Here is a 452,664-nt window from a genome sequence, read left to right as displayed (position 1 = left end):
CCACCCACCGAAGCGACCGACGCGGAAAGCGGCGTTCACGACCCGCTGCCCGAAGAGGCCGAGGCCGAAGGGGTGTTGCTCTCGCTACGGCACTCCCATCGCGATCTGCATCTCGGTGTCGCCGAGGCCCGTGCTCTCGTCGGGCAGGCTGTCGAATGGCTGCGGCGCGGGATCTCCGGCGGTGAGCTCAGGCGCGTACTGACCAGTGATCTGCCACCCGGCGGGGTCCGGTCCGCCGTGGGGTTCCTCCGGCACCGGCTGGTGCAGAAGCTGCCCGAGGGGGAGCGCCACGCTCCTGCCGTCCCTGCCGTCCCTGCCGTCCCAGCGGGAGCCGCAGGTGCCGCTGGGGCTACGGGTGCCGCGTGTCCCGAGGCCTCGCTCCCTCGGCCCGTCGCTCCCCGGTACGTTCCCCCGTTGATCACCTGCCGGGGACCCGGGCCCGAGCACGTCTTCCGGTCCATGGCGGGCGAGACCGAGTGCCCGGAGTGCCAACAGGCCGCCGCCTGGGCGCACTGGGCCGCCAGAAGGGCCGCCGACCTCGGCGTCGACCTCGTGGGGGACGCGGCGGCGGCCGTGGACGCCGGGCAGGACCCGGGCGGGTGGCGGGCGCGGCTCGCCGCTGCCGCCTCCGGGGCCACCTTCAGCACGTGACCGGGGCCGCCTTCAGCCGTGGTGGGCCTACGCCCGGCCCACCACCGCCCCCGCCCGGTCGATGCAGATCACGTCGACCGCGACCGGCGCGCCCCGCAGCACCGCCAGGGCCTCGTCGCGGGCGCGGGCCGCCACCAGGTCGCCGAGCGGGACGCCCGCCGCCTCGCACAGGCGGAGTGCCGCCAGCCCCGTGTTGGCGACCGCGACCTCCGCCGCCAGGGACTCGTCCGCGCCGCCGTGGCGGGCCAGTTCGGCGAGGAACCCCTTGTCGACCTGGGAGCGGGCGGAGTGCAGGTCCAGATGCCCGGCCGCGAGCTTCGACAGCTTGGCGAACCCGCCGCAGATCGTGAGCCGTGCCACCGGATGCCTGCGTACGTACTTCAGCACCGCGCCCGCGAAGTCCCCCATGTCCAGCAGGGCGATCTCCGGCAGCCCGTACTCGGCCACCACGGTCTTCTCCGAGGTGGAACCGGTGCAGCCCGCCACATGCGTGTGTCCGGCGGCGAGCGCCACGTCGACCCCGCGCCGGATCGAGTCGATCCAGGCCGAGCAGGAGTACGGCACCACGACGCCGGTCGTGCCGAGAATCGAGAGGCCTCCCAGGATGCCGAGCCGCCCGTTCCACGTGGAACGGGCGATCTCCTCGCCGTGGTCCACGGAGATGGTGATCTCCACATCCCCCGTGCCGCCGTGCTCCGCCGCCACCCGGGCGACGTGTTCGCGCATCAGCTGCCGGGGTACGGGATTCACCGCGGGCTCCCCGACCGCGAGCGGCAGTCCGGGCAGCGTGACCGTGCCCACGCCCGGCCCCGCCCGGAACACCACCCCGGACCCGGGCGGCAGCTTCCGTACCGTGGCCCGTACCAGCGCCCCGTGCGTCACGTCCGGGTCGTCGCCCGCGTCCTTCACCACCCCCGCCATGGCGGCCTGCTCCGGCCCGTCCGACAGCTCCTCCACCGCCAGCGCGAACGCGGGCGTCTGCCCCCTGGGCAGGGTGATGGTCACCGGGTCGGGAAAGGTGCCGGTCAGCAGTGCCGTGTACGCGGCCGTCGTCGCCGCCGTCGCACAGGCCCCGGTGGTCCATCCCGGCCGCAGACCGGTGTGCTTGAGTTGGGCGCTGCGCCCGCCCTGCGGCTCGCTGCTCCGCGGCTCACCGCTCATGGGGGCCTCGCTGCTCATGGAGAGGGACCGTGGTGATGCATGTACTCGTCCTCGGCGGGACGACCGAGGCCCGTCGCCTCGCCGAGTCCCTGGCGGAGCACAAGGACGCGGGCGGGGACATCCGGGTGACCAGTTCGCTCGCCGGGCGGGTGGCCGGACCGAGGCTCCCGCCGGGCGAGGTCCGCGTCGGCGGCTTCGGCGGCACGGACGGGCTCGCCGCGTGGCTGCGGGAGCACGAGGTGGATGCGCTCATCGACGCCACCCATCCTTTCGCCGGGACGATCAGTTTCCACGCGGCCGCGGCGGCCGCCACGGCCCATGTTCCCCTGCTGGCGCTGCGCCGGCCGGGCTGGGTACCCGGGGACGGCGACCGGTGGCACCCGGCCGGGTCGCTGGACGAGGCGGCGGAACTGCTGCCCGCGCTGGGGGAGCGGGTGTTCCTCACGACCGGCCGGATGGGGCTCGCGGCGTTCTCCGGGCTGGACGCGCTGTGGTTCCTGATGCGCTCGGTGGACGCCCCGGAAGGGCCCTGCCCGCCCCGGATGGAGGTGCTGCTCGACCGGGGGCCGTTCACCCTGGACGGGGAACAGGAGCTGATCCGCCGCCACCGCCTCGACGTCCTCGTCACCAAGGACAGTGGCGGCGACGCGACAGCCCCGAAGCTGACCGCCGCCCGCGAGGCCGGTATCCCGGTCGTCGTGGTCCGGCGGCCACCCGTCCCCGAGGGGGTCCCGGTGGCCGCCACCCCGGAGGAGGCCGAGGCCTGGCTGCGCGGTGTGGGCAGACCCGGGACCTCCGGGACCTCCTAGGCCTCCGGGACCTCCTGAGCCTCCTAGGCCTCCGGGACCTCCTGGGTCTCCGGAACCTCCTGAGCCTCCTGGGCCTCCGGGACCTCCGGAACCTCCTGGGCCTCCGGGTACCGCCTCGGCGTCCACACGATCTGCTGCCCGTCGCCGCCCCGCCGCACCCACCGCGTCTGCGACGAGCCCACGATCAGGATGGTCCGCATGTCGACCTCCGCCGGGTCGAGATCGGCGAGCCGCACCGTACGCACGCTCTCGGCCGGCCCGCCGACGTCCCGGCCGAGCACCACGGGCGTGTCCGGCGAGCGGTGTTCGAGCAGCAGGTCGCGTGCCTTGCCGACCTGCCAGGTCCGGCTCTTCGAACCGGGGTTGTACAGGGCCATCACCAGGTCCGCCGTCGCCGCCGCGCGCAGCCGCTCCGCGATGACCTCCCACGGCTTGAGCCGGTCGGACAGCGAGATCGTGGCGTAGTCGTGGCCGAGCGGGGCGCCCGCGCGGGCGGCGGCCGCGTTGGCCGCGGTCACCCCCGGCAGGACCCGTACCGCGATGTCCGCGTAGGCGTCCTGCGAGGCCACCTCCAGTACGGCCGTCGCCATGGCGAAGACCCCGGGGTCGCCGCCCGACACCACGGCCACCCGCCGCCCGCGCCGGGCCAGGTCGAGGGCGAACTCGGCGCGCTCGGACTCGACCTTGTTGTCGGAGCCGTGGCGTGCCTGGCCCGGCCGTACCGGCACCCGGTCCAGATACGTCGTGTACCCGACCACGTCGTCGGCGGCGGCCAGCGCCCCGCGCGTCTCGGGCGTCAGCCACAGCGGCCCGGCGGGTCCGGTGCCGACCACGACCACCTCGCCCGCGCCCGGCGCCCGCTCGGGGCGGGGCGCGTCGATCCGGCTCGGCAGCACGGCGACCGCGAAGTACGGGACGGAACCGGCCTCCACGTCCGCCAGGTCGCCGGTGCGCTCCCCGGCCATCGTGGCGCGCTCCACGTACCGGGCCTCGGGCAGCCGCCCCGACCCCTCGAACGCACGGCGCACCGCCGGGAACGTACGGCCCAGCTTCATCACCACCGCGGAGTCCGTGGCCGCCAGGCGGGCCGTCAGCTCCTCCTCGGGCAGCGTGCCGGGCAGGATCGTCAGGATCTCCTCGCCCTCGACGAGCGGGGTGCCGAGCCGGGCCGCCGCGGCGCTGACCGAGGTGACGCCGGGGATGACCTCGGTGTCGTACCGGTCCGCGAGCCGCTTGTGCATGTGCATGTACGAGCCGTAGAAGAGCGGGTCGCCCTCGGCGAGCACGGCGACGGTGCGCCCGGCGTCCAGGTGCACCGCGAGCCGGGCCGCGGCCTCGGCGTAGAACTCCTCCAGGGCGCCCCGGTAGCCGCCCGGGTGGTCCGTGGTCTCCGTGGTGACGGGGTAGACCAGCGCCTCCTCGATGTGGTCGGCGCGCAGGTGCCCGGCCGCGATGGAGCGGGCGATGGAACGGCCGTGCCGGGCACTGTGGTACGCCACGACATCGGCCTCGCCGATGACCTGGACGGCCCGTACGGTCATCAGGGACGGGTCGCCGGGACCGAGCCCCACGCCGTAGAGCCTGCCCGTCCTGCCCGCCTTGCCTGCCTTGCTCACGCTGTCGCTCACTACTCTTCCTCGCTGGCGATCGCGTTGAGCGCCGCCGCCGCTATCGCGCTGCCGCCGCGGCGGCCGCGCACGATCAGGTGCTCCAGGCCGGACGGGTGGGCGGCCAGGGCCTCCTTCGACTCGGCGGCACCGATGAAGCCGACCGGGACCCCGATGACGGCGGCGGGGCGCGGGGCGCCCTCCTCGATCATCTCCAGCAGCCGGAAGAGGGCGGTGGGCGCGTTGCCCACGGCCACGACGGCACCCTCCATCCGGTCGCGCCACAGCTCCAGGGCCGCCGCGCTGCGCGTGGTCCCCATCTTCGCCGCGAGCTCCGGCACCGCCGGGTCGGACAGGGTGCACACCACGTCGTTGTCCGCCGGGAGCCGCTTGCGGGTGACCCCGCTGGCGACCATGGCCACGTCGCAGAGGATGGGTGCGCCGGCGCGCAGCGCCGTACGGGCGTGGGCCACGGCGTCCGGGGAGAAAGCGAGATCGCGTACGAGGTCGACCATGCCGCAGGCGTGGATCATCCGGACGGCTACCTGGCTCACATCGGCGGGCAGACCGGCCAGATCCGCCTCCGCGCGGATGGTGGCGAAGGACTGGCGGTAGATCGCCGGTCCGTCCTTCTCGTACTGATGCACAGTGCTGTCGCTTTCTTCTTCGTCCAGGGGACAGGGGACAGGGGACAGGGGGACAGGGGGCAGGGACAGGAACGGGGCGGGGACAGGGAGGGGACGGGGCGGGGCTGGCGGACGGGGCTGGCGGACGGGCCATACGTACACGGTCACCGGTGCCGGTGCCGGTGCCGGTGCCGGTACCGGTCAGGCACGGGCTTCGGCGACCGCGGCGGCGAGCGCGGCCGGATCGTCCCGGACCGTCACCGGAGCCTCGCGGCGGTCCCCCCGTACGTGCGAGATCCGGTGCCCGTCCGCGGTGGCCACCACGTCGATCCACTCCCCGTGCGGATGGCCGCACCGGCGTTCGCACCCGGACCAGTACACAGGTAGCCGCCCGAGCGGTCCGACGGCGGCCCCCGCCTCGGCCCGCACATCGGCCAGGGACTTCGCGCAGCCCGGGTGCCCGATACAGGCCCCCACGCCGGTCCAGGGGGAGTCGGGCCCGGTGATCAGCCCGGTGCCGGCGAGGGTACGGAGCGCCTGCGGGGCATCCCGCGAGGGGAGCCCGGGGACGACCACTCCGCGCCACGGGGTGAGCCGCAGTTCGCCGGAGCCCCGGTCCCGGGAGATCCCGGTGAGGAGCCGCCACTGCGCCGGGCCGAGCCGCCCGAGCGGTACGCCGGTACTGAGCGCGGCGCGGCCGTGCGGTCCGGCCACCGCACCCGGGGCCGGGGGACGAGCGGCGCGCGGGCGTTCGCGGTGGACGGCCGGGCCCTGCGGGCGGACCCGCCGCGCGACCTCGTCCGGCAGCGCGGCGCGGGCACCGTCGGGCAGGTCCTTCACCCGCCAGGCACCGGTCTCCCGGGCCAGGCCGAGGAACACCTCGGCGGCGAGGAGCGCGGCGCGGGGACCGTCGGAGGCGGGCAGCCGGAACACCGCGTCGTCGCCCCCGACCCGCAGCAGCGCGCCCGCACCGTCCGCGATCAGGGTCACATCGGCGCCGAGGGCGTCCACATCGCCGCGGCCGTCGTCGAGGGCGAACAGGAAACGGCCCGAGAGCCCCGTCGCCCGCTCGCTCCCGCAGAGCAGCGCGTCCAGCCCGGTCAGCCAGGAACGGATGTCCGGGAGCCCGCTGTCGTCGATCCCCGAGAGCGGCGAGGCGACGATGTTGCGCACCCGCTCGTGCGCTTCGGAGGGCAGCAGCCCGGCCTCGCCCAGCGACCGGGCCAGCTCCGCCCCGCAGCCGGGAGCCAGCCCACGCAGCTGGACGTTGCCCCGTGAGGTGAGATGGAGGTCACCGTCGCCGAGCCGCCCGGCCACCGTCAGCAGGGCCTCGGCCCGGTCGGCGGTCAGCACTCCACCGGGCACCCGGACCCGTGCCAGCGCACCGTCGTCCGCCCGGTGCAGCCTCAGCGTTCCCGGGCAGGCATCGCCACCGCTCGGGACGGCGGAGGCACCCGTGGACCGGGGCGAGAGGGCGGAATCGGACATGGCGGCGAGCATACCGACCGCCCACCCCACGCTTCCTGTGACCTACAACTCCGGCCCCCCGCCGCAGGGAGCACCGGCCCCCGACTCCGGTCCTCAACTCCAGCCCACCGGCCCTCAACCCCAGCCCGCCGGCCTTCCACTCCGGCCCACCAACCTTCCACTCCGGCCCTCCGCCGCAGGGAGCACCAGCCCCCCCCCCGCCATGGCCGGCACCGGCGCTCCGCCACGGCCGGCACCAGCCCTCCGCCACGGGCAGCGCCAACCTTCCGCACCCGCGCCCACCCACTGCGGCACCCCACCCGCTTAGGATGCAGGCGGCGGGCCATACGGTCCGTCATCGCCAGACGGCGACAGGGGAGGAAGCCCGGTGAGATTCCGGCGCGGTCCCGCCACTGTGAGCCCGGCCGACGCAGTGGCCGGGCGAGTCAGGAACTCCCTTCCCCACGCTCTCGGACCGATCCGGTCCGCCTGAGCACAGGGGAGCCCACTTCGACACCGCCCGGGGCGTGGACACCCCGAGGAAGGCCTGACGCAGCATGATCCTGCTCCTGTCGACGTCCGACACCGACCTGCTGAGCGCCCGCGCCTCCGACGGCCCGGTCAGCTACCGCTACGCCAACCCCTCCCGGCTCCCGCTGGACGGCCTTCCGCAGCTCCTGGACGGCGTGGACCTCGTCGTCGTACGTCTCCTCGGCGGCGTACGCGCCTGGCAGGAAGGCCTGGACCAGCTGCTGGCCGCGGGCCTCCCGGTCGTGGTGCTGACCGGCGAGCAGGCCCCGGACGCCCAGCTGATGGCCGCGTCCACCGTTCCCATCGGCATCGCCGCCGAGGCACACGCGTACCTGGCGCACGGCGGCCCCGCCAACCTCGGCCAGCTGGCCCGCTTCCTGTCCGACACCGTGCTGCTCACCGGCCACGGCTTCGAGCCGCCCGCCCCGGCCCCCGCGTGGGGCCCGCTGGAGCGGACGGCCCGGGAGACCGACGCGTCGGCGCCCACCGTCGCCGTGCTGTACTACCGCGCCCACCACATGAGCGGGAACACCGCGTTCGTCGAGGCGCTGTGCACGGCCGTGGAGGACGCGGGGGCCCGCCCCCTCCCGCTGTACGTGGCCTCGCTGCGTACCCCGGAGCCCGAGCTGATCGATGAACTCCGCGCCGCCGACGCCATCGTGACCACCGTCCTCGCGGCGGGCGGCACCCGGCCCGCCGAGGCGTCGGCGGGCGGCGACGACGAGTCCTGGGACGCGGGCGCGCTGACCGGTCTCGATGTGCCCGTCCTCCAGGCGCTCTGCCTCACCAGCCCCCGGGCCGCCTGGGAGGAGAACGACGAGGGCGTCTCCCCGCTGGACGCCGCCACCCAGATCGCGGTGCCGGAGTTCGACGGCCGCCTGATCACCGTGCCGTTCTCCTTCAAGGAGATCGACGAGGACGGTCTGCCCGCGTACGTCGCCGACCCCGAGCGCGCCGCCCGGGTCGCCGGTATCGCCGTACGGCACGCCAGGCTCCGCCACATCCCGAACGCGGAGAAGCGGATCGCGCTCGTGCTGTCCGCGTACCCGACCAAGCACTCCCGCATCGGCAACGCCGTCGGTCTCGACACCCCGGCCAGCGCCGTCGCGCTGCTGCGCCGGCTCCGCGCCGAGGGGTACGACTTCGGTGCCGAGGAAGAGATCCCCGGCCTCGTCTCCGGTGACGGCGACGAGCTGATCTATGCCCTGATCGAGGCGGGCGGCCACGACCAGGAGTGGCTGACCGAGGAGCAGTTGGCACGCAACCCGGTGCGGATCCCGGCGGCCGACTACCGCCGCTGGTTCGCCACGCTCCCCGCCGATCTGCGCGAGGCCGTCGAGCGGCACTGGGGCCCGGCGCCCGGCGAGATGTTCGTGGACCGGTCCGTGAACCCCGAGGGCGACATCGTGCTCGCGGCCCTGCGGCGCGGCAACCTGCTCATCCTCATTCAGCCGCCGCGCGGCTTCGGCGAGAACCCGATCGCGATCTACCACGACCCCGATCTGCCGCCCTCGCACCACTACTTGGCCGCGTACCGCTGGATCGCCGCGTCCGCCGACGACAACGGGTTCGGCGCCGACGCGATGATCCACCTCGGCAAGCACGGCAACCTGGAGTGGCTGCCCGGCAAGAACGCGGGCCTGTCCGCGTCCTGCGGCCCCGACGCGGCACTGGGTGATGTCCCGCTCGTCTACCCGTTCCTGGTCAACGACCCGGGCGAGGGTACGCAGGCCAAGCGCCGCGTCCACGCCACCCTGGTCGACCACCTCGTACCGCCGATGGCCCGCGCGGACAGCTACGGCGACATCGCCCGGCTGGAGCAGCTCCTGGACGAGCACGCCCAGATCGCCGCGATGGACCCGGCGAAGCTCCCGGCGATCCGCGCCCAGATCTGGACCCTGATCCAGGCGGCGAAGCTCGACCACGACCTGGGGCTGGAGGACCGCCCCGAGGACGAGGGCTTCGACGACTTCATCATGCATCTCGACGGCTGGCTCTGCGAGATCAAGGACGTCCAGATCCGCGACGGTCTGCACGTCCTGGGCACCGCCCCGGCCGGCCCGGACCGCGTCAACCTGGTCCTGGCGATCCTGCGCGCCCGCCAGATCTGGGGCGGTACGGCATCCCTGCCCGGTCTGCGCGAGGCCCTCGGTCTCGACGAGTCCGCCGCCACCCGCACCGCCGCCGACGACATCGAGGAGCAGGCCCGCGCCCTGGTCCAGGCGATGGAGGACGCGGACTGGGACCCGGCCGCCGTCGGGACGGTGGCCGCCGGACACCCCGCCGCTGTCGCCGACATCCTCGGCTTCGCCGCGCACGAGGTCGTGCCGCGCCTCGCCGCGACGACCGACGAACTCGCCCACGCCGTCCACGCGCTGAACGGCGGCTTCGTCCCGGCGGGCCCGTCCGGTTCCCCGCTGCGCGGTCTGGTCAACGTGCTGCCGACCGGCCGCAACTTCTACTCGGTCGACCCGAAGGCCGTCCCCTCCAAGCTCGCCTGGGAGACCGGACAGGCCCTCGCCGACTCGCTCCTGGAGCGCTACCGCACCGACAACGGGGACTGGCCCACCTCGGTCGGCCTGTCCCTGTGGGGCACCAGCGCGATGCGCACGGCGGGCGACGACATCGCGGAGGCGTTCGCACTGCTCGGCGTCCGCCCCGTCTGGGACGACGCCTCGCGCCGTGTGACGGGCCTGGAGGCGATCCCGTACGAGGAACTGGGCCGCCCCCGCATCGATGTCACGCTGCGCATCTCCGGCTTCTTCCGCGACGCGTTCCCGCACACGATCGGTCTGCTGGACGACGCCGTACGGCTCGCCGCCTCGCTCGACGAGCTGGCCGAGCACAACTACGTACGCGCCCACACCCAGGCGGACCTGGCCGAGCACGGCGACGAACGTCGGGCCACCACCCGTATCTTCGGCTCCCGCCCCGGTACGTACGGCGCGGGTCTGCTCCAGCTCATCGACTCCCGGGACTGGCGCACCGACGCCGACCTCGCGGAGGTCTACACGGTGTGGGGCGGTTACGCCTACGGGCGCGAGCTCGACGGCCGCCCGGCCCGCGAGGAGATGGAGACCGCGTACAAGCGGATCGAGGTCGCGGCGAAGAACACCGACACCCGCGAGCACGACATCGCCGACTCGGACGACTACTTCCAGTACCACGGCGGCATGGTCGCCACCGTGCGCGCGCTGAAGGGCACCGCGCCGGCCGCGTACATCGGGGACTCCACCCGCCCCGAGACCGTCCGCACCCGCACCCTGGTCGAGGAGACGTCCCGCGTCTTCCGCGCCCGGGTCGTGAACCCCAAGTGGATCGAGGCGATGCGCCGCCACGGTTACAAGGGCGCCTTCGAGCTGGCCGCGACCGTCGACTACCTCTTCGGGTACGACGCGACGACGGGCGTGGTCGCCGACTGGATGTACGACAAGCTCACCGAGACGTACGTCCTGGACCCGACGAACCGGGAGTTCCTCCAGCAGGCCAACCCGTGGGCCCTGCACGGCATTGCGGAACGCCTCCTGGAGGCCGAGTCGCGCGGGATGTGGGCCAAGCCCGACCCGGCGGTGCTCGAAGCGCTGCGCCAGGTCTTCCTGGAGACGGAAGGCAACCTGGAGGGCGAGGACTGACAGGGGTCCGGAGTGATCCGGTCCGGCGGCGGACCGGATCACCGGAGTCGGGCGAACCACCGGCGGTGCCCTCCCCCGCACGGCACAATCGCGTCCATGGGGACGACTGATTCCGGGCTGCAGGAGACCACGGGGCCGATAGCCCTGATCCGCGGATTTCTGGCCGGGGGGGCGACCGGTGTCGCACTGGCGGGCATGGTCTCCGGGGTCGTCCTGGAGCGGGTGCCCCTCCTCCTGCTGGGGGCCGGGCTCCAGGTGGTCACCGTCACGGTGCTGCTGATCGTGGACAGCTGGATCAAGGCCAGGAGGGGGAAGCCGGTCACCCGTACGGCACTCGCGCTGATCGAGGACCTGCGCGCCATCGGGGGCGAGTCGGCGAACGTCCCGGTCAGGTTCGATCTGACGGTGGTCCCGGACGACCGCTCCGCGTACCGGGTCACCACCAGCCAGTCGGTCAACCTGGTCGACCTCCCCACCTACCGGCCACAGGGCATGATCGTGGTCGAGTACCGCCCCGACGAGCCGTGGGAGGTCGAGATCGTCACCCGGCCGGCGCCGGAGTGGGCGCGGCGGGTGGAGACGGAGAAGGCGGACTCGGCGCCGGAGTCCAGCCGGGTGGCCGCTCCGGTCCGGAGCCGGGCAGGCTGCTTCGGCGGGCTCGTGGGGCTTGTGATCGGTGCGGTGGTCGTCGTGCTGCTGTTCCGGGGCGAACTGTTCGCCGACGACGGCCCGGCAGGTTCGAAGCCGTCCTCGTCCTCGTCCACGACCTTCTCGTCGTCCACGACGGTGTCGGGGCCCACGTCGTCGATGCTGGACATCGGCCGGATGCGCGACACCGCCGAATCACTGACGGCGCGGGTCGGTACGCCGACGGTGGCCGACCTCACCATCGACGAGCACCGCATGGCGGTGAGCGGTGAGGCCGGCGGGCCGCAGGACGGAATGCACGCCGTCGACCTGCGGACGCTCCCGTACGAACTCTTCCCCGGCCTGGTGCGCGAGGCCCGGAACACCCTGGGCGTGCGCGACCCCGGGGCCTGGCGCATCGACGTCGAACCGGCATCGGGCGAGCGGGCCCTGACCATCCGGGTGTCGGTGACGGGCGGGGGCGCCAAGGCGTCGCTGGAGGCGGACGCGCAGGGCAGGATCACGAAGCGCCACCCGAACTGAGCGGGGCACGGGACGCGGCGTACGGGGGCACGGGCTACGGCGTACGGGGCACGGGACGCGGCGTACGAGGCACGGGCTGACGGGCACGGGCATGAGTACGGCCCCCGGAATACCATGGACTTCATGGTCCCCGGGGGCCGTCCCCTTCCCGCTCACTGCCCGCCGTGGTGGCGGGCGGTGATCAGTTGGCGTCCACCCGCTCGTGCGGGGGAACGGTCACCGTACGGGCGCCGGGCTTGCCGCCCAGAACGACCTTGCGCAGGGCGCTGTTGTTGGTGAGGTCGGTCTCCTTGAGCCGCTTCTCCGGGTTGGCCAGCACCTGTATGTAGTAGGTGCCGTTCGCCAGGCCGGTGATGTCGAAGGACTGGCCGGGGAGGTCCTGGGTGTAGGTGTCACCGGAACCGACGTCGAGCACCTCACGGACGGAGATCGAGTTCTCCTGACCGCACGCGGTGGACAGGTCGGTGTTGTCCGGGTGCCAGTTGGCGTTCTTCACCGTGTAGTCGACCGCGTCGGTGTTGGCCAGGCAGAAGGCCTCCTTGCCGCTGCGCACGGTCTCCTTCTTGTCGGCCTTCAGCAGCCGGTAGCTGGCGAAGTCGGTGAAGTGCCAGTGCTCGTGGCCGGGGCGCGGGTCCCACTCCATGGTGCCGGTCGGGGTGTAGCCGATCTGCTTGCCGTTGGCGTCGTAGAAGTACTGGTACGCGTCCATCAGCTCCTTGCCCGGAGAGCGGAAGCCGTCCACGACGAGCTTGGCCGGGCCGGCGTTCCACACATTGGCGCTGAAGGCCAGGTAGTCCTTGCCCGGGGCCTCCTCATAACCGTCGCTGACGGTGATGCCGTAGGCGGGCAGCGAACGGAGGTCCGGCTTGGGAACGTCGGGAACGCTCGCCTTGCCGGTCGGCCGCTTCGCGTTGGGCTGCACGGCGGGCGCCTTGCGGGACCCGTCGGTCCGGCCGGGCCCGTCGCCCGCCTGCGCGGATCCGGCGGACTTGAGGGCGGCCTTCTTGATCGCCCACGGCAGGGCGGGCGGCGCGGGCGCGTAGGGCCCGTGACCCACGTTGTACGAGGGACCGGCGCCGCTCGTCGCGGCCGCCGGGGCGGGCGAGCGCATCGCACCGTGCCCCGGCATGCTGTGCCCGGACATGTCGTGCCCGGACATCTTCGACATGTCGTGCCCGGACATCGCGGAGGCGCCCGAGACGCCCTCACCCTCCTCCCAACTGCGCTCGCGGACGGTCACCTTGACGCTCTGGGGCTTGTCCGCCATGCCGAACAGGTCGCGGTAGGCCTTCGTCACGGACACCTTGGCGGTGTACTTCCCGGCGGGCAGCACGACCGGCGTGGAGTAGTAGCCCGCGTAGGTGTTGGACGCCCAGCCGTTCTCGACACCCCAGACCGAGCCGAGGGTGAACGGGTTCACCGGGCAGCTCTGGGGATACTTCGAATTGGCCGGCGCCTCGGGGTGGATACGACCGGACGCGTTGTTCGGACAGAACGCCTCGGTCTTGTCCAGCACGGTCTTCCCGGCCGCGTCCGTGACGGTGATCTTCGCGAAATCGGGCAGCCCCGCGAAGTCCTTCAACAGGCGCTTGGGCAGGGTCTTGGTCCCTGTCTGCTTGCCCTTCGCGTTCCGGATGATCTGCTTCGCGATGATCGGGTCGTTGTAGGACTTACGGTTCACCCTGAGTTCGAGGGGACCGTTCTCGGCGGTGACGTACGTGCCGAGGTCCAGATAGACGCCGGGGTCCTCCTTCCACGAGTCGAGGGTCACGGAAGTGGAAGCGGCGATCAGGCTGAGCTTGGGCGTCGGCTCGGCCTTCTTGGCGTCAGGTGCGGCGGCGACGACGCCCGCGGTCACGGCGATGGCCGCGGCGGCGGCGATCGCCGAACGCGACATGCGGGCCTGGTGGGATCTGGTCATCATTCCTCGTACTTCCGAGTGCCTGATGGGACGTGGACGGACAGCGCCGCACCGGGGCCCGGCCGCGAAAACTGTCTCCCGCCTGTGAGAGATGCGGTACGGCCCCCGGGGTTGTCTGCCGAGGCACGACGCGCCCATCGTTGTCCGAAAGCCAGCCAATGAGGCTGGATCCAGCGGTAGTTGAGCCATACAGGCATGACGTGGAGGGCACGCTCATTCGTCGATCGAACACGAACTCGCAGAATGGGATCCCGTATGCCCTTGATCTTCGTGAACTACCGAACGAACGACGAAGAGGCCACCGCCACCCTCGTGGACAGGGAACTCTCGCGGATCTTCGGGGAGGAGAACGTCTTCCGCGCGAGCAAGTCCATCCGCCCGGGAAGCCGGTACCCCCAGGAACTGCTCAAAGCCGTCCGGCGCACCAGTGTTCTGCTGGTGGTGATCGGTCACAGATGGCTGGAGGCCGGAGGAACCGGCACCCGCGGCGCCCTGGAGGACGAGAACGACTGGACACGGCGGGAGATCGAGGAGGCACTGGAGAACGGTGCGGTCGTCATCCCTCTCCTGGTCGCCGGGGCGAGGCGCCTGCGGTCCGAGGATCTGCCGGTGGCGCTCGGAGACCTTGCCGACTGCCAGTACCGCCGTCTCGACCACCGCAACGCGGCTGCCGACCTGGGGAGGCTGGCGGACGACCTGATCGCGCTGCTGCCGGAACTCGCCACCGCCGCACGGAACCACGGTCACGGAGACGATCACGGGGACATGGACGGCAACGGCACCGCTCGTGCGCGGGAGGGGTCGCGGACGGGGTCGCGCGCGGGGGCGGTCAGCCATCGGCGACGCGGAGGCATGGGAAACCTCAACGGGGACTTCTCCGGGACATTCGTCAGTGATCCCCGGGGCCCGGTGCACACGGGCAGCGGCCACCTCTACGCCGAGCAGCGCCCGGACCGGGGCGGACGGCCTGTGGACGGAGCACGGTGACCGGCGCGGGCGGCACGTGGGTCAGCGATCCACGAGGGCCGGTGAACAGCGGGGCCGGGAATCAGTACGTCTTCCAGCGGATGACCGGCGGGGACGAGCGCCCGACCGGAACAGGTCTCCCACGGCTGAGCATCACCCAGCAGCACCGGCGTCGGCTGGGCAGCTGCTTCGTACGCCCACGGGGGTTCGGCCGGGCAGCCGACCGGCTGGCGGCTCCTGGTGCCGCGGTCCTTGTGGACGGTGCGCCCGGGAGCGGCAGACGTGCGGCGGCGACGATGCTGCTGGAGGGGACATCGGTGCCGGGCGGCCGGATCGAGGAACTGCCGCCGGTCTGGGAGGAGGGCGCTCCCGGCGTCTCGGCGGACGACCGCTGTCTGATGGACCTGTCGCATGTGGGCCTCGCCGGCTACCCCGAGGCCCGGCGAAGCCTCCTGCGCTACCTCGCCCTCGTCGAGCGGTGCGGCGCGCGCCTGGTCGCGATACCTCCGGCGGGTGCGGCGTCGATGCTGGACATGGACCTGTTCCCGCTGGCCGTACGTCTCGAACGGCCCCGTGGGCGGGCGGTGTTCAGCCGGTACCTCCGGGTGCGGGGCGTGGCGTTCGAGCCGGAGCAACTGGACACCGAGTACCTGGCCCACATGTTCGCCACAGCTCCTGTACGGGAGCTGGCCCGCTTGGCGGAGCTGGTCGTTCAGGCGAGGGACGGGGACGGGTACCGGGACGGCGCGGACTTCGCGGCCTGGCTGGACGAGGCCATGGACACCGTGACCGACCGGTCGGCCGAGGCCGCCGGGTACGTACGGCGGCATCGAGGTGCTCCCCAGCGCGCTCTGCTGCTTGCGGCGGCCATGAACAGCGGTGCCGCGTCGCCGACGGTGCTGGACGCGGCCCGCTGTCTGCTGTCCGTACTGAACCACCCGCTGGACCGGACACCCGGCCTCGAACAGGCGGACTTCGGTGAGCGGTTGGAGGAACTGTCTCTCGGACGGGACGACGGCGGGCGGGTGACGTTCACGGCACCCGGCTACGACAGCGCGGTCGGGCGGTACTTCTGGGAGAACTTCCCCGATCTCCGCACGGACTTCCGCGACTGGGTGGGCAGGTGCGTGGAACTGCCCGCATACACGGCGGAGGACCGCGCACGTCTGATCCGCCGATTCGCGGAGCGGACCCTGTCGGCCGCCCGCCCGGATGACCTGTGCCACCTCATCGAGCGGTGGACCCGTCCTTCGGCGGGCGGGCACCTGCGCGCCGAGGCCGCAATGGCACTGGAACTGGGGCTCACCCACGACCCGTACGGTTCGCGGTTCCGGTCCCGGGTCCACGACTGGGCGGCATCCGGGGAGACGTCGCCCGATCTCGCGCGGGTGCTCGTGGACGTAGGCCGACGGCCGGGCTCCTGCGGCACTGCGGAGGCGGCCAGTTCGGCGTACCCGCGGCAGACGGACGGGAACCGCCGCTCCGGCAGGCGGCTGCTCCGAAGCATCCTGCCGAGGAGGCGGCCGGCGGAGACCCCGCCCGGTACGGGGGCGTAGCACGGTTCGCGTATCCCGCCCGGACCCACGGAACGGCGCCCTCTCCCATGGTGCGGGGAGAGGGCGCCGGCTGTGTTGCCGAGGCCGGAGAGGCCCGGACCGTACGTCCTTGGGAGCCGGGCTCTAGTGGCGGGCGGCCGTCACCGGGGGAACCGCCGCGGACCGTTCGATCAGGCCGTTGATCTGCTGGTCCCCGTGGGCGTCCATGGGCATGGAGTAGTCGCCGACGGCCCAGAACCCGCCGTTGGTGCCGGCCGGAGCCAGGTCGTAGAAGGAGTAGGACGGCCACTGGGTGTCGCCGTCGGGTGCCGATGCTCCGGGTTCCTTGGTCCAGGTGGTGCCGTCGTAGTGCCAGAAGACCGGCCCGGCGGCGACCGGATCGGTCTTGTCGTTGCCGGTGACCCACAGACCGCCGCGGCCGTCGGAACTGATCGCGTGGAGGTAGAGACCGGCGAGCGATCCGGTGACGTCCTGCCACGCCGTGCCGTTCCAGTGCGCGACGCTGGGGGCGGGCGGCCCGCCGTCCGCGTCGTCGGCCCATCCGGCCACGTAGACACTGTCCGGGGCTGCCGCAGTGATCTTCGCGGTGTCCGTACCGGCGGGGACCGGGGGCTGGTCCATCAGGGTCCAGGTCGTCCCGTCCCAGTGGTACGTCACCGGGTGGCCGCCGTTCACCGGGTACCGCATACCGGTCGCGTAGGCGTCGTCCGCCGACAGGGCGTCGATGTCCCGGATGTCGACGAGGTGCGGCAGCGTGAAGGTCTGCCAGGCGCCGTCGGCGTACGTGTAGAGGGCGTTGCCGCCCTTGAACAGCCGCCCGGGAACGGCGTCGATCGGGACCTCCGGCCATGAGTCGTCGGCGGGGCCGGCCGTGGGAACGGTGGTCCAGCGCTCGCCGTCGTAGTGGACGAGCGCCTGATCCCTGTTCACCGTTCCGTAGGCCCAGACGTCGTCGGCGGCGACGGCGCTGACCGCCGACCACTGCCAGACCGCGGGAAGCCCCGGGGCAGTGTCCTTGCTCCAGTTCTCCCCGTCCCAGCGCATGATGACGCCGGTCTGTCCCTTTCGGCCGACGGCCCAGGCCAGATCCTCATCGACGGAGGACACGGACATCAGCGACTCGGCCGGGCTGTTCCCGGAGAGCGAGACATCCCAGCCGGGCGCCGTCCCGGCCGCCTGGGCGCCGCCGGCGGTGAGCAGAGTGGCGGCGAGCGTCAGTGAGGCGGCCGCGGTGCGCAAGAGGTGCCGTGCAAGCATCGGTGAGCGTTCCTTTGCGGTGAGAGAGCTCTGTCCGAATGATGTGTGCAGGCCAGAGAGCTACTGGCCGACGAACCAGACTCACGACGGCGCCGAACGGTTGTAACAGGCCAATCCGGTTACAACGCCGGCCAGGGGCGGAAGTCGCGCGTGTTCACCGGGCGGTTGCGCCGGCCCGGAGCAGCACCCGGGACCGGACGATCACGTCACGGAGGCAGGGCGCGGGTCGCCCTGGAAGACCTGGCTGGTGTGCCAGGACCGGTGGCACGCCGCGATCGGGCTCGTGCCCGGCTGGGGGCCGGTCAAGGGGCGGCCGGCGAGCGCCGTCACCTGCGCGCGGGCTGCCGGGCTTCGCCCGACGAACTTCTGCGACACCAGGACGCGGTGGCCTTCGCCGACGCCGAGGACTCCCTTGTCGAACAGCTTGTGATGCAGCGCGCACAGGCACAGCCCGTTGTCGACGTCGTCCGGACCGTCGAACGCCCACCAGCGCACATGCGCGGCCTCCAACCCGACCGGCACCGCGCCGAGTCTGCCGTCGAAGCCGCAGAAGGCGCACTGGTACTCGTAGGCGGTCAGCACCATCTCCCGCATCCGCCGGTCCCGTTGCCGTCGCCCGGCCGGGAGGGGTTCGGACGCCACCGGCTCCAGGTCCAGGCCCACCGCCTCGCGCAGTTCGTCGTGGAGCGACGGCGGGAAGTGCTGATCGAGCAGCACCCGGGTGATCCGGCCGAGCAGCGACGGCTCACGTCGCAGGGCTGCCCGCAGCTCGGGCACCAACCGCCCGGCCGCGCCCGTCGCCCGCAGCTCCAGCACCCCGGTGCCGGGACTGCCGGGTCCGCGATCGGTACGCACTTCCCACACCCCGTCGCTGACCAGATGGTGAAAGGGGTAGGCGGGTGTCGTCCTGTTGGCGGGCCCGTACTCGGCGAGCAGCCGCTTCAGATCCTCCTCCACCCCGCTGTACCGCAACTCGCCGTCGGCATCCTCCCGGTACCGGCCCAGGGCGTACAGGAGCAGCAGGGGCTTGTGGGGAGCCCGTATCCCGTTCCCGGTCCATTGCCTCAGCTTCGCCGCGCGTTCGAGCCAGTCCATGACCGGCGATCGTAGGCGACGTCACCGGGAAGGGGAGCGGGCATCCGACCGTGACGGGGAGGGGCGGCACAGGGAACGCCGAAGGCCCCGACCGAGCTCCGACCGAGGTCCGACCGAGGTCCGTCCGGTTCCCCGGCCGGGGCCTTCGACCATGGCCCGCCGAGCTGGTGGAAGGGGCGGTCGTAGCTGTTCGGCCCGGAATGCCGCCCAAATTCTGTCACGTGCGTTCAATTCGAGGGTCAAGCGGAACGTTCATGGAAACTGTAGATAATTCCGGCAGTGATGGGCGAACTTGAGCCAATCGCGATGCTGCGCGCTGAGCGGCCGCGGCAGTGGGTGAGCAGTCCCTGCGGCTCGATGGGCTGTGGCTGAGGTTCGCCACCCCTGTCGAAGGACCGGCGTCGGCATCCGTTACGACGATTTATCGAACGGGGGTTTTCGGCCCCGAAGCGGAGAGCTCTTGCGGGCCCGATGGCGTCATGCGCATGATGGATCGTGGAAATCGGAACATTGCTTCTGCATGCACAGGTTTTTCGATTCGCGCAAGTGTCTGGTGGTTGAGGGTCGGTCGTCGGTTGAATCGTCCGGCATGGGTGAAAGTCCATTTTCCTGAATTCGAGGGTGAAGCCCCGGCTCGCGTTGCGCGACTCGACCTGGTTTCGAATCGAAAGGGAGTTCAGGAGTGACGGTTAATTGGCCGCCGGCGTACTACACCAGTGAGGAACACTTCACCCTGGAGCAGGAGCGAATATTTGAGCGTTCCTGGCAGTGTGTGGCACGGTCATCGGAGATCGCCGAAGTCGGCTCATTCGTGCGTGTGAATGTGGGAAGGGAGAGTGTTCTCCTCGTACGCAAGGCCGCCGGCGAGATCCGCGCCCTGATCAACCTGTGCCGCCATCGCGGTGCCCAGCTCTGCCTTGAGGACAAGGGGAATTTCGGCGGCTCCATCCGCTGTCCCTATCATGGATGGACCTTCAGCCTCGACGGCCACCTCACCGCAGCCCCCTTCATGCGTGACCTCCCGCCCGAGACGAAGGAGCGGCACCTCTTCACCGCCGGTGTCACCGAATGGCTCGGCTATGTCTGGGTGAACCTCGACCCCGACGCGGCACCCCTGACGGACCAGGTCGGACCGCTGATCCGTGAACGCTTCGGCGATGACGACGTCCCGGGCAACTACGGCTGCGACGAATTGAGGGTTGCCAAGGAGGTGGTCTACGAAGTTCCGGCGAACTGGAAGATTCTCTATGAGAATTTCTGCGAGTGCTACCACTGTTCCACCATGCATCCGGAAATCTGTCAGATTCTTCCGAGTTGGCGCACCGGATACGGGACGGTAAGCGGCCCCGAAGGTCCTCGGAAGCGTGGCTCCGCACTGGCTGAAGGTGCCACCGGTTTCTCGTTGTCCGGAAAAGCGGCGGCGGCCCGGCTTCCCGGTGTGCCGGAAGGCGATGCGCGCACCTTCCACGGGATCCTACTCTGGCCCAATGTGCACCTCATGTTCATCCCGGACCATGTGATGTGTATGCGGTTCGAACCGGTGGGCCCCGACCGCACCAAGGTCGTCACGCAGTGGCTCTTTCATCCCGAGGCCATGGATGACCCCGATTTCTCCCCGGAAGATGCCGCAGCGCTCGTGGATGTCACGGCCCGCGAGGACTTCGAGGCCTGTGTCAGGGTTCAAAGGGCGGCAGGGTCCCAGTATTTCGAAGAGTTCCACACTCCGCACGAGAGCCTCATCATCACGTTCCGGGAGTGGGTCCTGGAGCAGCTGGACGAGAGGGAAGAAAAGGCTTTGGCGATTTAGTGGGGTCGTGCCCACGTGCACCGGGAGAATGATTTCTGTACCCCAGGCGGACACTGTGCCTGGGGTATACCCCGTTTCGCATCACCCCAGAGCCATGTGGGCGCCGAGTCCCAGAATCAGCGCACTGGATACCACGGCGGTGACCTTTCGGCCTCGTGGGCCGGTGATGAAGCGGCCGAATACCGCCCCTCCGCCGGCGAGCAGCAACTGCCAACTCGCGGACGCGGTGACGACAGCCGCGATGTAGACCGTCGATTCTGCCCACGATGCTTCCTGGAGGGCCTGATGTCCGAGGATGAGCGCGACGAAGTAGAGGGCGGGCCACGGGTTGAGCGCTGTGAGCGCCAGGAACATCACGAACGACCGGCGTGGGCTGACGGCCGTCTCCTCAGGTGGCTTCTGGTCCGCGCCGTCCTTCTGCTTCCGCAGTCCGGCAACGGCGATCCGCGCGGCCATCACCGCCAGGACCAGGAAGGCCGCCCAGCGCAAGGGTTCGGAGAAGGGCTGGATCGCCGTGGCCACCGCCGCTCCTCCCATGACGGCGATCACGGCGTAGAGCGCGTCCGCTGTCGTCGCACCGATCGCCGCCGCGGCCCCGACGCGAAAAGAGGTCCGGGCCGTCAGGTTGATCATCAGCACGGCGACGGCTCCCACCGGGATCGCGAGACCGTATCCGGCCAGCGCTCCGGCGACAGCGGAATCGAACACAACAAGCCTCCAGCGGGCTCGGAGCGGTCAGTGTGGGAAGCGGATCCGCACGGGCCCCTGTGCGAGCGTCGATCGTCGTGGGCGCGGATCTTCATTCTCGTCCGGGCGTCCTGACAGCGTCCATGGGAAAGTTCCACACCGTTCCGTTCGGAGAAGCCACATGATCGACCCTCGTCTGCAGGCTCTGCGCGCCCTGCACGCGGAAGGAACCGTCACCGCCGCGGCGGCGGCTCTGCACCTCTCACCCTCTACGGTCTCCCAGCAGCTTCGGCAGCTGTCGGGCGAACTCGGCCTGAAACTCCTGGAACCGGCGGGCCGGAGGGTTCGGCTCACTCCCGCCGCGCTCGCACTGGTCGGGCACGTGGAGGCCATGAACGCCGAATGGGAACGGGCCGACGCCGTCCTGGACTCCCACCGGGAAGGAACCGCCGGCCTCCTGCGGATCACCGGCGTCGCCAGCGCCCTCGCCCGGGTGATCGCCCCGGCGGCGCGGACACTGCGCGACCGGTTCCCGCAGATGGTCTGCCGCCTCGACGAATATCCCGACGAAGACCGCCTCAGCCTTCTGCTCGCCCACCGGGTGGACATCGCCGTAGTGATCGCCGTCTTCGACGTCTCGTCCACGGGAGGTGGCCTCTTCGAACACGTAGTGCTGACGGAAGAACCCCAGGACCTGGTCGTACCCGATCACCATGTCCTCGCCCGCCGCGAATCCGTACGCCTGGTGGACGCCGCCCGGGAGACCTGGATCCAGGCGGGGGACCCCAGGGACCAGCACCCGGTCCTCCTGCACGCCGCGGCAGCCGCGGGGTTCACCCCACGCGTGGCACACAGCGCGATCGACTGGACTGCCGTCGCCGCCCTGGTCGCCTACGGACACGGCGTCTGCCTCATGCCCCGGCAGGCAACACTCCCTCAGGACCTGCCCCTCCGGCGCGTCCCCCTGACGGGCCCGGCGGCCCCCGTACGAAGGCTCCTGGCCTGCGTACGGCCCGGCAGCCGGGCGCAGGTTCTCATCGCGCGCGGTCTGGACGCGCTCCAGGGCGCAGCCATCCAGCAGCCGAGCCCATGGCCGCACACGCCCCCTCGCGCCGCCGACCCGAAGCGGTGAGCAACGTGCTCATCACCTCGGCGGCAGCCGCCACGCCTCGGCGCCCTCGCCCCGCTGGGCACGACGTATTGCCCGGTGAGAGCAATGGCGGAGGATACGAGATTCGAACTCGTGAGGGGTTGCCCCCAACACGCTTTCCACATGTTCGTCTGGGGGGTCGGCGCTGCTCGGGGGTGTCCTGACCGGCGGTGGAGTGGGCCACGGGCAGGTGGTGGACGGTGCTGGACGGGGGTGAATGAGACCAGAACCGAGACCAGGGCGCCGGGTCATACCTTCCTGACGACGATCGTGTCCGGGACCAGCCTCTCCAGGTCGTCCACGTCCGAGGTGAAGACGGTGACCTGCCCCTTCTGCTGGCGTGCGATCACAGCGAGCACGGCATCGATTGCGTACTTGTGACCGTGCAGCTTGGCATCGGTCAGGAGGCGTCGGGCCTGGCGGGCCTCGTCCATTCCGATGTCGGCGACCTTGAGCCGGGAGAGTACCCAGTCCCAACGCTGCTCGGTGGTTCTGCCGTCGTACGCCTCGACCAGCGTCATGGGAGACGTCACCACCTCGGCCTCGCCCCGGGCCGCGAGTTCGAGCCAGGCGATCATCTTCCGATCGCCACGCACGGCCAGGGACAGGGCTTCGCAGTCGAGTACGAAGACGCGCAGGGGCCGCTGCCTCTGCTCAGCGCCCCGCTTCTTCACGCCGCTTCTCCGGCGTTGTGCTGTCCTGTGGCGCGGCGCCGCTCGTGTTCGGCGTCGAGGTCCTCCAACTCGTCGAGAGCTGCCGCACGCTCGTCCTCGGCGACGGGGCCGTGTTCTGCCTGCAGCCAGTCGACCAGTTCCCCCAGGCGGTCTCGGTCCCGTTTGAAGCGCAGCGCCTCGGCGACGTACGCCGACAGGCCCCGCTCTGCCGCCTCCGCACGGATCTCGTCCAGGAGATCCTCGGGAATCGTCACCGTCACCTTCTTCGTCACCATACAAGGGACCATACTCTTGGTGTCGCACTCCTTACCAGTGCGTCGGCCTCCGCCGCCTCCAGCTCCAGGCCGACGGATTCGCACATCTCTACCGAACCCGGGGCGGTTCATACGCAGGCGGGCCGCTCCTGCTCGACGATTGCGTACAGGGTTGCGGCTGGTGTGCTGGATACGGGTGATGCGGAGCGATGAGCAAGGCCCGCGTGTTGGTTGCTGTTCGCCGTTGGCGCACGAATCACTTGCCCGGCACCAGTTCCAGGATGCGGCCGACACGGTGCCAACCGCCGACGACGATCGCGCTTGCGACACGTGTGGAACCAACTGCTGGGCGGTCGTGCGGGCCAGGCTCACGCTGTCCCACTCCGTGTGGATGGACCGATCGTGCCTGGAAGTCGAGGCCGCCGCTTGGCCTCGCTGAAAAGATCTTGGATGAGGTGAGAGCCGCTCGGCCTGGACGCTACCTGAGACCAGAATTGCTGAGACCACGAAACGTCGAAGGCCCCCGCAGCGAGCTGCGGGGGCCTTCGACGTATTGCCCGGTGAGAGCAATGGCGGAGGATACGAGATTCGAACTCGTGAGGGGTTGCCCCCAACACGCTTTCCAAGCGTGCGCCCTAGGCCACTAGGCGAATCCTCCGCGGCAAACAATACAAGACGTTGGGGAGTGCTCGCGAACCTGTTCCCTCGTTGATCGTCCGGGGCGGTTCGGGAGCCGGTGGCGGGGTGGGCGGGGGTGGACCGGAGGGGGTGGGGATCCGCTAAGGTGGGCGTCAGCCCCTCACGTGGCGCTATCTGACTGAACTCCCCCAGGGCCGGAAGGCAGCAAGGGTAGGTTGGCTCTGGCGGGTGCGTGGGGGGCCCTTTGCGTTGTCCGGGCGGGCTCCTGTGGTGTCCGGGCGGGCTCCGCTCGGGGCCGCCGGGCGGTACGGGGCCGGTTGTCGGTCCGTCCCGATAACCTCGTAGGTGTGTCGTCCCTTGCGCTGTATCGCCGCTATCGCCCCGAGTCGTTCGCCGAGGTCATCGGTCAGGAGCATGTCACTGACCCGCTGCAGCAGGCCCTGCGTAACAACCGGGTCAATCACGCGTACCTGTTCAGCGGGCCGCGCGGCTGCGGAAAGACGACCAGTGCGCGCATCCTCGCCCGCTGTCTGAACTGCGAGCAGGGCCCGACGCCGACCCCGTGCGGCGCGTGCCAGTCCTGCCAGGACCTCGCGCGCAACGGGCCGGGTTCCATCGATGTGATCGAGATCGACGCGGCATCGCACGGTGGCGTGGACGACGCCCGTGACCTGCGCGAGAAGGCGTTCTTCGGTCCCGCGTCGAGTCGCTACAAGATCTACATCATCGACGAGGCGCACATGGTCACCCCGGCAGGGTTCAACGCCCTGCTGAAGGTGGTCGAGGAGCCGCCGGAGCATCTCAAGTTCATCTTCGCGACCACCGAGCCCGAGAAGGTCATCGGCACGATCCGGTCGCGTACGCACCACTACCCGTTCCGGCTGGTCCCGCCCGGGACGCTGCGCGGGTATCTCGCCGAGGTCTGCGCCAAGGAGAACAGCGCCGTCGAGGACGGAGTGCTGCCGCTGGTCGTGCGGGCCGGTGCGGGATCCGTGCGTGACTCGATGTCCGTCATGGACCAGTTGCTGGCCGGCGCGGGCGACGACGGTGTGACATACGCCATGGCGACCTCGCTGCTCGGCTACACGGACGGGTCCCTGCTCGACTCCGTCGTGGACGCCTTCGCGGCGGGTGACGGAGCCGCCGCCTTCGAGGTCGTGGACCGGGTGATCGAGGGCGGCAACGACCCGCGCCGCTTCGTCGCCGACCTGCTGGAGCGGCTGCGCGACCTGGTGATCCTGGCCGCCGTCCCCGACGCCGGGGACAAAGGCCTCATCGACGCTCCCGCCGATGTCGTCGAGCGCATGCAGGCCCAGGCGTCCGTCTTCGGTGCCGCCGAGCTGAGCCGCGCCGCCGACCTGGTCAACGAGGGGCTCACGGAGATGCGCGGGGCGACGTCGCCGCGCCTCCAGGTGGAGCTGATCTGCGCCCGGGTGCTGCTGCCCGCCGCCTTCGACGACGAACGTTCGCTCCAGGCCCGGCTGGACCGGCTGGAGCGCGGCGCGTCCTTCGCGGCCCCCGCCGCCGGTCCCGCCGCCGGACCCGCCCTGGGGTATGTGCCGGGGCCGGAGGCTCAGGCCCATGCTCCCGTCGCTCCGGCCGGACAGCCCGGTGGCGGACCCGCCGCGGCCCGTGCGGCGGTACGGGGCGACGCCCCCGCGCCCCCCGCAGCGCCCGCCCCCGCAGCGCCCGCCCCCGCAGCGTTCGCGCCGCCGGTCGCGGCCGAGCCCGTGGCCCCCGCCGCGCCCGCCCAGCAGCCCCCGGCACAGGCTCCCGCGCCCGCCCAGCGCCCCGGGTCCTGGCCTGCCGCCGCCGGTACGGAACAGGCGCGCCGCCCCGGCGGCTGGCCCACCGCCTCCGCGCCCGGCAGCACGCCCCCCGCCCCGCAGAGCGCCGCCCCGGCCCCCGCGCGGCCGGCCGCGCCCGCCGCCCCGGCCCCCGCCGCCCCCGCGCCCGGCCAGGGCATGGTGCAGGGCGCCGCCCAGGTCCGGAACATGTGGCCGGACATCCTGGAGGCGGTGAAGAACCGCCGCCGGTTCACCTGGATCCTGCTCAGCCAGAACGCCCAGGTCACCGGCTTCGACGGAACCACCCTCCAGATCGGCTTCCTCAACGCGGGCGCCCGCGACAACTTCGCGAGCAGCGGCAGCGAGGAAGTGCTGAAGCAGGCGCTCTCCGAGCACTTCAACGCCCAGTGGCGGGTCGAAGCCGTCGTCGATGCCTCCGGCGGCGCCGGAATGCCCCCGGAGACCGGTGGCGGACGCCCGGCGGCCCCCGCGTACCAGCCCGCGCCCACCGCCCCCCCGTCGTACGAGTCCCGGCCGGCCCCGGCGCAGCAGCCCCCGCAGCCCCACTCCGCACCGTCCGCACCGGCCCACCAGCCCCCGCAGTCACAGCCGCCCCAGCGCGGCCAGGGCCAGGGCCCCGGTCAGGGACCGGGCGCGGAGCACGCTTCCTTCGGTTCGGAACCGCCGCGTTCGGTGGCTCCGGAGGACGACACCCCGGAGGCCGACGACCCGGACCTCGTCGACTCGGCGCTCTCCGGGCACGACCTGATCGTCCGCGAGCTGGGTGCCACGGTCGTGGAGGAATTCACCAACGAGCAGTGACGAGGCCGGTGACGCCTCCCCGCTGTCCACGGACCGGCGGAGACCATGGCGGTCCACGGCCTGGCGGACCTGGAGGATGTCCACGGACCGGCGGCCGTCAAGACCCCCGGCACCCGGCGGTTAGGCTGCACCCGTGAAGGTCCTCGTCATCGGCGGCGGCGCCCGCGAACACGCCCTGTGCCGCTCTCTGTCCCTCGACCCCGAGGTCACCGCTCTGTACTGCGCCCCCGGCAACGCCGGCATCGCAGAGGTGGCCGAACTGCACCCGGTCGATCCGCTCGACGGCGACGCCGTCGCGCGCCTCGCCACCGACCTGGGCGCCGAGCTGGTGGTCGTCGGCCCGGAGGCGCCCCTTGTCGCAGGGGTCGCCGACTCCGTGCGCGCGGCCGGCATCCCGTGCTTCGGTCCTTCCGGCGAGGCTGCCCAGCTGGAAGGCTCCAAGGCGTTCGCCAAGGACGTCATGGCCGGAGCGGGCGTTCCGACCGCCCGCAGCTATGTCTGCACCACCCCCGCCGAGATCGACACGGCCCTCGACGCCTTCGGCGCCCCGTACGTCGTCAAGGACGACGGTCTCGCGGCGGGCAAGGGCGTCGTCGTCACCGACGACATCGAGGCGGCCCGCGCCCACGCGCTGGCCTGCGACCGCGTGGTCATCGAGGAGTTCCTCGACGGCCCCGAGGTGAGCCTCTTCGCGATCACCGACGGCATCACCGTGCTGCCGCTCCAGCCCGCCCAGGACTTCAAGCGGGCCCTGGACGGCGACGAGGGTCCGAACACCGGCGGCATGGGCGCGTACTCCCCGCTCCCGTGGGCCGACCCCAAGCTGGTCGACGAGGTCATGGAGACCGTTCTCCAGCCGACGGTCGACGAGCTGCGCCGCCGCGGTACGCCCTTCTCCGGGCTGCTCTACGCGGGCCTCGCGATCACCTCGCGCGGTGTACGGGTCATCGAGTTCAACGCCCGCTTCGGCGACCCCGAGACCCAGGTGGTCCTGGCCCGTCTGAAGACCCCGCTGGCCGGTGTCCTGCTCGGCTCCGCCAACGGCACGCTCGACCTTCTCCCCCCGCTGACCTGGCGCGAGGACGCGGCGGTCACCGTGGTCATCGCCTCGCACAACTACCCGGGCACCCCGCGTACCGGCGACCCGATCGAGGGGCTCGCGGACGTCGAGGCGCAGGATGCCCCGCACGCGTACGTCCTGCACGCCGGGACCCGGACCGAGGGGGACGCGATCGTGACCGCGGGCGGCCGGGTGCTCTCCGTGACGGCGACCGGCAAGGACCTCACGCAGGCCCGGGAGCGCGCCTACACCGCGCTGGGCCGGATCCGGCTCGACGGCTCCCAGCACCGTACGGACATCGCCAGGCAGGCCGCGGAGGCCTGACCGCCGCCGCGGGGGTCCGATTGCCGCCGCGGAGGTCTGCCCGCCGCCGCGGAGACCGGACCGCCGGGAGGCTTTCGACCCGGTATCTCCGTGGGTTGCGCGCCCCATGTGCGCCGGTGCGTGAGGCGCTTTTGAGCCGCACGCACCGGTGGCACTGCCTTATCAGCGCCCGCACGTCAGCAGCTTTGCCCAAAGCCATTCCATCGAGTGACGACTAGGCCATGCGGATGACGTCCGCCGAGCCCCCAACTAGGGTGCGGCGCAAGCGTTCCGGCACTTGGCCCACCGGCATTGCGATGTCAGTGACGGGTGCCACAGTGGGGGAGTGAGCAACAGCGTCGCGGGGGCAGAGGGGGTGACTTCCGGCCGTGTCAGGTACCGACGTAGGTGAAGAGCTGGGGGCGCGGGCCGCGCGGGCCCGAGCGCTCGCCCTGCTGCGTATCCGCAGCAGGGCACTCGCCGTGGCGATCCTGCCGGCGGCCGTGGCCGTCGTGCTGTTCGCCGCGGCCGCGCAGGGCCATATCGGCGGCGCCGGCTGGGACGCCGTGCGCTGGTCGGTGGCCTGCCTGGCGGTCCTGGTGCTGCTGGTCACCGTCGGCGTCGCGGGGGCCGTCGCCCGCGCGCGGCCCGCGGTCAGCCCGACCGTCGCCGTGACGGAGGAAGCGGCCCCCGATCTCTACCGGCTGGTCCGGGACCTGGCCGACCGGCTCGATGTCCCGGCGCCGTCGGCCATAGCGCTGACCCCGGACTGCGACAGCTGGCTGGAGGACCGTACGCATCCCGCCGCCCAGCCGAAGAGCCGGGCGGAACCACGAGCGTTGGCCCAGGACTTCGCGGCCGAGCGCCGCCGCCGCAGGGTGCCGGCCGCCCCCGTCCTGGTGATCGGCTCGCCCTTCCTGTGGTGGATGCGGGTCGCCGAGCTGCGCGCGGTGCTCGCCCCGGTCGTCGCGGGCACGGCGCCCTCCGCGCACCCCGACATAGCCGCGGCACGCCGGTTCGTGCGCGGGCTCGACGCGGCGGTCGCGGACGCCTCCGCGGCCGGAGCCGGGCCGCTGCGCGGGCTCCCGCTCGCCTTCGTCGGCTGGGTCTCCCGGCTGCTGCTGCGCAGTTGCCGCAGCCACGCCGCCGAGATGGAGCGGTGCGTCGCCGCTTCCGCCTCCATGCGCGCACAGGGTGTGGATTACGGGCTCCGCATCGTCGCCCAGGAACAGGTCGGCCTCGCCTACGCGGGCTGGGACCGGCTGCTGACCCGGGTCGCGCTGCCCGCCTGGCGGATGGGGCGCTGGCCCTCGCGGCTGGACGCGGGCGTCGTCTCCGCGCTCACGGAGCTCTCCCGGCGCGACCGGCTGGCCGAGGGCTTCGCCTCCCGGCTCGGCGAGCGGCCCGCCTGCGATCTCCTGGAAGAACCCGGTACGGCCGACGAGGCGGCCTCGCTGCTGGCCGCCCGGCTCTTCCACGGCGGTCCCGCGGAGAGCGGCCCCGACTGGGCGCCGGTCGACTGGCAGCAGTATCCCGAGGAGGTCGTCGACCGTAAGTGGCGTTCGGAGGCCGCCCGGCTGCACCGGGTGCTCGACTCCCTGGGCGTACCTCCGGTGTCCGCGGCCGAGCCCGGCGGCCCCACCCTGGCCCGGGTCATGGAACACCTCGCAGGACCGGGCGGTACGGGCGAGGAGCTGGCGGCCGGGATCAGTGCCGAGGTCGCCCGCGAGGAGGCCACGGCCCCGCCGGCCGGGGGCGGTGCGTCGGCGCCGCGCACATCGGGCGGCGCGGAACCGGACCCCCTCGACCTCTGGGGCCCCGATCCGCTTCCGCTCTTCCCGCTCCAGCCGCCGCGTACGGGCACGGAGTTGCTCGCCGACCATGTCGCGGCGATGGTCTGCTGCGCGGCCGTGGACACGGCAGGGGCGGCCCCCGGGCTGGACTGGCTGGACGGACCCGCGCTGCTGGTCGACGGCGAGCGCCGGGCGGACCTGGGTACGCCGGTCCTCAGCCTCGTGGAGGACGGCGACGCGGGGCCTTTGCGGAACTGGCTCACCGATCTGGGTGTGCGCTCGGACAAGCCGGTACGCCTGGTCTGAGCAACGGGCCGCTCCCGGGCCGCTCCCCGGCCGCAAGGAGCCGTACGGGGCGGTCCGGGCAGTCTGAGCAGTCCGGGGCGAGTTGGGGCAGTCCCGGGCAGCCCGGCACTGCCCGGGGCGGCAACGGGCCGTACGCGGGCCTCTCGCGGCCGAAACTTGCCCATCCGGCCCGCTCGACTCGCCCCAACTCGCCCCGGATGCCCGCCGGTAGCCGCCCCGGCCCGTGGCGGGCGCCGTCGTGTGCGCCTCCCGGACCGGTCCCGCATCCGCCTTCTTCGCGGCGCGGCACGGATCGCTCCCGGCCCCCAATAACCGGAAGGGCAGGTTCCGTTCACGTCAATTCGCGACGAACGGTGACGGATCGCATGCGTTATGTGATGTGCTGGGGCCCAGTGCTGACATCCAGCCACAAGATTGGCGCACCAACGATGTCCGGGGACTGAGGGAGGGGAGCGGTATGGGGGCGGAGCAGATTCGCCGGGCGGAACACATCCGCCGATGGGAATCGGGTGCCCTCGCGCATGCCGTGAGCGATCCTTTCGGCCAAGGGCCGCTGCCCTGGCTGCGCGGCAGCGAGAACTATTTCGACGACACCGGGCAGGTCGTTCCCTGGTACGCGGACCCGGATCTCGGCCGTGGCGGCGCCGGCGGTGGCACTCGTACGGCTGATGATGTGCACCGGCAGATCAAGGGCTTCGTCTCGCCCAGTGCCGCCGCGCCGGGCGAGGCCATCGACTTCCACATCACCGTGGACCCGCCTCAGCAGTTCTCCGTCGACATCTACCGGATCGGCCACTACGCGGGCGACGGCGCCGCCAAGATCACCACGAGCCCCCGGCTCTCCGGCATCGTCCAGCCCGCCCCGCTGGCCGCCGACCGTACGGTCTCCTGCCACCACTGGTGGATGTCGTGGCGACTGCAGATCCCCGGCTACTGGTCGGTCGGCGCGTACGTCGCCGTCCTGACCACCGTCGACGGCTACCGCTCCCACATCCCCTTCACGGTCCGCGACGACCACCCCGCCGATCTGCTGCTCCTGCTGCCCGACATCACCTGGCAGGCGTACAACCTCTACCCCGAGGACGGCCGTACCGGCGCCAGCCTCTACCACGCCTGGGACGAGCAGGGGCGGCTGCTCGGCGAGCAGGACGCCGCCGCCACGATCTCCTTCGACCGTCCCTTCGCGGGCGCCGGTCTGCCGCTCCACGTGGGGCACGCCTACGACTTCATCCGCTGGGCCGAGCGGTACGGCTACGACCTCGCCTACGCGGACGCCCGCGACCTGCACGCGGGCCGCGTCGATCCCAGCCGCTACCGGGGCCTGATCTTCCCCGGCCACGACGAGTACTGGTCCCTGCCCATGCGGCGCACCACCGAGCTCGCCCGGGACACCGGCACCTCGCTCGTCTTCCTCTCGGCCAACACCATGTACTGGCAGGTCGGCCTCGCCCCCTCCGCCTCCGGGGTCCCCGACCGCCTGCTCACCTGCCGAAAACGCCGGGGGCCGGGAAAGCCGACGCTGTGGCGCGAGGTCGACCGGCCGGAGCAGCAGCTTCTCGGCATCCAGTACGCGGGCCGGGTCCCCGAACCCCGCCCCCTGGTCGTGCGGAACGCGGAGCACTGGCTCTGGGACGCCACGGGGGCCGCCGAGGGCGACGAGCTGGACGGTCTGGTGGCGGGCGAGGCCGACCGCTACTTCCCGCGCACCTCGCTGCCCGAGCACGACAACCGCATCCTGCTCGCCCACTCCCCGTACCAGGACTCGGAGGGGGCCACCCGCCACCAGGAGACCTCCCTGTACCGGGCGCCGTCGGGCGCTCTGGTCTTCGCCTCCGGCACCTTCGCCTGGTCCCCGGCGCTGGACCGCCCCGGCCATGTGGACGCGCGGATCCAGCGCGCCACGGCCAATCTCCTCGACCGGATCTGCAAACGCGACTGACCTGTCGGCCGTACGCCGTGCCCGTACGGGGTCCGGCTCGCACGGTCGGCCGGAAGACAGGACATACCAGGTGACGCGTTCCCCGGCCCGCCCCCCGGCCTGCACCGGCCTGCACCGGCCTGCACCGGCCTGCACCGGCCTGCACCGGCCTGCACCGGCCTCCCGGACGCACCGGGCGGCCCCGCTCCCGGGTCCGGCGCCGGGATACGGGACAATCGGAACCGCTCCTGGATCAACCTACGCGGAGGCAGCGTGTCCGGTTTCGTAGAAAAGCCCGAGCCCGTGCAGGTCTCGGGCCTCACCCACCTGCACACCGGCAAGGTGCGTGACCTGTACCGGAACGAGGCGGGCGACCTCGTCATGGTCGCCAGCGACCGTATGTCCGCGTACGACTGGGTCCTGCCCACCGAGATCCCCGACAAGGGCCGCGTCCTCACCCGGCTCTCGCTGTGGTGGTTCGACCAGCTCGCCGATCTGGTGCCCAACCATGTGCTGTCCACCGAGCTGCCGGCCGGCGCTCCGGCGGACTGGGCGGGCCGCACGCTGGTCTGCAAGTCGCTGCGGATGGTCCAGGTCGAGTGCGTGGCCCGCGGCTATCTGACCGGCTCGGGACTCGTCGAGTACAACCGCTCCCGTACGGTCTGTGGCATCGGCCTTCCCGAGGGGCTCCTCGACGGGTCCGAGCTCCCCGGTCCGATCTTCACGCCCGCCACCAAGGCGGCCGTCGGCGACCACGACGAGAACGTGAGTTACGAGGAGGTCGCCCGGGAGGTCGGCGTCGAGACGGCGGCCCTGCTGCGGCAGACCACCCTGGACGTCTACCGCAGGGCCCGGGACATCGCGCACGAGCGGGGGATCATCCTCGCCGACACGAAGTTCGAGTTCGGCTTCGAGCCCACGGCGGACGGCGGCGAGCGGCTGATCATCGCGGACGAGGTGCTGACCCCCGACTCCTCCCGCTTCTGGCCCACCGCGGGCTGGGAGCCGGGCCGTGCCCAGCCCTCGTACGACAAGCAGTTCGTCCGGGACTGGCTGACCTCGCCGGCCTCCGGCTGGGACCGCGCGAGCGAGCAGCCGCCCCCGGCGCTGCCGCAGGAGATCGTCGACGCGACCCGCGCCAAGTACATCGAGGCGTACGAACTGCTGACCGGCAGCAACTGGTAGCCGCTGGTAGCCGCGTACGACGGACAACGAGAAGGCCCCGGTCCTGAGGACCGGGGCCTTCTTCCGTGGAGCGAACGACGAGGTTCGAACTCGCGACCTCAACCTTGGCAAGGTTGCGCTCTACCAGCTGAGCTACGTTCGCATGCGCCGAAGCGCGTTGCCTACTATACCCATCCTCGCTCCCGTGCGAGACGCACCGCCGTATGACGGTTCTCGGCACCGATCTTCGAGGCGGCGGAGGACAGGTAGTTCCGCACGGTTCCCTGCGACAGCGAAGCCCGTTCCGCGATCTCCGCGACGGGTGCCCCGTCCGCCGCGAGCTCCAGTACTTCGGCCTCCCTGGCGGTCAGCGGAGAGTCCCCGGCGGCGATGGCGTCGGCGGCCAACTCCGGGTCCACGTAACGGTTTCCGGTGTGCACGCTGCGGATGATCTCGGCGAGTCTGCGGGCGCTCACCGTCTTCGGAACGAAGCCCCGCACACCCGCCGCGAGGGCCCGTTTGAGATGTCCCGGGCGGCCGTGGCTCGTCACGATCATGGTCCGGCAGCCGGGCAGCGCGGACCGCAGGGATGTGGCGACGTTCACACCGTCCGCCCCCGGCATCTCCAGGTCGAGGACGGCGACATCGGGCCGGTGGGCCAGCGCCATGGCGATGGCCTCGGGGCCGGTCGCCGCCTCCGCGACCACGACGAGATCGTCCTCCAGGGCGAGGAGAGCGGCCAGCGCGCCCCGGATCAGATGTTCGTCGTCGGCGAGCAGCACCCGTACGGGCGGCGCGGTTGTCATCGTTCCTCCATGAAGGGTTCCTGCGGCGATGACCCGGGACCGGGACCGGGGCCGGGGCCGGAGCCGGGGCCGGACTCCGCACCGGCTCCGGCGGCCCGGGACGCAAGACCACCATCCCCGGATCCCGACCCGGCTCCCGCGTCCGATTCCGGCACCGTCGCGGTCAGCCGGAAGAGGCCGGCTCCCGCCGGTCCCGCCTCCAGCGATCCGCCGAGCGCCGCGAGCCGTTCCCGCAGCCCGGCGAGGCCCGAGCCGCCGCCCGGGGGCCCGAGGGCGGTGTCCGGCACCCCGCCCCCCTCCACGGCCGCCCCGCCCCCCGGCACGGCCGTCCCGTCGCCCTCCACGGCCGTCCCGTCCCCCGCCACGGCCATCCCGTCGTTCTCCACGACCAGGACGGCGGCGCCCCGGGCCGTCGTGAGCCGGATCGCGCACCGCTGCGGGTCGCCGTGCCGCAGCACGTTGGTCGCGGCCTCCCGGACGACCCAGCCGAGCGCCGACTGCACCGGCGGGGCGAGCAGGCCGCCGCTCCGGTCGTCGATGTCGCAGACGATTCCGGCAGCTCGCAACACCCCCCGCGCGCCCAGCAGTTCCGTGCTCAGGTCCGCCTCGCGGTAGCCGCGTACGACATCGCGCACCTCTTGCTGGGAGGTGCGCGCGATCCGCTGCACCTCGACCATCTGGTCCATGGCCGCCGCATGGCCGCGCTGGGCCAGCTCCACCGCCAGCTCGCTCTTCAGCGCGATCACCGCCAGATTCCGGCCCAGCACGTCGTGCAGGTCGCGGCCGAACCGCAGCCGCTCCTCGGCGACGGCGAGCCGGGTCTCCATGTCCTGGGCGTCCCGGAGCTTCGTCATCACCCCCAACGACCACGCGGACACGCGCGTGGTGAACGCGACCAGCCCGCTGCCGAAGACCGACGAGACGATGACGCTCACCACGAACGCTCCATCCGCGCCGGCCAGCGCGGCGCCGCCGCTCAGCGCCGCGGCCACCACGGTCTGGAAGACGAGTGACACCCACAGCGGTACGAGGAGGACGAGCGGGGTGGCGAACGGCACCGCCGAGGCGATGAGGGCCAGTTGCAGCTCGGGGAACTGTTCCACCCCGGTGTACCGGCCGAGGGCCAGCAGCCCGGTGGCGTTCGCGAGGAACAGGACGAATCCGAGGCCGACGAGCCGCCGGCCGACGGTGCTCAGGCCCAGGTACTGGTCGACTGCGCGGGCGGTCAGCCGGGTCCCGCAGAACCCTTGGGCGAGCGCGGTCAGCAACGTCCCGACGATCAGTACGACGGGTGCGTCGGAGGCCCGCACCGGACGGGTCACCATCAGCAGGGACTGGGAGACGGCCGTCAGCCACACCAGCGAGTACAGGGTGCCGCGCGTGTAGAGATCGATCTTGTCGAAGCCGCTGCGGCTCTGCCAGCCCCGCATCCTCGCCCTCAGCCACACGGCACAGCCCTCCCTTTCAGCGACGGGGGTCCCAGCGGAACCACCGCTTCACAGCAAACACCGCGAACACGGTCCAGGCCAGCGCCGTCACCGCCGCCCTGAGCAGGTCACCGTCCTCGGCCCCGCCGAGCCAGCCGGCCCGTACGAGGGTCATCACCCCGGTCAGCGGCAGCAGCTCGCACACCGAGGCGACCCGGTCCGGGAAGACGTCCAGCGGGATGAAGACACCGGAGCCCAGCATCGAGACGAAGAACAGCGGCAGCGTGGTGAGCTGCGAGGTCTGCACCGTACGGGTCAGAGTCGCGGTCGCCGCCGCCAGCGCGGACAGCAGGACGGACCCCACCAGGAGCCCGGCGACGAGCAGGTCCGGCCGCCCCGGCGACCGGAGGTCGAAGGCGAACGTGCCGATCACGACGATCAGTACGCACTGGACGAGGGTCAGGAGCACGGCCGGCAGGGCGGTCCCGGTCAGGATCTCCGGGTCGGAGACCTCGCCCGTGCGCAGCCGCTTCAGGACGAGTTCCTCGCGCCGGGCCACGTACGCGGAGACGAGGTTCAGGTAGATGACCTGGAGCAGCACCATGCCGATGCCGCCGGTCAGGGCCGCCCCGGCGACCGTCAGTCCGGTGCCGCCGAGGTCGATCCGGTCGAGCGAGGACTTGATCGCGAAGATCATCAGGAGCGGCATGAGCAGCGCGATGAAGACGGCCGTCCGGTTGCGCGCGAGAAGGGTCAGTTCCGCCCGCCCGAGCGCGCTCAGCCGCCCAGCGGAGGTGGAGGTGGAGGTCGCGGTCATGCCGTCACCTTGCTCTTCCCTGTGTGCGCGCCGTCCGGCTGTGTGTCCGCGGGGTGCGTGGCCTGTGCGTGCTGGGTCTTCGCGATGTCGAGGAAGGCCTCTTCGAGCGACCCGGAGCGGGCATCGAGCCCGATCAGCCGGACCTCCGACTCCCGTGCCCAGTGCAGGAGTTCGTGCAGGGATTCCTGGAGCGCCGGGGTACGGATCTCGATCCGCCGGCCGTCGGCCGCCGCCCGCAGCGGGAGCGGGAGCCGGGAGGCCGGTACGTCGTCGGGCAGCTCGAACCGGATGCGGGCCGGCTGCCGGGCCGTGACCTCGGCGGTCGTCCCCGTGGTCACGATCCGCCCCTGGTGCATGATGGCCAGCCGGTCGGCGAGCGCCTCGGCCTCCTCCAGGTGGTGTGTGGTCAGCAGCACGGTCGTGCCGTTGTCGCGCAGCGCCCGGACCAGGTTCCAGGTGTCGCGCCGCCCCTCGGCGTCGAGCCCGGTCGTCGGCTCGTCCAGGAAGAGCACCTCGGGCCGGGAGGTCAGGGCCAGCGCCAGGTCGAGGCGGCGCCGCTCGCCGCCGGACAGCTGCTTGACCCGTACCCCGGTCCGCGCGGACAGACCCACGAGCTCCAGGACCTCGGCCCCGGGCCGGGCGCCGCTGGTGCAGGCCGACCACATCCGTACGGTCTCGGCGACCGTCAGATCGGACGGGAAGCCGCCCTCCTGGAGCATCACCCCGGTCCGCGGGCGGACGGCGGCACGTTCGCGGTACGGGTCGTGGCCGAGCACCCGTACGGTGCCGCTGTCGGGGCCGGCCAGGCCCTCCAGAAGCTCGACGGTGGAGGTCTTGCCCGCACCGTTCGTCCCGAGCAGGGCGAACAGCTCGCCGCGGGCCACCGAGAAGGAGATCCCGGACACGGCCTCGAAGCCGCCCGCGTAGCTGCGCCGGACATCGACCGCCTCGATCACGGCGTCCTGTCCCTGTGCCGGTTCTTGTCCCCGTGCCTGCGTCTGCCTCGGTCCCTGTCCCTGTCCCTGTCCCTGCCCGTGGCCACGGCTGCGTTCGCTGTGATTGTCGTCGCTGGTCATGACGTCAGACTCTCGCCGGATCGGGACCGGGAGCAGTGCGCGCTGTCATCACTGCTCATGACAAACGTCATGGGTGCCCGACCGACGGAGAACGGAGAACGGAGAACAGCGAGCGGAGAACGGAGAACAGAGAACGGCGAGCGGAGAACGGCGAGCGGGGATCGGCTGCGGGGATCGGGTCGTGGGGATCCGAGATACGACAAAGGCCCCGATCGGTATCGATCGGGGCCTTTGATCAAGAGCGGACGACCAGGTTCGAACTGGCGACCTCAACCTTGGCAAGGTTGCGCTCTACCAACTGAGCTACGTCCGCATTGCTGCCACTCGGCTTTCACCGGTGGAGCGCTCACCACTCTACCCGATCCAGCGAACCGGTCGGACAAGGTGATGCAGAGCGGGTGACAGGAATTGCACACTGCGCCTTCCCCCTGGAAGGGGGATGTTCTACTACTGAACTACACCCGCACGCTGCGTGGGATTCGGCTTTTCGGCCTTGCCCCTCGGCGTGCTCCAGACTCTAGCCGACCTGCAGGGGTGTCGCGCAAGTCGGCTTCCCGCGGGTGTCGCGGGAAGGGGTCGGGGCGGGCGGCCGACGAGGGTCCCGAGCGGGCGTCGGGACGGGCTCCGGAAGGGGATTCGCGGGGGTTCTCCCCCGGGTGTCCGCCAACTGACGGTCCGACGGGCATCACCCCGGCCATCTCCCCGGCATCCGCCCGGCGTCGCTCTGGGTGTCTCCTCGCGCGTCTCCTCGGCCCCTCGTCGGCCGCCGCTCCGCCCGGATCCCAGCGGCCCCGGTGGCCCACCCGCGATGCCTCGCCGTCGCCCCGCCGGTGCGCTCACCGGCGGAGGGACGGTCCGGCAGGGCGGCGCGGCGCCCTGCCCCGGGCTTACGCGACGCCTCGCCCCGGGCTCAACCGGCGGCGTGGAACGCCTCGTAGACCTTCTTGGGGATCCGGCCGCGGGCCGGCACCTCCATCCGGTGCGAGCGGGCCCAGGCGCGGACGGCCGCCGGGTCGGGGGCGAGTGCCGTGTGGCGGTACGACGTCGGCTTCCTGCCGCTCCTGCCGGCATGCGTCTGCTTGCGGCCGGCCGCCACGTACGGCGCGAGGGTCTTGCGCAGTTTCTTTGCGTTGACGGTATTCAGGTCGATCTCGTACGACTTCCCGTCCAGGGCGAAGCTGACCGTTTCCGCCGCTGTTCCCCCGTCGATGTCGTCGGAGAGCGTAACCACTACGCGCTGAGCCACGGATATCGGTCCTTTCCTACGGCAACCTCGCGACTGGTATGCGCGGATGCCGGCCTTCCGGCTGTTAGGCGGATGTGGATACGGATGTGGATCGACTGACGTCGACTCTTCCGGTGTTCCAGTGTTCCGGGGCAATGCTGTTTTCCCCGGTAATCATTTGTACAGCGGTTGGTGCCGCATTGTGAAGCCCTGCCAATTACATCCGCGTGTCAGCATGCAATCCGGACGTGATTTTTTCCAGGACTTTCCCCGGACGTCCTCCTCGCCGATATCTCCGCGTGATCTGCGTCGCATGATATCTACTCGCGTAGAATTTTCGGCCAGGTACGCTGAGGGGACCCGCGGGGGTCTGGGGAACCCCCCGGAGAAACAGCCGCACCACACCACCGGGAGTGCCAGTGGCACGCGTCGTAGTCGACGTCATGCTCAAGCCGGAGATCCTCGACCCGCAGGGACAGGCGGTGCAGCGTGCACTGCCCCGTCTCGGCTTCGAGGGAATCGCGGACGTTCGTCAGGGAAAGCGTTTCGAGCTGGAGGTCGAGGGGCCGGTCGACGAGGCCGCTCTGGCCCGTATTCACGAGATGGCCGAGACCTTCCTCGCCAACACCGTCATCGAGGACTTCGTCGTGAAGGTCGAGGAGTCCAAGTGACCGCTCGCATCGGCGTCGTCACCTTTCCCGGCACGCTCGACGACCAGGACGCCCTGCGGGCGGTACGGCTCGCGGGCGCGGAGCCCGTATCGCTGTGGCACCGCGACCAGGACCTCCACCAGGTCGACGCGGTGGTCCTGGCCGGCGGTTTCTCCTACGGGGACTACCTGCGCGCCGGAGCCATCTCCCGCTTCTCGCCGGTGATGGAGCCGATCATCGAGCAGGCGCGGGCGGGGATGCCGGTCCTCGGCATCTGCAACGGTTTCCAGATCCTGACCGAGGCGCACCTGCTGCCCGGCGCGATGCTGCGCAACAACCACCTCCACTTCATCTGCCGCGACCAGAAGCTGCGGGTGGAGAACGCGGAGACCGCCTGGACCTCGGACTACTCCGCGGGCCAGGAGATCTCCGTACCGCTGAAGAACATGGACGGCCGGTACACCGCCGACGAGCACACGCTCGACGAGCTGGAGGCCGAGGGCCGCGTCGCCTTCCGTTACCTGGACGGCAACCCCAACGGCTCGCTGCGCGACATCGCGGGGATCACCAACGCCGCGGGCAATGTCGTCGGCCTGATGCCGCACCCGGAGCACGCCGTCGAGCCGCTGATCGGAACCGGTCGCACCGACGGCCTCGGTTTCTTCACCTCGATCATCAAGAAGCTGGTCAACGCATGAGCCTGGATACGGTCAAGCACGCGGCCGAGACCCCGGACACCGAGCAGCCCTGGAAGGAGCTCGGCCTCAAGGAGGACGAGTACGCCCGGATCCGCGAGATCCTGGGCCGCCGTCCCACCGGTGCCGAGCTCGCCATGTACTCCGTGATGTGGTCCGAGCACTGCTCGTACAAGAGCAGCAAGGTCCACCTCAAGCAGTTCGGTGAGAAGGTCCCCGCCAACGACGCCATGCTCGTCGGCATCGGCGAGAACGCCGGTGTGGTCGACGTCGGGCAGGGTTACGCGGTCACCTTCAAGGTCGAGTCGCACAACCACCCCTCGTACATCGAGCCCTACCAGGGCGCGGCCACCGGCGTCGGCGGCATCGTCCGCGACATCCTCGCCATGGGTGCCCGTCCGGTCGCGGTCGTCGACCCGCTGCGCTTCGGCGCGGCCGACCACCCCGACACCAAGCGCGTCCTGCCGGGCGTCGTCGCGGGCATCGGCGGGTACGGCAACTGCCTGGGTCTGCCGAACATCGGCGGCGAGGTCGTCTTCGACGCCTGTTACCAGGGCAACCCGCTCGTCAACGCCGGCTGCATCGGTGTGATGAAGCACGAGGACATCCACCTGGCCAAGGCCTCGGGCCCCGGCAACAAGGTGATCCTCTACGGTGCCCGCACCGGCGGCGACGGCATCGGCGGCGTCTCGGTGCTGGCCTCGGAGACCTTCGAGTCGACCGGCCCGGCCAAGCGCCCGGCTGTCCAGGTCGGTGACCCGTTCCAGGAGAAGCTCCTGATCGAGTGCACCCTGGAGATCTTCAAGGAGAAGCTCGTCGCGGGCATCCAGGACCTCGGCGGTGCCGGTCTGTCCTGCGCCACGAGCGAGCTCGCGAGTGCCGGTTCCGGCGGTATGCGCGTCGAGCTGGACACCGTGCCGCTGCGCGACTCCTCCCTCTCGCCCGAGGAAATCCTCATGAGCGAGTCGCAGGAGCGCATGTGCGCGATCGTCGAGCCGCAGCACGTCGCGCGGTTCATGGAGATCTGCGAGAAGTGGGACGTCATCGCCACCGTCATCGGTGAGGTGACCGAGGGCTCCCAGCTGGAGATCTTCTGGCACGGCGAGCAGATCGTGGACGTTCCGCCGCGGTCCGTCGCCCACGAGGGCCCGACGTACCACCGCCCGTTCGCCCGCCCGTCCTGGCAGGACGCCCTCCAGGCGGACGACGCCGGCCGGCTGGCCCGCCCGGCGAACGGCGCCGAGCTGCGCGAGCAGGTCCTGCGGCTGGTCGCCTCCCCGAACCAGGCCTCCAAGGCGTGGATCACCGACCAGTACGACCGCTTCGTGCAGGGCAACACCGTGCTCGCGATGCCCGAGGACGCCGGCATGGTCCGGATCGACGCGGAGTCGAACCTGGGCGTGGCCATGGCCACCGACGGCAACGGCCGCTACGCGAAGCTCGACCCGTACACCGGTGCGCAGCTCGCGCTGGCGGAGTCGTACCGCAACGTCGCCGCCTCCGGTGCCAAGCCGCTCGCGATCTCGGACTGCCTGAACTTCGGTTCACCCGAGGACCCGGACGTCATGTGGCAGTTCGCCGAGGCCACCCGCGGTCTCGCGGACGGCTGCCTGGAGCTGGGCACCCCGGTCACCGGCGGCAATGTGTCGCTGTACAACCAGACCGGTGAGACGGCGATCCACCCGACGCCGGTCGTGGCCGTGCTCGGTGTGATCGACGATGTCACGCGGCGTACGCCGGTCGCCTTCGCGGAAGAGGGCCAGCTCCTCTACCTGCTGGGTGACACGCACGAGGAGTTCGGCGGCTCGGCCTGGTCCGAGGTCATCCACCAGCACCTGGGCGGCATGCCGCCCAAGGTGGACCTGGGCCGCGAGAAGCTGCTCGGCGAGATCCTCATCTCGGCCTCCCGCGACGGCATGGTCGACGCGGCGCACGACCTGTCGGACGGCGGTCTGATCCAGGCGGTCACCGAGTCCTGCCTCCGCGGCGGGAAGGGTGCCCGGCTGGTCGTGCCGGACGGTCTGGACGCGTTCACCTTCCTCTTCTCCGAGTCGGCGGGGCGCGCGGTCGTCGCGGTTCCGCGCAGCGAGGAGCTCCGCTTCAACGACATGTGCGGGGCGCGCGGTCTGCCCGTCGCCCGCATCGGTGTCGTGGACGGCGAGGAGATCGAGGTCCAGGGCGAGTTCAGCATCCCGCTGAGCGAGCTGCGTACGGCGCACGAGGAGACCATCCCGGCGCTGCTCGCCTGAGCCGCCCGCTGTCTCTGCCCGAAGCCCCCGCCCGGTCGTCGTCCGGACGGGGGCTTCGGCCTTTCCTGTTGTGTGAGATTACGTAATTACGTAAGGTTGAGTCATGGGGCTTGAGGAACGCGTCGCCGAGCTGGAACGGCGGCTCACCGCGCTGGAGGGCGCGGACCGCGAGGCACCGCGCCTCGGGGACGGTGACTTCTGGGCGCTGGAAGGGCTCAAGGCGCAGCTCACCGATGCCGGGGGCGCGGCCGACAGCGGCGGTGTGCTCTACACCGGGGCGGTCAGGCTGCCGGCCGGCGAGACGTACGAATGGCAGTACGGCGCGCTCACCGGGAGCCTCATGGACGCCGACTGGACCGAGAGCGCCGAGTCGTTCGCCGCTCTCGGCCATCCGGTGCGGCTGCGGCTGCTCCGCGAGATCCTCGGAGGCCGGCGCACGGCCGCCGAGCTGGCCGCGCTCGACGAGGTCGGTACGACCGGCCAGATCTACCACCATCTGCGCCAGCTGACCGGCGCGGGCTGGCTGCACACGACGGGACGCGGGCGGTACGAGGTGCCGGGCGTCCGGGTGGTGCCGCTGCTGGTGGTGCTGACGGCGTCCCGGCCCTGAGCCGGCGGCGCCCCACGACATCGCACACCTGACCAACTGGGGGAAGACATGTCCGTCCGCAAGACGCTGATGGTGCTGCACCGTGTGTGCTGGATCGCCTTCGTCGCCATGGCTGTGGCGGGGGTGTTCGCCGGCCATCTGTATCCGTTCTGGCTGACCTTCGTGCCCGCGGCCGCGGCGATCGCGATCGCTCTCCTCCTGAGCCGCACCGGCGCCGTGTCCCGGGCCCGCGAGCCGCACCGCCGCCCGGCCGTGGAGGTCGGCCCGCCGGTGGCCGGGCGCTGGGTCGCGGTCAACAGCCCGGCGGACAAGGTGCCCAGCCACGGCACCCATGTGTACGGACAGGCGTACGCGATCGACATCGTCGCCGAGCCCGGAGGAGAGGCCGACGAGTCCGCTGAAGAGGCCGACATGCCCGGGGGAGCGGCCGACGCGTCCCGGGGAGCGGCCGACGCGTCCCGGGGAGCGGGCGCGTCCGCTCGGCCGCCGTTCCGCTGGGTGTGGCCGATAGCCCGCCGCAACCGTGACTTCCCGGCCTTCGGCGCCCCGCTGCTCGCGGTGGCCGACGCGACCGTCGTCCACGCGAGCCACGGTCAGCGTGACCATCTGAGCCGGAACTCCGGCCTCGGCCTCATCTACCTGATGCTGTTCGAGGCCCCGTTCCGGGACATGTACGGCGCCGGCAAAATCGTCGGCAATCATGTCGTTCTGGACCTCGGCGAGGGTGTATTCGCCCTGTACGCGCATGTCCGGCGCGGGTCGCTCCAGGTGAAGGCGGGGGACACCGTACGGGCCGGGCAGCAACTCGCCCGCTGCGGCAATTCCGGAAACTCCACCGAACCGCATGTGCATTTCCAGCTGATGGACGATCCGGATCTGGATGTGGCCCGCGGAATTCCGTTCACCTGGCGGGGCATCGGCGTCCCGTCCAATGGTGAGGCGTTCACCGCGGGGGAGTCCGTCGCTCCTTCGCCTTCCTCCCCCTCCCCCTCCCGCTCCTCCTCTTCGCCGTCCCCTTCCGCCGCCATCCCGATGAGGCCGGATCCCTCCTGACACCCGGGCCCCGGTGTCGGTGGCGCCCGTTAGTCTCGGCGGTATGCCACCGGCCAAGAAGCGTCTGCGCAGCTACGACCACGCCAGGACGCGCACCGCGGTCCTCGCCCAGTTCGCCCATGTCCGGGAAGCCGTGGCCACGTTGACGCCCGAACAGCTCGCCCTGCCGACCCGGCTCGGGGACTGGACGGTGCGGGATCTCGCCGCCCACATCGCGATGGTGCTCTCCCGCGTCACCGGGAGCCTGGAGCTGCCCGAGCCGTCCGGCCCCAAGCCGGAACTCGCGCTGCTCCAGTGGCCGTTCTCCACCGCCGGGGCGGCCGGACGGATCACCGACGACACCCTGGCGCTCGCCGTGGGCCGCCCCGACCTCGACGCGCTGTACGAGGAGACGGCCGAGCGGTTCGCGGCGACGGTGCCGGCCGACGCGGGGGACCGGCTGCTGCCGACCCGGCTCGGGACCATGCGCCTCGGGGACTTCCTGGTCACCCGCGCCGTCGAACTGATCGTGCACACGGACGACCTGAACGAGGCGGCCGGGCTCGCCATCCCGTACGACCGGCAGGCGCTCGCGGCCTGCACCCGGCTGCTGGCCGACGCCCTCGCGGACAAGGCGCCCGGCGGCTCGGTCGAGGTGCGCGTCCCGCCCTTCGCGGTCGTCCAGTGCATCGGCGGCCCCAAGCACACGCGCGGTACGCCGCCCAATGTCGTGGAGACCGCTCCGCTCACCTGGATCCGGCTCGCCACCGGCCGGGTCGCGTGGGCGGAGGCACTGGACGAGGCCCAGGTCAGCGCCAGTGGTGAGCGGGCGGATCTCGGGCCGCTGCTGCCGCTGATGGGCTGAGGGGAACCGGATCGGCCACTCGTTCCGTCACATGGCCATGCGCACACAACGTATGGCAGTCAGCGTTCTGGCTCTCTTCGCCCTCACGGCCTGCGGTACGCAGACCGCACCCGGATCGGGCAACGGTTCCGGCTCCGCTTCGGGCGGCTCCGGCTCCGGCGACGGAAGCGGCACCGTACGGACGGAGCCGCCCGTCACCGGCACCAAGTGGACGGTGACCACCCTGGTCAGCGGCCGGAACACCACCGCCCTGCCCGCCGACCTGCCGCCCGGCAGGGCGCCGCACCTCACCTTCGGCGAGGACGGCACCGTGGAGGGCAGCCTCGGCTGCAACACGTTCCACGGCAAGGCGACCGTGAAGGGCTCGGCGATCACCTTCGGTCCGCTCGCCACGACCCGCAGGATGTGCGCGGGAGATGCCATGGAGGTGGAGCGGTCCGTCCTCGCGGTCCTGGCCGGGGGAACGACGTACACGATCAAGGACCAGGTCCTGTCCCTCACCGCCCCCGGAGGCAAGGGCCTCGGCGCCTCGGCCGTGGCTCCGGAGCCGGGCAAGAGCCAGGGCTGACGGGGAAGAGCTGGGGCTGAAGGGGAAGAGGCGGGGCTGAAGGGGCCGGGTCCAGGGCCGGGGACCAGGGCGGGGTCCACGGCCGAGGACCGGCCGGCGGCGGGGACGGCAGATGACTCAGGAACCCGTCGGGTACGACAGCAGGCCCGCGTCCGTCTTCTCCCAGGACGCCCGCAGCCCGGCCAGCAGCTCCGGCTCGGCGGACGAGCGGTCGGCCTGCTCCCGGGGATCGTGCGTCAGCCGGAACAGCTGATCGGCGCCCGCCCGGTGCTCACGTCAGCGAGCACGCGCATACGCGCATACGCGCATACGTGCCATACGTGCAGGCGTGCAGGCGTGCGGCACCGACGCCCGGGGTGAGCCGGCGGCGGGGTGCGTGAGGGTTCAGGAGCAGCGACAGATGGCGCTCGACACACGTCCCAGACCGACGTGGCGGCGCTCCACGAGCGTGACCGAACGGTCACCGAGGGGCTGCATGGCCCAGGAGCCCGCCAAGCGGACATGCGCGTGTCAACGCCGGTCTCGCACTCCGGACGCCCGCCCCGCACCGCGGACACCCCACCTCGCATCACCACCGCATCCCCACCCCGCGTGTGAGGCTCACCACGAAACGAGCGTTCGACCGGTGGTCGGTGCGCCGTCGGCGCCGGTTCACCCAGCGCCACGACCTGGCGCACTCCGGCCAGCCGCGGCCGATGGCCGGAACTGGCCGGTAACCGGCTTTTTTTCGGGGTGACGCCCGTGCCCGGTGTCTCCGGGCGCTTTCCGGACACGGCTCGATGATCACTCCGCGTGATCGCGCGAAGCCCCCCGAAACGCCTGCGCCCGACCGCCTCCCGGGGTGTTCCCGGTGCTCCGGCGGCTCTTTGCGGACCGGTCCCGAATTCGGACCAGTGGTCGACCTCGCCTACACTCGGTGTTGTGCCCCGTGGTGATGGACGACTCAACCACGACCTGCTCCCCGGAGAGAAAGGCCCCCAGGACGCTTGTGGCGTCTTCGGTGTCTGGGCTCCGGGTGAAGAGGTCGCCAAGCTCACCTATTTCGGACTGTATGCCCTGCAGCACCGTGGACAGGAGTCCGCGGGCATCGCAGTGAGCAACGGGTCCCAGATCCTGGTCTTCAAGGACATGGGACTGGTCTCGCAGGTCTTCGACGAAACGTCTCTGGGATCTCTCCAGGGCCATATCGCGGTCGGTCATGCCCGCTACTCCACCACCGGTGCCTCGGTGTGGGAGAACGCGCAGCCGACGTTCCGTGCCACCGCGCACGGCTCGATCGCCCTGGGCCACAACGGCAACCTGGTCAATACGGCCCAGCTCGCCGGGATGGTCGCCGACCTTCCGCGCAAGGACGGCCGCGCCACCCAGGTCGCCGCGACCAACGACACCGACCTGGTGACCGCGCTGCTCGCCGGCCAGACCGATGACGACGACAAGCCGCTCACCGTTGAGGAAGCCGCCGCGAAGGTGCTTCCCGAGGTCCGTGGCGCCTTCTCGCTCGTCTTCATGGACGAGCACACGCTGTACGCGGCCCGCGACCCGCAGGGCATCCGCCCGCTGGTCCTCGGCCGACTGGAGCGTGGCTGGGTGGTGGCCTCCGAGTCCGCCGCCCTCGATATCTGCGGCGCCAGCTTCGTGCGCGAGATCGAGCCGGGTGAGCTCGTCGCCATCGACGAGAACGGCCTGCGCACCTCGCGCTTCGCGGAAGCGAAGCCCAAGGGCTGTGTCTTCGAGTACGTCTACCTGGCCCGCCCCGACACCGACATCGCCGGGCGGAACGTCTACCTCTCCCGGGTCGAGATGGGCCGGAAGCTGGCTGCCGAGGCCCCCGTCGAGGCGGATCTGGTCATAGCGACGCCGGAATCCGGCACGCCCGCGGCCATCGGTTACGCGGAAGCCAGCGGCATCCCGTTCGGCGCCGGACTGGTCAAGAACGCCTACGTCGGCCGGACCTTCATCCAGCCGTCCCAGACCATCCGCCAGCTGGGCATCCGCCTCAAGCTGAACCCGCTCAAGGAAGTCATCAAGGGCAAGCGCCTGGTGGTCGTCGACGACTCGATCGTCCGCGGCAACACCCAGCGCGCCCTGGTCCGGATGCTCCGTGAGGCCGGTGCCGCCGAGATCCACATCCGGATCTCCTCGCCGCCGGTGAAGTGGCCCTGCTTCTTCGGCATCGACTTCGCGACCCGCGCCGAGCTGATCGCCAACGGCATGTCGGTCGACGAGATCGCCACCTCGATGGGTGCCGACTCCCTCTCGTACATCTCGCTCGACGCGATGGTCGAGGCGACCACGATCGCCAAGCCGAACCTGTGCCGCGCCTGCTTCGACGGTGAGTACCCGATGGAGCTGCCGGACCCGGAGCTGCTCGGCAAGCAGCTGCTGGAGACCGAGCTGGCGGCCGGCCCCGCGGCGACCGCCGCGGCCGACGCGCTGCGCCGTCCGTGACCCGGACCGGCCGGCAGCCTTCCCACCAGCCCCGTATCTCCACACGAAAGATCCCAGGCAATGTCTGAGACAACAGGTGCTTCCTACGCGGCAGCGGGCGTCGACATCGAAGCCGGTGACCGCGCCGTCGAGCTGATGAAGGAGTGGGTGAAGAAGACGCAGCGCGCCGAGGTCGCTGGCCTCGGCGGCCTGGGCGGTTTCGCCGGCCTCTTCGACGCCTCGGCGCTCAAGCGCTACGAGCGCCCGCTCCTCGCCTCCGCCACGGACGGCGTCGGTACGAAGGTCGACCTGGCGCGCCGGATGGGTGTGTACGACACCATCGGCCACGACCTCGTCGGGATGGTCGTCGACGACCTCGTCGTCTGCGGTGCCGAGCCGCTCTTCATGACCGACTACATCTGTGTCGGCAAGGTGCATCCCGAGCGTGTCGCGGCCATCGTGAAGGGCATCGCCGAAGGCTGTGTCCTGGCGGGCTGCGCCCTCGTCGGCGGCGAGACCGCCGAGCACCCGGGCCTGCTGGGCCCCGACGACTTCGATGTCGCCGGCGCCGGTACGGGCGTGGTCGAGGCCGACCGCCTGCTCGGCCCGGACCGTATCCGTAAGGGTGACGCGGTCATCGCGATGGCGTCCTCCGGTCTTCACTCCAACGGGTATTCGCTGGTCCGCCACGTCGTCTTCGACCGGGCCGGCTGGGCGCTGGACCGCCAGGTCGAGGAGTTCGGCCGCACCCTCGGCGAGGAGCTCCTGGAGCCCACCAGGATCTACTCGCTGGACTGCCTGGCCCTCACCCGTACGACCGAGGTGCACGGCTTCAGCCATGTCACCGGCGGTGGCCTGGCCAACAACCTGGCCCGGGTCATCCCGGACGGCCTGCACGCCACGGTGGACCGTTCCACCTGGACGCCCGGCGCGGTCTTCGAGGTCGTCGGCCGGACCGGTCAGGTCGAGCAGCTGGAGCTGGAGAAGACGCTCAACATGGGCGTCGGCATGATCGCGGTCGTGCCCGCCGATTCGGTGGACGCCGCACTGACGACGCTGGCCGACCGCGGGGTCGAGTCCTGGGTCGCCGGTGAGATCACCGACCGCGGTGCGCACACCACGGGCGCCGAGCTGACCGGCAGCTACGCGAGCTAGGGCGTGTGTCGAAAGTAGCGCCGTCCGCCCGAAGGGCCAGGCGGGACTTTCGACACACGCCCTGGAACCCGGTGCTCCCGGCAGGCTCCGCCTCCGGGCAGGGGCTGCCCCCGAACGCCGGACGGGCGTGATCACCCGCTCCGTCCGGCGGCCGGGCGCTCACGCTCCGTTCCCGGACCGGGACAGCACAGAACCCGGTCCGGGGCAGGCCCGGACCGGGTTGTTGTGTCAGCGCGAGGTCAAGCGCCGCGGCGCTGTGACGACGGACCGGACTGGTCGTCCTCGTCCTCGTCATCGTCGTCGTTGTACAGATCCGCGTACTGTGCGTACGGGTCATCTTCCTCGTCGTCGTCCTCGAACGGCTCAGCGTTCGGTGGTTGACTCGAAGGCGATGCGCCCAGCTCATTGGCCAGACGCGACAGGTCAGTCCCGCCGCTGCTGTACTTCAGCTGGCGGGCGACCTTTGTCTGCTTGGCCTTTGCCCGGCCGCGCCCCATGGCTCGACCCCCTCGGTGACGGGGCTCGACGGCCCCAGAGTCTTGACACGCGTTCATGTTTCAGGACGGACTCTCAGTAGAGAGACCGCGCCCGTAGAGCTTTAACGGTACCTGCTTCCGTGGCCATACGGTACGCCGCCCGTGTCATGCGCCCCGGTGCAGGGTCAGCGAGGAGCCCTGTCCTCCCTGGTCAACTGCGATTTTAACCTCTTCTTGGCGGGCGACCCGCCGACCGGCGTGAGTCTTGTCTCGCCGGTCGGCGGCTCAGCCCTGCCCGGTCCGTGTGAGGGACCCGCATGCCCGTGTGACGGGCTTCTGAACGGCCCGTGACCGGTCAGTGACGGCGGGCTTCGGCCATCCTCTGCTCGGCGATGCGGTCGGCCGCCGCGGCCGGCGGAATTCCATCGACCTTCGCACGTGCGAATATGGCCAGTGTGGTGTCGAAGATCTTCGACGCCTTCGCCTTGCACCGGTCGAAGTCGAAGCCGTGCAGCTCGTCGGCGACCTGGATCACGCCACCGGCGTTGACCACGTAGTCGGGGGCGTACAGGATCGAGCGGTCGGCCAGGTCCTTCTCGACGCCCGGGTGGGCGAGCTGGTTGTTGGCGGCGCCGCACACCACCTTCGCGGTGAGTACCGGGACGGTGTCGTCGTCGAGGGCACCGCCGAGCGCGCACGGGGCGTAGATGTCGAGGCCCTCGGTACGGATCAGCGCGTCGGTGTCCGCCGCGACGGCGACCTCGGGGTGGGGGTCGGTGATCCGGCGCACGGACTCCTCGCGGACATCCGTGACGATGACCTCCGCACCGTCCTGGAGCAGGTGCTCGACGAGGTAGTGGCCCACCTTGCCGACACCCGCGACGCCGACCTTGCGGCCGCGCAGCGTCGGGTCGCCCCACAGGTGCTGGGCCGAGGCCCGCATGCCCTGGAAGACGCCGAAGGCGGTGAGGACGGAGGAGTCGCCGGCGCCGCCGTTCTCGGGGGAACGGCCGGTGGTCCAGCGGCACTCCCGGGCGACGACGTCCATGTCGGCGACATAGGTGCCGACGTCGCAGGCGGTGACGTAGCGCCCGCCGAGCGAGGCCACGAAACGGCCGTAGGCCAGGAGGAGTTCGTCCGACTTGATCTGTTCCGGATCGCCGATGATGACGGCCTTGCCGCCACCGTGGTCGAGTCCGGCCATGGCGTTCTTGTACGACATACCGCGCGAGAGGTTCAGCGCGTCGGCGACGGCTGCCTCCTCGGAGGCGTACGGATAGAAGCGGGTGCCGCCGAGGGCCGGGCCCAGGGCGGTGGAGTGGATGGCGATGACGGCCTTGAGGCCGCTGGCACGGTCCTGGCAGATCACGACTTGCTCGTGACCTCCCTGATCCGAGTGGAACAGGGTGTGCAGGACGCCGTCGGTCACATCGGTCACTGTGGTGACTCCCAAGTACGAAGCGGCGGAAGCCCTCCTGCAGGTGGGGAGGGCCCTGTACCGGCCGGCACGGCCGGTACGGGCAAGAGCGTAAGTCCTACGGAGCCGTAGATCGGCGCCGGTGTGGAGGATCACCCCCCGGGGGAGTACGGGCGTGACACGATTCGCTGCATGTCGGTGGTGTCTTCAGTGTTCGTCCCTTACACGTCCTACCTACGGGTGTACGAGCCGCTCGCCGCGTTCCCGGAGCCCGAACGAAGCCACTGGGCCCGTTACGCACAGCGTCCCTCCCTGCCGACGTACCAGGACGAACTGCGTCGTTCGCTGGCCGACTTGGTGCCCACCCCTCCGGTCGGGGTGCCCGTGCACGAGAGCGGCGACGCGTTCGTGGCGGAGCTGGACGGGGTGGTGTGCGTCTGTCCCTGGCGTACGCGGCTGCGCGGGTGGCTGGCGCTGGAGGAACTGGGGGGACTGTTTCCGGCCACTGTGCTCGACGCGGTGCTGCCGCCGGTGGTCCGGGGGCAGGCGAGCGCGGATCACGAGCGCTGGCAGAAGCGGAATCCGGATGCGCGCCCGTGGATCCGGACCACGGTGTGGCACGTTCCGGTGCGCTGGTTCGTGCTCTTCGCCGACGAGGAGCGGGAGTACCGGGCGTACACGGCCGCGGACGGCGGCGGCGACGGGGAGGGTGACGGGGAGGGCGGTGGCGGTGACGGCGGGCCGCCCGTGCTGCGGTACCGGACCCCGATGGTGCAGGCCCGGCGCAGGCTGGCGCGGGCACTGAGGACGCTGCGCGAGAGCGTCGACGACGGGCCGCTGGCCGAGGGGCTGGTGGATGTGGGCCGCTGGCTGGAGGAGTTCCATCCGCGCGCGCTCGTCGAGCTCGACTACGGCGGCCTGGTGCACGCGCTGCCGGCGGAGCATCTCGCGGCGGACCGGTCGGCCGCGGATGTGACCGAGGGGCTGGCCGCGCTGCGGGACGGTGACAACGACGGGGCGAGCGTGGCGTACGCCCGGCTCGCGGAGCGCTGGCGGGCGGTACGGGACCGCCAGTTCACCAATTGACGTGAAAAGGCGCACAGCGGAATCAACCTGAGTGAAACGGGGCATCCTCCCTTCGGGGCGAATCCGGCCGGGAGGAGGTGACGAGGTGCCGGGGCGGCGCTGAGGCGAGATGCCGGGAGGAACAGCCGGGATTCCGCGGGAACTGACGGGGTGTGAACCTGCGTCCCGTGTGACACGTGGGATGGCTGAGGCGGAAGACTACTCCTCACGGTCTGGGACCTACGTCCCGAACCGGGCCTTTGCCTCAAGCGTGACGGATAGCACTAACGGGGCCCTTGCGCCCATCCCTACTCCTCGTGCCAAAATAGGACAAGGAGTCCGGGGAGGGCTCCATCCGTCCAACTAAGGGCGGAATGCTCAGCATTGCACGCTATGGGGGGTCTGGTGACTCCTGATCGCTCTGTGACTGATCGTCACGGTGGTGTGACTGTCCGCTATGGCATGGTCCATCGGCTTCCGTCGCTGATGAACACCTGGGAGGGCAATTCCATCGGTTTGGCCGAAGCGGCTGGACGGATGGTGTAGTTGTAGTGCCGAGGACAAGCCGTTCGTCCTATAACCGACTCGGCCCGCGTCCGCCATTTCGGGCAACGCGGGTCAAGGTGCAGAATTTAGAGGAAAGAACCGAGAATGTTCGGTTCTCCCGAGGAGGCCGCTCATGACCGCTCGCACCCCTGATGCCGAGCCGCTGCTGACCCCGGCTGAGGTTGCCACGATGTTCCGCGTGGACCCGAAGACGGTCACCCGTTGGGCCAAGGCTGGCAAGCTCACGTCCATCCGCACGCTCGGTGGGCATCGCCGGTACCGCGAGGCAGAGGTCCGCGCACTGCTTGCGGGTATTCCGCAGCAGCGCAGCGAGGCCTGACACACCCCTGTCACGCCGCACCACAACCGGGCTGCTGCCAGGTCCCCCAAACCTCAGCCGCCCACCCATAGCTCCACACGACGGACGCCCGCCCCAACGGGCGTCATGCCTTCGTCAGAGGGCTGCGTCGTTTTGATCGCGCTGGACTCCGCCGGGTCCAGCGCGATCTTTTTGTGTCCGCACTCACACCCGCGCCCACACCGCGCCCACGCTCACACCCGCGCCCGTGCCCGGCCTCCGGGCGGCCCCGACGGCCCGTGCAGAACCGCGCGGTCGGTTCGGTTCGGCTGGCTGTGGGCGGGTCTGCGGGGGAGTGTGGGTGAGCGTCCCGGACGCTCGGGGACAGCTCCGGACGGAACGGTCCGGTAGTACTGGCGCGTAGGTGCAATTGCACATATTAAATTCGCCAGTTGTAGGAAGGGCGTAAAGTCACCCCTTCTGAAAACTACTGCCGTGACTCCCGTCACACTGCCTGAAGCTTGCCAACTACGAGCCTGCCACTGCCGGGAGGCGAAACCACCCGGCCGATGGTCATGTCGGGGCAGGACTTTCGTCCTCGGCCGTGTCCGGCGCCCCGGAGGGTCTCTCCCGGCCCTCCGGGGGCTCGGGCCCCTCCGGGGCCTTCTGGGGCACACGAGGGGCCTCAGGGGCCTCTGGAGGCTCCATGGCGAGCCGCAGCAGGCGGTGGCAGACCGGACAGTGCCGGGTGAGGTGGCGGAAGTCGGAGGCGGCGGCCAGATGGGCCCGCAGTAGCGCGCGGGTCTCGTGCCGTGCCGTGGACGCGGACATACGAGCCACCTCCCGGTGGGCCCGCCGCTCCTCGCCGGGGAAACAGGAGCGGCCCTGCTCTACGGGGTACCCGTGGCAGATGCCGCCGTCAAGACGAACGAAAGCCCGGATCCAGGGGATCCGGGCTTTCGTCTACTGCGGTCCTGACGGGATTTGAACCCGCGGCCTCCACCTTGACAGGGTGGCGAGCACTCCAAACTGCTCCACAGGACCAGGTTTTCGCTGCCTGCCTCGCGGCTGGCTGCGAAACCAGACTGTACAGGAGGTGGGAGGTCCAGGTCGACTTCACTCCTGGTGGTGACTCCGTTACGCCGCCGGGGCGGCCCGGAGCCGGGCCCGCGGCCCGGCCCGGAGCGCGCCCCCGGTCACGGGGCCGCCGCGTCGATCGCCTTCACGATCCGCTTGTCCGAGACCGGGTAGGCCGTGCCCAGCGCGTGTGCGAAGTAGCTGACCCGCAGCTCCTCGATCATCCAGCGGATGTCCAGCACCTCCTGCGGAACGGGCCTGCCCTGCGGCAGCTGTTCGAGCAGCCAGGCGTACTCGTCCGCCATCTCGTGGACCTTCTCCATGCGCGTGGTGTCGCGCTGGACGGCCGTCGGCATCTGCTGGAGCCGGCGGTCCACGGCGACCAGGTAGCGCATGAGGTCGGGCAGCCTGCGCAGCCCGGTCGCGGTGACGAAGCCGGGCGGCATGAGCCGGGCCAGCTGGTCCCGTACATCCGTGACGTTGTTGACCAGCGTCAGGCTGTTGGTGGACTTCAGACGGCGCTCGCAGGCCTGCCAGGCCGCCAGGATCTGCTGCACCTGGTCGATGGTGCGGACGGTCAGGTCCACCAGGTCGGCGCGGACCTTGTCGAACAGCTTCCGGAACGACTGCTCGTCCCAGGCCGGACCGCCGTGGGCGGCGATCAGCCGGTCGGCGGCGGCGGTCGCGCAGTCCTCGAAGAGCGCCTGGACGGAGCCGTGCGGATTGCGGGACAGGGCCAGCTTCTGCTGGTTGGTCAGCCGGTCCGAGGCGAACTTGGCGGGGTTCACCGGAATGTTCAGCAGGATCAGCTTCCGGGTACCGCGCCACATCGCCTGCTGCTGCTCGGCCTCGGTGTCGAAGAGCCGTACGGCGACGCTGTCGCCCTGGTCGGTCAGCGCCGGGTACGCCTTGACCGGCTGGCCGGCCCGCCGGGTCTCGAAGACACGGTTCAGGGTGCCGATCGTCCAGTCCGTGAGGCCGGAGCGCTCGATGGACTCGCCCGAGGGGCCCGCGGTCGCCGCGGCGGCCTTGGAGAGCGCCTGGCGGGCCTTGGGGCGCAGCTGGAGCTTCAGTGCCTCCAGGTCCTTGTCCTCGGCGACCTTGCGCCGCCGTTCGTCGACGATCCGGAACGTGATCTTCAAGTGGTCCGGGACACGGGTCAGGTCGAAGTCGTCGGCCGTGACCGGGACCCCGACCATCCGCTGGAGCTCACGGGCCAGCGTGAACGGCAGCGGCTCCTGGAGGGGCACGGCGCGGTCCAGGAACTTGGCCGCGTAGTCCGGTGCGGGGACGTAGTGGCGGCGGATCGGCTTGGGCAGTGAGCGGATCAGCTCGGTGACCACGTCCTCGCGCAGCCCCGGGATCTGCCAGTCGAAGCCCTCGGAGGTGACCTGGTTGAGGACCTGGAGCGGGACATGGACGGTCACACCGTCGGCGTCCGCACCGGGCTCGAACTGGTACGTCACCCGGAATTTGAGCTTCCCCTGCCGCCAGGAGTCCGGGTAGTCGTCCTTGGTGACGGCCCCGGCCTTCTCGTTGATGAGCATCGAGCGCTCGAAGTCCAGCGCGTCCGGCTCGTCACGGCGCTTGTGCTTCCACCACGAGTCGAAGTGCGCTCCCGAGACGATGTGCTCGGGAATCCGCTGGTCGTAGAAGTCGAACAGCGTCTCGTCGTCCACCAGGATGTCGCGGCGCCGGGCACGGTGCTCCAACTCCTCGACCTCGCCGAGGAGTTTGCGATTGTCATGGAAGAACTGGTGGTGCGTGCGCCAGTCGCCCTCGACCAGGGCGTTGCGGATGAAGAGGTCGCGCGAGGCCTCCTGGTCGATACGGCCGAAATTGATCTTGCGCTGGGCGATGATCGGCACCCCGTAGAGCGTGACCCGCTCGTACGCCATCACCGCCGCCTGGTCCTTCTCCCAGTGCGGCTCGCTGTAGGTGCGCTTCAGCAGATGCTGGGCGACCGGCTCGATCCACTCCGGCTCGACCCGGGCGTTGACCCGCGCCCAGAGCCGGGACGTCTCGACCAGCTCGGCGGACATCACGAACCGGGGCTGCTTCTTGAACAGCGCCGAACCGGGGAAGATCGCGAACTTGGCGCTGCGCGCGCCCAGGTACTCGTTCTTCTCGGTGTCCTTCAGCCCGATGTGCGACAGCAGCCCGGCCAGCAGCGAGGTGTGCACCGCCTGCTCGGGGACGCCCTCGTCGGCCTTGGGCTCCTCGACGGTGATGCCCATCTGCTTGGCCACCGTACGCAGCTGGGCGTAGATGTCCTGCCACTCGCGGATGCGCAGGAAGTTCAGGTACTCCTGCTTGCACATCCGGCGGAAGCTGGAGGAGCCGCGCTCCTTCTGCTGCTCGCGGATGTAGCGCCACAGATTCAGGAACGCCAGGAAGTCGGAGGTCTCGTCCTTGAACCGGGCGTGCTGCTGATCGGCCTGCGTCTGCTTCTCCGAGGGCCGCTCGCGCGGGTCCTGGATGGAGAGCGCGGCGGCGATCACCATGACCTCGCGGGCGCAGCCGTTGCGGTCGGCCTCGATGACCATGCGGGCAAGCCGCGGGTCGACGGGCAGCTGGGAGAGCTTGCGTCCCAGCGGTGTGAGCCGCTTCGAGGCGTCCTTCTCGGCGGGATCCAGCGCGCCGAGCTCCTGGAGCAGCTGGATGCCGTCGCGGATGTTGCGGTGGTCCGGCGGGTCGATGAAGGGGAACTTCTCGATCTCGCCGAGGCCCGCCGCGGTCATCTGGAGGATGACGGAGGCCAGATTCGTCCGGAGGATCTCGGGGTCCGTGAACTCCGGCCGGGTCACGAAGTCGTCCTCGGAGTACAGCCGGATGCAGATGCCGTCCGACGTACGGCCGCAACGGCCCTTGCGCTGATTCGCGCTGGCCTGGGAGATCCGCTCGATCGGGAGCCGCTGGACCTTGGTGCGGTGGCTGTACCGGGAGATACGGGCGTTGCCCGGGTCGATCACGTACTTGATGCCGGGGACGGTCAGCGAGGTCTCGGCGACGTTCGTCGCGAGAACGATCCTGCGGCCGGTGTGGCGCTGGAACACGCGGTGCTGCTCGGCGTGCGAGAGCCGCGCGTACAGGGGGAGCACCTCGGTGTGCCTGAGGTTGCGCTTGTTCAGCGCGTCCGCCGTGTCGCGGATCTCCCGCTCGCCGGAGAGGAAGACCAGGACATCGCCGGGCCCTTCCCCGTGGAGTTCGTCGACGGCGTCGCAGATCGCGGTGATCTGGTCCCGGTCGGGATCCGCGCTGTCCTCTTCGAGGAGCGGACGGTAGCGCACCTCGACCGGATACGTACGCCCGCTGACCTCGACGATCGGCGCCTCGCCGAAGTGCCGGGCGAAGCGCTCGGGGTCGATGGTCGCGGAGGTGATGACGACCTTCAGGTCCGGGCGCCTGGGCAGCAGCCGGGCCAGATAGCCGAGCAGGAAGTCGATGTTCAGCGACCGCTCGTGGGCCTCGTCGATGATGATCGTGTCGTACGCGAGCAGCTCGCGGTCCGTCTGGATCTCGGCCAGCAGGATGCCGTCCGTCATCAGCTTCACGAAGGTCGAGTCCGGGTTCACCTGGTCGGTGAAGCGGACCTTCCAGCCGACGGTCTCGCCGAGCGGGGTGTTCAGCTCCTCGGCGACCCGCTCCGCGACCGTGCGCGCCGCGATCCGGCGCGGCTGGGTGTGCCCGATCATGCCCCGGACGCCGCGCCCCAGCTCCATACAGATCTTGGGGATCTGTGTGGTCTTCCCGGAGCCGGTCTCCCCGGCGACGATCACGACCTGGTGGTCGCGTATCGCCTCAAGGATCTCGTCCTTCTTCTGGCTGACCGGAAGCTGTTCCGGGTACGACAGGGCGGGCATCCGAGCGGCGCGCCCGGCGAGCCGCTCGGCCGCCTTCCCCGACTCGGCCGCGATCTCGTCCAGCACGGACTGTCGGGCCTCGGGCTTGCGGATCCGGCGGGCACCTTCGAGGCGACGGCCGAGCCGGTGCGCGTCACGGAGCGAGAGCCGGCCGAGCTGGGACTGGAGATCGGCAAAGGAAGTAGACATACGGGTCCCAGGATCTCACCCGGGCCCGAGGAGTGGCGAACCCATTTCGCGCGGACTGCGTCACCTTCCCGGTGACCGCGGGAGCGGTGGCGGTCACGGCACGTACCATTTCGGGCAACTGAACGCGTGCCCCGCAGGATTCTCCAGGAAAGGCCGTCCCCGTGTCCCGTACGCAGTGGTGCTGCCTGACGGCGGTGCTCGCGGTGGTCCTGGGGCTGTTCTGCGGACCGGCGGCGACGGCGGTCCCGGCCGCCCGGGACACGGCGGTGGCCGTCCCGGCGGTGGCCGTCCCGGTGGGGGTGGCGGCAGCGGTCTCCGATGCCGGCGCCGATGCCGATGCCGGCGTCGATGGCTCCACCGCCGTGCCCGACGTCTCCGCTGCCGCCGGTGACACCGCGGTCCTCGCCGGTGAGGACCGCGGCGGCTCCGGCATCCCGGGCTGTGGCAAGAAGCGGAGCCACGACGGCACCGAACCCGCCGCCCCGGTCCGCGCCCGCGCGCCGAACGACCAGGCGCCCGGCCTCGTCCAGTGGGGCCTGCCCGCGGCCATCGGCCAGGAGCCGGCCCGCGCGCTCGTACGGATACGGCTGTGCGTCCCCGCACCCGCCACGCCCACCCCCGTCGAACTCTCCGTGCTGAGGGTGTAGCAGCCCGCTGCCCCGCCCCACCCTGCCCTTTTCTTCCGCACCATCAGCACGGAGTGCCGCATGCCCACGCCCCACCGCACCCGCTCCACCTCCTCCTCGTCCTCCTCGCGCTCTTCCTCGTCCGCCAGGAAGCCACTGATGTACGGCGCCGTCGTCGTCATCGCCGCCGGGCTCCTCGGCTTCGTCTCGTACCGCGCCACCACCCCCGACTCCGGCTCCGGCGCTTCCGCCTCGGCACCGGCCGCCGAGGTGTCCACCGACCCGGCGGAGGGCGTCTACCCCGAGCTGGCGAAGCTGGCCCGCCGCGACGCGGGCGACAAGCTGGCCCAGGGCCGCGCGGACGCCCCGGTCGTGCTCATCGAGTACGCCGACTTCAAATGCGGCTACTGCGGGAAGTTCGCCCGCGACACCGAGCCCGAACTGGTGAAGAAGTACGTCGACAACGGCACCCTGCGCATCGAGTGGCGCAACTTCCCGATCTTCGGCGAGGAGTCCGAGGCCGCCGCCCGCGCCGCCTGGGCCGCCGGACAGCAGGACCGCTTCTGGCAGTTCCACCAGGCCGCCTACGCCGAAGGAGCCAAGGAGAAGGGCTTCGGCAAGGACCGGATCAAGGCGCTCGCCCAGCAGGCCGGGGTGAAGGACATCGACCGGTTCATGACCGACCTGGACGGGTCCGCGGCGCGCGCCGCGGTCGGCAAGGACCAGGAGCAGGCGTACAGCATCGGCGCCACCTCCACCCCCTCGTTCCTGATCAACGGCCGCCCGATCGCCGGAGCCCAGCCGATGGAGGCCTTCACCCAGGCCATCGAGGAGGCGGCGGAGCAGGCGAAGAGCGCCGGCACCGGCAACGCGGGGAACTCCGCGAAGTGACGGCGGACATCGGCTACTTCGCGGCCTTCCTCGGCGGGCTGCTCGCACTGGTCAGCCCGTGCAGCGCTCTGCTGCTCCCGGCCTTCTTCGCGTACTCCATCGACTCCACCTCGCGCCTGCTGGCCCGTACCGGCATCTTCTACGCCGGTCTGGCCACCACCCTCGTCCCGCTCGGCGCCGCCGGTTCGTACGCGGGACGGCTCTTCTACAGCCACCGCGACGCCCTGGTCATGGGCGCGGGCTGGCTGATCATCGCGCTCGGCGTCGCCCAGATCGTCGGGCTGGGCTTCGCCTCGCGGCGGATCGCGGCCCTCAGCGGCCGGATCCGCCCCACCACCGCGTTCTCGGTCTACGCCCTGGGCGCGGTCTACGGCCTGGCCGGATTCTGCGCGGGTCCGATCCTCGGCAGCGTCCTCACCGTGGCGGCCGTCAGCGGCAGCCCGGTCTACGGGGGGCTGCTGCTCGCGGTCTACGCCCTGGGCATGGCCGTACCGCTCTTCGTGCTGGCGCTGCTCTGGGAGCGCTTCGACCTCGGCCGCCGCGCCTGGCTGCGCGGCCGTACCTTCCGGCTCGGCCGCTTCGAGCTGCACACCACGTCGCTGCTCTCCGGGCTGTTCTTCATCGGCCTCGGCGCGCTGTTCCTGATCTACGACGGGACGACCGCGCTGCCCGGTCTGCTGAACGTGGACGACTCGTTCGCGGTCGAGCAGTGGGCGCAGCGTCTCGGCGAGCGGGTGCCCGATGGTGTGCTGCTGGGGTCCGTGGTGGCTGTGGTGCTGCTGGTGCTGGGCGTACGGGCCTGGCGGCGGCGGAACGGCGGCACCACCGGTACGCCGGAGCAGAAGGAAGGCGCCTGACACGGCGAAGGCCCCGTCCGGTGGACGGGGCCTTCGGGTGGTGGCTGGGGCCGGGATCGAACCGGCGACCTATCGCTTTTCAGGCGATCGCTCGTACCAACTGAGCTACCCAGCCACGCAGCGCACAAGGGCTGCAGCGGTCCTGACGGGATTTGAACCCGCGGCCTCCACCTTGACAGGGTGGCGAGCACTCCAAACTGCTCCACAGGACCAAGCAATGTGCGAGACGAGTCTCGCACACGGTAAAGCGTGCCCCCAACGGGATTCGAACCCGTGCTACCGCCTTGAAAGGGCGGCGTCCTGGGCCACTAGACGATGAGGGCTAATTGGCCCACCTGTTCGCTTTGCAGCGCGTCGGGGACGTGAGAAGCATATGGGATGCGGGGAGCTATCGCCAAAACGGTTTACCGGGAGGTCGCGACGGGCGTCGGCGAGGGTCCCCCGTTCTCCAGGTTCTCCTGTGGAAGATGGCGGCTGACCTCGGCCGTCGTCAGGCCCAGACCGCCCAGGGTGATCTCGTCCCAGGCCTGCAGCCGGCGGGTGGCCCGGTCCATATAGAGCACCGAGGCGCGCACCTTCTCGGGCTTCTCGTTCTGCACCGCGCGGAGCCCGCCGCCGCCCGTGGAGCCCTCGACCTTCAGCCGCGTACCGAGCTTCAGGAGTTCGTTCACCCGGTGGTGCACATGCCCGGCGAGCACCAGCGGGACCGTGCCGTCGGTCTCCCGGGCGGCGTTCGGGTCGTGGGCGACCGCGATGTCCACCGGGGTGCCGGCCCGCTTCTGGGCGCGGATGGCCGCGGCGAGCCGGACGCCCGCCGCCCGTTCGGCCGCCCGGCCCTCGGCGGGGAGGGAGCGGTCCGGGGTGAACTGCGGATCGCCGGTGCCGGAGATCCGCAGCCCGGCGACGCTCACCGCGCTGCCCTCGTCCAGGACACGCACGTTCTCGAAGCCCTTCAGATAGTCCTGGGTGACCGTGGAGTCGTGGTTGCCGCGGACCCAGACATAGGGCGCGCCGAGGTCGCGGACCGGGTCCAGGAAGCCGTTCTCGGCGGCGCTGCCGTGGTCCATGGTGTCGCCGGAGTCGATGATCACGCCGATCTCGTACTGCTCGACGAGGGAGCCGATGATGTGCCAGGCCGCGGGGTTCAGGTGGATGTCGGAGACGTGCAGGACGCGGATGGTGCCGGGGTCCGGGCGGTAGACGGGGAGCGTGGACGTGGCGTCGTAGAGCTTGGTGACATTGGTGACGAGCCGGGCCAGTTCCCGCTGGTAGACATCGAATTCGGTGACGATCGAGCGGGCGTCGCCGACGACCGAGGGGGCGCTGGACAGCAGTCCGGAGAACTGCGGCTCCAGGACGGACTTCGGGTTCCAGGTGGCGTACGCGCTGACGGCGGACGCGGCCAGGAGTGTCAGCGCGAGCCCTCCGGCGGCCAGGGCGCGGCGGGGGCGGCGGTAGACGGCGAGGCCGAGCGCGGTGGCGCCGGAGACGACGGCCACGCAGGAGCGCACGGCCAGCTCGCGAGTGCCGGTGGCGACGTCCCTGGCGACCTGGTCCTGGAGGCCGGAGAACTGTTCGGGGTGGTCCACCAGGGTCTGGGAGCGCCCGGGGTCGAGGCGGTCGACGTCGACGTCCAGCCGGAGCGGGGCGACGTGCGAGTTCAGCTCCAGGGCGCCGAGCGGGGCCACGTTGATCTTGCTGCCGCCGGCGAGGGAGGGGCGCAGGGTCATGTTCGTGTCCATGGGCCCGACCGGGGTGCGGACGCTGCCGACGATCAGGAGTCCCAGCCAGGCACCCAGGACGACGACGGTGAGCAGGCCCAGGGCGCGGAGGTACGGGTTCGGAGCGCCGGCGAGCGGGTCGGCGGGGTCCCCGGGGGAGCGGAGGGGGGTGTGGAAGGGGCTGCGGAGGACGCTGCGGAGGGAGGTACGGGGGTGGCGCTCGGTTCGGGGGCGGTGCCGGGTGCGGGCGACTGCGGCACGGAACGGGTCGCGGGCCATTGGACCCGTATGCCCCGATACGGCGCCCGCCATGCGGGGGCATGGCCGCAGGCCGCGGGCCCACCCCGGCGGACTCCCCCGTTCGGGTCCGTCATACGTGACAATGGCGGGGTGCTGGAGATGACGCGGGAGCAGTTCGAAGAGCTGGTGAGCCAGGCTCTTGACCGGATTCCGCCGGAGCTGACGCGGCTGATGGACAACGTCGCGGTGTTCGTCGAGGACGAACCGGACCCCGGCGACCCCGAGCTGCTCGGGCTGTACGAGGGCACCCCGCTCACGGACCGCGGTGAGTGGTACGCCGGAGTGCTGCCGGACCGGATCACCATCTACCGGGGTCCGACGCTGCGGATGTGCGAGTCCCACGAGGACGTCGTCGCGGAGACCGAGATCACCGTGGTCCACGAGATCGCCCACCACTTCGGCATCGACGACGAGCGGCTGCACGCGCTGGGCTACGGGTGAGCGGTCCCCGTTCCGGGTGGCGGCCCGTCGGCGACGGCGCGATCAGCGGCGGTGACGGCGCGGTGGACGGCGATGGCGATGGTGATGGCCGCGGAGGCGGTGACGACGGCGCCGGCCCGTCCGGGCAGGCGAGGGTCCTCGGGGCCGTCGCGGCGGGCGGGGCGCTGGGCGCCGTGGCGCGGTACGCGGCCCTGCGGCTCTGGCCGGCCGCCGACGGGGGCTTCCCGTGGACCGTCCTCGTCGTCAACGTGACCGGCTGCGCCCTGATCGGCGTCCTGATGGTGCTGGTCTCCGAGCGGGGCGCGGCCACCGGTCCGCTGGTGCGGCCGTTCCTCGGGGTGGGGGTGCTCGGCGGGTTCACGACCTTCTCGACGTACGCGGCCGATGTGTCGGGGCTCCTGGTGCGCCAGGAGGTGCCGCGGGCCATGGCCTACGCGGCGGCGACGGTCGTGGGCGCGCTCGGCGCGGTGTGGGGCGCGGCCGCGGCGACCCGGGCTCTGCTGGGGCGGCGCGAAGTCGGGCGGCATGAAGGCGGGCGGTCCGAAGGCGGGCGGCGCGGATGAACTGGCTGCTGGTGGTGATCGGCGGTGCTGTCGGGGCGCCGTTGCGCTATCTGACGGACCGTGCGGTGCGGGCGCGCCACGGCGAGGGGCTGCCGTACGTGTTCCCGTGGGGAACGTTCACCGCCAACGCGGCGGGCAGCCTGCTGCTCGGGGTGCTGACCGGGGCCGCGGTCTCCGCACATACGTACGCCCTGCTGGGCACGGGGCTGTGCGGGGCGCTCACGACGTACTCGACCTTCTCGTACGAGACGCTGCGGCTGGCCGAGGGCGGCCGGGCCTTTCTGGCGGCCGCGAACGTGCTGGCGTCCCTGCTGGTGGGGCTGGGGGCGGTTTTCCTGGGTGCCGAGCTGGCGGGTGGATTCGGCGTCTGACGGGGTGTGGGGAGGGCGTGCGCCGGGGCGCGAGGCGGGCGGGCCCGGGGTGTGACAGGAGGCGCTGCGGGCCGGGCGGGTGACGGCGCGGGCGTGTCTCCGGCGGGGGTCGGGGAGTTGGGCACGGCGCCGCTCCTTTTGCGGCCCTGTCGTCGTGCGTCCTCGCGGTCCCACCGCGTCGTTCCGTCCGGCCGTCGCTTCCGGCCGTTCCGCGCGGCTGCTCCACTCCGCCGTCTCCTCGCCCCGGAGGTATCACCCGTGCGCCATCTGTCCGCTCCTGTCCGCTGGGCCACTGTCACCGCGCTGACGATCGCCGCGTCCACCGGCTGTATGAGCGTCGGCGACGACGCCGCGCGGCCGGGGCCCTCACGGTCCGCCGACGAGAAGGGCGGGGAGGACGGGCCGGGCGGTGGCGCGGTGCCGGACTCCGGCCGGGCCGGCTCCGGCGGGCGCCTCGCCCACACGCACTCCGACCGGGAGGTCCCGGGGGAGCCGGACCCGGACGCCTCGGGGGCCACGTCCTCGCGCGCGCCGCAGGGTCCGCGCCCGGCCCCCGGCAGCCCGCTGCCCACCCGGGTCGGCCATCTGCCGGCGCCGAGCTCTTCCGTACCGGGGCCCGGGGAGTCCCCGCCGCAGGTCACCCCGGAGCCGCCGGGCCCCTCGCAGCCCGGCCCCGGACCCGACCCCGATCCGGAGCCCCCGCAGCCCTCGGAACCGCCCACGCCACCCCCCTCGGCCTCGCCCGCCGCACAGTTCCGGACCGATGCGATGAGAGCACCGGTGCGCCCGGAGTCGCTGCGGACCCCGGAGGCATCACCGCAGGTGGGGCCGGTGTAGGGCGGCCGGGGGAGGGGGTGGTTTGCGCAATGTGGGTGAGGGTGCGTATGGTGGTAGATCGTTTGATCCCATTGCCCGGCGCCGACACAGAAGAGCGCCGTGTGGCGCGTACTCTCCCTTGCCGTGGCTGGACCGCATTGAGGCGGTCGAAATTGCGAATCACGGAGTTACGGGCGCGTGCCGAGACTCCGGAAGGTTTCGCATTTCGCATGTCAATTTCCAGTTCTGACCACACCGTCATGCCCGAGAGCGTCGACAACGCCGAGCTCGCTGAGCTCGCCGAGGCCGTAGTGGCCCAGGCTTCGCAGGCATCCCAGGCGGCTCAGGCCGAGGTGACCGTCGCCGACACCACCCCCGTCGCCGACACCACCGCTGTCACGATCACGACCCCCGTCACCGTCGTGGACGTCGTCGAGGCCGAGGCACTGGCCGAGGCATCCGCCGAGGTCGCCGACGCCAAGGCATCCGCCGACGCCTCCGACGTGCAGGCCGGCGACGACGAGGCCGAGGCCGACGCCGAGCCGACCGTCACCTTCGGCTCGCTCGGACTGCCCGAGGGCATCGTCCGCAAGCTCGCCCAGAACGGTGTGACCGCCCCCTTCCCGATCCAGGCGGCGACCATCCCGGACGCCCTGGCCGGCAAGGACATCCTCGGCCGCGGCCGTACGGGCTCCGGCAAGACCCTCTCCTTCGGTCTGCCGACCCTGGCCGCGCTGGCCGGCGGCTTCACCGAGAAGAAGAAGCCCCGCGCCGTCATCCTCACCCCGACCCGTGAGCTCGCGATGCAGGTCGCGGACGCGCTCCAGCCGTACGGCGATGTGCTCGGCCTGAAGATGAAGGTCGTCTGCGGCGGTACGTCGATGGGCAACCAGATCTACGCGCTGGAGCGCGGTGTCGACGTCCTCGTCGCCACCCCGGGCCGGCTGCGCGACATCATCAACCGGGGCGCCTGCTCCCTGGAGAACGTCCAGGTCGCCGTCCTCGACGAGGCCGACCAGATGTCCGACCTGGGCTTCCTGCCCGAGGTCACCGAGCTGCTCGACCAGATCCCCGGCGGCGGCCAGCGCATGCTCTTCTCCGCCACCATGGAGAACGAGATCGGCACCCTGGTCAAGCGCTACCTGACCAACCCGGTGAGCCACGAGGTCGACAGCGCCCAGGGCAACGTCTCGACCATGTCGCACCACGTCCTCGTCGTGAAGCCGAAGGACAAGGCGCCGGTCACGGCCGCCATCGCCGCCCGCAAGGGCCGCACGATCATCTTCGTCCGTACCCAGCTGGGTGCCGACCGCATCGCCGAGCAGCTCATCGACTCCGGTGTGAAGGCGGACGCGCTGCACGGCGGTATGACGCAGGGCGCCCGTACCCGCGTTCTGGAGGACTTCAAGAAGGGCTACGTCAACGCCCTGGTCGCCACCGACGTCGCCGCCCGCGGTATCCACGTCGACGGCATCGACCTGGTCCTGAACGTGGACCCGGCCGGTGACCACAAGGACTACCTGCACCGCTCGGGCCGTACCGCCCGTGCCGGCAAGTCCGGTGTCGTCGTCTCGCTGGCGCTTCCGCACCAGCGCCGCCAGATCTTCCGCCTGATGGAGGACGCGGGCGTCGACGCCTCGCGCCACATCGTCCAGGGCGCGGGCGTCTTCGAGCCGGAGGTCGCCGAGATTACCGGCGCCCGCTCGCTGACCGAGGTCCAGGCCGACTCCGCGAACAACGCCGCCAAGCAGGCCGAGCGCGAGGTCGCCGACCTGACCAAGCAGCTGGAGCGCGTCCAGCGTCGTGCCGGTGAGCTGCGCGAGGAGGCCGACCGCCTGGTCGCCCGCGCCGCACGCGAGCGGGGCGACGACCCGGAGGCGGCGGTGGCCGAGGTCACCGCCGAGGCGGAGGCCGCGATCGAGGCCGCCGTGTCCGTGCCGGAGCAGCCCGTCGTGCGCGAGGAGCGCCGTGACGAGCGCGGCAACTACGAGCGCCGCGACAACCGCCGTGACGACCGCGGCGGCGACCGCGGTGGATACCGCGGCGGCAACGACCGCGGTGGCGACCGGGGCGGCTTCCGTTCCGGTGGCGGTGACCGTCGTGATGACCGTGGTGGCGACCGTGGTGGTCGTTCGTTCGAGCGTCGGGACAACGACCGTCCGTCGTTCAGCCGTGACCGTCGTGACGACCGCCCCTCGGGTGGCTTCCGTTCCGGTGGCAGCGACCGTCGTGATGACCGTGGTGGCGACCGTGGTGGTCGTTCGTTCGAGCGTCGGGACAACGACCGTCCGTCGTTCAGCCGTGACCGTCGTGACGACCGCCCGTCCGGTGGCTTCCGTTCCGGTGGCAGCGACCGTCGTGATGACCGTGGTGGCGACCGTGGTGGTCGTTCGTTCGAGCGTCGGGACAACGACCGTCCGTCGTTCAGCCGTGACCGCCGTGACGACCGCCCGTCCGGTGGCTTCCGCTCCGGCGGCAGCGACCGTCCGTTCAACCGTGACCGTCGCGACGACCGCCCCTCGGGCGGCTTCCGCTCCGGCGGCAGCGACCGTCCGACCGGCCGCCGTGATGACCACCGTGGCGCCAACACCGGCACCAACACCGGTTCGTTCGGCCGCCGCGACGACAAGCCGCGCTGGAAGCGCAACGGCTGATCGCGTATCGCTGACCTGCTGAGCCGCGGCTCGGCAGCTCGGCCGACCTGCTGAAGCGGGCCCGTCCTTCACGGACGGGCCCGCTTTCTTTTCCTTTCCCACACAAGCGGAACAGCTGTTAATATCCGGCGACTTGTCTGGGGGGTGCGGACAGGCACGCGCATGCGGGGCGGGGCCGGGGGGCCTGCGGCTTCCGGTCCACGGACGGGCGTGCCGACCGGCCGATCGTTGCCTGATTCATCGTTCTCGTGGTGTTCACGGCGGCTGCCGTTCTCGTCGCGTCCGTCGCGTCCGGCGTGTCCACCGCGTTCGCCGTGTCGGGCCGCGCGATGCCGCACACCCCCTTGACTTCTTCCGGAAGAGGGGGCTCTTTTCGTGGTTCGACATCCACGTGGCGGCACGGCGCTGGTGACTCTGGTGGTGCTCGCGGCCGGGGCCGGTGCGGCGCCGAACGCCGGTGCGGCCGGCGCCGTCGTCTCCGTCCCCGCCGCCGTCGCACCCGCCGACATCACGATTCCGGTGGAGATGCGTACGACACCGGGCGTCAGCAGCGTGATGAACGCGGGGCCGACGGGCTTCCTCCACCTCAGCGCCGGTCCGGGCGAACGCCGGCTGGAGTGGACGACGTACGACGGATCGAGGACCCGGCCGGTCGACGCGCGCGGCAACGATCCGCAGGTCGACCCGGTCGAGTTCTTCGGCAGCGGTTCGGACACGGTGGCGCTGCCGGCCGTCGGAGGCGGCGATGTCTCGCTGCGTGCCATGCCCGGCGCCGACCAGACGAGGGTCACCGTCCCGTCCGGCCAGCGCTACGTCATGACGGTCGGCGAGACGGTCGTCACCCAGGTCGGGTCCCGGCCCGGCGGGCCCGCGACCGGGCTGCATCTGCTGACCGCGGACGGCACCACCACCGTGGACCGTCCGGTGACGGGAGTGCCCGACGGCGCGGAGATCGACAGCGGGCAACGGGCCGGGGCGCGGGGATTCCTGCGCGCTGTCAGGGTGCCCGGCGAGGAGCGGGACAGATACGGGTGGGTGGACCTGGCCACGGCACATATGACCCTCCTGCCCGAGGACACGTCCGGGACGCCCGTGGTCGCCGGGAACCGCGTGGTGGTCCATGGGCCGGAGAACGGCGTACGCCTCTATGAGGCGGGGAAGTTCGACGACTCGTTCAAGGTGGTCAGGATGCCGGGGAGGTCGGCGGTGATCCTCGGCGCGGTGGGCGACTCGCTCATCGTCGCCCGGCACGATCCCGCCTACGGTCCCAAGAAGATGGACGCCGCCCAGTGGCGTATCTCCGCGGCGCCCTTCGACGGCTCGCCGGAGCGCGAACTCCTGGCCCGCGCGGTCAAGGACCGGCTGGTGACGCGCCCGGACGGCGGGATGGTCGTCATGGGCGGGGCATCCGCCCTGGACTACGGATTCCAGGCCATCACGGCGCTGCCCTCCGGTGAGGTGCGCGTGGCCAAGGCGCTCCCGATCGCCCCCGTGCCGATGGCCACCCAGCGCCTGCTGGTGGACGACGGGCAGGTCACCTCGGTCGAGTACGGGGACGAGCGCACGGCGGCCTACACGTACGGGCTCACCTCCACGGCCCCGGGCCATGGGCCCCGTACGGACCGCGGAAGCCTCCAGGGCAGCCTGAAGACCTGCGGCGGCATGCAAACGTACTGCCCCGAACTCGTGGCCACCGGCGACGGGCGTCTCGTCCATGTCAGCGCCACACCGGACTGGCACGGAGCGCTCTCCGTGGTGGACGGCAAGGGGACCTTCCCGGGCGTGCAGTGGCCGACCGGCCTCGTGGCCGCCCCGGGCGGCAGCATCGACGGAGCCCTCGTCCGGGGCGCCTCCGGAAACCTCGTCCTGGTCAGGGGCAGGCCGAAGGACAACGCCCCGCAGAGGCTGCGGGTCATCGACATCGACAACGGCACCGTCGTCCGCGACGAGCCCGACACTCCCGCGGCCCTGTGGGGCGACACTCTGTGGACGTCCGCCCCGCCGGTCGCGGGGAAGCTGACGCTGACGGCGCGGCAGGTGCGCACCGGGGCGAAACTGACGACGGCGACCGTCGGCAGCGGCTGCACCGACGTGAGCGGCATCCAGGCGGTGGGGGAGTGGCTGTTCTGGCGGTGCTACGTCCCCGGCGCCCTGCACGAGGCCGCCGGGGTGTACAACACGCGCACCCGGCAGCACACCTCGCTCGACCCGATCGCCCAGTACGGTGAGGCCCGGCTGGGACAGGGGGCCGTACTGGTGGCGGACGGCGGCCAGGTCACCCGGTACGACGTGCGGGGGGCCACGGCCGTGCGGTATCCGCTCGGTTCCGGACGCCTGCCCTCGCTCGACGTCCGCACCGGAGACATCGCCTTCCGGGCAAACAGCGGAATCCGGGTGCTGCGCGCCGGGGCCCCGGTCCCCCCGCTCACCTCCCCGTACAGCGTGGTGACGGCGACGGCCGAGACGGACGCCACTCCCGTCGCCTGGCGCGGCCAGTGGTGGCTGTCCAGGCCCGTGGGGTCCTGGACCCTCGATCTCCGGAGCAGGGCGACCGGCCGTACGGTGGCCACCCGCTCGGGCGGAGCGGCCGACCACTCCCTCGCCGCGTCCTGGGACGGCCGTACGGCGGCGGGCGGCCTGCTGCCCAACGGGGCGTACACCTGGACCCTGACCGCGCGTCCGGCGGACGGCGCGGGGGCCGCGGCGGTGACGACCGGGGCGATCCGGCTGACCGGCGGGTCCGCGGTGCTCCGCGACCACTCGGGCGACGGTTTCGCGGACGTGCTGACACTGAACTCCAAGGGCTCGTTCACGCTGCAACGCGGCGACGGGGCGGGGAAGTTCTCCGGGAAGACCAGCGGTTCGGGCTGGCCGGCGTCCGCCCTCGCGGTTCCCTTCGGCGATCTCGACAACGACCGGTGCAACGACGTGCTGGTACGGATGCCGGACGGCGCGCTGCGCGGCTATCGGCCCGGCTGCGGGAAGGCGCTGACGCCGAAGTCCCCGTACACGAAGCTGGGCACGGGATTCCAGGCGTACCGGACGCTCACCTCCCCCGGTGACCTGACCGGCGACGGGCGGGCCGATCTGCTGGGCTGGAAGAAGACGACCGGGGATGTGTACCTGTTCCCGGCGAGGAGCAACGCGACCCTGGCCCCGGGCCGCAAGATCCGCTCGAAGTGGACGTACACCAGGATCGTGGGTGTGGGCGACCTGAACGGTGACGGGCACGGCGATCTGCTGGCCACGGACAAGTCGAAGAACGTGTGGCGCTACTACGGCAAGGCCTCGGGCCAGTTCGGCTCCCGGGTGCTGATCGCCAAGAACTGGGGTGCCTCGTACGACGCGGTCGTCGGCGTCGGGGACATCAGCGGCGACGGCAAGGCCGACCTCCTCACCAGGGACACGTCCGGCCGGCTGTTCCGCGTCAACGGCAAGGGCAACGGGACATTCGGCGGGCGGACGCAGATCGCGTCCGGCTGGCAGGTGTACAAGGGCGTGTTCTAGAGGCTCGTCCGCCAGGGATCGCAGGACAGCGTTCGGAGCCTTCGGCCGGCCCCGTCCCGTCCACCCCGAAGGGGCGGGGCCGGCCGGGACATGCCGGGGCAGGGCCCGGGGCCCGCGGTACGCGGTACGCATGTCGTGCCCCCGGTGAGGGAATCGCTGGGGGCATGACAAACGACTCACCCGCGCCACAGGCGGGACCACCGGGACCGTCCACGTCATCCGCCTCGTCCGAACCACTCGTACCGTCCGCGTCGCCGCCCCCGTCCGGACCGCCTTCCCCCGGATCGCCGCCCCCGTCCGGACCGCCCTCCCCCGGATCGCCGCCTTCCCCCGGATCGGACGAGGCGCGGCTGGCCGAACTCGGCTACACCCAGGTCCTGGCCCGCCGGATGTCGGCCTTCTCCAACTACGCCGTCTCGTTCACGATCATCTCGGTGCTCTCCGGCTGTCTGACGCTGTATCTGTTCGGGATGAACACCGGCGGACCCGCCGTCATCACCTGGGGCTGGGTCGGGGTCGGCCTGATGACGCTGTTCGTCGGGCTGGCGATGGCGGAGATCTGTTCGGCGTACCCGACCTCCGCGGGCCTGTACTTCTGGGCCCACCGCCTCGCCCCGCCGCGCTCGGCGGCGGCCTGGGCGTGGTTCACGGGCTGGTTCAACGTGCTCGGGCAGGTCGCGGTCACCGCCGGGATCGACTTCGGGGCGGCGTCCTTCCTCGGGGCGTATCTGAACCTCCAGTTCGGCTTCGAAGTCACGCCCGGCCGGACGATCCTGCTCTTCGCCGCGATCCTCGTGCTGCACGGCCTCCTCAACACGTTCGGCGTCGGCATCGTGGCGTTCCTCAACAGCGTCAGCGTCTGGTGGCACGTCGTCGGTGTGGCCGTCATCGTCGGCGCCCTGACCTTCGTACCGGACTCGCACCGGTCGGCGTCGTACGTGTTCACCGAGTTCGTCAACAACACGGGGTGGGGCAGCGGCTTCTACGTCGTGATGATCGGCCTGCTGATGGCCCAGTACACCTTCACCGGCTACGACGCCTCGGCGCACATGACGGAGGAGACGCACGACGCCGCCGTGGCCGGGCCGCGCGGCATCGTCCAGTCCATCTGGACCTCCTGGATCGCCGGGTTCGTCCTCCTGCTCGGCTTCACCTTCGCCATCCAGTCGTACGAGGGCGCCCTCAAGTCCCCGACCGGCGCCCCGCCCGCCCAGATCCTGCTGGACGCCCTCGGCGCCACCACCGGCAAACTCCTGCTGCTGGTCGTGATCGGGGCCCAGCTCTTCTGCGGCATGGCCTCGGTCACCGCGAACAGCCGCATGATCTACGCCTTCTCCCGCGACGGCGCCCTCCCGTTCTCCCGCGTCTGGCACACGGTCAGCCCGCGCACCCGGACCCCCGTCGCGGCGGTCTGGCTGGCCGCACTGGGAGCCCTGGCCCTCGGCCTCCCGTACCTGATCAACGTCACCGCGTACGCCGCCGTCACCTCCATCGCGGTGATCGGCCTCTACATCGCGTACGTCATCCCCACCCTGCTCCGCCTCCTGCGCGGCGACGACTTCGCCCGGGGCCCCTGGCACCTCGGCCGCTGGTCCCGTCCGATCGGCATCGTCGCGGTGGCCTGGGTCGTGATCATCACGGTGCTGTTCATGCTGCCCCAGGTGTCCCCGGTCACCTGGGAGACCTTCAACTACGCCCCGATCGCGGTCCTGGTGGTGCTCGGCTTCGCGGCGACGTGGTGGCTGGCCTCGGCCAGGCACTGGTTCCTGAAACCCGCCGGCACCGCCGGGCCCGCTGCCACCAGTGGCAGCCCCGACGCCCCTGCCACTTCCGGCAGCCTCGACGCCCCTGCCACACCCGAGAGCCCCGGCGCACCTGCCACCCCCGGCAGCCCCGGCGTCTCCGGAACCACCGGCAGCGGTGATGCCCCGGATCACCGGCGCACGATCCCCCACGAATCCCCGCAGTGACCCCATCCTGACCGCCCTCCGACCGGGACGACAGCCCCCGGCACCCGATACCGGATCGGCTGCCGGGCTCCCGGGGGCTATGCTCGGGGGTGATGTGCCAGGGGCCGTTAGCTCAATTGGTCAGAGCAGCGGACTTTTAATCCGTTGGTTGTGGGTTCGAGTCCCACACGGCCTACCGAGCGCAGGGGAGGGGCAACCCTCTGAACTGCGGTGGGGCGCCCCGATCGGTTTCGGCCGGGCGGGGCGCTCCGTCGTAGCTCATCTCGGTGCCGGCCCCGGTGGCGTGCGGAAGTACGCGAGGGAAAAGAGCTACGCCTCGGCTCCGAGGCTTCCGGCGCTGATGGTCCCTCGTAGGACGTGGGCGATCTCCTCGGGCTTGAGGTCGATGCCGTCGAGCCCCTCCATGGTCAGCGGGACCTCATCCAGCGCGTACTCGCCGCGGCCTTCGGCGCTGAACTCGGGTCCGGTGCGGTCGTCGAAGGACCAGGTCGTGATGCGGGCGAGGTAGAAGAGCTGGCGCTCGTCGTCGGACTCCATCGTGTGGAGGAGGCGGATGATGTCGGCCTTCCCCGCGATCTCTTCGTGGATCTCCCGGTGGAGGGCGGCCTCCCGGGACTCGTCGCTGGGTTCGACGCCGCCGCCGGGCAGGACCCAGTATTCGGGGATGCCGGGCCTGGTGCGGCGGATGACCAGCATCGTGTCGTCTGCGGTGACGAGGACGGCACGGACTCGTTCGATCATTTCCCTTTTTCTCCTTGCTTGTTGATGGTCTCAGTGCAGCAGCCGGCCGCCGTCGACGTGGACGGACTGCCCCGTGATGAACGAGGCGGAGGGGCCCACGAGAGCGGCCGCTGCACCACCCGCCCCACCATCTTGGGGATCCTCGTAGAGGGTGCCGGGCCTCGCGCGTCGGTGTGCAGGATTCGGCGGGTGGGCTGACGTCCGTGTCGGATTTCTGCCGGAAGTCCGGCAGCAATCGGTGTTTGACTGCGTGCATGATCAGTACACAGGCGGACAAGGCCTGCCTCTTCCGCTCCCTGCACACCCCGGCCGCGCCTCTCGCGCTCGCCAATGCCTGGGATGTCGCGAGTGCCCGGGTCATCGAGGACGCAGGCGCCTCGGCGATCGCCACGACCAGTGCCGGCGTCGCCTGGTCGCTGGGTTCTCCGGACGGTGACGTCCTCGCCCGGGACCGGGCGCTGGAGCTGATCGGCCGGATCGCCGCCGCCGTCTCGGTTCCGGTCACCGCCGATATCGAGGGCGGGTACGGCGACGACGCGGGCGGCGTCGCCGAGACCGTCGTCGGGGTGCTCGCGGCGGGTGCCGTCGGCGTCAATATCGAGGACGGCACCCGCTCCCCGGCCGAACTCGTCGAACGGCTGGCCTCGGCCCGGCGGGCCGCCGACGGGGTGGGGGTGGACCTGTTCCTCAACGCGCGGATCGACACCTTCCTGCTCGGGCTCGGCGCTCCCGACACCCGCCTTGAGGAAACCCTGTCCCGGGCGCACATGTACGTCGACGCCGGTGCGGACGGCATCTTCGTGCCCGGTGTTGCCGACGCCGACGTTGTCGCGGCCCTGGCCAGGGACATCTCCGTACCGCTGAACGTCATGGCCGGGCCCGGGAGCCCCGCTGTCGGTGAGCTCGGTGCCCTCGGCGTGGCTCGTGTCAGTCTTGGATCGGGCGTGGCACAGGCCGCCTACGGTGCCGCCCGTCGAGCCGCGCGGGATCTCTTCGGCTCCGGCGGATACGGGTCCCTCGCCGAAGGCGTGGCCTTTCCGGAACTCAACGCGCTGCTCTCGGACTCCCGCTGACTGACCGGGTGACCGACTCGGTCCGGGCTGGGCGACGGCCAGGTGTCGTGTGTGCAGCCGCTCATCACCCCGGACGCGGCCGGTTCGTCATCCGGCCGGGATGTCCGCAGGGGCGACGCGGTCCACCGCACGCCCTGTCCTCTGCGCACCCGATCCCTTGCGGGCCGGGGCGATTGACTGTCCGTCCGATCGGTCGAGGTCGCATCCGCCGGATACGCTGGCCGGTCCGATCTGTCGAAGGAGACTCATGGACATAGTGGTGACCCTGGTTCTGGGCGTTCTCGGAGCGGCGGTCTACCTGCTGCCGTCCCTGATCGCCTTCAACCGCCGGACGGAGAACCGGTGGTTGGTCCTGGTCATCAACGTGCTCTTCGGCGCGACGTTCCTGGGTTGGGTGCTGGCGCTCTTCCTGGCCCTGCGCAAGGCCAAGGTGCCCACCACGGCGTGACTCCGGTGCCGCCCCGCGTGCCACGGGCGAAACGAGAACAGCCCCTCCCGCGTGTCCGGGAGGGGCTGTTCTCTGTGCGCCGGGGGTGAGTTGAGTGCCCTTGGGTGTCCGGAATCCGTCTCGGCCGCCGCCTTGCGGCCCTATGCTTCTACAGGCGTGTAGATGAAGTCCGGGACGGCTCGGACTTCCTGCTTCGCCGTGCGCGCGAGCAGGCCGGTCGTCGGCCGATCGCCGTGCCGGAACCGTCGCGCGCACCATCCATCCGCACTCCGTAGGAGGACCGTCATGGCTTCGATCGACCTGGACAAGGTGCTGGACAAGGCGTGGGCGGACAAGGGCCTGCCGGAGATCCTCGCCGCCCCCGTGTCCGCGCTGAGGGGGGTCTCGGACCGGGACGGCGAGCTGCTTCAGGAGGCGTTCGGCGTCACGTCGGTCGCCGATCTGGCCGACCTGAAGTACGCGCGCTGGGCGCAGGCGCTGGCCGCCCTGGACACGGCCTCCAAGTAGGCGGCGCGGGAAACCGCACGCAGAGAAAGAAGGAGTGAACGCCACGATGGTGTTCAAACGGCTGCTCGGCTCGCTCGGTGTGGGCGGGCCCACGGTGGACACGGTTCTCGACGCGGGCGCGGTGCTGCCCGGCGGCAGCCTTGCCGGGCAGGTCCATCTCAGGGGCGGCGACGCCGACTTCACCATTGAGGGGATCACCCTGGAGCTGGTCGCCAGGGTGGAGGCCGAGCACGAGGACGGTGAGCACGAGGGCGTCGTGGTCTTCGACCGCGTCGCCGTCGGCGGGAACTTCCGCCTCGCCGCGGGGGAGGAGCGCAGCGTTCCCTTCGGCATGACGCTGCCGTGGGAGACACCCGTCACCGAACTCCACGGCCAGCAGCTCGGGGTCGTCCTCGGTGTGCGTACCGAACTGTCGGTGGCGGGGGCCAGGGACAAGGGCGACCTGGACCCGCTCGCGGTGCGTCCGCTGCCGGTGCAGGAGGCCGTGCTCGAAGCCTTCGGGCAGAGCGGCTTCGGCTTCAGGTCCGCCGATCTGGAGCTGGGGCGGATCCGCGGTACCGACCAGCGGCTGCCCTTCTACCAGGAGGTCGAGCTCACGCCCCCGGCGCGCTACGCGCACGCCCTCAACGAGATCGAGGTGACCTTCCTCGCGCACCCGGGCGGGATGGAGGTGATCCTGGAGGCGGACAAGCGCGGTGGCCTCTTCACCGAGGGACAGGACGTGATCACCCGGTTCACCGTGAGCCACCAGGATGTCGGTCACCGTGACTGGAACGCCGAGATCGATGCCTGGATGAGCAGGCTGGTGGAGCACCGGGAGTCGTACGGTTCCCACGGGGCGTACGGGCACCAGGATCCGTACCGGGGCGGCCGGTTCGGCGACGCCGGACATCAGCACGGTGAGCGTCACCATGGCGAGGAGCACGGCCGGCGCTCCGGACCGGGTATGGGCACGGTCGTGGCGGCGGGGGCGGCCGGACTCGCCGTCGGCGTCGTCGGCGGAATGGTCGCGGCGGAGGTCGTCGACGAGGTCGGCGACTTCTTCGAAGGCGACGAGGAAGAGGACGACGAGGGCTGAGGCCGTTTCGTCGCCCCTGATAGCTTCTACGTAAATGTAGAAAAATCGGTCGTCCGGGCGCTCCGTCCGGTCCGGACGGCCCTACACATACGGAGTTCTCATGGCCCTGTGGGACCGTTTCAAGGAATCTGCGTCGACGATGCAGACCCAGCTCATGGCGAAGAAGAACGACCTGAAGAGCGGCGCGTTCCGGGACGCCAGCATGGCGATGTGCGCGCTCGTCTCCGCCGCGGACGGCTCCGTCGACCCGTCCGAGCGGCAGCGCGTCGCCCAGCTCATCGCGTCCAACGAAGTGCTCCAGAACTTCCCCGCGGACGACCTTCAGCGCCGCTTCGACGACAACCTCAACAAGCTCGCCGCCGACTTCGCCTTCGGCAAGGTCAGCGTGATGCAGGAGATCGCCAAGGCGAAGAAGAAGCCTGCGGAGGCGCGTGCCGTCATCCAGATCGGCATCGTCATCGGGGGCGCCGACGGCGACTTCGACAAGGACGAGCAGGCGATCGTCCGCGAGGCGTGCTTCGCGCTCGATCTGCCGCCGCACGAGTTCGACCTGTAGGCACCGGAGAGCCGGGAGGCCGGGGGTTCGGGGCCGGCAGGCCCAGGGGCCGGGACGCCGCAGGCCCCGTAGCTGGGGAGGCCTGTATGGCCGTCGCGCCGCCTGTTCCGGCCCCGCACCGGTTACAGCCGTCTGTTCCGGCCCCGCACCGGTTACATCGGTGTCGCCGCGTGCAGGACGAGATAGAGCGTGATGGCCGAATTCGCGGAGGACAGCGCCGATACGGTCGTGCCCGCCGCCGCTCCCCAGGCGGCCAGCCCCACCGTGGTGAACACGGAGGGCCATACGCGTGCGGCGGGGGCCGGCCCGAGCAGGGCGGCCATCCGCCGCGGCACCGGCCCGACCGCCGCGAAACCCGCGAGCGTGGGGATGGGCGCGCCGCGTGAGATCAAGGCCGTCTTGCCGATCGCGCGGGCCACGGTGCGCCGGCTGCCGACCGCCGCGGCCGCGTCCTCGTCCGCCCACCGTTCCGCCGTGTAGATCACGGCGGTGCGCAGCGGCCGCAGAAACGGGTTGGCCCGCGCGGCGATCTGCACGGCCAGCAGGAAGCGGTGGTGCCGGCCGGACAGATGGGCACGCTCATGGGCGAACAGGGCCCGGCGCTCCGGGGCGCTCAGACCGGCCAGCATGCCGGTCGTCACCACGATCCGGTCGCGCCGTCCGCCCGGCAGCGCGTACGCGTACGGCGTCTCGTCCGGCAGCACCACCACCGGCCTCGGGGGCAGCCACGCCAGTGCCTGGCCGGCCCGGCGCCGTACGCGATGGTGCCGCCACACCGTCCGCGCGCACGAGGCGAGCACGGCGATCAGGGCGGGGATGGCCACCTTGCCCGCCACCTCGTCGTACGGCAGTGCCTCGCGCACCTCCGGATCCGACCAGGCGTCCGGCAACGGGTTGCCCGGCAGCTGCGCCGTACCGACGACCATCAGCAGCGCGAGACACAGCGTGCTGCACACCGCGAGGACTGCGGCGACCGCCGTCAGCAGCAGGGTGGCGGCGCGCGGATGCAGATGCTGCTCGGCCAGGCGCGCGATGGGCCACGCGCTCAGGGGCAGGACGAGCGGCAGGAAGACGAACACGCCCATGTCGGTCAGTCTTCCGCGTCGTCGGCCGCCTCGGCGAGCAGGCCGCGCAGCAGCTCCTCGTCCCCCGGGGACAGGGTGGTGACGAAACTGGCCAGGACCGCCTCGCGGTCCGACTCCCCGTCCAGCACCTTGCGCATCCGCAGTGCCGCGAGCCCGGCCTCGTCGGCGGCCGGTGTCCAGGCGAAGGACCGGCCGGTCCGCTCACGGGCCACCGCGCCCTTGGCGTGCAGACGCGTGAGGATGGTGATCACGGTGGTGTACGCGAGGTCGCCGGTGAGCCGTTCCTGCACCCAGGCGGCGTTCACCGGGCCCGGTGCCTGTCGCAGCGCCGCCAGCACCAGCGATTCCAGCTCTCCCTGGCCACGGCGGCGGGGATGCCGGACGGCACCGTCCTGGTTCCGGTCGGTCATGCCGTCTCCCTCCCGCCTCGTGGCCCGCACACCGCTGCGGGGCGGTTCATCGTACTGGCCGGAAGCGCCCCGTACCGGCCGACAGCTCTCCCCCTGTTTTCTACAGTCCTGTAGATTTCGAGACTGTTACCGGGACCCGGGCAACGGACCCGGCTCCTTTGCACGGCACATACGCGGGATAGGGGTACGACATGGGTGTCAGCCTGGCCAAGGGCGGCAACGTCTCGCTCACCAAGGAGGCCCCGGGGCTGACGGCCGTACTGGTCGGTCTCGGCTGGGACGTCCGCACGACCACCGGCACCGACTACGACCTCGACGCCAGCGCCCTGCTCGTCGACGAGGCCGGGAAGGTCCTCTCCGACCAGCACTTCGTCTTCTTCAACAACCTCACCAGCCCGGACGGCTCGGTCGAGCACACCGGCGACAACCTGACCGGCGAGGGTGAGGGCGACGACGAGGTCATCAAGGTCAACCTGGCCGCCGTACCCGCCGATGTGGCGAAGATCGTCTTCCCGGTGTCGATCCATGACGCCGAGAGCCGCGGCCACAGTTTCGGCCAGGTGCGCAACGCCTTCATCCGCGTGGTCAACCAGGCGGGTGGCGCCGAACTCGCCCGCTACGACCTGTCCGAGGACGCCGCCACCGAGACCGCCATGGTCTTCGGCGAGCTGTACCGCAACGGTGCCGAGTGGAAGTTCCGCGCCGTCGGCCAGGGGTACGCGAGCGGGCTCGCCGGTATCGCCAAGGACTTCGGCGTCAATGTCTGACCTGTTGTAGCGGGCAGCGAGCCGAAGGGCGCGGGGCGCCGGACGCGGGGTGCGGGCCCACGCTTCCGGCGCCCTCGTTCCGTACGGCCCCAGCCCCCGCAGCTGTCCTGTGCGTCCCGTGCGTCCTGCGCGTCTCGTACATCTCGTGCGTCTCGTCCTTCACGGCCACTTCAAGAGAGCGGATCCCGGTGTTCGGAATCAGCGAACTCGCCATACTCCTGATCGTCGTCCTGATCGTCATCGGCGCGAAGAAACTCCCGGACCTGGCCCGCAACGCGGGCAAGGCGGCGCGCATCCTCAAGAGCGAGGCCAAGGCGATGAAGTCCGAGGGCTCCGCCACCGGCCCGCAAGCGCAGCGGACAGCCCCCGGCGTCATCCGGGCCCAGCCGGTGGACGGTGCCGGCGTGCGGCCGGGTGACGGTACGGGCGGCGGACCTGCCCGGCCCGTCTGAACCTGTCAGCATCACCCGTACGAAGTCCATGCGTACGAAGCCCATCCGAACCAACGAAGAGGCGGCACATGTCCGTAAACCTGACCAAGGGTCAGCAGATCAGCCTCAGCAAGTCCGACGGCGGCGCCCTGACCGTCGTACGGATGGGACTGGGCTGGAAGGCCGCGGCGCGCAAGGGGTTCCTCGCCCGGCTCACCGCCCGCGAGATCGACCTGGATGCCTCGGCGGTGCTCTTCGCCGAGAAGCAGCCGGTGGACGTCGTCTTCTTCCAGCATCTGGTGAGTGACGACGGTTCCGTACGCCACACCGGGGACAACCGTGTCGGCGGTGCGGGGCAGGGCGGCGACGACGAGTCGATCGTCGTGGACCTTCAGCGCGTCCCCGTCCACATCGACCAGATCGTCTTCACCGTGAACTCCTTCACCGGCCAGACCTTCGAAGAGGTCGACAACGCCTTCTGCCGGCTGGTCGACGAGACCAACGGGCAGGAACTGGCCCGTTACACCCTCACCGGAGGCGGCCGTCACACCGCCCAGATCATGGCCAAGGTGCGGCGCAGCGGTACCGGCTGGGAGATGGCGGCCATCGGAAGCCCGGCGAACGGCCGTACCTTCCAGGACCTCATGCCTTCGCTCACGCCTCACCTGTAGAGCATCGGATGCGAGGCCTCGGCGGTGAAGCCTCAGGTGTGAACCCCCGCCTCTGAAGCCTCACCTCGTATCTACGGCCTCTTCTGTGACGAGGCGGGGGTGGCGGTCCGTGGGGTCGGTCAGGCCCCGGCCACCTGGTTGCGGAGCGTTCCGATGCCCTCCACCTCCACCTCCACCACGTCGCCGGGGCGCAGGAAGCTGTCGGAGAACAATCCGGCGCCGCTCGGCGAACCGGTGCAGATCACGTCGCCCGGTTCGAGGGTCAGATAGTGCGAGAGGTACGAGATCAGCTCGGGCAGCCGGTGGATGAAGCTGCTGGTCCGGTCGTCCTGGCGGGGTTCGCCGTTGACCCGGGTGCGCAGCCGCAGGTCGAGCGGCTCACCGAACTCGTCCGGGGTCACCAGGCACGGGCCGAGGGGCTTGAACGTGTCGAAGCTCTTGGCGACGCCGATGGAGGCGGTCGGGTCCCCGGACATCGCACGGCGCTGGATGTCCCGGGCGGTCACGTCGTTGGTGATCGTCAGACCCGCGAGATGCTGTCCGGCGTCGGCGGCGGACACGGCTGTCGCGGTGCGTCCGATGACCGCGGCCACCTCGCCCTCGTAGTCGACCCGGGTCGCCGCGACCGCCGGGAGCACGATGTCGGCGCCGGGCGCGATCACGGCGGAGCCCGCCACGACCTGGAAGTTCGGCTCCTCGGGGAGGGCGAGAGGACCCCGCCCCATGGCGGCGATCATCTCCAGCGCCTCCGTCGCGTGGCTGCGGTAGTTGAGGCCGACGATGAGCACCTTGCCCGGCCGGCCCACCGGTGCGTGCACCCTCACCCGGTCGAGCGGGGTGCGGCCGGTGACCGGCGCCGCCCCGGCCGCTTCGATGCCGGGGCCCCGCAGGAGCGTGTCCAGGTCCGCGAAGGGCAGATCGAGCAGGGACAGCTCTCCGGGACTGTCCTCCCTGGCGATGCCCAGATCGGTGCTGTACAGACGCATCACGAACCCCTTTGTCCGGCCGGCCGACACTCTTGTTTCAAAAGCAAGAGCCTTCTTGTTTCAGAGTCAAGATGATGGGCGTCCGCTCGTCAAGAGGTGTTCACCGGCCGTGACCGGGGGTTCGGGGTATTCGGCATAGGCTCTTCGGCATGCCACGTAACCGACAGCAGATCCCCAAGGCCGAGCGCGAGGCCGCCATGGTCGAGCACGCATGGGAGCTCTTCGCGGCCAAGGGGTACAAGGCGACCAGCGTGGCCGAGGTCGGCCGGGCGGCCGGGGTCGCGGCCAATGCCGTGCGCTGGTACTTCCCGACCAAGGACGACCTGTTCGCGGCGGCGATCGACCGCTTCTTCGCGCAGGTGCGTGCCCGGGTGGAGGCGGATCCCGTGGCCGGCGGCGACCCGCAGCGCGAGCTGGTGACCCTGCTGGCCGACATGGAGCCCTATCGGGGGCTGCACCGGGAGGCGTACGAGCGGATAGTCGAGTCGAAGGCGCTCGGCGAGACCTATGCCCGGATGCAGGAGTGGCTGGAGGAGCGCCTGCTCGCGGCCATCGCGACCCGGCTGCCCGAGGGTGCCGACGTCGGGCTCGTCGCGGACACCGCGCATGTGCTGTTCGAGGGGCTGCTGGTCAGTGTGCGCAGAAGCGACCGTGAGACCGGTGAGCTCGTCGAGCTGCTGACCGAGGCGCTGGTGGCGGCCGCCACCGCGCGCGCTGTGAGCTGACCCGCCCCCACCTGCTCTGGCCTGCCGCCACTTGCCTCGGCCCGCTCTGGCCTGCCGCCACTTGCCTCGGCCCGCTCTGCCCGGCCCCGCTCTGTTTGGCCCCGCGCTGAAGGCCGCCGCGCGCTGAGTGCTGCCCTGCCTCGACCCGCCCCGGGCGCCGACGGCCGCTTTCCGTGCATCGTCACCCATCTCCCGTACGCCATGAATGCCGCGACCGCGACCGCGACCGCGACCGTCCCCGACGACCGGCGGCCGGCGGCCGGTGACCGGCCGCTTTCGCGTGCCCGCGACGGGGCCCGTCCCGTTCTCTTGACTGCCGCACAAGAGCGTCCCTATGCTCCTCTTGTATGGCAGCCAAGAAGGCTGTTTCTGCCCTCGATGAGGAGGTTGCTGTCATGGCTTCTCCAGGCAAACTCGCCCACATCGTCTTCCGGACCGGTCAGGTTCCAGAGATGACGGAGTGGTACGTACGGGTCCTCGAAGGCCGCGTCACGTTCTCCAACGGCTTTATCGCCTTCCTCACCTACGACGACGAGCACCATCGGATCGCGCTCGTGGGTACCGGGGCGTCGGAACGGCCGGGTGAGTCGCACACCGGTCTGCACCACGCGGCTTTCACCTACGACACGCTGGGTGACCTGTTGGGCACCTACCGGCGGCTGAAGGCGGACGGGGTCCATCCGTTCTGGTGCATCAACCACGGGCCGACCACGTCGATGTACTTCGCCGACCCCGACGGCAACCACATCGAGCTGCAGATCGACAACTTCGCCACGGAGGCGGAGCTCGACGGGTGGTTCCGTTCCGGGGCCTTCGCCGACAACCCGATCGGGGTCGAATTCGATCCGGACGAACTGGTCCGCCGCTTCGAGTCGGGTGAGCCCTTCGCGGAACTGGTCAAGCAGTCATGACCGTGACCGGCACCCCCGTGGTCATCGTCGGTGCCGGCCCCGTGGGGCTGGCCACCGCGCTGGTACTGGGGCGGCACGGCGTACGCAGCGTCGTGTGCGAGCGGTACTCCGGTGTCAACCCGCACCCTCGGGCCCACGTCGTCAACACCCGGTCCATGGAGCTGCTGCGGGCCTGGGGCGTCACGGACGCGGTGCTCAGGGACGCGGTCGCCCCGGAGTGGACGCACAACATCCGGTGGAAACAGACCTTGTCCGGGCGCGACCTCGGCCGCATCAACCTGGCCGATGGCCCCGCCGAGGACATTCTGCGCCGCATCGACGCGTCCCCCGAGGTGCTCACCTCCTGCGCCCAGGACCGCGTGCAGCAGCACCTCCTGGACGCGGTGCTCGCCCAGGGCATGGCCACGCTCCGCTACGACACCACCGTCCTCGACGTGACCGACCGGGGCGGCGACGTCGAGGTGGCGGTGGAGAGCGGGCAGCGGCAGGAGACGATCAGGGCGCGCTACGCGGTCGCGGCCGACGGGGCGACCGGCGTGATCCGCGACGCGCTCGGGATCGGGCTCGAAGGGCCGCCGGTACTGGGCCACCAGCTCAACATCTACTTCCACGCGGACCTGTCCCCCTGGACGAGCCGTGATCCCGCGCTGCTGATCTGGGCGATCAACTCGGTCTCCCCCGGTGTCTTCATCGGGATGGACGGCGACCGCCGGTGGACCTTCCAGCGGAGCTTCGACCCGGCCACCGAGTCACCGGCCGACTATCCGCCCGAGCGGTGCGCGCAGATCATCCGCGACGCGGTCGGCGTGGACGAACTCGACGTGGAGATCCGGGCCGTGGGGCCGTGGACCATGGCGGCGCGGACCGCGGAGCGCTACCGCAGCGGCCGTGTCTTCCTGACGGGCGATGCCGCGCACCAGTTCCCCCCGACGGGCGGGCTGGGCATGAACACCGGCCTCGCCGACGCGGACAACCTCGCCTGGAAGCTCGCCGCGGTGATCAACGGGTGGGCGCCCGAGGACCTGCTCGACAGCTACGAGAGCGAACGCCGCCCGGTCGCCCTGGACAACGCACGCCACAGCGTGAGCAACGCGCTCAAGATGGCTGACGCCGGCATCGGACCGGACACCGGCAGCATCGCCGCGCGCCTCGAAAGCCCGGACCCGGAGGTGGCGGCCGAAGCGCGCAGGCGGCTCGCGGCGGCCATCCCGGTCCAGCGGCCGCACTTCGACGCGCTCAACCAGGAGATCGGTTACGTCTACGGGCCCGGCCGGCCCGTGGACGGAGCGACGGACGCCCCGCCCTCCGCGACCGACTTCCGCCCGTCCGCGGTGCGCGGTGCCCGGCTCCCGCACGCCTGGGTCGAACGGGCCGACGCCCGGGTGTCGACGCTGGACCTCCTGATCCCCGGCTTCACGCTGATCGTCGGGCCCGCCGGCGGGGTCTGGGCCGACGCCTTCGCGGCGGTGGCCGAAAACGTGCCGTCGCACACCGTCGTGGTCGGCCGGGACGTCGTCAGCACCGACGGCACCGGACTGGAACAGCTCGGCATCCCGGCGGACGGAGCCGTCCTCGTCCGGCCCGACGGACACATCGCGTGGAGCAGCGCCGAGGGAACCTGCGAGGACTCCCTGAGCGCGGCGCTGTACGAGCTGCTGACCGCGAGCCGGGCCGCCGCCTAGACCGGGCCGCCGCCTGGACCGGGCCGCCGCCTGGACCGGGCCGCCGCCTGGACCGGGCCGTGGCCTGGAGCGGGCGTCGTCCGTTCAGCAGCACAGCTGTATTCCGGTACGAAACGTGCACAGGGGCCCGGCAGGCGGTGAGCTCGCCGTCCGCCTGGCCCCCTCTCGCACGGCCCGTACGCCGTTGACCGCCGATGTCATCGCGGGAGGAAAGCACATGGACCACAAGGACAAGAAGGACCGCACAGGCCACGCGGATCACGCCGGTCTCGACGACCGTACGGACCGCGACGACCGTACGGAGACGCCGAAAGCCGCGCGCCCGACGCTTCAGGACCGGTACGTGCGCGAGGAGGGCAGCCTCCACCTCACGGGTATCCAGGCGCTCGCCCGGCTGACCCTCGACCTGCGCCGGGCGGACCGCCGGGCCGGGCGCCGTACCGCCGCCTTCGTGTCCGGCTACGAGGGCTCGCCCCTGGCCGGCTACGACATGGAGCTGGAGCGCTGCCGGGAACTGCTCGACGAGTACGACGTCGTCCTCCGGCCCGGTGTCAACGAGGAACTGGCGGCCACGGCGGTCCAGGGGACACAGCTCGCGGCCATGCAGCCGGACAAGCGCGTCGACGGCATCACGGGCATCTGGTACGGCAAGTCGCCCGGACTGGACCGGGCGTCGGACGCCCTGCGGCACAACAACCTGATGGGTACGCACCCCGACGGCGGTGCGCTCGCCCTGGTCGGCGACGACCCCGCCGCGAAGTCCTCGACGGTGCCCGGTGCCTCCGAACTGCTCCTGGCCGACCTCGGGATTCCCACGCTCTACCCCTCCGATCCGCAGGAGGCGCTCGACTTCGGGCTCCATGGCGTCGCCATGTCGCGGGTCAGCGGACTGTGGGTGGCGCTGAAGATCGTGACCGCCGTCGCCGACGGTTCCGGCACGGTCGACGTGGGCGCCGGGCGCGTCTCGCCGGTCGTACCGGATCTCTACGTCGACGGCACCCCGGTCCGGCACGCCGTGGCCGCCCGGATGGTGCAGCCGGCCCTCGGCGAACTGGAACGGAGCAGGGACGGCGCCCGCCTGGAGATCGCCCGGCGCTACGCCGCCGTCAACGGCCTCAACCGGATCACCCGCACAGGACCGGACGACCGCGTCGGGATCATCGCCCCCGGCAAGACCTATCTCGACCTGCGCCAGGCGCTGACCGGCATGGGACTCGACGACGCCGGACTCGCCCGGCACGGCGTCCGCCTGCTGCACCTCGGCATGATCCATCCCCTCGAACCGACGGTGGTCGAACGGTTCGCGGCCGGACTGCGCCACATCGTCGTGGTGGAGGAGAAGCGCCCGCTGATCGAGACGGCGGTCAAGGATCTGCTCTACGGCACCGAGGCCATGCCGACGGTCTCCGGCAAGCGGGCGGCGGACGGCAGCGCCCTGTTCCCGTTGGACGGAGAACTCGACCCCGACACGATCGCCGCACGGCTCGCCCCCACGCTGGCGGCCCTCGGCGTGCGGGCTGCGGGTACGCAGACCGGGGGAGCCGGGGGCGCCAAGGGCGCGCGTCCGCTCCTGTCGCTCCTGCCGCTGGTGACCCGTACCCCGTACTTCTGCTCCGGCTGCCCCCACAACCTGTCGACCAAGGCGCCGAAGGGGTCGACCGTCGGCGCCGGTATCGGCTGCCACGCCATGGTCACGCTCATGGACCCGGCCCAGGCCGGAGACGTGATCGGCATGACGCAGATGGGCGGCGAGGGCGCCCAGTGGATCGGCATGGAGCCGTTCCTGGAGCGGAACCACCTGATCCAGAACCTCGGCGACGGCACCTTCCACCACTCCGGGAGCCTCGCCGTCCGGGCAGCGGTCGCGGCCGGGGTGAACGTCACGTACAAGCTGCTGTACAACTCGGCGGTCGCCATGACCGGCGGGCAGCAGCCGGCCGGCGTGATGACGGTGCCCGCCATCGCCGGGGGACTCCTCGCGGAGGGGGTCGCCCGGATCATCATCACGACCGAGGACGTGAAGCGGTACCGGAAGGTGAAGCTCCCCAAGGGCGTACGCGTCTGGCACCGCGACCGGCTGACCGAGGCGCAGGAGACCCTCGCGGCCGTCCCCGGCGTCACCCTGCTGATCCACGACCAGGAGTGCGCCACCGAACTCCGCCGCAAGCGCAAGCGCGGGCTCGCCCCCGATCCCGTGGAACGGATCATGATCAACGAGCGGGTGTGCGAGGGGTGCGGCGACTGCGGCCGTAAGTCCAACTGCCTGTCGGTCCAGCCCGTGGAGACGGAGTTCGGCCGCAAGACGCGGATCGACCAGTCCTCGTGCAACAAGGACTTCTCGTGCCTGGCCGGCGACTGCCCCTCGTTCCTCAGCGTCGTCCCGGCCAAGGGGAAGTCCGGTGCGGCCCCGGGGAAGCCGGGGGCGGCCTCAGGCAGGTCCGGTGCGGCTCCGGGGAAGTCCGGTGCGGCCCCGGCGGCCCGGACCGTCCCGATGCCCGACGCCGCCGACCTGCCGGAGCCCGTGGGCACGCCCACCGCTTCGCACACCACACGGATCACCGGGGTGGGCGGTTCCGGTGTCGTCACCCTGGCGCAGATCCTGAGCACCACCGCCGCACTCGCCGGACGCCATGTCAGGGCCCTGGACCAGACCGGGCTCGCGCAGAAGGGGGGCGCGGTCGTCTCCGACATCAAGATCACGGACGAACCCACCCTGCAGGCCGGCAAGGCGGCCGAGGCGGAGTGCGACCTCTACCTCGGCTGCGACCTGCTCGTCGCGGCGGACGCCGGGAACCTCGCGGCGGCGGCCCCCTCCCGTACGGTCGCCGTCGTCTCCACGGCGGAGGTCCCCACCGGGCAGATGGTGATCGACCCGCAGGCGTCGTTCCCGGCCGCCGGACCGATCAGGGACCGTATCCGCGAGGCCACGCGCACGGCCGTGTTCCTCGACGCCCGGCACCTGGCCAACACCCTGCTCGGGGCGGACCAGTACGCCAACCTGCTGCTCACCGGCGCGGCCCACCAGTCCGGCGCGCTGCCCCTGCCCGCCGAGGCCGTCGAGGAGGCGATCGCCCTCAACGGGGTGAAGGTCGAGGAGAACCTGAAGGCCTTCCGCTACGGCCGCCTGGCCATCGCCGACCCCGCGGGGTTCGCCGAGGCCCTGGCGGCGGCGGAGGGGCCGAAGGCTCCCCGGCAGTCCGTGTCCGCCGTCGCGGCCGGGCTGATCGCGCAGGTCGGCGCGGCACCGGGCTCGGAGCTGGCCCGGCTGCTCGACGTCCGGGTGCCCGACCTCATCGCGTACCAGAACGCCGCCTACGCCACCCGCTACACCCAGTTCGTCGAGCGGGTGCGGCGGGCCGAGGAGGAGAAGGTCCCCGGCTCGGCGGAACTCACCGGGACCGTGGCCCGGCACCTGTACAAGCTGATGGCGTACAAGGACGAGTACGAGGTGGCGCGGCTCTCGCTGGACCCCGCCGTGGAGCAGGAGGTGAAGGACCGCTTCGGGGAGGGCGCGCGGATGTCCTACCGTCTCCACCCGCCGGCGCTCCGGGCGCTGGGCATGGAACGGAAGATCGTGCTCGGCCCGTGGTTCAAACCGGCGTTCCGGCTCCTCGCCGCGATGCGCCATGTCAGGGGCACTCGGCTCGACCTGTTCGGCGCGGCTTCCGTACGCCGTACGGAACGGGCGCTGATCACCGAGTACGAGGCGATGATCACGGAGATCTGCCGCACGCTGAGCCCGGCGGATCTTCCGTCGGCCGTGGAGGTCGCGTCACTGCCCGACGTGGTGCGCGGGTACGAGGACATCAAGATGGCGGCGGTCGTGGAGTACCGCGCGAAGGCGGACGAACTGATGGGCCGTTTCGCCGGACGGGAATCCGCCCCGGCGCACGCGGGCACGCGCTGACGCCCTGGGACGTACGGCCGGGTGAGCGGGTGCTTTCGCCCGCTCACCCGGCCGCTACCGCCGGCTTTCCTGCCGGTACGGTGCCCGGCTCACCCGGCCGGTACGGTGCCCGGCTCACCCGGCCGGTACGCACAGCCCGGCTCTCCTGCCCGTCCGGTGCCCCGCTCACCCGGCCGGTTCGATGTTCTGGTTGGCGTGGAACAGGTTGTGCGGGTCGTACCTGTGCTTGATCTCGGCCAGCCGGTCGTAGTGGTCGCGGTAGGTGGCCCGGACGCGCTCCTGACCCTCCCCCGCGCCGATGAAGTTCACGTACGCACCGCCCATGGAGTACGGGTGCAGTTCCTCCCAGTAGTCCACCGCCCACCGCCGGATCGCCGAGGCGTTGGCCGGGTCGGGGTCGATACCGCCGATGACCCCGGACCAGACGGCGTCGCGGTAGGCCCACGCGGTGTCGTCCGGGGGGACCCGGCCGGCCGCCGCGTCGACCGGGTAGAGGTGCATGGTCGTCAGATCGGTGGGGAGATTCTGGGCGTACTTGGCGTGCACGTCGATCGCCTCCTCCGTGATCCGGTCGAAGAAGGCCCCGCGCCAGTACCACTGGAGGCCCTTCGGGATCAGCTCGTCGAACATGGTCTGGAGCACGGGGTAGGGCATCGGCGTCGTGAAGTGGAAGGCGGGCGGGCCCGGTTCGTTCACGGCGGCCAGGGCCTCGTCGAGACCGTCGGGGTCGCCGGTCGAGCACCAGACGACACCGCACATCGGCAGGCCGTGGATCTCCTCGGGGAAGGGCGGGCCCGGTGGGACGGTCAGCGTGGCGAAGAAGCCGTTCAGCTCGTCCGGTGCCTCGGGCAGGAACTCGCGGTACCACCGCAGCACTTCGTGCATCAGGTCGAGCGGCCACAACGTGATCGCGACGCCGACGGTGTCCACCGGGTGGAGCCGGAAGCGGAACGAGGTGACGATGCCGAAGTTGCCGCCGCCGCCGCGCAGCGCCCAGAACAGGTCGGCGTTCTCGGTCCCGCTCGCGGTGACGAAGCTGCCGTCGGCGAGCACCACGTCGGCGGAGAGCAGACTGTCCACGGTGAGCCCGTACGCGCGGGTGAGGTGGCCGTGCCCGCCGCCGAGCGTGAGGCCGCCGACGCCGGTCGTCGACATGATGCCCGCCGGGGTGGCGAGGCCGAAGGCGTGGGCGGCGTGGTCGAGGTCGCCGAGCTGGGCGCCACCGCCGACCTGTGCCGTCCTCGCGGCCGGGTCGACGCGCACGCCGCGCATCGGCGACAGGTCGATGGTGACCCCGTCGTCCACCAGGCACAGGCCCGCACCGCTGTGTCCGCCGCCCATGACGGCCGCTTCGAGACCGTGCTCCCGTACGAAGTCGACCGCGGCCATGGCATCGGCCGCGTCGGAACACCGCACGACAGCCGAGGGCCGACGATCGATCATGGCGTTGTAGATGGTGCGCGCCTGCGTGTAGTCGGGGTCCTCCGGGCCGATCACCGGCCCGCGCAACGCGGTTCTCATGGTTTCGAGCGTGGCACCGTCCATGGCCTTCTCCTCGGGATGGCGCGGACCGCGACACACACCCGGCTGCTTCCCCCTGCCGTCTGTCGGTGATCGGTCGGTCGTACGCCGGCGCTTCGGCACCCCGAGAGCCGCGGGCGTCGTCGGACACCGCAAGGCTGTATCACCAGCCTCTCCCCGGTCGACGGGTCCCGCAATTCTCCGGCTCCCCGGGCACGGCCGATCTCCCTGGGCATGGCCGGTCTCCCTGGGCATGGCCGGTCTCCCTGGGCATGGCCGGTCTCCCTGGGCATGGCCGGTCTCCCTGGGCATGGCCGATCTTCCCGGGCACGCCGGTCACCCCCGGCGGTGGCCCTCGACGATGCCCGCGAAGCCGTCGAGCAGCGGTCCCAGTCCGAACTCGAACAGCACGTCCAGGTCCAGGTCGTAGCCGTCGGCGAGGGCGGTGGAGACCTTCGCGAAGACGGGGTAGCGGGCCGATCCGGCGAGCGCGCGAAGGGATTCCACCTGACCGGCCATCCATTCGTCCTCGCTCTGCCCGGTGGCCGCCTCGGCCTGGGCCTCCTGCTCCACGCTGACGGCGAGGCCCTGGACATAGCTGTAGAGCAGCACATGGACGTCCATCATGGTGGCCGGCTCCAGCCCGTGGCCGTCCAGCGCACTGAGCGCGCACTCCGCGTGGACCATCAGGTTGGGCAGCACCAACGGACGCGAAAGCGGTGCGAGTTGGGCCAGCCACGGGTGCCGGCGGTACACGGTCCAGAGGGTCCGGGCGCACAGTTCGAGCCGGGCGCGCCAGCCCTCGGGGGGTGTCGCGGGATACGTCTCCTCGCCGAAGGCCGTGTCGGCCATCAGCAGGACCAGGTCCTCCTTGCTCTTCACATACCGGTACGGGGACATCGCGGCGACCCCGAGCCGCGCCGCGACGCCACGCATGGAGAGCGCGGACAGACCCTCGGTGTCGGCGATGTGCATGGCGGCACGCACGATGCGCTCGCGCGTCAGCTCATGGTCGGGGGAGGGGGAGCCGGGGGAGACGGAGGGGGAGCCGGGGGCTCTCGGGAGGGGCGCGGGAGACACAGGGGCCGCGAGAGGCGCGGGAGGGGAAGCGGAAGCGGTCGCGGGCGCGCGCCCCGCGGCCACCACCGTGCCGATCCGTGGGCGGGTCTCCACGTACCCCTCCAGGCGCAGCGTGGTGAGCACCTTCGTCGCGGTGGCCAGGGCGACGCCCCAGTCCTTGGCGATCTGCCGGGTCGAGGGGACCCGGTCACCCGGGGCGAGTTCACCGGCGGTGATGCGGCGACGGATCTCACCGACGATGCGCCGGTACGGGGGCTGGGTTTCCGCGGTCATGCCCTGCTCCTCCTCTTTCTCTCCCAGGCGGCGTTCTTCTTTTTCGGGCGCTGGGGCTGTACTAGTGCAGAGGCTAGCAGGAGAGAAGGCGGAAAATCGCGGCCCTGCACTAGCTCAGGTGCGGAGAAGTGTGCTTGGCAGGCGTGCGCGTACGCCGTACATTCAGTGCGCGTACACCGTACGAATCGGTGGCGCGGACAGCCACAGGACCGAAGGGGTTCCGCCATGAAGAACGTCCTCATCTCCGGCAGCGGTATCGGCGGCTCGGCACTCGCCCGGCTGCTGGGCGAACAGGGCCGTACCGTGACCGTCGTGGAGCGCGCCCCCGCCCCGCGCCGGGGCGGTCAGGCCATCGACATCCGCGGCGTCGCCCTCGATGTCGTCGAGCGGCTCGGGCTGCTGGACCGGGCGCGCGGCGCCCGTACCAGGATGCGGGGCATGTCCGTCCTCGACGGGGACGGCAACGAGATGCACCGCTCCACCGAGTCCACCTTCAGCAGCGGCCGGCTCGACAACGGCGACATCGAGGTGCTCCGCGAGGACTTCGTACGGATGCTGCACGAACGCGTCGGGGACGGGGCGGAGTTCCTCTACGGGGACAGCATCACCGCACTGGAGGAAGCGGAGGAGGGGGTGCGCGTCACCTTCGAGCACGCCGCCCCGCGCACCTTCGACCTGGTGGTGGGAGCCGACGGGCTGCACTCGGGGGTGCGGCGGCTGGCCTTCGGCGCCGAGGAGCGGTTCATCCGTCATTTGGACATGCACATCGCCATCTTCGGCGCGGACAACTTCCTGGGCCTCGACAACTGGCAGGTGTGGCTCCGGGAGGGGACGGCCGGGTACGGCATCTATCCGGTGCGCGACAACACCGAGCTCCGGGTCACCTTCGGCTTCGGGGGCGGGCCGCTCGGGCCGGAAGCCCGGACCCAGGAGGCGTACCGGGCGCTGGTCGCCGCGCACATGGCGCCGCTGCGCTGGGAGAGCGACCGGCTGCTCAAGGCGCTGCGCGAGGCGCCCGACTTCTACGCCGATGCCGTGGCCCAGGTGCGGATGGACCGCTGGTCGCGGGGGCGGGCGGTGCTGCTGGGCGACGCCGGGTACGGGGCGTCCGTGCTCTCCGGGCAGGGCACCGGCCTGGCGCTGGTCGGTGCTCAGGTGCTGGCGGACGAACTGGCGCGGGCGGACGGTGACCACACGCTCGCGTTCGCGCGGTACGAGGAGCGGATGCGTCCGTTCGTCACGGTCAACCAGGCCCTCGTCGAGGGGCGCGGCGAGGCAGGCTCTCCCGCGTCCGAGGAGGCTCTCGACCGGGCCAAGAACGCCATCGTGCTGGAGGTCTGACGTGCCAGGTGGTCAGGAGTGCGTCCGGCATGCCGTAGAGTTGCATTCAACGACGCGGGGTGGAGCAGCTCGGTAGCTCGCTGGGCTCATAACCCAGAGGTCGCAGGTTCAAATCCTGTCCCCGCTACTGAAGGACCGGGCCCGGTACGCATACAGCGTGCCGGGCCCGAGTCGTTTCCGGACCGTGTGCCGGATCCACCGGGTCCATGGGTGCCGTATCCGCCGTATCCGCAGGGGCCGTGACGCGTACGAGCGCGGCGGCCGGTGGTGGCGCTCGCTGGGCGCGGCGGGGCAGAGGAGATGTATGCCGCCGATCCGCGTTTCGCGAAGAACTACGATCGGTACGGGGACGGCACCGCCGCCTTCGTACGGGATGCGCTGACGATCTACGCGGAACTCCGGCTCTCCGACTGACCTCCGGAGGCCCCGGCCCCGCACGCTCCCCTCTTTTGGCCGATGAGGAGTCGCCGCACGGCGCGGCTCCGGCAAGCCTGGACGGGGCGCGGTACCGTCCGCAGCCGTGGATGGACCGGGCAGGAGTGCACAGGTGGGGAAGCGGGACAGGCGGCGCGGGAGACCTGCCGGGCTGCCCCGCGCCCGGAGCCGTTGGCGGTCGGCCTTCCCGGTGCGCGGGCGTGTGGTCCCCTCCTTCGGTTTCCCGGCCCGCCATGGTGGCCGGGGGCCGGCCGGAGGCGTCGGGGCCCGCCGGTTCGTACGCGCGCTGCCCGCCCTGATGATCGGCGGCGGGCTGCTCTTCGACGTCGGGACCCCGCCGACCTTCACCGCCGTACCGCTGTTCGTGGCGGCACCGCTGATGGCCGCCCCGTTCTTCAGTCTGGCCAGCACCGTCCGGACCGGCGTGGCCTCGGTGCTGGCCGTCTTCGCTCTGCACCTGTACGCGGGGACGCTGACCCGGGCCGCTCCGGTCACCGAACTGATCACCGTGCTCACGGCCTCGGTGCTCGCCCTCGTCATCAACGGTGTCGTGCGGCGCGGCAACGAGCAGCTGGCCTCGGCGCGCTTCATCGCGGAGACCGCCATGCGGGCCGTGCTGCCGACCCCGGACGACCGGATCGGCGGACTGCATGTCGCCGCACGGTACGAGGCGGCCCAGGCGGACGAGTTCGTCGGCGGTGACCTGTTCGCCGTGGCGGACACCCCGCACGGCGTACGTCTGGTGCTCGGGGACGTACGGGGCAAGGGGCTCGACGCGGTCGAGGCGGTGGCGGTGATCATCGGGGCGTTCCGGGAGGCCGCCGAGCAGGAGCGTTCGCTGGAGGGGGTCGCCCAGCGGCTGGAACGGGCGCTGGCACGGGAGGGGACCCGGCGCGGCGGGCTCGACGCGATGGAAGGGTTCATCACGGCGGTGCTCGTCGAGATCCCGCCCGGCTCCCTCTCCTTGCGCATCGTCAACCGGGGGCACCCCGAACCGATCCTGCTGCACGCGGACGGAGCGCTGGAGGTGCTGTCGCCGACCGTGCCCGCGCTGCCGCTCGGGATGAACCTGGGTGCGTGGCCGGACCGGGCCGACGAGTGGGGTCTGCCGCCGGGGGCGACGCTGCTGCTGTTCACGGACGGCCTCTCCGAGGCGCGGGACGCGTCCGGGGCCTTCTACGATCCGGCGGCCCGGCTGCGGGGCCGGATCTTCCCCGGGCCCGAGGAACTGCTCTCCGCGCTCACCGACGATGTCCGGCTGCACACCGGCGGCCGGTCCACTGACGACATGGCACTTCTCGCGGTGGGAAGGCCCGCTGAGGGACAGCCGGAGCGCCGGACGACCGTGAGGATCGTGGGCCGGGGCGATGAATGAGCGGGACGTGCGGGCGTGAGGTGCGGACGGGGACGTGGACGGATGTGTGGACGGATGTGTGGACGGACGTGTGGACGGACGTGTGGACGGGATCCGTGGTTGGAGCGCGTGCCGGTTGCCGGGCGATACCACCGTACGTAATCGAAGGACACCGCTCCGCATAACATTTGATGCAATGTCAGAAATCAAGTAGTGATCAAATCGTGCTCTGCTCGTCCGATTCGGGATGGTTGCATCACGTAAGTCCAGGCCGAAGTCGCGAACGATCACTGGGAAGAGCTTGGAATAGGACCCGTCCGTCTATTAACGTTCGATAACGCAGCGCGGTCGTCCCAGTCGTCGCAAGAGGCGGCACCGTGCGCGAGCGCCGAATCCCGCAAGGGAACCGGGGAACCACCTACATGGGGTGAATCGGACACCTGCGTCTCGTCAGAGGCGGAGGGGCCCGTAGGAGACCTTCCTGCTCCGAACCCGTCAGCTAACCCGGTAGGCGAGAAGGAAGGAAAGGAGTGCGCCCACGTGGCGTCCAACAAGCCTGCCCCCGAGGCCCCGTCACCCTTCGCCACCGGCAACTTCGGTGACTCGGACAGGACCTGGGAGGAATGGAATCCCACCGAGGAGTCCATCCGGCCCGTGCGCGGCAGGCACCGCGTAGCCAAGCAGCGGGGACTCGCCCGTAGCTCCACCGTCCTCGGGGTCGGTGTCATCGCGGCCGTCGGAGCGGGCGGCATGGCCACCGCGCAGAGCAAGCCGCCGGTCTCCATATCTCTTCCCGATTCCCTCGCGGCCAGTCTCCCCGACGCCAAGTCCCTTCCCGGCGTGGGTTCCTTCCTGTCCGACGACGAGGACAAGAAGCCGGTCGCGACCGCACCGCTCACCTCCGCGGGTATCACCGACGCCGAGGCGGAGCAGGGCACGACCGACCCGGGCGAGGCACTGCGCGCCCGCATCCTTCAGCAGGCCGAGCAGCAGCAGGCCAGCGCCGACGCCGAGGCCAAGGCCGCGGAGGAGAAGGCGGCAGCCGAGAAGGCCGCCGCCGAGGCCAAGAAGCAGCAGGACAAGGCCGAGGCCAAGGCCGCCGCCGAGAAGAAGAAGGCGGAGGAAGCGGCGAAGAAGAAGGCGGAGGCCGAGCGCCTCGCCAAGCTCGCCGCCAGCTACGCGCTGCCGACGTCCTCGTACAGCATCACCTCGACCTACGGTCAGTCCGGCACGATGTGGTCCTCCGGCCACCACACCGGCCTCGACTTCGCGGCGCAGAGCGGCACCCCGGTCAAGGCCGTGCACAGCGGCACCGTGAAGTCCGCCGGATATTCCGGCGCGTACGGCTACCGCACGGTCCTGGTGCTCGATGACGGCACGGAGATCTGGTACTGCCACCAGTCCTCGATGAACGTGTCGGCCGGTCAGAAGGTCAGCACGGGCGACACCATCGGCCGTGTCGGCGCCACCGGCAACGTCACCGGCGCCCACCTCCACCTGGAGGTCCGCACCCCGGGTGGCTCGGCCATCGACCCGATGAGCTGGCTGCGCAGCAAGGGGCTCACGGTCTGAGAACCCGTTGGGTGACCTCCGGCCGGAGGCCACCCGGCAGGCTCCGAGTCCCGCCCCGGCACCGCGCTTCCCCTGCCCCAGCGCCGCGTTCCCCCCGCGCCCTCACCGGGCGCCCCCGAACCCCGGCAGCCCTGACGCACACCCCCCGACGTCAGGGCTGCCGGTCCGCTGTCATGGAATAGCGCCCCCGGGTGCTCTCGTTGAACTCTTCATGACTTCTGTGACTTCTCTGCGCCCGCTCGGTTCCTCCGGCCTTCAGGTCTTCCCCCTCGCCCTCGGCGGCAATGTCTTCGGCTGGACGGCGGACGAGGCACAGTCCTTCGCGGTGCTGGACGCGTACGCCGCGGCGGGCGGCAACTTCATCGACACCGCCGACTCCTACTCCGCCTGGGTCCCCGGCAACGAGGGCGGCGAGTCGGAGACCGTCATCGGCAAGTGGCTCGCCTCGCGTGCCAACCGGTCCGACATCGTCGTCGCCACCAAGGTCGGTGCCCACCCCTCGTACAAGGGGCTCTCCGCCACCACCATCAGGGCCGCCGCCGAGGAGTCGCTGCGCCGGCTCGGCACCGACCACATCGACCTGTACTACACGCACTTCGATGACGAGACCGTCCCGGTCGAGGAGATCATCACGGCCCTCGACCGGCTGGTGAAGGACGGCAAGGTGCGTGAGATCGCCGCCTCCAACATCAGCCCGGAGCGGCTCCAGGCGTCCCTGGACTTCTCCGAGCGCGAGGGCCTGGCCCGCTACGTCGCCCTCCAGCCGCACTACAACCTGGTCTCCCGCGACACCTACGAGGGCGCCCTCCAGGACACCGCGGCCCGCGGCGGGCTCGCCGCCGTCCCGTACTTCGCGCTGGCCTCGGGCTTCCTCACCGGAAAGTACCGTCCGGGTACGTCGGTCGACAGCCCGCGGGCCGAGGGCGCCGGCCGGCACCTGGAGTCGGAGCAGGGCCGCAAGGTGCTGGCGGCGCTCGACACGATCGCGCGGGAGCGCGAGGCCGAGATCGCCACGGTCGCCCTGGCCTGGCTGGCCGCGCGGCCGACCGTCGCCGCACCGATCGCCTCCGCCCGCACGGTCGAGCAGCTGTCCGCGCTGGTCGCGGTGGCCGGCCTGCACCTGACGGACCAGGAAATCGCCGCGCTCACCGAGGCGTCGGCCTGATCCACGGCGGGACCGGTCCGGCACGCGGTGGGCCGGTCCCGCCGACCGGGCCGGGGCGCGTGCCGTCCCGGTTACTGCGGGGGACGCAGATACGGGTTGGCGCCGCCGTACTGCTGGGGCGGGGTCGCGTGCGGTGCGGGCCCGTACTGCTGGGGCGGGAACTGACCCGCGTACGGCGGTCCCGCGTGCCCGTACCGCTGCGGACCCGGCGTCGCGTACGGATACGGCTCCGGATACGGATACGGCCCCGGATACGGGCCCGGGGATGCGTACGCGTGCGGGTGCTGCTGCTGCGGGAACTGCCCGCCGTACGGCGCGGCCGGGCGGCGGGGGTGCGTGTGCAGTCGGCCGGTCGCGTGGGCCGCGTACGTCAGAGCCGGACCGGCGATCTCCCGGCGCTGCCACAGGTGGTGCAGCAGCTCCCGCTCCCGCCCGGCGAAGTCCGGGCCCGCCGAGTCCAGGCGGGCCCTGCGGCGCAGCCCGGCCAGGGACGTCGCGAACGACTCGTACTCGGCGACCGCCCGCGCCGCCGCCCGGCCGCGGGCCCGGTCGGGGTGGCCGTGCCAGTGGCGGGCCAGATCACGGGCCATGCCGCGTGCCCGCATCGAGGAGAGCGCGAGCGGTTCGGCCGGGGTCAGCCAGCCCGCCGCCGCGTACGCGGGCAGCTCGGCGGAGAGCGTACGCAGCTCGCGCCGGCGCGTGAAGACGGCCAGCCAGGTCACCAGCCCGAACGCCGGGACCATGAAGATCCCGTACACCACGTAGAAGCCGTACGGGCCGAACGCGGAGGAGCCGTTCCACAGGGCGTGCATGCCCATCGCGAGGAGCAGGCCCAGCGCCGGCAGCAGGATCCGGCGGACCCGGTGGCGGCGCGCGCCCACGGCGGCGAAGCCGAAGCCGATGCCGGTGAGCACCGTGAACAGCGGATGCGCGAACGGTGACATCACGATCCGGACGAAGAACGTCCCGGCGGTCATCGAGCCGAGCCCCGTCACCCCCAGCTGCTGGTCCTCGCCGAAGGCGTTGCCCAGATAGAGGATGTTCTCGGTGAAGGCGAAACCGGTCGCGGTGAATCCGGCGACCACGATGCCGTCGACGATGCCGCTGAACTCCCGCCGCCGGAACAGGAAGATCAGTAGTACGGCGGCCGCCTTGGCGCTCTCCTCGACGATCGGGGCGATCACGGTGGCGCCGAGGGTGTCGGCGCCCGCCGGGTCGGCGGTGGCCGTGGCGATCCAGCGCGTCGCGAACGAATTGGCGATGATCGCGACGAGCGCGGCGGCACACGCACCCCAGGCGAAGGAGAACAGGAGGTTGCGCCAGGGGCCCGGTTCGACCCGGTCCAGCCAGCGGAAGGCCGCCATCAGCAGCGGCACGGGCAGCACGGCCAGCCCCAGCCCGACGAGGAATCCCTCCGAGCCGGTCTGCTCACGGACCAGGGACAGGATCACCAGCCCGCACAGCGCCAGCACGACGATCACCGCACCGGCGCGGAATGCCTTGCTCCGCCACACCATGCCGACGCGGCGCGGCCGGTATCGCCACTGGCCACGCTCCGGAACGGCGCCCAGGATCTCGCCGAGCCGTCGCTCCTCGAGAACCGGGACGGCCGGCTGCGGCTGCTGGTGCTGCACGGACCCGTCGGACACCCCATGACCCTAACGACCGGGACTGACACCTGACCATCCGCGCCGGGGCACACGGCCGGTTCGCAGCGTTCACCGCCCGGCCGCCGACGGTCCGGCCGCCGGCGCGTGGTCCGGCCGCCCGCCCGCGGTCACGGCCCGCCCGCGGTCACGGCCAGGCCGCGGTCACGCCGACGCTCAGCGCTTCAGACGCGGGCGAACAGCAGGTCGTGGACGACGTGCCCCTTGTCCAGTCCCTGCCCCTCGAAGCGGGTCAGCGGTCGGAACGCGGGCCGTGGGGCGTATCCGCCGTCCGCCCGGGTGTTCTCGAAGAGGGGGTGCGCGGTGAGGACGTCCAGCATCTGCTCCGCGTACGGCTCCCAGTCCGTCGCACAGTGGACCACGGCGCCCGGCCTGAGCCGCTGGGCCACCAGGTCCAGGAACTCCGGCTGGATCAGCCGCCGCTTGTGGTGCCGCGCCTTGGGCCACGGGTCGGGGAAGTACACCCGGAGCCCGTCGAGCGAGTCCGGCTTCAGCATCTCGCGCAGCAGGATGACCGCGTCACCGTTGGCCACCCGTACGTTGGACAGGCCGGCCCGGTCCGCGAGCCCGAGCAGATTGCCCTGGCCGGGGGTGTGCACATCGACGGCGAGGATCCCGGTGCCCGGGTCGTCGGCCGCCATCTGCGCCGTGGCCTCGCCCATGCCGAAGCCGATCTCCAGGACGACCGGCAGTCCGTCGAACAGCTCGGCCGTGTCCAGGACGCGCAGCCCGTCGATGTCCAGGCCCCACTTCGGCCACAGCCGCTGGAGGGCCTCCTCCTGACCGGTGGTGACCCGGCTGCGGCGCGGCTGGAAGCTGCGGATACGGCGTTCGTGGTGGGAGCCCGCCGGATCGGCGGCGGGCCCGCCGGGGAAGCGCGGCTCCTGACGGAGCCTGCGCTGCCGTTCGAAGGAGGCCGCACGCCGGGCAGCCGCGTCGTCGGCGGCACTGACATCGTCCGTGGCACTGACATCGTCCGTCGCGCCGACGATGTCCGCGGCACTGACGTCGTCAGCGGCACTCACGTCGTCGGCCGCACCCGGAGCACGGGGCGCGTCGGACGCGGGGGACTCGTCGGAGGCACGGGAAACGTCAGGAGCGTCCGCGACGTCATGGGCGTCGGGGACATCAGGCGTGGGGTTCAGAGGCTGCTCAGACACAATGACCCGATTCTACGGCGGGTGGCTTCCACCCCGTGCCGCGTGCCCGCAGCAGTGCCCGCCGTGCCACCTCCCTGCCGATGGGCAGCGAGGCCGTGGCGGCGGGGGACGGGGCGTTCAGCACATGCACGGTGTGCGGGGCCTCGCGGATCAGGAAGTCGTCCACCAGCGTGCCGTCCCGCAGGACCGCCTGGGCCCTGACCCCGGCGGTCGACGGCCGCAGATCGTCCTCGGTCACCTCGGGCAGCAGTCTCCGCACGGCCAGGGTGAACGCCCGCTTCGACAGCGAACGGTGCACCTCGCCCGCCCCGTACCGCCAGTGTCTGCGGGCGATCCGCCAGGACCCCGGCCAGCTCAGCGTCTCCAGGAGCTCACCGGGGCGCACGACCGGCCAGCCGTACCCCTCCCGGGCCAGGGCGGGCACCGCGTTCGGTCCGACGTGGACGGAGCCGTCGACACCCCGGGTCAGATGCACCCCGAGGAACGGGAACGCCGGGTCCGGCACCGGATAGACCAGCCCGCGCACCAGCTCAGGCCTGGCCAGCTCGTAGTACTCCCCCCGGAACGGCACGATCCGCACACCGGGGTCGTCGCCCGCGAGCCGCGCCACCCGGTCGCATTGCAGCCCCGCGCAGTTGACCAGCACCCGGGCCCGGACGACCAGCCCGCTCGCCGTCCGCACCGCCACACCCCAGGGACGCCGGTCGATCGCGGTGACCTCCGCCCCGTAGCGGACGATGCCGCCGGCGGCGGTGACCTCCTTCGCGAACCGTGCCGCGACCGCCCCGAAGTCGCACACCCCGGTCGTGCCGACGCGGATCGCCGCGAGTCCGCGCACACGCGGTTCGTACTCCGCGATCTGCGCCGGGCCCAGCTCCCGCACCGGCAGTCCGTGCTCCCGGCCGCGCTGCACCAGGCCGTGCAGCCGGGGCAGCTCGCACCGCTCGCTCGCCACGATCAGCTTGCCGGTCACCGCGTGCGCGATGCCGTGCTCCGCGCAGAAGCCGGCCATCTCGGTGGCGCCCCGCACCGCGTAGCGGGCCTTGAGCGAACCGGGGCGGTAGTAGACGCCGCTGTGGATCACACCGCTGTTGCGCCCGGTCTGGTGCCGGGCCGGGCCCCGCTCCTTCTCCAGCACCGTCACCCGGGTGCCCGGAGCGGACCGCGTGATCGCATACGCGGTCGACAGACCGACGATCCCGCCACCGATCACCAGCACTTCGCAGTCGTACGCCGCGTGCGTCATCATCACGCCACCTCCCACCCCGATAGTGCACTGACCCACTGACAACCGGCTCAAACCCGGACCGGGCAGGGCGTGGCACACATCCCGCACCGCGGACCGGGGCGGAGGCCGGGATCAGACCGGGGCCACCAGTAGCGGACGGGCGCGTTCGCGCAGCTCAGCGACGCGCGGCTCGTCGCCGTACGGTTCGAGCCGGTGCAGCAGATCGCGTACGTACTCCGTGGTCCGCGCCGAGGAGATCCGGCCCGCCACCTCGACCGCGCGGGTCCCCGCCGCGCACGCCGCGTCCAGATTGCCCGACTCCAGCTCGGCGACCGCGGACACGACGAGCCGCAGCCCGTGCGAGCGGACGAACTCCTCGGTCGGTTTGGACAGGGCCTGCTCGGTGAAGCGCCGCACCTGCCGGGGCGCCTTGAGGTCGCGGTAGCACTCGGCGGCGTCGGCAGCGAACCTGTCGTACGAGTAGAAGCCCAGCCACGACGGGTCGGCGTCGCCCGCCCTGGACCGCTCCAGCCAGCCCTCGGCGGCCTTGAGGGCGGCCCCCGCAGCCGGTGCGTCGCCCGCCTTCGCGTGGGCCCGCGCTTCCACCAGCCGGAAGAAGCTCATGGTGCGGGCGGTGGCGAGGCCGCGGTTGCGCTCGACGGCCGCCTGCGCGAGGTCGACCCCCTCGTCGGCGAAGCCGCGATAGGTCGCCTGGAGGGACATCGAGACCAGGACATATCCGCCGAGCGGGACATCGGCGGCGGCCCTGGCCAGGCGCAGGGCCTGGATGTAATAGCGCTGGGCGGCTTCCTGCTGCCCGGTGTCGAAGGCCATCCACCCGGCGAGCCTGGTCAGTTCGGCCGAGGCGCCGAAGAGGGCACGGCCCACCTCGTCGGTGTACGAACCGAGGAGCAGGGGCGCGGCGTCGACCCGTAAGCACTCCGGAACCATCGAGGAACGCCAGTCCCCGCCACCGTACTTGGAGTCCCAGCGGCGCGCGTCCTGGGCGGCCTCGCGCAGCTTGGCGACATCGCTGTGGCCGACCCGCAGCGGCGAGGCGTCGGCCGCGGACTCCGGGCCGGGCTGCACGGGCACCGACCCGACCGGCACGGACAGCCCCTGCGCCCCGTGTGCGAGCAGTGCGCCGGGCACGCCCGGCACGGCGGTCGAGCCGTGTGCCCTCTGCGCGCTCTGTGCGCCGTGTGCGCTCTGCGCGCCGAGGATCGCGGCACGGGCGGCCGTCGAATCCCGCGCCACCGACGGATCGGCGGGGGTTATCAGCCATCGGGAGGCGGGGGTCGCGTACGCGCTGACCGCGAACGACCCCGCCAGGGATTGCCAGATTCCGCCGCCGCCCCGCCGCCCGGCGAGATCCAGCCGGTACAGCTCGGTCGCCGACCGCACGGCTTCGCCCACGTCGCGCGGGAAGGCGAGCCCGACCTCGGGCGCCGGGTCGGCGTCCGCGAGCCCGATCTCGTGCAGCGGGACCGGCCGGCCGAGCTTGGCGCCGATCGCCGCGGCGATGAGATGGGGCGCGGCGCCCTGCGGCACCATGCCCTTGGCGACCCACCGGGCCACCGAGGTCTTGTCGTAGCGAAGTGTCAGACCGCGCTGTGCTCCGAGGTCGTTGACCCGCCGGGCCAGCCCGGCGTTACTGATTCCCGCGAGGGCGAGAACCGTGCCGAGCTTCTCGTTCGGCCCGCGTTGCTCCCTGGACATGCGCCACCCCTCGACACACAGACAGCCGCCGCGTCACCGAGGACGGCGCGCGGCATTCGTACCGATGCCTCCCCAGGTTCGAACCCCGTCACTCCGGCCGCACACGCATTTGGCCGAGCCCCGGGGAATATGCCGCCCTGCTGGGAACATCAGTAAACCCAGCGTAGTTCGCCGCATCCCTACCGTTAAGGGGCGGGCGTCCCTATGGCGGGATTGTTGTCCGTGCGGGCGGTCGGTGTTCGATTCCCGGCCGTGTGCCGGGCGTGATCGTGCGTGCACCTGGTGTGTGGCTGTGCGCCCGGCCGTGCGCTCTGGCCCGGCCGGGTGCGGGAGCGCTTCCATGGATGCTGCGTGGGTCGGCCCGCTGGACTGGACTCAGTGGGCTGGGGGATGCCGCCGCCCCATTCCCCGCGGGCGGCGGACCGGTCCGGGAGGTGAGGCCCACCTCCCGGGCTGTGCGTGGAGCCGCTCGGCGCGGGGGTGAAAGCGGACGATCGCCGGTTGTGGCGCGCGCCGAGAATGGCTCAATGACGACGGTCGGGTGAGGCTCTGGTCAACGGTCCGACTATGGCTGGATCTCGACCGCTCGCCCGGGTGGTCAACCGGGCGGCCGGAACGCCGTACCGGCCATTCGTGGCTGACGCTCCGGCTCCGCAACACCCGGAAGCCCGCGTTCCGTTGCCAGTGCGCCGCAGTTCGCGCCCCGGAGGAACGGCCGGGCCCTTGCCAGGGGCGCATGCCCTTCCGGTGTGCGCTGCCCGTACCCCCTCCGGCCGGCCGTTGTCGTGGCAGCATGTCCCGCAGCGGCGTCCCGTTCTCCCTGTACGCCGCTTTGTCCACAGCCTGTGGAGGCGGCGATGCGTTGGTTGGTGGGGTGGAGCAGTATCGCCGCGAGCTTCGGCACCGTGGGCGCGGTCGGCGCCGGCGGAGAGGGGCGCACGGTTCACCCCGTGGGGTCCCAACTCCTGTGGGGGGACCCGGATCCGCTCTGGGCGGTGGGCGACTGGCGGCCCGACGAGATCCGCGTCATCAACGCCCCGACCCCCGAGGGCGCCCCCACCACCCGCCTCGCCGTCCTCGGCTGCTGCGGGGCCACCGACGAACAGCTGCGCGTCGGACTGCTCGCCGCCCGCGGCGGGGCGATGCGGCATCTCACCGCCTGGCCGGGCAGTTACACCGCGGTCGTCCAGATCGGCCGCCGGATCACCGTGGCCGGGGACCTGGCCGGAGCCCGCCCCGTCTTCCACACCCCCTGGGCCAACGGCACCGCCTACGCCACCGCGGCCCTCCCCCTCGCCGACCTCATCGAGGCCCAGCTCGACATCGGACACCTGGCCGCCCTGCTCGCCTGCCCCGAGACACCGGAGGCGCTGGGCGACGGCACCCCGTACGTCGGCGTGAAGCGGGTCCCACCCGGGCACGCGCTGATCCTGCGCGAGGGCTCGCGCGAGATCACCGGATACGAGGCCGTGGCCTCGCTCGCCGTCGCGGCACCCCAGGCCGACCCGGTACACGCCGTGGAGGGCGTACGGGACGCACTCGTCGAGGCCGTACGCGCCCGGCTCACGGCCCCGCGCCACGCCCCCGAGACCCTGCCGCCCGACCCCGGCCCGGTCCCCGGCATGGGCCCCGCCGAACGCCGCGCGGCCCGCGGCGCACCCGTGCCCGGCATCGGCGCCGACCTCTCCGGAGGCAGCGCGTCCGCCACCCTCGCACTGCTGGCCGCCGGACTGCCCGGTCTGCCCGGCACCCTCCTCGGCCACGGCACGGAGGCGGGGGAGCGGCTCCTCGCGGTCACCTTCAACGACCTCACCACCCGCGACCACGAGGACGAACTCGAACGCGCCCGCGCCATCGCCGCCAACCCGCGCCTGCACCACGTGGTGGTCCCGGCGGGCGAGGAAGCGCTGCCGTACGCCGGTCTGCTGGAGAACGGCCCGATCACCGACGAACCGGCCCCCTCCCTCGTCGTCTCCGAGCGCCACCGCCGCCGTCTCGCCGCCGGCAGCGCCGACCACCTCGTCGGCCATGGCGCCCGGCAGGTGCTGGACGCGCACCCGGCCCGCCTCGCCGACCTGCTGATGGACCGGCGCAGACGGCACCTGCTGCGCCCCGTCGCCGCCCTCACCAAGGCCGAGGGCGCCACGGCGCACTCCCTGTTCGTCCCGCTGGCCCTCTACCGGGCGGCCCGGCGCCTGGCCCGTACGTCGTACCGCACCGGCCTCGAAACGGCGGCCGGACTGCTGCCCGACGCCAACCGGTACGCCCCCGACCTCGACACCCCCGCCGACGCCTCCCTCGCCGCCCTCGCCTGGTCGCGCCCCGGGCCCGCGGCGCGCTGGCTGACGGGGGAGGCCCTCGCAGAAGTATCGGTTCGCCTTCAGGAGGCGGCGATCCGGCCGAACTCCGCGCAGCGACCTGGGGAGGCCCGCGCCCGCGCCGCGCTCGCCCGCGGCGCCGCCGGCCACCGCATCCTGGAGCAGGCCGCCGAGGTCCGCAGCCAGCGCGTCCACGCCCCGTTCCTCGACAACCAGGTCGTCCGGGCCGCCCGCGCCGTTCCCGAATCCCTCCGCGTCCAACCGGGCGCACGGGCCGCGATCCTGCGCCGGGCCCTGGCGGGCACGGGCATCCACGACCTTCCGCCCGGCTGGGGAGCGCCCTCCCAGGCCACCTCGGCCGCGGCCACCCGCATCGGCCTGCGCACCGCGCTCCCCGAGCTGATGGCGCTGTTCGACGCCCCGTTGCTCGCCGACGCGGGGCTGGTCGAGGCCCGCGTCGTACGCAAGGCGCTGCGCGCCGCCTCCGAGGGGGAGCCCCTTCCCCTGGACGGCCTGGCCGACCTGGCCTCCACGGAACTCTGGCTGCGCCGTCTCCTCGGACGCCGGGGCACCTGCTGGACGGGCACGGCGGCCCCGCGCCAACGCGCGGTGGCGGGCGGAGTGGTCCCTTCCAGGCGAACCCTTCAGCCGTGACCGCACGCGGTGCGGTTCACCGCCCCGGGCTCAGCGGCAGCTGATCCTGGACTCCGCCCAGTCGGCCAACGCCACCCCGCCCAGCGGCGACTGCGCCTCCACGACGAGCCGGATCGTGGACTGGCCGCCGATGCCGACATTCACCGGAACGGCGGGATCGCCGCCCTCCATGACGGGGGACTGCCACAGCCGGACCCCGTCCCCGTCGAGGACGGAGAAGCGCACCGAGCCGTGCCCTCTCGTCAGATCGTCGATGCCGGCCATCGCCTCGTAACGGGTGCACTCCCGGTTCAGCTGGATGATGACCGAGGAATTGGCGTGCACGGTCACTCCGGGCGCGTACCGGGTGGAGGCGATCGACAGATTCGGGCGCTGCCAGAGCCAGCTGCTCTCGCCGAACACCACCTCCGGATCGACGTGGTCCCCCAGCAGGGTGTAGCCGAGCTCACTGACCTGGTAGACGGTCGGATCCGGCGGTACGGGGGGCGTCGGAGTGGGAGCCGGGGGCGGGGTGGGCGCGGGCGGCTTCGGCGCCGGAGGCTCGGGCGCCGGAGGCGTGGGCTTCGGCGTGGCCTTCGGCGGAGAAGGCGGAGTGGGCTTCGGCGTCGGCTTCGGCTCGGGCGGCGGGGCCGGGGCCGGTGGCACGGGCGCCGCCGGCGGCTCGGGCTTCGGCTCGGGCGGCGGTGGGGGAGCGGGCACCGCGGGTGCCACCACCGGCGGCTTGGCCACAGGCTTCGGCTCCGGCTTCGGCTGGTCGTTGCCGACCAGTGCCCAGGCCAGCCCGGCCGCCGCCGCGACGGCGACCGCCGCGGCGATCCCCGCCTTCGCCGGTGCTCCGAGCCCTTCCGCCGCGGCTCCCCCGGACGCTCCTGCGGACGCCCCATTGCCGGTCGCCGCGGCGGCGACCCCGACTCCGGTCGCGCCCGCCGCACCACCCGCCACGATGCCCGCGGCCTTGAGCGAGTACCCGACGGCGAACCATCCGATGACCGCGACCGGGAGCAGCGCCGGAATCCCGGCGTTCACATGGTCCAGCTCGCCCGCGGCGATCCGGCACTTCGCGCACTCGTCCAGATGCTTGCGCAGCCCGCGCTCGGCCCGCATCCGCAGCCCGCCCCGGGCGTAGGCGCCGAGCCGGTCCGCGTACTGGGCGCAGTCGCCGCCCGTCACGAGCGCCTGGCTCACATGCGCCTGGAGGTAGGCCTGCTTGAGCCCTTCGCGGGCCCGGCTGGCCAGTACGGCCGTGGCGTTGGCGGTCAGGCCGAACAGCGGGGCGACCTCGCTCGGCGACTCCTCCTCCACGGTGGTGTGCCAGAGCACCGCCTGCCAGCGCTCCGGCAGACTGCGGAACGCCTGCATGGCCATGGACTGTTCGGCCTCGTGCATCGCCAGCACATCGGCGCCGAGGTCGAGGGTGTCGTCGTCCGACAGCTCCGACGTACGGACGGCCTGCGCGGCGAACACCGCGAAGTCGTCGACCAGATGCTCCCGCTTCGCGCTCTTCGTCCAGGCGGCGGCGACATGGCGGACAGCGGTCATCAGGTAGGCCCGGACGGCTTCCTGCGGGCCCTTGCCGCCGCGCACCGCCTGGAGGGTCCGCGCGAAGACCTCGGCCGTCAGGTCGTCGGCGGTGTGCGTGTCCCGGCAGCAGCTGCGCGCGTAGCGGCGCACCGCGCCCGAGTGCCGCCGGAACAGCTCCTCGTAGGCGTGGTCGTCACCGGACCGCATGCCCTCGATCAGCTGGGCGTCGGACTGTCCGGCATCGCCGGCCCCGCCGCGGCCCTCCCGCTGCGGCGGAACGGCGAACCCGGTTCCGGCACCACCGCCCGCGGGCCCGCTGTCCGGGCCGGCCATGGGGCCGCCCGCCACGGACCGGCCCTCGACGGACGAGGGACTCTCCACCTGCGCGGGCCATGGGCCGGGCAGGACGGTACAGCCCTCGGCGTTGTCCTCGGTGTCGTCCGACGAGTGTCCTGGGCGGGCCTGGCTCGGCACCTGCCCCATGGACGGCCCACCGGCCGCCGTGCCCCCGGCCGCAGTGGCGATCCCGTCGAGCGACTCTTCCTGTTGCCCGTCACCGCTCATCGCGGAAGCCCCCGTATGCACCCTTCGGACCGAACTCCGAGCAAGAGTGCCACACGGCCCGAAGGCGGCGAACGCTGAGTCCCGCCAACCACTCATCCGGGGCGTTTTCCCGAATGGGAGCACTAGACATCCCCCTTTCGGGGAATGCTTCACCGCGATTTCAGCCGCCGCGGGCCGGACCAGTCAGCGTCCACCCGACCGGCCGGACCGCCCGACGGACCGCCCGACGGGGCCGGCCGACGGACCGACGGGACCGGCCGGGCGGACAGAGTGACGGGGCCGGCCGGCCGGACCACCCGGCCGGACCACCCGGCCGGACCACCCGGCCGGACCGGTACCCCTTACGCCGGGCGGGACCGCAGCCCCTCCAGCAGGATGTCCAGCAGCCGTGTTGATGCCGCGGCCTGCTGAGCGGCGTCGGGCAGTGAAGGGGCGGCCGTGGCGATGACCAGGAGCACATCGGCCACCGTCACATCACCGCGCAGCTCACCCGACTCCCGCGCCCGGTCGACCAGACGGCCCACGACCTCCAGCAGTTCGGCCGCTCCCGTGTCGTCGTCGTCGAGACCGTCCACGGCGACGGAGCGCTGCGGGACCACCCGGAGATCGGGCTGCCCCGCACTCTGCCGCTGCTGCGGAACACGCCTCTCGTCGACGGCGTCACCGGACGCCGTGCCCAGGACGGGAGCCGGGCCCGGCTCGTCCGTGTCGACCCCGACCCGCAGCACCTGCGGCGGCAACAGCCGTCCCGCACCCGACGCCACGGACGTCCGCAGGAAGCGGGAGAGAGCCGACCAGGGCTCCTCCTCCAGCCCCAGAGCGGTGCGCGCCTGCTCGGTCAGCCGGGAGGTCTCCTCCTCGGCTATCCGGCGTACCAGCACGTCCTTGCTCGGGAACCGCCGGTAGACGGTGCCGACGCCGACCCTGGCCCGACGTGCCACGTCCTCCATCGGAGCGCCGTATCCCAGCTCGCCGAACACTTCACGCGCGGCTCGCAGGACATGCTCCAGATTGCGCTGTGCGTCCACGCGGAGCGGCGCCGAGCGTCCTGTGACGCCGGTCCCTCCGGCCGAAGAGACCGCCGCGGCCGTGCCGACCGGTCCGACCGGTCCGGCAGAACTCACGGTTCCGACCGCTCCTACCGCGCTCAGCCGCCCGTTGCCCTCGGCCGAGGACGAGACAGCAGCCTGCCAATGCGAATCCTGAATGTGCATAACTTCCCCCGGTTATGACGTCTCCCCCCGGAGACTTCCCCGCCGTGTCAGTCGGGGAGCGGATCACACGTCATCCGAACCCGACACCCCGACGGGTTACGAACATAGTTGAGCCCGGGTCAATTCAGAAGGGGGTAGTTCCGCACGGAGCGCCCCCCGATCGGAGCAAGGGCCGGGTGGTTCCTGATTCCGCCCCATCCCAGCACCCCCTCCGCAAGGCCTGACCTGCGCGGCTGCCGCATCCGGAGGTACGCCGAACCCGATGGATCGTCAGGATCCTCCGGTCACACAATTTGCCGGGGCTGTGGACAAACCCCTGTCTCCGTTGCGTCATGGGGTGGTGATGGCTCCAGATACCCGGGGAACGCCCCCCGGCACCCGGCCAGGTGTACGCATTCTCGTCGTCGGCGGCGGCTACGTCGGGATGTACACAGCGCTGCGTCTCCAGCGGAAGCTGAAGCAGAGACTGAAGAGCGGTGACGCCGAGGTCGTGGTCGTCACGCCCGAGCCGTACATGACGTACCAGCCCTTTCTGCCCGAGGCGGCCGCCGGGTCGATCTCACCGCGCCATGTGGTCGTGCCGCTCCGCCGCGTCCTGGACCACTGCAGGATCGTCATCGGTGAGGCCGAGAGCATCGACCACGCCAAGCGGACCGCCACCGTCACCACCCTCGCCACGCAGGAGGACGGCACCGGAGCCCTGGAGATCCCGTACGACGAGATCGTCATCGCCCCCGGCTCCGTATCGCGCACCCTCCCGGTTCCCGGCCTCGCCGAGTTCGGCATCGGCTTCAAGACCGTCGAGGAGGCCATCGGCCTGCGCAACCACGTCATCGAACAGATGGACATCGCCTCCGCCACCCGTGACCCCGCCATCCGCGACGCCGCCCTGACCTTCGTCTTCGTCGGCGGCGGCTACGCGGGCGTCGAGGCACTCGCGGAGCTGGAGGACATGGCCCGCTACACCTCGCGGTACTACCACAACATCAAGGCCACGGACCTGAAGTGGATCCTGGTCGAGGCCTCCGGGCGCATCCTCCCCGAGGTCGGCGAGGCGATGGGCGGATACGCGGTCCGCGAGCTGCGCGGCCGCAACATCGACGTACGCCTCGAAACGCGCCTGGACACCTGCGAGGACCGGGTCGCCGTCCTCAGCGACGGCTCCCGCTTCCCGACCCGCACGCTCGTGTGGACCGCGGGCGTCAAGCCCGCCCCGCTCCTGGCCGCCACCGGCCTGCCGCTCACCGAACGCGGCCGGCTCCGGTGCACCACCACGCTCGGTGTCGAGGGCAGCGAACACGCCTGGGCCGCGGGCGACGCCGCAGCCGTACCCGACCTGACCGCCGCCGCACCGGGCGCGGAAACCGCGCCCAACGCCCAGCACGCGGTGCGCCAGGCCAAGGTCCTCGCCGAGAACGTCCTCGCGACGATCGACGGCCGGCCGCTCACGGAGTACCGGCACGCGAACGCGGGATCGGTCGCCTCGCTCGGTCTGCACAAGGGCGTCGCCCATGTCTACGGCCGCAAGCTGAAGGGCTATCCGGCCTGGCTGATGCACCGCACGTATCACCTCAGCCGGATCCCCACCTTCAACCGGAAGGCGCGCGTTCTCGCCGAATGGACGCTGGCGGGGCTCTTCAAGCGCGAGATCGTCTCCCTCGGTTCGCTGGAACACCCGCGGGCCGAGTTCGAGATCGCGGCGGGCGGTACCGGAAACCGCCCCCGTCCGGGCGCTGGACCGCCGGACCGCGGCACCGACCCGCCACCCCCCGGAAGCAGCCCTTCCGCGGGCGACGGACCGCCGAGGACGTCCGGCTGAACAGCCACTGTCAGTACGGTCGGTCACACTGGACGTGTGACCATAGGTGGGCCCACACCTGCACAGAGTGACCCCGGCCGGCAGTGACCAACAGCGACCAGCATCGACGCACCAGCAGCACGATGAGGCCCGGCTGCGCCTTCCCGGGGGTCCGGCCCCCGGTACCCCCGACCCAGGCAGAAGAAGCAGCCCGCCCGAGCGGACCAGACCGACACACGAGGCCAGAAATTCCGTGAACTTCACGCGTTGGAGCGCCCGCCTTCCCGGAACGCAGCGTCGCGCCGCCGCGCGGGACGACCGCAGTCCCGTGCCCGCGGCCCGAGCCGAGTACGCACAGCCGGAGAGCCGGTCCGCCCCGCCCGACGGCGAGTCCGCCCCGCCCTCCGGCCCGTCCCCCGAAGGCACCCCGGCACCCGGGGCCGCCCTCCCCCTCGCCCTCGACGATCTGTCGGCCCGCGACATCCTCGGCAGGCTTCCCGCGCCCGTCGCCCTCCTCCACGGCCCCGACCACCGCGTCGTGTACGTCAACGACGCCTACGAGGCCGCGTTCGGCCCCCGCCCCTGTGGAGTCCCCGCCGCCGAGGCCATGCCCGAGCTCGCCGAGGTCGGTGTCCTGCCGCTGATGGACCAGGTGTTCCGCAGCGGCACGCCGCGCACGGTCAAGTCGCGCAGGACCGCGGACGGCGGCTCGTACACCGTGACCTGCACCCCGGTGGCCGCCCGGGACGGGGAGAGCGCGGAAGAGGGCGCAGCGGGAGAGAAGAAGGCGAAGGAGAGGACGAAGGAGAGGACGAAGGAGAAGGACGGCGCGGGCAAGGGTGTGGGAGGCGTGCTCGTGCACGCCGCCGATGTCACCGACCACGCCGAGGCCGCCGAACGGCTCCGCACCAGCGAGCGCCGCCACCGCGAAACGGCCGTCACACTCCAGTGCTCCCTGCTCCCGCAGGAGCTGGAGCAGCCCGACGACCTGCGGATCGCCGCCACGTACCAGCCCGGCGGCACGGACGCGGCCGTCGGCGGCGACTGGTACGACGTCATCACCCTGGGCGCCGGCCGCACCGCTCTGGTGATCGGGGACGTGATGGGCCGCGGGGTCCGCGCCGCCGCCGTCATGGGCCAGCTGCGCACAGCCGTACGGGCGTACGCGCGCCTGGACCTCCCGCCCCACGAGGTTCTCCAGCTCCTCGACGGACTCGCCGCCGAGATCGACGCCAGCCAGATCGCGACCTGCGTCTACGCGGTCCACGACCCCAACGAGGGCCGGCTCGTCTACGCCTCGGCGGGCCACCTCCCGATCCTCGTGCGCGACGAGGACGGCACGGTCCACCGGGCGGCCGACCCCACCGGACCGCCGCTCGGCACCGGCGGCTGGGTCCATACGTCGGACACGATCCCGCTGCCGCCCGGCTCCACCGCGGTCCTCTACACCGACGGTCTGGTCGAGCGGCGCAGCGAGGACATCGATGAAGGAGTGGAGGCCCTGGCACGGGCGCTGTCCGGCGCCAAGGGCTCGCCGCAGGTGGTCTGCGACCGCCTGATCCGCTCCCTCGGGGTGACCGCGGAGCATGACGACGACGTGGCGGTCCTGGTGGTCCAGCACCCCGCCCGCACCGGGTCGAACGCGGAGCTGTTCCACAACGCCGCACTCGACCTGCTCGGCGGCATAGAGGCGGCCCCGAGGGCCCGCGCCTTCGCCACCGGAGTCCTGACGTCCTGGCGCTTCCCGGTCGAACTGTGCGACCTGGGCGTTCTCGCCGCGAGCGAGCTCGTCGCGAACTCGCTCCAGCACGGCACCCCGCCGATGCGTCTGGGCCTGCGCCGCACGGACCGCCGGCTGATCATCGAGGTGACGGACGGCGACGACCACCTGCCGCGCCGCCGCCGGGCCGAACCGGCCGACGAGGCGGGACGCGGCATCTCGATCGTCGCGACGATCGCCTCGTCGTGGGGCAGCCGCCGCACACCGGGCGGTGGCAAGGCGGTCTGGTGCGAGTTCGCGCTGCCTCAGTGAGCGGCGGCGGGCGCCGCGGCGGGCTCGGTCTCCGGCACGGACACAGCCACCACCCGTGAGGGCACCGCGGCGAGCGAGGGCTGGTCCTGTACGGGGGTGAGCCGACGGCCCAGCCGCAGTGCCAGCACGGTGATGCCCAGCGAGAACAGCACGAACGTCACGATGTACGGACCGTGCAGGGCCGCCCCCATCGGCCCGCCCACCGCCGGACCGACCGCCAGCGCGAGCTGCTTGCACAGGGCGAACGCCGAGTTGTACTGCCCGACCATCGACTCCGGCGCCAGATCGGCGACCAGCGGGGCCACGGTCGGCGACAGCATCGCCTCACCCAGCCCGAACAGGGCGTACGTCGAGATGAACGCTGCCGTCGCCATGGTCTGGCTGCCGTGCCCCAGCCCGGCGTAGCCCGCCACGATCCAGGCGAACGCCCAGATGAGCCCGACCCAGGCGATCACCCGGCTGCGCCGCCGGCGCTCCACCAGCCGCAGCACGACGAACTGCGCCACGACGATGACGGCGGTGTTGGCGGCCAGCGCGATACCCAGGGTCGAGGGGTCGATCCCGGCGGCCTCGGTCCCGTACGCCGCGAGCCCGGACTCGAACTGTCCGTAACAGGCGAAGAACAGGACGAAGCCGAGCACGCACAGCTGGACCATCGCCCGGTGCGAGAGCAGCGCCCGCAGCCCGCTCTTGGCGGCGGCGGTCCCGTCACCCGGCCGGACGCCGGAGAGGGAAGCGGGACGGGCCATCCGCACGGTTCCCGCGACGACGCCGAGCACGACGAACATCACGGCCTCGATCCCGAACAGCAGCGTGAAGCTGTCGGGCCTGCTCGTGTCGACGATCTGCCCGCCGACGAGCCCGCCGAGGCCGAGGCCCAGGTTCTGCAGGAAGAACTGCGTGGCGAAGGCGCGCGTACGGGTGGCGGTGCTGGAGCACCAGACCAGCATGGTCGCGAGCGCCGGCTGCATGACCGCCGTACCCGCACCGAGGATCGCCGCCGACAGTACGGCGGTGGGCACACTGCTGGAGAAGCCCAGCGCCACGGCGCCCACGGACGCCAGACCGGAGGCGAGGACCAGTACGGGCAGCGGCCCGCGCCGGTCTATGGCCCGCCCGGTGAATGGCAGTACGGCCAGTGCTGCCATGGCGAAGACCGCCAGCACGACTCCCGCCGTACCGGCACCCAGATCCCGCACCTGCGCCACGTAGACGTACAGATACGGAACGGTGAACCCGAGGCCGAACGCGCTCAGCGCGCTCCCCACCTGGATCCGCCGCAGCGCTGCGCCCATCTCCCTGGTCACACTCACCTACCTCAAGATCTTGAAGGAATCAGACTCGAAGACTTTAGCACTAAAGTTAGAACCTTAACAATGTAGATCGAAGGACTTCGATGGTGAGGAAGGGCATGCCATACTGCCCGCCATGTCTGACACCACCGAGCAGCCCGGCCCCCAGGAGCCGAGCCTCGACGAGCAGATCGCCGCCTACCAGCGCGAGTTCGGCGACCTGGACCCCCAGGTCGAACAGGTCGTCTCGGCCCTCGGCCGACTGAACCGGCGCATGAACGTCGCGTACGGACGACAGGTCGCCGCCCTCGGCATCAGCAACGCGGAGTGGGAGGTCCTCAAGACCCTCGTCCTGGCCGGCACGCCCTACCGCCTGGGCCCCGGCGAACTCGCGAAGCGCCTGGGACTCACCCCGGCGGCCATGACCCACCGCATCGACCGCATGGCGGGCGAGGGCCTGGTCACGAGGGACAGGGACGAGAACAACCGGGTCCGCGTCATCGTCGAGCTGACGGACGAGGGCCGTACGAAGTGGCTGGAGGCGATGCGCATGGCCTCCGACTTCGAGGAGGACCTCCTCCAGGACCTCTCCGGCGACGAGCGCGGAGTACTGGGCGAGATGCTGATCCGCCTCCTGCGCCGCGTGGAGCACGCCCAGCCGGACGCGGGCGGCCGCCTCACGGACCTGGACTGAGGGCGGCCGGCGGTGCGCATGGGCGGGGTTGACACGACCCCACCCGATCCGTAAGGTTCTTCGAGTTGTCACGGGGCCGGAACGGTTCTGCGACAGCCGATCCCGCCGCGAACGCGGCAACCAAAACTCAGCACGGTCTCCCACTCGGGAAGATTTCGGCATGCCGGAATTCATTTCGAGGCTCGATTATGAGTCGCCGGGAGAATCCGCTAGAGTTTGAGCGTCGGAACGGCCCAACAGCCGGGAAGACAAACCCCGCTGACTGGGAATCAGGCCCGAAAGGATCTGATAGAGTCGGACTCGCCGGAAAGGGAAACGCGAAAGCGAAGAACTGGAAAGCGAAAAGAGCTTGACCCGCTTCGACCGGGAATCGGACACGAAAGAGTCTGATAGAGTCGGAAACGTAAGAACGAAGGGAAGCGCCCGGAGGGCCCCGGTGAAACGGGACCGAAGGAAGCGTCCGTTCCTTGAGAACTCAACAGCGTGCCAAAAGTCAACGCCAGATATGTTGATACCCCGGCCTGCTTCGGCAGGTTGGTGGTTCCTTTGAAAGTCCTGCCGGGCCTCACGGTTCCGGTAGGCAATTACACAGCGAGGACGCTGTGAACGACTGGTCTTATTCCGACCGGTCGTTCCGCTCTCGTGATGTGTGTCCCGATTACGGGAAAACATTCACGGAGAGTTTGATCCTGGCTCAGGACGAACGCTGGCGGCGTGCTTAACACATGCAAGTCGAACGATGAAGCCCTTCGGGGTGGATTAGTGGCGAACGGGTGAGTAACACGTGGGCAATCTGCCCTTCACTCTGGGACAAGCCCTGGAAACGGGGTCTAATACCGGATAACATTCCTGCCTGCATGGGCGGGGGTTAAAAGCTCCGGCGGTGAAGGATGAGCCCGCGGCCTATCAGCTTGTTGGTGGGGTAATGGCCTACCAAGGCGACGACGGGTAGCCGGCCTGAGAGGGCGACCGGCCACACTGGGACTGAGACACGGCCCAGACTCCTACGGGAGGCAGCAGTGGGGAATATTGCACAATGGGCGAAAGCCTGATGCAGCGACGCCGCGTGAGGGATGACGGCCTTCGGGTTGTAAACCTCTTTCAGCAGGGAAGAAGCGAGAGTGACGGTACCTGCAGAAGAAGCGCCGGCTAACTACGTGCCAGCAGCCGCGGTAATACGTAGGGCGCAAGCGTTGTCCGGAATTATTGGGCGTAAAGAGCTCGTAGGCGGCTTGTCACGTCGGATGTGAAAGCCCGGGGCTTAACCCCGGGTCTGCATTCGATACGGGCTAGCTAGAGTGTGGTAGGGGAGATCGGAATTCCTGGTGTAGCGGTGAAATGCGCAGATATCAGGAGGAACACCGGTGGCGAAGGCGGATCTCTGGGCCATTACTGACGCTGAGGAGCGAAAGCGTGGGGAGCGAACAGGATTAGATACCCTGGTAGTCCACGCCGTAAACGTTGGGAACTAGGTGTTGGCGACATTCCACGTCGTCGGTGCCGCAGCTAACGCATTAAGTTCCCCGCCTGGGGAGTACGGCCGCAAGGCTAAAACTCAAAGGAATTGACGGGGGCCCGCACAAGCAGCGGAGCATGTGGCTTAATTCGACGCAACGCGAAGAACCTTACCAAGGCTTGACATATACCGGAAAGCATCAGAGATGGTGCCCCCCTTGTGGTCGGTATACAGGTGGTGCATGGCTGTCGTCAGCTCGTGTCGTGAGATGTTGGGTTAAGTCCCGCAACGAGCGCAACCCTTGTTCTGTGTTGCCAGCATGCCCTTCGGGGTGATGGGGACTCACAGGAGACTGCCGGGGTCAACTCGGAGGAAGGTGGGGACGACGTCAAGTCATCATGCCCCTTATGTCTTGGGCTGCACACGTGCTACAATGGCCGGTACAATGAGCTGCGATGCCGCGAGGCGGAGCGAATCTCAAAAAGCCGGTCTCAGTTCGGATTGGGGTCTGCAACTCGACCCCATGAAGTCGGAGTTGCTAGTAATCGCAGATCAGCATTGCTGCGGTGAATACGTTCCCGGGCCTTGTACACACCGCCCGTCACGTCACGAAAGTCGGTAACACCCGAAGCCGGTGGCCCAACCCCTTGTGGGAGGGAGCTGTCGAAGGTGGGACTGGCGATTGGGACGAAGTCGTAACAAGGTAGCCGTACCGGAAGGTGCGGCTGGATCACCTCCTTTCTAAGGAGCATTTCTTACCGGGCCTTTTGGTCTGGTCAGAGGCCAGTACACCGGCGAATGTTCGGTGCTGGTTGCTCATGGGTGGAACGTTGACTACTCGGCACGACAGGTTGTTTTTCACTAGTACTGCTTCGGCGTGGAACGTGGGGAGGGATCGGTCGGGTCGGGCACGCTGTTGGGTATCTGAGGGTACGGACTCGTTTGAGTCTGTCCTTCGGTTGCCGGCCCCAGTGCACTCACCTGTATGGGTGGGGTGATGGGTGGCTGGTCGTTGTTTGAGAACTGCACAGTGGACGCGAGCATCTGTGGCCAAGTTTTTAAGGGCGCACGGTGGATGCCTTGGCACCAGGAACCGATGAAGGACGTGGGAGGCCACGATAGTCCCCGGGGAGCTGTCAACCAAGCTTTGATCCGGGGGTTTCCGAATGGGGAAACCCGGCAGTCGTCATGGGCTGTCACCCGCTGCTGAACACATAGGCAGTGTGGAGGGAACGAGGGGAAGTGAAACATCTCAGTACCCTCAGGAAGAGAAAACAACCGTGATTCCGGGAGTAGTGGCGAGCGAAACTGGATGAGGCCAAACCGTATGCGTGTGATACCCGGCAGGGGTTGCGCATGCGGGGTTGTGGGATCTCTTTTTCACGGTCTGCCGGCTGTGAGACGAGTCAGAAACCGTTGATGTAGGCGAAGGACATGCGAAAGGTCCGGCGTAGAGGGTAAGACCCCCGTAGCTGAAACATCAACGGCTCGTTTAAGAGACACCCAAGTAGCACGGGGCCCGAGAAATCCCGTGTGAATCTGGCGGGACCACCCGCTAAGCCTAAATATTCCCTGGTGACCGATAGCGGATAGTACCGTGAGGGAATGGTGAAAAGTACCGCGGGAGCGGAGTGAAATAGTACCTGAAACCGTGTGCCTACAAGCCGTGGGAGCGTCGCTGTATGTGCTTGCACATGCAGTCGTGACTGCGTGCCTTTTGAAGAATGAGCCTGCGAGTTTGCGGTGTGTTGCGAGGTTAACCCGTGTGGGGAAGCCGTAGCGAAAGCGAGTCCGAATAGGGCGATTTAGTAGCGCGCTCAAGACCCGAAGCGGAGTGATCTAGCCATGGGCAGGTTGAAGCGGAGGTAAGACTTCGTGGAGGACCGAACCCACCAGGGTTGAAAACCTGGGGGATGACCTGTGGTTAGGGGTGAAAGGCCAATCAAACTCCGTGATAGCTGGTTCTCCCCGAAATGCATTTAGGTGCAGCGTCGTGTGTTTCTTGCCGGAGGTAGAGCACTGGATAGGCGATGGGCCCTACCGGGTTACTGACCTTAGCCAAACTCCGAATGCCGGTAAGTGAGAGCACGGCAGTGAGACTGTGGGGGATAAGCTCCATGGTCGAGAGGGAAACAGCCCAGAGCATCGACTAAGGCCCCTAAGCGTACGCTAAGTGGGAAAGGATGTGGAGTCGCAGAGACAACCAGGAGGTTGGCTTAGAAGCAGCCACCCTTGAAAGAGTGCGTAATAGCTCACTGGTCAAGTGATTCCGCGCCGACAATGTAGCGGGGCTCAAGCGTACCGCCGAAGTCGTGTCATTCGTACATATATCCCCAACGGGAGTACGGATGGGTAGGGGAGCGTCGTGTGCCGGGTGAAGCAGCCGCGGAAGCGAGTTGTGGACGGTTCACGAGTGAGAATGCAGGCATGAGTAGCGATACACACGTGAGAAACGTGTGCGCCGATTGACTAAGGGTTCCTGGGTCAAGCTGATCTGCCCAGGGTAAGTCGGGACCTAAGGCGAGGCCGACAGGCGTAGTCGATGGACAACCGGTTGATATTCCGGTACCCGCTTTGAAACGCCCAGTACTGAATCAGGCGATGCTAAGTCCGTGAAGCCGGCCCGATCTCTTCGGAGTTGAGGGTAGTGGTGGAGCCGATGAACCAGACTTGTAGTAGGTAAGCGATGGGGTGACGCAGGAAGGTAGTCCAGCCCGGGCGGTGGTTGTCCCGGGGTAAGGGTGTAGCCCGTGTGGTAGGCAAATCCGTCACACATATAAGGGTGAGACCTGATGCCGAGCCGATTGTGGTGAAGTGGATGATCCTATGCTGTCGAGAAAAGCCTCTAGCGAGTTTCATGGCGGCCCGTACCCTAAACCGACTCAGGTGGTCAGGTAGAGAATACCGAGGCGTTCGGGTGAACTATGGTTAAGGAACTCGGCAAAATGCCCCCGTAACTTCGGGAGAAGGGGGGCCATCACTGGTGATCCGATTTACTCGGTGAGCTGGGGGTGGCCGCAGAGACCAGCGAGAAGCGACTGTTTACTAAAAACACAGGTCCGTGCGAAGCCGTAAGGCGATGTATACGGACTGACGCCTGCCCGGTGCTGGAACGTTAAGGGGACCGGTTAGTGCACTTTCGGGTGTGCGAAGCTGAGAACTTAAGCGCCAGTAAACGGCGGTGGTAACTATAACCATCCTAAGGTAGCGAAATTCCTTGTCGGGTAAGTTCCGACCTGCACGAATGGCGTAACGACTTCTCGACTGTCTCAACCATAGGCCCGGTGAAATTGCACTACGAGTAAAGATGCTCGTTTCGCGCAGCAGGACGGAAAGACCCCGGGACCTTTACTATAGTTTGATATTGGTGTTCGGTTCGGCTTGTGTAGGATAGGTGGGAGACTTTGAAGCGGCCACGCCAGTGGTTGTGGAGTCGTCGTTGAAATACCACTCTGGTCGTGCTGGATGTCTAACCTGGGTCCGTGATCCGGATCAGGGACAGTGTCTGATGGGTAGTTTAACTGGGGCGGTTGCCTCCTAAAGAGTAACGGAGGCGCCCAAAGGTTCCCTCAGCCTGGTTGGCAATCAGGTGTTGAGTGTAAGTGCACAAGGGAGCTTGACTGTGAGACCGACGGGTCGAGCAGGGACGAAAGTCGGGACTAGTGATCCGGCAGTGGCTTGTGGAAGCGCTGTCGCTCAACGGATAAAAGGTACCCCGGGGATAACAGGCTGATCTTCCCCAAGAGTCCATATCGACGGGATGGTTTGGCACCTCGATGTCGGCTCGTCGCATCCTGGGGCTGGAGTCGGTCCCAAGGGTTGGGCTGTTCGCCCATTAAAGCGGTACGCGAGCTGGGTTTAGAACGTCGTGAGACAGTTCGGTCCCTATCCGCTGTGCGCGTAGGAATATTGAGAAGGGCTGTCCCTAGTACGAGAGGACCGGGACGGACGAACCTCTGGTGTGCCAGTTGTCCTGCCAAGGGCATGGCTGGTTGGCTACGTTCGGAAAGGATAACCGCTGAAAGCATCTAAGCGGGAAGCCTGCTTCGAGATGAGTATTCCCACCCTCTTGAAGGGTTAAGGCTCCCAGTAGACGACTGGGTTGATAGGCCAGATGTGGAAGCCCGGTAACGGGTGGAGCTGACTGGTACTAATAGGCCGAGGGCTTGTCCTCAGTTGCTCGCGTCCACTGTGTTAGTTCTGAAATAACGAACGGCCGTGTGTGTTCCGGTGTTGGTTAATTTCATAGTGTTTCGGTGGTCATTGCGTTAGGGAAACGCCCGGTTACATTCCGAACCCGGAAGCTAAGCCTTTCAGCGCCGATGGTACTGCAGGGGGGACCCTGTGGGAGAGTAGGACGCCGCCGAACAATTTTTCCGGGAAAGCCCCGTACCGCAAGGTACGGGGCTTTTCTGCGTTCACCACCAGGACGTTCCACCACCCGTATCCGTACTCGCAATCCGTACCCGTGGCCGCACTGCCCTCTATGCCGGGGTGACCAGGCGGGTGTCGTACGCGAGGATGACGGCCTGGACGCGGTCCCGGGCTCCTGTTTTGGCGAGAATGCGGGTGACATGGGTCTTCACCGTTGATTCGGCGAGATGGAGGCGGGCCGCGATCTCCGTATTGGACCAGCCCTGGCCGATAACCGTGAGGATTTCCCTTTCCCGGTCGGTGAGGGAGGCGATCCGGCGGTCGGTCGCCGTGGGGTCGCCGGGTGATGCCGGGAGATGCTGTACGTAGGTGTCCAGCAGCCGACGGGTGAGGCTCGGGGCGACCACCGCGTCGCCGACGGCGACCGCGCGTATGCCGGAGAGCAGCTCCTCCGGGAGGGCGTCCTTGACGAGGAAGCCGCTCGCTCCGGCACGGAGGCCGTCGTACGCGTACTCGTCCAGGTCGAAGGTCGTCACGATGAGGACGCGGGTGGGGGTACCCGACCTGATGACGCGGCGGGTGGTCTCGATGCCGTCGAGGCCCGGCATACGGATGTCCATCAGGGCGACATCCGGGTGGTGCTGGGCGATCAGATGGAGCGCCTCGGTGCCGTTGGAGGCTTCGCCGACGACCGTCATGTCGTCCTGGCTCTCCAGCAGCATCCGGAAACCGAAGCGCTGCAACGGCTGGTCGTCCGCGATGAGTACGGTCGTCACGGGGAAGCGTCCTCCAGGGGAAGGCGAAGTCGTACCTGCCAGCCGCCGTCCGGCAGCGGGCCCGCGTCGATTGTGCCTTCGTAGAGCGCGGCGCGCTCCCGCATACCCGCGATGCCCTGGCCCTGGTGCGGGATTCGGGACGGCGGCGCCGGGGCGGCGGGCGTGGGCCGCCCGGTGACCGCGGCAGGCAGGCCGGTGTCCGTGATCCGCGTTTCCAGGTCCGTACGGCTGTAGGCGAGGGTGACCGCCGCCGACAGTCCGGGGTGGGCGGCGGCGTGCTTGAGCGTGTTGGTGAGAGCCTCCTGCACCACGCGGTAGACCGTCAGTTCGCGGCCCGGGGTGAGGGATTGGGCGCGCGGTGTTCCGTGGATGTCCAGGTGTACGGGCAGGCCGGCGGCACGGACGGCGGCGATCAGAGGTTCCAGGTCGTTGAGCGTCGGCTGGGGCGCGCGGTCGACTTCGGGATGGTCCTCGCGCAGGATGCCGAGCAGGCGGCGGAGTTCGGCGAGGGCCTGCCTGCTGGTGGTGCCGATGGCCTCCAGGGCCTGGGCCGCGCGCTCGGGAGACTTCGCCGCCGCATAGGCCCCGCCGTCCGCCAGCCCCGTGATGACGGAGAGGTTGTGGCCGATGATGTCGTGCATCTCGCGTGCGATGCGGGTGCGTTCGGCGGCCGCCGCGAGGCGGGCCTGCTGGTCGCGTTCGTGTTCCAGCCGGTGGGCCCGCTCGACGAGGGCCTCGGTGTAGTCCTTGCGGGTGCGGACCGCGATGCCGAGCAGGGCGACGAAGGCGAAGCCCCAGAGGTAGGAGACCAGTTGCTGGTTCCACACCTCCGGGATGCGCGCCGCCCCGGCCACGGCCGGGGCACACATCAGCAGGCCGGCCCCGGCAAGGGTCCTGAGCGGCAGACGCAGCGCGATCTGGAACGCGGGGATCAGCTGGAGGAAGGCGGCCTGGACGACGGCGCCGGTCCAGATGTTGACCAGTGACACCGGTGCCATCAGGACGAGTACGGCCACCGGATGCCTGCGCCGCCACAGCAGCGGCACCGAGAAGCACAGGGTCATCAGCAGGACCAGCGGTTCGGGCGCCTCCACGTCTCGGGCCACCGTGCGCCAGCCGCCCGAGGTGAAGTCGATCACCGCGACCAGGACCCAGAACGCGGTCACCAGGACGTCCCAGACGGCGGGCCGGCGCCGGTCGAAGGCGCGCAGGCGGTGCAGTCGGCCCTGGATGTACCGGGTCAGCGGGGTGGTACCCGTGAAGCGGTCCTGATCGCGCCCGTCCACCTCCCCGTCCACCTCCCCGTCCACCTGCCGCTCCGGGCGCCGCAGGGCTTTGGTGGCCGGCCTGTGCCGCGTACCGCCGTCCGGTTCTGTGCGTGCCTCGTTGTCCGTCACCGGGCCATCCTCGTCCGTGTCCTCGTCCGTGTCCGTGTCCGTGACCGTGTTTGTGTTCGTTGCGCGGCAGCCCTCGTCGTGGTGCCGGGTGTCCGTTGTCAGGCGTCCCGGCGCCGCAGCAGGAGAGCGGCGATGCCCAGTACGGCCGCTGCCCACAGGCACAGGGCGAACAGTGCCGTTCCCGGGGAGGCGGCGTCCGGGAGCGGGGTGGCGGAGCCGAGTGCCCCGGCGGCCTGGGTGGGGAAGTACCTGATGGCGCTCTCGACGGTCTCGTACGGGATCATGCCCAGGATCTCCGGGACGATCATGACTCCGCCGATGAAGGCGCCGATCGCGCCGGGTACGGAGCGGAACAGTGCGCCGAGACCGAGCGCGATGAGGCTGAGCAGCGTGATGCCGGCGGAGTTGCCCGCCACCGCTCGCAGCACGCCCGGATCGCTGAGGGAGGCGGCTTGGTCGGTGTCGTGGAGGAAGAGCTGTGCGGCGGAGAAGGTGATCAGCGCGGTCACGAACATGACCGAGAACGCTGAGGCGGCGAACACCGCGGCCTTCGCCCACAGGACGGGGAGCCTGCTCGGTACGGCGGTGAGCGAGGCGCGGATCATGCCGGTGGAGTACTCGCCCGCGGTGACCAGGATGCCCAGGACCGCGATGCAGAGCTGCCCGAGCAGGGTGCCGTAGAGGGTCAGGATGACCGTGTCGACATCGGAGTCACCGCCACCGGATGTGTAGGTGCCGCCCATGATCAGGCCGATACCGAGGACCAGGGCGGACGCCGAGACGACGGTGACCCAGGTGGAGCGCAGGGACCAGAGCTTGTGCCACTCGGAGCGCAGGACACGGGCCGGGGTGATGCGGTACGGGAGGCGTCCGGCGGGGGTGGTGGGGACGGGCGTGGTGGTGCCGGGGCCGGTGGGTACAGGGCCGGTGGGGACGGGGCCGGCGGTGTCGGTGGTCGTCATGCTGCGGCTCCGGTCGCGGGAGTGGCGGCTCGGTACTCGACCGATTCCTGGGTGAGGTCCATGAACGCCTGTTCCAGGGACGCGCTCCCCGGCGTGAGTTCGTGGAGCGCGATTCCGTGGGCGGCGGCGACGCGGCCGATGTGTGCCGCGTCCGCGCCGCGGATCTCCAGTTCCTCGGGGGCGTCCGGCCGTGCGGTGATCCTCGTGCCGGGCGCGGTGAGGAGTGCGCGCAGCGCGGCTGCCTGTGGGGTGACGACCTTGACGTGGGCTCCGCCCGCTGTGCGGATCAGGTCGGCGACGGTGGTGTCGGCGAGGAGGCGGCCCCTGCCGATGACGATGAGGTGGTCGGCGGTGAGGGCCGTCTCGCTCATCAGATGCGAGGAGATCAGGACCGTACGGCCCTGTGCGGCGAGGGACTTGAGCAGCGTGCGGATCCAGAGGACGCCTTCGGGGTCCAGACCGTTCACCGGCTCGTCCAGGATGACGGTGGCGGGGTCGCCGAGCAGGGCGGCGGCGATGCCCAGCCGCTGGCCCATGCCGAGCGAGTAGCCCTTGATCCGCTTGTGTGCGACCTCGGTGAGGCCTGCCAGGTCGAGCACGTGCTCGACGCGGCCGCGCGGGATGCCGTGGGTGTGTGCCAGTGCCATCAGGTGGTTGAAGGCGGACCGCCCGGGGTGGACGGACCGGGCCTCCAGCAGGGCGCCGACCTCGGTGAGGGGTGCGGCGTGGGTGGCGTAGGCCCGCCCGCCGATCGTGGACCGGCCCCGGGTCGGCGCGTCCAGGCCGAGCAGCATGCGCATCGTGGTCGATTTGCCAGCGCCGTTGGGGCCGAGGAAGCCGGTGACGGTACCGGGGTGGACGGTGAAGTCGAGGCCCTCGACGACGGCCTTGTCCCCGTACCGCTTGGTGAGTTCGTACGCCTTGATCATGCCGTCGACGCTACGGAGCGGGCGGGCGGTGGTCGTCCGACCGGGGGCGGGATGCCGGCGCGCGTGTAGTACCGGGGTACGACGCGAGGGCGGCGCGGGGTACGACGTCGGCGCGGCGGCGAAACGGGTTTGCCCGGACGGTGTGCGGGAGTCCAGGATCGGCCCATGGACTACGTGATACGCCCCGTGCTGGCCGAGGAATGGCCGCTGGCCAGGGAACTCCGCCTGGCTGCCCTCCAGGACCCCATGGCGCCCCTCGCGTTTCTGGAGACGTACGAGAGCGCCCTCGGGAAGCCGGACGAGTTCTGGCAGGGCAGGACGGCCGACGCCGCCGCGGGTGTGAACGTGACGCAGTTCGTGGCCGAGGCGCCCGACGGCGCGTGGGTGGGGACCGTGACGGTGCTCGTCGAGCGGCCGGAGGGCGAGGCGCGCTTCGGGGACGCCCCCGAGGTGAACCAGGGGCATCTGGTCGGTGTGTTCGTGCGGCCCGAGGCGCGTGGTACGGGTGTGACCGACGCGCTGTTCCGGGCGGCGGTCGACTGGGCCTGGTCGCTGTCCGAGCCGTGGCTGGAGAGGGTGCGGCTGTATGTGCACGAGAACAACCCGCGGGCCGCCGCCTTCTACCGCCGGTTCGGTTTCGTACCATCCGGGCAGACCGTCCCCATGCCCGGTGGTGCGAGTGACCGGGAGCCGGATCAGGAGCCCGATCTGGAGCTGGAGTACGTCCTCGGGCGGTAGCGGGGTGTGTTCCTCCGCTATCCGCGGCCGGTGGCGGGCAGTTCGAGGTGCTGCCGCCAGCGGGCGCGGCCCTGTTCCTGTGAGCGGAGCAGGACCAAGGTGGGCATGCCCTGGTCCTGACCGGTCGCCAGCAGCTCCGGGAGCTGGGGAAGGGGAGCCACGGCCGCGACGTCGTCGAGGACGAGCGTCATTGGTGGGTCGAGCCGACCGTCGGATGACCGTGCGGCCATGCGGCGGCCGTGCTCGACCACGTATGAGGTGAGCGCGGTGAGGAAAGGCATCGCGCCCGGCCGGTGGCGGGGATCCTCGATGGGTTCGCCCACCGCATAGAGCGTTCCCCCTTCGGCCCCGAATGATTCCAGCGCGAGTGAATCCGCTCGGTTTGCCGTGCACGCCTCGCGGATGTGGACCGAGGACAGGGCCGAAAGGGCCCGTACGGTCAACTCCTGGGCCACCTCGCGGCGTTCCGGGTAGGCGGTGAAGGCGGACTCCAGCAGCCCGGCGAGTCCGGAGGCGGCCTTGGGGTGCGTACGGAGCAGGCGCACCGGTTCGTGGGCGCTTCCGCCGAGTGCCCAGCGGTGCACCTGGCGGAAGGGGCGGCCGTCCACCGCGGCGGCGTGCAGCCAGCACTGCAGCAACGTTTGTGCCGTGTCGGCCGTCGCCGCGTCGATCCGGGCCTGCGGCCTGACCGGCGCGAGGAGCGCGGCGGCGCGGGTGGCGGCCACTTCGGGCTGCTCGCAGCCGGTGGTGGGCGACCAGTGCAGGCGGGACGGGGTGTCGCAGAGGTGGCCGGGGTCGTAGACGTGTACGGGGCCGAGTTTGCCGCGGGCGTCCTTCGTCTCGGCCCAGACGGTGGGGTCGGAGGTGACGACGAGCACGGGGCCGTCGGCGTCGCGGATGGCCTGGACGACGGCGGGGCGGCGGGTGGCGGCGGGGGCGTAGAGCAGGAAGGGAGCGCGGGGGGAGGGGAGGACGGTGGGAGGCGTGGGCTGCGCGAGCGGCGGGTGGGGCATGGGCGCTGCGGGGGGCGTGGGGGTCGTGGGAGCCGTGGGGGCGCTTTCGGTCGCCGCGGTCGGGGTGTTCGCCGATGCGCTCGGGGTGAAGGCGGTGGCGGACGGGGTGGTGACGGGTTCCGCGGGGGTGTGTTCGGTGTGTACGGGGGCGGCCGGGGCTTCCTTGCCCTCCGGCCCTCCTCGGCCGCGTACGGACGACGGGGCCGGGGTGTCGTGCACCAGGCCCATCCGCTCCTCGCGGCGCCGCTGCCGTACCGCGCGGCCGCGGGCCACCACCCCCAGTACGAATACCGTCAGCACCAGCAGCACCATCAACTGACCGATCAACAGGCCCCAGAAGAGCCCGTACCCGGAGAGCTGGGCCGGTGGCGTGTGCGGCCAGGCGCCCGGCAGGTCGTTCGGTGCCGCGATCAGTTCGCGCAGGGCCTGCGGGGTCCGGGTGAATTCCACCCCGTCCGGCCAGGCGCCGTGTGCGAGGAGTCCGGCCAGGCCCGTGGACGTCCAGGCCAGCAGGGTCAGCGCGACGAAGAAGCCCAGGAGGCCGATCAGCAGGCCGTCCGGGATGCCGCCGCCGCTTCGTTCGTCCTCGCGCCCACGTCCCGAACCGTGCGCTGCCTGGCGTGCCATGTCATGCCACCGTTGACTCGGACGACTCGTTCAGCCGTTGCTGGTTCTCGATCCGGGCCGCGCGTTGCTCCGCCTCCAGCTCCGCGGCTCGTACGTCCTCGGGCAGCAGGTCGGTGTCGGAGCCCTCGGTCATCGCGCGGTCGGTGAAGACCAGGGGGCGTTCCGCTTCGGTGATCAGGTGTTTGACCACCTGGACGTTGCCGTTGACGTCCCAGACGGCGATGCCCGGTGTCAGCGTGGGAATGATCTCGACCGCCCACCGGGGGAGGCCGATGACCCGTCCGGTCGCTCTCGCCTCGTCGGCCTTCTGGGCGTAGATCGTCCGGGTCGAGGCCATCTTCAGGATCGCCGCCGCCTCCTTCGCCGCCGCACCGTCCACCACGTCGCTGAGGTGGTGGACGACGGCGACGAACGACAGGCCGAGCCGCCGGCCGAACTTCAGCAGGCGCTGGAAGAGCTGGGCGACGAACGGCGAGTTGATGATGTGCCAGGCCTCCTCCACCAGGAAGATGCGTTTCTTCCGGTCGGGCCTGATCCACGTGTGTTCCAGCCAGACCCCCACGATCGCCATCAGGATCGGCATGGCGATCGAGTTGCGGTCGATGTGCGAGAGGTCGAACACGATCAGCGGGGCGTCCAGGTCGATCCCGAAGCTCGTGGGGCCGTCGAACATGCCACGCAGGTCACCGTCGACCAGCCGGTCCAGGACGAGTGCGACGTCCAGTCCCCAGGCCCGTACGTCGTCTATGTCGACGTTCATCGCCTCGGCCGATTCGGGCTCGGGGTGGCGCAGCTGTTCCACGATGTCCATCAGGACCGGCTGGCGGTCGGCGATGGTCTCGTTCACATAGGCGTGCGCGACCTTGAGCGCGAAGCCGGAGCGCTCGTCGAGCCCATGGCCCATCGCGACTTCGATGATCGTGCGGAGCAGGGCGAGCTGGCCGGTGGTGGTGATCGACGGGTCGAGCGGGTTGAGCCTGATGCCGCCGTTCAGCGCCGCGGTCGGGTCCAGGCGGATGGGAGTTATCCCCAGCTCCTGGGCGATGAGGTTCCACTCGCCGACGCCGTCCTCGCCCTGGGCGTCCAGGACGACGACCTGGCGGTCGCGGAAGCGGAGCTGGCGCAGGACGTAGGTCTTCTCCAGCGCGGACTTGCCGTTGCCGGACTCGCCGAGGACCAGCCAGTGCGGGGCGGGGAGCTGTTGCCCGTACAGCTGGAAGGGGTCGTAGATGTAGCCCTTGCCGGAGTACACCTCGCGCCCGATGATCACGCCGGAGTCACCGAGGCCGGGGGCGGCGGTGGGCAGGTAGACGGCCTGGGCCTGGCCCGTCGACGTACGGACGGGCAGCCGAGTCGTCTCCACCTTCCCGAAGAGGAAGGCGGTGAAGGCATCCGACAATGCGGACAACGGGTCTCGCATGGCGTGACTGCCCTCTCTCTCGGGTTCCGGTCTCGGTGGAGTCGGTGGGTGGCGGTGGGGTGGGAGTGGTGTCGGTGGTGCTCGGGGTTGGGGCTCTGGGCTCTGTGCGCTGGGGTTCTACGGGCTGGGTTTCTGGGCTCTGGGCTCTGTGCGCTGGGGTTTTGTGCGCTGAGGGTCTGGAGGTGGGTCGGCGGGGCCGCCGGTCAGCGGCGGATGCCTGTCGCGAACGGCAGGGTGTTCACGAAGGCCCGGTGGTGTTCACGGTCGCACCACTCCAGCTTCAGATAGGACTTGCCGGCCGAAGCCCGGATCGTCCGCTTGTCCCGGGCGAGGGATTCGGGCGATCGCGACGACACCGTGATGTACCCCACCAGGTTCACCCCGGCCGCGCCGCTTGCCAGATCTTCACCCCGCTGGTCGAGCCGCCCGTGGGCGGCGATGTCCCGGGGGTCGACGGTGCGGTTCATCTTGGCCTGACGGCTGGCCTCGGCCTCGTCGTTCGTCTTCTCCGTCAGCATGCGCTCGATGGCGACCTCGGTGGGTTCGAGGTCCATGCAGACCGCGACCGTACGGATGACGTCGGGAGTGTGCACGAGGAGCGGGGCGAGGAAGTTGACGCCGACCGGGGTCATCGGCCACTCCTTCACCCAGGCCGTGGCGTGGCACCAGGGCGCGCGGGTCGAGGACTCACGGGTCTTGGCCTGGAGGAACGTCGGCTCGACCGCGTCCAGCTCGGCGGGCCAGGCGTTGCGCTTCGTCATCGCCTGGATGTGGTCGATGGGGTGGTCGGGGTCGTACATCGAGTGGACGAGCGAGGCCAGCCGGCTCTGGCCGAGCGGCTGGCGTACCCGGATGTCGGCCTCGGCGAGGCGGGCGCAGATGTCGGTGAGCTCGCGGGCCATGACGACGGCGAGACCGGCGTCGCGGTCGAGCCTGCGGCCGCCCTGGGGACGGGCGGCGCGGGCGATGGCGTGGCCCTCGGCGGCCAGTTCTCGGCTGTAGTGCATACAGGCGACGAGATAGGCGCGGTGCTGCTCGCTGGAGGTGGAGACCATGGACTGGAGCTGGTCGTAGGACTCCTGGAGCCAGCCGGGGGCGGTCTTGTCGCCGCGCTGGGCCACGTCCTTGGCGTGCGCGTCGGGGTCGGCGGGCAGCGTGCGGGCCAGCATCTGGAGGCGGGTCACGAAGCCGTCACCGTTGGCCACGTGCTTGAGCAGGGTGCCGAACCGGTCGACCAGGGCTTCCTGGTCCTCGCTGTCGCGGAGGCCGACGCCGGGCCCCTCGATCTCGATGGCCGCGGTGACCGTGCGGCGGTCGGCGTGCAGGAGTACGGCGATCTCGTCGGGGCCGAAGGGGGCCGCGAGCCAGCTGATCCGGCCGATGCCGGGCGGCGGGCCGATCTCGACCTCACGGCCGTCGGCGCTGACGCCCGCTTCCATGGCGGAGGAGCGGTACGCGGTGCCGCGGCGCAGGGACCGCTTGAAGCTGCGGTTGATCTCGAACCACTTGTAGAACGTGCGTTGCTTGTACGGGACGTACACGACGGCCAGGGCGAGCATGGGGAAGCCCATGAGCAGCACGATCCGCAGGGACAGGACGGGGACGATCAGCCCGCTCATCATGCCGAGGAACGCACCGGCGATGATCAGGGCGATCTCGCCGGTCTCGCGGTTCTTGCCGACGATCGCGTTCGGCCGGGCGCGGCCGATGAGATACGTACGGCGGGGCGTGATCGTGTGGGACTGGGTCGTCAACGCCCTCCACCTCCTGTGCTCGTGTTACCTGTGCTGCCTGAACCGCCCCGGGAGGAGCGGCTGCTGTGGGGGGTGCCGGAGGTGGGGCCGGATCCGCTGCGGGGCGAGGGCGCGGAGCCGCCGCCTCCGCCGGTGCTGCGGGAGCTGTGCGCGGCGACACCGCCGCTGACGGGGTTGGAGGGGCGGGCGCCGCCTCCACCGCCGCCGCTGTTCTGGTCGTTGCGGCCGCTGTGGGTCTTGATTCCCTGGGAGACGAGGGCGGCCGGGGAGCTGATCAGGGCGGCGGCCTGGGCGCCGTCGGTGGCCTGCTTCCGGTTGGTGCGGGCGCCCTGGATCTCGTCGCCGAAGCCGGGCACGAAGCGGTAGATCATGGCGGAGGCGAAGATCGCCAGCAGGATGATCGCGAGGCCGGAGACGACGGCGGAGAAGGCGTCCGGGCCGTCGTCCTCGGAGAGCGCCCCGGCCAGGCCGAGCACGATGACGATGACCGGCTTGACCATGATCACCGCGATCATGATGCCTGCCCAGCGCCGGACGTGGCCCCACATGTTCTTGTCGACGAGGCCGGAGTACACGACGATGCCGAGCAGCGCGCCCACGTAGAGCAGGGCGGCCCGGATGACGAGCTCCAGCCACAGGACGCCGGCGGCGAGGATCGACACGAGCGAGACGACGATCAGCATGATCGGCCCGCCGCCGATGTCGGTGCCCTTCTTGAGGGCCTCGGCGAACGACCCGAAGAAGACATCGGTCTGACCGCCGGTGGAGGTGGCGATGACCTCGGTGACGCCGTCGGTGGCGGAGACGATCGTGTAGAGGATCAGCGGTGTGAACGCGGAGGCGAGGACGGTCAGCCAGAGGAAGCCGACGGCCTCGGAGATCGCGGTGGTCAGCGGAACGCCGCGGATGGCGCGCTTGGCGACGGCGAGCAGCCACAGTACGAGGGTGAGGATGGTGGAGGCCGCGAAGATGACGGCGTACTGCTGGAGGAACTTGGGGTTGGTGAAGTCGACGTTCGCGGTGCTCTTCACGGCCTCGCTGAGCTTGCCGACGATCCACGCGGCGGCGTCGGCGCAGCCCTTGGCCAGGGAGGAGAGGGGGTCCAGGGAGTCCGTGGTGGGGGAGAGGGAGCGGGAGCCCCCGGTGCTGGCCTTCTCCCCGTCCTCGCAGTAGTCCTTGGCGAGGCCGACGATGAGGTCGCACGGGTTGTCGCTCTTGCTCGGCGACGGGCTGGGGGTCGGCGTCGGTGTAGGTGTGGGCGACGGGGCAGCGGATGCCCGCGAGGCCAGCAGGATGACCGTGGCAGGAAGGCTGCCCAGGACCGTGGTGAGTGACAGTGCACGGAAGCGACGGCTATCGGGCATAGGTGAACCCTCCATATCCTTCGACCGCTCCGGCGATCTCGTCGGCGGTCGATGCCCGGTCGCCGCTGTTGACCGGCGTCGGACCCTCTGCCTGGGACGACGACTCGATCTTCCAGTCGCCCCCGACCCACTTGAGCTTCTGGGAGATGGTGACCCACGTCTCGGTGACGGGCTTGGTGGAGCCTTGGCCGGCCATGCCGACCAGGCCCGTGCACCACACCTCGACGGTGGCCGTGTCGCCGCTGCGCGCGACCACCTTGGTCCCCACCGGTACGGTCCGGGAGACGAACGCCAGCCCCGCGGGGGTACTGCCGTCGGCGTTCAGCCCGACGTTCCTGTAGAAGTCCGGGGAGTAGGCCCGGTCCAGTTCGGCCTGCAGAGCGCCGACGACCGCGGGGACGTGTGTGGCTTCGATGATGCCGCGACGCGCCTCGGTGTCGAACATCTCCGCCGATCCCAGCGCCACCGCGTAGTTCGCCGCCGCGCTCTGCGCCCCCTGCTCGTCATGCGCGAAGCCCGAGGCGATCGTTCCGGCCGCGCTGTCGGTGCCCGATACGGGCTTGGTGCCCGTGGCGGCGGTGGAGGTGGCGCCCTTGGTGCCCGGCTTCTTGCTGTCGCCGGTGGCCTCGTCGTCGTTGCCGCCGCCCCGGTTCGCGAAGGCGATGGCCGCGATGAGGAGGACGACGATGCCGACGACGGTGACCAGGGAGCGGGAGTTGCGGGCGGGCCGGCGGGGGTGCGGGGCGCCGGTGTCACTGTCGGGGAGGCGCGTACGGGTCTGCCGGGTTCCGCCGAGGGTGCTGTACGGGTCGTCCGTGCGGCCGCCCTGGTCCTTGCCGCGGTAGTCGTGGTCGTCGCCGGGACTCATGCCGCGTACGCTCCCTCGGTCGTGTGCGGATCCGCGCAGGACGACGGTAGCTGTGCTGGTTGCCGCTTGGGCGCGGTGTGGTGACTCGACATCAGGGAGACGCAACCTCAGCCGGTGGGCACGACGGGCGGATGGTGGGGGGTGGGCTGGGACGGCCCGGGTGGGGGACGGGTGCGGAAGAGCGGAGGCAGGGCCGTCCGACGGGCGGTCAGACAGCCATGCCGTACACAATGGTGAACAAGGTGCCCAGCGAACCGATGATGAACACTCCGGTCAGGCCCGCCACGATCAGGCCCTTGCCCTGTTCCGCGCTGAACGTGTCGCGCAGCGCCGTCGCCCCGATGCGCTGCTTCGCCGCGCCCCAGATCGCGATGCCGAGGCAGAGCAGGATGGCGATCGCCATCACCACCTCGATCATGATGCGCGCCTCGTTGCCCAGCGTCCCGAACGGCCCCCAGTTCGGGGCGATTCCGCCGATGATGGTGGTGATGTCGCCCTTTTCAGCTGCCAGGATCATGTAAGTCACCGCCCCTGTTGGGTAGTTCGATGCCCGCGCCGAACCGCCCGGGTCACCTTCTATCTTCGCTGATGAAACCGCGTCCGCACGACGCCTTCCCGGGTCTCTTTACCCGGATCTCGCACGTTTGACCGGGACAGCCACCCTGACCTGCGGCTCATGTCCGTTTTCACGCGCTTGTGCATAGTCACTCTGTGTACCACGCGAGGTGACCACGGACAACGACGATGGCGGTGGGTTCCCGATACGGTCGCAGCGTTGGCGGGGCACGGGGTGTTCGTATGCGCCGTTCGAGAGCCGTCGGTGCGCCGGTCGGCTTCGCGAGGGATCCACAGGTTGCGGGGGGTTCACGGTTGTGGGGGAATCACAGCACGGTCCTGCCGGGGCGCGGCGGGAGCGGCGGTGTTCTCCAGCGCCGAGGTGGCCGAAAATCGCACCAGGTGCCGTCGAACGGAAAAGCTCCGGACTCCGCCAGCCGCGCCACCCGCTCACCCTCGGAGCGGATGGCCACGGCTTCCCCGGCCGACCAGTAGGCGGGATGCCCGGTCTTCTCGGCGAACGACCGCTCGTCCTTCCAGCGCCAGGTCCGGTCGGGAGCCACGGTGATGTCGAGTTCCTGGTCGACCACGTCGATGTCCTCGCCGCGGCGCACGCGGTGCTCCAGGTTCACGTACCAGCCGCGGAACCTGTGCCGTCGGCCGAAGAACCAGAACACCGCGTGACCGGCCCCGGCCGGCTGGAGGATGAGTGCGCTGCCCATGGGCCACCGGTCCGCCCGCACCGCGTATCCGCCGGCCGGTCGGTCCTGCGGCGGGATGTCGCGGAGGTGTGCGCCGCCCGGCAGCTCGGTGCGCCACATCGGTGTGCCGGTCTCCAGCCAGACCAGCCGGCCCGCCTCCGTACGCTCGACGAGCCGTACGGGTACGGAGGAACTCAGGTGACCGCCGATGAAGAGGTTCCAGCGGAGTATCCGGCCCGGGGCGTCGTCGTCCATCGGGGAATCATCCCGCGAGGGTCCCGTGCATGTCCTTCGTCATATGCCCTTCGTCCGTCCCTCGTCGGCGCCCTGGGTGCCCCCCCCGGTCATGCCTCGGTCCCGGCCGGGGCTTCGAGCAGGGCCAGTTCGTCGGCCGTGAGCCGGAGCGCGCCCGCGGCCACGTTGTCGGCGAGGTGGTCCGGGTTGCCGGTGCCGGGGATGGCCAGGACGTGCGGGCCGCGGTTCAGCGTCCAGGCCAGCCGGACCTGAGCCGCCGTCACGCCGTGTGCACGGGCGATGCCGAGGACCCGGCCGTCGTCGCCCGTGCCGCCGGCGCCCGCCTCGCGGCCCGCCCCGGCGATGGCGAAGAAGGGGACGAAGGCGATGCCCCGCACACCGCAGGCGTCCAGGAACTCGTGCTCCTCGCGCGGTGCGCCGACCGCGTACGCGTTCTGGACGCAGACCACCGGCGCGACGGCCAGGGCCTCGGCGAGATGATCGGGGCGGGCGTTGGAGATCCCCAGGTGGCGGATGAGCCCGGCCTCGCGCAGTTCGGCCAGCGCGCCGAAGTGTTCGCTGATCGACCCCGTCGTCTCCTTACGGGGGACGCGCAGATTCACCACGTCGAGGTGGTCGCGGCCGAGCTGGCGCAGATTCTCCTCGACCTGTCCCCGCAGCTGCTCCGGACCGGCCCAGTGCCAGTCCCCCCATGTGTCGCGTCCGGGACCGACCTTGGTTGTGATGACGAGGTCGTCCGGGTAGGGGGCCAGTGCCCGGTTGATCAGCTCGTTGGCCGAGCGCAGCGGCGAGAAGTAGAAGGCCGCGGTGTCGATGTGGTTGACGCCCAGTTCGACCGCCCGGCGCAGTACGGCGAGGGCCCGGCCGCGGTCGCTGGGGGTGCCGTCGGCGTTCTCCGTGAGGCGCATCGCGCCGTAGCCGATGCGGTTGACCGACAGGTCGCCGAGCTGCCAGGTGCCGGACGCGGCGGCTGCCACCGGTGGTGGCCCGGCCGGCGCCGTTGAGTCGTTCTGCTGTGAGGACATCAGCGGATGATGGCACGAGTGGGCGCGCGGCCGGACCCGTGCCCGTACCGCATCTGCGACAGCCGGGGGGAACTCAGTTTTCGGGGCTTTCGGGGCCTGCGGGGCTTTCGGGGCCTGCGGGGCCTGCGGGGCCTTCGGGGTCTGCAGGGTCTGCGGGGTCTTCGGGGTCTTCGGGGTCTGTGGGGCGGGTGTCGGTGTCGCCGTCCGCTTCGATCTCGGCGAAGTGGTCGAACTCGCCGGCCAGGACACCCTTCACGAACGCCTCCCACTTGGTCCGGGTCGTCGTGACCACCGTGGCGGGGTCGCTGGTCTCCCGGAGGTGAATGAGATCGCCCCCCTGTCCTTCGGCGACCTCGATCCAGGGGCCGGGACCCTCCGGCTCGCCCTCGGGGGCGGCGCGGATCCAGCGGAGCTCGTCGGGGAGCGGCCGGTCAGACATCGTTCCTCTTCTCCTTGACGGCGCGGACGAGTGCGGCCCAGGCCGGGGGAGTGGCGTGGAGTATCGCTCCGCCGGGGTCGCTGGTCTCGGTCAGATGGACGGTGCCGCGGGAGGCGGCTATGTGGACGCAGGCCTCACCCTGGGCGCAGTAGGAGGACTTCTGCCAGTGGTACGTGGCCATCGGTGTTCCCTTCACAGTTCCTGGGCGATCCCATGGATGAGGTCACGGGATTCGGCGTCGCCGAGTGCCGTCTCGCCGAGCCGTTCGAGCAGCAGCCGGTACTGCGCGAGCTGAGCTTCCGAGTCGATGAACACCGGGCCGTGCGACTGATCGAGCTGCGCGGTGTCCAGGGAGGGCACGAGGCCTTGGACGTAGTACACGGACTGGCCGGACCCCGGGTAGTACGTGTTCGCGAACGGGATCACGCGCATGGTGAGGTGATCGAGTTCGCTCGTCCTCAGCAGGTGCAGGAGCTGAGCGCGCGCGATGGCACGGCCCCCGTATCTCATGCGGAGAGCGGCTTCGTGAATGAAGGCCCGGTACGGGACGGCGCCGGTCCGGTAGAGCACAGCCTGACGCTTGATCCGGTAGGAGACGCGGTGCTCGATCTCCGGCGGTGAGATCTCGGGTACCGCCTGCCGATAGATCTCCCGTGCGTGATCGACGGTCTGGAGCAGGCCGGGAATGTGGATGCTGTGTGCCGCGTGCAGGGCCGTGCCGTGATGCTCGATCTCGGCCAGGTCCAGCAGCTTGGGCGGCATGATCTCCCGGTACTCCTCCCACCAGCCGCGCCGACGGTCACCCGTCATGGCGACCAGCGCCTCGATGAGCGCCTGATCGGAGCAGGAGTAGATGCGGGCGGCGACACGTACGCGGTCGGCGCTCACTCCGAACCGGGCCACCTCCACATTGCTCAGCTGGCCGGGGCTCGTGCCCAGCAGGTCGGCGGCCTGTGTGGTGGTCAACCCCGCCCGCTCGCGCAGTCTCCGCAGCTCTGCCCCGAGGCGTGCGCGCCGAGCTGTCGGTGCGGCTCTGCCTGCCATCGCGAACTCTCCCCAGACGCCTGTTGAGTTGGGCTGTCACTCACACGAGTGGTTCAAAGCAAGGATTCCGCCCATTCGATGCAAGGAATCCTTGCTGGAGTCTAGTCTCTGACTCAGGCCACCAGCCCGGAAGAACCCCGCTCGACGGAGCGGCCAGGTCACTGGGCATCGACTGCGTCGCAGCTCACTCAACCAACATCCCTCCGTGAACGGAGACTTCCATGGCCATGGCCACCGTAGCGCCGCCCTGGGCCTACACCCTCCAACTCCCGCAGGATCCCCGCGGACCGAGCATCGCGCGGGCCACGCTCCGCACCGTGCTGCGCGTGCATGGGATGGGCGACCTCATCGACACCGCCGAACTGCTGACCGGCGAGCTGGTCACCAATGCGTACAGGTACTCCTCGGGGCCGTACTCACTCCGACTGCGCAGGGCAGGAAGGAGCCGGGTCCGGGTCGGTGTCTGGGACACCAATCCTGAGATCCCCGCCCCGTTCAGCGGCTGCCTGGAGGAACCGTCCGCGCTCGCCGAACGGGGGCGGGGTCTGCTCCTGGTTCAGCAGTGCGCGGACAGCTGGGGCGCGTATCCGATGGGCGGAGGCCTGCCGGAGCAGAGCGGGAAGCTGCTGTGGGTCGAGTGCTCGGGGAAGCCTGAGAGCGAGGAGGACGAGCTCTCGTGCCCGGAGGAGTAGCAGCCGCGGCGGACCGGCGAATGGCCGATGTCCTCGGGCAGAACTGCCCGTTCGGGTGAAGTGGCCACCCATCCCCGTTGCTTCCGGGCCCTGACGCGGCAAGGCCCCACGTGCCGTACAGCACGCGGGGGAGCGGCGTGTCGCGTACATCCGATTTGGCACAGTGCCGCTCCACGATCAAGGAGCGGGGTGAGCTGGGTGGGTGACCGGCAGCGGTTGAGCGATCTGGCGGCGGGGCCGGGGGTCGGCGGCAGCGCGGAGCTGAAACACAGTGGCGGGCCTTGGACCCGGGCGGCCGGGGGTGCGGAAGCCTTGCGTACGCACATGGGGCCGGTGCATTCCGAGTTGGCGACGGCGCATGAGGGCCTGATGGCCGGTGCCGGTGCCGGTGCCGGTGCCTGTGGGCTGGCGGCGCTGGCGGAACTTGGCGCTGTACGGGACTCGTGGGAGCGGCGGATCGAGGCCGCGCGCGGTGAGTGCGGGAGTCTCGCCGCGAAGCTGCGGGCCGTGGCGCGGGCTCAGGGCGAGACCGACGAATCCGTGAAGTCCGCTTTCGCTCCGGTGGCGAGAAGCGGGAGCGGCGGCATGGGTGAGGGCGTGAGCGGGGGCGGTGCGCGGTGAACGGCGCGCGCGGGGCGTCCACCGCGCTCACGTGGGCGACGTTGCGCGAGGTGAAGTGCGCCGAGTTGGAGGGCGCGGCCGATGGCTGGGGCAAGGCCGGAAACCGGGCCGACGCCGCACGGGACCGGATCGACAAGCAACTCCTGAACGGACTCCGCACGACGCAACAGGGCGAGGCGGCCGAGGCGGCGGTCGTGAGGCTGCGCCAACTGGCCCGGAACTTCCAGTACGTCTACACGGAGTGCGGCCTGCTGCGTACTGCGCTGAACAGCCTGGCCCATGAGATGAAGGCCCAGCAGCGGGCGTTGCAGGACGCGCTGGATGATGCGGCGGCGCTGAAGTTCACCGTGCACGCGGACGGTTCGGTGACGTACCCGGCGGCCGGCGAGGGGCTGATCGACGGGACACCACTGCCGGGCGGCACTGCGTCGGGAGTGGTCATGCCGGGGTTCCTCGCGCCGTCCGGACTGGTCGCGCCCAACCCGAACACGGCAAAGGCGCAGGACATCGCAGACCGGGTGGTGCAGGCCGTGCGCGCGGCGGCCGAGGCCGACTGGAGATACGCGGGCATCCTGCGGAAGCTGAAGGCGGAGGAGGGACTGCGGGTCCCGGACGCGGCGTGGACGGACGCGGCGGCGGACGCGGCCGCGGTGCGGAATGCGGCGGGGGGCTACCTGAAGGAGGGCATCCCGTACGACGCGACTCCGGCCGAGCGCAAGGCGTGGTGGGCCGGCCTGACGGACGAACGGCGCGAGGAGTACCTCGCGGTGTACCCGGATCAGATCGGCAACCTGGACGGGATCCCGGCCCTCGTACGGGACGCGGCCAACCGGGACAACCTGCGGCTGCTCATCGGCAAGTTGGGCGGCCGGGACGACGAGACGGCCGTGACGCAGCTGGCGGCGCTGAGGGAGATCGAGCGGCAGTTGCAGGCCGTCCCCAAGGCCGGGGATCCGCCGATGTATCTGCTCGGCATCGGGGACGAGGGAAACGGGCGCGCGATCGTCTCCTACGGGAACCCTGATACGTCGCGGAATGTGGCGGCGTATGTGCCGGGGCTGAACACGTCCTTGGATGAGGAGTTCGCCAAGGGGGACCTCAAGCGAGCCAAGGATACGGCCTTGGCCGCCCGTGATATTGATCCGTCCAGCGCGTCGATTGCGTGGCTCGGATATGACGCCCCGCAGATCCCTGAAAGGGGTAGCAAGACAGGGAATTTGGCGATCTTGGGAGAAGGGCGTGCAGAGAATGGGGGTTTGGCGTACGGGCAGTTTATGCGCGGGCTGGAGGCAACCAACGTACATAGCGATCCGCACATGACGGCTATTGGGCACTCGTACGGTTCCCGCACGGTTGGTTCTGCGGCCCAGCAAGGTGGAGGAATTCCTGGTGTGGACGACATCGTGCTGGTCGGGAGTCCAGGGGTGGGAGTGGATCGTGCTGAAGACCTGGGGGTGGGGGAGGGGCACGTGTTCGTCGGGGCGGCGAAGCATGACGTGGTGACTGAGGTCCCGTCGAAGGTGCAATACATCGCTGGCATGGTCGGTCTCGGCGTTGCAGGGCCAGTCGGTGCGCAAGCCCTCGGGGACGCCGTCGATCCTGGCGACGATGACCTCTGGTTCGGAAAGGATCCGGCAAGTAGGTCCTTCGGAGCCAGGCGCTTCGCCGTGGACGATGGACCGAGACTTATCGGCACCGACGGCCTATCCGCTGATGCTCACTCACAGTACTTCGACCCTGAACGAGATGCTGCATCGGCTGACAGTATCGCCCTCATTACTGCCGGGCATTCTCATCGGGTGAAACTTGAGGAGCCGCGTTGAATTACCGCCTGCGAAGTGTGGCAGCAGTTTTCCTCATTGCTTGTGCGCTATCTGGTTGTGCGAGTTCGGAGAGGTCCGATATGGACATGCAGGGTGCGGCGGAACACGCTGATTCGATGCTTGACGCAGTGCTGGAGAAAATCCAGCCGAGTGTTATGTGGACTCACGGCCCTACGACCGTTGGGAGTTGCGACGTATCTCGAAGGCGCGTGGTGATGACAGTTGTGTCTCCCGTGCGCCGAGGGAGCCTGCTGGGTCTCGTGGATCGCTTCTGGCGGTCCAACGGCTACCGCATGACAGCCGTTAACAACGATGCGGAGTTTCCAGCGGTTTATGCCCAGACCGAGCAGGGGTTCGGGGTGAGCCTTCGATTCGGCGGGGAGGGGCAGGCGTTTCTCCAGGTCGACACCCCCTGCGTCCAGGAGTCCGAGGTGGCCGACTCCACCAGCAGGGCCACCGCCCCCACCTACGAAGGCATGGAGCACATCCCGCGCCCCAACATCCGCGATGGCTTCTGGTCCGCCGGGGCCTCGGTGGCCCGGTCGGTGGGCTCTTCATGACCGGAGCAATCCATCTCAACTTGCCCAACGGGCAAAGTTTTTGAGCCCTGCATTGGGCCCTGGGGCCCATGCTGCGTCCCCTGCCGCTGTGGTCGCATACGTGGAGTGATTTATCTGTCGCTGCGCCGCCCACTCACAAGGTAGGGGACTGGTCTTGTCTGGCATACGAGGAGTCGCGGTTCCGGGCGGCGTTGATGTAAGCGCTGTCACGGTCCGTACGGGCAGGCAACCGATGCCACGCCCACTGCAGGCGGTGCTCATTCTCGTTCAAGTGCTCCTCGTGGCAACGATCGTGGGTGGGATCGACGTGCTGTCGGTCGCCGCCTCGGTCGACGCGGTCGATGGGCATCTGATCGGGATGCTTCTGTACGCCGCCCTGCCCGGCATCACCGGATTCGTGCTGTCTCTGTATGCGCGTACGGGTGGCGTCGGGATCTGGCGGGGCCTTCTCGCCGTGCATGCCTGGTTCATGCTCGGTGCGTTGGCCACGCTCAGTGGTGAAGCCGGTTTGCAGGGTGTGACACGGCTGGTGATTCCCGCCGTGGTCGTCGTACTGCTTACACGCACCGAAGTGCGTGCCTGGTTCCGGCTGGGCAAGGAAGAGCGGGCCGAGCACCGGCCGTTCAGTGTTGCCCGGATGGTGAAGGCGCGCCGCGACAGCGGCCAGAGCGCCTTGGAGTACCTGGGAATGGTCCTCGTGGTCGTGGCCCTCGTCGGCGCGATCACGGCGACGGGTATCGGCGGGTCGGTGAGTGGCCGGCTTCAGAGCGCGATCTGTGAACTGACCGGAAGCTCGTGCTCCGCTCCGGGTACCGATGTGGTGGCCGGCGGCGGGTCGGGTTCCGGGGGAAACCAGGGCGGTGAGGGTTCGGCCTCCGGCGGCGCGGGCTCCGAGGGTTCGACCGTCACGGGTGGCATGACCACCGGCGGTACGGATGCCGGGGGTTCGGCCGCTTCCGGTGGGTCCGGCTCCGGTGGGTCCGCCGCTTCCGGTGGGTCCGGCTCGGGCGGCGCAGGCGGCTCGGGCGGTACCGGTGGCGCAGGCGGAACTGGTGGTTCCAGTGGCACTGAAGGGTCCTCCGCGTCCGGTGGGGACGATTCCGCTACGCCGGTCGACGCGGGTAGATCCAATGGCGGCGGGGGCAACGGGCCGGGCAACGGTTCGGGCAGCGGCTCCGGCGGCGGTGACTCCGAGGGCGGGTTCTTCGACGGCTTCCTCGGCGACGGGCTCGGCGGCGATGTCAGCGGCGTCGTCGACGCGGTCCTGAACCCCGTCGAGAGCGGCAAGGGCATCGTCGACCAGTGGACCAAGGACGCCCAGGGCGCGAGCGACAAGTGGGACCGGGGCGACTTCATCGGCGCGGCCTGGGACGTGAACAAGGCCGTCGGTGGCGGCGGTGGCGCCGGGATGGGGCTGCCGGGCTCCGGAGGCCGTGTCGATGCCGAGGTGAAGGAGGCCGAGCGTGGCTTCCTCAACGACCGGATTCCGGAGAACGGCACCGCGGCCCAGCGCAAGTCCTGGTGGGACGGGCTCTCGGAGGAGCAGCGCGAGCGGTACATCGAGCTGAGCCCGGACCGGATCGGCAACCTCGACGGTATTCCGGTGGCGGCCCGTGACGCGGCCAACCGCAAGAACCTCCAGGACCTGATCGGGAAGCTGGAGAAGACGGACACCGAGAAGGCCAAGAAGCAGCTGGCGGGCCTCAAGGAGATCGACCGGCAGCTGAAGGAGAAGCAGCAGCCGCCGATGTATCTGATCGGCATCGGGGACGAGGGCAACGGGAGGGCCATCGTCTCCTACGGCAACCCCGACACATCGAAGAACGTGTCGGCGTACGTACCGGGGCTCAACACCTCCCTGGACGAGGAGTTCGCGAAGAACGACCTCGGCCGCGCCCGTGACACGGCCATCGGCGCCCAGGGGTACGACGAGTCCACGGCGTCGATCGTCTGGCTCGGGTACGACGCTCCGCAGCTGCCGGACAGCGACGGTGTGGGCGGGTACTTCGCGGTGATGGGCAGCGGTCGGGCGGAGAAGGGCGGTGCGGCCTACAGCGACTTCATGGGCGGCATCGCGGCCACCAACCAGAACAAGGACCCGCATGTGACGGCGATCGGCCACTCCTACGGCTCGCGCACCGTCGGTGCCGCGACGCAGCGGGAGGGCGGGATTCCGGGGGTCGACGACATCATCCTGGTCGGCAGTCCGGGGGTCGGCGTCGACCACGCCGTGGACCTCGGGGTCGGCAGCGGGCACGTCTTCGTCGGAGCCGCGCGCAACGACCCGGTGACCAAGCTCCCGTCCAAGACCCAGGTCGCGGTGGGCGCGATCGGTCTGATCACGGGTGGCCCCGGTATCTCGTACCTCGCGGGAGACCTGGCCGATCCGGGCGACGACGACCTCTGGTTCGGCAAGGACCCGGCGAGCAAGGCGTTCGGGGCCCACCGGTTCCCCGTGGACGACGGCCCTGCGGTGATCAGCGGCAGTGGTGTCAGTCTGGAAGCGCACTCGCAGTACTTCGATCCCGAACGGGACGCCGTCTCTGCGGACAGCATCGCTCTGATCGTGTCGGGTCACTCCGACCGGCTCAAGATGGAGGAACAAAGGTGAGGCGAAGGTTCCCGATCGTTGCGATGGCCCTGGCTTTCGGGCTCGCCCTGTCCGGCTGCGGGACCGAGAGCATGCGTCAGTCGGACGGAGGGAAGAAGAGCGGCATGGACATGCAGCAGGCCGCCGAACGTTCCGACGAGATGCTCGACGCGGTCCTGAAGGGGATCGAGCCGGAGGTCGAGTGGGCGCACGGCCCGACGACCACGCGCGCCTGCGGGGTGACCCGCAGGCGGACCGTGATGACCATCGTGTCCGCCGAGCGCCGTGAGATGTTCCTGGACCGGGTGGAGACCTTCTGGCGGGACAGCGACTACCGGATCAAGGCGGTCAACAACGACGAGGTGTTCCCCGCGGTCTACGCCGTGACGAAGAGCGGGTTCGGCATCAGCGTCAGTATCCGCGGCAAGGGCCAGGCCTTCTTCGAGGCGGACAGCCCCTGTGTGAAGGAATCGAAGGTAGCCGACTCCACGTCCGAGCCGAACGGCAAGGCGTACAAGGGGGTCTACCCGTTGCCCCGTCCCAACGTGCGCTCCGATTTCTGGTCCGCCGGAGCTTCCTGATGACCGGTCAGCGCCCCCGATGACCCGAACAAGTCGCACACACCCGCGAAATCGGCCGTGAACCGCGCTCCGATGGGGGATGGTTGAGGGGTGCGGAAATATTGGATGGTCGGTGGGATCGGCGTCGGGTTGGCCATGTGCTTCGTGGCGCTGCTCGTCGTCGGTACGTACTCGGCCGCCGCCGGGATCGCGGGTGCCGGCGGCGGCGCTGTCGGGCTGGCCAAGGGCGCTGTTCCGGCGCGCTACCAGCCCCTGGTGCAGAAGTGGGGCAATCTCTGTCCCGCCATCAACCCCGCTCTCCTGGCCGCGCAGCTCTACCAGGAGAGCGGGTGGAACCCCAAGGCGCAGAGCCACGCGGCCGCGCAGGGCATCGCGCAGTTCATCCCCGGTACGTGGGCCTCGCACGGGATCGACGGGGACAAGGACGGCGACCGGGACGTGTGGGACCCGGCCGACGCGATTCCCTCGGCCGCCTCGTACGACTGTGAGCTCGCCGGGTATGTGAAGAAGGTCCCGGGCGATCCCACCGACAACATGCTGGCCGCCTACAACGCCGGCGCCTACCGGGTGATCAAGGCGGGCGGGGTCCCCGGGATCGAGGAGACCCAGAACTACGTCAAGATCATCCGGACCCTGGAGAAGAGCTTCGCCAGGCCCGTGGGCCGCGTCGAGCCGTCCCGCCAGGCGGCCGCCGCCATCCACTTCGCGCAGGGCCGCCTCGGTACGCCGTATCTGTGGGGCGGGAACGGGACGAAGGAGCAGGGCGGCCGGTTCGACTGTTCCGGGCTGACCCAGGCCGCGTACCGGACCGTCGACATCGAACTGCCCCGGGTGGCCAACGACCAGTACAACGCCGGGCCGCACCCCTCGCGGGACGAGCTGCTGCCGGGTGACCTGGTGTTCTTCTCCGACGACCTGACCAACTCGCGGGCCATCCGCCACGTGGGGCTCTACGTCGGGGGCGGCTACATGATCAACGCTCCGTACACCGGGTCGGTGATCCGGTTCGACAAGATCGACACGCCCGATTACTTCGGTGCGACCCGGGTCACCAAGGACGGGGCCGCGGCACTTCCCACGGACCTTCCCCAGGCCTGACGGTCATGGGCCTGACGGTCACGGGCCTGGCGGTCATGGGCCGGCAGGTCACGGGCCGTCCACGCCTGGCGGAGAGTCGGCCGTGGCCGGAACTCTCTGTGAAGCCTGGGCCCTGAGCTGCGACAACGAGTCTCTCTTCGATAACGTCATGGTGATCATTCGGTGGAGAGCGGAACGTACACGGTTGGCGGGCCGTTCCCTGGACTGGGACGGCCCGTGCACTGACCATGCGGGCGGCGGTCCGGACGTCGTGCGACAGAGCCGTCGCACGGTGACGGGACCGCGGGGCCGGACCCGCGATATCCGCATCGCATCGAACACGGGGGTTCGACCAATGCGGCGTGCACGGACGCGCGTCGCGGCAGCAGACAAGGCAAGGGGCCGCAGCAGATGGCTGGACTCGCACTCGATGGGTCGAACCCCGACGTCAGCCTGCTCTACGACATCAATGGGCTGGCGAAAGCCGCTCCCACCTGGTTCGACCGGGTCATGGAGTTCGTCGGTGAGTACGGGATCATGCTCGGCATGGTGCTGGTGGCCCTGTGGTGCTGGTGGAGCGTTCGCCGGCGCGGCACGGTCGAGGACTCGGTGACCGCTGTCGCCGGCCTCGTCTGGGCGCCGCTCGCCGCCGGGATCGCGCTGCTCATCAACATCCCGATCAGGGGGTTCGTGGAGCGGCCGCGTCCGTTCAACGACCACGACGGACTCGATGTGCTCGTGAAGGGCAAGACGGACTTCTCGTTCGTCAGCGACCACGCCACCATGGCCATGGCCATCGGTGTCGGACTCTTCGTGGCCAACCGGAAGTTCGGGTTCGCCGCCCTCGGCCTGGCGCTCGTCGAAGGGTTCTGCCGTGTCTACATGGGCGTGCACTACCCCACCGATGTGATCGGCGGCTTCGCCCTCGGCACGGCCGTGGCCCTGCTGCTCGCGCCGCTCGCCATGGCCTTGCTGACCCCGCTGGTGACCGCCGTCTCCCGGTCGGAGCGCATCGGTGTACTCGTACGGTCCCGGCGCCCCGTCGCCGGTTCCGCCGAGGGGCGCGAGGACGCGCTCGGGATTCCCGAGCCGCGGCCGGGGTCCGGACGCGGCGCCGCGGGGGAGAAGGACCTGGCCGCCTGACCGCCTGACCGCCTGACCGCCGGGGCCCGGAGGCTCTGGGCCCCGGGGCCCTTGGGCGTGAAAGGCTCCGGAGCTCCTGGCGTCAAGGGCCCCTGGGCCCCTGGTGTCAAAGGCTCCGGAGCTCCGAGGTCCCGGAGCTCCGAAGGCCCGGCGTCTCACAGCGCGTGGGGGAAGGTGAACAGGCCCGCCGGGTCGTACTGCTTCTTCAGGCGTGACAGTCGGTCCGTCGCGGTGCCGTAGTAGGCCTTCCGCCAGTCCGTCAGCAGGGGGTCCGGGTAGTTCTGGTAGGCCTCACCCGATGCGTACCGGCGCAGCGCTCCATAGGTGTTTTTCAGCCACTCCTGTTGCGCGGTGCCGGGGCTGTCGGGGCGCCAGGAACCGATGTACTGGGCGAGCATCCGTGAGCCGCGGTGGACGAACGCGGTCTCCTGCCGGCCGACCCGGTTGATGGCCCCGCCGAGCGCGGTCAGCGAGAGGGAACCGCCGCCGCCGCCCTGTTCCCGCCCCGCGCCGATCCGGGTGAACGCCTCCGTCCGGTCGATCAGGACGCGCAGGCCCGCCGGGGGGAGCGAGCCGGTGAAGAAGTCGGAGGCGGCGCTGTACGTCTCGCGCTGGAGGGCCCCGTCCGCCGTACGGCCCGGTGTCGTACCCGGCAGATGGCACTGCGCGTCCGTGAAGCCCGAGCAGCCCGCGTACACGAGCATCGCCTCCTGGTAGCTGCGGCTGCGCAGCGATACGGAGGAGGCGGAGGCGCCGATCCGGTCGGCGAGGCGGTCGACGGCGTTCTGCAGGTCCCCGTACGTACCGAGGCTGAACGCGGCGACCGTGAGGGTGGGGGTGGCGCCGCCCGGCCCCGCGGCGAGGTGGGCGGAGGACCAGATCTCGTCCGGCTGGTCCGGCCCCCATGACTGCCAGGCGGCGAGGACCGCCTGCGCGCGGGACCAGGGCCAGCTGAGGTAGGCGCTGACCGTACGGGGGGCCGGCCGGGTGCGGAAGCGGAGTTCGGTGACGACGCCGAAGTTGCCGTTGCCCGCGCCGCGCAGGGCCCAGAACAGGTCCTGATGGCGGGAGGCGTCCGCGGTGACCGTCCGGCCGTCGGCCGTGATCAGTCTGGCCGAGGTCAGGCTGTCGCAGGTCAGGCCGTACGCGCGGGAGGCGACGCCGTGCCCGCCGCCCAGCGTGAGGCCGGAGATGCCGACCGTGGGACAGGAGCCGCCGGGGATCGTCCGGCCGTGCCGGGCCAGGCCCCGGTAGACATCGATCAGCCGGGCGCCCGCGCCTATGGTGCTCCCGGTGCCGTCGCGCTCGACCCGGGCGAGCGAGGAGACGTCGATGACGAGGCGGCCGTTGCCGCTGGACCAGCCCGCGTAGGAGTGACCGCCGCTGCGTATCGCCACGGGGGTGCCGGTCGTACGGGCGAAGGCCAGGCACTCGCGGATGTCGTCCTCGTGTTCCGCGTACGCCACGGCCGCCGGTTTCAGACCGTCGAACCGGGTGTTGTAGAGCTGTCGGGCCGTGCCGTACGCGGAGTCGCCGGGCCGTACGAGGGGTCCGTCCAGGCTGCGGGCCAGGGCCGGCCAGTCGGCGGGGGAGGCCGGGGCGGAAGCCGGCGGGGCGGGCGTGGTGGGGCGGGCGGTGGCCGGGGCGCCGCCGGGGCCCGGGTCGGAGCCCCCGCCGGTCGGCCCGCCCGCGCCGGGGCCGTTGTCCGAGGCCTCGCAGGCGGTGGCGGCGGCGGTGGTGAGCGCCGCGGCCAGCCCGGTGCCCAGCACGGTGCGGCGGCTCGGCGCGGTGGGGGCGTTCATGGGACCTCCGGATCGGGGGACCGCCGGGGCGGAGCCTCCGGCCGGAAACATGCGGCTGTCCGGGTGCGTGCGGGGAGTCGGGGAGTGCCGGGGCGTCAGGGCGCGGCGAGGTGCTGTTCGGCGTCGCTGCGGGCCCGGTCCCGTGATCTGCGGGCCGGTCCCGACCAGCCGCAGCTGCAGCGGGCCAGGCAGAACGAGCCCCGTTCGACCGTCGAGGTGCTGTGCCCGGCGCCGCCCGGCAGGGGTGCGGTCAGCCAGGGCGCGAGGGGCGTCGCGGCGGGGGATGCCGCGGTGACGGGGGTGTGGGTGGGGGGTTCCTCAGGCACGCGTCCACGGTACTGGGGGCGGCCCCGATGCGGGAGGGAGCGGGCCGATTGCCCGGGGCGGCGGGGAGGGGCGCGGCGGGGGCGCGCCGGGGCGGCGTGACGGGGGACCGCGGTGGTCGTTATGCGGGGCGGGTGAGGGCTCGGTCGGGCAGTAGTCGTTGAGGGTTGGCAGGCGATGGTGGTGCGGCAGCACAGGTGTGGAGGCAGGGCCCGGACGGTCCGCGCCCTGGCGGTGGCGGGTGTGATGGCGGTGTCCGTCGGGTGTTCGGGCGGCGGCGAGGGCGACGAGGGGCCGGCGGCCGGGGGCGGCGCGGTCTCGGCGGGACGTCCCGCCGATGTGCTCGGGCAGGCGGCCGATGTGCTGGCCGAGTCGGGCGGCGCCGAAACGCGTACGTCGATGGAGACGGCGGTCGGCGGGACCCGGGTGACGATCAGGGGTCAGGGGATGTACGACTTCCGCAGGCAGCTCGGGGAGATCAAGGTCGTGCTGCCGAAGGACGCCGCGGGGGGCGAGGGGCACCGGCCGATCACCGAGCTGCTGGCCCCCGGGGCCCTCTATATGAAGAACCGTGGAGCCGGAGTCCCCGACGACAAGTGGGTCAGGGTCGATACGACGGCTCTGGACGACGGCAATCTCCTCACCGGCGGGGTCACCGATCCGATGGCCGCGGCGGAACTGCTGCGCGGTGCGCGCGGGGTGACGTACCGAGGGGAGACGGAGCTGGCCGGGGTGACGGTGCACCACTACCGGGGCACCGCCGACCTGGGCCGCGCGGCGCGGGCGGCCTCGCCGCAGTCGCGCGGTGCGCTGGCCGCCGCGGCGAAAGGGTTCCGCAGGGACGCCGTCCCCTTCGACGCCTATCTGGACGAGGAGGGGCGGCTGCGCAAGGTGCGCCACCGTTTCACCTTCGCCGCCGAGGGGCCCGAGGTGACCGTCGTGTCGACGATGCTGCTGTACGGGTTCGGGGTGCCGGTCACCGTGATGCTGCCGGACGACGACGACATCTATACGGGGGAGATCCGGCAGGGCTGAAAGCCGAGCGCCCCGCCGAGCCCGGTCCCGTCAGGTCCGCCCGGTTCCGCCAGGTCCGCCCGGTCCCGTCAGGCCCGCCCGGTCCGCGAGCCCGGTACGTGCGCGCGGTATGCGGGGTCCGGTTGGGTGGCCGAAATGGTCCGTCCGTGCCATGCACATCGACTCTCCCGCTCCCTACGCTAGGGGCAGGTGCGCCAAGGGTCGGCGACGGCAGAGAGAGGTGACGCAGGTGGTGACGCTCAGCGCTCCGAACGCTCAGGACCGTGTGGCTCTCGCCGAGATCGAACTGTGCGGCGAGCTGATGATCGCGGCCTCGGCCACCCGTGAGGAACGCCTCAGTCCGGACCGTATCGACGAGGTGCTCGACGTGCGCGGAAGCGTACGGGGAGATGGGCGGGCGGACGTACGAGGAGACGTGCGGGCGGACGCGCCGTGTGCCGGGCACCGGGCATCGGTCCCCCGGCAGGGCTGCCGCCGGGGGTGACATCCCGCACGTCGCGGTTCCTCGTCCACCGGCTCACGTACGGAGCAGACGGGCGATCGCCTTCGTGGCCTCCTCGACCTTCGCGTCGATCTCCTCGCCGCCCTTGACCGAGGCGTCGGCGACACAGTGGCGCAGATGCTCCTCCAGCAGCTGGAGCGCGAACGACTGCAGGGCCTTGGTGGAGGCCGAGACCTGAGTGAGTATGTCGATGCAGTAGACGTCCTCGTCGACCATGCGCTGGAGGCCGCGGATCTGGCCCTCGATCCTGCGCAGGCGCTTGAGGTGCTCGGCCTTCTGGTGGTGGTAGCCGTGGATACCGCGGTCGTGGTCGGTGACGGCCTCGGCGGTGCCCGCCGCGCCGCTTTCCGTGGTCTCGGTGGTGGTCATCGCGTCCGTCATTGCGTCCTCCCGTTGTCCTCTGAGCTGTGTCTTGTCTGTGTCGTGCCTGCGTCTTATCTGCGTTCGATATACCCCTGCCCGGTATATCGTAACGAATCCAGCCGAAACGTGACCGGGGGTCCGTGCTGATCACTGTGCCTGATGGGCGACACTGAGAATGCCGGTTAGCCGTGGCCGGATGATGCGCCTAGCATCAGCCTGACCGAATCCAAAGCACCCCGAGGACCCCACGTGCGCTTTCGTCTGACCCCCAGGGAGACGAGCTTCTACGACATGTTCTCCGCGTCTGCGGACAACATCGTCACGGGCTCGAAACTCCTCATGGAACTGCTCGGGGCGGATTCTGCCTCCCGAGTCGAGATCGCGGAGCGTATGCGGGCAGCGGAGCACGCGGGGGACGATGCCACCCACGCGATCTTCCACCAGCTCAACTCCTCCTTCATCACGCCGTTCGACCGCGAGGACATCTACAACCTCGCTTCGTCGCTCGACGACATCATGGACTTCATGGAGGAGGCCGTCGACCTGGTCGTGCTGTACCAGGTCGAAGAGCTCCCCAAGGGTGTCGAGCAGCAGATCGAGGTCCTGGCCCGTGCGGCGGAGCTGACCGCCGAGGCCATGCCGAGCCTGCGGACCATGGAGAACCTCACCGAGTACTGGATCGAGGTCAACCGTCTGGAGAACCAGGCCGACCAGATCCACCGCAAGCTGCTCGCCCACCTCTTCAATGGCAAGTACGACGCCATGGAGGTTCTGAAGCTCAAGCAGATCGTGGACGTACTGGAAGAGGCGGCTGACGCGTTCGAGCACGTCGCCAACACCGTGGAGACCATCGCGGTCAAGGAGTCCTGAACCTCGTGGACACCTTTGCGCTGATCGTGACCATCGGTGTCGCGCTCGGCTTCACATACACGAACGGCTTCCACGACTCGGCGAACGCCATCGCCACCTCGGTCTCCACCCGGGCGCTGACCCCGCGGGCGGCCCTGGCCATGGCCGCCGTGATGAACCTCGCGGGTGCCTTCCTGGGCCAGGGGGTCGCCAAGACCGTCAGCGAAGGCCTCATCGCCACGCCCGAGGGCCAGAAGGGGATGGGCATCCTGTTCGCGGCGCTGGTCGGCGCGATCATCTGGAACCTCGTCACCTGGTACTACGGCCTGCCGTCCTCGTCCTCGCACGCGCTGTTCGGCGGCATGGTCGGTGCGGCGCTGGCCGGCGGGACGATGGTGCACTGGGACGGGGTGCTGGAGAAGGTCGTCATCCCGATGTTCCTCTCGCCGATCATCGGTCTGGTCGTCGGCTATCTGGTGATGGTCGCCATCATGTGGATGTTCCGGAACGCCAACCCGCACAAGGCCAAGCGCGGCTTCCGGATCGCGCAGACGGTCTCGGCGGCGGGCATGGCGCTCGGGCACGGCCTCCAGGACGCCCAGAAGACGATGGGCATCGTCGTGATGGCGCTCGTCATCGCCGATGTCGAGGGACCGAACGACGAGATCCCGGTCTGGGTGAAGATCGCCTGTGCGCTGATGCTCTCGCTCGGTACGTACGCGGGCGGCTGGCGCATCATGCGTACGCTCGGCCGCAAGATCATCGAGCTGGACCCGCCGCAGGGCTTCGCGGCCGAGACGACCGGTGCGTCGATCATGTTCGGCTCGGCGTTCCTGTTCCACGCGCCGATCTCCACGACGCATGTCATCACCTCGGCGATCATGGGTGTCGGTGCCACCAAGCGGGTGAACGCGGTGCGGTGGGGCGTGGCCAAGAACATCATCCTCGGCTGGTTCATCACCATGCCGGCCGCGGCGCTCGTCGCCGCGCTGAGCTACGGCGTCGTGGTGCTGCTCTTCGGCTGAGAGCCGATGCCCGGCGCCGCCCTGTTGCCCCGCCGTTGACACGTGCTACCCGGCGGCCGTACGGAAATGGGTCCGCCCCCGTTCTCTCTCCGGAGACCGGGGGCGGACCCTTTTGCCTTGTGGTGGCACCGCCATGCAGCACCGCAAGGCCGTCCGGGGGTTATCCGAAGCGGCCGGAGATGTAGTCCTCCGTCGCCTGGACCGACGGGTTGGAGAAGATCCGCTCCGTCTCGTCTATCTCGATGAGCCGGCCGGGCTTGCCCACCGCCGACAGGTTGAAGAACGCCGTGCGGTCCGAGACACGGGCCGCCTGCTGCATGTTGTGCGTCACGATGACGATCGTGAAGCGCTCCTTCAGCTCGCCGATCAGGTCCTCGATGGCGAGGGTCGAGATCGGGTCGAGCGCGGAGCACGGCTCGTCCATCAGCAGGACGTCGGGCTCGACCGCGATGGCGCGGGCGATGCACAGACGCTGCTGCTGCCCGCCGGAGAGGCCGGAGCCCGGCTTGTTCAGGCGGTCCTTGACCTCGTTCCAGAGGTTCGCGCCGCGCAGGGACTTCTCGACCGTGTCGTTCAGCTCGCTCTTGCGGTAGCTGCCGTTCAGACGCAGGCCCGCCGCGACGTTGTCGAAGATCGACATGGTCGGGAACGGGTTCGGGCGCTGGAAGACCATGCCGACCGTACGGCGCACGGTGACCGGGTCGACGTTCGAACCGTAGAGGTCCTCGTCGTCCAGCAGCACCTTGCCCTCGACGCGGCCACCGGGGGTGACCTCGTGCATCCGGTTCAGGGTGCGCAGGAAGGTGGACTTGCCGCAGCCGGAGGGACCGATGAAGGCGGTCACGGAGCGGGGCTCCACGGTCATCGAGATGTCCTCGATGGCCTTGTGGCTGCCGTAGTAGGCGGTCAGTCCGCTGATGTCGATGCGCTTGGCCATGGTGAGAATCACTGCTTCTTTCGGGAGGTCGCTGGTGGCCGCGTCAGCGACCGGTCTTCGGGGCCTTCCAGCGGGCGATGCCGCGGGCCACGAGATTGAGGATCATGACGAAGGCGATCAGCACCAGGGCAGCGGCCCAGGCACGGTCGTACGAGGCGGGCTCGCCGACCTTGTACTGCTCCCAGATGTAGAAGGGGAGCGAGGACTGGGCGCCTTCGAAGGGGTTCGGGTTGATCAGCTGGCTGCCGAAGACCAGCAGCATGATCGGCGCGGTCTCCCCCGCGATACGGGCGATGGCGAGCATGACGCCGGTCGTGATGCCACCGATCGCGGTCGGCAGGACCACCTTCAGGATGGTGCGCCACTTCGGGATGCCGAGGGCGAGGGAGGCCTCGCGGAGCTCGTTGGGGACGAGCTTGAGCATCTCCTCGGTGGAGCGGACCACGACCGGGATCATCAGGATCGTCAGGGCCAGCGCGCCCATCAGGCCGGAGGGCTGGAGCTCCGCCATCAGCATGATCGACAGGATGAAGAGGCCGGCCACGATGGACGGGATACCGGTCATCACGTCGACGAAGAAGGTGACGGCCTTGGCGAGCGCGCCCTTGCCGTACTCCACCAGGTAGACGGCGGTCAGCAGGCCGAGGGGGGCGGAGATCGCCGTGGCGATGCCGACCTGCTCCAGGGTGCCGATCAGCGCGTGGTAGACACCGCCGCTGGCCTCGGAACCGAGCACTCCCGCCATGGAGTGGGTCAGGAAGTAGAAGTCCAGGCGCTCGGCGCCCCGGCTGATGGTCGTCCAGAGCAGCGAGGCCAGCGGAACGACGGCGATCAGGAAGCAGACCCACACGACGCTGGTGGCGAGGCGGTCCTTGGCCTGGCGCTGGTTCTCGACGACGGTGGTCACCACGTACGAGATCGCCAGGAAGAGCAGGGCGGAGACCAGCCCCCACTGGGTGCGGCTGTGCCAGCCGGCGGCCACGCCGATTCCCACACCGAGGGCGAGGGCGACGGCGGCGAAGCCGAGCGGGGCCAGACGGGGCAGGGTCCTGCTGCTGAGGCTGTTCTTCGGCACGGTCGTCACGGGCTTCGGGCGTTCCTGGACGCTGGTCGGTGCGTGGCTCATGCGTTGGCCCCCGAGTATTCCTTGCGGCGGGCGATGATGAGCCGGGCCGCGCCGTTGACCAGCAGGGTGAGGACGAAGAGGACGAGTCCGGAGGCGATCAGGGCGTCGCGCCCGAAGGCGTCGGCCTCGTCGAACTTCGCGGCGATGTTCTGGGCGAACGTCCCGCCGCCCGGGTTCAGCACATGCAGCGAGATCAGGAAGCTCGGCGACAGGACCGTGGCGACGGCCATCGTCTCGCCGAGCGCACGGCCCAGTCCCAGCATCGACGCGGAGATCACGCCGGAGCGGCCGAAGGGCAGCACCGAGAGGCGGATGACCTCCCAGCGGGTGGCGCCGAGGGCGAGCGCGGCTTCCTCGTTCATCTTCGGGACCTGGAGGAAGACCTCGCGGCTGACGCTGGTCACGATCGGAAGGATCATGATGGCCAGCAGGATGCCGACGGTGAAGAGCGAGCGGGCGACGCCGACCTCGGTCTTCTCGAAGATGTACGTCCAGCCGAGGAACTGGTCGAGCCAGAGGTTCAGGCCTTCGAGGTACGGCACGAGGACGAGCGCGCCCCAGATGCCGTAGACGATGCTGGGGACCGCGGCGAGCAGGTCGACGACGTACGCGAGGGGCGCGGCGAGCTTGCGCGGCGCGTAGTGCGAGATGAAGAGGGCGATGCCGACGGCGATCGGAACCGCGATGATCATCGCGATGACCGAGCTGACGACGGTGCCGAAGAGCAGGACCGCGATACCGAAGACCGGCGGGTCACCGGCCGGGTTCCAGTCGAAGGTCGTGAGGAAGTTGCCCTCGTTCTTCGAGATGGCGAGGGCGGCGCGGTAGCTCAGGAACACGGCGATCGACGCCATGAGCACGAGCAGCAGAATGCCCGAGCCCCGCGAGAGGCCCAGGAAGATCTTGTCGCCCGCGCGCCCGGTGGACTTGGCACGGGTCCGGGGCGCCGGCGGGGCCGGTGGTGTGTCTATCGGTGTGGTGGAAGCCATGGTCTTTCCGGTCTGTGTGGGGGAGCTTGCGCTCCCCTGGCGGCGGTGCACCGGATGGGTCGGGCGTATGGGGGGAGTGGTGGTGCGGCGGGCCGGTCCGGAGGGGTGCGCCGGGCCGGCCTGCCGCGTGTCATGTACTGAGGCGCGGGTTCCCGTACCTCAGTACGTGGTGCTGCGGTGTCGCTCGTACGTGGTGCTGCGGTGTCGCTGCGTCAGGAAAGGCTGCCGATGGTCTCGCGGACCTTGGCGTTGATCTCGGCGGGGATCGGGGCGTAGCCGGCGTCCGTGAGGACCTTCTGGCCCTCGTCGGAGGCGGTGTAGGTCAGGAAGGACTTGACCGTGCCGAGGGTGTCGGCCTTGTTGCCGGAGTCGCAGACGACCTCGTACGTCACCAGGACGATCGGGTAGGCGCCCTCGGCCTTGGTGGTGTAGTCGAGGTCGAGCGCCAGGTCCTTGCCGGTGCCCTTGATCTTGGCGGCGGCGATGGCCTTGGAGGCGTTCTCCGAGGTGGCCTTGACCGGGGTGGCGCCACCGGTGTTGATGTCGACGGTGGTGATGTTCTGCGAGGAGGCGTAGGAGAGCTCGAAGTAGCCGATCGCGCCGTCGACCTGCTTCACCTGGGCGGCGACGCCGGAGGAGCCGGACGCGGCCTGGCCACCGGGGGCCGGCCACTTCTTCTCGGCCTCGTACTTCCAGTCGCTCGGGGCCGCGGCGCCGAGGTACTTGCCGAGGTTCTGCGTGGTGCCGGAGTCCTCGGAGCGGTGGAAGGCCTGGATGGCCTTGTCCGGCAGCTTGGCGCCGTCGTTGAGCTTGGCGATCGCCGGGTCGTTCCACTTCTTGATCTTGTTGTCGAAGATCTTGGCGAGCGTGGGGGCGTCCAGCGTGAGGCTGTCGACACCCTCCAGGTGGAAGCCGATCGCGATCGGGCCGCCGACCATCGGGAGGTTGATGCCCTGGCCGGTCTTGCAGGTCTTCTTCGAGTCGGCGACCTCTTCGGGCTTCAGCGCCGAGTCGGAACCGGCGAAGCCGACGGTGCCCTGGTTGAAGGCGATGATGCCCTCACCGGAGGAGGAGGACTTGTAGTTGATCTCCACATCGGAACAGGCGGCCATGTAGTTTTTGACCCAGAGGTCCATGGCGTTCTTCTGCGCGCTGGAGCCGGAGGCGCGCAGCTGGCCCTTGGCGTCGTCGCACTTGATGTTCGACGCCGCGTTGGTCTTGCCGCCGCCACCACCGGTGCTGCCGTCGCCGCTGTTGTCGTCCGAACCGCACGCCGTGAGGACCAGGGCGCCGGAGACGGCGAGGGCACCGAGCGCGGTGGCACGAAGCCGGTTCTTGCGCTGAAGCTTCACTTTCGGGTGTTCCTTCCAGGAGCCGCCGTGGTCTGTTCGTTCTACGACGGCGTGCGATGAGGAGTGGTGTCGCGGCTTGGCGCCGTGCACCGTGTACGTCCGAAATTAGGCAGAACAGGTGAAGCGGCCTACGGGAGAGAGTGAACGGAAGGTGAACCGTGTCGGACAGGCGGGGGGCGATGTGCGGGGCGCCTGCCTGCGGGTCTGCCCGGGGCGGCGAAAAGTGGAGGAAAGGGCGCACAGGAAGAGCTGCCCGGTGCGGTGGTGGCGAAAACGGTGGGGCTGGGGTGGTGAAGAGGGCAGCGCGGGGGTGGTGAAGCGGTGGTTCCGGGGCGGTTGGAAGCGGTGGGGCCGCGGTCGCGGGGCCGACGTCAGGTGCGGGCTCCGGTGCGGGCTCCGGTGCGGGCCCGGGTCAGACGTGGGGGAGCAGCTTCAGGAACGCGTCCAGCTGGTCGCGGTCCCGGTCGCGGGTCAGGCGGTCGCGGGTCGCCGCGGGGGAGAGCCAGGCGAGGCGGTCCACCTCGTCGTTGGGGACGAAGGCGCCGCCCGTCGCCTCGGCCGCCCAGTACGCGACCTCCTTGGGCCGGCCGTTGACCATGTACCGGGACGTCGGGAGCCGGTCACCCGGGGCGCAGTGGTGTCCGGTCTCCTCCAGCACCTCGCGCAGGGCGCCGTGCAGCGCAGCCTCGCCCCGTTTCAGCTTCCCCTTGGGAAACGACCAGTCGTCGTAGCGGGGCCGGTGGACCAGGCAGATCTCCAGCCCGCCGCCGTACGGGGAGCGGCGCCACAGGACGCAGCCCGCCGCCAGCACGGGCGCCGGGCCCGTGCCGGTGGTGCCGGTCCGGTCGGGCGCCGGGCCCGTGCCGGTGGTGCCGGTCCGGTCGTGCGCCGGGCCCGTGCCGGTGGTCATGGTGCGGTCACGGCCGCCGCGTACGGCCAGGCCTCCCGGAACGCCCCGCGCGCCGCCTCCACCCCGTGCCGCTGGTCCGCGTGGAGCACCCCGAGGGCGTACGCCGTCGCCGGGGCGATCCGCGGGGTACGGGCCGCCGCTGCCGCCGCCGAGGCCGCCTCCGCCGCGTCCCGGTGCAGATCGAGGGCCTGACCCGCCCCGGCCAGGACCGGATCGGGGGCGCCCAGGACCACCTCGTGCGCGTACCGGTGCAGCCGCAGCAGCAGGCGGGCCTGGTGCCAGGGCGCGTCCTGCGCCTCGTTGTACGGCTCGGCGCTCTCGTCGGGCGGCAGCGCCGCCACCGCACCGAGCAGCCGCTGCTCGGCCCGTTCGGCCGGCTCCAGGAGCGCTACGGAGACCGGAGCCGCGGTTCCGCCGGCCAGCGGGACCTCGGAGGCCAGCAGCGCGACGGCGTCGGCGACCGCGTGGAAACGGGAGGAGCCGAGCGCCTGGAGGGCCGCGGAGTGGGCGCGGGTCCGGGCCAGCGTCAGCTGGCGCTCCAGGAGTGCTCCGGCGCGCGCCGCCCCGACACCCAGCGCGGCCCGCTCCTGCCCGGCCGCTCCGGAGGACGAGCCGGAAGACGAGCCCGAGGACGCTCCCGGGGACGAGCCCGGGGCGGTGGGCGGCGGGGCCGTGGCGCTGCCACCGGCGCGGGCCGGGGGCAGGGAGGCGCCCGAGAGCCGGTGCAGGGCGTCGAGCAGCCGGACGAGCCGGGTGGAGTAGGCGTGCTCCCGGGCGAGCGTGCCGGAGAGCCAGGCCAGTTCCGTACGGAGCTGGTCGGCCCAGACCGGGTCGAGCACGCCCCGGAAGGTGTGCAGCGAGCCGCTGATCCGGCGGGCGGAGCGGCGCAGCGCGCTCGCGGCCTCCTCGGCCCCCCGTGCCCCGGGGTCCGTGGGGGCGCTGTGCTCGCGGTGCAGGCGCAGGCTGCGCAGGAAGTCCGCTGCCTGCGCCCGGAGATAGGGCGCGAGGACCGCTTCCGCGGTCAGGTCCGCGGGGGCCTGCGTCGTCGTCTGGTGGTCAGGGCGTCGCACGCCGGCGCCTCCGGGCATCAATGAGCATTTCCTGTACGTGCCGCAGCGGCTGGCCGTCCGCGTCCATGGCGTGCCGGGTCCAGTTGCCGTCGGGACCGAGGTGCCAGGAGGCGGTGGTGTCGGCCATACCGGTCTCCAGGAGCCGGCTGAGCGCGGCGCGGTGGGCGGGGTCGGTGACCCGGACCAGTGCTTCGATCCGGCGGTCGAGGTTGCGGTGCATCATGTCGGCGCTGCCGAACCACACCTCGGGTTCGCCTCCGTTGCCGAAGGAGAAGACCCGTGAGTGTTCGAGGAAGCGGCCCAGTATCGAGCGGACCCGGATGTTCTCGGAGAGGCCGGTGACACCGGGGCGTATCGCGCAGATGCCGCGTACCCAGATGTCGACCGGCACGCCCGCCTGCGCGGCCCGGTAGCAGGCGTCGACGATCGCTTCGTCGACCATCGAGTTGACCTTGAAGCGGACGTAGGCGGGGCGCCCGGCGCGGTGGTGGGCGATCTCCTTGTTGATGCGGGCGATCAGTCCGTCGCGCAGGGACTTCGGGGCGACCAGGAGCCGGCGGTAGGTCTCGCGGCGCGAGTAGCCGGAGAGCCGGTTGAACAGATCGGAGAGGTCCGCCCCGACCTGCGGGTCCGCGGTGAGCAGACCGAGGTCCTCGTACAGCCGGGCGGTCTTGGGGTGGTAGTTCCCGGTGCCGACGTGGGAGTAGCGGCGCAGGGTGTCGCCCTCCTGGCGGACGACGAGCGAGAGCTTGCAGTGGGTCTTCAGCCCGACGAGGCCGTACACCACATGGCAGCCCGCCTCCTCCAGCTTGCGGGCCCATTTGATGTTGGCCTGCTCGTCGAAGCGGGCCTTGATCTCGACGAGCACGAGGACCTGCTTGCCGGACTCGGCCGCGTCGATCAGGGCGTCGACTATCGGGGAGTCGCCGGAGGTCCGGTACAGCGTCTGCTTGATCGCCAGGACGTCCGGGTCGCCCGCCGCCTGTTCCAGGAACGCCTGGACGGAGGTGGAGAAGGAGTCGTACGGGTGGTGGAGCAGGACGTCGCGTTCGCGCAGGGCGGCGAAGATGTCGGGCGCCGAGGCGGATTCGACCTCGGCGAGATCGCGGTGGGTGCCCGCGATGAACTTGGGGAACTTCAGCTCCGGCCGGTCCAGCGACGCGATGGCGAACAGGCCGGTGAGGTCGAGCGGTCCGGGCAGCGGGTAGACCTCCGCGTCGGACACCTTCAGCTCGCGGACCAGCAGGTCCAGCACGTACGGGTCGATGGACTCCTCGACCTCCAGGCGGACCGGCGGGCCGAAGCGGCGCCGCATGAGCTCCTTCTCCAGGGCCTGGAGCAGATTCTCCGCGTCGTCCTCCTCCACCTCCAGGTCCTCGTTCCTGGTGACCCGGAACATGTGGTGGGCGAGGACCTCCATGCCCGGGAAGAGCTCTTCCAGGTGGGCGGCGATGATGTCCTCGATGGGGACGTACCGCTGCGGGGACGCCTCCAGGAAGCGGGTCAGCAGCGGCGGCACCTTGACCCGGGCGAAGTGGCGGTGGCCGCTGACCGGGTTGCGTACGACGACGGCGAGGTTGAGCGAGAGCCCCGAGATGTACGGGAAGGGGTGCGCCGGGTCGACGGCCAGCGGCGTCAGGACCGGGAAGACCCGCTGGCGGAAGAAGGTGAACAGGCGGGCCTGCTCCTTCTCGGTCAGCTCGGGCCAGCGGATCAGCTGGATGCCCTCGTCGGACAGGGCGGGCGCGATGTCCTGCTGGTAGCAGGCGGCGTGCCGGGCCATGAGTTCGCGCGACCGGGTCCAGATCAGGTCGAGGACCTCGCGGGGCTGCAGCCCGGACGCGGAGCGGTTGGCGACGCCGGTGGCGATACGGCGCTTGAGCCCGGCCACCCGGACCATGAAGAACTCGTCCAGGTTCGAGGCGAAGATGGCGAGGAAATTAGCCCGTTCGAGTACGGGGGTCGCCGGATCCTCGGCCAGTTCGAGGACGCGTTCGTTGAAGGCGAGCCAGCTGCGTTCCCGGTCGAGGAACCGGCCCTGGGGAAGTTCGTCGCCGTCCCGGTCGGGTTCGTACGCGTCGGCGTCGGCGTCGAGGTCGGGATCCAGGTCGGCGGCGGTGGAGAAGCCCACGTTGTTGGACGGGGAGGTGGCATGCGGCCGGTGCGCGGCGAGGGAACCGACGGACGGCTGGACGGGCTGGGCGGGGACCTCGGAGCTGGGCTGCTGGCTCATGTATCCATTCTTCCGCGCGGAAGGGCCCCCAGGCGCGTCGGAGCCGGGAAAGATCGCGGAAGGCCCGGGGAATCCGCGTTCGGTTCCGGGCTTCGGTCCGGGTCCGTTTCCGCGGTCGGGGCCGTGCTCGGTTCCGTGCTCGGTTCGGGGCGCTCTCCCGGGTTCCTTCCGGGCGACTCTCCCGTTGCGGGGGGTGGGCACAGCTGGCTGCATCCAGCGAGGGTCGCAAGCGTGTCTGAATGGCCGGTAACGGCGACATGACATGCAGGAAGCGGTGTGCCTGCCGGTGGGCCCCGCCGGCCGGCTCCGTGAGGTCTCCGACGGGTCCCGCCGGGGGACCTGTGGTTTCTCTCCGACGGGTCCCGCCGGGAGACCTGCGGGACCTCCGGTGGGTCCAGCGGGAGACCTGCGAGACCTCCGGTGGGTCCCGGCGGGAGACCTGCGGGGTCCCCGTCCGCCCACACCGTACGCGCCCGCCGTCCGGGCCCACCCCGTGTGGGGCCCGGACGGCGGGCGGGGAGCCGGTGGCCCCTCTCAGCCGTGCAGGCGGCGCAGCACCCGGAAGGCGGCGAACACGGCCAGGGCGGCGACGGCGAGCAGGATGCCCGTCTCGACGAGCTGGAGGGGCCAGAAGTGGGAGGCCGGGTGGACATCGGTGAACGGGGTGACGCCACCGCGCTCACGCATGCACACGGACAGATCCCCGCCGGGCGTTCCCGCGCCGGCGCAGTCGTTCCAGTACACCGCCCTGCCGGAGGCGGTCAGCATGCCCGAGTCGATGAACCAGGCGAAGTCGTCCGGGCCCCGCTTCCCCGAGAGCCGGGCGACCGGCCAGAGGTGCTCGCGCAGCTGCGTCAGGGTCACGGCGACGGCGCCGACCAGGAGCGCGGTGATCCCCATGGCCGGCAGGGTGCGGCGTACGAGTACGGCGACGAGCGCGCCGAGGGCCACGGCCAGCAGGGCGTATCCGAGCGTGACCGGGCCGCTGCCCAGATAGACGCTGCCCTCGTACCAGCGCAGCCCCCAGGAGAACGGGTTGTGCTGGAGGCCCGTCCAGCCCCAGCGGTACACGGGCACCACCACGGCGGTCGCGGCCGTGGCCAGAACCACCGGGACGGCGATGCGCACGGTCAGCCACCGGGAGGGGGCCACCGACTGGGTCCACGCCATCCTGAACGTGCCGCTCTCCAGCTCCCGGGCGATGAGCGGGCCCGCGACGAGGATGCCGAGCAGTCCGGCGAGCAGCAGCGTCACGTTGCCGCCGTCGGCGAGGAACGTTTCGGCGCTGGTGCGTGCGTAGGTGGGCTGGTACACGTCGTCGCCGCAGGCGGTGATGTCCCCGTCGGGGCAGCGCTCCTGGCCGGACGCGGCCGCGACCCAGATCCGCAGTGCCACGACCGCCCCGATACCGAGCAGGAGCAGCGCGCCCGCCGTCCAGAGGGGGCGGCGGTGCACGCGGAGCAGGACGCGGACGGGGCCGGAGAGCGGGCCGTCGACGCGTGCGCCGCCAGGTGCGCCGGTGCGTGCTTCGTCGGCGTGCGTGCCGGGTGCGCCGGGCTTTCCGGGCTTGCCGGGTTCATGCCGGGTGAGGGTGCTCATGCCGAAGCCACCGCCTCTCGGGACATGGGGGCCGCCGCGCTCGGGGTGAGCAGCGGTGGGGCCTCGGGTGCGCGGAGGTGTGCGAGCAGCAGTTCCTCCAGCGAGGGTTCCGTGATGTCCCAGGCGGTGTCGTCCACCGGGCCCTCCTTCCGTACCAGTGCGGTGAGCTGACGCCCCGTCGTGCGCGATTCGATGACGGTGTGCGGGGCCAGGTCGCGGACCCGGCCGGTGAGCAGGGCGTGCGCGGTGACGATGTCCTCGGTCTCCCCGCCGAGGCGGATCCGGCCGCCGTCGACGAGCAGGAGGTAGTCGCAGGCGCCCTCCAGTTCGGTGAGGATGTGCGAGGACATCACGATGGTGGTGCCGTGCTCGGCGGCCTCGGCCATCAGGACCCCCATCAGCCGGTGGCGGACGAGCGGGTCGAGATCGGCCATCGGCTCGTCCAGCAGCATCAGTTCGGGCCGTTTGCCGAGCGCGAGGGCCAGCGCGAGCCGGGTGCGCTGACCGCCGGAGAGCGAGCGGACCCTCGCCTCCCCCGGGAGGTCCCCGACGACGCGTTCGGCGGTGTCCGGGTCCCAGGACGCGGGGTTCAGCGCGCGGCCCGCCCGCAGGGTGTCCCGCACCGTCAACTGCGGGTACAGCGGCTTCTCCTGGGCGACGTACGCGATCCGGTTCCGGGCCTCGACGGGGGAGGAACCCAGGACGCGCAGCGTGCCCTCGTCCGCCCCGCGCAGCCCGGCCGTCAGCGCGAGCAGTGTGGACTTGCCGGCCCCGTTGGGCCCGACGAGCGCGCAGACCCGTCCGGCGGGCAGCCGGAACGTGCAGTCGCGCAGGGCCCATCGGCTCTTTCGCCCGTACCTCGTACCGAGGCCGTCCGCCTCGATCGCAGCGCCTGTCATGAGTGCTGGTCCCCCTCGAATGTGCTGTCCAGTACGGCGGTGAAGAGCGCGATCGCGTCGTCCTTCTCCAGCCCGGCCTTCCGGGCCCTGCGCGTCCACTCGGCGAGTTCGGCGCGCAGGGGTGCTTCGGTGCCCGCCGCGGCGCTCCCGAGGGTCCGGCGGACGAAGGTGCCGAGTCCACGCCGGGCCTCCACCAGCCCTTCGCGCTCCAGTTCGCGGTAGGCCTTGAGCACGGTGTTCGGGTTGATGGCCGTCGCCTCCACCACCTCGCGGGCGGTGGGCAGCCGGTCGCCCGGTTCCAGGACGCCCAGACGCAGGGCCTGTTTGGTCTGCTGGACGATCTGGAGGTACGTGGCGACGCCGCTGCGCCGGTCGATACGGAACTCGACCGCTGCGGACTCTGCCATGTGCACCACCCTTTCACTAATTGAGTAGTGAAAGGGTGGTGGAAAGAAGGGGCGGCGTCAAGTGACGCCGCCCCTCGGTGTTCTGAGCCCCCGTCGGAGCCCGCCCCGTATGCCGGGACTTCATGCGCTTGGGCGCCCTGTACGCCGGGCCCCTGAGTGCCGGGACCCGTACGCCGGGGCCCCGTATGCCAGGACCCGTATGCAGGGACCCCGTATGCCGGGACCCGTACGCCGGGACTTCGTGTGTCAGGACCCGTACGCCGGGACTTCGTGTGTCAGGACTCCGTGCGGTACATCAGGTCCACCTCATGGGTGGTGAACCCCATCCGCTCGTACACCTTCAGCGCCGCAGGATTGTCGGCGTCGACGTAGAGCATCGCGGTGGGCAGCCCCTCGGCGGCCAGATGGCGCAGCCCGATCGCGGTGAGCGCCTTGCCGAGGCCGCCGCCCTGCGCGTCGGGCAGGACGCCGACGACGTACACCTCGCCGAGCTGCTCCCGCGCGTGCACCTTCGTCCAGTGGAAGCCGATGAGCGCGCCCGCGCGCTCGGCCAGGAAGAAGCCCTTCGGGTCGAACCAGGACTCGCCCTTGCGGTCGTCCAGGTCCCGCTGGGTCAGCGAACCCTGCTCGGGGTGGTGCGCGAAGGCGGCGCTGTTCACGGCGAGCCAGGCCGCGTCGTCCTGTCCGGGCACGAAGGTGCGGACGGTGACGCCCTCGGGCAGGACCGGCTCGGGGATGTCGAGGGGGATCAGTGTGCGCCGGAGCTGGCGCAGCTCGCGGAAGAGGGAGAGGCCGAGGACCTGGGCCAGATGCCGGGCGGCGGAACTGCCCCCGTGCGCCCAGGCCCGCAGCCGCTTGCCGGTCGCGGCGAGCAGTGCGGCGCCCAGGGCCCGCCCGTGGCCGTGGCCCCGGTGCGCGGGGTGCACGACGAGCTCGGCGGCCGGGGCCTCGACGGGGTCGGTGTCCTCCAGCTGGGCGTACCCGGCGAGGACGCCGGCGCTGGTCAGCAGGAAGTGGCGTACGCCCGCGCGGTGTCCGCCCCGGAGCTGGAGCCGCCCCTGCTCGGAGACCGCCTGCCTGCCGTCGGACCGGGCCGCCTCGCCGAGCAGGGCGAGAACGGCTTCGGCCTGTGCGGGGTCGAGTGCGTCGAGGGTCTGAATCTCGCGTCCGGGGGCGGGGAGCGGTACGTCAGTCGTCATGCGTACGAGCGTACGGCGGCGGGCGTGCGAGGCGACGGCACCGAGGGGAGATCCGGCGGTGGTTCCGGCGGTATATGGGGGCCATGTGGGCGCTATCGACCGATAGGGGAGGTTTCTGACGGCACGGCAACCAGCTCGTAACCTCGAACATCTGTTGCGCTACGCGCGTTGACCCTAGGCTGCGGCACGCAGGATTCACGATGTGACACCACAAGGGGACCGATGTCAGCGACTCCGCAGAAGAACCGTGCGTCCCGGCGGGTGCTCGCCGCCGCGGCCGGTCTGGCCACCGTGGGCGCGCTCGTCGCCGCGATGCCGGCCGGCGCCCAGGACCGGGGCAATGGCCACGGACATGGCCACGGGCACGGGCACAAGCCCCGCACCGTCGATGTGCAGCTGCTGTCCTTCAACGACCTCCACGGCAATCTTGAGCCCCCGGCCGGTTCCGCGGGCACGGTCTCCGAGACGCAGGCCGACGGCACGGTGAAGTCGATCCCCGCAGGCGGCGTCGAATACCTCGCCACGTCGCTGCGCGAGGCACGCGAGGGCAACCGCTACTCCGTCACCGCCGCGGGCGGTGACATGGTGGGCGCCAGCCCGCTGATGTCGGGGCTCTTCCACGACGAGCCGACGATCGAGGCGCTGAACAAGCTCGACCTCGATGTGACGGCGGTCGGCAACCACGAGTTCGACGAGGGCTCGGCCGAGCTGGCCCGCCTCCAGAACGGCGGCTGCCACCCCACCGAGGGCTGCTACGAGAAGGGCAAGAAGTTCAAGGGCGCGGACTTCCCCTACCTCGCGGCCAACGTGACGAAGGAGAAGACCGGCAAGCCGCTTCTCAAGCCGTACACGGTGTGGAAGAAGAACGGCGTCAAGATCGGCTTCATCGGGGTGACCCTGGAAGGCACGCCGAACATCGTCACCGCCAACGGCGTCAAGGGCCTGAAGTTCCACGACGAGGTCGAGACGATCAACAAGTACGCCAAGGAGCTGGACCGCAAGGGCGTCAAGTCGATCGTCGCGCTGATCCACGAGGGCGGGGCCCCCGCCTCGACCTCGTACAACTACGACTGCGACAGCCCCGGCGCCGGTGACGGCATCTCCGGGCCGATCGTCGACATCGCCAAGGGCATCACGCCCAAGGTGGACGCGCTGGTCACGGGCCACACCCACCAGGCGTACGTGTGCACCGTCCCGGACCCGTCGGGCAAGCCGCGCATGGTCACCTCGGCCTCCTCGTTCGGCAAGGTCTACACCGACACGACGCTCACCTACGACCGTCGCACCAAGGACATCGTCCGTACGTCGGTGAAGTCCGCGAACCACGTCGTCAGCCGGGACCAGGCCAAGGCCACCGACATGACGAAGCTGATCGCCCGCTGGAACGCCCTCGCGGCCCCCATCGCCAACAAGCCGCAGGGCTGGATCACCGCCGACATCAACGGCCGCGGCGCCACGGCCCCCGAGAAGCCGCTCGGCAACCTGATCGCCGATGCCCAGCTGGAGGGTCTGGCCCCGGCCGACAAGGGCGGCGCCCAGATCGCCTTCATGAACCCGGGCGGTATCCGCTCGGACCTGGTCCACAAGGCGTCCGGCAGCGAGGGCGACGGGGTGGTGACGTACGGCGAGGCGTTCACCGTCCAGCCGTTCACCAACATGATGAACGTGGTCGACCTGACCGGCGCCCAGGTGATCGAGGCCCTTCAGCAGCAGGTCAGCGGCTCCAACGAGGCCAGCCCGAAGATCCTCCAGGTCTCCCGGGGTCTCACCTACACGCTGGACCTGACGAAGACGGGCGCGGCCCGCGTGGCCGCCGACACCATCAAGCTCAACGGCGAGGCGATCGACCCGGCGAAGAGCTACCGGGTCGCGATGAACGAGTTCCTCGCGGGCGGCGGCGACGGCTTCGCGGCCCTCGGCAAGGGCACGAACAAGCTGGTCGGCGCGTCGGACCTGGACGTGTTCAACGCGTACCTGGCGGCCCACTCGACGGCGGCCGCTCCGCTGGCCCCGCCGGCCACGGACCGGATCACGATCGTGCAGTGACTTCCGTACGCGGGTGAGCGCGCGTGAGTGAGTGAGCGCGTGAGCGAGTGAGTACGCGGGTGGGGGCGGTGGGCCGGATGGCCCGCCGCCCCCACCTTCTTGGTCTCCGGACTCCGCGGCCACGACGTCGCCGGCACGGCCTACGGGCACGGCCTACGAGCGGGGCCTTACGGACGGGGGCCGCTCTCGATGCGGCCCTGCTCGACGAGGTGCTCGTAGGCGTCGGGATCCTCCAGGCCCTCCCCCTGAAGCAGGGCGACGGACCAGGGGATCGGGCACGGCGGCGCGTGGTCCGGGTCCGGGCACAGCATCGCGGAGATGCGTTCCTTGAGGTCCTCGGCCTGCTGCGGAGTGGCGTAGACGCCCAGCCGCACTTCGTACACACGGGGAGCTTCGGACATCGCTCGCGCCTTTCTGCCCGGGGACAAAAAAAGGGGGGCGATCCGGTCCGCTCCCCTTTTTTTTGACGTTACCAGGTGCGCTTCGCGTCGCAGTGGCGCTTGTAGTGCCCGGCCGGGACGGGGATGTTGCGCGCCGCGTCGTCGATGGCCGCCTTCTCGGTGTTGCCCGTGCCGTCGGCCCTGTCGTACCTGATCGCGTTGTTGTCGCTGATCCGCACGATCTGGCACTGCACCGTCGCATGCCAGACCCTCATGATCCCCACTGCGGCGGAGGCGCCGGGGACGGCTGAGGCGGTGGGTGCGGTGGGTGCGGCGGGGGCTGAGGCGGCGGGGGTGACGAGACCGCCGAGCGCGAGGGCCATGGCGCCGGCCACGAGCACGCTGCTGAGCTTCTTCATGAGGGTTCCTCCCTGACGATGCTGGTGCGGGAACACCCGACCGGCCCACCCCGGTGGCGGCGGCCCGGCGGTGCCTATCACGCTCGCATCCGCACGCGTCGGAACGTGCTCCCGCCGGGGCGGTTGGCAGCCCTCTGTCAGGTGTCTGCCGTCTGCCAGTCGGGCGACCGCGTCCTCCCGCCGCGAACCGCGGCTCCGGACTTCGCTACGTACCTGGCACAACCGGCAACGGTCGACAACCGGCAACGGTCGACAACCGACAACGGTCGACAACCGACAACGGTCAGGTAGGAGAACTCATGGCGCACGACACAGCCGACCCGCCCCTCGTGGGGCAGCGCGACAATCCGTCGCTGTCGACCGTGGTGGGGACCGAGCTCGCCCGCAACAAGAGGGGATTCGTCCTCTGGTACCACCTGCTCGCTCCCGTGATCATCACCATCCCGCTGTTCCTCGGCTCCCTGGGCTCCTCCGAGGCGAAGGCGGGGCAGACCTTCGAGGTCTTCCGCAATGTGACGCTGGAGTTCTGGGGCGTGCTGGTGCCGATGACCGCGGGCCTGGCCGCCGCGCTGTCGGTCCGCGCCGACCAGGACGCCTGGCGGCTCCTGCTGTCGTACGGGGTCCCGCGGGGGCGGTATTTCGTCGGCAAGGTGGCCGCGCTGGGTGTGCTGGGGTTCCTGTCCTCCTGCGTGCTGCTGGTGATGCTCTCGATCGGGGCGCTGATCAGCGGCGACTTCCCGGGCGGCATGGGCATGGTGGTCGCGGCGGTCTATCTGCCCTGGCTGGTGGGCCTGTCGATGACGGCGCTGGCCGTGCTGGTCTCGTTCGTGTGGGGGATGGGTCCCGGGATCGGCGTGGGCATCGCCGGGCTGCTGTGCGGCGCGCTCGTCTCGGACAAGGACTTCTGGTTCGCCGTCCCCTTCGCCTGGCCGATGCGGGTGGTGCTGCCCCTGGCCGGGATCGGACCGAACGGAGTGCCGCTGCCCGAGGGGAGCCCGGTCACCGCCATGTCCGCCATCCCGCTCGCCGTGGGACTGGCCGTCGTGCTGACGGCGGCCCTGCTGCTCATCGGCCGTGTGCACATGCAGCGAAAGGAGATCTGACCATGACCGTGTACGAATCCCGGCCGGAGACAGCGGCGCTGACGATCCGCGGGCTCAGCAAGCGCTACGGTTCCCGATACGCCCTGGACGGGGTGGACCTCACTGTGCGGGCGGGCGAGGTCTATGGACTCCTCGGACCGAACGGCGCCGGCAAGACGACGCTCATGAAGGCTCTGCTGGGACTCCAGCGGCCGACAGCGGGCACCATCGAGATCTTCGGCAAGCCGGTGGGACGGGATTCACTGGCGGACGTCGGGGCCCTGATCGAAGTCCCCGGCCTGTGGCCGACACTGACCGGTGACGAGACGCTGAGGGTGCACACGAGGCTGCGCTGTGTGCCCGAGGAATGGATCGAACCGGCGCTGCGCCTGGTGAAGATGACCGAGGCGCGCGGCCGGCGGGTCTCCTCGTACTCCCTCGGAATGCGGTGGCGGCTGGGCATCGCCGTCGCGCTGCTGGCCAAACCGCGGCTGATCGTCCTGGACGAGCCCACCAACGGACTCGACCCCGTCGGTATCCGGGAGATGCGCGGAATCATCCGCTCCCTGGCCGACGAGGGCGTCGCCGTCCTGATCGCCAGCCACCAGCTGGCCGAGGTCGCGCAGGTCTGCGACCGGGTGCAGGTGCTGTGCGACGGCCGCACCCGGTACGAGGGCCCGCTGGCCGGGCTGGCCGTCGACGGGGATGTGGAGGTCGGATTCTTCCGGCTGCTGGAATCAGTCGACGCGGGAATCCGCTGACCGCCCTATGGCCTCCGTGGACCGGCGGGGGCCATAGGGCGGGCCCTCACGCGGGCCATCGGCCCGGCCGGCGGCCGGACCGGGGAGCAGGAGACGCGGTGGCGGGTTCGGGCCGATGGCCAGAGACATCAGTTCGGTGCGGCTGCGGATGCCCAGATCGTCGTAGAGCTTGCGGATGCGGCGGTACATGGACCGCTCCGAGCAGTAGTAGGTGCGCGCGATCTCGGACACGGTCATCGAGGTGCGGAGCAGTCGCAGGAGGCCGGTGTCCGAGGTGGTGGCCGGGGCTGTCATGGCAGGCTGCGGTGGCCTGAGGTCGAGAGCGAACCGCTCGTCGTCGTGTCGTACGCCGATGTCCGGACATCGGTGTTCGGCCGCGTGCCGCGGCACATGGTCCCGGGCCGCTTCATCGCCGTGGGCATGCTGAGGGATTCCGTGCTCCTGGTGCCCCTCGTGCCCCTTGTGCCCCTTGTGTGCCTCGTGTTCGTCGTGGCCCTGGTGGTCGGCGTGGGCGAGATGGAGCCGGACGGCGGACATGGTCATGCGGTGCGCGCGCAATTGCGCGTACAGCATGTCGACCTGGCTCTCGCCGGGAATGGCGAGATTGAGCACGAAGCTCGCCCCCGAACGGATCGCGTAATACGTGCGATATCCCGTGACATCGTCGGTCACCGCGATGAGCAGGGACAACGGATGCCGTACCCGCACGGCGCGCAGCCCCTCGGCCTGGAACTCGCTGGCGACCGGTATGAGGACGGGAAGACAGAGCACCGTCCCGGGCGCGGTCAGACACGCGTCGTCCACGAAGTCGACGTGGTCCAGGCCGGAGCGGATGGTGCTGAGAGTGGCGGGTGGTGAGTCGAAGTGCTCCCTGAGCCCGGAATGGACCAGGACGTGCAGCTTGTCAGCGGTCGATGCGCGCTGTTCCAAGGTCGTGCCCCCGTGATTCTCGGTCGTGCTGGGCCCACGTCAGCTCACTCGTGGGCCCACTTTTCGTCGTGCGGTTCGTGCCTCTCGTGTCTTGTGTGCGCCGTGGTCGGGGTGAAGGACGGGTACACCCAGGAGATGTAACCGTCCCGGGTCGTTCATGAGGCGATTCCGCAGAGCTTCAGGGTCCTGCTGAGCAGCGGGCCGATGCTCACCGGGTCGCCGCCGTCGCCGGAGATCCGAACGGGCCCCAGGTCCGGGTAACCGGCGCTCTCCGCACGGTCGTTGAGCGCGTAGGTCGTTCCGTCGGGGACGGTGACGACCGCCTGGTCGCCCTCGCGGCACTCGGCCGTGGCCTGCTCGACCGTCAGCGGCCAGGTGTATCCGAGGTTCTTCTCGCTCATCTGCTGCTTGGTGGACGTGGGGCTCGGCAGCGGTACGGGAGTCTTGGTGGCCGGTTCGGCGCGGCCACCGCCCCCGCAGCCGGCCAGGCCGATCAGGGTCACTGCCGTCAGGGCCAGACAGGCCAGGGCGTGTGGGGACCGGGTGGTGGAACGCCGGGTGCTCGGGGTGTGCGGGGTGCGCGCGGTGTTCGGGGTGTTCGGGGTGTTCGTGGTCACGTGGTCACTGCCTCACTGTGGGTGGGTGCTGGGTCGCGCCGTCGGCGCGGAGCAGGGCGGCGTAGCCGTCTTCGAGTGACGGCTCGACGGGCCGGGCCCCGGCGGGCGGGGCGGTCGTCACGATGCGGTATTCGGTCCCCTCGGCACGGGTCACCGCGCTCACCACCTCGGCGCCCGGGGGCGGGCCGGTGTCCGGGCCGGTGGGCCGGTACACGAAGGTGCGCCCGGCCGCCTGACCGACCAGGTCGGTGGTGGTGTCGTGGAAGACCAGCCGGCCGGCCGCGAGCACGGCCACTTCGGGGCAGGTCTGGGCCACGTCGTCGAGGATGTGGGTGGACAGGATGACGGTGCGGCCGTGTCCGAGACCGGCGAGCAGGGTCCGGAATCGCATGCGTTCGTGCGGGTCCAGGCCGGTGGTGGGTTCGTCGATGATCAGCAGGGACGGGTTGCCCATGAGGGCCTGGGCGATGCCGACCCGTCGCTTCATGCCGCCGGAGAACCCGGCCAGCCGCTCGCCGGATCTTTCCTCCAGGCCGACTTCGGCGATCCGCGCGTCGACCTGACGTCGTCGTTCGCGCTTGTCGTGGATGCCCTTGAGCACGCCGATGTAGTCGAGGAACTCGCGTGTCGTCAGGTCGGGGTAGAGGGACAGCTCCTGCGGGAGGTAGCCCAGGGTGCGCTTGGCGGCGCTGAGCCCGGCGGTCGTCGACAGGTCGTGTCCGGCCACGTGCACCCGGCCGGAGGTGGGGCGCAGCACACCGGTGAGGATGCGCAGCAGTGTGGTCTTGCCCGCGCCGTTCGCGCCCAGCAGCCCCACGGTGCCGCTCTCGATGTGCAGGTCGACGGCGTCCAGCGCGCGGCGGCCGCCGCGGTGCACCTTCGTCAGTTGCTCGGTGGAGATGTTCATGAGGCTCCGTGTCGGCTGATGCGGGAGACGAGACGGCCCAGCGCGTAGCAGGCGGCGGCCGTCGCGAGGACGAGTGCGACGTTCACCAGTGCGGTGGTGTCGCTGACGGCGGGACGCAGGACTCCGGTGCCGTCCCGGGCCGCCCACACCTCGGGTGCGTGGGCCCAGGCGACCATCGGATAGCCGCCGAGCGGGGACAGCACGGTGCCGGTCACCGTGGGGATCGGCGAGAAGCCCGGCGGGAAGTGGCAGGCCCACAGCCACACCAGGGCCGTGACGGCCCGTGCGGCGGCCACCGGCAGCAGCACGCCGAGGAGCCCGGCGAAAGCGGTGGCCAGCAGTGCCGCGGGGAGTACGGCCGTCAGCAGCGATACCGCCGCCGAGCCCAGGGGCGTCGCGGAACCGGCGAGTGCCGAGACGACGGCGGCGTACGCCAGGAAGAGAACGGCGACCGGGGCGAGCGCGGTGAGCAGCGGTCCGGCCAGGGCGCCCGCCGTCCGCGCGAGCGGCCCTGCCGGGGTGGCGGCCAGCAACTCGGCGGTGCCGCGCGACTCCAGGCTCCGGCGCAGTCGGTCCGCGAGGGCGAGGCCGACTCCCAGGGTGCAGAAGGAGTTGACGAGCACGGCGGCGGCGCCGACCCGGGTCGCCGGGTCGGCGGAGCCGGTGACGACGGGGGACGTGGCGGCCAGGAGCAGACTGAGCAGGGCCAGCGGCAGCACCGCCCCCCACACGATCCGGCGGCGGGCCGCCATCAGGGCCTCGTACCGCAGGGTCCACAGCAGAACCATCAGGCCTCCTTGTCGCCGGAGTGCGCGCCGATGGGGCGGAGTCCGGCGCCGGCCCGGCCGCCGGAACCCAGCGTGCGCAGGGACGCCGCGGTCAGGCAGCCGCCGATCAGCAGCGCGGGCAGCGCCTGCCCGGCCCCGTCGGCCACCACCCGGTCGACCAGCAGCAGCTTGGCCAGCACCACCGCCACCACCAGCCCGGTGGCGGGTGCCGCCGAGCCGGACCGGACCGTCGCCCACACCGCGCCGCCGCTGAGCAGCACGGTCAGCCCGGCCAGATTGAGCAGGGTGCCGGGGAGGTCGAGGGGCTGTCCGGCGGCCGTCACCGTCGTCACCAGGGCGAGCGCGGCGACGGCCGTGACGGCGGTGGGCCAGGCGAGCCGGCGGGCGACGGTGCGGGGGTAGGGGGTGGGCAGGGAGAGATGCAGCTCCAGCAGCGGCTCGCGCGCCACCACCGCCGCACAGGCCAGAGCCGCCGCGGCGGGCAGCGCGCAGGAGAGCAGGGCCCGGCCGAGCACCGTGGCGCCGTCGAGGCCCACGGCCGCGACGCAGGCGAGGAGCGCCGCCAGGACGGGCAGGGCGACGGCCTGTTTCCCGCACCGGCGGACTTCGTGGGTCCACCAGGTAGCAGCGGTCATGTCGTGGCTCCTTTCGTCGCACCCACGCCGGCCCGGCGAGCGCGGCGTGACCTGCCGGTGGCAGCACACCCCGTACGTAGCGGAACGGCCACGAACGGTTCACGGCACCGGCCGGACGCTCCGGCGGGCCGGACGGCCGGACGGACGGACGGGGAGCCTTCCAGCCCGACTGCCCGCCGGCCCGACTCCCCGCCGGCCCGACGGACTTTCAGCCGGGCATTCGGGCAGCCGGGCATTCGGGCAGTCGGGCGGCGATACACGCAGCCGACCGGGCAACGGACTCTCTACGCGGGCCGGGACGCCGCGCTGTCCCCGAACGACCGCATCGTGGCCGCGGCCCAGCCCAGCAGGGCGACGGCGAGTGCCAGGCTCCACGGCGTCGTCGCGAGCAGGGCGTCCAGGAAACCGGCGAACGGGGTGGTGACCCCCGACAGCGGCCCGCCCACGAGACCCAGCAGCCACAGCGCCGCGCCCGCCGAGGCTCCGGCCGCGGTCGAGAAGCGGACCGACAGAGCCAGCGTCAGCGATGCGGCCAGCAGTGATTCGCCGAGCCAGCTCGACACCACCGGCCACCAACCGGGCCCCGCGACCAGCGCCGAACAGCCCATGGCCAGCGCCACATCGACCCCGAGCACCACGGTCAGCCGGGAGATGAAGACCACGGCGGGGGACACCGGCAGGGTGAACAGCAGCTCCCGCCTGGGGTCCCGGCGGGGCGAGGCGACCATCAGCGCGCCGAAGACCACCAGCAGCACCACCACCGCGCCGAAGAGCCGCGTCCCGAAACGATCCTGCGCGTCGGCCGCCGCCAGCACCGCCGCTCCGACGAACCCGGCGGCGCTGAGCGGTGCCCAGCTCCTCGGCATCAGCAGGGCCTGACGCAGCACGAGCTGCCCCGCCGTCCGCCAGGGGAGCGCGGCCCTGCGGCGCACGGGCACGGCGTCCGCACGAGGGGCCCGCTCGGCCGGGCCGGCCAGCGCCGGGCCCAGCAACGCGTCGAAGGACGGTACGGCGAGGGCCTGTTCGGCGGACTCGGTGCGCAGCGCCGACCGGATGTCCTGCCACACCGCGCTCCGGTTGCGGCAGGCGGCACATGTCTCCAGATGCCGCAGCCGGCGCTCCTCGTCGGGGCCGTCGCCCGACGGATGCGCCAGGACATCGTCCGTGAGGTGGTCTGTCATCGTCGTCCCGATCCTTCCAGCCGCGTGGCGGCGAGCATGTGGCTCAGCCGTCTGCGCGCTTGAGACATCCGGCTCTTGACGGTGCCCACCGGGATGGCGAGCGCGGTGGCCACCTCCGGGTAGGCCAGGTCCTCGACCAGGACCAGGGCGAGCACCTCGCGCAGATGTCCGGGGAGAGTGCGGACGGCTGTCAGTAACGCGGTGCGCTCGGCGTCCCGCACGATCTGGTCCTCGACGCTGGACGAGGGATCCGCCACGTCGTGGGCCTCGGCCAGGTCGACCAGCTGCGGCCGGGACTTGCGGAGCTGATTGTGGGCCTGCCGTCTGGCCACGCCCATGAGCCACCCCCGTACGGAGGACTCGCCCCGGAAACCGCCGGCCGACCGCCATACCGCGAGCCACGACTCCTGGAGGATCTCCTCGGACACTCCCCGGTCCGAGGTGAGTCTGCCGATGAGACGCAGCATGGCGGCAGCGTGCCGATCGTAGAGGGTACGCAGGGCTGCCTGGTCGCCCTGGGCGACACCGGTCAGCAGAGCTTCGTCCGAACACACACCACGTACGTATCCATAAACGCCTGGTCGGTTCACGCCTTACGACGGAATTCTTCGGATCAGGACGAATCCGGGCAGAACTGCCGTCGTTCGGAGACCGGTACTGACAGCACTGCCAGGACTGCCAAGCCGCACCGACCCCGTTGTTCCGGCCACCGGACACGTGGTTCGGTGAATCGTGGGTCGCGATCCACGAGCATCCGCCGCGGCCCACGAGCATCCGCTTCGATTCCTATGAAGGAGAGAGCATGGGTATCAAGGATCCCGCTCGGACGGCCAACGACTCGGGGCTGTTCGACCTCGACCTGGAGATCGGCGTGGAGCAGTCCGTCGCCGGCCCCGCCATCACCAGCATCTCGTACTGCACCCCGGGGTGCACCAGCGAGGGCGGCGGCTCCGGCTGCAGTCACTGCTGCTGACAGTTCAGACCCGTGGGGCCGGGCCTCGATCCGGCCTCACGGGCACAGCTCCCGGGCGTGAGGTGCGGACGAGATGGAGGACATCTGTGGGGGAACCGTCCCAGGAGACACCGTCGTCTGAGGAGTCACCGCACAAGGCAACACCGCTCAACGCAACACCGCTCAACGCAACACTGCCCAAGTCGGCACCGCCCAAGTCGGCACCGCTCAAGGCAACACCGTTCAAGGCCAGAGACGTCTTTCTGTACCGCGCTCCTCTGGCACCGGACGCACCCGGTCTACCCCTCCCCGGCGCAGGCGGCCCCCACGATCTCGCCGCCTGCGCCGAACTCCTCGCCGCGGTCCCCGCCGACCGGCTGCTGACCGAAGCACTCGATCTGGCTTCCCCCAGCCTCAGTGCCATGGTCGCGCGCGTCGCCGAGCGCGGCGCCGCCGGAATCCGGGCGGGCCAGCTGCGCCGGGCCGCCCTCGCCGTGCTGCGCTACGACATCAGGATGCGTACCCGGCCCACCCCCTTCGGGCTGTTCGCGGGGGTGGCGGCCGGGCAGTTCGACGCCACCGCCAAGGTCCGGCGGGGCACCGCGCACCGCACCCGTACGCATGTGGACATGCAGTGGCTCACCAGGATCGGCCACCGCCTCGAACGCGACCCGGCCGTGCTGTCCACCCTGACCGTCCAGGCCCACCAGGCCCTGATCGGGCGTGGGGACCGGCTGGTCCTCACCGCTCCCTCGACGAACGGCGTACGGCTCGACGACAGCGGCGAGGGCCGCTGCACGGTGTCGGTCCGCCATACCCCCGTCGTCCGGCGGGCCGTGGCCGAGTGCGCGGCCCCGCTGCCGTACGGCGAACTGGTCCGGCGCGTCGAGGCGGCCTTCCCCGGAGCCCCCGTCGAGCGGATCCACCAGCTGCTCGGCGAGCTGGTGCGTCAGGAGATCCTCATCACCGGGCTGCGTCCGCCGCTGGCCGGTGACGACCCGCTGCGTCATGTCCTGGACCTGTTGGCCCAGGTCACGGGGGCGTCCGAGGACACCCGGCGTACGCACGAGGCGCTGCTGGAGGTCGACCGGGAACGACAGCTGTACGACGCCCGGCCCGTCGGCGGCGGCCACGCCCACCTCGCCCGGCTGCTGCGGACGGCGCGGTCGGTGGAGCCGGACGACACACCGCTCCACATCGACACGCGCCTCGACACCGTGCTGCACCTGCCCCACGCGGTGCGCACCACCGTCGAGCAGGCCGCCGGTGCGATGTGGCGCCTGTCCCGCCCCAAGCTCGGGCTCTTCGCCCTGCGCGACTACCACCGCCGCTTCCTCGACGTCCATGGAGCCGACCGGCTGGTCCCCGTGCTGGAGCTCCTCGACGAATCGACCGGCCTCGGAGCCCCGCCGGGCTACGGCTGGCCCAACAGCGAGGCCCCCGTCACCCCGCCCGACGACCCGCGCACCGCCCGCCGGGACCGGGCGATGGCCCGGCTGGCCGCCACCGCGCAGCGCGCGGGCCTGCGCGAGGTCGTCCTCCACGACGCGGACCTGGACGAGCTGTGCCACGACATCGCCGACCCCGCGGACCTCCCCAACTCGTGCGAGGTGACGGTGCAGGTCGTCGCCCCCGGTGTGGAGGCGCTGGACCGGGGCGACTTCCGGGTCTTCCTGTCCCCGTCGCCCGGCTCGCACCGGGCCGGGGCGACCTTCGCCCGGTTCGCGGACCAGCACCCCGACTGGCGCCCGGGGTTCGCCGCCCTGCACCGGCACAACCCCGTGCACATCCAGGACGCCGTTCCGGTCGACCTCGCCTTCCGGCCGCGCTCGGGCCGGGCCGCCAACCTCGCGCACACCACCCCGGCCACGGGCCGCCGCATCGCCGTGGGCGTCCCGGACACCCCGGGTGTCGAGGAGCTGCGGCTGACGGACATCGGGATCGGTGCCACCCTGGACCGGCTGACCGCCGTGCACCTGCCCACCGGCCGTGAGATCGTCCCGGTGCTCGGCAACATGATCAGTGCTCCCGCCCAGGCGCCCAACGCCGTCCGGCTGCTGTGGGAGATCGGACTTGAGGGCCAGCGCCTGTGGGAGCCGTGGAACTGGGGGCCGCTGGCCGACGCGCCCTTCGTGCCGCGCGTGCGGTACGGCAGGTTCGTCCTGGCCTGTGCCGTCTGGCGGCTGGATGTGATCCGCGCTCGGGCCGAGTCGGTACGGGCACGCCGCGGCGAGGCGGCCCGGGGCACGCGCGGGGCGGAGTGGGACGACGCACTGCACGACTGGCGGAGCGCGTGGGACGTACCCGCCCGCGTCCTGGCCGTCACCGCCGACCAGCGGCTGCTCCTCGACCTCGACCAGGCATGGCACCGCGAACTGCTGCTCGACCAGGTCCTGCGGCATCCCGATCTGGTCGCCCAGGAAGTCCCCGGCGAGTACGAAGGCTGGCTGGACGCCCCGATCCCGGCCCCGGACGCCCCGATCCCGGCCCCGGACGCCCCGATCCCGGCCCCGGACGGTCAGCGCGCCCCGGACGGTCCGTGCGTCCCGCGTCCCGGGCAGCACACCTCCCTCGCGGGTCACACCTCCCTCGCGGGTCACACGGCCGAGCTGGTCGTCCCGCTCACCCGTCGCGAGACCGGTGCGCCCCGCCGCCGCCCGTACGCCGGACAGCACCGGCCCGGACGAACAGCGCACGGCCTCGGCGGCGAATGGCTCTACCTCAAGCTGCACGGCTCCGCCCGTACCCAGGACGACCTGCTGCGCGACCACCTCCCCGAACTGATCACGCTGGCACGGGAGAAGGGAGCCGATGGCTGGTTCTTCATCCGCTACACCGACGACAGCGGCCACCACCTGCGGCTGCGGCTGCACGGCGACCGGCCGCACGCGATGTGGGGCGAGGCCGCACCCGCGGTCGGTGAGCTGCTCCACCGCTGGCAGCGCGAGGGGCTGCTGCGGAGCCACTCCCTCGCGCAGTACGACCCCGAGTGCGAGCGCTACGGCGGGCCGGCCGCCCAGCGGCTCGCCGAGCAGGTCTTCCAGTACGACAGCGAGGCCGCCCTCGACCTGCTGAGGCTGGCCAAGGACCCGGGAAACGACTACGGCGTCGACGACCTCGCGGCCATCTCCTGCGCGGCGCTCGCCCACGCCTTCGGCCCCCCGGCCCCCGGAAACCCCCTGGTGACCGAGGACTGCGGTGACGACGGCGCCACGGCCTGGCTTTCCATGACCGGCGCGCGCTCCGACCTTCCCGCCGCGTTCCGCTCCCGGTCCGCGCACTGGCGCCGCCTCATCGACCCCTACGGCGGCTGGCCCGCCCTCTCGGCGGACCCGGGCGGGGCCATGGTGCTCGCCGCGCTGGCCGCCCGCGATGACGCCGTGCGGGAACTCGCCGATGCCGTGAGCACCTCGGGCGGCACCTCGGGCGGCACCCCTCAGGGCCGGGTCGTCGGCAGCCTGCTGCACATGGTCTGCAACCGCCTGTTCGGAGGCTCGGGCGCCCGTGAGATCACCGCGCTCGGCATCGCCCGGGGCGCGGTGCAGGACCACCTCAACCGCCGGAGGCACCAGTCATGAAGGCCACCACCGACGTACGCCCGCACGAAGCCGTCGCCCTGGTCGCCGACCGGCTCGCCGATCCGGAGCGGGTCGCGGCGGTCGCCTCCCGCGACGACAACCGCGACCCCGTCTACGACGCGGTGATGTGGGGCCCGCTGACCCTCGCCAACGGGCTGCCCGGCATCGCCCTCCTCTACGGCGAACTGGCCCGCGGCGACGACGCCTGGCGGCCCGTCGCCCACCGGCACCTCGCCGCCGCCGGCCGTGCCATGAGCACCGCCCCCCGCCACGGTCTCTTCTCCGGCCCGGCCGCACTGCTCGCCGCCGCACAGACCTGCGCCGGGCCGCAGGGACACTACAGCGCGCTGCGCCGAAGGCTGGCCGGATGGGTCGCGGAGGACCACAGTGAGCGGCTGCGCGCCTTCGGCACCCGCGCCGCATCAGGAGCGAAGGGCGTCGACTGGGCGGCGTACGACCTGATCAACGGGCTCTCCGGGACGACCCGGCTGCTCCTGGACTCGGCCACCGACCCGGCCGAGACCGGCCCCGAGGTGACCGCCGCCCTCGCCGCCTCGCTCCGGCACCTGACCCGGATCACCGAGCCGGTGGTGATCGACGGCCACGAGGTGCCCGGCTGGTGGGTTCCGGCCGAGCGCCAGATCGGCGAGCGGGACCGGAAGGAGTACCCCCACGGGGACTTCAACCTCGGTATGGCACACGGCATCGCCGGTCCGCTCGCGGTGCTCTGCTCGGCGTACGAGGCGGGGCACACGGGGACGGACATCCGCGACGCCGTCCACCGCGTCGCCGCATGGCTGCTCGGCTGGACGCTGCACGACGAAGCGGGCCCGTACTGGCCCGCGCGGGCGGCCTGGGAGTGGGAGGTCGCCCCGCACCGGCCCGCCGAGCTGTTCACCCGTACCGCCTGGTGCTACGGCACCCCGGGTGTCGCCGCCGCCCTCTTCCGCGCGGGACGGGCCATGGGCCGCCCGCAGTGGTGCGCGGCGGCCGTCGACGCGCTCCGGGCGGCGCTGCGGCGGGACGAATCGCTGTGGGCGATCGAGGGCGCCACCGTCTGCCACGGGTACGCCGGACTGCTGAGCGTCCTGACCCGGGTCGCGCACGCCACGGACGATCCGGAACTGCGCGCCGGGTGCCGCAGGCTGACCGACAAGGTGCTGGGCTGCGCCGAGGAAGCGGCACCGTTCGGATACCGCCACCTCATGCGCTTCCCCGCCGCGGCCCGTTCACCGGTCCCGCACCGGGCCGTGAACACCGCGGGCATGCTGGAGGGCGCCGCGGGTGTGGCACTCGCCCTGATGCCGCCCGGCGAAGGCCCGTTGCCGTGGGACCGCACACTGGGGCTGGCATGAACGGGGCCGACGTGAACGGGGCCGGTGCGACCGTGGCCGACATGAACGGGCCCGGCGCGAACAGCTCCGGCCGGACCCATGCGGAGACGGCCACGTCGGAAGCGCCGGCTGAGCAGGCACCCCTCGCTTTCGAGATCAGCGATCTGGTCGTGCGCTACGGCAAGGTGACGGCGGTCCACGGTGTGTCCATCAGCTCCCCGCCGGGCCGCATCACTGCCCTGCTCGGTCCCAACGGGGCGGGAAAGTCGAGTCTGTTGGGGGTGCTGTCGACAGCAGCACGTCCCGACGGAGGTACGGTCCGGATCTTCGGCCATGACGTCCGGGAGGCGGCCGTGGCCGCCCGGCGCCGCCTCGGACTGGTCTTCCAGGAGCGCACCCTCGACAAGGAACTCTCCGTCGAGCGCAACCTCTGGTTCCACGCCCGGCTGTTCGGTATGAAGCGCGCGGACGCCCGGTCCAGGATCACGCTGATGCTGGACCTGTTCGATCTCGCCGACCGTCGCCACCAGAGCGTCGAGGAACTGTCCGGCGGACTGGCCCGGCGGGTGGAGATCGCCCGTGCCCTGCTGCACCGGCCGGGGCTGATCGTCCTGGACGAGCCCACCAACGGTCTGGATCCGGCCGCCCGCGCCACCGTGTGGGAGGACCTGCTGCGGATGCGCGACGAACTGGGCGTCACGGTTCTGTTCGCCACGCACTACATGGACGAGGCGGAGTACGCCGACGAGATCGTCATCCTTCAGCAGGGCCGGATCGTCCGGCACGGCAGCGTCGACCGGCTCAAGAGCAGTCTCGACTCGTCCCGCATCGTGGTGACCTGCGCGGACGACGAGGCAGCCGCCCGCCAGTTGCGGGCGGCCGGTTTCGAGGCGCTGATCGGGCCGGCCGGGGTCGCGGTGCACTGCGTCGACCCCGAGGCCCGGATCGCCGCGGTGGTCCGGGCCCTGGATGTGCCCGGACTGACCGTCTCCGTGCACCACCCCTCGATGAACGACGTCTATCTGGAGGCGGCCGAGCAGGACGGCCCCCGGGCACGGCGGGAAAGGACGACGGCGCCATGACCAGGACGAACACGACCGTGACCACCACGACCGTGACCACGGCGACCTCGACGGCCGCCGCCGCCCCCACCACAGCCGTCTCCGCACCGTCCCTCGCCGCCGGGGACGCACCGCTGAGAGTGGCCCTGCGCGCGATCGCCGTCATCGCCCACCGGGATCTGCTGCGCCAGGCCAAACGGCCGGGCGTGCTCCTCAGCCAGGCCGTGCAGATCCTCTTCTTCGTCCTGGTCTACGCGGTCGGCTTCAACGGGATGATCGGCGCGGTCGGCTCGGTGTCGTTCAGCGCGTACGTCTTTCCCGGAATCATCGGCATCCAGGTCGTTTCGATCGGCGTCGCCTCCGGTCAGTCGTACGCCTGGGACCGCGAGTACGGCGTCCTGCGCGAACTCCTCGTCGCCCCGGTGCCACGGATCTGCCTTCCGCTGGGCAAGGTCGTCGCGGGTGCGGGGATGGTGACCGTGCAGAGCATGCTCATGCTCGCGTTCTCGCCGCTGATGGGCGTGCCGCTGACCACCGCCCGGTTCGTCCTCGCCGTCGGCTGCTACGCGCTCGCCGCGACGGTCTTCAGCGTCATCGGTCTGTGCCTGGCCACGGTCGTGAAGCGTGTGCAGACCCTCCAGGCGACCGTTCAACTGGCCATGTTCCCTCTGCTGTTCCTGTCCGGGTCGGTCTTCAGCGTGCAGGATGTGCCCGGCTGGCTGGCTTCGGTCATGTACCTCAACCCGATGACGTACGCCGTCGACCTGGCGCGCCAGACCCTGCTGGGGGGCGGTGGGGTGCTCCCGTGGCTGATGGACCTGGGCGTGCTGACCGGGATCCTGGTGGCGGTCCTGGCACTGCTGCGGGTACGGAGCGGGCGGTGAGCGCCCCGGCGGCCGAGGGCGACGGCCCGTACTGGCCCCCGGTTCCCGCGCATGCCCGGCGTGAGGCCGCGTGCGGGGCGGCGGTTCCTGAGCCGGATGCCTCCGCGGGCCATGTGCTGGCAGGCGCGCTGCGCTGGTTGGAAGAGTACGTGGAGTGGTTCGCGGCGCCCCGCTGGGAGGAGTACCTGCCCCGTCGCCCGTTCCGTCCCGGACCACTCCTCGAACTGCTGGGCTTGGTAAGGCTGTTGGACCGTTCTGGTCTGGTACCCAAGGAGGCGGCGCTGCCGAGCCGCGCCCTGGATCTGGCGGCCCGCGCGGCCGGGGAGGCGGAGTTCGGGCAGGGGCTGCGCCGGGGCGACGAACTCTTCCCCTACCACCTCAATCTGATCGCGCTGCTCGAAACGCTCGGCCGCCCGCAGCCGGAGGCACGCGCCGTGTGCCAGGCGCTGCTCGCGGCCGATGCGGGCGGTCACACCAGGGCGTACCGTCCGGTCCTCTCCCAGGTGGAGCTGCGCTATTTCGTCGACCGGGGAGGATTCGCACCCCCGGCAGCGCTGCCCGCCCTCGACGTGCTGCACTGCCGGAGCATCGCGGCCCTGGGTCCGGACGTCCTCCAGATGACCGGGGACGAGACGTACGCGCTCACCCATGTCCTCTTCTACGTCACGGACTTCGGTCGTACGCGGCGGCTGCTGGGCGGCCCCGGGGAGGTGGCTCGGCTCCGTGAACCGATCCGGGTACTGCTCGGCGTCCACCTCGCGCGGGGGAGCCTGGACCTCCTCTCGGAGCTGCTGCTGTGCGCGGGTGCCCTCGGCGGCCGGGGCGACGACGACCCGCTGGTGCGGGAGGGCTGGCACGCACTGGCCACCGCGCAGCGGCCGGACGGGGCGGTACCCAGTCCGGTGCACCGTCCCGAGGTTCTGTCCGGGCTCACGGGCGACCGGGCGGCCGCCTATCTCTTCGGCACGTGCTACCACACGACGCTCGCGGCGGCCCTGGCCGCGGCAGCACGGGAACGGCGGCAGGGAGCGGCCCGGAGCGCCCCGGGAGACCCCCGTCAACAGGTCCCCCCTTCCCTCCCCGTGCACGCTCCCCGGGCGGACCGGGAGGAGATCCGCCACTGGGCACGCAGGGCCGCGGCCCTGCCCCGGACGGGTTCCCCGGACATGCGCGAGGCATGGTCCGCGCGGCTCGGCCCGTTGCTCGCGCTCGCCGTGCAGGCGCGCGACCAGGAGGTGCTGGCGGAGCTGCTGTACGCCGCCGGGTGCCTGGGCCGTGGCGACGACGCGCTGGTCCGCAGGGCGTCCGCGCTGCACGCCGCCCGGGACCCGGGCCCCCGCACACCCGGACCCCGGTCCGGCTGACGGCCTCCGCCGGACTGCGCCTCGGGCGAGGAAGGCCGCAAGCGCGGCGTCGTCATCCGCGCGGCACGCTCCTCCGGGGCACGGCCCACGGCCACGGGTCACGGTCACGTCCACGGGTTTACGGGTGCGGCTGCCCGGTCTGCGGCCTGTGGAGGTAGAACAGCTCCGGGTCGCCTTCGTCGAGGCCGTGGACAAGGCCGGCCGGGCTCCAACCGGCGCGCTGGAGCAGCCGCTGCATCGGCTGGTTGGAGACGTTGGTCGAGGTGAACAGCTTCGGGGTCGTGCACGAGGCGGCGGCGGAGTCCAGCAGCCGCTGTCCGACACCCCTGCCCCGGGCCGAAGGCGCCACCATCAGCATCGTGACGAAGCCCTGCTCGAAGAACGTGTACTCCACCACGCAGTAGCCGAGCGGCCCGGACCCGTCCTCCGCCATGACCGCCAGGCCCTGCCGGCACCACTCCCGGATGCTCGCCCGCCGGTGACCGTCACCTTCCACCGCGACCGTGTCGATCCCGGCGAGCGCTTCCGCATCCGAATCGTTTGCGCGGCGCACAACCATCTCGCCGATGTTCACTGCGTCATTCATGGACGGATACTTTCACTTCTCACCAGGAGCCCGACCTGAAGGCGGCAGGACATGACGGATCTTGAAACAGCGCGGCTCATACTCCATCCGCTGAGCGACGACGAGGCCCGGGAACTGCTGGCGGCCGGATCCGAGGGGCGGAACGGGCCCGGTGCGCGGGCCGGCTGGGCGGAGGGGTACCCCATGGACGGGGACGTCTCCGCAGCCAGGAAGTTCCTGGGCTCCCGCACGGAGGACGGGGTCGTCCGGCATCCGGGTGCGTACGAGATCCGGCGGCGCGACGACGGGGTGGCCATCGGCGGTGTGGATTTCCACGGGCCCGCCGACGAATCCGGCAGCGTCACGATCGGCTACGGCCTTGTTCCCGCGGTTCGGGGCAAGGGCTACGCCTCCGAGGCGCTGCGCGCGCTGCTGGAGTACGCGCGTACGAGCGGCATCGCCGCCCGGGTGAAGGGCGACGCCGACCACGGCAACACCGCGTCCCAGCACGTCATGGCTGCCGCCGGGATGCGGCGGGTCGGGGCGGACGAGCGGGTGACGTACTACGAGATCTCCTGGGGCGACGGAGCGCCGACGCGGGGCCGGGACGAGGTGCGGCCATCCGGCGCGGCCGGGAACGAGGTCGGCCACGCGTGACGGCGTCGCCTGCGGCGTGTCGATCGGCTCGCCCCCGCGCCGGCTGGGGGTTCTCCCGCGCCGGGATGTCCGGGTGGCCGGGCCGCGGCGCTCCCGCCCTGTTCCTCTGGTGACGTGCACCCGTCATAATTCGGGGGCTGCTCACCCACACGGCACACGGAGGCCCTTCCGCATGAGCCCGTACACCGGTACCCGCAGGAACTTCCTGGCCGGCGCCCTCGCCGTCTCCGCCACCGCCCTCGTCGGGGTCGCGCCCGCCGTCGCCGGGACGCGTACGACCCGTACGGCTCGCACTCCGCAGGACTGGATGGGCTCCATCCCCGACGCGACCGCACTCCAGCGCCTCACGATCCCGGGCTCGCACGACTCCGGCGCCCGGTACGGCGGGCCCTGGACCGAGTGCCAGAACACGACGATCGCCGAGCAGTTGAACAGCGGCATCCGGTTCCTCGATGTGCGCTGCCGGATCACCGGGGACTCGTTCGCCATCCACCACGGGGCGTCGTTCCAGAACCTGATGTTCGGGGACGTCCTCGGCGCGTGCTGGGACTTCCTGGCCGAACGGCCGGGCGAGACCGTGCTGATGCGGGTCAAGCAGGAGTACTCGGAGGAGAGCGACGCCGCGTTCCGGCGCGTCTTCGACCTCTACCTCGACACCAAGGGCTGGCGGCCGCTGTTCCGCCTCGATTCCACGCTGCCCACGCTGGGCGAGGCGCGCGGCAAGGTGGTGCTGCTCGCCGACAACGGCGGGCTGCCCGGGGTCAGGTACGCCGATCCGCAGGTCTTCGACATCCAGGACGACTACATGGCCGAGCCGTTCGGGAAGTACCCGAAGATCGAGGCCCAGTTCCGGAAGGCGGCCGAGCAGCCGGGCAAGCTGTTCATGAACTATGTGAGCACCGCCGCCCTGATGCCGCCCCGCTGGAACGCCGACCGGCTCAACCCGCAGGTGCACTCCTTCCTCGACGGCTCGGGGACCGCGGGCTGGACGGGCCTCGGCATCGTCCCGCTGGACTTCCCCGCGACCCGCTCCGGCCTGGTCGAATCCCTGATCCGGCACAACCCGGGGGCCTGAGGGGGCCTGAGGGGGCGGGCGTTGCGGCCGCCGAATTCCGCCGACGCCCCTGAGCCGACGCCCCTGAGCCGCCCCCCGGTCAGAGCTCCGGAGGCGGTTGCGGTGCGCCCGGCAGGCGGATGGCGGCGACCGTGCCGGGGCCGTTGTCCGGGGGCGGGCTCAGGGTGATCTCGCCGCCCGCCTGCTGGACCGTGCGGGCCACGATCGACAGGCCCAGGCCCGAGCCGGGGAGCTGGCGGGCCGAGGGGGAGCGCCAGAAGCGTTCGAAGACGTGGGGGAGTTCCTCGGCGGGGATGCCGGGGCCGCGGTCCCGTACCGTCAGCTCGCCGCGGTGCAGCACCACATCGATCGTGGCGCGGGGCGGGCTGAACTTCACCGCGTTGTCCAGGACGTTGACGACCGCCCGCTCCAGGGCGGCCGGTTCCGCCCGTACGTACCAGGGGGCCAGCTCCGACGTGATCGTCAGCTCGGGGCCGCGCAGCCTGGCCCGTCGCAGGGCGGCGCGGGTGATGTCGTGCAGGGCCACCACTTCGAGCCGGCCGGGCTGGGCGGCGTCGGGGCGGGCCAGTTCCTGGAGGTCGCCGATGAGGGAGGCCAGCTCCGCCATCTGCGCCTTGACCGAGGTCATCAGGGCCTTGCGGTCGCCCGGCGGGATCGCCCGGCCGGTCTCGTCGCTGCGGGCGAGCAGTTCGACGTTCGTACGGAGAGAGGTCAGCGGTGTCCGCAGCTCGTGGCCCGCGTCCGCGATCAGCCGGGCCTGGAGGTCGCGGGAGGTGGCGAGCGAGGCGGTCATGGAGTTGAAGGAGCGGGACAGGCGGGCGATCTCGTCCTCGCCCTCGACCGGGATGCGCACCGTGAGGTCCTCGGTCCGTGCCACGTGCTCCACGGCCTCGGTCAGCTCGTCGACCGGGCGCAGCCCGGACCTGGCGACCCAGAGCCCCGCCGCGCCCGCCCCGAGGACACCGATGCCGGAGACGACGACGAGGACCCAGGCGAGGGTGGAGAGAGGCGCGGTGACCTCGCTCAGCGGGCGGGCGACGGAGACGGCGAGCTGGTTGCCCGCCGAGCCGGCCCCGACCACGGGCAGCTTGCTGGTGTAGACGCGCATGTCCGCGCCGTCGTCGTTCTCGGTCGTGTGCAGGATGTCGTGCACCCGTCCGGCCGCCACGGCGATGTCGCCGGGCTGGGCGGGGATCGGCGTGGTGTTCGGGGCCGGGCAGTAGGTGCCGTTCGCCGCGACGAGCTGCACGGTGTACTGCCCCGGGAACTCCTGGGCGGGCAGCTTGCCGCCGCTCAGGCACGCGGTCAGCAGGTCCCGCATCTTGTCGTTGTCCATCTTGGCGCTGCGCAGCGAGTTGTCGAGCTGGCTCTCCAGCTGGGCCTTCGTCACGAACCAGCACGACGCCGCCACCGCGGCCACCGCCACCGCCACCGCCGTCGCGACCAGCAGCGCCAGCCGGGAACGCAGCGGAAGCGCCCGGAACCGGCGCACCAGGCCCGTCACCCCTCACCGCCGCCGGAGCGCAGCGCGTATCCCACGCCCCGTACCGTGTGGACCAGGCGCGGTTCGCCGCCCGCTTCCGTCTTGCGGCGCAGGTACATCACGTACACGTCCAGGGAGTTGGAGCTGGGTTCGAAGTCGAAGCCCCAGACCGCCTTGAGGATCTGCTCCCGGGTGAGCACCTGGCGCGGGTGGGCCAGGAACATCTCCAGGAGCGTGAACTCGGTGCGGGTCAGTTCGACCCGGCGGGTGCCGCGGGTGACCTCGCGGGTGGCCAGGTCCATCCGCAGGTCGGCGAAGGCCAGGACGTCGTTGTCGGTGACGTCCGCGCCCGCCGCGGCCGCGTAGGAGCTGCGGCGCAGCAGGGCCCGGATACGGGCGAGGAGCTCGTCCAGTTCGAAGGGCTTGACCAGGTAGTCGTCGGCACCCGCGTCCAGGCCGGTGACCCGGTCGCCGACCGTGTCGCGGGCGGTGAGCATGAGGATGGGCGTGGTGGTGCCGGTGGACCTGATGCGGCGGGCGGCGGTGAGTCCGTCCATCCGGGGCATCTGGATGTCCAGCACGATCAGGTCGGGGGCGTACGCCTCCGCCTTGGTGAGCGCGTCGTAGCCGTCCACGGCGACCTCGGTGCCGTACCCCTCGAACGCGAGGCTGCGCTGCAGGGCCTCGCGCACGGCGGGCTCGTCGTCGACGATCAGGATGCGCTGCGGATCGTCTTCGGCGTGGCTCATCGCTGCTCGTCCTCTGTTCGTTTCGTTCCGGCCCGACGTGGCACCTGGTGCGGTACCTGGTGCCCGGCTCCGGAATGTCCGGTACCTGATAGGGAAAGTATCCGGGGTGTACGACGCATCCGGGGTGTTCGGGCGTATCCGGGGCGGTGCGGCTCGCGGAGCGCGTCAGGAACCGTTGCCCGCCCGCAGCGTGTCGAGGTCGGCCTTGACCGTGTCGACCGGGATGGCGAAGCCGAGGCCCACGCTGCCCGCGCCGGAGCTTCCCGCGCTGCTCGCCGAACTCGGGGAGTACATCGCGGAGTTGATGCCGATGATCTCGCCGTTCATGTTGATCAGCGCACCGCCGGAATTGCCGGGGTTGAGCGAGGCGTCGGTCTGGAGCGCCTTGTACGTGGTCTTCGAGCTGCCCGTGTCCCCGTTGAACTGCTGCCCGCCGAACTCGAACGGCCACTGGCCGGTGCCGCCGCGCTGCTGCTGACCCTGGCCGTAGTCCTCGTCCTTGGCCACGGTGACATCGCGGTCGAGCGCGGAGACGATGCCGCTGGTGACGGTGCCGGTCAGGCCCTCGGGGGAGCCGATCGCCACGACCTGGTCGCCGACCTTCACCGAGGAGGAGTCGCCGAGCGTGGCCGTCTTCAGTCCGCTCGCGCCGTTGAGCTTGATGAGCGCGAGGTCCTTGTCGGCATCGGTGCCGACCACATCGGCCGTGTACGTCCTGCCGGTGGAGAGGGTCACCTCGATCTGGGAGGCGCCGGAGATGACGTGGTTGTTGGTGATGATCTCGCCGTCGGACGTGATGACCACACCGGAGCCGGTGGACTGGCCCGCCGTCGAGGCCGCGCCGATCTCGACGATCGCCGGGGAGACGGCCGCCGCGACGCCGGAGACGGTGCCCGCGCTGCTCTGCGAGACGGTGGTGCCGTTGACGGAGCCGGAGGAGCCGGAGCCGTTCGGCCCGCTGTCGGTGAGCTGCCCGATCAGGGCCGCGCTGCCGCCGCCGACCGCCCCCGCGGCGATCGCCACCGCCACCAGCAGCGCGACGGGCCGCCGCGCCCGGCGCGCGGCACGCCCCGGCCGGCCGGAGTCGCCGGGTGCGCCGCCGGGCTCGCCGCCCGGCTCGTAGGAGGGCGGCGGCGGGTAGGACGTCGCGCCGTCGCCGTACGAGGGGTACGAGTGGTACGTCGGGTACTCGCCGCTCGGGCGGTTGCTCTCGGTCATGTCTACGAGAGTGGCCAGCGAACATGAGAAGAGGCTGAGTACGTCCTGAGAAGCCCGGCAGAACCTCGTATGTCCCAAATAAAGGCCGCCGGGCGCACGCCGGCGCAACCACCCTGCCACCGCAGCGCACGGACAGCTTCAGCGGCTCCCCGCGGCGCGGACAGTCTCAGCGGCCCCCGCAGTGCGGAATCCCGCCGGGGCACGGCCTCAGCGGTCTCCCGCTGCCGGCTCGCCGCACCCGCACGAGCGCCGCACGACCAGCGCCGACGGGAACTGCTTCAGCCGCTCCCGGCGTGAGCCCGAGACCCGCAGCGAGTCGTCGAGCACCAGGTCCACGGCCGCTCGCGCCATCGCGGGACGGTCCGAGTGGACGGTCGTCAGCGGCGGGTCGGTCAGACCGGCTTCCTTCACGTCGTCGAAGCCCGCGACCGCCAGCTCCCCGGGCACATCGATCCGCAGCTCACGGGCCGCCCGCAGCACCCCGATGGCCTGGTCGTCCGTCGCGCAGAAGATCGCCGGGGGCCGGTCGGGCCCGGACAGCAGCCCGAGCGCCACCTCGTAGGCGTCGTACCGGTTGTACGGGGCCTGGAACAGCCGGCCCTCCGTCGAGCGCCCCGACTCGTGCATCGCCCGCCGCCAGCCCTCGACGTGGTCGGCGACCGGGTCGCCCACCGCCGGGGTCGACTCGGTGCCGCCGAGGCAGGCCACGTACGCGTTGCCGTGCTCCAGCAGATGCCGGGTGGCGAGCTGTGCGCCGCCGACGTCGTCCGTGACGACCGCGACGTCGTCGATCGCCTCGGGCCGCTCGTGGAGCAGGACGACACGGGCGTCCCAGGCCTCTATCTCGGCGGCGGCCCGCTCGCTGGGGCCCTGGCTGACCAGGATCAGCCCGGAGACGCGCATGCCGAGGAAGGCCCGCAGATAGTGGACCTCGCGTTCGTCGCGGTAGTCGGAGTTGCCGACGAGGACCATCTTCCCGCGTTCGGCGGCGGCCTGTTCGACCGCGTGCGCCATCTCCGCGAAGAACGGCTGGCGCGCGTCCGGCACGATCATGCCTATGAGGTCGGTCCGCCGCGAGGCCATCGCCTGGGCGACCCGGTCGGGCCGGTAGCCCAGCTCCTTGATCGCTGCGAGTACCCGCTCGCGCGTGGCCGGGGCGACCGGCCTGGGTCCGTTGTTGATGACGTAGCTGACGACCGCGGTCGACGTCCCCGCCAGTCTCGCCACATCGTCCCGCGTCACCTTGGCCACGCGCGGCAGTCTACGCGGATGGACCTACCTCTTGGCAGCTCGGACCGGGGCTTCTTTCCCGGCCTCGGAATCGTGGGACTGCCCCGAACGGGCTACGGGTCCGTCGGCCGCCGAAACCGCCGCCCGGATCCTCGCCGCCCGGTCCTTCGCCTCCTGGGCCTTCGCCTCCTCGGCGGCGGCCCGCTCCACCTTCTCCGGGGCGACGAAGCGGTAGCCGACATTGCGCACGGTGCCGATCAGCGACTCGTGCTCGGGGCCGAGCTTGGCGCGCAGCCGTCGTACATGGACGTCGACGGTCCGCGTACCGCCGAAGTAGTCGTACCCCCAGACCTCCTGGAGCAGCTGGGCGCGGGTGAAGACGCGGCCCGGGTGCTGGGCGAGGTACTTGAGCAGCTCGAATTCCTTGAAGGTCAGGTCCAGGACCCGGCCCTTCAGCTTGGCGCTGTACGTCGCCTCGTCGACCGAGAGGTCCCCGTTGCGGATCTCCATCGGGGAGTCGTCGGAGGTGATCTGCTGCCGCCCGGTGGCCAGCCGCAGCCGCGCCTCGACCTCCGCCGGGCCGGCCGTGTCCAGCAGGACGTCGTCGATGCCCCAGTCGGCGGTGACGGCGGCGAGACCGCCTTCCGTGACCACGAGGATCAGCGGACAGCCGGGTCCGGTGGACCGCAGCAGCTGACAGAGCGACCGCACCTGCGGAAGATCGCGGCGCCCGTCGATGAGGATGACATCGGCACCGGGGGTGTCGACGAGAGCGGGGCCCTCGGCGGGGGCCACCCGCACGCTGTGCAGCAGGAGGCCGAGGGCGGGGAGCACCTCCGTCGACGGCTGGAGTGCATTCGTGAGAAGCAGCAGTGAACTCATCGCCGCCCACCTGCCTGGTCAGTCGGTCGATCGTCTTGCACGGTTCGCTCGCCCATTACGTCGGTCCTCCTCGTTCCCTGCGAGAGGGGCACTCCCGGGTCGGACCCGGGGGAGTATGCGGCACTGCTTCGTACGGTCATGCGGCTTTACGGATGCGGTCCCGCGCCCTGGGACCGCTGAGCTTGTCGAAACGTCTCCGTAACAACACGCGGAAAGCACAAAAGGACCCGGGGGCTGCTTTGCCCGGATCCTGTTCGCAGCAGAATAGCCCACATGAGTTCTGTGTCCGAGGGCCGATTCCTGAGTTCTTCTGTTTCCTTCCTCACGCCGAACCCCCTTCGCGCCACATTGCTGACCGATGACGGGGTCCCCCTCGAAGCGGTGTACGAACCGTGTACGGCGGGTGCCGGGGCGGCCGGGAGCGGGGCCGGGACCAGGGCCGGGAACGGCGCGCGGACCGATACCGCGATGGTCGTCGCACATGGGTTCACCGGCCATCTGGACCGCCCGGCCGTGCGCCGGGCGGCACGGGTGTTCTCCCAGCGTGCGGCCGTGATCACGTTCTCTTTCCGGGGCCATGGAAGGTCCGGCGGGCGTTCGACCGTGGGTGATCGCGAGGTGCTGGATCTGGCCGCCGCGGTGGCCTGGGCGCGCTCGCTGGGGCATCGGCGGATCATCACGGTCGGGTTCTCCATGGGCGGCTCCGTGGTGCTCCGGCACGGTGCGCTGTATACGGCGGATCCGGCCGGAAAATCCGTCCGGGATTCGCCCCGGGATTCCGTCCAGAATCTGATACGCGACAGTACGGCTGTTCGAGCGGCGGAGTGTGCGGAGTGTCAGGTACCAGCGCTTGAGAGGCACGCAGAGGGGCACGCGGAGGGGCACGCGGAGGCGCACGCCGACGCGGTGGTCGCGGTGAGTGCTCCCGCGCGCTGGTACTACCGGGGTACGGCCCCGATGCGCCGTCTGCACTGGGTGGTCACCCGTCCCACGGGCAGGCTCGTGGGCCGGTACGGATTCCGTACCCGTATCGCCGACGAGGACTGGGACCCCGTACCGCTCTCCCCGGTCGGCGCGGTCCCGCTGATCGCGCCCGCCCCGCTGCTGATCGTGCACGGCGACCAGGACCCGTACTTCCCGCTCGACCACCCGCGGATGCTCGCCGAAGCCGCCGGGGAGGGCGGCGCGGACCTGTGGCTGGAGCGGGGGATGGGGCACGCGGAGAACGCGTCCGACGAGACGCTGCTCACGCGCATCGCCGACTGGGCGGCCGCCACGTGACCCATCATGGACAGCTGACGCACGACGAAAGGGGTGGCGCCATGGCGACGGGGACGATCCGTTACTGGGCTGCGGCCAAGGCAGCCGCGGGGACGGCGGAGGAACCGTACGCGGCGGCGACACTCGCCGAGGCACTCGCCGCGGTGCGCGAACGGCACCCCGGCGAGCTGACCCGGGTACTGCAAAGGTGTTCGTTCCTGATCGACGGTGACCCCGTCGGGACCCGCGGCCATGAGACCGTACGGCTTGCCGAGGGCGGCACGGTCGAGGTGCTCCCGCCGTTCGCAGGAGGGTGAACCGCAGACCATGAGCAGCAGCAGTAGCAACAGCGATCAGCAGTATCCGCAGCCGTACGGTGAGCAGCCGTACGGGCAGGCCTACGGTGAGCAGGCCTACGGGGATCAGTCCTACGCGGAGCAGCCGTACGGCCAGTCCTACGGGGACCAGGCCCACGCTGACCAGTCGTACGGCCGGCCGTACGCGGGGGAGCAGCCTCAGCGGTACGACGGTCAGTCCTACGGTGCTCCGGCGTACGGCGACCCCGCCCACGGGCAGCCGCAGCAGCCGTACGGTGATCAGGCCGCTCCGTACGACGCCTCGTCCCCCTGGCCGACGGGGCAGTCGGAACCGGGGGCCTTCGACCAGGGGGCGACGCAGACCTGGCAGGCGCCGACCTGGGACACCCAGTACCAGCCGACGATCCAGCCGGTGCGGCAGCCCGTGCAGCCCCCGGCACACCAGCAGCCCGTGCAGCACCAGGTCCAGCAGCCCGTACAACCCCCGGCACACCAGCAGCCCGCGCAGCACCAGGTCCAGCAGCCCGTGCAGCAGCACCCGGTCCAGCAGCCCGTGCAGCACCCGGTCGCAGCCCCGGCGCCGTACGCCGCCGATGCCGCGTATCCGCCGCCGCAGGGCGCCTCGGGCTCGTATCCGCTGCCGCCCGAGGTGCCGGACACCTCCCGTACGGCGCCCGCGTCCGCCCCCGCACCGGCTGCCGCGTCCTCGGCGGCGCTCGACGCCTCCGGGTTCAGCGCGCCCACCACCCTCGGCAACAGCCGGATCACCGACGCCCAGCGGGCCCGCGCCGAAGGGCGCTCGCCGATCATCGCGCCGGGCATGCAGCCCGCGGCGATCACCGCCGGGCTCGGTCTGCTGCTTTCCCTCGGTGCCGCGATCGGCCCGTACGCCCTGCTCGTCCCCCTGGTGCTGCTCCAGGCCGTGACGGCCGCCGGATGGTTCCGGCTCAACGGGATGTGGCCGGCCCGCCAGGGCATCGCGCTCGCCTTCGCCGGCGGGCTCGCCGCCGATGTGGCCCTGCTCGCGGCGGGCCGGGAGAACGGCCCCGGCGCGCTCCTGGGCACCCTGGGCATCTGGGTGCTGCTCACGGTCGTCCTGCAACTGCGCAGCCACGCGGGGGCCGACGAGCGGATGTACGGGCTGATGGCCACGCTCGTGTCGGCCGCCCTCGCCGTGCTCGCCGGCGGGCATCTGGCGGCCGTCCCGGACGCCGTGACGGTGGGCGGGGTGGCGGTCGCGGCCGCGGTGCTCGTCAGGGCGCTGCCGCTGCCCGGTGCGGCGTCGGCCGTGATGGCGCTGCTCGCCGCCGCGGGGGCCGGTGCCGTGATGGGCGGCTTCACGGACTTCGGGGCGAAGGGCGCGTTCCTCGGGCTCGCGGCGGGCGTCTGCGCGCTGATCGGGCTGCGGGTGGCGAGCTACGACTACCCGTCCCGGTTCGTCCACATGACGGCTGGAGTGGCGCTGCCGCTCACCGCTGCCGCTCCCGCCGTGTATCTGATCGGCCGTGTGATCGGCTGAGGCCCGAAGTGGGAACCGATCGGGGGTTTCTGATCGTCGATCACCCCGGGTGTCCCGTGCGGCCGCAGTAGGCTCACGGGCCCAGGGGCCGGTCGGGCCCCACGGGGGCCCGGTCGGGTCAGGGTGGGGGAGCAACGGGCATGCGAGCACTGCGAATACTGCTGATCGTCCTGGTGGTGCTGGGCGGCGTCTTCGTCGCCGTCGACCGTGCCGCGGTGTACTTCGCGGAGTCGGAGGCCGAGGGCCGGGTCCGGATCAGCGGGGGCAGCGCGGGCTCCACGGACGTCTCGATCAAGGGTTTCCCGTTCCTGACGCAGATCGCCGGTTCGCGGCTCGACCGGGTGGATGTCGGCCTCACCGGCATCACCACCAGCGCGGGCGGCCGGGTGATCCGGATCAGTGAGATGCGGGCCCAACTGCTCGACGTGAGGATCGGCCCCGGCTACTCCAGCGCGACGGCCGCCCGCGCCACGGGCACGGCGGTCGTCAGCTACCAGGACCTGACCTCCGCGGCCAACGAGGGCGTCGCCGTCGAGTACGGCGGCAAGGGCAAGGTGAAGGTCACCGGCACGGTCGACATCCTCGGCCGCCCGCTCTCGCGCAGCGTGCTCTCCACCGTCACCCTCGTCGACGGCCGGACCATCCGGGTGCACGCGGACAAGGTCCCGGGTGAGGGCATCCCCGGCCTGGAGGACATCGTGCGCGGCAAGACCGACTTCGAGCGGAACATCGGCGGGCTGCCGGACGGTCTGAAGCTGGAGAAGATCGAGGTCACCCCCGACGGCCTGGAGATCTCGGTGACCGGTTCGAACGTGGCCCTCGCCGGCTGACACGGCCCCGGGCCCGAGGGCGGCGGGGAAGTGGTCCGGGAGGCGGAGGGGCGATGCGCCCGGCGGCCGGTCGCCGGGCGGTGGCGGCGCACGCCCCGGCCCTGCCGCATCCCTGATGCGGATTCCCGATCCCCGATCCCTGCTCCAGGTCTCTGATCCCTGCTCCAGGTCCCTGATCCAAATACTGAGACGGTCACGTCCGGTCCTCAGATGAACCCGGCACCCACGTCGCCGGCGCCCCGTCCTCGGCCGTCGGCCATCGCTCCGGAGTCTCGCATCACGGACGATCCCGTCTCATAATTTGACACGACGGTGACATCTCCGCCCGTACCTCCCTACGATCGGACGCATGAAGCGACAGGCGGATCTCACGAAGCGGCGGGCAGTAGACCTGTGCCGCGTCGCCGCCATGCTCTGTCGCACCTTCTGAGCGGGACGTCTTCAGCGTTCTGCTTTCCCCGGCCCTCGGACCACCGTCAGGGCCGAGCCAGTGCTACGTACGCGCCCCGCTCCGCGCATCTGCGCGTACACCCCGCGCCCGCACTCCGCATCACCCCGCCGCAGACTGCCCCGGAGGAGAACACATGAGCCGCAGTGACGTCCTGGTAGACGCCGACTGGGTCGAGGCCCACATCGACGACCCGAAGGTCGCCATCGTCGAGGTCGACGAGGACACCTCGGCCTACGAGAAGAACCACATCAGGAACGCGATCCGGATCGACTGGACCAAGGACCTCCAGGACCCGGTCCGCCGTGACTTCGTCGACCAGGCCGGCTTCGAGAAGCTCCTGTCCGAGAAGGGCATCGCGAACGACACGCTCGTCGTCCTGTACGGCGGCAACAACAACTGGTTCGCCTCGTACGCGTACTGGTACTTCAAGCTGTACGGCCACGAGAACGTCAAGCTTCTCGACGGCGGCCGCAAGAAGTGGGAGCTCGACTCCCGCGACCTGGTCGACACCGTTCCGGCCCGCCCGGCCACCTCGTACAAGGCCAAGCCGCAGGACGAGTCGATCCGCGCCTACCGCGACGACGTCGTGGCGGCCATCGGCAGCCTGAACCTGGTCGACGTGCGGTCGCCCGACGAGTTCAGCGGCAAGCTGCTCGCCCCGGCCCACCTCCCGCAGGAGCAGTCGCAGCGCCCCGGCCACGTGCCGAGCGCCCGCAACATCCCGTGGTCGAAGAACGCCAACGACGACGGCACCTTCAAGTCGGACGACGAGCTCAAGGCCCTCTACGAGGCCGAGAAGGTCGACCTGGCGAAGGACACCATCGCGTACTGCCGCATCGGTGAGCGCTCCGCGCTCACCTGGTTCGTGCTGCACGAGCTGCTCGGCCAGGAGAATGTCAAGAACTACGACGGTTCGTGGACCGAGTACGGCTCCCTCGTCGGCGTGCCGATCGAGCTCGGCGCCGCCAAGTAGTACCGCAGCGCAGTTCCGCGACACGGTTTCCGCGGGACCGCTCGACCGATCAGCAGGACTTCGACCAGAAGGACAGAACACCATGTGTGGAGCACAGGCCGGCGGCCCCGACGCTTCGACGATCAAGCCCGGTGAGACCACCATCCAGGGCAGCGTGACCCGTGACGGCGAGCCCGTCACCGGTTACGTCCGTCTGCTGGACTCGACCGGCGAGTTCACCGCCGAGGTCCCGACCTCGGCGACCGGACAGTTCCGCTTCTACGCGGCCGAGGGCACCTGGACGCTTCGCGCCCTGGTCCCGGGCGGCAGCGCCGACCGTACGGTCGTGGCGCAGACCGGTGGCCTCTCCGAGGTCGCGATCGCCGTCTAGGACACACGCCCTAGTTCCGGCAGACGCGACGCACGCACCGCGCGACGCACGCGCGGCGTACAACGCGCGACGCAGGACCGGCCGAAGGGCCGCACCCCAGGGGGTTGGACGCCACCTGAGCAGGGGTGCGGCCCTTCGCGCCGTCCGGTGGCCGGTGGCCGTACCCGGTGCGCGGCCCGGGTACGCGCGCTCCGGGCCGCGCACGCGCTCTGGGCCGCGCACGGAACCGGACCTACGCTGGAGGTATGTACGCCCGGCGCCGTCGCGGCTATTTCCTGATGATGGGCGGATGCATCGTCCTCTTCGTCTCCGCCTGGGCCGTCGTACGCCTCTGGTCGATGCCGGTAGCCATCGGGATGTGCTTCGTCGCCATGGTCATCCCGCCGGTCGCGGCGATGGTGGCGAACCGGCGCGGCCCGGAGGACCGTTGGTGGGACGACCCGTCCGGCGACCCGAAGTCCGACGAGTGGTGGGACGAGCTCGACGGCAAGAAGCGCCGCCGGTAGGAATGCCTTCCGGCGGACGGGGGAGCCCTCAGTAGACGAGGGCCTGGGTGTCGTCGGCCATGGCTTCCTGTACGAAGACCTGGGCGCCCGCGATCCGTACGCCCTCCAGCAGGTCCTTCTCGGTGAGGTCGCGCCGCGTCGCGCACTGCGTGCAGAGCGTGACGCGCCCGCCCGCCAGGATCGAGTCGAGCAGGTCGGGGAGCGGCGCGGCGTGCGGCAGTTCGAACTCGGCGGCGCGACCGGGCAGGGCGAACCACGAGGACTCCCCGGTCAGCCACAGCGAGACCTCCACACCACTGGCGACGGCCACGGCCGCCACGGTGAAGGCCTGGGAGCAGCGCTCGGCGGATTCGGCCCCTGCGGTCACCTTGATCACGAGCTTCTTCGGCATATGCCGAACTGTAATCGGAGTGCGTGCAACCTCCCCCTGCACCTGTGGGTCAGCTGTGTGCGCAGTATTCGGAATCTGCGCCTCAGGTCTCGTGGGGGGACCCCTTTTGGAACTGAACGACACCATTCCCGACGTTCCGGCGGAGCCACCTTCCGCCCCCGTCGCTCCCGCTGTACCCGCAGTTCCCGCTGTACCCGCAGTTCTTGCTGATTCCACTGTTCCCGACAGCCCCGTACGGCGGCGTCCACGCGGCCGTACGACGCTGCTCATCGCCGCCGCCGCGCTGCTCGGCATCGCCGGAGGTGCCGCCGTCGGCTACGGGATCCAGGCCGAGCGCGCCCCGACGCCGCTGGCCGCACTGTCGCAGCCGGGTCTCGGCTACCCGGCGAAACCGCTGCCCGCCGACAAGGTCCCGGGCCCGCTTCCCGTGGCGCAGGACCGGCAGGTCAGGACGGACGGCGATCTGCGCAAGCTGCTGATCGACCGGCCCAAGGGGGCCGGGAAGGCCGGGCTGGGCCTGCGGGCCGACGACGGCTGGATCGCGCTCGACACGTACGCCCTGACCTTCAAGTCCGAGAACTACATGTTCGAGACGCTGGCGGGGGACGACCTCCGCCGGATCGCGTCCGCCTCATGGCGGCAGGGACAGTACCGGGAGACGCTCGTCAACCTCGTTCAGTTCCGCTCCGCCGCGCTGCTGGGCGCCGAGGCGTACTTCAGCGGCCAGGTGTCGTACATGCCGTCCGAGAGCGAGGGCGCGGGCAACGAGGGCGATCCGATCAAGGGCAGCGGCGAGGGCCGGTACTACGTGTACGACGTCGAGCGGAAGGCGGGCTACCTGCCGTCCTACAAGGCCAGAGCCCTGGCCCGGCGCGGCGACATCGTGGTCGACATCCATGTGTACGACACCGTGCCGATCAGCAAGAAGGACATCCGGAAGCTGGCCGAGCGACAGCTGGAGCGGCTGTGAACGACGAGACGAACCCCTCCGGGCGTGGCACCAGGGTCCGGCGGCTGATACTCACCGTGCTGCCGTTCGTCCTGGTCCTCGGTGCGGTCGGCGGTGCCGGCGCGTACATCAAGAACACCGCGGACACCGCGGACCGCACCGTCGCCACGACCCTCTGGGCGGAGACCGGCGACGAGCCCGGCAAGGACCCGGCCGCCGGGGCCGACCGGGGCCGGGCCACCACCGAGCTGAGCAAGCTGCTGCTGCCGGTGCCCGGGGCCTACCGGCTCGGCCCGGACATCGCCGAGTTCGGCAACGACAGCGAGAGAAGCGGCAAGAAGGCCACGGCCGCGATGAAGGAGATGGGCCGCGGTCTGGCGGGCAAGCAGCGCCGGGAGCTGGACAAGCGCATCGACCGCCTCCGCATCCAGGGCATCGCGCAGCGCTCGTACGTGTCGATGGCCAACGACCTCGTCGTCGAGATCCAGATCTCGAAGATGCGGGACACGAAGGCCGTCCACGACATGTACGAGGGGCAGACGGAGCTGCTGGACGCCATCGGGAGCTTCCGGAAGGGCCCGAAGATCCAGGGTCACAAGAAGGCCGCCTGCTACCGGCTGCCCAAGGACAAGGACAAGGACAAGGACAAGATCGACGGGATGCTCTGCTTCGCGTACGACGGGGAGGCGCTCGTCACGGTCGCGGCGAGCGGCACCGATCCGTTCAGCACGTCCGACGTCGCCGCCCTCGTGAAGGACCAGCTCGACCACATCAAGTCTCCGGGGGAGTACGTATGACCGAGCAGACGGAGACGGAGACGGAGACGAAGGCGGTGACGGCGGCGGAGGCGGAGGCGGTGACGGCGGAGACCGAGGCGGAGGCGGAGGTGCCCCGGCCGGACCCGCGGCCCAAGGCCCCCCGCCGCGTTCTGCGGGCCGTGGCGCGCTGGACCGCCGCCGTGCTGGTGCTCGGCTCGGTCGGCACCGGCACGGCCCTCGGCCTCACCGCGATGGACCGCACGGACGTACCGGGGCTCGCCACCGAGGGCGACGGGCGCTGGGACTACCCCGAGCTGACGCTGCCCGCGCTCCCGGCCGGTGCGCTGCGCCCCTTCAGCGACGGCAACCCCGCCGAGGTGCACCACGCCGACCTGCGGGAGCTGCTGCTGCCCGCCCCGGCCGGAGCGGTGCCGGACAAGAAGCTGACCGGGGACTGGGTCCCCACCGGACAGTTCGTCGCGGAGTACGAGAAGGGGAAGCGGGACGAGGTGTCCCAGCTGATCAAGGACTCCGCGCTGCGGCACATCGCGGCCCGCGGCTGGACCATGCCGGACGGCACCGCGTCCCGGATCTATCTGCTCCAGTTCAACTCCGGAGCCTTCGCGGGCGAGCTGCGCGACGACCTGGGCATCGGCGTCGAGGCCGGTACACCGCTCGCCGGAACCGACGGGATGGAGTTCGACGAGACCTGGGACGCCACAGCGGTGGTGCCGGGCGTCCTCTCGTACACGTTCACCGAGAAGGCCCCGTCCGACGGTGAGCACGTACGCCAGTCGTACGCCGTCGCGGGCGACACCCTCGCCCTGGTCATCCACACCCGGAAGGGCGGGAAGGAGGCGGCGCGCGTCCCGTTCCAGCAGACGCTGATACTCCAGAACCAGCTGCTCGGCTGAGACCTGAACGAGAGGGCCGGTCCCCTACCCATTAGGCTGGGGACCGGCCCTGTACCGCCGTATATCGCTCGTTCCGAGGAGCCCCCGTGCTTGAGGCATTCTTCTCCGCCCTGCTGGTCCTGGTCTGCGTCGGTGTGCTCGCCTTCGCCGGTGTGACCGTGAAGAAGCTGTACCAGGGCCAGCGCTGACCCTCGTCGAACTCCGCCGCTCCCTCACAGATCGTCTGAGACGCCCATGATCTCGATTCCGTCCGACCTCCACCCGGACCTCGTTCCGCTGGCCTTCCTCCTGGGCAACTGGGCGGGCGCGGGGGTTTCCGACTTCCCCGGTGCCGAGAAGTGCAACTTCGGCCAGGAGGTCACCTTCAGCCACGACGGCCGGGACTTCCTGGAGTACGTTTCGCACACCTGGGTGCTCGACGACGAGGGCAACCAGGTCCGGCCGCTGGAGACCGAGTCCGGCTACTGGCGCATCGACAAGGACCGCAAGGTCGAGGTCGTCATGGTCCGTGACCAGGGCATCGTCGAGATCTGGTACGGCGAGCTGGCCGACCAGAAGCCGCAGATCGACCTGGTCACCGACGCGGTGGCCCGGACGGCGGCCTCCGGCCCGTACAGCGGCGGGAAGCGGCTCTACGGGTATGTGAAGAGCGACCTGATGTGGGTCGGCGAGAAGGCGACCCCCGAGGTCGAGCTGCGCCCCTACATGTCGGCGCACCTGAAGAAGGTCGTCACGCCGGAAGAGGTCGCCGAGATGGCGCGGAACCTCGAGGACATGCCCGACGACGGCATCGCGTTCTTCAAGTAGTCCCGGGGAGGGACGGCGGTTCCGGGGACGGCGGTTCCCGAGTCCGGCAGTTCCCGGGGGCTGCGGGGAGGTGCTCATCCGGACCTACACTGGCCGTGTGGTGAGCACCGACTGGAAGACCGATCTTCGGCAGCGTGGCTACCGGCTGACGCCTCAGCGCCAGCTTGTCCTGGAGGCCGTCGACACGCTGGAGCACGCGACGCCCGACGACATCCTCTGCGAGGTGCGCCGGACCGCGTCGGGCGTGAACATCTCCACCGTGTACCGGACCCTGGAGCTCCTGGAGGAGCTCGGACTGGTCAGCCACGCCCACCTCGGGCACGGCGCCCCGACGTACCACCTGGCCGACCGCCACCACCACATCCACCTGGTCTGCCGGGACTGCGCGGACGTCATCGAGGCGGATGTCGACGTGGTCGCGGAATTCACCGCGAAGCTCAGGGACACCTTCGGCTTCGAGACGGACATGAAGCACTTCGCGATCTTCGGCCGTTGCGACGGCTGTGCGGCGAAGGCGCAGCGGGCGGCGGAACAGAAGCCCGAGAACGCCGACGAGCCCGGCAGGGCCGGGAAGGCCGACGAGCTCAAGAACGCCGGCAGGGCCGAGAAGGCCTAGGGCTCAAGGCCGAGGCGGCTTCCCGCCGCCGGGTCGTAGGCTGGGCGCATGAAGAGCCCCCTGCTGTCCCTGCCCGGCGCCGTCCCCGCCGAGGGCCGCGACGAAGGTGTCGCCGCGCACTACGGCGATCTGTTCCGCGAACAACGAGCCCTCGCCGACGGCAGCGGTCTCGTCGACCTGTCGCACCGGGGCGTCGTCACCGTCAGCGGCGACGACCGGCTGGCCTGGCTGCACCTGCTGCTCACCCAGCACGTCAGCGAGCTCCCCCCCGGCCAGGCCACCGAGGCGCTGATCCTGACCTCGAACGGGCACATCGAACACGCGATGTATCTGGTCGACGACGGCGAGCGGGTCTGGATGCACGTCGAGCCGGATACACAGGGCGAGCTCATCGCCTATCTGGACTCGATGAAGTTCTTCTACCGGGTCGAGGTCGCCGACCGTACCGACGACATCGCCGTCGTCCATCTGCCGGCCGGTTCCATCGCCCAGGCGCCCGAGGGCATCGCCGTACGGGAGACCCCGCACGGCCGGGACCTGTTCCTGCCCCGTGCCGATCTGGAGGAGTACGCGGCCGGCCACGGTCCGGTCGCGGGCATCCTGGCGTACGAGGCACTGCGCGTCGAGGCGCACCGCCCGCGCGTCGGCTTCGAGACCGACCACCGCACCATCCCGCACGAGCTGGGCTGGATCGGCTCCGCCGTCCACCTCCAGAAGGGCTGCTACCGGGGCCAGGAGACCGTCGCCCGCGTGCAGAACCTGGGGAAGCCGCCGCGCCGGCTGGTCTTCCTGCATCTGGACGGCAGCGAGGTGCACCTGCCCGGACACGGTACGCCGGTGCGGCTGGCGGCCGACGGGGCGGAGGGCCGGCAGCTCGGCTTCATCACCACCTCGGCCCGGCACCACGAGCTGGGGCCGATCGCCCTGGCGCTGGTGAAGCGGAACGTGGCGGTGGACGCGGAGCTGATCGCGGGGGACACGGCGGCGGCCCAGGAGACGGTCGTCGAGCCGTAGTTCGCCAAGCCGGGCCGAGCCGAGCCGAGCCGAGCCAAGCCGAGCTGGGCTGAGCCGAGCCGAGTCGAGCCGGGCCGAGTTGACCCGGGCCCAGGCTGACCCGGGCCGGGCTCGACCGAGTTGTGCCGCGCCGTACTGATCTGCGCCGTGCCGTGCCGCGCGGTCACACCTCGATCAGTACCGTGAACGGCCCGTGGTTCGTGAGCGAGACGCGCATGTCCGCGCCGAACCGGCCCGTCTCCACCTGTGCTCCGAGCGCCCGCAGCTGCGCCACGACCTCATCGACCAGCGGCTCGGCGATCTCGCCGGGCGCGGCGGCGTTCCAGGTGGGCCGGCGGCCCTTCCGGGCGTCCCCGTAGAGAGTGAACTGCGAAATCACCAGGAGGGGGGCATTCACATCCGAACAGGACTTCTCGCCCTCCAGGATGCGCACCGACCAGAGCTTGCGGGCGAGCTGCGCCGCCTTCTCGGGTGTGTCCCCGTGGGTGACCCCGACCAGCACACACAGTCCTTCGCCGACGATCTCGCCGACGATTCCGGTCTCCGGCGAGCCGTCCGCGGCGCCTGCCACGGAGACGCTCGCGCCGTCCACTCTCTGTACCACTGCACGCATACAGACCAACCTATCTTGGGCTGAACGGGTACAGAGCACCTGCGTGGGCACCCCGCCAAGTGGCACGATGCACGATGTCGGTGTGCCGACGCACCGGTCGAGGGGACGGAACAGCATGAGTACATATGGAGCCGGACAATCTCCCGGGGCCGTACCGGTGCCACGTGCCAGCACCATGCGGCCACCCGTGCAACGGAGCCTGCCGGGGCAGTCAGGACAGTCAGGACAGAGCCCCGCGCCACTGTGCCTGCCCGGTCCGGGCGGCGCGGCCGCCGCGTCCGTACCCGAACAGGGCCTGCTGCCGCCGGTCGTGGCCGTTCCCGGGGCGGACGGGCCGGCCACCGGGCGGGTGCCGGCCGGTTTCGGCGGGCTGCGGCTGCCGGAGCTGCGGACCCTGCGCCGTGACGCGCAGCGCGACGAGGCCGACCTCAGCTACGTACGCCGCCTGGTACAGGGCCGGATCGACATCCTGCGGGCCGAGCTGGCCCGCCGCCGGGACCCGGAGGCGCCGGTGGTGGACCGGCTCTCGGAGATCCTGGCCGACGCTCCCTCGCAGCACCGCACCTCCGCCCGGCACGTCACGCTGACCACGCCGCGCAGCGACGAGTACCGGCGGCTGGCCGCGGAGACGCTCGCCGAGGTCGAGCTGTCCGATCTGGACGCGCGGACCGACGAGGAACTGCACTCGGCGATGGGACGGCTGGTCCGCTATGAGCAGCAGGTTTCCCGTCGTCGTCACCAGCTCCAGCGCACCGCTGACGATTGCAGCGCGGAGATCGCCCGCAGGTACCGTGACGGGGAAGCACAAGTAGACGACCTGCTCGCCTGAAGCGATCCTTCCGGGCACGGGTCCCGCCCCCCGTCCCCGGAAGGCCCACCATGACGTCCACCGGCGCCACCGCTGCCACCGCCGCCACAGCCGCCACCGCTCCCGCCCCGCCCGTGCTGGCCGAGGTCGTCCGGTCCGGTTTCGTCGAGGGCCATCACCGGGGTTCGCTGGTCCTGCTGGCCGCCGACGGCAGTGTGGAGCGGACCTGGGGCGATCCGGCCGCGCCGGTCTTCCCGCGCTCGTCCAACAAACCGATGCAGGCCGCCGCGATCCTGCGGGCCGGGCTCGACCTGTCCGGGGAGCGCCTGGCCCTGGCCGCCGCGAGCCACTCCGGGGAGGACTTCCACCTCGCACTCGTACGCACGGTGCTGGCCGAGCACGGGCTGAGCACCGACGACCTCCGGACCCCGCCCGACCTGCCGCTGGACCCGGTGGAGGCGGAGGCGTACCTCGCCGCCGGTCACGTCCGCGAGCGGATCACGATGAACTGCTCCGGCAAGCACGCGGCGATGCTGGCGGCCTGTGTGCTCAACGGCTGGGACACCGAGACGTATCTCGACCCCGCCCATCCGCTCCAGCGGTTGGTGCTCCAGGTGGTCGAGGAGGCCTCGGGCGAGAGCGTCCCGGCGGTCGGTACGGACGGCTGCGGGGCGCCGCTGATGGCGATCGGTCTGGTCGGGCTGGCGCGGGCGTTCCGGTCGTTCGTGCTGGCGGAGCCGGGAACGGCGGAGCGCCGGGTCGCGGACGCGATGCGCGCCCACCCGGAGTACGTCGCGGGCACCCGGCGTCCCGACACCTGGCTGATGCGCGAAGTGCCGGGCACGCTCTCGAAGATGGGCGCGGAGGCGGTGCAGGCGGTGGCGCTGGCGGACGGCCGGGCGCTGGCCTTCAAGATCGACGACGGTGCGACGCGGGCGCTCGGCCCGGTGCTGGCCCGCGCGCTCGAACTGCTCGGCGTCGACGCTCCGGTGGTGTCCCGGATCGGCCGGGCGCCGCTGCTGGGCGGGGCGGCGGAGGTCGGCGAAATCCGCGCGACATTCTGACGGACGTGTGTCTAGCGTGGGCGCATGAGCCTTGAGGTCCGCACTGTCACCGCGTCCGAGTACCCCGACTGGCTGCGCGCCGTGTCCACCGGTTTCCTCCGTACGGCGAAGGCGACCGAGGAGGAGATCGCCGGCCGGCTGGCACACACCGATCTGTCCCGCGTGCGGGGGGCGTTCGACGACGGGCGCTGGGTGGCGACGTTCCGCTCGTTCGCCCAGGAACTGACCGTCGTCGGCGGCGCCACGGTGCCGGCCGACGCGGTCAGCGGGGTCACGGTGACGCCCACGCACCGCCGCCGCGGGCTGCTGAGCCGGATGATGGCCGCGGACCTGGCGGCGGCGAAGGAGCGCGGCGAGGTGGTCGCGACCCTGGTAGCGGCCGAGTACCCGATCTACGGGCGGTACGGGTTCGGTCCGGCGACCTGGGCCACCCAGTGGGAGATCGACGTCCCGCGGGCCGGGCTGGACCCCCGCTGGGCGGGTCCGTCCGAGGCGGACGGCGGGGGCAGGATCGAGCTGATCGACGGCGCGGAGGTGCGCAAGCTGGGCCCCGAACTGCATGCCCGCTTCGCGGCCCGCCGGCCCGGTGCCGTCAGCCGGGACGAGCGCTGGTGGGAGGTCAACACGGGCACGGTCCCCTCCGCGCACACCGCCTGGACCGAGCCGTTCTACGCGCTCCACCGTTCCGCCGACGGCACCGTCGACGGCCTTGCCGCCTACACCGCGGACGCCAACTGGGGTGACGCGAAGCAGCCGTTGAACAAGGCGACGGTGAAGGAAATGATCGCGGTGACCCCGCGGGCGGAGCGGGCGCTGTGGCACTTCATCTGCTCGATCGACTGGATCACCACGGTCCGCTCGGACTTCCGCGCCCCCGATGACCCGCTGCCCCTGTTCCTCCCGGACCCCCGCGCCGCCCGCATCGTCACCCAGGTGGACTGGCTGTGGGTGCGTGTCCTGGATGTGGTCCGCGCCCTGGAGGCCCGTGGCTACGAGGACGAGGCGGGCCTGGTGCTGGACGTCCAGGACTCCGCGGGCCTGGCCGGGGGCCGCTTCCTGCTGGAGGTCTCCCCGTCCGGGGCGAGCTGCACCCCCACCACGCGGAGCGCCGATCTGACCCTGGACGTACGGGAGTTGGGCACGCTCTACCTGGGTGACGAGTCGGTCCAGCGGCTGGTCGCGCTCGGCCGGGCCGAGGAGCACCGCACCGGCGCCGCCCGGTCGGCGGACCGCGCGCTGCGGACGGCGCGGCGCCCGTGGTGCCCGGACAGCTTCTGAGGCGGGGCGGCTTCCGTCCTGTGGCTCATCGGGTCCGCAGCCTGAACAGCACCCCGGAGAGCCCCACCGCCACCACCAGGATGCCCGCCGCCCAGGCCAGTGCGACCCAGGGGGCGTTGCCCACCGGCTGGTTCAGCAGGAGTCCGCGCAGGGACTCGATGGCCGGGGTGATCGGCTGGTGGTCGGCGAAGCCGCGCAGCCAGCCCGGCATCGAGTCGATCGGGACGAACGCGCTGCTCGGGTACGGCAGGAACGACATGAAGAACGTGAACCCGCCCGCCGCCTCCGGGGTCCTGGCGAGCAGGCCGATCGCCGCCGAGATCCAGGACAGCGCCAGGATGTACGCGAGGAGTACGGCGGCCACGGCGAGCCAGCCCGCCCCGGTGGCCGCCGGGCGGAAGCCGATCAGTACGGCGACGCCGAAGACCAGGGTGGTGGAGACCAGGTTGCGCACGGTGCTCGCCACGACATGTCCGGCCAGCACCGGCGTACCGCCCACGTCCAGTGAGCGGAACCGGTCGATGATGCCGCCCTTCATGTCCTCGCTGACGGCCACCGCCGTGGTGGCGGAGCCGAAGCCGGCGCACAGGAGCAGGACCCCGGGAACGACGTACATGACGTACGGGCCGTGGTCCGCGCCCGTGTCGATCGCGCCGCCGAAGAAGTAGACGAAGATCAGCATCAGCATGACCGGGAGCATCATCGAGGTGATGACGGCGTCGATGTTGCGGCGGCTGACGCGCAGGCTGCGGGCGCTCATGACCGCCGCGTGGGTGAGCACTCCGGGTGCGTCAGACATGGGCCGGTACCTCCGTGGTGAGGGCCAGGAAGACGTCGTCGAGGGTGGCGCTGTGCACGCTGAAGCGCGCCACTTCGGTGCCGGCGGGGTCGATCTCGTCGAGCAGGGCGCGGACATGGGCCGCCGTGCCGTCGGTGGGCAGCCCGAGGGTGAGCGTCCCGGGGGAGTGGTGCACGGCCCGGCCGGCCAGCCGGAGGTAGCCCTCGTGGCTGGTGAGGACGAGGTCGAGGCGGTGCCCGGCGACGCGCGACTTGAGGGTGTCGGCGGTGCCGTCGGCGACGATCCGGCCCTTGTCCAGGACGGCGATCCGGTCCGCGAGCTGGTCGGCCTCCTCCAGATACTGCGTGGTGAGCAGGACCGTCGCGCCGCGGGCGGCGAGGTCGCGCACGACCTGCCAGAGCTGTTGACGGCTGCGCGGGTCGAGGCCGGTCGTGGGCTCGTCGAGGAAGAAGACGCCGGGCTCGGGTGATCCGACCAGCCCGGCCGCCAGGTCGAGGCGGCGGCGCATGCCCCCGGAGTACGTACGTGCCTGGCGGCGGGCCGCGTCGGTGAGGTCGAAGCGGGCGAGGAGTTCCTCGGCCCGGTGCCGTGCGGCGGTGCGCGGGAGGCCGGTCAGCCGGGCCATCATGCGCAGGTTCTCCTCGCCGGTCTGTGTCTCGTCGACGGCGGCGAACTGCCCGGTGAGGCTGATGGTGCGGCGCACCCGGGCGCGGTCGGCGACGACGTCGTACCCGGCCACGCGGGCGGTGCCGGAGTCCGCGGTGGTGAGCGTCGCGAGGATGCGCACGGTGGTGGTCTTGCCCGCGCCGTTGGGGCCGAGCAGGGCGAGGACGGTGGAGCGTTCGACGCTCAGGTCGATGCCGTCCAGGACCCGTACCGCGGGTTTTCCGTAGGACTTGGTGAGGCCGTGGGCCTCGATGGCGGGCCGTGAGCCGGCGGGTGCGCGGTTTCCGCGGGCGCCGCCGTTCCCGGTGCTCCCGCCGCTGCTTCTGCTGCTTCTGCTGTTCTCGGCGATCATGGCCGGTCCCCCTTCTGTGTATGTCATACGCGTTACTGTGTAAGCATTACGCAAAACTAGAATGGTGGTCAAGCGGGGGGCAGGGGTTCCGGAAGCGGAAAAGGGGATTCGATGGCGGAGAAGAGTGGCGTGCCCGGAGGCAGTGACCTGCCGCCCAGCATCGAGGCCGCCTGGGGGCTGCGCGAGCGTCCGGTCAAGGGCCCCAAGCCCGGTCTGAGCCTGGAGCGGATCGTGGACGCGGCCGTGGCCGTGGCGGCGGCCGAGGGGATCGCGGCGGTGTCGATGGGGCGCGTCGCCAAGGACCTGGGCGCGTCCACGATGTCGCTCTACCGGTACGTCTCCGCCAAGGACGAGCTGTTCGTCCTCATGCAGGAGGCGGCCATGGGGCTGCCGTCGCCGCTGCCCGCCCTGGAGACCGGGGCGGGCTGGCGCGAGGCGATCGGCCAGTGGGCCCGGTCGCAGCGCGAGATGTACCACCGGAACCTGTGGATGCTCCGCATCCCGATCGCGGGCCCGCCCGCGAGTCCGCACTCGATCGCCTGGTGGGAGCAGGGCCTCCAGGCGCTGGAGGGCAGCGGGCTGGCGGAGGGCGAGAAGATCTCCGTGATCCTCCTCGTCGGCGGTTTCGTGCGGAACGAGGCGCTGCTGATGAGTGATCTCGCCGCCGCCGTCGAGGAGCGCGGCATTCCCGCCGAGGAGGTCATGGCGGGGTGGGAGCGCACGGTGAAACGGCTCGCCGACCCCGTACGGCATCCGTCGCTGTCCCGACTGCTGGAGGCGGGCGTGATGAGCCAGCCGGACGAGCCCGACCACGAGTTCACCTTCGGCCTCGCGCGGGTGCTGGACGGGGTGGAGGTGCTCGCCCGGCGCGCGGACGCGAACCGGGCCGAGGAAGGGACTCCCGGCGCCGTGGGCGACGGCACGGACGTCAAGGCCGCTTGAGGTCAAGGGCGTAGGCTGCGTGGTCATGGGTGGAGAGAAGGCCGAGAGCGGCGAGAAGTCCGCGACCGGGCAGAATGCAGCGGCCGGGGCGGTGGCGCGGGAGCCCGCCGGACTGCGGGAGCGCAAGAAGCAGCTGACCTATCAGGCGGTCTCCGACGCCGCGATCGCGATGTTCCTGGAACGGGGCTTCGACAAGGTCTCGGTGGCGGAGGTGGCGGCCGCCGCCGATATCTCCAAGCCGACGCTGTTCCGGTACTTCCCCGCCAAGGAGGACCTGGTCCTGCACCGGTTCGCCGACCACGAGGACGAGTCGGCCAGGGTGGTGACGGGCCGGCCGGCCGGGGAGACCCCGCTGGACGCCCTGCGCCGGAACTGCCTGGACGGGCTGGAGCGGCGCGACCCGGTGACCGGGCTCTGCGACGTCCCGCAGGTGCTCGCCTACCAACGGCTGCTGTACGGGACGCCGTCCCTGGTGGCCCGGATGTACGCGTACCAGGGGCGTTCCGAGGCGGCGCTCGCCCGCGCCCTGGGCGACGGGACGGCCGAGCGGCTCGCCGCCGGACAGATCGTCGCCGTACTGCGCATTCTGGCCATGGAGAACTGGCGGCGGATCGACGCGGGGGAGAGCGCGGAGCAGGTGTACGAGTCGGCGGTACGGGCGGCCGAGCTGGCGTTCGCGCAGTTGAGGACGGGGCTGGAGTAGGCGGGGGCGGCCTTCCGGGCGGCGCGGTGCCCGGCTCCCGGGCGGGAGGGGTGCCCGCAAGTTCCGTGCGGGAGCCCCGGCCGGGAGGCCCGTGCGGGAGGGGCCCGAGGGGTCAGCCTGCCAGCAGCGCGGTGGCCAGCTCGTCACGGCGGTCGGCCAGCCAGGCCTGATGCCGGTCCCAGCGCCCCCAGCCGCCGCCCTGCTCAAGTGCCTCCGCATACACGGGATCCCCGCCCGCCACGCGCCGCTCGACGAAGGCCCGGCACACGCCCGTCGCCTCTTCGATCACACGCGGCAGCGCGGCCCGGTCCGCCCGTCCCAGCCCGTAGCCGTCGGCCAGCACCCGGAGCCGGTGCGCCCGGTCGAGGCCGTCGCGGCCCGACATCGGCACCCAGTAGCGGGCCGTCATCGCGACGTCCCACAGCGGCCGGCCGGGGGCGGCCTGGTCGAAGTCGATGAGGGCGGCGGCACGGCCGTCGCGGAACACCACGTTCTCCAGGCACACGTCGTTGTGGCACAGCAGCGCCCCGGCGGCGCCTGCGCCCTGTGGATCGGCCAGCTCGGCGGACCACCCGGCGGCGGCATCGAGGGGGAGGCCCGCCGCGGCCGAGTGCAGCCGCCGGAGCAGGGCACCCACCGAACGCAGCGCGCCGTCCGTCCACGCCCACGGCGGGTGCGGCGGGACCGCGACGTCCCCGGGCACGTACGAGAGGCGTTCGCGGCGGCCGGAGCCGGTGATTCCCAGGGGTACGGGAACCCCGTCGAAGCCCTCGGCGGCCAGCGCCCGGAGGTGGGCGTGCAGGGCGGCGGCGTGCGGCGGGGCGGGCCGCTCCACGATGTCGCCGTGCCGGACGACGGCCCCGGCGTTGGCCATCCCGCCCGGCATCACCTCGCCGCCCATGTGCCCTCCTCCGCCGTGCCGTCACTGGCCGCGTCCTGCGGAGCGTCGTCCAGCACGGGGCCCAACGCACGCTCCAGGTCCGCGGGTTCACGGAAGAGTACGCCGGTCATCCCCAGCGCGACGGCGGCAGCGATGTTCTCCCGCCGGTCGTCCACGAACAGACACCGCTCCATCGGTACGCCGGCCCGCGCCGCCGCGATCTCGTAGATGGCCCGGTCCGGCTTGGCCACACCCTCCGCGGCGCTGCTCACGATCTCGTGGGCCAGATCCGTGAGCCCCAACGAGGCCAGGTCGTCGTCCAGTTGGAGGGACGCGTTGGTGACGAGCACCAGCGGGACGCGGGCCCTGGCCCGCCGCAGCAGCGAGACCACCGCCGGGTCCGCCCGGAACGGTGCCCGCGCGAGCGCCCGGCCCAGTTCACGGGCCCACGCGTCAGGCCTGCGGCTTCCCGCCCCGGCACCGCCCGCCCCCGCCGTCGGCTCGTCCGTCACCGGGTGGTCCGTCACCGGCTCGTCCGTCACCGGGTGGTCCGTGCCCCGGCCGTGCGCCCGCCGGCCGGCCGGGAGGTCCATCAGCCCCCGGGCGATGGCCTCCACCCATTCGTCCGGGGTGATCCGGCCGAGGAGCAGGGGCAGGTCGACCTCGGGGGCGTACGCCACCTCCGTCGTGGTGCCCGCCGCCAGGCCCGCGGCCCGTTCCAGTTCGGCCAGCCCCGCCAGGTCGTAGAACCGGATCACGTTGTCCAGATCGCACAGCACCGCGTCGAAGGGGGCGTACGGGGCGCCCGCCTCGGGCGGCGATCCCGTTGAGCAGGGCCACATCCCGGGCTCCGTTTCAGATCGTTCGCGTAGGTGCTCGCATCGTAAGGGCTGTCCCGCAATCCCTGGCGGGCGCGCGACGACAGGCCGTACCGCCCCCCGTTTCACCCGGCTTCACTCGGCGCGCTGCCATCCGGCGGTGCGTTCCGGGAGCGGGAACATCGTGCTCAGGCGGGGCAGTCGACGGGCCGCTTCCTCCGTGTGCCGTACGTCCCACGCCTCACCGTCCGGCTCGGGGTTGCAGGGGTGCTCGATGCCCTCGGCGTCCAGTGCCGCCTCCAGCCCCTCCTCCTCGCCCGTCAGCTTCTCGTACGCCCCGGCCGCGACGTAGTCGAGGCCCTCCCACTCGGGCCACTCGTCGTCCGGCCAGGCGCTCAGGGGCCGGCCGGCCAGCCGGCGCAGTTCGGCGATGTCCGCCAGCGCGTCCGGATCGGCCACCACCTTGTGGAAGTCCTCGCGGCCGAGGCCCACCACCCAGAACTGGAAGTACCAGAAGCTGTCGTCGGAACACGAGCCGCCGAATATCTGCTCGGCGGCCGCCCACATCTCCCAGGTGTCGACCCGCTGCCGGAGGCGGTGCAGCTGGATCTGGAACCGCACGACCTCGCGCAACGGCCGTTCGGCGAGCCGGTCGCCGAGCAGTTCCTCGCGTTCGTCACGGCCGGTCGCCCGCCGCCGCGAGTCCTCGATCAGCGCCCAGAAGTCCTCGAAGCTCTCTTCTTCCATGACCGCACTGTGCCAGCCGGGTATGACAGTGACTCAGAGCACCGGACGCAGAGCACCGGACGCAGAGCACAGGGTGGCGGTGCCGGGCGCGGGCGTAGCGTGAACGGCATGAGCCTCGAACGTGCCGCCACCCGCACCTCCGTCGCGACGCTGACCGCTCTGGCCGGGCTGCACGTCGCCTGGGGGCTGGGTTCGTCGTGGCCCCTGCCCGACCGGGAGTCCTTCGCCGACGCGCTGGCCGGCCGGCCGTCCCCGCCCGGCCCGGGGGCGTGTTTCGCGGTCGCGGGGGCGCTGGGAACCGCCGCCCTCCTGGTCGCGGGGCGGCCCCGGCGCACCCCGGCGCTGTCCCGCCTCGGCGCGGCCGGTGTCGCGGGCGTACTGGCACTGCGCGGCGCGGCCGGGCTCTCGGGCCGTACCGACCTGCTGTCCCCGGGCTCGGCCTCGGCCCGCTTCCGCCGCCTCGACCGCGTCGCCTACTCGCCGCTGTGTCTGGCGCTGGCCGCCGCCACGGCGACCGCCGTCGGGACGCGCGGGACAACGGCGAAGTAGCGCCGGGGACGTGGCGGGCCGGGCTCAGCCGGTGGGGGCGCCGAACCACTCGGGCAGCCGGCCGAGCAGCTCCCGCTGGTCCTCGCCGACCCACGCCACGTGGCCGTCCGGCCGCAGCAGCACCGCGGGCACGTCCAGTTCCTCGCTGACGTCGACGATGTGGTCGACCCGGTCCGCCCAGCCCGCCACCGAGAGCCGGCCGGTCCGGTCGAGCAGCAGCCCCCGGCCGCCGTGCATCTGCCCGTAGAGGTGGCCGCGCTTCAGCCGTACGTCCCGCAGCCGCCGGCCGAGCAGTTCGTGTCCCTCGCCGAAGTCGTAGCGGACCGCGATCGCGGAGATCTTCTCGATCAGGTACCGGTTCACCTCCTCGAACTCCATCAGCTCCGACATCAGCCGGCGCACCGCGCGGGGGCCCGGCTCGGTGGACAGCAGCTCGATCTGCGCGCGGGTGTTGTCCAGTACGTCGGCGGCCACCGGGTGCCGTTCGGTGTGGTAGCTGTCCAACAGCCCTTCCGGCGCCCAGCCGTTGACCTCGGCGGCCAGTTTCCAGCCGAGGTTGAACGCGTCCTGGATACCGAGGTTGAGCCCCTGCCCGCCGGTCGGCGGGTGGATGTGGGCCGCGTCGCCGGCCAGCAGCACCCGGCCGGTCCGGTAGCGCTCGGCCAGCCGGGTGGCGTCGCCGAAGCGGGAGAGCCAGCGCGGTGAGTGCGCGCCGAAGTCGGTGCCCGCGAGCTTCCGCAGCTGCCGCTTGAGCTCCTCCAGGGTCGGCGGGACCGTGCGGTCCTCGGCCGTCCCGTCGGCGGGCACGATCACCCGGTACGTCCCGTCCCCGAGGGGCATGGTGCCGAACCGCATCTGTGTCCTGCGGACTTCGGCCACCGTGGCGGCCAGCGTCTCCGGCGACACGGTCAGCTCCACCTCGGCCAGCAGGGTCTCGACCCTGGAGGGCTCACCGGGAAAGCCGACCCCGAGCAGTTTGCGTACCGTGCTGCGGCCGCCGTCGCAGCCCACGAGGTAGCGCGAGCGCAGCGCCGTACCGTCGGCCAGCTCGGCGGTCACCCCGTGCTCGTCCTGGCTCAGGCCGACCAGCTCGCGGCCGCGCCGGATCTCGGTGCCCAGCTCGACGGCATGCTCGGTCAGCAGCCGCTCGGTGGTGAGCTGCGGGATGCCGAGGACGTACGAATGCGCGGTGTCCAGCCGGTCGGGCCACGACGTGCCGAGCCCGGCGAAGAAGCCGCCGACCTCGTACTGCCGGCCCAGCGCGAGGAACTTCTCCAACAGACCGCGCTGGTCCATCACCTCGACGCTGCGCGCGTGCAGGCCGAGGGCGCGCGAGCGCCGGTTCGGCTCCGCCATCCTGTCCAGCACGAGCGCGCCCACACCGTGCAGCCGCAGCTCGCCGGCCAGCATCAGCCCGGTAGGCCCGCCGCCGACCACGATCACGTCAAACATGAAATCCCCACCCGTTCAATGAACCGCATCGTGCCGGCTGCTCCGCTCCGCGCGAGTCCCGCCATCGGGGCAAAAGCACTCGTACTTCGCGAATACCTGATTTCCTCAGGTTCCGGCTTCGGTTGGGGATTCTGCATCATGACCGGGGTCTTGCCGCAAGGCCCCGGGTGCGCTATACGTTGAGAGTGGCAAGGAGCGAGCGATCTCCTTGCCTTTTGTTTTTTCCCGTCCACCGCGAGGCGACGGGCGAGCCCCTTCCGGTCCCCCCGGCACGCCGCTGCTCCGTGCGGGTGGTGGGCGACTGCTCCGTGCGGGTGGCAGGCGACACTATTGCAAGCACCTGCTTGCAATAGTTAGCAGACCTGTTGCAGTATCGAGTCATGGCATCACTCAACGTCGGCAATCTCGGCGAGTACCTGCGCGACCAACGACGCGCGGCGCAGCTCTCACTGCGGCAGCTCGCCGATGCCGCCGGGGTGTCCAATCCCTACCTCAGCCAGATCGAGCGCGGCCTGCGCAAGCCCAGTGCGGAGGTTCTGCAGCAGGTCGCCAAGGCACTGAGGATCTCCGCCGAGACGTTGTACGTACGGGCCGGGATCCTCGACGAGCGGGAGCGGGAGGAGCTGGAGACGCGGGCGGTGATCCTGGCCGACCCGTCGATCAACGAGCGCCAGAAGAACGTGCTGCTCCAGATCTACGACTCCTTCCGCAAGGAGAACGGGTTCGAGCCCGATCCCGAGCCCGGGTCCGATGCCGGTACCGACGCAGCCACACACCCTCACAGCTAGTTCTGATGATCCGGGAGGACCACAGTCATGGCCATCACCGATGACCTGCGCAAGACCCTCACCGACCCCACCCCCCTCTACTTCGCCGCCGGTACGGCGGACCTGGCCGTGCAGCAGGCGCGCAAGGTCCCGGCGCTGATCGAGCAGCTGCGGGCCGAGGCGCCCGAGCGGATCGAGGCCGTACGCAACACCGACCCCAAGGCCGTGCAGGAGAAGGTGACCACGCAGGCCAAGGAGGCCCAGGCCACCGTGCAGGCGAAGGTCACCGAGGTGTTCGGATCGTTCGACACCGACCTGAAGAAGCTGGGCGAGAGCGCTCAGGACCTGGCGCTGCGCAGCCTGGGCGTGGCCGCCGAGTACGCGGTCAGGGCCCGTGAGACGTACGAGAAGGTCGCCGAGCGCGGCGAGCAGAGTGTGAAGACCTGGCGCGGTGAGACGGCCGACGAGATCGTCGAGATCGCCGCCGTGGTGGATGCCGGGCCGAAGGCGAAGCCCGCGGCCGGGCCGGCGGCGGGTCCCGCGTCAGCCGCCAAGCCCGCGCCCGCCGCGAAGAGCGAGCCGAAGGCCGCGTCTGCCACCACTGCCAAGCCCGCTGCCACCGCGAAGCCTGCCACCACCGCCAAGCCCGCTGCCACGGCGAAGCCCGCCTCGGTCAAGCCCGCCGAGGCCAAGGCCGCGCCCGCCCGGAAGGCGCCCGCCCCGCGCAAGCCCGCGGCGAAGAAGCCCACCCCGCCCGCCGGGAAGTGACCCCGGGCGGTCCACGCGGAGCCGTCGGCCGAGTGGCCGGGGCGCGGACCGGGCACCTATACCGGTGGCCGGTTCGTTCTCCGGGTAGCTTGGCCGCAGGGCGCCCATCCACTCACTAGGCGGTAGACACCATGTTGCTCACAGGTTTCGGCACACTCGTCGGGCTGCTCTACCTGGCCATGCTGGTGCTGGCCGTGATCGCGCTGTTCTTCGCGGTGACGGCCCGCGAGGACGCCTACCGTGCGGCGGACAAGCAGAAGAAGTCGTTCTGGCTGATCATTCTCGGCATCACGGTGGCCGTGAACCTCTTCGTCCCGATGCTGTTCCTCCAGCTCGCGGGCACGGTCGCGTCGATCGTGTTCATGGTCGACGTACGGCCCGCGCTCAAGGCGGTCTCGGGCGGCGGCGGCCGTCGCGGCGGGTCCAGCAGTGACGGCCCGTACGGCCCCTACAACGGCGGGCGCTGAGCGCTCGCCGCGCGGGTGGACGCCGGTACGGGGCGGGAGCGCGGTGCGCTGCCGCCCCGTCGGCGTATCCGCTCCTGGTCGCGGTCGAGCAGCAGCACCGCCACGTCGTCGGTCAGCTCGCCGCCGTTCAGTTCCCGCACCTGCGTGACCGCCGCCTCCAGCAGTTCCTCGCCGGCCAGCCCGCGGTCCAGCTGGCCGTTGATCATGGCGACCATGCCTTCCTGACCGAGCCGCTGGGTGCCGGTCGGCCCGACGCGGCCCTCGATCAGCCCGTCCGTGTACATCATCAGGCTCCAGGAGCCGCCCAGTTCGACCTGGCGTCGCGGCCAGCGGGCGCGCGGCAGCAGACCCAGGGCCGGGCCGCCGTCCTCGTACGGGAGCAGCTTCGCGTCCTGTCCGCGGCGGGCGATCAGCGGTGCGGGGTGGCCCGCCAGGCAGAGTCCGGCGCGGCGGCCGTCGGGGGAGATGTCGACGGTGCAGAGCGTCGCGAAGATCTCCTCGCTCTCCCGCTCGTGCTCCAGGACCTGCTGGAGCGTGGAGAGCAGTTCGTCCCCGCACAGTCCCGCCAGCGTCAGCGCCCGCCAGGCGATGCGCAGTTCGACGCCGAGCGCCGCCTCGTCCGGGCCGTGTCCGCAGACATCGCCGATCATCGCGTGGACCGTGCCGTCGGGGGTGCGGACCGTGTCGTAGAAGTCCCCGCCGAGCAGGGCGCGGCTCCGGCCGGGCCGGTAGCGGGCGGCGAAGCTCAGATCGGAGCCGTCCAGGAGCGGGGTGGGCAGCAGTCCGCGTTCCAGCCGGGCGTTCTCCTGGGCGCGGAGACGGGACTCGGTCAGCTGGTGCTGGGCGATGTCCGCCCGCTTGCGCTCCACGGCGTAGCGGATGGCGCGGCTCAGCAGCCGGGCGTCGAGTTCGTCCCGGAAGAGGTAGTCCTGCGCGCCGACCCGTACCGCCTCGGCGGCCAGCTCCGCGTCGTCCTCGGCCGTGAGCGCGAGGACGGCGTGCCGGGGTGCGATCCGCAGTACGTGGGTGAGCGCCGTCAGCTCGTCCGCGCGCCCGGAGGGGGCTTCCGGCCCCGTCCCGGTGTCGCTGTGGCGCGCCTCGGCGCTCAGGGGCAGGGGCAGGGCCAGGTCCAGCAGGATGCAGTCGACGTCGTCGGTGAGGAGCCGTTCCGCCTCGGTGAGATTGCGGGCGGTACGGATACGGACCCGGGTCCCGGCCGACAGTTCGGGTACGGCGATGGTGCCCGCCGGGTCGTCCTCGATCACCAGAAGGGTGAGGTCGGCGCCATGGGTGGTCTCCGCAGCGGGAACGGCACGGTGCTGCGGTACGGGTACGGGCATCGGTTCGGGTTTCCTTCCCTCCCCCCGAGGGTGCGGCGGGACGACGATCGACGACCTGCCAGACGGGGACCATAGCGGTCCGTGGCAGGGGAACGGAATGGCGCGCGGGGATCGGCCACTGTCATATGCGCAGCCATAAGCCGCGTCCCGGCACGGATCCGGCGAGATGCGCCGCCCCGGGGCGGGGGCGGAGGCCATGACAAACATCACGCGCCGTGGGGCCGGGGCGTGGCCCCGCTCACGTGGCCCCGCTCACGTGATCCGGTCGACGCGGCCGGCCGATTCGTACGGCGGACACCGGCAGCGGCTCCGCGCCGCTGCGCCAGTGCCGCCACTCGTCCGGCGTGGACCCCCGTACGTCCGCGGCGATGTCCCGGACCCGGACCCGGACACGGACCCGGACCCGGACCCGGACCCGGACCTCGTGCCCGGCCCCCGGTCCCTACTTGTCCGGTCCCTACTTGTCCGGGCGGACCACTCCCAGGATCCGCATCGAGCCCGCGCCCGCCAGTGTGACGTTCCGGCCGGGGCGCGGGGAGTGCACGATGGCGCCGTCGCCCACGTACATCCCGACGTGGCTGGCGTCGCTGTGGTAGATGATCAGGTCGCCGGGGCGCATGTCCTTGATGTCGATGCGCGGCAGTTGGCGCCACTGCTCCTGCGAGGTCCGCGGAATCGGACGCTTCGCCGCCGCCCAGGCCTGTGAGGTCAGTCCCGAGCAGTCGTAGGAGTCGGGGCCCTCGGCGCCCCAGACGTACGGCTTGCCGATCTCCCGGGTCGCGAAGGCCACCGCCTTCTTGCCGCTCGCGCTCGCCTCGCGGTTGATGTCCTTGAGCGCGCCGGAGGAGAGCCACGCGGTCTGCGCCGTGTACTCGGCCTCCTGCTCCAGCTTGAGGAGCCGGGCCAGTTCCTTCTTCTCCAGCTGCGATTCGAGCTTCTTCGCCGCCTCGATCTGCGCGTTGATCTTCTTCTTGGCCTTGGCCTGCTTGAGCCGGTTGGTTTCGAGCTTCTGCCAGTTGAGGCTCGCGTCCTGGGTGTAGGTCTCCAAGTCCTCCTGGGTCCTGTTCAGTTCCGCCAGGACCTGCTTGGAGGCCTGCTGGCCCTGACGGACCTGGTTGACCCCGTCCAGGAAGAGCTGCGGGTCGTCACTGAGGACCAGTTGCGCACCCGGCGGCAGCCCGCCGTTGCGGTACTGCTCGCGGGCCTGGGCGCCCGCCTGGTTCTTCAGCTCCGCGATCCTCGCCTGGCCGTCGACGATCGCCTTGGCCAGCTTGACGATCTCGCCGGACTGCTTCTCGGTCTGCTCCTCGGCGAGGTTGTACGCGTCCGTCGCCGCCCCGGCCTTGCGGTAGAGGGTGTCGATCTCCTGGCGGACCTCTTCGAGGCTCTTCTTCCCCGGCTTCGGGGGAGCGGTGGGGGAGGGCTCCGGAATCGGTGCGGCCATGGCCTGGACCGGCGCGGTCAGCACGGCCAGCGCGCAGACCAGAGCGATCGCGGCAGCGGCACAGTGGCGTCGGTTCACAAGCTCCCCCTCCGGGCGAATGCAACAAAAGTCAGGTATCGCGCATATGACTTACCGTCAGTAACTTCTCGGCAACGTCGCGATCGTGCCATGTCACCCCGTAAAGCAACAGGGCCCGACCGCGGCTGACACGTCACACCCCTCTGCCAAACCCCCTGTCACACCCCTCTGTCAAACCCCCCTGCCACACCCTGCCCCGGCTGACGCACGTCCCGTAGATACGGGACGAACGATGAGTCGGCGACGTTCCCGGGAGCGGCGATCTGCGGTGTGCCGCGCGGTTCAGCCCCCGCCGGGGCGCAGGGCGGTCCACGGCACGGTGATCTCGCCCTGCCGCCACCGGCGTACGCCGTCCGTCGTCGGCCAGTCGGTACGGAGCGCGCGCACGGCCGCGATCCAGCGCTGCCGGGCGCCCAGTGAGGCGTACGGGGCGGCGGAGGCCCAGGCCCGGTCGAAGTCGCGGAGGAAGGCGTGCACCGGCTCGCCCGGAACGTTGCGGTGGATCAGTGCCTTCGGCAGGCGCTCCGCGAGATCGGAGGGGCGCTCCAGCGAACCGAGCCGGGTCGCGAAGGTGACCGTCCGCGGGCCTTCCGGCCCCAGTGCCACCCACACGTGCCGCCGTCCGATCTCGTCGCAGGTGCCCTCGACGAGCAGCCCTTCGGGGGCGAGCCGCGCACACAGCCGCTCCCAGACCTCGGCGACCTTGTCCTCGTCGTACTGGCGCAGCACGTTCGCCGCCCGGATCAGCTGAGGCCGCTCCGGGAGCGGGATCTCGAAGCCGCCGTGGAGAAAGGTGAGCCCGTCGCGTTCGTACGGCTTCGCCGCGGCGACCCGGTCCGGGTCGATCTCGACACCGGCCACCGAGGTGCGCGGCTCGACGGTGCGCAGGCGCTCCAGCAGCTCTACGGCGGTCCAGGGGGCGGCGCCGTAACCGAGGTCGACGGCGAGGGGGGAGGCGGCGCGGTGCAGGGCCGGGCCGTGCACCGCGGCGATCCAGCGATCCATACGGCGCAGCCGGTTGGGGTTGGTGGTCCCGCGGGTCGCGGTGCCGATGGGGCGCTGGCGCATGCACCGAGCGTATGTGACGGGCGGGGGCGGGCCGACGGGTGGACGGGCGGGGGCGGGCCGGCGGGTGGACGGCCGGTCGTCCCGGACCGCTTCCGGTCATTCATACGTAATTATTTGGCAAAGCGGAAATGAAAGGTGAGATTCCGCTGTTCTCGCCCTTCGGAGGGACCGCGTGCCCCTTCGAAGGCATGCCCTGAGCAAGGAGGAACGGACGACGTGAGTCAGTACGTCTCTCGGCTCGGCCCCACCCGTGTGGCGCCGCGTATCAGGTTCCCCGGAGGCTTCCCCGGATCGCACCGCAAGCCGCGCCGTATCGCGATGCTCTCCGTGCACACGTCCCCGCTCCACCAGCCGGGTACCGGCGACGCGGGCGGGATGAACGTCTACATCGTGGAGCTGGCCAAGCGCCTCGCCGCGATCGACATCGAGGTCGAGATCTTCACCCGGGCCACCACCGGCTCCCTGCCCCCGGCGGTGGAGCTGGCGCCCGGTGTCCTGGTCCGGCACGTCGACGCGGGGCCGTACGAGGGTCTGGCCAAGGAGGACCTGCCCGCCCAGCTCTGTGCCTTCACGCACGGCGTGATGCAGGCGTGGGCCGGTCAGCGCCCCGGCCACTACGACCTCGTCCACTCCCACTACTGGCTCTCCGGCCAGGTCGGCTGGCTCGCCGCCCAGCGCTGGGGTGTCCCGCTCGTCCACGCCATGCACACCATGGCGAAGGTCAAGAACGCCGCGCTCGCCAAGGGGGACACCCCCGAGCCGGCCGCCCGGGTCATCGGCGAGACCCAGATCGTCCGCGCCTCCGACCGGCTGATCGCCAACACCGCGGAGGAGGCCGACGAGCTCGTCCGCTTCTACGAGGCCGACCCGGCGGCCGTCGCCGTCGTGCACCCCGGGGTCAATCTGGAGCGCTTCCGTCCGGCGGACGGGCGTGCCGCCGCCCGTGCCCGCCTCGGTCTGCCGCAGGACGCCCTGATCCCGCTCTTCGCGGGCCGTATCCAGCCGCTCAAGGCCCCCGACGTGCTGCTGCGCGCGGTGGCCGTGCTCCTGGACCGCGAGCCCTCACTGCGTACCCGGATGGTGGTGCCCGTCGTCGGCGGTCCCAGCGGCAGCGGGCTCGCCAAGCCGGAAGGTCTGCAGAAGCTGGCCGCGCGCCTGGGCATCGCCGATGTCGTACGGTTCCACCCGCCGGTCGGGCAGGACCAGCTCGCCGACTGGTTCCGGGCCGCGTCCGTGCTGGTCATGCCCTCGTACAGCGAGTCCTTCGGGCTGGTCGCCATAGAGGCCCAGGCGGCCGGCACCCCGGTCGTCGCGGCGGCGGTGGGAGGCCTTCCGGTGGCGGTACGGGACGAGGTCAGCGGTTTTCTGATCCCGGGGCACGATCCGGAGGCGTACGCGCGGGCGATCGGCCGGTTCGCGGACGCGCCCGGACTGGTCGACCGGATGGGTGCGGCGGCCGCCGCGCACGCCCAGTCGTTCGGCTGGGACACAGCGGCTTCGGCGACGGCCGACGTGTACACGGCCGCGATGTGCGACCACCGTCGCCGGGCCCGGACCCACCACGGCTGAGGGCCTGACCTTCCAGGCCGGGACGGACCTTCCAGGCCGGACCTTCCATGGCTGGGGCCCGGACCTTCCCCGGCGGGGCCCTGACCTTCCCCGGCGGGGCCCTGAGCCCTTCCCCGGCTGAGGGCTGCCTCCGGCGGCGTACGAGATGCGTGCGCCCGTCTCCTCTGTCGTACGCTCGCCCCATGGCTGACGTACCCGACGAGACAGCAGCGGCGCAGGTCATCGAAGCGACCCTGAACGAGGCCGGGCTCGAATGGGAGAGCCCGGGATCCGGCAGCTACGTGGTGAAACTGCCCGGCACCCGCAAGCTGTCCACCACCTGTTCCCTGCTCGTCGGGAAGCACTCCCTCTCCCTCAACGCGTTCGTCGTCCGGCATCCGGACGAGAACGACGCGGCCGTCCACCGCTGGCTGCTGGAGCGCAATCTGCGCCTCTTCGGCGTGAGTTACGCGATCGACCCGCTCGGCGACATCTATCTGGTCGGCAAGCTTCCCCTCTCCGTGGTCACACCGGAGGAGCTGGACCGGCTGCTGGGCACCGTCCTCGAAGCGGCGGACGGTTCGTTCAACACACTTCTGGAACTGGGCTTTGCCAGTGCGATCCGCAAGGAGTACGCCTGGCGGGTGTCGCGCGGCGAGTCCACGCGGAACCTCGACGCGTTCACCCATCTGATCCAACGCCCGTCCGCCCCCTGACGAATTCGGCGAAGCGGCGGTCATTCTCCTGGCCGTGCCCCATGTCATGCCCACCGCCACCGCAGGTATGACCGTCGTGCCACAGGCGTGGAGGCTGCTCAGGGTCGTGGTGATCATGGAGCGAACAGGGGACGGGGCGGAGGGCGGGTGGCAGGCGGTCCCCACAGCGTCTTCACAAGTCGATCACAGCAGAATCACGATCATGCCGGGTGGGCGGATATTCCGATGTTCGGACAGGTGTCCGATCGTAGGCTGTGGCGTACTGCGACGGTGCGTCCCGGTGGCGTGACGAACTGCCGCACGGGGGCCGTGCCGTTGCTCCATGAGACGGAGAGATGAACCATGCGCGCCACCGCTGTACGCCGTACCGCCCTCGCCGCTTCCGTGGCGTCCCTTGCCCTGCTGGCCACGGCATGCGGCGGTTCGTCCGATGCGTCGGGCTCGGACGGCAAGGGCGGCGGCGCGAGCGGTGCCGCGGCCGGGGACGGCGCCGGGCGGAAGCCCGCCGTGAAGACCCTGACCGCCGCGGAACTGAAGAAGGCGTCCCTGGTCCAGGGCGACGTCAAGGGCAACAAGATCGCGCAGGCGGGCCCCGGCGACCAGGTGAAGGCGGGCAGCGTCACGGTCGACAAGAAGGAGTGCGAGCCCTTCGCCCACGCCTACCTCGGCGTCGAACAGGGCGAGCCGGTCGCGCGCACCCAGCGCACCGCCGTCAGCGAGCCCAAGAAGACGGACAAGGGCACCTCGCTGGAAGACCTCGCCGAGATGCCGGAGGGCGACGCCGAGGACGCGTTCGCCGCGGCCTTCGACCTGACGTCCACGCTGGTCTCCCTCTCCTCGTACGAAGGTCAGGGGGCGCCGGAGACCCTGGCGGCCGTGCGCGAGTCCGCGGCCAAGTGCGGCGGCGGGTTCAGCATCACGATGGACGGGGACACGCAGAAGGTCGCCGGGCTCACCGAGGAGAAGGTGACCGGCGGGGACGAGGCCATCGGCTGGACGGTGACGAGCGAGAGCGAGGGCAAGCAGGTCCCGTTCAAGCTGGTGGCGATGCGCCGGTCGGGCACGTTCGCGACGTTCGTCTCCTTCAACCTGGCCGCGACGGGCGGCAGGGCCGAGGGCTTCGAGCTGCCGACCGCGATCGTGACCGCTCAGGCGGCGAAGCTCTCCTGAGCCGGGACCAAGGGCGCGCCCGTGCCGTTGGCCTGACGTCGATTCAGGGCAGCGGCACGAGCCGGACGACGGTGACGGTCAGCACGGAACCGGAGACGTAGTAGAGGACGATGGCGCCGAAGACCGTTGCCTCGCGCCGGTCGTGCTCGCTCTTGACGGCGGACGACCCGTGTCCGTACGGATCGCTCCCCAGGGTGCGGGCCATCTCGTCCCGGAAGGACTCGCCGTCCCTCATCTTGGCCAGGGTGTCGTCGGCGGGCGGTGCATAGGAGATGCGGAAGCTCAAGCTACGCTCCGCCTCTCGGCCTCGTCCTGCGCCAGCCGGTCCAGAATCCGTTCGGCCTCGGGATCGGGCACGGCCTCCAGCATCCAGTGCCGCATCACGGCCTGGATCTCATGCACACCCGCCTCGTTGATGGCGCGGTCGAACTCCTCGCGTCTCTCCTCGGGCAGGGTGGCCCGGATGTCCGGAATGCTGTTGGGCACCTCGACTTCGGTGCCGCCGACGAAGGTCTTCAGGGACTCGCCCATGACTGATCTCCCCGATCTCCTTGCCCTTGACGCCCGGTTGGCCCGCTCCGGCGCTCGCTGAGCGCGGGAGTGGGGGACACGCTATCGGGTGGCGGTGACACCCGGTCGAACGGCGAGGGAACGTGCCCGGCTGTCAGTGGGTGCCCGTACATTTCCGGTATGGCTGAGAAACCGAGCGACCTCTGGCGCCGACAACTGACCGAGGAGGCGGCCGGACTCGCCGCCGGCACCCTGACTCCGGAACACGCCTTCGCGACACAGCTGTTCCCCGAATCCCTCGTGACCGCGACGGACGAGACCCTCGACTCCTTCGAGGCCGGGATACGCACCCTGGGCACGCCCTCGGACGACGAGATTCTCTCCGCGGTCGAGCGCGTGGTCCTCGCTCTGAACGCGGTCAACGAGGCCCACGGCGGAGCGGGTTACGAGACGGGCGAGCGCGAGCTGCTCTGCGAGTACATCGACGCGACCCTCACGGAGAGCGGTGTCGATGTGACGGCACTGGCCGAACGCAACGGGATGGACCGGTACGAGATCACGGACGAGTGGCGGGAGTGGTAGACGGGGCGGCTTCGCCGCGGCCGGGAGGACCGGCCGCGGCGAAGCCGTAGGAAGGGCCCCTGCCCCGTGACTACTTGACGTCCACGAAGTCGCCGGCGGAGGTCACGGCCGGGGTGGTCGAGGTGCCCGCGAACTTGTAGCGGAAGTAGCCGTCCGCGGACGCGGTGACCGTCGCCTTGAGGGAGCCCGTCGAGGACGAGGTGACCGTCTTGACGTCGGTGTACTTGGTGGAGGTCTTCTTGCGGTACTGCAGCGTCACCTTCTGCTTGGTGTAGCCCCTGTACGTGTGGGTGTCCCAGTTGGCCCGGGACAGCAGGCCGGTGACGGTGAGGGTCTTGCCCTTCTTGACGGGCTCGGGCGAGGCGTTCGCGGTGAGCCGCGAGTTGCGCTGCACCTTGAACGTGGTGGCCGCGTCCCGGTGGATGTAGTTGGCGTCGTTGGCGGAGACCAGCGTGCCGAGCTTCCAGGTGGCCGCCGCGCTGTTGCCGACGAACCCGGTCGACGCCTGCGGGTCGAACGTCAGCGTGCCCGTGCAGGTCGAGGTGGTGGCGCTCGCCTTGACGCACGTGATCTCGTCGTCCCAGATCTGGGCGTAGTTGGGCGTCGGGCCGAAGGCGCTGATGTACGTGGTCCTGGCGATGCCCGAATTGTCCGAGGCGGTCACCGAGACCTTGGCGGACACCACCTTGGTGGTGCCGACCACGACCGGCTTGCCGCCGTTGATGACGACCTTGTCGATCGTGATGTCACCGCTGCCGCCGTCCGCCGCCTGGGCGGAGGTGGCACCGACCGCGCCGGCGACCAGCGCGAAGGTGGTGCCGAGCAGGGCGATACGAGTGGTTGTGCGCATGAACGTCCCCCCACGGGATTCCTTGGTCGATCAAGGGGAGCCTACGGCGTTGGCCAACGGTTCACCACGCGGTTGTTCGACGCCGCCCGCGCGGGCCCGGACCGAGGCGGGCCCGGACCGAGGCGGGCCCGAAACGCACGAAGGCCCCTGGTCCCGCACCGGCGGTGCGGGACCAGGGGCCTGATCGCGGTCCCTACTTCTTCTTGCCCTGGTTCTTCACGGCCTCGATGGCGGCCTTCGCGGCGTCCGGGTCGAGGTACGTGCCGCCCGGCTTCAGCGGGCGGAAGTCGGCGTCCAGCTCGTAGGCGAGCGGGATGCCGGTCGGGATGTTGAGGCCCGAGATGTCCTCGTCGGAGATGCCGTCCAGGTGCTTGACCAGGCCGCGGAGGCTGTTGCCGTGGGCGGCGACCAGGACGGTCTTGCCGTCGAGCAGGTCCGGGACGATGCCGTCGTACCAGTACGGCAGCATGCGGACGACGACGTCCTTGAGGCACTCGGTGCGCGGGCGCAGCTCCGGCGGGATCGTCGCGTAGCGCGGGTCGTCGCTCTGCGAGAACTCGGTGCCGTCCTCAAGGGCCGGCGGCGGGGTGTCGTACGAGCGGCGCCAGAGCATGAACTGCTCCTCGCCGAACTCGGCGAGCGTCTGCGCCTTGTCCTTGCCCTGGAGGGCGCCGTAGTGGCGCTCGTTCAGGCGCCAGGAGCGGTGGACCGGGATCCAGTGGCGGTCCGCCGACTCCAGGGCCAGCTGGGCGGTGCGGATCGCGCGGCGCTGGAGCGAGGTGTGCAGGACATCGGGGAGCAGACCGGCGTCCTTGAGCAGCTCACCGCCGCGGACTGCCTCCTTCTCGCCCTTCTCGGTGAGGTTGACGTCCACCCAACCGGTGAACAGGTTCTTCGCGTTCCATTCGCTCTCGCCGTGGCGGAGGAGGATCAGCTTGTACGGTGCGTCGGCCATGAGCCCGAGCGTAATCGAACCCCCTCAGCCTCCGCGCGCCCGGCCACAGGGCGGACAACGGACGCCGACCGGGGTGGCGGGGCGGGGCGCCGGGCCGGGTGGCCGTGGCCGACGTGGCGGCCGGGCGGTGTGACGTTTGACGGTCGGCGTCAATCGAGTAGCGACCGGGAACCCGCTGTTCGTAATGTTCGGATTGCTTCCGGGACTCTTACCGGCGGCCCCTGTTCCGTACGTCCCCGGGGGGGGTACCCGCATGTCTGTCGCCGGTCTCAGAAAAGCCGCACACGAGACCGTGTCCGGGCTCCCCAGGGAGTTCTGGTGGCTGTGGACCAGCACCCTGGTCAACCGGCTCGGGGCGTTCGTCGCCACGTTCATGGCGCTCTATCTGACGATGGACCGCGGCTACTCGGCCTCGTACGCCGGGCTTGTCGCCGCGCTGCACGGGCTCGGCGGGGTCGTCTCCTCGCTCGGCGCCGGAGTGATGACGGACCGGCTCGGGCGGCGGCCCACCATGCTGATCGCCCAGACCTCCACCGCGGTGTCCGTGGCGGTGCTCGGATTCATGGAGCACCCGTTCGCGATCGCCGCCGTCGCGTTCGTGGTCGGCATGGCGAGCAACGCCTCGCGCCCCGCCGTGCAGGCGATGATGGCCGACATCGTCCGGCCCGAGGACCGGGTGCGGGCCTTCTCGCTCAACTACTGGGCCATCAACCTCGGCTTCGCGGTCTCCTCCGCCGGGGCCGGCTTCATCGCGGAGTACAGCTACCTCGCGGGCTTCATCGGCGAGGCCGCGATGACCCTGTTCTGCGCCGTCGTGGTGTTCCTGAAGGTGCCGGAATCCCGGCCGGAGCAGGCACCGGCGGCCGGCGGGGCGAAGCCGGGGAAGGACGACGGGGTGCGGATCGGGACCGTGCTGCGCGACGGGCGGTTCATGGGTGTCGTCGGGCTGTCGTTCCTCGTCTCGCTGATCTTCCAGCAGGGGTACGTGGGCCTGCCCGTGGCGATGGGTGCGGACGGGCTCTCCAGCTCCGACTTCGGTACGGCCATCGCCGTCAACGGTGTGCTGATCGTCGTGCTCCAGATCCCCGTCACCCGCTTCATCGAGCACCGCGACCCGCGCCGCCTGCTGATCATCTCCGCGCTGCTGGCGGGGTACGGATTCGGGCTGACCGCCTTCGCCGGGTCGGTCGGGGTGTACGCGCTGACGGTGTGCGTCTGGACCCTCGCCGAAATCGTCAACGCCCCGATCCAGACCGGCCTGATCGTGCAGCTGTCACCGGCTCAGGGGCGCGGCCGCTACCAGGGCATGTACACGATGTCGTGGGCGGTGGCCGCCCTCATCGCCCCACTGATGTCGGGCGTCGTGATCGACCGCTACGGCGCCGCCTGGCTGTGGGGAACCTGCGCGGTGCTGGGCACGGTGGCCGCGTTCGGCTACTGGCTGCTGATGCGGAACCTTCCGGGGGCGGCGGGCGCCGTTCCCCCGGCGCCGGTCCCGGCCGGGGAGCCTTCGGCCGGCACCGCGCCCGCAGGAGTGGTGGTCGCCGGTTCGGTGCCTGCGGGTCCGGTGCCTGCGGGGGGTAAGGATGCCGAGGCCGCGCCCGCCGGGGGAACGGCCAAGGATCTGGCGGCCGGGCAGGCGGGCTGAGGACGGTCCCTGAACCGTCCCCCCGTACGCGCGGCGGTGCCGCGCGGCGGAAGAGTTCCGCCGCGCGGCACCCGTTGACGCGCGGGCTCAGCCGGAGCAGCCGCCGCACTGGCACGGGCCGCCGGACTGGCAGCCGCACCCGCAGCCCGAGCCGCAGCCGCAGGCGCCGAGCACGGTCAGGCGCACCACATCGGTCGGTGTCTCCTGCTGGGGTTCGGTCGTGGGGGAATCGGCCATGGTTCCTCCTCAGGGCGTACGGCTGGGCGGCACACGGCCAGGAGCGCCGCCGGGGACGTACGCCAGGTGCGCACGCCGGGGACGTACGGCATGGCGTGCCGCCCCCACCCCATTGCATGCCCACCCCGGCAGGCGCATCAACGGCGCATACGCGCAGGAACAAACGTGCGACCACGGCGCGCCGGAGGCGCCCCGCTTACCCCCGACCCGCCGTACGCGCCCGGTACTCCGCGCCGCGCGCTCCTGCCGCACCCCGCCGGGCGGCTGCCGCCGTACCCCGTCGCCTCCCCTCCCGTACACCTGTCGCAGGTCCTACACGCCGTCCACCGGGGCCGCCGCCTGGATCTCGTCCGCGTGCTCGCCCGTCACCAGGTAGACGACGCGCTTGGCGACCGACACCGCGTGGTCGGCGAAGCGCTCGTAGTAGCGGCCGAGCAGGGTCACGTCGACGGCCGTCTCGATGCCGTGCTTCCAGCGGTCGTCCATCAGGTGCTGGAACAGGGTGCGGTGCAGCAGGTCCATCTCGTCGTCGTCCTGCTCCAGCTGGAGCGCCAGGTCGACGTCCTTGGTGATGATGACCTCGGCGGCCTTGGCCATCAGCCGCTGTGCGAGCTGGCCCATCTCCAGGATCGTGGCGTGCAGGTCGTGCGGTACCGCGGACTGCGGGAAGCGCAGCCGGGCCAGCTTGGCGACATGCTGGGCGAGGTCGCCCGAGCGCTCCAGGTCCGCGCTCATCCGCAGCGAGGTGACCACGATCCGCAGATCCGTGGCCACGGGCTGCTGGCGGGCGAGCAGGGCGATGGCACGTGCCTCCAGGTCGTGCTGGAGGTCGTCGACCTTCTGGTCGGCGGCGATCACGCTCTCCGCGAGCTTGAGGTCGGCGTCGAGCATGGACGTGGTGGCCCGCCCGATGGCCGACCCGACGAGCCGGGCCATCTCGACCAGGCCTTCGCCGATGGAATCGAGTTCCTCGTGGTAAGCGTCACGCATTGAAGTCTCTCCAGTTTCTTGGACCGTCCTGGGGCCGGGCTCTGGGCCGTCCCCCACGCTCCCACGGTGCGTGCGCAACGCGTCCGGATCCGGCCCCCGAAGTGAACCGGTACTTGCTCCTCGGTGAACTCTGGGCGACGAGTGTTCGAGATGGCACCCGGATGGCTGGGAGAGTGTCGGCGCACCCGCATAACCTTGAAGCATGGACGTGAACGCGGCGGTCGCCGCAGCTGCAGCGATCGCCGGGCTGTGTACCGGTGTGATCGCCATGCTGGCGTTCCGCTGGAGCGAGCGCGACCTGAAACGGCCCACGCGTACGTCCCTGCGGCCCGACGGCAACGCCGCACTGCCCCCGGGAGTGGACACGGTCCTCTCTGTGCTCAGTTCTTCCGCCGTCGTGCTCGACGAGAGCGACAGCGTGGTCAAGGCCAGCTCCGCGGCGTATGCGCTGGGCCTGGTCAGGGGCGGACGCCTGGCCGTCGAGGCGATGCTCCACATGGCCAGGGACACCCGGCGCGACGGGGAGATACGACAGGTCGAGCTGGATCTGCCCCGGCGCGGTACGGGCCGGGGCGAGGCGCTCGCCGTCTCCGCCCGGGTCGCCCCGCTGGGCTCCCGGCTGGTGCTGCTCCTGGTGGAGGACCTCACCGAGGCCCGCCGCATAGAGGCGGTACGGCGCGACTTCGTCGCCAACGTCAGCCATGAGCTCAAGACGCCGACCGGTGCGCTCTCGCTGCTCTCCGAGGCCGTCATGGACGCTTCCGACGACCCGGAGGCGGTGGAGCGGTTCGCCGGCCGGATGCAGATCGAGGCGACCCGGCTGACCAACCTCGTACAGGAGCTGATCGACCTCTCCCGGGTGCAGAACGACGACCCGCTGGAGGACGCCGAACCGGTCCGGGTGGACGAGCTCGTCGCCGAGGCCATCGACCGCTGCCGCCAGCAGGCGGGCTCGAAGCAGATCACCATGGCCTCGGGCGGCACCGCGGATCTCTTCATATGGGGGAACCGCGGCCAGCTCGCCGCGGCGCTCGGCAATCTCGTCGAGAACGCCGTCAACTACAGCCCCGCCCGCACCCGCGTCGGCATCGCTGCCCGCCGCATCGCCGCGCCCGGCGGGGACCTCATCGAGATAGCCGTGACCGACCAGGGCATCGGCATCTCGGAGAAGGACCGCGAGAGGGTCTTCGAGCGGTTCTACCGCGTCGACCCGGCCCGCTCGCGGGCCACCGGTGGCACCGGTCTCGGCCTCGCCATCGTCAAGCACGTGGCCGCCTCGCACGGCGGGGAGGTCACCGTCTGGAGCTCCGAGGGACAGGGCTCCACCTTCACCCTGCGACTGCCCGAATCGGGCGTCGTACGGGAGCGCACCACCGGCGGGCCGCTTATCGTCAACGGTGACGACGAGGGCTCGTACGAGACCGATACCTTCGAACCATTCCCCGCCCCGGAGGCTCTTCCGTGACCCGAGTGCTTGTCGTCGAGGATGAGGAATCCTTCAGCGACGCCCTGTCCTACATGCTGCGCAAGGAAGGCTTCGAGGTGGCCGTGGCGGCCACCGGCCCCGACGGTCTCGACGAGTTCGAGCGCAACGGCGCCGATCTCGTCCTGCTCGACCTGATGCTGCCGGGCCTGCCCGGCACCGAGGTCTGCCGCCAGCTGCGCGGCCGTTCCAACGTCCCGGTGATCATGGTCACCGCCAAGGACAGCGAGATCGACAAGGTCGTCGGGCTGGAAATAGGAGCCGACGACTATGTGACCAAGCCCTTCTCCTCGCGGGAGCTGGTCGCCCGCATCCGCGCGGTGCTGCGCCGCCGCGGTGAGCCGGAGGAGGTCACCCCGGCCGCTCTGGAGGCCGGCCCGGTCCGGATGGACGTGGACCGCCACGTCGTCACGGTGTCCGGCGGCAAGGTCGACCTTCCGCTCAAGGAGTTCGACCTCCTGGAGATGCTGCTGCGCAACGCGGGCCGCGTGCTGACCCGTATGCAGCTGATCGACCGGGTCTGGGGCGCGGACTATGTGGGCGACACCAAGACCCTCGACGTCCATGTGAAGCGCCTCCGCGCCAAGATCGAGCCCGACCCGGGGGCGCCGCGCTACCTGGTGACGGTGCGGGGCCTGGGGTACAAGTTCGAGCCGTAAACCGACCTCCGGCATCGCTCATGCGGCATCGCTCATCCGGCATCCGGCATCCGGCATCCGGCATCCGACACGCGCGATGCGCGACACGCGTGGCGTGTGGTGCGTGACGTCTGATGTGTGACGCGTGACATGCGAAGGGGCGCCTCCCGGCCGGGAGGCGCCCCTTCGCATGTGTGTGCCGGTGGTCCGACCGCCCTCGGACCTACGAGGCGGTGGCGGAGTCCGACGGCGTGCTGGAGGCCGGCGTGCCGGACGGGCTGTCCGAGGGCACGCCCGGGGTCTGCGAGCTCTCGCCGGACGGCGTCGGGGACGTCTGCGTCGGCTTCGGCGAGGGCAGCTCGGGCAGCGAGCTCGGGCCGAACTCCTCGAAGAAGGTGGTCGCCGGTACGACGGTGGCGCCGAGCCCGATGTCGCCGGTGCGGCTGAGCTTGAAGACGACCTGCTGGACGTTGCCGTTGCGGGTGGCCTCGCGGCCGTTCTCGATCACGGCGGCGGCGTTGCCCTTGCCGCCGATGATGACCCGGCCACCCGCCGGGACGATGATCGGGCCCTTGCCCTCGGCGGCGTGCAGCTTCACCTGGGCGTTGGAGCCCGGCAGCGTGATGGTCTCCAGGATCTCGCGCTTGTCGCCGTCGTTGAACAGCGTCGCCGAGACCACGGCAGGGCCTTCGGCGTCGTGCTCGGGCTGCGTGATGACGTTCGCGTTCTGGATCTTGATGCTGTCGACCGAGGTGGCCGCGTTGTCCGGCCTGACCTGGAGCGTCTGCGCGTCGTTGCCCGCGCTGCACGCGGACATCGAGGCGATCGAGAACACGATGGCAGTGGCGGCGAGAGCGCCGTGTCGAAGGCTGCGGCTCACGGCGGCGGCAACTCCTTGAACGTGTCGGACTGCGGGCTTCGGACTCTGCGGACCCCAGCGCGGGCAGTGTAAAGCCGCCCTAAGTGTGTGTCAGCGAACTCAGGCTACCGAGCCGCCGCTTCCGCCCCGCACCCGACCCGCCCCCTGGGCCCTGTCCGAACGGAATCCCGCCTGTCCGCGACCGCCTGCCCACGTGCCCGCCCGCTCGTGCCGCTCGTGCCGCTCGTGCCGTCCGCGTCGCCCGTGCCGTCCGCCCGCGTCGCCCCGCCCGGTGCCGTTCGCCCGCGTCGCCCGTATGCCCCCGTGGGCCGCTCCGTGCGACTCGTGGGAGTGGCTACGGGGACACTCCGGGCCGTTCCGGAGGCCCCGCGGGGATTCGCGGGGATTCGCGGGCCGTTCACATTACGGGGGTGATCAATTTCCCGGACCTTGGCGTATTCCTTACACATAATCCGTGCGAGGGGCCGCCGTTGATCAAATTCATTGACGATCACCCCTTAGGTCCGGACGGGTGATCGATCTCCGAACGGAGTACGTAAAGTTCACCACCCGGAACCCGGCAAAACGGGACGTTCAACCCGTTCGGAGGGGGTCTCGGCGGGTGTGACGCGTGTGTTTCGCGTCGGCTGCACAGTGGCTCCGACCTGCGAATACCGCGTTCCGGAAGCCTTCCGCAGCACGTTCGTGTCGCTGTTGTCAAGCCCCGAGATATGCCCTGACCTGCGAAAACGCCATTCAGGAGATGCGGTTCTCGTGTTACTCTGGATAGCCACGGAAGGGGTACCTGTCACATGACGTTCAAGGTTGGCGACACCGTGGTCTATCCCCATCACGGGGCCGCGCTGATCGAGGCTATCGAAACTCGCCAGATCAAAGGCGTGGACAAGACCTACTTGGTGCTCAAGGTCGCCCAGGGCGACTTGACGGTTCGTGTGCCGGCGGACAATGCGGAGTTCGTGGGCGTGCGCGACGTGGTCGGGCAGGACGGGCTGGACCGGGTCTTCGAGGTGCTGCGCGCGCCGTACGCCGAAGAGCCGACGAACTGGTCCCGTCGCTACAAGGCAAATCTCGAGAAGCTCGCCTCCGGCGATGTCATCAAGGTCGCCGAAGTGGTGCGCGACCTGTGGCGTCGCGAGCGTGAGCGCGGACTCTCCGCAGGTGAAAAGCGCATGCTCGCCAAGGCCCGCCAGATTCTGGTGAGCGAGCTCGCACTCGCGGAGAACACCAACGAGGACAAGGCCGAGGCTCTGCTCGACGAGGTCCTCGCGTCCTGAACCGGATCGGATCACACCGGTCGTAAGAATGTGCAGCGGCGCCCGCTGACCAGCCGAATCAACGGCTTGTCGTCGGGCGCTGCGGCATGTTCCGGCGCGGTTACCCATGCGTATTCCCCAGGGGTGGCCAGGTGCATTCGGGAGCCGCGCGGTCCGCGGATGCCGGCCGTTCATGAGTGCCGTTCATGGGCCGTCTGATCCTGAACCGGTGCGCCTTCTCTTTTTGGCCAAACCGCTACGGCGCAATTCGGCCATGTCGGAGGCAAAGACTGTGCTGGTCCGCCCCCGCCAGTTGTTCCCGGCTACCGTCCCCCAGTAGCCGACCCCGAGTCGCACGGCGACCGACTCGACCGGGTGTCACGGAAGGGGCCCGGATCAAGTCAGGTCGTCACGCCCGGCTCGCTGGGGCCATACCCATGTCGGCCGTGGAAACAAACCTGCCGAAGCTTCGGAGTACAACCGATGTCATCCATGTCACCGCCGCCCGATGAATCGCGCCCGCACCGCACCGCCGCGGTGATCCCCGCGGCCGGCCGGGGCGTGCGGCTCGGCCCGGGGGCGCCCAAGGCGCTCCGCGCGCTCAGCGGTACGCCCATGCTGATTCACGCGGTCCGCGCGATGGCCGCCTCCCGCGCCGTCTCCCTGGTCGTGGTCGTCGCGCCACCGGACGGCGCGCCCGAGGTCAAGAATCTGCTCGACGAGCACGCCCTGCCCGAGCGCACCGACTATCTGGTGGTGCCGGGCGGCGAGACCCGGCAGCAGTCCGTGGCACTCGGCCTCGCCGCGCTGCCCGAGGACATCTCCATCGTCCTGGTCCATGACGCGGCCCGCCCCCTGGTGCCGGTCGACACGGTGGACTCGGTCGTCGAGGCCGTACGCGACGGGGCGCCCGCCGTCGTCCCCGCGCTCCCGCTCGCCGATACCGTCAAGGAGGTCGAGCCCGGAAGGCCGGGGGAGCCGGAGCCGGTGCTCTCGACCCCCGTACGCGCCAGGCTGCGTGCCGTGCAGACGCCGCAGGGCTTCGACCGGGACACCCTGGTGCGGGCGCATGCGGCGGTCGCCGTCGACGGTGAGGGGGCGACCGACGACGCGGGCATGGTGGAACAGCTCGGGGCGCCGGTCGTCGTCGTTCCCGGGCACGAAGAGGCATTCAAGGTGACCCGGCCGCTCGATCTGGTGCTGGCCGAGGCGGTACTCGCACGCCGGAGGGCGAACGATGGTTTCTGAGAACACCGGGGGCGCACCCGCGGCCCCCGTCATTCCGCTCGTCGGGATCGGTACGGACATCCACGCCTTCGAAGAGGGCCGCGAGCTGTGGTGCGCGGGCCTGAAGTGGGAGGGCGAGGGCCCCGGTCTCGCCGGGCACTCCGACGCCGACGTGGTCGCGCACGCCGCGTGCAACGCGCTCTTCTCGGCCGCCGGTCTCGGCGACCTCGGGCAGCACTTCGGCACGGGGCGGCCCGAGTGGTCCGGCGCCTCCGGCGTCACGCTGCTCACGGAGGCGGCCCGGATCGTCCGGTCCGAGGGCTTCGAGATCGGCAACGTGGCCGTCCAGGTCGTCGGCGTACGGCCGAAGATCGGCAAACGGCGCGAGGAAGCGCAGAAGGTGCTGTCCGCCGCCGTGGGCGCGCCCCTCTCGCTCTCCGCCGCGACTTCCGACGGGCTCGGCTTCACCGGGCGCGGCGAGGGCATCGCGGGGATCGCCACGGCGCTGGTCTACCGCGTGGGCTGAGAGGGGCAGGCGGGCGAGCGGGGGCAGGCCGGGCTGACGGAGAGGCGCGGGGCCGGACACGTACATACAGGTGCCGGCCCCGCATCGGCCTCGCGTCGGCCCCACCCCCGCACACCCCGCACACCCCGCATCAGCCCCCGACCTGCGCCTCCGCAGCGCCCGCTGTGGCCCCCGCGCCCGTCTGACCTGCCGGTCCTCCCCGGCTCCACCCTTGTTGCACATCGCTTGCACGTACGCTGGTACGGCAGGTGATGTGCCGTACGAAGTGAGAGTGAGGGCCCGGTGGTGAGCACGACCGCGGTGATGACCGGTACGCCGACGACGGAAGCGGACGGCTACGTCCTGCGGACCGCCGCGGCGGAGGATGTCGACGGGGCCAGGGCCGTGATGCTCGACACCGTGTACGGCGACCTCAGGTCCGGTTACGTACCCCGCTGGCACGGCGACATCATCGATCCGGCCGCCGCCTATCTGGGACCCGCCCGCTGCACCCTGCTGGTCGTCGAGCACGACGGCGAGATCGTCGCCACGGGTGCCGTGCGCGACCGCGGGCCGCAGGCGCCGCCCAATCCGCAGTGGGTCGCGGACCGCTTCCCGTCCGGGTCCACCGCCCAGCTCTGCCGGATCTACGTACGCCCCGAGCACCGCAGGCACGGGCTGGCCCGGCGGCTGGTGCGCGAGCTGGCGCGGTTCGCGGCGGGGGCGGGCGGCTACACCTCGCTCTACCTGCACACCGATCCGGCCGTCCCCGGTGCCGAGCCGTTCTGGCGCTCGCTCGCCCACGAGGTGTGCGACGAGCGCGAGCTGCCCGGCGGCGGCCAGGGCATCATCCACTTCGAGCTGCCGATGCCCGCGCCGTCCCCCGCGTACTCCGGGGACAGCACCCCCACACGTTAGATGACAATCGTTTTCATATAAGGTCGCTGCCATGCCCACGTCCCGACGCCGTCGCTCCACGCTGCCGCTGGCCCTGTCCGCGGCAGCCCTTCTCGTCCCGCTCGCCACCGCCTGCTCCGGCAGCTCGCCGGACGGCTCCGGCGCGTCCGGGGGCGGGCAACGGCTCCGGGTCGTCATGGCCTTCCCGCCCGCCCAGGCCATGTCGCCGTACGGGGACGACGCGGTCACCCTCAGCCGGCTCGCGGTCATCGAGGGGCTCACCACCCTCGACAGGAACGGTGGGGCGAAGCCCGCGCTGGCCGCCTCCTGGAAGCAGGACGGCGCCAACGCGTGGACGTTCACGCTCCGCGACGCCGAGTTCCAGGACGGCGACAAGGTCGACGCGGCCGCCGTGGCCCGCTCCCTGAACGCCGCCCAGGCCGCCTCGCCCAGGCCCCGGGTCCTCAGCGACACCCGGATCACCGCCACCTCCCCGGACGCGCGCACCGTACGGATCACGACGAAGACCCCCGACCCGCTGCTGCCCCAGCGGCTGGCCAACCCGTCCCTGACGATCCTGTCCGCGGGCGCCTACCGCGACGGGAAGGTGAACCCCGCCGGGCACGCCACCGGCCCCTTCACCCTCGCCGAGGTCAACGGCGCGGTCAGCGCCACGCTGGAGCGCAACGACGCCTACTGGGGGGACCGGGCCGAGTCCCCCGGCGTCGACGTGACGTTCGTCGCCGACGGGACCGCCCGCGCCAACGCGCTGCGTACGAAGGCGGTGGACGTCGCCGAGTACGTACCGATCTCGCAGGCCTCGCTCCTCGGGGACCCGCTCGTCCACGAGTTCCCCTCCGCCCGCACCAACGGCCTCTCGCTCAACACCGCTCGCGGCGTCTTCGCCGACCCGGCCATGCGTGCCGCCGCCCGCGAGTCCATCGACTCCGAGGCCCTGGTCAAGGGCGTCTACGAGGGCCGCGCCGACACCGCGCGGGGGCTGCTCGGCCCCGGCGTCCCGTGGGCCGCGGCCGACCGCACCGCACCCGTGGACCGGGCGGAGGCCGCCACTGGGGCCGAGGTCGCGAAGACCGGCGAGATCGTCCTCGCCACGTACACCAACCGGCCCGAGCTCCCCGAGGTCGCCACGATCGTCCAGCAGCAGCTGGAGAAGCGCGGCTTCACCGTCAAGCAGGTCGTCCGCGACTACGCCCGGCTGGAGGCCGACGCGCTCGCCGGGAAGTACGACGCGTTCATCCAGGCCCGCAACACCCTGCTCGACACCGCCGACCCGGTCTCGTACCTCGCCTCCGACTTCACCTGCGACGGCAGCTTCAACATCTCCCAGCTCTGCGACGAGCGCGTCGACGCCGACGTGGACAAGGCCGCCTCCCTGGCCGGCACCGACGCCCGCCACCGGGCCGAGATGACCGCCGAGGCCCGCATCCTGGGCGCCGACGCCCTCGTCCCGCTCGTCCACGAACGCTTCGTCCAGGGCTACGACGACAGCCGCGTCGAAGGCGTCGCGCTGGACCCGATGGAACGCACCCTCATCACCGCCGACACCCGCGTCGGGTGACCGGGTGAAGTACCTCGCGGGGCGGCTCGGCACTCTTCTGGCCGTCGTCGCGGTCATCGGGCTGCTGCCCCGGCTCACCGGAACCGATCCGGCCCTGACGATCCTGCACGCCCGGTACGCCGACCGGCCGCCCACCCCCGAGACGCTCGACGCGATCCGCGCCGAGACCGGGCTCGACGGCGGACCCCTGCACGTACTCGGCGGCTGGCTCGGCGGGCTGTTCCACGGTGACCTCGGCGAATCCTGGGTCTCCGGGCAGCCCGTCGCCCCCGACGTGACGTCCGCGCTCGGCGTCTCCCTCACCCTGATGGGCGTCTCGCTCGCCGTCGCCGTGGTCCTCGCCCTCGCCCTGAGCGCGGGCACCCTGCGGCGCGGGGCGGCGCGCCGGATCGGCCGGGACCGGGCGGGGGTGGGCGCGGCGGTGCTCGCGGCGCTGCCGGAGTTCCTGATCGCCGCGGTCCTGGCCACCGTGGTCGCCGTACAGCTCGGCTGGTTCCCGGCGCTCGGCTGGGGCGCCCCGGACCAGCTCGTCCTGCCCGCCCTCGCCATGGGCATCCCGGCGGGCGCGCTCCTGGGGCGGCTGCTGGACGACGCGCTGCCCGCCGCGTTCGCTGAACCGTGGGCCCGTGCCGCGACCGCGGCCGGTCTGCCCGGACGCCGCATCGCCCGGCACGCCCTGCGCCGTACGCTGCCGGGGCTGCTGCCCCAGCTCGGCCTGACCGTCGTCGGGCTCACCGGCGGGGCCGTCGCCGTGGAGACCCTGTACGCGATTCCGGGCCTGGGCGGTACGGCCCTGGCCGCCGCCCTCGCCCAGGACCTGCCGGTCCTCCAGGCCTGCGTCCTGCTGCTGCTCCTGCTGGGTGTCGCGGCCGGACTGGCCGCCCGTCTCGCGTCCCGCGCCGCCCTCGGCCGGGCCCTGTCCGACGGCGCCCTGCCCGCGCTCGTCCGCCCTCCGCTGCCCGCGGGCCGTCCCGTCACGGCGGCCGCCGTACTGCTGGCCGTGCTCCTCGTCGCGGTGACCGTCGCCGGACTGCTGCGCGATCCCCTCCACGTCGATGCCGCCGTCCGCCTCGCCGCGCCGTCCACCGCGCATCCGCTGGGCACCGACTCGCTCGGCCGCGACGTTCTCGCCCGGCTCGGCCACGGCGCCGCCCGTACCGTCCTGACGGCGGTCGCCGTCGGCGCCGTCACCCTCCTGCTGGGCCTGGTCCTCGGCGCGCTGCGCGCCGGAGCGCTCACCGAGACCGCCAACGCGCTGCCCGCGGTCCTGACCGGCCTCGTGGTCGCGGGTATCGCGGGCCCCGGCCCCTGGGGCGCCGCCGCGGCCGTGGCCGCCGTCGCCTGGGCCCCGCTCGCCGCCCACACCAGCGCGCTGTACGCCCAGGAGCGCGCCGCCCCGCACGTCGCCGCGGCCGTCGCTCTCGGAGCCGGCCGATGGCATCGGCTGCGCCGCCACGTCCTGCCGGGCGTCCTGCCCCCGGTCGTCCAGCACGCGGTCCTGCGCGTCCCGGCCGTCGCGCTGGCCCTCGCCTCCCTCGGCTTCCTCGGCCTGGGCACCCAGGCCCCCGCGCCGGAGTGGGGCCGGATGCTGTCCGAGAACATGCCGTACGCGGAACGGGCCCCCTGGTCCGTCCTCGCCCCCGCCGCCGCCCTCGCCCTCCTCGGGGCCCTCGCGGTACTGACCTCGGCGGCGGTACGGGGCCGGGGGCCGGCGGTTCCCGAATGACGGGCGCGGGCACGGCGGACACCGGTGCACGGGCCGAGGGGCACACCGGGACAGCCTTTTACCTTCAGCCGGCAGGGCCTGTTCGTCGTCGGTGGCGCGCTCACCGACCGCTACCGCCCCGCCCCGTGGTCCTGGCCGCCGGTCCTGTGGACGGTGCTCGCCGCCGTCCCGCTGAGCGGTGGCGCCCCGGCATTCACCCTTCCGGCGGGCCGGAACGGGAAGCAGCGGGACCCTGCCGTGGTTGGCGGGTAGGAGCGGAACCGACAGCCAGCCCATCAGGAGGACGTACGCCATGACCGCCGAACTCTCCGAGGACCTCAAGAACCTGCTCGACACGCCCGTCTTCGTCACCATCGCCACCATCCAGCCCGACGGCAGCCCGCAGCTCTCGCCGGTATGGGTGAAGCGGGACGGCGACGACGTCCTGATCTCGACGACCCTGGACCGCCGCAAGGAGAAGAACCTGCGCCGCGACCCGCGCGTCACCGTGGTCGTGCAGCCCGCCGACAACCCGTACGCGTACGCGGAGATCCGCGGCACCGCGACCGTGACCACCGACGGCGGCCAGGAGCTGATCAACGAGCTCGCGCAGAAGTACACCGGCAAGAAGTACGCGGAGTTCAACCCGAGCTCGGTCGACGACGCCCCGCGGGTGGTCGTGCGGATCACCCCGCGCAAGGTCGTCGGGCGCATCTGAGCCCAGCTCCGGCGGCCCTGCGGCCCGCTCCGGCGGCGGCCCCGCGGCCCGCCGGGACCCCGCTCCGGCCGTCCGCGCGGGCCGGCGCCGCACATCCCAATATCAGAAAGTTGTCCCCGCGATCCCCAAGGGGTCGCGGGGCACTGGTGCGGGCCTACTACCCTTGAGGCGTGACTATTCGCCTGCATGACACCAGCGCCCGGCAGATCCGTGACTTCGTCCCGCTCACAGCGGGCTGTGTCTCGATCTACCTCTGTGGCGCCACTGTCCAGGCGGCCCCCCACATCGGGCACATCCGGTCGGGGCTGAACTTCGACATCATGCGCCGCTGGTTCACCTACCGCGGCTACGACGTCACGTTCGTCCGGAACGTCACCGACATCGACGACAAGATCATCAGCAAGTCGGCCGAGCAGGGCCGCCCCTGGTGGTCGATCGGCTACGAGAACGAGCGCGCGTTCAACGACGGCTACGACGCGCTCGGCTGCCTCCCGCCCACGTACGAACCGCGCGCCACCGGCCACATCACCGAGATGATCGAGATGATGAGCGGCCTGATCGAGCGCGGGCACGCCTATGCGGCCGACGGCAACGTCTACTTCGACGTCCGCTCCTTCCCCGGCTACCTGGAGCTGTCCAACCAGGACCTGGACGACCTGCGCCAGCCCACCGGCGAGGGCGAGACCGGCAAGCGCGACCAGCGCGACTTCGCCATGTGGAAGGCGAGCAAGCCGGGCGAGCCCAGCTGGCCCACCCCGTGGGGCCGCGGCCGTCCCGGCTGGCACCTGGAGTGCTCCGCGATGGCGCACAAGTACCTCGGCACCGCCTTCGACATCCACGGCGGCGGCATCGACCTGATCTTCCCGCACCACGAGAACGAGATCGCCCAGGCCAAGGCCTTCGGCGACGAGTTCGCCAAGTACTGGGTGCACAACGGCTGGGTCACCATGTCCGGCGAGAAGATGTCGAAGTCGCTGGGCAACTCCGTGCTGGTCAGCGAGATGGTCAAGGCCTGGCGCCCCATCGTGCTGCGCTACTACCTCGGCACCCCGCACTACCGGTCGATGATCGAGTACAGCGAGGAGGCACTGCGCGAGGCCGAGTCCGCGTTCGCGCGGATCGAGGGCTTCGTCCAGCGGGTCACCGAGAAGGCCGGGGAGACCGTGCCCCCCGCCACCGAGGTGCCGCCCGCGTTCGCCGAGGCGATGGACGACGACCTGGGCGTGCCGCAGGCGCTCGCGATCGTCCACACCACCGTCCGGCAGGGCAATTCCGCCCTCGCCGCCGACGACAAGGAAGCCGCCGTCGCCCGCCTCGCCGAGGTCCGGGCCATGCTCGGTGTGCTCGGCCTCGACCCGCTCGACCCGCACTGGGCGGGGGAGGCGGACCGCGGCGAGGACCTGCACGGTGTCGTCGACACGCTCGTACGCCTCGTCCTCGACCAGCGCCAGTCGGCGCGCGTCCGCAAGGACTGGGCCGCCGCCGACGCCATCCGCGACCAGCTCAACCAGTCCGGTCTCATCATCGAGGACAGCCCCAGCGGCCCCCGGTGGACGCTCGGACCGCGCTGAGCACCCCCTCTCGGCACCGGCCTGACCGGCGCAAATGTGCCGCCCGGCCGTCCGGGCGGCACACTTTCATTACGTACGTACTTCTGAAGCAACGAAACAGGTAGGTCATGGCCGGGAACAGCCAGCGCAGGAACCGCCGCACGTCCAACAAGAAGGGCATGCAGGTCGGCAGCGGTGGCCAGCGACGCCGTGGTCTCGAAGGCAAGGGACCGACGCCGCCCGCCTCCGCCCGCAAGGGACACAAGAAGAACCGGGTGGCCAACGCCCAGGCCAAGCAGGCCGCCGCCCGCCGCCCCGCGCCCCGGCGCGGTGGCGTCAAGGGCACCTCGGAGATGGTGGTCGGCCGCAACCCGGTCTACGAGGCCCTGCGCGACGGCGTCCCCGCGGTCACCCTGTACGTCCAGCAGTACATCGACAACGACGAGCGGGTCCGCGACTGCCTCAAGCTCGCGGGCGAGCGCGGCAACATCAACCTGATGGAGGCCCCGCGCCCCGAGCTGGACCGGATGACGAACGGCCTGAACCACCAGGGCCTCGTCCTCCAGGTCCCGCCGTACGAGTACGCGCACCCGGAGGACCTCACCAAGGCCGCGTACGACAACAACGAGGACCCGCTGATCGTGGCCCTCGACGGCGTCACCGACCCGCGCAACCTCGGCGCGATCGTCCGCTCCGTCTCCGCGTTCGGCGGCCACGGCGTGGTCGTCCCCGAGCGCCGCGCGGCCGGTATGACCGCCGGTGCGTGGAAGTCCTCGGCCGGCACGGCGGCCCGTACACCGGTCTCCCGCGTCACCAACCTGACCCGCGCCCTGGAGGGCTACCAGAAGGCGGGCCTCACCGTCGTGGGTCTGGCCGCCGACGGCGAGCACACGGTCGAGGACCTGGAGCAGCTGGCCGGTCCGGTCGTCATCGTGATCGGAAGCGAGGGCAAGGGCCTGGGCCGCCTCGTCGGCGAGACCTGCGACTACCGGGTCCGGATCTCGATGCCGGGCGGCGCCGAGTCGCTGAACGCCGGTGTCGCGGCGGGCATCGTGCTGTACGAGGTGGCGCGCCGCCGGGCGTGAGCCCACCGCGTTCCCTGGTTCCGGCCCCGTACGTGTCACGGGGCCGGAACCGACGCGGGGGACCCGGGCCCGTGTGCCGGACCCGGCCCCGCGCGCCGCGTCGGGCCTGACGCGCCGAACACAGTTCCTAGATGCCCGAGTTTGGCACGATCTTGACGGGTCTCGGACACATCGGGCCCGTCAAGGCAGTGTCCTAACCACACATCACTCGGTTAGATGAGTGTGGACACCAGAACGCCTCGGTTCGACGAGCAACCCGCCCTGAGCATGACCAAGGTGGACAGCGACCCCGCGCAGGTCATCGTCAACCACGCCAGCTTCCGGGTGCAGCTCGCCCCGGGCCAGCGCACACGGCTGCGCGGTGCCCCCGTGGGCACGGCCCGCATCCCCGCCATGAGCGGCTCCGGCGGCCGTCGGCGGGCGCCCGTCGTCTGGAGCGGGAGGTCCGCCCCGGGTGACCCGGGGGCCACCGGCCTCCTCCAGGCCGTACGCAATTCCACCGCCGGACAGTTCGACGGCGGACTGGGCGGGGAGTTCGGGGACGGCCGTGCGGCGACGCAGGTCATCCCGCGCCTCGACGAGACCCAGCCCAACCCCGTACTGACGCCGCCGAGGCCCGGACACGGCAGCGGGCCGCTGCTCCCGCCGATGCGGCAGGCCGTCGGGGCGTTCGATCCGGTCGACGACGGGCCGGACGGGCCGGGCGGACCCGGGGGTTACGACGACGAGTACGACGACAGCCCCGCCGCCCGGGACCGCCGCCACGGCAACGACCCGGTCCGGCACGCCTATTACCCCGGCCGCCGGATGAATCTGGGCGTCGTGCTGCTCCCGATGCGCGTCCTGCTCGGGTTCATCTCCATCTACGCCGGCATGGGCAAGCTGTGCGACCCCGTCTACTTCGACGGCGGCGAGCGCGGCTCCATGGTCAAGTGGCTGAACTCGCTGCACCCCTGGGCCCTGGCCGATCCCCTCCGCGACTTCGCCCTCTCGCACCCCGTCGGCGCCGGCCTGACCGTCGCCTTCCTCCAGGTCGTCGTCGGTGTCCTCACCGTCCTCGGCCTCTGGCAGCGTGTCTCCGCCGTCGTCGGAGCGCTGCTCTCCGCCGCCCTGCTGGTCACGGTCAGCTGGCGCACGGTCGCCGTCTACGACGCACCCGACATCATCATGCTGGCCGCGTGGAGCCCGCTGATCATCGCGGGCGCGCCCGTCTACTCCGTCGACGCGCGCCTCGCCGGGGAGGCCTGGCGCAGGCTCGGCCCGCGCTCGGAGATCTGGGACCTGCGCCGTCGTGTGCTGCGGCGCGGCACGGTCGTCGCCACGGTGGTCGTCGGCCTCACCCTGCTGATCGGCTCGATGCTCGGCGGCGCCGTACGCTCCACCGAGGTCGTCACCGTCCCGGGCCCCCACGACAACCCGACCAACCAGCTCCCCGGCATGCCGCTGCCCGGCGAGTCCACCGGCGGGCGGAAGGCCTCCCGCACCCCTGACGAGCGGCACCCCCAGCCCTCCCGCTCCGGTGCCGCCTCGACGCCGTCCAGCAAGGAGTCCACACCGGGCACGGACAGCGTCCGCGAATCGGGGAACGCGGCCGGGGCGGGAACCCAGCCCAGCCAGACCCAGGGCACCGGCCAGCAGCCCCCGCAGCAGACGACCCCGCAGCAGCCCCCGTCCAGCAGCGCGGGCCCGACGTCCTCCGGTTCCACCGGAACGGGCGGCGGCTCCACCGGCGGCGGTTCGGACAGCGGCGGCTCGTCCGGCGGCGACGGCGGCGGTGGCTCGGGCGGCGCCGGCCGGAACCCGATCGGCGGCCTGCTCGGCTGACGGGCGGGACTGCCACCGGCAGGACGGCGGACACAGCGCCAGAGCGAGGGGCGGGCACCGAATCCGGTGCCCGCCCCTCTGCGCGCCGCCCTCTCCGTAGCTTTCTGAGCAGCTTTCCGCAGCTTTCTGAGCAGCTCTCCGCGCGGGGTCCTCCGCGCGACCCCCCTCCGCGGCTCTGTCAGCCCGTCTGGGCGCCGAGTTCCTTCGCGGCCTCGGTGAGGTCCTTCGCGGTGTCGATCGCGCGCCAGTAGGCCCCGTGCGGCAGCGGGTACCCGGCGAGGCTGCGTTCCCGGGCCAGCCGGGGGAACGTCGTCCGCTCGTGGTCGCCCCGGTCGGGCAGCAGCTCCGTGAACGCGGGCGAGAACACGTACACGCCCGCGTTGATCAGATACGGCGAGGGCGGCGACTCGATGAAGTCCGTGATGTGCCCGAACGCGTCCGTCTCCACCGCGCCCCAGGGAATCCGGGGCCGGGCCAGCGCCAGGGTCGCCGTGGCGTCGCGCTCGGCGTGGAAGGCGGCCATCTCGCGCAGGGAGAAGCGCGTCCAGATGTCGCCGTTGGTGGCGTACCAGGGCTGCCCCGGGGCGGGCAGCCGCGCCGCCGCGTACTTCAGGCCACCGCCGCGGCCGAGCGGCTCCGTCTCGACGACGGTCGTGACGCGCAGCGGGAGATCGGCCGAGGCCAGCCACTCCTGGAGGACCTCGGCGAGATGGCCGCAGGAGACCACGGCGTCGGTGACGCCCTCGGCGGCCAGCCAGGAAAGCTGATGGCCGATGATCGGGGTCCCGGTTCCGGGGATCTCGACCATCGGCTTGGGGCGGTCATCGGTGTACGGGCGCAGTCGCGAGCCCTGGCCACCCGCCAGGATCACTGCCTGCGTCGGATACGTATGCATGTCAGGCACGATATGCGGTGCCCGTACGGTCCGGCTCAGCTGAACTGTGCAACACCCGAGGCGAACGAGGTGTCGCAGACCGGGCGGGAGAAGCGGTGGGCGCGCGTCGGGCCGTACTGCTCGACGGCCGCCTTGCCCAGCGCCTTGGCGATGGACATGCAGTGCTGGGCGAGCGAGGGGCGCTGTTCGACGGCGCGCTGGAGATCGGTCAGCGCGGCGGCCGGGTCCTTCTCCTGGAGTTCCACGAGCAGCTTGTCGCGCAGGACGTCCTGCGGGGCACGCGGCTTGGCGCGCTTGGAGATGGTCTCCGAAGCGGCGGCCAGCAACGGGGATTCGTTGTTCTGCGCCGCCCACGGAACGCGGGTCACCGCGAGGGTTCCGGAGAGAACCATGACGACGGGCAGGACGAGAGCGAGAGTTCGGCCGATTCGGCGCGCGGTGTGGGTCACGCAGGCGAGCGTAGCGGGGAGTGAGGAATTGACGACATTCCGTCACTCATGTGAGGGATGGTTCGAGGCGGTCATTCGAATTAGCGGTTGACGGACCGGGGGGAAATGTCTCGTCCGGCAGGGTATTTCGAGCCATCCGCGAACGAAACGCGAGCACGCCGCGTACGACGCGAACGGCCCCGCACCCTCGAAGGATGCGGGGCCGTGCGTACGGCGTGCGGGATCAGCCGGTGAGGCGCTCACCGGTCGAGGTCGCGAAGACGTGCAGCTCGTCCGGGCGCGGGACGACGTGCAGCTCGGTGCCCTTCTCCGGAACGGCGCGGCCACCGACGCGGACGACCAGGTCCTTGTGCTCGCCACCGACCTGCGCGGCACCGTAGACGAAGCCGTCGGCGCCGAGCTCCTCGACGACGTTGACCGAGACGGCCAGGCCGGCGGGGGCGTCCGAGGAGTCCTTGGTGAGCGACTTCGCGGCGGCGCCACCGTGCTCGACGATGTCGAAGTGCTCGGGGCGGATGCCGACCGTGACGGTCGTGTCGCCGCGGTCGGCGGCGGCGGTGAGCGCCTCGCGGGAGACCGGGACGACGCTGTTGCCGAACTTCACGCCACCGTCGGTGATCGGGACCTCGATCAGGTTCATGGCGGGGGAGCCGATGAAGCCGGCCACGAAGAGGTTCGCCGGGCGGTCGTACATGTTGCGCGGCGAGTCGACCTGCTGGAGCAGCCCGTCCTTGAGGACCGCGACCCGGTCGCCCATGGTGAGGGCCTCGACCTGGTCGTGGGTGACGTAGACGGTGGTGATGCCCAGGCGGCGCTGGAGCGACGCGATCTGCGTACGGGTCGAGACGCGGAGCTTGGCGTCGAGGTTCGACAGCGGCTCGTCCATGAGGAAGACCTGCGGCTCACGCACGATGGCACGGCCCATCGCGACACGCTGACGCTGACCACCGGAGAGCGCCTTCGGCTTGCGGTCCAGGTAGTCGGTGAGGTCCAGCATCTTGGCGGCCTCTTCGACCTTCGCCCGGATGTCGGCCTTGTTCACACCGGCGATCTTGAGCGCGAAGCCCATGTTGTCCGCGACGGACATGTGCGGGTACAGCGCGTAGTTCTGGAACACCATGGCGATGTCCCGGTCCTTCGGCGGCAGGTGCGTGACATCGCGGTCACCGATGCGGATCGCGCCGCCGTTGACGTCCTCAAGACCCGCGAGCATGCGCAGGGAGGTCGACTTGCCACAACCGGAGGGACCGACGAGGACGAGGAACTCACCGTCCGCGATGTCGATCTCGAGCTGGTCCACGGCCGGCTTCGTGGAGCCGGGGTAGACGCGGGACGCCTTGTCGAACGTGACACTGGCCATGCTGATTCTTCTCCTCCACCGGCAGGAACGTGCCGGACGATCCGAGTAAGGAGTGGTCTGGTCCACTTGAGTGGGCCCGATGTGACGCTACCTGGCGTTTTCGAATCTGTCAGTAGTCCTGGTCACCCGGAATATCTCGTCCGGTCCCCGCGCGTCGTTGGATACACTGCTCCGGCACGCCTCCTTAGCTCAGTTGGCCAGAGCAACGCACTTGTAATGCGTAGGTCGTCGGTTCGAATCCGACAGGGGGCTCCGCGAAAGCCCAGCTCAGATGCGCTCTGAGCTGGGCTTTTCTGTTGGGCGGGTGCGGGTGCGGTGTGCCTGGTGGTCGGCCGGGGGTGTCAGTTGAGGGTGTCGGGGTCCGGGCCGGTGCGCATGTCGCGGTCCAGGCCGGCGAGGGCGTCCATCTCCCGGGGGGAGAGCTCGAAGCCGAAGACGTCGAGGTTCTCGCGGATGCGGGCCTCGGTGACCGACTTGGGGATGACCACGTTGCCGAGTTGGAGGTGCCAGCGCAGGACGACCTGGGCCGGGCTCCTGTCGTGCCGGGCGGCGATCGAGGTGACCGCCTCGTCCTGGAGTACGGCGCCCTGGGCGAGGGGGCTCCAGGCTTCGGTGGCGATGCCGTGGCGGGCGTGGAATGCGCGCAGTTCGCGCTGCTGGAGGCCCGGGTGGAGCTCCACCTGGTTGACCGCGGGGACGACCGAGGCGTCGGCGAGCAGGCGCTCCAGGTGTGCGGGCTGGAAGTTGGAGACGCCGATGGCCCGGGTGCGGCCGTCGGCGAGCAGCTTCTCGAAGGCGCGCCAGGTGTCGGTGTAGAGGTCCCGGGCGGGGGTCGGCCAGTGGATCAGGTACAGGTCGACGTGGTCGAGCCCCAGCTTGTCGAGGGAGGCGTCGAAGGCGGTGAGCGCCGCGTCGTAGCCCTGGTCGGCGTTCCAGAGCTTGGTGGTGATGAAGAGTTCGTCGCGGGCGAGGCCGGACTCGGCGAGCGCCCGGCCGACTCCCCGCTCGTTGCCGTAGATCGCGGCGGTGTCGATGCTGCGGTATCCGGCTTCGAGGGCGGTGCCGACGGCGGCGGTGGTCTCCTCGTCGGGGACCTGGAAGACGCCGAAGCCGAGCTGCGGCATGGTGACGCCGTTGTTCAGGGTGAGGGTGGGGGTGGGGGTGGAGTCCATGACGTTCTCTTCTCGGTGCTGCGAGGGGGGAGTGGTGCGTTGAGCGCCTTACCAGCGACCACAATAATTGCATGCGCGGGCTATTCGCAAGCGCGGCATACCGGCGTAGGTCTCATCGCGTGTGACGGAGGGGCTGTCCCGGAACATGGTCCGGAGCGCGAGTTCCCGGGCTCGTACGGAGGGACGCGTCGACATGACCGCCACCGCCACCGTCCCCGCACTGACCGCCCTGGCGCAGGGCTGGTGTGCGCTGTCCCCGGCGGGCGCGGAGGGCGTGGCGGCACCGCGTGGGGAGCCGGCGGTCAGGCTCCGCGCCAGAGCTGTGAGGGCTCCGAGGGGTCGCAGGTCGTGGTGAGGAATCCGATGCTGCTCGCCATCTGGAGGCAGGTCCTCTCGGCCACGTTCATCAGGGTGTGGCCGTTCGGCCGCGTCGCCCCGATCCGCCAGGTCTGCGACTCGGAGCCGTTGCAGGTCTCGATGGAGAGCCCGGCCGGGCCGTTCGCCCGCAGGCACTTGCCGGTGCCCTGGCTGACGAGCTTGAACATGCCGTCGGATGTGGCCTTGTACGTCCACCGGTAGTACAGGGTGACTCCGTTGTGGGCCGGCTCACCGCACACCTCGTTGCGTACGTCGCTGCCCCCGAACGGCGAGGCGGAGTCCGCGAGGCATCGGCTCATGGACGCGTTCTTCAGGTACCGCTGCCCCGTGGGCGCGGTTGTCTGTCCACCGCCGGAACCGTCCGACCCGCCGGAGCTGCCCGAACCGCCTGAGCCGTCGGACCCGCCTCCGTCACCCGAACCGCCCGAGGGGCCGCCGCCGTTGCCGGAGCCGCCCGAGGGGCCGGCGTCGCCCGCGCCGCCGCCGTCCTTGGCGCCGCCGCCCTCCGGTGCGCCGGAGGAGGCGCCCGGCGTGGCGGAACTCGCCCCCGGCTTGGCGTCCGAGGGGCTGGGGGACGGGGGCAATGGTGCTCGGTGCGCGGCCGCCCGCCGCGGACTGGGAGGGACCGGCGGTGGCCGACGGTGTCGAGCCGCCCGGGCCCGCGCCCTGCGGGGCGCCGATCCGGTAGGGCCCGAGCGCCAGGGTCAGTGTCGTGCCCACCGTCACCACGACGGGGAGTGCGACGAACAGCACCCGGGTGCGGCGCTCGCGCGGCGCACGGGCGGCCTTGCCGGTCGTGGCGGCCCCGGGCGGACCGGGTTGCGCGACGGGTGCGGGAGCGGGCACCGCCGCAGCTGTCGTCCCTCGCTCCGGCTCGGCCTCCTCGATCAAACTTCGGCGTGGCGCGGGCGGTCGACCAGAGCAGGCTGACCAGGACCGGCATGATCATCGGGACGCCCGCCTACATGGCGCCCGAACAGGCCGTCGCGGACCGCGAACTGACGGGCGCGGCCGATGTGTTCGCCTTCGCCAGCCTGCTGCTCTTCGCGGCGCTGTATATAGGTGATTTGGCGTGGATGGGAGGGGTCCGTGACGGCTCGTCGGACTACGGCCCGCACCGCCCGGCGCGGACGGTCCGGGCGGGAGGCCGCGGACACGGCTCAGCCCCGTCCCGCGATCCGGTCCGCCGCTCTGGCGAGCGGGTCGGTGGCGAGCCGCGGGGAGGCCGACTCCCGGCGGTCGGCGGCGCGGTAGGCGGCGTACATGCCGTGGACGCCGAGCCACCGGAAGGGTTCAGGTTCCCAGCGTCGGACCTTGTGGCCGACCCAGGGCAGGGCGGTCAGTTCGGTGGGGCCCGCCTGGCCGGAGTCCTGCTGGATCAGGTCGCGCAGGGTACGGGCGGCGAGGTTGGCGGTGGCCACGCCGGAACCGACGTAGCCGCCCGCCCAGCCGAGGCCGGTGGAGCGGTCCAGGGTGACGGTGGCGCACCAGTCGCGGGGGACGCCGAGGACGCCGGACCAGGTGTGGTCGATCCGGGTGCCCGCCGTGGTGGGGAAGAAGCGGACCAGGAGGTCGCGGAGGGCTTCGACGGTGGCGGGCCGGGTACGGGCCGCGTCGTTGACGCGCGCCGCGGCGGAGCCGTAGCGGTAGGGCACGCCCCGGCCGCCCAGGGCGATACGGCCGTCGGCGGTGCGCTGGGCGTAGACGTACGCGTGCGCCATGTCGCCCAGCGTCTCGCGGCCCTCCCAGCCGATGGTGTCCCAGACGGACGCGGGCAGCGGTTCGGTGACGATCATGGAGGAGTTCATCGGGAGCCAGGTGCGTCTTTGGCCCTTGAGGTTCGCCGTGTAGCCCTCGGTGCAGCGCAGGATGTAGGGCGCGCGGACCGTGCCGTACGGAGTGATGGCGTGCTTGGCCTTGATCTCGGTGACGGGCGTCGACTCGTGGATCGTGACGCCGAGGGCCTCCACGGTGTCGGCGAGTCCCTTGACCAGCTTGGCCGGGTGCAGCCGCGCGCCGTGCGGGGTCCAGGTGGAGCCGACCGCTCCGGTGACCTTGACGCGCTCGGCGGTCTCGCGGGCGCCGCGCAGGACGCGGTCCGTCTCGCCGAACGCGATCTCCACGGAGTGGAAGTCCTTCAGACGGGCGAGCTGCGCCGGTGTGTGGGCCACTTCCAGGACGCCGCCCCGGTGGATGTCGGCGTCGATGTTCTCGTCGGCGGCGACGGTGATGACCTCGTCGACGGTGTCGTTCATCGCCTTCTGGAGCCGGACCGCCGCGTCGTGGCCGTGGAGCTTCGCGTACCGGTCGCGCCCCGCGATGCCGTTGTAGAGCCAGCCGCCGTTGCGCCCCGAGGCGCCGTAGCCGCAGAACCTGGCTTCCAGCACGGTGATGTTGAGGAAGGGGACGGCCTTCTTGAGGTAGTACGCCGTCCAGAGTCCGGTGTATCCGCCCCCGACGATGCAGACGTCCGCGGTCGCGTCGCCGGGCAGGGGTTCGCGGGGGGCGGGAGTGCCCTCCTGCGCGTACCAGAACGATATGCCGCCGTTGACGGTACTGACGGTGCTCATGATGCCCCTGGGGTGTCCGCTGTGCGCCGAGACTCTGTGTGACGGGACGTTACTGCGCGACAGGGGTTCTCGTCTTGTGCGCGGTACGCGAACCCGGCGGGTTGCGGGTCAGCGGGTAGCAGGCGAGGCCGATCAGTACGGCGGTGAAATGGCCCAGGTCGGTGAAGGTGCGGCCGGTGACGAGCGGGATGCCGTAGAAGACGAGGACGGCGAAGGCGTACACGTACCGCCAGGGCGGACGGACCCGGTAGGTGAGGACGGCGACGACACCCGCGAGCGCGTAACTGACTCCGACGTCCAGGGTGTTGGCCGCGGACTGCGGTGCGTGCCCGTGCCGGATCGCCCAGGCCAGGACGCCCTCGCTGACCAGGGTGGCGAGGATGTGGGCGGCGGCGGCCACGCCGAGCCAGCGCAGGGTGCCGAGCCAGTGTTCGGCGGTGGCGTGGAAGACGGTGAACAGCACGGCGTACGGGAGCCATCGCCCGCCGTCGATCCACAGGGCGCTGGTGACGAGGACCCGGACGGGGTTCTGCGACAGCTCGTGGATGTTGGTCGAGCGCTGGCGCAGGAAGTCCTCCTCGAAGTCCGGTGACATCCGGTGCATGACGACGGTGGTGACGAAGAGGACCGTCAGCCAGAGGTACGTGCCGGGGGCGCCGGTGACCCAGCGGCGCACGGCGGTGAGGGCGGTGGTGGTCTTCGCGGGACCGGGGCCCGCACCGGGGGCGGCCGCGGTGTCGGTGGCGTCGGCCCGCCCGTGGCCCGGCCGGTGGTTTCGGGGCATAGCCGATTGACCCACGGCCTACGATCCCGAGCGTGATCGACATTCCGGATGAGCTGATCGATACCCAGTCCACGTACAACGGGGAGGCCGGGCGGGCGTTCATCGCCGCGCTGCCGGGGCTGGCCGCCCGGTTCCTGGAGGAGTGGGGGCTGCGGCCGGACGGCGCGTCGATGTCCGGCATGTGCGCGCTGGTGCTGCCCGTGGTGCGGGAGGCGGACGGGTGCCCGGCCGCGCTGAAGCTTCAGATCGCGGACGAGGAGACGGCGGGGGAGCCGGTCGCGCTGCGGGTGTGGGGCGCGGCGGGGGCCGGGGCGGTGGGGCTGCTCGGCCATGACCCGGTGACCGGCACGCTGCTGCTGGAGCGGCTGGACGAGCGCCGCCCGCTGTCGGCCGTGGCGGACGCGCGGGAGGCGGTGCGGATCCTCGCGGAGGTACTGGCCCGGCTCACCGCCGTACCGGCGCCGGACGGGCTGCGGGGGCTCGGGCAGATCGCGGCGCGGATGCTGGACCGGGTGCCGGGGGCGGTCGGGGCGCTGGCGGAGGAGTCGGAGCGGCGGCTGCTGACCGACTGCGCGGCGGCGGTACGGGAGGTGGCGGGCGAGCCGGGCGGCCGGCTGCTCCACTGGGACCTGCACTACGACAACATCCTGGCCGGCCGGGCGGAGACGGGCCGGGCCCACGAGTGGGTGGCGCTGGACCCGAAACCACTGGCCGGGGACCCCGGCTTCGAGCTGTTCCCGGCGCTGGACAACCGGTTCGACGCGGCGGAGGTGGGGTGGCGGTTCGACGCGCTGACGGAGGCGCTGGGCATGGACCGGGACCGGGCACGTGCGCGGGCCTGGACGCTCGGCCGGGTGCTGCAGAACGGGCTGTGGGCGATCGAGGGCGGGCAGCGGCGGCTGTCCGGGGACCACGCGGAGATCGCCCGGCAGCTGCTGGCGCGCCGGGGGTAGGCGGGGGAGCGGGCGGACCGGTACGGGGCGGACCGGGGTGGGGGCCGGGGCGGGCGCCTGCTTACGCTGCCCCCATGATTCGTACCGCTACCCCCGCTGATGTCCCGGTCATCCACGCCATGGTGCGCGAACTGGCCGAGTACGAGAAGGCCCTCGACGAGGCGAACGCCACCGAGGAGCAGTTGCACGAGGCCCTGTTCGGCGACCGGCCCGCCGCGTACGCGCATGTCGCGGTGGCGGACGGTGGGGGCGACGGCGAGGTGGTCGGATTCGCGCTGTGGTTCCTCAACTTCTCGACCTGGCGCGGGGTGCACGGTATCTACCTGGAGGACCTGTACGTACGTCCGGAGCGGCGCGGCGGCGGTCATGGGAAGGCCCTGCTGACGGAACTGGCGCGGATCTGCCGGGAGCGGGGTTACGAGCGCCTGGAGTGGTCGGTGCTGAACTGGAACGCCCCGTCCATCGCCTTCTACGAGTCGCTGGGCGCGCGGCCGCAGGACGAGTGGACGGTGTACCGGCTGACGGACGGGGCGCTGGCGGAGCTCGGCGCGAGCTGACGTCGGGAGCCGGCGGTGGGCACCGACGTCGGGAACCGGTGGCGGGAGTTGCCGGCGCGCGGGCGTGCGCGGGGTTCCGGTTCTACGGTTCCAGGACGACCTTGCCCATCGTGCCGCGGGTTTCCATGGCGCGGTGGGCCGCGGCCGCTTCGGCGAGCGGGTAGCGCTGGACGGAGGGGCGCAGCCGGCCGGCCGCGGCCTCGGCGAGGGCCAGGGTCTCCAGGGCGCGCAGTCCGCCGCCCTTCTGGACCATGGCGGGGCCGAGCACGCTCTCGGACGTGATGCCGCGTTCGGCGATCTCCTCGGGGGTGAAGGTGAGCGGGCCGCCCTTGTGGAGGTCCTCGCCGGACCAGCCGAACACGATGTGCGCCCCGCCCGTGCCGAGGAGGTCGACGGCGGCGCGGGCGGTGACCCCGCCGACGGAGTCGTAGACGACGGTGGCGCGGCGGCCGATCCTGTCCAGGTGGGCGCGGACCCGGCCGGGCCAGTCGGGGAGCGTGTAGTCGACGGCGAGGTCGGCGCCGTTGGCCTCGACCCGGGCGACCTTGGCGGGGCCGCCCGCGAGGCCGATGACGGTGGCTCCGGCGTTCTTGGCGTACTGCACGAGCAGGGTGCCGATGCCGCCCGCCGCGGCGGGGATGATGACCACGGAGTCCGGGCCCAGCTCGGTGAACGCGAGGATGCCGAGGGTCGTGCGGCCCGTGCCGATCATGGCGACGGCCGCGGCCTCGTCGAGTCCGGCCGGGATCTCGTGGAGCCGGTCGGCGTCGGCGACCGTGAGTTCGGCGTAGCCGCCGGGGGCCATGCCGATGTGGACGACGACGCGCTTGCCGAGCCACGCGGGGTCGGTGCCCTCGCCGAGCGACTCGACCGTTCCGGCGACCTCCCGGCCCGGGATCGTGGGCAGTTCCGCGGCGGCCGCGTACGGGCCGGTCATGCCTTCGCGCAGGGCGGCGTCGAGGAGGTGCACGCCGGCCGCGGCCACGGCGATCCGTACCTGGCCGGGGCCGGGCAGGGGGTCCTCGGCCCATTCGTGGACCAGGTTGTCGGCGGGGCCGAAGGCGTGGAGGCGGATGGCTCGCATGGTGGTCTCCCCGGAGTCGTGTGCTGTGGGCGCTCCCCACTCTGTGACCTCAAGTGCTCTTGAGGTCAACCCGGTTCCCGTTCGCCTGCCGGTCGGGCGTTGTCAGTGGTGTGCGTCACGATGGGGTCATGGCAGGAAGTGCGGGCAGGACCAGAGGCAAGAAGGACACCCTGACGGCGGCGCGTCGGCCGGAGGTGCGGCTGCCGCCGCTCGTTCCGTACGACGGGGTGGGGCTGGAGCCGGACGGGGACTACGACGGTGTGCGGTTCGAGGCGGTGGACCTCGCCGACGAAGCGGGTCCGGGGGCCCGCTTCATGGACTGCGCGCTGGACGGCTGCGCCCTGGACCGTACGGAGCTGGTCAGAGCCCGCTTCATCGACTCGGTGCTCACGGGGGTACGGGGTGTGGGCACCGATCTCGCGGGGGCTTCGCTGCGGGATGTGGAGATCGTGGACGCCCGGCTGGGCGGGGTGCAGCTGCACGGCGCGGTGCTGGAGCGGGTGGTGGTGCGCGGCGGGAAGATCGACTACCTGAATCTGCGGAAGGCCCGGCTGAAGGACGTCGTGTTCGAGGGCTGTGTGCTGTCCGAGCCGGACTTCGGTGAGGCGCAGCTGGTGCGGGTGGAGTTCCGGGACTGTGTGCTGAAGCGGGCCGACTTCAGCTCCGTACGGATGGAGTCGGTGGACCTGCGGACGGTTGCGGAGCTGGATATCGCCCGGGGTGTGGAGCGGCTGGCGGGTGCGGTGATCAGCCCGGCTCAGCTGATGGAGCTGGCACCCGCGTTCGCCGCGCAGATCGGGGTGCGGGTGGAGGCGTGAGGACGCCGCGGGCCGGGCGGTCGCGCGGCCCGCGGGTGGTCACAGGCGGGGGAAGCGTGCCTGGAGGTCCCAGATCACGGGGTTCTCGGTGAGCCCGTCGTGCATGTCGCCCAGGTCGGCGATCAGGTCGTGCAGGAAGTCGCGGGCTTCGCGCCGCAGGAGGGAGTGGCTGAAGGTGAGCGGCGGTTCGTCGCCGGGCATCCAGTCGGCCTCGACGTCGACCCAGCCGAAACGGCGCGCGAACATCATGCGGTCCGTGGACTCGGTGAAGTCCAGCTCGGCGTACTGCTCACGGTGTGAGCGGTTGCCCCGCGGGTCCTGGTCGATCCGCTCGACGATGTCGCACAGCGCCCACGCGAAGTCGAGCACCGGAACCCATCCCCAGGCTGTGGATACTTCACGGTCCGCCTTGGTGTCCGCGAGGTAGACGTCACCGGAGAACAGATCGTGCCGCAGGGCATGGACGTCCGCGCGGCGGTAGTCGGTCTGCGGGGGGTCCGGGAAGCGCCGGGAGAGGGAGTAGCCGATGTCGAGCACGTGGTCGATGGTGTCATGCCCGATGACGGGGGACCGACACGACCGGGACAGCCCCTACGGCAGCAGCCGCTGTTCCTTCGCCACGGCGACCGCGCCCGCGCGGGTGTCGACGCCGAGCTTGTCGTAGATGCGGCCCAGGTGGGTCTTGACCGTGGCCTCGCTGATGAACAGGGCGCGGGCGATGTCCCGGTTGCCGAGCCCCTGCGAGAGCTGGCCCAGGATGTCGAGTTCGCGCTCGGTGAGGGTGGGCAGCGGTTTGCGCATCCGGGCCATGACCCGGCTGGCCACCGGCGGGGAGAGCGTCGTGCGGCCCTGGGCCGCCGAGCGGATCGCGGCGAACAGTTCCTCGGGGCGTTCGGCCTTCAGCAGATAGCCCGTGGCGCCCGCCTCGATCGCGCGGGTGATGTCCGCGTCCGTGTCGTACGTCGTGAGGACCAGCACATGCGCGGTGCCGGCTCCCGGCTCGGAGCCGGCCGCGGCGATCCTGCGGGTGGCCTCGACTCCGTCGATGCCCGCGCCCAGCTGGAGGTCCATCAGGACGACGTCCGGGGCGAGTCCGGCGGCCAGGGCGACGGCCTCCTCGCCGCTGCCCGCCTCGCCGACGACCTCGATGTCCGGTTCGCTGCCGAGCAGGGCGAGCAGCCCGGCGCGTACGACGGCGTGGTCGTCGCAGAGCAGGATGCGTACGGTCGCGGTCATGCGGATTCCTCCGGGGCGTTCTGCGGTACGGGGGTGAGGGGGACCGCTGCCGACAGCACCGTTCCCTCGCCCGGTGCCGACTCGATGGTGAGCGTTCCGCCGAGCTGCCGCACCCGGGCCCGCATCGCGGGCAGCCCGTGCCCGCGCACACCGGCCGGCGGGCGGAGCCCCGGAGCGGGCGGGCTGAAGCCGCGGCCGTCGTCGGCGATGTCGAGGACCACCCGGTCGTCCAGGTGCGTCAGGGTCAGCCCGGCCGCGGTCGCCCCCGCGTGCTCCCGTACGTTCGCCAGGGCACCCTGGGCGATCCGCAGCAGCGCCGACTGCACCCGGTCCGGCAGCGGGGTGTGCGCGGTGCCCTCCACGTGGCAGCGGACGGCGAGTGCGCCCTGCGCCTGAGCCGTCTCACGGGCCGCGAGCGCGTACAGGGCCGCCTCCAGGCCGCCGCCCTCCGCCAGGTCGGCCGGGGCCAGATCGTGGACGAAGCGGCGGGCCTCGGCGAGATTGCGTTCCGCGATGCCGGTCGCCGTCCGGACGTGCCGGCGGGCGGCGGCCGGGTCGTTGTCCCAGGTGCGGTCGGCGGCCTGGAGCAGCATCTGCTGGCTGGAGAGGCCCTGTGCGAGGGAGTCGTGGATCTCCATGGAGAGCCGCTGACGTTCGGCGAGGGTGCCTTCGCGGCGCTCGGTGGCGGCCAGTTCGCGCCGTGTGCGCAGCAGGTCGTCGATCAGTTCGCGCTGCCGTGCGGCCAGTTCCCGTTGGCGTACGGCCTGACGCCGCATATGGACGAAGACGGCGGTGGCCACGGCCGCGACGGCGGGCGGGGCGAGCACCAGATTCGGGTCGAAGCCCGTCGCCAGCCGCAGCTGCGCGGCGACCACGAACGCGGTCAGCAGGATGACCAGGGCGATCGCGGCGCGCGGCGGAAGCAGCCGCAGCCCCGTGTAGAACAGCGGTACCGCGCACCACGCGAAGCTCGGCGCGAGAACGACCAGCACCATCCACACGACGACGAGGACCCCGAGCCAGGTCAGCCTGCGGGGTGTCGGGCGCGAGCCGAGGACGGGGCCCAGAAGGTAGAGCACGGCGAGGGTGACCGACAGCGCGATGACCCACGGTGTGCGGTCCTCGCCCGGGTGCCGCATCAGGAACCGGCTGAGCGAGGCGCCGAGCAGCAGGAAGAACGCGGCGTGCATGAGAAACGCGAGCCATCGCGCGTCGGGGTCGGGGCCGGCGGCGTACCGGCCGGCGTCGGGGTCCGGGCATGGGCCGGCGGCGTACCGGTCGGCGTCGGGGCCGGGGCCTGGGCCGGGGTCGGCGGCGTACCGGCCGGGGGGCGTCGGCTCGCCGTGCTGCTGCACCTCGTACCTCGCACTTCCTGCCGATGGCGATGGATCCGGCGAACGGCCTGCCGACTTCCGCCGACTTCCGTCGGCCTCTGATGACCTCTGCTGACCTGCGCAGACCTTTCCATGGTGGCCCGAAGCGACCACCCCCGCATCAACCGATCGGCCGATGGGGCCGTCAGCCGAGCCGCGCGTCCGTTCCAGCCGGTATGCCGACGGTGCGGGCCCGGATCCGGCCGGAGGATCGACATCAGAGCGAAACGGCGACCGGCCCGCTCGCCCCGCAGAGCCACCGGAGCCCCCGGGGCCACCGGAACCACCAAGGAGCCCACCATGAAGAAGATGTCGCTGCGCACCCGCGTCCTGACCGGTGCCGTTGCCGCCGCCGCCCTGGGTGCCGGAACCTTCGGCGCGATGTCCGCGAACGCCTCCACTCCGGCCGCCGCCCCCGCCGCCGCCGTCAAGGCCGACACCGCCGACCGGAACCTCCAGCAGAGCACCCACCTGACCGTGGCCGCCGCCACCAAGGCCGCGCAGGCCACCCTCGACGCCGCGCAGAAGGAGAACCAGCGCGTCTCCGTCGCCGTCGTCGACCGCAACGGCAACACCATCGTGACCCTGCGCGGCGACGGCGCGGGCCCGCAGTCCCCCGAGTCGGCCGTGAAGAAGGCGTACACCGCCGTCTCCTGGAACGCGCCCACCTCCGAGCTGGCCAAGCGCCTGGAGCAGGCCCCGAACCTGAAGGACATCCCTGGCACCCTGTTCCTCGCGGGCGGTGCCCCGGTGCAGGTCAAGGGTGCCCCGGTGGCGGGCATCGGCGTGGCCGGCGCCCCCAGCGGCGACCTCGACGAGAAGTTCGCCGAGGCGGGCGTCGCCGCACTCGCCAAGTAACCGCACCCACGTACGTACGGAGAGACGCATGAACGCCCCCGATCACGACCTGCTCACCGCCGCACGCACCGGCGACACCGACGGAGTGCGGACCGCGATCGGGGGCGGCGCACGCGTCGACGCCCGGAACGAGGAACTGCGCACCCCGCTGCTCCTCGCCGTCCTCGGCGACCATGTGGAGGCGGCCCGGCTGCTGGTGGCGGCGGGCGCCGACCCCGATGCCCAGGACCGGCGCGAGGACAGCCCCTGGCTGGCGACCGGTGTGACCGGAAGCGTCGCGATGCTGCGTGCGCTGCTTCCGGCGGATCCGGATCTGACACTGCGCAACCGGTTCGGCGGCATCTCGCTCATCCCCGCCGCCGAACGCGGCCATGTCGCGTACGTACGGGAGGTGCTCCGGGCCACGGACATCGACGTCGACCACGTCAACCGGCTCGGCTGGACCGCCCTGCTGGAAGCCGTGATCCTCGGTGACGGCGGCCGGGCGCACCAGGAGATCGTGGAGCTGCTGCTGGCGGCCGGGGCGACACCCGGTCTGCCGGACGGTGACGGCGTCACCGCCCTGGAGCACGCCGAGCGGCGCGGCTTCGTGGAGATCGTGGCACTGCTCCGGGACGACCGGTGACCGGGGAGAGCGCGCGGACCGCCGGGGAGGGCGCGCGGAAGACCGCCCGGAGGAGCGCGCGGAAGGGCGTCCGCCGGACGGTACCGGCGCTCGCGGCCGCCGCCGTGCTCGCCGGATGCGCGACGGACGCGACGGGTACGGCCGACGACTCGGCGAGCGACAGGGCGAGCGACACGGCACCCGGCTCGGCGGCCGGCTCGTCCGGTGCGGCGAAGGACTCCGCCTCGCCTGCCTCGCCCGCCTCGCCCGCCCCGGACGGACCCGGCAGGACCCCGCGCGGCACCCTCCTCGTCGCCGACTTCGGCAGCGACACCGTGACGTTCGTCGACCCGGAGCCCGGCGGGGGCCGTGGCCCGATCGCCGAGGTGAAGGCCGGCACCGCCCCGTACGGGCTCGTCGTCGGTGAGGACGGGCGGGCCTGGGTGGCGACCGCGGAAGGGGTCGCCGTCATCGACACCGCGACCCGGACCCGGTCGGCCCTCGTCCCGTACGAGACGGAGAGCGGCCCGGCCACGACCGGCGAATACCGGGGCGGCGGCATGGGCATCGCCCTCGCCCCCGACGGCAGGCACATCTACGTCGGCGTCAACGTCCCCGGCGGCGACGGGACGCTGGAGATCATCGACACCGCGACCCGCGAGGTGACCGCCACCGTGCCCGTCGGCCGCCGCCCCTTCGACGTGGACGTCTCGCCCGACGGCCGTGAGGTGTACGCCACCGGCCACGACTCCTTCGATGTGACGGCGGTGGACACGGGGACGCTGGAGCCGCGGCGGATGGAGGTCGCCCCGTACGGCACCGAGGGCGGTCTCGGCTCCTGGCTGAAGCCGCACTACGCCGTCGTACGCCCGGCGGACGGAAAGCTGCTCCTGCCCTTCGAGGGCGAGCGGCTCGCGGTCCTGGACCCGCGCACCGGCAAGGTGCGGATCGAGCGGATGACCGCCGACACGCACCAGCACGGAGCGGCGCTCGCCCCCGACGGCACTCTCCTCGTCGTCGGCACCGGCCCGATCGCCGCCGATGACGAGGCCCCCTCCCTCACCGTCCGCACCCCGGACGGCGAGGAGCGCGTCGTTCCGCTGGAGGGACCGCACGAGGACGTGGCGGTGTCGCGGGACGGCCGTACGGCGTACGTCACGGGAGGCTTCACCCGCGACGGCTACTGGAACGGCATCACCGTCGTCGACCTCCACGACGACGGGGACGGGTACGCCGCACCGGTCCGGATCGACGCAGGTGAACGTCCCCTGGGCATCGCCGTTCTCTGACCGCCCGCCGACTCCGACATTCCGCACATAGGATCATCGGTGTGGATCAGCGAACACCGGCACGGCGACCCCCGGCCCGGCAGCCCGCAGCCCGGCATCCCGCGGCAGGGCGGCTCTCGGCAGGGCAGCCCGCGGCAGGGCGGCGAACCCCCGTACGACGCACCATGCCCGTCGTCGCGCTGACGCTCGCGCTCGCCCTCCTCGGCTCGGCGTGCACGGGAGGCGGCGGCGGGGTGACCGGCACCCCCGGCGCCGCCGGGCTGCGCGACCCGTACTTCCCCAGACTCGGCAACGGCGGCTACGACGTCACCCACTACGGCCTGACGCTCGACGCCGACCCCGTCGCCCACCGGCTTCGGGGGACGGCCGAGATCACCGCCCGCGCCACCCAGGACCTCAGCGCCTTCCACCTCGACCTCGCCGGGCTCGATGTGGAGAGCGTCACCGTCGAGGGGCACCCGGCCGCCGTCAACCGCGCGGGCAAGGAGCTGACGCTGCGTCCGGCCGCCGCTGTCGAGGACCGGCTGCGCAAGGGCCGCACGTTCCGTACGGTCGTGCGCTACTCGGGCTCCCCGCTGACCATCACCGACGCGGACGGGTCAGAGGAGGGCTGGCTGCGGACGGCGGACGGTTCGGTCGCGCTGGGCGAACCGGCCGGTTCCCCGGCCTGGTTCCCCGGAAACCACCACCCGAGCGACAAGGCCTCGTACGACATCGAGGTCACCGTGCCGAAGGGGCTGACGGCCGTCTCCAACGGGGAACTGACCTCACGTCGCACGGCCGGGGACCGCACCACGTTCAGCTGGCACACACCCGAGCCCATGGCGAGCTATCTGGCCACCGTCGCCATCGGGAAGTTCGACACGAAGGAGTCCGTCACCGCGGACGGCGTCGCGGTGTTCACGGCCGTGGACCCGGAGGTGGCGGAGGCGAGCGCCCCGGCCCTGGGCCGGCTCGCCGAGGTCATGGAGTGGGGGGCGGAGAACTTCGGCCCGTACCCCTTCGGCTCCACCGGCGTGGTCATCGACCGCCGGGACGACGCCGGGTACGCCCTGGAGACCCAGAACCGGCCGTACTTCCCGGGTCCGCCCGACACCGGGCTCCTCGTCCATGAGCTGGCCCACCAGTGGTTCGGGAACTCCGTCACGCCCCGGACCTGGCAGGACATGTGGCTGAACGAGGGCTTCGCGACGTACGCGGAGTGGATCTGGCTGGAGGACTACGAGGACATCCCGGCTCAGGACAGCTTCGACGAGGCCTTCGAGGACGACGACAACTGGGCCTTCCCGCCCGCCGAACCGCCGTCCGCCGCCGATCTCTCCGAGCCGCCGGTGTACGGGCGCGGGGCGATGGTCATCCATGAGATCCGGCTGGCCCTGGACGACGACGAGGCGTTCTTCGACCTGATCGCCGGGTGGGCGAAGGCCCACCGGCACGGCAACGCCTCCACCGAGGACTTCACCGCGTACGTGGAGGAGGAGAGCGGCCAGGACCTGACGGAGCTGTGGGACACCTGGCTGTACGGCGAGAGCCGGCCGCCCGAGGGCTGACCGGCTCCCACCGCATGTCACTCACTCAGCAGCCGTGGAACAGCCGCTGACCGTCCCGCTTCACTTCACTTGACGTTGACGCCGGTCCACGCGTCGCCCACGGCCTTGAGCTCGGCGCTGTCCGCGCCGAACAGGTCGGTCGCCGCCTTCTCGGTCGCGACGCGCGCGCCCGCGTAGTCGGTGGAGGACGTCATGTAGACGGAAAGGGCCTTGTACCAGATCTGGTAGGCCTTCTCGCGCCCGATACCGGTGACCGTCGAGCCGTCGGCGGTCGGGGAGTCGTAGTCGACGCCGTTGATCGTCTTGGCGCCGCTGCCCTCGGACAGCAGGTAGAAGAAGTGGTTCGCGACACCGGACGAGTAGTGCACGTCCAGGTCACCGACGCCGGCGTCCCAGTAGTCGGCCGAGCCGCCGTCCTTGCTGGGCTTGTCCATGTAGCGCAGCGGGGTGCCGTCGCCGTTGATGTCGATCTTCTCGCCGATGAGGTAGTCCCCGGCGTCCGTGGTGTTGTCCGCGAAGAACTCCACCGAGGTGCCGAGGATGTCGCTGGTCGCTTCGTTGAGGCCGCCGGACTCGCCGAAGTAGTCCAGGTTGGCGGTGGCCGCGGTCAGACCGTGGCTCATCTCGTGACCGGCGACATCGATGGCGGTGAGGGCGCTCTTGTTGTCGGCCCCGTCGCCGTACGTCATGCAGAAGCAGCTGTCGTCCCAGAACGCGTTGACGTACGCGTCGCCGTAGTGGACCCGGGAGTAGGCGGCCTTGCCGTCGCCCGCGATGCCGTCGCGGCCGAGCGCGGTCTTGTAGAAGTCCCAGGTCTTCGCGGCGCCGTAGTGGGCGTCGACCGCGGCGGTCTGGCGGTCGTTGCCGGTGCCGTCGCCCCAGGTGTCGTCGTCGTCGGTGACGAGGTCGCCGGTGCCGCTCTCGCCCTGGTTGAGGTCGTACGTCTTGTGGCCGCCGCGCTCGCCGTCGGTGAGCTCGAAACCGGAGTCGCCCTGGGTGGTGGTCAGTTCGACCTCACCGCTGTACTGGCTGTTTCCGGTGCCGGTCTCGATGGCCTCGAAGGAGTGCAGCTTCTTGCCGGTGATGGCGTCCGTGATGATGTGCAGCTTGCTGGGCGTGCCGTCCTTCTGCACACCGGTCTTCACGGTCTCGAACGCGAGGACGGGCTTGCCGCTGCCCGCGAAGATCACCTTGCGCGCGGCTGCGGCGCTCTTCACCTTCGGCGTGGTCGACGGCACCGATATCGGCGCCTTGGTCGCCTTGTCGACGCTCTTGAGCTTGCCGTTGCCCGCGACGTGGGTGACCAGGTCGCCGCCGAGGACCGGCAGTCCGGCGTAGGTGCGCTCGTAGCGGGTGTGCACCGTGCCCTGGGCGTCCTTGATCACATCACGGACGATCAGCTTTTCCCGGCCGCCCAGTCCGAGGGCCTCGGCCGCCGAAGCCGCGTCCGCCTGGGCGGACTTGATGGCCGTGCCGCGCTGCGCCGCGGTGTTCACGCCGAGCGCGGAGGCGGAGACGGAGGCCGTACGCGACGAGGAGTCGCTGTCGCCGGGAGTGGCGACGGCCGAACCTGCCTGCACGCCCGCGACCACCATGGCGGCGACCGCCGCGAGTGCCGCGGCACGACGGGTGTTCATGTGGGGGTTCATGTGTGTTCTCCGTTGGTCGTCCTGTGGGGGGACTACGAGCGGAGAGCGTGCCACCGAATGACCGTCTTTGACGGTGTGCTGACAATTGCCTCACAAGTTTTTGACCAGTTCTTGTCCGACTGGGGTACCTGTGTGTCCGTTATTCGGTGGACTTGGGAGGGTGCAGCGATGTGCGCAGGATCGTGCAGGGGCGGCCCAGTTGACGGTCCGGCCGATGACCGATGACTTCGTAGCCGAGCGCGGTCCAGTAGGCGAGCGCCCGGGGGTTGTTCTCCAGGACCGCGATCCGTACGCCGTCGCGCCCCGCCGCGCGGAAGCGGTCCTCGACGAGCCGGGCCAACTGGCGCCCGTACCCGGAGCGGTGCTGCCCGGCGTCGACCATCAGGAGCCCGATCCACGGGTCCGGGTCGGCCGGGTCCGGATGGTGGGCGAGCGTCACGGCGACGCCGACGAGGGCGCCTTCCGCGCGGGCGAGCAGCACCTCGGCGTCGGGGTGGGCCAGTTCGTCCGCGAGTGCGGCGGCGACCTGCTCGGGGCGGATGTCGTCCGGGTCCGGGAAGTCGCCGCTCAACTGCTGGAACGCCCGGTTGGACGCGTAGAGCGCGGTGAGTTCGGTGAGCAGCGGACCGGGGATGTCGTGGGGCCCCGCGCCGAGACCCAGCGGTTCGATGATCATGCGGCGCACCCTACGCGCCGCCCACGGGCTCCCGCCGTCGTCGCCGACGTCACGCGCTTTCCCCGCCGGCGTCGATGGCACGCGCCCCCGCCGCCGGCACCGACGGCGCACGGGAGCCCCCGGCCGGGGTGGTGGCCGGGGGCTCCCGTGGAATGGTCAGGAACGCGTCAGAGGTTGACGCCGAAGTCCTGGGCGATACCGCGCAGGCCGGAGGCGTAGCCCTGGCCGACGGCGCGGAACTTCCACTCGGCACCGTTGCGGTAGAGCTCGCCGAAGACCATGGCGGTCTCGGTGGCGGCGTCCTCGCTCAGGTCGTAGCGGGCGATCTCGGTGCCGCCGGCCTGGTTGATGATGCGGATGAACGCGTTGCGGACCTGGCCGAAATTCTGGCTGCGGTTCTCGGCGTCGTAGATGGAGACCGGGAAGACGATCTTGTCCACGTCGGCCGGCAGACCCGCCAGGTTGACGTTGATCTGCTCGTCGTCGCCCTCGCCCTGGCCCGTGACGTTGTCACCGGTGTGGACGATGGTCTGGTCCGGCGTCGACTTGTTGTTGAAGAAGACGAAGTGGCCGTCGGAGACGACCTTCCCCGCCGGGTTGACCGCGATCGCCGAGGCGTCGAGGTCGAAGTCGGTGCCGGTGGTGGTGCGGACGTCCCAGCCGAGGCCGACCGTGACGGCGGTAAGGCCCGGTGCCTCCTTGGTGAGCGAGACGTTGCCGCCCTTGGACAGGCTTACTGCCATGGGAAGTCCCTTTCCTCGTCGTGTACGGGCTTCGTGCCATCACGAAAGCTACCGTCACCCGTCATAACGCAGGCAATGGACCACGAGGTTCCTGGTCCCTTTACTTTCTTTGCCGAGGTTCCGACGCAATGCGTCGCACGCGTATGGCAAAAGAAGGTGACGTACGGGCCGCGGGGCGGGGAACATGGGTGTCATGTCCGGGCCCTATGTCATCCGCGGTTCGGTCTCCCTGCCGGAGGCCGAGCTCATGTGGCGTTTCTCGCGGTCCTCCGGGCCGGGCGGTCAGCACGTCAACACCAGCGACTCCCAGGTGGAGCTGCGCTTCGATCTGGCGGCGACCGAGGCGCTGCCCGAGGTGTGGAAGGCGCGGGCGCTGGAGCGGCTGGCGGGCCGGCTGGTCAACGGCGTGGTGGCGGTACGGGCCTCCGAGCACCGTTCCCAGTGGCGCAACCGTGAGACGGCCGCCGTACGGCTCGCCTCCCTGCTCGCCGAGGCCACGGCGCCGCCGCCCAAGCCGCGCCGCAAGAGCAGGATCCCGCGCGGGATCAATGAGCGCAGGCTGCGGGAGAAGAAGCAGCGCGGGGACACGAAGCGCGGGCGCTCGGGCCGCGACTGGTAGCGAGGCCGCCACTCGGGCCTCGACTGGTAGCGAGGCCGCCACTCGGGCCGCGACTGGTAGCGAGGCCGCCACTCGGGCCTCAGCCCGGCCTCAGCGGAGGCCAGGCCAGGCCTCAGCCCGTCGGCCCTCAGTCCAGCTGGCGGTAGCGCCCCCTGAAGTACGTCAGCGGGTCGCCGTCCGCGCTCGGCAGGGCCGCCGTCATCACCCGTCCGATCACCAGCGTGTGGTCACCGGCCAGGACGCGCTGCTCCGTACGGCACTCCAGGGTCGCCAGCGCTCCGCCGACCAGGGGGGCGTTCGTCACCTCTCCCCGGACGTAGGGGATGTCCTCGAAGAGCAGCCGGTCGCTGATCCGGCCCTTCATGGCGAACCGGCCCGCGATGTGCCGCTGGCTGCCCGCCAGTACGGAGACGGCCCAGAGCGGCTGCTCCGCCAGCAGGTCGTCCATCCGGGAGTCGTTGCGCAGGCTCACCATCACCAGCGGCGGGTCCAGGGAGACCGACATGAAGGCGGTCGCCGTCATCCCGACGTCCTCGCCCCGGCCGTGCTCGTCGAGCGGTGGCTCCTGCGCGGTGACCAGCACCACTCCTGCGGCCAGCCGCGCGAGGGCGGCACGGAACTCGTCGTTGCTCACCCCCTCAGCATGGGGGACGGGTTCGGGGCGCGGGGAAGGGGGCTTTGTCTGCAACACACCGTGCACGCTAGCCGCGGGCGCCGGACGGCCGCATCGGGCCAGGGGACCAGCCGGGTCCTAGGACTCCGGAACGACGAGGACTGGAGGGGGCCGTCGGGGGCACGCTGCCGGAGCGGGGGGTCTGTGCCGGGGGTCTGTGCAACGTACAGATTTGCGTTCAAGAAAACGATGAGAGGGTCCGGGGAGTCACTGGGAACCCTTCATCACCTGTTGTGACTTGAGTCACAGAGTCCAGTATTTGTTGACCCTGTGTACCGAGTGCACAGCTCACTGTGATTCAGTGAGCGTGACACTACAACAAGTACGTCGATATGAAACCTGGAGTTGCTGTCGAGGTCTCGGGGAGTGCGAGCAATGGAGGCCGAGTCGGAACCGTACGTTCGTCTTGCGACCATGCGGCAGCTGCACCAGGCCGTCGCTGATCTCAATACGGCGCGGAGTCTGGCGGACACGCTGCAGACCGTGGCCGACGGCATCGTCGCCGGTCTCGGCTACGAACTGGGCTGTGTGAACCTCGTCCGGCCCGACGGCGACCTCGTCATCGCCGCCTTCGCGGGCAACGCCGCCGCGGAAGCCCTGATCACCGGACGCGTCGGCTCCCGCGCCTCCTGGGAGCGCAGGCTGACCATGGGGGAGGCCTGGGACGAACTCCGGTTCATACCCCACACCGAGGGCTGGGTCCTCCTCGACGACGACGTACCGCAGTGGCACACCGAGGGCCCCGAGCCCCGCTTCGAGGACGAGTGGCACCCCCTGGACCGGCTCTACGCCCCGATGTACGCGTCCGGCGGCAAGCAGGATCTTCTCGGCGTCATATCCGTCGACCGCCCGCGCAACGGGCGCCGCCCCGGCGCCTGGGGGCGCGAAGCCCTCCAGATGTATGCATCACAGGCGGCGATTGCGATCAGTAACGCTCGCCTCCGAGCAAATATGCAGCGCGCCCTGGTCAGACTCGAACGGGAGCAGCAGGCGCTGCGGGCCAGCGAGGAGTCGTTCCGCCAGGCCTTCGAGTACGCCCCCAGCGGGATGGCGATCGCCGAGATGGGCGGGGACCAGCACGGCAGGCTGCTGCGGACGAACGACGCCCTGTGCCGCCTCCTGGGCCGTCCCGCCTCCGTGCTGCGCCGGTACTCCTTCGCCGACCTGGTCCACCCCGAGGACATCGGCACCCTGCTGCGTACGTCGGCCGAGGGGGGCAGGGCCGAGCTGCGGCTCGGACGCAGGGACGGCACGTACCTCTGGGTCTCGCTGCGCAACTCCGTCGTCGCCGACACCGCGGACGGCCCCCGCTTCCTCCTCACCCATGTCGAGGACATAGAGGAGCGCAAGCGCAATGAGCTGAACCTCGCGCACCGTGCCTCGCACGACGCGCTCACCGGGCTGCCCAACAGCGCCGAGCTCCGGTCCCGGCTCAGCGCCCGGATCTGCGAGCGTCCGCATTCCACCGCGACCACGGCGATCGAGGCGCTGGACGCGGCGTACGGAGACGTCGAGTCCTCCCGGGCGCAGGGCTTCCAGCCCGACGGCTACGAGTCGGACCCGGTGCCGGGGGTCGGCCCGTACGACCACCATGTGCACACGGCGGCTCCGGACGAGGAGAAGGACGACGGGGCGAAGGGGCTCGCGGTCCTCTTCTGCGACCTCGACGGCTTCAAGTCCATCAATGACCGTTTCGGGCATCACACGGGGGACGCCGTGCTGATCGAGGTGGCCCGGCGGCTCACCACCTGTGTGCGCGACGGGGACACCGTCGCGCGGCTCGGGGGTGACGAATTCGTCGTGCTCGCGGACGGACTCGGCGCGGCGGACGCCGCCGACCTGGCCGTACGCCTGCGGAACGCCATCATCCCGCCGATCCGGGTGGACGGCAGAGCGGTCCGGGTCGGGGCGAGCTTCGGCATCGGATGGGCCGAGTGCGGCATGACGGTGGAAGAGGTCCTGCGCTCCGCGGACCAGCGGATGTACGTGGAGAAGCGGTCCCGGTCGAAGGTTCACCGCAGGGCCGGATGACGTTCACGGAACGGTTTCTCCCGGGCTCCGCACCCGCTCGTGCCGCCGTACCGGAAGGGTCACGGGAAATTCGGCGGGTGCTCCGTTCAAGGTAGGCTCGGCCGGTCGGCGACGGCTGGCGACATGGTGAGGAGTGACCCAGGGATGACGGCCGGAAACAACGGCGCGAGCAAGCCCGAGGACGACGATCCGTTCGGCTACCTGTACGCGGACGGACAAGCGGCAGGCGCCCAGCCGCCCGGACAGGGAGGCTACGGCTACCCCGGTCCGGCCGCGCAGCCCGGCGTGCCCAGAACCTCGTACAACCAGGTGCGGACCGTCGGCGAGCGCCAGTACGGGCAGCAGGTTCCGCACCAGCAGGCGTACGGCCAGCAGCCCCCGCAGTACGGTCAGCCGAACGGGCAGTACGCGGCCCCCGAGACCTATCCCGGTGGCGGACCCACCGCGCAGGTCCCGCGCCAGGGCGGCAACGGCGGCGGCAGGAACGGCGGTCCCGGCCGGGGCGGCCCCAACACCAAGGCCCTGCTGATTGCGGCGGTCGCCGTGGTCGCGGTCGTGCTCATCGGTATCGGCGTCGCCCTGGTCAACGGCGACAACGGCGACAAGAAGAAGAACGAGGCCGGGACGACGCAGGGGCCCGCCGGTGAGGTCAAGGAGTCCCCGAAGGCCGAGAAGTCCAAGAAGCCGGAGGCGCCCGCCGAGCTGCCGAAGCAGGACGCGGCGACGCTGACGCTGGGCGGATCGGCCGTGACCGAGAAGACGGTCAAGGGCGCGCAGGGTGCCGAGGGCGCCTACATCTCGGGCTTCAACCAGGTCGGCGCCTCGGCGACCTGGAAGGCGAACATGCCGGACTCCGGTGAGTACGCCCTGACCGTGCGCTACGCGATTCCGGCGGTCGACGCCTTCGCCACCCTCACGGTCAACGGCAAGGCGAACTCCCAGCCGATCGGACTGAAGAACTTCATCAAGTCCTCCGACCCGGAGTGGGAGAAGAACTGGCAGACCACCTGGGCGCCGGTCACCCTCCAGAAGGGTGACAACGAGATCAAGATCTCGTGCGAGGACGGCAACCAGTGCAACGTGATCCTGGACTGGGTCGAGGTCACCCCGCCCAAGGCGTGATCCGGAGCGTTCAGAGCGTTCGGCGGCGCCGCCTCCGGCGCCCGTACCACAGCGGAGACGACCGCTGCGGGACGGGACCGGGGCGGCGCCGCTCGGTTTCCCGCGCTGCCCCGTTTCCCGCCCTGCGGCAGCGGCCCAGTGGGCGTCGGTCCGGCTGACCGTCAGCCCGTCAGCCGCAGGAAGCCCGCCACCGTCCCGGCCATCGCCTCGCGGGCCGGGACGAGGTACTTGCGGGGGTCCACGCCCGTCGGGTGTTCGGCCAGGTACGCCCGTACCGCGCCGGTGAACGCGGTGTTCAGGGCCGTGCCCACGTTGATCTTGACCATGCCCGAGGTGACCGCCTGCCGGATCTCCGCGTCGGGGACCCCGCTGGAGCCGTGCAGCACCAGGGGGACCGGGACCGCGTCACGCAGACGGGTGATCAGGGCGTGGTCCAGGGCGGCGGTGCGCTCGGTCATCGCGTGCGAGGAGCCGACCGCCACGGCCAGGGCGTCCACCCCGGTGCCGGCGACATACGCGGCGGCCTCGGCCGGGTCGGTGCGTACACCGGGGGCGTGCGCGTCCAGCGGGGCCTCGCCCTCCTTGCCGCCGACCTTGCCCAGCTCCGCCTCGATCCACAGGCCGCGCTCATGACCCCAGCGGACGGCCTCCGCGGTGGCCTTCACGTTCTCGTCGTACGGGAGCTTGGAGGCGTCGAACATCACCGAGCCGAAGCCCTCCCCGTGCGCCCGGTGCAGCAGCTCGACGGACTCGACGTGGTCGAGGTGGAGGGCGAGCGGTGCGGTGGAGGCGCGGGCGACGGCGGCGGCCGCGGCGGCGACGGCGGAGAGCCGGCCGCCGTGGAACTTCACGGCGTTCTCGGAGATCTGGAGGATCGCGGGCGCACCCGCGCGCTCCGCCCCCGTCGCGATGGCTTCGGCGTGCTCCAGCGTGATGACGTTGAAGGCGGCGATCCCGCGACCCTCGGCCTGTGCGGCCGAGACGAGTTCACCGGTGCTGACGAGCGGCATGATGCCCCCTGCTTGCTGTTGTGCTGAGTGGTGCTGGACTCCCGCGTCGCGCCCCCGGCGTCGTCCGGGCCCGCGTACGTCCGGGCCCGCGTCGTCCGGTCCGCGCGGTTCAGGACGCGGGTGCGAGACGTTCGATGCCGACGCGCGGCAGCAGCTCGGCGTAGGCCGGGCCGTCGAACTCCCCGGCCGCCGGGGCCAGCACGGTCGCCGTCGACAGTGCCACCGCCCTGGTCAGCCGGTCCGGCCAGCCGAGGCCCTCCGCGACGCCGGACAGGAGTCCGGCCACCGCCGAGTCGCCCGCGCCGGTCGGGTTGCCCTGCACGGCGGCCGGCGGGGAGGCCCGCCAGACGCCGTCGGGGGTGGCGGCGAGCATGCCGTCCGCCCCCAGGGACGCGATGACGCTGTGGGCGCCGCGGCGACGGGCGTCACGGGCGGCGCGCAGCGGTTCGCGGGCGCCGGTGAGCTGGGCCAGCTCGTCGGCGTTCGGCTTGACGAGGTCGGGGCGGGCCGCGATGCCGCGGCGCAGCGGTTCGCCGCTGGTGTCCAGCAGCACGGGGACCCCGGCGGTGTGGCCGAGGCGGATCAGTTCCGCGTACGCGCCGACATGGACCCCGGGCGGCAGGCTGCCGCAGAGGGCGACCGCGTCCGCTCCGGTGAGCAGTTCCCGGTACGTTCCGACGAGGGCGGCCCATTCACCGGCGCCGATCTGCGGTCCCGGCTCGTTGAGCTGGGTGGTGTCGCCGGTCGAGCGGTCGACGACGGCCAGCGTGCGCCGGGTGTTCCCGGCGACCGTGACCAGGGCGTCGCGCGGGGCGGGGGCCGCGGAGCCGGTGGGCGGCGTCCCCGGGGCCGTACCCGCGAGGAGTTCGCGCAGCACCGCGCCCGTGCGGCCGCCGGCGAAGCCGGTGACCACCGTCTCGTGGCCGAGCGCGGCGAGCACCCGGGCCACGTTCAGCCCCTTGCCGCCGGGGCGCTCCGATATCTCGCTCACCCGGTGGCTGGTGTGCGGGACGAGCGCCGGAACGGCGTACGTCACATCGAGCGCGGTGTTCAGCGTGACGGTCAGGATCATCTGCGCCGCCCCCCGATCCTTGGTGCCTCGGCCCTTTGGTGCCTTGATAGAACGCGCTTACTTCCGGTGAAGCCAAGCCTTGACGATCATGCCAAAGAGGCGGCGGTCGGCCCAGTCCTCGGGGCCAACCGCCGTCTCTTCGTTACGTGCTCGGCCTGTCGGCCGGGGCGGGTGGTTTCACCCGTTCTGCGGCTTGATGATCCATTCGCCCTTGCGCATGACGCCCTTCAGCGCGAAGTCCGCGTCCAGGACCACCAGGTCCGCGTCCTTGCCCGGGTCCAGCGAGCCGACCCGGTCGTACACGCCGAGCAGCCGGGCCGGGTTCGCGGAGATGGACCGCACGACATCGTCCACCGGAATCCGGTCGATCGTGACGGCCCGCCGGAACGCGGTGTCCAGGGTGAGCGTGGAGCCGGCGATCGAGCCGCCCTCGACGAGCCGGGCGACCCCGTCCTTGACCTCGACCGCGAGCGGGCCCAGCTGGTACTGGCCGTCGCCGAATCCGGCCGCGTCCATCGCGTCGGTGATCAGCGCGACGCGTCCGGCGCCCGCATGGTGGTACGCCAGCTCCAGGGCCGCCGGGTGCAGATGCGTACCGTCGTTGATCAGCTCGACGGTGATCCGCTCGTCCTCCAGGAGGGCGGCGATCGGGCCGGGGGAGCGATGGCCGAGTGCGGGCATCGCGTTGTAGAGGTGCGTGGCGACGGTGGCGCCCGCGTCGATGGCCTCCACGGTCTGCTCGTACGTCGCGTCGGTGTGCCCGATCGCGGCGATCACCCCGTGCTCGGCGAGCAGGCGTACGGACTCGATGCCGCCGGGCAGTTCGGTGGCGAGGGTGAACATCTTCGCCGTACCGCGTGCCGCGTCCATCAGCTTGCGGACCTCGGCCGGGTCCGGGTGGCGCAGCAGCTCCTCGCTGTGCGCGCCCTTGCGGCACGGGGAGATGAACGGGCCCTCGAAGTGGACGCCGGCCAGGTCACCCTGCTCGACCAGTTCGGAGAGGATCCCGGCCCGCTGGGCGAGGAAGTCCATCTCGCCGGTGACGGTGGAGGCCACCAGGGTGGTGGTGCCGTGCTCGCGGTGCGTACGGATGCCCGTGAGCACCTCGTCCACGGTGCCGGAGGTGAAGGAGGCGCCGCCGCCGCCGTGGTTGTGCATGTCGACGAATCCGGGGACCACCCAGTGGCCCGTGAGGTCGACGGTCCGGGCGCCCTCCGGCGAGCTGCCGGAGATCCGGGTGCCTTCGACGATCACCCGGCCGTTCTCGACGGTCCCGGTGGGAAGTACCACCCGGGCCCCTGCGAGAACTGTGCTGTCTGCGCGTCCGGCCATCAGGCGGATACCTCCGTGGCGAGTAGATCCCAGGCGAGCAGCCCTGCGCCCAGGCATCCGGCGGTGTCCCCGAGGGCCGCCGGGACGATGTGGGGCAGTTTCTGGAACGTGACACGTTCCTCGACGGCCGCACGCAGTGGTGTGAACAAGGTTTCCCCGGCTTCGGCGAGACCGCCACCGATGATGAGCATGCTGGGGTCCAGCAGCGTGAGCGCGGTGACCAGGCCCGCGGCGAGCGCGTCGACCGCGTCCAGCCACACCTTTTCCGCCCGGGGGTCGCCCGCCTCGACGGCCTTCGCGCAGTCCGCCGCGTCCGCCTCCGGATCGCCCGACGCGGCGGCCCAGGCCTTGGTCACCGCGGACGCGGACGCCAGGGTCTCCAGACAGCCGCGCTGGCCGCAGCTGCAGTGCGGGCCGTCGGGCCGGACCACGAGGTGGCCGATCTCGCCCGCGTAGCCGTGGGCACCGGCCTCGATGGAGCCCGCGATCCCGATGGCCCCGGCTATCCCGGTGCCCAGCGGCACGAAGAGGAAGCGGTCCGTGCCCCGCCCGGCACCGATGCGTCCCTCGGCCAGACCGCCGGTCCGGACGTCGTGGCCGAGCGCGACGGGTACGCCGAGCCGTTCACCGAGCAGCGCGCGCAGGGGTACGTTGCTCCAGCCCAGGTTCGAGGCGTAGAGCAGGACCCCGTTCTCGGCGTCGATGATGCCGGGCACGGCGACCCCGGCGGCGACGGCGCTCTCGCCGAAGTGCTCCTCGCCGTACGCGCGCAGTTCCGCGGCGAACGCGAGGATGGATTCGACGACGGCCTCGGGACCACGCTTGCGCCCGGTGGCCCGCCGGGCCTGGTGCAGCAACGTGCCGTCGGTCCCGACCAGCGCGGCCTTCATTCCTGTGCCGCCCACATCGAGGGCGATGACATGTCTCACGGGAGACAGTTTCGCCCGCCGACCCCCGATAGGTCTAGTCCACTAGAGTGGTTTGTTGCGCATCCATACAAAATCACTGGTGAGGGCGGCCCGGGTTGTCCCCCTTGTGTGCGTTGCCGAAGCGATACGCCGGTGGTGTAGACCTCCTGGGCGTAGATGGTGGAAAATCGCTGTTCTTCCGGATGGCGTCCGTGCGGGTGCCGGATTCGCGGCCGTGGTGAGGCGCGAAAGCAAACGGGACGCCGGTGCGATGTGACAGGGGTGCCGCGAGGCGCCGATGTCCGTGACCGACGCGATCGAGCGCGTGCAATCGATGGGGAGGGCGGGACTGTGCAGCGGCGCTTCATGGGTCTGACCGCGGTGATGGCCGCATTCGGAATGACCGCGGCGTTGACGGCGTGCGGGGGTGATTCCGGCTCGGGGGACGTCACGCTCGAACTGGTGGCCGCCGATTACGGCACCAGCGCGGCCAACACCTCCGAGAAGTACTGGAACGTCCTCGCCGAGGGCTTCGAGAAGGCCAACCCCGGCATCAAGGTCGACGTCAGCGTGTACCCCTGGACGGACGTCGACCGCAAGGTCGCCGAGATGGTGAAGGCGGGCAGGGCACCGGACATCGCCCAGATAGGGGCGTACGCCGACTACGCCAAGTCCGGCAAGATCTACACCGCCGACCAGATGCTCGCCATCCGCACCCAGGCCAACTTCCTTCCGGTGCTGAGCGAGGCGGGCAAGGTCCGGGGCAGGCAGTACGGGCTGCCCTTCGTCGCCAGTACCCGGCTGCTCTTCTACAACAAGAAGCTCTTCGGGCAGGCCGGTCTCGGCGCCCCGAAGACCTGGGACGACATCCGGCGCAACGCCTCGGCGCTCAAGCAGCGCGGTGTCAGCTACCCGTTCGCGCTGCCGCTCGGCCAGGAGGAGTCCCAGGCCGAGACCATGATGTGGCTGCTCAGCGGGGGCGGCGGCTATACGGACGATGTGGGCGCGTACAACATCGACTCCGAGAAGAACGTCGCCACCCTCCAGTGGCTGAAGGACAACCTGGTCGGCAAGGGGCTCACCGGCCCCGTCGAGCCCCGCGAGCTCGACCGGGCGAAGGCGTTCGAGGCCTTCACCAAGGGCGATGTCGGCATGCTCAACGGGCACCCCACGCTGATGCGGAAGGCCGAGGCGAAGGGCATCGACGTCGGCATGGTGCCGCTGCCCGGCATCGACGGCCCCACCCGGGGAACGATGGGCGTCGCCGACTGGATGATGGGCTTCAAGCAGAACGGCCACCGCCGTCAGATCGGCACGTTCTTCGACTACGCGCACTCCGACAAGAACGTGCTGGCCTTCGCCGACGAGTACGACATGCTGCCGGTGACCGGCAGCGCGTCCGCCGTGATGGAGAGCGACGCCGCGCACAAGCCGCTGCGGGACTTCCTGGCGGCGCTGCCGAACTCGCAGTTCTACCCGTTCGCCAAGACGTCCTGGGCCCAGGTCAGCGAGGGCGTCAAGAAGAACATCGGCGACGCGGTCGCTCCCGGCGGCAGCCCCCGCAGCGTGCTCGGCGCGATCTCCAGCGCGGCGACGCGGGCGGAGAGCGCGGAGTAGCGGGCGCACAGGCGTGCGGGGCGGGGGGCGGGCAGCGGACCCGGTGGCGGTGTCCGGGGTGGGGATTAGGTTGGTTGATATGACCGTCCCCGAGAAAGGCCCCGACGACGACGTGCCGGTCGGCGACGTGCCGTCCGGCGATGCGGCGGTCGGCGACGTGCCGTCCGGCGACGCGCTGTCCGGCCGGGACCGTGCGCTGCTCGCCCTGGAGCGCCGCTCCTGGGCCGGTCCCGGGGCGAAGGAACGGGCGATCCGCGAGGAGCTGGGGATATCGCCGGTGCGCTACTACCAGCTGCTGAACGCCCTGATCGAGGACCGCCGGGCGCTGGAGGAGGACCCGGTGACGGTGAATCGGCTGCGCCGGATACGGGACGCGAGGCGGCGCCGGCGCTGAGGTGCTGTCCCGCCCCGGGAGCGCTGCCGAGACGCTGTCCCGCCGCCCCCCCTCGGAGCCCGCCCCCCCTCGGAGCCCGCCCCCCCCCGGAGCCCGCCGCCGCCGGGACCCGCCGCTCCTGGAAGCGCCTCGGCGCCTAGGCACCTCGGCCCTCCGGGACGGGCTTGTGAGGCCCCTCGGAGCACCGTGCGCTATAGGGTCGGCGTATGGGCAGACACCCCGACCTCCTGCCGGCCCCGAGCACTCCGGCCGGCCGTGAAGGCCTCGCCGCGATCCTCGCCCGGCCCGACCGTGCGGTCGTCGCTCTCGACTTCGACGGCACGCTCGCCGACATCGTCCCGGACCCCGAACAGGCCCGCGCCCACCCCGGCGCCGTCCCCGCGCTCGCCGCACTCGCCCCCAAGGTCGCCTCGGTCGCCGTGATCACCGGGCGCCCGGCCGGCGTCGCGGTCCGCCACGGCGGCTTCGCGGGAGTGCCGGGCCTCGACCACCTCGTCGTCCTCGGCCACTACGGCGCCGAGCGCTGGGACGCCGTCACCGGCACCGTCCACGCCCCCGCCCCGCACCCCGGCGTCGCCGCCGTGCGCGCCGAACTCCCCGGAGTGCTCCAGGAGTTCAACTCCTTGCACGGCACATGGGTGGAGGAGAAGGGGCAGGCGCTCGCCGTCCACACCCGCCGCGCCGCGGACCCGCAGGCCGCCTTCGAGTCGTTGCGCGGGCCCCTTGGGCAGCTGGCGGACCGGCACGGCCTGATCGTCGAACCGGGGCGCCTGGTGCTGGAGTTGCGCCCGCCCGGCATGGACAAGGGGGTCGCGCTGGCGGAGTACGTACGGGAGCTGGACGCCGAGTCCGTGCTGTACGCGGGCGACGACCTCGGCGACCTCGCGGCGTACGCGACCGTGGAGAGGCTCCGCACCGAGGGCGCGGACGGCATCCCCGGTCTGCTGGTGTGCAGCGGCAGCGCCGAGGTGCCCGAACTGGCCGAACGGGCGGACCTGTCGCTGCCGGGCCCGGAGGCCGTCGTCGGCTATCTGGCGGCCTTGGCACAGCGCCTGTAGCGGGGCTCCCGGCCGCGCGCCTGCCCGCTTCCGTCCGCGTTCCGGCCGCCTCTGCCCGCTCCCCGTCCGCGTCGCCGCCCGGCGTCCCGCCCGCCCTGCGGCTGAGTGCCGTACGCGGCTCAGCCGCGCAGCGCCTCCAGCTGGTCCAGGAACCACTGCTGCGGTGGCAGCGCGGTCGCCGCGGCGGCCAGCCGCTCGGTGCGTCCGGCCCGTTCGCCGCTCTCCATCGACAGCGCCTCGTGCAGGGCGTCGGCCGTCGCGGTCACGTCGTACGGGTTCACCACGATCGCGTCGGCGCCCAGCTCCTCGTACGCCCCCGCCTCCCGGGACAGCACCAGCGCGCAGCCGTGGTCGGAGACGACGGGGATCTCCTTGGCGACCAGGTTCATGCCGTCGCGGATCGGGTTGACCAGCGCCACGTCCGCCAGCCGGTAGGCGGCCAGCGAGCGCGCGAAGTCGTCCTTGACGTGGAGGACGACCGGGGTCCAGCCGGGGGTGCCGTGGGCGGCGTTGATCTCGTCGGCCAGGGTCCGCACCGCCGCGGTGTACTCCCGGTACACCGCGAGGTCCTGCCGGGAGGGGTAGGCGAAGGCGACGTGGACGACCCGCTCGCGCCACTCGGGGCGCTCGTCGAGCAGGGCGCGGTAGGCGTGCAGGCCGCGGACGATGTTCTTGGAGAGCTCCGTACGGTCCACCCGGACGATCGTCCTGCGGTCGCCGTCGCCGCCCACCTGCTTCCGCAGCGCGGCCATCCGCTCGTCCACGTCCGCCTCGTGCGCCCGCCGCCGCAGGAAGTCCGCGTCCGCGCCGAGTCCGTGCACCCCGATGCGGGTGCGGCCCGTGCCGCCCAGGATCTCCGTACAGCAGCCGACGAAGGCGTCCGCCCAGCGCCGGGTCAGGAACGCCGCGCGGTCGGCGCCCAGGATGCCGCGCAGCAGCTGCTCGCCGATGTCGTCGGGCAGCAGGCGGAAGTAGTCGACGGGGGCCCACGGGGTGTGCGAGAAGTGGCCGATGCGCAGGTCGGGGCGGAGTTCCCGGAGCAGGCCGGGGACCAGCGCGAGGTGGTAGTCCTGCACCAGGACGGCGGCGCCCCGCCCCGCCTCCTCGGCGAGCGCCTCGGCGAAGGCCCGGTTGTACGCCTCGTACGAGGCCCACTGGCGCCGGAACTCCGCGTCGAAGACCGGCTCGACGGGGGTCTGGTAGAGCAGGTGGTGGACGAACCAGAGCACGGAGTTCGCGATGCCGTTGTACGCGTCGGCGTGCACGTCGGCGTCGATGTCGAGCATCCGTACGCCCGGCTCGGCGACCCCGCGCCGGACCGCCTCGCGGTCGCCGTCGCCCAGGGCCGCGCACACCCACAGCTTGTCGTCGACGGCGCTCAGCCCGGAGACGAGACCGCCCCCGCCCCGCTTCGACGTGAGCGAGCCGTCCTCGCTCAGCGCGTACGACACCGGGCCGCGGTTGGACGCGACGAGAACCTGGGCAGCGTGCTCGGAGACCATGTAGCGGAACCTAGCCCTTCCGGGAAGCCGTCAAACGCGAATCGTCGGGCGGGGCGCCACTGCGGCCACTCGGGTGCGTCACCGTGCCCACTCCCGCGCGCGCCGCTGTGCCCGCCCTCCCCTACGTCACCGTGCCCACTCCCGCGCGCGCCGCTGTGCCCGCCCCCCTACGTCACCGTGTGTCACGCCGCGCGGTGCGAGGCGTACTCCGCGATCTCCCGCATCGGCGGCCGCTCCTCCGTGTCCACCGCATGGGTGTGCGGGACGAAGCCGTTCTCGCCCCGTTCGAACTGGGTGAGCGCGGGCCGCACCAGATGTCCCCGGGAGAGCCGCAGTTGCGCGGTGCGGTAGATCGCCGCCGCCATCCGGCCCAGCGCCTGACCGTCCTGGTGGCGGTGCTTGCGGACGCCGACGTCGACCTGTGCCAGCGCGTCCAGGCCCACGGTGTGCAGCGCGTCCACGAGCAGCCCCAGCTCCACCCCGTAACCGACGGGGAAGGGCAGCCGCTCCAGCAGGGAACGCCGCACCGCGTACTCGCCGCCCAGCGGCTGGACGAATCCGGCCAGCTGCGGCCAGTGCAGATTGAGCAGCGGGCGCGCCACCAGCTCCGTCACCCGTCCCCCCTGACCCGCCGTGTCGCCCAGGGGGCGGTCGTACATCGCCTTGACGAACTGCACGGACGGGTCGGTGAGCAGGGGGCCGACGATGCCGGAGACGAAGTCCGCGGAGAAGTCCTTGAGATCGGCGTCGACGAAGCAGACGATCTCGCCGCTCGTCACGAGGAGTGAGCGCCACAGGACCTCGCCCTTGCCGGGCAGGGCCGGTATTCGGGGGAGGATCGCGTCCCGGTGGACCACCCGGGCGCCGGCGTGGCGGGCGGCCTCGGCGGTGGCGTCCGTGGATCCGGAATCGATCACTACCAGTTCATCGACGAGCCGGACCTTCTCCATCAGCTCGCGCCGGATCGTCGACACGATCGCCCCGACCGTCGCCTCCTCGTTCAGCGCGGGCAGGACGACGCTCACGCTCGCCCGGCGCGGATCCCCGGCGCGAGCGGTGATGAGCCGGTCCAGCGGGCGGTCGGCTGCCGACCAGGAACGCCTGGTCAGCCAGCGTTCCACCTCTTCCAGCACGGTCGATACTCCCTGTGTGTGATCCATCTCGCGGTTCGGACGACTATCTCAACGGTCCGGTGCTTCGGTTACAGTCTTGAACAACGCGGATGACCGTCGCATGTCGGGGTCCGTCCGCCAATAAACGCCTGGATCGAAGATTCCAGTGCCACAGCGCTCATCCAGAGGGACTGAGGGAACGGCCCGTTGAAGTCCCGGCAACCCTCCCGCCGACCGTTGAGGTCTTGGTGGGGAAGGTGCCAATTCCGTCTTGTGGCGAAATGCGCCGCAAGGAAGATGAGGAGAAAGGGACCTCCGCCATCATGGCTGTTCAGGCTGTTGCTACATCCACCGATTCTTCTGTTTCGTCCGTGGATCTCGGTCCCGCCGCAGCACTTTCCTGCCGCGAGTGCGGCGAGCGTTTCGCCCTCGGCCCCCTCTTCGCCTGCGCGTCCTGTTTCGGGCCGCTCGAAGTGGCGTACGACCTGCCGAGCGGTACCCCCGACGAGCTGAAGAAGCGCATCGAGGCCGGGCCGAACAACATCTGGCGCTACGCGCCGCTGCTGCCGGTACCCGCCGACGTCGCGGACAAGCCCAACATCAACCCCGGCTTCACCAAGCTGGTCAAGGCCGACAACCTCGCCCGTGAGCTGGGTGTCACCGGCGGTCTGTACGTCAAGGACGACTCCGGCAACCCGACGCACTCCTTCAAGGACCGCGTCGTGGCCATCGCCGTCGAGGCCGCCCGCGCCTTCGGCTTCACCACCCTGTCCTGCTCCTCCACCGGCAACCTCGCCGGCGCGGTGGGCGCCGCCGCCGCCCGCGCCGGCTTCCGCTCCTGCGTGTTCATCCCGCACGACCTGGAGCAGGGCAAGGTCGTCATGGCCGCGGTGTACGGCGGTGAACTGGTCGGCATCGAGGGCAACTACGACGACGTCAACCGCTTCTGCTCGGAGCTCATCGGCGACCCGCTCGGCGAGGGCTGGGGCTTCGTCAACGTCAACCTGCGGCCGTACTACGGCGAGGGTTCCAAGACGCTGGCGTACGAGATCTGCGAGCAGCTCGGCTGGCGGCTGCCCGACCAGATCGTCATCCCGATCGCGTCCGGCTCGCAGCTGACCAAGATCGACAAGGGCCTCCAGGAGCTGATCAAGCTCGGCCTGGTCGAGGACAAGCCGTACAAGATCTTCGGCGCCCAGGCCGAGGGCTGCTCCCCGGTCTCCACCGCCTTCAAGGCCGGCCACGACGTGGTGCGGCCCCAGAAGCCGAACACGATCGCCAAGTCCCTGGCGATCGGCAACCCGGCCGACGGCCCGTACGTCCTGGACATCGCCCGCCGTACCGGTGGCGCCGTCGAGGACGTCGACGACGAGCAGGTCGTCGACGCGATCAAGCTGCTGGCCCGTACCGAGGGCATCTTCGCCGAGACGGCGGGCGGGGTGACGGTCGGTGTGACGAAGAAGCTGATCGAGGCCGGGCTGCTCGACCCGACGCTGACCACCGTCGTCCTGAACACGGGCGACGGCCTCAAGACGCTGGACGCGGTGGCCGCGACCTCGCAGGCGACCGCGACCATCCGGCCGAGCCTGGACGCGTTCCGCGAAGCCGGCCTCGCCGCCGCCCTCTGACCACCCCGAGACCGAAGGAAGGCACCCCTATGAGCGTCAAGGTCCGTATCCCCACCATCCTCCGCACCTACACGGACGGCCAGGCCGAGGTCGCGGCGGAGGGCACGATCCTCTCCGAGGTCATCGAGTCCCTGGAGGCGAACCACCCGGGTATCGCCGCCCGTGTCCTGGACGACCAGGGCAAGCTGCGCCGCTTCGTGAACGTGTACGTCAACGACGACGACGTGCGCTTCGAGGGCGGCCTGGAGGCGGCCACCCCGGACGGCGCCGGCATCTCGATCATCCCGGCCGTCGCCGGAGGCTGACGACTTCGCCGTGTGACCCCTGTTGCCCCCTCCGCGAGAGAAGCGGAGGGGGCAATTCTGCATGGTTGAGCACGGTACAGTTGGGGAAGCCCCCTCCGCTGCCCGTGTCGCCCGCATATGAGAATGCGCCCGGCCACGATAAGAAGCAGCCAATATGGTTGAGCACCTTGCGTCATAAGTGCCCTTTGTCGGGCCCGACTTGCCCGGGAATCCCATGTATTCCTCATATTCGCGTGTTCAGTCATGCCCAGAATTCTCGTCCGATTGACCTGTTGCAGAGGGCAGTTGGACAGATACATTCGGCCGCGGTCGACGCGCTACGGCGCACACAACCTCTCCTGTCGGAGGGTGAGTTCTGACCCGGGCCCGCGAAGTGCGGTCCTGTGCAAGGGCCAGTAATAGGGGAGTTAGGCATGGCTCAGGGCACCGTCAAGTGGTTCAACGCGGAGAAGGGGTACGGCTTCATCGCGGTCGACGGTGGTGCGGATGTTTTCGTCCACTACAGCGCGATCCAGATGGACGGGTACCGCACCCTCGAAGAGGGTCAGCGAGTTGAATTCGAGATCTCGCAGGGCCAGAAGGGGCCGCAGGCGGACATGGTCAAGCTCGCCGTCGGCTGAGCTCGGCGCGGTCGGCCAACGACACCACTCATGCACTGAGGGCCTGTACCCCCTGGGGTACAGGCCCTCAGTGCGTCCGCGTCCCGCCCGGTGGTCCGGGGGGCGCGTGCGCCCCCGTTCCGGGCCTGCGGGGTGTCCACAAACCGTGGCACCTGCTTGCACTCGCAGGGGTCGAGTGCTAATCATTGGCGTTAGCACTCTCCAGGTGAGAGTGACAGAAACTTGGACCGGGCCGGTGAGGCCCGCAGGCGCGGTGGGGCAAGGAACCACCGGGCAGGCAGGCCGTCCGTCGCGGGCGCCACTCGGTCCGGAGAAATCCACCCCTGTCCGGGAGGACCACTTCACATGGCCAAGATCATCGCGTTCGACGAGGAGGCACGGCGCGGTCTCGAGCGCGGGATGAACCAGCTCGCCGACGCCGTCAAGGTCACCCTCGGCCCCAAGGGTCGTAACGTCGTCCTCGAGAAGAAGTGGGGCGCGCCCACGATCACCAACGATGGTGTTTCCATCGCCAAGGAGATCGAGCTCGAGGACCCGTACGAGAAGATCGGTGCGGAGCTGGTCAAGGAGGTCGCCAAGAAGACGGACGACGTCGCCGGCGACGGTACGACCACCGCCACCGTTCTCGCCCAGGCGCTCGTCCGCGAGGGCCTGCGCAACGTTGCCGCCGGTGCCAACCCGATGGCGCTCAAGCGGGGCATCGAGAAGGCCGTCGAGGCCGTCTCCGCCGCTCTGCTGGAGCAGGCCAAGGACGTGGAGACCAAGGAGCAGATCGCTTCGACCGCCTCCATCTCCGCCGCCGACACCGAGATCGGCGCCAAGATCGCCGAGGCGATGGACAAGGTCGGCAAGGAAGGCGTCATCACCGTCGAGGAGTCCCAGACCTTCGGGCTGGAGCTTGAGCTCACCGAGGGTATGCGCTTCGACAAGGGCTACATCTCGGCGTACTTCGCCACCGACATGGAGCGTATGGAGGCGTCGCTCGACGACCCGTACATCCTGATCGTCAACTCGAAGATCGCCAGCGTCAAGGACCTGATCCCGCTGCTGGAGAAGGTCATGCAGTCGGGCAAGCCCCTGCTGATCATCGCCGAGGACGTCGAGGGCGAGGCCCTGTCGACCCTGGTCGTCAACAAGATCAAGGGCACGTTCAAGTCCGTCGCCGTCAAGGCTCCGGGCTTCGGCGACCGCCGCAAGGCCATGCTCGCGGACATCGCCATCCTCACCGGTGGCACCGTGATCTCCGAGGAGGTCGGTCTCAAGCTGGAGAACGCCGGCCTGGACCTGCTCGGCCGCGCCCGCAAGGTCGTCATCACCAAGGACGAGACCACGATCGTCGACGGTGCCGGTGACAGCGACCAGGTTCAGGGTCGCGTCAACCAGATCCGTGCCGAGATCGAGAACTCCGACTCGGACTACGACCGCGAGAAGCTCCAGGAGCGCCTCGCGAAGCTGGCCGGCGGCGTGGCCGTCATCAAGGCCGGTGCCGCGACCGAGGTCGAGCTCAAGGAGCGCAAGCACCGCATCGAGGACGCGGTGCGCAACGCCAAGGCCGCCGTCGAGGAGGGCATCGTCGCCGGTGGTGGCGTGGCGCTGCTCCAGGCCTCGGCCGTCTTCGAGAAGCTCGACCTGACCGGTGACGAGGCCACGGGCGCCAACGCCGTGAAGCTCGCGCTGGAGGCCCCGCTCAAGCAGATCGCCGTCAACGGTGGTCTTGAGGGTGGCGTCGTCGTGGAGAAGGTCCGCAACCTGCCGATCGGTCACGGCCTCAACGCCGCGACCGGCGAGTACGTCGACATGATCGCCGAGGGCATTCTCGACCCGGCGAAGGTCACGCGCTCCGCTCTGCAGAACGCCGCGTCCATCGCCGCGCTCTTCCTCACCACCGAGGCCGTCATCGCCGACAAGCCGGAGAAGGCCTCCGCGGCCGCTCCGGGCGGCATGCCGGGCGGTGACATGGACTTCTGATCCTTCCCGGGAAACCGGAGGATCGGACCTGTCCGACATACCGAGGGCGGCACCCCCTGCGAAGGGGGTGCCGCCCTCGGGCGTTCTCGGCTGCCGCCGCATGCTGGGTACGGGCGGGCGGCAGGGCAGTAGGGCGGCAGGGCGGGACGGCCGGACATCCGGCGGGACGGCCGGACAATCCGGTGGGACGGCCGGACAATCCAGTGGGACGGCCGGCGTGGGGCGGGCGTGGTCGACTTCCGTCCGCTGATGGTGATTTCGGTGGGCGAGCGAGGGGGAGAGCGGATGAGTCCGGCGACAGAGGCGGACGGCGGCGCGAGCATCAGCGGTACGACGGGTGACGCGAGCATCAGCGGTACGACGGGTGACGCGAGCATCAGCGGCACGGCGGAAGACGCGAGTATCAGCGGCACGGCGATCGCCGGCGGCGGGGAGGGCGGCGCGGTGGACGGCGCGAGCATCAGCGGTACGGAGGACGGCGCGACGAACAGCGCATCCGGACAGCCCACTCCCCTGCGTCTCCTCCTCGGCCGGGTCCGGCCGCACTGGCGGCTGCTCCTGTGGGCCGGTCTGCTGTCGCTCGCCGGTTCCGGGGCGGGCCTCGTCATGCCGCTCATGGCCAAGTACGCCGTCGACGCGTTCGCCGAGGGCGACTCACCGGCCGCGCCACTGATCGCGCTCACCGCGGTCGTGGTGGCCGGGGCCTGTCTGTCGGCGTTCGGCCGCTACCTCATGGCCCGTACCGGGGAGGGAGTCGTCCTGCGCGCCCGCACCCAACTCGTCGGCCGCATACTCCGGTTGAAGGTCCCCGCGGTGGACCGGCTGACCCCCGGCGACCTCCAGTCCCGGGTCACCAGCGATACGACCCTGCTGCGTACGGTCCTGTCGAGCGGCATGGTCGAGTCGGTCAACAGCGTGCTGATGCTGCTGGGCACGCTCGCGTTCATGGCCTACATGGACGCGGTGCTCCTCGGGGTCACCCTGCTCGTCATCCTTGTCATCGGTGCCGTGACCGCCCTCCTGATGCCCCGGATCCAGCGCGCCCAGCTCCGGGCCCAGGAGTCCGTCGGTGCGATGGGCGCCGCTCTCGACCGGGTGCTCCAGGCCTACCGTACGGTCAAGGCGAGCGGTGCCGAGGAACGCGAGATCGCCCTCGTCGCCGAAGCGGCGCGCCACGCGCACGACCGGGGGGTGTCGGTGGCCCGTTGGTCGTCGGTCTCCGACGTCACGATGATGATGTCCATCCAGCTGGCCTTCCTGGCCGTACTGGGTGTCGGGGGCGCCCGGGTGGCCTCGGGCTCGCTGGAGGTCTCGGCGCTCATCGCCTTCCTGCTGTACCTGTTCTATCTGATGGGTCCGATAGGCGGTCTCGTCGAGGGCTGGACCGGCCTGCAGAGCGGCCTCGCCGCCGTACGCCGGATCGATGAGGTCGAGTCCCTGCCCGGCGAACCCGGCGAACCCGGCGAACCCGGCAAACCCGGTGAACCCGACGGACAGGCGGCGGCCACAAGGGTTCTGCCCACGCCCGGCACGCCCGGCACGCCCGGCACGCCCGCTACTCCGCTCGGCGTCAGCTTCCGGGACGTCGCCTTCGGTTACGGGGACGAGCGCGCCCCGGCCCACAAGAGCGTCACCTTCGATGTGCCCTCCGGCGGGCTCGTCGCGCTGGTCGGGCCGTCCGGCGCGGGCAAGTCCACCGTGTTCAGCCTGCTGGAACGGTTCTACGACCACGACGCGGGCACGATAACCGTCGACGGCCGGGACATCCGTGACTGGCCGCTGGCCGAGCTGCGCGCCTCCCTCGCGTACGTGGAACAGGACTCCCCGGTTCTCGCCGGGACCCTCAGGGAGAACCTGCTCTTCGCCGCTCCCCGGGCCACGGAGGACGAGCTGCGCGTGGCGGTCGAGCGCACCCGGCTCGACGACCTGGTCGGCCGGCTGCCCGACGGACTCGACACGGCGGTCGGCCACCGGGGCGTCACCCTGTCCGGCGGCGAGCGCCAGCGGATCGCCATCGCCCGTGCCCTGCTGCGCAAGCCGCGCCTGCTCCTGCTGGACGAGGTGACCTCGCAACTGGACGCCGTCAACGAGCACCGGCTGCGCGATGTCATCCTCGAACTCGCCGAGGAGACCACGGTCCTGGTCATCGCCCACCGCCTGTCCACCGTCGTGCACGCGGACCGCATCGTGGTCCTGGAGGACGGCCGGGTCCGTACGGCGGGGACGCACGAGGAGCTGGTGGAGTCCGACGGTCTGTACCGCGAACTGGCCACCACCCAGCTCACGGCGGACGCCCGCTGACGTCGCACGAGCCAGGGCGGCAGAGCCCAACGGCCCCTATGGGAGTGCCGTGCTGACCGCGTCGACCGCCATCATCCACAGGGGCTGACCACCTGTTCCGAAGGCCGCCGACAGCGCGTATCCGATCGCCGCGTCGAGCGGTTCGACCGGGACCCCCGCCCGCCACTCGGCGATCACCCGCCTGTCGCCGTCCGACGAGAAGTCGCCGAGGTGCTTCCCGTCGCGGGTCAGCCGGCTGCTCGGGACGGAGTCGGGAACCAGCCGGTAGGACGTGCCCGCGTGGGTGACATCGACCCGGTAGGACCGGCGGCTGAGCCTGCCCTTGGCGGGCAGGACCGTGGCGTCGTGGCCGTCCACCGTGAGCGTGAGGTGTACGGGGTCGCGGGTGCCGATGACGATGTGGTCGTCGGCCTCGGCGCCGGGTGCGCGGGTGAGGGTGATGCGGGGGATGTTCTCGCCGCTGACGACGAGCGTCCGACCGTGCTCGCCTTCGAGTTCGACGGATATCTCCCCGTAGTGGTCGTCCTCGGTCGCGGCGGGCTCCGGGGTGTTGGCGTTGGCGTCGGGCACGGGCACGGGGGCGGCGTCGGGCATCGAGGTCCTTGGTCCTTCGGTCGTACGGCCTGGGTGGGGGGTGCGTGGGTGGGACAACTGACCCTCCACCCCATCGACGGTGAAGAGCGCTCGGATCTCGACACTTGAGCTTCGGGATGTCTCCGTGCGTCCGGACCCGGTTTGGCAACTCACTGTGACATATGTGCGTTTGCTGGAACTGCGCCTCTTCCGGGCTCGCCGCGCGTTGGACACGCTGGGTAGGCATTTTCGTCACTCAGCGTGGAAGGTGTGCAGCATGGATTCGACGGAGCGGCGCAAAGCGGCGGCGGAGAGAGTACGGATGGCGGAGGACACGGTGGAGCGGCTGAAGGGGGGTCTCGCCGGGGTCGGTGTGACGCTGCCTTCGCTGCGGATCGACCCTGTGTCGTGTGCCGGGAACGAACCGGTTCCGCTGGTCGATCTGGGCCGCTGCAACCTCGACACGGCCTTGCGGCTGTGCAGGGTGCTGGCGGAGAAGGAGAGCGGGTATGACGGGTGAGGACAACGAGCCGTGTACGCCCGAGCCGTGTACGCCCGAGCCGGGATCTTTCGCGGTGGACGCCCGCGACGGACGGGTGGGCCGCGTGATGGGCCGGGTCGGACCGTACGTACAACTGCGGCCGCCGGGCGGTGGCGCGGAGTGGGACTGCCCGCCGGAAGTGGTCCGGCCGGCGCCGCCGGGCGTGGTGCTGCGGGCCCGGGTGACGGAGATCAACAGGGAGGGGCAGCTGCCGCGTTGAGAGCGGAGGGGCGTCGGCCCGGTGCTCGATAGGCTGCCGCCGTGATGACCGGTGCGGGACAGCGGGCGGGTGCGCGGGCAGCGCGTCGCCTGGCGGAGATCGGCGGCTTTGTGATGCGGCCGGGACTGAGCGAAAGGGAGTTCGGCCGCATCGAAGCGGAGTACGGAATCGAGTTCGCCGACGACCACCGGGCCTTCCTCGCCGCAGGGCTGCCCGTCGGGTCCGCGTCCCCTCCGGAGGAGGGCGCGTCCGCGCGTCAACCCTGGGTGGACTGGCGGGACGGTGATCCGGCGGACATCCGCGACCGGCTGTCGTGGCCGGTCGAAGGGTTGCTGTTCTCGGTGGAGCACGGCTGGTGGTACGGGGACGCCTGGGGACCTCGTCCTTCGGAACCGGAGCGCGCCGTGGCCGTCGCCCGTGGCGAGCTGGCCACGGTGCCGCAGCTGATTCCCGTGTACTCCCACCGGTACCTTCCGCCGGGCCGGGGGGCGTACGGCCACCCGGTCCTGTCGGTGTCCGGCGCCGACATCATTTGCTACGGGCGGGACCTGTGGGACTACGTGGCCCGTGAGTTCGTGGGGTGGGACGCGGCGGAGGGCGACGCCTCGGACGTACCGCCGAGTGTCCCCTTCTGGGCGGACCTGGTGAGTTGATGGGGCGACCCATGACCCGTGGCAGTGGCAATGGCAGTGGCAGTGGCAGTGGGGGTGGCGGCGGGAACGGGAATGCCCGGGGCCGGGTGGCGGTGTGGGTGGCGGGCGCCGTGTGCGCGGTGATTCCGCTCGCGCTGCATGTGGTGGGCGGCTACTTCGTGCTCGGCGCGCTGCTGACCGAGTCGGAGGGCCCGTGGGACCGGTCCGTGACCGACACGGTACGGACGTGGGGCGCGCTGGCCGTGGTGACCGAGCTTCTCGCGGCGGCGGCGACAGCGGCGTTCGTGGGGACGCGGCGCCTGCGGCGTTGGTGGTTCGGGGTACCCGCCGTGCTGATTCTGGCCGCGGTGGTGCGCATGGTGTTCGCGCCCGTGCCGTGAGCCCTGTGAGCCCGGTGGGACGGGGTGGGCGCCGGGTGTCTCGGTGGACATGCCGGACGGCGGACCCGGCCCTTCTTCAGGAGCGGACCCGCCGTCTCGGGGTGGCGCGGAACAGGCCGATGGATCACATGATGCGGAAGGCGTCGTAGTAACCGCCGACCTGTGCGTGATAGCCGGGATCGGCTGTGTGCTTGTGCCGGTCGAACTCCGGCGCGTCCCTGATCTGGTCCTTGGTCAGGTCCACGAAGACCCTTCGGTCCTCCGTGTCTATGTGCGTGACCGTGCCAGCAGGGAGCAGGACGTCCTTGCCGAAGATCCACACCCCGGTGTCGACCACAAGATAGGCGGATCCGGCATCGTCGGAGTGCTTGTCGACCTTGCCGATACCTCCGTCGGTCGCCTCGACCGAATATCCGGTCAGATCGGCCCCGGCGGTGTGTCCGCTCGAAGGCCGGTAACCCCACAGGGTGTCGCTCATGAAAAGGCTCCTTTCCGGACGGTCCAATTCGGCGTGAGAGCCCCAGGGAAAGGGTGGTGAACGGCTCTCGATTCATCGGGTGCCCGGGTCCGGGGGTCGCATGCGTGATTGTCGTGATCCGTGCGATCCCGGTGATCCGTGCGATCCGGGTTCACCCGCGTCTGTGCTGGTGAGGCGCGCCTACCAGCGGTACCACCGGCCGCGCCTGCCGCCGCTCGCGGCCGGGCGGACGATGAAACCTATCGCCCAGATCACCAGCACGATGATGGCGATCCACCACAGCGCCTTAAGTGCGAAACCGGCACCGAAGAGAATCAGGGCGAGCAGAAGAACGAGTAGCAGGGGAACCATGTATATCAACCTCCGAAACACCGGGTGCCCTCGAAGACGTTCCCTAAACGCTCACCGTGCACAAGCTCGTCGGTGGCCTCGTGCAGGATGCGGTTGGCGCGCTTGGTCCCACACCACATTCATGGATCGGGAGGAGTGGACGCTGTCCGTCGCTCCAGAGCCCCACCGGACCATCAGCATTGCGAAGGCCATCTTCGTCCCTCGCCGCGTCTCGAACCTACGGAAAATGCTCAGCGTCGCCGCTCGTCGGAACCGAACCCCCGGCCCGAGCCGGGATTCATGTTGAAAGCGCGTACGTCATTGCGTATCTGTTGCGCCCGCTTCGTGGCATCCTGCTCGATGAGCAGCCCCTCGATGTTTTCCGTACCTTTTCCACGATTTCGTCGCGCAAGGATGAAGACGCACCATCCGGCCAGGCTGCCCATTCCTACCAGAAGCCATGTGTATGTTCCCATGATTCCCCCCATTTCGATTTGCTATTCATTTTGTGAGCGGAGGTGGCATGTCTGCCACATAATATCCTTTGGCGGGTTCCGTCAAAAGCGCGCCAGCGGGAGGATTTTAGGCCATTGGATCGAACGAATTCAGACATCAGAACGGCAAGCAGGGCCGAGTTCGCGGTACGGCAACGACACTCTGTGACGTGGTGTGTCCGGGATCGTTGATCGGCTCGTGCCCGAAGAGATGGCTGACGGTTGGCCAGATGCGTTCGGCGGCTTCTTGGAACCGTCACACGGCCTTGGTGAAGTGAGCTGGCGAGGCGTGACCGGTGTGACGATTCGGCTGTTCGCCAGGGTGTGGGGTGCTCGACCGTGGATCGCGTACGACGACTTGTGGGCGTTGACCGAGCCGTTGCCGCCCTCCGTGGTCCGAGCGGTCGCCGGGGCCACGGCGGTGCCGGACCGGCTCTGCCCGCAGGGCATCTGTTCGCCCTCCGAAACGACCTCGCCGGGCAACACTTGCCGTTGGGGCTGGGGCTGGGGCTGGGGCTGGGGTTCGGCTCGGGGCAGACGTGCCGGCGCTGCTTGGGCGACGCGCCGAGCATTTATCACTGCGCCGATTCGAGAGCATGGAGGATGAGTGACCGACGAACCACAGCGGCAGGGCCGGATACGCCTCGCACGGCAACGGACGACGCCGAACCGCGTCCGGCCGCGGCAGCGTGAAGCACCGCCCGAACCGCCGCCGGGGTCTGGAACCTCACGGACACGGAGAGCCTCGCGACGCTTACGCCCGACCAACTGGGCGCATTTCCTCACGGTTGTGGGCACGGCACTGGCTGCCGTCGCCGCCATCGGAGGACTCTGGGCCCAGGCTGTCGCGTCGTACTGGGGCCAGGAGACAGCCAAGGACCAATTGTCCCAGTCCAAAGACGACAGCGAGCGCGAGAAGCGAGATCAGGCGTCGAGAGTGACCTACTGGTTCGAGGAGCGACTCGATATTCGTGAAGAAACGAAGCTCCATGTGATGAACAGGTCACCCGATCCGGTCTCCAATATCACGGTCAGGGTCACCTACCCCCCGCATGATCCTGGTGCGCGGGAAGAATATGTCAAACTGGAAAGTCTGGCCCCTTGCAGCGAATATCATTACACGCTCGCGCCCGGGCCGGGGCAGGAGGAGCTATCTCCGGGTGGGGCGCCCGCGTGGGTCAACGGTTACCCCGAGGGGGCCACGTATGTGACCTTCACCGACAGCAATGGGAGATCCTGGAAGCGGACACCGGCAAGGCTTCACGAATATCGCGAGAGTGATCTCGATAAGATTATTGTTTCGGAATTCTATTCCAGCGGAAAGCCGGATGAAGTCACCGAGACCGACACGTGCGCGGGCGAGAAGAAGTAGCAGCATTCCGAATCCGGTTAACCCGGCCCCCCGGAAATTCCCCCAGAGCTCGTCACGCGATCTTGCTGGCGGGCGGTGGCCGGCTCGGGGGTGCTGTTGAAGAGGCGCGAAGGAACAGCCTCCCGGGCCCGGCGGCGGCGCCGTGACCGTACGAACCGGCAACGGCACCGGGCCACGCGCTGAGCGCGACCCGGTGCCGTAGTCGTACGGGGGCTGATCAGACCCCGGCGGGTTCCTTGGCCGGGGAGCCGGGGCCCGTCTCGGGGCCGGTGCCGGGGGACGTGGCCGGGGCGGTGGCGGGGCCGCCCGTGGCGGTGACCGTGGACGCGGCGGGCTCCTGGGAGACGTTGAACTCCGTCAGCAGGTCCTTGCTGAAGCCGAAGAAGTACGTGGCGACGAACCCGGCGACGTAGCCGACGAGCAGGCCGCCCGCGTAGATCGCGATGGTCGAGCCCAGGCTGTGGTTGCCGTCGAGCAGCGGGAACAGGGCCCAGCCGGACGGGCCGATGGCCGTGGAACCGACCGTGTCGCCGAGCTGGTTGAACAGGCCGACGAAGCCGCCGCCGAACGCGCCGCCGACGCACGCCGTGATGAACGGGCGGCCCAGCGGCAGCGAGACACCGTAGATCAGAGGTTCGCCGACGCCGAGCAGACCGGCGGGGAGAGCGGACTTGATGGTGCGGCGGATCGACTCGTTGCGCGGGAGGCGGAAGTAGACGGCCATCGCCGCACCGACCTGGCCCGCGCCGGCCATCGCGAGGATCGGCAGCAGGACCGTGTAGCCCTGCTGCTCGATCAGGGTGGTGTGGATCGGGATCAGGGCCTGGTGCAGGCCCAGCATCACCAGCGGCAGGAAGAGGCCGCCGAGGACGAAGCCCGCGCCCGCACCGCCGTTGGACAGCAGCCAGTCGGCGAACGTACCGATGGCGGAGGACACCTCACCGGCCACGTACATCAGGCCGAAGATCGTCGCCAGACCGGAGACCAGCACCGTCAGGGTCGGGGTGACCAGGACGTCCAGGGCCTCGGGCACCCAGCGGCGGCACCACTTCTCCACGTACACCGCGAGGACCGCCGCGCCCAGCGCGCCGAGCACACCGCCCTGTCCGGGGGAGAGGGTCTGGCCGAACGCGTCGATGTTCGCGACGCCCGGGAAGACGATGATCGCCGCGACCGCACCGCCCAGGATCGGCGTACCGCCGAACTCCTTCGCGGTGTTGTAGCCGACGAACACCGCGATCAGGGCCATGAACCCGGAGGCGATCGCGGCGAGCGCGGGGGTGACGGAGGGCAGCCACTCCAGGTTGACCAGGAGACCGTTGAGGCCGGCGATGATGCCGCAGCCGATGAGGGCCGGGATCAGCGGGACGAAGATGTTCGCGATCTTCCGCAGGAAGAGCTTGAACGGTGTGGCGTTCTTCGCCTTCTGCTGCGCCTTGATCGCGGCGCCCTGCGCGGCGAGTTCGTCGGCGGAGACGGGGCCGGTCGCGGGGGCGGGCTCCGGGGCGGCGGCCCGGCCCTCCTCGACCAGCTGCTCGAACTCCGGGGTGACCCGGGCGACCGTGCCCGGACCGAGGACGATCTGGTACGTGTCGTCGTCGACCACCCCCATGACGGCGGGCAGTGCCTTCAGGGCCTCGTCGTCGACGAGGGAACGATCGTGCAGACCGAGGCGGAGCCGGGTCATGCAGTGGGCGATGGAGCTGACGTTCGCGGCGCCACCGACGAGCGGCAGGATCGCGGCGGCAGTGGCGCGGTTCTTGTCTTCTGTGGCCATGGTGCGTGGTGCCTTGCTGTGCGGGGGTGCGGGAGTGGTGCCGGGTGGGTCAGGTGGTGCGTACGGCCGCGAGGGCGGCGCGGAGGTGACCGTTCGATTCGGTCAGGAGTGTGGCGGCGGTGGGCCCGTCGACCTGGCCGAGGATGGTGAGGATCGCGTTCTTCACCTCGCCGCCGGTGGCGGCGAGCGCGGCCTCGATCTCCGGGTCGGTGGCGCCGGTGGCCAGCGAGACGATGCGGCGGGAACGGGCCCGCAGCTTCTCGTTGGAGGCGCGGACGTCGACCATCAGATTCCCGTACGTCTTGCCGAGCCGGATCATCGTGATCGTCGAGATCATGTTGAGGACGAGCTTCTGCGCCGTACCGGCCTTGAGGCGGGTGGAACCGGTCAGCAGCTCGGGGCCGACGACGACCTCCAGGCCGTGTTCGGCGGCGGCGCCGAGGGCCGAACCTGCGTTGCAGGACAGGCCGATGGTCAGGGCGCCCAGTGCACGGGCGTGCTCGACGGCGCCGATCGCGTACGGGGTGCGGCCGGAGGCGGAGATGCCGACCACCGTGTCGTCCGGGGTCAGCCGCAGCGCGTCCAGGTCGGCGGCGGCCAGCTCCTTGCTGTCCTCGGCGCCCTCGACGGCCTTGACCATGGCGGACGGGCCGCCCGCGATCAGGCCGACGACCTCGGACGGGTCGGTGTTGAAGGTGGGCGGGCACTCGCTGGCGTCCAGGACCCCGAGGCGGCCCGCGGTGCCGGCGCCCGCGTAGATGAGCCGGCCGCCGCGTGCCATGCGCTCGGCGGTGGCGTCGATCGCGGCGGAGATCTCCGGCAGCCGGTCGGCGACGGCGGCGGGGACGGTGTTGTCCTCGCCGTTCATGATCCGCGCGAGTTCGGCCGTGGGCAGCTGGTCGATCTCGGCGAGCTCGGGGCGGAAGGCCTCGGTGGTGAGGGTGGCCAGCTCCGCGCGCAGCTCGCCGTAGCCGTCGGGAGAGGCGTTGGTGTGGGCGTCGGTGGTGGAGGTCATGGAGAGCGGCTCTGCTTTCTCGGTCTCGTACGGTTCAGCGGCTGCGGGGGCTGTGGCGGTGGGCGAGCGCCTCGTAGGAGGCGGCGAGTGCGGGGGCGGCTGTCTCGTACGTTCGCTGGGCGACCCCTATGAACAGGCAGTCCACGACGAGGAGCTGGCTCGTGCGGCTCGACATGGCGGCCGGCCGCAGCTCGCTCTCGCGGGCGGTGGACGTGGTCAGCACGTGGTCCGCGTACTGCGTGACCGGGCCGTCGGGCCGTCCGGTGATCGCGACGGTCGTCGCCCCGTGGTCGAAGGCGACCCGGAGCGGCTCGATGACGTCACTGGTCGACCCGGAGTGCGTGATGGCGATGGCCACGTCGCCGGAGCGGAGCTGCACGGCGTTGGTCACCGCGAGGTGCGGGTCCATGTGGGCGTGGGCGATCAGCCCGATACGCAGCAGCTTCTGCGCCAGGTCCTGGCCGACGAGCGAGGACGCCCCGACGCCGTAGATGTCGATGCGGCGGGCGGTCGACGCGGCGGCGACGGCGGCCCCCAGCTGTACGGTGTCCAGCCCGGCGGCGGTGTCGGCGAGGGTCTGCTGCTCGTCGTAGGCGAGCTTGGCGACCACCTCCGCGATCGGGTCGTCGACCGCGATGTCCGCGGTGACGGACGGCGCCCGGCCCGACTCCTGGTGCGCGGCGAGCCCGGCGAGCGCGAGGCGCAGGTCCCGGTAGCCGGGGTAACCGAGGAGCCGCGCGGTGCGGACCACGGTGGCCTCGCTGGTGCCGGTGAGCTCGGCGAGACCGGTGACGGTGAGGGCGGCGCATCCCGCCGGGTCACCCGCGACGGCTTCGGCGACACGCTGCATGGAGCGGGTCATGGAGGGCGCGAGGGTCCGGACCTTGGCGGCGAGGGCCGCGGGGGCGGGCGGAGAGTCGCCGCTGAAAATTTCCTTCACGTCACTAGTCACTCTTGAAAGATATTTTCAGTCCCCCGGTCCGTCAACCCCCCATTGGCCCTGCCTCTGGGGGGACCTTGGTCCCATGGCGGTGGTGGGTGCGCCGCCCGTGGGGTGGGTGGGTGCTGGCCGCCTCGTAAGGCGAGAGTCGCCTTCATGCCTCAGCTGATGGCGCGGGAGGTGGCGTTGCCGCGGGCCGCCGGGACCCGCTGTGGAATAACCGGCGGTGAAGGCCGGTGAAAGGGAACCACCTGGCCACTGGTCCTGGACATCGAGGCCACGCTGATTACCTGCCACTCCGAGAAGGACCGAGTCGCCCCCCCCGGAATGCGGCTTCGGCTTCAACCCCACGGTGGGCTTCCTGGTCAACGCCACAGTCATGGAGTCGATCGAGGCGCCCTCGCTCCGGCGCCGAACCTCCCCGAACCCAGGAGCTGGTTCGTTCCGACCCTTCACATCCGCATAAATCCAGTATGCGGACGTCCCTCCCACTTGCGATGCACCGCATCCGATGCCGCGCGCTGATCCGCCAGGGATTCGGAGTTGCAGATCGCGGAGTTCTGGCGGGGTAAAGCCCACGGTTGCGTGACCCGGTGCTCCCGGGCCGCCTGTTCCAGATGGACCAGGCAGGTGTGGCCGCCGTCGACCAGATGCTCGGCGGGCAGCAGCCCGCGGCGCTTCAGCCGGGTCTGGACCATGATCTGCCGCAGGGCCTGGACCCGGGGACCGGACAGGTGATCCGCCGCATGTTCCCCGACCTGCTCCAGCAGCCGGACGACGTCGCCGCCTGTGGCAAGGATCCTGGTCTTGGGGCGGGTGGGGTTCTTGCCCAGACGGACCGGGCGGCCGTAACGGCGTCCCCACTCCTTGTCCACCAGGTCGGCGAGCAGGCGCGGAGCGGTGCTATCCAGCTCTTCCGGCGCGGCGCGGACGGCCCCGGTGACCAGTTCCAGCCGGGTCAGGTCGCGCACCGCGGCCAGAAGGTGGGTGGAGTCCGTGTGCTGGGTGGTGCGCTCGCGGACGAGACCGGCCTCCTTCAGGCGCGCAAGCGCGAGGTCGAGGAGACGGTCGGCTCGGCCGCCCTCGGTGAGACGCTCGCGGAAGTCGGCCAGCACGCTGTGGTGGAAGCCTGGACCGTCCAGTTCCATGGCCGGCGCGTATGTGAGATCGATGCGGCAGCGAACCGCCTCGGCCGCCTGCCGGTCCGACAGGCCGAGCAGGAACTGCAGCACACTGACGGTGGCCAGCTGGGCGGGCGAGAGCCCCGGGCGGCCGTCGCGGGGGTACCAGTCGGCGAAGTCCTCGTCACGCCACAGCCCGCCCAGGTGGTTTCTCACCCACATCGCCGTCGTACCACCCGGGTTGCCCGCTCGCGCCATCTACGCGGTCAGAGAAGGAACTTGCCCACCACAACGGGCACGGAGCGACAACGGGCACCCCGACAACTGCATCGGTCCTCGGACAGAACCGAGCATGCCCGTTGATCATGCTGCCCCACCGGGGATCCTCAAGATCCCCGACAGAGTCAAGTTGGAGGGACCGGATCTACGTTCTCCTGTCGAAGCTCTGCGGCAGGCTACCCACTTCCCATAGGTCATCCAGGCGCTCTAGAAACGCATCAAAATCGGCCTGCAACGCCCTCCACTGATCCATTGAAAGCGAATCCAGTGGGTCATTAAAATTGATCTCACCCAGGTCTGGGCCAGTCCAGCCCTTAAATCTCCTGCACGATGCGCACCACGCGTATGTGATCCGAGTGGGGCGTTGCCGCATACTCGAACGATGGATGTACATGCGCACGGATTTAACGCCGCACGCCGGACAAGCGCGCTCCGATGGGTCGTCTACAAATCGCGGACCCGCCAGCAACTCCTCCTGTTGCTGCCCACTGAATTCTCGCATTGAACCCCTACCTTCTCTGGCGGTGGAATTTCTCGAGCATCTGTTGCCCGTACCCCTCGGCGGCTTCCTCTGATCCACCCCAAGGATTACCTGACTTTCTAGTCAACTCGAAATGCTTGTGATGATAAATTTCATGATTGACCGTTGCGACAGCTTCGTCCAGATCACGCAAACCAATATCAGAAATCTCGATCAGTGGAAGACCTCGGGGGCCAACCATCGGATACCCGTCCAGCGTGTGTGGACTATTTCCGAACGCGACGCCGTCCGGTGTTCGAATTGTAGGTTTGTGGACAATGTCATATTCTGATACCGGAATTCCTGCGCGTCCCAGTTCCATCTTCAATTGGTCAATGCTTACAGCGGGGCCGCGCTGCCCGCCAGGTCGATTCTGAGATTCACCACGATGAGTATCCCGCTGTCCGAGGTTGCAGTCCGGGGCAAGGCCAAGAGGATCGGACCACGTGTGGGGGTTACTCACGTATGCCACGGGATTAGGGGCAGGTGCGAGGCCTAGTGGATCCGTGGATAAATAGCGAGAAGTTTCCGGATCGTAATAGCGGTGAACATTATAATGCAATCCTGTTTCAGTATCGTGATATTGACCCGGGAAGCGCAGCGGGGTATGTGCGGTCGCTTTCACATTCCGGGTGGTAGCACCCCAAAGGGTCGATCGACTTCGCCAGGCAATGTGACCCCGCTCATCGATGAGCTCCGCCGGGCTACCGCTTAGATCTGTGACAATGCTGAAGAATCGGTGATCGATTGTGGTCTGGGAGACATCATCGGCCGTGATGCGCTCGGTTTGAGCGATGGGTCGCAGGCCGTGGTAATCCCAGGTAAGGGTGACGGGGTGACTCGGCTGCGTGGAGAGTGTGGACTGTTCGCACAGGGTGGTGCCGTCCCATGCGAAGGCGGTTCGTTCCAAGATGGACTCATTGTCCGCCGCCAACTTTTGCTTTGAGAGGCGGCGTCCAAGGGGGTCATACGCGTACTGCCAGAGCGTTCCGTCAGGTGTGGTAACGGAAGTGAGTCGGTCTTCGGTATCCCATTCGTATTGCCATGTGTCGGGTTTGCGCGAGAGTCGAGTCTTCTGACGGAGGGTAATGCGGCCGAGCGCGTCGTGTTTGTAGTGAACATCGCCGGCGCGTGTGATCGTTGTGCCGGAGTAGGTGCGCGACCCTCTCGCCTCTCGGCCGGGGTGCGACGTAGGCCAGTGCGCCTCTGTTTGGCTGCCCATTTCGTCGTACGCGTAGCTCTCCGTCCATCCCGCTGCCTGGACGCTGGTGACACGACCTGCCGGGTTGAGGTTGAAGAGCTTCGTGCCGGCCAGTTGGTCGGTGATGCCAGTCACGTGGCCATCGGCACGGTAGGCGTAATCGCGGCATTGGATGCTGCGGCCAGCTCCGATGACCTGCTGGGAAGTGAGGCGGCCCATCGAGTCGAACTGCGAGGCCAGACTCACGCTGTCGCCAATGTGCCGGGCAACCTCCCGACCCGCCGCATCGTGTTCGAAGCTGAGGATGCGGCCCGAGGTGGTGAGTGAGGTGCGCCGTCCTGCGCCGTCATATGCCCAAGTGCTGACCGCGCCACTGGGGGTGGTGCGGCCGGTGCGGCGTCCGAGCCGATCGTACTCGTACGACATCTTCCGGCCGTTGACGGTCTCAGACCGGAGACGTCCGTAGCGGTCACGCAGATACGTGATGGTGGCGTCCGCGTTCACGGCCTCGGCGAGCTGGTCGGAGAGGTCGTAGGAAAAGGTGGTGACGGCACCTGCGGCGTTCTTGCAAACGATCCTGTCCAGCTCGTCCCGCTCATAGCGGATGACCTGGCCGAGGGCGTCGGTGCGCGCAATCAAGCGGCCCGCCGCGTCGCGTTCATAGGTCAAGGTGCGGCCGTCGAAGTCGGTCTCGGACATCAGGTGGCCAGCCGAGTCATAGACGTAGTCCCAGGTCAGGCCCTGCGGGTTGAGGACCTGGGTGAGGCGGAGTTCGTGGTCATGGGTAAATTCGAAGCACACGCCGTCGGGGCCGGTACGGGACGTCATGAGGTCGAAGTGCGTGTACTCGAAGCGGGATACGGCGCCCATGGCGTCGGTGTGGGTGAGGCAGTTGCCCTCTCCGTCGTACGTCCAGGACTGTGTGGCGCCGTCCGCGTCGGTTCGACGGGACAGCTTCCCCTCAACTGTCCACTCAAGGCGGGTGACCGCGCCGAGCGGGTCGATCACGGTTACCGGGCGGCCGAACGCGTCCCGGATGAGGCGGGACTTGGCGCCGAGGGGGTCGGTCACCTCGAGTGGGAGTCCGGCCGCGTTGCTGCGGAAGTATGTCGTGTTGCCCAGCGCGTCCGTCACGGAGGTCGCGTGGCCGCGCTCGTTGTAGGCGGTGCTTGTCACGGCGCCGGACGGGGCGATGACAGCAAGACGGTTGCCGCGCTCGTCCCACTCCTGGCGGACCACGGTCCGGTCCGGGTTGGTGATGCGGACCGGCAGCCTCAGGTCGTTGTATTGTGCGAGCATTTCCCGACTGTCCGGGCGCACCGCAGCGGTCAGCTGCCCTGAGTCGTCGTATTCGAAGCGGTTGGCGCGGCCGAGCGGGTCCGTGCGGGACAGCAGGCGGTTGTAGCGGTCGCGTTCGAAGCGGGTGATCGCGCCCAGTGGATCGATCTCGGCAACTACCTGGTAGGTGTCGTTGACGACGTAGCGATGGACGGCTCCGGTGCTGCTGGTGACGGTCGTGACCCGCATCCCGCTCTCGGGATCTGTACCGTCGTAATCCAGGCGCAGGGCCATGTGACCTGCGGCCCCGCCTTCAGCGATACACCGGTCCTGGTCGTCGTAGACATAGTCGTACCGGCTGTTGTTGGTGTCGGTCCAGGAGGTGACCCGGCCACGGTCGTCATAGGTGAACCGGAGCGGGAGCCCCGACGAGTTGGTGACTTCAGTGAGGTGGCCGTCGGCGTAGTTGTAGCGGAGGATCTCCTGGGCGTTGCCGTCCGGTGCGGCGCCTGCGAGGTGAAGTGCGGTGATCCGGCCGTCGCTCGTGGTGAGTTTCAGGTGATAGCCGGCACCATGGACGATTGAGACCGGTGCACCGGCCTCGTCGTACTCGAATTGGATCCAGTTGCCGTTGCGGTCGTCGATCTGAGCCAGGAGCGCGACATCCGCGGTGCGCGGGCTGAAGTGCCGTGTTCGGCCCCTGTCCGGATCGGTGATCGTGTAGTCGCCTGTGGTGTCCAGATCGAGTGGCCAGCGCGGGCCGTGGCTCGGCATGACCGGTACACCCGGGGCAGGGTGCGGATAGGACAGCAGCAGGCCGTCCTCGCATACGAAGACGACGCCCTGGGAGTCGATCTCCAGCCGCTGGTCAGCCGTGGAAGACCAGGAGGGCCCGAACCACCGCCCCGCACGGTAGTCGGAGGCGACCCGACGGCGGAAGACCAACGGAAGAGTTCCCGGCAGGGCGATGTCCGTCTGCGGCAGGTACATCGTTCCCGTGGTCAGATCGACCGGGTCCGTGGGATCCTTCTCCACCCCTTTGTCAGGCTTCGATGATTTCGCTGGGTTCTCGACACCCTTGCGAGCAGCGCTCTCCGCCCCGTCCCTCAGCCCGTGGCGAGCGAGTCCCTTGAGGACGCCCCCGCCCTTCGTGCCTGCCAGTTCGGGGACGAGTCGGCCGATGAATTCGGAGGGGTCGCCCTTGGCCGCGTCCCAGGCGTTCTTGAGTGCCCGGTCGGGGTTGGTGGCGGTGGAGACGAGGCCGGCGAGCGTGGTGTTGACACCCTTGTAGTACTCGGCCGGGTGCGTCAGGTTGTAGGGGTCGGTCGGGTTGACCGAGCGGATGAAGTTCACCAGCCCCGCGGTGCCCTTGATGACGCCGCCGCCGAAGTGGGCCAGCTCGATGCCCTGGCCGACCCCGTAGTCGTAGAACTCCTGCTTGGCCCGGTCCAGGCCGGTGGGCTCCTTCGGGGCGTGCGCCATCGCAGCGGTGATCGCGCTCTTGGCCGCTTCGGCAGCGTCGTTACGCGCCCGCCGGGCGTGCCCCAGCATCTCCTGAGCATGCTGCCGTTTGGCTATGCTCGGATCGGTGAACGTTCCCGGATGCGGGAGCGGATGATCGGTGTTGCGCACCGCGTTGTACGCCTCGGCCTTCTCACGGAACGCGGCAGCGGCCGTCTCGTGGTCGTGCTTGCCCTCCTTGTAGAGGGCGATCGCCTCACCGGCCTTGCCCTGCGCGCTGGTGACCGTACCGGCGTATGTCTCCATTGCGGTTGCCGCGTCCTCGAACGCATCCGCTGCACGCAACCAGTCTGTGGGCAGGGTCTCGAACTTCGCCCGGAAGGTATCGGCGGCCACACCCTTCCAGTGACCGGAGTCAAGCTTCTTCATCCCGCCGCCGACGAGATCGAACGCCTTCTGGAAGTCGCGAAGGTTCTTCACCGCCGCGGCGATCTTCTCCGGCCTGCCGTGGATCAGCTCATTCGCTTCCTCGCTCTGCCCGAGCTGCTGCTCCCCGACCTCCACCCCCAGCGAGGAGGCGGTTTCATCGCCCCAGTCCTCGACCTTGTCCGCCCACTCGTCGGCACCGACCTTCTCCAGACCGGAGCCGAGCACATCGGTGCCCTTGTCGATCCCCTCGCCGACGATCTCCTTGCCCTTGTCGACGAGATCGCCGGCCCCGTCGTAGATGTCTCCGCCGAGCTTCCCCCAGTCCACCATCAGTCGCCCTGCCCCCACCGCGGCTGCTCAGACTGCTCGATCGTCTCCTGTGACGGATCGAGCTTTTCCTTCAGCGTCTCGTCCATCGCATCGCGCCGCTCCGGGGAGATGAACCCGGAGTTCTCCCACGAGTCGAGCAGCGCGTCCTCCGCGTCATACGTGGTGTCCCGCCACGTCTGTCCCGCCTCATCATGAGCCTCGGCCATCGAGTCCCAGCTCCAGTCCGGGCTGTCGTACGGGGACTGCTTGCTGATCGTGTCCCAGCTCATGGCCTTGACGTCGTCCTCGGACAGGTGCGGATTTCCGTTCACGGAGTTCACACCGACCTTGAACGAGTCCTTGATGTACTGCTCCTGCTCGGCGAAGGAACCCGCCGACAGCCCGACTCCCTGCGCGAAGCCGTTGCCCTTCTGTGTGAGGGCCCGCACACCCCACTCCCAGCGGTTGCAGAACGTCTCGAACTCCGACGTCAGCCCGCCGTGCCCCAACTCCAGCCCCGACAAAGCAAGATCAGAAAACCCCCGACCCGTCGACGCCTCGCCGATGAACCCGAGCTCCTTCAACTCCGCATGCGCCAGATCGATCCCCTTCGCGATCGCAGCCAACGCCTCCGGCGGCACATCAAGATCAGGACTCTCCCCGCTCACTGCATCCCCCCGAGATCCACCGCAACCGCATCCGGCACGACGCCCGCCACCGGCGGGAACAACATCCCGCCGTCCACACTGCCCGCGTCCAGCGCCACCCCCGCAGGGCCCGGCAGCATCGGCACCATCACATCCAGCAACCGCGCACCCAGCACCGCCTGGTACGCCCACTCCCGCTCGGCATCCCCCCGGGCTTGTGCGAACCTGGCCAGCGCCTCCTCGTCCGAGAACGCACAGATCCAGCGAACCCCGTTCTGCTCCGCCGACCACAGATCCCCGTCGGCATCCAGCGGCACCAGCACCGCCGTACGCCGGAACTCGCCCAGCAACACAGCAAACTCAGTCCGAGCCGCCGCCGGACCGTCGTCCGGCGCCATGGCAGGGGCCGGGTCCGGTGCCTCATGCAGTGCGGAACGCGCCTCGTCAGCAGGCCAATCGGCCAAGTCGGCGATCCTCGAACGCCGGGCAGGCGGCTCTGCTATGTCATCCCCGTTATCGAACACGCGTTGAATGCTGTCACGGCACGCTTTCCGAGAGCAACGAACAAAAATGGCCAGCCGGTCGTGGTCCGGACCCGGCCCAGCTCCACGCACGCACAGGTGGCCTGTAAACACCCCTCGGAAATACTCCGCTGAGCCCCTGGGCCCTCTTTCGCTCCGAAACCGGGCAGAGGGTGAGCGCCGGACCGGGGCGGCAGGTACCGTGGCGGCGCCGGAGCAGTTCCGTGACGTCGATGCCCGCATGAAGGAGAAAGTGACCGATCTCGGAGAAGAGGCTTGGGCGGACGCGCTCGTGATGTACCGGCAGTACACGATCATTGCCGTCACACGGCGGGAGAACGAAGAGTGGTGGTACGACGTTGCGTCGATCATGCGGGGTGATGCGCAGGACCCTCGGGGGTGGCAGTCTCTCGACCATGACGATGGCCAGGACGAACGTTGGGATGACCCGACGTTTCCTTTCGCGCCGCCTCCGGCGACGCCGGAAGACGTGAACGTGTGGCAGTCGCGTGTGAAAGAGATACCGCGAGTCTCCATTGAAAGATTCTTGGTTGTGCTCGCAACCAGTTATCTGGACGTCAAACGTGAACGGGACTTCGACCGGAAAAGGCCCGAGATGGAGCACCGGGCTCGTGTCATCCTGTCCCGGTTTCCGTTGGGAACCCGGTTCTATGCGAACACCGGGTGCGGGGCTGAGGAACCGGACTTCTACCTCTCGCCCCCGACTGGGGGTAACCCCTGCAGCCAATGGGACTGGGACGCCGGACTCATTGCTGTGTCCGACGCAGAAGTCGGCTTGGTCTGGTCATTCGACGCCCGCTGATCGCCCATCGAACCGAGGGCGCCGCGCTCACCTGTCCCGCGATCTATCTCGACCCCGGGAAACTGCCCCGCTGGTCTCGCTGCGGGTATCCGGGTTGCACGCTTGCACCGCGGCCTGGTGGATCAGTCCAGCCGACTTATGAACGTGCGCCACGCGTCGGGAGTGAAGGTGATCACGGGGCCGTTGGGGCGCTTGCTGTCGCGGACGGGGACGAGGTGGGGGATGCTGTCGGTGACTTCGAGGCACTCGTTATTGCCGCCGCTGTACGTGCTGGTGCGCCAGCTCGCCTCCGAGAACTTCGGCGTACTGCGGTGTGCGCTCTTCATGCTCTGTGCTCCTTGGCCCGGCGGTGGATGACAGTGCGGGACTCTGTCGGCGAGAGCGCGGACGTGCGCGCGGCGTCGAACAGGTCTTGGTAGCGGGAGACATCTGCCTCTCGCTCCAGCCACATGGAACCGGACGGGTTGTCCGCCAGTACCACGTCGAGCGCTCCCTCCTCGGGAAATCCCAGCACTACGTACGGGCCGAACATACTCGCATGGGCTCCACGGGAGAACGGCAGCACCTGAACAGTCACGTTGGGGTTCTCAGAGCTGGCCAACACGTGCTTCAGCTGCGCGTTCATGACTGCTGCGCCACCAACCTGCTGGAGGAGGACAGCCTCGGAAAGTACGGCCCACAGGTGCAACGGCTGATCGCCCGCCAGACGTTTCTGCCGGGCAAGGCGCACTTGGACGAACTTGTCGATCTCATCCGCTGTCTCCCACTGCCGGGAGGCCACAGTCACCGCTTGAATGTACTCAGGGGTCTGTAGCAGTCCAGGGACGAGCTGCGCCTGAAAGGTGCGGATCGAACCCGCCATTGCCTCCAGGGCGATGTAGTCCCGGTACGTGTCGGCGAGGACCGACCCGTACTGGTTCCACCACCCTTCCCTGCGCCTGCGGTTGGCCTTGCGCGCGAGCGAGGTCAGTCGGTCTCGAACCTCGTGATCCGAGACCTGGTACGAGTGCAGCATGGCTGTCAGGTCGGGGAGGCGGACCGCGACGCGGCCATTCTCGATCCGGCTGATCTTGCCCTTGGTGCAGTCGAGCGCCTCTGCCGCTTGGGCAGTGGTCAGTCCGGCGGCCTCCCGCAACCGGCGTAGCTCATCACCAAGTTGGCGCCCAAGAACGGTTGATGGGGTGGCGGTGGTGCTCTTCGCTTGCATGCGAACACCTCTATCAAAGTTGCTCCTGCAATGAAACAGGGTTACTCGAAAGGGTGAAAAACGGCATGGCGTTGGTCGGCAACGTTGCAGAATCGCGTGCGGCTCATCCATTCTGCTGGGCATGGGGGTTGCCTCGTTCGACGCGAACTGCCCCTATCTGTGGGGGATTCCGACCAGACGTCGACCTTCTTGGAGCTGCCGTGGCTACACCGAACGAAGTGACCTTCAGGCTCTCTCGCTGCCACAGCAGCGTTCCCCGGGCGCGAGCTGTGCTGCGAGCAAAGCTCGGGGAGTGGCGGGCCGGTCAGGCAGCCGCAGCAGATGGTGAGTTGGTGCTCTCCGAGCTGGTGACCAACGCGCTGCGGGTGCCAGTGCCCGGGGACCGGCTGGTGGGCGTGCGCATCGAGTGTCGGGGGAGGGGCGAACTCCTGCGGCTGGAGGTGAGCGACGCGGGGGCGGGCCGGCCGGAGGTGCGGCGGCCGGGCGGGCTGGACAAAGGCGGGCGCGGGCTCCTGCTCGTCGAGACCCCGGCCCATCGCTGGGGCGTGGATGAACGTCGGGCCGGGATCGGCAAGACGGTATGGGCGGAGTTGCTGGCACCCGGTATCGACCCCGCACCCGCGGAGGTGGAGATCGCGGCGGTAACCGTCAGGCCCGGGCAGTGCGTACGTGCCTGGGGTGCCTGGCACACGGTCCGTGCGGTCCGGAGCGAACGGTACGCATCGGGAGGGCTCGCCGTCATCATCGTCCTACGCGACGGTGGGCCTTCCTTGCGCCTGGATGCTGCGGAGCCGCTGACCGTACGGGCGACGGCGGTCGCCGGGGGGCGGGTGCAGCCTATTGCCGGTTCGGTGATCCCATCGTGAAGGCGCTGTGGAAGAGGTTCCTTCAGCGGCACGCCCGCCACGCCCGCCACGCCCGCCACGCGCACCACACCTACCGCACCAGGCCGCGATTCTCGGGCACCCTGAACAGATGGTCGGCGGCGAACTGGTCGTGATCAGCAACGCGGGCGAGCCGGTGGCGAGGGCGCTGCGCCCACGGCCGAAGGTGCAGAGGCCCGGCCGTGGTTCGCTGCGGGGCCATATCCGTATCCCCACCACCTTCGACGATGCGCCCGTCTCAGTGGCTGACGCTCTCGGGATGCGCTGATGCGTCTTCTGCTCGATACGCGCGTGGTCATGTGGTGGCTCGACGACTCGCCGCAGCTGTCCTCATCGTTCAAGGAACTGCTGGACACCGAGCCCGCTGTGTACGTCAGTGCGGTGTCACCGTGGGAGATCACCGTCAAGCAGTTCCTCGGCAGGTTCGAGGGCCCGGGAGACCTGGCTGAGCGGGTGCGCGATCTCCAGTTCAGGGGCCTGCCCATCACCGCCGCACACGGAGTACGGGCAGGCCGGCTGCCGATAGTGCACACCGCCCCCTTCGACCGAATACTGATCGCGCAGGCGCAGGCCGAAGAGATGGTCCTGGTCACCCGGAACCTCTGGATCCCGCAGTACGACGTGCAGGTCATGTCGGTCTGACCTGCACGACATGCACGGAACACGCTGCCCCCAGCCGCCTCCGCCTGCGTCCTCCCCGGCCGGACGCCGGGACCTACCGCGTCGGCGGGGGACAATGGCTGCATGGAGCTGAACCCCCTGGAGCAGGCACTGCACACCGCACGCGCGCTGGTCATGGCCGATCTCGCCGCGGGCGATGTCGCCGAGGCCGAGATCGTCTCGCTCGTCGAGGACGCGGTGACCCATCGGCGCTGGTGGGTGGAGCAGTGGCCCGAGGGGGCGGAGTTCGTCGTCGGGCTGATCGCTCAGGATGTGCAGGACGCGCTGCTGGAGCGGTACGGGCGGTGGCCGCTGTGTCCCGTGTGTGTCGAGGACGGGCCGCACGCGCTGGACGTCGAGCCGGAACTGGGGCCCGACCCGCACTGGGTGTGCACCAAGGCGACCGTGATGGTGGCGCCCGTGGGGGCGCTGAGCGGGGTGTCGCGGCGGTGACCGTCTATATCGATCCGCCGGACTGGCCGGGGCACGGGCGGCTCTGGTCGCACCTGGTCAGCGATGTGTCGTTCGAGGAACTGCACGCCTTCGCCGCCGTGATCGGCTGCCCGCCCCGCGCCTTCGAGCGGGACCACTACGACCTGCCCGAAGCCCGGTACGCGGACGCCGTGCGGGCCGGGGCGCGGGAGATCGGGTCCAAGGAGCTGGTGCGGCGCCTCACTGCCGCGGGGCTGCGCAGGCCGAAGGGGCGGCCGGCTCCGGAGTAGCGGGGGCCACGTTCTTCGCCACCAGCAGGGACGACCGGGAGCCGGCCCGCTGGAGCCGGAGCGAGACGACCACCGCCGCCAGGGCCAGGACCGTCATCGCCGCGCCCGCCCAGGCCGTGGCCTCGTAGCCGAAGTCCGCGTCGATCACCGTGCCGCCCAGCCACGGGCCGCTCGTGTTGCCCAGGTTGAACGCGGCCGTCGTCGTCGCCCCGGCCAGCGTCGGGGCCGCGCCCGCCACGTTGAACATCCGGGCGTTGAGCGCGGGGGCCGTGAAGAACGCCGAGAGGCCCAGGAGGAAGGCCAGCGCGACCACCATGATCTGGCTGGAGGCGAACAGGGCCAGCGCCACCAGGAACACCGTCGACGCCGTCACCCCGCTCAGCAGCACCCCGAACAGGTGCGCGTCCGCGACCCGGCCGCCGATCGTCGTACCGATCACCGCGCCGATCCCGAACAGGCCGAGGATCCACGGCACCCAGCCCGATTCCAGGCCCGCCACATCCGTCAGCAGCGGCGCGAGGTAGCTGAACGCGCAGAACACGCCGCCCGCCGCCAGCGCCGTGATCACGATCGACAGCCAGACCTGCCGGTCCCGGTAGATCGACAGCTCCTGCTTCAGTTCGGGCTTCCGGTCCGGCAGCGGGATGTGCGGGATACGCGTCGCGACGCCGACCAGCGCCACCGCGGACGCCGCGCCCACCGCCCAGAACGCCGACCGCCAGCCCAGGTGCTCACCGAGGAACGCCCCGAGCGGCACGCCCAGCACGTTCGCGATCGAGAGCCCGCCGATCATCACGGCCATCGCCCGCGCCCGCGCGTTCACCGGCACCATCGCGATGGCCACCGCCGCCCCGACCGCCCAGAAGCCCGCGCACGCGAACGCGCTCACCACCCGTGAGACGAACAGCACCTCGTACGTCGGAGCCAGCGCACCCGCGATCTGGCCGAGGCCGAAGACCGAGATCAGGGTGATCAGCGTCGTCTTGCGCGGCAGCCGGAGCGTGCCCACGGCGAGCAGCGGTGCGCCGATCACCATGCCGATCGCGAAGGCCGATATGAGAAGTCCGGCACGGGGAATGGACACGTTCATGTCGTCGGCGATGGGCGGCAACAGCCCGGACAGCATGAACTCGCTGGTGCCGAGGGCGAAGACCGAGAGGCCGAGAATGTATACGGCCAGCGGCATGGGGGCGCGGCGGGAGGCAGAGTCGGGCATGACAGGGCCCAACGCCGGTCATGCCCGTTGCATTCCCGCCTGTCTTCCCCCTCGGACACCTCTTGTGTGGGTTCGGACACGTCCTGCGCGGACGGCAGATCCGGTGTGGGTTCGGACACGTCCTACGCGGACAGCAGCTCCAGCTCCGTCGTCAGGTTCTGCCGCGCCCTCGGCTCCCACTCCGCTCTCCCGTGCGGCGTACGGAACAGCCTCGGCAGCTCCAGCAGCTCACGCAGCACCGCCGCCCGGCCCTCCCGGAACGCGTCGTCCGGCACGAACCCGTACTCCTCGCGCACCTGCGCCGCGTACGTCCCGTACTCCTTCGGGCCGCCCGCCAGGACCGCCAGGTCCGCGTCGCACAGCACCTCGCCGTTGCGGTCGCCGGGCGCCGGGTCGTGGGTGACCGTGAGCCGGACCAGCCGGGCGACCTCCGCCGTGACGGACTCGGGGACGCCCGCCTCGGACAGCGCGCGCTCGGCGAGCACCGCGCTGCGCTCCTCGTTCTCCGTGCGGTCCGGCCGGTACACCGCGTCGTGGAACCAGGCCGCCAGGCGTACCGCGGCCGGGTCCTCCGCGTGGCCGGCGAGTGTGTCGACGCGGTCCAGGACCGCTGTCAGATGGGCGGTCGTGTGGTACCGGCGCTGCGGTTCCGCCCAGCGGGCCAGGAGGTTGTCGGCGTACGGCAGCGGATCGGGGCCCGGAGCCCCGGACCGGGCGGCGGTGAGCGCCTCCCGCCAGCGGTCGCGCAGCGCGGCGGTACGGGCGTCCTCGTCGGATCCGGGCGGCGTCGTGTCGGTCATGGGCCCGACCCTAGAGGGTGCCCCGCGGCCGGGCCCGGGGAGCGTGCGCGTGGATCAGCCGGTCGGCATGTTCTTCGGTTCGTCCACGCAGGACAGCGAGGAGATCTCGTCCTCCGTGGGGTGCGCCTCGTCCCGTTCGCTCTTGGGGAGCTGCGGCAGATTGTTCTCGACGTCACGGTCCCAGTCAGGTCCGCTCACATAGTGCTTGAGGGCGTCGCGCAGCTTCTCGCAGTCCTCGCGGTGCCCCTTGACCATCGCGATGCCGTAGTCGTTGGGCTCGCCGAACTTGATCTCCGGCACGACCTTGAGTCTGCCCCGGTAGTGCTCCATGAATCCGTACAGGATCAGCTGGTCCGTGGAGACGGCGGACACATGCCCGTCCAGCAGCGCCTGCACACAGGTGCGGGCGTCGGTCTCCCGGCGCAGGCGGATGTTCTCGTACGCCTTGCCGCTCAGCTCGGTGTCGGAGGTCGTGCCCTTCCACACACAGACCTGCTTGCCGTCGAGGTCGGACAGTTCCTGGATGCCGGTGTCGCCGTCCGCGACGAGGACGCCCTGCTGCGTGGAGGCGTACGGGCCCACGAAGTCGAGCCCTTCGCCGCCCTTCGCCTCGGTCTGCATGCGCTTCGGGGTGATCGAGAACGTGGCGGCGACCAGATGTATGTCCCCGTCGTGCAGGTCCCGCGTCCGGTTCTTGGACTGGACGGGGATCGGCCGCGGCGAGTCGTACCCGAGATCCCGGAACAGGGCGTCGATGACCGTGATGTCCAGGCCGTTGAACTCCCCGTCGTGCGGGGAGTAGCTCGTACCCGGCTGATCGCTCTTCGAGCCGACCCGGGTGTCGTCGTTCAGGATGGACTCGGTGCCGCATCCCGAGAGGCTCAGGGTGAGGAGCGCCGCAGGGACAAGGGCCAACCGTCGGTACCGTGCTGCTCCGGCCATGGGGTCCCCCAGATGTCGTGTGTGCGTCAGCCGTTGTGCAGGGTGCCGAGCGCTTTCTCCAGACGCATGGGGCACCGTGAATCGCTCGTCACGTCCAGGGTGAATTCCACCGGGGTGCCCCGGGTGCCCAGCGTGAAGTCCCGTTCGGACCGGGCGGGTACGGACTCCATGCGCGGTGTGACGCTCGCTGTCCTCGCGGTGATGGTCGCCGTGGCCCGGTGGACACAGGCCGGTTTGGCGGGGTTCTCCTCGCTGATCGTCAGGGCGAGGCGCAGCCGGTCGCGGCGGTCCTCGGCGGCCGGTGCCGCGACGATCAGGGTCAGCGTCCGCCTCTGCACCCCGTCGAGCGGCTGTGTGCCCACGATCTCGATGTTCACCGGCACCTGGCTGTTGCCGGCCAGGGCTTCGAAGCTCACCCAGCTCAGCAGGGAGAACAGGAGCGAGGCCAGCGGCACCCACAGCAGCCGGCGGCCGGGCCTCTTCCCCGGCCCGTTCCCGGCCCTGTTCCGCTGTCCGTCCCCGTTCCGCAGTCCGTCCGCGTTCCCCTTCCGCCGTCCGTTCCCGGCCCCGTTCCTCCGCCGTTCCGTGCCGCCGGGCCGGGTGAGGTGGCGTACGGCGCCGAGCGCGGCGGCCGTCAGGAACAGCAGGAACAGCGTGAACCAGCCCGCCTGTCCCTCGAAACCACCGGAGGGCCAGCCCAGCACCGCGTACACCACCACGAAGCAGACCGGCACGAGGAGCAGCCAGCCGGCGACGGGCGAGGCGCCCATGCTGATGATGTTCTGTGTGAGGGAGTCGATGTGGGTGGCCGCGATGCTCTGAGGGCCGGTGGACTGCGCGGAGTCGCGTGAGGGGCTCCCGTGGCCCGGGGTGGTCATCTCTGGTCCTGCGGTGGCTGCTCCCCGCCCACGATGACGGTGTTGATGTGGTTGGCGGCGATGGAGTAACGGCCTTGCGCGATGGCCTTGTTGTGCGTGATGTGCGTAACGGGGGCGGGAGCGGGGACCCCGGAGACCCGGTGCACATGGCCCACCAGGTGGTCGGCGTCCAGCTCCCGGGAGGGGCCGCGCAGCCAGGCGGTCACGGCCTGGGCGAGTTTGCGCCGCTCCTCCTCGTCGAGGCTGTCCAGCAGCGCGTCCAGCTCGTCGGCGCGTTCGGCGTCGAGCCCGCTGTCCGTTCCGTGTGCTCCCTGCGTGGGCGCGCCCGCCGGATCAGTGGCTTGTTCTCCCCCTGTCTCCCGGTTCCTGGAGACGAGGCGGCGGAAGAATCCCTCACCCGCGGTCACGGTCTGATCCGCGATGCGGTCGGAGGCCGAGGTCAGCACGGCGGAGCCGAACATGGTCGCGGCGCTGGTGAAGGCCGGTGCAAGTGCTGTGGCAATGCTGATCAGTTCTGACACCTGGCACCCCGTGTGTGGTCAGTTATCTGTCAACAGGGCCATGGTAGATGCGCGTTCACCTAGTGGGCAGAGTGTTGTGAGCCAACCCGGGAGTTCGTACGGTCCGTACGCGGCGCGTGGGGTCAGTGGCCCGGCAGGGTGTCCAGGGCCAGGGCGGCGAACGGGACGACGTACGTGGCGGGGAGCGCGGGAGGCATCGGGGTCACTCCAGGGGCGGGTACGCCGGAGAGGTGGGCCGACGGGGTTCGGCGGCCGGGGGGCCACTGGGCTGTGAGCTGTTCCGCGACCGGGGGCCACTGGGCTGTGAGCCGTTCCGCGGCCGGGCCTACTGGGCCGTGAGCTGTTCCGCGTACGCCTCCGCGAGCTGGCGGCGGGAGTCCTCCAGGTAGAAGGCGAGCAGCCGCTCGGCGCCCGCCGCGTCGCCCTCGGCGAGCCTGTCCGTGATCTCTCGGTTGCGGGTCAGATAGGGCTCGTGGAAGCGGCGCGGGTCGGCCATCACATGGAAGGCGAGCCGCAGCTCGGCCAGGACGTTGCGCATCAGCTCGTCGGTGCGCGGGCTGCCGGCCAGCCCGGCCAGGGCCTGGTGGAAGCGGATGTTCGCGGTCGAGCAGGCCGCCCAGTCGTCCGCCAGGGCGGCCTGCTCCCCGGTGGCCACAGCGGCTTCGACGTCCGTCACGTCGTACGGCGGCTCGCCCAGCGCGCGCAGGGCCGCGCACTCGACCAGCAGGCGCACGCGGTAGATGTCCACCAGGTCGTCGACGGCCAGTATGCGGACGAAGACGCCCTTGTTCAGGCGGTGTTCCAGGAGGCGTTCGTGGGAGAGCAGCCGGAACGCCTCGCGCAGGGTGTTCCTGGAGACGGCGAGCGCACCGGCGATGGACTCCTCGGAGAGCCGGCTGCCCGGTGGGAAACAGCCTTGCGAGATCCGGTCGCGCAGGATGGCGGCGACGCGTTCGGCGGTGCCGGAACGGGCCGGGGAGGCGCTGTCGGCGGCCAGTTCGGAGAGATCCGGCGTGCCGGTCCGCCCCGCCGTTCCCGCCCCTGCCCCTGACGTCGCGCCTGCCATGCCCCGCCCCTGCTTGTCGCCGTGTTCCGCTGTGTGGTGTGGTGCGTGTGCTGTGTACGCCCAGTGAACCGTACGGGTGTCCCGTTCCCCGGACCGGGCCTTGCCGGGTTGTTGAACAATCGTTAGCGTGCGCCCGTGATGATGGATCTCAACGCGGATCTCGGTGAAGGCTTCGGGCACTGGACCCTCACCGACGACGACGCGCTCCTCGCGTGTGTCACCAGCGCCAATGTGGCCTGCGGCTTCCACGCGGGCGACGCCTCCGTGATGCGGCGGGTCTGCGACGCGGCGGCCGAGGGCGGCGTACGGATCGGGGCCCAGGTCTCGTACCGGGACCTGGCCGGGTTCGGGCGTCGCTCGATGGATGTGCCGGCCCCCGAGCTGACCGCCGAGATCGCCTACCAGATCGGCGCCCTGCGGGTCTTCGCGGAGGCGGCCGGTTCCACGGTCTCGTACGTCAAACCGCACGGAGCCCTCTACAACCGCGCGGTCTGGGACGACGACCAGGCCGCGGCCGTCGTCGAGGGCGTCCGGCTCGCGGGCGGCGGCGGCCTCGCCGTCCTCGGCCTGCCCGGCTCCCGGCTGCTCGCCCACGCCGCGGCCGCGGGGCTGCCCGCCGTCGAGGAAGCCTTCGCCGACCGCGCGTACACCCCGCGGGGCACTCTGGTCCCGCGCGGTGAACCCGGGGCGGTGGTGCACGACGCGGACGAGGTCGTACGCCGCAGTGTCGGCATGGCCGTCGAGCGGGCGGTGACCGGAGCCGACGGCAGCCGGATACCGGTCGCGGCGCGCTCGCTGTGCGTCCACGGGGACACCCCGGGCGCGGCGGCCCTCGCGCGCCGGGTGCGGACCGCGCTGGAAGAGGCGGGCGTCGCGGTGCGGGCCTTCGCGTGAACGGGGAGCGCGAGGCACCCGGAGGGGCCGGGGCGTTGGGAGTGCCGGGAGCGTTGGGAGTGCCAGGGGCAGCGGGAGTGGTGCCCGGGGCGCGTGAGGCGGCTCCGGTGCCCGGGGAATCCGGGGCGCGTGAGGTGTCCGGGAAGTCCGGCGCGCAGGCGGCTCCCGGGGAATTTGGGGTGCGGGCGGCTCCCGGGGGATCCGGGGTGCGGGTGCTTCCCGCCGGGCGGCGGGCGTTCCTCGTCGAACTGGCCTGCGGCGAACACGCCGAGGCCTTCCACGCGGAGCTGCTCCGCCGCCGCGCCCGCGGTGAACTCCCCGCCGTCCGCGAGATCGTCCCCGGTGCCCGTACGGTGCTCCTCGACGGCATCGCGGACCGCACGGGTGACGCCCTGGCCCGGTTCGCCCGCGACCTCGCCTCCTGGCCGATACCGCCGCTGCGCCGCGAAACGGGCGAGGCGGTGGAGATCCCCGTCGTCTACGACGGCCCGGACCTCGCCGAGGTCGCGGCGGTCTGGGGCGTCGCCGTGGACGAGGTCGCGCGTATCCACTCCCGTGCCGAATTCCGGGTGGCCTTCTGCGGCTTCGCGCCCGGCTTCGGCTATCTCACGGGGCTGCCCGAGCAGTTGCACGTGCCCCGGCGTACGACCCCGCGCACGAAGGTCCCGGCCGGGGCGCTGGCCCTCGCCGGGCCCTATACCGGGGTCTACCCGCGCCCCTCGCCCGGCGGTTGGCAGCTCATCGGCCGGATGCCGGAGCCGGGCGCCCTGTGGGACCCGGCCCGCGAACCGGCCGCCCTCCTGGGGCCGGGCACCCGCGTGAGGTTCGTCCCGGCGGGGAGTGCGGTGGAGCGCACGGCTACGGGGAGTGCGGTGGAGCGCACGGCCGCGGGAACGACGGCGGAGCGTACGGCCGAGACATGCCCATGACCCCTCACACGCTCGACGTGATCCGTGCCGGTGCCCTGACCACCGTGCAGGACGAGGGGCGGACGGGCTGGGCGCACCTCGGTGTGGGGCGGGCCGGAGCCCTGGACGCGCCCGCCGCCCGGCTGGCCAACCGGCTGGCCGGCAACCCGCCCGGCGCGGCCGTCCTGGAGACCACGGTCACCGGCTGCGCGGTCCGCCCGGCCCGGTCCGTGGTGGCCGTCGTCGGCGGTGCGGGGTGCCGGGTGACGGTCGACGGCAGGCCGGTGGCCTGGGGCGCCCCCGTCCGCGTACCGGCGGGTGCGGTCCTCGACGTGGGGCCCGCGCTGACCGGGCTGCGCGGCTATCTGGCGTTCGCGGGCGGCCTGGTGCCGGAACCGGTGCTGGGCAGCCGCTCGGCCGACCTGCTCTCGGGGCTCGGGCCCGCGCCCCTGCGCGACGGGGACGTACTCCCGCTGGGTCTCCCACCCGGCCCCCCGGGGGCGTACGGGCTCCCGCTCCCCGACGCCGTGCCCTGGCCCGCCGCCCCCACCGAGCTGGTGCTCCCCGTGCGTCCGGGCCCCCGCCACACGTGGTTCACCGAAGCCGCGCTGCGTACGCTCACCACCGCCGCGTACCGGGTCTCGCCGCACAGCAACCGCATCGGCCTGCGCACCGAGGGACCGGCCCTGGAGCGGGCCCGCGAGGGGGAGCTGCCCAGCGAGGGGCTGGTGCTCGGGGCGATCCAGGTGCCGCCGGACGGGCGGCCCGTGGTGTTCCTCAACGACCATCCGACGACCGGGGGTTACCCGGTCGTCGGGGTCGTGCCGGAACCCGCGCTCCCGGCGGCGGCGCAGGCCGTGCCGGGAACGCGGGTCCGGTTCGTCGTGGGCGGATAGCCCTGGGCGGACAGTCGGCGGCGTCAGGAGTCCCGAACGCTCAGGAGTCCCGAACGCTCAGGAGGTTCGACGCTCGGGAGTCCCCAACGCTCAGGAGGCCTTGAAGCCCCGCAGTCGCAGCGAGTTGCCGACCACGAAGACCGAGGAGAAGGCCATCGCGGCCCCCGCGATCATCGGGTTGAGCAGTCCGGCCGCGGCCAGCGGCAGGGCCCCGACGTTGTAGGCGAAGGCCCAGAACAGGTTCGTCCGGATGGTGCCGAGCGTCCGGCGCGAGAGCCGGATGGCGTCGGCGGCGGCCCGCAGGTCGCCCCGTACCAGCGTCAGGTCACCGGCCTCGATCGCGGCGTCCGTGCCGGTTCCCATCGCCAGGCCCAGGTCGGCCTGGGCCAGTGCGGCCGCGTCGTTGACGCCGTCGCCGACCATGGCGACCGAACGGCCCTCGGCCTGGAGGCGCTTGACGACGTCGACCTTGTCCTCCGGCATGACCTCGGCGTAGACCTCGTCGATGCCGACCTCGGCCGCGACCGATTCCGCCACGGCCCGGTTGTCGCCGGTCAGCAGGATCGGGGTGAGACCCAGGGCCCGCAGCCGCACGATGGCTTCCGCGCTGGTGTCCTTCACCGCGTCCGCCACCTCCAGGACCGCCCGCGCCTCGCCGTCCCAGGCGACCGCGATGGCCGTACGGCCCGCGGCCTCGGCCTGCGACTTCAGGCGCTCCAGCTCCACGGGGAGGTGGATCTCCCACTCCGCGAGGAGCTTCTCGCGGCCCACCAGCACCGCGTGGCCCTCGACGATGCCCTGGACTCCGAGGCCCGCGATGTTCGCGAAGTCCTCGGGGGTGGGGAGCGTGCCGACCTCGTTCATGGCGCCGGTGGCCACGGCTTGGGCGATGGGGTGTTCGGAGGCGTGTTCGAGGGCTCCGGCGATGCGGAGGACGTCGTTGCGGTCGGTGCCGTCGGCGGTGTGGATGTCGAGGAGGGTCATCCTGCCGGTGGTGACGGTGCCGGTCTTGTCGAGGACGATGGTGTCGACGCGGCGGGTGGTTTCGAGGACTTCGGGGCCCTTGATGAGGATGCCGAGCTGGGCGCCGCGTCCGGTGCCGACCATGAGGGCGGTGGGGGTGGCGAGCCCGAGGGCGCAGGGGCAGGCGATGATCAGTACGGCGACGGCGGCCGTGAACGCGGCGGTGAGGCCCGCCCCGTTGCCGAGCCAGAAGCCGAGCGTGCCGAGCGCGAGGGCGATCACGACGGGGACGAACACGGCGGAGATCCGGTCGGCGAGGCGCTGGGCGGCGGCCTTGCCGTTCTGGGCGTCCTCGACGAGCTTGGCCATCCGGGCGAGCTGGGTGTCGGCGCCGACCCGGGTCGCCTCGACGACGAGCCGGCCGCCCGCGTTGAGCGTGGCCCCGGTGACGGAGTCGCCGACGCCGACCTCGACGGGGACGGACTCGCCGGTGAGCATGGAGGCGTCGACGGCCGAGGCGCCCTCGACGACGGTGCCGTCGGTGGCGATCTTCTCGCCGGGGCGGACCACGAACCGGTCACCGGTCTGGAGGTCGGCGGTCGGCACGGTCACCTCGCGCCCGTCGCGCAGGACGGTGACCTCCTTGGCGCCCAGCTCCAGGAGCGCCTTGAGCGCGGCGCCCGCCTTCCGCTTGGAGCGGGCCTCGAAGTAGCGCCCGGCCAGGATGAACGCGGTCACTCCGGCGGCGGCTTCGAGATAGATGTTCCCGGCCCCGTCGCTGCGGCCGATGGTGAGCTCGAACGGGTGGGTCATGCCGACCATGCCCGCCGTGCCGAAGAACAGGGCCCACAGCGACCACAGGAACGCGGCCGAGGTGCCGACGGAGATCAGGGTGTCCATCGTGGCCGCGCCGTGCTTGGCGTTGGTCCAGGCGGCGCGGTGGAAGGGCCAGGCGGCGTAGGTGACGACGGGGGCGGTGAGGGTGAGGGAGAGCCACTGCCAGTAGTCGAACTGGAGGGCCGGGATCATCGACATCGCGATGACCGGCACGGCGAGCAGCACGGCGGTCAGGAGCCGCTGTCGCAGCGGCCGCAGCGCGTCGTCCTCGGCCGCCTCCGCGTCCCCGGGGCCGCCGGCGGTGTTCCCGGGGCCCTGTGCGCGCGGTGCGGGCTCCTGCGCGGTGTATCCGGTGGCCTCGACGGTGGCGATCAGGTCCTGAACGGAGATGTCCTCGCCCCGGTAGCTGACCTTGGCCTTCTCGGTGGCGTAGTTGACGGTCGCCTCGACGCCGTCCATCCGGTTCAGCTTCTTCTCGATGCGGGCCGCGCACGAGGCGCAGGTCATGCCACCGATGGCGAGCTCGACCTCGGCGGCGGTGCCGCCGGCGGTACCGGCGGCCGTGGTGCCGGCTGCGGTTGCGTGGTGCGCGGACACGGGTTCCTCCCTGGGTGGGCGTTTATACCCCTAGGGGGTATGTGGTGCTGATTCATATATACCCCCCACCCCTATGAAAAGCAAGGGATTCCCGCGACCCGTCTCACTCGTCTGCGGCGAGCGCTCGCGCAGGTTCGCGATCACGCGTTCACATGGAGAGCTGCGCCCTCAGGTGACTGACCCGTAGGCTGGCTATTGGACTAGACCTATAGCTGGTTTCTGGAGGAATGGGGATCCATGAGCAACCGTGCAGTCCTGGAGGTGATCGCGCTCGACGCTGAGGACGCGGTCGCCGCTCAGGCGGGTGGTGCGGACCGCCTCGAACTGGTCACCGACATGGCCGCTGACGGCCTGACCCCGTCCCGGGAGACCTTCGCGGCGATCCGGTCCGCCGTGGACATTCCCCTGCGCGTGATGCTCAGGGTGGCGGACGGGTTCGCCGTCGGTGACATCGACGTACTGCTGGAGAAGACCCGCGAGATGCGGGCGGAGGGTGCCGAGGAGTTCGTCTTCGGCTTCCTCGACGAGGACGGGTATCCCGATCTCGTGGCCGTCGAGCGGATTCTCGCCGAGCTGGACGGCTGCCGGTGGACCTTCCACCGGGCGATCGACCGGGCTCCGGACCGCGATGCCCTGCGCAAGCAGCTCGCGGATCTGCCCGGCCTCGACACGTACCTCACGGCAGGTTCGCCCGCCGGGGTCGACGAGGGCATCCCGACGCTCCTCGCCGAGGCGGCGCGCACGCGCGAGCCGGGCTACGAGCCGCAGATCCTGGTCGGCGGCGGTCTGCACCTGCACCACCTGCCGCGGCTCCTCGCGGCGGGCATCGACGCGGTCCACATCGGCGGCGCGGCCCGCCCGCGCGGCTGGTCGCATCCGGTGGACGCGGCGGCGGTACGGGAGTGGCGCGAGGCTCTGGACGGCTGACGGCTGACGGCTGACGGCTGACGGGTGGCCGGGGGAGGCGGTGGCCGGGCCACCTCCTTCCCCGGCGGCGACCCGGCCGGGCGCGTACGGCAGTTGCGCCGTAACAGCGACAGCGGGCCCTCCGACGCCCCGCCGCGACACCTACCGCAGGGCCGCCGGCAGCTCCGCCGCGTGGACCACGGTCAGCCCCGACACGGCTCGGGTGAGCGCCACGTACAGGCGGCGCAGGCCCGTCCGTTCGTCCGGCTCGCCGTCCACCACCGCCGCGGGCTCGTCGAGCACGACGTAGTCGTACTCCAGGCCCTTCGCCAGCGACGCCGGCACCAGCGTCAGCCGGGACTCGGCGCTGGTCTCCTCACCGGGGGACAGCCAGGAGTGACCCGCCCCGGCCAGCGCCTCGGCCAGCGCCGGAATCCGGGCGTCGGCGGCGATCAGGCCGATCGACCCCTCGTGGCCCAGCGACTCCTCGCACGCCGCGACCACCGCCGCGTCCAGGGCGTCCGGGCCCGCGACCTCCCGCACGAGGAGCGACCCCGGCGACTCACGCACCGACTCGACCGGCGCCAGGCCCGGGGAGATCTCCGGCAGCAGCCGCGAGGCGTACGCGATCACCTCGCGCGGCACACGGAAGCCCGCCGTCAGCTCCTCGACCACCGCGTCCGCCTTGCCGAGGTGGAACAGCGCCTGCTCCCAGCTCTGCGTCGACCAGGGAGTCGTCCCCTGCGCGAGATCGCCGAGCACGGTCGCCGAACCGGTCGAGCAGCGGCGCCCCACCGCCCGGTACTGCATCGGGGACAGGTCCTGCGCCTCGTCGAGGACGACATGGCCGAGCGAGTGCGTACGGGCGACCAGGTCATGGGCCTCGTCGATCAGCACCGCGTCCGCCGCCGACCACTTCACGGACTTCACGCTCCGGGCGGGCTTCGCCCACAGGATCTGCTTCTGCTCGTCGGCGGTGAGCAGGTCCTGCGCGTGAGCGGCCAGGAACTCCGCGTCCGACAGCAGCCGCAGCACCAGCTTCGCCGGGTCCACCGCGGGCCAGATCGCCTTCACGGCGGCCTTCACCGCGGGATTGCGGGCCACCGTGTTCTGCACCCGGTCGTCGGGTGCCTCACCGGCCTCCTCCATCCGTACGAGGACGGCGTGCGCGATCCGCTGCGGCAGCGCCTCATGGGCGGAGCCGTAGCGCATGTCGCGGGCCAGCAGCTCGTCGACCATCTCCGCCAGCTCGTACGCGGGCACCCGCCAGCGGCGCGACCCGCGCACCACCACGACCGGCTCGGCCGGGGGTGTCACATGCGAACGTATGGCCCGCCGCAGCACCTGTGCCATCCGGGCGTCGCCCTTGATGACGGCGGCCGCCGCCTCGTCCGTGCCCCGGACCTCGACCTGTGCCGTGACCAGGTCGTCGACGGTGGCTTGTTTCACCTCCAGCTCGCCCAGGGCGGGGAGGACCTGCTCGATGTAGTGGAGGAAGGACCGGTTCGGCCCGATGACGAGTGTGCCGGTACGGGCCAGCCGCTCGCGGTGGGCGTACAGCAGATACGCGACACGGTGCAGGCCGACGGCCGTCTTGCCGGTGCCGGGACCTCCCTGGACGCAGACCGTGCCGCCCAGGTCGCTGCGGACGATCTCGTCCTGCTCGGGCTGGATCGTGGCCACGATGTCGCGCATCGGTCCGACGCGCGGCCGCTCGATCTCGGCCTGGAGGAGCCGACTGGTGCGGGCGGCCTCCTCCGGGTCGGTGAGGTGCTCGTCCTCGTACGCGGTCAGCTCGCCGCCGGTGTAGCCGAAGCGGCGGCGCAGCCCGACGTCCTGGGGGTTCTTCGGGGACGCCTGGTAGTACGGCTGGGAGACCGGCGCCCGCCAGTCGATGACCATCGGGTCTCCGGCGGCGTCGTGCACATGGCGCCGTCCGATGTAGAACTGCTCGCCCTCGGCGCCCTCGGCCAGCTCGCCGCCGACCGCGTGCAGATAGTCGAGGCGGCCGAAGAACAGCGGGGTGTGGGAGAGGTCGGCGAGCGCTTTGATGCGGTCGTCGATCTGGGCCTGGAGCACGACGGCGTTGACCCAGTTCGCGGTGACATCGCGGATGTCGAGGGCCTGGACGTCCTCGCGCATGGCGCGCAGGGCCGCCCGGGACGCGGCGAGGTGGGCTCGTTCGTGTGCCAGGGGGTCGGTGGTGGAATCGCTTTCTGCTACGTGCGCGGGCACGGTGTTGCCTCCGGCTCTTCAACGCAGGACGGCGGACCGCGCACTCCGGTGACACGGGAGTCGACGCGGTCCGCTCTCAAGGGCATTCGCACAGGGGTACGCGCGGCTTGCGCGTACGAGTGCGGCTCATGGGCTGTCGACCGGTTTCCGTCCGGCCGGCGGCGCTCCCCCGGCTGCCGGTGTGAGGCCGGTACCACGGTGCGGGAGGCGGGCAGACGGAGGAGTGTATCGATCACCGGCCGTCCCGTCGAAACGGGATCCCGTACGGCCGCGGCCCGGACGGGCATCGTCCGGTGGGCGTACGGCGGGCCGGCAACCCGTAGGGGACGCCGTGCGACCGGAGGTCTACCCGCCGGCCCCACCGGTTCCGCCCGCGGACCGACGCGTTCGCGGGGGCGTCCGGAGCACCATGGATACATGAGCACCGTCACCCTGAACCCACGCAGGACCGGCCCCGCGCACGGCGCGACAGCGGCCACCGGTCACCACCGGCCCCACCGCGTCGGCGACGCGCTGCGCGCCCTCAAGGTCTTCACGCGGACGGCGTTCGGCGTCGTCGTCCTGGGGGAGTACGCGGAGGAGGCGGGCGTACGGCGCACCCGATGAGTACGCCGTACCCGGGAGGCGCCGAGGCCCCGCCGCCCCGTCCGCCCTCGTGCGCCGCCTCAGCTGTCGGTCAGCAGCTCGTCCGCGTCGATGATCCGGTACGCGTACCCCTGCTCGGCCAGGAACCGCTGGCGGTGCGCCGCGAAGTCCTGGTCGATCGTGTCGCGGGCGACCACCGAGTAGAACCGCGCCTCGTGCCCGTCGGCCTTCGGCCGCAGCACCCGGCCCAGCCGCTGCGCCTCCTCCTGACGTGACCCGAACGTCCCCGACACCTGAATGGCGACGGTGGCCTCGGGCAGGTCGATGGAGAAGTTGGCGACCTTCGACACGACGAGCACGCTGATCTCACCCTGCCGGAACGCGTCGAAGAGCTTCTCGCGCTGCGCGTTGCTCGTCTCCCCCTTGATGACCGGCGCGTCCAGGTGCTCGCCCAGCTCGTCGAGCTGATCGATGTACTGCCCGATGACGAGGGTCTGCTCGCCCTGGTGCTTGCGCACCAGTGCCTCCGTCACCTTGCGCTTGGTCGCGGTGGTGGCGCAGAACCGGTACTTCTCCTCGGCCTCGGCGGTCGCGTACGCGAGCCGCTCCGAGTCCGTGAGGTTGACCCGGACCTCGACGCAGTCGGCGGGCGCGATGTAGCCCTGCGCCTCGATCTCCTTCCACGGGGCGTCGAACCGCTTGGGCCCGATGAGCGAGAACACGTCCGACTCGCGGCCGTCCTCCCGCACCAGTGTCGCGGTGAGCCCGAGCCGCCGCCGGGCCTGGAGGTCGGCGGTGAACTTGAACACGGGCGCGGGCAGCAGATGCACCTCGTCGTAGATGACGAGGCCCCAGTCGCGCGAGTCGAAGAGCTCCAGGTGCGGGTAGACGCCCTTGCGCCGCGTCGTGAGCACCTGGTAGGTGGCGATGGTGACCGGCCGGATCTCCTTGCGGGTACCGCTGTACTCGCCGATCTCCTCCTCGGTCAGCGAGGTCCGCTTCACCAGCTCGTGCTTCCACTGCCGGGCCGAGACGGTGTTGGTGACCAGGATGAGCGTGGTCGCCTTGGCCTCGGCCATGGCCCCGGCGCCGACCAGCGTCTTCCCGGCGCCGCAGGGCAGTACGACGACCCCGGACCCGCCGTGCCAGAACCCGTCGACGGCCTGCCGCTGGTAGGGCCGCAGTGCCCAGCCGTCCTGGTCCAGCTCGATGGGGTGCGCCTCGCCGTCCACGTACCCGGCGAGGTCCTCGGCCGGCCAGCCCAGCTTCAGCAGCGTCTGCTTGATCTGCCCCCGCTCGGAGGGGTGCACGGCCACGGTGTCCGGATCGATCCGGGCCCCGACCAGCGGCGCGACCTTCTTCGAGCGGAGGATCTCCTCCAGCACGGGCCGGTCGGTGCTGGTCAGCACCAGACCGTGCACCGGGTGCTTGGACAGGGTGAGCCGCCCGTACCGCGCCATCGTCTCGGCGATGTCGACGAGCAGGGCGTGCGGCACGGGGTAGCGGGAGTACTCCACCAGCGCGTCGACGACCTGCTCGGCGTCATGCCCGGCGGCGCGGGCGTTCCACAGCCCGAGCGGGGTGAGCCGGTACGTGTGGATGTGCTCGGGCGCACGCTCCAGCTCCGCGAAGGGCGCGATCACCCGGCGGCAGGCCTCGGCCTGCTCGTGATCGACTTCGAGGAGCAGCGTCTTGTCGCTCTGGACGATGAGGGGTCCGGTCACGCGCTTCGGCCCTTTCTGCGGGGGTGCGGCCGCTGCTGCGGCCAAACGTCCAGTGTGCCGCATGCGGGGTGAGCGGTGGGTGGCTCACGCCACAGAGGTTCGGCAGGCGCGGAGCGAGGCCGGACACCGGGGCCCGGCGGACGGCTGGTGGAGAACGATGGCCTGTCGGCAGGTCGTCGGTCCGGGGGAGGAGCCACGTGTCACAGCCGCCCAGTGAGCAGCCACAGCAGACACAGCCGTTTTCCACGCCCCGCCCGACCCACGCCCCCGCCTGACCCACAACCCCGCCCGATCCACGACCGCGCCCGATCCACGACCGCGCCCGATCCATGGGCGCAGGCTCTAGGGCTTCGCGTCGTCGGCCAGTTCGGCCACGCCCGTGATGCGGTGCAGGGGGTACGTGCGGACCTCGTCGGCCGTGTGGTCGTACGCCGTCACGAAGCCGCCCTCCACCCGGACCGGGGCGATCACCCGTTGGCTGGCGGCGCCGTCCGCGTTGACGTAGCCGATCCAGACCGCCGCGCCCGTCATGGCGGCGGCCTGGACCGTGGCCAGGGTCTCCGCCGACGTCGTACGGGGCAGGGACCCGGCGGAGACGGGGGTCTCGGGGCCCTCTCCGGTGTCCTTGCGGACGACCGTCGCGGCCGTGTCCCCGGCCCGGATCGCCCGGACCGCCGCGCCCAGCAGGGTCTCGTCCGGGACCGGCGGGCCCTCGGGCACGGGTACGGGCGCCGAGCGGGGCGGGGTGCGGCGGGCGCCCGCCCGGGTGATCAGGACGTCGCCCTCGGCGGACTCGGCGGCCGGGGCGTAGCCCATCTCGCGCAGCCCTTCGAGCAGGGACGCCGGGTCGGCCTGGGCGGCCAGCACGGTCGGCGCGAGCCTGCGCAGCCGCAGCGTGGCCGAGCGCTTGTCGGCGAGGATCTCGTTCAGCACGGCCTCGTCGTCGCAGCGCACGTACGCCGACGCGGAGCCGATCCGAAGATGGCCGTGGCGGCGGGCCACGTCGTCGATGAGGTAGCTCAGCGGCTGCGGCACCGGCGTACGGCTGTGCGCGGCCAGGAACGCGTGCAGGTCGGCGGCGGCCTGCCCGGCGTCCAGCGCCCGGCGTACCGAACCGGGGGTGAAGCGGTAGACCGTGGCCCCGCCCTTGGACTCGACGTCCGCGAGGACCGACAGCATCTCGGCCAGCGGGCGCTCCAGCGGGCCGGGGGCGACGGCCGTCAGGTCGGCCTGGAGCAGCACATGGCTGAGCGGTTCCGGCAGGAGCGGGGCGAGGAGGGCGGCGGCCGCGCCGGGCCCGTCGGCCAGCAGCGCGCGGGCCTGCGAGGAGAGGGCACCCCGGCCCGTGATGCCCAGCAGCTCCGCCTCGTTGACCGTCCACAGGGCGATCCGGGACCGCAGGTCGGAGGTGTCCCCGGGGGCGGAGGGCGAGGCCTCGGCGGGCCTGGGAGCCCCCGGCATCCCGGCGCCCCGCGCACCCCCGCGCAGCGGGCGTTCCCAGCGCAGCCGGGCCAGCAGCGTCACGGGGTCGGGCGCCGTGCCCGGCGGCAGCGCGGCGAACAGGGCCAGCACCCGGTGGCGTACCTCCGGCGCGGCCGAGCGGTCCAGTTCGGGGCCGAGTGCGGACAGCGCCCGGCCCTTGGCGTCCTGGCCGCCGACCAGACCGGCGGTGCGGGTGGCGGCGAGCCAGGCGGTGGCGAGCCGTGCCCAGCGGTCCTGGGCGGGGAGTTCGAGCCAGTCGTCGTACGCGGGCGTCGCCGCGTACCGTTCGTCGCTCTCCCCGTCGGCGGCCAGCAGCCCGGCCGCGTGGGCGAGTTCGACCCAGAACGCGGCGACCGGCTCCGTCACGTCCATCGCGTTCGCGGCCCGCTTCAGCTCACGCACGCTGAGCCCGCCCGCGCGCAGGATCGCCGGGCCGCCGCCGTTCCAGAGCTTCAGCAGGTCCTCGATGGTGGACAGGGCCGTGAACGCCTGGCCCGCCGCCGCTCCGTCCACAGCCTGGGGATCGCGCTCGGCCGCCGCGGCGACGACCGGCGGCACCGGTTCCGGTACGCGGTGGGCGCGCCCGGCCCGCAGATGCAGCGCCGCCTCGCGGGGCAGTACGACGGTGCGCGTCGACACCGGCAGCAGCAGGCCGCGGTCGCGCAGCCACCGGACCGGCGGCGTGGGGTTCGGTGTGATCTCCCCGTACGGCGGCCCCCACACCAGCCGGTCCAGCACGGACAGTGCCTCGGCCGGGGCGGTGTCCAGCAGGGCCGCCATCCTGGTCCGGTCCGTGAACAGACCGGCCAGCGCGGTGACGGCCGAGACCGGGTCGTGCGTGGCGGGCAGCCCGACGGCGGTCAGGATCTCCTGGAGGCGGCCGGGCGACATGCCGGCGGTCGCCTCGGCGACCGTCGGGCCGAGGCCGGTGGGGGAGGGGTGCTGCGGGGACGGGGCGAGCAGTTCCCTGGCCGTACGGACCAGGCGCAGCCGGTCGTCCTCGCCCCAGACGAGGGCCTGTTCGCGCAGCGTCGCCAGGGCGGCGGGCAGCGCGGCGGTGATCGCGCTCCCCGCGTCGTCGCGCTGGTCCCCGTCGTCCTGGCCGTCCCCCGTGAGCAGGGACAGCAGCGTGCCGTACGGGGCCGGGTCCGGTGCCACGGCCAGTGCCTCCGCGGTCTGGAGCGCGAACCGGTCCAGGTGTTCCAGCGCGCGGACGACGGAGGCACGGGTGCCCGCTCTCGTCGCGAGCTGGGTGATGTCGTTCGGCACGGGGCTGAGGAGGTCGGGGCGGGCACGCAGCAGCCCGGCCAGCGATTCGTCGGCGCGGGCGCGCAGAGCTTCGGCGAGCGTGCGCGGTGGTGTGGTCGTCCCCATCCGTCCCACGGTAGCCGCTGGAACGCTACCGTCGGGGCAGGGCCGGTAGAGGGGAACCATCGAGTGGGGATCGAGAGCGACCAGCTCGTCTACGACTATCTGAGCCGGGTCGGGGACCTGGCCCAGCAACAACAGCTGCCCTCGGGTGCCCGGATGCGGCTCGTCTCGACGCTTCGGGGCGAGATCGACCGGCAGCGCCACCAGGACGGCACGGGCACCCCGGCGGCGGTGCGGCGCATCATCGGCAGGCTCGGTACGCCGGACGAACTGGTGGCCGCGGCGGCCGAGTCGGGCGACGGATCGGTGCCGCTGCCGTCGGCGCGGAGCGCGGAGCGCGGAGCGGGCGGTGGGTCCGGCGGCGGGCAGTGGCGCGGCCTTCCCCGGCCCCGGAGCGGGCTGCTCCGCAAGGAGCCGAAAGACAGTTCCGGGCGGGGCGCGTCGGAAGCGCCCGAGAGCCCGGGAGAGGGCCGGGAGCGCGGGGAGCGCGAGGAGAGCCGGGAGAACCGGGGAAGCCGGGGAAGCCGGAAGGGGAGCGGGGGCGCGGCGGACGCGGCCGAGGACACCGCCGCCCCGGCGCACGACTGGCCGGACCCCTCCGCACCGCATGTCCTGGGCCTCGACCAGCAGGGCCCGTCCGGCGGCGAACCCGACTGGTGGCGCATCGCGCCGGGGTCGTTCGGCGACGGCGAGCGCGTACCGGGATTCGTCGGGGGTGTGGAGATCCCCGAGATCTTCAGGCCGCCGAGGCCGCCGAAGCCCCGGCGCGACCCGGACGCGGACGAGGAGGCCGGCGACCGCGACGACCGCGACGCCCTCGACGACTTCGACGGCGAGAAGGGCGGGGCCGGCGAGAACGGCGAGGACCGCGAGGGCGGGGCCGGGACCGGGAAGGGCGGGGAGCAGCCCGCGAAGGGCGCCCGCGTACGCCTCGGGCTGCCGAGGCTGCGCCGCCGCAAGGCAGCCGCCGCCGCGCCGGAGCCCGCCGCCGCGACGAAGACCGCCCGGTTCGCGCATCCGCTGCTGCTCCTGGCCGCCGCACTGCTGGTCGGCGGCGCGGTGACGGGCTCCTGGCTGGCACTCGCGGGCGGCTGGCTCCTCGCGTACAGCTCGCGCACCCTGTCCCGGGCCGAGGCGAAGTGGGCCGCGATGGGGCTGCCGGGCGTGGTGGTGGCAGCCACCGTGGTGTGGGTGTGGGGCCGGATGGAGGGGCGCTGGGGGGAGCCCATCGCGGAGGGCGGGATGGGGGACGTCCTGGTGGGCGCCTGGCCGGTGGTGCTCCGGGTGGCGGCGGTCGCCTCGGCGCTGTACCTGGTGTGGCGGGCGCGAGGACGCGCCGCCTGAGCGGGACCGGGCGGCCGGTCCGGCCGGGCCGTCACCGGGCGCGCCCCGACCCGCGCCCGCGCACACGGGTACGCGCACGCACACGGGACCGGGACCGGCACCCCCGCCCGCGCACGCACACGGGACCGCGACCGGCACCCCGCCCGCGCACGCACACGGAACCCGGCACCGCGCCCGCGCACCGCGCCCGGGACACGGCACCGGTATCCGCCGCTACCGGTCGTACGACGCCCGACGGGCCGGTCCCCGTGTGCGGGGCCGGCCCGTCCGGCATCCGGGGCGGGAGGAGTCCCGCCGTCGGGTTACTTCGTCAGGCTGCTCTGGAACTCGTCCAGGATCTTGTCCGCGGCCGTGTAGCCGATGCCGGCGATCCACAGGCGGTCGTCGACCTTGAAGACCTTGTCGTTCTTGGACGCGGTCAGCCCCTTCCACAGGCCGCTGTTCATCGTCTTGGTCGTGCCCGCCTTGGCCGGGTCGCCGTACGTGGACGTGAAGATGACGTCCGCGTCCGCCAGGTCGATCTTCTCCGGCGACACGTCGTACGAGAACCCGTCCTTCGCCTTGTCCGTGATCGCGGGGCGGCCCATGCCGAGGTCGGCGAGGATCGAACCGATGTAGTTCTGCTTGCCGTAGATGCGGATCTCGGCGCCCTCGACGAACCGGATGAAGTTGACGTCCGTGGCCGCCGCCTTCTCCTTGCCGCCGATCGCCTCCGTCACCTCCGCCACATGGGCGTCGTACTTCGCGATGACCTTCTTGGCCTCGTCCTTCTTGCCGAGCGCGTCCGCGTGCAGCTGGAAGTTCTCCTTCCAGGCGCTGCCGGTGGCCTCGGTCATCACGGTCGGGGCGATCTCGCTGAGCTGCTCGTAACGGTCACCGTCACGGACCTTGCTCGTGAGGATCAGGTCGGGCTTGAGCGCGGCGACGGCCTCCATGTTCGGGTTGGCGATCTCACCGACCTCCTTGATGCCCTTCGTCCCGCTCGCGGGCAGGTAGGAGGGGAAACCGTCCTCCGACGCCGAGTGCGTCGCGCCGACCGGCCGGATGCCCAGGCTGAGCGCGGAGTCCAGCTCGCCGGTGTCGAGGACGACGACCCGCTTCGGATCCACGGGGACCTCGACGTTCCCGTTCGCGGTGCTGACCGTGTGCGTCCTGCTCTTGTCCTCGGTGGAGCCGGAGGCCGAGCCGTGCTCGGTGGAGCCGCACGCGGAGAGGGCGAGCGCGGCGGTCACGGCGAGGGAGGCGACGACCGGGCCACGGCGGTTGCGGAAGGGGACGGTCATGTCTGTGGAGCCTTTCGGAGAGGGGAATGGGGAGAAGTCCAGGGGGCGCCGGGCACGACGAGCGGCGAACCCGTCACCGGGTCCGGGACGATCACCGCCTCCAGGCCGAAGACCTCGCGCACGAGCTCGGCGGTGACGACGTCGCGCGGGTGGCCCTCCGCGACGATCCGGCCCGCCTTCATGGCGACCAGGTGGTCGGCGTACCGGGCGGCCTGGTTGAGGTCGTGGAGCACGGTCACCACGGTCCGGCCGCGGGTGCCGTCCGCCGCCGGGGCGGCGAGCTGGCGCACCAGGTCCAGGACCTCCACCTGGTGCGCGATGTCGAGGTACGTCGTCGGCTCGTCGAGCAGCAGCAGATCGGTGTCCTGGGCGAGCGCCATCGCGATCCACACCCGCTGGCGCTGTCCGCCGGACAGTTCGTCCACCGAGCGGTCGGCGAGCGCCGAGACGTCCGTACGGTCCATGGCGTCCGTGACCGCGCGTTCGTCCGCCTCCGACCACTGCTGCCACCAGTGCTGGTGCGGCTGGCGGCCGCGGGCGACCAGGTCGGAGACGGTGATGGCCTCGGGGGCCACCGGGGTCTGCGGGAGCAGCCCGATCGACTGGGCGATCTTCTTCGTGGGGATCCTCGCCAGTTCGGTGCCGTCCAGCAGAACGGCCCCGTCGCGCGGCTTGAGGAGCCGGCCGAGCGCCCGCAGGGTGGTCGACTTGCCGCAGGCGTTCGGGCCGACGATGACGGTGACCCGCCCGTCGGGCACGGCGAGGTCCAGCTCGTGCACGACGGTGCGGTCCTCGTAGGCGAGGGTCAGCCCGCGGGCCGAGAGCCTGCTCGTCGTCCCCACCATGTCGGTCGGGAGGGTCTCGCTCATGCCTTGCCTCCACTGCGGCCGCTGTGGCCGCGGATGATCAGCCAGATCAGGTACGGGGCGCCGACCGCCGCCGTCAGAACACCCACCGGCAGTTCGGTGGGGGAGAAGAGCCTGCGGGCGAGCAGATCGGCGAGGACGACGATCACCGCGCCGAGCAGGGCGGAACAGAACAGCGGGATCTGCGCCGTGCGCGTCATCCGCCGGGCGATCTGCGGCGCGAGCAGCGCCACGAAGTCCACCGGCCCGGCCGTCCCCGTGGCCACGGACGCCAGGATCACACCGAGGGCGACGAGCCCGAGCCGTACCCGCCCCAGGCGTACGCCGAGCGCGGTGGCGGTGTCGTCGTCCATCGTGACGGTGCGCTGCGCCCGGGAGGCCCACAGCACGGCGGGCAGCAGGATCAGCAGCGTCCAGCCGATCGGGGCGGCCTCCTCCCAGCCGCGGCCGTTGAGGGAGCCGGTCATCCAGATCTGGGCCTGCTGGGCGACCAGGTAGTCGCCCTTCGTCAGGAAAAGCGTGGTGACCGACCGCAGCGCGATGGCGAAGCCGATGCCGATGAGGACGAAGCGGGTGGCGTGCAGCCCGCCGCGCCAGGCGAAGGCGTACACGAGGGCCGCCGCGGCGACGCCGCCGATCACCGACAGGTAGGGCAGGACGGCGTACGAGGTGATGCCGAAGGTCATCGCGCCGACCGTCAGCGCGCTCGCGCCCTGGCTGATGCCGATGATGTCGGGGCTGGCGAGCGGGTTGCGGGCCACGGTCTGGATCAGCGCGCCGGCGATCCCGAAGGCCACGCCGACGAGCAGCCCGACGACCATGCGCGGCAGCCGCAGCGTGCCCACGACCAGTTCGCTGGACGAGGGCTGTCCGAGGACCACCTTCACCGCCTCGACGGGCGCGACGAAGCTCTCGCCGACGCAGAGGTAGGCGACACAGACCAGGGCCAGCAGGACGACGAGGACGGCCGCCACGGCGGCGGCGCGACGGTGCAGCAGGAACCGTCCGCGCGTCCCGATCCGGACGAGCGAGTAACCGGCGGGCCGCACGGGGGGACGCACGGGGGGACGCACCGGGGTCATGGCCGCGTTCATGCGGGCACCGCCTTCCGGCGTACCAGGGTGACCAGGAACGGCACCCCGATCAGGGCCGTCATCACGCCCGCCGGGACCTCGCTCGGCGGGAACAGGACGCGGCCGATGACATCGGAGACGAGCAGCATCACGGGGCCGATGAGCGCGGCCATGGGCAGCACCCAGCGGTGGTCGTTGCCGACGATCGCACGGGCGATGTGGGGGACGGCGAGGCCGATGAAGGCGATCGGCCCGGCCGCGGCGACCCCGGCGCCGGTCAGCACGGTCGCCCCGATGCCGCCGACGATCCGTACGGTGGCGACCTTCTGGCCCAGGCCCTTCGCCATGTCCTCGCCCAGCGCGAGCGCGTCGAGCCCGCGCGCCACGGAGAGCACGAGGACCGTGCCGAGGAGGAGGAACGGCCAGATCTGCTGGGCCACCTCCGCCTCGCGCCCGGCGATGGAGCCGACCTGCCAGAAGCGGAACTCGTCCAGCGCGGACGCCTTCGTCGTGAGCACCGCCATCGTCACCGACACCAGCAGCGCGTTGATCGCGGCGCCGCCCAGCGCGAGTTTCACCGGGGTCGCACCGCCGCGCCCGCTGGAGGCGATGGCGTACACCGCCACGGAGGCGATCGCGGCACCCGCGAACGCGAACCAGACATAGCCGGTGAGGGTGTGGATCCCGGCGTACGCGATGGCCAGCACCACGCCCACCGAGGCGCCCTGGCTGATGCCGAGGATGCCGGGGTCGGCGATGGGGTTACGGGTGATGCCCTGGAGCACCGTGCCCGCCAGGGCCAGGGAGGCGCCGACCATCAGCCCGATGAGGGTGCGCGGCACCCGCATGTTCCGGATGACCTCGGCGGCGTCGGAGTTCCCGCCGTGCAGCAGCGCGTCGAAGACCTCGGAGGGGGCGATCGAGCGCGCGCCCACGGCGAGGCTGAGCAGAACGGCGAGCAACAGCGCGAGGACGGCCGCCGCCGTCGCGCAGGCGCGTCTGGAGAGGCGTGGTGCGGCGGCTGACATCTGACCCCATCGAAGCGGACACGGGCGCGCGCGGAGCGGTGGACGTGATGAGCGGTGGCGCATCACGGCGGCCGTCGGGACGCGTGCGAGGGAGGTAAGGCTTGGCTAAGTCTAGGCGGCGTGATTTCGCCGGTCGAGGCGGCCGGTGGGCACAATGGCCACCATGGCTCCGCATCCCCTGACGGTCGGCTTCGACCTCGATATGACGCTCATAGACTCCCGCCCCGGCATCGGGGCCAACTACCGGGCGCTGTCCGCCGAGACGGGCGTACCGATCGACACCGGCCTGGTCGTCAGCAGGCTCGGCCCGCCGGTGGAGGAGGAGCTGGCGAACTGGTACCCGGCCGACATGGTGGCCGCGACGGCCGACCGCTACCGGGAGATCTATCCCACACACGCGATCACCCCGACCACGGCGCTGCCCGGTGCGCGGGAGGCCATCGAGGCGGTGCGGGCGCTGGGCGGCCGGACACTCGTCGTCACCGCCAAGCACGAGCCGAGCGCCAGGCTCCACCTGGACCACCTGGGGATCGAGCCGGACGAACTGATCGGGCGGCTCTGGGCCGAGGCCAAGGCGCGCGCGCTGATCGGGCACGGCGCGCAGGTGTACGTCGGCGACCACACCGGTGACGTACGCGGGGCCCGCGCGGCCGGTGCTCTGTCGGTCGGCGTGACGACGGGCCCGTGCGACGCGGACGAGCTGCGCGCGGCGGGCGCGGACGTGATCCTGCCGGACCTGACGGGCTTCCCGGCCTGGCTGCGCGCCTTCGAGGAGAGCCGCGGCGGTCAGGGCTGAACTATGAGCGGCCGACGGCCCGCTTCGGGGAGCTGCTCCACGCCGACCGCACGACGCCCGCCGCCGCGATCAGGAACCCGACGCCCATCAGCATGCAGACCGCGTAGGCGATCGACGGGAACGGGTCCGTGCCCAGGAAGAGTGGGGCCACTGTGACCAGAGTGGCCAGTGCGCCGACGAAGAAAACGATCGCGCCGACCTGAACCAGCCGGTCACCTGCGCCAGAAGGAGTAGTACTCACCCCGCCAGGGTAGTTCCCAGCCCGGAGGAACCGTCCGGCGACGTCTTGTCACCGGCCCCAGGGCCATTAGCCTTGGACCCGGCGGGTCATGGGGGCCCGCTGTACTGCTATCCGGAGCCGTTTTCCCAGGCTCTCCGGCCCACCGACGAGTACGAGGACGAGGACAGACGTGCCCACCGGCAAGGTCAAATGGTTCAACAGCGAGAAGGGCTTCGGCTTTCTCTCCCGCGACGACGGCGGCGACGTCTTCGTCCACTCGTCGGTACTCCCTGCCGGAGTCGACGTGCTCAAGCCGGGCCAGCGGGTGGAATTCGGCGTTGTCGCAGGCCAGCGCGGTGACCAGGCGCTGTCCGTGGCCATTCTCGACCCCACCCCGTCCGTCGCGGCCGCTCAGCGCCGCAAGCCGGACGAGCTGGCGTCGATCGTCCAGGACCTGACCACGCTCCTGGAGAACATCACGCCGATGCTGGAGCGGGGTCGCTATCCCGACAAGGCCGCGGGCGGGAAGATCGCCGGCCTGCTGCGGGCGGTCGCCGACCAGCTCGACGTCTAGGGCGTGTGTCGAAAGTAGCGCCTTGCTCAGTCCCCGGTGGATCAGGGGAACGAGAGAGCGTTCGGGCCGAGGGGCGGTACGAGCCCCTCGGCCGCCGCGCGTGTCAGCAGGCCGCGGATCGCCGCGTAGCCGTCCGGCCCGAGGTCGGCGGTGAACTCGTTCACGTACAGCCCGATGTGCTGGTCGGCCACGGCCGGGTCCATCTCCTGGGCGTGCTCCTGGACATAGGCCCGTGAGGCCTCCGGTTCGTCCCAGGCCATCAGCACGGACGTACGTACAGAATCGGCCAGCCTCTTCAGCCTGTCGGCGCCCAGCGAGCGCTTGGCGATGATCGCGCCGAGCGGGATCGGCAGACCGGTCGTGTCCTCCCAGTGCCGGCCCATGTCCGCCAGGTTGTGCAGACCGTAGTTCCGGTAGGTGAACCGCGCCTCGTGGATGACCAGGCCGGCGTCCACCTTGCCGTCCCGCACGGCGGGCATGATCTCGTGGAACGGCATGACGACGATCTCGCCGACCCCGCCGGGGACGGCCTCCGCCGCCCAGAGCCGGAAGAGCAGATAGGCGGTCGAGCGCTCGCTCGGTACGGCGACGGTCCGCCCGGTCAGATCCGTACCCGGCTCCCTCGTCAGGACGAGCGGGCCGCAGCCCCGTCCCAGCGCACCGCCGCACGGCAGCAGGGCGTACTCGTCGAGGACCCAGGGCAGCACGGCGTACGACACCTTCAGCACATCCAGCTCACCGCGCTCGGCCATGCCGTTGGTGAGGTCGATGTCGGCGAAGGTGACATCGAGGGCGGGCGCGCCGGGGACCCTTCCGTGCGCCCAGGCGTCGAACACGAAGGTGTCGTTGGGGCAGGGCGAGAACGCGATCCGCAACGGGCTGTCAGCCGCTGCGGCCGGTCCGGTCGTTCCGGTGGTTTCGGTCATGCTGGGTCCAACCTTCCAGTACGGGTGCGGTCTTCCCGAACGCCCCGGTGAGCGCGGTCAGCGCGTCGCCGATGCGCCAGGCGTCCCGGTCGCGGGGGCCGACGGCGTTGGAGACGGCCCGCACCTCCAGCACGGGGACACCGGCCCGTTCGGCGGCCTCCGCGACCCCGAAGCCCTCCATCGCCTCGGCCAGCGCGCCCGGGTGCGCGGCCAGCAGGGCGGCGGCGCGCCGGGCGCCGCCGGTCACGGTGGAGACGGTGAGCACCGGGCCGGCGGCCGCACCGGTGGCGGACGCCACCTCCCGTACGAGCGCGGGCGGCGGCCGGAAGCGGTCCCGGCCGAAGCCGAGAGCGGTGACGGGCACGAAGCCGTCCGGGGTCTCGGCGCCCAGGTCGGCGGCGACGACATCGGTGGCCACGACGAGCGAGCCGAGGGGCGCGGCGGGGGCGAAACCGCCGCCGATACCGGCCGAGACGACGAGACCGTACGGCTCCGGGGCCGGCGCCGAGGCCAGGGCGAAGGCGGTCGCGGCCGCCGCGGCGGAGGGGCCCACGCCGCCCGCCAGCACGTCGAACGCGCCGGTGCGGTGCAGTTCGCCGCCGGGCACCGGCAGAACCTGCGGGGTGTCCCCGAACGCACGCGTGACCGCGTCCCGTTCCACCGGGACAGCGGTCACGACGAGCACACGCATGGGGGTCAGGACGTCTTCTTGAGCTCGAAGTGCCAGATGCCCGTGAGCTTCTTGCCCTTGGTCTCCACGATGGAGATCTGGGTCCGGCTGGAGGTCTCGCCGGTCTGGCTGGCGAAGAAGGCGCTGCCCGGGATCGACCGGTAGGTCTTCTTGTACGGCTCCTGCTCGGCCTGCTGGCCGTTGATGAAGAGCGTCCAGCCGTTGTCGGCGATCTCGGGGTCGACGCCGAAGCGGACCTTGTCGTCCATCGCGACCTTGACGGACTTCTCCGCCTTCTTGTTGAGGCAGCCCTGGATATCGGACTCCTTGAGGGCGTTGCCGTCGTTGTAGCAGGTCGCCTCGGAGCTCACCGAGTTGTCGCCGACCGTCACGGTGGCGAGCGGCGTCGGCTTGTCGCAGGCGGACAGGACAAGGAGTCCCGCGGACACGGCACCAAGAGCGACGCCGATTCGACGGCCCTTACCGGAGAAGAACGCAACGGTCATGGGCCGAAGGCTATCGGTCGCCCCCGCTCATGCCACGCGGGGGTGCGGCGTGCCGCGCCGCGCGGCGCCCAGCAGCCCCCGTACGGAGGTGGCGGCGCCCAGGGCCAGGATGGAGGCGGCGACCGACATGCCGAGTACTCCGTTGAGGGGCAGCGCGATGCCGATGCCGCCGCCGGCCACCCAGGCCATCTGGAGCAGTGTCTCGGACCGGGCGAACGCCGAGGTGCGGACCTCTTCGGGGACGTCCCGCTGGATCATGGCGTCCAGTGAGAGCTTGGACAGGGCCTGGGTGAAACCCGCGACCGCGCCGAGCGCGGCGACCATCACGGTGGAGAAGAACACCGCGGCGAGCACGGCGACGCCCAGGGCGAGGCCGAGGACGGTCGCGATGATCATCTCGGGGCCGCGGGCGCGGAGCCAGGAGCCCACCGCCGTACCGCAGGCGTTGCCCGCCCCGGCCGCGACGCCGACGATGCCGAGCGAGACGGCGGCGCTCTGGCCCGAGAGCGGCTGCTCGCGCAGCAGGAACGCCAGGAAGAAGATGAGGAAGCCGGAGAGCGCCCGGTGCGAGGCGTTCGCCTGGAGCCCGTGCAGGACGGAACCGCCGACGGAGCGCAGTCCGGGCGGCTTCTCCCTGGCCTGTTTCGCACCGTTGGCCCGGTCCTTGCCGCGGCCGCCGCGCCGGCCGCCGTCGGCCTTCGTCCTCGCGGCGGCCGGTCCGGCGCCCTCGGCGTGCGGGTCGACCAGGCGGGCCTTGCGCTCGCCCTTCGCGGAGTCGACCTTGGGCGGCAGGGTGAAGGCCAGGAACGTCCCCGTGAGGAAGATCGCGCACGCGCCGTAGAGCGGCCAGCCCGATCCGACGGTCTGCAGCCCGGCCCCGATCGGGGCCGCCACCCCCGTGGCGAGGAGTCCCGCCAGGGTGACCCGTGAATTGGCCTTGACCAGGGAGAAGCGGGGTGGCAGCAGGCGGGGCACGACCGCGCTGCGGACGACTCCGTACGCCTTGGAGGCGACCAGGACGCCCAGCGCCGCCGGGTACAGCTCCAGGCCGCCGGTGGCGACCGCGCCCGACATGGTGAGGGCCAGCACCGCACGGGCGAGCATCGCGCCCGCCATCGCGGCCCGGCGGCCGTGCGGCAGCCGGTCGAGCAGCGGGCCGATCACCGGGGCGAGCAGGGTGAAGGGGGCCATCGTGATGGCGAGGTACAGGGCGACCCGGCCGCGGGCCTCGTCCGTGGGGACGGAGAAGAACACCGTGGAGGCGAGCGCGACCGTGATCATCACGTCGCCGGCGCCGTTCACCGCGTGCAGCTCGATCAGTTTGCCGAGGCCGGATTCCCCGGCGCCGTGGGCGTGCGTCGCCTTCCGGATGCCTTTCGCGGCGCCCGTGAACGGGGTGTGCAGGGCATGGCCGATCGACCGGCCCGCCCTGCGGAGCGGGCCGGAACCGTCGTGCGACCTGGCGGCAGCCACCTCGTCATAGTGCCCCAACCCTCGTCCCGATGAACCGTGATCGGCCGCTGGCGCGGCGCGGGATGCCCCGTCGGACCAGTGAGCGGCAGAACGGATACGGCACGTTTGGGACGGGCAGGTGGGCGCGGGGCGGCGGAGAGGGTAGCGTGCGTAACGCGCCACCGGCGGTTGTTCTTGGCCGCGCGCCTCTCCGCGATCCCGCAGAATGGATAGCAGAAGGCGCGCCCGAGGCAGGCACAACGGGTGTGGACGTCGACGCGGCCCCCAGGTCCGCTCCGCCCGCAGCTGTCATGGCCGAAAACAGCAATCGCACAGCAGCTGGCGCGCTCGTGAGACTGGCGTATGGAGAGAAGCGAGACCTGTGAGTGCTGCGACGACGCGAAGCCGTACGGCCCGTACCCCTGTTCCCGACCGCCTGTGCGCCGAGGCGGTAGACCTCGCACGCGCGGCGGCCGAGGAAGCGGCCGCGCCAGGAGTGGTCGGTGAACACTCGGGGGTCGTCTCCGAGGGAGACCGGGTCGTCACCCACTACTTCGAGTGCGAGGAGCCCGGCTACCGGGGCTGGCGCTGGGCGGTGACGGTCGCCAGGGCCTCCCGGGCCAAGAACGTCACCCTGGACGAGACGGTGCTCCTGCCGGGGGCGGACGCCCTCCTGGCCCCCGAATGGGTGCCGTGGAGCGAGCGGCTGCGCCCGGGTGACATGGGCCCCGGCGACCTGCTGCCCACCGAGGCGGAGGACATCCGCCTGGAGCCCGGCTACACCGGCGAGGACGAGCCCCCGCCGAACTCCGCGGTCTCCGAGGAGCTGGCGGACCTCGTCGACGCCGAGGACGCGGAGCTGACGTTCCGGCCGGTCGCGACGAGCCGCGGTTCCATCGCCGCCGTCGCGGACGAGCTGGGCACCCGGCGCGCCCGGGTGCTGTCCCGGTACGGGCTGCACGCGGCCGCCGACCGCTGGGACGAGGCGTTCGGGCCGAAGACCCCGATGGCACAGGCGGCCCCGGCCACCTGCGTGAGCTGCGCGTTCCTGGTGCCGATGACGGGCTCCCTGAAGCAGGCCTTCGGGGTGTGCGCGAATGAGTTCGGCCCGGCCGACGGCCATGTGGTGTCGCTGTCCTACGGATGCGGGGGCCACTCCGAGGCGGCGGTGATGCCGAAGCCGCCGAAGCCCGCCCCGCACGCCCTGGACACGCTCCAGGTGGACGAGTACCCCCTGCGCCCGGCACGGGACAGCGGCTCCGTCCCGGACGAGACGGACGGGCCGACGGAGGATCTCGGCCACTCCTGAGAGCCCGCCGGGCGGCCTCCGGGACCCGGCGCGCGGCAGACCCACCCGGCAGACCCACCCGTCCGGCGACGGAGCACGACGCCGGACGGGCCCGGTTCTGTGCCCGTCCGCCGTCGCGGTACCTTCGGGCGCACACTGGGCGGCATGGGCACGCGCACCACGCGCACACCACGCACCACGCGTCGTGCCCGCCGCGCACAGGTCACGGTCACCGGAACAGAGCGGAGTCGAGACGTTGAGCATGAATGCGACCGAGGGGGCCGATCCGTTCGGGACGGCACGGCTGCGGCGCGGCGTGCTCGACGCCTGGGGAGCCGGGCCCGCCCGTTTCCGGGAGGACGCCAACGCCGAGGAGGACCTCGCGCTCGGCGGCTACCGTGACCGGCTCGTCGTCGAGCTGGCCCAGAACGCCGCCGACGCCGCCGCCCGCGCCCACGTCCCGGGCCGGCTGCGCCTGACCCTGCGCCCGGCGGCCCCGGGCGCGGACGGCCGCGCCGTCCTCGCCGCCGCGAACACCGGCGCCCCGCTGGACGCGACCGGCGTCGAGTCCCTGAGCACCCTGCGCGCCTCCGCCAAGCGCGAGGGGCACGAGTCCTCGGTCGGCCGGTTCGGCGTCGGGTTCGCCGCCGTCCTCGCCGTCAGCGACGAACCCGCGGTGATCGGCCGGCACGGCGGCGTCCGCTGGTCGCTGGCGGAGGCCCGCGAACTGGCCGGAAAGGCGGCCGTCGGCAGCCCCGGACTCGGTGACGAACTGCGCCGCCGCGACGGCCACGTACCGCTGCTGCGCCTCCCGCTGCCCGCCGAGGGCACCGCACCGGACGGGTACGACACCGTCGTCGTGCTGCCGCTGCGCGACGGCACCGCCGAGGACCTCGTGGGCCGGCTGCTCACCGCCGTGGACGACGCGCTGCTGCTCACCCTCCCCGGTCTCGACGAGATCGTCATCGAAACCCCTGACGGGGCAAGGACGTTGCGGCGCTCCCAGCAGGGCCCGTACACACACATCGACGACTCCGCGCACGGCACCAACCGCTGGCGCACCGTCTTCCACCACGGCCCGGTCGAGCCCGCGCTGCTCGCCGACCGGCCCGTGGAGGAGCGGCTGCGCCCGCACTGGTCGGTCACCTGGGCGGTGCCCGTCGACGAGCAGGGGGCCCCGCGGCACCCCCGTACCGCCCCCGTCGTCCACGCGCCCACCCCCACCGACGAACCCCTCGGGATTCCCGCGCTGCTGATCGCCTCGCTGCCGCTGGACACCAGCCGCCGGCACCCCGCGCCCGGCCCGCTCACCGACTTCCTGGTGGAGCGCGCCGCCGACGCCTACGCGGAGCTGCTCGCCGAGTGGCAGCCGGTGTCGACGGGCACCGTCGCGCTCGTTCCCGGGCCGCTGGGCAAGGGCGGGCTGGACGGCGCGCTGCGCGGCGCGGTCCTCGCGCGGCTGCCCCGGATCGCGTTCCTGGAGCCCGCCGCCCCCCGCGACCCGGCCGACGGGTCCGACCGGTGGGACGACTGGGAGAAGGCCGACGGAGCGGACGGGCCGGACCGGACCACCACCGCCCTGCGGCCCATCGAGGCGGAGATCGTCGAGGGCGTCGGCACCGCGACCGTACGGGTGCTCGCCGAGGTGCTGCCGTGCCTCCTGCCCGCCGGGCTGGAACGCCGCACCGAGCTGCGCACCCTCGGCGTCGCCCGCGTCCCGCTGACCGAGGCCATCGACCGCCTCGCCGGACTGGAGCGTGCCCCGGACTGGTGGCGGCGGCTCTACGACAGCCTGACGGGCATCGACCCGGACCGGCTCTCCGGCCTTCCCGTCCCGCTGGCCGGAGGGGCGGACGCCCCCGAAGACCGGGCGCCCCGCACCACCATCGGCCCCCGCCAGGTCCTGTTGCCGCTGCCGGACGCGCTCACCGGACCGGTGCTCGCCCGGCTGGCCCGGCTCGGGCTGAAGGTCGCCCACCCGGACGCCGCCCATCCGCTCCTGGAGAAGCTGGGCGCCCTGCCCGCCACCCCGCGCGCCGTGCTGACCACCCCGCAGGTGCGGGCCGCCGTCGCCGGTTCGCTGGACGCGGGGGAGATCTGGGACGAGGACGCGCTGGACGGCGACGAGCTGGCGGAGACCGTCCTCACCCTCGTACGCGACGCGGACCTCGCCCCCGGTGACGAGCCGTGGCTCGGCGCGCTGGCCCTGCCGGACGAGGACGGCGAACCCGCGCCCGCCGGTGAACTGGTCCTGCCCAAAAGCCCGTTCGCCCAGGTGATGCGCGAGGGCGAACTGGCCCTGTGCGACGAGGAACTGGCCGACCGCTGGGGCGAGCAGCCGCTCACCGCCTGTGGGGTGCTCGCCACGTTCGCCCTGGTGCGGGCCACCGATGTGGTGCTCGACCCCGATGAACTGGAGCCGCGCGACAGCGACTTCGCCGAACCGGACGACGCCGGGCTGCTCGACGCCGTCGACGTGTGGTGCGAGGACATCCTCGACCAGCTGCCCGACACCCCCGTGCCGCCCGTCGCCACCGAGATCGTCGCCGTCCGCGACCTGGACCTCGTCGATGACGACGCCTGGCCGCAGGCGCTCGCGATGCTCGCCCGCCCGCCGCTGCGCGACGCCCTGACCCAGCCGGTCCGGGTGCTGCTCCCGGACGGTACGACCCAGTCCGTGCGCCCGTACACCGCGTGGTGGCTGCGCGACCACCCGGTGCTGGACGGCCGCCGCCCCGCGGGCCTGCGCGCGGCGGGCGGCGACCCCCGGCTCGCCGGGCTGTACGACGCCGTCGACGCGTCCGGGTTCGACGATGCCCAGGTGCTGCGCGCGCTCGGCGTACGCACCTCGGTGGCCGCGCTCCTGGACGAGCCGGGCGGCGCCGCCGAGCTGCTCGGGCGGCTCGCCGACGAGGACCGCCCGGTCAGCCCCGTACAGCTGCACGCGCTCTACACGGCGCTGGCGGAACTCGACCCGCAGCAGGTGACGTTGCCGGACGAGCTGCGTGCGGTCGTCGACGGCGGGGTACGGGTGGTGGACGCGGCGGACGCGGTGATCGCCGACGCCCCCGACGTACTGCCGCTGACCGGGGGAGTGGCGCTGCTGCCGGTCGCCCCGGCGAGCGCCGCGGAGCTGGCCGAGCTCTTCCAGGTGCGGCGGCTCGGCGAGAGCGTCGAGGCCGAGGTGACGAGCGAGGGCGAGGAGCACCGCGTACCGGAATCGGTCCGGGTGCTGCTCGGTGCCGGGACCCCGGACTCGTACGTCGAACACGCCGAACTGCGCGCGGGTGGCGTCGAGCTGGACTGGCGCCGCACCCCGGACGGTGTGGTGCACGCCGCCACGCTGGAGGGCGTCGCGGCGGGGCTGGCCTGGGCCGCCGGGCAGTGGCCGCGCCGCTTCGAGGTGGCGGCGCTGCTGGAGGATCCCTCGCGTACGGAGGAGCTGGCGCGGGACCGCTGGTTCGACTGAGAGCCTGTCGGGCGCGGGGCGGCGGACCGGTGCGACTTCGTGACTTTCACAGAAAGGTCATGGATTCGTACAACCATTCACATGCAGAGGAGGTCTGGTCTGTCGAGTCGTCTGACTCGCAGACCAGACGGGTCCCACCGGGTGAACGCGAGACCGTGGGCCCCCTGCTCCACACTTGGGGAACGCATGCGCATTCGTGCCACTGTTGCCGTAGCTACCGGCGCCCTGGCTCTGTCCGCTCTCACCATTCCGGCCGCGCAGGCCGCGCAGGCCGACGACGGCCGCTCGTGGTCCCACGACTACGACTTCTCGGCGCCGAAGGGCTCCGACACGGCGAAGGCGCCCCTCGGGGCGCGGGCAGCCGCGGCCGACACCTTCAAGGTGACCAAGATCGTCGCCAATGGCGGCAAGCCGATCGTCGTCGGCACCAAGTCGAAGAAGAAGATCTCCATCTCGGTCACCGCCACCGACACCGCGGGTGTCGGCGGCGTCGCCGCGTTCATCTGGGTCGGCAAGAACATCGACGACAAGGACAGCTTCGGCTTCGGCCCGCAGGAGGGCGGCGTCACGTGCAAGGCGGTCAACGCGACCACCTCCACCTGCACGTCGTCCCTCACGGTCGACCCGGCCTGGCTGATCAACGCCGACGCCCGCAACTGGCACGTCGGTGTCTCCGGCGTGGACGAGAACGGTGAGGAGTACAACCACGACTCCCTCGCCTGGGTCAAGATGCAGCGGTTCTCCAAGCTGACGGCCAACGCGTCGCCGGAGCCCGTGAAGAAGGGCAAGACCATCACGGTCACCGGCAAGCTGTCCCGTGCGAACTGGGAGACCAGCACGTACAAGGGCTACAGCAATCAGTCCGTGAAGCTCCAGTTCCGCAAGAAGAACAGCAATACCTACACGACGATCAAGACGATCAAGTCGAGCTCCACGGGCGCGCTGAAGACCACGGTCAAGGCCTCGGCCGACGGCTACTGGCGCTACAGCTTCGCCGGCACCTCCACCACCCCGGCCGTCTCGGCCGGCGGCGACTACCTCGACGTGAAGTAGTCACCGTGCCGGGCCGCTCCCCGGAGCGGCCCGAGGCGCCCCACCGGGCGCCACCCGCTTCACCTTCCGAGGCACCCCGCACCGTCCAGGTGCGGGGTGCCTCGCGGTCTCTGCCGGCGGACGGCGCCCCGAGGGGCGGCCCGCCCGCCAGGGACCACGGGACGGCCTTTCACGCTCCGAAGCGCCGGCCGACCCAGCGCCAGGCGAACTCCAGGGCCACCGCGGCCGCCGCCGCGATCCCCACGGCCGCCCACGGCATGGTCGTCCCCACGAGCTTCAGGGCGAAGAAGTCCTGGAGCCACGGCACCACCAGCACGATCAGGAACCCCAGCCCCATCGCCGCGACCAGGCAGACGCGCCACCAGGTGTACGGGCGGGCGATGATCGCCAGCACCCACATCGAGACCAGGAACAGCGTGAGCGTCGCCGCGCTCGTCTCGGCGTCCAGGGCGTCCGCGCCCGAGTAGTGGTGCCGGGCCACCAGATACGTGACGAAGGTGGCCGCCGCCGCGATCACGCCGGACGGAATCGCGTACCGCATGACCCGGCGGACGAAGTGCGGCTGGGCCCGCTCCTTGTTCGGCGCCAGCGCCAGGAAGAACGCCGGTACGCCGATCGTCAGCGTCGACAGCAGGGTCAGGTGCCGCGGCAGGAACGGGTACTCCACCTGGAAGCAGACCACCAGCACCGCCAGCAGCACCGAGTACACGGTCTTCGTCAGGAAGAGCGTGGCGACCCGGGTGATGTTGCCGATCACCCGGCGGCCCTCGGCGACCACGGACGGCAGCGTCGCGAAGCTGTTGTTCAGGAGCACGATCTGCGCCACGGCGCGTGTCGCCTCGGAGCCCGAGCCCATCGAGACCCCGATGTCGGCGTCCTTCAGGGCGAGCACGTCGTTGACGCCGTCACCGGTCATCGCGACCGTGTGGCCGCGCGACTGGAGGGCGGCGACCATGTCCCGCTTCTGCTGCGGGGTGACCCGGCCGAAGACCGCGTTCTCCTCCATGGCCGTGGCCATCTCGTCCGGGTCGGTCGGCATCCGGCGCGCGTCCAGGGTGTTCTCGGCGCCCGCGAGACCGAGCTTCCCGGCGACCGCGCCGACCGAGACCGCGTTGTCACCCGAGATGACCTTCGTGGCGACGCGCTGGTCGGCGAAGTAGGCCAGGGTCTCCCCGGCGTCCGGCCGCAGCCGCTGTTCCAGGACGATCAGCGCGGTGGGTACGGCCCCGTCGGCGACACCGGGCGCGTCGAGTGCGCCGGGCGCGCGGGCCAGCAGCAGGACCCGCAGGCCCTGTTCGTTGAGGTGCTCGATCTCGGTGAGCGCCGGGTCCTGGTCGGACAGCAGCACATCGGGGGCGCCGAGCAGCCAGGAGGAGTTCCGGCGGCTCTCCGCGCCGCTCCCGCCGCCGTTCCGGCCGTCACCGGCACTGTCACCGGCACCGGCACTGTCACCGCCATCGGCATCGTCACCGGCGGTCTCGTCGAAGGCCGCACCGCTGTACTTGCGGGCCGAGGAGAACGGCAGCGAGTCCGTCACCCGCCACCGCCCGTCGTCCGGGCAGGCGTCGACGATGGCCTGGAGACTGGCGTTGGGCCGGGGGTCGGAGGAGCCGAAGGCGCCCAGGACCCGCTTCACGTACGCCTCGTCCGCGCCGTTCAGCGGGCGTACCTCGGTGACGTCCATGCCGCCCTCGGTGAGGGTGCCGGTCTTGTCCAGGCAGACGACGTCGACCCGGGCCAGCCCCTCGATGGCGGGCAGTTCCTGCACCAGGCACTGCTTGCGGCCGAGCCGTACGACGCCGATCGCGAAGGCGACCGAGGTGAGCAGCACCAGTCCCTCGGGGATCATCGGGACGATGCCGCCGACGGTCCGCGCGACGGAGTCCTTGAAGTTGTTGTCCTTGACGACGAGCTGGCTGATGATCAGGCCGACCGCGGTCGGCACCATCATCCAGGTCACGTACTTCAGGATGGTGCTGATGCCGGAGCGCAGCTCGGAGTGGACGAGGGTGAAGCGGGAGGCCTCCTCGGCGAGCTGAGCGGCGTACGCCTCGCGGCCGACCTTGGTGGCGGTGAACGCGCCGCCGCCCGCGACGACGAAGCTGCCGGACATCACCGGGTCGCCGTACCGCTTGATCACCGGGTCGGCCTCGCCGGTGAGCAGCGACTCGTCGATCTCCAGGCTGTCGGCCTCGGCGACCGTGCCGTCCACGACGACCTTGTCCCCGGGGCCCAGTTCGATCAGATCGCCGAGGACGATCTCGGAGGTGGAGATCTCGGCGGCGGTTCCGTCGCGCCGCACGGTCGGTTTCGCCTCGCCGATGACCGCGAGGCTGTCCAGGGTCTTCTTGGCGCGCCACTCCTGGATGATGCCGATGCCGGTGTTGGCGATGATCACGAAGCCGAAGAGGCTGTCCTGGATCGGCGCGACGAACATCATGATCACCCAGAGCACGCCGATGATCAGGTTGAACCGGGTGAAGACATTGGCGCGGACGATCTCCGTGAGGGAGCGCGAGGAGCGCACGGGTACGTCGTTGACCTCGCCGCGGGCGACCCGTTCGGCGACCTCGGCGGTCGTGAGACCACCGGTGTGCCGGGCCGTGGGCGGTGGTTCCATCGGGTGTACGGGATCGAGTTCGGCTCCGGCGTCGATCAAGGCCGGCCGGGGATGCCCGGGAGTCTGCTCCCCGGAGGGGTCGAGTGCCCGCTGTGTCATGGTTCCGACGGTACGGGGGGACCCGCCCGTTTACCCGCTGGGGGTCTGAAGATCAGACCAGCGGAGGATGAAGTGTGTCCCCCGGTCGTACGTGAGGGGCCCTTTGGCGGTACGGGAGGCGCCCTTTGGCCGTACCGGAAAGCCGTGCAGAGGGTGCGGAGGCGGTCAGGAGACCGCGGTGCTGCCCGTGGCGCCGCCGGAGGGCGCCGCGGATCCGGCTTCCGCCTCCGCGTTCCCCTCGGCCCGCGCTGCCGCTGCCGCGTGCCGCTTGAGCGCGGCGTCGCGCCCCCGGACGTACCAGATGCCGATCAGTCCGAGTCCGGCCCCGGCCAGCGGGGTCCACACCCACCAGGTGTGACCGTGGTCGGCGAACCAGCCGTAGAAGGGGAGCTGTGCGAGGAAGAGGACGAACCAGAGGATCGTGCCGCCCGTGATGGTGGCGACGACGGGACCCTCCAGGGGCTCGGGTGCCTCGTGCTTCGGTGTCCACTTCTCCATGAGTTCAGTGTATGGGCCGCTCGCGCGCCCCCGGAGGACGGGACAGCCCGTCGGCGCGAGCGGCGTACGCGCCGTGCGGGAGCTGCGCACACGCAGTACCGAGCGGCGCGCATAAAGGCCGTCCGGGCAGTCGGCCCAAGGGTCTACGCGCGGAGATAGCGATCTTCGCCTTATGTATTCATACTGAATCTGCTTTCGACTGGCTCGAATTGTTCGTCTGAAAGTCCAAGGTTGACAACTTTTCGGTTTTTCGGTCCTTGATTCCTCCTACGTACGACTGAGGTCATACATGTCCCCCTCGGCCACCGCTCCGGTCGATTCCAAGCAGCCCTCGGCCCCGCAGCCACACGGCGGCCTGGACCGGTTCTTCAAGATCTCCGAGCGGGGGTCGTCGGTCGCCCGGGAGATCCGCGGCGGGTTCGCCACGTTCTTCGCGATGGCGTACATCATCGTGCTGAACCCGATCATTCTCGGCAGCGCGAAGGACATGTACGGGCACCAGCTCGACAGCGGCCAGCTGGTCACCGCCACGGTGCTGACGGCCGCCTTCTCCACCCTGCTGATGGGTGTCATCGGCAATGTGCCGATCGCGCTGGCCGCGGGCCTCGGCGTCAACACCGTCGTCGCCCTCCAGCTCGCCCCCCGGATGAGCTGGCCGGACGCCATGGGCATGGTCGTCCTCGCCGGCTTCGTCGTGATGCTGCTCGTCGCGACCGGGCTGCGGGAACGCGTGATGAACGCCGTACCGACCTCGCTCCGCAAGGGCATCGCGATCGGTATCGGTCTCTTCATCCTGCTGATCGGCCTGGTCGACTCGGGCTTCGTCTCCCGCATCCCGGACGCCGCCCACACCACCGTGCCGCTCCAGCTCGGCGGCGACGGTCACCTCAACGGCTGGCCGGTCCTGGTCTTCGTCCTCGGCGCGCTGCTCACCCTCGCGCTGATCGTCCGCAAGGTGCCGGGCGCGATCCTGATCTCCATCGTCGCCATGACGGTCGTCGCGCTGGTCATCGACGCCGTCGCCGATCTGCCGGGCCAGGCCTGGGGGCTGACCGTTCCCGAGTGGCCGGGCAACCCGGTCGCCACGCCCGACTTCGGGCTGATCGGCGAGGTCAGTCTGTTCGGCGGCTTCGAGAAGGTCGGCTTCCTGACCGGCGTCCTGTTCGTCTTCACCGTGCTGCTGTCCTGCTTCTTCGACGCGATGGGCACCATCCTCGGGGTCGGCGACGAGGCGAAGCTGACGGACAAGGACGGCAACTTCCCCGGCATCAACAAGGTGCTGTTCGTCGACGGCATCGCGGTGGCCGCGGGTGGTGCGAGCTCCTCGTCCGCCTCGACCTGCTTCGTGGAGTCCACGGCGGGTGTCGGCGAGGGGGCCCGCACCGGTTTCGCGAGCGTGGTGACCGGTCTGCTCTTCACGGTGGCGCTGTTCCTGACGCCGCTGGCGACCATGGTGCCCTCGCAGGCGGCCACCCCCGCCCTGCTGGCGGTCGGCTTCCTGATCATCGCGGGCTCGGTGAAGGACATCGACTGGAGCGACTACACGCTCGCCATCCCGGCCTTCCTGGCCATGGTGATGATGCCGTTCACGTACTCGATCACCAACGGCATCGGCATCGGCTTCATCGCCTTCAGCGTGCTGCGGCTGGCGGCCGGCCGCGGCCGTGAGGTCCCGGTGGCCATGTACGTGGTGTCGGCGGTCTTCGTCTTCTACTACGCGATGCCGGCCCTCGGCCTCACCTGATCGTCGCCCCTGCCCTTCCCCGGGCCGCTCAGGTGACCCGGTCCGCCGGGTCCACCCGGGCCTCGGCCCCGTAGAACTTCTCCGTCTCGTCGACGGCCGCCTTGAAGCGTTCGTCGAAGTCGTCGCGAATGAGCGTCCGGACCACATAGTCCTGGACGCTCATTCCGCGTTTCGCGGCGTGCTGCCGGAGCCGGTCGAGCAGCTCACCGTCTATCCGCAGGCTGAGCACTGTCGATCCCATGACAAGCAGGGTCGCCGCCCAGGCGCGTGTTCTGTGTCACTTTCCGCTTCCGAATCACTCGTTCGGGTGAGCAAGTTCTCGCGCGTGTACCATCGAGTGGTATTTAGGGTTGCTAATGAGTTACGCTAACAAACATGCCTGACCTGATCCACGACGGCGACAGTGCCGCCGCCGTGAGCTCCCTTCGCTCCGCCGTGATGCTGCTGAGCCGACGACTGAAGCACCAGCGCGTCGACGAGTCGCTGAGCCCCACCGAGATGTCGGTGCTCGGCACCCTTGCCCGCTGCGGTTCGGCCACCCCCGGTGAGCTGGCCCGCAAGGAGCATGTGCAGCCCCCGTCGATGACCCGCATCGTCGCCCTGCTCGAAGCCAAGGGACTGGTCCGGCTCGAACCGCACCCCGATGACCGTCGGCAGAAGATGGTCAGCCAGACCGAGCAGGCCGAGGCCATGCTCCTGGAGAGCCGCACCAAGCGGAACGCCTGGCTGACCACCCTCGCCGAGGGCCTGGACGAGGACGAGTGGGAGACGCTGCGGGCCGCGGCGCCCGTGCTGGAGAAGCTCGCCCACCTGTGACCCCGCGGGCGCCCCGGACCACAGCCGGAGCGCCCGCTGTCACGTCCCCGTCAGACAGCAAGCCGTCCACGCCCGAGGAGGCGAACCCCTTTGAGTACGGGATCCGGAGCAGACTCCGCCCCCGCACCGACTTCCACCCACGAGAGCAAGACCGGCGGGACCTTCTCGTCGCTGAAGATCCGTAACTACCGCCTGTTCGCCACGGGCGCCGTGATCTCCAACACCGGTACCTGGATGTCCCGCATCACGCAGGACTGGCTCGTCCTGAGCCTCACGGGTTCCGCCACCGCCGTCGGTATCACGACGGCTCTGCAGTTCCTCCCCATGCTTCTCTTCGGCCTGTACGGCGGCGTGATCGCCGACCGCCTCCCGAAGAGGCGGATCCTGCTCGTCAGCCAGGCCATGCTCGGTCTCTGCGGTATCGCCCTCGCCGTCCTGACGCTCTCCGGCGCCATCGAGGTCTGGCACGTCTACCTGATCGCCTTCCTGCTCGGCATGGTCACGGTCGTGGACAACCCGGCCCGCCAGTCGTTCGTCTCCGAGATGGTCGGCCCGGCGCAGCTGCGCAACGCGGTCAGCCTCAACTCGGCGAACTTCCAGTCCGCCCGGCTCATCGGCCCCGCCGTCGCGGGTGTCCTGATCACCACCGTCGGCAGCGGCTGGGCCTTCATGTTCAACGGCCTGTCGTTCCTCGCGCCGCTCATCGGCCTGATGATGATGCGCACGGACGAGATGCACGCCTCGGTCACCGTCCCCCGCGCCAAGGGCCAGCTGCGCGAGGGCCTGCGCTATGTCTCCGGTCGCCCGGAACTGATCTGGCCGATAGTGCTGGTCGGATTCGTCGGCACGTTCGGCTTCAACTTCCCGATCTGGCTGACCGCCTTCGCGGACGAGATCTTCCACGGCGGTGCCGGGATGTACTCGTTCTTCAACATCCTGATGGCGGCCGGTTCCCTCGCCGGTGCGCTGCTCGCCGCCCGCCGCCGCTCCACCAGGCTGCGGATGCTGGTGGTCGCGGGTACGGCCTTCGGCCTGCTGGAGATCGCCGCGGCCCTGTCACCGTCGGTGTGGCTGTTCGCGATCCTGCTGGTCCCGATCGGCATGATCGGCCTGACGACGAACATCACCGCGAACACCAGCGTCCAGATGGCCGCCGACCCCGAGATGCGGGGCCGGGTGATGAGCCTCTACATGATGGTCTTCGCCGGGGGTACGCCGGTGGGCGCCCCGATCGTCGGCTGGATCAGCGATACCTACGGCGCCCGCACCGGCTTCGCGGCCGGCGGTGTGATCTCGATGGTCGCCGCCCTGGCGGTCGGCTTCATGCTGGCCCGCGTCGGTGGCCTCCGCCTCAAGGTCGACCTCCGCGCCGGCCGCCCGCACGTACGGTTTGTCCCGCGCGAGCAACTGGCGACGGCCGCGTGAGCCCACGGAACCGCCCTCTCCCCGTACGGGAAGAGGGCGGTTCCGCGTATCCGGGGAGCGCGGTCGGCCGCGGGGGAAGCCGCCGGTCCCCGGCGTGGGATCCGGCTCCCGGGGCACGCCCGGAACTGGGAGACTCGCGCGCATGAGCAGGAGAAACAACGGGAACACCGTCAGACTCTTCGCGGCCGTCCTGCCGCCCGAACCGGCCGTCGAGGAGCTGCGCCGGGCCGTAGCCCCGCTCCATGAGCTGCCCGGCGCGCGGACCCTGCGCTGGACGGCGCAGGCCGGCTGGCACTACACGCTGGCGTTCTTCGGCGAGGTGGACGAGGCCGTGCTGCCCGAGCTGTACGTGCGGCTGGAGCGGGCCGCGCACCGCACCGAGCCCTTCCCCCTGCGCATACACGGCGGCGGGCGCTTCGACGGGCGGGCGCTGTGGGCCGGGGCGGCGGGCGGGCTCGACACCCTGCGGCTGCTCGCCGAGCGCGCCGACGCCGCGGCCCGCCGGGCCGGGCTGCCGATGGAGGAGCACCGCCGCTACACCCCGCACCTCACCCTGGCCCGGAGCCGGACCCCGGCCGACCTGACCCCCTTCACCGCCGCGCTCGACGGTTTCGAGGGGCTGCACTGGGAGGCCGGTGAGCTGAGTCTCGTACGGAGCAATCTGCCCGTGGACGGGGTGCCCGGGGAACAGCCGCGCTACGAGGTGGTGCGAGCCTGGCCGCTCGGACGGTGAGTGATGCGGTTAGGCTCGACGGGTGGATCCGAAGACCAGAAACCGCATCATGGCCGCCGCACTCGTGCTGATGTTCGCTGTTGTCGCCGTGGCGGCCGCCCTCGGCGGATGACGACGGCCGCCTGACGGCACAGGCATCCGGCTACCGGGGGAGCGGCCGATGTACGGCCGAAGGCGACAGCGGCGCGCGCTCATGTCCCGGCGCGGTGCCCGGCAGCGGTGCCCGCCGCCAGGGCTTCCGCCCCGCTACCAGGCGAAGTTCTCCGGCGACGGGCCGGGGCCGGGGAAGATCTCCTCCAGCGACGACAGCACCTCGTCCGAAAGCTCCAGTTCGACCGCGCGCAGCGCCGAGTCGAGCTGTTCGCGCGTGCGCGGGCCCGAGATCGGCCCGGTGATGCCCGGCCGGGTCAGCAGCCAGGCGAGACCCACCTCGCCGGGCTCCAGGCCGTGCTTGCCGAGCAGGTCCTCGTACGCCTGGATCTGCGCCCGGACCTTCGGGTCGGCGAGCGCGTCGCCGGAGCGGCCCGAGGTGGACCGGGCGCCGCCGCCCTCGCGCTCCTTGCGGATCGCGCCGCCGAGCAGCCCGCCGTGCAGCGGTGACCACGGGATGACCCCGAGGCCGTACTCCTGGGAGGCCGGGATGACCTCCATCTCGGCGCCGCGCTCCATCAGGTTGTAGATGCACTGCTCGCTGACCAGGCCGTAGCTGCCGCGCTGCCGGGCCCTCTCGTTGGCCTGGGCGATCTTGTAGCCCGAGAAGTTGGACGAGCCCGCGTAGAGGATCTTGCCCTGCTGGATCAGTACGTCGATGGCCTGCCAGATCTCCTCGACCGGGGTGGACCGGTCGACGTGGTGGAACTGGTACAGGTCGATGTGGTCGGTCTGGAGCCGCCGGAGGCTGGCGTCGACGGCCCGCCGGATGTTGAGGGCGGAGAGCTTGTCGTGGTTGGGCCACGCCTCGCCGTCCGTGCCCATGTTGCCGTAGACCTTGGTGGCGAGGACGACCTTGTCGCGGCGGTCGCCGCCCTGGGCGAACCAGGTCCCGAGGATCTCCTCGGTGCGCCCCTTGTTCTCGCCCCAGCCGTAGACATTGGCCGTGTCGAAGAAGTTCAGACCCGCGTCCAGCGCGGCGTCCATGATGGCGTGGCTGTCCGGCTCGTTCGTCTGGGGGCCGAAGTTCATCGTCCCGAGGACGAGTCGGCTGACCTTGAGTCCGGTGCGTCCGAGCTGCGTGTACTTCATGACTCCCAAGCCAACGCCTTCGAGCGCGCTCGAAGCAAGGGGACCCGCGCTCCGGACTTCCCGCGCCGCGACTTCCCGTGCCCCGGACGGACGCGCCGCGACTTCCCGCGCCCCGGACTTCCCGCGCCCCGGACTCTCCGTGGCGCGGACTAGCCGCGCCCGGCGAAGCGGTCCAGTGCGGCGAGCACCGCCCTGCTGGTCGCCGGCCCGCCCAGGTGCCCCGCGCCGTCGATCACCGTCAGCTCGGCGTCCGGCCACGCCTTGGCCAGCTCCCAGGCGGTGGTCAGCGGTCCGCCCAGGTCGAACCTGCCGTGCACCAGCACCCCGTCGATCCCGGCCAGCCGGCCCGCGTCCCGGATCAGCTGCCCCTCCTCCAGCCAGGCGCCGTGGGAGAAGTAGCGCGAGCAGATCCGGACCAGCGCCTGCTGTGCGTGGCCGGGCCTGCCGCTGTACGGGGAGGGCCCCGTGTACGCCTCCTGCGACAGCACCGCGTCCTCCCACGCACACCAGTCGGCCGTCGCCCGCTCCCGTACCGCCGCGTCCGGGCTCTCCAGCCGCCGGGCGTACGCGGCGACCAGGTCAGTGGGGCCCGCCGCCTCCGGCACGCCCGCCCGGAACAGGTCCCAGGCCTCCGGGAAGATCTGACCCGCGCCCCGGTACAGCCAGTCGATCTCGCTGCGCCGGGTCGTGGTGACCGCCGGGATCACGATCTCCGAGACCCGCTCCGGGTACTGCTCGGCGTACGCGAGGATCAGCGTGGAGCCCCAGGAACCCCCGTACAACAGCCAGGTGTCGATGGACAGATGGGCGCGCAGCCGCTCCATGTCGGCGATCAGGTGGTGCGTGGTGTTGTGCCGCATGTCGGCGGCGGGGTCGCTCGCGTGCGGGGTGGAGCGGCCGCAGTTGCGCTGGTCGAAGAGCACGACGCGGTACCGCGCGGGGTCGAAGTACTGCCGGGGCCGCTCGGTGCACCCGGAGCCCGGACCGCCGTGGACGACGAGCGCGGGCTTGCCGTGCGGGTTGCCGCAGACCTCCCAGTACACGAGGTTTCCGTCGCCCACGTCGAGCATGCCCCGCTCGTACGGTTCGATCGGCGGGTACTTCTCGTCCGGTGCGCGGACCATGGCGGTTTCCTCTCGGGGAACGGCGGTGCGGGGACATCGAGTTGGGGGAGCCGAAGGGGACACACTACGCGGGCGCCGTGCCGCGCCGCCGCGTAGCCTGGTCGGCGTGAACGCGACCCCCCAGGTCCTGACCGTACTGAACGATCTGCTCTCCGCGGCTGCGCCGGACGCCCGCGGCGCCCTGTGGCAACTGGCCGAACCAGGACGTGAGCTGGACGCCAACCTGGTGCGCCTGCCGCCGGACGCCGAGGTCGGGGAGCACCGGGAGGACGTCCTGGACGTGCTCCTGGTCGTCCTCGCGGGCAGCGGCCGGGTCGTCACCGGGCCGGAGGCATCCCTGCCGCTGACCCCGAGCACGGTCACCTGGCTGCCCCGCACCTCCCGCCGCGCCCTCACCGCGGGCCCGGACGGCCTGACCTACCTCACCGTCCACCGCCGACGTCCCGGCCTGACGATCAAGCCCCCGCCGGCCGCGTACGAGGGCGGGGGCGGCGAGGCCCCGTGTCTGCTGGACCGGGTCTGCCCGGAGTGCGGGCGGCTGTCGGCCGAGTCCGCACCGGTGTTCTGCGGCGCGTGCGGGGAGCGGTTCCCCGAGAGATGACGGGTCAGGGGGCGGGGCACTCGTCCAGGTCCGGGCGGCCGGGCGGGTTCCCGCCGCCCATCAGGGGCGACAGGTTGTCCATGTAGAGGTCGTCCCAGACCTTGCTGTCCAGGATGTCCTTCAACGCGGTGCACACCTCGCCCTTCAGGAGCGGGGTCTTGGGCCGCATGGCCACGCCGTAGCCCTCCGCGCCGTCGATGGGCTCCAGGCGCCGCACCTTGCCCGGGTTGTCCCTGACGTACCCGGCGAGAATGACGTCGTCCGAGGCCACCGCGTAGACCTCGGACTTCTTGTCCAGGAGCCTGTCCAGACAGTCCTGGTAGGTGTTCGGCTGCTCCTTCGCCATGGTGAAGCCCTTCTTGGGGAGCTCCTTCTCGTACGTCGAGTCCCGGGCGGTGCACACCTCGACCTTGAGCTTCCGCAGGTCGCTGGTGTCGCGGATGTCGTACTTGGCCGACTTCTCGCGTACCAGGAACTCCCGGCTCGCCTCGTAGTACGGCCCGGCGAAGTCGACGCTGTATCCCCCCGGCGACGCGGTCTTCCGCTCGGGCGTGATGCTGTACGAGGCGATGACCAGGTCGACCTTCTTGGTCTTCAGCGCCGTGCTGCGGTAGTCGGTGGCGACGGTGATGAAGTCGACCTGGTCCGGCGTGTAGCCCATGCGATCGGCGAGTTTGTAGGCCAGGTCGATGTCGTAACCCGCGTAGGACTCGCTCTTCTTGTCGTACTTGCTCAGACCGGGCTGGTCGTCCTTGACGCCGACCTTCAGCCGGGGGTGGTCGTCCTTCCACTGGGGCTGCTTGCCGTTCCGGCTCGGTGCGGCGATCCCACCGGGCTTGTCGTCCGGCTTCGAGCCGCCCTTCGTGACGAGCCAGCCGGCGGTGGCCAGCAGCGCGACGCACACGGCCGCCGCGGACACCTTCAGCCAGGTCCGGCGCGCCTTCCCGCCGGCCGCCGGACGGGCGGCGGGTGCGGGGGTGGGGGGGGCGGGGTGGGGGGGTGCGGCTGCCTGCGGGTCCGGCGAGGGGGTGGGAGCGGGCGGAGCGGGCACGGGTGCGGGGCCGAACGCGGGCGCGGGGCTGGGCACGGACGCGGCCGTGGGGGTGGGCGCGGGTGTCGGCGGGCGGACGGCCTCGGCGGCCGGGTCCGCCGCCGGTGGGGCGGGGTTCGCGGGGTTCGCGGCGGAGTCCGGGGCGGGCTGCGGGCCGGACTGCGGGGTGGAGTTCGGCGTGGCGGGCCCCCCGAGGACGCTCCGGAGCATCTCTTCCGCCCCGGCGGCGCTCAGGCGGCGTTGCGGGTCCGTGGTCAGCAGCCCCTGGATGACCGGCTCCAGGGGCCCGGCGTACCGGAAGGCGGGCGTCGGGGAGTTCCGGATCTGCTCCTGAACCTCCCAGACCTCATTGCCGCCGAAGGGCGCGTGTCCCTCGACCATCACGTACAGCGTGATCCCCAGCGCCCACAGGTCGGACGCGGGAGTGGGCGCCGGGGCCCCGGGGGCGAAGAGTTCGGGCGCCAGGTACGGGGGCGTGCCGAGGACGCCCCCGTGCTGGGTCACCTGCGCACCGCCGTCGAACTTGGCGATGCCGAAGTCCACCAGGATCACGAGCCCGTCGTCGCGGACGAGCACATTGCCCGGCTTCACGTCGCGGTGGACGACCGACGCGCCGTGCACCGCCCGCAGCCCCCGGAGGATCTGCCGGCCGATGTCGGCCGCTCGCGGGACGGCGAGCACCTTCTCGCTGCTCAGCAGATCGGCCAGCGACCTGGCTTCGAGCAGCTTCATCACGATCCAGACCTGGTTGTCGGTCTCGACCTGGTCGTGGACCGTCACCACGTTCTCGTGCTCGATCTTCGCGATGGCCTCCGCCTCGCGGCGCGCCCGCTGCATGGCCTCGGCCTGCGTGGTGGCGGTCATGGCGTTCCGGTCGAGCAGCCCCTTCACGGCGACGAAGCGGCGGAGCCGTCTGTCGTACGCCTTCCAGACCTCGCCCATGCCGCCGCTGCCGATCGGCGACATCAGTTCGTAGCGGCCGTCGATCACCGTGCTGGTGACAGGAGGCTCCGCCCGCGGTGGCGTCTGCGGCCATTCCTGCGGCGCCTGTGCGTCGGCGCGCTGGAGGTCGTTGGCCGCCCAGCGGTCGTCGGGACCACCGGCAGCCCCTTCGCCCGCTCTGCCGTCGGCCATACCTTCGTTGTGCATGCGACCCCCTGTGCACTACTGGACCAGGCCACAGTAGACGTTCGGCCAAAGGCGCACATGCCACGGCGACTTGCAATTTCGGACATGGTTCAGGAAGCGGATCCGCCATTGCTCTTCAGCAGCTGACCGTTGATCCACTGGCCCTGGGGCGAGCAGAGGAAGTCCACGAGGTGCGCGGTGTCCTGCGGGGTGCCGAGGCGGCCGAGGGGCGTCGCGCGCAGACACGCCTCGTGTACGTCCTCGGTCATCCAGCCGGTGTCCACCGGCCCCGGGTTGACGGCGTTGGCGGTGACGCCCAGATGGGCGAACTCGTGGGCGGCGGCCAGCGTGATGCGGTCGAGGGCGCCCTTGCTCGCGCCGTAGGGGAGGTTGCCGACGGTGTGGTCGCTGGTGAGCGCGACGATCCTGCCGGTCCCCGGGGCGGAGCGGAAGCGCAGCCCGTACTCGCGGATCAGCAGCCAGGTGGCACGCGCGTTGACGGCGAAGTGGCGGTCGAAGCTCTCGACGGTGGTGTCCAGCAGGCCGGAGTCGACGGACTCGGCATGGCACATCACGAGGGCGGTGACCGGCCCGAGGCGGCGTTCGGCCTCGTCGAAGATCCTCGCCGGGGCGTCGGGGTCGCAGAGGTCCGCCTCGATGGCGGCCGTCCGCCCGCCCGCCGGGTGGAGGCTGTCGGTGATGGCCGCCGCGGCGCCCTCCTCGACCCCCCAGCTCATGCGCCTGTCGTAGGGCGTCCAGTAGGTGAAGGCGATGTCCCAGCCCGAGGCGGCCAGCCGCCGCGCGATGCCCGCACCGATGCCCACGGTGCGGCCGACCCCGGTGATCAGGGCGACGGGGCGCGGCGACTCGGACGCGGGAAGGTGCGGTTCGGTGGTAGTCATATGAGGCGATGCTCTGTTACGGGCACGGCGCGGGTCAACGTCATGTGCGGAGGCTTCCGTTGTGGCGCGTCACCGGCGGCGGTGGACCTCACGGCGGCCTCACGGCGGAGTCACGATCACCTCGCGGGCGCGCCGGGTGAACCTCTCCCTGCTCATCTCCACGGCGTCGACGGCGTCTTCGAGGCCGGTGCGGTACGCGGCGTCCGGCAGCCCTTCGCGCATCCCGTGGAGCACCCTTTCGAGATAGGCCCGCAGGGACCGTACGTCCGACCACACGTTCACGCCCTCCGCGGCCACGGCTTCCGGACCCATGAGATCGAGCCGTGCCTGGGCCTTGTAGAGCGCGTCCACCGCGCCACCGAGCTCCGCCACGGCCGCTCCCAGCACATCGGGCGCGGGAGGGGCGTCCCGCGCGGAGGCCGGTACACCGTCCTGGTGCGCGACCCGGTGCAGCACGCCGTCGACCGGCTCCGCCGCCTGCATGAACACGAGGTAGGCCTCCCGGCGTTCGCTCCGCAGCGCCCGCACGTGATCGACCGCCCCCTGGTCACGTGCCTGCCGCCGGGCGGACGAATACGTCAACGCCGAGGTGCACAGGGTTCCGACGACGCCCACCCCGGCTCCGAACAAGGCTGCCCATCCTTGGTCCATGGGGTCCATTTTCCGCCGTGGGCAGTCGCGGGAGCCCCTTTTCCCCGGATCGGTCCTGCTCCGAACTCGTTAGACTCGGGCGAGCAGACCAGACGTCACACATGGACGGTCACCGGCCATGGCTGGGAGGACGGACAGGTGGTCGCAGCATCACAGCAAACCCCGGACGATCCGGTGGGGAATGCGGCGGAGCGGTTCGCCCTCGGGTTACGAGCCCTCCGCGGCGCGGCGGACGGTCCGACGTACCGCCAGATGGCCGCGCGTACGGGCCAGTCGCCCGGCGCACTGTCCCACGCCGCGAAGGGCGGCCAACTGCCTTCCCTCGAAGTCGCCCTGGCGTACGTCGAAGCCTGTGGCGGTGACCGTACGGAATGGGAACAACGGTGGCTGGCGGCGCGGGCCGAGCTCGATACGGCACCGGCACCGGCACCGGCACCGGCACAGGCACCAGCACCGAGACGGCGGTGGCCGTTCGTCGTCGCCGCCGGAACCCTCGCGCTCGCCCTGGTGGTCGCCGGAGCGGTTCTCGTGAACCGGCGCGGGCAGGAGCCGCCCCCGTCGGACGCCGCCGACGGTTCCCCCCGCTTCTTCGCCGCCGACGATGCCTTCAACCAGCGGCACCCGCGTCCCCGCCCGGCGCCCGACTCCGCGCGGATGGTCGCCGACCTGCTCGCTCCGGGCCGGGTCGAGCTGTACACCGGCACGGCGGGCTCCCTGGTGTACCGGGCCACCTCCGGCACTCCGGCCTACGAAGTCACCCCGCGCAAGCACGTCGGTCAATGGGGGACCAACCCCTTCGAAGGTGTCGACCTGCCCTGGGACGCCTCGTGGAAGGCCCCGGCGGCGGGGCGCGAGTGGGCGGTGGTGATCAGACCGGACGGGCGGGCGGTGGAGTGCTGGCGGGCCGAGGTGCGGGACGGCAGGCCCAGCTGTGAATGGGGAGCCGTGTCCGACATCCGGGGCTCGTCGGTCGCCGTCACGGGCCAGGAGACCGGCAGCGGCCTGTCCCGCCTGGCCGGAATGATCACCCGCGCGGAGTGGAAGGCCGGCCGGATCGACCACGCCCTGAGCTTCGGCACCCCGGACAACAACGGCCGGCATGTCTTTCCCGCGGTGGGGAGCGACGGCGAGGGTGAAGGCCGCTGGCGGCTGGGGCAGTTCATCTGGCTGGATCGCTCGTACGACATCGACGCCGCGACCTCGCTCAAGCCGTACGAGCGGATGGTCGCGAAGGCACTGCAGGAGTACGGCGCGTTCAACGTCAAGAACGCCGGGGAGTTCAGCTTCACGTCCGAGTACGGATCGAAGCCGCCGGGCAGCGGCGGTGCGGGCTATGCGCCCCTCGGCCACATCGAGTTCGCGAAGTACCTGCGGGTCGGGACGATCGCGCCCGCGCCGTAGGAGCTGTGGCGCCCGGAGCCGCTCCGCGAGCCACCCGTTGTCGCTCCGCGAGCCGCCCGGACCGCCCGGACCGGCTGCGGCGGCCGGCCCGGCCGGGGCAGCAGGATCAGCAGGATCAGCTGGGAAACATGCCCGCCGTCGCGTTGACCCAGGTGCCCGTGACGGCCGCCCCCGCGTCGGAGGCGAGGAACGTCGCCAGCGCGGCGATGTCGGCGACCCTGGGTGAGCGCTTCGTCATCCGGAGGCTGTTCAGGTGGTCGCGGATGCCCTCGACGTCGGCGTCGTTCATGACGGGGGCCCCGGCCCCGGCCAGCTTCTCCACGGTGAGGGTGTCGACGACACCGGCCGTCCAGATCCCGCAGACCCGTACGCCCGCCGGGCCGATCTCCTGGGCGAACTGCCGGATCATCGCGTCCATCGCCCCGTCGGCGGCCGCCGTGCCGCCCATCATCGGGCTGCCGTTCCCGGAGCCGCTGTCCAGGGCCAGGATCACGCCGGAACCCTGCGCGCCCATCCGGCGGGCGGCGGCCCGCGCGGTGATGAACTGGCAGGTGATGCCCCGCACGACCGGCCGGGTGTAGTCCTCCACCGGCATCTCGGTGAGCGGCACCCCGTGGAGGTCCCCGCGCGGTACGAGGTTGAGGGAGATGTCGATACGTCCCGCCCGCTCGGCCACCGACGTGGCGTGCGCCTCGACGGCCGTTTCGTCGAGGGCGTCGAGTACGTCGTACTCGGCACCGGTCCTGGCGGCGGCCGCCCGCAGTGTCTCCCGCGTACGTCCGGCGAGGAACACCCGCGCCCCCGCCTCCCCGTACGCCTGTGCGATGCCCGAGCCCAGCGAGCCCGCTCCGCCGTAGATGACCGCGACCTTGTCCTTGAGCATGGCGTTCGCCCCTTCGATCCGGGCGCCGTGCGCGCCCTGTCACTCATAGGACGCGCACGAACGGCGAACTCATCGCCCGCCACGCCTCACAGCGTCATCGGAAGCCCGAAGGCCGGGAACAGATGAGGTTCGAAGGTGGTGATCTCCGCGATCCGGTCCTCGCCCGGTTCGATGCGCAGGACGTCGATGATCTGCGCCCGGTAGACGCTGGTGCCGGGCCGCTGGAGGTAACCGGCCACTGCCATACGGCCGTTGGCGCGTACGGGAACGGTCCGCCAGTGCCCCACGAACGTCGGTGACGCCGGATCGAGGTTCGGGCGCAGGAACGTGAAGAGGGCGTCGCGCCCCGTGAACCAGAAGGGGTTCGGCGGCATCGTCAGCACCGCGTCCTCCCGCACCAGCTCCACCATCGCGTCGATGTCGGAGTGCGCCACGGCATCCATGTAGCGCCGTACCAACGCCATCTCCCCGGCACCGGGTTCGCGCACCGACCAGTCCTCCCGGCGCCCCGGCAGTGCCTGCCGAAGGGCGGCCCTGCCCCGCTGGACAGCGCTGTTCGCCGATGCCGCACCGGAGCCGAGGAGGTCGGCCGTCTCCTGGGCGGACCACCCGGCGACATCCCGCAGGATCACGGCGGCCCGCTGCCGTGCGGGGAGCTTCTGCACGGCGGTCAGGAAGAGCAGTTCCAGCGTATCGCTCGCCACGGCCGCCGCGTCCGGCTCGTGCGCCGGAGCGGGCCTGTCGGGCAATTGGTCGTCGGGGAAGGGCTGCAGCCAGGCCACCCGCACGGGTGGCGGCCCGACGCCGGAGTCCATGCCGGGGACGGGCGCGTACGTCGTGGGGCGCCGGTCGTGCTTGCGCAGGAAGTCCAGGCACAGCCGGGTGGCGATCTTGTACAGCCACGCCCGGGGATGGGTGACACCGCTGAGCGCGTCCCGCGCCCGCCAGGCCCGGAGGAACGTTTCCTGTGTCAGGTCCTCGGCCTCGTCGTACGAACCGAGCAGCCGGTAGCAGTGCACCCGCAGCTCACGCCCGTACTGCTCGGAGAGTGCGGCGAAGTCGTCGTCGGTGGAGGGGGAGGCCGTCGGATTCGTCACGGGTGCGGGTGTGACGCTTTCTCCCGCGCGCTCCTCCTCCCGCTCCTCCGCACGCGCCTGCCGGGCGATGCGCCGCAGTTGCGTGAACGGGCCGGACAGCGCCTCGACGTCGGTGTGGAACGTGTCCCTGGGCACCGGCCGTAGCTTCCGCAGCCGGTCCCCGAGATCGGCGATCAGTTCCTGCACGGGTAGGGCGGAGGGCTGTTTTCGCTCCCGGTACGCGCGCTGCCGACAGGCCTGGGTGCAGTACGCGGGCGCCCGGCCCGGCCCGGCGGCTTTCTCGATCTCCCGTCCGCAGGCGAGGCATTCCCCCGTTGTCGCAGTCACGGCTCAGGCAGCTGATCCGGCCGCGTGACCGAGGAAGGAGGGCCATGCGCCGGGGGAGAGGGAGCGCGCGGGGACGGCGGGGGCCCGGGAGGCCCGGACGTGGACGGTGCGGGGACAGGTGGCGACCTCTGCGCGGTCGCCGCCCTGGCTGCCGCTGTAGCCGGACGTGAACCGGTGGAGGTCGGCGCTCATAGTTCCTCTGCCATCTTCTCGATCATTTCCGGAGACCTTTCGGGAGTGTATGCCTGGGCCCGCGCACTACCCCATACTTCCCGAACAGGCTTACCAATTCAGGCTGTTCAGTGATGAGGAGGCTGCCGCCCTGCCCTTCGGTGTACGCCAACCGCTTCCGCTCGGTGTTCTCCAGCAGGACGAAGGCGCCGTTCGTGGACGCGGGGCTGCTGCACGGACTGGCGGTGAGGGTGGCCGGGCCCCCGTGACCGGAAGACGTCGACAGGCCGGCGTCAGAAGTCGACGGTGAGCTGGGCCTGGACATGGGCGCGCAGGACGCCCGCCATGTCCGTCCCGCCGTCGCTGAGGAGCCACTGGACCTGGAGGCCGTCCATGAGGGCGATCAGCTGCCGGCCGGCGGCCGGCGGGTCGATGCCCGCCCGCAGGGCGCCCTCGTCGCGGGCCTCGCGGTAGGCGCGTTCGGTGTTGTCCACCGAGGTCCGGTAGCGGCGGACGAAGTACGCGTGGGCGGGGTGGTCGGCGGAGGTCGCCTCGGCGGCGACCACCGAGAACAGTTCGACGATCCCGCGCCGCGTGGCGTTCAGGGCGGCCAGGTCGGCGAGCCGGCGCAGATGGTCGACGCCCTTGGCGGTGTCGAGCGCGAGCCATTCGCCGTCCACGTCGTCGCGGTGTTCGAGGACCGCGAGGAGCAGGGACTCCTTCGTCGGGAAGTGGTGCAGGAGGCCGGGGTGCGAGATGCCGCAGCGGGTCGCGATGACACGCAGTGAGGCGCCCCGGTAGCCGACCTCGCCGAACATGGCCATGGCGTGGTCGAGGATCTCGCGGCGCTTCGCCCGGCCCTTGGCGTAGCCACGCCCCGTTTCGGCGGTCACTCGCACGCTCCCGACTTCTTCCCGGTCCTTCGGACCAACTGTCCCGCCAGGCTGTCACAGCCAGATACTTACCACTCGGTCGGTATTGAGCGTACGGTGATGCGGTGATGTGTGGAGTGACGTCCTGAAAGGAACTCCTGTGGGTCTCTTCCCGCCCTACCTCGACCCCGCGCTGCCTGTGGCGGAGCGGGTCAGTGACCTTCTCGGCCGGATGACGCTGCCGGAGAAGACCGGCCAGATGCTCCAGCTGAACGCCAAGGACGGAGTGCGGCACCTCGTCGAGGACCTGCACGTGGGATCGATCCTGCACGCCTCGCCCGAACGCGTACTGGAGGCGGCCGAGGCCACCGGGCGCACCAGGCTGCGGATTCCGCTGCTGGTCGCGGAGGACTGCATCCACGGGCACTCCTTCTGGGAGGGCGCCACGATCTACCCGACGCAGCTCGGCATGGCCGCGACCTGGGACGCGGAGCTGGTGGAGCGGATCGCCAGGGCGACGGCCGTCGAGGTCGCGGCGACCGGTGTGCACTGGACGTTCTCGCCGGTGCTGTGCATCACGCGGGACCTGCGCTGGGGGCGGGTGAGCGAGACGTTCGGCGAGGACCCGTTCCTCATCGGCGAGCTGGCCTCCGCCATGGTGCGCGGGTATCAGGGCGACGGTCTGGCGGACCCGACGGCGATCCTGGCGTGTGCCAAGCACTTCGCGGGCTACTCCGAGACGCAGGGGGGCCGTGACGCGAGCGAGGCGGACATCTCTCGGCGCAAGCTGCGGTCGTGGTTCCTCCCGCCGTTCGAGCGGGTGGCGCGCGAGGGCTGCCGGACGTTCATGCTCGGCTACCAGTCGATGGACGGCGTGCCGATCACGGTGAACAACTGGCTGCTGAACGACGTGCTGCGCGGCGAGTGGGGGTACACCGGGACGCTGGTGACCGACTGGGACAACGTCGGCCGCATGGTGTGGGAGCAGAAGGTGTACGCCGATGCCGCGCAGGCGTCGGCGGCGGCGGTGCGCGCGGGCAACGACATGGTGATGACGACGCCCGCCTTCTTCGAGGGGGCGCAGGAGGCGGTGGCGGCCGGCACGCTCGACGAGGCGGAGATCGACGCCGCCGTACGCCGCATCCTGACGCTCAAGTTCGAGCTGGGCCTCTTCGAGAACCCGCGCCGCCCGGACGCCGCCCGGCAGGCGGAGGTCATCGGGAGCGCCGGGCACGCCGCGCTGAACCTGGAGGCGGCCCGGCGCTCGCTGGTGCTGCTGGCGAACGACGGGACGCTGCCGCTGTCCGGCGGGTTCGCGGCGGGTGACGGCGGGCGGGCGGTGGCCGCGCAGGGGGCCTCCGGTCCCGTACCGCGTACGGTCGCCGTCATCGGGCCCAACGCGGACGACCCGCAGAACCAGCTCGGCGACTGGGCGGGCTCCTCCGGCCAGGCCGACTGGCTGCCGGACGGCCAGCCGCGCGGGATGATCCGTACGGTGCTGGACGGCTTCCGCGACCATGTCCCCGCCGACTGGAACGTCTCGTACGCGCGGGGCGCCGCCATCCTCACCGTCGGGCCGGACCCGGAGGGCGCGTTCTTCCCGGACGGGCAGCCCCGGCCGGAGGTCGTCGTCCCCGCCGCACCGGACGCGGCGCTGATCGGCGAGGCGGTCGCGGCGGCGGAGGCGGCCGACTACGTCGTCGCGGTCGTCGGCGACCGTATCGAACTGGTCGGCGAGGGGAAGTCCACCGCGACGCTGGAACTCGTCGGTGACCAGGTCGCCCTGCTGGACGCGCTCGCGGCGACGGGCAAGCCGCTCGTCGTCGTGGTCATCAGCTCCAAGCCGCTGGTGCTGCCGCCGTCCGCGCACCGTGCGGCGGCGATCGTGCACGCCTTCAACCCGGGCATGCTCGGCGGCCGGGCCGTCGCCGAACTCGTACTCGGCCTGGTCGAACCGACCGGCCGGCTGCCGCTCTCCTTCGCGCGCCACGCGGGCCAGCAGCCGACGTACTACAACCAGGTGCGGGGCCAGCACGGCACGCGGTACGCGGACCTCACGCAGAGCCCGGCGTTCGTGTTCGGCGAGGGGCTGAGCTATACGACGGTGGAGTACACGGATCTGGAGGTGCGGACCCCGCTCGTCGGGGCGGGCGACACGGTGCGGGCGCGGGTCAGGCTCACCAACACGGGCACGCGGCCCGCGCTGGAGACGGTGCAGGTGTACGTCAGCGACACGGTCACCTCGGTGACCTGGGCCGAGAAGGAGCTGAAGGCCTACCGCCAGGTGTCCCTGGCCCCCGGGGAGTCGCGGGTGGTCCCGGTCGAACTGCCGGTCGCGGACTGCACCCTCGTGGACGCCGAGGGCCACCGCATCGTGGAGCCGGGCCGCTTCGAACTGCTCGTGGGCCCGTCCTCCCGTGACGAGGCGCTGCTGCGGGCGGACTTCACGGTGAAGGGCTGAGGGCAGGGCGGCCCGGAGGGGGGCACGGGGTTCGTCAGCCGCGATACAGCCCGGCGTGAGCACAAGGCCCACCGAAGCCCTGTGGCCCCCCTCAGGAGGGCCACAGGGCTTGTGCTCAGGAGCCGACCGAGCAGGAGGCCGAGGCGGTGCACTCTGCGACGCACCGCAGGCGTTCCGTACGGGGAGAAGCTCGGTCGGCGAATTCCGGGCCCCGAGCAGGGTCAGAACGCCTGCATGTACACCCGGGTGTTCTCGGAGTCCAGTTCAACGACGTGGATCTCGATCCATGCGACCTCGCTCCGTCGTTCGTCACCCACGCACGGCGGACACACCCCGCCCAACGGGCGCTCTTCTCGGTCTGGGGCTCGGCAAGGCCGAGGTGCCCGAAGAGTTCGGCCGCGGGCGGAAGGCTGTGATTCCTGGTGCGCAGGGGCTCTTCGGGGCGCAGATCTTCTGCCATTCGTACGGCGGTCTTCTCGTCGGTGACGAAGGAGAGCAGGTAGATGTCCTCTTGCGGGTTGACCTGAACGGCGCCCTTCACCTCCGCCGCGCCCTCGGGAACCTCCACTTTCATGAAGGCGGACGCCTCGGGAGCGCCGGCGCCCTTTCCCCAGTGGGAGGTTCGACCGCTGGTCACGTTCGGATCGTCCGCGCCGACCGTCGAGCATGAGGTGAGGAGCAGTGTGGCGCCCAGAGCAACGAACAGGCTGGGCAAAAGCGGGTGTCGAGTGGTCACCTGTTCTCCTCGTCGCCGCGCGAGACGTCCCCGCGCGAGCCTTCGCGGCCAGGGTCTGCCGGAGTTACCCCGGGGGCGGAGCCACTGTTCAGGTCCTGGGTGAAAGTGGAGCTGCTGCCGCGTATGTCGAATGAGTGTCCCAGCCATAACCGTCCCTGGCGCCACACTCCTTGACGGCCGCGTTCACGCTCTCAGTCGCGTGCTTGCCGTCTCTTTCGACGTCGCGCTCCAGATCGTCATTGATCGCCTTCGCCGCTTGCTGCTTCTCCGCCGGGTTCGAGGCGAGATCCGGCGCGCCGCCTTCTGTCGCCTGAGCGAGCTGGTTCAGCTGCATCTGGCCGACATGTCGGCTGGTCAAATCCGCTTTGCCGGCGGGACCCGACCGGGCCGGGCACAGGATGTCGGGTGCGGCGCGCGGGCCCCTCGTAGTGTGGGTGAACGACGGGGAAAGGGGCCGGGATGCTGGAGCGGCTGAACCAGGCCATGGAGTACGTCGAGTCGCGTCTCGACCGGCCGATCGACGTGGCCGAACTCGCGCGGATCGCCCTGACATCGGAGTACCACCTGCGCCGGATGTTCTCCGCGCTGGCGGGCATCCCGCTGTCGGAGTACATCCGGCGCAGGCGGCTGACCGTGGCGGGCGCCGAGGTGCTCGGCGGTGAGCGGACGCTGCTGGAGGTCGGGACGCGCTACGGCTACAGCTCGGGCGAGGCCTTCGCGCGTGCGTTCCGCGCGGTGCACGGGGTGGGTCCGGGCGAGGCCCGGAGGACCGGTGCGGCTCTGCAGTCCCAGCCGCGGATGTCCTTCCGCCTCGTCATCGAGGGGAGCAGCAGCATGCGTTACCGGATCGTGGACAGGGAGCGGTTCCGTGTGGTCGGGAGGAAGGCCCGGGTACCGCTCGTCCACGAGGGGATGAACCCGGCGATCGGCGAGTTCATCCGCGGCATGGGGAAAGAGACACTGCGGCGGATCGCGGAGCTGTCGGACCAGGAGCCGGAGGGGATCGTCGGCGTGAGCGACCACCTCGACCCGAGCCGGGCCGAGGGAACCGAACTCGACTACTACCACGGCGTGGTGACGCGCGCCGAGGCGCCGGAGGGCATGGAGGCCCTGGACGTCCCGGCGGGCACATGGGCCGTCTTCGAGAGCGCGGGTGCCTTCCCGCAGGCGCTCCAGTACATGTGGCGGGACGTGTTCACGCAGTGGTTCCCGTCGAATCCGTACCGGAGCAGGCCGGGGCCGGAGATCGTGCGCGTGCGCGTCTCGGACGACGGGACGCGGGCCGACGCGGCGCTGTGGATTCCCGTGGAGCGGTCGGCGGACTGAGCGGTACCGGAGGACCGGCGGGGGCGGTGCGGTTCGGGCGGTGCGGTGCGCTTCGGGCGGGCTGTTCGGGGTGGCTGTTCGGGGTGGCCCCGGACCGACCCGGGGCTTGTCCGCGTGCGTCCGTGCCCGGCCGGACTGTCGGACCCGCGTGCCAGGCTGAGGGTGATCGAGCCGGTGACCGGGCCGGTGGGCCGAAGAGGGGACAGTTCCGATGGATGCCTCGTACTACCGCGCCGTCAGCGAGGACGGCGACATCATCGACGACCCGTCCGAGGACGCGCTGTACATGCTGTTCAGCGACCTCAACGACGCGGACAACACCTTCGTCGTCATCGAGCCCTACGAGGACGAACCGCGCTGGCACGCCTCGGTCACGGTCCGGGGCGAGGGCGGTTACGAGGTCGTGCGCCGCGATACGGCCCGCCGTGAGCACGAGGTCGTCACCGAGGACAGCATCCACCGGATCGCCAACAGCCTCACCATCTGGATGGCCGGCAGGGACTGACCGGCCGCAAGGGCCGGCCGCAGGGGTCGGCCGCAAGGGGTCGGCCGGACGCGTCGGGGGCTCCTCGCGGTGCCGGTCGGCCCCCTCGGCGTACCGGCCGGGCCGCGCTTCCCCCTCCGGGGTGAATGCCCGCCCGTACCGTTCCCTGTGGGGCGCGGGCCTCAGTACGGTGCCTCTCACCTGCGAAGGAGAAGCGCTTGTGAAGCCTCCGATGGATCCGGTCCGTGTGCTGGTCGCCCTCGCGTGCGCCACCACCACCGCCGTCTCGGCCACCGCGGTCGCCTACGGGGAAGAAGTGACGGGGGTGCGAGGGGCGGCAGGGGTGAAGAGGGCCGCCGGGTGTGTGGCGGGGGAGCGGGAACGGCGCTCGGACTCGGCGGTCGACGAGGGCGAGATCCGGTGGACGTCCGCGACGAAGTACGACGACGCGCGCACCTGGGCCGGGAAGGTCTGGCAGACCGGTTCGCTGTCGCGGATCAAGATCCGGCCGGACAGTGCCACGACCGTCAACGACCTCGACTGGCGCGACTACAGCAAGGCCGACGGCAAGGGTGCCTACTACGAGCACCACGGCGGTGTCGCGGACACCGATGTCATCCACCTCAACCGCAAGTCCCTCGACAAACCGGGGAAGTACGCCTCGACCGAGTTGCGTCGGCACGTCGCCGCGCATGAACTCGGGCACGCCCTGGGCCTGTGTCACAAGTCCGAGCAGGTGGCGTCGCTCATGTGGCCCGCCCCGCTGGTGACCATGCCGATCACCGAGCCGACCGACACCGACAAGGCCAACTACAAGAAGCTCTGGGGCTGACCATGACCCGAACCAGCCTTCTGCTCACCGCGCTCGCCGCCGCCACCGTGCTCGCGACGGCCGGGGCCGGCTACTGGTACACCACCCTGGACGACGTGACGGCGGCGCATACCCTGTGCCTGCCGGAGGACACCACCGACCGGGACAAGGCGGGGAACGTGGGGACGGTCGCGATCGTCACCGTCGACCGGACGGTCGAGTACCGCGAGGAGGAGCCGGAGCTCGAAGGAGGTGTCGTCATGTCCGCCGTGACCGTGACGGAACCCCTCAAGGGCACCCCGCCCGCGTCCATGGTGATCGGCCAGTCCGCCGTCCTGGACGCGAAGGGGCGTGCCCTCGCCGCCGGCGAACCGGACTACGCGGCGCTCCGCCCCGGCCGCCGCTACGTCATCGGCCTGACGGACACGCACGAGTACAAGGACGGCTGGGTGTGGTTCGCCGTGAGCGCCGACGACCGGCTCGGCGCGGAGCGGGCCCGCTGGAAGGACGCCGTCGCCCACCAGAACGCGCCCCGCGCGGATCACCGCTGCGACGACGGCGCCGCCGACAAATAGGGCGCGAGAAGTTTCATTCCGCCGATGTCCCGGGTATTCCGGTCGCCAGGCCGGATTCCTGCCCCTTCGACCCCGACGAGACCTACACCCGGCTGAGTTGATCCGGCAACGGATCGCCGAGCCCCGGGACGATCTGATCAGCCGGCTGATCGCTCGCGGCAATCGGACCGAACGCCCTTTGAGCGTCGTGGAGTTGGCCACTCTCGGCGCGCACCAGTGCATAGGCCGCCAGCTGGCCCGGATCGAGTTGGAGGTCGCGCTGACCACCCTGCTGCGCCGCATCCCCGGGCTGCGCCCGGTGATCCCTTCGGCGCGGGCCGAGTTCAAGCTCAACGGCATCGTCCTCGGCCTGCCGAGCATGCCGGTCGTCTGGTGAACGGCCCCGGGAAGAACCGCCCCGGGAAGAACGGCCCCAGGAAGAACGGCCCCGGAACACCGGCCCCGGGAGGAGGAACGCGTCCTCCTCGTCAACTTTCCTGACCGTTCACCGTGCCACTTTGGGGCTGAAAAATGCCGGGCCGTCCGATCCGCCGGGGGAGCGCGTCGGCGGCGCGACAGGGGGTGTGAGGGCGGGGTGCCGCACTCCGGTTGGGGTGTGGCGCAGTCGGAACCACCGTGCCGGGGCGAGCACAATGGGGCGGGCGGTCTGTGCAGAGGTGCTGAGGCTCCTCTCCCGCACCTCTTCCGCTGAAGGAGGACCGGTGGTGGACAACTGGCCGGCTCAGCGCACTGGCCCCGGTGACACGCTCCGGAACCAGGCGCGCGAGCAACTCCTCAACGCGGCCCGGGAACTGTTCGGAGTCGTCGGGTACGCGGAGACGACCGAGCTGGCGATCTGCGCGGCGGCCGGGGTTCCGGCCGAGGTGCTGCGCAAGGAGTACGGCTCGCGTGAGGGGCTGCTCGTCGCGCTGCACAACCGGGTGACGACGAGCGGGCTGCGGGCCGCGGAGAACGCCCTGCTCGCCAAGGGCATGGACGAGTGCGGGACCGCCGAGCGCGTCCGGCGCCTCTTCGACGCCTACGTGGAGGCCGTCACCCGCGATCCGCGCGAGGCCCGGGTGACCTTCGTCGAGGTGCTGGGCGTGAGCGCCACGGTGGACGAGCACTGCAAGCTGTGGCGGGCCCTGTGGACGGAGTTCCTGACCGGGGAGGCCGAGCGGGCGGTGGACCGGGGGGAGGCGGAGGACCGGGACCACCGGGTCGACGTGATGGTGATGGTCGGTACGGTCCACGAGCTGATGGCCCACCACAGCCGCCGGCCCCGGCGGGCCCGGCCCGCCGAGGTGTCCGGTGAACTCACCGAGCTGGCGCTGACGATGCTGGGGTCGCAGCAGGTGGAGTGACCTGGGCGGGACCCGGGGACTCCACGCTCAGTACCGTCCTCGTATGGACAGTGCGAAGCGCGGCGGTGCGGGACCGCGGACCCGGCCCGGGGATCCGGCCGGGGCGGCCGCTGCCGCCGCCGCTGCGGCGGGGGTGGGCCTGAGCATGGTCAGCCTGTGGTGGGCGGTTCCGGCGGCGGTCGCCGCGTTCCTCGCCGGGCAGCGGGCGGGACGGGCCCGGCCCACCGTGCTCGCGCTGGTCGCCGTCGTCGCGGCCGGGGTGGTGGCGGTGGCCCTGGTGCCGTCGTGGCTGCCGCTGGGCAGCCGGTTCGTGGCCGTGGTGGTCGTCGCGGCGATGCTGCCGTGGTTCGCGGGACGGTTCCGGCGCCAGTACCGGCAGCTCGTCCGGGCCGGGTGGGAGCGGGCGGCACAACTGGAGCGCGAACAACGGCTGGTCGCCGAGCAGGCCCGGCTGCGCGAACGGGCCCGGATCGCCCACGACATGCACGACGTCCTCGGCCACGACCTCAGCCTGATCGCCCTTTCGGCGGGCGCGCTGAGCCTCGCCGCCGACCTCGATGACCGGCACCGGCGGGCGGCCGGGGACATCAGGGCCAGGGCCGGGGCCGCGGTGGAGCGGCTCGGGGAAGTGATCAGCGTCCTGCGTGACGGGACCGACGACGCGCCCCTGAGCCCCACGGGAACCCCGGACGAGGGCGTCGGCGGCGGTGCCGGTGCCGGTGGCGGTCGCGGCGGCCCGGCCGCCTCCGTGTCCCGGGTCGCCCGGCTGGCCGACGAGGCCTCCGCGTCCGGGCTCTCGGTCGACCTGCGCGTCGACGGCAGGGCGGACCGCGTTCCCCCGGTCGTCGAGCGGGCCGTGCACCGCGTCGTGCAGGAGGCGCTCACCAACGTCGCCAAGCACGCCCCGCACACCACGGCGCGCGTTCGCGTCGCGCACTCGGCCGACGAGACCGAAGTGGTGGTCGAGAACGGGCCATCCCCGGGCGCCGCCCCAGCCGTGCCACCAGGGAGCGGAGCCCACGGTGGCCACGGGCTCATCGGGCTCGACGAGCGGGTGCGGCTGGCCGGGGGCACCTTCACCCACGGTCCGCGCGACGGGGGCTTCGCGGTCGCCGCCCGGATTCCGCACACCCCCTCGCGGCCCGTCGCACCCGTCACACCCATCACTCCCGTCGCTCTCCGGTCCGGCGGGCCGGGTGGCGAGGGCGGCGCGCTGCCCCGGGAGCACCGTCACGCCGGGCGCCGGGTGCGTCGGACGCTGGTTGCCGCGGTCCTGGTGCCGCTGGTGGCGGGGGCGTCGCTGTCGCTGGTGCTCATGGGGTGGGAGATGTGGTCGGTGTCCCGGTCGGTCCTGGAACCCGGCGACTTCGCCCGGCTGCGGGTGGGCATGGCCCGGTCCGAGGCCGAGCCCCTGTTGCCGGAACGCCGGACCGGCCACCGCCCGGTGGAGGCCGAGCCGGCCGGACCCGGCACATCGTGCTCGTACTACGCGATGACGGCCGACCGGTTCGACGACCGGTCGGGCGACGCGTACCGGCTCTGCTTCCGCGACGACACGCTGGTGTCCGCGGACGCCCTCACCCCGTAGCGGAGCAGGACGCCCGCCGACGGGGACACGGGAGACCGGCTACTTGTTGAACGTGTTGTGCTGGGTGCCGCTGCCCTGCACCGGGCCGCTGAACGTGCTGTCGCGGAAGTCGTTGTGCACGGACCCCGGGGCCACGGCCTCGGGGTCGACCGCCCGGACGGCCGTCTCCAGCTCCTCCGCCGCCTCCGGGTCCGCGGTCAGCGAGGCCTGGAACATCGCCTCCCACACCCGTACCGCGCGGGCGAAGGCCTCGTCCGCGGCGACCTGGGTACGCAGCGCCTGTGCGAGTTCCCCGGCCCGCTCCCGGTCCCCGGGGCTGCCTTCCAGCGCGGTCAGCGCCGTCTCGGCGGAGTCGGGCTCCGGGGCCGAACCCTCGGGCGTTCCCGGCGCGGGGTCCCGGCGCCGGCGCACCAGGCCCGTCAGCCCGGACCAGGCCTGACGGCCGATCTCCCCGCCCGCGCCGCCTGCCAGCGCGGCCAGAACACCCAGCGAAATCGGGTCCATTGACCCACCCCCGTACCTGATCGTCACTCGGCCGATGAGGCACCACCGTAAGGTCCGGGGGCGGGTGGGCGCAGCGGTTTCAGCCGTGGGGCGTGTACGGCCCGCCCAGTCCCCACGCCTGGTGCATCGCGTCGGCGAAGGCCGCCGCCAGTTTGTGCTCGCCGCTCGGGCCGGGGTGCGTGCCGTCGTACGTGTCCGTGTGGATGTCGTACCCGGTCGGGCGCGAGGCCAGCAGCAGCGGGGAGGCGGCTTCGTCGAGGTCGGCGACCGCCTTGGCGAGGAGTTCGTTGAAGCGCTCGCACTCGGCGGCGAAGGGGGCGTCCGACTCCGCCCGGACGTTGGGTATCACGGGCAGGAGCACGATCCTGATACGGGGGTTGGCGGCGCGGGCCGCAGCGATGAACGCGCGGGCGTTCCGCGCGGTCTGCGCGCTGTCCGTGTAGAACCCGAGGTCGATCAGGCCGAGCGAGACGAGCAGGACGTCGGCGCGGGTCCCGGTGACCGCGTCCGCGATCACCGGCGCCATGTGCAGCCAGCCCTCGCCCCAGCCCGCGAGGTGCGCGCGGGCCCCGGCGGGGAAGGACGGGGCGCCGTACGCGTACGAGAGCGGGGCGCCCGCCTCGGTGTCGTACAGCTCCGTGCGCGGGCCGACGAACGCGAAACCCCCGCCGAGGGTCGCTTCGAGGTGCTGCCACATACGGAAGCGCCAGGTGAAGTCGCCGGCGCGCCCGATCGTCATGGAATCGCCGACAAGCAGAAAACGCATATGCGCCATCATGGCCGATCAGCGCGTCGGCCTGCGACGTGACGATGGACACTTGAGCCCATGCGCTCGTATCTGACTGCCTTCGGTGCCGCCACGCTCCTGCTGTTCCCGGGGGCGGCCCTCGCCGTGGCCGACGACGGCGGAGCCGATCGGAGCTTCACGATCGAGGACCCCAGGATCACCGAGTCCAGCGGTCTGGCCGCCAGCCCCACCCACCCGGGCATCTACTGGACGCACAACGACAGCGACGACGGTCCGTACATCTACGCCGTCGACTCCCGCACCGGGAAGACCGTCGCGACGATCACCATGCGCGGCGTCGGCGAGCCCCGTGACGTCGAGGCGATCTCGATCGGACCCGACGGCAACGTGTACGTCGGTGACATCGGCGACAACCTGAACGGGACGTGGGACCACGTCTGGATCTACCGCTTCCCCGAGCCGAAGCAGCTGCGCGACGCCACCGTCACGGCGACCCAGTTCGATGTGACGTACGCGGACGGGGCGCGCAACGCCGAGGCGATGATGGTCCACCCGAAGACCGGCCGGGTGTACATCGCCTCGAAGAACGAGGACGGCGGCGGGCTCTACGAGGGGCCCGCGAAGCTCTCCACCGGCGGGACCAATGTGTTCCGGAGGGTGGGGGAGGTGCCGTGGGTGACGGACGGGGCGTTCTCGCCGGACGGGACCGAGCTGGTGCTGCGGTCCTACTTCAGCGCTCGCGCGTACGCCTTCGAGGGCGGCAGGCTCGGCGACGACCGCGCGGTGAGCGCCCCGTTCCAGGGACAGGCGGAGTCGGTGACGTACACGGCGGACGGCTCGGCGCTGATGTTCGGCTCGGAGGGGAGGCGGAGCGATGTGGAGCGGGTGGAGGTCCCGGGCGGGAGCGGCGGCAAGACCTCGGGGGGCGGTTCCGGGAGCGCCGGCCGGGGGTCCGGCGGTGGCGGCGGGGACAGCGCGGACGACGGCGGGGAGAAGGGGAGCATGACGCTGGGCGCGGTCGTCATCGCCGGGGTGGCGGTCATCTGGTTCGCCCTGCGGAGGCGGCGCGGGCAAGGGTGAGGCGAGGCGCGCGGGGCGACGGCCACCGGAACATGCCGATACAGGCCGCGCGGTGAGCACGCGGCCTGTATCGGCCGGCCGGGCATGGGTGAATTCAACCCCACGATGAATTCAGCCAGTTCGGGAAGTGAAGCGAATCGGCGAAGGGTCGTGAATTCGCGAAGGGCGTGCATCGCGAAGGCCGCGTATTGCGAAGGCCGTGCATCGCGAAGGGCTGTGCATTGCGAAGGGTCGTGCATCGTGAATCGGCACGCCCTTCCCGGACAGTGGCCCGCCCGTCCGCCGGTCCGTTCATCCGCTAAATGATTTCGATGTCCTTGACCTTCGGGGGACGGTTCGGGAACGTGATGTCGGTCCACCGGTTGACGCGCACCGAGTCGCCGTTCTCGTCGTAGTAGATGAGGTCGTTGTTGCCCGTCGAGATGCGGTCGACCCACCAGCCTCCGAAGCTGGTCCGCCCCCCGTTGGCGTAGCAGTCCACACTGCTGCGACCGTCCAGGTGCGACCAGATCTTCAGGAAGTTCTCCCCACCACGGCATTCGACGTGGTCGATGGCGTAGGCGTTGCCCGAGGGCAGGGCCATGGTGACCGCCGCGGTGGCGGCGAACGCCACGGCCACGGAACGGGCAATCCTCTTCGTCTTCGAGATCACCATTTCTCCTTCATTCGATGAACGAACGGGGAGGCTATGTCACGGTCGGGCAAATGAAGACGTGTCGAAAATGCATTCGCCGCCCCCGTGAGTCCCTTCCACCGTCTCGTCTCTCGCGCTTGCCCTACGAACATCCTGGAAGGCAGGTGTGTATGGCAATCATTCACGGCTCCCCGGGCCGGAATACGTCCATGAATGTCTAGATCGAGAGCGCGCGGGGAGAGGTCACACGTTTCAGTCGCGGCGGATTGCCGATATGAGTGGTGGCGTACGGGGTCCGCTGCGGATGCGTCTTCGTACCGGCTCATTCGTCCGGAATCGGCCACACCTCGTAGTGGAGCGTCCGGTCACGCTTCAGCCGGTGCGCGAGCGGGACCAGTACCCCGTGCATCACCGGGTACTTGCGCGACAGCATCCGTGCCGCGTGGGTGTTCTCCTTCGTACCCGCGCGGAGCAGCCGCGCGTAGGCCCTGATCCGTGGGCCGGTGGGCCTGCCCCGCACCGTGCACGGGGCGATCTCCACCTCCGGGTGGTTCCTCATCCGCTCGACCTTCCACGCGGAGGAGAAGGTGCGGATGAACGCGTGATCACCCTCGACGGCGATGTTGACGGGGGTGCCCACGACGGAACCGTCCTGCCGGTGGGTGCTCAGCAGGACGGCGTACTGCCTGACGAAAGGAGCGAGCTCCCGGCTGGCGTCCATGTCTCCATTGGCGCACGGACCCGGACCGCCGTCATCCCCTCGCGCGCTCCTGGACGAGCACTTCGAAGCCGTCGATCAGTCGCCGCAGTCCGAACTCGAAGTGGTCGAAGTCGGGGCTGAAGGTGTCCTCCGCCATGCCCGCCATCATCGGGTACTCGCCGCTGAGCATGGCCCGCTCCAGGTAGGGGTGCTGGCCCTCCCAGAAGTCCGCGTCGCTCAGGCCCGTCTGCCGCACGGCCTCCACGGCATGGCTCTGGGTGCGGGCGAGGCCCTCGACGAAGCTGTTGACGGTGATGATCACGCCGATCAGCTCGGGGTCGGACAGGCCCATGCCGCGCAGGCCGGTGAGGGCCAGTTCCAGGCCGCGCAGGGCGCTGGGGCCGAGCACCGTGCGGGCCTGGTTGATCTTGAGCAGCCAGGGGTGGCGGCGGAGGTTGCCCAGATAGGAGCGGGCCATCGCGTCGATGGCGTCGTGCCAGTCCGCGGGCACGTCGGCGGCGCCGCCGGTGAGCGGTTCGCCGAGGACCCGGTCGAGCATCAGGTCCAGCAGTTCGGCCTTGCCTGGGACGTAGCGGTAGAGCGACATCGTGCCGGTGCCCAGCTCGGTGGAGAGCCGGCGCATCGAGACGGCGGCCAGCCCCTCCGCGTCCGCCACGGCGACGGCGGTGGTGACGATCCGGTCCAGGGTGAGACCCGGTTTCGGGCCGCGGCTGGGGCGGTCGCCGGTGCTCCACAGGAGCTCCAGGCTGCGCGCGATGTCGCCGCTCCCGGTGGTCGTGCCATCCGTTTCCGCTGCCGAACCGTTTCTCGTCATGAGCACCAGAGTAATGCGCCGGTCGGAAATTGAGTACGGTGTACTCGCCATCGGGTACGGTGTACCCAGTTCTGATCCGAGAGTTCTGGTCGTCTCTGTGGAGGGGGTGTGCCATGTCTGCGTCCGGATACGCGGTCCTGGCCGAAGGCGTCGTGAAGCGGTACCGGGAGAAGGGGCGGAGGAAGGACCGGGGGAAGGACGGGGAGAAGGGGAGCGGCGGGGAGAAGCGGGCGCTCGACGGGTTCGACCTCGCGGTCCGCCCCGGCACCGTGCACGGTCTGCTCGGGCCGAACGGCGCGGGCAAGACCACGGCCGTGCGGGTCCTCGCGACCCTGCTGCGGTTCGACGGCGGGCGGGCCGAGGTGGCGGGGCTCGACGTGGGGCGCGAACCCCGGCTCGTACGGAGCAGGATCGGGCTGGCCGGCCAGTACGCCGCCGTCGACGAGGTCCTCACCGGCCGGCAGAACCTGGAGATGTTCGGCCGCCTGTTCCACCTCGGCGCCGGGCGGGCCCGGCAGCGGGCGGGGGAGCTGCTGGAACAGTTCGACCTGGTGGAGGCCGCGGACCGGGGGGCCAAGGAGTACAGCGGCGGCATGCGGCGGCGGCTGGACCTGGCCGCCTCCATGATCCTGGCGCCCGCCGTGCTGTTCCTGGACGAGCCCACGACCGGGCTCGACCCGCGCGGCCGGGGCGAGGTCTGGGACGCGGTACGGGCGATGGTGACGGGCGGTACGACGGTCCTGCTCACCACGCAGTATCTGGACGAGGCGGACCGGCTCGCGTCGCACATCACCGTCATCGACCGGGGCCGGGCCATCGCCGACGACACCCCGGACGGGCTGAAGAACAGGATCGGCGGGGACCGGATCGAGGTCGTCGCCGCCGAGGAGGGTGATCTCCCGGCGGTGGCGCGGGCGGTGGACCGGGTGGCCGGGGGCGGACTCGTCATCACGGACGACACGGCCCGCCGGGTGCACGCGCAGGTCGCCGACCGGGTGGCCGCGCTGACGGAGGTGGCGCGGGTGCTCAGCGACGAGGGGATCGCTGTCGAGGACATCGGGCTGCGCAGGCCCAGCCTGGACGATGTGTTCCTGCGGCTGACGGGGCGCGGCGCGGCGGACGAGGAGTCCCCGGGCGCGAAGGCCGGTGGCGGGACGGACAAAGGGACGAGCGTGGGCACAGGCGCGGGCGCGGGCACGGGCACAGGCGTGGGCGCGGGCACGGGCACAGGCGTGGGCGCGGCCGCGAAGGACGCGAACGAGAGGACGGGGGCGGCGGCATGACCATGCTCGAACTGAAGGACGGCGCGGCGGCCGTGGGGCCGGAGCGTGGCCGGCTCTTCTGGGCGTTCGCCGACTGCTGGAACGTCACACGCCGTAGCCTGACCCACTATCAGCGCCAACCCGTCGCCATCATCTGGCAGTTGGGGTTCCCGATCCTCTCCGTGCTGCTGTACGGCTATATCTTCGGCAGCGCGATGAAGGTGCCCGGCGGGGGTGACTACCGGGAGTTCCTGATGCCGGGCATGTTCGCCACGACCATGACGATGGGCTTCATGAACACCGCGATGGCCGTCGTCACCGACGCGGGCAAGGGCGTCATCGACCGGTTCCGCTCCATGCCGATGGCCCCGTCGGCGGTCGCCTCCGGACGCGGGGTGGCGGACCTCGTCGTGGCCGCCGCCGAGCTGACCATCCTCGCGGCCACCGCGCTGGCGATCGGCTGGCGGGCGGGCGGGCGTCCGATGGCGGCGGTGGGCGCCTTCGGGCTGCTCCTGCTGCTGCGGTTCAGCCTGATCTGGGTGGGTGTCTGGCTCGGCCTGCTGGTGCCGAACGCGGAGGCGGCGGGCGGGCTGTACGCCATCGCCTTCCCCGTCACGATGATCTCCAGCGCACTGGTCGCGCCCTCCCTGATGCCGGGCTGGCTCGGCACCCTCGCCGCGTGGAACCCGGTCTCCTCGACCGCCACCGCGAGCCGTGAACTGTTCGGCAACCCGGTGGCCGGCGGCGGCACCTGGGTGGAGGAACACGCCCTGCTGATGGCCCTGGTGTGGCCGCTGGTGATCACGCTGGTGTTCCTGCCGCTGGCGGTGCGCAGGTTCCAGCGGCTGAGCCGCTGAAAACCGCTTCGTCGCAGGTGGGGGCCCGACGTAGGGTCGGGCCCCATGCACAGTAACGGGCCCTTGCCCTTCACCACCGACCACCTCGACGCGCTGCCCCTGGAGGCCGCGTACGCGGACGAGATGGCCGCCGTCCTCGGCGATCCGGCCCTGCACACGTACACCGGAGGCGCCCCCGAGGACACGGCCGCGCTCCGGGCCCGCTACGAGCGCCAGAGCGCCGGTTCGCCGGACCCCGCCGAGCAGTGGTGGAACTGGGTGCTCCGGGTCCGCGAGGACGGCCGCCTCGCGGGGTACGTCCAGGCGACGGTACGGGGCGGGGCGGCGGAGATCGCCTGGGTCGTGGGGACGCCGTGGCAGGGCCGGGGCTACGCGAAGGAGGCGGCGGCGGGCCTCGTCGCGCACCTGCTGGCGGACGGTTCCGTCCGTACGGTCCTCGCGCACATCCACCCCGACCACACGGCGTCCGCCGCCGTTGCCGGGGCGGCGGGACTCGCCCCGACCGACGAGTGGGAGGACGGCGAAGTGCGCTGGCGCCGGGACGTACCGGGGGCCTGAGGGGGTGTGCCCGGCCGATTGTCAGTGGTGGCGGTCAGGATGGGGGGCACCAACGGAGAAAGGGACCCCATGGGCGCCTGGGACATCGGGTATTTCGACAACGACACCGCGGCCGACTTCGGCGGCCGGGTGGACGACGCCCCGCCGGAGAAACGCGCGGATGTCCTCCGGGACGCTCTGGCGGAGGCGGTGAACACCTCCCCGCAGGGCTATCTGGACGACGGCGAGGTGGTGGTGGCCGCCGCCGCGCTGGTGGCCGCCCAGTGCCCCGGCGGTGAGCCCGTCACCACCGCGTACGGCCCGAAGGAGCCCTTGCCCCCGCTCCCCGCGGACCTGCGCCCGCTGGCGGTCCGGGCCCTGGACCGGGTCGCCGGGGAGAATTCGGAGGTCCTGGAGCTCTGGGCCGACGGCGGTGCGGGCGAGGAGTGGCTGGCCGGGGTCGCCGCCCTGCGCGCGGTGCTGGCGGCGGCGCCGGCGGAGTGACGGGGGCCGCGGTGGGGTGACGGGGGCCGCAGTGAGGTGACGGGGGCGGTGCGGCGGGTGACGGGGTGCCATGAGACGCCGGTGTCAGGTCAGCTGCCCGGGCGGGCGCCCGTCGCTCCGTCGATCGGTTCGCGGACGATGTCCATGTGCCCGGCGTGCCGCAGCACGTCCTCCAGCGCGAGGTCGGCGGCGGCACGACCCCGGCCCGGTCCTCAGCGTTTCGGGCGGCCCGCCAGCACCAGCTCGGAGACGTCGAGGGAGACCTCGGCACCGATGGAGGCGGGGAGCGGGGCCTGCTGGCCCGGTGCGTACACCTCGTGGCGGTCGTATCCGCCGGCCATCGGCTCGGTCAGGACATGGATGCGGCCGTGCTTGCGGTCGAGGATGACGTAGACCGGGATCTTGGCATAGGCATACATGGCGACCTTGTTGCGCAGATCGTTCTGGTAGTTCCCGGAGGTGACCTCCACGACCATGCGGAAGACGCTGGGGTCGTAGGTGGCGTTTTCGGCCGGGTGATCCCGGTAGTCCGCGTCGACGAGCGCCAGATCGGGGACGGCGTAGTCGTGGGGGCCGCTCGGCAGCCAGAGGCCCGCGCCCTGGAGGACTCTGGACTCCTTGCTGTGGAGTCCTGCGGCGCCGAGCGCGAGCGCGAGTGTGGTCAGCGCGTCGGCGTGCGGGCCGTCCGGCGACGGGGCCACGGTGATGACGCCTCCGATGATCTCGACGCGGCGCCCCGGGAGCTGTTCGGAGAGTTCGTTGGCACTCTCCAGCAGCGAGATTTCCGGTTCACCGTCACAGGGGTGCTCGACTGCTGCTGCAGACATTGCGGGCCTCCTGGAATGGCTGGTGTCGAGAACATCATCGTAGGACCGAGCGGTGCCGGATGTCCCACAGGCGATCCGCCACCCGGTCGAGTGAAGCAGAGACGGCCCGGCACACGAGGTGTGTGCCGGGCCGTCTCCGTATGTCTCCGTACGTCTGCTTACAGCTGCTCGATCACGTAGTCGACGCAGGCCGTCAGCGCCTGCACGTCCGACGGGTCGATCGCCGGGAACATCGCCACGCGCAGCTGGTTGCGGCCCAGCTTGCGGTACGGCTCGGTGTCCACGATGCCGTTGGCGCGCAGCACCTTGGCGACGGCCGCCGCGTCGATGCCGTCCTCGAAGTCGATCGTGCCGATGACCTGGGAGCGCTTCTCCGGGTCGGTGACGAACGGGGTCGCGTACGTGGACTTCTCGGCCCAGCCGTACAGGTTCGCCGCCGAGGCTGCCGTGCGGCCGGTGGTGAAGTCCAGGCCGCCCTGGGTGTTCATCCACTTCAGCTGCTCGTTCAGCAGGAAGAGCGTGGCCAGGGCCGGGGTGTTGTACGTCTGGTTCTTCAGGGAGTTGTCGATCGCCGTCGGGAGCGAGAAGAACTCCGGGATGTGGCGGCCCGAGGCGTGGATACGCGCCGCGCGGTCCAGGGCGGCCGGGGAGAACGCCGCGATCCACAGGCCGCCGTCGGAGGCGAAGGACTTCTGCGGGGCGAAGTAGTAGACGTCCGTCTCGGTGATGTCGACCGGAAGGCCGCCCGCACCGGAGGTGGCGTCCACCAGGACGAGGGACCCCTCGTCCGCGCCCGCGACGCGCTTGAGCGGCGCGGCGACACCCGTGGACGTCTCGTTGTGGGTGAAGGCGTAGACATCGACGCCCGCCTCGGCCCGCGGGTCCGGGTGGGTGCCCGGGTCGGAGGCGATCACCGTCGGGTCGGCCAGCCACGGGGCGAGCTTGGCGGCCTTGGCGAACTTCGAGGAGAACTCGCCGAAGTTGAGGTGCTGGGACTTCGATTCGATCAGACCGTGCGTCGCGATGTCCCAGAAGGCGGTGGAGCCGCCGTTGCCCAGGATCACCTCGTATCCGTCGGGGAGGGAGAAGAGGCTGCGTACGCCGTCACGTACCTCGCCGACCAGGTTCTTGACCGGGGCCTGGCGGTGGGACGTGCCGAGAAGGGAGGTGCCGGTGGCGGCCAGCGCGTCGAGCGCCTCCGTCCGCACCTTGGAGGGTCCGGCGCCGAAACGTCCGTCGGCGGGCTTGATGTCAGCGGGAATCTGGATATCGGCCACGAGTCGGAGCGTAGTCCCTCGGCGGCACGGCGCAGCACGGTGTCCGTCGGATGAGACGGGGGCTCCGGCCTGCGGACCCGGCCCCGACGGGCCGGGTCCATCACGTCGCGGCCGGGCCGACGAGGGCCCGCGGCGGCGGCTCAGCCGAGGTCGACCGGCAGCTCGTACAGGTCGTTCTGCGTGACGATCGGCTTGTTGCGCAGTTCCTCGGCGGGCACCGCGAGGTCCAGGTTTGGGAACCGCTCGTACAGCGCGGGCAGCGCGATCCCCGCCTCCAGGCGGGACAGCGCCGCACCCGGGCAGACGTGCGGGCCGTGGCCGAAGGCGATGTGGCGGTTGGGGGTGCGGGTGGCGTCGAACTCGCCCGCGGTCGGACCGTACGCCTGCTCGTCGCGGCCGAGCGCGCCGAAGGAGACGATCAGCGCCTCGCCCTTCGGCAGCACCTTGTCACCGACCTCGACGTCCTCGGTGGCGAACCGGATCAGGACGTGCGAGGTGGGGGTGTTCCAGCGCAGCGTCTCCTCGATCACGCCCTCCCACGGGATCTCCCCGTTCAGCACCCGCGCGCGCTGCTCGGGGTGGGTCTGGAGCGCCTCCACGACATTGACGATGAGGCTGATCGTGGTCTCGTGACCGGCCGCGATGATCAGCTGGAGGGTGTTGACGATCTCCTCGTCGGTGAGGCGGTCACCGTCCTCGGAGGCCGCGATCAGGGCGCTGGTCAGGTCGTCGCCCGGGTTGGCCCGCTTGCCGTCGACGATCTTCGTGAAGTGGGTGCCGAGGTCCGCCATCATCTGCGGGACCTCCTCCGGCGGCGTCTGCGTGGAGAAGAACTTCTCGAACAGTTCCTTGAGCCGGGGGTGGTCGGCGGCGTCCACGCCCATCAGCTCGCTGATGACGTTCATGGGCAGCGGGTAGGCGAACTCCGCCTTCAGGTCCACGCGCTGCCCCTCGGGCAGCTCCGCCAGCCGGTCCAGGCTCGCCTTCGTCAGTGCCTCTATGCCCTCCCGCAGCCGCTCCACCCGCTTCACGGTCAGGGCCTGCGCGACCAGCGTGCGCAGCCTGCGGTGCTCGGTGCCGTCGACGGTCAGCATCGAGCGGCCGGGGTTGGCGAGGCCGATCAGGGGCCAGTCCATCGGAATCTCGCCGCGCTGCCAGGCGCCCCAGACATTGATGTCCTTCACGATCCGGCTGTCGGTGAGGAGCGCCTTCGCCTCGGCGTGGTGCGTGACGGCGTAGCAGTGCACGCCGCCCGGCAGCTCCACCTCGGCCAGCGGCCCGGCCGCCCGGAGTACGGCGCCCTCACCGTCGAGATCGGTCACGAAGGGGTCCAGGGCGATCCGGGTCATGGTCTTCCTCCGAGAGCGGGAGTGGGAGTGAAACGCACCGGCAGGTCGGTCAGGCCGCGCAGCCACGGCGACGGGCGGCGGGTCAGCGCCTCGGCGGGGACGGCGAGGTCCACGTCGGGCAGCCGGTCCAGGAGGACCTCGATCCCCGTACGGGCGACGACCTCGGCGGTCTCCTGGGCGGGGAAGGGGCAGCGGTGCTCGCCGTGGCCGAAGGAGAGGAAGGCGTTGTTGCCGCCGGTGAGCGCCGAGGCGTGGGTGCGGACCTGCGGGTCGCCGTTGGCGGCGGCGATCCCGAGGAGGAGCAGGTCCCCGGCGCGGATGTGCCGGCCGCCGAGGTGGGTGTCGCGGGAGGCCCACCGTCCGGCGACGTTCTGGGTGGGGGTGTCCTCCCAGAGCACCTCGTTCATCGCCTCGGCGACGCTGTGCCGCCCGCCGGAGAGGGAGGCGGCGAACCGGTCGTCGGTGAGCATGAGGCGCAGCGAGTTGCCCATCCAGTCGGCGGTCGGCTGGTGGCCCGCGGCCATCATGACCATCAGGTCCTGGGCGATCTCCTCGTCGGTGAAGCCCCCGTCGTCGGCGAGCATCCGGCTGGCGACGTCGTCGCCCGGCACGGCGTGCTTGTCGGCCAGCAGCTGGGCCATGGAAGTGGTGAGGTGCTGCGCTCCGGCGAGCGCCCTCTCCCGGCCGTCGATCATGTCGTTGAGCGAGCCGACGAGCGCGGCACCGGTCTCGTTGGAGAAGCCGTAGAGCTTCGCCAGGACGAGCGCGGGGAGCAGCATCGTGTACCGCGCGATGATGTCCGTCCCGCCGGTGGAGCAGAACCGGTCGATGAGCCCGTCGGCGAACTCCTCCGCGTACCGCTTCAGCGCGAACGGGTCGACGCCCTCCAGCGCGTTGCTGATCATCATGGCGCGCCGGCTGTGCCGTTCGCCGACCGTGTAGAGGATCGACGGCTGCTTGCGCCCGATCATCGGCAGCAGCGGCCAGTCGTCCGGGATGCGGTCCCACTGGTTCCACAGGTCCGAGTCCCGGCTGAAGAGCACCGGGTCGCCGGTGACCTGGTGCAGTTCGCGGTAGCCGAGGATCAGCCAGGCGGGCACGTCGCCGTCCAGCACGACCGGGGCCACGGCGCCGTGGTCGCGCCGCATGTCCCGGTACAGCCGCACGGGGTCGGTCTGGAAGCGGGGTCCGGACAGCGGTACGGACCCGTGGGTGACGGGGCAGCCCGTCACGGGGAGAGCGGTCACGGGGTGGGCTCCGGGGTCTTGGCGGGCGTTGCCGCGGCCAGGGCCGCCTGCGGGGGCCGGGCGCGGGCGGCCAGCTTCTGGAGGTGTTCGACGAGCGTGATCAGCACGTACTTGCTGGAGGACCGGTCCCGGGCGTCGCACTCCACGAGCGGGACGTCCGCGGACAGGTCCAGGGCCTCCCTTATCTGCTGCTCGGTGTGGAGCGGGCCGCCGAAGTCGTTGCACGCCACGATGAAGGGCGTGCCGTGGTGCTCCAGCCGGTCGATGGCGTACCAGGAGTCGGCGAGCCGCCGGGTGTCGACGAGCACGACGGCGCCCAGCGTCCCGGAGAAGAGCCGGTCCCACAGGAACCAGAAGCGTTCCTGTCCGGGGGCGCCGAAGAGGTACAGCACCGAGCGGGCGTCGAGCGTGATCCTGCCGAAGTCGAACGCGACCGTGGTCGACGTCTTCGCGTGCACACCGTCGAGGTGGTCGACGGCCTCGCCCGCGCGGGTCATGGTCTCTTCCGTGTTCAGCGGGCGGATCTCGCTGACGGAACGGACCATGGTGGTCTTGCCGACGCCGAAGCCGCCGACGACGACGATCTTCAGTCCGTTGTCGGCCGTCGCCTGCAGGGCGGCACGGTCAGAGGTTGCGGAGTCCAACGAGCACCTGTTCCAGGATGTCGGGGTCGGGGAGCCGGTCCGCGACACGGGCGGTACGGGGGTGGCGGGCGCTGATCCGGCTGGTGTCGAGCAGGTCGCACAGCATGATGCGGACGATGCTGACAGGCAGGTTCAGGCTCGCGGCGATCTCGACGACCGCCGTGGGGCGCTCGCACATCCGCAGGATCGCGACATGTTCCGACTGCATGCCGGGGGACGGATCGCATTCCGCGACGACGAGGGTCACCAGGTCGAAGGCGGCCGAGTCGGAGCGGCTGCGGCCACCGGTGAGGGTGTAGAGCCGGTCCGGATCGTCGTCGCGGCCGGGGCGGGGGCGGGGCGCCGTCGTCATACGGCCGTGGTTTCCGCCGCGGCCGGGTCACCGGCCGGGTAGCGCGGCGGGGCGACGAGGTGTTCGCCGAGCTGCTCGACGAGTTCGCTCATGTTGTGCCCGACGAGGCCGACGTCGGAGTCCTCCGCCGCGACGACCGCGAGGTGCGCGCCCGCGCCCGCCTCGACGATGAACAGCACACCGCCGTAGAACTCGGTCATCGCGGACCGTACGCCGCCGGTGCCGTCACCGAACTCGATGGACGCGCCGTGCGACAGGCTCTGGATCCCGGCGGAGATCGCGGCCAGCTGGTCCGCCTGGTCGACGGAGAGCTCGGGGGTGCGGCACAGCTTGAGGCCGTCGCGGGACAGGACGAGGGCGTGCCGGGTGCCGGGGGTGCGGTCGAGCAGGCCCTCCAGCAGCCAGTTGAGCTTCTCGTCGGTGGTCGCGGTCATCGGGTGTTGCCTTCCGGGTGCGGGGAGTTGGCTCGTACCGCCTTGCTGAAGGTGTTGAAGCGGGCTGCCTGAACCTTCGGGTCGGTGGTACGGGGCCGGGGGCTGTCGGCTCCGCCGGGGGCGGCAGTGCCGGTACGGGACTCGGCGGCGGCCAGGGTGCGGCCGCGGCGGCGCTTGGGCAGGCCGCTCTCGCCGAACGTGGGCACGGCTCCGGTCGATTCGGAATCCGGGCCGGTGGCCGGCGCCTGGGCGGCGGGGGCCGGCAGCCGGAAGGAGCCGGTGGCCGAGTCCACGTCGGACCCGGCGTCCGGTCCCGACGCGCGGGAGACGTCCGGGTGCGCGTCCGGGTATGCGTCCGGGGTCGTGTCCCGGTGCGCGGCCGGTGCGTGGGCGGGCTCCGGCTCGGCGGGCGTGACCGGTGCCGGGGCGGACGCTCGCGCGGGTACGGACTCCTGCGCGGGCACCTGCGCCTGCGCGGGAATCGGCGCGGCGGCGGTGTCGGGCTCGGCGGTGGGCGCGGTGACGCGGGAGATGAGGTCCTGCGGCAGCATCATCAGCGCGCCGGTGCCGCCCCGGGCGGACGGCCGGAAGGAGACGGTGAGGCCGTGCTTGCGGGCCAGCCGGCCGACGACGGCGAGGCCGAGCCGGGTGCCGGACAGACCGGTCAGGTCGTGGTTCTCGGCGGCCACGGCGCGTTCGGCGCGGCGCAGCTGGACATCGCTCATGACGAGGCCGCTGTCCTCGACGGTGATGACGATGCCCGCCGGGACCTCCTCGACGTACACGTGGACCTCTGCGGTGGGCGGCGAGAAGTTGGCGGCGTTGTCGAGCAGCTCGGCCAGGGCGTGCATGACGCCCTCGGCGGCGTGCCCGGCGATCGCGACATCGCTCGTCGAGTGCAGCCGCACCCGCTGGTAGCTGCCGATCCGCCCCATCGCGCCGCGCAGGATCGACTCCATCACGATCGGCTTCGCCCAGCGGCGCCCGGAGCGGGCACCGGTCAGTACGGCGATGGAGTCGGCGAGCCGGCCCGCCTGGGCGGTGCGGTGGTCCAGGTGGAGCAGATCCCCGAGCACGTCCTCGGAGGTGTGCCGGTGCTCCATCTCCCGCAGGTCGGCCAGCATGCTGGTGGCCAGGGCCTGCATGCGTCCGGCGGCGTTGGCGCAGGCGGCGACGGCGGCGGAGCGCTCGGTCTCGCTGCGGCTGGCACGAGCCGTGAGCCGCTGGGTCTCGGCGGTGAGGCGGGCCTGCTCCGAGGCGGCCTCGTTGCTGAGGCGGGACATCTCGGCCCGTGCCTCGGCGGTGATCCGGGCGTTCTCGGCGGAGGCCGCCGCCTTGATCCTGGCGGTCTCGGCGGTGAAGCGCTGGGCGTCCGCCGCCGAGGCGGAGACCATGCGCGAGGTTTCGGCGGTGAACCGCTGGGACTCGGCGGTCCGCTGGGCGCGCAGGGCGCGTGCCGTGCCCAGGGTGTGGACGGTGACGGCCAGGGCGACGCTCAGCAGCACGGCGGCGGCGCCCGCTCCCCAGGCCAGCGGGGTCCTCACCGCATCAGGGGCGACGGCGACCGCCCACACGGTCAGTGAGCCGGTGACGATTGCCGAGATCAGCAAGGCGAGTGCGGTCGGCCGGAATGAGGGGCGCAATCGGAGTCCTTGGGGCGGACGGTGCGGGACAGGTCAGATTGGGACAGTCCGTCACGAGAATGGATGAACGTGACAACTGGAGCTGATAATTCCTGCTCAAGTCTTGGTCACTATAAGAGAATTGACGATTGATTTGGGAAGTTCCTGTGGGCTTTTTTGTTCCGAATGTGCCTTTGCGTCCGGTCCTATCCCAAGAGTTCACCCCGTCGAAGGGCATCCTGAGCGCATGGCCGAAGAGCGCGAGGGGATTTCCGGACAGACGGACGACCCCGGACACGGACTTGGTGCAGACCGGAGCGGGGGGCTTGGTCCGGACCTGGAGCACGCCCTCGGGGCCGCCGTGCGCGGAGAGGTCCGCTTCGACACCACCGCGCGGGCCCTGACGACGATGGACGCCTCCAACTACCGCCGGGTGCCCCTCGGCGTCGTCGCCCCGCGCGACGCGGACGACGTCGCCGCCGCACTCGCCGTCTGCCGCGAGTACGGAGTCGCGGTGGTGCCGCGCGGCGGCGGCACCTCCATCGCCGGTCAGGCCACCGGTACCGGCATCGTGCTGGACCTGACCCGCCATCTGCGCTCGATCGTGGCGGTGGACGCCGGCTCCCGTACCGCCGTCGTCCAGCCCGGCGTGGTCCTGGACGACCTGCGCGCCGCCGCCGCGCCGCACGGGCTGACCTTCGGCCCCGACCCCTCCACGCACAGCCGCTGCACCCTCGGCGGCATGATCGGCAACAACTCCTGCGGCTCGCACTCGGTCGCCTGGGGCACCACCGCCGACAACGTCCACGCGCTCTCCGTCGTCCGCTACGGCGGCGCCACCCTGCGGCTGGACCGTGAGCGGGCCTCCGGCGACGGCGGCGGCCCGGCAGGGGTGCGGGAACTCGTCGGCGGACACCTGGCCCTGCTGCGCACCGGCTACCCCGACCTCCCGCGCCGTATCTCCGGTTACGCCCTCGACGCCCTGCTCCCCGAACACCCGGGCGGCCCCGACCCGGCCCGCGCCTTCTGCGGCAGCGAGGGCACCCTGGCCGTCGTCACGGAGGCGACCGTCCGCCTGGTCGAGGCCCCGCGCTCACGCGCGCTCGCCGTACTCGGATACGCCGACGAGTCCGCCGCCGCCGAGGCCGCCGCCGGGCTCCTCCCGTACGGCCCGCTCACCGTCGAGGGCATGGCCGCCGACCTCGTACGCGAACCGGCGGGGCTGCCGCGCGGCGGGGCCTGGCTCTTCGTGGAGACGGGCGGGGCCACCCCGGCCGAGGCGCGCGGCCGTGCCGAACGCGTCCTGCGCGCGGCCGACGCGCTCGACGGCGCGGTGGTCACCGACCCGGCCGGACAGCGCGCCCTGTGGCGCATCCGTGAGGACGCCTCCGGTACCGCGACCCGGATGCCCGACGGCAGCGAGGCCTGGCCCGGCTGGGAGGACTGCGCGGTTCCGCCCGCCCGGCTCGGCCCGTACCTCCGCGACTTCCGCGCCCTGCTCACCGAACACGGGCTGCGCGGCACCCCGTACGGCCACTTCGGCGACGGCTGCATCCACGTCCGCATCGACTTCGACCTGCTGAGCCCCGAGGGTGTCGCGCGCTTCCGCCGGTTCTCCGAGGAGCAGGCCGGCCTCGTCGTCGCGCACGGCGGCTCCCTCAGCGGCGAGCACGGCGACGGCCAGGCGCGCGCCGAACTGCTGCCCCGGATGTACGGGGACGAACTCGTCGGCGTCTTCCACCGGTTCAAGGACCTGTGGGACCCGGACGGCGGGCTGAACCCCGGGATGCTCGCCCGCCCGGACCGCCTCGACTCCAACCTCCGGTTCGCCGTGCTGCCCAAGGGCCCGGTGGACGTGGCCTTCGGCTACCCGCAGGACGGCGGCGACTTCTCGGGCGCGGTCCGCCGCTGCGTGGGCGTCGCCAAGTGCCGTACGGCCGGGGCGGCGGGCCCGGACGTCATGTGTCCGTCCTTCCGGGCGACCGGCGAGGAGGCCCACTCGACACGTGGCCGGGCCCGGCTGCTGCACGAGATGCTGGCGGGCGAGGTCATCACGGACGGCTGGCGGTCGACGGAGGTACGGGACGCCCTCGACCTCTGTCTGTCCTGCAAGGGCTGCCGCAGCGACTGCCCGGTGGGCGTGGACATGGCCACGTACAAGGCGGAGTTCCTGCACCACCACTACCAGGGGCGGCTGCGGCCCGCCGCCCACTACGCGATGGGCGGGCTGCCGCGGTGGCTGCGGCTCGCCGCCCCGTTCGCCCGCCCGCTGAACGCCCTGGCCCGGGTCCGCCCGCTCGCCGCCCTCGCCAAACGGCTGGCGGGCATCGCGCCCGAACGGAGGCTTCCGGTGCTGGCGACGGAGACGTTCCGCCGGTGGGCGCGCGGACGCGTGGAGAAGAGGACGCGGAACCTCCGGGCCGACGAGGTGGTGACCCTCTGGCCGGACACCTTCACCGACCACCTCTCGCCGGAGGCGGGGCGGGCGGCGGTACGGGTCCTGGAGGCGGCGGGCCGTACGGTGCGCGTCCCCGGCGAGGGCGTGTGCTGCGGCCTCACGTATGTATCGACGGGCCGCCTGGACAGGGCGCGTACGGTGATGCGCCGCACCCTGGACCGGCTGGACCGCCTTCCCGGCGCCCCGCTCGTCGTCCTCGAACCGAGCTGCGCGGCAACCCTCCGTACCGACCTGCCGGAACTGCTCCCCGACGACCCGCGAGCCGCCGGACTCGCCGCGTCCGTCCGCACCCTGGCCCAGTATCTGGAGGAGTACGCCCCCGACTGGACCCCGCCCCGCGTCGAACGCCCGGTCGCGGGCCAGACGCACTGTCACCAGCACGCGGTGCTGGGCGACGGCGCCGAGCGCAGACTCCGTGAACGGATGGGCCTGACCGGCGAACTGAGCGGCGGCTGCTGCGGCCTCGCCGGGAACTTCGGCTTCGAGAAGGGGCACTGGGAGGTGTCGGTGGCCTGTGCGGAGGAACAGCTCCTGCCCTCCGTACGGGCGGCGGAGCCCGGTACGGAACTCCTGGCCGACGGATTCTCCTGCCGAACCCAGCTGGACCAGCTCGCGGGACGCCGGGCCAGACACCTGGCGGAGGTGCTGGCTGAGGGGCTGGAGGCGGACGCGGTGCACGCGGCGGACGGCCCTTGACGGCTGTCCCGGGCGCGGCGTCCGCCTCCTCGCGCCTCTCCCACGATCACGGAAGCGGCTTGTCGGCCTGCTCGGGATGAGCTTCGATGACCGAGTGGCAGATGCTGCCCCTGTGACGCCCGCGATTACCGGAACGCCCACCGCCCGGCCATGACGACATGACCGAAGCAGTCTCACAACATGGTGCGGGCCGGGCGGAGGGTGAAGCCGCTCGGGGTGCCGTCGGCGGTCCGCATACGCAGCCGACGTCGATCGGGTTCTGGTTCAGCGCTCGGCAGCGGCTCGCTCCAGCTGGGCTGTGATTCCGTGCCGGTCGATCTGAATCCAGTACTCGACAATCAGGCCGTCCTCGACTCGATAGACCGCACTGGTCATCGCGGTGAGCTGCGCACCGGTCGGCGGAAAGTGATCGATGGCTCCGACATGTCGTCCGGTCTGCGTCCAACGGGCGTAGACGCGATCACCGTCGGCGATGAGTTCGTCCACGGTGAGCGTGAAGGCGCCGTAGGCGTCGAGCATCTCCTGGACGTGCTCGGCGTACTGCTGCGGTGTTCGTTCCACGACCACCGGCGCCTCCGAGACGATCTGGTGGGCTTGGACCCGGCCGGCCATGAAGCGGTCGGCCCGGCCGGGGTGCAGCCCCGACCGCACCTGCAGCAGGAACTGGTGGACTGTGTCTTTCGCGCTGGGCATCGGCAAATTCTGGCATCCCGGGCATGCCGCGTGAGCCTCGGGGCGTTCGACGACGTGGCCGCGTTCGAACCCCCGCATCGACACCGGACTCGAACGCTGGTAATCGACGTCGTCTGAGGGCCGTTGCGCGGTGCTGATCACAGCCGTCCGTTCACGGATGCGACCAGCGCGGTCGCCTGGTAGCGGACGGAGCAACCGGGGCTTCGGGTCCTGCTCGACAGCCCTCAGGGCCGAGCGTCGTGGTCCCGCCCCACGATCTCGCGGGCCAGCGCGGTGAGCTTCGGCAGCGCGGGGTGGCCGGGGGCGTCGCGGCGGGCGAGCAGCACGGGCAGGGGCGGGGCGTCGTCGAGCGGGCGGTAGGCCACTCCGGCGTGTGGATGCATACCGGCGGTGGAGGCGCCGGACACCCCGGAGCCGCGCCCGGCGGCGATGGCGGTGAGCCAGTCGTCGGTGTTGGCGACGGTCAGGGTGGTGGTGGGCCGGGCGTGCGGCGGCCACAGGTCGAGGGTGGTGGTGCCGGAGACGGTGTTCAGTACGACGGTCCCGGCCACCAGGTCGCCGAGCGACAGGGAAGGGCGCGCCGCGAGCGGCCCGTCGGTGGCGACGGCCGCCACCCGGGCCTCGGTGAACAGCACCTCGGTGACGATCCCCGGCGCGTCCACCGGCCCGCGCAGGAGGGCCGCGTCGACCTCGCCCCGGGTGAGCCCGGCGGTGCGGTCGTCGACGCGCAGCAGTTCGAGCGGGGTCTGCGGGTAGCGCTCCTGCCAGGTCCGCAGCAGCGGTGTGGTGTACGGCCCGAAGGCCGACCAGGCGTGTCCGAGCCGCAGGGGCCAGGTCCGCAGCCGCCCGGAGTCGAGTGCCTCGTCGAAGGCGGCCACCGCGGCGGCGGCCTTGTCGCGGAAGGCGACGCCCTCGGGGGTGAGGGCGAGATGGTGGGTGGAACGGTCGACGAGCAGGACGCCCAGGTGTTTCTCCAGGGCGGCGAGGGTCCGGGAGACGGCGGGCTGGGTGAGCCGGAGGCGGGCGGCGGCGCGGGTGATGTTTCCCTCATCCGCGACGGCGAGGAAGGCGCGCAGGTGCCGGAGTTCCAAGGGGCGGCCGGAAGAGGGGTCCATGCTCATGCGTGGGGAGCATAACGGGAGCCCAGCAGGCATTTCACGAGACGCGCCGGGCTCCTTACGGTGGAAAGGCCCGGCTGATCGGGCAGTCCAGCATCTTTCATCGTTTAGTGCGTTTCATCGGACTGAACATCCCTCCGGAAGGCCAGCCCAGTGAACGACCTGCGTACCGCCGCAGAACCGGCCGCAGCCGCCGTCGCCGTACCCGAGGCGGTGTCGGCGCTCGACAGGACCGGCGGTGGTGAACGGCGCCCGGGTGGCCGGCGGGCCGCGCTGGGGCCGGTGGCGCTCGTGGTCGCGGGCGGCCTCTCGGTCCAGTTCGGCTCGGCGGTCGCGGCACTGCTGATGCCGAGGGCGGGCGCGCTCGGTGTCGTCACCCTGCGCCTGGCCGTCGCCGCGCTGGTCCTGCTGATCATCTGCCGCCCCCGGCTGCGCGGCCACTCGCGGGCCGACTGGGGCACGGTGGTGGCCTTCGGCATCGCGATGGCCGGGATGAACACGCTCTTCTACCAGGCCCTGGACCGCATCCCGCTCGGTATCGCCGTGACGCTGGAGGTGCTGGGCCCGCTCGCGCTCTCCGTCTTCGTCTCCCGCCGCCTGATCAACGTCCTGTGGGCGGGCCTCGCACTGGTCGGCGTCGTCCTGCTCGGCGGCGGCGGCTTCGACCGCCTCGACCCGGTCGGCGCGGCCTACGCCCTGGGGGCCGGCGCGATGTGGGCGGCGTACATCGTCTTCAGCGCCCGCACGGGCCGCCGCTTCCCCCAGGCGGACGGCCTGGCGCTGGCCATGGTGGTCGCGGCGGCCCTTTCCCTGCCGCTCGGCATCATGGAGTCGGGCACCAAGCTCGCGGTCCCCTCCACCCTGGCGCTGGGCGCGGCGGTGGCGATGCTGAGCTCGGTCCTCCCGTACACCCTGGAACTGATGGCCCTGCGCCGAATACCCGCCTCCACCTTCGCGGTGATGATGAGCCTGGAACCGGCAATCGCCGCCACGGCCGGCTTCCTGATCCTGGACCAGGCCCTGTCCACCCTGGACGCCCTCGCCATCGCCCTGGTCATCGGCGCGAGCATGGGCGCGGTGCGCGGGCAGGTGGGCGGGGGGAAGAAGGGCTGAGCCGGGGCGGCGGGGGCGGACGCTTCGGTGGGCGTTGAAGGCAGACGGTGCCGTGCCCCAAGAATTGCGCACGGGGGCGGGGACAGGGCAACCGGGAGAGCCGGACCACTGCTCGGGGGTCATGGGTGTTCCACGACTTTCACGCCGCGTAGTTGGCGGATGAGGAGGGAGGCGAGCATGCCGGGGTATTGGGGTTGGTTGTAGGGGGAGAGTTGGCCGTTGTCGGTGGTGGTCCAGCCGGTGGTGGTGAGGGTGTAGAGGGTTCCGGCTACTCCGTAGAGGTGGGGTTTGCGTACGCGGAGGAGGAGGTGTTCGTCCCGGCGTAGGAAGGGGCACTGGTGGGTGGAGATGTGGGCGTGTTCGGTGCAGAGCGGGGGCATGGTGGTGAGGGATTTCTCGGGCCAGGTGGGGGGTGAGTCCTGGCGTCGCCAGTCGATGAAGAGCCAGCCGTCCTTGTTGCGGTCGGCGGGCCGGGCGCAGATCTGGCAGAGGAGCTGTTCCATGCAGGTGCGTTGGCGGGTGGGGTGGAGGGAGTCGTACTGGATGTGTCCGGGGTCGTCGGATTCCTCGACGCGGACCCACAGGTTGCCGTGCTTGTCCCGGTCTTCGGGGCGTTCGTCGCGGTAGACGAGCCGGGGTCCGTTCGGGGTGAACCGGATGTCGAGGGCGGATTGCAGGGTGCCCCTGTCGCTGCTCCGTGAGGCGACGTACGGGGTCAGGAGGGGCATGGCGTGTTCCTCGTGGGGGTGGTTGTGGGGCGGACGGGAATCGTGGTTCCCGCCGGGTGGTGCCCGTCCCGGTCGCCCGTGGGGGAGCCACTGCGTACGCGACCGGGACGGGGGCTGGTGGGGTGCCGGGGGTCGGCGGTCCGGTTCGGCCGGTGAGGCTGTCCGGTGAGGGTGAGGTGCAGGCCGACCGCCGGATCGGTGACGGTGAGCAGTGTGTGGGGGCCGGATGCGAGGCGGTGCAGTGCGTCGGCCTGGCGCTGGTCGTCGGTGGCCCAGGCTCGGAGCGCTTCGGGGGCGTCGGAGCCGTGGAAGGTGACCGGCCGCACGTCGCGGATCGCCTGTGTCCAGGGGGTGGTGTCGGGGGGTATGAGGTGCCCGTGCGCGTCCGCGAGCCGGAGCGCCTGCCTGCGCAGCCACCGCAGGGCGAGTCGGCGGTTCGGCACGGTGACCCGGCCGAGAGACACGGTGCGCCTTGTCCCGGCGGTCCCGGCGGAAACGGTCAGCTCGGCGACGTAGGCCACGTCTGCGTCGGTGGCACGCTCGCCGGGGCCGGGTTCCGGGTGGACCAGGTGCTGGAGCAAGCCGGCCGCTGCTTCGACGGCGTGCAGTTCGGCGGTACGTTCCGCGTCGCGTCGGAGGATCGCGGCGTCCAGTCCGGTGAGGAACAGGGCCCGGTAGGCGGGGTCGGCCTCGATACGTTGCAACTCGGCGAACAGCCGCTGCGTACGGGGCGGTTGAGGGGCGAGCACCCGCATGATCCGAGGGAAGCGCTGCCGCAAGCGGATTCCGGCGAGGGCGAGCGTGAGGGCGAGCAGGACCGGTAAGAACGTCATGGCCGGTCTCCGTGCTCGGCTCCGTGCTCGGCTTCTGCGCGGTCGAAGAGGTTGGTGAGAACCGCGCACGCCGTGAGCGGGGCGTTCACCGGGTGCCCTCAAGGTGCAGTTCCGCCCAGACCTCTTTGGCCCAGGGGCTCATGCCCGAGCCGTGCAGGTCGCAGCCCCAGCGGTCGGACAACGCGTCGATGAGGAGCAGCCCCCGGCCCGACTCTTCGTTGTCATCGGCCCGACTGAGAGCCGGAAGGCGCGACGGTTCCTGGTCCACGACCCCGACACGGACCCGCGTCGCGCTCGGCTGCGTGACGATCAGGCGGATCTCGTGACACGGGGTGTGCCTGGCGGCGTTCGCGATCAGCTCCGTGGCGATCAGGGCGGCGCGATCGGCGAGGCCGTCGAGACACCACATGTCAAGGACGCTCCGGACGAGCTTGCGGCCGATCTCGGCCGTTGAAGGCTCGCACGGAAAGGTCTGGCTATAGGCAGGGTGGCCGACTGATGCGTAGGGAACTTGCTTACTGAGACTCGTCATTGGGGTGGAGCCTTCGTGTTGTCTCGGCGCCCGGCCGCCCCTCGAATGATTTTTTGGGGGGCGGACCGAGCCGTCAACAGCCGCCCGCACTGTGAGGTGCGGCGGGCGACCAACAACAAGGCAACTCGCTTTTCCGTCCGGATGATTAGGGCGATCCGGTATCCATCCGACGGAGGGCCCTAGGGTGATTTGACCTACCGGTTACCTGCGAGTGGGTGCGCGCGAGGGCTACCGTGTCCGGATGGACACCACGCGTAACACCGCCCTTGAGGCGTGGATGGCCGAACACGGATTCAGCTCCAACAGCCTTGCTGCCGCTGTGAACAGGGCCGTGGAGCAACTGACGGGGAGGCCGGGCGGGCTCGACGGCTCATCCGTCCGGGCATGGAAAGCGGGCCGGGTCATGTGGCCCAAATCGCTCACCCGTAAGGCGCTTGAGGACGTCACCGGTCTGTCTGCCGTCGCCCTAGGGTTCGTGCCACGGAGCCGGACTACGTCCACCCCGGCCTCACCGCACCAGGAGGACTCCGACATGAAGCGCCGTACCCTCGTCGGCGGAATTGTGGCTGCCGCTGCCTCAGCAGCAACCCCCAGCACCGCATGGCCCCGCCGTATCGGAATGAGCGACGTCGACCGTCTCCAGAAGCGATTCACCGAGATCATCGCCAGCGACCAGCGCCATGGCGGACGGCTCGGGCTCGAACAGCGTGCCGCCGCGCTCGCCGACGATGCGCTGAACCTCCAGAACGCCGGCACCGCCACCCAACGCGTACGCAACAGCCTCTACGCTTCCGCAGCGGCGTTCCGCTCCTCGGCGATGTGGGCTGCCATCGACAGTCGCCGCTACGACGTCGCGGAGGCGCACATGCGTGAGGCCCAGGCGCTCGCCGAGATGTCCAGCGATCAGGCGATCAAGTTCCGAATCTGGAGTCACGCGGGGACCCTGTACCGGCACATGGGCCGCCCTGCCGACTCCCTCGCCGCAAACGATGTCGCCCGCAACTTGCACCTCACACGCCGTGACCCCTTGTTCGCCTGCTTGGGGCATGCGCGCCAGGCCGCCAGCCTCGGCCTCACGAACGACACCACCGCCGTGCGGCACGCCCTTGCTTGTGCTCAGGAAGCACTCGAACGCGCTGACCCAGGTCTTGCCCGACCGGTATGGATGACTGCGGTCCGCAACGGAGCAGAGCTTGAAACACTCGCTCTCGCCGCACACCTTCGCCTCGGAAACTTTGCACAGGCCGAAACGCATGCCCACCGGAGCCTGGCCCTGCTCCACCCTCAGATGCGGCGCGACCGAGCCATCAACACTGCCCGGCTTGCCGCCGCCCAACTCGGGCAACGCGATATCGAACCGGCCATCGCCACGGCGATGAAGGTTCCCTCCGACATCGCTGCCCAACACGCCCGTGTGACACGGATGCTGCGGGGGTTCGGTACCGCGCTGCGCGCCACCGCGCCCCGCAGCGCCGCTGTCCGGACCTGGGCCGAGCACGCCGCCACCTGGACAACCACCGCCTGACCATGGCGCCCGCCATGGATCTGCGGAGGTTCGCCGCTCTCGACTCGGCCTGTGGCGACCCTCCTCAACGCGTCCACCGAGGTGCGCCCCGCTGCTCCACCTTCCCGTGGACCGGCACAGCGCCGAGCCAGGATTCGCGGCTGTACTCGCGTACGCGGACGGGCAACCGGTCGGCTACGCCTACGGCAACACCATCGAGCACGGCGACCGGTACTGGCAGCGCACGGACCCGGCACCGGCCGAGAAGTACACCGCGCGTCCGACCTTGGCCCTGAAGGAGATCGGGGTCCGGCGGACCTGGCGGAAGACCGGAACAGCCCGGCGTATCCATGACGCTCACCTCGCCACCCGCGACGAGGCGTTCGTCACGCTCATGGTCAACCCGGCCGCCGGTGAGGGAAAGGTCCACGCGCTCTACAGGTCGTGGGGGTACGAGGACATAGGCCAGAGCCAGCCGTCACCGGCCTCGCCAGTTCTCACGGTGATGATTCGTACCATCCGGTAGCCGCTGCCCGGCCGCCGGGACTACCCGGGTCCAGGCGGGTGTACCTGCGGCGACCTGGCCGGAACGCCATCGTCCGCCCGGTCGCGCAGCGCAGAATCGGCTGGTTGATCCAGAACGACCAGAAGGACGGCACGATGACATCGACCAGCTCCGACCTCCCGCAGTCCGTGGAGCGCGAGGACCTGCTGGCACTGGTCACCGACCAGCGCACCAACTTCCTCTACACCGTCGCGGACCTCACCGAGGAGCAGGCCCGCGCCCGTACGACGGTGAGCGAGCTGACACTCGGTGGGCTGGTCAAGCATCTCGCGCAGGTGCAGCGCGGCTGGCTCGACGTGGTCGAGGGCACGGCGCCGGCCGAGGTGGGCTGGTCCGACCTCGACCCGGACGGTAACCGGCTGACCGAGACCGAGACCCTGGCGGGCGCGCTCGACGCCTTTCACGCCGCCGCCGGAGAGTTCGACCGTACGGTGCGGGAGGAAACCGATCTCAACCGTACGGTGACGCTGCCGCAGTACCCGTGGTCGCCTCCGGAGCCGGTCATCTGGACCGTCCGGCACGCCCTGATGCATGTCTTCCGGGAGATCGCGCACCACAGTGGCCACGCGGACATCGTGCGCGAGGCCCTGGACGGCGCCAGCACCACCGCCCGGATGGCGGAGGCCGCCTCGCGCGGGGAGTGATGCCGTGCGGGGGTGGCCTGGCGCGGGAGGTGCCTTCGCGTGATCGTCGTTCGCGGTCGCTGAGCCGCAAGCTCGGCGCAATCACCCCCGCACCGCCTTCCCCGCACACCCCGATCGTCCGAACCCGGCGAGCGGGCCGGTGAAAGGCGCTCCACCGCCCCGAGGGCCCCGTCCACGCCCCCCGCACCCCGCGCCCATTCCGCTACGGCGCGTCCGCCGCCACCACCAGGAAGTTCGGCAGGTGGACATAGCCGTCGAGCCCCGGCACCGCGTCCCGGGCCCCCTCGGACACCACCGGGTCGAGCCCCGGTTCCACGACCTCGCGCAGGCGGCAGCCCAGGGAGGCCAGTTCGTTGAGGTACGCGGAGAGCGGGCGGTGGAAGTCGCAGGCGACCGGGCCCGGGATCTCGTACTCCTCCAGATAGCGCCGTACGCGGTACTCGCCGTGCTCCCGCCACTCGGCCCGCAGCCCCTCGAACGCCGGGTGGACCACCGCGAACACGAACCGGCCACCGGGCCGCAGCGCCCTCACACAGGACCGCATCGCCGGTCTCCAGTCCGGGATCGCCATGAACACCATGCTGCTCACCACCGCGTCGAAGGGACCCCGGGCGGGGCCTGTGTCCTCGGGCAGCCGGGCCAGATCCGCCCGGACGTACGTGATGCCGAGCCGCTCCCGTACCTCCCGCTCCCGGGCGAACGCGGTCATGCTCCCCGTCGGTTCGACCCCGACCACCCGCGCCCCGCGCCGGGCGAGCATCCGGCTGAAGTAGCCGTTGCCGCAGCCCGCGTCCAGCACCCGGCGGCCGTGGACGTCTCCCAACAGGCGCTCCAGCACCGGGTTGACCAGATGGCGCTTGGCGAAGTCCCCGTCCTGCGCCGTGGCTTCCATCGCCTCACGGGTGGCGGTGGCGTCCCACTGTCTGATCGCTGCCTCGTTCGTCCAGGAGGAAGTCATACAAGTGACGCTAGGGGCGCGGGGCCGCGCGGGTCCCGGGCTTCGGACTTCCGTACCCCACTTCCGGGGGATTGCCCTAGGGTCCCGGGAATGGACCAGGCGACCGCAGGACTCGTGGGTGCGGCTATCGGTGTCTCAGGAACGGCGCTGACCGCGTTGGCCACGGCCTGGGCCGCACGCTTCAATCATGATCGTCAGCGGCAGCAGGTACGCAGGCAGGAGCAGCGGGAGGCGTTCGCCGCGCTCCTTGCCGCGGCCTACGGGATGCAGGCCACGGATCCCCGGAGGAAGAGCACCTACCGGCATGAGCGGGTCCCTCCTCCGCCGGGGCACCGGGGAATCTGGGTTCAGCCGATCAACGAATCCCATCTCGACCAGGCGTGGGCCGACGCCGTTCACCGGGAAGCCGACCGCGTTGCCCTTCAGATGCCCCTGATCGCGTTGTCGGGGCTCCAGCTGTACTCCGAGGCCCGCCGGATCAACGATGTCGCGGAAGACCTCGCCAGGCAGATCCGGCAGAACTCCGGCGATGCGGGGCACGCCGTCCGGAACTTCTACGCCAGTCTGGGAGTCGCCGTCGACCGCTTCACCGAAGCGGCGGCGCGCCATCTTGCCGACACATGACGACGCGTGACGACTCGTGACGACCGAGAGCGGCCGCCCGGCCCAACCGCGGCGCGGTCGGTCAGCGTCTGACGATCCGGTCGAGGACGGCGGCGGTGGCGGACTTGACCGCGTCGCGGTGGTGGAGAGGCTCCGCGGGCAGTTCGCTGGTCGGGCGAACCCCCCGGTCGGCGAGGATATGGAGCAGGCGCAGGGTGCGCAGGCAATTGCTGATGTGAGCGGGCACCGGGGTGCTGATGCGGTCCGACCCGAAGCGGTCGGCGATCGGATCCAGCCAGCCGACGGCGTCGTGTTCGCTGAGGTCGGAGCGGGTGAGGACCAGGGCGATCGCCCGCGCCAGGCGGTCGTCCTCCAGCTGGTCGTACACGTGGTCGGTGGGCGCCGTCAGCCGCGCGGCGGCAAGGTTCAGCATCCGCGCCGGCGCCACCTCGGGGTGGCGGCCGAAGCCGGCGAGCAGGTCCGCGCCGTGCGCCACCGCGTGAAGCCAGCCGAGCGTCCCGTCGTGGCCGCGCAGATCCCGCTCCGCCGGGTACCAGCGCTCGAACGAGTCCACCCACCCGGCCTTGAAGTCGCCCGCTGTCACCAGCATGCCGAGCACGAGGGGCGCGAAGGTGCGGGCCTCGACCCGCGGGTCGGTGAACCGGGTGGCCATCTCGTCCCCCAGCTCCAGCCGCCGGGACGTCCCGATCGTCCCGCGGGCTATCCAGGTCGCGAGGACGGCGTACGGCGCGCCGTCCCGGACCAGTGGATCGGGATCTGCCAGGGCGCGGGACAGCTCGCTGACGAGGTCGTCCATGGGCCGGTCGGCGGGCACGGCACAGTCGGCGGCCTCTACGCTGTTCCAGTCGGTCATGACGGGCAGATTAGGTCATTGCCGTCACCGAACACCTGCGAATTATGTCCGGTATCCCTCTCGCCCCGTCAACTGCCGGGCGGCCCGGCAGTTGACGGGGCGGGCGGCATAGAAGCCGCCACCCCGCCCTCAGTCCAGGCAGAACTCGTTGCCCTCGGGGTCCGCCATCACGATGATCCCCTCGTCCACGCCATCGGGGTCGAGCCGGTACAGCCGCTGCGCGCCCAGCTTCTCCAGCCTGGTGGCCTCCACCTCCAGTGTGGCCATCCGCTCGTCCCCGGTCTGGCCGGGTGCCGCGCGCAGATCCAGGTGCAGGCGGTTCTTCGCCGTCTTGCCCTCCGGGACCTTCTGGAAGAACACCCGAGGCCCCTTGCCGTCCGGATCCGTGATGGCCGACCGGCTGTTGTGCTTCTCGGGCGGTACGCCCCACGCCGTCAGCGCGGACGGCCAGTCGGGGAAGCCCTCCGGCGGCGGCTGGACGCGATAGCCCAGCGCCTCGGCCCAGAACACCGCCTGCGCGCCCGGATCGGCGCAGTCGTACGTCACCTGGAATTCCTTGGCCATGCTGCCTCCGACCGCTCGAAACCTGCCCTCGTCCGTGCCCCGGTCGTCTCCTCCCGGGACACGTCCCATCCTCGCACCGCGCTCTGACAAGCCGCTCGCCGATCGGCGCGTCAAAAATCATGCAAGCATGCTTGTTTGTTTCCTGGGGCGCTGTCATGCTCCTGGGCACCACGCCTTGCCCCGAGGGGAGCGCACGTGTCCGATGCCGCAGCCGTGATCGGCGGCCTGCTCGACGACCTGCTCGACGAGAGCGGGGAAGTCGACCTGATGGTGGGGGAGTTGACGCCCGGACAGTGGGGTCTCGCGACACCCGCCGCCGGGTGGTCCGTCGCCCATCAGATCGCCCACCTCTCCTGGACCGACGAGGTCGCGCTGCTCGCCGCCGACGACCCCGGGGCGTTCGCGGATGAGGTGGCCAAGGCGCTGGAGCACCCCGACTCCTTCGTGGACGAGGCCGCCGGAGAGCTGGTGGCCGCCCACCGTCCGGAAGCCCTGCTCACGCGCTGGCGGGCGGGTCGGCGGCGGCTCCACGAGGTGCTGCGCACCGCCCCGGCGGGGACCCGTATCCCCTGGTACGGGCCGCCGATGAGTGTCGCCTCGATGGCCACCGCGCGGATCATGGAGACCTGGGCGCACGGGCAGGACATCGCCGATGCCCTCGGTGTCACCCGCACGCCGACCGCCCGGCTGCGGCATGTGGCGCGGATCGGGGTCCGGGCCCGGGACTACGCCTACGCGGTACGGGGGATCGAGCCGCCCGAGGAGGAGTTCCGGGTGGAACTGTCCGTACCCGGCGGCGAGTCGATCACGTACGGGCCCGAGGGCGCCCCGCAGCGCGTCACCGGACCGCTCCTCGACTTCTGTCTCCTGGTCACCCAGCGCGCCCACCGCGACGACCTCGCCGTGACCGCCGTCGGACCCGACGCCGGGCAGTGGCTGGACATCGCCCAGGCGTTCGCGGGCCCCGCGGGAACCGGGCGCTCACCCCGGAAGGCCCACTGATGCGGACCCCGCCGGTACCGCGCCCGCCGACAGGGCCCGCGCGGACCGAACCCCTGCGGATCGGCAACGCCTCCGGCTTCTACGGCGACCGCTTCGACGCCGTGCGCGACATGCTCACCGACGGGCCCCTCGACATCCTCACCGGCGACTATCTCGCCGAGCTGACCATGCTCATCCTCGGCCGCAGCCGCCTGAAGGACCCCCGTCGCGGGTACGCCACCACCTTCCTGCGCCAGCTCGAAGAAGCGCTCGGGCTCGCCCATGAGCGCGGGGTGAGGATCGTCGCCAACGCCGGGGGGCTCAACCCCGCCGGGCTGGCCGAAGCCGTCCGCGAACTGGCCGGCACGGTGGGTGTGCCCGTGCGCGTCGCCCATGTCGAGGGCGACAGCCTGCCCGTGCCCGAGGGGTACCTCACCGCCAACGCCTACCTCGGCGGCGCGGGCATCGCCGCCTGTCTGCGGGCCGGGGCCGATGTCGTCGTCACCGGACGGGTCACCGACGCCGCCCTCGTCACCGGGCCCGCCGCCGCGCACTTCGGCTGGGGACCGGGCGACCTCGACGCGCTCGCCGGGGCCGTCGTCGCCGGGCATGTGCTGGAGTGCGGCACCCAGGCCACCGGCGGGAACTACGCCTTCTTCGGCGGGCACGACATGCGCCGCCCCGGCTTCCCGCTCGCCGAGATCCACGCCGACGGCTCGTCCGTCATCACCAAGCACCCCGGTACGGGCGGCGTCGTCGACATCGGCACCGTGACCGCCCAGCTCCTGTACGAGACCGGGGGCGCCCGGTACGCGGGGCCCGATGTCACCGCCCGCCTCGACACCGTACGGCTCGCCCAGGACGGGCCGGACCGGGTCCGCGTCTCGGGGGTGCGGGGCGAGGCCCCGCCGCCGACCCTCAAGGCCGGGCTCACCCGGCTCGGCGGCTGGCGCAACGAGGTCGTCTTCGTGCTGACCGGCCTCGACATCGAGGCCAAGGCGCGGCTCGTCCGGGAACAGTGCGAGGACGCCTTCGTCCGGGGCGGGGGCCGGCCGGCCGAGGTGCGCTGGGAGCTGGCCCGTACCGACCGGCCCGACGCGGCCACCGAGGAGACCGCCAGCGCACTGCTCCGGCTCGTCGTCCGCGACCAGGACGCCGAGCGCGTCGGGCGTGCCGTGTCGGGCGCCGCCGTGGAGCTGGCGCTCGGCAGCTACCCGGGCTTCCATGTCACCGCCCCGCCCGGGAAGGGCGCGCCCTACGGGGTGTTCGAGGCCCGCCACGTACCGGCCGGGGACGTCCCGCACCTCGCCGTCCTGCCGGACGGGGCGAGGGAAGCGGTGCCACCGGCCCCCGTCACCCGGGTACTGGAGGATCTCGCGGACCCGCCCGGCCTTCCCGTCCCCCTGCCTCCCGGCCCCACCCGCACCGCACCCCTCGGACGTGTCGCGGGTGCCCGCAGCGGGGACAAGGGCGGCGACGCCAACGTGGGGGTCTGGGTGCGCACCGACGAGGCGTGGCGGTGGCTGGCGCACGAGCTGACCGTCGAGCGGTTCCGGGAACTGCTCCCGGAGACCGCCGGACTGACCGTCGTACGTCATGTCCTGCCGAACCTGCGCGCCCTGAACTTCACCGTCCGGGGCCTCCTGGGCGAGGGCGTCGCCGCGCAGGCCCGCTTCGACCCGCAGGCCAAGGCGGTGGGGGAGTGGCTGCGGTCCCGGTGCCTCCCGGTCCCTGTGGCCCTCCTGCCCGCCCCGGGAGCCGAATCCGAAACCGGAGCCGGACCTGAAGCGGAACCCGGAGCGGGACCCCGCCCCGGAGCGGGACCCCGCCCCGGAGCGGGAGCCGGACCCGTACCCGGACCCGGACCCGTACCCGTACCCGTACCCGTACCCGTACCCGGACCCGAAGCCCAGACCGCCCCCGCCCCGGAGGTGACCGCATGACCGTCCTGCCGACCGCGCTCGACACCGCCGGACCCGAGTACGCAGCCAACCGCGAGGCCATGCTCGGCAAGCTCGCCGAGCTGGACACCGAGCACGCCAAGGCACTCGCGGGCGGCGGTGAGAAGTACCTCGCGCGGCACCGGAAGCGCGGCAAGCTCCTGGCCCGGGAACGGATCGAGCTGCTCCTCGACCCGGACACCCCGTTCCTGGAGCTGTCCCCGCTCGCCGCCTGGGGCAGTGACTACGCCGTGGGCGCGTCCCTCGTCACCGGGATCGGTGTGGTGTCGGGCGTCGAATGCCTGATCACCGCGAACGACCCGACCGTGCGCGGCGGCGCGTCGAACCCGTGGACGCTGAAGAAGGCCCTGCGCGCCAACGAGATCGCCTTCGCCAACCGGCTCCCCTGCATCAGCCTGGTGGAGTCGGGGGGCGCGGACCTGCCCTCCCAGAAGGAGATCTTCATCCCCGGCGGGGCGCTGTTCCGCGACCTCACCCGGCTCTCCGCCGCCGGTATCCCCACCGTCGCGGTCGTGTTCGGGAACTCGACGGCCGGTGGGGCGTACGTCCCCGGCATGTCGGACCACACCGTCATGATCCGGGAACAGTCCAAGGTCTTCCTCGGCGGACCGCCCCTGGTGAAGATGGCCACGGGCGAGGAGAGCGACGACGAGTCGCTCGGCGGCGCCGAGATGCACGCCCGCACCTCCGGGCTCGCCGATCACTTCGCCGTGGACGAGCACGACGCGCTGCGCCGGGCCCGCCGGATCGTCGCCCGGCTCAACTGGCGCAAGGCGCACGCCGATCCGGGCCCCGCAGAGCCGCCCGCGTACGACGAGGACGAGCTGATCGGGATCGTGCCGGGGGACCTGAAGGTGCCCTTCGACCCGCACGAGGTCATCGCCCGGCTCGTCGACGGCTCGGACTTCGACGCGTTCAAGCCGCTGTACGGGACCAGCCTGGTCACCGGGTGGGCCGCCCTGCACGGCTATCCCGTCGGCATCCTCGCCAACGCGCAGGGCGTGCTGTTCAGCGAGGAGTCGCAGAAGGCCGCCCAGTTCATCCAGCTCGCCAACCAGCGCGACATCCCGCTCCTCTTCCTGCACAACACCACCGGCTACATGGTCGGCAAGGAGTACGAGCAGGGCGGCATCATCAAGCACGGCGCGATGATGATCAACGCGGTGTCGAACTCGAAGGTCCCGCATCTCTCCGTGCTGATGGGCGCCTCCTACGGCGCCGGGCACTACGGCATGTGCGGCCGCGCCTACGACCCCCGCTTCCTCTTCGCCTGGCCCGGCAGCAAGTCCGCCGTCATGGGGCCGCAGCAGCTCGCGGGGGTGCTCTCCATCGTGGCCCGCGCCTCCTCCGCCGCGAAGGGGCTGCCGTACGACGACGAGGCGGACGCCGGGCTGCGCGCCATGGTGGAGCAGCAGATCGAGTCGGAGTCGCTGCCGATGTTCCTCTCCGGGCGGCTGTACGACGACGGGGTCATCGACCCGCGCGACACCAGGACCGTCCTCGGGATGTGCCTGTCCGCGATCCACACCGCCCCGGTCGAAGGCGCCCGCGGCGGCTTCGGCATCTTCCGGATGTGAGGCCCCAGATGATCTCCACTCTGCTCGTCGCCAACCGGGGCGAGATCGCCTGCCGGATCTTCCGCACCTGCCGTGAGCTGGGCATCACCGGCGTCGCCGTGTACGCGGACGCCGACGCGGACGCCCTGCACGTGCGGGAGGCCGACCTCGCCGTACGGCTGCCGGGGGCCGCCCCGGCGGACACGTATCTGCGCGGCGATCTCGTCGTGGCCGCCGCGCTGGCGGCGGGCGCCGACGCGGTGCATCCCGGGTACGGCTTCCTCTCCGAGAACGCCGCGTTCGCCGCCGCCGTCCAGGACGCCGGGCTCCGCTGGATCGGGCCGCCGGTCAAGGCCATCGAGCTGATGGCGTCGAAGACGAGGGCCAAGGAGCTGATGGGGGCGGCCGGGGTGCCGCTGCTGGCGCCCCTGGACACCGGGAGCGTGACCGCCGCCGATCTGCCGCTGCTGCTGAAGGCCGCGTCCGGCGGGGGCGGCCGCGGAATGCGGATCGTACGGGAACTGGGTGCTCTGGAAGCCGAGTTGACGGCGGCATCCGCCGAGGCGGCGGCCGCCTTCGGGGACGGTGAGGTGTTCGCCGAGCCGTACGTGGAGCGCGGCCGGCATGTCGAGGTCCAGGTCATGGCGGACGCGCACGGCACCGTATGGGCGCTCGGGACCCGGGACTGCTCGCTCCAGCGCCGCCACCAGAAGGTGATCGAGGAGGCCCCGGCACCCGGCCTGGACGACGCCCTGCGGGCCGGGCTGCACGAGGCGGCCGTCGCCGCCGCGCGGGCCGTCGGCTATGTGGGCGCGGGCACCGTCGAGTTCCTGCTGTCGGACGGGGGGCGCCCGTACTTCCTGGAGATGAACACCCGGCTCCAGGTCGAACACCCGGTGACGGAAGCGGTGTTCGGGCTCGACCTGGTCGCGCTGCAACTGCGGATCGCGGAGGGGGAACCGCTGCCCGCCGACGGTCCGCCGCGGCCGGTGGGGCACGCCGTCGAGGCCCGGCTCTACGCCGAGGACCCGGCGCGCGACTGGCAGCCGCAGACCGGCCGGCTGACCGCGCTGGAGGTCCCGGACGCGCCCGGACTGCGCCTGGACACCGGATACACCGGCGGCGACACCATCGGCGTGCACTACGACCCGATGATCGCCAAGGTCATCGCCCACGCGCCCACCCGCACCGAGGCCGTACGCCTCCTCGCCCGCGCCCTGGAACGCGCCCGCGTCCACGGCCCGGTCACCAACCGCGATCTGCTCGTACGGTCCCTGCGCCACCCGGACTTCGCCGCAGCCCGCCCGGACACCGGTTTCTACGACCGGCACCTGGCGGACCTCACCGCTCCGGGGGACGGCGACCCGGCCCGCGCCGCCCTCGCCGCCGCCCTCGCCCAGGCCGTGCGCACCGGTCCCGGGCCCGGCACCGTCCCCGGCCGCTTCGGGGCCTGGCGCAACGTGCCCTCGCAGCCGCAGACCAAGCGCTACCGCGGCGAACCGGACGGAGCCGAGCACGAGGCCGTCTACCGCACCACCCGTGGCGGCCCGGTACCGCACGACGCACCCGGCGTCCGGGTCCTCGCCGTCCGCCCCGACCGCGTCACCCTCGAAACCGGCGGAGTCACCCGTCACTTCGACATCACCGTCCACGGCGACCGGGTCCACGTGGACGGCGCGACCGGTTCGTACACCTTCACCGCACTGCCCCGCTTCACCGACCCCAGCACCCGGGCCGAACCCGGCTCGCTGCTCGCCCCGATGCCCGGCACCGTCGTACGCCTCGCGGACGGACTGGCCCCGGGCGTGTCCGTGGCGGCCGGGCAGCCGCTGATCTGGCTGGAGGCGATGAAGATGGAGCACCGCATCCTCGCCCCCGCCTCCGGCACCCTCACCGCTCTGCTCGCCGAGCCCGGCCGCCAGGTCGAGGTCGGCGCCCTGCTCGCCGTCGTCACCGAACCCGCCGCACCGGAGGAGAACGTATGAGCACCGTCCTCGAAACCGAAGAGCACCAGGCGCTGCGCGCCGCCGTCGCCGCCCTCGGCAAGCGCTACGGCCGCGACTACATGACCTCCGTGATCGACGAGGACAGCCACCCCCGCGAGCTGTGGGACGAGGCCGCCAAGCTCGGCTACCTCGGGGTGAACCTGCCCGAGGAGTACGGCGGAGGGGGCGGCGGTCTGGCCGAACTCTCCATAGTCCTGGAGGAGTTGGGGGCGGCGGGCGCACCCCTGCTGATGATGGTCGTCTCGCCCGCGATCTGCGGCACCGTCATCGCCCGCTTCGGCACCGAGGCGCAGAAGCGCCAGTGGCTGCCGGGACTCGCCGACGGCACCCTCACCATGGCCTTCGGCATCACCGAGCCGGACGCGGGCTCCAACTCGCACCGCATCACCACCACCGCCCGCCGTGACGGCTCCGGACCCGACGCCGACTGGCTGCTCACCGGCCGCAAGGTCTTCGTCTCCGGCGTCGACATCGCCGACGCCACCCTGATCGTCGGCCGGACCGAGGACGCCAGGTCGGGCAAGCTCAAGCCGTGCCTGTTCATCGTGGAGCGCGAGGCCCCGGGCTTCGGACGCTCGCGGATCGACATGGAACTCCAGGCGCCGGAGAAGCAGTTCGAGCTGGTCCTGGACGACGTACGGCTGCCCGCCGACGCACTCGTCGGCGACGAGGACGCCGGGCTGCTCCAGCTCTTCGCCGGGCTGAACCCGGAACGCGTCATGACCGCCGCCTTCGGCATCGGCATGGGCCGGTACGCGCTCGGCCGGGCCGTCGAGTACGCCAGGACCCGCCAGGTGTGGCGCGAGCCCATCGGCTCCCACCAGGCCATCGCGCACCCGCTGGCCACCGCCCACATCGAGCTGGAGCTCGCCCGGCTGATGATGCAGAAGGCCGCCAGGCTGTACGACGACGGCGATGACATCGGCGCGGGCGAGGCCGCGAACATGGCGAAGTACGCGGCCGGAGAGGCCTGCGTGAAGGCCGTCGACCAGGCCGTCCACACCCTCGGCGGCAACGGCCTCACCCGTGAGTACGGGCTCGCCGCACTGATCACCGCGTCCCGGGTGGCCCGGATCGCCCCGGTCAGCCGGGAGATGATCCTGAACTACGTGTCCCACCAGTCGCTCGGTCTGCCCAAGTCGTACTGACGCGGCCGCGGCGGCGCACGGGTTCGGTCCGGAGTCTCCCCAAGCCCCGCCGCCACGGGTGATTCTGGGACCGACCGGCACATGGGGGTGCGACGCCGCTTCCCGCGTGCCGGTCGGTCCGGCTCCCGACGGTCCGGACCGGCCCGCCTCTCCACCTCCGTACGGCGCCCCGCCCGCTCCACGGCCCGGGGACGCCGATCCGGCCACACCACGACCTCAGGGGACCGCCATGGTGTTCCGCAGCGAGTACGCAGATGTCCAGGCCCTCGACACACCCATCCACGAGGCGGTCCTGGGGGAGGCCGCGCGGTTCGGCGACACCGTCGCCCTCGTCGACGGGACGAACGGCACCACGCTCACCTACGCCCAGCTCGACGGCTTCCACCGGCGCGTCGCCGCAGCCCTGGCCGAGTCCGGACTCCGCAAGGGCGACGTCCTGGCGCTGCACAGCCCCAACACGATCGCCTACCCCGCCGTCTTCTACGGGGCCACGCGCGCCGGCGCCTCCGTCACCACGGTCCACCCGCTCGCCACGGCCGAGGAGTTCGCCAAGCAGCTGAGCGACTCCGGCGCCCGCTGGATCGTCACCGTGTCCCCGCTCCTCGAAGCCGCCCGCCGGGCCGCCGGACTCGCGGGCGGTGTCGAGGAGATATTCGTCTGCGACCGGGCCGAGGGCCATCGCTCCATCCAGGACATGGCGGGCTCCACCGCCCCCGAACCGCGGATCGCCTTCGAGCCCGGCGAGGACGTGGCGGCCCTCCCGTACTCCTCGGGCACCACCGGCGCTCCCAAGGGCGTCATGCTCACGCACCGCTCCATCGCGACCAATCTGGAGCAGCTGAGTCCGCTCGTTCCCTCCGGCCCCGGCGACCGCATCCTCGCCGTGCTCCCCTTCTTCCACATCTACGGCCTCACCGCGCTGATGAACGCCCCGTTGCGCAGCGGTGCCACGGTCGTCGTGCTGCCGCGTTTCGACCTCGTGGACTTCCTCTCCGTGATCGAGAAGCAGCGGATCACCGGCCTGTTCGTGGCCCCGCCGATCGTCCTGGCGCTGGCCAAGCACCCGGTGGTGGACCAGTACGACCTGTCGTCGCTCGCGTACATCGTCAGTTCCGCCGCCCCGCTGGACGCCGCGCTCGCCTCCGCCTGCGCCGAGCGGCTGGGGCTGCCCGTCCGTCAGGCCTACGGGATGACGGAACTGTCGCCCGCCACCCATGTGGTGCCGCTGTCCGCCGGGAATCCGCCGCCCGGCTCCGTCGGGAAGCTGCTGCCCAGCACCGAGATGCGGATCGTGTCCCTCGACGAGCCGGGCCGGGACGCGGACGCCGGCACCGTCGGTGAGGTCCTCATCCGGGGCCCCCAGGTGATGAAGGGCTACCTCGGCCGCCCCGAGGCCACCGCCGACATGATCGACGCGGACGGCTGGGTGCACACCGGGGACATCGGCCGGGTCGACGCGGACGGCTGGCTGTTCGTCGTCGACCGGGTCAAGGAGCTGATCAAGTACAAGGGCTACCAGGTCGCGCCCGCCGAGCTGGAGGCCCTGCTGCTGGGCCATGAACACCTCGCGGACGCGGCCGTCATCGGGGTGTACGACGAGGACGGCAACGAGGTCCCCAAGGCGTATCTGGTCCGCAGGCCGTCACCCGCCGCCGAGGCCCTCACGGCGCGGGACGTCATGGCGTACGTCGCCGAGCGCGTCGCCCCGTACAAGAAGGTCCGGCGGGCCGAGTTCATCGACGCCGTACCGCGCGCCGCGTCGGGGAAGATCCTCAGGCGTGAACTGCGCGACCGAGAGAAGGGAACGACCGCATGACGTACGAGGCCCTGACCGCGCCCGCGCACGACCGGGGCATCACCACCCTCACCCTGGACGCGCCGGCGAACCGCAACGCGCTCTCCGCGCGGCTCGTCGGCGACCTGTCGGCGGCGCTGGAGACGTGCGCGGCCGACGACTCGGTGCGGGCGGTCGTCCTCACCCACACCGGCAACACCTTCTGCGCGGGGGCCGACCTCAAGTCCCCGCCCGACCCGGCCGCGTACGTCGCCCTGATGCGCGGCGTCCTCGCGCTCCCCAAGCCCGTCGTGGCCCGGGTCACCGGACACGTCCGGGCCGGCGGTCTCGGCCTCCTGGCGGCCTGCGACATCTCGGTGGCCGGTCCCGGCGCGAGCTTCGCGCTCACCGAGTCCCGGCTGGGCCTCGCGCCGACCGTCATCTCCCTGCCCCTGCTGCCCCGCCTCGACCCGGCCGCCGCGAGCCGCTACTTCCTCACCGGGGAACGCTTCGACGCGGCCGAAGCCGCCCGCATCGGCCTCGTCACGGTGGCGGACGAGGACGTCGACAAGGCGCTCGTACCCGTACTGGACGGACTGCGCAGGGCCTCACCGCAGGGGCTGATGGCGTCGAAGGAGCTGGTCACGGCTACGGTTCTGCAGAGCTTCGACCAGCACGCCGAAGACCTCATCGCCCGCTCGGCAGCACTCTTCGCCTCCGCCGAGGCACGGGAGGGGATGACGGCCTTCCTCGAACGACGGGACCCCGCATGGGTGTGGTGACATCCCCCAAGACCCCCAACGCCCCCAAACAGGACCGCAGCCGGGCCACCCGGCAGCGGCTCCTGGAAGCGGCGGTCGCCTGCCTGGCCGAACACGGCTGGGCGGGCTCCACCGTCTCCGTCGTCGCCGAACGCGCCGGAGTCTCGCGCGGCGCGGCCCAGCACCACTTCCCCACCCGCGAGGACCTGTTCACCGGAGCCGTCGAGTACGTCGCCGAGGAACGCTCCGCCGCCCTGCGCGCACTGCCTGCCCAGGGCCGCGGCGAAATCGTCGCGGCCCTGGTCGGCCTGTACACCGGCCCGCTCTTCCGCGCCGCGCTCCACCTCTGGGTGGCCGCCTCCAACGAGGCCCAGCTCCGCCCCCGCGTCACCGAACTCGAAGCCCGGGTGGGCCGTGAGACCCACCGCATCGCGGTGGACCTCCTCGGGGCGGACGAGACCCGCCCCGGCGTGCGCGAGACGGTCCAGGGTCTCCTGGACATGGCCCGGGGCCTGGGCCTGGCCAACCTCCTCACCGACGACACCGCCCGCCGCGAGCGCGTGGTCGCGCAGTGGGCGGCGGTGCTGGACGAGGCGCTGGGCTGAGGGCGGGGGAGCCGGGCTGAGGGACGGCGCCGGGCCGAGGGCGGGGGCGGGGCGGGGGCGCCGAATCCTCCGACCTTCGTTCGCCATTCAAGAAATTGCTTTTCCGCGGGGACGGATAAATCGAATTCGGCTGCCCAGGGGAACTGATCCGGCCAGCACTTTCCGAACATCGGAAACACTCGTGCGAATTCACTGTTCATTACGGTGCATGAACTTCAAGAACATTGACCCTAAGATGACCACTCGTTAACCTCTGTGTGTCCCGCCCGGTCATGGTCACGCTTTATGGGGGCGTGGTGCCGGCGGATCGAACAGGGGGAATTCGAATGCGTGTGGGAATTTCCAAGTGTGTTTCGACAGTGATCGGTCTCGCGGCAGCCGCGGTGCTGGCGACGGCCCCCGGGGCCTGGGCGAACTGGTCGAGCCATATCTACTCCTGGACGGACGGCGAGACATCCAGGACGAAGTGGGCCGACGCGGGCTACAGCCAGATCCTTTTCACCGGCTGCCAGGCGGAGAACGCCACGAAGAAGAGCGTGGTCGTCAAACTCTGGGACTACGATGCCCTCACGGCCAATGACTACTACGGCATGAAGACCTTCAGTAAATGTTTCAACAGCGGCTCCTCGGTGAGTAACGGCGAGTGGACGGGACTTCCGTCCGAACCCGACTTCTTCTTCGAGGCCGACAGGATCGGCCAGGGCGGCAGCTGCTGCCTGCTGCATGTGGGCAAGGTGAACGTGGACACCACCAAGGCCGACAGCTGAATCTCCCGCCGAGGCGCGGTGTCCCTGCGGGGGTGCCGCGCCTCGGCCCGTCCCGAAGCTGCCGCGAGGAAACCGTTGAAAGCACTCACCCGAATCCGGTCGAGCAGCGCGATGTGGGTCGCGCCCGTCGTGCTGCTGCTCATGCTCGCCTACTACCTCACCGACATTCAGGACGATCTGCGACTGGATCCTCTCGGCTACGCACCCACCGTCGTCGACGCGGTGCTGCGCAATCTGACACCCGTGGTCTACGCGGTGGCGGCGGCGCTCGGTGCCTGGGAGGCGCGCAAGCTGGGGAAGGCGGACCTGTGGCAGTGGGGCGCCGTACGCTCCCGCTACACCATCGCCGCCCACAGCCTCGTCCCCGTGGTCGTGCTGGCCTGGCTGATCCTGGTCCTGCCCACGCTGTGCGCTCTGGTCCAGAAGCGAACTCCCCCCGACGCGGCCGGGATCGGGCTCGTCGCCTTCGCCATGCTGCTCTGTACCGCCCACGCGGTGATCGGCTTCGCCTGGGGGGTCCGGGTACGGCACATCGCGGCCGTGCCCGTGATCGCGGTCGCCGACTTCCTGTTCGTCGGCTGGTCCGTGGCCCTGACGGTCCCCTGGCCCCGGCATCTCACCGGACTCCTCTCGGGCAAGCTGATGTTCGGCGAGCTGCCCACGGTGTCCTCGTTCGCGGCCCCGCTCCTGATCGCCCTCGGGCTCTGCGCGGCCGTTGTCCTGCTCTGGTCGGGGCCGCGCCGCCCCTGGCCGCGGTCGGCGCTCGCGGCAGCGGTGGCGATGGGCAGCGTCGGCGGGGCGTACACCCTGGTCAAGGACTGGAGCTACGTGGCTCCGCGGAGCATGGGGCACGGGCCGGTGTCGTGCGCGGGCGAGAAGCCCCGCATCTGCCTGCCGTCCGCCCACGCCGGGGCGCTCCCCGCCCTGAGCGAGGACGTGGACAGCGCCCTGGAGGTGCTCCGGGCGGCGGAGATCGAGGCCCGGCCGGCCACGATCACCGACTCCTTCACCGCGATCCGGTACCCGGAACCGTCCACCGCGACCGCGTGGCACATCCCTCTCGCGCCCGGCACCGCGCGCTACCAAGTGGCCCGTGCGGCCGTCCGTTTCACCTGCGAGGCTCCGGCGACCGGCCTCGCCCGGCAGGCGTACTACTGGGTGTCCATGAAGGTCGGGGAGGGGGACACCTACCTCTGGCGCCTCGCGGCCGAGCCCGACTTCACGGCCCGCAGCCGTGACGCGCTGCGCGCGCGGGTGGACGAGGTGCTCGGTATGAGCGCGCGGGACCAGACGGGCTGGTTCCGGCACACGGTGGCCGCCGCCTGCGAGCGGGCGGCGTGATGTGGTGGCTCAAGGCCCGCCGGGTCCACACCCATCTGCCGGCCGGCCTTCTGCTGTTCGTCCTGCTGGCGGCGATGGTCCAGGACGGACCGGTTCCCCTGCCGTCGATCTCGCTCGGCACCTCGGAGGGCGCGCAGGCCATGCTCTTCGTGCCGCTCGCCCTGACGGCGGTCCTGTTCAACTGCCTGGGTTCGCGGCTCGGACCGGCCGAGGACTCCGGCGTCCGGCCCGTGCGCGTGTACGACGCCCTGCTGGCCCTCGGTGTCGTCGCGCTCGCGGGGCCGATCGGCTCCGCGCTGGCCGAGGTGACCGGCTCCCGGGCGGCCCGGACCCTGGACCGCAACACCGCCTTCCTCGCCGGACTCACCCTGCTGTGCGGCGCGTTGTTCGGAAGCTCGGCCGTGCTCATGCCCGCGGTGTGGCCGCTGCTGGTCGTCATGTTCGGACTGCGCGGCCCGGGCGACCCCTATCCGTGGACCGTGCTGCTCGAACCGGCCCACACCTGGTACGCCACCACCGGGGCCGTGCTGATGCTGGCCGTCGGCATCGGCTTCCACATCTTCTGCCCACGGAGGCCCGCATGACCGTCGTCCTGGAATCCTGCACCTATGCGTACGGGCGTCGCCGCCGCCCCGTACTGCGGGATTTCGACTTCCGGCTGCCGGACGGGCTGACGATCCTCCTGGGGCCCAACGGCGCGGGCAAGTCCACCCTGTTGAGGCTCGCCGCCGCGGTCGCCCCGCCCTGCCGCGGGACGGTGACCCTGGACGGGGCGTCCGCGCGGTCCAGGGAGTACCGCCGGGCGGTGGCGTGGATGCCGCAGACCATCACGCCACTGCCCTCCCTCACGGTCCGGGAGTACGTCGCGTACGTGGGGTGGCTCAAGGGCATGGACCGGCGCGGCGCGTGGGAGCGGGCCCCGCGGGCCCTGGACCGCGTGGAGATCGGCGAACTGTCCGAGGAGCGGACCGACCGGCTCTCCGGGGGCCAGCTGCGCAGGGTGGGCGTGGCCTGCGCTCTCGTGCACGAGGCCAGGGTGATGCTCCTCGACGAGCCGACGGCCGGTATGGACCCGCGCCAGCGGCGCGTCTTCCGGGACCTGCTGGCGGGCCTGAAGAGGGAGGTCAGGATCCTGATGTCCACCCATGACGTGGCCGATCTCGCCGAGGAGGCCGACCATGTGTCGGTCCTCGCGGCCGGGCGGCTCGTCCTCAACGGATCGACCGCGGACTTCCTCGCCCACACGCCCGCGGGCACCGCCGAGGGCAGGAGCGCCGAGGGTGCCTACACGGCGCTCCTGGAGTCGGTCTGACGATCCCCGCGAGCCCACGCCCCAGTGCTCCGACGGCCGGTGCCCCGGCCCGCGCACGCGCCGGAGCGGTTCAGTTCCCCAGGGCCGCCAGCTGGTCGAAGCCCGCGATCTCGGCCGGGTTCCGCGTCCCGGGACCGACGTACGTCGCCGAGGGGCGCACCAGGCGGCCCGTGCGCTTCTGCTCCAGGATGTGCGCCGACCAGCCCGCCGTACGGGCACAGGTGAACATCGACGTGAACATGTGCGCCGGGACCTCCGCGAAGTCCAGCACGATGGCCGCCCAGAACTCCACGTTCGTCGCCAGCACCCGGTCGGGGCGCCGTGCGTGCAGCTCCTCCAGCGCGGCCTTCTCCAGCGCCTCCGCCACCTCGAAGCGCGGCGCGGCCAGCTCCCTGGCCGTACGGCGCAGGACGCGGGCCCGGGGGTCCTCGGCCCGGTACACCCGGTGACCGAAGCCCATCAGGCGCTCGCCCCGGTCCAGGGCCTTCTTCACGTATGCCGTCGCGTCGCCGGTGCGCTCGATCTCCTCGATCATGCCGAGGACCCGGGACGGCGCGCCGCCGTGCAGCGGGCCCGACATCGCGCCCACCGCGCCGGACAGCGCGGCCGCCACATCGGCGCCCGTCGAGGCGATGACCCGGGCGGTGAACGTGGAGGCGTTCATGCCGTGCTCAGCGGCCGAGGTCCAGTACGCGTCGACGGCCTTGACGTGCTGGGGGTCCGGCTCCCCGCGCCAGCGGATCATGAACCGCTCCACCACGGACCGGGCCTTGTCGATCTCGTTCTGCGGCACCATCGGCAGCCCCTGGCCGCGCGCCGACTGCGCGACGTACGACAGGGCCATCACGGCGGCCCGTGCCAGATCGTCGCGGGCGGTCGCCTCGTCGATGTCCAGCAGCGGTTTCAGGCCCCACACGGGGGCGAGCATCGCCAGCGCGGACTGCACGTCGACCCGGATGTCACCGGAGTGGATCGGGATCGGGAACGGTTCGGCGGGCGGCAGACCGGGGTTGAACGCCCCGTCCACCAGCAGGCCCCAGACGTTGCCGAAGGACACCTGGCCGACGAGGTCCTCGATGTCGACCCCGCGGTAGCGGAGCGAGCCGCCTTCCTTGTCGGGTTCGGCGATCTCCGTCTCGAAGGCGACGACTCCCTCTAGTCCCGGTACGAAGTCGGACATCAGACGGCTCCCTCAGTTCGGCGCGGGTGGTGGCTGTACGAAGGCCACAAGGGCCTGCCCCAAGATATTGGCGGGTTCCGATGACCCGGGGAAGCGTGACATCCGGCACAGGGCCCCATTTCGACGGTGAGCGATTACCACCCCTCCTCGCCGGGCACACTTGCCCGCTGCGGCAGGATGACCCCGTGCCCACACGAGACGACAAGGCCCCCTCCGCTGCCTCCTCCGCTCCTGCCTCCGTTCCTTCCCCCAATTCCGATTGCACCACTGATCCGGCGGCGATGCGCGAGCAGTACCGTTCGCAGGAGTTCGCCGAGCAGGACCTCAGCCCCGATCCGATGGACCAGTTCGCCCGCTGGTTCCGCCAGGTCGCGGCGGGCGGCGTGCTCCACGAGCCGAACGCCATGGTGGTCTCCACCGCCACGCCTGAGGGCCGCCCGTCCTCGCGCACGGTGCTGCTGAAGCACTACGACGCCCGCGGCTTCGTCTTCTTCACGAACTACGAGTCCCGCAAGGGCCGCGAGCTGACCGCGAATCCGTATGCCTCGCTGCTCTTCCCCTGGCACCCGCTGGCCCGCCAGGTCATCGTCACCGGCAGCGCGGTCCGGGTCTCCCGCGAGGAGACCGTCGCCTACTTCCGTACCCGCCCGCACGGCTCCCAGCTGGGCGCGTGGGCCAGTGCCCAGTCCACGGTCATCGGCTCCCGTCAGGAGCTCCTCACGCGTTACGAGGACCTGGCCGCCCGCTACCCGGAGGGCGAGAAGGTCCCGGCCCCGCCGCACTGGGGCGGCTTCCGGGTCGTCCCGGACACGATCGAGTTCTGGCAGGGGCATGAGAACCGGCTGCACGACCGGCTGCGGTACGTGCGCGGGGACGCGGGCTGGCGGGTGGAGCGGCTCTGCCCGTAGGGCGTGCGCGCGTACGGCTCCGGACACGGGGCGTGCGCGCGTACGTGTCCGGGCGCGCGCACGCGTGCGGCCCGGACACGCAGAAACCCGCAGGCTCTGGTCCCTCCTTGCGGAGGGGCCGGCCGGACTTACCGGCGAGCCTGCGGGTCGGTGACTGCTTGGGATTGGCCGATGACCGGCCGGCACTGCAAGAGCGCGACAACGGGCGTCAGCCCGCAGCCACCTCACGAGTCCGAAGATAAATCACTTCCGGAACACCTCCTCTCTTGTGTGCCTTCAGCCTAGGAAACCCCGCCCGGGAGCCTCAACCTATTTAATCCAGGGCCCAGGGGCGGGTTCGGCACCGAGGCCCCGTCGCGCTCGGAGGTGAACTCCCGCCGACGCCGGGAGGAGCCGAAGGGGTCGGCCGGATTTCGGTGAAGTGGCTGTGCTCCGGGTCACGTTCGAGTTGAATGGTGTGACGTGCGGTAATGCGTGCGGCACCACGCGCGGCCAGGGTCTTCCGCCGGGATCGGGCAGGATCGGGGAGCCGGGCGCGGCACGCCGGCCCGGCCTGATCCACACGAGCGGCCCCAGGGCCGACACGTCCTGCGGGAGGTACGGAGTGAGTGCTTCCAGGAGCAGTGGGACCACCGACGCTCTCGGGCCGGAGGAGGACCCCGTGAGCGCGGCCCCGGCGGCCCCGGACGGCGCCACGGTCCCCGGGTCCGAACTGCTCGCCGCGCTGCTCGACGGGATGGACGCCGCCCTGTGCGCGTTCGACGCGGGCGGCACGATCACCCACTGGAACCGTGAGGCCGAGCGGATTCTCGGCTGGTCCGCCGACGAGGCGGTGGGCCGGACCGGATTCGCGGGCTGGGCCGTGCGCCGGGCCGACGCGGACGAGGTACGGGAGCGGCTGATGGCCGCCATGTCCGCGCCGGGGCGTCTGGTGCACGAATTCGCGCTGCTGCGCAAGGACGGCGGCCGGGTGCTCGTACGGACCCAGTCGGCCGGGGTGCGCGGCGCGGACGGGAAACCGGCCGGGGTGTACTGCGCGTTCAGCGAGGTCCACGCCCAGATAGACCTGGAGCGGTCGATCGCACTCAGCGAGGCGCTGTTCCAGGACGCGTCCTGGGGTGTGGTCCTGGTCGATGTGGATCTGCGGCCCACCGTCCTCAACTCCTACGCGGCACGCGCGCTGGGCGGCGGCCGTACGACCCTGCTGGGGCGGCCGCTGGGCGACCTCGTCGTCCAGGGCGTCGAGGATCTGGAGGGCGCGTTGCAGCATGTGCTCGCCGAGGGGGCGCCCGCCGTCCCCACCGAGACCTGGGTGACCCTGCGGGCGGCGGAGGGGGACCGGCGGCGCTGCTGGCGCAGCGGGTTCGTGCGGCTGGCCTCACCGCTGACCGAGGAGCCGGTGCCGCTGGGGGTGGGCTGGCTGTTCCAGGACGTGACCCGGGCGAAGCTGGCCGAGCAGGACGCGGACCGGGTGCGCTTCCGGGCCAACCAGCTCCACCGGGCCGCGCGGGCGGCCTCCGAGTGCGAGGACCCGATGGAGGCCGCGACATCCTCGCTGGACTTCGCCCTCGCCGGGTTCGCCGACCATGTGCTGGTCGACCTGCTGGCGGGGGAGCGGCTGGTGCGGACGGCCGCGACACCCGCCGACGCGCCGGGCCCGTGCCTGCCGGTGTCGGGGGGCGCCGCCCCGGCGCGCTACGGTCCCGGCCACCCGGCCCTCCAGGCGGTGGACCGCGTCGGCACGGTACGGACGAGCGCGGGTGCGGATGCGGCGGGCGGGGCGTGGGCGGTGGAGCGGCAGTGGCCCCGGGACGCGGCGCACGCCCTGTGCACGGTGCTCCGGAGCCGGGGGCGGACCCTGGGCGTGGTGACGTTCCTGCGGGCGGCGAATCGTGTCGCGTTCGAACGCCCGGACGCGATGTACGCGGAGAGCGTGGCGGTCCGGGTGGCGTCCGCCGTGGATCTGCACCAGCTGCTCGCCGCCGACGGCTGAGGAACCGGGCCTCGGCGTCCGGTAGCGGTCCGGGAATCAGCGGCGTTCCGGGAAGGGAGCAGAGGCGTTCCGGGGAGCAGAGGCGTTCCGGGAATCAGTGGCGGACCGGGAATCAGTGGCGGTAGAAGATCCGGTCCGCGTACTCGGTCATGACCCGCCCGTTCCACTCGTGACCGCCGTCGACGTTGCCCGAGCGCAGCAGCGGCGGTTCGATCCCCCGGGCCACCAGCGCCTCGGCGGCGGCGGCCATCATCGCCTGCATCAGCGCGCTGGTGACGACCGTGGAGGCGGGCGCGAACGGCGCCTCGACGCCGTCGATCGTCAGCTCCGCGTCGCCGATCGCGATCTTGCTGTCGAGCACGATGTCGCAGTGGTCCCGCAGGAAGCCGCCCGAGGCGTGCCGTGAGCGGGTGCCCTCCGTGTAGGCGACCGAGGTGACCCCGATGACCTTCAGTCCGAGCGCGCGGGCGTTCTGGGCCATCTCGACGGGCAGCGAGTTGCGCCCGGAGAGCGAGATGATCACGAGTACGTCGCCGGAGGCGGCGGGGCTGGAGTCCAGCACCGCCGAGGCGAGCCCGTCCACCCGCTCCAGTGCGGAGCCGAGCGTGGCGGGCATGACGTCGACACCCATCGTGCCCGGCACCACGAGCGGATTCATCAGGGCCATCCCGCCCGCCCGGTAGACGACGTCCTGGGCGGCGAGGGAGGAGTGCCCGGCGCCGAAGGCGAAGAGCCGGCCGCCCGCCGCCACGGTGTCGGCGATGGCGGCACCGGCGGCCGCGATGCTGTCGGACTCCTCGTCGCGCACGCGCGTCAACAGGCCGATCGCAGCGTCGAAGAACTGACCGGCCAGCTTGCTGTCGCTCATCGGAGAGAGCCCTTTCGGCGGGGTGGGGGTGTCCGTGCCGCCGATCACGTTGCGGTCTGGACCAGTGACCTGTCAATAGCACCCGCGAGGCTCGGCCACACGGCCTTCGGTCGGCGCGGCACGGTTGTCGGCGGTATGCGTCAGAATTGGTGGAGGGCCATCGCACGACGTTTTCTTGTCACAGCATCGAGGGGCACGTATGTCCGGACTGATCGACACCACGGAGATGTATCTCCGCACCATCCTCGAACTCGAAGAGGAAGGCGTGGTCCCCATGCGCGCCCGGATCGCTGAACGGCTGGACCAGAGCGGTCCTACGGTCAGCCAGACGGTGGCCCGCATGGAGCGCGACGGGCTCGTGCAGGTCGCGGGCGACCGTCACCTGGAGCTGACCGACGAGGGCCGCAGGCTCGCGACGCGCGTGATGCGCAAGCACCGGCTGGCCGAATGCCTGCTCGTCGACGTGATCGGCCTGGAGTGGGAGCAGGTCCACGCGGAGGCGTGCCGCTGGGAGCACGTGATGAGCGAGGCCGTGGAGCGCCGGGTGCTGGAGCTGCTGCGGCACCCCACGGAGTCTCCGTACGGGAACCCCATCCCGGGTCTGGAGGAGCTGGGCGAGAAGGCCGAGGCCGATCCGTTCCTGGACGAGGGCATGGTGAGCCTGGCCGACCTCGACCCGGGGGCGGAGGGCAAGACGGTGGTGGTGCGGCGGATCGGGGAGCCGATCCAGACCGACGCCCAGCTGATGTACACGCTGCGGCGGGCGGGCGTGCAGCCCGGCTCCGTGGTCAGCGTGACGGAGTCGCCCGGCGGTGTGCTCGTCGGCTCCAGCGGGGAGGCGGCCGAGCTGGACGCCGAGGTCGCGTCGCACGTGTTCGTCGCCAAGCGCTGACGCGCCGCGCCGCACCGCGCCGCACCGCGCCGGCCGGCGCGGCGACCGGAGCGCTGACGGGGGCGCCGGCGGGGGCGGGTGCCCCGCGTATGCGCCCGGCGTGCGGCGGGGGCGCGTGTAACGGTGTGTTCCGCGTACGCGGAGCGCTGCACGGAACAGGGAAAGCGGGCGTTACGGCAACCGAGCCGTAACGCCCGCTTTCTGTTTTCCGTCCGGAATTGCAGCGCCCGCGCGCCTCGCGTGCCAGGCTGAGGCCAGGCATATGACCTGAGGGTGCCGGCCGGGTTCGGCCGCGCGGTCGGGGAGGGAGCAGGGAATGCGCCCGTCGTACTGGCATGTGCACCGGAAGGTGGCTGCCGCGCTCCCGTACGCCCTTGTCACGGACCGGCCCCGGCTGCCGCTTGCCATCGTTGTCGTACGGAGCGGGCCGGGCGCTCGGAGGCGCGCGCCCGGCTCCTCCGGAACAGGGGGCGGCCCCGGCGCCGGAGGGCGCCGGGGCCGGTCCTCCCCCGTGCTGACCCGGAGCCCCGAGCTCTCAAGGTCATTCCCTACGGACCGTTTTCCCCGAGCGGCCCGCCTCCCGGAGAAGATCTCCCCTCGGCGGCGGGCATCAATCCTCGGGGGTGGTCACTCGAACGTGGGGTGTTGCATGGCGGACCCCAGCTTTCGAATAAGAGTTCGATAGTCTGGCGGGACGCGTCCATACGGTGATCGAGGACCAGAAGGGGGTGCCAGGGCTTGTGGTGAAGCGCATCGATGTGACCGGATCCCACGGTGTACGTCTCGCGGCGTGGGAGTTCGCCGATCCGCCCAAAGGACGCGCGGAGGCGGAGCGCGCGCCGGGAGTCTTACTGCTGCACGGACTGATGGGCCGGGCCTCCCACTGGGCCGCCACGGCCCGCTGGCTCGCCGAGCGGCACCGCGCGGTCGGCCTCGACCAGCGGGGCCACGGCCGCAGCGAGAAGCCTGCGGACGGGCCGTACACCCGTGACGCCTACGTCGCCGACGCCGAGGCCGCCGTCGAGCAGCTGGGCCTCGGCCCCGTCACCGTCATCGGACACGCGATGGGCGCCCTCACCGGCTGGCAGCTCGCCGCCAAGCGCCCCGACCTCGTCCGGGCCCTGGTCATCTGCGACATGCGGGCCTCCGCCATCGGTGCCGCCTCCCAGCGGGAGTGGGGCGACTGGTTCGACTCCTGGCCCGTCCCCTTCGCGACGCTCGCCGACGTACGGAAGTGGTTCGGGGAGGACGATCCCTGGGTGGAGCGGCCGAACCCGTCCCGCGGTGAGTTCTACGCCGAGGTGATGGCCGAGCGGGCGGACGGCTGGCGCCCCGTGTTCTCCCGCCGTCAGATGCTCAAGTCCCGGGCGACCTGGGTCTTCGACGCGCACTGGGAGGAGCTGGCTCAGGTCCGGTGCCCGGTCCTCGTGCTGCGCGGCCTGGACGGGGAGCTGGGCCGGGCCGAGGCCCAGGAGATGGTCCGCGTCCTGCCCCGCGGACAGTACGCGGAGGTGGCGGACGCCGGACACCTCGTCCACTACGACCAGCCGGAGGGCTGGCGGGCGGCGGTGGAGCCGTTCCTGGAGCAACTGGCCGAGGACGCCCGGGGCGAGCGGGAGCCGGTGGCGCCGTAGCCCGTAGCCCGCAGTCGGCGGCAGGGCCCGGCACGGTGACCGGGCCCCCGCCCGCCGGCCGCTCACCGCGCGTCGGCGGCGCACCACCCGCCGACGGCGCCCCGCCCGGTCAGCCCTTGCTGACCGCGGTCAGGATCTCCGGCAGCCGGTCCGCCGTGCGCGGGGCGGCCAGCCGCAGCCCGGCCCAGCCGATGAGGGCCCCGTACACCGCGCCCACCGGTATCAGCAGCCACAACGCGTCCTGCCGGTCCGACGCGTGCATCCAGACCGTCAGGGCGATCACCGGCGCCGCCAGCAGTGCCGAGGCCACCATTCCGCCCAGGATCGAGATCCAGGCGAGCCCGCCCTGCCCCGGCACCACGTTCTTGAACGCGCCGTCCTGCGGAATCGAGTACGGGTAGGTCGCGGAGGCCACCGCGCCGGTCGCCAGCATCGCGCCGAGCAGGGCGAACGACAGCCCCACCACCCCGGGGAGCGACCGCCAGTCGCCCAGCACCGCCGCTGTCACCACGGCCACCAGAATCGTGTACGGCAGGGTGATCAGCAGCAGGGCCAGGGCCCGCGCCCGCAGCTCGACGTACGCGTCCCGGGCCGAGGAGATCGACAGGGCCACGATCCAGAACGCGGAGGTGTCCTGGCCGAACTGGTTGTACATCTGCATGCCGAGCATCCCGGCGGCGAAGCACGCGAAGTAGACCGAACCCGCCCCCTGCACCGCGTTGAGCACCGGCACGATCATCCCGATCGCCAGCGCCGTCACCCAGGCCGCCTTGGTCTTCGGGTCCCGTGCCACGTACCGCAGACTGCGCTGCATCACCGTGGCCGTTCGGCCCTCCGGCAGCAGCCCGGCGAGCCCCGTGCGTCCGGAGCCGGACCCCTTGCGCGAGGGCTCCGCCGCGACCAGCGTCGAACCGTCCGGTGCCGTCATCAGCTTCACCAGGCTCCGCTGCCACAGCCACAGCAGCACCCCCAGGGCCACCACCGAGATCAGCAGCTGCGCGAGGGCCGGTCCGTACGCACCGTCCGAGGCGGCGTCCACCGAGGCGATCGCCGAGGCCGCGGGCAGCCAGCGCGCCACGTCCGCAGCCGGTTCCAGCGCGCCGAGCCCGCCCGCCTGCCCGAGCCGCTGCGCCCCGAAGTTGACGAACTGGATGCCCACCGCGATCACCAGACCGCTCAGTACCGCCAGGTCGCGGCCCTTGCGCGAGGTCAGCAGCCGGATGTTGGCCGTGGCCACGGACCGGGCGAGCGCCACACAGATCAGCAGCGTCAGCGGAACCGCGATCACCGCGAACACCACGGCCGCCGCCCCGTGCGCCAGAGCCAGCACCGAGCCGAGGAACAGGCAGAGCGTGAACAGCGGGCCGATGCCGACCAGAGAGGCCACCAGTAGCGCCCGGACCAGCGGGCGGGGCCGCAGTGGCAGCATCACCAGCCTGCTCGGGTCGAGCGTCTCGTCGCCGCTGGGGAAGAACAGCGGCAGCACGGCCCAGCCGAGCGCCACCACCCCGGTGAGCAGCACGACGAGGGTGCCCACCTGCTCGTTGCCGCGCAGCAGGATCAGCCCGAGCACCTGGCTCGCGGCGAGCAGCAGGGTGACGACGAGGGAGGCGATGAACGCGGCCCGCCGTCCGGAGGACTGCCGCAGCCCGTTGCGCAGGAGCGTCAGTTTGAGCCGTACGAAGACGGAGACGAGGCTCTCGCCCCGGCCGGCCGGGGCCGCGGCACCCGCCGGGGCGTCGAGCACGCTCATCGGGCACCGCCCAGCCAGTCCAGGGAGTCCGCGGTGTCCCGGCCGCCCGCGCCGACCAGTTCCAGGAAGGCGCTCTGCAACGAGGGCGCGTCGCCGCGCACCTCGGCGAGGGTGCCTTGCGCCTTGATCCGGCCCGCGGCCATGACGGCCACCCAGTCGCACAGCGACTCGACCAGTTCCATCACATGGCTGGAGAAGACGACGGTCGCCCCGGAGCGGGTGTACCGCTCCAGAACCCCGCGAATGGTCTGTGCCGACACCGGGTCGACGCCCTCGAAGGGCTCGTCGAGGAAGAGCACTTCGGGGTTGTGCAGCAGGGCGGAGGCGAGCCCGATCTTCTTCCGCATGCCGGTGGAGTAGTCCACGACCAGTTTGTGCTGGGACCCCGCGAGATCCAGAACGTCCAGCAACTGGGCCGCCCGCTTGTCCACCTCGTCCCCCGGCAGCCCGCGCAGCCGTCCGGTGTACGCGAGAAGCTCACGTCCCGACAGCCGCTCGAAGAGCCGCAGCCCCTCCGGCAGTACGCCGATCCGGGACTTCACCTCGACCGGGTCCGTCCACACATCGTGGCCCGCGACCTCGACCTGCCCCATGTCGGGCCGGAGCAGACCGGTGACCATCGACAGTGTGGTGGTCTTTCCCGCCCCGTTGGGCCCCACCAGCCCGATGAACTTGCCCGCGGGCAGCTCCAGGTCGATGCCCGCCACCGCGACCTGTTCCCCGAACCGCTTCCACAGCCCCCGCACATGAACGGCGGGCGGCGCCGTACGCGTTCCGCCCGCCCCGCTCGTCCGTATGTCCCGCGCGTCGGTCTTTTCTTCTTGTGTATCTGTTTCTCGTGCATCTGCCTGGTCGGGCATGGCACAGCCTTTCGATATCCCCATACGTTGGGGACCACCCTACGAAAGGCGCGTCCGGGCATCCGCGGCCTCACGTGCGCAGGCATAGGCGAGCGGGCTGATCAGCTCCTCCGCGTCCGGCAGCCACCGGTTGGCGGGGGTGGGCCGGCAGGCCCACTGGACGGCACCGCGCCCGCCGACCCGGGTCGGCGGGCCGGCCACGTAATGGCCCTCTCCGATGCCCGTCAGGTCGATCGACTCGGCGTTCCAGCCCAGCGTCCGCACCAGGTCGGCGACCTTGGCCGCGGCGCCCGGCAGCACGAAGAACATCATCCGGCGGTCCGGGGTGCAGGTGACCGGACCGAGCGTCAGTTCCATCCGCTCCATCCGGGCCAGGGCGAGGAACCCCGCGGACTCGGGGACGTCGAGCACGTCGAACGTACGGCCGGTCGGCAGGAGGACCGAGGCCTTGGGGTGCTTGGACCACATCCGGCGTGCTGCCGCGGCGCTGCCGGTCGCCTGGCCCGCCCAGTCCGGACGCGGGGCGTGGGCGCCGGGAGCGGCGCAGCCGTCGTCCCCGCAGGAGCATCGGTTCCGCCCGTCCACCGCCTCCAGCCAGGTGCCCGGGAACACGTCCCAGTGGCGCTCCTCCGCGTAACGCACCGCGGCGTCGAGGAGTTGCTCACTTCGCTGTCGGGGGATCTGGGCGGCTTGGGTGACTCCGATGAGATCTTCCACGAACAGCTCAACTCCCGCCGCCACCTGGGGTTACGGGCGTGATGCGGCGGGCCACGGCGCATCGGTACCGCGAATGGGGCGCATGGATGCATGGGTGGGGGCGCGCGTGCGGCGGTGCGTCACTGTGTGGGTAGCCCCATGCAGGACTGAGCAACTCGCCGTGCTCGTACCGAATGCCGACGGAATATGCGCATTTCTTGAGTATCCGCAGGGCAATGATCCCCTCATCGCAAACGGCGCGTCCGATCACCGCGATTTTGATCAACGCGCAACTGTCCAAAGTGAATTCGTTTATCGCTTACCCATCTATGCCCGTCCAGGGGGACACATGGCAGCCAGGCCACTCGTAGCCCGTCAGCCGAACGAACGCCTTCAGACACTCATCCAGGAGGCCGCGTGTTCCAACGCGGGCCTCGCGCGCCGCGTCAACATGGTCGGCGCCGAACGCGGACTCGATCTCCGCTACGACAAGACATCCGTGGCCCGGTGGCTGCGCGGCCAGCAACCACGCGGCAGGGCCCCGGGAATCATCGCCGAGGCGCTCGGCCGCAAGCTCGGCCGTACGGTCACGATCGACGAGATCGGCATGGCCAACGGCAAGAACCTCGCCTCCGGCGTCGGCCTGCAGTTCGCGCCGACCGTCCTCGGCGCCATCGAGCAGGTGTGTGAGCTGTGGCGCAGCGACGTGGGCCGCCGCGATCTGCTGACCGGCTCGGCGGTGGCCGCCTCCGCGCTGGTCGAACCCAGCCGGGACTGGCTGATCACGGGCGCCGACCCACAGGTCGCCCGGACCGCCGGGGCCCGCGTCGGCATGGCGGACGTGGAGGCGGTGCGGGCGATGACGGCCGCGCTCGTCGACCTCGACCACCGCTTCGGCAGCGGGCACGTACGGCCGGTGCTGGTCCACTACCTCAACAGCGTGGTCTCCGGGCTGCTTTCGGGGGCCTACCGCGAGACCGTCGGCCGGGAGCTGTTCGGCGCGGTGGCGCGACTCACCGAGCTCGGCGGGTACATGGCGGTCGACACCGGCCAGCCGGGGCTCGCCCAGCGGTACTACATCCAGGCGCTCCGCCTGGCCCAGGCCGCGGGGGACCGGGCGTACGGCGGCTATGTGCTGGCCGCGTCGATGAGCCATCTCGCCGCACAGCTCGGCAACCCCCGGGAGATCGCCCAGCTGGCACGGGCGGCGCAGGAGGGGGCGCGGGGGCGGGTGACGCCGAGGGCGGAGGCGATGTTCCACGCGGCGGAGGCCCGGGGGCACGCGCTGCTGGGTGACGCCCGCACCTGCCAGGTGGTGGCGGGCCGGGCGCTGGCCGCCCTGGAGCACGCCGATCCGGACACCGGTGACGACCCGGACTGGATCGCCCACTTCGACGCCGGGTATCTCGCGGACGAACTGGCGCACTGTCACCGCGACCTGGGGCAGGCGGAGGCCGCCGCGCGCCGGGCGAAGGAGGCGCTGGCGGCCCTGCCGGAGTCGCGGGCCCGGCGTCGCGGCATCGGCCTGGTGCTGCTGGCCACGGCCCAGGTGCAGCAGCGCGACGTGGAGCGGGCCTGCCACACGGGGATGCGCGCGATGGAGCTGCTGGGGACGGTGCGCTCCAGCCGGGGCGCGGAGTATCTCGATGACCTCCAGCAGCGGCTGATGCCGTACGGGGACGAGGCCGCGGTACGGGAATTCGGCGCGCGGCTGGAGCTCCAGGCGGCCTGAGCGGTGTCCCGGGCGGCGGCCTGAACCGGGGATTCGGGAAGTCGCCCATGAACAGCGCCTCAAGAGCGTTGAGTGTTACCCGGCGGGGGCGGGGCGGTGAGTGGCAGCACGCGCTTGGCGGAGGCGGGTAACCACCCGATAGCGTGAGCCGACGATTCCGTAGGTTTACACGTAGGAGTCCCGGTGACGCAGAGCGGACAGGGTGACGAGCGGCAGCTCCCTGCTGTACGGCCCGCGCACGAAGGTGTCGTGCTGCCCGCGGAGGGTGGTGCCCCCTGGACGCCGGGGGGTGACGCGGGCGGCCCGGCCGAGCAGGCCGCGCCCGCGGGCGGGCAGCCATGGGGGCAGCACTGGGGGCCGCAGTCCGCCCAGCCTCCACACCCGGACGCCCAGGCACCGGGGCAGCAGGCGCAGCAGGGGTACCCGCAGGCGCAGCCGTTGCCGCCCGCGCAGCCGGGTCCGTATCAGCAGCCGCAGCAGCCGCAGCCGCAGCCGCAGCCGCAGGCGGGCCCGCAGCCCCATCAGCTGCGGCCCGCGCAGTACCAGCAGCCGGTGCCGTACCAGCAGGTCCCGGAGCAGCAGCCCCCGCAGCAGCCGGGCCCGTACCAGCCCCAGCCGTCGCAGGGCCGGCCCCAGCCCTACGCGCAGCCGTTGCCGCCGGAGGCCGTACCGGGCACGGGGATACCCGGCGCGGGCATACCGGGCGGGGACGCGGACGCCACGCAGTACATCGCGCCCGTCCCCGGCGGCGCCGGACCCGTCCACGGGGGGCCTTCCGCCGGCGGTCTGCCGCCCGAGCGTCCCGCGGAGTCCACCGCGTATCTGGGGCAGGTGCCGCAGTCCGGTCCCGCGCCGCAGCCGGGTGACTCGGACGCGACGCAGTACATACCGCCGGTGCCCGGTGGCGCGCCGTACGGGATCCGGCCCGGGGCGCCGGGGGACCGGCAGCCGCCCGCGGAGTTCGACAACCTGTTCCGCAGCGAGGCGCCCGCGGGCGCCACGCAGCAGATGCCGCACGTCGACGCCACGCGACAGCACCAGCCGCCGCAGCACCAGCAGTACCAGGGCCAGCAGCACCAGCAGCCGCAGGGCGGGCAGTTGCCCCCGCAGGCCGGGCAGCAGCCCTACCAGCCGGCGCCGCAGGCGTTCCCGGGCGCGGCGGGGCCGCACGAGCCGTCCCGGGGGCGGGGGGACGGCCCCGCGCCGCGCAAGCGGTCCGCGGCGATCCCCCTGATCGCCGCGGTCGTCGTCGGCTGCGCTGTCATCGGGCTCGGCGCGGGCGCGCTGATGAGCGGTGGCGACGACGACAAGAAGGACGACAAGCAGCCGGTCGCCGCCGGGAGTTCACCGGTGGCCGAGCCGAGCACCCAGGCCGCCGATCCCGCCAAGTCGCAGGCGGAGGCGCTGGACAAGCTGCTGGCCGACAGCAACAACAGCCGTTCGACGGTGATCGGCGCCGTGGAGAAGATCAAGTCGTGCCAGGCGCTGGACCAGGCGGCCACCGATCTGAAGGGCGCGGCCCAGCAGCGCCGTGATCTGGTGACCAGGCTCCAGGGCCTCACGGTGGACAAGCTGCCGAACCACGCCGCGCTCACCGCCTCACTGACCAGGGCGTGGGAGGCGTCCGCGTCGGCCGACGACCACTACGCCGCGTGGGCCGGGCAGGCCAAGAACAACAAGAAGGTCTGCAAGGGCGGCAAGGCCAGGTCGACCAACGAGACGGTGAAGGCCACCGAACGCAGCAGCGTGGCGAGCAAGGCCAAGGTCCAGGCGTCGGGCCAGTGGAACAGCATCGCCGAGAAGTACGGCCTGACGAAGCACGCCCCCACCCAGCTCTGAGCCGCGGTGGTTCACCGGCAGCCGGATGACCGGCAGCCGGATGACCGGCGGCCGGATGACCGGCGGCCGGTGGACGCACGGGGGAGCGGGCCGCGGCGGTACCGGCGGCCCGCCCGCCGGCTCAGCCCTTGACGTTCGGGGCCGCCGTCAGGGTCTCCGTGACATCCACGAAGCCCTTCTTCTGGGCGACGAGACGGCCCTCCCGGACCACCTGGAACGTCACCTTGGCGTTGACGATCCGGGGGTACGCGGACGAGCCGAGCATGTCCTTGTAGCGCCAGCGCAGGACCGGGGTCAGGCCGCCCGTGTCGACCTCCGCGCCGCGGTTGAGGGCGGTGGTCACCGTGCCGGAGGTGACCTCGGAGCCGCCGAGCGACTCGATGACCGCCCGCAGCGCCGTGTACGCGATCCAGGTGGTCTGCACCCCCGTGTCCTGCGGGTCGACCCGGTTGTCGCCGAACGCGTGCTCCCGGATCACCTCGCGCATCGTGTCCCAGCGCGCGTCGCCCGAGTCCGGGTACCAGCCGGTGACGTACGCCCCCTCGAACGGGCTGTTCCGGCCGCCCGTACGGTCGATGAGCGGCTGACCGACGCTGCCGAGCACGGAGGAGATCCGCGCCCCGCCGGTCTCCGGTTCGAGCCGCCGGAAGGAGTCGAAGAAGGTTTCCGTACGGTCGCCGAGCACCGCCGTCACACAGCCGTCACCGGCCCGCTCCAGCGCCTTGGCCGCCTGGTCGTCGTACGAGGTGGCGTCCTCGGGCGCCAGGATGTCGACGGACTCGGGCCGTTCGGCGTCCAGGAGGCCGGCGTCGAGGAGCGGCGGCATGCCGTCGCCGGCGATCGAGTCGGGCCGGACGAGCGACACCCGGTCGCAGCCGGCCGCCAGCTGCTTGCCGTTGCCCGCGAGGAGCGCAGACTGGCCGCCGTTGACCGGGTAGGAGACATAGCTGGTGAACTCCTCGTCGGAGGCCCCGTAGCCGCCGATGTACGGAACGCCGGCGGCCTCCAGCGGAGCCATGAAGGACCGCCCGTGCCGACTGTACGAGCCGACGACCGCGGTCACCTTCTCCCGGACGGCCTCCCGGGCGCACTTCTCCGCGCCGACCGAGGTGTCGCCCTCGTTGCAGATGATCACCTTCAGCCGGCGTCCGCCGATGCCGCCCTGGCCGTTGACCCAGCGGGCGTACGTCCTCGCCATCGCCGTCATCCCCGACATGTTCACCGCGGCCACGTCGTCCGAACGGTCGGGCGCCCACGTCATCACGGTGACGGGCCCCCTGGAGCCCCCCGAGGCCCCAGGGAGCACACCGCAGCCGGATATCAGGAACGCCCCGGCCGCCGCCGTACATGTGACGAACGTGTAGGGGCGGGGGGAGGTGGGGCGTCGCCGTCCGGTCATGGGTCTGAACGTTTCCGCCCCCCGGGTAACGCCACAGTGTGCTTCGTTCAACGCTCGGTGACATCGAGGTGAATTACAGGGGCCCGTACGTACACGTGAAAAGGGAACGTACGATCGACAACCGTGCAGCAAGGTTCGGAGAACACTTCCCGTCGCGGCCGTCGCTCCTCCACCATGGGCGGCATGCCGCTCAATGACATGCCGTGGTGGCGCTGGCGCACCAACGTGCGCTCGGCGCTGCACATGCTCTCCGATCCCGTCTTCCACCACGAGTGCTGGCTGGCCGGCCGGGAAGGGTACGGGGACGTCACCGACGCCGTGTACCGCCTGGTCGAGGACACCTGGCTCGACAACTGGTCCGCCGAGAAGTACGTCGGAACGATCTTCCGCGACTCCGCCGAGGCCGCCGCCGTCGATGTCGCCGCGCTGCGGGTGCTGCGCATCATGCACCAGGTCGGCGCGGACGCCCCCGTATCCGCGTATCTCGAACATCATGGCTGGCCGGAGGCCGTACGCGCGGCCCGCGAGGCCCATGTGATGCTCGCCGTGAACGATGCCGAGGATCCGGACATACCGCCGCGCTCCCTGGACGTCATCCGCATCATGACCAGGGCCGCCTGAGACCGGGCGGGTGTGGCACCCTACGGGGATGACCGCGCCGCAGCCCGCCTCTCCCGCCGCCTCGGACGCCGTATCCGGGCAGTACGTCCTCACCCTTTCGTGCCCCGACAAACAGGGCATCGTGCACGCCGTGTCGAGCTACCTCTTCATGACCGGCTGCAACATCGAGGACAGTCAGCAGTTCGGCGACCACGACACGGGTCTCTTCTTCATGCGCGTCCACTTCTCGGCGGACGCCCCGGTGACGGTGGACAAACTGCGGGCCAGTTTCGCGGCCATCGGCGACTCCTTCCGGATGGACTGGCAGATCCACCGGTCCGCGGACCGGATGCGGATCGTGCTGATGGTCAGCAAGTTCGGGCACTGCCTGAACGACCTGCTGTTCCGGTCCCGGATCGGGGCGCTGCCCGTCGAGATCGCGGCCGTCGTCTCCAACCACACGGACTTCGCCGAACTCGTCGCCTCGTACGGCATTCCCTTCCGGCACCTTCCGGTGACCAAGGACTCCAAGGCGGACGCCGAGGCGAGGCTGCTGGAGCTGGTGCGCGAGGAGGACGTGGAGCTGGTCGTCCTGGCCCGGTACATGCAGGTCCTCTCGGACGACCTGTGCAAGCAGCTGAGCGGCCGGATCATCAACATCCACCACTCGTTCCTGCCGAGCTTCAAGGGTGCGAAGCCGTACCACCAGGCCCATGCGCGCGGGGTGAAGCTGATCGGCGCGACCGCGCACTATGTGACCGCCGACCTCGACGAGGGCCCGATCATCGAGCAGGAGGTCGAGCGCGTCGGCCATGACGTGACGCCGGACCAGCTCGTCGCGATCGGCCGCGATGTGGAGTGCCAGGCGCTGGCGCGTGCGGTGAAGTGGCACGCGGAGCGGCGGATCCTGCTCAACGGCCGCCGTACGGTGGTCTTCGCCTGAGAGCTGTCCCGGGGGCCGGGTCCGGTGCCGGGTCCGGGGAGTCCCGTCCGGCCCGCGACATGAGGCTGTGCTCACCGAAGCGGACATGCCGCAGGAGAAGAAGGCCGTACTCCTTCGGCGCGCCCAGGAGAGGGACGGCCAGGCAGCCAAGAGCCGAAGGGGAGGCGCCGACGTCGAGTGAGGAGCTCCGTCGCCAACATGGTCGAGATGGGGTTCCCCTCTCTCCCTGCGCCGGGCAGGCCGACGCGCACGCGCACCAGTCGCACGATGGACCGAGCGAGCCGTTCGTTGGGCGACTCCTGTGGTGGAGTCCGCCGCCTTTCGCTCCGCCGGGCGTCTCGGTCGATCCCGCTAGTGCCTGCATGAGGAGATAAGGCGGAGCGTCAGTTCGCGAAGCTGGCAGCCGGTGGTAACGATGTCGTACCGGCGCGCGTTGGTGAGAGACGCCTTGGTCAGGGCCTTGCGCAGATGGAAGTCCCGGCCCATCTCGTCGAGTGCCGCGGCCAGCGAGCGCGGGTCGCCGGGGGCGAAGGCCGTGCCAGCGTTCCCGAGGATTGCTTTCACGCCAGGGAGAGCAGAGTAGACGACGGGGAGGCCGTGAGCTTGGGCCTCGATGAGGGCGAGTCCGAAAGCCTCCAGACCTCTGGTGGTGAACACGAAGGCGTCGTAGCTCGGCAGGCGGCTCCACAGCTCAGCACGGGGCAGGTGCCGCTCGAAGTGGACCCGGTCCCGCAGGCCGAGTTCGACAGCTCGTTGCTCCAGATGCTCGCGCAGGGGCCCTTTGCCGATCACGGTCAGGCAGTGGGGCTGATCGGTGAGGGCAAGGGCTTCCACGGCCGTGATCGTGGACTTGTTGTCGTCCAGGCGACCGGCGTGCACCAGAGACAGGGGCCCGGTCCCTATGGACGGCTGATCGCGTACCTGGGCATCAGCCAGACGGATGCCCCACGGGATGACGGCGATGCGGTCGGTGAAACGGCGCCCGGTGAGCCGGTCGATGTGATCGGCGAGGACGGAGGTCGGGGTGACGATCGCGGCGCTGGCGGCGACGACTTCGAGCATGACCGCGTGTTCCGTTGCGTTGCGTTCGGCCGCCATCACTTCGGGGCCGTGGGCGATCGAGACGATCGGGATGGTGCCGGCGGTACGGCTGAAGGCCAGGCTGAGTGCGAACCCGACGTTCTGGGCGTGGATGGCGTCCGGCCTGAGCTGCTCAATGAGCGCCCCTACCTCTTGTGTTAGCTCGTCCACGTAGTCGTCGAAGCCGGGGCCCTGGGGGCGTTTCGTCGTCGAGAGGGGGATCAGGTGATCGAACGCGGCTTTCCACTCTTGATTGACCGGTCTCCTGCCGAGGTAGATCGTATGGGTGTCGGGCATGGCGCGGTAGAGGTCGTTGACGAGGATCAGGCTCCCGGACGACGGCTCGGAAGTGCGGTTGATGCCGGTAAGGATGGACAAGGGTTTCATAATCATGCGGAGATCCCTTTGATGGATGACCGGTGGGAGGGGAGCGGAGACGGGGCTCCTCGGTCCACCGTGATCCGTGAGTCGGCGGTGGGCTTCTGTCCACGATGACGAGGTGGCGCCCACCACGACGCGAGGTGCGGCGTGAAGACGGCGGCGACCTCCTGGGCGGGATGCAGGAAGCCCTTGCTGTCCTGCGTGGCCGTCCACGCCCGGATGGCCGACCGGGGGTAGACGGGGTGTATCCCGATCTCGCCCTTGGGAAGGATGCCGTTGAAGGGCGTGGGGATACCCACGTGGTTCCAGTAGTCCCACGCCTCCAGTGCCTTGGCCTTCTCAAAGCAGTGGTAGAGCTGCTGGTAGCGCGGCATGTACCGGATCTCGCGGAAGACCATCTGGCCGATCAGCCCCGGCGCGACTTCCCGGAGCGTGCCGAGATCCGTGCCCCGAAAGGTGACCGTGGCCGCGTCCTGGGACGGGTGCAGCGCCGTGTGGGAGAACAGGTGGGACAGCCGCCGCCGTACGTACTCGGCGACCCCTGGGACGAGAGCCGGTTCCACGCCGTCGATGAGCTGGACGAGCTGCTGGTGGCACGGCTGGAAGCGAGCCAGGTCGAACAACTCGTGCATGCCGTCCACTGCGGCAAACGCGAGCCTCTTGTACAGCCAGTTGTTCAGCTCTCCGGCCTGGGCGTAGGACTTGGTCTCTGGAGTCGCGGAGTGGAGCATCAGGTACTCGGACAGCACCTCGAAGTACAGATAGCCGAGGAACGGTACGGCGGGCACGGCGGCAGCCAACTGGTCGATGAACTCCGTTGCCTTGGTGGCGAAGCCGGCGGCGTTGCGCAGGGCCGTATCGAGGAACACAGCCGCGGTGCGGAGCCCGGCCGTCAGGGCACGTTCGAGATGGTCGTTCTCGGCCGGGGTGAGGAAGCTCTGGTAGCGCAAGTACGTGCGCAGGTGGATGGCGCCGAGGTGCAGGTAGTCCACGCCCTTGGTAGGGATCGGGGCGTCCGAGGTGACCTCGAAGATGATGGGCGTGGTGTTCGGCTTCGTCTGCATGAGGTACGCGCCGAGGTTGTGCGGGCGCCATCCCTCGCGCTGGCGGACGAGCGGGGAGCAGTACAGGGCTCCGACCAGGCATCCGGTGGAGACGTGCAGTTCACCGCTGTTGCGGATGGCGGAGATGTGCTTGGTGGTGTGCAGCAAGTACATGGGCCGGCCGCTGGCGAGCGCTTCGGTCATCGCGCTGTGCTGGATCAGCCAGCCATTGGGGGTGTCACCTTCCAGGCAGCGACGCCAGTCGTCCTCACTCTCGGCCAGAGAGGCCGGAGCTGGACGCTGCGCGGGCTTGGTGTAGTCCGTGTGGGCGTGCTCCCATTCGTCGCGCAAGAGAACTCCTGGGGTTGAAGTCAGCGGCGGGCCAGGGGAGTGCGGGAGTTACAGGGTTTCGACGTTCGTTCCGGACAGGCGATTGCGGCAGTCGAGAACGTACGACGCGTTCGTCTCGATCATGGTGAGGTCGAACTGGGTGTGGTCCATGAGGAGCACCACGGCATCGGTGGCGGCCACCTCCTGCAGGCTTGCATCGACCCAGGGCACGTTCAGCTTGCTGGTGTCGCTCTCCTGGACGTTGGGGTCGGCGCCGCGGACATCGGCGCCGAGGCCGGTGAGGAGTTCGGCGATTCTCGCTGAAGGGGAGTTGCGCAGGTCGGTGGCGTTGTACTTGTAAGTCAGGCCGAGCAGGAGGATGCGCGATCCCTTGACCGGCAGGCCGCGCTTGTCGAGGCCGTCCACGACGCGCTGAACGACGTAGTCGGGCATGTGCCGGTTCACGTCGTCGGCGAGGTCCACGAACCGGAAGGAGGTCCCAAGCTCTTGCTCGACCTTCCAGGAGAGGAACAGCGGATCGACGGGCAGGCAGTGCCCGCCGACTCCCGGCCCCGGGGTGAACCGTGTGAAGCCGAACGGCTTGGTCGCGGCAGCGTCGATCGCCTCCCAGAGGTTCACGCCGAGGGGCGCCGCAAGCGTCGCCAGCTCGTTCATGAGCGAGATGTTGACCAGCCGGAAGGTGTTCTCCAGCAGCTTCGCCAGCTCGGCGACCTTGGGCCCGGACACAGGGACCGTGGTCTGGAAGATCCCGTCGTAGAACCCCTTGATCACGTTGAGCGACTTGGCGTCGATCCCGGACACCACCTTCGGTGTCCCGTCGAACGACCAGCGCTTGTTCCCTGGAGCGATACGCTCGGGACTGAACCCGGCCAGGAAGTCGTCCCCGGCCCACAGGCCCGATGCCTTCTCCAGGATCGGCACCAACAGTTCCTCGGTGCAGCCGGGGTAGGTCGTGGACTCCAGGACCACGGTCGCGCCGGGACGAAGGTGTTCGCCCAGGGTCCGGGCGCAGGTCTCGATGTAGGACAGGTCGGGTACGCCGTCCCGCAGTGGGGTCGGCACGGTGATCACCGCGATGTCGAAACCGGCCAGCGCGGAAGCGTCGGTGGTCGCCGAGTAGTCCCTGGAGTCCAGCACGGCGCGCAGCCGCGCGGAGGTCACGTCCTCGACGTAGGAGTGGCCGGCGGCGAGCTGCTGAATTCGGTGAGCGTCCACGTCGTAGCCGATCACGCGGTGCCCCACCTCTGCGGCGCGTACGGCCAGCGGAAGCCCTACGTAGCCCTGACCAGCGACGACTATCTGCATGTCAGCTCCTCCTCGGTTGCGGTGCTTGAATGGACCGTCATTCCTGATCTGGTAAGGAGATGTGCTGTGCCTCTGGTGTCTGTCGTGATGCCCGTCTACAACTCGGCGGCCACCCTCGGCGCGGCCGTCCGATCGGTGCTCACACAGACGCACAGCGACGTGGAGCTGCTGGTCACCGATGATCAGTCCTCCGACAGCTCGATGGATCTGCTGCGCGAGTTCGCCGCCCAGGACAAGCGCGTGCTGCCGCAGTCGGCACCCGAGCGGGGTGGCGCGGGCCGGGCTCGCAATCTCGCGATCGAGCGAGCCCGTGGGGACTACGTGGCGTTCCTCGACTCCGATGACATGTGGCTGCCGGAGAAGACCGAAAAGCAGCTCGCCTTCGCTGCCGAGGGCGATGCGCCGCTGACGTTCACCAGCTACTTCAAGATGGACGCCGACTACGACGGCGAGAGCACCGATTGGGTGCCTAACGGGCGGGTGATCCAAGCGCGAGAGCATGTGGACTACCACGCGATGCTGCGCCGGGACTACATCGGCGCCCTCACCGCCATGTACGACCGTAACGTCCTGGGCACCAGGCTCATGCCAGAGATGCGCAAGCGCCAGGACTACGCGCTGTGGCTGTCGATTATGCGGGACGGCGCTGATGCCCGCGGCTTGGCTGAGCCGCTTGCGGTGTACCGGGCTGGTCAGGCGGGATCGCTGTCTTCCAACAAGATGTCTTTGGTCAAATACAACTGGACCCTCTACCGCCAGCACGAGGACCTGTCGGTCCCGCGAGCGACGCGGGCACTGGCCGGCGCCGTGTGGCAGTCGTTGCGCAACTCGCGCATCTAGTGCGCACAGGCCTGGGGAGCGGGGTGCGCGACTTTTTCCGGGTGTGCCCGACCGGGCCCCACCCTGTGGCCGTGCCGCGTGTTCGGGGGCTGGGCCTGGGGGCGGGACTCGGCGGGTCACCGGTGTGCCTTGGGCCGGCTACGCGGCGGGCCGTCGTCGGCCCTCGCGCGCAGGAAGAGTTGGAGGAGCAGCCGCCGATCGGCGACCGGCACGGTCTCCTGACCGTCGTGGAGCGCTTCCCGGCCGTGCAGGAACCGGCGCTGGTTCACGATGAGGAAGTCCCCGGGCTGGAGCGCGAAGGAGACCTGCCCCCGGACGAGTTCCACGGCAAGTTCCTTGGCCGCGTCGGCGTGCGCCTGGCCGAGATCCGACCTCGACAGCATCTTGGCGGTGAACCGGATGAACCCTTCGTCCAGCTCCGAGCTGTCCAGGATCGGGAACGGTTTGTATTCCTCGCCCACGCCGAACAGGTCGAAGAAGGTCCCGTAGTGGTAGGCCGACTCGGCCAGCAGAGTGCGGCTGTTCTCCGACAGCCGCGCCACCGCAGCGTGGGCGTCCGAGAGAATGCTGGGGCCACCGCCGAGAGGATCGGAGCGGATGCACAGGAGCGTGGTGTAATCCGGGGGCAGGCGCGCGTTCACCAGGTCCATATGAAACGCGTTGTACCCGATGCCGCTGGACTTGCCGGGGTCCTTTTTGACCTTGACGCCGATGTCTTTCCACAGGGGCCACCGCGGGAAGGGTGAGAAGGGGATTGCTACCTCGGCCGCGAATCCGGTCGCCAGCCGCCGTAACCGGACGCCGGACCCCAGCACCTTGACGAGGTTCCCCAGGCGCAGTACGGCGTACCCGCCGCCCTTCCCGGTCAACGCGTGGCGCAGGGCCGCGGCGGTCTCCTCGAATCGCGGGATGGCCGTCAGCGCGGTCCGGTATTCCTCCATGGTGGACTGCGCCAGGAACGACCCGTCCAGTTGCCATGGCGGAAGCGAAGAGTCGATCAGAGCGGCTTCGAGTTCGCTCGGGAAGTCGATGAACACGTAAGGCCTCCTTTCCACGCGGCCCCGGCCCGTGCCAACGGGGAGGGGCGGGACTGTTGGGGAATAGCCGAAGAACACCCCACGGGGCCCCGCGTGGCAAAGCGCACCAGGTGGCCGTAGGCATCGCCTGGGCCAGGGAACCCGACGCTCCGGACCATGACGTCGTCCATCTGCGGTGGGTAAGGGGTCAGCGAGCGCTCGACCACTTCTCTGAGTGACGGGGTGACATGCCGCAGCCGGGCCGAGATGACCGCGCTTTCCTCCGGGGAAAGGCGCGCGGCGTCCTCGCCGAGGATGGTCTCCAGGTCGTCGTACAACTCGACGGTGATCGCATCGGAGGCCAGGAAGCGGCGCAGACCGAGGTCGACTCGACTAGTTGTCGCGATGTCGCTCGCGAATGCTGCCACGAGAATCGGAGCAGCGCTCTCGCACGCCAGGGCGGTCATCAGGGCCTCCCTGAGGAGAGGCGAAAGTCGCACCAGGTGGTGTAGCCGTCGTCGCTGACCCCCCAGTCGCGGGCGAGCGCAGCGACGGCGAAGAGCCCGCGGCCGGAAAGGTCGTCATCGTCCGCCTGGGAGAGTTGAGCGGGACTCGGGTTGCCGTCCGTAACCTCGAATCGCAGTACGCCGTCCCGGCAGAGGGCGTTCAGCCTCATAGCGCAGTGCCCATGTTGGATGCCGTTGGTCACGAGCTCCGACACCGCGAGAATCACGTTCTCGGCAGTCGGCTCCGGCACCCGCCACAACCGCAGATGAGCCTCGGTGATCTTGCGCATGTGCGCCACTCGCCGCTCGTCAGGGGCGAAAGCGACCGCGAAACCGGGACCAATTCCATGCCGTACTTCGCACGCGGTCACGACGACGGCGGACGTTGCAGTGCTCATCATGCTCCTCCCCTTGGCACGCCGTGGGAGAGATCGTGAGGCGGGCGCTCAACTCTCACGCCCTCCGGCATCACGAGCGGCCTTTCCAGAGGGACGCGGTTCCGTGGCAGACCGACGCTGGCCAGGCGTTCGGCGCCCATGGCGTCTTCTGTGCCGGTGGAGGCGTTCATGTGGGGTGCTCCCGCTTGTCGAGTAGCTGGCCTACAAGAGGGAACCGCTAATCCGCAGCGCCCGGAATGGAGTCAAGGGCTTGGGGGTGGTCAAGGTGGTCAAAGATCGTCAACGGTCGGCTGGTCGGTGCGGGGTCTTCGTCTTCCTCATCGGCAGCCTTGTCTGCTGGAGCCGTCTCGGGAGGACCGACCATGATCGCGTTGCGAGTTCTCGGCACCGAAACCGAAGCTTCAAGCGGGGTGACTGTGGAGCATCTTTCCTGCGCCAGGCAATAGTTGAGCACTACGGTGAACAGGTGCTCGTCCCCGCGCTGCCCGACAGGGCGGGTCGGCCAACGTGGTCAAAGATCGTTTTCGGGTCCGGGGGCGCAGAATGGCGCGCGAGAGAAATGAGCGACTGGCCTCGCTCCTCTTGGAAGCTTGCTGGTCACGGGCTCAGGCCACCGCTGCGTACAACCGCGTCGCCGTCGAGACACTGAACGGCGAAGTACTGGAGAACTCCAAGATCGGACGCTCCCACGTGAGCATGTGGGTCGGAGGCGTCCAGCCTTCAGGGATCGCTCCGGCTATCTTGTGCCAGGCGCTGTCCCGTCGCTTGAAGCGTAAGATCACGCCACAAGAAGTCGGATTCGCAGCCGCCACCTCGCCGGCGCAGGAAGCGCTGGACTGGCGCGTCGATCCTCTGATCGCGCTGAGCGACTTGGGGAGTGGCGTGGACACGGACCGGCGTCGACTGCTGGCAGGTGGCGTGTATTCGTCGGCGGCGCTGATCTTGCCGGACGCTACATGGTGGGCAGCCATGGTGGAGCCCCCGGCGGAGGAGACCGCGGCTCGGAAGCGGGTCGGCCATGGGGATGTCGAGACCGTGCGGGAGCTGACCCTGGCATTCTCGCGCATGGACCAACGACGCGGAGGCGGACATGGTCGGCGTGCCGTCGACGAATACCTGAAGCACGAAGCTCACAGCTTTCTCCGGGGGCGCTTCACTGACGACGAGACCCGTCGCGCCATGTTCTCGGCCTCAGCCGAACTCGCCTATGTCGCGGGCTGGATGGCCTTCGACAACAGCGAGCACGCAGTTGCGCTCCAGCGATTCAATATCGCGGTGAAACTGGCAGCCCGGTCCGGGGACGCGCCCCTGAGCGGGCACATCATGAGGGCCATGGCCCACCAAGCGCTCGACATGGGCTTTCGCCGCGAAGCTCTCCAACTCGCGCAGGCGTCGGTTCACGGGGAACGGTACGCAGCCGCCACCCCTCGGGAGCGAGCCCTCCTGGGCGTCGTGCACGCGCGGGCCCTCGCAGCGAACCGACACAACGACCAAGCCGCTAAAGCCTTGTTGCGAGCCGAGGATGATCTATCCAACGCCCATGACGGGATCAAGGAGCCCGATCGGACCTTCTTCTTCGGAGAAGCGTCTCTCGCTCATGAAACAGCCTGCACATTGCGGGACTTGGGTGACCGCCAGCAAGCCGTGAAAGAGTTTCGCCGTTCAGTGCGCACGCGCGGTGCTGAATTCAGGCGCACGCACGCGGTCACCCTCGGATATCTGGGCGCGACGCAGATCGCCCACGGTGGTGTGGAAGAAGCGTGCGCGACGTGGACCAGCGTCCTGGACGCTATGGAGGACGGAATCTACTCGGGCCGCGCCCGGCAGGGGGTCGTCGAGATGCGACACCTACTGTCGCCCTACCGCAAGCGCGGCATCCCTACGGTAGGAGTCCTCGATGCCCGCGCCGCCTCGTATCTCGCCCAAGTAGATTGATCGCCAGCGTCCGTACATCCGAGTCGAGAGGACGGGACCATGGCCTTGGACATCAATCCGATCGGGGAAGTCGTCGCCGGCCGAACCGAGGTGGCCGATGACTACTGGGGTGGCGTCGAGTCCGTGATCCAGCTCGACAAGACAGATTTCCCCATCGACTCCGTGCAGGGCCTGGAGGAGTTCTCCCACCTGGTGGTGGTGTGGCACTTCGACCAGGCATCACCTGACGATGTCGAGTACCACGCACGGAGCCCGCGGGGGAACGCGCAGTGGCCGGCCACGGGGACGTTCGCGCACCGCAACCACCGGCGCCCCAACCAGCTGGCTCAGAGCTTCCCTCGTCTGCTGGAAGTTGATGGCCTTCGGCTCCGGGTGACCGATCTGGACGCGGTGGTCGGCACAAAGATCTACGACGTGTCACCGTTCTTCACCATGATGGGGCCGCGCGGCGCGGTTCGTGAGCCCGCCTGGCCGACCGAGATGCTGGTGGACTACTGGGCGGAACGGAGCTGAACCGGCAGCGCGGGATTCGTTTGGTCGGCAATCAGGATTTCACCTGGGCATTACAGGCCGGGGCCGTCGAACTCGCCCACGGTATTGGGCGCTTGAGGTGGGACGGTTTTGGCATAGATGGACGGCGGGTGGTGCGCGCGATGCAGGTTCGTCAGAAGACCATGTTCGGGTCCGCCATCATCCGGCCATCTCCTCGACTCGTCCCGCAGATCCCGTCTCCTCGCCCTTGGCCGTGGGCCAGGCCGCGAGCTGGAAACGCGCCGGACGCTCGTTGTGCCTGCCGACGCGGTATTCGTCGCCCGCCTTGCCTAACGTCTTGTTCATTCGAGTGAGGAAGCGCGCGTTCGCCACAGGCTCACAGGCTCACGGGCCCAGCAGCCACACGCTCACAGGCGGCTGAGCGAGGCCGCCGCGAACAGCACGTCGTTGATCGCCTCGCGGTCGCCCTCCTGGCCCGCCGCCGCGTCCTCCGGCGAGATATGGCCCGCGACGAGCCGGCAGAGCTCCACCCCGTCGAGCGCGACCTGCGCCACCGAGTGGTCGGGCGAGCCGAAGGCGGCCGGGGAGTCCAGCGCGATGTACCAGTTGCCGCCGCCGTGTCCCTCGACCTCCAGATGGAGCGAGCGGCCCGGTGCTCCGGCGGCGACCAGATCCCTGGCCGGTCCGGCGAGACCGGCACGACGGCGCTCGGCGAGGGTGGCCGGGAGCAGCCGTGCCGCCAGGTCGATCATCCGGTGGAGATGGGCGGCGGAGGGATCCCCGTACGGGTAGTCGACCGCGTCGGCGATGTCCCCGCCGTGCACCCAGCACTCGAAGGCCCGGTCCAGCAGCGAATCCTGGAGCGGAAGGGCGAAGTCCCCGTACGGGACGGAGAGCTCCGCGATGTCGCGGCCCGCGAAGGACGCCGTACGGATCAGCTCGTGGCTCTGGTCGCGCCAGGGTTCGCGGACGGCCCGGGTCGGTGGCAGGCGCGCGGCCGACCAGTACGCCTCGGTGCGCTCGGTGGGCGGGAGCGGCACCACGCCGGGGCCGAGCGGGTCGCCCAGCCCGAGGGCTGCGGACACCAGCCCGTCCACGGTCGTCAGATGGCCGATCACCCCGGCGACCGTCGTCCTGCGGTGGACCGCCCGCTCGTCCTCGAACCACCTCAGCCGCACCGGGGCGTGCCATTCCGCGTCGCCGATGTCCCGGAGCAGGGCATCGAGCCGCGCGGTCTCGGCGTCGTACGGAGCGACCCAGTCCGGCACCGGGATTCCGGCGGGACGGCGCCCCAGGCAGCCGTCGATCACCCGGGACCGCAGCGCCGGGTCGAGGTCCAGGGAGCGGTCGGTGTGCAGCAGGCCCACCGCGTCGCGCAGCCGCAGGGCCTCGTCCGCGCAGGCGGCGCACTCGGTGAGGTGATCCTCGACGGCCGTCGTCTCCTCGGGCGAGCAGGCCGAGAGGGCCCAGGCGCCGAGGAGGGCCTTGAGGACCTGGTGGGAGAGGACCGGCGTGGCCGCCGCCATCGGAGTCTCCGGTTCCGTCGAGGGGGCGGGTACCCGGGCCGGGGGCTCGTCCCGTAGGGGCGGGGGAGCGGGGCGCGGTACGGAGCCGAGGGCGAGGTCGTCCGCGGCGCCACGGGGTCCCGGTATGCGCGGTGCGCCCTGGACCCCGTCGTCGCGCCCGCGGCGTTCGCGGCCGTTGCCGTCGGCCGTCACAGGGCCCGTCCGTACCCGGGCGGCGAGGACCCCTCCAGGGGCCGGGTGTTCGCGGTGGACAGCAGCTGGAGTCCCAGCCGGAGCCGCCGGCGGGCCTCGTCCTCGGTGACCCCGAGGTCGGCGGCGGTCTGCCGGTAGTCCCGGCGCTGGATGTACGCCAGCTCCAGTGCCGCCCGCAGCGGGGCCGGCATGGAGGCGACGATGTAGTCGGCGCGGGCCGCCGCGGTGGCCCTGAGCACGCGCTGTTCCAGCTCCGCCGGGTCGGGGACGGCGCCGTGCCCGTGCTCCTCCTCGTACGAGGAGGCCTCCGTCCTGCGCAGCCGCTGCACGGACTGGCGGTGGGCGAGCCGGGTCACCCAGGACCGCATCGAACCCAGTTTCGGGTCGTACGCCTCGGGGTTCTCCCAGACCTGGCCGAAGACCTCGCGGGTGACCAGGTCGGCGGCGTCCTCGTCGTCGAGCATCCGGTGGGCCTGGCTGTGCACCAGGGAGGCGAACCGGTCGTAGAGCTCGCCGAGTGCCGCCGCCTCGCCGCGGGCCAGCCGTTGCTGCATCCTGCGGTCCCAGCGGGGAGGTGTGTCCTTCGCCATGAAATCCCCAGCCCCAGCCCTGCCCCTGTGTCCTGCCGTGTCCGGCCTGTTCCGTCCCGCTCTGCCCTGCCCTGCCCTGTGCCGCTCGTCACCCCGAATCTAGTCGGCACGGTCGCCGATCACGCCTCTTTGCGTCAACTCTGCCCGCAGAAGGGCCGGAGATGGTAGGGAATGCCTCACCCTTGGGCGTTCCTGAGCAGGAGGAACGTGCTGAAGTGATCATTTCCGCAGGAAACCCTCTGTGCACGGGTGAGCGGGTCGGTGTTTCATGGATGTGCGGTGGGGCAGCCGCGAGAAGGAACGGAATCTTCCGGATCGTCGGGAGCCCCCGGAACGAGAGGTCCAGTCGCGTGACACTGAAGGTGGACGAGACCGAGCAGGGCTCATGGACCGTGCTGGAGATCCGGGGTGAACTCGACCTCGTGTCCTCACCCGTCGTGCGTCAGTCCGTCCACGAGGCGGTCGCCGAGGGCCGGCACGACGTGGTGCTCGATCTGTCGGACGTCTTCTTCTGCGACTCCAGCGGGGTCGGCGTGCTGATCGCCTCGCGCCGTCTGATGAAGTCCTGCGGCGGCCGTCTGCGGCTGATCCTCCCGGCCCGGGGCGCGGAGGACGGCTCCCACGTCAACCGGGTGCTCGCCGCCCTCGGGGTACGCCGCCTCTTCTCGGTCTACCCCGACGCGGCGTCGGCGGTGGACGAGGAAGCCCAGCCGCTGTCCGCCTGACAGGGTGGGACAAGGGCTGACTTAACGCCAGGTTGTCATATGGGCGGTGGGCGTCCGTGACACGTGATGGCCCCGGGCGTCGTACGCTCCCCGCATGGACAGCGCAGAGTACGAGCGCAAGATCGCGCACCGGTTCGCCGCCTTCGACCAGGACGGCAACGGATACATCGATCGCGCCGATTTCAACGCAGCCGCGGCCCGTCTGCTCGCCGAGTTCGGTACGACGGCCCGCTGCGACAAGGGCCAGGCGCTCTACACCGGGGCCGAGGCGTTCTGGCAGGGCATGGCGGGGATCGCCGACGTGGACGGGGACCAGCGCGTCACCCGTGAGGAGTTCGTGGGCGGGGCCGTGAAACGGCTGCGCGACAACCCCGAGCGCTTCGCGGAGATCGCCCGCCCCTTCCTGCGCGCGGCCATCGCCGTCGCGGACCGCGAGAACGACGGGGCCGCCTCGGTGGCGGCCGTGGAGCGGGTGCTGCGGGTGCTCGGCGCCAGCGAGGAGATCGCGGGCGTCGCCGCCCGGAGCCTGGACACCGACGGGGACGGCCGGATCGCCGAGAGCGACGCGGTGACCGCGTTCGCCGTCTACTTCACGGTGATCGCCCCGGACGCGTAACCGCCTTCCCGGGCTTCCGGCCCCGCCGCCGCGAGGCTCCCGGTTACCGGTTACCGGTTCTCCGGCTTCGCGGTTCTCCCGTTCTCCCGTTCTCCGGTCGGGGGCGGGGTGCGGACGCGCTGTCGCGCCGTCCGTGCCCCACCCCCGCGCGCCCGGACCGCGGGGCGTTGTCAGTGACGCGTTCTACGCTCCACCCATGAGCGTCTCCCTCTATTACTCGGCCCGCCGTGACACACCCCTGAGCCCGGCCGAGAACGATGCCGTCCAGCAGGTCGTGACCGCCCGCGGAGCCACGTATCCGTACGACGACGAGGAAGGGCTCTACCTGTACGAGCCCGGCGAGGACGATCCCGACGAGGTTCTCTCGGGAAGCACCAAGTTCACCAACGATCCCGCCCGCTATCTGCCGCAGACCCGCCACCTGCTGGGCTCGATGACCGAGCTGCGCCGGGCCGTGCCCGACGCCGAGTGGCGCGTGGCGATCGACGACAGCGAGATCGAGTGGGAGGAGCCGGTGGGCTACACCCTGCCGGGCCTGGACGACCCGGACCTCCAGGCCGAACTGGAAGCGCTGCGGTAAGCCGGATCAGGCGTACCGCTCCCGCAGTCTGTACTTGAGCACCTTGTGCAGCGTCTCGTTGCGCGGCAGCGCGTCCACCAGTTCCAGCTGTTCGGGCAGCTTGTGCACCGACAGGCCCTCGGTGCGCAGGTGTCCGGCGATCTCCGCCAGTGTCAGGGCTGCTGCCCCCGGGGGCTGTTCGATCACCGCGCAGACCCGTTCCCCGCGTTCCGGGTCCGGCAGTCCTATCACCGCCGCGTCGGCCACGCCGGGGTGGCGGTGGAGCAGGTCCTCGATCTCCTTGGCGGAGATGTTCTCGCCCTTGCGGATGATGATGTCCTTGAGGCGGCCGGTCAGGGTGAGATGGCCGCTCTCCTGGAGCCGGCCGACATCGCCGGTGATCAGGAAGCCCTCGGCGTCGAACGCCGGGGCCGACGCGTCCGGGTTCAGATAGCCCCGGCACACGGCCTCGCCGCGCAGCCGTACCTCGCCCTCCGTGCCGTGCGGGAGCGGCTTGCCGGTCTCGTCGGTGATCCGGATCTCCATGCCGGCGGGCGGGCGGCCCTCCGTCAGGGCGAGGTTCTCCGCCGTGTCGTCCGGGGCGCCCATGGTGATCATCGGGACCTCGGTCATGCCGTAGCCGTGGGTGAGCTGGACGCCCATCTCGCGGACGACCGCGTGGTGGATCTCCGGCGGCTTCGGTGCCCCGCCGCCCGCGAGCAGCCGCAGGGTGGGGATCAGCCTCCGGTCCGGGTCCTTGCGCTGTTCGGCCAGGAACATCGAGTAGAACGCGGTCGAACCGCCCGCCACGGTCACCCCGTGGCGCCGGTACTCCGCCAGCGCGTCCGGCAGCGCGAACTGCTCGAACATCACCGCGGGGAAGCCGTACAGCAGCAGCATCACGGTGTAGTCCGGGCCGGCGACATGGGCGAACGGGAACGCCATCGAGCCCACGTCCTGGGGCGACAGCCGCAGCGCGTGCGCCAGACAGGATCCGGCCGCGATCAGGCTGCGGTCGGTGTGCAGCACGCCCTTCGGGTCGGACGTGGTGCCCGAGGTCCAGTAGATCCAGCGCACCGCCTCCCCGTCACAGGGCGCGGGAGGGGGCGGCAGGAGCGAGGGATCGCCGTCCGGGAGCGAGTCGTACGCGTCGAGGACCAGCGGCGGGTGTTCCAGTTCCGCCGCGAGCCGGTGCGCCATCGCCGTGTGGTCGAAGCCGCGCCAGAGTCCCGGTACGGCGAAGAACTCCGCCCGTGACTCGCGCAGCGCGAACCCGACCTCGCGGTCCCGGTAGAACGGGATGACCGGGGTCTGTACCGCTCCGAGCCGGGTCAGCGCGAAGGACAGCAGGGCCGTCTCCAGCCGGGTCGGCAGCTGCCAGGCGACCACACTGCCGGGGCGCACGCCCCGCTCGTACAGCCCTGCGGCGACCCGCTCGGCGCGCTCCCGCAGCTCGCCGAAGGTCAGTTCGCGGTCGCCCTGGAGGAGCACGGGGCGGTCCGGGGTCAGGGCGGCGCGGCGTTCGATCAGCTCCCAGAAGGTGCGGGAGGCGCCCAGCGCGTGCGCGAGGTCCGCGGCGCTCCGTGCCGCGTCCGCGCTCCGTGCCGCGTCCGCGCTCCGTGTCGCGTCCGCGCTCCGTGCGGTGTCCGTGCTTCCGGCCGCCTCCGCGCCGCCCGTCGATGTGTTTCCGGTGTTCGCGTCGTTCACGGCTCCCACGGTGATCCCCTCTGAACTGACGGTTAGTCAGATAGTCCGGAGAGCGTAGAGCGCTGCGCCTTGTCGGTCCAGGGGTGCGGGGCTAGCCTGGGTGCGCAACTGAATCTGACGGGTCATCAGATATGGGCCGGGTCATCAGCCAAAGGCCGAGCGCGCCGAAGGGGACACCATGACGGAACTGCCTCGGATCGTCAGCGTCGACGACCACGTGATCGAGCCACCGCACCTCTTCTCCACCTGGCTGCCCGCCAAGTACCGCGAGCGCGGCCCGCAGCCGCTCACCGCGGGTATCGGCGAGCTGGCGTACACGGGAGGCAAGTACGTCATCACGATGGACCCGGACGGGCCGCCGACCGACTGGTGGATCTACGAGGACCTGAAGTTCCCGTACAAGCGCAATATCGCCGCCGTCGGCTTCGACCGCGACGACATGACCCTGGAGGGCATCACCCGCGCGGAGATGCGGCCCGGCTGCTGGGACCCCGCCGAACGCCTCAAGGACATGGACCTCAACCATGTCGAGGCGTCCCTCTGCTTCCCCACCTTCCCGCGCTTCTGCGGGCAGACCTTCGCCGAGGCGCACGACAAGGAGGTCGCCCTCGCCTGTGTGCGCGCCTACAACGACTGGATGGTCGAGGAGTGGTGCGGCGACAGCGGCGGCCGGCTGATCCCGCTCTGCATCATCCCGCTCTGGGACATCGACCTCGCCGTCGCGGAGATCAGGCGCAACGCCGCGCGCGGGGTGCGGGCGGTCACCTTCTCCGAGATCCCCACCTACCTGGGACTGCCGTCCATCCACACCGGCTACTGGGACCCGTTCTTCGCCGTCTGCCAGGAGACCGGCACGGTCGTCAACATGCACATCGGCTCCAGCTCCCAGATGCCCGCCGCCTCCCCGGACGCGCCCCCGGCCGTGCAGGCGTCGCTCTCCTTCAACAACGCGATGGCCTCGATGATGGACTTCCTCTTCAGCGGGGTCCTGGTGAAGTTCCCGACGCTGAAACTGGCGTACAGCGAGGGCCAGATGGGCTGGATCCCGTACGCCCTGGAACGCGCCGACGACGTCTGGGAGGAGCACCGGGCCTGGGGCGGGGTGCGCGGTCTGATCCCCGAGCCGCCGTCCACGTACTACTACCGGCAGATGTTCTGCTGCTTCTTCCGCGACAAGCACGGGATCGCGTCCCTCGACGTCGTCGGCCGCGACAACGCCACCTTCGAGACGGACTACCCGCACGTCGACTCGACCTTCCCGCACACCAAGGAGGTCGCCCTCGACCACGTCAAGGGACTGGACGAGGAGACCGTCTACAAACTGATGCGCGGAAACGCGATCCGGATGCTCGGTCTGGATCTCGACCGCGACCGGGCCAAGTAGGGCGCCGGGCGTGGATCTCGCGTACACGGAGGAAGAGGAGGAGTTCCGGGCGAGGCTGCGGGAATGGCTCGCCTCGGTGCTCCCCGGGCTGCCCGCGAAACCGTCCCCCGACGACTGGCCCGCCCGCCGCGCGTACGACACGCACTGGCAGCGGACGCTGTACGACGCCGGGTACGCCGGACTGCACTGGCCGCCCGACGCGGGCGGCCGGGGCGCCACCCCCACCCAGCACCTCATCTTCCTGGAGGAGACGGAGCGGGCCGGAGCCCCGTACGTCGGCGCGAACTTCGTCGGGCTGCTGCACGCCGGGCCCACCATCGCCGCCGAGGGCACCGCCGCCCAGCGGGCCCGCTGGCTGCCGCCGGTCCTGCGCGGGGACGAGATCTGGTGCCAGGGCTTCAGCGAGCCGGACGCCGGCTCCGACCTGGCCGCCCTGCGCACCCGCGCGGTCCGCGACGGCGACGACTACGTGGTGAGCGGCAGCAAGATCTGGACCTCGCACGCCGAGGTCGCCGACTGGTGCGAACTGCTCGTACGCACGGACCCGGCGGCGCCGAAACATCGAGGCATCAGCTGGCTCGCCATGCCGATGGACGCGCCCGGGGTCACCGTCCGCCCGCTGCGCACCCTCGCCGGATCCACCGAGTTCGCCGAGATGTTCCTCGACGAGGTCCGGGTGCCCCTCTCCCACCGCGTCGGCGCGGAGAACGACGGCTGGCGGGTCACCATGGTCACCCTCTCCTTCGAACGCGGTACGGCCTTCGTCGGCGAGGTCGTCGCCTGCCGCCGCACCCTGGACGAACTGGCGGCCGCCGCACGCGCGAACGGCCGCTGGGACGATCCGGTGCTGCGCCGCAGGCTGGGCGGGCTGAACGCGGAGTTCCGGGCGCTGTGGCGGCTCACCCAGTGGAACGTCAGCGAGGCGCAGCGCAGCGGCGGAGTCCCCGGGACCGGCGGTTCCGTCTTCAAGCTGCGCTACTCGCGGGCCCGTCAGGAGCTGTACGGGGCGGCCGCCGAGGTGCTGGGCGCGGACGGCCTCGATCTGGACCGGGAGTGGGTCCTGGACCGGCTCTCCTCCCTCTCGTACACGATCGCCGCGGGCACCTCGGAGATCCAGCGGAACATCGTCGCCGAGCGGATACTCGGCCTGCCGAAGGGGCGCTGAGCGGACTGTGGACTTCCAGCTCTCGGAGGATCAGCGGGCTTTGCGGTCGGGCGTGCGCGAACTGCTCGCCGGCCGCTTCGGCAGGGACCGGATGCGGGCGGTCCTGGACCGGGGTGAGGGGGCCGGCCGGGAGCTGTGGGGGGAGCTCGGCGCGGCCGGGTTCTTCGCGCTGCGGCTGCCGGAGGACGAGGGCGGGGTGGGGCTCGGCCTCCCCGAGGCCGTCCTGCTCTTCGAGGAGGCGGGGCGGGTGCTGCTGCCCGGCCCCCTGGTGGGCACCCATCTCGCCGCCGGTGCGGTGAAGGGCGCCGCGGAAGGGCGGGCCGCGGTGGCCGTGGCGTACGACGACGGCTTCCGCGAGGGCGTCGGCCGGGACGGCGGCGGTGGGAGGGTGGCGGATCTCGCGGACGCCGACGCGTTGCTCGTCCTGGGGCGGGGGGAGGACGTCCGGGTGCTGACCGGGGAGCCGCTGCGCGCGCTGGTGCGCGCGGCCCGCCCCGTACGGTCGCTCGACCCCCTCACCCCGCTCCACCGGGTGGCCTCTCCCGCCGGCCGGGGGGATCCGCTGCCCGCCGACGCGGTACGGCTGCGCGGAGAGGCAGCCGTGCTGACCGCCGCCGAACAGCTCGGCAGCGCCGCCCGGACCCTGGAAATGGCCGTCCAACACGCCCGTGAACGCGAACAGTTCGGTGCCCCGATCGGCTCCTTCCAAGCAGTCAAACATCTTTGCGCCCAGATGCTGACCCGGGTCGAGACGGCTCGCGTCGCCGTCTACGCGGCGGCCGTGACCGCGGACGCGGTGGAGATCGCGGGAGCCAAGCTGCTCGCCGACGAGGCGGCCGTCGGCAACGCGCGGGACTGCCTCCAGGTACACGGCGGCATGGGCTTCACCTGGGAAGCAGATGTTCACCTCCACCTGAAACGGGCCTGGGTACGGGCGGCCCGCTCGCTCACCGCGGCGGAGGCGGAGGAGATCCTGGCGGGCGATCTGGGCCGTGCGGAGCCGCCCGGCCGGGCCCCGGGCGCCCGCGTGTAGCGGGTCGCCGGGCGGGCGGAAACGGGCGTGACACAGCGCAGCCGGGACGTTCCGATACCCGGTTGTGTCCTGCGCGCGGTTCGTCACCGGCCGGAGTCGGCGCCGGGCTCGGGTACGCTCCGTCGGGTGCGAGTGGTTCTGGAACCGGACGATCCGGGTGCGGCCTGTGCGGCGCCTCCCGTCCGGAAGAGGTGCCCCGCGCACAGTCCAGGGAGATGCGCCGGGCCTGCCCGGGAAGCGAATTCCGCGGCGTCGGCGCGCTCTCGTTCGACTCCCCGCAACGTGCGTCGCACAGTATGCACCATGCGTACTCCTTCGCGCTGGAATATGCCCGAAGCGCTTGTTGCGGTGACTGTACGTCAACCATGCTGTCTCCCAAGGGAATCACGTTCCGTGACCCTGAGGAGGCGCGAGGCGATGTGTCCGCCGGTTCGGATGGTGTGAGCGGTGCAGGTGCTTCAGGTTCAGCTGGAGGTCGGGCCGGATCCCGCGGAGGTGGGGCGGGCCCGCAGATGGGCGCGTTCGCGCCTGGTCGGGTCCGGGATAGGGGACGACGAACCGCTCGCCGAGACGCTCATCCTGCTCATCTCGGAGCTGGTCACCAACGCGGTCGTCCACACCGGCTGTCCGGCCGTGCTGAGGATGCTGTTCGGCTCGGCCGGGGGCGGGGCCGGGACCGTACGGGTCGAGGTGGCCGACGCCAGTGACCGCCCGCCGCTCCAGCGGCACGCGGAGGGCGACGACACCAACGGCCGCGGCCTGGAACTGGTGGACGGCCTCGCGGACCGCTGGGGCTGGCAGCCCGAGGGCGCCGGAAAGCGGATCTGGTGCGAGGTCGACCGGTGCGTACCGGCGCGGCCCCCGGTGATCCAGGAGCAGTCGGGGCCCCGCGCCGCGCCCGGGGCGGACTTCGGGCCCCGGGGCGCGTCCGGCGGCATGGCTCACGGCGGTGCGCACGGCGGTGCGCACGGTGCGGTGCCGTGCGCGCCCTCCTGCGTCTTCATGAACCGCTCGTAACGGGGGAGCGCGTCCTCGCGCGCCGCCCGCGACCGGCATCGGCCGCTACAGGATCGCCACCGGGGCGACCGGGGTTCCGGTGGCCCCGGTGAACGGTTCCGGCATCGCCGAGAGCAGGAAGGCGTGGCGCCGCTCCTCCGCACAGGCTGTGGACAGGCTTT

The 452,664-nt window shown here is 71.2% G+C and carries 410 protein-coding genes, 11 tRNA genes, 3 rRNA genes, 1 other RNA gene, 4 pseudogenes and 3 riboswitches (2 of these 432 only partly in view); of the genes and pseudogenes, 221 read left to right on the top strand and 208 right to left on the bottom strand.

All coding sequences use genetic code 11. The features are described 5' to 3' along the window. Positions 1-651 carry the 3' portion of a hypothetical protein gene (locus OHA98_RS38115; protein ID WP_266932461.1) on the top strand. It extends 447 nt beyond the left edge of the window, so 651 of the gene's 1,098 nt are visible here — the last part of the coding sequence; its start codon lies off the left edge, out of view; its stop codon occupies positions 649-651. 27 nt (positions 652-678) lie between these two features. Here OHA98_RS38115 and OHA98_RS38110 read toward each other — a convergent pair whose 3' ends face one another. Further along, on the bottom strand, positions 679-1,830 hold the full coding sequence (locus OHA98_RS38110; protein ID WP_266932460.1) for a cobalt-precorrin-5B (C(1))-methyltransferase: 1,152 nt from the start codon (positions 1,828-1,830) through the stop codon (positions 679-681). Between the two features lie 17 nt (positions 1,831-1,847). Here OHA98_RS38110 and OHA98_RS38105 point away from each other — a divergent pair, with 17 nt between their 5' ends. Next, positions 1,848-2,621 (top strand): cobalt-precorrin-6A reductase, encoded by a 774-nt coding sequence (locus tag OHA98_RS38105; protein ID WP_266932620.1) that lies wholly within the window; start codon positions 1,848-1,850, stop codon positions 2,619-2,621. A gap of 23 nt (positions 2,622-2,644) precedes the next feature. Here OHA98_RS38105 and OHA98_RS38100 read toward each other — a convergent pair whose 3' ends face one another. From OHA98_RS38100 to cobG, 3 genes are all read right to left on the bottom strand, one after another. After that, positions 2,645-4,249, bottom strand: coding sequence for a precorrin-2 C(20)-methyltransferase (locus OHA98_RS38100; RefSeq protein ID WP_266932459.1), 1,605 nt, complete (start codon positions 4,247-4,249; stop codon positions 2,645-2,647). Further along, a complete protein-coding gene (locus OHA98_RS38095; RefSeq protein WP_266932458.1) occupies positions 4,249-4,875 on the bottom strand; it encodes a precorrin-8X methylmutase in 627 nt (208 codons plus the stop codon). Before OHA98_RS38095 ends, OHA98_RS38100 begins: the two co-directional genes overlap by 1 nt. A gap of 180 nt (positions 4,876-5,055) precedes the next feature. Further along, positions 5,056-6,354 carry a precorrin-3B synthase gene (cobG, locus tag OHA98_RS38090; protein ID WP_266932457.1) on the bottom strand — a complete coding sequence of 433 codons (1,299 nt, stop codon included), beginning with the start codon at positions 6,352-6,354 and terminating at the stop codon, positions 5,056-5,058. Between the two features lie 344 nt (positions 6,355-6,698). Further along, a riboswitch (cobalamin riboswitch) is annotated at positions 6,699-6,777 on the top strand. 101 nt (positions 6,778-6,878) lie between these two features. Here cobG and cobN point away from each other — a divergent pair. Next, on the top strand, positions 6,879-10,484 hold the full coding sequence (gene cobN / locus OHA98_RS38085) for a cobaltochelatase subunit CobN (protein WP_266932456.1): 3,606 nt from the start codon (positions 6,879-6,881) through the stop codon (positions 10,482-10,484). Positions 10,485-10,580: 96 nt separating this feature from the next. Then, positions 10,581-11,654, top strand: coding sequence for a hypothetical protein (locus OHA98_RS38080; protein ID WP_266932455.1), 1,074 nt, complete (start codon positions 10,581-10,583; stop codon positions 11,652-11,654). 181 nt (positions 11,655-11,835) lie between these two features. On the opposite strand, the gene OHA98_RS38075 is transcribed toward OHA98_RS38080, so the two are convergent. Beyond that, complete coding sequence (locus OHA98_RS38075) at positions 11,836-13,578, bottom strand: lysyl oxidase family protein (protein WP_266932454.1); 1,743 nt, start codon at positions 13,576-13,578, stop codon at positions 11,836-11,838. 252 nt (positions 13,579-13,830) lie between these two features. On the opposite strand from OHA98_RS38075, the gene OHA98_RS38070 reads away from it, so the two are divergent. Beyond that, positions 13,831-14,562, top strand: a complete 732-nt coding sequence (locus OHA98_RS38070) for a toll/interleukin-1 receptor domain-containing protein (protein ID WP_266932453.1) — start codon at positions 13,831-13,833, stop codon at positions 14,560-14,562. Next, positions 14,559-16,097 (top strand): hypothetical protein, encoded by a 1,539-nt coding sequence (locus OHA98_RS38065; RefSeq protein ID WP_266932452.1) that lies wholly within the window; start codon positions 14,559-14,561, stop codon positions 16,095-16,097. The genes OHA98_RS38070 and OHA98_RS38065 overlap by 4 nt, the downstream gene beginning before the upstream one ends. A 123-nt stretch (positions 16,098-16,220) precedes the next feature. On the opposite strand, the gene OHA98_RS38060 is transcribed toward OHA98_RS38065, so the two are convergent. Both OHA98_RS38060 and OHA98_RS38055 read right to left on the bottom strand, forming a co-directional pair. Continuing rightward, positions 16,221-17,354 carry a hypothetical protein gene (locus tag OHA98_RS38060; protein WP_266932451.1) on the bottom strand — a complete coding sequence of 378 codons (1,134 nt, stop codon included), beginning with the start codon at positions 17,352-17,354 and terminating at the stop codon, positions 16,221-16,223. Between the two features lie 201 nt (positions 17,355-17,555). Next, the gene (locus OHA98_RS38055; RefSeq protein ID WP_266932450.1) at positions 17,556-18,449 is read right to left on the bottom strand and encodes a phosphorothioated DNA-binding restriction endonuclease; all 894 of its coding nucleotides are present in this window, start codon (positions 18,447-18,449) and stop codon (positions 17,556-17,558) included. A gap of 682 nt (positions 18,450-19,131) precedes the next feature. Here OHA98_RS38055 and OHA98_RS38050 point away from each other — a divergent pair. Continuing rightward, a complete protein-coding gene (locus OHA98_RS38050; RefSeq protein WP_266932449.1) occupies positions 19,132-20,256 on the top strand; it encodes an aromatic ring-hydroxylating dioxygenase subunit alpha in 1,125 nt (374 codons plus the stop codon). Positions 20,257-20,337: 81 nt separating this feature from the next. Here OHA98_RS38050 and OHA98_RS38045 read toward each other — a convergent pair whose 3' ends face one another. Beyond that, a complete protein-coding gene (locus OHA98_RS38045) occupies positions 20,338-20,964 on the bottom strand; it encodes a LysE/ArgO family amino acid transporter (RefSeq protein WP_266932448.1) in 627 nt (208 codons plus the stop codon). A 160-nt stretch (positions 20,965-21,124) separates the two neighbouring features. Here OHA98_RS38045 and OHA98_RS38040 point away from each other — a divergent pair, with 160 nt between their 5' ends. Then, positions 21,125-22,075 (top strand): LysR family transcriptional regulator, encoded by a 951-nt coding sequence (locus OHA98_RS38040; protein ID WP_266932447.1) that lies wholly within the window; start codon positions 21,125-21,127, stop codon positions 22,073-22,075. Between the two features lie 266 nt (positions 22,076-22,341). On the opposite strand, the gene OHA98_RS38035 is transcribed toward OHA98_RS38040, so the two are convergent. The 3 genes from OHA98_RS38035 to OHA98_RS38025 all read right to left on the bottom strand — a co-directional run bounded on the left by OHA98_RS38035 (position 22,342) and on the right by OHA98_RS38025 (position 23,679). Then, on the bottom strand, positions 22,342-22,767 hold the full coding sequence (locus OHA98_RS38035) for a PIN domain-containing protein (RefSeq protein ID WP_266932446.1): 426 nt from the start codon (positions 22,765-22,767) through the stop codon (positions 22,342-22,344). Further along, positions 22,764-23,042, bottom strand: coding sequence for a CopG family transcriptional regulator (locus tag OHA98_RS38030; RefSeq protein ID WP_266932444.1), 279 nt, complete (start codon positions 23,040-23,042; stop codon positions 22,764-22,766). Before OHA98_RS38030 ends, OHA98_RS38035 begins: the two co-directional genes overlap by 4 nt. Positions 23,043-23,591: 549 nt before the next feature. After that, positions 23,592-23,679: transfer RNA gene (locus tag OHA98_RS38025), tRNA-Ser, on the bottom strand. Between the two features lie 133 nt (positions 23,680-23,812). Here OHA98_RS38025 and ffs point away from each other — a divergent pair. From ffs to OHA98_RS37995, 6 genes are all read left to right on the top strand, one after another. Continuing rightward, an RNA gene (gene ffs / locus OHA98_RS38020) (signal recognition particle sRNA small type) lies at positions 23,813-23,907 on the top strand. A 100-nt stretch (positions 23,908-24,007) separates the two neighbouring features. Continuing rightward, entirely contained in the window at positions 24,008-26,269 is a 2,262-nt protein-coding gene (locus tag OHA98_RS38015) for a DNA polymerase III subunit gamma and tau (RefSeq protein ID WP_266932442.1), read from the top strand. Positions 26,270-26,402: 133 nt separating this feature from the next. Next, a complete protein-coding gene (purD, locus tag OHA98_RS38010; protein ID WP_266932441.1) occupies positions 26,403-27,653 on the top strand; it encodes a phosphoribosylamine--glycine ligase in 1,251 nt (416 codons plus the stop codon). A gap of 368 nt (positions 27,654-28,021) precedes the next feature. Then, a complete protein-coding gene (locus tag OHA98_RS38005) occupies positions 28,022-29,731 on the top strand; it encodes a hypothetical protein (RefSeq protein ID WP_266932439.1) in 1,710 nt (569 codons plus the stop codon). 457 nt (positions 29,732-30,188) lie between these two features. Then, positions 30,189-31,670 carry a N,N-dimethylformamidase beta subunit family domain-containing protein gene (locus tag OHA98_RS38000; protein WP_266932438.1) on the top strand — a complete coding sequence of 494 codons (1,482 nt, stop codon included), beginning with the start codon at positions 30,189-30,191 and terminating at the stop codon, positions 31,668-31,670. 252 nt (positions 31,671-31,922) lie between these two features. Beyond that, complete coding sequence (locus OHA98_RS37995; RefSeq protein WP_266932437.1) at positions 31,923-32,834, top strand: phosphoribosylaminoimidazolesuccinocarboxamide synthase; 912 nt, start codon at positions 31,923-31,925, stop codon at positions 32,832-32,834. A 66-nt stretch (positions 32,835-32,900) separates the two neighbouring features. Here OHA98_RS37995 and OHA98_RS37990 read toward each other — a convergent pair. From OHA98_RS37990 to OHA98_RS37955, 8 genes are all read right to left on the bottom strand, one after another. Beyond that, positions 32,901-32,976, bottom strand: a tRNA-Gly gene (locus tag OHA98_RS37990). A 22-nt stretch (positions 32,977-32,998) separates the two neighbouring features. After that, entirely contained in the window at positions 32,999-33,619 is a 621-nt protein-coding gene (locus OHA98_RS37985; protein ID WP_266932436.1) for a response regulator transcription factor, read from the bottom strand. Then, entirely contained in the window at positions 33,616-35,067 is a 1,452-nt protein-coding gene (locus OHA98_RS37980; RefSeq protein ID WP_266932435.1) for a sensor histidine kinase, read from the bottom strand. Before OHA98_RS37980 ends, OHA98_RS37985 begins: the two co-directional genes overlap by 4 nt. A 16-nt stretch (positions 35,068-35,083) precedes the next feature. Further along, entirely contained in the window at positions 35,084-35,863 is a 780-nt protein-coding gene (locus OHA98_RS37975; RefSeq protein ID WP_266932434.1) for an ABC transporter permease, read from the bottom strand. Next, positions 35,860-36,819 (bottom strand): ABC transporter ATP-binding protein, encoded by a 960-nt coding sequence (locus OHA98_RS37970; RefSeq protein WP_266932433.1) that lies wholly within the window; start codon positions 36,817-36,819, stop codon positions 35,860-35,862. Before OHA98_RS37970 ends, OHA98_RS37975 begins: the two co-directional genes overlap by 4 nt. A gap of 360 nt (positions 36,820-37,179) precedes the next feature. Next, positions 37,180-37,252, bottom strand: a tRNA-Gly gene (locus OHA98_RS37965). Between the two features lie 80 nt (positions 37,253-37,332). Further along, a tRNA-Gly gene (locus tag OHA98_RS37960) sits at positions 37,333-37,404 on the bottom strand. Between the two features lie 445 nt (positions 37,405-37,849). Next, positions 37,850-38,185 (bottom strand): Lsr2 family protein, encoded by a 336-nt coding sequence (locus OHA98_RS37955; protein ID WP_266932432.1) that lies wholly within the window; start codon positions 38,183-38,185, stop codon positions 37,850-37,852. 398 nt (positions 38,186-38,583) lie between these two features. Here OHA98_RS37955 and purS point away from each other — a divergent pair, with 398 nt between their 5' ends. From purS to OHA98_RS37920, 7 genes are all read left to right on the top strand, one after another. Next, positions 38,584-38,835, top strand: a complete 252-nt coding sequence (purS, locus tag OHA98_RS37950) for a phosphoribosylformylglycinamidine synthase subunit PurS (RefSeq protein ID WP_266932431.1) — start codon at positions 38,584-38,586, stop codon at positions 38,833-38,835. Then, a complete protein-coding gene (gene purQ / locus OHA98_RS37945; protein ID WP_266932430.1) occupies positions 38,832-39,512 on the top strand; it encodes a phosphoribosylformylglycinamidine synthase subunit PurQ in 681 nt (226 codons plus the stop codon). The genes purS and purQ overlap by 4 nt, the downstream gene beginning before the upstream one ends. After that, entirely contained in the window at positions 39,509-41,758 is a 2,250-nt protein-coding gene (gene purL, locus OHA98_RS37940; RefSeq protein WP_266932429.1) for a phosphoribosylformylglycinamidine synthase subunit PurL, read from the top strand. Before purQ ends, purL begins: the two co-directional genes overlap by 4 nt. A gap of 103 nt (positions 41,759-41,861) precedes the next feature. Continuing rightward, positions 41,862-42,368: a helix-turn-helix transcriptional regulator gene (locus OHA98_RS37935; RefSeq protein WP_266932428.1), complete on the top strand. Its 507-nt coding sequence runs from the start codon at positions 41,862-41,864 to the stop codon at positions 42,366-42,368. Between the two features lie 48 nt (positions 42,369-42,416). Then, a complete protein-coding gene (locus OHA98_RS37930; protein WP_266932427.1) occupies positions 42,417-43,421 on the top strand; it encodes a M23 family metallopeptidase in 1,005 nt (334 codons plus the stop codon). A 43-nt stretch (positions 43,422-43,464) separates the two neighbouring features. Next, on the top strand, positions 43,465-44,265 hold the full coding sequence (locus tag OHA98_RS37925) for a maleylpyruvate isomerase family mycothiol-dependent enzyme (RefSeq protein WP_266932426.1): 801 nt from the start codon (positions 43,465-43,467) through the stop codon (positions 44,263-44,265). A gap of 37 nt (positions 44,266-44,302) precedes the next feature. Continuing rightward, positions 44,303-44,833: an META domain-containing protein gene (locus OHA98_RS37920; RefSeq protein WP_266932425.1), complete on the top strand. Its 531-nt coding sequence runs from the start codon at positions 44,303-44,305 to the stop codon at positions 44,831-44,833. Between the two features lie 117 nt (positions 44,834-44,950). On the opposite strand, the pseudogene OHA98_RS37915 reads toward OHA98_RS37920, so the two are convergent. Next, positions 44,951-45,100 (bottom strand): annotated as a pseudogene (locus OHA98_RS37915) (twin-arginine translocation pathway signal protein); the annotation flags it as partial. 654 nt (positions 45,101-45,754) lie between these two features. On the opposite strand from OHA98_RS37915, the gene purF reads away from it, so the two are divergent. Together purF and purM are read left to right on the top strand one after the other, a co-directional pair. After that, on the top strand, positions 45,755-47,281 hold the full coding sequence (gene purF / locus OHA98_RS37910) for an amidophosphoribosyltransferase (protein WP_266932424.1): 1,527 nt from the start codon (positions 45,755-45,757) through the stop codon (positions 47,279-47,281). A gap of 60 nt (positions 47,282-47,341) precedes the next feature. Then, complete coding sequence (gene purM, locus OHA98_RS37905; protein WP_266932423.1) at positions 47,342-48,415, top strand: phosphoribosylformylglycinamidine cyclo-ligase; 1,074 nt, start codon at positions 47,342-47,344, stop codon at positions 48,413-48,415. A 239-nt stretch (positions 48,416-48,654) separates the two neighbouring features. Here the strand turns inward: purM and OHA98_RS37900 are convergent, their stop codons facing one another. Together OHA98_RS37900 and OHA98_RS37895 are read right to left on the bottom strand one after the other, a co-directional pair. Then, positions 48,655-48,912, bottom strand: coding sequence for a DUF3073 domain-containing protein (locus OHA98_RS37900; protein ID WP_030979949.1), 258 nt, complete (start codon positions 48,910-48,912; stop codon positions 48,655-48,657). Positions 48,913-49,246: 334 nt separating this feature from the next. Then, positions 49,247-50,329, bottom strand: a complete 1,083-nt coding sequence (locus tag OHA98_RS37895) for a Glu/Leu/Phe/Val dehydrogenase dimerization domain-containing protein (protein WP_266932618.1) — start codon at positions 50,327-50,329, stop codon at positions 49,247-49,249. A 171-nt stretch (positions 50,330-50,500) separates the two neighbouring features. Here OHA98_RS37895 and OHA98_RS37890 point away from each other — a divergent pair, with 171 nt between their 5' ends. Both OHA98_RS37890 and bldC read left to right on the top strand, forming a co-directional pair. Continuing rightward, positions 50,501-51,394 (top strand): hypothetical protein, encoded by an 894-nt coding sequence (locus tag OHA98_RS37890; RefSeq protein ID WP_266932422.1) that lies wholly within the window; start codon positions 50,501-50,503, stop codon positions 51,392-51,394. A gap of 658 nt (positions 51,395-52,052) precedes the next feature. Further along, positions 52,053-52,259: a developmental transcriptional regulator BldC gene (gene bldC, locus OHA98_RS37885; protein ID WP_003949541.1), complete on the top strand. Its 207-nt coding sequence runs from the start codon at positions 52,053-52,055 to the stop codon at positions 52,257-52,259. Between the two features lie 531 nt (positions 52,260-52,790). On the opposite strand, the gene OHA98_RS37880 is transcribed toward bldC, so the two are convergent. The 3 genes from OHA98_RS37880 to hrpA all read right to left on the bottom strand — a co-directional run bounded on the left by OHA98_RS37880 (position 52,791) and on the right by hrpA (position 57,346). After that, positions 52,791-53,048, bottom strand: coding sequence for a DUF6274 family protein (locus OHA98_RS37880; RefSeq protein ID WP_266932421.1), 258 nt, complete (start codon positions 53,046-53,048; stop codon positions 52,791-52,793). Between the two features lie 138 nt (positions 53,049-53,186). Continuing rightward, positions 53,187-53,261 (bottom strand) — tRNA-Asp (locus OHA98_RS37875). A 152-nt stretch (positions 53,262-53,413) separates the two neighbouring features. Further along, on the bottom strand, positions 53,414-57,346 hold the full coding sequence (hrpA, locus tag OHA98_RS37870; protein ID WP_266932420.1) for an ATP-dependent RNA helicase HrpA: 3,933 nt from the start codon (positions 57,344-57,346) through the stop codon (positions 53,414-53,416). A gap of 161 nt (positions 57,347-57,507) precedes the next feature. Here hrpA and OHA98_RS37865 point away from each other — a divergent pair, with 161 nt between their 5' ends. From OHA98_RS37865 to OHA98_RS37855, 3 genes are read left to right on the top strand one after another with little or no spacing between them, the layout of a single operon-like run. Beyond that, positions 57,508-57,993: a hypothetical protein gene (locus tag OHA98_RS37865; protein WP_266932419.1), complete on the top strand. Its 486-nt coding sequence runs from the start codon at positions 57,508-57,510 to the stop codon at positions 57,991-57,993. A gap of 60 nt (positions 57,994-58,053) precedes the next feature. Further along, a complete protein-coding gene (locus tag OHA98_RS37860; RefSeq protein WP_266932418.1) occupies positions 58,054-58,863 on the top strand; it encodes a DsbA family protein in 810 nt (269 codons plus the stop codon). Further along, entirely contained in the window at positions 58,860-59,720 is an 861-nt protein-coding gene (locus tag OHA98_RS37855) for a cytochrome c biogenesis CcdA family protein (protein WP_266932417.1), read from the top strand. The genes OHA98_RS37860 and OHA98_RS37855 overlap by 4 nt, the downstream gene beginning before the upstream one ends. A 38-nt stretch (positions 59,721-59,758) precedes the next feature. Here OHA98_RS37855 and OHA98_RS37850 read toward each other — a convergent pair. The 4 genes from OHA98_RS37850 to OHA98_RS37835 all read right to left on the bottom strand — a co-directional run bounded on the left by OHA98_RS37850 (position 59,759) and on the right by OHA98_RS37835 (position 61,720). Beyond that, positions 59,759-59,835: transfer RNA gene (locus OHA98_RS37850), tRNA-Phe, on the bottom strand. Positions 59,836-59,857: 22 nt separating this feature from the next. Beyond that, positions 59,858-59,932 (bottom strand) — tRNA-Asp (locus OHA98_RS37845). A 38-nt stretch (positions 59,933-59,970) separates the two neighbouring features. Beyond that, positions 59,971-60,043, bottom strand: a tRNA-Glu gene (locus OHA98_RS37840). An 81-nt stretch (positions 60,044-60,124) separates the two neighbouring features. After that, a complete protein-coding gene (locus OHA98_RS37835; RefSeq protein WP_266932416.1) occupies positions 60,125-61,720 on the bottom strand; it encodes a metallophosphoesterase in 1,596 nt (531 codons plus the stop codon). 111 nt (positions 61,721-61,831) lie between these two features. On the opposite strand from OHA98_RS37835, the gene OHA98_RS37830 reads away from it, so the two are divergent. From OHA98_RS37830 to OHA98_RS37795, 8 genes and pseudogenes are all read left to right on the top strand, one after another. Then, positions 61,832-62,182 carry a metallopeptidase family protein gene (locus OHA98_RS37830; protein ID WP_266932415.1) on the top strand — a complete coding sequence of 117 codons (351 nt, stop codon included), beginning with the start codon at positions 61,832-61,834 and terminating at the stop codon, positions 62,180-62,182. A 62-nt stretch (positions 62,183-62,244) separates the two neighbouring features. Next, on the top strand, positions 62,245-62,745 hold the full coding sequence (locus OHA98_RS37825; RefSeq protein ID WP_266932616.1) for a CrcB family protein: 501 nt from the start codon (positions 62,245-62,247) through the stop codon (positions 62,743-62,745). Next, positions 62,742-63,116 carry a CrcB family protein gene (locus tag OHA98_RS37820; protein ID WP_266932414.1) on the top strand — a complete coding sequence of 125 codons (375 nt, stop codon included), beginning with the start codon at positions 62,742-62,744 and terminating at the stop codon, positions 63,114-63,116. Before OHA98_RS37825 ends, OHA98_RS37820 begins: the two co-directional genes overlap by 4 nt. A 258-nt stretch (positions 63,117-63,374) precedes the next feature. After that, positions 63,375-63,953, top strand: coding sequence for a hypothetical protein (locus tag OHA98_RS37815; RefSeq protein ID WP_266932412.1), 579 nt, complete (start codon positions 63,375-63,377; stop codon positions 63,951-63,953). Between the two features lie 239 nt (positions 63,954-64,192). Beyond that, a complete protein-coding gene (locus tag OHA98_RS37810; protein ID WP_266932410.1) occupies positions 64,193-66,586 on the top strand; it encodes a DEAD/DEAH box helicase in 2,394 nt (797 codons plus the stop codon). 375 nt (positions 66,587-66,961) lie between these two features. Continuing rightward, positions 66,962-70,093, top strand: a complete 3,132-nt coding sequence (locus OHA98_RS37805; RefSeq protein WP_266932409.1) for an FG-GAP-like repeat-containing protein — start codon at positions 66,962-66,964, stop codon at positions 70,091-70,093. A 164-nt stretch (positions 70,094-70,257) separates the two neighbouring features. Next, positions 70,258-71,868: pseudogene (locus OHA98_RS37800) on the top strand (amino acid permease); the annotation flags it as partial. 296 nt (positions 71,869-72,164) lie between these two features. Continuing rightward, positions 72,165-72,238, top strand: a tRNA-Lys gene (locus OHA98_RS37795). A 134-nt stretch (positions 72,239-72,372) separates the two neighbouring features. Here the strand turns inward: OHA98_RS37795 and OHA98_RS37790 are convergent. Further along, positions 72,373-72,804, bottom strand: coding sequence for an NUDIX domain-containing protein (locus OHA98_RS37790; protein ID WP_266932407.1), 432 nt, complete (start codon positions 72,802-72,804; stop codon positions 72,373-72,375). 254 nt (positions 72,805-73,058) lie between these two features. On the opposite strand from OHA98_RS37790, the gene OHA98_RS37785 reads away from it, so the two are divergent. From OHA98_RS37785 to OHA98_RS37765, 5 genes are all read left to right on the top strand, one after another. Then, positions 73,059-73,877: an isocitrate lyase/phosphoenolpyruvate mutase family protein gene (locus tag OHA98_RS37785; protein ID WP_266932406.1), complete on the top strand. Its 819-nt coding sequence runs from the start codon at positions 73,059-73,061 to the stop codon at positions 73,875-73,877. Positions 73,878-74,124: 247 nt separating this feature from the next. Continuing rightward, positions 74,125-74,325, top strand: a complete 201-nt coding sequence (locus OHA98_RS37780) for a superinfection immunity protein (RefSeq protein ID WP_266932404.1) — start codon at positions 74,125-74,127, stop codon at positions 74,323-74,325. 285 nt (positions 74,326-74,610) lie between these two features. Beyond that, positions 74,611-74,832 carry a hypothetical protein gene (locus OHA98_RS37775; RefSeq protein ID WP_266932403.1) on the top strand — a complete coding sequence of 74 codons (222 nt, stop codon included), beginning with the start codon at positions 74,611-74,613 and terminating at the stop codon, positions 74,830-74,832. A gap of 46 nt (positions 74,833-74,878) precedes the next feature. After that, positions 74,879-75,910, top strand: coding sequence for a sporulation protein (locus OHA98_RS37770; protein ID WP_266932614.1), 1,032 nt, complete (start codon positions 74,879-74,881; stop codon positions 75,908-75,910). Positions 75,911-76,010: 100 nt separating this feature from the next. Next, positions 76,011-76,466 (top strand): tellurite resistance TerB family protein, encoded by a 456-nt coding sequence (locus tag OHA98_RS37765; protein WP_266932402.1) that lies wholly within the window; start codon positions 76,011-76,013, stop codon positions 76,464-76,466. A gap of 152 nt (positions 76,467-76,618) precedes the next feature. Here OHA98_RS37765 and OHA98_RS37760 read toward each other — a convergent pair whose 3' ends face one another. Together OHA98_RS37760 and OHA98_RS37755 are read right to left on the bottom strand one after the other, a co-directional pair. After that, positions 76,619-77,551: a M56 family metallopeptidase gene (locus tag OHA98_RS37760; RefSeq protein ID WP_266932401.1), complete on the bottom strand. Its 933-nt coding sequence runs from the start codon at positions 77,549-77,551 to the stop codon at positions 76,619-76,621. A gap of 5 nt (positions 77,552-77,556) precedes the next feature. Beyond that, complete coding sequence (locus OHA98_RS37755; RefSeq protein ID WP_266932400.1) at positions 77,557-77,961, bottom strand: BlaI/MecI/CopY family transcriptional regulator; 405 nt, start codon at positions 77,959-77,961, stop codon at positions 77,557-77,559. Between the two features lie 191 nt (positions 77,962-78,152). On the opposite strand from OHA98_RS37755, the gene OHA98_RS37750 reads away from it, so the two are divergent. From OHA98_RS37750 to OHA98_RS37740, 3 genes are all read left to right on the top strand, one after another. After that, positions 78,153-78,728 carry a TerD family protein gene (locus OHA98_RS37750; RefSeq protein WP_266932399.1) on the top strand — a complete coding sequence of 192 codons (576 nt, stop codon included), beginning with the start codon at positions 78,153-78,155 and terminating at the stop codon, positions 78,726-78,728. 188 nt (positions 78,729-78,916) lie between these two features. Beyond that, on the top strand, positions 78,917-79,180 hold the full coding sequence (locus tag OHA98_RS37745) for a twin-arginine translocase TatA/TatE family subunit (RefSeq protein ID WP_266932398.1): 264 nt from the start codon (positions 78,917-78,919) through the stop codon (positions 79,178-79,180). A gap of 68 nt (positions 79,181-79,248) precedes the next feature. Then, on the top strand, positions 79,249-79,830 hold the full coding sequence (locus OHA98_RS37740; RefSeq protein ID WP_266932397.1) for a TerD family protein: 582 nt from the start codon (positions 79,249-79,251) through the stop codon (positions 79,828-79,830). A gap of 119 nt (positions 79,831-79,949) precedes the next feature. Here the strand turns inward: OHA98_RS37740 and OHA98_RS37735 are convergent, their stop codons facing one another. Further along, positions 79,950-80,816: a fumarylacetoacetate hydrolase family protein gene (locus OHA98_RS37735; RefSeq protein ID WP_266932396.1), complete on the bottom strand. Its 867-nt coding sequence runs from the start codon at positions 80,814-80,816 to the stop codon at positions 79,950-79,952. Between the two features lie 149 nt (positions 80,817-80,965). On the opposite strand from OHA98_RS37735, the gene OHA98_RS37730 reads away from it, so the two are divergent. The 4 genes from OHA98_RS37730 to OHA98_RS37715 all read left to right on the top strand — a co-directional run bounded on the left by OHA98_RS37730 (position 80,966) and on the right by OHA98_RS37715 (position 88,041). After that, positions 80,966-81,541, top strand: a complete 576-nt coding sequence (locus tag OHA98_RS37730) for a TetR/AcrR family transcriptional regulator (RefSeq protein WP_266932395.1) — start codon at positions 80,966-80,968, stop codon at positions 81,539-81,541. A gap of 395 nt (positions 81,542-81,936) precedes the next feature. Continuing rightward, complete coding sequence (locus tag OHA98_RS37725) at positions 81,937-82,452, top strand: VOC family protein (RefSeq protein ID WP_266932394.1); 516 nt, start codon at positions 81,937-81,939, stop codon at positions 82,450-82,452. Between the two features lie 2 nt (positions 82,453-82,454). Beyond that, positions 82,455-84,134: an FAD-dependent monooxygenase gene (locus OHA98_RS37720; protein WP_266932393.1), complete on the top strand. Its 1,680-nt coding sequence runs from the start codon at positions 82,455-82,457 to the stop codon at positions 84,132-84,134. 217 nt (positions 84,135-84,351) lie between these two features. Continuing rightward, positions 84,352-88,041: an indolepyruvate ferredoxin oxidoreductase family protein gene (locus OHA98_RS37715; RefSeq protein WP_266932392.1), complete on the top strand. Its 3,690-nt coding sequence runs from the start codon at positions 84,352-84,354 to the stop codon at positions 88,039-88,041. 165 nt (positions 88,042-88,206) lie between these two features. Here the strand turns inward: OHA98_RS37715 and OHA98_RS37710 are convergent, their stop codons facing one another. Together OHA98_RS37710 and OHA98_RS37705 are read right to left on the bottom strand one after the other, a co-directional pair. Next, the gene (locus OHA98_RS37710) at positions 88,207-89,586 is read right to left on the bottom strand and encodes an FAD-binding oxidoreductase (RefSeq protein ID WP_266932391.1); all 1,380 of its coding nucleotides are present in this window, start codon (positions 89,584-89,586) and stop codon (positions 88,207-88,209) included. 312 nt (positions 89,587-89,898) lie between these two features. After that, complete coding sequence (locus OHA98_RS37705) at positions 89,899-90,915, bottom strand: TetR/AcrR family transcriptional regulator C-terminal domain-containing protein (protein ID WP_266932390.1); 1,017 nt, start codon at positions 90,913-90,915, stop codon at positions 89,899-89,901. Positions 90,916-91,140: 225 nt separating this feature from the next. On the opposite strand from OHA98_RS37705, the gene OHA98_RS37700 reads away from it, so the two are divergent. From OHA98_RS37700 to OHA98_RS37675, 6 genes and pseudogenes are all read left to right on the top strand, one after another. Beyond that, on the top strand, positions 91,141-92,256 hold the full coding sequence (locus OHA98_RS37700; RefSeq protein WP_266932389.1) for an FAD-dependent monooxygenase: 1,116 nt from the start codon (positions 91,141-91,143) through the stop codon (positions 92,254-92,256). A gap of 53 nt (positions 92,257-92,309) precedes the next feature. Beyond that, positions 92,310-92,383 (top strand) — tRNA-Met (locus OHA98_RS37695). A 102-nt stretch (positions 92,384-92,485) separates the two neighbouring features. Beyond that, positions 92,486-92,670 (top strand): annotated as a pseudogene (locus tag OHA98_RS37690) (TipAS antibiotic-recognition domain-containing protein); the annotation flags it as partial. Positions 92,671-92,893: 223 nt separating this feature from the next. Further along, the gene (locus tag OHA98_RS37685) at positions 92,894-94,066 is read left to right on the top strand and encodes a PP2C family protein-serine/threonine phosphatase (RefSeq protein WP_266932388.1); all 1,173 of its coding nucleotides are present in this window, start codon (positions 92,894-92,896) and stop codon (positions 94,064-94,066) included. Positions 94,067-94,421: 355 nt separating this feature from the next. Continuing rightward, positions 94,422-94,574, top strand: a riboswitch (cyclic di-AMP (ydaO/yuaA leader). Positions 94,575-94,585: 11 nt separating this feature from the next. Next, complete coding sequence (locus OHA98_RS37680) at positions 94,586-95,617, top strand: M23 family metallopeptidase (protein ID WP_266932387.1); 1,032 nt, start codon at positions 94,586-94,588, stop codon at positions 95,615-95,617. A 220-nt stretch (positions 95,618-95,837) separates the two neighbouring features. Next, complete coding sequence (locus OHA98_RS37675) at positions 95,838-96,782, top strand: aldo/keto reductase (protein WP_266932612.1); 945 nt, start codon at positions 95,838-95,840, stop codon at positions 96,780-96,782. Positions 96,783-96,853: 71 nt separating this feature from the next. Here the strand turns inward: OHA98_RS37675 and OHA98_RS37670 are convergent, their stop codons facing one another. From OHA98_RS37670 to OHA98_RS37655, 4 genes are all read right to left on the bottom strand, one after another. After that, positions 96,854-98,431, bottom strand: a complete 1,578-nt coding sequence (locus OHA98_RS37670) for a PrsW family intramembrane metalloprotease (RefSeq protein WP_266932386.1) — start codon at positions 98,429-98,431, stop codon at positions 96,854-96,856. A gap of 182 nt (positions 98,432-98,613) precedes the next feature. Continuing rightward, the gene (trmB, locus tag OHA98_RS37665; RefSeq protein ID WP_266932385.1) at positions 98,614-99,609 is read right to left on the bottom strand and encodes a tRNA (guanosine(46)-N7)-methyltransferase TrmB; all 996 of its coding nucleotides are present in this window, start codon (positions 99,607-99,609) and stop codon (positions 98,614-98,616) included. After that, positions 99,602-100,858 carry an L-2-hydroxyglutarate oxidase gene (gene lhgO / locus OHA98_RS37660; RefSeq protein ID WP_266932384.1) on the bottom strand — a complete coding sequence of 419 codons (1,257 nt, stop codon included), beginning with the start codon at positions 100,856-100,858 and terminating at the stop codon, positions 99,602-99,604. The genes trmB and lhgO overlap by 8 nt, the downstream gene beginning before the upstream one ends. 111 nt (positions 100,859-100,969) lie before the next feature. Then, positions 100,970-102,556, bottom strand: coding sequence for a sporulation protein (locus tag OHA98_RS37655; protein WP_266932383.1), 1,587 nt, complete (start codon positions 102,554-102,556; stop codon positions 100,970-100,972). Between the two features lie 857 nt (positions 102,557-103,413). Here OHA98_RS37655 and OHA98_RS37650 point away from each other — a divergent pair. Then, positions 103,414-105,528: an asparagine synthase-related protein gene (locus OHA98_RS37650; protein ID WP_266932382.1), complete on the top strand. Its 2,115-nt coding sequence runs from the start codon at positions 103,414-103,416 to the stop codon at positions 105,526-105,528. A 30-nt stretch (positions 105,529-105,558) separates the two neighbouring features. Here the strand turns inward: OHA98_RS37650 and OHA98_RS37645 are convergent, their stop codons facing one another. Both OHA98_RS37645 and OHA98_RS37640 read right to left on the bottom strand, forming a co-directional pair. Next, positions 105,559-107,613, bottom strand: a complete 2,055-nt coding sequence (locus OHA98_RS37645) for a sigma-70 family RNA polymerase sigma factor (protein ID WP_266932381.1) — start codon at positions 107,611-107,613, stop codon at positions 105,559-105,561. Between the two features lie 341 nt (positions 107,614-107,954). After that, positions 107,955-108,827 carry a TetR/AcrR family transcriptional regulator gene (locus OHA98_RS37640; RefSeq protein ID WP_266932380.1) on the bottom strand — a complete coding sequence of 291 codons (873 nt, stop codon included), beginning with the start codon at positions 108,825-108,827 and terminating at the stop codon, positions 107,955-107,957. 343 nt (positions 108,828-109,170) lie between these two features. On the opposite strand from OHA98_RS37640, the gene OHA98_RS37635 reads away from it, so the two are divergent. After that, a complete protein-coding gene (locus tag OHA98_RS37635) occupies positions 109,171-110,646 on the top strand; it encodes an NAD(P)/FAD-dependent oxidoreductase (protein WP_266932379.1) in 1,476 nt (491 codons plus the stop codon). 232 nt (positions 110,647-110,878) lie between these two features. Continuing rightward, positions 110,879-112,657, top strand: a complete 1,779-nt coding sequence (locus tag OHA98_RS37630; RefSeq protein WP_266932377.1) for a SpoIIE family protein phosphatase — start codon at positions 110,879-110,881, stop codon at positions 112,655-112,657. Here the strand turns inward: OHA98_RS37630 and OHA98_RS37625 are convergent. Then, positions 112,651-113,952, bottom strand: a complete 1,302-nt coding sequence (locus tag OHA98_RS37625) for an MFS transporter (protein ID WP_266932610.1) — start codon at positions 113,950-113,952, stop codon at positions 112,651-112,653. The two genes, OHA98_RS37630 and OHA98_RS37625, sit on opposite strands and share 7 nt — an antisense overlap. Positions 113,953-114,085: 133 nt before the next feature. On the opposite strand from OHA98_RS37625, the gene OHA98_RS37620 reads away from it, so the two are divergent. The 4 genes from OHA98_RS37620 (at position 114,086) to rrf (ending at position 120,468) form a co-directional block, all read left to right on the top strand. Then, on the top strand, positions 114,086-114,643 hold the full coding sequence (locus OHA98_RS37620) for a MarR family winged helix-turn-helix transcriptional regulator (RefSeq protein WP_266932375.1): 558 nt from the start codon (positions 114,086-114,088) through the stop codon (positions 114,641-114,643). 671 nt (positions 114,644-115,314) lie between these two features. After that, positions 115,315-116,840: ribosomal RNA gene (locus OHA98_RS37615) — 16S ribosomal RNA — on the top strand. 307 nt (positions 116,841-117,147) lie between these two features. Continuing rightward, positions 117,148-120,273 (top strand): 23S ribosomal RNA (locus OHA98_RS37610). Between the two features lie 78 nt (positions 120,274-120,351). Then, a 5S ribosomal RNA gene (rrf, locus tag OHA98_RS37605) occupies positions 120,352-120,468 on the top strand. Together the 16S, 23S and 5S rRNA genes form the textbook arrangement of a ribosomal RNA operon. A 115-nt stretch (positions 120,469-120,583) precedes the next feature. On the opposite strand, the gene OHA98_RS37600 is transcribed toward rrf, so the two are convergent. The 4 genes from OHA98_RS37600 to OHA98_RS37585 all read right to left on the bottom strand — a co-directional run bounded on the left by OHA98_RS37600 (position 120,584) and on the right by OHA98_RS37585 (position 124,537). Further along, positions 120,584-121,249, bottom strand: a complete 666-nt coding sequence (locus tag OHA98_RS37600) for a response regulator transcription factor (RefSeq protein WP_266932374.1) — start codon at positions 121,247-121,249, stop codon at positions 120,584-120,586. Next, entirely contained in the window at positions 121,246-122,547 is a 1,302-nt protein-coding gene (locus OHA98_RS37595; protein ID WP_266932608.1) for a sensor histidine kinase, read from the bottom strand. Before OHA98_RS37595 ends, OHA98_RS37600 begins: the two co-directional genes overlap by 4 nt. Positions 122,548-122,744: 197 nt before the next feature. Next, positions 122,745-123,608 carry an ABC transporter permease subunit gene (locus tag OHA98_RS37590; RefSeq protein ID WP_266932372.1) on the bottom strand — a complete coding sequence of 288 codons (864 nt, stop codon included), beginning with the start codon at positions 123,606-123,608 and terminating at the stop codon, positions 122,745-122,747. Further along, positions 123,605-124,537: an ATP-binding cassette domain-containing protein gene (locus tag OHA98_RS37585; RefSeq protein ID WP_266932370.1), complete on the bottom strand. Its 933-nt coding sequence runs from the start codon at positions 124,535-124,537 to the stop codon at positions 123,605-123,607. Before OHA98_RS37585 ends, OHA98_RS37590 begins: the two co-directional genes overlap by 4 nt. Before the next feature lie 165 nt (positions 124,538-124,702). On the opposite strand from OHA98_RS37585, the gene OHA98_RS37580 reads away from it, so the two are divergent. Next, complete coding sequence (locus tag OHA98_RS37580) at positions 124,703-125,275, top strand: GNAT family N-acetyltransferase (protein ID WP_266932368.1); 573 nt, start codon at positions 124,703-124,705, stop codon at positions 125,273-125,275. 17 nt (positions 125,276-125,292) lie between these two features. On the opposite strand, the gene OHA98_RS37575 is transcribed toward OHA98_RS37580, so the two are convergent. From OHA98_RS37575 to OHA98_RS37525, 11 genes are all read right to left on the bottom strand, one after another. Further along, positions 125,293-126,915, bottom strand: coding sequence for a type IV secretory system conjugative DNA transfer family protein (locus OHA98_RS37575; protein ID WP_266932366.1), 1,623 nt, complete (start codon positions 126,913-126,915; stop codon positions 125,293-125,295). Between the two features lies 1 nt (position 126,916). Further along, a complete protein-coding gene (locus tag OHA98_RS37570) occupies positions 126,917-128,335 on the bottom strand; it encodes an ATP-binding protein (RefSeq protein WP_266932364.1) in 1,419 nt (472 codons plus the stop codon). 203 nt (positions 128,336-128,538) lie between these two features. Beyond that, positions 128,539-130,089 (bottom strand): SCO6880 family protein, encoded by a 1,551-nt coding sequence (locus OHA98_RS37565; protein WP_266932363.1) that lies wholly within the window; start codon positions 130,087-130,089, stop codon positions 128,539-128,541. After that, positions 130,086-131,453, bottom strand: a complete 1,368-nt coding sequence (locus OHA98_RS37560) for a hypothetical protein (protein WP_266932362.1) — start codon at positions 131,451-131,453, stop codon at positions 130,086-130,088. The genes OHA98_RS37565 and OHA98_RS37560 overlap by 4 nt, the downstream gene beginning before the upstream one ends. Beyond that, on the bottom strand, positions 131,443-132,321 hold the full coding sequence (locus OHA98_RS37555; RefSeq protein WP_266932360.1) for a hypothetical protein: 879 nt from the start codon (positions 132,319-132,321) through the stop codon (positions 131,443-131,445). Before OHA98_RS37555 ends, OHA98_RS37560 begins: the two co-directional genes overlap by 11 nt. Before the next feature lie 208 nt (positions 132,322-132,529). Further along, on the bottom strand, positions 132,530-132,838 hold the full coding sequence (locus OHA98_RS37550) for a hypothetical protein (protein ID WP_015610155.1): 309 nt from the start codon (positions 132,836-132,838) through the stop codon (positions 132,530-132,532). A 364-nt stretch (positions 132,839-133,202) separates the two neighbouring features. Beyond that, complete coding sequence (locus OHA98_RS37545) at positions 133,203-133,832, bottom strand: DUF402 domain-containing protein (protein ID WP_266932358.1); 630 nt, start codon at positions 133,830-133,832, stop codon at positions 133,203-133,205. 89 nt (positions 133,833-133,921) lie between these two features. Then, a complete protein-coding gene (locus OHA98_RS37540) occupies positions 133,922-134,857 on the bottom strand; it encodes an aldo/keto reductase (protein ID WP_266932356.1) in 936 nt (311 codons plus the stop codon). Between the two features lie 73 nt (positions 134,858-134,930). Beyond that, positions 134,931-135,296 (bottom strand): DUF397 domain-containing protein, encoded by a 366-nt coding sequence (locus OHA98_RS42820; protein WP_323179702.1) that lies wholly within the window; start codon positions 135,294-135,296, stop codon positions 134,931-134,933. After that, positions 135,289-135,477: a DUF397 domain-containing protein gene (locus OHA98_RS37530; RefSeq protein ID WP_266932354.1), complete on the bottom strand. Its 189-nt coding sequence runs from the start codon at positions 135,475-135,477 to the stop codon at positions 135,289-135,291. The genes OHA98_RS42820 and OHA98_RS37530 overlap by 8 nt, the downstream gene beginning before the upstream one ends. Before the next feature lie 11 nt (positions 135,478-135,488). Beyond that, positions 135,489-136,340, bottom strand: a complete 852-nt coding sequence (locus tag OHA98_RS37525) for a helix-turn-helix transcriptional regulator (RefSeq protein WP_266932352.1) — start codon at positions 136,338-136,340, stop codon at positions 135,489-135,491. Between the two features lie 221 nt (positions 136,341-136,561). On the opposite strand from OHA98_RS37525, the gene OHA98_RS37520 reads away from it, so the two are divergent. From OHA98_RS37520 to OHA98_RS37485, 8 genes are all read left to right on the top strand, one after another. After that, positions 136,562-137,032, top strand: a complete 471-nt coding sequence (locus OHA98_RS37520) for an ATP-binding protein (protein WP_266932350.1) — start codon at positions 136,562-136,564, stop codon at positions 137,030-137,032. Between the two features lie 189 nt (positions 137,033-137,221). Beyond that, positions 137,222-137,653 carry a hypothetical protein gene (locus OHA98_RS37515; RefSeq protein WP_323179701.1) on the top strand — a complete coding sequence of 144 codons (432 nt, stop codon included), beginning with the start codon at positions 137,222-137,224 and terminating at the stop codon, positions 137,651-137,653. Next, positions 137,650-139,476, top strand: a complete 1,827-nt coding sequence (locus OHA98_RS37510) for an alpha/beta hydrolase (protein ID WP_266932348.1) — start codon at positions 137,650-137,652, stop codon at positions 139,474-139,476. The genes OHA98_RS37515 and OHA98_RS37510 overlap by 4 nt, the downstream gene beginning before the upstream one ends. A gap of 359 nt (positions 139,477-139,835) precedes the next feature. Next, positions 139,836-140,036, top strand: coding sequence for a hypothetical protein (locus OHA98_RS42815; protein WP_323179700.1), 201 nt, complete (start codon positions 139,836-139,838; stop codon positions 140,034-140,036). A gap of 232 nt (positions 140,037-140,268) precedes the next feature. Continuing rightward, on the top strand, positions 140,269-142,647 hold the full coding sequence (locus OHA98_RS37500; RefSeq protein ID WP_266932346.1) for an alpha/beta hydrolase: 2,379 nt from the start codon (positions 140,269-140,271) through the stop codon (positions 142,645-142,647). A gap of 23 nt (positions 142,648-142,670) precedes the next feature. Further along, entirely contained in the window at positions 142,671-143,207 is a 537-nt protein-coding gene (locus OHA98_RS37495) for a hypothetical protein (RefSeq protein WP_266932344.1), read from the top strand. 105 nt (positions 143,208-143,312) lie between these two features. After that, a complete protein-coding gene (locus OHA98_RS37490; RefSeq protein WP_266932602.1) occupies positions 143,313-144,305 on the top strand; it encodes a bifunctional lytic transglycosylase/C40 family peptidase in 993 nt (330 codons plus the stop codon). 390 nt (positions 144,306-144,695) lie between these two features. Continuing rightward, entirely contained in the window at positions 144,696-145,427 is a 732-nt protein-coding gene (locus OHA98_RS37485; RefSeq protein WP_266932342.1) for a phosphatase PAP2 family protein, read from the top strand. A 155-nt stretch (positions 145,428-145,582) separates the two neighbouring features. Here the strand turns inward: OHA98_RS37485 and OHA98_RS37480 are convergent, their stop codons facing one another. Then, the gene (locus OHA98_RS37480; RefSeq protein WP_266932340.1) at positions 145,583-147,229 is read right to left on the bottom strand and encodes an FAD-binding oxidoreductase; all 1,647 of its coding nucleotides are present in this window, start codon (positions 147,227-147,229) and stop codon (positions 145,583-145,585) included. A 95-nt stretch (positions 147,230-147,324) separates the two neighbouring features. After that, positions 147,325-147,555, bottom strand: coding sequence for a hypothetical protein (locus OHA98_RS37475; RefSeq protein WP_266932338.1), 231 nt, complete (start codon positions 147,553-147,555; stop codon positions 147,325-147,327). A 175-nt stretch (positions 147,556-147,730) separates the two neighbouring features. Here OHA98_RS37475 and OHA98_RS37470 point away from each other — a divergent pair, with 175 nt between their 5' ends. Both OHA98_RS37470 and OHA98_RS37465 read left to right on the top strand, forming a co-directional pair. Continuing rightward, positions 147,731-148,588: a hypothetical protein gene (locus tag OHA98_RS37470; protein ID WP_266932336.1), complete on the top strand. Its 858-nt coding sequence runs from the start codon at positions 147,731-147,733 to the stop codon at positions 148,586-148,588. Positions 148,589-148,817: 229 nt separating this feature from the next. Next, complete coding sequence (locus OHA98_RS37465; protein WP_266932625.1) at positions 148,818-149,072, top strand: hypothetical protein; 255 nt, start codon at positions 148,818-148,820, stop codon at positions 149,070-149,072. 33 nt (positions 149,073-149,105) lie between these two features. On the opposite strand, the gene OHA98_RS37460 is transcribed toward OHA98_RS37465, so the two are convergent. After that, a complete protein-coding gene (locus tag OHA98_RS37460; RefSeq protein ID WP_266932601.1) occupies positions 149,106-149,459 on the bottom strand; it encodes a metal-sensitive transcriptional regulator in 354 nt (117 codons plus the stop codon). A gap of 243 nt (positions 149,460-149,702) precedes the next feature. Between OHA98_RS37460 and OHA98_RS37455 the strand changes: the two genes are divergently transcribed. Next, on the top strand, positions 149,703-150,323 hold the full coding sequence (locus OHA98_RS37455; RefSeq protein WP_266932334.1) for a DUF47 domain-containing protein: 621 nt from the start codon (positions 149,703-149,705) through the stop codon (positions 150,321-150,323). Positions 150,324-150,328: 5 nt separating this feature from the next. After that, positions 150,329-151,327 carry an inorganic phosphate transporter gene (locus tag OHA98_RS37450; RefSeq protein ID WP_266932332.1) on the top strand — a complete coding sequence of 333 codons (999 nt, stop codon included), beginning with the start codon at positions 150,329-150,331 and terminating at the stop codon, positions 151,325-151,327. Between the two features lie 160 nt (positions 151,328-151,487). Here OHA98_RS37450 and pstB read toward each other — a convergent pair whose 3' ends face one another. The 11 genes from pstB to mshD all read right to left on the bottom strand — a co-directional run bounded on the left by pstB (position 151,488) and on the right by mshD (position 164,048). Further along, positions 151,488-152,264 (bottom strand): phosphate ABC transporter ATP-binding protein PstB, encoded by a 777-nt coding sequence (gene pstB, locus OHA98_RS37445; protein ID WP_266932330.1) that lies wholly within the window; start codon positions 152,262-152,264, stop codon positions 151,488-151,490. A 43-nt stretch (positions 152,265-152,307) separates the two neighbouring features. Next, entirely contained in the window at positions 152,308-153,390 is a 1,083-nt protein-coding gene (gene pstA / locus OHA98_RS37440) for a phosphate ABC transporter permease PstA (RefSeq protein WP_266932328.1), read from the bottom strand. Beyond that, a complete protein-coding gene (pstC, locus tag OHA98_RS37435) occupies positions 153,387-154,379 on the bottom strand; it encodes a phosphate ABC transporter permease subunit PstC (RefSeq protein ID WP_266932326.1) in 993 nt (330 codons plus the stop codon). Before pstC ends, pstA begins: the two co-directional genes overlap by 4 nt. Before the next feature lie 212 nt (positions 154,380-154,591). Next, positions 154,592-155,731 carry a phosphate ABC transporter substrate-binding protein PstS gene (pstS, locus tag OHA98_RS37430; protein ID WP_266932324.1) on the bottom strand — a complete coding sequence of 380 codons (1,140 nt, stop codon included), beginning with the start codon at positions 155,729-155,731 and terminating at the stop codon, positions 154,592-154,594. 412 nt (positions 155,732-156,143) lie between these two features. Further along, positions 156,144-156,641, bottom strand: coding sequence for an NUDIX hydrolase (locus OHA98_RS37425; protein WP_266932322.1), 498 nt, complete (start codon positions 156,639-156,641; stop codon positions 156,144-156,146). Next, positions 156,638-157,729 (bottom strand): CHAD domain-containing protein, encoded by a 1,092-nt coding sequence (locus OHA98_RS37420; RefSeq protein ID WP_266932320.1) that lies wholly within the window; start codon positions 157,727-157,729, stop codon positions 156,638-156,640. The genes OHA98_RS37425 and OHA98_RS37420 overlap by 4 nt, the downstream gene beginning before the upstream one ends. Beyond that, on the bottom strand, positions 157,698-159,944 hold the full coding sequence (locus OHA98_RS37415) for an RNA degradosome polyphosphate kinase (protein WP_266932318.1): 2,247 nt from the start codon (positions 159,942-159,944) through the stop codon (positions 157,698-157,700). Before OHA98_RS37415 ends, OHA98_RS37420 begins: the two co-directional genes overlap by 32 nt. 534 nt (positions 159,945-160,478) lie before the next feature. Then, positions 160,479-161,543 (bottom strand): ABC transporter permease, encoded by a 1,065-nt coding sequence (locus tag OHA98_RS37410; protein WP_266932316.1) that lies wholly within the window; start codon positions 161,541-161,543, stop codon positions 160,479-160,481. Then, on the bottom strand, positions 161,540-162,442 hold the full coding sequence (locus OHA98_RS37405; protein ID WP_266932314.1) for an ABC transporter ATP-binding protein: 903 nt from the start codon (positions 162,440-162,442) through the stop codon (positions 161,540-161,542). Before OHA98_RS37405 ends, OHA98_RS37410 begins: the two co-directional genes overlap by 4 nt. Beyond that, positions 162,439-162,849, bottom strand: coding sequence for a GntR family transcriptional regulator (locus OHA98_RS37400; protein WP_266932312.1), 411 nt, complete (start codon positions 162,847-162,849; stop codon positions 162,439-162,441). The genes OHA98_RS37405 and OHA98_RS37400 overlap by 4 nt, the downstream gene beginning before the upstream one ends. A gap of 275 nt (positions 162,850-163,124) precedes the next feature. Continuing rightward, a complete protein-coding gene (gene mshD, locus OHA98_RS37395) occupies positions 163,125-164,048 on the bottom strand; it encodes a mycothiol synthase (protein WP_266932310.1) in 924 nt (307 codons plus the stop codon). 222 nt (positions 164,049-164,270) lie between these two features. Here mshD and OHA98_RS37390 point away from each other — a divergent pair, with 222 nt between their 5' ends. Continuing rightward, complete coding sequence (locus OHA98_RS37390) at positions 164,271-166,094, top strand: bifunctional UDP-sugar hydrolase/5'-nucleotidase (protein WP_266932308.1); 1,824 nt, start codon at positions 164,271-164,273, stop codon at positions 166,092-166,094. A 167-nt stretch (positions 166,095-166,261) separates the two neighbouring features. On the opposite strand, the gene OHA98_RS37385 is transcribed toward OHA98_RS37390, so the two are convergent. Beyond that, positions 166,262-166,495: a hypothetical protein gene (locus tag OHA98_RS37385; protein ID WP_266932305.1), complete on the bottom strand. Its 234-nt coding sequence runs from the start codon at positions 166,493-166,495 to the stop codon at positions 166,262-166,264. A 68-nt stretch (positions 166,496-166,563) separates the two neighbouring features. Then, on the bottom strand, positions 166,564-166,893 hold the full coding sequence (locus tag OHA98_RS37380; protein WP_266932303.1) for a hypothetical protein: 330 nt from the start codon (positions 166,891-166,893) through the stop codon (positions 166,564-166,566). A gap of 299 nt (positions 166,894-167,192) precedes the next feature. Here OHA98_RS37380 and OHA98_RS37375 point away from each other — a divergent pair, with 299 nt between their 5' ends. Both OHA98_RS37375 and OHA98_RS37370 read left to right on the top strand, forming a co-directional pair. Then, positions 167,193-167,996: an ABC transporter permease gene (locus OHA98_RS37375; RefSeq protein WP_266932301.1), complete on the top strand. Its 804-nt coding sequence runs from the start codon at positions 167,193-167,195 to the stop codon at positions 167,994-167,996. A gap of 2 nt (positions 167,997-167,998) precedes the next feature. Continuing rightward, on the top strand, positions 167,999-168,736 hold the full coding sequence (locus OHA98_RS37370) for an ABC transporter ATP-binding protein (RefSeq protein ID WP_266932299.1): 738 nt from the start codon (positions 167,999-168,001) through the stop codon (positions 168,734-168,736). Here the strand turns inward: OHA98_RS37370 and OHA98_RS37365 are convergent. The 7 genes from OHA98_RS37365 to OHA98_RS37335 all read right to left on the bottom strand — a co-directional run bounded on the left by OHA98_RS37365 (position 168,713) and on the right by OHA98_RS37335 (position 174,348). Then, positions 168,713-169,666, bottom strand: coding sequence for a hypothetical protein (locus OHA98_RS37365; RefSeq protein ID WP_266932297.1), 954 nt, complete (start codon positions 169,664-169,666; stop codon positions 168,713-168,715). The two genes, OHA98_RS37370 and OHA98_RS37365, sit on opposite strands and share 24 nt — an antisense overlap. Before the next feature lie 155 nt (positions 169,667-169,821). Next, positions 169,822-170,283 carry a DUF2511 domain-containing protein gene (locus OHA98_RS37360; protein ID WP_266932295.1) on the bottom strand — a complete coding sequence of 154 codons (462 nt, stop codon included), beginning with the start codon at positions 170,281-170,283 and terminating at the stop codon, positions 169,822-169,824. Positions 170,284-170,287: 4 nt separating this feature from the next. Further along, positions 170,288-171,190, bottom strand: a complete 903-nt coding sequence (locus OHA98_RS37355) for an ABC transporter ATP-binding protein (RefSeq protein ID WP_266932293.1) — start codon at positions 171,188-171,190, stop codon at positions 170,288-170,290. Beyond that, positions 171,187-171,978 (bottom strand): hypothetical protein, encoded by a 792-nt coding sequence (locus tag OHA98_RS37350; protein ID WP_266932291.1) that lies wholly within the window; start codon positions 171,976-171,978, stop codon positions 171,187-171,189. The genes OHA98_RS37355 and OHA98_RS37350 overlap by 4 nt, the downstream gene beginning before the upstream one ends. Then, the gene (locus OHA98_RS37345) at positions 171,978-172,613 is read right to left on the bottom strand and encodes a hypothetical protein (RefSeq protein ID WP_266932289.1); all 636 of its coding nucleotides are present in this window, start codon (positions 172,611-172,613) and stop codon (positions 171,978-171,980) included. The genes OHA98_RS37350 and OHA98_RS37345 overlap by 1 nt, the downstream gene beginning before the upstream one ends. A gap of 284 nt (positions 172,614-172,897) precedes the next feature. Further along, positions 172,898-173,794 carry a hypothetical protein gene (locus OHA98_RS37340; protein WP_266932287.1) on the bottom strand — a complete coding sequence of 299 codons (897 nt, stop codon included), beginning with the start codon at positions 173,792-173,794 and terminating at the stop codon, positions 172,898-172,900. Next, entirely contained in the window at positions 173,791-174,348 is a 558-nt protein-coding gene (locus OHA98_RS37335) for an RNA polymerase sigma factor (protein ID WP_266932286.1), read from the bottom strand. The genes OHA98_RS37340 and OHA98_RS37335 overlap by 4 nt, the downstream gene beginning before the upstream one ends. Positions 174,349-174,596: 248 nt before the next feature. Between OHA98_RS37335 and OHA98_RS37330 the strand changes: the two genes are divergently transcribed. The 6 genes from OHA98_RS37330 to OHA98_RS37305 all read left to right on the top strand — a co-directional run bounded on the left by OHA98_RS37330 (position 174,597) and on the right by OHA98_RS37305 (position 182,967). After that, entirely contained in the window at positions 174,597-174,767 is a 171-nt protein-coding gene (locus tag OHA98_RS37330) for a gallidermin/nisin family lantibiotic (protein ID WP_266932284.1), read from the top strand. 86 nt (positions 174,768-174,853) lie between these two features. Further along, positions 174,854-178,324, top strand: a complete 3,471-nt coding sequence (locus tag OHA98_RS37325) for a lantibiotic dehydratase (protein ID WP_266932282.1) — start codon at positions 174,854-174,856, stop codon at positions 178,322-178,324. Further along, on the top strand, positions 178,321-179,679 hold the full coding sequence (locus tag OHA98_RS37320) for a lanthionine synthetase C family protein (RefSeq protein ID WP_266932280.1): 1,359 nt from the start codon (positions 178,321-178,323) through the stop codon (positions 179,677-179,679). Before OHA98_RS37325 ends, OHA98_RS37320 begins: the two co-directional genes overlap by 4 nt. Then, positions 179,676-180,740, top strand: coding sequence for an ABC transporter ATP-binding protein (locus OHA98_RS37315; RefSeq protein ID WP_266932278.1), 1,065 nt, complete (start codon positions 179,676-179,678; stop codon positions 180,738-180,740). Before OHA98_RS37320 ends, OHA98_RS37315 begins: the two co-directional genes overlap by 4 nt. Further along, positions 180,737-181,603, top strand: coding sequence for an ABC transporter permease (locus OHA98_RS37310; RefSeq protein WP_266932276.1), 867 nt, complete (start codon positions 180,737-180,739; stop codon positions 181,601-181,603). The genes OHA98_RS37315 and OHA98_RS37310 overlap by 4 nt, the downstream gene beginning before the upstream one ends. Then, on the top strand, positions 181,600-182,967 hold the full coding sequence (locus OHA98_RS37305; protein WP_266932274.1) for a hypothetical protein: 1,368 nt from the start codon (positions 181,600-181,602) through the stop codon (positions 182,965-182,967). The genes OHA98_RS37310 and OHA98_RS37305 overlap by 4 nt, the downstream gene beginning before the upstream one ends. A 118-nt stretch (positions 182,968-183,085) precedes the next feature. Here OHA98_RS37305 and OHA98_RS37300 read toward each other — a convergent pair whose 3' ends face one another. Next, positions 183,086-183,553, bottom strand: a complete 468-nt coding sequence (locus OHA98_RS37300; protein ID WP_266932272.1) for a GNAT family N-acetyltransferase — start codon at positions 183,551-183,553, stop codon at positions 183,086-183,088. A gap of 51 nt (positions 183,554-183,604) precedes the next feature. Here OHA98_RS37300 and OHA98_RS37295 point away from each other — a divergent pair, with 51 nt between their 5' ends. Together OHA98_RS37295 and OHA98_RS37290 are read left to right on the top strand one after the other, a co-directional pair. Then, the gene (locus OHA98_RS37295; RefSeq protein ID WP_266932270.1) at positions 183,605-184,189 is read left to right on the top strand and encodes a GNAT family N-acetyltransferase; all 585 of its coding nucleotides are present in this window, start codon (positions 183,605-183,607) and stop codon (positions 184,187-184,189) included. 172 nt (positions 184,190-184,361) lie between these two features. Next, positions 184,362-185,264, top strand: coding sequence for a phosphatidylinositol-specific phospholipase C (locus tag OHA98_RS37290; protein ID WP_266932268.1), 903 nt, complete (start codon positions 184,362-184,364; stop codon positions 185,262-185,264). A gap of 79 nt (positions 185,265-185,343) precedes the next feature. On the opposite strand, the gene OHA98_RS37285 is transcribed toward OHA98_RS37290, so the two are convergent. The 5 genes from OHA98_RS37285 to OHA98_RS37265 all read right to left on the bottom strand — a co-directional run bounded on the left by OHA98_RS37285 (position 185,344) and on the right by OHA98_RS37265 (position 190,826). Continuing rightward, a complete protein-coding gene (locus tag OHA98_RS37285) occupies positions 185,344-186,768 on the bottom strand; it encodes a HAMP domain-containing sensor histidine kinase (RefSeq protein WP_266932266.1) in 1,425 nt (474 codons plus the stop codon). Then, on the bottom strand, positions 186,765-187,496 hold the full coding sequence (locus OHA98_RS37280) for a response regulator transcription factor (protein WP_266932264.1): 732 nt from the start codon (positions 187,494-187,496) through the stop codon (positions 186,765-186,767). The genes OHA98_RS37285 and OHA98_RS37280 overlap by 4 nt, the downstream gene beginning before the upstream one ends. 165 nt (positions 187,497-187,661) lie before the next feature. Then, entirely contained in the window at positions 187,662-188,714 is a 1,053-nt protein-coding gene (locus OHA98_RS37275; protein ID WP_266932262.1) for a S1C family serine protease, read from the bottom strand. A gap of 207 nt (positions 188,715-188,921) precedes the next feature. Then, positions 188,922-189,965, bottom strand: coding sequence for a LacI family DNA-binding transcriptional regulator (locus OHA98_RS37270; protein WP_266932260.1), 1,044 nt, complete (start codon positions 189,963-189,965; stop codon positions 188,922-188,924). Positions 189,966-189,989: 24 nt separating this feature from the next. After that, entirely contained in the window at positions 189,990-190,826 is an 837-nt protein-coding gene (locus tag OHA98_RS37265; RefSeq protein WP_266932258.1) for a response regulator transcription factor, read from the bottom strand. 273 nt (positions 190,827-191,099) lie between these two features. On the opposite strand from OHA98_RS37265, the gene OHA98_RS37260 reads away from it, so the two are divergent. The 8 genes from OHA98_RS37260 (at position 191,100) to OHA98_RS37230 (ending at position 197,052) form a co-directional block, all read left to right on the top strand. Next, on the top strand, positions 191,100-192,107 hold the full coding sequence (locus OHA98_RS37260) for an alpha/beta hydrolase (RefSeq protein WP_266932256.1): 1,008 nt from the start codon (positions 191,100-191,102) through the stop codon (positions 192,105-192,107). 41 nt (positions 192,108-192,148) lie between these two features. Then, positions 192,149-192,403, top strand: a complete 255-nt coding sequence (locus OHA98_RS37255) for a MoaD/ThiS family protein (protein WP_266932254.1) — start codon at positions 192,149-192,151, stop codon at positions 192,401-192,403. A 10-nt stretch (positions 192,404-192,413) separates the two neighbouring features. Further along, positions 192,414-193,922, top strand: coding sequence for a hypothetical protein (locus OHA98_RS37250; RefSeq protein WP_266932252.1), 1,509 nt, complete (start codon positions 192,414-192,416; stop codon positions 193,920-193,922). Positions 193,923-194,062: 140 nt separating this feature from the next. Beyond that, positions 194,063-194,752: a DUF2993 domain-containing protein gene (locus OHA98_RS37245; protein WP_266932250.1), complete on the top strand. Its 690-nt coding sequence runs from the start codon at positions 194,063-194,065 to the stop codon at positions 194,750-194,752. A gap of 349 nt (positions 194,753-195,101) precedes the next feature. Next, a complete protein-coding gene (locus OHA98_RS43020; protein ID WP_350310325.1) occupies positions 195,102-195,182 on the top strand; it encodes a putative leader peptide in 81 nt (26 codons plus the stop codon). A gap of 154 nt (positions 195,183-195,336) precedes the next feature. Then, positions 195,337-196,176 carry a sulfurtransferase gene (locus OHA98_RS37240; protein ID WP_266932248.1) on the top strand — a complete coding sequence of 280 codons (840 nt, stop codon included), beginning with the start codon at positions 195,337-195,339 and terminating at the stop codon, positions 196,174-196,176. Between the two features lie 82 nt (positions 196,177-196,258). Further along, a complete protein-coding gene (locus tag OHA98_RS37235; RefSeq protein ID WP_003968135.1) occupies positions 196,259-196,546 on the top strand; it encodes a DUF1416 domain-containing protein in 288 nt (95 codons plus the stop codon). 245 nt (positions 196,547-196,791) lie between these two features. Then, positions 196,792-197,052: a DUF3099 domain-containing protein gene (locus OHA98_RS37230; protein ID WP_266932246.1), complete on the top strand. Its 261-nt coding sequence runs from the start codon at positions 196,792-196,794 to the stop codon at positions 197,050-197,052. Positions 197,053-197,080: 28 nt separating this feature from the next. On the opposite strand, the gene OHA98_RS37225 is transcribed toward OHA98_RS37230, so the two are convergent. Next, positions 197,081-197,443 (bottom strand): DsrE family protein, encoded by a 363-nt coding sequence (locus OHA98_RS37225; protein WP_266932244.1) that lies wholly within the window; start codon positions 197,441-197,443, stop codon positions 197,081-197,083. A gap of 262 nt (positions 197,444-197,705) precedes the next feature. Between OHA98_RS37225 and OHA98_RS37220 the strand changes: the two genes are divergently transcribed. From OHA98_RS37220 to OHA98_RS37195, 6 genes are all read left to right on the top strand, one after another. Next, the gene (locus OHA98_RS37220; protein WP_266932599.1) at positions 197,706-198,413 is read left to right on the top strand and encodes a hypothetical protein; all 708 of its coding nucleotides are present in this window, start codon (positions 197,706-197,708) and stop codon (positions 198,411-198,413) included. Further along, the gene (locus tag OHA98_RS37215) at positions 198,410-199,189 is read left to right on the top strand and encodes a hypothetical protein (RefSeq protein ID WP_266932242.1); all 780 of its coding nucleotides are present in this window, start codon (positions 198,410-198,412) and stop codon (positions 199,187-199,189) included. The genes OHA98_RS37220 and OHA98_RS37215 overlap by 4 nt, the downstream gene beginning before the upstream one ends. Then, positions 199,186-200,064 (top strand): hypothetical protein, encoded by an 879-nt coding sequence (locus tag OHA98_RS37210; RefSeq protein ID WP_266932240.1) that lies wholly within the window; start codon positions 199,186-199,188, stop codon positions 200,062-200,064. The genes OHA98_RS37215 and OHA98_RS37210 overlap by 4 nt, the downstream gene beginning before the upstream one ends. Positions 200,065-200,298: 234 nt before the next feature. Further along, entirely contained in the window at positions 200,299-200,871 is a 573-nt protein-coding gene (locus tag OHA98_RS37205; protein WP_266932238.1) for an FABP family protein, read from the top strand. A gap of 97 nt (positions 200,872-200,968) precedes the next feature. Next, positions 200,969-201,487: a Fur family transcriptional regulator gene (locus OHA98_RS37200; RefSeq protein WP_266932236.1), complete on the top strand. Its 519-nt coding sequence runs from the start codon at positions 200,969-200,971 to the stop codon at positions 201,485-201,487. A 48-nt stretch (positions 201,488-201,535) separates the two neighbouring features. Then, positions 201,536-202,501, top strand: a complete 966-nt coding sequence (locus OHA98_RS37195; protein ID WP_266932234.1) for a folate-binding protein YgfZ — start codon at positions 201,536-201,538, stop codon at positions 202,499-202,501. A gap of 163 nt (positions 202,502-202,664) precedes the next feature. Here the strand turns inward: OHA98_RS37195 and dtd are convergent, their stop codons facing one another. Further along, complete coding sequence (dtd, locus tag OHA98_RS37190; protein ID WP_266932232.1) at positions 202,665-203,114, bottom strand: D-aminoacyl-tRNA deacylase; 450 nt, start codon at positions 203,112-203,114, stop codon at positions 202,665-202,667. A gap of 115 nt (positions 203,115-203,229) precedes the next feature. On the opposite strand from dtd, the gene OHA98_RS37185 reads away from it, so the two are divergent. The 3 genes from OHA98_RS37185 to OHA98_RS37175 are packed head-to-tail and all read left to right on the top strand — an operon-like array spanning position 203,230 to position 206,264. Continuing rightward, positions 203,230-203,943 carry an ABC transporter substrate-binding protein gene (locus OHA98_RS37185; protein WP_266932230.1) on the top strand — a complete coding sequence of 238 codons (714 nt, stop codon included), beginning with the start codon at positions 203,230-203,232 and terminating at the stop codon, positions 203,941-203,943. Between the two features lie 50 nt (positions 203,944-203,993). Next, positions 203,994-204,986 carry an asparaginase gene (locus OHA98_RS37180; protein ID WP_266932228.1) on the top strand — a complete coding sequence of 331 codons (993 nt, stop codon included), beginning with the start codon at positions 203,994-203,996 and terminating at the stop codon, positions 204,984-204,986. Positions 204,987-205,010: 24 nt separating this feature from the next. Beyond that, positions 205,011-206,264 carry a GNAT family N-acetyltransferase gene (locus OHA98_RS37175; RefSeq protein ID WP_266932226.1) on the top strand — a complete coding sequence of 418 codons (1,254 nt, stop codon included), beginning with the start codon at positions 205,011-205,013 and terminating at the stop codon, positions 206,262-206,264. 25 nt (positions 206,265-206,289) lie between these two features. Here the strand turns inward: OHA98_RS37175 and OHA98_RS37170 are convergent, their stop codons facing one another. Both OHA98_RS37170 and OHA98_RS37165 read right to left on the bottom strand, forming a co-directional pair. After that, on the bottom strand, positions 206,290-207,063 hold the full coding sequence (locus tag OHA98_RS37170) for an ABC transporter permease (protein ID WP_266932224.1): 774 nt from the start codon (positions 207,061-207,063) through the stop codon (positions 206,290-206,292). Then, on the bottom strand, positions 207,056-208,108 hold the full coding sequence (locus OHA98_RS37165) for an ATP-binding cassette domain-containing protein (protein ID WP_266932222.1): 1,053 nt from the start codon (positions 208,106-208,108) through the stop codon (positions 207,056-207,058). The genes OHA98_RS37170 and OHA98_RS37165 overlap by 8 nt, the downstream gene beginning before the upstream one ends. 84 nt (positions 208,109-208,192) lie before the next feature. Between OHA98_RS37165 and OHA98_RS37160 the strand changes: the two genes are divergently transcribed. Further along, positions 208,193-209,023 carry a TetR/AcrR family transcriptional regulator C-terminal domain-containing protein gene (locus OHA98_RS37160; RefSeq protein ID WP_266932220.1) on the top strand — a complete coding sequence of 277 codons (831 nt, stop codon included), beginning with the start codon at positions 208,193-208,195 and terminating at the stop codon, positions 209,021-209,023. 25 nt (positions 209,024-209,048) lie between these two features. Then, entirely contained in the window at positions 209,049-209,726 is a 678-nt protein-coding gene (locus OHA98_RS37155; RefSeq protein WP_266932218.1) for a TetR family transcriptional regulator, read from the top strand. A 112-nt stretch (positions 209,727-209,838) separates the two neighbouring features. On the opposite strand, the gene OHA98_RS37150 is transcribed toward OHA98_RS37155, so the two are convergent. The 3 genes from OHA98_RS37150 to OHA98_RS37140 all read right to left on the bottom strand — a co-directional run bounded on the left by OHA98_RS37150 (position 209,839) and on the right by OHA98_RS37140 (position 212,171). Further along, positions 209,839-210,627: a phosphotransferase enzyme family protein gene (locus OHA98_RS37150; protein WP_266932216.1), complete on the bottom strand. Its 789-nt coding sequence runs from the start codon at positions 210,625-210,627 to the stop codon at positions 209,839-209,841. After that, positions 210,612-211,448 (bottom strand): HAD family hydrolase, encoded by an 837-nt coding sequence (locus OHA98_RS37145; RefSeq protein WP_266932214.1) that lies wholly within the window; start codon positions 211,446-211,448, stop codon positions 210,612-210,614. Before OHA98_RS37145 ends, OHA98_RS37150 begins: the two co-directional genes overlap by 16 nt. Before the next feature lie 111 nt (positions 211,449-211,559). Beyond that, a complete protein-coding gene (locus OHA98_RS37140) occupies positions 211,560-212,171 on the bottom strand; it encodes a DUF4240 domain-containing protein (RefSeq protein ID WP_266932212.1) in 612 nt (203 codons plus the stop codon). 108 nt (positions 212,172-212,279) lie between these two features. On the opposite strand from OHA98_RS37140, the gene OHA98_RS37135 reads away from it, so the two are divergent. Then, complete coding sequence (locus OHA98_RS37135; protein WP_266932210.1) at positions 212,280-212,720, top strand: DUF3995 domain-containing protein; 441 nt, start codon at positions 212,280-212,282, stop codon at positions 212,718-212,720. Between the two features lie 24 nt (positions 212,721-212,744). On the opposite strand, the gene rox is transcribed toward OHA98_RS37135, so the two are convergent. Beyond that, positions 212,745-214,172, bottom strand: a complete 1,428-nt coding sequence (gene rox, locus OHA98_RS37130; RefSeq protein ID WP_266932208.1) for a rifampin monooxygenase — start codon at positions 214,170-214,172, stop codon at positions 212,745-212,747. A gap of 380 nt (positions 214,173-214,552) precedes the next feature. On the opposite strand from rox, the gene OHA98_RS37125 reads away from it, so the two are divergent. The 3 genes from OHA98_RS37125 (at position 214,553) to OHA98_RS37115 (ending at position 216,174) form a co-directional block, all read left to right on the top strand. Further along, the gene (locus tag OHA98_RS37125) at positions 214,553-214,960 is read left to right on the top strand and encodes a helix-turn-helix domain-containing protein (protein ID WP_266932206.1); all 408 of its coding nucleotides are present in this window, start codon (positions 214,553-214,555) and stop codon (positions 214,958-214,960) included. A gap of 27 nt (positions 214,961-214,987) precedes the next feature. Next, a complete protein-coding gene (locus OHA98_RS37120) occupies positions 214,988-215,707 on the top strand; it encodes a hypothetical protein (protein WP_266932204.1) in 720 nt (239 codons plus the stop codon). Between the two features lie 131 nt (positions 215,708-215,838). After that, positions 215,839-216,174: a DUF2516 family protein gene (locus OHA98_RS37115; RefSeq protein ID WP_266932202.1), complete on the top strand. Its 336-nt coding sequence runs from the start codon at positions 215,839-215,841 to the stop codon at positions 216,172-216,174. Here OHA98_RS37115 and OHA98_RS37110 read toward each other — a convergent pair. The 3 genes from OHA98_RS37110 to OHA98_RS37100 form a co-directional block, all read right to left on the bottom strand. Then, on the bottom strand, positions 216,156-217,514 hold the full coding sequence (locus OHA98_RS37110) for a PP2C family protein-serine/threonine phosphatase (RefSeq protein WP_266932200.1): 1,359 nt from the start codon (positions 217,512-217,514) through the stop codon (positions 216,156-216,158). The genes OHA98_RS37115 and OHA98_RS37110 overlap by 19 nt on opposite strands. 457 nt (positions 217,515-217,971) lie before the next feature. Further along, positions 217,972-219,036 (bottom strand): C40 family peptidase, encoded by a 1,065-nt coding sequence (locus tag OHA98_RS37105; RefSeq protein ID WP_266932198.1) that lies wholly within the window; start codon positions 219,034-219,036, stop codon positions 217,972-217,974. A gap of 282 nt (positions 219,037-219,318) precedes the next feature. Continuing rightward, positions 219,319-220,104, bottom strand: coding sequence for a class I SAM-dependent methyltransferase (locus OHA98_RS37100; protein WP_266932196.1), 786 nt, complete (start codon positions 220,102-220,104; stop codon positions 219,319-219,321). Between the two features lie 216 nt (positions 220,105-220,320). On the opposite strand from OHA98_RS37100, the gene mshA reads away from it, so the two are divergent. From mshA to OHA98_RS37085, 3 genes are all read left to right on the top strand, one after another. Then, positions 220,321-221,673, top strand: a complete 1,353-nt coding sequence (gene mshA, locus OHA98_RS37095; RefSeq protein WP_266932194.1) for a D-inositol-3-phosphate glycosyltransferase — start codon at positions 220,321-220,323, stop codon at positions 221,671-221,673. 182 nt (positions 221,674-221,855) lie between these two features. Next, the gene (locus OHA98_RS37090; RefSeq protein WP_266932192.1) at positions 221,856-222,368 is read left to right on the top strand and encodes a YbjN domain-containing protein; all 513 of its coding nucleotides are present in this window, start codon (positions 221,856-221,858) and stop codon (positions 222,366-222,368) included. A gap of 342 nt (positions 222,369-222,710) precedes the next feature. Further along, the gene (locus OHA98_RS37085) at positions 222,711-223,538 is read left to right on the top strand and encodes a hypothetical protein (protein WP_266932191.1); all 828 of its coding nucleotides are present in this window, start codon (positions 222,711-222,713) and stop codon (positions 223,536-223,538) included. Positions 223,539-223,581: 43 nt separating this feature from the next. Here the strand turns inward: OHA98_RS37085 and OHA98_RS37080 are convergent, their stop codons facing one another. Continuing rightward, on the bottom strand, positions 223,582-223,824 hold the full coding sequence (locus OHA98_RS37080; RefSeq protein WP_266932189.1) for a hypothetical protein: 243 nt from the start codon (positions 223,822-223,824) through the stop codon (positions 223,582-223,584). Beyond that, positions 223,821-224,069, bottom strand: coding sequence for a hypothetical protein (locus OHA98_RS37075; protein WP_266932187.1), 249 nt, complete (start codon positions 224,067-224,069; stop codon positions 223,821-223,823). Before OHA98_RS37075 ends, OHA98_RS37080 begins: the two co-directional genes overlap by 4 nt. A gap of 159 nt (positions 224,070-224,228) precedes the next feature. Here OHA98_RS37075 and OHA98_RS37070 point away from each other — a divergent pair, with 159 nt between their 5' ends. After that, positions 224,229-224,630 (top strand): hypothetical protein, encoded by a 402-nt coding sequence (locus tag OHA98_RS37070; RefSeq protein WP_266932185.1) that lies wholly within the window; start codon positions 224,229-224,231, stop codon positions 224,628-224,630. A gap of 70 nt (positions 224,631-224,700) precedes the next feature. On the opposite strand, the gene OHA98_RS37065 is transcribed toward OHA98_RS37070, so the two are convergent. Next, the gene (locus OHA98_RS37065) at positions 224,701-225,480 is read right to left on the bottom strand and encodes a calcium-binding protein (RefSeq protein WP_266932184.1); all 780 of its coding nucleotides are present in this window, start codon (positions 225,478-225,480) and stop codon (positions 224,701-224,703) included. A 193-nt stretch (positions 225,481-225,673) separates the two neighbouring features. Continuing rightward, positions 225,674-226,435, bottom strand: a complete 762-nt coding sequence (locus OHA98_RS37060) for a phosphoglyceromutase (protein WP_266932183.1) — start codon at positions 226,433-226,435, stop codon at positions 225,674-225,676. A gap of 253 nt (positions 226,436-226,688) precedes the next feature. Here OHA98_RS37060 and OHA98_RS37055 point away from each other — a divergent pair, with 253 nt between their 5' ends. After that, positions 226,689-228,083 (top strand): MFS transporter, encoded by a 1,395-nt coding sequence (locus OHA98_RS37055; RefSeq protein WP_266932181.1) that lies wholly within the window; start codon positions 226,689-226,691, stop codon positions 228,081-228,083. 87 nt (positions 228,084-228,170) lie between these two features. Here OHA98_RS37055 and OHA98_RS37050 read toward each other — a convergent pair whose 3' ends face one another. Together OHA98_RS37050 and phoU are read right to left on the bottom strand one after the other, a co-directional pair. Then, complete coding sequence (locus OHA98_RS37050) at positions 228,171-228,320, bottom strand: hypothetical protein (RefSeq protein WP_266932180.1); 150 nt, start codon at positions 228,318-228,320, stop codon at positions 228,171-228,173. A gap of 312 nt (positions 228,321-228,632) precedes the next feature. Then, the gene (phoU, locus tag OHA98_RS37045) at positions 228,633-229,310 is read right to left on the bottom strand and encodes a phosphate signaling complex protein PhoU (RefSeq protein ID WP_266932178.1); all 678 of its coding nucleotides are present in this window, start codon (positions 229,308-229,310) and stop codon (positions 228,633-228,635) included. Positions 229,311-229,512: 202 nt separating this feature from the next. On the opposite strand from phoU, the gene OHA98_RS37040 reads away from it, so the two are divergent. Together OHA98_RS37040 and OHA98_RS37035 are read left to right on the top strand one after the other, a co-directional pair. After that, on the top strand, positions 229,513-230,775 hold the full coding sequence (locus OHA98_RS37040; RefSeq protein ID WP_266932176.1) for a cell wall metabolism sensor histidine kinase WalK: 1,263 nt from the start codon (positions 229,513-229,515) through the stop codon (positions 230,773-230,775). Then, positions 230,772-231,452, top strand: coding sequence for a response regulator transcription factor (locus OHA98_RS37035; RefSeq protein ID WP_017242433.1), 681 nt, complete (start codon positions 230,772-230,774; stop codon positions 231,450-231,452). The genes OHA98_RS37040 and OHA98_RS37035 overlap by 4 nt, the downstream gene beginning before the upstream one ends. Positions 231,453-231,654: 202 nt before the next feature. Here the strand turns inward: OHA98_RS37035 and OHA98_RS37030 are convergent, their stop codons facing one another. Further along, positions 231,655-232,311: a DUF461 domain-containing protein gene (locus OHA98_RS37030; RefSeq protein WP_266932174.1), complete on the bottom strand. Its 657-nt coding sequence runs from the start codon at positions 232,309-232,311 to the stop codon at positions 231,655-231,657. A gap of 791 nt (positions 232,312-233,102) precedes the next feature. On the opposite strand from OHA98_RS37030, the gene OHA98_RS37025 reads away from it, so the two are divergent. From OHA98_RS37025 to OHA98_RS36980, 10 genes are all read left to right on the top strand, one after another. Then, a complete protein-coding gene (locus OHA98_RS37025; RefSeq protein WP_003953493.1) occupies positions 233,103-233,585 on the top strand; it encodes a CarD family transcriptional regulator in 483 nt (160 codons plus the stop codon). Positions 233,586-234,047: 462 nt separating this feature from the next. After that, the gene (gene ispD, locus OHA98_RS37020) at positions 234,048-234,812 is read left to right on the top strand and encodes a 2-C-methyl-D-erythritol 4-phosphate cytidylyltransferase (protein WP_266932173.1); all 765 of its coding nucleotides are present in this window, start codon (positions 234,048-234,050) and stop codon (positions 234,810-234,812) included. Beyond that, positions 234,802-235,317 (top strand): 2-C-methyl-D-erythritol 2,4-cyclodiphosphate synthase, encoded by a 516-nt coding sequence (gene ispF / locus OHA98_RS37015; protein ID WP_266932171.1) that lies wholly within the window; start codon positions 234,802-234,804, stop codon positions 235,315-235,317. Before ispD ends, ispF begins: the two co-directional genes overlap by 11 nt. Positions 235,318-235,620: 303 nt before the next feature. Next, positions 235,621-236,214 (top strand): GNAT family N-acetyltransferase, encoded by a 594-nt coding sequence (locus tag OHA98_RS37010; RefSeq protein WP_266932597.1) that lies wholly within the window; start codon positions 235,621-235,623, stop codon positions 236,212-236,214. Positions 236,215-236,245: 31 nt separating this feature from the next. After that, a complete protein-coding gene (locus OHA98_RS37005) occupies positions 236,246-237,772 on the top strand; it encodes an ABC transporter substrate-binding protein (RefSeq protein WP_266932169.1) in 1,527 nt (508 codons plus the stop codon). 4 nt (positions 237,773-237,776) lie between these two features. Continuing rightward, positions 237,777-239,498, top strand: a complete 1,722-nt coding sequence (locus tag OHA98_RS37000) for an ABC transporter permease subunit (protein WP_266932167.1) — start codon at positions 237,777-237,779, stop codon at positions 239,496-239,498. A gap of 292 nt (positions 239,499-239,790) precedes the next feature. Further along, positions 239,791-240,195, top strand: coding sequence for a PPOX class F420-dependent oxidoreductase (locus OHA98_RS36995; protein ID WP_266932166.1), 405 nt, complete (start codon positions 239,791-239,793; stop codon positions 240,193-240,195). A gap of 170 nt (positions 240,196-240,365) precedes the next feature. After that, complete coding sequence (cysS, locus tag OHA98_RS36990) at positions 240,366-241,766, top strand: cysteine--tRNA ligase (RefSeq protein WP_266932165.1); 1,401 nt, start codon at positions 240,366-240,368, stop codon at positions 241,764-241,766. A 107-nt stretch (positions 241,767-241,873) separates the two neighbouring features. Continuing rightward, positions 241,874-242,830, top strand: a complete 957-nt coding sequence (rlmB, locus tag OHA98_RS36985; protein WP_266932164.1) for a 23S rRNA (guanosine(2251)-2'-O)-methyltransferase RlmB — start codon at positions 241,874-241,876, stop codon at positions 242,828-242,830. A 216-nt stretch (positions 242,831-243,046) separates the two neighbouring features. Further along, positions 243,047-244,654, top strand: a complete 1,608-nt coding sequence (locus OHA98_RS36980) for a DoxX family membrane protein (protein WP_266932162.1) — start codon at positions 243,047-243,049, stop codon at positions 244,652-244,654. A gap of 178 nt (positions 244,655-244,832) precedes the next feature. Here the strand turns inward: OHA98_RS36980 and OHA98_RS36975 are convergent, their stop codons facing one another. The 3 genes from OHA98_RS36975 to OHA98_RS36965 form a co-directional block, all read right to left on the bottom strand. Continuing rightward, on the bottom strand, positions 244,833-245,549 hold the full coding sequence (locus OHA98_RS36975; protein ID WP_266932161.1) for a nucleotidyltransferase family protein: 717 nt from the start codon (positions 245,547-245,549) through the stop codon (positions 244,833-244,835). A 35-nt stretch (positions 245,550-245,584) separates the two neighbouring features. Further along, positions 245,585-245,998: a hypothetical protein gene (locus tag OHA98_RS36970; RefSeq protein WP_266932159.1), complete on the bottom strand. Its 414-nt coding sequence runs from the start codon at positions 245,996-245,998 to the stop codon at positions 245,585-245,587. A 223-nt stretch (positions 245,999-246,221) separates the two neighbouring features. Then, positions 246,222-247,358, bottom strand: coding sequence for an ABC transporter ATP-binding protein (locus tag OHA98_RS36965; protein WP_266932157.1), 1,137 nt, complete (start codon positions 247,356-247,358; stop codon positions 246,222-246,224). Positions 247,359-247,536: 178 nt separating this feature from the next. Here OHA98_RS36965 and OHA98_RS36960 point away from each other — a divergent pair. Continuing rightward, positions 247,537-247,610 (top strand) — tRNA-Thr (locus tag OHA98_RS36960). An 89-nt stretch (positions 247,611-247,699) separates the two neighbouring features. On the opposite strand, the gene OHA98_RS36955 is transcribed toward OHA98_RS36960, so the two are convergent. The 4 genes from OHA98_RS36955 to OHA98_RS36940 all read right to left on the bottom strand — a co-directional run bounded on the left by OHA98_RS36955 (position 247,700) and on the right by OHA98_RS36940 (position 252,262). Beyond that, complete coding sequence (locus tag OHA98_RS36955) at positions 247,700-248,530, bottom strand: aldo/keto reductase (RefSeq protein ID WP_266932155.1); 831 nt, start codon at positions 248,528-248,530, stop codon at positions 247,700-247,702. A gap of 302 nt (positions 248,531-248,832) precedes the next feature. Beyond that, a complete protein-coding gene (locus tag OHA98_RS36950; RefSeq protein WP_266932153.1) occupies positions 248,833-249,492 on the bottom strand; it encodes an RICIN domain-containing protein in 660 nt (219 codons plus the stop codon). A 576-nt stretch (positions 249,493-250,068) separates the two neighbouring features. Further along, the gene (locus OHA98_RS36945; protein WP_266932151.1) at positions 250,069-251,478 is read right to left on the bottom strand and encodes an FAD-binding oxidoreductase; all 1,410 of its coding nucleotides are present in this window, start codon (positions 251,476-251,478) and stop codon (positions 250,069-250,071) included. Between the two features lie 49 nt (positions 251,479-251,527). Then, positions 251,528-252,262, bottom strand: a complete 735-nt coding sequence (locus tag OHA98_RS36940) for a rhomboid-like protein (protein WP_266932150.1) — start codon at positions 252,260-252,262, stop codon at positions 251,528-251,530. Between the two features lie 32 nt (positions 252,263-252,294). Between OHA98_RS36940 and OHA98_RS36935 the strand changes: the two genes are divergently transcribed. Continuing rightward, positions 252,295-253,215 carry an aminoglycoside phosphotransferase family protein gene (locus OHA98_RS36935; protein WP_266932148.1) on the top strand — a complete coding sequence of 307 codons (921 nt, stop codon included), beginning with the start codon at positions 252,295-252,297 and terminating at the stop codon, positions 253,213-253,215. 74 nt (positions 253,216-253,289) lie between these two features. Continuing rightward, a complete protein-coding gene (locus OHA98_RS36930) occupies positions 253,290-253,772 on the top strand; it encodes a GNAT family N-acetyltransferase (protein ID WP_266932146.1) in 483 nt (160 codons plus the stop codon). Between the two features lie 82 nt (positions 253,773-253,854). On the opposite strand, the gene OHA98_RS36925 is transcribed toward OHA98_RS36930, so the two are convergent. Further along, positions 253,855-254,856: a zinc-binding dehydrogenase gene (locus OHA98_RS36925; protein WP_266932144.1), complete on the bottom strand. Its 1,002-nt coding sequence runs from the start codon at positions 254,854-254,856 to the stop codon at positions 253,855-253,857. Between the two features lie 128 nt (positions 254,857-254,984). Here OHA98_RS36925 and OHA98_RS36920 point away from each other — a divergent pair, with 128 nt between their 5' ends. Beyond that, complete coding sequence (locus OHA98_RS36920) at positions 254,985-255,674, top strand: pentapeptide repeat-containing protein (protein ID WP_266932143.1); 690 nt, start codon at positions 254,985-254,987, stop codon at positions 255,672-255,674. Between the two features lie 39 nt (positions 255,675-255,713). Here the strand turns inward: OHA98_RS36920 and OHA98_RS36915 are convergent, their stop codons facing one another. Genes OHA98_RS36915 through OHA98_RS36905 form a run of 3 tightly spaced genes read right to left on the bottom strand, consistent with a single transcriptional unit; the run spans position 255,714 to position 258,265 of the window. Next, positions 255,714-256,211 carry a hypothetical protein gene (locus OHA98_RS36915; RefSeq protein WP_266932142.1) on the bottom strand — a complete coding sequence of 166 codons (498 nt, stop codon included), beginning with the start codon at positions 256,209-256,211 and terminating at the stop codon, positions 255,714-255,716. Positions 256,212-256,265: 54 nt separating this feature from the next. Further along, positions 256,266-256,910 (bottom strand): response regulator transcription factor, encoded by a 645-nt coding sequence (locus OHA98_RS36910; protein WP_266932140.1) that lies wholly within the window; start codon positions 256,908-256,910, stop codon positions 256,266-256,268. Beyond that, positions 256,907-258,265: a sensor histidine kinase gene (locus tag OHA98_RS36905; RefSeq protein ID WP_266932139.1), complete on the bottom strand. Its 1,359-nt coding sequence runs from the start codon at positions 258,263-258,265 to the stop codon at positions 256,907-256,909. Before OHA98_RS36905 ends, OHA98_RS36910 begins: the two co-directional genes overlap by 4 nt. 318 nt (positions 258,266-258,583) lie before the next feature. Between OHA98_RS36905 and OHA98_RS36900 the strand changes: the two genes are divergently transcribed. The 4 genes from OHA98_RS36900 to OHA98_RS36885 all read left to right on the top strand — a co-directional run bounded on the left by OHA98_RS36900 (position 258,584) and on the right by OHA98_RS36885 (position 262,584). Further along, positions 258,584-259,141 carry a heme-binding protein gene (locus OHA98_RS36900; protein ID WP_266932137.1) on the top strand — a complete coding sequence of 186 codons (558 nt, stop codon included), beginning with the start codon at positions 258,584-258,586 and terminating at the stop codon, positions 259,139-259,141. Between the two features lie 28 nt (positions 259,142-259,169). Continuing rightward, positions 259,170-259,766, top strand: a complete 597-nt coding sequence (locus tag OHA98_RS36895; protein ID WP_266932136.1) for an ankyrin repeat domain-containing protein — start codon at positions 259,170-259,172, stop codon at positions 259,764-259,766. Beyond that, the gene (locus OHA98_RS36890; RefSeq protein WP_266932135.1) at positions 259,763-261,034 is read left to right on the top strand and encodes a YncE family protein; all 1,272 of its coding nucleotides are present in this window, start codon (positions 259,763-259,765) and stop codon (positions 261,032-261,034) included. The genes OHA98_RS36895 and OHA98_RS36890 overlap by 4 nt, the downstream gene beginning before the upstream one ends. A 164-nt stretch (positions 261,035-261,198) precedes the next feature. Continuing rightward, positions 261,199-262,584, top strand: a complete 1,386-nt coding sequence (locus OHA98_RS36885; RefSeq protein WP_266932133.1) for a M1 family metallopeptidase — start codon at positions 261,199-261,201, stop codon at positions 262,582-262,584. 65 nt (positions 262,585-262,649) lie between these two features. Here the strand turns inward: OHA98_RS36885 and OHA98_RS36880 are convergent, their stop codons facing one another. From OHA98_RS36880 to OHA98_RS36870, 3 genes are all read right to left on the bottom strand, one after another. Beyond that, positions 262,650-264,233: a M4 family metallopeptidase gene (locus OHA98_RS36880; RefSeq protein WP_266932132.1), complete on the bottom strand. Its 1,584-nt coding sequence runs from the start codon at positions 264,231-264,233 to the stop codon at positions 262,650-262,652. 139 nt (positions 264,234-264,372) lie between these two features. Further along, complete coding sequence (locus OHA98_RS36875; RefSeq protein ID WP_266932131.1) at positions 264,373-264,909, bottom strand: GNAT family N-acetyltransferase; 537 nt, start codon at positions 264,907-264,909, stop codon at positions 264,373-264,375. A 167-nt stretch (positions 264,910-265,076) separates the two neighbouring features. Further along, positions 265,077-265,652, bottom strand: coding sequence for a TerD family protein (locus tag OHA98_RS36870; RefSeq protein WP_266932130.1), 576 nt, complete (start codon positions 265,650-265,652; stop codon positions 265,077-265,079). A 184-nt stretch (positions 265,653-265,836) separates the two neighbouring features. Here OHA98_RS36870 and arfB point away from each other — a divergent pair, with 184 nt between their 5' ends. Next, on the top strand, positions 265,837-266,271 hold the full coding sequence (arfB, locus tag OHA98_RS36865; RefSeq protein ID WP_266932128.1) for an alternative ribosome rescue aminoacyl-tRNA hydrolase ArfB: 435 nt from the start codon (positions 265,837-265,839) through the stop codon (positions 266,269-266,271). Between the two features lie 127 nt (positions 266,272-266,398). On the opposite strand, the gene OHA98_RS36860 is transcribed toward arfB, so the two are convergent. Next, on the bottom strand, positions 266,399-266,905 hold the full coding sequence (locus tag OHA98_RS36860; protein ID WP_266932126.1) for a flavin reductase family protein: 507 nt from the start codon (positions 266,903-266,905) through the stop codon (positions 266,399-266,401). A 414-nt stretch (positions 266,906-267,319) separates the two neighbouring features. Here OHA98_RS36860 and cdgB point away from each other — a divergent pair, with 414 nt between their 5' ends. Both cdgB and OHA98_RS36850 read left to right on the top strand, forming a co-directional pair. Beyond that, the gene (gene cdgB / locus OHA98_RS36855; protein WP_266932125.1) at positions 267,320-268,975 is read left to right on the top strand and encodes a diguanylate cyclase CdgB; all 1,656 of its coding nucleotides are present in this window, start codon (positions 267,320-267,322) and stop codon (positions 268,973-268,975) included. A gap of 144 nt (positions 268,976-269,119) precedes the next feature. After that, positions 269,120-270,097: a CBM35 domain-containing protein gene (locus OHA98_RS36850; RefSeq protein ID WP_266932124.1), complete on the top strand. Its 978-nt coding sequence runs from the start codon at positions 269,120-269,122 to the stop codon at positions 270,095-270,097. Between the two features lie 161 nt (positions 270,098-270,258). Here the strand turns inward: OHA98_RS36850 and OHA98_RS36845 are convergent, their stop codons facing one another. The 4 genes from OHA98_RS36845 to OHA98_RS36830 all read right to left on the bottom strand — a co-directional run bounded on the left by OHA98_RS36845 (position 270,259) and on the right by OHA98_RS36830 (position 274,440). After that, positions 270,259-271,107 carry a class II fructose-bisphosphate aldolase gene (locus OHA98_RS36845; RefSeq protein WP_266932122.1) on the bottom strand — a complete coding sequence of 283 codons (849 nt, stop codon included), beginning with the start codon at positions 271,105-271,107 and terminating at the stop codon, positions 270,259-270,261. Between the two features lie 109 nt (positions 271,108-271,216). Further along, positions 271,217-272,179, bottom strand: a complete 963-nt coding sequence (locus tag OHA98_RS36840; RefSeq protein ID WP_266932121.1) for a 1-phosphofructokinase family hexose kinase — start codon at positions 272,177-272,179, stop codon at positions 271,217-271,219. A gap of 177 nt (positions 272,180-272,356) precedes the next feature. Beyond that, positions 272,357-273,511 (bottom strand): N-acetylglucosamine-6-phosphate deacetylase, encoded by a 1,155-nt coding sequence (gene nagA, locus OHA98_RS36835; RefSeq protein ID WP_266932119.1) that lies wholly within the window; start codon positions 273,509-273,511, stop codon positions 272,357-272,359. After that, complete coding sequence (locus OHA98_RS36830; protein WP_266932118.1) at positions 273,511-274,440, bottom strand: ROK family protein; 930 nt, start codon at positions 274,438-274,440, stop codon at positions 273,511-273,513. Before OHA98_RS36830 ends, nagA begins: the two co-directional genes overlap by 1 nt. Before the next feature lie 345 nt (positions 274,441-274,785). Between OHA98_RS36830 and OHA98_RS36825 the strand changes: the two genes are divergently transcribed. From OHA98_RS36825 to otsB, 3 genes are all read left to right on the top strand, one after another. Further along, positions 274,786-276,036 (top strand): ABC transporter substrate-binding protein, encoded by a 1,251-nt coding sequence (locus OHA98_RS36825; RefSeq protein ID WP_266932595.1) that lies wholly within the window; start codon positions 274,786-274,788, stop codon positions 276,034-276,036. A gap of 79 nt (positions 276,037-276,115) precedes the next feature. Next, a complete protein-coding gene (locus OHA98_RS36820; RefSeq protein WP_266932116.1) occupies positions 276,116-276,430 on the top strand; it encodes a DUF3263 domain-containing protein in 315 nt (104 codons plus the stop codon). A gap of 206 nt (positions 276,431-276,636) precedes the next feature. Beyond that, positions 276,637-277,488 (top strand): trehalose-phosphatase, encoded by an 852-nt coding sequence (gene otsB / locus OHA98_RS36815; protein ID WP_266932114.1) that lies wholly within the window; start codon positions 276,637-276,639, stop codon positions 277,486-277,488. Positions 277,489-277,607: 119 nt separating this feature from the next. On the opposite strand, the gene OHA98_RS36810 is transcribed toward otsB, so the two are convergent. Further along, complete coding sequence (locus tag OHA98_RS36810; RefSeq protein ID WP_266932112.1) at positions 277,608-278,990, bottom strand: trehalose-6-phosphate synthase; 1,383 nt, start codon at positions 278,988-278,990, stop codon at positions 277,608-277,610. Positions 278,991-279,172: 182 nt separating this feature from the next. Beyond that, positions 279,173-280,123 carry a glucosyl-3-phosphoglycerate synthase gene (locus OHA98_RS36805; protein WP_266932593.1) on the bottom strand — a complete coding sequence of 317 codons (951 nt, stop codon included), beginning with the start codon at positions 280,121-280,123 and terminating at the stop codon, positions 279,173-279,175. 154 nt (positions 280,124-280,277) lie between these two features. Beyond that, positions 280,278-280,406, top strand: a riboswitch (SAM riboswitch). 19 nt (positions 280,407-280,425) lie between these two features. Between OHA98_RS36805 and thrC the strand changes: the two genes are divergently transcribed. From thrC to OHA98_RS36780, 5 genes are all read left to right on the top strand, one after another. Continuing rightward, positions 280,426-281,730, top strand: coding sequence for a threonine synthase (gene thrC / locus OHA98_RS36800; protein WP_266932591.1), 1,305 nt, complete (start codon positions 280,426-280,428; stop codon positions 281,728-281,730). 29 nt (positions 281,731-281,759) lie between these two features. After that, positions 281,760-282,035 carry a MoaD/ThiS family protein gene (locus OHA98_RS36795; RefSeq protein ID WP_266932110.1) on the top strand — a complete coding sequence of 92 codons (276 nt, stop codon included), beginning with the start codon at positions 281,760-281,762 and terminating at the stop codon, positions 282,033-282,035. A 413-nt stretch (positions 282,036-282,448) separates the two neighbouring features. Then, on the top strand, positions 282,449-282,655 hold the full coding sequence (locus OHA98_RS36790) for a cold-shock protein (protein WP_003967346.1): 207 nt from the start codon (positions 282,449-282,451) through the stop codon (positions 282,653-282,655). Positions 282,656-283,000: 345 nt separating this feature from the next. Further along, positions 283,001-284,623, top strand: a complete 1,623-nt coding sequence (gene groL / locus OHA98_RS36785; protein ID WP_266932109.1) for a chaperonin GroEL — start codon at positions 283,001-283,003, stop codon at positions 284,621-284,623. Between the two features lie 285 nt (positions 284,624-284,908). Continuing rightward, a complete protein-coding gene (locus tag OHA98_RS36780; RefSeq protein WP_266932107.1) occupies positions 284,909-286,924 on the top strand; it encodes an ABC transporter ATP-binding protein in 2,016 nt (671 codons plus the stop codon). Between the two features lie 36 nt (positions 286,925-286,960). Here OHA98_RS36780 and OHA98_RS36775 read toward each other — a convergent pair whose 3' ends face one another. Beyond that, positions 286,961-287,518, bottom strand: a complete 558-nt coding sequence (locus tag OHA98_RS36775) for a hypothetical protein (protein WP_266932105.1) — start codon at positions 287,516-287,518, stop codon at positions 286,961-286,963. 256 nt (positions 287,519-287,774) lie between these two features. Between OHA98_RS36775 and OHA98_RS36770 the strand changes: the two genes are divergently transcribed. From OHA98_RS36770 to OHA98_RS36755, 4 genes are read left to right on the top strand one after another with little or no spacing between them, the layout of a single operon-like run. Beyond that, on the top strand, positions 287,775-288,017 hold the full coding sequence (locus tag OHA98_RS36770) for a hypothetical protein (protein ID WP_266932104.1): 243 nt from the start codon (positions 287,775-287,777) through the stop codon (positions 288,015-288,017). Beyond that, positions 288,007-288,258 (top strand): hypothetical protein, encoded by a 252-nt coding sequence (locus OHA98_RS36765; protein ID WP_266932102.1) that lies wholly within the window; start codon positions 288,007-288,009, stop codon positions 288,256-288,258. The genes OHA98_RS36770 and OHA98_RS36765 overlap by 11 nt, the downstream gene beginning before the upstream one ends. Positions 288,259-288,302: 44 nt before the next feature. Continuing rightward, on the top strand, positions 288,303-288,911 hold the full coding sequence (locus tag OHA98_RS36760; protein ID WP_266932590.1) for a hypothetical protein: 609 nt from the start codon (positions 288,303-288,305) through the stop codon (positions 288,909-288,911). Positions 288,912-288,922: 11 nt separating this feature from the next. Further along, positions 288,923-289,291 (top strand): hypothetical protein, encoded by a 369-nt coding sequence (locus OHA98_RS36755; RefSeq protein WP_266932100.1) that lies wholly within the window; start codon positions 288,923-288,925, stop codon positions 289,289-289,291. A 124-nt stretch (positions 289,292-289,415) separates the two neighbouring features. Here OHA98_RS36755 and OHA98_RS36750 read toward each other — a convergent pair whose 3' ends face one another. From OHA98_RS36750 to OHA98_RS36740, 3 genes are all read right to left on the bottom strand, one after another. After that, a complete protein-coding gene (locus OHA98_RS36750; RefSeq protein ID WP_266932098.1) occupies positions 289,416-289,769 on the bottom strand; it encodes a PRC-barrel domain-containing protein in 354 nt (117 codons plus the stop codon). Positions 289,770-289,949: 180 nt separating this feature from the next. Beyond that, on the bottom strand, positions 289,950-290,120 hold the full coding sequence (locus tag OHA98_RS36745) for a hydrophobic protein (RefSeq protein WP_266932096.1): 171 nt from the start codon (positions 290,118-290,120) through the stop codon (positions 289,950-289,952). 230 nt (positions 290,121-290,350) lie between these two features. Then, on the bottom strand, positions 290,351-290,545 hold the full coding sequence (locus OHA98_RS36740) for a hypothetical protein (RefSeq protein WP_266932095.1): 195 nt from the start codon (positions 290,543-290,545) through the stop codon (positions 290,351-290,353). Between the two features lie 838 nt (positions 290,546-291,383). Between OHA98_RS36740 and OHA98_RS36735 the strand changes: the two genes are divergently transcribed. Continuing rightward, positions 291,384-291,965, top strand: a complete 582-nt coding sequence (locus tag OHA98_RS36735) for a hypothetical protein (RefSeq protein ID WP_266932093.1) — start codon at positions 291,384-291,386, stop codon at positions 291,963-291,965. A gap of 217 nt (positions 291,966-292,182) precedes the next feature. On the opposite strand, the gene OHA98_RS36730 is transcribed toward OHA98_RS36735, so the two are convergent. The 7 genes from OHA98_RS36730 to OHA98_RS36700 all read right to left on the bottom strand — a co-directional run bounded on the left by OHA98_RS36730 (position 292,183) and on the right by OHA98_RS36700 (position 303,466). Continuing rightward, positions 292,183-293,742 carry a PTS transporter subunit EIIC gene (locus tag OHA98_RS36730; protein ID WP_266932092.1) on the bottom strand — a complete coding sequence of 520 codons (1,560 nt, stop codon included), beginning with the start codon at positions 293,740-293,742 and terminating at the stop codon, positions 292,183-292,185. A 49-nt stretch (positions 293,743-293,791) separates the two neighbouring features. Next, positions 293,792-294,757 (bottom strand): N-acetylmuramic acid 6-phosphate etherase, encoded by a 966-nt coding sequence (gene murQ, locus OHA98_RS36725; protein ID WP_266932091.1) that lies wholly within the window; start codon positions 294,755-294,757, stop codon positions 293,792-293,794. Positions 294,758-294,791: 34 nt separating this feature from the next. Then, a complete protein-coding gene (locus tag OHA98_RS36720; protein ID WP_266932089.1) occupies positions 294,792-295,709 on the bottom strand; it encodes a MurR/RpiR family transcriptional regulator in 918 nt (305 codons plus the stop codon). A gap of 440 nt (positions 295,710-296,149) precedes the next feature. Further along, a complete protein-coding gene (locus tag OHA98_RS36715; RefSeq protein WP_266932088.1) occupies positions 296,150-297,034 on the bottom strand; it encodes a transposase in 885 nt (294 codons plus the stop codon). A gap of 572 nt (positions 297,035-297,606) precedes the next feature. After that, positions 297,607-302,316 carry a putative T7SS-secreted protein gene (locus OHA98_RS36710; RefSeq protein WP_266932086.1) on the bottom strand — a complete coding sequence of 1,570 codons (4,710 nt, stop codon included), beginning with the start codon at positions 302,314-302,316 and terminating at the stop codon, positions 297,607-297,609. Next, positions 302,316-302,963, bottom strand: a complete 648-nt coding sequence (locus OHA98_RS36705) for a hypothetical protein (protein WP_266932085.1) — start codon at positions 302,961-302,963, stop codon at positions 302,316-302,318. Before OHA98_RS36705 ends, OHA98_RS36710 begins: the two co-directional genes overlap by 1 nt. Further along, positions 302,960-303,466: an SseB family protein gene (locus OHA98_RS36700; RefSeq protein ID WP_266932083.1), complete on the bottom strand. Its 507-nt coding sequence runs from the start codon at positions 303,464-303,466 to the stop codon at positions 302,960-302,962. Before OHA98_RS36700 ends, OHA98_RS36705 begins: the two co-directional genes overlap by 4 nt. Positions 303,467-303,665: 199 nt before the next feature. Here OHA98_RS36700 and OHA98_RS36695 point away from each other — a divergent pair, with 199 nt between their 5' ends. Next, entirely contained in the window at positions 303,666-304,286 is a 621-nt protein-coding gene (locus tag OHA98_RS36695) for a hypothetical protein (RefSeq protein ID WP_266932081.1), read from the top strand. Positions 304,287-304,408: 122 nt separating this feature from the next. Here the strand turns inward: OHA98_RS36695 and OHA98_RS36690 are convergent, their stop codons facing one another. After that, entirely contained in the window at positions 304,409-304,612 is a 204-nt protein-coding gene (locus tag OHA98_RS36690; protein ID WP_266932079.1) for a DUF397 domain-containing protein, read from the bottom strand. Beyond that, positions 304,609-305,493 (bottom strand): helix-turn-helix transcriptional regulator, encoded by an 885-nt coding sequence (locus tag OHA98_RS36685; protein ID WP_266932077.1) that lies wholly within the window; start codon positions 305,491-305,493, stop codon positions 304,609-304,611. Before OHA98_RS36685 ends, OHA98_RS36690 begins: the two co-directional genes overlap by 4 nt. Positions 305,494-305,693: 200 nt before the next feature. On the opposite strand from OHA98_RS36685, the gene OHA98_RS36680 reads away from it, so the two are divergent. From OHA98_RS36680 to OHA98_RS36665, 4 genes are all read left to right on the top strand, one after another. Further along, positions 305,694-306,359, top strand: coding sequence for an ATP-binding protein (locus OHA98_RS36680; protein WP_266932075.1), 666 nt, complete (start codon positions 305,694-305,696; stop codon positions 306,357-306,359). Between the two features lie 285 nt (positions 306,360-306,644). Continuing rightward, positions 306,645-307,019, top strand: a complete 375-nt coding sequence (locus tag OHA98_RS36675; RefSeq protein ID WP_266932073.1) for a type II toxin-antitoxin system VapC family toxin — start codon at positions 306,645-306,647, stop codon at positions 307,017-307,019. 102 nt (positions 307,020-307,121) lie between these two features. Beyond that, positions 307,122-307,490: a hypothetical protein gene (locus tag OHA98_RS36670; protein ID WP_266932071.1), complete on the top strand. Its 369-nt coding sequence runs from the start codon at positions 307,122-307,124 to the stop codon at positions 307,488-307,490. Then, entirely contained in the window at positions 307,487-307,759 is a 273-nt protein-coding gene (locus OHA98_RS36665; RefSeq protein ID WP_266932070.1) for a DUF4031 domain-containing protein, read from the top strand. Before OHA98_RS36670 ends, OHA98_RS36665 begins: the two co-directional genes overlap by 4 nt. Here the strand turns inward: OHA98_RS36665 and OHA98_RS36660 are convergent. From OHA98_RS36660 to OHA98_RS36635, 6 genes are all read right to left on the bottom strand, one after another. Beyond that, the gene (locus OHA98_RS36660; RefSeq protein ID WP_266932588.1) at positions 307,710-308,945 is read right to left on the bottom strand and encodes a Cmx/CmrA family chloramphenicol efflux MFS transporter; all 1,236 of its coding nucleotides are present in this window, start codon (positions 308,943-308,945) and stop codon (positions 307,710-307,712) included. The genes OHA98_RS36665 and OHA98_RS36660 overlap by 50 nt on opposite strands. Positions 308,946-309,097: 152 nt before the next feature. After that, positions 309,098-309,775: a hypothetical protein gene (locus OHA98_RS36655; protein ID WP_266932068.1), complete on the bottom strand. Its 678-nt coding sequence runs from the start codon at positions 309,773-309,775 to the stop codon at positions 309,098-309,100. Positions 309,776-309,829: 54 nt separating this feature from the next. Further along, complete coding sequence (locus OHA98_RS36650) at positions 309,830-310,690, bottom strand: transporter substrate-binding domain-containing protein (protein WP_266932066.1); 861 nt, start codon at positions 310,688-310,690, stop codon at positions 309,830-309,832. Between the two features lie 53 nt (positions 310,691-310,743). Then, positions 310,744-311,595 (bottom strand): hypothetical protein, encoded by an 852-nt coding sequence (locus tag OHA98_RS36645; RefSeq protein ID WP_266932064.1) that lies wholly within the window; start codon positions 311,593-311,595, stop codon positions 310,744-310,746. After that, a complete protein-coding gene (locus tag OHA98_RS36640) occupies positions 311,592-312,116 on the bottom strand; it encodes a hypothetical protein (protein WP_266932063.1) in 525 nt (174 codons plus the stop codon). The genes OHA98_RS36645 and OHA98_RS36640 overlap by 4 nt, the downstream gene beginning before the upstream one ends. A gap of 325 nt (positions 312,117-312,441) precedes the next feature. Then, entirely contained in the window at positions 312,442-313,182 is a 741-nt protein-coding gene (locus tag OHA98_RS36635; RefSeq protein WP_266932062.1) for a GntR family transcriptional regulator, read from the bottom strand. 141 nt (positions 313,183-313,323) lie between these two features. Between OHA98_RS36635 and pxpA the strand changes: the two genes are divergently transcribed. From pxpA to OHA98_RS36620, 3 genes are all read left to right on the top strand, one after another. Further along, the gene (gene pxpA, locus OHA98_RS36630) at positions 313,324-314,076 is read left to right on the top strand and encodes a LamB/YcsF family protein (RefSeq protein WP_266932586.1); all 753 of its coding nucleotides are present in this window, start codon (positions 313,324-313,326) and stop codon (positions 314,074-314,076) included. Between the two features lie 212 nt (positions 314,077-314,288). Then, positions 314,289-315,005 (top strand): allophanate hydrolase subunit 1, encoded by a 717-nt coding sequence (locus OHA98_RS36625; protein WP_266932584.1) that lies wholly within the window; start codon positions 314,289-314,291, stop codon positions 315,003-315,005. Next, complete coding sequence (locus OHA98_RS36620; protein WP_266932582.1) at positions 315,002-315,880, top strand: biotin-dependent carboxyltransferase family protein; 879 nt, start codon at positions 315,002-315,004, stop codon at positions 315,878-315,880. Before OHA98_RS36625 ends, OHA98_RS36620 begins: the two co-directional genes overlap by 4 nt. Before the next feature lie 90 nt (positions 315,881-315,970). Here the strand turns inward: OHA98_RS36620 and OHA98_RS36615 are convergent, their stop codons facing one another. Next, the gene (locus tag OHA98_RS36615) at positions 315,971-318,277 is read right to left on the bottom strand and encodes a cation-translocating P-type ATPase (RefSeq protein WP_266932061.1); all 2,307 of its coding nucleotides are present in this window, start codon (positions 318,275-318,277) and stop codon (positions 315,971-315,973) included. A 237-nt stretch (positions 318,278-318,514) separates the two neighbouring features. Here OHA98_RS36615 and OHA98_RS36610 point away from each other — a divergent pair, with 237 nt between their 5' ends. Then, positions 318,515-319,204 carry a copper homeostasis protein CutC gene (locus OHA98_RS36610; protein WP_266932060.1) on the top strand — a complete coding sequence of 230 codons (690 nt, stop codon included), beginning with the start codon at positions 318,515-318,517 and terminating at the stop codon, positions 319,202-319,204. A gap of 141 nt (positions 319,205-319,345) precedes the next feature. On the opposite strand, the gene OHA98_RS36605 is transcribed toward OHA98_RS36610, so the two are convergent. Beyond that, positions 319,346-321,418 (bottom strand): UvrD-helicase domain-containing protein, encoded by a 2,073-nt coding sequence (locus OHA98_RS36605; protein ID WP_266932059.1) that lies wholly within the window; start codon positions 321,416-321,418, stop codon positions 319,346-319,348. Between the two features lie 417 nt (positions 321,419-321,835). On the opposite strand from OHA98_RS36605, the gene OHA98_RS36600 reads away from it, so the two are divergent. After that, positions 321,836-322,024: a hypothetical protein gene (locus OHA98_RS36600; protein ID WP_266932058.1), complete on the top strand. Its 189-nt coding sequence runs from the start codon at positions 321,836-321,838 to the stop codon at positions 322,022-322,024. A gap of 59 nt (positions 322,025-322,083) precedes the next feature. Here the strand turns inward: OHA98_RS36600 and OHA98_RS36595 are convergent, their stop codons facing one another. Further along, positions 322,084-323,727 (bottom strand): DNA repair helicase XPB, encoded by a 1,644-nt coding sequence (locus OHA98_RS36595; protein ID WP_266932057.1) that lies wholly within the window; start codon positions 323,725-323,727, stop codon positions 322,084-322,086. 342 nt (positions 323,728-324,069) lie between these two features. Further along, positions 324,070-326,583 carry a helicase C-terminal domain-containing protein gene (locus tag OHA98_RS36590; protein ID WP_266932056.1) on the bottom strand — a complete coding sequence of 838 codons (2,514 nt, stop codon included), beginning with the start codon at positions 326,581-326,583 and terminating at the stop codon, positions 324,070-324,072. Between the two features lie 63 nt (positions 326,584-326,646). Here OHA98_RS36590 and OHA98_RS36585 point away from each other — a divergent pair, with 63 nt between their 5' ends. Then, complete coding sequence (locus OHA98_RS36585; protein WP_266932055.1) at positions 326,647-327,924, top strand: hypothetical protein; 1,278 nt, start codon at positions 326,647-326,649, stop codon at positions 327,922-327,924. A 302-nt stretch (positions 327,925-328,226) separates the two neighbouring features. Here the strand turns inward: OHA98_RS36585 and OHA98_RS36580 are convergent, their stop codons facing one another. Genes OHA98_RS36580 through OHA98_RS36565 form a run of 4 tightly spaced genes read right to left on the bottom strand, consistent with a single transcriptional unit; the run spans position 328,227 to position 332,174 of the window. Continuing rightward, positions 328,227-329,207: an ABC transporter substrate-binding protein gene (locus OHA98_RS36580; RefSeq protein WP_266932054.1), complete on the bottom strand. Its 981-nt coding sequence runs from the start codon at positions 329,205-329,207 to the stop codon at positions 328,227-328,229. Continuing rightward, positions 329,204-330,076, bottom strand: a complete 873-nt coding sequence (locus tag OHA98_RS36575; protein ID WP_266932053.1) for an ABC transporter ATP-binding protein — start codon at positions 330,074-330,076, stop codon at positions 329,204-329,206. The genes OHA98_RS36580 and OHA98_RS36575 overlap by 4 nt, the downstream gene beginning before the upstream one ends. Continuing rightward, a complete protein-coding gene (locus tag OHA98_RS36570) occupies positions 330,073-331,167 on the bottom strand; it encodes an iron chelate uptake ABC transporter family permease subunit (protein ID WP_266932052.1) in 1,095 nt (364 codons plus the stop codon). The genes OHA98_RS36575 and OHA98_RS36570 overlap by 4 nt, the downstream gene beginning before the upstream one ends. Continuing rightward, positions 331,164-332,174 (bottom strand): iron ABC transporter permease, encoded by a 1,011-nt coding sequence (locus OHA98_RS36565; protein WP_266932051.1) that lies wholly within the window; start codon positions 332,172-332,174, stop codon positions 331,164-331,166. The genes OHA98_RS36570 and OHA98_RS36565 overlap by 4 nt, the downstream gene beginning before the upstream one ends. A 154-nt stretch (positions 332,175-332,328) precedes the next feature. Here OHA98_RS36565 and OHA98_RS36560 point away from each other — a divergent pair, with 154 nt between their 5' ends. Further along, positions 332,329-332,970 (top strand): HAD family hydrolase, encoded by a 642-nt coding sequence (locus OHA98_RS36560; RefSeq protein WP_266932050.1) that lies wholly within the window; start codon positions 332,329-332,331, stop codon positions 332,968-332,970. Between the two features lies 1 nt (position 332,971). Here OHA98_RS36560 and OHA98_RS36555 read toward each other — a convergent pair whose 3' ends face one another. After that, positions 332,972-333,211: a hypothetical protein gene (locus OHA98_RS36555; protein ID WP_266932049.1), complete on the bottom strand. Its 240-nt coding sequence runs from the start codon at positions 333,209-333,211 to the stop codon at positions 332,972-332,974. Positions 333,212-333,380: 169 nt separating this feature from the next. On the opposite strand from OHA98_RS36555, the gene OHA98_RS42810 reads away from it, so the two are divergent. Further along, positions 333,381-333,764, top strand: coding sequence for a cold-shock protein (locus tag OHA98_RS42810; RefSeq protein WP_323179698.1), 384 nt, complete (start codon positions 333,381-333,383; stop codon positions 333,762-333,764). 41 nt (positions 333,765-333,805) lie between these two features. Here the strand turns inward: OHA98_RS42810 and OHA98_RS36545 are convergent, their stop codons facing one another. Genes OHA98_RS36545 through OHA98_RS36530 form a run of 4 tightly spaced genes read right to left on the bottom strand, consistent with a single transcriptional unit; the run spans position 333,806 to position 337,339 of the window. Next, entirely contained in the window at positions 333,806-334,690 is an 885-nt protein-coding gene (locus OHA98_RS36545; protein ID WP_266932048.1) for a 1,4-dihydroxy-6-naphthoate synthase, read from the bottom strand. After that, positions 334,647-335,381 (bottom strand): futalosine hydrolase, encoded by a 735-nt coding sequence (locus tag OHA98_RS36540; RefSeq protein WP_266932047.1) that lies wholly within the window; start codon positions 335,379-335,381, stop codon positions 334,647-334,649. The genes OHA98_RS36545 and OHA98_RS36540 overlap by 44 nt, the downstream gene beginning before the upstream one ends. Positions 335,382-335,386: 5 nt before the next feature. Next, complete coding sequence (locus OHA98_RS36535; protein ID WP_266932046.1) at positions 335,387-335,866, bottom strand: DUF2771 domain-containing protein; 480 nt, start codon at positions 335,864-335,866, stop codon at positions 335,387-335,389. Positions 335,867-335,893: 27 nt separating this feature from the next. Next, complete coding sequence (locus OHA98_RS36530) at positions 335,894-337,339, bottom strand: MFS transporter (RefSeq protein ID WP_266932045.1); 1,446 nt, start codon at positions 337,337-337,339, stop codon at positions 335,894-335,896. A gap of 361 nt (positions 337,340-337,700) precedes the next feature. Here OHA98_RS36530 and OHA98_RS36525 point away from each other — a divergent pair, with 361 nt between their 5' ends. The 3 genes from OHA98_RS36525 to OHA98_RS36515 all read left to right on the top strand — a co-directional run bounded on the left by OHA98_RS36525 (position 337,701) and on the right by OHA98_RS36515 (position 343,128). After that, the gene (locus OHA98_RS36525) at positions 337,701-338,627 is read left to right on the top strand and encodes a DUF3027 domain-containing protein (RefSeq protein ID WP_266932044.1); all 927 of its coding nucleotides are present in this window, start codon (positions 337,701-337,703) and stop codon (positions 338,625-338,627) included. A gap of 241 nt (positions 338,628-338,868) precedes the next feature. Beyond that, positions 338,869-342,075, top strand: coding sequence for a sacsin N-terminal ATP-binding-like domain-containing protein (locus OHA98_RS36520; protein WP_266932043.1), 3,207 nt, complete (start codon positions 338,869-338,871; stop codon positions 342,073-342,075). 186 nt (positions 342,076-342,261) lie between these two features. Continuing rightward, complete coding sequence (locus OHA98_RS36515; protein ID WP_266932042.1) at positions 342,262-343,128, top strand: DUF5707 domain-containing protein; 867 nt, start codon at positions 342,262-342,264, stop codon at positions 343,126-343,128. Between the two features lie 169 nt (positions 343,129-343,297). Here OHA98_RS36515 and OHA98_RS36510 read toward each other — a convergent pair whose 3' ends face one another. After that, the gene (locus tag OHA98_RS36510) at positions 343,298-345,847 is read right to left on the bottom strand and encodes an HAD-IC family P-type ATPase (RefSeq protein ID WP_266932041.1); all 2,550 of its coding nucleotides are present in this window, start codon (positions 345,845-345,847) and stop codon (positions 343,298-343,300) included. A 165-nt stretch (positions 345,848-346,012) separates the two neighbouring features. Next, complete coding sequence (locus OHA98_RS36505) at positions 346,013-346,345, bottom strand: DUF2530 domain-containing protein (RefSeq protein ID WP_266932040.1); 333 nt, start codon at positions 346,343-346,345, stop codon at positions 346,013-346,015. A 289-nt stretch (positions 346,346-346,634) separates the two neighbouring features. Here OHA98_RS36505 and OHA98_RS36500 point away from each other — a divergent pair, with 289 nt between their 5' ends. Continuing rightward, positions 346,635-348,089: an NCS2 family permease gene (locus OHA98_RS36500; RefSeq protein WP_266932039.1), complete on the top strand. Its 1,455-nt coding sequence runs from the start codon at positions 346,635-346,637 to the stop codon at positions 348,087-348,089. A 28-nt stretch (positions 348,090-348,117) separates the two neighbouring features. Here the strand turns inward: OHA98_RS36500 and OHA98_RS36495 are convergent, their stop codons facing one another. After that, positions 348,118-348,330, bottom strand: a complete 213-nt coding sequence (locus OHA98_RS36495; RefSeq protein WP_266932038.1) for a ribbon-helix-helix protein, CopG family — start codon at positions 348,328-348,330, stop codon at positions 348,118-348,120. A 134-nt stretch (positions 348,331-348,464) separates the two neighbouring features. Between OHA98_RS36495 and OHA98_RS36490 the strand changes: the two genes are divergently transcribed. The 3 genes from OHA98_RS36490 to thpR all read left to right on the top strand — a co-directional run bounded on the left by OHA98_RS36490 (position 348,465) and on the right by thpR (position 351,063). After that, entirely contained in the window at positions 348,465-348,905 is a 441-nt protein-coding gene (locus tag OHA98_RS36490) for a MarR family winged helix-turn-helix transcriptional regulator (RefSeq protein WP_266932037.1), read from the top strand. Positions 348,906-348,995: 90 nt separating this feature from the next. Next, positions 348,996-350,330: an MFS transporter gene (locus tag OHA98_RS36485; RefSeq protein WP_266932036.1), complete on the top strand. Its 1,335-nt coding sequence runs from the start codon at positions 348,996-348,998 to the stop codon at positions 350,328-350,330. 142 nt (positions 350,331-350,472) lie between these two features. Then, positions 350,473-351,063 carry an RNA 2',3'-cyclic phosphodiesterase gene (thpR, locus tag OHA98_RS36480; protein WP_266932035.1) on the top strand — a complete coding sequence of 197 codons (591 nt, stop codon included), beginning with the start codon at positions 350,473-350,475 and terminating at the stop codon, positions 351,061-351,063. Positions 351,064-351,309: 246 nt separating this feature from the next. Here thpR and OHA98_RS36475 read toward each other — a convergent pair whose 3' ends face one another. Next, positions 351,310-352,305 (bottom strand): aldo/keto reductase, encoded by a 996-nt coding sequence (locus tag OHA98_RS36475; protein WP_266932034.1) that lies wholly within the window; start codon positions 352,303-352,305, stop codon positions 351,310-351,312. A 149-nt stretch (positions 352,306-352,454) separates the two neighbouring features. After that, on the bottom strand, positions 352,455-353,429 hold the full coding sequence (pip, locus tag OHA98_RS36470) for a prolyl aminopeptidase (RefSeq protein ID WP_266932033.1): 975 nt from the start codon (positions 353,427-353,429) through the stop codon (positions 352,455-352,457). 106 nt (positions 353,430-353,535) lie between these two features. On the opposite strand from pip, the gene OHA98_RS36465 reads away from it, so the two are divergent. After that, on the top strand, positions 353,536-354,030 hold the full coding sequence (locus tag OHA98_RS36465; protein ID WP_266932032.1) for a hypothetical protein: 495 nt from the start codon (positions 353,536-353,538) through the stop codon (positions 354,028-354,030). 4 nt (positions 354,031-354,034) lie between these two features. Here the strand turns inward: OHA98_RS36465 and OHA98_RS36460 are convergent, their stop codons facing one another. From OHA98_RS36460 to OHA98_RS36450, 3 genes are all read right to left on the bottom strand, one after another. Continuing rightward, on the bottom strand, positions 354,035-356,230 hold the full coding sequence (locus OHA98_RS36460) for a serine/threonine-protein kinase (RefSeq protein ID WP_266932031.1): 2,196 nt from the start codon (positions 356,228-356,230) through the stop codon (positions 354,035-354,037). A gap of 89 nt (positions 356,231-356,319) precedes the next feature. After that, positions 356,320-357,111 carry an SDR family oxidoreductase gene (locus tag OHA98_RS36455; RefSeq protein WP_266932030.1) on the bottom strand — a complete coding sequence of 264 codons (792 nt, stop codon included), beginning with the start codon at positions 357,109-357,111 and terminating at the stop codon, positions 356,320-356,322. A gap of 99 nt (positions 357,112-357,210) precedes the next feature. Beyond that, complete coding sequence (locus OHA98_RS36450; RefSeq protein ID WP_266932029.1) at positions 357,211-357,762, bottom strand: hypothetical protein; 552 nt, start codon at positions 357,760-357,762, stop codon at positions 357,211-357,213. A 138-nt stretch (positions 357,763-357,900) separates the two neighbouring features. Here OHA98_RS36450 and OHA98_RS36445 point away from each other — a divergent pair, with 138 nt between their 5' ends. Continuing rightward, entirely contained in the window at positions 357,901-359,163 is a 1,263-nt protein-coding gene (locus tag OHA98_RS36445) for a helix-turn-helix transcriptional regulator (protein WP_266932028.1), read from the top strand. Positions 359,164-359,278: 115 nt separating this feature from the next. Here the strand turns inward: OHA98_RS36445 and OHA98_RS36440 are convergent, their stop codons facing one another. The 3 genes from OHA98_RS36440 to OHA98_RS36430 form a co-directional block, all read right to left on the bottom strand. Next, positions 359,279-360,046 (bottom strand): SDR family NAD(P)-dependent oxidoreductase, encoded by a 768-nt coding sequence (locus OHA98_RS36440; protein ID WP_266932027.1) that lies wholly within the window; start codon positions 360,044-360,046, stop codon positions 359,279-359,281. Positions 360,047-360,132: 86 nt separating this feature from the next. Next, on the bottom strand, positions 360,133-361,470 hold the full coding sequence (locus OHA98_RS36435) for an RNA polymerase subunit sigma-70 (RefSeq protein WP_266932026.1): 1,338 nt from the start codon (positions 361,468-361,470) through the stop codon (positions 360,133-360,135). Positions 361,471-361,473: 3 nt separating this feature from the next. Next, on the bottom strand, positions 361,474-361,662 hold the full coding sequence (locus tag OHA98_RS36430) for a DUF397 domain-containing protein (protein WP_266932025.1): 189 nt from the start codon (positions 361,660-361,662) through the stop codon (positions 361,474-361,476). Positions 361,663-361,775: 113 nt separating this feature from the next. Here OHA98_RS36430 and OHA98_RS36425 point away from each other — a divergent pair, with 113 nt between their 5' ends. After that, the gene (locus OHA98_RS36425) at positions 361,776-361,910 is read left to right on the top strand and encodes a hypothetical protein (protein ID WP_266932024.1); all 135 of its coding nucleotides are present in this window, start codon (positions 361,776-361,778) and stop codon (positions 361,908-361,910) included. A gap of 24 nt (positions 361,911-361,934) precedes the next feature. Here the strand turns inward: OHA98_RS36425 and OHA98_RS36420 are convergent, their stop codons facing one another. After that, entirely contained in the window at positions 361,935-362,534 is a 600-nt protein-coding gene (locus tag OHA98_RS36420) for a TetR/AcrR family transcriptional regulator (protein ID WP_266932023.1), read from the bottom strand. Positions 362,535-362,673: 139 nt separating this feature from the next. Between OHA98_RS36420 and OHA98_RS36415 the strand changes: the two genes are divergently transcribed. Continuing rightward, positions 362,674-364,974: a glycoside hydrolase family 3 N-terminal domain-containing protein gene (locus tag OHA98_RS36415; protein ID WP_266932022.1), complete on the top strand. Its 2,301-nt coding sequence runs from the start codon at positions 362,674-362,676 to the stop codon at positions 364,972-364,974. 824 nt (positions 364,975-365,798) lie between these two features. On the opposite strand, the gene OHA98_RS36410 is transcribed toward OHA98_RS36415, so the two are convergent. Beyond that, complete coding sequence (locus OHA98_RS36410) at positions 365,799-366,044, bottom strand: hypothetical protein (protein WP_266932021.1); 246 nt, start codon at positions 366,042-366,044, stop codon at positions 365,799-365,801. Between the two features lie 125 nt (positions 366,045-366,169). Here OHA98_RS36410 and OHA98_RS36405 point away from each other — a divergent pair, with 125 nt between their 5' ends. The 7 genes from OHA98_RS36405 (at position 366,170) to OHA98_RS36375 (ending at position 371,837) form a co-directional block, all read left to right on the top strand. Then, on the top strand, positions 366,170-367,036 hold the full coding sequence (locus tag OHA98_RS36405; RefSeq protein ID WP_266932020.1) for an AraC family transcriptional regulator: 867 nt from the start codon (positions 366,170-366,172) through the stop codon (positions 367,034-367,036). A gap of 211 nt (positions 367,037-367,247) precedes the next feature. After that, the gene (locus OHA98_RS36400) at positions 367,248-367,541 is read left to right on the top strand and encodes a hypothetical protein (protein ID WP_266932019.1); all 294 of its coding nucleotides are present in this window, start codon (positions 367,248-367,250) and stop codon (positions 367,539-367,541) included. A 199-nt stretch (positions 367,542-367,740) separates the two neighbouring features. Beyond that, entirely contained in the window at positions 367,741-368,352 is a 612-nt protein-coding gene (locus OHA98_RS36395) for a matrixin family metalloprotease (RefSeq protein WP_266932018.1), read from the top strand. 2 nt (positions 368,353-368,354) lie between these two features. Further along, a complete protein-coding gene (locus tag OHA98_RS36390) occupies positions 368,355-368,906 on the top strand; it encodes a hypothetical protein (RefSeq protein WP_266932017.1) in 552 nt (183 codons plus the stop codon). Between the two features lie 97 nt (positions 368,907-369,003). Continuing rightward, positions 369,004-369,282 carry a cytochrome P450 gene (locus OHA98_RS36385; RefSeq protein ID WP_266932016.1) on the top strand — a complete coding sequence of 93 codons (279 nt, stop codon included), beginning with the start codon at positions 369,004-369,006 and terminating at the stop codon, positions 369,280-369,282. 325 nt (positions 369,283-369,607) lie between these two features. Further along, positions 369,608-370,249 (top strand): TetR/AcrR family transcriptional regulator, encoded by a 642-nt coding sequence (locus OHA98_RS36380; RefSeq protein WP_266932015.1) that lies wholly within the window; start codon positions 369,608-369,610, stop codon positions 370,247-370,249. Between the two features lie 145 nt (positions 370,250-370,394). Next, positions 370,395-371,837 (top strand): sensor histidine kinase, encoded by a 1,443-nt coding sequence (locus tag OHA98_RS36375; RefSeq protein WP_266932580.1) that lies wholly within the window; start codon positions 370,395-370,397, stop codon positions 371,835-371,837. Between the two features lie 39 nt (positions 371,838-371,876). Here the strand turns inward: OHA98_RS36375 and OHA98_RS36370 are convergent, their stop codons facing one another. Further along, positions 371,877-372,341, bottom strand: coding sequence for a hypothetical protein (locus OHA98_RS36370; protein WP_266932014.1), 465 nt, complete (start codon positions 372,339-372,341; stop codon positions 371,877-371,879). Between the two features lie 79 nt (positions 372,342-372,420). Beyond that, entirely contained in the window at positions 372,421-373,107 is a 687-nt protein-coding gene (locus tag OHA98_RS36365) for a GDSL-type esterase/lipase family protein (RefSeq protein WP_266932013.1), read from the bottom strand. A 60-nt stretch (positions 373,108-373,167) separates the two neighbouring features. Here OHA98_RS36365 and OHA98_RS36360 point away from each other — a divergent pair, with 60 nt between their 5' ends. Next, positions 373,168-374,169 (top strand): WD40 repeat domain-containing protein, encoded by a 1,002-nt coding sequence (locus OHA98_RS36360; RefSeq protein ID WP_266932012.1) that lies wholly within the window; start codon positions 373,168-373,170, stop codon positions 374,167-374,169. Between the two features lie 298 nt (positions 374,170-374,467). On the opposite strand, the gene OHA98_RS36355 is transcribed toward OHA98_RS36360, so the two are convergent. The 3 genes from OHA98_RS36355 to OHA98_RS36345 form a co-directional block, all read right to left on the bottom strand. After that, on the bottom strand, positions 374,468-374,821 hold the full coding sequence (locus OHA98_RS36355) for a beta/gamma crystallin domain-containing protein (RefSeq protein WP_266932578.1): 354 nt from the start codon (positions 374,819-374,821) through the stop codon (positions 374,468-374,470). 304 nt (positions 374,822-375,125) lie between these two features. Continuing rightward, positions 375,126-375,524 (bottom strand): PPOX class F420-dependent oxidoreductase, encoded by a 399-nt coding sequence (locus OHA98_RS36350; protein ID WP_266932011.1) that lies wholly within the window; start codon positions 375,522-375,524, stop codon positions 375,126-375,128. 31 nt (positions 375,525-375,555) lie between these two features. Continuing rightward, entirely contained in the window at positions 375,556-376,338 is a 783-nt protein-coding gene (locus OHA98_RS36345) for a TetR/AcrR family transcriptional regulator (protein ID WP_266932010.1), read from the bottom strand. Positions 376,339-376,451: 113 nt separating this feature from the next. On the opposite strand from OHA98_RS36345, the gene OHA98_RS36340 reads away from it, so the two are divergent. The 4 genes from OHA98_RS36340 (at position 376,452) to OHA98_RS36325 (ending at position 379,498) form a co-directional block, all read left to right on the top strand. Then, positions 376,452-377,621, top strand: a complete 1,170-nt coding sequence (locus OHA98_RS36340) for an ATP-binding cassette domain-containing protein (protein WP_266932009.1) — start codon at positions 376,452-376,454, stop codon at positions 377,619-377,621. After that, complete coding sequence (locus OHA98_RS36335) at positions 377,618-378,457, top strand: ABC transporter permease (protein WP_266932008.1); 840 nt, start codon at positions 377,618-377,620, stop codon at positions 378,455-378,457. Before OHA98_RS36340 ends, OHA98_RS36335 begins: the two co-directional genes overlap by 4 nt. A gap of 45 nt (positions 378,458-378,502) precedes the next feature. Then, a complete protein-coding gene (locus OHA98_RS36330; RefSeq protein WP_266932007.1) occupies positions 378,503-379,015 on the top strand; it encodes a GNAT family N-acetyltransferase in 513 nt (170 codons plus the stop codon). 69 nt (positions 379,016-379,084) lie between these two features. After that, positions 379,085-379,498 (top strand): DUF4259 domain-containing protein, encoded by a 414-nt coding sequence (locus OHA98_RS36325; RefSeq protein ID WP_266932006.1) that lies wholly within the window; start codon positions 379,085-379,087, stop codon positions 379,496-379,498. A 212-nt stretch (positions 379,499-379,710) separates the two neighbouring features. On the opposite strand, the gene OHA98_RS36315 is transcribed toward OHA98_RS36325, so the two are convergent. From OHA98_RS36315 to OHA98_RS36280, 8 genes are all read right to left on the bottom strand, one after another. Beyond that, a complete protein-coding gene (locus OHA98_RS36315; RefSeq protein WP_266932005.1) occupies positions 379,711-380,325 on the bottom strand; it encodes a Uma2 family endonuclease in 615 nt (204 codons plus the stop codon). Positions 380,326-380,483: 158 nt separating this feature from the next. Then, complete coding sequence (serC, locus tag OHA98_RS36310; RefSeq protein WP_266932004.1) at positions 380,484-381,602, bottom strand: phosphoserine transaminase; 1,119 nt, start codon at positions 381,600-381,602, stop codon at positions 380,484-380,486. A gap of 140 nt (positions 381,603-381,742) precedes the next feature. Next, entirely contained in the window at positions 381,743-382,951 is a 1,209-nt protein-coding gene (locus OHA98_RS36305; RefSeq protein ID WP_266932003.1) for a cytochrome P450, read from the bottom strand. Continuing rightward, entirely contained in the window at positions 382,948-384,183 is a 1,236-nt protein-coding gene (locus OHA98_RS36300) for a cytochrome P450 (RefSeq protein ID WP_266932574.1), read from the bottom strand. The genes OHA98_RS36305 and OHA98_RS36300 overlap by 4 nt, the downstream gene beginning before the upstream one ends. Before the next feature lie 11 nt (positions 384,184-384,194). Beyond that, positions 384,195-384,842, bottom strand: a complete 648-nt coding sequence (locus OHA98_RS36295) for an ATP/GTP-binding protein (protein ID WP_266932002.1) — start codon at positions 384,840-384,842, stop codon at positions 384,195-384,197. Further along, a complete protein-coding gene (locus OHA98_RS36290; RefSeq protein WP_266932001.1) occupies positions 384,823-385,194 on the bottom strand; it encodes a DUF742 domain-containing protein in 372 nt (123 codons plus the stop codon). The genes OHA98_RS36295 and OHA98_RS36290 overlap by 20 nt, the downstream gene beginning before the upstream one ends. Then, positions 385,191-385,628, bottom strand: a complete 438-nt coding sequence (locus OHA98_RS36285; RefSeq protein ID WP_266932000.1) for a roadblock/LC7 domain-containing protein — start codon at positions 385,626-385,628, stop codon at positions 385,191-385,193. Before OHA98_RS36285 ends, OHA98_RS36290 begins: the two co-directional genes overlap by 4 nt. After that, the gene (locus OHA98_RS36280; protein ID WP_266931999.1) at positions 385,625-387,271 is read right to left on the bottom strand and encodes a sensor histidine kinase KdpD; all 1,647 of its coding nucleotides are present in this window, start codon (positions 387,269-387,271) and stop codon (positions 385,625-385,627) included. Before OHA98_RS36280 ends, OHA98_RS36285 begins: the two co-directional genes overlap by 4 nt. A gap of 388 nt (positions 387,272-387,659) precedes the next feature. On the opposite strand from OHA98_RS36280, the gene OHA98_RS36275 reads away from it, so the two are divergent. Next, complete coding sequence (locus OHA98_RS36275; protein ID WP_266932572.1) at positions 387,660-390,404, top strand: FAD-binding and (Fe-S)-binding domain-containing protein; 2,745 nt, start codon at positions 387,660-387,662, stop codon at positions 390,402-390,404. A 264-nt stretch (positions 390,405-390,668) separates the two neighbouring features. On the opposite strand, the gene OHA98_RS36270 is transcribed toward OHA98_RS36275, so the two are convergent. Continuing rightward, entirely contained in the window at positions 390,669-391,097 is a 429-nt protein-coding gene (locus tag OHA98_RS36270; protein ID WP_266931998.1) for an ester cyclase, read from the bottom strand. Positions 391,098-391,321: 224 nt separating this feature from the next. Then, positions 391,322-392,218, bottom strand: coding sequence for a LysR family transcriptional regulator (locus tag OHA98_RS36265; RefSeq protein WP_266931997.1), 897 nt, complete (start codon positions 392,216-392,218; stop codon positions 391,322-391,324). 150 nt (positions 392,219-392,368) lie between these two features. On the opposite strand from OHA98_RS36265, the gene OHA98_RS36260 reads away from it, so the two are divergent. Then, positions 392,369-393,328, top strand: coding sequence for a DMT family transporter (locus OHA98_RS36260; RefSeq protein ID WP_266931996.1), 960 nt, complete (start codon positions 392,369-392,371; stop codon positions 393,326-393,328). 119 nt (positions 393,329-393,447) lie between these two features. On the opposite strand, the gene OHA98_RS36255 is transcribed toward OHA98_RS36260, so the two are convergent. The 3 genes from OHA98_RS36255 to OHA98_RS36245 form a co-directional block, all read right to left on the bottom strand. Then, positions 393,448-394,056: a hypothetical protein gene (locus tag OHA98_RS36255; RefSeq protein ID WP_266931995.1), complete on the bottom strand. Its 609-nt coding sequence runs from the start codon at positions 394,054-394,056 to the stop codon at positions 393,448-393,450. After that, the gene (locus OHA98_RS42805) at positions 394,044-394,889 is read right to left on the bottom strand and encodes a hypothetical protein (RefSeq protein ID WP_323179697.1); all 846 of its coding nucleotides are present in this window, start codon (positions 394,887-394,889) and stop codon (positions 394,044-394,046) included. Before OHA98_RS42805 ends, OHA98_RS36255 begins: the two co-directional genes overlap by 13 nt. Before the next feature lie 85 nt (positions 394,890-394,974). After that, the gene (locus OHA98_RS36245; RefSeq protein WP_266931994.1) at positions 394,975-395,421 is read right to left on the bottom strand and encodes an ATP-binding protein; all 447 of its coding nucleotides are present in this window, start codon (positions 395,419-395,421) and stop codon (positions 394,975-394,977) included. A gap of 241 nt (positions 395,422-395,662) precedes the next feature. On the opposite strand from OHA98_RS36245, the gene OHA98_RS36240 reads away from it, so the two are divergent. The 3 genes and pseudogenes from OHA98_RS36240 (at position 395,663) to OHA98_RS36230 (ending at position 398,134) form a co-directional block, all read left to right on the top strand. Continuing rightward, positions 395,663-396,946, top strand: coding sequence for an XRE family transcriptional regulator (locus tag OHA98_RS36240; protein ID WP_266931993.1), 1,284 nt, complete (start codon positions 395,663-395,665; stop codon positions 396,944-396,946). Next, a pseudogene (locus OHA98_RS36235) lies at positions 396,943-397,451 on the top strand (GNAT family N-acetyltransferase). The gene OHA98_RS36240 and the pseudogene OHA98_RS36235 overlap by 4 nt, the downstream one beginning before the upstream one ends. A gap of 104 nt (positions 397,452-397,555) precedes the next feature. Continuing rightward, the gene (locus tag OHA98_RS36230) at positions 397,556-398,134 is read left to right on the top strand and encodes a DinB family protein (RefSeq protein ID WP_266931992.1); all 579 of its coding nucleotides are present in this window, start codon (positions 397,556-397,558) and stop codon (positions 398,132-398,134) included. A gap of 202 nt (positions 398,135-398,336) precedes the next feature. Here the strand turns inward: OHA98_RS36230 and OHA98_RS36225 are convergent, their stop codons facing one another. Then, positions 398,337-399,092 (bottom strand): class I SAM-dependent methyltransferase, encoded by a 756-nt coding sequence (locus tag OHA98_RS36225; RefSeq protein WP_266931991.1) that lies wholly within the window; start codon positions 399,090-399,092, stop codon positions 398,337-398,339. 90 nt (positions 399,093-399,182) lie between these two features. On the opposite strand from OHA98_RS36225, the gene OHA98_RS36220 reads away from it, so the two are divergent. Further along, positions 399,183-399,716: a hypothetical protein gene (locus OHA98_RS36220; protein ID WP_266931990.1), complete on the top strand. Its 534-nt coding sequence runs from the start codon at positions 399,183-399,185 to the stop codon at positions 399,714-399,716. Between the two features lie 61 nt (positions 399,717-399,777). Here the strand turns inward: OHA98_RS36220 and OHA98_RS36215 are convergent, their stop codons facing one another. Beyond that, positions 399,778-400,569, bottom strand: a complete 792-nt coding sequence (locus OHA98_RS36215; protein WP_266931989.1) for a DUF2785 domain-containing protein — start codon at positions 400,567-400,569, stop codon at positions 399,778-399,780. Between the two features lie 129 nt (positions 400,570-400,698). After that, positions 400,699-401,133 carry a VOC family protein gene (locus OHA98_RS36210; RefSeq protein WP_266931988.1) on the bottom strand — a complete coding sequence of 145 codons (435 nt, stop codon included), beginning with the start codon at positions 401,131-401,133 and terminating at the stop codon, positions 400,699-400,701. A 195-nt stretch (positions 401,134-401,328) separates the two neighbouring features. On the opposite strand from OHA98_RS36210, the gene OHA98_RS36205 reads away from it, so the two are divergent. The 12 genes from OHA98_RS36205 to OHA98_RS36150 all read left to right on the top strand — a co-directional run bounded on the left by OHA98_RS36205 (position 401,329) and on the right by OHA98_RS36150 (position 415,345). Continuing rightward, a complete protein-coding gene (locus OHA98_RS36205) occupies positions 401,329-402,135 on the top strand; it encodes a TIGR03084 family metal-binding protein (RefSeq protein WP_266931987.1) in 807 nt (268 codons plus the stop codon). Beyond that, the gene (locus OHA98_RS36200; RefSeq protein WP_266931986.1) at positions 402,135-404,057 is read left to right on the top strand and encodes an acyclic terpene utilization AtuA family protein; all 1,923 of its coding nucleotides are present in this window, start codon (positions 402,135-402,137) and stop codon (positions 404,055-404,057) included. The genes OHA98_RS36205 and OHA98_RS36200 overlap by 1 nt, the downstream gene beginning before the upstream one ends. Continuing rightward, a complete protein-coding gene (locus tag OHA98_RS36195; RefSeq protein WP_266931985.1) occupies positions 404,054-405,652 on the top strand; it encodes an acyl-CoA carboxylase subunit beta in 1,599 nt (532 codons plus the stop codon). Before OHA98_RS36200 ends, OHA98_RS36195 begins: the two co-directional genes overlap by 4 nt. 8 nt (positions 405,653-405,660) lie before the next feature. Continuing rightward, entirely contained in the window at positions 405,661-407,616 is a 1,956-nt protein-coding gene (locus OHA98_RS36190) for a biotin carboxylase N-terminal domain-containing protein (RefSeq protein ID WP_266931984.1), read from the top strand. Then, entirely contained in the window at positions 407,613-408,785 is a 1,173-nt protein-coding gene (locus tag OHA98_RS36185) for an acyl-CoA dehydrogenase family protein (protein WP_266931983.1), read from the top strand. Before OHA98_RS36190 ends, OHA98_RS36185 begins: the two co-directional genes overlap by 4 nt. 229 nt (positions 408,786-409,014) lie before the next feature. After that, positions 409,015-410,601 carry a 4-coumarate--CoA ligase family protein gene (locus OHA98_RS36180; protein WP_266931982.1) on the top strand — a complete coding sequence of 529 codons (1,587 nt, stop codon included), beginning with the start codon at positions 409,015-409,017 and terminating at the stop codon, positions 410,599-410,601. After that, positions 410,598-411,341 carry an enoyl-CoA hydratase family protein gene (locus OHA98_RS36175; RefSeq protein ID WP_266931981.1) on the top strand — a complete coding sequence of 248 codons (744 nt, stop codon included), beginning with the start codon at positions 410,598-410,600 and terminating at the stop codon, positions 411,339-411,341. Before OHA98_RS36180 ends, OHA98_RS36175 begins: the two co-directional genes overlap by 4 nt. Further along, entirely contained in the window at positions 411,329-411,925 is a 597-nt protein-coding gene (locus OHA98_RS36170) for a TetR/AcrR family transcriptional regulator (protein ID WP_266931980.1), read from the top strand. The genes OHA98_RS36175 and OHA98_RS36170 overlap by 13 nt, the downstream gene beginning before the upstream one ends. Before the next feature lie 359 nt (positions 411,926-412,284). Further along, a complete protein-coding gene (locus OHA98_RS36165; protein WP_266931979.1) occupies positions 412,285-412,692 on the top strand; it encodes a hypothetical protein in 408 nt (135 codons plus the stop codon). 75 nt (positions 412,693-412,767) lie between these two features. Further along, the gene (locus OHA98_RS36160; protein ID WP_266931978.1) at positions 412,768-414,033 is read left to right on the top strand and encodes a hypothetical protein; all 1,266 of its coding nucleotides are present in this window, start codon (positions 412,768-412,770) and stop codon (positions 414,031-414,033) included. After that, positions 414,033-414,617: a hypothetical protein gene (locus OHA98_RS36155; RefSeq protein ID WP_266931977.1), complete on the top strand. Its 585-nt coding sequence runs from the start codon at positions 414,033-414,035 to the stop codon at positions 414,615-414,617. Before OHA98_RS36160 ends, OHA98_RS36155 begins: the two co-directional genes overlap by 1 nt. Beyond that, entirely contained in the window at positions 414,614-415,345 is a 732-nt protein-coding gene (locus tag OHA98_RS36150; protein WP_266931976.1) for an ABC transporter ATP-binding protein, read from the top strand. Before OHA98_RS36155 ends, OHA98_RS36150 begins: the two co-directional genes overlap by 4 nt. A 70-nt stretch (positions 415,346-415,415) precedes the next feature. Here the strand turns inward: OHA98_RS36150 and OHA98_RS36145 are convergent, their stop codons facing one another. Continuing rightward, a complete protein-coding gene (locus OHA98_RS36145; RefSeq protein ID WP_266931974.1) occupies positions 415,416-416,525 on the bottom strand; it encodes a citrate synthase 2 in 1,110 nt (369 codons plus the stop codon). Between the two features lie 281 nt (positions 416,526-416,806). Between OHA98_RS36145 and pdxH the strand changes: the two genes are divergently transcribed. Next, positions 416,807-417,433, top strand: coding sequence for a pyridoxamine 5'-phosphate oxidase (pdxH, locus tag OHA98_RS36140; protein WP_266931973.1), 627 nt, complete (start codon positions 416,807-416,809; stop codon positions 417,431-417,433). Positions 417,434-418,037: 604 nt separating this feature from the next. After that, entirely contained in the window at positions 418,038-419,426 is a 1,389-nt protein-coding gene (locus OHA98_RS36135; protein WP_266931971.1) for a PAS domain-containing protein, read from the top strand. A gap of 112 nt (positions 419,427-419,538) precedes the next feature. Here OHA98_RS36135 and OHA98_RS36130 read toward each other — a convergent pair whose 3' ends face one another. Next, a complete protein-coding gene (locus tag OHA98_RS36130; protein WP_266931969.1) occupies positions 419,539-420,294 on the bottom strand; it encodes an SIS domain-containing protein in 756 nt (251 codons plus the stop codon). A 199-nt stretch (positions 420,295-420,493) separates the two neighbouring features. Here OHA98_RS36130 and OHA98_RS36125 point away from each other — a divergent pair, with 199 nt between their 5' ends. Next, positions 420,494-421,186, top strand: a complete 693-nt coding sequence (locus tag OHA98_RS36125; RefSeq protein ID WP_266931968.1) for a metal-dependent transcriptional regulator — start codon at positions 420,494-420,496, stop codon at positions 421,184-421,186. 740 nt (positions 421,187-421,926) lie between these two features. Beyond that, positions 421,927-422,820 carry an alpha/beta fold hydrolase gene (locus OHA98_RS36120; RefSeq protein ID WP_266932570.1) on the top strand — a complete coding sequence of 298 codons (894 nt, stop codon included), beginning with the start codon at positions 421,927-421,929 and terminating at the stop codon, positions 422,818-422,820. A gap of 109 nt (positions 422,821-422,929) precedes the next feature. On the opposite strand, the gene OHA98_RS36115 is transcribed toward OHA98_RS36120, so the two are convergent. The 3 genes from OHA98_RS36115 to OHA98_RS36105 are packed head-to-tail and all read right to left on the bottom strand — an operon-like array spanning position 422,930 to position 426,150. Next, on the bottom strand, positions 422,930-424,573 hold the full coding sequence (locus OHA98_RS36115; protein WP_266931966.1) for a transporter: 1,644 nt from the start codon (positions 424,571-424,573) through the stop codon (positions 422,930-422,932). Continuing rightward, positions 424,570-425,433, bottom strand: a complete 864-nt coding sequence (locus OHA98_RS36110) for an ABC transporter ATP-binding protein (RefSeq protein WP_266931964.1) — start codon at positions 425,431-425,433, stop codon at positions 424,570-424,572. The genes OHA98_RS36115 and OHA98_RS36110 overlap by 4 nt, the downstream gene beginning before the upstream one ends. A 39-nt stretch (positions 425,434-425,472) precedes the next feature. Continuing rightward, positions 425,473-426,150 (bottom strand): bifunctional DNA primase/polymerase, encoded by a 678-nt coding sequence (locus OHA98_RS36105; protein WP_266931962.1) that lies wholly within the window; start codon positions 426,148-426,150, stop codon positions 425,473-425,475. A 328-nt stretch (positions 426,151-426,478) separates the two neighbouring features. Between OHA98_RS36105 and OHA98_RS36100 the strand changes: the two genes are divergently transcribed. After that, complete coding sequence (locus tag OHA98_RS36100) at positions 426,479-427,861, top strand: transcriptional regulator (protein WP_266931960.1); 1,383 nt, start codon at positions 426,479-426,481, stop codon at positions 427,859-427,861. A gap of 183 nt (positions 427,862-428,044) precedes the next feature. Beyond that, the gene (locus OHA98_RS36095; protein WP_266931958.1) at positions 428,045-429,700 is read left to right on the top strand and encodes a hypothetical protein; all 1,656 of its coding nucleotides are present in this window, start codon (positions 428,045-428,047) and stop codon (positions 429,698-429,700) included. Positions 429,701-429,821: 121 nt separating this feature from the next. Here the strand turns inward: OHA98_RS36095 and OHA98_RS36090 are convergent, their stop codons facing one another. Next, complete coding sequence (locus OHA98_RS36090) at positions 429,822-431,099, bottom strand: ABC transporter substrate-binding protein (protein WP_266931957.1); 1,278 nt, start codon at positions 431,097-431,099, stop codon at positions 429,822-429,824. 174 nt (positions 431,100-431,273) lie between these two features. Between OHA98_RS36090 and OHA98_RS36085 the strand changes: the two genes are divergently transcribed. Both OHA98_RS36085 and purU read left to right on the top strand, forming a co-directional pair. Further along, positions 431,274-431,720 carry a hypothetical protein gene (locus tag OHA98_RS36085; protein WP_266932568.1) on the top strand — a complete coding sequence of 149 codons (447 nt, stop codon included), beginning with the start codon at positions 431,274-431,276 and terminating at the stop codon, positions 431,718-431,720. A gap of 28 nt (positions 431,721-431,748) precedes the next feature. Beyond that, the gene (gene purU, locus OHA98_RS36080; protein WP_266931956.1) at positions 431,749-432,642 is read left to right on the top strand and encodes a formyltetrahydrofolate deformylase; all 894 of its coding nucleotides are present in this window, start codon (positions 431,749-431,751) and stop codon (positions 432,640-432,642) included. 351 nt (positions 432,643-432,993) lie between these two features. Here purU and OHA98_RS36075 read toward each other — a convergent pair whose 3' ends face one another. From OHA98_RS36075 to OHA98_RS36065, 3 genes are read right to left on the bottom strand one after another with little or no spacing between them, the layout of a single operon-like run. Beyond that, a complete protein-coding gene (locus OHA98_RS36075) occupies positions 432,994-434,109 on the bottom strand; it encodes a glycosyltransferase family 4 protein (protein WP_266932566.1) in 1,116 nt (371 codons plus the stop codon). A gap of 2 nt (positions 434,110-434,111) precedes the next feature. Further along, on the bottom strand, positions 434,112-435,497 hold the full coding sequence (locus OHA98_RS36070; protein ID WP_266931955.1) for a hypothetical protein: 1,386 nt from the start codon (positions 435,495-435,497) through the stop codon (positions 434,112-434,114). A gap of 48 nt (positions 435,498-435,545) precedes the next feature. Next, complete coding sequence (locus OHA98_RS36065) at positions 435,546-436,802, bottom strand: nucleotide sugar dehydrogenase (protein ID WP_266931953.1); 1,257 nt, start codon at positions 436,800-436,802, stop codon at positions 435,546-435,548. A gap of 66 nt (positions 436,803-436,868) precedes the next feature. On the opposite strand from OHA98_RS36065, the gene OHA98_RS36060 reads away from it, so the two are divergent. Continuing rightward, positions 436,869-437,642: a glycosyltransferase family 2 protein gene (locus OHA98_RS36060; RefSeq protein ID WP_266931951.1), complete on the top strand. Its 774-nt coding sequence runs from the start codon at positions 436,869-436,871 to the stop codon at positions 437,640-437,642. Between the two features lie 116 nt (positions 437,643-437,758). On the opposite strand, the gene OHA98_RS36055 is transcribed toward OHA98_RS36060, so the two are convergent. From OHA98_RS36055 to OHA98_RS36045, 3 genes are read right to left on the bottom strand one after another with little or no spacing between them, the layout of a single operon-like run. Beyond that, positions 437,759-438,679 carry a TauD/TfdA family dioxygenase gene (locus tag OHA98_RS36055; protein ID WP_266931950.1) on the bottom strand — a complete coding sequence of 307 codons (921 nt, stop codon included), beginning with the start codon at positions 438,677-438,679 and terminating at the stop codon, positions 437,759-437,761. Next, positions 438,640-439,125 carry a hypothetical protein gene (locus tag OHA98_RS36050; protein WP_266931948.1) on the bottom strand — a complete coding sequence of 162 codons (486 nt, stop codon included), beginning with the start codon at positions 439,123-439,125 and terminating at the stop codon, positions 438,640-438,642. The genes OHA98_RS36055 and OHA98_RS36050 overlap by 40 nt, the downstream gene beginning before the upstream one ends. Further along, the gene (locus OHA98_RS36045; protein WP_266931947.1) at positions 439,125-439,565 is read right to left on the bottom strand and encodes an ATP-binding protein; all 441 of its coding nucleotides are present in this window, start codon (positions 439,563-439,565) and stop codon (positions 439,125-439,127) included. Before OHA98_RS36045 ends, OHA98_RS36050 begins: the two co-directional genes overlap by 1 nt. A 540-nt stretch (positions 439,566-440,105) precedes the next feature. Between OHA98_RS36045 and OHA98_RS36040 the strand changes: the two genes are divergently transcribed. Together OHA98_RS36040 and OHA98_RS36035 are read left to right on the top strand one after the other, a co-directional pair. After that, positions 440,106-441,497 carry a Tat pathway signal protein gene (locus OHA98_RS36040; protein WP_266931945.1) on the top strand — a complete coding sequence of 464 codons (1,392 nt, stop codon included), beginning with the start codon at positions 440,106-440,108 and terminating at the stop codon, positions 441,495-441,497. 39 nt (positions 441,498-441,536) lie between these two features. Beyond that, a complete protein-coding gene (locus OHA98_RS36035; protein ID WP_266931943.1) occupies positions 441,537-442,010 on the top strand; it encodes a TrmO family methyltransferase in 474 nt (157 codons plus the stop codon). A 177-nt stretch (positions 442,011-442,187) separates the two neighbouring features. Here the strand turns inward: OHA98_RS36035 and OHA98_RS36030 are convergent, their stop codons facing one another. From OHA98_RS36030 to OHA98_RS36020, 3 genes are all read right to left on the bottom strand, one after another. Then, positions 442,188-442,334: a hypothetical protein gene (locus OHA98_RS36030; protein WP_266931941.1), complete on the bottom strand. Its 147-nt coding sequence runs from the start codon at positions 442,332-442,334 to the stop codon at positions 442,188-442,190. A gap of 62 nt (positions 442,335-442,396) precedes the next feature. Continuing rightward, positions 442,397-443,707 (bottom strand): zf-HC2 domain-containing protein, encoded by a 1,311-nt coding sequence (locus OHA98_RS36025; RefSeq protein WP_266931939.1) that lies wholly within the window; start codon positions 443,705-443,707, stop codon positions 442,397-442,399. Next, positions 443,704-444,297 (bottom strand): RNA polymerase sigma factor, encoded by a 594-nt coding sequence (locus OHA98_RS36020; protein WP_266931937.1) that lies wholly within the window; start codon positions 444,295-444,297, stop codon positions 443,704-443,706. The genes OHA98_RS36025 and OHA98_RS36020 overlap by 4 nt, the downstream gene beginning before the upstream one ends. A gap of 350 nt (positions 444,298-444,647) precedes the next feature. Here OHA98_RS36020 and OHA98_RS36015 point away from each other — a divergent pair, with 350 nt between their 5' ends. From OHA98_RS36015 to OHA98_RS36005, 3 genes are all read left to right on the top strand, one after another. After that, positions 444,648-445,022 (top strand): STAS domain-containing protein, encoded by a 375-nt coding sequence (locus tag OHA98_RS36015; protein WP_266931936.1) that lies wholly within the window; start codon positions 444,648-444,650, stop codon positions 445,020-445,022. A 94-nt stretch (positions 445,023-445,116) separates the two neighbouring features. Then, positions 445,117-445,638, top strand: a complete 522-nt coding sequence (locus OHA98_RS36010) for an EF-hand domain-containing protein (RefSeq protein WP_266931935.1) — start codon at positions 445,117-445,119, stop codon at positions 445,636-445,638. Between the two features lie 196 nt (positions 445,639-445,834). Next, positions 445,835-446,218, top strand: coding sequence for a hypothetical protein (locus tag OHA98_RS36005; protein WP_266931933.1), 384 nt, complete (start codon positions 445,835-445,837; stop codon positions 446,216-446,218). Between the two features lie 6 nt (positions 446,219-446,224). Here OHA98_RS36005 and OHA98_RS36000 read toward each other — a convergent pair whose 3' ends face one another. Beyond that, positions 446,225-447,754 (bottom strand): class I adenylate-forming enzyme family protein, encoded by a 1,530-nt coding sequence (locus OHA98_RS36000; protein WP_266932564.1) that lies wholly within the window; start codon positions 447,752-447,754, stop codon positions 446,225-446,227. A gap of 328 nt (positions 447,755-448,082) precedes the next feature. Here OHA98_RS36000 and OHA98_RS35995 point away from each other — a divergent pair, with 328 nt between their 5' ends. The 4 genes from OHA98_RS35995 to OHA98_RS35980 all read left to right on the top strand — a co-directional run bounded on the left by OHA98_RS35995 (position 448,083) and on the right by OHA98_RS35980 (position 452,503). Next, the gene (locus OHA98_RS35995) at positions 448,083-449,288 is read left to right on the top strand and encodes an amidohydrolase family protein (RefSeq protein WP_266931932.1); all 1,206 of its coding nucleotides are present in this window, start codon (positions 448,083-448,085) and stop codon (positions 449,286-449,288) included. A 10-nt stretch (positions 449,289-449,298) separates the two neighbouring features. Further along, positions 449,299-450,453: an acyl-CoA dehydrogenase gene (locus OHA98_RS35990; RefSeq protein ID WP_266931931.1), complete on the top strand. Its 1,155-nt coding sequence runs from the start codon at positions 449,299-449,301 to the stop codon at positions 450,451-450,453. A 7-nt stretch (positions 450,454-450,460) separates the two neighbouring features. After that, complete coding sequence (locus tag OHA98_RS35985; protein ID WP_266931929.1) at positions 450,461-451,486, top strand: acyl-CoA dehydrogenase family protein; 1,026 nt, start codon at positions 450,461-450,463, stop codon at positions 451,484-451,486. A gap of 447 nt (positions 451,487-451,933) precedes the next feature. Further along, a complete protein-coding gene (locus tag OHA98_RS35980) occupies positions 451,934-452,503 on the top strand; it encodes an ATP-binding protein (protein WP_266931927.1) in 570 nt (189 codons plus the stop codon). A gap of 45 nt (positions 452,504-452,548) precedes the next feature. Here the strand turns inward: OHA98_RS35980 and OHA98_RS35975 are convergent, their stop codons facing one another. Then, positions 452,549-452,664 carry the end of a cyclase family protein gene (locus OHA98_RS35975; RefSeq protein ID WP_266931925.1) on the bottom strand. 811 nt of this gene lie beyond the right edge of the window, so the window shows 116 of its 927 coding nt (coding positions 812-927); the start codon falls outside the window, past its right edge; the stop codon is at positions 452,549-452,551.

Origin of the sequence: Streptomyces sp. NBC_00654, assembly GCF_026341775.1 — a bacterium.
In the GTDB taxonomy this organism is placed as follows: Bacteria; Actinomycetota; Actinomycetes; order Streptomycetales; family Streptomycetaceae; genus Streptomyces.
The sequence above is the reverse complement of the archived record's forward strand: the minus strand, read 5'-3'. Positions and strand labels throughout refer to the sequence as shown.

Bases quoted from the DNA above. Each gene is read 5' to 3' on its own strand.
- OHA98_RS37235 (WP_003968135.1), top strand. From the start codon at position 196,259: ATGTGTGGAGCACAGGCCGGCGGCCCCGACGCTTCGACGATCAAGCCC.
- OHA98_RS36275 (WP_266932572.1), top strand. From the start codon at position 387,660: ATGGACGCCTCCAACTACCGCCGGGTGCCCCTCGGCGTCGTCGCCCCG.
- OHA98_RS37985 (WP_266932436.1), bottom strand. From the start codon at position 33,619: ATGACAACCGCGCCGCCCGTACGGGTGCTGCTCGCCGACGACGAACAT.
- OHA98_RS37405 (WP_266932314.1), bottom strand. From the start codon at position 162,442: ATGACAGGCGCTGCGATCGAGGCGGACGGCCTCGGTACGAGGTACGGG.
- OHA98_RS37485 (WP_266932342.1), top strand. From the start codon at position 144,696: ATGGCTGGACTCGCACTCGATGGGTCGAACCCCGACGTCAGCCTGCTC.
- OHA98_RS36765 (WP_266932102.1), top strand. From the start codon at position 288,007: ATGACGGGTGAGGACAACGAGCCGTGTACGCCCGAGCCGTGTACGCCC.
- OHA98_RS36265 (WP_266931997.1), bottom strand. From the start codon at position 392,218: ATGAGCATGGACCCCTCTTCCGGCCGCCCCTTGGAACTCCGGCACCTG.
- OHA98_RS37625 (WP_266932610.1), bottom strand. From the start codon at position 113,952: ATGGGCGCAGCGCTGCGGCGGATCCAGGTGGGGAGCGCGCTGAGCGCG.
- OHA98_RS37790 (WP_266932407.1), bottom strand. From the start codon at position 72,804: ATGATCGAACGAGTCCGTGCCGTCCTCGTCACCGCAGACGACACGATG.
- OHA98_RS36065 (WP_266931953.1), bottom strand. From the start codon at position 436,802: ATGCAGATAGTCGTCGCTGGTCAGGGCTACGTAGGGCTTCCGCTGGCC.
- OHA98_RS37060 (WP_266932183.1), bottom strand. From the start codon at position 226,435: ATGGCCGACGCACCGTACAAGCTGATCCTCCTCCGCCACGGCGAGAGC.
- OHA98_RS36255 (WP_266931995.1), bottom strand. From the start codon at position 394,056: ATGCCCCTCCTGACCCCGTACGTCGCCTCACGGAGCAGCGACAGGGGC.
- OHA98_RS36955 (WP_266932155.1), bottom strand. From the start codon at position 248,530: ATGGACTCCACCCCCACCCCCACCCTCACCCTGAACAACGGCGTCACC.
- OHA98_RS37500 (WP_266932346.1), top strand. From the start codon at position 140,269: ATGCCACGCCCACTGCAGGCGGTGCTCATTCTCGTTCAAGTGCTCCTC.
- OHA98_RS36850 (WP_266932124.1), top strand. From the start codon at position 269,120: ATGACGGCCGGAAACAACGGCGCGAGCAAGCCCGAGGACGACGATCCG.
- OHA98_RS36210 (WP_266931988.1), bottom strand. From the start codon at position 401,133: ATGGCCAAGGAATTCCAGGTGACGTACGACTGCGCCGATCCGGGCGCG.
- OHA98_RS36670 (WP_266932071.1), top strand. From the start codon at position 307,122: ATGGAGCTGAACCCCCTGGAGCAGGCACTGCACACCGCACGCGCGCTG.
- OHA98_RS36600 (WP_266932058.1), top strand. From the start codon at position 321,836: ATGAGCACCGTCACCCTGAACCCACGCAGGACCGGCCCCGCGCACGGC.
- purM (WP_266932423.1), top strand. From the start codon at position 47,342: ATGTCTGAGACAACAGGTGCTTCCTACGCGGCAGCGGGCGTCGACATC.
- OHA98_RS36340 (WP_266932009.1), top strand. From the start codon at position 376,452: ATGTCTGCGTCCGGATACGCGGTCCTGGCCGAAGGCGTCGTGAAGCGG.
- OHA98_RS37150 (WP_266932216.1), bottom strand. From the start codon at position 210,627: ATGGGCGGCGAGGTGATGCCGGGCGGGATGGCCAACGCCGGGGCCGTC.
- OHA98_RS37880 (WP_266932421.1), bottom strand. From the start codon at position 53,048: ATGTCCGCGTCCACGGCACGGCACGAGACCCGCGCGCTACTGCGGGCC.
- pstC (WP_266932326.1), bottom strand. From the start codon at position 154,379: ATGGCTTCCACCACACCGATAGACACACCACCGGCCCCGCCGGCGCCC.
- OHA98_RS36940 (WP_266932150.1), bottom strand. From the start codon at position 252,262: ATGCCCCGAAACCACCGGCCGGGCCACGGGCGGGCCGACGCCACCGAC.
- OHA98_RS36125 (WP_266931968.1), top strand. From the start codon at position 420,494: ATGTCCGGACTGATCGACACCACGGAGATGTATCTCCGCACCATCCTC.
- OHA98_RS36375 (WP_266932580.1), top strand. From the start codon at position 370,395: ATGGTCAGCCTGTGGTGGGCGGTTCCGGCGGCGGTCGCCGCGTTCCTC.
- rlmB (WP_266932164.1), top strand. From the start codon at position 241,874: ATGGCCGGGAACAGCCAGCGCAGGAACCGCCGCACGTCCAACAAGAAG.
- OHA98_RS36350 (WP_266932011.1), bottom strand. From the start codon at position 375,524: ATGGACGCCAGCCGGGAGCTCGCTCCTTTCGTCAGGCAGTACGCCGTC.
- OHA98_RS37780 (WP_266932404.1), top strand. From the start codon at position 74,125: ATGGACATAGTGGTGACCCTGGTTCTGGGCGTTCTCGGAGCGGCGGTC.
- OHA98_RS37295 (WP_266932270.1), top strand. From the start codon at position 183,605: ATGACGGATCTTGAAACAGCGCGGCTCATACTCCATCCGCTGAGCGAC.
- OHA98_RS36770 (WP_266932104.1), top strand. From the start codon at position 287,775: ATGGATTCGACGGAGCGGCGCAAAGCGGCGGCGGAGAGAGTACGGATG.
- OHA98_RS36580 (WP_266932054.1), bottom strand. From the start codon at position 329,207: ATGACCGTCCCCTTCCGCAACCGCCGTGGCCCGGTCGTCGCCTCCCTC.
- OHA98_RS36085 (WP_266932568.1), top strand. From the start codon at position 431,274: ATGGGCGGCATGCCGCTCAATGACATGCCGTGGTGGCGCTGGCGCACC.
- OHA98_RS37370 (WP_266932299.1), top strand. From the start codon at position 167,999: ATGACCGTGTACGAATCCCGGCCGGAGACAGCGGCGCTGACGATCCGC.
- OHA98_RS38075 (WP_266932454.1), bottom strand. From the start codon at position 13,578: ATGATGACCAGATCCCACCAGGCCCGCATGTCGCGTTCGGCGATCGCC.
- OHA98_RS37345 (WP_266932289.1), bottom strand. From the start codon at position 172,613: ATGACCGCTGCTACCTGGTGGACCCACGAAGTCCGCCGGTGCGGGAAA.
- OHA98_RS36745 (WP_266932096.1), bottom strand. From the start codon at position 290,120: ATGGTTCCCCTGCTACTCGTTCTTCTGCTCGCCCTGATTCTCTTCGGT.
- OHA98_RS37050 (WP_266932180.1), bottom strand. From the start codon at position 228,320: ATGGCCGATTCCCCCACGACCGAACCCCAGCAGGAGACACCGACCGAT.
- murQ (WP_266932091.1), bottom strand. From the start codon at position 294,757: ATGACCTCCACCACCGACGCCCACACCAACGCCTCTCCCGACGGCTAC.
- OHA98_RS36220 (WP_266931990.1), top strand. From the start codon at position 399,183: ATGGACCAGGCGACCGCAGGACTCGTGGGTGCGGCTATCGGTGTCTCA.
- OHA98_RS37145 (WP_266932214.1), bottom strand. From the start codon at position 211,448: ATGTGGCCCTGCTCAACGGGATCGCCGCCCGAGGCGGGCGCCCCGTAC.
- OHA98_RS36570 (WP_266932052.1), bottom strand. From the start codon at position 331,167: ATGAACGCGGCCATGACCCCGGTGCGTCCCCCCGTGCGTCCCCCCGTG.
- OHA98_RS36050 (WP_266931948.1), bottom strand. From the start codon at position 439,125: ATGACCGCCCTGGCGTGCGAGAGCGCTGCTCCGATTCTCGTGGCAGCA.
- OHA98_RS38105 (WP_266932620.1), top strand. From the start codon at position 1,848: ATGCATGTACTCGTCCTCGGCGGGACGACCGAGGCCCGTCGCCTCGCC.
- OHA98_RS36885 (WP_266932133.1), top strand. From the start codon at position 261,199: ATGCCCGTCGTCGCGCTGACGCTCGCGCTCGCCCTCCTCGGCTCGGCG.
- OHA98_RS36895 (WP_266932136.1), top strand. From the start codon at position 259,170: ATGAACGCCCCCGATCACGACCTGCTCACCGCCGCACGCACCGGCGAC.
- OHA98_RS36930 (WP_266932146.1), top strand. From the start codon at position 253,290: ATGATTCGTACCGCTACCCCCGCTGATGTCCCGGTCATCCACGCCATG.
- OHA98_RS36455 (WP_266932030.1), bottom strand. From the start codon at position 357,111: ATGACTACCACCGAACCGCACCTTCCCGCGTCCGAGTCGCCGCGCCCC.
- OHA98_RS37935 (WP_266932428.1), top strand. From the start codon at position 41,862: ATGGGGCTTGAGGAACGCGTCGCCGAGCTGGAACGGCGGCTCACCGCG.
- OHA98_RS36270 (WP_266931998.1), bottom strand. From the start codon at position 391,097: ATGCCCAGCGCGAAAGACACAGTCCACCAGTTCCTGCTGCAGGTGCGG.
- OHA98_RS37570 (WP_266932364.1), bottom strand. From the start codon at position 128,335: ATGCGAGACCCGTTGTCCGCATTGTCGGATGCCTTCACCGCCTTCCTC.
- OHA98_RS37115 (WP_266932202.1), top strand. From the start codon at position 215,839: ATGTTGCTCACAGGTTTCGGCACACTCGTCGGGCTGCTCTACCTGGCC.
- OHA98_RS38030 (WP_266932444.1), bottom strand. From the start codon at position 23,042: ATGGTGACGAAGAAGGTGACGGTGACGATTCCCGAGGATCTCCTGGAC.
- OHA98_RS36750 (WP_266932098.1), bottom strand. From the start codon at position 289,769: ATGAGCGACACCCTGTGGGGTTACCGGCCTTCGAGCGGACACACCGCC.
- OHA98_RS36190 (WP_266931984.1), top strand. From the start codon at position 405,661: ATGATCTCCACTCTGCTCGTCGCCAACCGGGGCGAGATCGCCTGCCGG.
- OHA98_RS37555 (WP_266932360.1), bottom strand. From the start codon at position 132,321: ATGAGTCCCGGCGACGACCACGACTACCGCGGCAAGGACCAGGGCGGC.
- cobG (WP_266932457.1), bottom strand. From the start codon at position 6,354: ATGCTCGCCGCCATGTCCGATTCCGCCCTCTCGCCCCGGTCCACGGGT.
- OHA98_RS37375 (WP_266932301.1), top strand. From the start codon at position 167,193: ATGGCGCACGACACAGCCGACCCGCCCCTCGTGGGGCAGCGCGACAAT.
- purU (WP_266931956.1), top strand. From the start codon at position 431,749: ATGACCGCGCCGCAGCCCGCCTCTCCCGCCGCCTCGGACGCCGTATCC.
- OHA98_RS37320 (WP_266932280.1), top strand. From the start codon at position 178,321: ATGAAGGCCACCACCGACGTACGCCCGCACGAAGCCGTCGCCCTGGTC.
- OHA98_RS36425 (WP_266932024.1), top strand. From the start codon at position 361,776: ATGAGGAGGCTGCCGCCCTGCCCTTCGGTGTACGCCAACCGCTTCCGC.
- OHA98_RS36925 (WP_266932144.1), bottom strand. From the start codon at position 254,856: ATGCGAGCCATCCGCCTCCACGCCTTCGGCCCCGCCGACAACCTGGTC.
- OHA98_RS37075 (WP_266932187.1), bottom strand. From the start codon at position 224,069: ATGGGCGAGTCCCTGAAGACCTTCGTCGGCGGCACCGAAGTCGAGGTG.
- lhgO (WP_266932384.1), bottom strand. From the start codon at position 100,858: ATGATGACGCACGCGGCGTACGACTGCGAAGTGCTGGTGATCGGTGGC.
- OHA98_RS36330 (WP_266932007.1), top strand. From the start codon at position 378,503: ATGCACAGTAACGGGCCCTTGCCCTTCACCACCGACCACCTCGACGCG.
- OHA98_RS37735 (WP_266932396.1), bottom strand. From the start codon at position 80,816: ATGCGTCTGTACAGCACCGATCTGGGCATCGCCAGGGAGGACAGTCCC.
- OHA98_RS37280 (WP_266932264.1), bottom strand. From the start codon at position 187,496: ATGAGCCACGCCGAAGACGATCCGCAGCGCATCCTGATCGTCGACGAC.
- OHA98_RS37315 (WP_266932278.1), top strand. From the start codon at position 179,676: ATGAACGGGGCCGACGTGAACGGGGCCGGTGCGACCGTGGCCGACATG.
- OHA98_RS37715 (WP_266932392.1), top strand. From the start codon at position 84,352: ATGGACCACAAGGACAAGAAGGACCGCACAGGCCACGCGGATCACGCC.
- OHA98_RS36390 (WP_266932017.1), top strand. From the start codon at position 368,355: ATGACCCGAACCAGCCTTCTGCTCACCGCGCTCGCCGCCGCCACCGTG.
- OHA98_RS37785 (WP_266932406.1), top strand. From the start codon at position 73,059: ATGATCAGTACACAGGCGGACAAGGCCTGCCTCTTCCGCTCCCTGCAC.
- OHA98_RS36710 (WP_266932086.1), bottom strand. From the start codon at position 302,316: ATGGTGGACTGGGGGAAGCTCGGCGGAGACATCTACGACGGGGCCGGC.
- OHA98_RS37545 (WP_266932358.1), bottom strand. From the start codon at position 133,832: ATGGACGACGACGCCCCGGGCCGGATACTCCGCTGGAACCTCTTCATC.
- OHA98_RS36110 (WP_266931964.1), bottom strand. From the start codon at position 425,433: ATGCCCGACCAGGCAGATGCACGAGAAACAGATACACAAGAAGAAAAG.
- OHA98_RS37390 (WP_266932308.1), top strand. From the start codon at position 164,271: ATGTCAGCGACTCCGCAGAAGAACCGTGCGTCCCGGCGGGTGCTCGCC.
- OHA98_RS37900 (WP_030979949.1), bottom strand. From the start codon at position 48,912: ATGGGGCGCGGCCGGGCAAAGGCCAAGCAGACAAAGGTCGCCCGCCAG.
- OHA98_RS37260 (WP_266932256.1), top strand. From the start codon at position 191,100: ATGAGTTCTGTGTCCGAGGGCCGATTCCTGAGTTCTTCTGTTTCCTTC.
- OHA98_RS36100 (WP_266931960.1), top strand. From the start codon at position 426,479: ATGGCAGCCAGGCCACTCGTAGCCCGTCAGCCGAACGAACGCCTTCAG.
- OHA98_RS37310 (WP_266932276.1), top strand. From the start codon at position 180,737: ATGACCAGGACGAACACGACCGTGACCACCACGACCGTGACCACGGCG.
- pstA (WP_266932328.1), bottom strand. From the start codon at position 153,390: ATGAGCCACGCACCGACCAGCGTCCAGGAACGCCCGAAGCCCGTGACG.
- OHA98_RS37645 (WP_266932381.1), bottom strand. From the start codon at position 107,613: ATGAGCGGTGACGGGCAACAGGAAGAGTCGCTCGACGGGATCGCCACT.
- dtd (WP_266932232.1), bottom strand. From the start codon at position 203,114: ATGCGTGCAGTGGTACAGAGAGTGGACGGCGCGAGCGTCTCCGTGGCA.
- OHA98_RS37755 (WP_266932400.1), bottom strand. From the start codon at position 77,961: ATGACCGACCGGAACCAGGACGGTGCCGTCCGGCATCCCCGCCGCCGT.
- OHA98_RS36880 (WP_266932132.1), bottom strand. From the start codon at position 264,233: ATGAACCCCCACATGAACACCCGTCGTGCCGCGGCACTCGCGGCGGTC.
- OHA98_RS36370 (WP_266932014.1), bottom strand. From the start codon at position 372,341: ATGGACCCGATTTCGCTGGGTGTTCTGGCCGCGCTGGCAGGCGGCGCG.
- OHA98_RS36200 (WP_266931986.1), top strand. From the start codon at position 402,135: ATGCGGACCCCGCCGGTACCGCGCCCGCCGACAGGGCCCGCGCGGACC.
- cobN (WP_266932456.1), top strand. From the start codon at position 6,879: ATGATCCTGCTCCTGTCGACGTCCGACACCGACCTGCTGAGCGCCCGC.
- OHA98_RS36510 (WP_266932041.1), bottom strand. From the start codon at position 345,847: ATGACACAGCGGGCACTCGACCCCTCCGGGGAGCAGACTCCCGGGCAT.
- OHA98_RS36505 (WP_266932040.1), bottom strand. From the start codon at position 346,345: ATGGAGAAGTGGACACCGAAGCACGAGGCACCCGAGCCCCTGGAGGGT.
- OHA98_RS37410 (WP_266932316.1), bottom strand. From the start codon at position 161,543: ATGAGCACCCTCACCCGGCATGAACCCGGCAAGCCCGGAAAGCCCGGC.
- OHA98_RS36500 (WP_266932039.1), top strand. From the start codon at position 346,635: ATGTCCCCCTCGGCCACCGCTCCGGTCGATTCCAAGCAGCCCTCGGCC.
- OHA98_RS37920 (WP_266932425.1), top strand. From the start codon at position 44,303: ATGCGCACACAACGTATGGCAGTCAGCGTTCTGGCTCTCTTCGCCCTC.
- OHA98_RS36450 (WP_266932029.1), bottom strand. From the start codon at position 357,762: ATGGACCAAGGATGGGCAGCCTTGTTCGGAGCCGGGGTGGGCGTCGTC.
- hrpA (WP_266932420.1), bottom strand. From the start codon at position 57,346: ATGTCTACTTCCTTTGCCGATCTCCAGTCCCAGCTCGGCCGGCTCTCG.
- OHA98_RS37725 (WP_266932394.1), top strand. From the start codon at position 81,937: ATGGCTTCTCCAGGCAAACTCGCCCACATCGTCTTCCGGACCGGTCAG.
- OHA98_RS37860 (WP_266932418.1), top strand. From the start codon at position 58,054: ATGCCCACGCCCCACCGCACCCGCTCCACCTCCTCCTCGTCCTCCTCG.
- OHA98_RS36090 (WP_266931957.1), bottom strand. From the start codon at position 431,099: ATGACCGGACGGCGACGCCCCACCTCCCCCCGCCCCTACACGTTCGTC.
- OHA98_RS37460 (WP_266932601.1), bottom strand. From the start codon at position 149,459: ATGACCACCACCGAGACCACGGAAAGCGGCGCGGCGGGCACCGCCGAG.
- arfB (WP_266932128.1), top strand. From the start codon at position 265,837: ATGGGTGTCATGTCCGGGCCCTATGTCATCCGCGGTTCGGTCTCCCTG.
- OHA98_RS37085 (WP_266932191.1), top strand. From the start codon at position 222,711: ATGCGCGCCACCGCTGTACGCCGTACCGCCCTCGCCGCTTCCGTGGCG.
- OHA98_RS36740 (WP_266932095.1), bottom strand. From the start codon at position 290,545: ATGGGCAGCCTGGCCGGATGGTGCGTCTTCATCCTTGCGCGACGAAAT.
- ispD (WP_266932173.1), top strand. From the start codon at position 234,048: ATGTCATCCATGTCACCGCCGCCCGATGAATCGCGCCCGCACCGCACC.
- OHA98_RS37525 (WP_266932352.1), bottom strand. From the start codon at position 136,340: ATGGCAGGCAGAGCCGCACCGACAGCTCGGCGCGCACGCCTCGGGGCA.
- OHA98_RS36020 (WP_266931937.1), bottom strand. From the start codon at position 444,297: ATGGCGAAGGACACACCTCCCCGCTGGGACCGCAGGATGCAGCAACGG.
- OHA98_RS37175 (WP_266932226.1), top strand. From the start codon at position 205,011: ATGAGCCTTGAGGTCCGCACTGTCACCGCGTCCGAGTACCCCGACTGG.
- OHA98_RS36490 (WP_266932037.1), top strand. From the start codon at position 348,465: ATGCCTGACCTGATCCACGACGGCGACAGTGCCGCCGCCGTGAGCTCC.
- OHA98_RS36965 (WP_266932157.1), bottom strand. From the start codon at position 247,358: ATGGCCAGTGTCACGTTCGACAAGGCGTCCCGCGTCTACCCCGGCTCC.
- OHA98_RS37820 (WP_266932414.1), top strand. From the start codon at position 62,742: ATGAACTGGCTGCTGGTGGTGATCGGCGGTGCTGTCGGGGCGCCGTTG.
- OHA98_RS37700 (WP_266932389.1), top strand. From the start codon at position 91,141: ATGAAGAACGTCCTCATCTCCGGCAGCGGTATCGGCGGCTCGGCACTC.
- OHA98_RS37005 (WP_266932169.1), top strand. From the start codon at position 236,246: ATGCCCACGTCCCGACGCCGTCGCTCCACGCTGCCGCTGGCCCTGTCC.
- OHA98_RS37415 (WP_266932318.1), bottom strand. From the start codon at position 159,944: ATGAGCCAGCAGCCCAGCTCCGAGGTCCCCGCCCAGCCCGTCCAGCCG.
- OHA98_RS36655 (WP_266932068.1), bottom strand. From the start codon at position 309,775: ATGACCGACACGACGCCGCCCGGATCCGACGAGGACGCCCGTACCGCC.
- OHA98_RS36755 (WP_266932100.1), top strand. From the start codon at position 288,923: ATGACCCGTGGCAGTGGCAATGGCAGTGGCAGTGGCAGTGGGGGTGGC.
- OHA98_RS36225 (WP_266931991.1), bottom strand. From the start codon at position 399,092: ATGACTTCCTCCTGGACGAACGAGGCAGCGATCAGACAGTGGGACGCC.
- purL (WP_266932429.1), top strand. From the start codon at position 39,509: ATGAGCCTGGATACGGTCAAGCACGCGGCCGAGACCCCGGACACCGAG.
- rox (WP_266932208.1), bottom strand. From the start codon at position 214,172: ATGTTTGACGTGATCGTGGTCGGCGGCGGGCCTACCGGGCTGATGCTG.
- OHA98_RS36410 (WP_266932021.1), bottom strand. From the start codon at position 366,044: ATGCAGCTGAACCAGCTCGCTCAGGCGACAGAAGGCGGCGCGCCGGAT.
- OHA98_RS37635 (WP_266932379.1), top strand. From the start codon at position 109,171: ATGGCTCCAGATACCCGGGGAACGCCCCCCGGCACCCGGCCAGGTGTA.
- OHA98_RS42805 (WP_323179697.1), bottom strand. From the start codon at position 394,889: ATGACGTTCTTACCGGTCCTGCTCGCCCTCACGCTCGCCCTCGCCGGA.
- OHA98_RS37160 (WP_266932220.1), top strand. From the start codon at position 208,193: ATGGCGGAGAAGAGTGGCGTGCCCGGAGGCAGTGACCTGCCGCCCAGC.
- OHA98_RS37890 (WP_266932422.1), top strand. From the start codon at position 50,501: ATGTCGGTGGTGTCTTCAGTGTTCGTCCCTTACACGTCCTACCTACGG.
- OHA98_RS36995 (WP_266932166.1), top strand. From the start codon at position 239,791: ATGACCGCCGAACTCTCCGAGGACCTCAAGAACCTGCTCGACACGCCC.
- OHA98_RS36195 (WP_266931985.1), top strand. From the start codon at position 404,054: ATGACCGTCCTGCCGACCGCGCTCGACACCGCCGGACCCGAGTACGCA.
- OHA98_RS37750 (WP_266932399.1), top strand. From the start codon at position 78,153: ATGGGTGTCAGCCTGGCCAAGGGCGGCAACGTCTCGCTCACCAAGGAG.
- OHA98_RS37495 (WP_266932344.1), top strand. From the start codon at position 142,671: ATGGCCCTGGCTTTCGGGCTCGCCCTGTCCGGCTGCGGGACCGAGAGC.
- OHA98_RS37655 (WP_266932383.1), bottom strand. From the start codon at position 102,556: ATGTCCAGGGAGCAACGCGGGCCGAACGAGAAGCTCGGCACGGTTCTC.
- OHA98_RS36365 (WP_266932013.1), bottom strand. From the start codon at position 373,107: ATGCGTTTTCTGCTTGTCGGCGATTCCATGACGATCGGGCGCGCCGGC.
- phoU (WP_266932178.1), bottom strand. From the start codon at position 229,310: ATGCGTGACGCTTACCACGAGGAACTCGATTCCATCGGCGAAGGCCTG.
- OHA98_RS36760 (WP_266932590.1), top strand. From the start codon at position 288,303: ATGACCGGTGCGGGACAGCGGGCGGGTGCGCGGGCAGCGCGTCGCCTG.
- OHA98_RS36645 (WP_266932064.1), bottom strand. From the start codon at position 311,595: ATGACCACCCCGGGCCACGGGAGCCCCTCACGCGACTCCGCGCAGTCC.
- OHA98_RS37225 (WP_266932244.1), bottom strand. From the start codon at position 197,443: ATGCCGAAGAAGCTCGTGATCAAGGTGACCGCAGGGGCCGAATCCGCC.
- thpR (WP_266932035.1), top strand. From the start codon at position 350,473: ATGAGCAGGAGAAACAACGGGAACACCGTCAGACTCTTCGCGGCCGTC.
- cdgB (WP_266932125.1), top strand. From the start codon at position 267,320: ATGGAGGCCGAGTCGGAACCGTACGTTCGTCTTGCGACCATGCGGCAG.
- OHA98_RS37620 (WP_266932375.1), top strand. From the start codon at position 114,086: ATGTCTGACACCACCGAGCAGCCCGGCCCCCAGGAGCCGAGCCTCGAC.
- OHA98_RS38070 (WP_266932453.1), top strand. From the start codon at position 13,831: ATGCCCTTGATCTTCGTGAACTACCGAACGAACGACGAAGAGGCCACC.
- OHA98_RS37355 (WP_266932293.1), bottom strand. From the start codon at position 171,190: ATGAACATCTCCACCGAGCAACTGACGAAGGTGCACCGCGGCGGCCGC.
- OHA98_RS37165 (WP_266932222.1), bottom strand. From the start codon at position 208,108: ATGACATACACAGAAGGGGGACCGGCCATGATCGCCGAGAACAGCAGA.
- otsB (WP_266932114.1), top strand. From the start codon at position 276,637: ATGGGCAGACACCCCGACCTCCTGCCGGCCCCGAGCACTCCGGCCGGC.
- OHA98_RS37520 (WP_266932350.1), top strand. From the start codon at position 136,562: ATGGCCATGGCCACCGTAGCGCCGCCCTGGGCCTACACCCTCCAACTC.
- OHA98_RS37240 (WP_266932248.1), top strand. From the start codon at position 195,337: ATGAGCCGCAGTGACGTCCTGGTAGACGCCGACTGGGTCGAGGCCCAC.
- OHA98_RS36475 (WP_266932034.1), bottom strand. From the start codon at position 352,305: ATGAAGTACACGCAGCTCGGACGCACCGGACTCAAGGTCAGCCGACTC.
- OHA98_RS37100 (WP_266932196.1), bottom strand. From the start codon at position 220,104: ATGCGCCAGCGCCCCATCGGCACCGCGACCCGCGGGACCACCAACCCC.
- OHA98_RS37110 (WP_266932200.1), bottom strand. From the start codon at position 217,514: ATGCCCGTACCCGTACCGCAGCACCGTGCCGTTCCCGCTGCGGAGACC.
- OHA98_RS36130 (WP_266931969.1), bottom strand. From the start codon at position 420,294: ATGAGCGACAGCAAGCTGGCCGGTCAGTTCTTCGACGCTGCGATCGGC.
- OHA98_RS36565 (WP_266932051.1), bottom strand. From the start codon at position 332,174: ATGTCAGCCGCCGCACCACGCCTCTCCAGACGCGCCTGCGCGACGGCG.
- OHA98_RS37590 (WP_266932372.1), bottom strand. From the start codon at position 123,608: ATGACGACCACCGACACCGCCGGCCCCGTCCCCACCGGCCCTGTACCC.
- OHA98_RS37470 (WP_266932336.1), top strand. From the start codon at position 147,731: ATGGTGGTGCGGCAGCACAGGTGTGGAGGCAGGGCCCGGACGGTCCGC.
- OHA98_RS37120 (WP_266932204.1), top strand. From the start codon at position 214,988: ATGGCCATCACCGATGACCTGCGCAAGACCCTCACCGACCCCACCCCC.
- OHA98_RS37730 (WP_266932395.1), top strand. From the start codon at position 80,966: ATGCCACGTAACCGACAGCAGATCCCCAAGGCCGAGCGCGAGGCCGCC.
- nagA (WP_266932119.1), bottom strand. From the start codon at position 273,511: ATGGCCGGACGCGCAGACAGCACAGTTCTCGCAGGGGCCCGGGTGGTA.
- OHA98_RS36170 (WP_266931980.1), top strand. From the start codon at position 411,329: ATGGGTGTGGTGACATCCCCCAAGACCCCCAACGCCCCCAAACAGGAC.
- OHA98_RS38080 (WP_266932455.1), top strand. From the start codon at position 10,581: ATGGGGACGACTGATTCCGGGCTGCAGGAGACCACGGGGCCGATAGCC.
- OHA98_RS36775 (WP_266932105.1), bottom strand. From the start codon at position 287,518: ATGCCCGACGCCGCCCCCGTGCCCGTGCCCGACGCCAACGCCAACACC.
- OHA98_RS37425 (WP_266932322.1), bottom strand. From the start codon at position 156,641: ATGACCACCGGCACGGGCCCGGCGCACGACCGGACCGGCACCACCGGC.
- thrC (WP_266932591.1), top strand. From the start codon at position 280,426: ATGGCTGTTCAGGCTGTTGCTACATCCACCGATTCTTCTGTTTCGTCC.
- OHA98_RS36185 (WP_266931983.1), top strand. From the start codon at position 407,613: ATGAGCACCGTCCTCGAAACCGAAGAGCACCAGGCGCTGCGCGCCGCC.
- OHA98_RS37540 (WP_266932356.1), bottom strand. From the start codon at position 134,857: ATGTCCTCACAGCAGAACGACTCAACGGCGCCGGCCGGGCCACCACCG.
- OHA98_RS37205 (WP_266932238.1), top strand. From the start codon at position 200,299: ATGATCTCGATTCCGTCCGACCTCCACCCGGACCTCGTTCCGCTGGCC.
- OHA98_RS37180 (WP_266932228.1), top strand. From the start codon at position 203,994: ATGACGTCCACCGGCGCCACCGCTGCCACCGCCGCCACAGCCGCCACC.
- OHA98_RS36305 (WP_266932003.1), bottom strand. From the start codon at position 382,951: ATGACCCGGATCGCCCTGGACCCCTTCGTGACCGATCTCGACGGTGAG.
- OHA98_RS37265 (WP_266932258.1), bottom strand. From the start codon at position 190,826: ATGAGTTCACTGCTGCTTCTCACGAATGCACTCCAGCCGTCGACGGAG.
- OHA98_RS38110 (WP_266932460.1), bottom strand. From the start codon at position 1,830: ATGAGCAGCGAGGCCCCCATGAGCGGTGAGCCGCGGAGCAGCGAGCCG.
- OHA98_RS37290 (WP_266932268.1), top strand. From the start codon at position 184,362: ATGAGCCCGTACACCGGTACCCGCAGGAACTTCCTGGCCGGCGCCCTC.
- OHA98_RS36660 (WP_266932588.1), bottom strand. From the start codon at position 308,945: ATGCCGCTGGCCGTATACATTCTCGGCCTCTCGGTCTTCGCCCTCGGC.
- OHA98_RS36520 (WP_266932043.1), top strand. From the start codon at position 338,869: ATGAATGCGACCGAGGGGGCCGATCCGTTCGGGACGGCACGGCTGCGG.
- OHA98_RS37560 (WP_266932362.1), bottom strand. From the start codon at position 131,453: ATGCCCGATAGCCGTCGCTTCCGTGCACTGTCACTCACCACGGTCCTG.
- OHA98_RS37575 (WP_266932366.1), bottom strand. From the start codon at position 126,915: ATGGCACGCCAGGCAGCGCACGGTTCGGGACGTGGGCGCGAGGACGAA.
- OHA98_RS36900 (WP_266932137.1), top strand. From the start codon at position 258,584: ATGAAGAAGATGTCGCTGCGCACCCGCGTCCTGACCGGTGCCGTTGCC.
- OHA98_RS36545 (WP_266932048.1), bottom strand. From the start codon at position 334,690: ATGACCGAAACCACCGGAACGACCGGACCGGCCGCAGCGGCTGACAGC.
- OHA98_RS36980 (WP_266932162.1), top strand. From the start codon at position 243,047: ATGAGTGTGGACACCAGAACGCCTCGGTTCGACGAGCAACCCGCCCTG.
- OHA98_RS36620 (WP_266932582.1), top strand. From the start codon at position 315,002: ATGACCCCTCACACGCTCGACGTGATCCGTGCCGGTGCCCTGACCACC.
- OHA98_RS43020 (WP_350310325.1), top strand. From the start codon at position 195,102: ATGAAGCGACAGGCGGATCTCACGAAGCGGCGGGCAGTAGACCTGTGC.
- OHA98_RS37140 (WP_266932212.1), bottom strand. From the start codon at position 212,171: ATGGAAGAAGAGAGCTTCGAGGACTTCTGGGCGCTGATCGAGGACTCG.
- OHA98_RS36045 (WP_266931947.1), bottom strand. From the start codon at position 439,565: ATGATGAGCACTGCAACGTCCGCCGTCGTCGTGACCGCGTGCGAAGTA.
- mshD (WP_266932310.1), bottom strand. From the start codon at position 164,048: ATGACGACTGACGTACCGCTCCCCGCCCCCGGACGCGAGATTCAGACC.
- OHA98_RS37710 (WP_266932391.1), bottom strand. From the start codon at position 89,586: ATGGACGGTGCCACGCTCGAAACCATGAGAACCGCGTTGCGCGGGCCG.
- OHA98_RS36115 (WP_266931966.1), bottom strand. From the start codon at position 424,573: ATGAGCGTGCTCGACGCCCCGGCGGGTGCCGCGGCCCCGGCCGGCCGG.
- OHA98_RS36495 (WP_266932038.1), bottom strand. From the start codon at position 348,330: ATGGGATCGACAGTGCTCAGCCTGCGGATAGACGGTGAGCTGCTCGAC.
- OHA98_RS38060 (WP_266932451.1), bottom strand. From the start codon at position 17,354: ATGCTTGCACGGCACCTCTTGCGCACCGCGGCCGCCTCACTGACGCTC.
- OHA98_RS36810 (WP_266932112.1), bottom strand. From the start codon at position 278,990: ATGGTCTCCGAGCACGCTGCCCAGGTTCTCGTCGCGTCCAACCGCGGC.
- OHA98_RS36405 (WP_266932020.1), top strand. From the start codon at position 366,170: ATGCTGGAGCGGCTGAACCAGGCCATGGAGTACGTCGAGTCGCGTCTC.
- OHA98_RS37170 (WP_266932224.1), bottom strand. From the start codon at position 207,063: ATGTCTGACGCACCCGGAGTGCTCACCCACGCGGCGGTCATGAGCGCC.
- OHA98_RS36910 (WP_266932140.1), bottom strand. From the start codon at position 256,910: ATGACCGCGACCGTACGCATCCTGCTCTGCGACGACCACGCCGTCGTA.
- OHA98_RS36360 (WP_266932012.1), top strand. From the start codon at position 373,168: ATGCGCTCGTATCTGACTGCCTTCGGTGCCGCCACGCTCCTGCTGTTC.
- OHA98_RS36540 (WP_266932047.1), bottom strand. From the start codon at position 335,381: ATGCGTGTGCTCGTCGTGACCGCTGTCCCGGTGGAACGGGACGCGGTC.
- OHA98_RS37055 (WP_266932181.1), top strand. From the start codon at position 226,689: ATGTCTGTCGCCGGTCTCAGAAAAGCCGCACACGAGACCGTGTCCGGG.
- OHA98_RS36010 (WP_266931935.1), top strand. From the start codon at position 445,117: ATGGACAGCGCAGAGTACGAGCGCAAGATCGCGCACCGGTTCGCCGCC.
- OHA98_RS37925 (WP_266932426.1), top strand. From the start codon at position 43,465: ATGCCACCGGCCAAGAAGCGTCTGCGCAGCTACGACCACGCCAGGACG.
- bldC (WP_003949541.1), top strand. From the start codon at position 52,053: ATGACCGCTCGCACCCCTGATGCCGAGCCGCTGCTGACCCCGGCTGAG.
- OHA98_RS36400 (WP_266932019.1), top strand. From the start codon at position 367,248: ATGGATGCCTCGTACTACCGCGCCGTCAGCGAGGACGGCGACATCATC.
- OHA98_RS36150 (WP_266931976.1), top strand. From the start codon at position 414,614: ATGACCGTCGTCCTGGAATCCTGCACCTATGCGTACGGGCGTCGCCGC.
- pdxH (WP_266931973.1), top strand. From the start codon at position 416,807: ATGCGCGAGCAGTACCGTTCGCAGGAGTTCGCCGAGCAGGACCTCAGC.
- OHA98_RS37070 (WP_266932185.1), top strand. From the start codon at position 224,229: ATGGCTGAGAAACCGAGCGACCTCTGGCGCCGACAACTGACCGAGGAG.
- OHA98_RS37740 (WP_266932397.1), top strand. From the start codon at position 79,249: ATGTCCGTAAACCTGACCAAGGGTCAGCAGATCAGCCTCAGCAAGTCC.
- OHA98_RS37350 (WP_266932291.1), bottom strand. From the start codon at position 171,978: ATGGTTCTGCTGTGGACCCTGCGGTACGAGGCCCTGATGGCGGCCCGC.
- OHA98_RS37275 (WP_266932262.1), bottom strand. From the start codon at position 188,714: ATGACCGAGAGCAACCGCCCGAGCGGCGAGTACCCGACGTACCACTCG.
- OHA98_RS36040 (WP_266931945.1), top strand. From the start codon at position 440,106: ATGGCGCGCGAGAGAAATGAGCGACTGGCCTCGCTCCTCTTGGAAGCT.
- OHA98_RS36175 (WP_266931981.1), top strand. From the start codon at position 410,598: ATGACGTACGAGGCCCTGACCGCGCCCGCGCACGACCGGGGCATCACC.
- OHA98_RS37010 (WP_266932597.1), top strand. From the start codon at position 235,621: ATGACCGGTACGCCGACGACGGAAGCGGACGGCTACGTCCTGCGGACC.
- OHA98_RS37775 (WP_266932403.1), top strand. From the start codon at position 74,611: ATGGCTTCGATCGACCTGGACAAGGTGCTGGACAAGGCGTGGGCGGAC.
- pstB (WP_266932330.1), bottom strand. From the start codon at position 152,264: ATGGCCAAGCGCATCGACATCAGCGGACTGACCGCCTACTACGGCAGC.
- OHA98_RS36245 (WP_266931994.1), bottom strand. From the start codon at position 395,421: ATGACGAGTCTCAGTAAGCAAGTTCCCTACGCATCAGTCGGCCACCCT.
- OHA98_RS37765 (WP_266932402.1), top strand. From the start codon at position 76,011: ATGGCCCTGTGGGACCGTTTCAAGGAATCTGCGTCGACGATGCAGACC.
- ispF (WP_266932171.1), top strand. From the start codon at position 234,802: ATGGTTTCTGAGAACACCGGGGGCGCACCCGCGGCCCCCGTCATTCCG.
- OHA98_RS36325 (WP_266932006.1), top strand. From the start codon at position 379,085: ATGGGCGCCTGGGACATCGGGTATTTCGACAACGACACCGCGGCCGAC.
- OHA98_RS37400 (WP_266932312.1), bottom strand. From the start codon at position 162,849: ATGGCAGAGTCCGCAGCGGTCGAGTTCCGTATCGACCGGCGCAGCGGC.
- OHA98_RS36005 (WP_266931933.1), top strand. From the start codon at position 445,835: ATGAGCGTCTCCCTCTATTACTCGGCCCGCCGTGACACACCCCTGAGC.
- OHA98_RS37025 (WP_003953493.1), top strand. From the start codon at position 233,103: ATGACGTTCAAGGTTGGCGACACCGTGGTCTATCCCCATCACGGGGCC.
- OHA98_RS37550 (WP_015610155.1), bottom strand. From the start codon at position 132,838: ATGATCCTGGCAGCTGAAAAGGGCGACATCACCACCATCATCGGCGGA.
- OHA98_RS42820 (WP_323179702.1), bottom strand. From the start codon at position 135,296: ATGTCTGACCGGCCGCTCCCCGACGAGCTCCGCTGGATCCGCGCCGCC.
- OHA98_RS37090 (WP_266932192.1), top strand. From the start codon at position 221,856: ATGGCTGACGTACCCGACGAGACAGCAGCGGCGCAGGTCATCGAAGCG.
- OHA98_RS36335 (WP_266932008.1), top strand. From the start codon at position 377,618: ATGACCATGCTCGAACTGAAGGACGGCGCGGCGGCCGTGGGGCCGGAG.
- OHA98_RS37300 (WP_266932272.1), bottom strand. From the start codon at position 183,553: ATGAATGACGCAGTGAACATCGGCGAGATGGTTGTGCGCCGCGCAAAC.
- OHA98_RS36030 (WP_266931941.1), bottom strand. From the start codon at position 442,334: ATGAACAAGACGTTAGGCAAGGCGGGCGACGAATACCGCGTCGGCAGG.
- OHA98_RS37135 (WP_266932210.1), top strand. From the start codon at position 212,280: ATGAGCCTCGAACGTGCCGCCACCCGCACCTCCGTCGCGACGCTGACC.
- OHA98_RS36315 (WP_266932005.1), bottom strand. From the start codon at position 380,325: ATGTCTGCAGCAGCAGTCGAGCACCCCTGTGACGGTGAACCGGAAATC.
- OHA98_RS36690 (WP_266932079.1), bottom strand. From the start codon at position 304,612: ATGAAGAGCGCACACCGCAGTACGCCGAAGTTCTCGGAGGCGAGCTGG.
- OHA98_RS36845 (WP_266932122.1), bottom strand. From the start codon at position 271,107: ATGCCGCTCGTCAGCACCGGTGAACTCGTCTCGGCCGCACAGGCCGAG.
- OHA98_RS36790 (WP_003967346.1), top strand. From the start codon at position 282,449: ATGGCTCAGGGCACCGTCAAGTGGTTCAACGCGGAGAAGGGGTACGGC.
- OHA98_RS36285 (WP_266932000.1), bottom strand. From the start codon at position 385,628: ATGACCGCGACCACCGACGAGAAGCTCAACTGGCTGCTGGAGGGCCTG.
- OHA98_RS36035 (WP_266931943.1), top strand. From the start codon at position 441,537: ATGGCCTTGGACATCAATCCGATCGGGGAAGTCGTCGCCGGCCGAACC.
- pxpA (WP_266932586.1), top strand. From the start codon at position 313,324: ATGGATCTCAACGCGGATCTCGGTGAAGGCTTCGGGCACTGGACCCTC.
- OHA98_RS36675 (WP_266932073.1), top strand. From the start codon at position 306,645: ATGCGTCTTCTGCTCGATACGCGCGTGGTCATGTGGTGGCTCGACGAC.
- OHA98_RS36460 (WP_266932031.1), bottom strand. From the start codon at position 356,230: ATGCACAACGAAGGTATGGCCGACGGCAGAGCGGGCGAAGGGGCTGCC.
- OHA98_RS36145 (WP_266931974.1), bottom strand. From the start codon at position 416,525: ATGTCCGACTTCGTACCGGGACTAGAGGGAGTCGTCGCCTTCGAGACG.
- OHA98_RS36795 (WP_266932110.1), top strand. From the start codon at position 281,760: ATGAGCGTCAAGGTCCGTATCCCCACCATCCTCCGCACCTACACGGAC.
- OHA98_RS37250 (WP_266932252.1), top strand. From the start codon at position 192,414: ATGAGCAGCAGCAGTAGCAACAGCGATCAGCAGTATCCGCAGCCGTAC.
- OHA98_RS37210 (WP_266932240.1), top strand. From the start codon at position 199,186: ATGACCGAGCAGACGGAGACGGAGACGGAGACGAAGGCGGTGACGGCG.
- OHA98_RS37380 (WP_266932303.1), bottom strand. From the start codon at position 166,893: ATGAAGAAGCTCAGCAGCGTGCTCGTGGCCGGCGCCATGGCCCTCGCG.
- OHA98_RS37930 (WP_266932427.1), top strand. From the start codon at position 42,417: ATGTCCGTCCGCAAGACGCTGATGGTGCTGCACCGTGTGTGCTGGATC.
- OHA98_RS36180 (WP_266931982.1), top strand. From the start codon at position 409,015: ATGGTGTTCCGCAGCGAGTACGCAGATGTCCAGGCCCTCGACACACCC.
- OHA98_RS37040 (WP_266932176.1), top strand. From the start codon at position 229,513: ATGGACGTGAACGCGGCGGTCGCCGCAGCTGCAGCGATCGCCGGGCTG.
- OHA98_RS38000 (WP_266932438.1), top strand. From the start codon at position 30,189: ATGGGGGCGGAGCAGATTCGCCGGGCGGAACACATCCGCCGATGGGAA.
- OHA98_RS36975 (WP_266932161.1), bottom strand. From the start codon at position 245,549: ATGCATACGTATCCGACGCAGGCAGTGATCCTGGCGGGTGGCCAGGGC.
- OHA98_RS37770 (WP_266932614.1), top strand. From the start codon at position 74,879: ATGGTGTTCAAACGGCTGCTCGGCTCGCTCGGTGTGGGCGGGCCCACG.
- OHA98_RS37810 (WP_266932410.1), top strand. From the start codon at position 64,193: ATGCCCGAGAGCGTCGACAACGCCGAGCTCGCTGAGCTCGCCGAGGCC.
- OHA98_RS37585 (WP_266932370.1), bottom strand. From the start codon at position 124,537: ATGATCAAGGCGTACGAACTCACCAAGCGGTACGGGGACAAGGCCGTC.
- OHA98_RS37975 (WP_266932434.1), bottom strand. From the start codon at position 35,863: ATGACCGCGACCTCCACCTCCACCTCCGCTGGGCGGCTGAGCGCGCTC.
- OHA98_RS37245 (WP_266932250.1), top strand. From the start codon at position 194,063: ATGCGAGCACTGCGAATACTGCTGATCGTCCTGGTGGTGCTGGGCGGC.
- OHA98_RS38055 (WP_266932450.1), bottom strand. From the start codon at position 18,449: ATGGACTGGCTCGAACGCGCGGCGAAGCTGAGGCAATGGACCGGGAAC.
- OHA98_RS37705 (WP_266932390.1), bottom strand. From the start codon at position 90,915: ATGACCGCGGAAACCCAGCCCCCGTACCGGCGCATCGTCGGTGAGATC.
- OHA98_RS36870 (WP_266932130.1), bottom strand. From the start codon at position 265,652: ATGGCAGTAAGCCTGTCCAAGGGCGGCAACGTCTCGCTCACCAAGGAG.
- OHA98_RS37340 (WP_266932287.1), bottom strand. From the start codon at position 173,794: ATGACAGACCACCTCACGGACGATGTCCTGGCGCATCCGTCGGGCGAC.
- OHA98_RS37835 (WP_266932416.1), bottom strand. From the start codon at position 61,720: ATGGCCCGCGACCCGTTCCGTGCCGCAGTCGCCCGCACCCGGCACCGC.
- OHA98_RS37640 (WP_266932380.1), bottom strand. From the start codon at position 108,827: ATGCACATTCAGGATTCGCATTGGCAGGCTGCTGTCTCGTCCTCGGCC.
- OHA98_RS36430 (WP_266932025.1), bottom strand. From the start codon at position 361,662: ATGAGCGCCGACCTCCACCGGTTCACGTCCGGCTACAGCGGCAGCCAG.
- OHA98_RS36575 (WP_266932053.1), bottom strand. From the start codon at position 330,076: ATGAGCGAGACCCTCCCGACCGACATGGTGGGGACGACGAGCAGGCTC.
- OHA98_RS37530 (WP_266932354.1), bottom strand. From the start codon at position 135,477: ATGGCCACGTACCACTGGCAGAAGTCCTCCTACTGCGCCCAGGGTGAG.
- OHA98_RS36945 (WP_266932151.1), bottom strand. From the start codon at position 251,478: ATGAGCACCGTCAGTACCGTCAACGGCGGCATATCGTTCTGGTACGCG.
- OHA98_RS37330 (WP_266932284.1), top strand. From the start codon at position 174,597: ATGGGTATCAAGGATCCCGCTCGGACGGCCAACGACTCGGGGCTGTTC.
- OHA98_RS37385 (WP_266932305.1), bottom strand. From the start codon at position 166,495: ATGTCCGAAGCTCCCCGTGTGTACGAAGTGCGGCTGGGCGTCTACGCC.
- OHA98_RS37580 (WP_266932368.1), top strand. From the start codon at position 124,703: ATGGACTACGTGATACGCCCCGTGCTGGCCGAGGAATGGCCGCTGGCC.
- OHA98_RS36610 (WP_266932060.1), top strand. From the start codon at position 318,515: ATGAGCAACCGTGCAGTCCTGGAGGTGATCGCGCTCGACGCTGAGGAC.
- OHA98_RS36290 (WP_266932001.1), bottom strand. From the start codon at position 385,194: ATGACGACGGCGCCCCGCCCCCGCCCCGGCCGCGACGACGATCCGGAC.
- OHA98_RS37420 (WP_266932320.1), bottom strand. From the start codon at position 157,729: ATGCCCGGAGGCGCCGGCGTGCGACGCCCTGACCACCAGACGACGACG.
- OHA98_RS37185 (WP_266932230.1), top strand. From the start codon at position 203,230: ATGAGTACATATGGAGCCGGACAATCTCCCGGGGCCGTACCGGTGCCA.
- OHA98_RS37650 (WP_266932382.1), top strand. From the start codon at position 103,414: ATGCGTTGGTTGGTGGGGTGGAGCAGTATCGCCGCGAGCTTCGGCACC.
- groL (WP_266932109.1), top strand. From the start codon at position 283,001: ATGGCCAAGATCATCGCGTTCGACGAGGAGGCACGGCGCGGTCTCGAG.
- OHA98_RS36685 (WP_266932077.1), bottom strand. From the start codon at position 305,493: ATGCAAGCGAAGAGCACCACCGCCACCCCATCAACCGTTCTTGGGCGC.
- OHA98_RS36875 (WP_266932131.1), bottom strand. From the start codon at position 264,909: ATGATCATCGAACCGCTGGGTCTCGGCGCGGGGCCCCACGACATCCCC.
- OHA98_RS36730 (WP_266932092.1), bottom strand. From the start codon at position 293,742: ATGGCCACAGAAGACAAGAACCGCGCCACTGCCGCCGCGATCCTGCCG.
- OHA98_RS37490 (WP_266932602.1), top strand. From the start codon at position 143,313: ATGGTCGGTGGGATCGGCGTCGGGTTGGCCATGTGCTTCGTGGCGCTG.
- OHA98_RS36440 (WP_266932027.1), bottom strand. From the start codon at position 360,046: ATGCTCAAGGACAAGGTCGCGGTCATCTACGGCGGAGCGGGCTCGCTG.
- OHA98_RS36240 (WP_266931993.1), top strand. From the start codon at position 395,663: ATGGACACCACGCGTAACACCGCCCTTGAGGCGTGGATGGCCGAACAC.
- OHA98_RS37125 (WP_266932206.1), top strand. From the start codon at position 214,553: ATGGCATCACTCAACGTCGGCAATCTCGGCGAGTACCTGCGCGACCAA.
- OHA98_RS37230 (WP_266932246.1), top strand. From the start codon at position 196,792: ATGTACGCCCGGCGCCGTCGCGGCTATTTCCTGATGATGGGCGGATGC.
- OHA98_RS36920 (WP_266932143.1), top strand. From the start codon at position 254,985: ATGGCAGGAAGTGCGGGCAGGACCAGAGGCAAGAAGGACACCCTGACG.
- OHA98_RS37195 (WP_266932234.1), top strand. From the start codon at position 201,536: ATGAAGAGCCCCCTGCTGTCCCTGCCCGGCGCCGTCCCCGCCGAGGGC.
- OHA98_RS37065 (WP_266932184.1), bottom strand. From the start codon at position 225,480: ATGCGCACAACCACTCGTATCGCCCTGCTCGGCACCACCTTCGCGCTG.
- pip (WP_266932033.1), bottom strand. From the start codon at position 353,429: ATGGTCCGCGCACCGGACGAGAAGTACCCGCCGATCGAACCGTACGAG.
- OHA98_RS36590 (WP_266932056.1), bottom strand. From the start codon at position 326,583: ATGGGGACGACCACACCACCGCGCACGCTCGCCGAAGCTCTGCGCGCC.
- OHA98_RS36535 (WP_266932046.1), bottom strand. From the start codon at position 335,866: ATGACCGTTGCGTTCTTCTCCGGTAAGGGCCGTCGAATCGGCGTCGCT.
- OHA98_RS38040 (WP_266932447.1), top strand. From the start codon at position 21,125: ATGATCGACCCTCGTCTGCAGGCTCTGCGCGCCCTGCACGCGGAAGGA.
- OHA98_RS36075 (WP_266932566.1), bottom strand. From the start codon at position 434,109: ATGAAACCCTTGTCCATCCTTACCGGCATCAACCGCACTTCCGAGCCG.
- OHA98_RS37760 (WP_266932401.1), bottom strand. From the start codon at position 77,551: ATGGGCGTGTTCGTCTTCCTGCCGCTCGTCCTGCCCCTGAGCGCGTGG.
- OHA98_RS37255 (WP_266932254.1), top strand. From the start codon at position 192,149: ATGGCGACGGGGACGATCCGTTACTGGGCTGCGGCCAAGGCAGCCGCG.
- OHA98_RS35995 (WP_266931932.1), top strand. From the start codon at position 448,083: ATGACGGAACTGCCTCGGATCGTCAGCGTCGACGACCACGTGATCGAG.
- OHA98_RS37480 (WP_266932340.1), bottom strand. From the start codon at position 147,229: ATGAACGCCCCCACCGCGCCGAGCCGCCGCACCGTGCTGGGCACCGGG.
- OHA98_RS36825 (WP_266932595.1), top strand. From the start codon at position 274,786: ATGGGTCTGACCGCGGTGATGGCCGCATTCGGAATGACCGCGGCGTTG.
- OHA98_RS37155 (WP_266932218.1), top strand. From the start codon at position 209,049: ATGGGTGGAGAGAAGGCCGAGAGCGGCGAGAAGTCCGCGACCGGGCAG.
- OHA98_RS36345 (WP_266932010.1), bottom strand. From the start codon at position 376,338: ATGACGAGAAACGGTTCGGCAGCGGAAACGGATGGCACGACCACCGGG.
- OHA98_RS36560 (WP_266932050.1), top strand. From the start codon at position 332,329: ATGGCCACCATGGCTCCGCATCCCCTGACGGTCGGCTTCGACCTCGAT.
- OHA98_RS36515 (WP_266932042.1), top strand. From the start codon at position 342,262: ATGCGCATTCGTGCCACTGTTGCCGTAGCTACCGGCGCCCTGGCTCTG.
- OHA98_RS36215 (WP_266931989.1), bottom strand. From the start codon at position 400,569: ATGACCGACTGGAACAGCGTAGAGGCCGCCGACTGTGCCGTGCCCGCC.
- OHA98_RS36820 (WP_266932116.1), top strand. From the start codon at position 276,116: ATGACCGTCCCCGAGAAAGGCCCCGACGACGACGTGCCGGTCGGCGAC.
- OHA98_RS36155 (WP_266931977.1), top strand. From the start codon at position 414,033: ATGTGGTGGCTCAAGGCCCGCCGGGTCCACACCCATCTGCCGGCCGGC.
- OHA98_RS36780 (WP_266932107.1), top strand. From the start codon at position 284,909: ATGAGTCCGGCGACAGAGGCGGACGGCGGCGCGAGCATCAGCGGTACG.
- OHA98_RS36635 (WP_266932062.1), bottom strand. From the start codon at position 313,182: ATGGCAGGCGCGACGTCAGGGGCAGGGGCGGGAACGGCGGGGCGGACC.
- OHA98_RS36840 (WP_266932121.1), bottom strand. From the start codon at position 272,179: ATGATCCTGACCGTCACGCTGAACACCGCGCTCGATGTGACGTACGCC.